This window comes from Yersinia canariae (genome assembly GCF_009831415.1).
Taxonomy (GTDB): domain Bacteria; phylum Pseudomonadota; class Gammaproteobacteria; order Enterobacterales; family Enterobacteriaceae; genus Yersinia; species Yersinia canariae.
In genome coordinates this window covers 1,438,048-1,899,420 of record NZ_CP043727.1, presented here as the reverse complement: position 1 = coordinate 1,899,420, position 461,373 = coordinate 1,438,048, and the positions used below count along the sequence as shown (strand labels likewise).

Sequence of the window (461,373 nt, the reverse complement as noted above, 5' to 3'; positions counted from 1 at the left end):
TATTTCGCGGCGGGGAATGCCTTCATATTATGCGCCAATTGGCGATAATACCCATTCCAAATTTGGTACTGTTCCGGCTGTTGCCAAACTTGCTGATGCAAACGCGACATCATGACCGGATCACTGAGCAGTTCCAAACGCCGCAATTTGGCCAATTTTTCTGGTCCGGCTTCCAGAGCATCTTTAACTCGCTCGCGACGATACTCATCAATAATTGCGCGAGTATGATACCGGGCCGTAGCCATGGCGCTCACTAACGCGTTATATGATGGGTTCATTACCGCATGGAAGAAACCATCACTTAATGCCCGCTGATGATTAAGTTTCAGATATTCTTCCGTCGCGACCAATTCCCGTGGTGGATTATATTCCTCAGGGATCAGGAATAATTTAGCCCGTTTACTGGCCAGACCCAAGGTACGGCGGCTGGAGAGAACAGAGACGACCGGAGACAGGATAAGCGAGAAGACGATGGGTGATAACCACCATAAGAAACGCAGATCCAGCCAAGCGACGCCTCCGGCCCAAACCACACCGAGCAACAGTTGTGGCCCGTGACGCACCATAGCTTCACTCCACGGCGTAGCATCATCATCGCGCTGTGGGGAGTTCCATTGCACTGACCAGCCGAGGAAAGCACTCACCACGAACACGGTGTGGAATAGCATCCGAACTGGGGCCAGTAACACTGAGAACAGCATTTCCGACAACATCGACAGCAACAGTCGAATTGCCCCACCGTACTCTTTCGCGCCTTTAGCCCAAATCAAAATGATACTGAGTAACTTGGGTAAGAACAGCAATACCAAGGTGGTGGAGAACAGGCCAATCGCCAATTCCGGCCGCCATTGAGGCCATACCGGGAACAGTTGGCGCGGTTGCAGGAAGTACTGCGGTTCCATCAAGGTATGCACGGCTTGTAGCGCAGTACACAACACCAAGAACATAAACCACAACGGCGCAGACAAATAAGACATAACACCGGTGAGGAACACTGCCCGGTGAACCGGATGCATCCCTTTGACCAAGAACAACCTAAAATTCATCAAGTTACCATGACACCAGCGGCGGTCGCGTTTTAACTCATCAAGTAAGTTAGGCGGCAACTCTTCATAACTGCCCGGTAAATCATACGCAATCCACACCCCCCATCCGGCCCGACGCATTAATGCGGCTTCCACAAAGTCATGGGAGAGAATCGCGCCCGCGAATGAGCCTTCGCCCGGCAATGGTGCCAAAGCGCAATGCTCAATAAAGGGTTTTACCCTGATGATGGCGTTATGGCCCCAATAATGGGATTCGCCCAGTTGCCAATAATGCAAACCGGCAGTGAACAATGGGCCATAAACACGGGTGGCAAATTGCTGAATTCGGGCATACAGCGTGTCCATACCGGATGCTTTCGGCGCAGACTGAATGATACCGGCATTCGGATTGGCTTCCATTAGCCGCACTAAGCCGGTCAAACACCCGCCGCTCATCACGCTATCGGCGTCCAAAATAACCATGTAGCTGTATTGGCTGCCCCAACGGCGGCAGAAATCATCAATATTGCCACTTTTACGTTTCACCCGACGGCGACGGCGGCGATAGAAAATTCGACCGTGCCCGTCAACATCACGACACAATTCCAGCCAGGCTTTTTGCTCTGCCACACAGATATCGGGGTCGTAACTGTCACTTAAGACATAAATATCAAAGTGTTCCAGTTGCCCCGTGGCGGCCACTGACTCATAAGTGGCCCGCAAGCCCGCAAATACCCGCTCCACGTCCTCATTACAAATAGGCATAATCAGCGCTGTCCGGTGTGCTGGATTTAACGCCTCATCCCCTTTGATTGTGGAGGAAATGCTGTATTTGTCCTTACCAATCAGTAATTGCAAGAACCCCATCAGCGCCGTCCAGAAACCGGCGGAGACCCAGCAGAACAAAATAGCGAACAGAATAAGAATGCCGGTTTGCAGTAAATAAGGAAGCAACTGCATTACCGAGACCTGCCAGTTCTGCTGCCAGATTTGAAACGGATCGATTAATGCCCAGCCCTGATAAGGCAAAATGGTCTTCATATAGCTGGTCGCGATGGTGGTTTGCAGCACAATCAGTATCAGCAAAATATAGCGGCGCAGAGAACCTACGCTACGCCATTTTTTCTCAGCGGCAGCTTCTTCATGTGTTTGAGCACGCGAAACAGGGCTGCGGCCCAGTAATGAATCCCAAAAACGCCCAACTGGATTGGTGCGCCAGGCCTGCGGCGCCATGCTGGTGCGTTTGATGGGCGGCATCGCGTGAATAACTGTACGCCCCTCATCATCTTGCGTCAGCAGTTTGCCATCATCCAATGCATCGGGCCATGCTGCTTGCAAACGGGCATTGACCGAAGCCAATGCACTGTCTTGCTCGCTAAAAACGCCATGTCCTGAGGTGCTGGCAGCTAACAACTGATGCACACGAGGAATGGTATCAGGCGAGCTGGTCAGCAGCACATCCTCAGGTAATGCATCATGCAATGCCCCTTGCTGCTGCGCAGTCAGGGGCAAGTCTGAAATATAATCCTGTGCAGGAGATTGATTTGACTTATTCATCGGCAGGTAGCTGATAGCTCCAAGTTTCAGTCAGGGTTTTATCACCATTAACCAGCGCCGCGCGCATTTCTATCGGTTTCTTGGCGTCCTTAACTTTCAGCCGCAGTGTCAAACGCCACCCCTTAGTCACAGGGTTGTAACGGACACTGTTTTCAATTAACTCACCATTGCCATCAACACTGACCTGCGGGGCCACGGGCGCATTTTCATCCAGTGATTTCAGCACCGGGCCAACAAAATCAACAAGGAAGGCGACACTGCCATCCGGCTCACGGATCAGATTTGACTGTTTCACATCACCGGTTGAGCGCAGAGTTTGTTTCACATAGGCCACATCAGGTGAATGTAATTTCTCTTCATCACGAGTGAAATGCACGCGGTAATTCAGATCGAGTGAATTCTTGGCGTCCGGTAATACATCCGGAGTCCAGAAAGCCACGATGTTATCATTGGTTTCATCTGCTGTTGGAATTTCGACCAACTCCACTTTCCCTTTGCCCCAATCGCCACGAGGTTCAACCCAAGCACTCGGACGCAAGTCATAGCGGTCATCTAAATCCTCATATTGCGAGAATTCACGGCCACGTTGCAGCAAACCGAACCCTTTCGGATTTTCAACCGTATATGTGCTGACCGACAAGTGTTTTGGATTATTCAGCGGCCGCCAAATCCACTCACCATTGCCCGCATGAATAGAAAGGCCATTAGAATCATGCAAAGCTGGGCGATAGTTCAACACCGCAGAGGGCTGACTTGGGCCAAACAAGAACATACTGGTTAATGGCGCAATCCCAAGTTTCTCAACTTTATCGCGCAGGAAAACTTTAGCCTGCACATCAATCGTGGTATCGCGGCCCGGATAGATAACAAACTTATAAGCACCGGTTGCACGCGGAGAATCCAGCAATGCATAGATAACTAAATGTTTATCATTAGGTTTTGGTCGCTCAATCCAGAACTCACGAAAACGTGGGAATTCTTCACCGGAGGCCAATGCTGTATCAATTGCCAAGCCGCGAGCAGAAAGACCATAAACCTGGCCTTTGCCAATCACCCGGAAATAACTGGCACCCAGCATGCTGATTATTTCATCTTTTTTATCCGCTTTGTTAATTGGATAAAGGACCTTAAAGCCGGCAAAACCTAAGTTTTTCACTGACTCAGGGTCATGCTTGACTGAGCCGAAGTTAAAATAATCCGGGCTATAATTGATAGGTTTCACACTGGTCGCGGTCACTTCATTAATTTGCACCGGCGTGTCGAAGTACATACCTTGATGATAAAACTCTAACTTAAAGGGCGTATCCAGTTTGTTCCAATACGATTTGTCATGGTTAAACTGAATTTGCTGGTAATCGGCAAATTTCATTTCACGAAATTGCGATGGCAGATTACTTTTCGGCGCTTCGAAACTTTTACCCGCCAGAGTCTGTGCCTGTTTAGCCACATCATCTAACGAGAAAGCCATTGCCTGAGAAGTGAATAATGACAGCAAGAGAGTCACCCCTAGCCATCTGACGCTATTCGCGCGTGACCTTTTTGACATTCTATTTACGTTCGACAAAATATTAACTCCCACATCTCCCTCCTAAATCACAACAGCCAAATTATTGACGGTTTATCCAGCAGGTCAAGCAGATAACTCCCGGCTATTGTTATGCCCGGAGTGACACTGCTTGCTCATTGTTTAAACCAGTGGCTAAGCCACAAGCCTAGCAAGCCAGGCTAAAACACGCTATGGAAAATTATTAACCCTTATAGTAGTGTTTCTTGTCGTACTGATCCATTGATAACGTATATAGTTACCAATGAATAAATAACATAAATAAATACTCTGGCCAAAATCGGATACCTTATTCTAATTCCGATAACAAACTGCGAATAAGTATGAAAAAAAACACTAACCAACGGGAGTACTTTTTAGACGCCATTCGCGCCTATTTGATGTTACTCGGCATTCCTTTTCATCTTTCTCTTATATACTCCAGCAATCATTGGGCGGTGAATAGCGGCCATCCTTCATTAGGATTGACGTTATTGAATGATTTTATCCATGCTTTCCGCATGCAGGTATTTTTTGTTATTTCCGGCTATTTTTCGTTCATGTTATATCAACGTTATGAGCGCCGGCGCTGGCTTCAGGTTCGTCTGGAGCGGGTGGTTATCCCATTAATTACTGCTATCCCACTCATTACACTGCCACAGTTTTTCTTACTTAAGTATTACACCAACAAATTACAAGATTGGAATTCATTTACAATTTATCAAAAAATAAATATTGCTATTTGGGAAGTTGTTTCGCACTTATGGTTTTTGTTAACACTCACATTACTGACGGGTCTCTGTTTTTACCTGTTTCAGAAAATGAAGAATAAACAGCACTCAATTCCTGCCTTGATAAAGGGAATGAATAACATAGGAAAAGTCTCACTATTATTGTTTCTATTTGTGTTCATTTATTCAGTAATACGGAGAATAATATTTCTTCTTAACCCAGAAATACTCTTTAACAGTGTCTTTAATTTCTTTGTTATGGAAACCGTGTTTTATCTGCCATTCTTTCTTTTGGGTGCTTATAGCTTTATCTACCCGCCACTCAAACAGGTTTTTCTGACATTTTCGCCCGGCGCATTGCTCGCTTCAATTTTGTTATTTGGTGCTTATTATCTAAACCAACATATTAATACTGCTGATTTTTTCTCCTTTGAACTGGACCTTATCATCAAAGCATTAATGGGCGTAACCATGACCAATGTGGTCTATTCTCTTGGGCATAGATTACTGAACTACCCTTCCGCTCGCATCACTTACTTAGTGAATGCCTCTCTTTTCATCTATCTGGTCCATCACCCATTGACCTTGATTTATGGCGCGTTCGTGACCCCTCAGATTGACAACAATGCCCTGGGTTTTATCTTCGGAATGGTCTTTGTTTGCCTAATTTCGTTTATATTGTATGAGGTTCATCGCCGTATTCCTTTGCTGAAATTCTTGTTTTCTGGCAAGCCGCAGCAGCAAACGGCGTGATCAAAGTATTAACCAATGGAATAATGTTATTGCTAAGCGTTCTACTTATCCGCATACCGTTCTGGTCATAAAACCGCTACACTGTTAGGCCATCATGTGGATGCGGGATGGCAAATGCCCCACTGTGCGCTCTGCTTTCAGAGCAACTATCCTGTTGATTCCTTATCAGGATTTGTTTCACTTGCAGTGACAACAAAAAGAGGAATTGTGATGAGTAAGCAAGAAAATTTCGAGAAAAATCCCACATCTGATACTACGTCAGCCACCGAGTTCAGCACCTTGCTCGCCTTGGTCAGCCGCCTTAGCGGCGCGCTTGATAGCGCGATAACCGGTAAAGATCGCAGTGTATTAGTCAGTGAACTTTCACAACTTTCTGTCGATAACCTTCCTGAGCAGGAAGAATTAGTGACCACTGAAGCACTGAGAAGAGCTTTAGCGACACTAAAACGCGACTAAATTCATTATCCAACGCTCACCTTTGATTCCACACTGGGCGATTAAAGGTGAGCGAACTGATATCCCGCCCCTCTTCTGCCGCTTGCTGGACGCAACAACACTTATTCGGGGAAATAGCCGTTAAATATCCTTATTTAACGCATTGAATTGGGTCATATCTTCCCATCGAATCCTATAAATCTGTGTATAATAATTCTTCTCACCCCCTCATTTATTTATGATTTATATCAGGAGACCTCCCACATTGGACGCCATCACTATTAACAGCCTTTTTTTAATTGGCGCAGTGCTGGTAGGAGCCAGTATTTTACTGAGTTCATTCTCTTCCCGATTGGGCATCCCCATTTTGGTTATCTTTTTGGCCATCGGGATGTTAGCGGGCACCGACGGTATCGGTGGGATTGCTTTCGATAATTATCCGGTCGCGTATCTGGTCAGTAACCTGGCATTAGCCGTCATTCTATTAGACGGCGGAATGCGCACCCGAGCCTCCTCTTTCCGCGTCGCATTGTGGCCAGCCCTCTCGCTAGCAACTGTCGGGGTGTTGATTACGGCGGGCCTGACAGGAATGGCCGCGGCTTGGTTATTTGATTTAGATATCATTCAAGGCTTATTAATTGGCGCGATTATAGGTTCGACAGATGCGGCGGCGGTCTTCTCACTGCTTGGCGGGAAAGGCCTCAACGAACGTGTCAGCGCCACTTTGGAGATAGAATCGGGCAGTAACGACCCCATGGCCGTATTCTTGACCATTACCCTTATATCCATGATTTCAGCAGGTGAAACCAGCCTAAGCTGGATGTTTTTGGTACATCTAATTCAACAATTTGGTTTGGGTATCTTCATCGGGCTGGGCGGCGGCGGGTTATTACTGTTGCTTATCAATCGGATAGAGTTACCCAGCGGTTTATACCCATTATTGGCGGTCAGCGGTGGGATTTTAGTGTTCTCACTCACTACCGCAATGAATGGTAGCGGAATTTTGGCGGTCTATCTCTGTGGCCTGCTACTGGGCAACCGCCCCATTCGCAACCGCTCTGGGATTTTGCAGACTTTCGATGGGCTGGCGTGGCTTAGCCAGATAGGGATGTTCCTGGTCTTGGGGCTGTTGCTTAACCCAAGTCAGCTGCTGCCAATTGCGGTTCCGGCACTCATTCTCTCATTGTGGATGATTTTGTTCGCCCGCCCTCTGTCGGTATTTATCGGTTTGCTGCCATTCCCCAGTTTTAATTTGCGCGAGCGCATCTTTATTTCCTGGGTAGGTTTACGCGGTGCTGTCCCAGTCATTCTGGCCGTATTCCCTATGATGGCGGGCATACCCAACGCGAATTTGTTCTTCAATGTGGCCTTTTTTGTCGTCTTAGTTTCGCTGCTGCTACAAGGCACCAGTTTGTCATTTGCCGCGCGCAAAACAAAACTGGTGGTTCCTCCAGCGCTGGCACCGGTCGCCCGTATTGGTTTAGACATTGATAAGAATAATCAGTGGGAGCAATTTATTTACCAGCTCAGCTCCGATAAATGGTGTATCGGCGCGGCGTTACGTGATTTGAAAATGCCCAAGGAAACCCGTATTGCGGCCCTATTCCGTGGCAAAGACTTGCTGCACCCCAACGGCAATACCCGCCTGAAAGAAGGCGATATTTTGTGTGTTATTGGTCAAGAGCATGACTTACCCGCACTCGGGAAACTGTTTAGTCAGTCCCCCAGCATCCAGTTGGATGAACGTTTCTTTGGTGACTTTATTCTTGATGCCGATGCAAGACTTCACGATATTTCTCAGATTTATGGTCTCAATCTGGAGCCGGGTGTTGATAAACAACAAACACTGGGCCAATTCGTGCTCTATCTCTTTGGTGGTGAACCGGTTATTGGTGACCAGATTGAGTGGGATGGTCTGACGTGGACAATTGCTGAAATGGAATCTGACCGTGTGAGTCGGGTCGGGGTCAAAATAGTGTCTGATAAAGCCTGAGTATGAGGATAATTAACGGGCCAGACAGTCCCGTTAATTAGTTGGTTTGGTAGACAATTTAAAGTGGGTAGCGGAGTATGCCGCGAAGAAAGTTCTATTTAAGATGTTCTGCCCTGTTTAATTCGATTAACAAGTACAATCCCTACACAGACCAACATTAACGCAACCGCATTTTTCCATTCCAAGATACTTTCATTCAGGAAAATAGCTGACAAAACGGCACCTGATACTGGGATGAGGAAATTGAATGGGGCCACCATGCCAACTCGATTATATTTAAGTAATAAACTCCATAATGCAAAAGCCGCTGATGACAACAGCACCAGATAGGCCAATAGCAATAAAGCTCGCCAGCCAAAATCACTCAAATGGCCGCCGAAGAAATAGCCGCCAAGAGTTAAAACTAAGCCGCCGATAGCTAACTGGTAGCCGGTCATGACAGTCGTATCCATGGTTTGCGAAATACGTTTACCATAAATACTGGCAGCAGACAGAATAAAAGCCGCCAACACAACGCAGCCTTCCCCCATCAGTGAGAAATTAAAGTCCATCAAGTCGGAGCCAAAATTCACGACCATGACACCAGCAAAACCCAAGGCGCATCCAATGATTTTATTAAATGTCAGGCGATCATTTTTATAAATATAATGCGCTAACAGCACACTGAAAAACGTGCCAGTGGCATTCATGATGGAACCTTTAACACCTGTTGTGTACGCCAGTCCAATATAGAAAAAAACGTACTGTAAGGTGGTCTGTGTTAGCCCTAAAATAGCAATCTGCTTATACTGGCTTCTCTTAAGGCGGCCAATAGCCTTGCCGCTAGCTACCGCAAAAAGCAGCAATACAATCCCAGCCAATAAAAAACGATAGCCGGCAAACACCATCTTGCTCGGAATGTCATCGGGGGCAATATGAAACAGCGCATAGCCATTTTTTATGGCCGGATAGGCACTGCCCCATAAAAGGCAACAAAAGGTCGCGACGAGGAAAACAAATTTTTTATTAGTAAAAAGCGGAGGACTCCGGTCCACATCAACATCCTTTTCGACAAAGAAATGAAACATTGTTTCGTTATAACCATTTATTGTATAAAAATCCTGACTAATGTCACTTTTCTCTTAAAAAGATTCAGACAATCCTATTGTCCCGCACCTATAGCTCATTTTGAATCAAATCCGTCACGCAGTGGCATATCTGGCTGCATAATAAATGTACAATGACAAAACTCTTTATTTGCTATTTGCGTCCACGTTTAGTCTCGTTCAATGTTTGCACTAACAGATAGAGATCGTGTACGATGTTGTTTTAATTAAATAACTTTGGTTTTTATTATGTTAAAACTCTTTAACGTAAATTTTAATAATATGCCTGAAAGGAAGTTGGACGAGATCTTCTCACTTAGAAAAATAACGTTTAAAGATCGACTAGATTGGAAAGTCACCTGTATTGATGGCAAGGAAAGCGACCAATATGATGATGAAAATACTAATTATATATTGGGAACAATAGACGACACTATTGTTTGCAGTGTTCGTTTTATTGATATGAAATATCCAACCATGATTACAGGGCCATTTGCCCCTTATTTCTCTGATGTAGATTTACCTATTGACGGTTTTATCGAGTCCAGCCGTTTTTTTGTTGAAAAAGCATTAGCAAGAGATATGGTAGGTAATAATAGTTCCCTTAGTACGATACTGTTTTTGGCAATGGTGAATTACGCCCGACACCGTGGACATAAAGGAATTCTGACCGTCGTAAGTAGAGGAATGTTTACACTACTGAAGCGTTCAGGATGGAATATTACAGTACTGAACCAAGGTGAATCAGAGAAAAATGAAGTTATTTATCTTTTGCATCTGGGCATCGATATAGATAGCCAAAAACAACTCATAAATAAAATACTGAGAATACATCAGGTTGAGCCAGGCACTCTCGAAACGTGGCCAATGATCGTGCCAGGCATTATTAAATAGGTTTGATTAACTTCAATTCGATGCCAAGCCTTATTGCGTGCTTGGCATTTAAAACACCTAACTTTCTCACAACATTACCAATATGGAATTTAACTGTGCTTCTTTTTATCCCCAGTATAATAGAAATTTCAGCATAAGTTTTACCAACACTGGCCCAGTACAAAATCTCATTTTCCCGTGGAGAGAATCTCTCTCTGTCTATTTTAGGGCTACGCTGTTCATTTTTATCGCCATTACTCTGGTAGAGACCTAACATCTTCTCGTGTGTGAGGATAAGTAGCATTTGAATTTTTTCTTTGTTGATTTCAATGCTTTCATCAAAAGAGATACTGTCATCACTTCCATTGGAAATATTTAGCGTTGCCATATTATAGCTATTATCATGAAGGACAAAAGTGTAGCCATTAATAATATTGTATTCTCGTGCTAACTTAAACACGGCTGAATCTGTTGATTTCTTATTAATAACGGAATTGTCATCCCATGCAAAGGGGGCGACTTTATCTTTTGCCGTCAGAATGACTGGATCAATAAGATGATAACTGTTCTTTTTATATTTTTTCACCCAATCCTGAGGATAGTTAGAAATAATAGCAGGATGCAAGGGTGTTCTTTTATTCATTACTAAATAAGAATAACGAAGATCGCCATAGGATTTTATTCTACGTTGAATATAATTCTTTATATCTTCATTAATACTTTCATTATCAAAATAATCAATTATCATAATAGACCAATTTCACACTATGTATAATGTAACAATACAATTTTATCACATTGTTTTCAATAAGAAATACGGTATAAAGTACCCCTACAGATACTCATAACATGGAATTAACTTATCTTGTGAGAACAAACCTAGACTAAAGTATAGTTTTAAAAACTGTACCTAAGGCTAGCTATTATTATACGCCTATGTTAATTAAAATGTTTTTGCTTCGCAGGATTAGTTTTCCATATAATAGAATAAGTATCTTAGCGCACTGACGCTAAGAAAGTTAGCCTGAAAAGAATATATTTTCGCCTACACCAGGGCATTATTATCCCCAAGAACGTGTTTTACCCTGCCATCTGGGTGCTTTTACATTCAGATGGCCATCAAATCCGACGTTATCGACCCCCATCCAATTGATACTCTCGCCGCATGACCTTGTTGGGTTCTCTTATCAGTCATAAGCAGTTCACTGAGCGACCCGCCTACTCTGATGATTTTATCCGCACATCACTCTGTTTTGTTGTTATCTGTAATGCAATAAGGTTATAACCGCGCTTGCCTGAGCACTAATCGTGCTAAAAGCAGAAAAATATTCTTCAAAGACATATAAACATTAAACATATTAATGTAATTTTGATAAACTTGACTTAAGTCATGTCAGTAACCTAAATTAATCGTATGATAAATAAACGGTTATAATGTTTCCCTGGTGTTGGCCAAATTGGCATCCCTTACCAAATGAGATTGGTAAGGGTTTTTTTTGCCTGTTATTTGGACCACTCGCCCCTTTTCTAAGGCGACTGTTGCATTATTCGCGCAAAGGCAATGGCACGGATAATCACCGCGCGATCCACGTCAGGATTATTGCTCTCAAGTAATTGTTGCCAGATAGTAATGGCCTGCGTGTAGCGAGCATGTGTAAAGTTATCATTGGCTTGCAGCATCAGTGCAGTGTATTGCATCGGGTCTTTTGTCAAAGCTTGCTGTAACCAATAGCTCACTTCATCGGTCATTTTTTGCCCTGCCTGATAATAAAACAGTGTCGCGCGGGCGGCGTCTAGCGGCGCACTGGCCCCCTGCAAATGTTCTGCTTGCTTCAATGCCAATAGCGCGTCGTCAAACTCATTACGATACAAATAATGTTGCGCCAAACTAAACCACAGTTGGCCATTATCCGGAGCTTGCCGGATACGCTGCTGTAACAGGAATAATGTCGGGTCATCACTCTGTTTCTCCACCATCGTGTTCAAGCGCGCCGCTTCTTGCTGACGTAAAACCTCTTTTTGTACTGAGGTATATTGGCCCAATTGCTGATATCCCAATAGGATTAGCGTCGGGATCAACACACTAAACCCCGCGGGCCAGCGCCAACTTAGGCGGCCATATTGCGTCAGCCAAGGCCACCATATTCCGATAAGGATCATCAGTAATAATAGCGCCACCCCAACAGCCAAAACCATCAGCGCCCTCCTCTCGAACCTGAAGCTGCCCGGTTACGAATTCGGAGCACTAATCCACCTAACACGCAGGCCAACAGCACTCCTGGCCCAAACCAAAGCACCAGTGTTGCGCCGCGTAATGGTGGCCGATAAAGCACAAAATCCCCATAGCGCTGCGTCATCAGAGTTATAATTTCCTGAGAACTGTGCCCGGCTTCAACCAAGCGGTAGACCTCTAAGCGCAAATCTTGCGCGATGGGTGATGTTGACTCCAATAAGTTCTGATTCTGACATTGTGGGCAGCGCAACTCTTTTGCCAATTCCAGCGCTTGTTGTTGATTTTCTTGAGAACTAAAATGATAGGTATCCACCAGGGAGGCTAACGCCCACGGTGAAAATAGCAGGGATAACATCAGTAATACGGCTTTCATGGTGTCTGCGCCTTAGCCCATTGCGCCAATAATGGTGCGAACTGTTGTTGCCATATCTCCAGTGTCATTTCACCTGCATAGCGCTGGCGAATAATTCCTTCGGCATCGATTAGCCAGGTTTCTGGTGTGCCATACACCCCCATCGCGAGAGCTAAAACTCCTTGTGGATCATAGAGATTCCGCTGATAAGGATTGCTGTAACGGTGAAGTGTATTCAACGCCGCCTGGCGATCATCACGATAATTCAAGCCGTAGAATTGCACTTCATTTAAGCTATCGGCGATTTGGCCCAATAGCGCCAGCTCTTGTTTACAACTGGCACACCAACTGGCCCACACATTAATTACCGTCACCTTACCCAGCAACTGGCTTCGTGTTATTTGCTGTTCTGGCAGTTGTAAGTCAGTGAGTGAAAACTCGGGGAAAGGCAAGTTTTTCTCTGCTAATTCAATATGATGTGGGTTACGATTAAGACCGCTATAAAGTATTATCCCTAAGCTAAAAGCCAGCACAGGCACCAGCAACCAAGGCCACCGTTGTTTCATTTGCCCTCCGCGATATCTCTGGTGGGCCGGGTTCTGCGCCACAGTGCCAGCCCTCCGCCGAACACCATTATCAGTGCGCCGCCCCAAATCCAGCTGACCATCGGTTTATGATACACCCGCACGCTATATTCCCCCGCGCCCAAGTTATCCCCTAGTACCGCATAAAAATCGGCTAAAGGGCCGCTGGCGATAGCGGGCTCAATCATCAACATTTCACGGGCTGTATAATGCCGCCGCTCAGGTCGCAGTGTGGTGATGGATTGCCCATCCAGACTCACCGCAATATGCGCCCGCTCGCTGGTGTAATTTGGCCCGACCAATAACTCAGTTTGCCGATAAATCAATTGGTAACCCGCTAGTGTGACTTGTTTACCGGGGAACATCCGGCTGCCCTGCTCCTGTGAGTGATATGAAGCAAACAGCATGCCCAGTAAGCTGATGGCAACGCCACCATGAATCAGCCATGACTGCCAACGAATCTTCGGGGCAAACAAAGGTGCGCATAATGCCCAAAGGGCCAATGTGACGCCCGGCATCATGCCTGATTGCCATGATGGCTGTAGCCAACCAGCACCAAATAGCGCTCCACAGATGGCCAACAGCGCAGGGACGGCAAGACGCCAGCACTGGATTTTGGGGCTTTGTCGCCAATCAGCAAATGGTGCCCACCCCATCAGTAATAACAGTAACAATACAAAAGGTGTCAGTGTTTGGTTAAAATAAGGCGCGCCGACGGATAACGAACCCAAACCTAATGCGCTGAAAATCAAAGGATATAATGTACCAATCAGCACGGTGACAGCGGCGATGCTTAATAATATCAGTGCCGCCAGCAATAAAGTTTCCAGCGAAAAAAGATTGAAATCAGCCGCGCGCGTATTTCCCCTAACCCGCAGTGCAAACAGCATTAATGAAATCAATGTGACGATGCCAAACAGTGCCAGTAAGGCTTCGCCACGCGCGGTATCAACGGCAAAAGCATGGACCGAGGTCAACACCCCGGAACGGACAATAAAAGTGCCTAGCAAGCAAAGTTGAAACGTCACCAATGACAGTAAAATACCCCATTGCTGATACATACCGCGCCGTTCGCTGATAGCCAGAACATGCAATAATGCGGTGCCGGTAAGCCAAGGGAGTAAGGAAGCATTTTCTACTGGGTCCCAGAACCACCAGCCGCCCCAGCCTAATTCGCTATATGCCCACCACGCACCTAACAAAATGCCAATACTCAATAACCCCCAAGCAGCCAATGCCCAAGGACGGCTGTAGTGCGCCATATTTTGGCTACTTTTCCCTTCAAGTAATGTCGCGACGGCGAATGCAAAACTGATGGCAAAACCGCTATAGCCCAAATACAGTAGCGGAGGATGAAAAATCAGCGCAAGATCCTGCAACATGGGATTCAAATCACGCCCTTCAGCCAGAGTCGGGAATAATCGTTCAAAGGGGTTGGAGAAAAAGAGGATAAATAGACTAAAGATGAGCAGAAGCCAGCCCATCACCCCTTGCGAGCGGGCAAAAAAACGCAGTGGGAAATGGCGGCGAAATAGGGTCAGCGCTGAGCTCCACAGGCTAAGCGCAAACAATAGAAACAACATGGAACCCTCATGCCCTCCCCAGATTGCCGCTATTTTATAAAAAATTGGCAGTTGGCTGTTCCCGTGCTGGGCGACATACAATACAGAGAAATCATCAGTGGAAAAGCACCAGCCCAGAGTTAATATCGCCAAAGTAATCAATAAGGTCACGCCATAGCTAAGTGAAGGCAGCCAAACCAACAAAGGTATTCGCCGCCCATGCAAAGCCATAAAGGGCACACAACCGAGCAATAGCGCCAATGACGCCGCCGCCAGCAGTGAAAGCAGCCCCAGTTCACCTGTCATCGCATTTTATCCATTACACAATTTATCCATTACACAATTTTATCCATCACTCAGTCTTCGCCATCACACCACGGTCATCTGGCCGGCATAAAGAATGAAGAAACGTAATACGAATACGCCGAACAAACTTAGCCCCGAAACCATCAGCAGGAATGAAACTCGGTGGCGCACTTTATGGCTGCAATAACTGTTTAAAATCAATGGCAACACCATGCCACAGCCAATCACCCAGAACCAAAACATGATGGCCCAGAATCCGCCCCCCAAAGCGACTGACACCGCAACTTCTTTCTGACCGCCGCCGAACCATAGCCCGGTAAAAAAGGCCAATAGTAGAAATAGCTCCAGCCAGACCACTGGTTTTTCCAGTCGATGGACAAAAGCTAATGCCGGGCTATGGATAGGCTCTTTAAAAAAGCCCACAGAGCACAGCACCATGGCAGCAATACCGGAAGAGACACCCGAGAACAGGAATAACACCGGCAATACCGGGTTGTTGAGCAGCGGATAGCTTTTCAATGCAGATAACAAAAAGCCGGTATAAGCCCCTAAAGCAACCGCCAGAAACATCATCAGCGGCTCGAGTTTGCCCTCAATTGGGGCCAACTTATTCAGTAACACGCTTATCCAATTCAACTTAGGGTAAGGCTGTAATAATCCCGCCAGCCAATGACGGAATATCACTGCCAGCCATACCAATAACACCACCATATAGATTTGAAATAGCATGACGCCCAATGACATGACCGAACTGCTGCTGTAGAAAAACATCAGTTTCCAGAAAGTCCATGGCCGGGTAAGGTGCAGAATTAAGATAAACAAGCCCATGATTACGGCCAGTGGCGCAATAATCGCCGTGGACTTCAGTAACCCACTTTGCGCGGCATCACCCCCCAATATACGCCGTTTAACCAATAAGCTAACGACCACCATACCGGCCGAAACTCCTATTAGAAACAGATAGATAGCAATCGGCCAATCCCAGACTAATGACTCAAAATGAAACGGTGTATTCAGTTCAGGACTCATCCGGTTATCTCCCCATACTGGAAAGGAACACGGTAAAGCTTTGGTTGTGTTCCCAAATGTAACTTGGCGCGATACACAGTGCGCTGATGTAACAGCTTCACCAACTCACTGTTTGGGTTGTCCAAATTGCCAAAAGTCAGCGCTTTAGTGGGGCAAGATAAAACACAAGCCGGTTGTTTGCCCTGTTTGAGATTGGTTTTGCGGCAAAAATCGCATTTGTCAGCAGTCCTCGTCACCGGATGAATAAAACGAACCCGATATGGGCAAGCCGCAATACAGTACTGGCATCCGACACAAAGGTCAGGATTGACGTCCACAATCCCAGTTGCAGCATCACGATAAGATGCGCCGGTGGGGCAAACGTCGACACACGGCGCTTTATCACAATGCTGGCAAGAGTGACGATAAAATTGGTATTTCACTGCGGGGAACTCGCCAATGGGCTGGCTGCGGATAATGCTTAAGCGCGAAACACCCGCAGGGACGTGATTGACTTCACGGCAAGCATCCATACACGCAGTACAGCCAATACAGCGGGTTTCATCATGCAACATGCCATAACGTACACCATCAATAGTGCCGCTCAGCGCCAATGAACGCCCTGATGATCCGGTCAGGAAGATAAGCGCCCCCATACTGGCGATAAAGTGACGACGATTTGTATTCATGGCGCGTCCTTCGGTATCAGCTCCTGCTGGCGACGGTGACAATCCACACAGATTTTGACCCGTCCTTTGTCATCCAAGCCGTGCATTGGATCTGTTTTAGGGTGCAACTGATGACAACTGACACACGAAAGCTTCAACATATGCACATCATGTGGCCAGAATGCTTCGCGTAATTTTTCCGGCTGATGACAGCTCATACAGACACTGTTTTGCTGCGAAACACTGTACATCGCTTTATCAGCATTCAGCATATCACTGTTAAAACGCATCACATCTTTAACGCCATTTCGGTGCAGTACTGATGCTTTTCCATGACAATTAGTGCAAGTTACCGCCAATTGCGTATTGGGATTAATCGCCCCGGCATGTTTACCGTGTAACTCATCTTTTTGTTCTTTATGACATTGGACACAGGCCGCATCCGGGTTGCGCTGTGGCTCAACCACATGGCCCGAACGGGTTGTTTTCGGCGCATCTGCTGGTGTTGTGGCGAGTGTGGGCAGCGTGTACAGGGTCAGCACTGCCAGCAATACCGCTGAACAGAATGAACGTAAAACGCGCATAGTTATTCCACCTTTGCTATGGCCCAAGCTGGGGCCAGTTTGTCCCTGGAATAGTTCCGGCGGGTACTTTGCCCACCGGAACGCCGCTTACTGGCTCAATCGGCCCGCTTTTCTGGCTGTCGAATCCCAGGTCGGCACCACTTGTTGCAGAAACTCCTGCTTCTCACTGTTGAGCTTATCCATATCCATCCCCAATGCTTTTTGTGCATTGAGTTTGGTAGAGATATCCGGCAGTGGAATTTCGTGGCTAATTCCCTTGGTAGCAAGCAAGCGCGCCAGTTTAGTGCGCGCATCAGCGGCTTTATTCAATGCACCGCCGAGCACACGCAGACCCACATCTGGTGCATGCATATGAATACCGTGAGAGGCAATGGCGTAGTCCCAGCGCCACTGTGCATGGCGAATATCTTGCAAAATCGGCTTCATTTCTTGCTCAGTCGCCCCGGCATCCCAAGCAGCCTTCGCTTCGTAATGCGCATGAACCAACTGTTTCTCAACATTCAGTTTCAGCTCCTGAATGCTGGCTTTGCGTTCGGCGACAATATCCTGCAAGGTTTTTTTGTCTTGGGTGTGGCAGTTAACACAGGTGGTTTCAAAACTATCAAACGGATTGCGGATCTGGTGGTCGGTATACACTTTGCCCGCCGCATTTTGAATTTTCGGCATATGACAATCGATACAACTGACATTATTTTTACCGTGAATACCGGCACGCCAGGTTTCATACTCTGGGTGCTGAGCTTTCAGCATCGGGGTTTTCGACAATGGGTGGACCCAATCAGAGAAAGCAATTTCGTCGTAATATTTCTCCATTGACTCCACATCAGTCCCTTGATCCCAAGGAAGCTTCACGGCTTTATCTTTACCGGCGAAGTGATATTCAACATGACACTGGCTGCACACCATGGATTGTTGATCCAAGCGGCTGGCATGTTCGAAAGGTTTATTGATAGATTGCAACGCGCGCTCAGTATAAGGGCGTGATAACACCAAGGCCGGCTTGCCCGCCGCAAAATCGGCCGTGGCAGTATCATGGCAATCGGCGCATCCCAATTGATTGACAACTTCCGGGCCACCTCTGGCCCAAGTTCCTTTGAAATAGCCCTCTTCGCCCTGTTCATTGATCAACCGGGCAACATCCGGGCTTTTACAACTCCAGCACGCCATGGGGAGTGGCCCATCTTCGGCGGTTTTGGGAGCGGCTGTTCGTAATGTTTCCCGCACATCAGTGACCGCATAAGCATGCCCACGAGGTTTGTTATAATCTTTTGCAAATGGGTAGCCCGCCCACAGAATCACCAGATTCGGGTCTTCAGCCAATGCATCTTCTCGCGGCCCACTTTCCTTAGTTTTCAACCAGGAAGTGAACTGATCCACATGCTGTTCCGCGAACTTATCATTACGGGCCTCAATCGGTGGCGTCGGTGCTGCCGATAAAGAAAATACCCCCCCAATTGCCAAAAGAGCCAATATCCCTACTGACATTCGTCTTATAAATTTGCTCACAATAGTTACTCCAGTGTGCTTTTCCATACCGGACGCCGCCAGTGCTTGCACCGGACAGTCATTTTTTATTTTTAAACTCGCAATAGGATGAAAATATTCGCCCAGAGACAGCTATGACAGATTTCGCCCAATAGGAGTTATGGAGATAGTAAGGAGGATTTTCAGCAAATAATTTGTTGTAGTGAGAATGCTTGTTTTAGATCAAACAATTTTTGTGTGGGTATTTGTTTTTATGAACCAGCTCAAAAAAACTCAGCTCATCGATCAATTATTGCATAAAATCAAACATATACCTCTTTAGAGGTATGCGGCTAAAAGAAAGAAATAGGGATCTGGATAGATTGATAAATCAGTCAGTACAGCAAAAAACAGTGAAAAGAGGTGTAACGGCGTTCGGCGTTATTAAGTTTGCGAGATGTTTATTGGGGGAAAAATAACAAGAAGAAGTAACTAAGAGAAGATGGCGGAGGAGGAGAGATTCGAACTCTCGAACGGTTTCCCGTCGACGGTTTTCAAGACCGTTGCCTTCAGCCACTCGGCCACCCCTCCGCAACGAGCCGAACTATAAACAGAGCTCCGCCGCTTGTAAAGCTTGTTTGTGTTTAATCGCCCAAAAAGCCGCCATCTGATTATCAAATGATGAATTAATCGTCATGCTGATGCTTCACTGTACAACTGCCCCAGCGCGCTATTTCCCCCGGCTGCATGAGCAAACAAAAACACAGACTTCTTTGGGATATGGGGAAATATTTGTTAAATTAGCTGCCATTTGATTGATGGGATAACTGAGGTTGTATGTTGGAGTTTGAAGGTCGCACGATTGATACCGACGCACAGGGTTACCTGAAAAACAGCGCAGACTGGAGCGAAGCTCTGGCACCGACACTGGCTGAACAAGAAGGTATTACACTCACCGAACCCCATTGGGAAGTGGTGCGGTTTGTGCGCGCTTTTTATCTGGAATTCAATACATCACCTGCAATCCGGATGCTGGTAAAAGCCATGGCGCAGAAATATGGGGAAGAAAAAGGTAACAGCCGATATCTCTATCGCCTATTTCCTAAAGGGCCAGCAAAACAAGCAACAAAAATTGCCGGGCTGCCAAAACCGGTGAAATGTATTTAACAAATGACGCCATTCCGGCGCTTCCACTTCCTTGTTGATGGCCGCTAATAGCGGATTTTAAATGTCTCAAAGGGCGTGGTCGGATAAGGCTCTGTCAGCAGGCGGTCGACTCGCGCCCCCCGTGGCCCGCCCTGCTTAATCCACTCCAGCAGTTGTTCGACAGCGTGTTGCTCGCCATAAGCCACAACTTCTACACTGCCGTCATCACAATTTTTAGCATAGCCCGTCACCCCTAACGCCAGTGCCTGGCGCTGCGTATTATAGCGAAATCCCACTCCCTGGACGACGCCGTAAACATAAGCAGCAATACATACTTTTGCCATATTCCCCCCAGCTACATAATCATTAAATACTCATGACTTGTTAGCCCATGACTACAAATATAGCTATCCGTGCTCATTTACCAAATTGCTAAATGATACTTACCAAGCCGTATTCCTTTATTGATATTTTTACTTTTCCCCATGCTTTGCAGCGGAACGGCTTTTATTTGCGACGGAGAAATTACTCTCAGCAGAATCTAATTCTTTAGATAAGAAGTAATTAAGAAATGTTCGTATGACCGCAATGATGGCCAGTTTAATCAATTCTTCCATACTAGGGTTGATTGTCGTGGCCAAGATATCCGCTGCTAATTGAAACTCGAGTGCCAAGGCAAGCCAAGTACCAAAACGCGTTCTCATCAAGTGGAGAATAGACTGATTTTTGACGTTTGTTATTGCGGTAGGGAGTGACTTTACCAACCCGACAAACACACAAATAACGGACAAGAACTCTAAGAAAAGCTGCAATGACTGAGAGATATAGATGAGGATTTCTTTTATGCTTTCCAAGGGAATTAGCCACTTATATCAAATGTTTATTAGCACCTCATAACAGCGCCGTTCTTGGCCCTCAATGATATTATCCAAGGCCTTGAGCTAACAGAACGGGCGCCATGAGATGAAAGAGTATTTATTTGTCGCCGTTCTTTTGGCTCAAGTGGAAAGAGAAGCGCGATTGGAAATAAGCTTTAACGTGTTCTTCCATCGCGTGAATCTTTTGGTCAATACTATTACAAAGAAACTCATCACTGTTCATTGCCTCAACCCGCTGTTGCGCGATTAAGTCGATTTCTTCTTTTTGTTTTTCTGTGAGTTCTGAGTGAGTTGGCTTATTAGTCATGGTGCTATCCCTATCCTGAAGAAAGAAAGTAATTATAGCTCTATGAATATATTAGTGAAAAAAATTTTAATTTTTCTGTTCAATGCCAGGTGACGACTAATAAAATGCTGAAACGCCTAAATGACTGGCAAGTATCAAGACAGTCGCGGGTAGTGAGTGGGGTGATATTGCTATATGATTATGACCTTATTTTGATTGATAATGACTTATCAATTTTAACTATTTGATTTAAAAAGAATATTATAATGCGCCTATTTCTTGCTAAAGGACGTGAAAAATCCTTACTTCGTCGCCATCCATGGATTTTCTCTGGGGCAGTTCAACGCCTTGAAGGCAATGCACTTCCCGGTGAAACCATCGATATTCTTGATAGTCAGGGTAAATGGCTGGCCCGCGCCGCCTACTCTCCTGAATCACAAATTGTGGCGCGAGTCTGGACGTTCCAACAAGATGAAGTTATCGACAGTGAATTTTTTGTTCGCCGTCTACAACGGGCACAAACCTGGCGCGATTGGTTGGCACAGCGCGATGGCTTGAATGGCTACCGCCTGATTGCAGGTGAATCCGACGGCTTGCCGGGCATGACCATTGACCGTTTCCAAAATTTCCTGGTATTACAATTGCTGTCAGCCGGGGCTGAATATCAACGTGCTGCGCTGGTCAGTGCATTACAACAGTGCTACCCGGAATGCTCTATTTACGACCGCTCCGATGTCTCAGTGCGTAAAAAAGAAGGGTTACCGCTAACCCAAGGCACTGTTTGTGGTGAAATGCCCCCGGCGCTGCTCCCCATCACTGAGCATGGCATGCAACTGCTGGTAGATATTCAGCAGGGCCATAAAACCGGCTTTTATTTAGACCAGCGTGATAGCCGCCTGGCCGCCCGTCATTACGCCGATGGCCGCCGTGTGCTGAACTGCTTCTCTTATACCGGAGCCTTTGCCGTCGCTGCACTGATGGGGAATTGCCAGCAAGTTATCAGCGTTGATACTTCACAAGCAGTGCTGGATATTGCTAAACAAAATGTGGAGCTTAACCAGTTAGATCTGAGCAAAGCCGAGTTTATTCGTGATGATGTCTTCCAATTGCTGCGAAATTACCGCGCGCAAGGGGAAAAATTTGACATGATCATTATGGACCCACCGAAATTTGTGGAAAATAAAAGCCAACTGGCCAGTGCGTGTCGCGGTTATAAAGATATCAATATGTTAGCGATTCAGCTATTACGTCCTGGCGGTATCCTATTAAGCTTCTCATGCTCTGGCTTGATGCCAACAGATTTATTCCAGAAAATTTTAGCGGATGCTGCGTTAGATGCAGGTCATGATATACAATTTATAGAGCAGTTCCGTCAGGCAGCGGATCACCCCGTTATCGCGACATATCCCGAAGGTTTGTACCTGAAAGGATTTGCGTGCCGGATAATGTGACTTGAAATGCCCTGCGCTGCCCTCATATAGGAAGCAGCGTAATGTTTCTCAGGAGGTTATCATGATCGCCAGTAAATTCGGTATTGGGCAGCAGGTTCGCCACAGCCTACACGGCTACTTGGGTGTAGTGATTGATATCGATCCTGAATATTCTCTTGAGCCACCAGCACCTGATGAGGTTGCTAACAATGATACTTTGCGTTCATCACCTTGGTATCACGTGGTCATTGAGGATGATGAGGGGCAACCGATACACACTTATCTGGCCGAAGCACAGTTGACGTATGAAGATATGGATGCTCACCCGGAACAACCATCATTAGATGAATTGGCCGCGTCCATCCGTCATCAGCTACAAGCACCACGCCTGCGCAACTAAACGTTGAGTCCCATTGATAAAACCCGGCACTGATTGCCGGGTTTTTTATATGCGAAATTTAAGCTCATTCACGCAGAAAATATTACTTTTTTTCTAACCCTAATCGGGGAATTTCAATTTTAGGGCAGCGATCCATCACAACTTTTAACCCAGCATCTGCCGCCAAAGTTGCCGCTAACTCATTAATCACACCAATTTGCAGCCATAACACCTTAGCTCCGATAGCAATAGCATCCTGTGCCACGCCATAGGCGGCTTCAGCATTACGGAATACATCTACCATATCAATTGGATAAGGAATATCAGCTAATTCAGCATAAACCTGCTGACCCAGTAAGGTCTTTCCGGCAAGTTTAGGGCTGACCGGCGTCACCTCATACCCTTGCTGTAACAAGTAAGCCATAACGCCATAACTCGGCCGTCCGGGGTTATCACTGGCCCCCACTAATGCAATCGTCTTTACCTGCTGGAGAATGTCGACAATGTCTTTATCGTGCATTTTTCAGTTCCTCTGATGCGCTAAATGAATATTCAAATCCATTTGCTGGCGGATGGATTTACTCATACTAGACGACACCTAAGTGTATATCATGCGGAAAAATCATAATAAACGCAGCCTAATTGATTTGGTTTACTAGTTGTGGCCGGAATAACTGTTAGATTGATTCCTTTCTCTTTAGAATTCATTAAGATAATAGCGACATATTTATACTGAATGTTTCAAAAGGTAAATAAATATGGGCAACCGGAAAGACTTTGACACATAATCTAGCGTGTCTGACAATGTAAGTAGGTATTACCTTCAGGAGTAGCACATGAAATTTGGTCTGGTGGTCGCAGGGATTTTGGCCGTTTGCTGTAGTACTTCAGCTATAGCCACGACCTTAAAACTTGCGCCGGAAATTGACCTGTTGGTGGTCGATGGCAAAAATATGTCAGGTTCTTTACTCAAAGGGGCTGATAGCCTGGAGTTAAATAGCGGCCAGCATCAGATTTTGTTCAAAGTGGCAAAACCGCTACCTGCGGATCCAAAAGTATTGTATGCCTCTCCCCCTTTGGTGGTGGTATTTAACACCCGTAACATCAGTTCAGTGGCAATAAAATTACCCGCTATTGAGACAGAGCGGGATGGCAGCAAGTTCTCTAAAAACCCGACTTATCAGCTTATTGGTGATAACGGGCGGCCATTATCCGTACGCCACGATGTATTACATCAAGATAATCTCAATACTGCGGCCACTCTTGAGACGGCAATGGCTACCTATAACGTCGGGCAATTCAGTGCTTCAGTGCCCTCTTTTGCCACCATTCCCCCCTCACCGGTGAGTGCGGTTCCAGGAACGACAATTGCGGTGGCGGGCACGAATGCCGCACAGAAAAAAACCAATTTACAAGGCGAGAATGTGGCAGAGCAGATGCTGCAATATTGGTTCCTACAAGCAGATGCAGGAACTCAACAACGCTTTCTGTTATGGGCTAAAAAACAACCCGCACAGTAATGAACTTGAGTTCAGGCCGTTCTTAAACATCGGGTTATGCTTGTTTCCTCGCATTTTTTTGCGTTGCTACTATGCACAAAATCGCCATTTCAGTAATCTGTCTACAAACCGCAGGCACACAACCCTAAATAAGTCGAGTTGCAGGAAGGCGGCAAGTGAGAGAATCCCGAATGACTGACATAAATCAGTGAGTTGGGTGATTGAACCTAGCCAACACACATGCAGCTTGAAGTATAACGGCTACATTGAAGGAAAATTTGATGGAACTCACCACCCGCACTATCGCGGCACGCAAGCATATTGCGCTTGTTTCCCATGACCATTGCAAAAAATCACTGCTCGAATGGGTCATGGAAAACAGAGATCTTTTGTCACAGCATGAACTTTATGCAACAGGGACCACCGGGAACCTGGTACAGAAGGCAACAGGTATTGATGTCCGCTGTTTGCTTAGTGGCCCAATGGGGGGTGATCAGGAAGTGGGTGCGCTGATATCTGAGAAGAAAATTGATATTTTGATCTTCTTCTGGGATCCGCTCAATGCCGTCCCACATGACCCTGATGTCAAAGCTTTGCTCCGTTTGGCGACAGTGTGGAATATTCCCGTCGCGACAAACCGTTCTACCGCAGACTTCTTGATTGGTTCCACCTTATTTAGCAGTGAAGTCACCATCGCTATCCCGGATTATGATCGTTACTTGCAGCAGCGTCTGAAATAATCATTAAGCCCGGAGGAATAGCACCTCCGGGCTTAATTTTGAGAAAAAAACCCTTTGTTTTAATTAAGGTTTTCGCTGACTCGGAACGCCTAACTCGCTAAGTTGACTCACGAAAACAGACGGGTTAGCCGTGTCTTGCAGTAACCAGACTTGGTGTTTAGCCCGCGTCATTGCGACATACAGCAAGCGCCGCTCTTCTCCATCAGGGAAGTCTTCAGGTGCTGGCAGCAATACATCTTCCAGAATTGATTCTCGCGCCACAGCAGGAAAACCATCATTCCCTTCATGTAACCCGGCAATAATCACATAATCTGCCTGTTGACCTTTACTGGCATGAATCGTCATAAAATCAATGAGTAACCTTGGCCAGCGGGTGGCCGCTTTTTGCAAAATTTCTGGGCGTAAATGATGGTAACGGGCCAAAATAAGGATGCGCTCATCAGTCTTAACAAAACCACTTAACTTATCGAGCAGCGGTTCCAGTTGTTCATTTGGCAAAATAATGACTGACTTTTTGTTTCCTTTACTCAAGCTATTCAGTGGTTTTTTCAATTGGTATGGGTTCTGTTGAATAAACCGGTTTGCAACTTCACCAATCCTGTCATTAAAACGATAAGTGGTATCCAATGCGCATTCAGCGCCTTCACCAAAATTCTGGTTAAACGCAGTTGTGAGGGAAAGCTCAGCGCCACTGAAACGATAAATAGCCTGCCAGTCGTCCCCAACCGCAAACAGACAGGTTTGCTTATTTTGTTTACGCAGGGCCGTCAGCAACATAGCTCGCTGCGGTGAGATATCCTGAAACTCATCAACAAGAATATGCTTCCAGGGGCTGACAAACCGCCCTTTTTCCAGCAAGTTGACGGCCTGATGAATTAGCCCGGAGAAATCCACGGCCCCCTCTTCTTTCAGCGCCGTTTTCCATGCTTTCAATAAAGGAGTCATTAGCCGTATACGTTTTTGGAAAAGGTCGCGCACTTCGTCATCAGCCTGCTCAATCATTTCAGCCTGGCTACCGCCGTGCATACGCATCAACCCTAGCCAGCGCTCAAGCCGCCCAGCAAGGCGAGCCGCGAGGCGCTTATTCTGCCAAAACTCACCGTCCTCAACTTCCCATTCCAGCTCATCAGTTAACCATTCTCGCCACCCTTTGGCCTGTGCTTTTTTCTCACTGCACTGCTGTTGCCAATGCTTAATCAGCAGTGACCGCCTAGCCTGGCTGTCTGATTCGAGCTTACTGATCACGGGAGTTTTTCGGCTACCTTGCTGGATTATCTGCAATGCAAGCGCATGGAAAGTTTTGGCTTGAATATCATCGACACCGAGCCGTTGCTGGATGCGGCTATTCATTTCATCCGCGGCCTGCCGGCCAAAGGCGAGCAGTAATATTTGCTCTGGCAGTGCTTCATTACGGCGCAGTAGCCAGCCCGCACGAGCAACCAGTACAGAGGTTTTGCCACTGCCGGCACCGGCCAACACCAATACTGAATCTTCGCCATTAATGACTGCGCGACTTTGCGATTCATTGAGGGGAGAGGTTTCTACACTCTGGAAGAAATCTTGATACGCCTCCAGCATGCGGTTTGTCCATTGTTGATTACGATGGTCAACACTACGATTGCCATGCTGTAACCAGCGCAAACAAAGCTCATAATCTGCGCGGCAAGACTCAAATTCAGTTAACCGCTGAACTGGCATCGGCAGTGATGTGAAAGCCTCACGAATAGCGGCTTGCACCTGACTTAACTCACTGCGTTTAAACCATTTATCCTGTTGCTCAATTCTCTTAATTAATTCGACTTGTTTATGCAAGACCTCAACACAAACCAGGCTCATCTCTTCACTCCATTGTTGCCAGATGCCCAGTAAATGATGATAGAAACGCTGCGTTTCCTGCCATTCGGTGCCATGTAAACGCACAACTTGTTGATTTGGCAGTTCAAACTCCATCTCGCCCCAAACAATACCGCGTTTGCATTGGATGTTAACTAACTGATTAAAAGGAATCAGGTATTGATGTTTATCACCGCATACTTCGATGCCTGCATTCAGCAAGCGAACCCGGTTGTAAGGGTGCTGAGCCAAATGCTTGCCAAAAGATGTCGCTTTAAGTTCCATATTTGCGCACCATAACCCGTATTAAGTGAATTGAAATAACATAGGGAGTGTAAATAAAATAATTGAGTTTAAACAACAGGTATCCGATAGTTGATGAAGGAAACTAACCTGTGCTATCCGTATAGAATAGACAGCACCCGTTATCACTCATCCGCATTGCGGTTTTTTTATTCAGCTAGGCAGATTAATCACTATGCGTACTGTACTGAATATTCTTAATTTTGTTTTAGGTGGTTTTTTCACCACATTAGGCTGGCTATTGGCAACTGTGGTCAGCGTCATCCTCATTTTTACCTTACCATTAACCCGCTCTTGCTGGGAGATTACCAAGTTATCATTTCTCCCTTATGGCAATGAGGCGATCCATGTCAATGAATTATACCCAGAAAAAAGTAATCCTCTGCTCTCTGCTGGCGGATCTTTACTGAATATTGTTTGGTTTATTTTATTTGGTTGGTGGCTATGTTTATCCCATATTGCCACTGGCATTGTGCAATGTATCACCATAATTGGCATTCCAGTCGGGATCGCCAATTTTAAGATTGCTGCTATCGCTTTGTGGCCAGTGGGTCGCCGTGTCGTTTCTGTCGAAATGGCGCAGCAGGCAAGAATGGCTAATGCTCAACGCCAGTATCAGCAACGCTGAATTTTCAGTTTTTTAGAGGTTTTTTGTGCTCACTTACGTCACTGGTTTACGCCGTTATATCTACAATAGCAGCCTGCTTTATCATGTTCGTATATTTATTGCGTTGGTAGGTGTAACGGCAGTGCCATGGTGGATTGAACAGCCAAAACTGACAATCCCCTTAACACTGGGCGTCGTGGCTGCAGCACTCACTGATCTTGATGACCGCCTGGCTGGGCGGTTGCGTAACTTATTCATTACGCTGATTTGTTTCTTTATCGCATCAGCCTCTATTGAGCTGCTATTTCCTTATCCTTGGCTATTTGCCCTTGGCCTGACCTTTTCAACCTGCGGCTTTATTCTGCTGGGTGCTTTGGGCCAACGTTATGCCACCATCGCCTTTGGTGCATTACTAATTGCTATCTACACCATGTTAGGCACTTCGATGTACCATATTTGGTATCAGCAACCGCTGTTACTGATACTCGGTGCCGTTTGGTATAATATTTTGACTTTATGTGGGCACCTTATTTTCCCTGTTCGCCCCTTACAGGATAACCTGGCCCGCTGTTATCAACACCTGGCCCACTACTTAGAAGCAAAAGCCAATCTGTTTGATCCAGACATTGAATCTGATGTTAATCAACCTCTTATCGATGTCGCGATGGCGAATGGCACATTAGTCTCGACACTCAACCAAGCTAAAACCTCACTGGTGACACGGCTGAAGGGTGATCGCGGCCAGCGCGAAACAAGACGAACCCTCCATTATTATTTTGTCGCTCAAGATATTCACGAACGTGCCAGTTCATCACATGTTCAATATCAAGTACTGCGAGAAAAATTCCGCTACAGCGATGTATTGTTTCGTTTTCAGCGTTTATTGAGCATGCAAGCCAGAGCCTGCATACAACTTTCGCAATCTATTTTAATGAGACAGAAATACCAGCATGACCCGCGTTTTGAGCGCGCATTCACATTTTTGGATGCTGCACTAGCCCGGGAATTGGCGCAAAATGAGAATGTGTCGCAAGTTAAAGCACTTTCCCATTTACTCAAAAACTTGCGTGCTATTGATGCTCAATTGGCAGGGATTGAGTCAGAACAAGTCTTAGCTGAAGGCCCACAACCTGAAAGTCGCTTATCTGATGATCGCATCACGGGATGGAGCGATATTAAGTTACGCATCAGCCGCCATCTGACACCTCAATCCGCACTCTTCCGGCATGCTGTTCGCATGTCTGTTGTGCTCTGTGTCGGTTATGCATTTATTCAATTCACCGGCATGCGCCATGGTTATTGGATTTTGCTGACCAGCCTTTTTGTTTGCCAACCCAACTATAACGCGACAAGACGCCGCCTGGCACTACGCATCATTGGCACTTTGGCGGGTATCCTTATTGGGCTACCCATCCTTTATTTCGTGCCCTCCATTGAGGGGCAACTAATCCTGATTGTCATTACTGGCGTGCTATTTTTTGCTTTCCGTAATGTTCAGTATGCTCATGCAACAATGTTTATTACCTTGCTAGTTTTGTTATGTTTCAATTTACTTGGGGAAGGGTTTGAGGTTGCCGCACCGCGCGTATTTGACACATTGCTTGGCTGCGCAATTGCCTGGGTTGCGGTAAGTTTTATCTGGCCGGACTGGAAGTTCCGCCAACTTCCAGCAGTAGTTCGTAGAACACTTAATGCAAACTGCCGTTATCTCGATGCCATCTTAGTGCAATATTATCAAGGTAAAGATAATAGCCTGCCCTACCGCATAGCCCGCCGCGATGCTCATAATTGTGATGCCGAATTAGCGTCTGTCATTTCAAATATGTCGGCGGAGCCAAAAAATGATAAAGAAACTCAAGAAGCAGCATTTCGTTTACTCTGCCTGAATCACACCATGCTGAGTTATATCTCCGCTTTGGGGGCTCATCGTGAAAAACTGACCAATACCACCACGCTGAATTTACTGAATGATGCTATTTGTTATGTGGAAGGGACTCTTGAACAAGAACAACCCGACAATGCAAAAATGGCGCAAGTATTGGCGGGTTTATCAACCCGGCTACAGAGCTGTAATCCTGAGCCGGAGAGCAAAGATCAATTGGTTTTACAACAGATTGGCTTATTACTTGAATTATTACCTGAACTCAGTGAACTGAATAAACGTATTGGTCAGGCTGACTAATGGAACTCGGGCCAGTGTCTAAATAGCTTTTTTAAGCTGTTTCGTATTGTGCAATGCCGATATCGACCGCGCGAAAGTGCATTTCAAACCATTCCATAAGCTCACTGCGCATGACAAGGGGCAATACAGCATAGTGGTGACCACTGATGGCCCCTGCAAGGGCCAATAGGACATTGAGGCCAAGCGAACATCTCAAAGTCCGTAACTTCAGATAACAGCGCTTAGCCCCTTCAAGCCTCAATTCAGCCACACTCGTGATCCCGGCTTTCCATAATAAGCGCTCAAGGCTGGCACTGAGATTAGGTAAGTCTTTCAAACGAACTGGAGGGCAGTTTTTACTTAAAACCTCGGATTTAGCACCTTGATATGCCTGTTTTGCAAAGTGACGTAATACGAGGTCATCACCCCACAAAACCGAGTCGACACAGTAATATCGTAGTAATACCGGAAGCCCCCGTTTGGCATAAACAAGATTTGTCATCCCTCGAGCACGAAATAAATTTTCGACTAAATCGTTAGCGCGTAAATACACCTCCCCCTCCGAAACCACCGCAAACATAATGCCATTTGCTAACAGACCATAGCCGCCAAATTGTGAGCGAACTGTGATTTTGCCTAAAAAGTCAAAACGGCACTGTGCTTGTATTATCTTGTTCTCTGATGCATTTTTCATCACTACTCCTTTAGTAAAAATCCGAACCAACGTCCCTATTCAGTTGCAATAAGTGTAAGAGGAACAACTAATTAGAAAATACGCAATATGGATAACTGAGCCAAACATAAAATCGACTTTCACGTATTTACATCACAATAATGCGAAGCGTCTTGTAAAAATTTAGTTGATCTTCGAATAAATAGTAACTACTGTATATGCATACAGCACACTACAGGCGAGGTTCATAATGCGTACTCAATCACTAAAACCTTATAATGCTAATTATCATTCTCTTGTCACCCGTGATACACCGACAAGAGTTGATGCCCCTACAGATAGTGGCCTTATCAGTGAACTTGTGTACAGTGAAAACCAACCTGCGGTTGCCCAGTTATTGCTTCCTTTATTACAACAGCTTGCTAAACAATCCCGATGGCTGCTATGGCTAACAACAGAACAAAAATTAAGTCGTTTATGGCTACAGCAATCAGGTTTACCCATGACCAAAGTCGTTCAGGCGAGGCAGGTCAATCCATTATCAACTGTTGATGCAATGGAAAAAGCGTTATTGACGGGAAATTACAGTGTCGTTCTTGGTTGGCTACCGGAGTTATCGGAAAATGACCGTATCAGATTGCGTATGGCAGCACAGTTAGGAAATGCTTACGGGTTTGTTATGCGTCCTTTAGATGACACAAAACTCGACCAAGGACAGTGCGCAACGTTAAAAATTCATTCTTCTTTGTATCATTAAGTAAATTTAGGATTTATCCCATGAATTATTACAATATTTAGGGCTTACTCCTGCAAAAACGGCATAAAGCGAGTCAGAATGCGGCTTGCGGCCAAAAACAACGTCTAGGAAAAAGGCTTTTTTACGTCTAAATCGTTAAAGATTATGCACAATTTCGCTTTTTTTTCAGCCGGTTTATCACATCACACTTGTAACTTTCTCGCCACGTTGTAGACTTTACATCGCCAAGGTTGCTCTAAAACGCCAAATTATACTGGCAGCGTGATTAACGGGAGCGTTAAAACCTTGACGAAGAATTTTAACCAAGGGCTTAGCTTTTAAAGCTCATTGCCTATTTGGATGATAACGAGGCGTAAAATGAAAAAGACAGCTATCGCATTAGCAGTGGCACTGGCTGGTTTCGCTACAGTAGCGCAAGCCGCACCGAAAGATAATACCTGGTACACCGGTGGTAAACTGGGTTGGTCTCAGTATCAAGATACTGGCACTGGTGGCATCTATGGCAACCAAGGCAATGACGGTCCAACTCATAAAGACCAATTAGGTGCTGGTGCGTTCTTGGGTTACCAAGCAAACCAATACCTGGGCTTCGAACTGGGATACGACTGGCTTGGCCGTATGCCTTATAAAGGCGACGTTCGTAACGGCGACTTTAAAGCACAAGGCGTTCAGCTGGCTGCTAAACTGAGCTACCCAATTGCTCAGGACTTGGATCTGTACACCCGTCTGGGTGGTATGGTTTGGCGTGCAGACTCAAGCGCATTTGACGCAACTTCTGGCCAACGTTCCAACAACCATGACACCGGTGTTTCTCCATTGGTAGCTCTGGGTGCTGAATACGCATGGACCAAAAACTGGGCAACCCGTATGGAATACCAGTGGGTTAGCCAGATCGGTGATAAAGCTACCGTTGGTGCTCGTCCAGACAACGGCATGCTGAGCGTCGGTGTTTCTTACCGTTTCGGTCAAGATGATGCAGTAGCTCCAGTAGTTGCTCCAGCACCAGCTCCAGCTCCAGTTGTTGATACTAAGCGTTTCACGCTGAAATCTGACGTACTGTTTGCTTTCAACAAATCAACGCTGAAACCAGAAGGCCAGCAAGCTCTGGACCAACTGTATGCACAACTGAGCTCTATCGATCCTAAAGACGGTTCTGTAGTTGTTCTGGGCTTCGCTGACCGTATCGGTCAACCAGCTCCTAACTTAGCTCTGTCTCAGCGTCGTGCTGACAGCGTGCGTGATTACCTGGTTTCTAAAGGTATCCCTGCTGACAAAATCACCGCTCGCGGTGAAGGCCAAGCAAACCCAGTTACAGGCAACACCTGTGACAACGTGAAACCACGTGCTGCTCTGATTGAGTGCCTGGCACCAGATCGTCGCGTAGAGATCGAAGTTAAAGGCTACAAAGAAGTTGTAACTCAGCCACAGGCTTAAGTTTACTGCTTTAGTAAAAAACCCCGCATTGCGGGGTTTTTTTTTGTTATGCCATTAAGAAAACTCGAGTCATACTCTATTTTCTTAATAGCAATATTTCAGCAGCGTTAATATTGATTCATAACCACGCAGATCACATGTCCTTGCCAAGAATATCTTGCAAGTCCTGTTTCAAAGACGACATCTGGCTCTTATATTTCTCTTTACGTTCAGCATCTTCAATTAACTGAACAACTGTCTCTGACAGCGTATTGCCTCGACGCCGTGCAAGTGCAGCCAAACGTTGCCACACCAGAAACTCCAGATCGATTGATTTCTTGCGAGTATGCTGATGCTCTGCATTGAAATGTCGCTTACGCCTGGCACGGATAGTCTGCTTCATCCGGTTAGCCAGTTGCAGATTCATGTGTGCATCAATCCACTCCAACACCTTCACTGGTTCACTTTCCAGCTTCATCAGTTGCTCTACAGCATCCTGAGCCGCACTGTTTTCTATATGGCGGGTAATGGCTTCACCTTCGCGGTGCTTTTTAACCAAGTAGGCCCATTTCCAACCGCTTTCCAGATTTTCCAGTTGCTGATATTTCATCGTGAGCTCTGCAGTGACCGTGTAACTTAACTCAAGCATAACAGTTTTATGTAGAATTTCACCCTACTAAAAGCGCATGATCAGTTTGTTTTTTGTACGAAATACTACTGATATCTTACTCCTTGCCACCAACTGCTACTCTACGTATATGAAGTCTGCTTTATTCTTGTATAATCGCCCTTTCCCTTTTTGACGATTGCATCTATCACTTTGACCAATAACAGACTTGAATGGCAGTCACTGCTGCCGAACACAACGCCATATGATGCGTTATTTGCTACTGCCTCCCAGTTGGAGCCTGTTTCTTTCGCGGCGATTCAACCCCGGCTTGAAAATGGAATGACATTATTTTGTCATCCACAATCACACCCGCGTTTTATGTTGATCAAAGCACAAGAAAGTACTGAGTATCTGGCATTGATCGCTCAAGCTGTTAAAGAGCTGCAACCTGAGGCCTCTGCCCTGTTTGGCGGAGACTACCTCGTGCATGGTCACCAGGTAAGCTGGCAGCCAGCTCAACGCGGTGATGAGCCGTTTGCGGCGATTTCGCGCTGCCTTTATCAGGAATGGGTTGAACCAGAACAACTGTTTGGTTGTGTCAGATGGCATAAAGATCAAATAAGTCTGCAACCCGGCTTAGTTCATCAGGCGAATGGCGGTGTATTGATCTTATCGGTACGGACATTACAGGCTCAACCATTGATGTGGCTGCGCCTGAAGCAGATGATTGTTCAGCAGCGCTTTGACTGGCTGTCTCCTGATGAAACCCGCCCATTACCGGTGCATATCCCCTCAATGCCACTCGATCTGCGCTTGATTCTTGTCGGCGATCGCCTGGGTCTGGGTGATTTCCATGATATGGAACCTGAACTGGGCGAATTGGCTATTTACGGTGAGTTCGAAGTCGAACTACCGCTAGTCGATATCGATGGCATGACTTTATGGTGCGGTTATATCAATACGCTTTTGCAGCAGAAACAGTTGCCTTCCTTATCTGCTGATGCCTGGCCAGTGCTGTTCCGCCAAGCTGTGCGCCACAGTGGCGACCAAGGAAGTCTGCCATTATGCCCGCAATGGCTTACCCGCCAGTTGGCAGAAGCCGCTTTATATGCTGAAGAAGATACGATTACAGCCAATGCATTGGAAGTTGCGCTAAATGCTCGTGATTGGCGTAATAGTTACCTTGCCGAGCGGATGCAAGACGAAATCGAGCTCGGACAAATTCTGGTTGAAACCGAAGGCCAAGTGGTCGGCCAGATTAATGGTTTGTCAGTATTGGAATATCCTGGCCATCCTTACGCCTTTGGTGAACCGGCGCGTATCAGTTGTGTTGTCCACTTAGGTGATGGTGAATTTGTTGATGTGGAACGTAAAGCCGAATTAGGCGGTAATATTCATGCTAAAGGCATGATGATTATGCAGGCTTTTTTGATTTCAGAACTGGAACTCGATCAGCCGCTGCCTTTCTCCGCCTCCATTGTTTTTGAGCAATCTTATGGTGAGGTTGATGGTGATAGTGCATCGCTGGCAGAACTTTGCGCGCTGGTCAGTGCCCTGTCACAACAGCCCATCAATCAGCAAATTGCCGTGACAGGTTCTGTCGACCAATTTGGTAATGTGCAGCCTATTGGCGGTGTGAATGAAAAAATTGAAGGCTTCTTCGAAGCTTGTCAACGCCGCGGGCTAACAGGCAATCAGGGGGTTATTTTACCTACCACCAATGTTCGCCATTTATGCTTGAATCAAGCGGTGATTGATGCAGTACAGCAAGGACAGTTCCATTTGTGGGCTGTAGATACCGCCGCTGAAGCATTACCATTATTAACAGGTGTGGTTTATGCTGATGAGCAGCACCCCAGCTTGTTAGGTATAATTCAAGAACGCATCTCGCAAGTAAATCCGCATGACAGACACCGTTGGCCATGGCCATTACGCTGGTTGAACTGGTTTAACCACGGCTGATCGGACTTGCTCAGCGTACAGCTGTACGCTATTCTGCGGACTTCATTAAAATAAGGCTTACTGAGAACATGGTAGATAAACGCGAATCCTATACAAAAGAAGACCTTGAAGCATCAGGCCGTGGCGAACTGTTTGGCGCAGGTGGGCCACCATTGCCAGCAGGTAATATGTTAATGATGGACCGTGTCGTCAAAATGACCGAAGACGGCGGTACCTATGGCAAAGGTTATGTGGAAGCGGAACTGGATATCAATCCGGATCTATGGTTCTTCGGTTGCCACTTTATCGGTGATCCTGTCATGCCTGGCTGCCTGGGACTTGATGCCATGTGGCAACTGGTCGGCTTCTATCTTGGTTGGTTGGGTGGCGAAGGCAAAGGCCGCGCACTCGGTGTTGGTGAAGTGAAATTCACCGGCCAAGTACTGCCAGATGCCAAGAAAGTGACATACCGTATTAATTTCAAACGCATTATTATGCGTAAACTGATTATGGGTGTGGCTGATGGCGAAGTGTTAGTGGATGGCAAAGTAATTTATACCGCCACTGACTTGAAAGTCGGCCTGTTTAAAGACACCAACGCTTTCTAATATTTCGACCCGTTATCCCGGTACAGGGGCAGGTAACTCCCCTGTACTATTATTAAGATGCCAATGGCTTTTTTTTTATCACCAGTGGCTACAATAAATGTAGTCACTGGCTGATTTTCAGCTTTTGGTTATAGTTGCCATGCCCACACAACTGGCCGAGGAATGGTATGCAAAGAACGAGCTTTCAAGATATGCCCTGCCCGGTTGCTCGTTCTCTTGAACGGGTTGGAGAATGGTGGAGCATGCTAATCATCCGTGATGCCTTTCAGGGATTAACACGATTTGATGAATTTCAGCAAAGTTTGCAACTTTCACCGACTATCCTCACCCGCCGCCTCAAGTACTTGGTGGAAAACGGTATCTTGGAGAAACGGCTTTATCACTCTCGCCCGGCTCGTTATGAATACTTATTAACTGAACGTGGTAATGATTTTTTCCCAGTGATAGCCGCCTTGTTTCACTGGGGTAATCAACATTTTGCGCCCGACGGCCCCGCAGTGATACTGGCGGATCGCCGTACCGGTGCGCCTATCGAACCAATCCTGCTGAACAATGCCACTCAGCAACCTATCCGCGCAGAAGATGTTACCCTCGCGGCAGGTTCAGTCAGGAGCGATATAATTAATAAACGGTTGGCATTGATGCAGATGAAAGATTCAGCAAATGCTAGGTATTCCCCCCATTCAATTCAGTCTCCAAAGGAAAAATAATGAATAAGCGCCGTGTAGTAATTACAGGAATGGGTGTGGTTTCCCCATTAGGCTGTGGTATTGACGTCGTATGGCAACGCCTATTAGCAGGGCAATCGGGTATCCGTGTTTTGCCAGAGGAGATTGTCAGTGATTTATCGGCAAAGATTGGTGGACAAGTTCCAACTATTGCAGCAGATCCCGAGGGCGGTTTTGATCCCGATAAAGCTGTTGCGCCGAAAGATCAAAAGAAAATGGATCGTTTTATTGAATTTGCAATGGCCGCAGCAGATGAAGCCATTATCCATGCTAACTGGCAAGCTGATAATGCTGAGAAGCAAGAGCGCACTGCAACCATTATTGGCTCAGGTATTGGTGGTTTCCCGTCTATTGCAAATGCGGTGCGCACCACCGACAGTCGTGGCCCCAAACGCCTCTCACCTTTCACTGTGCCTTCATTTTTGGTGAATCTGGCCGCAGGCCATGTTTCTATCAAACATCATTTCAAAGGGCCGATTGGCGCGCCTGTTACCGCTTGCGCCGCGGGTGTTCAAGCCATAGGCGATGCGGTACGCCTCATCCGCAATGATGAAGCGGATATTGCACTTTGCGGCGGTGCCGAAGCTGCAATAGATAAAGTTAGCCTGGCGGGCTTTGCTGCGGCACGCGCATTATCAACCGGTTCTAATGATGCTCCAGAAAAAGCCTCTCGCCCATTCGACAGTGCCCGTGATGGTTTTGTCATGGGTGAAGGCGCTGGCTTATTGGTTATCGAGGAGTTAGAGCATGCTTTGGCGCGTGGAGCACAGCCATTAGCTGAGATTGTCGGCTACGGTACCAGCGCCGATGCCTACCATATGACTTCTGGTGCTGAAGACGGTGACGGCGCATATCGTGCAATGAAAATTGCGCTCCGTCAGGCTGGAATAACCCCCGCGCAGGTTCAGCATTTAAATGCTCATGCAACCTCAACTCCGGTGGGTGATTTGGGTGAAATCAATGCCATTAAGCATCTGTTTGGCGAGAGTGACAGGTTAGCGGTGACGTCAACTAAGTCAGCCACGGGTCACTTGCTGGGTGCCGCTGGCGGGTTAGAAACTATCTTTACCGTGCTGGCATTACGAGATCAAATCGTCCCTGCGACATTGAATCTGGATAATCTGGATCCCGCCGCCAAGGGGCTTAATGTCATTGCGGGTAAAGCACAACCTCACGAAATCACCTATGCGCTTTCGAATGGTTTTGGTTTTGGCGGTGTGAATGCAAGTATCTTGCTCAAGCGCTGGGCTGAATAATCCAATTCATAAATACTGCCAATAGCACTGTGGTATTAAGTGATGAAGAGTATTTTAATCAAAGTCAGCTGTGTAACAGCGCCATGAAAGATGTGTAGAAACAACAACCTCCGCGATATGCGCATAAAGCGGAGGTTATCCCTTAGTCTGACAGAGAGCCGCTTAAGCGGTCACAGCCCTGTCCTCCATGGCTTGTCGCCAACCTCCTAACCAATGCGATCTGGCGTCTAAAGCTTGATAGGGGCAAATTTCCCTTGAACGCCCTGAAATACCGGCCTGATACCCACGTGACAACGCTCTTTCCAAGCGATCTCTTTTCTGTCTCTTCATGCCTCGTTTCCCTCATCTTTCTGTCTGGTGGAAATAAAACAGTGACTACTTTATGTTCAGTCACAGTTAAGTGATAGACCTTAGGAAACAGAAAAGCAATGCGCAAAATTCACGCCAATGTCACATTTGTGAGCTATGCACGCTGAATTTGCTAAGTGATTGATTTGGGGTGGGAGACGTTAACTAATTGATATTTATTAATAATCCTCTTTCACGATAAGTTTTTTATTATCTATGAAAGAGGATTAGACTTATTTGGAACAAAATATGACTTAAAATCAGCGCAGTTGGGCTGCAATCGCCTTAGCTTCCTGCTGCCAGCCCTCGGCCAGAGAACGAATTAGCGTGTCATAGCCATCTTCGTTCTGTTTAAGTGCTAAATCAAACGGCTGTTTAATCAGTTGCCCCCGGTGTTTAAGTATCCAAACACCACTGATGATAGCTCTTCCGTCATAACGGCCGTGGAACCCGGTGACAGTCACATTAAGTACATCCTGATCGCTATCAAGTGGTTGTGAGGACACCAACCAACCCGGCAATGCATGACTCAGATTAGTCACCAAGGTCTGCTGCAACTGCTGATCCAACGGGCTGGCCCACAGGTTGTTGCTGGCAATCACATACTGTACGTCATTGGTTTGATACACCACGCCCGCAGCAGCCAAATAGTCAGCCACGCCAACATGCTCAACCCACAGTTGCCGTGACGCCACACTGCTGGTCGCCCCCACAGGCGCACTGAGTGCAGGTAACTGATAGTATGTTTTGCTGGGTGTACTGCTGCATGCGCTCAGTAACAGCGCTGCGATAACTGCCATCCATTTCATCATTTTTTGGCCTTCTTAGGCTGAGGATCCTGACTTCCTGCCGCTTCAAACACCAGCGCATTGCTCTTTTCATTCAGCGTTCGCAATACCGGTTGTAATTCACGCAAGACCTGATCTAAACGCTGCATATCACCCACCATTTTATTGTAGGCCGGTGAACCTGGCTGGAAACCTTTCATACTGCGATTCAGCTCATTCAACGTCTTTTGCAGATCTTTGGGCAGATCTTGCATTGCCGGGCTTGAAGTAATCGCGGTCAATGCTTCCAACGTCTTCTGAGTTTCGCGCATTGTTTTCTGACTTTCAGCCAATGTTTTGGTGACTTCAGTGACCATTGGGTTCAGCGGCAGGCTATTGATTTTATCTAGCGTCTGCATCACTTTCTGCTGAATTTGCGCCAAACCACCACTGACGGTTGGCAACAATGGATAACCCGCCACTTCCAGCGGCCCTTTCCAAGGTTTTGCATCTGGGTAGAAGTCCAAATCAATAAATAATGCACCGGTCAACAGGTTGCCTGATTTCAAGGAAGCACGCAGACCGCGTTCTTTGGCGGTTTTCAGTATTTGTTCAAAATTAGCATCCGGGCCTAAATCATTGCGAAAACGGCCAGGCTCGATACGGATGAGCACCGGAATACGGAAGTCATTGTCCACCCGCTGCCTCATACCTTCAGTGAAGAAAGGTACATCTCCCACGGTGCCGACACGGATACCCCGGAATTCAACCGGCGCACCAGCTTGCAAGCCGCGCACAGAATCAGAGAAGAACAGCAAGAAATCTTCATGTTCGGTATACAGCGAGTTTTGAATGCTACTGCGGTTATCAAACAGTTTGAATTCAGCTTTATCTTGGGTGATTGGTTTACCCAGCTCCTGACCATCCGGCACATCAAAGCTGACGCCGCCACTGAGCAAGGTCGCCAGTGATGCCATCTCAACGCGCATCCCCTGTGAGGAGAGGTCTATCGCCACGCCACTGTCTTTCCAGAATCTAACATTGGTGTTGACCAGACCGTCATAAGGCGCGCCAATGAATAACTGATAACGCATCAGGCGTGATTTAGCATCAAAGGTACTGGTTTCCACCGAGCCGACACGATAGCCACGAAACAACACCGGATCACCCGCGCTCAACTGCCCGGCTTGTTCACTATCGAGTGTAATGCGGATCCCTTTAGCATCTGGCGAAGCAAGAGGGGGAGAGTCCAACAATGTGAATTCATCCAATGCCTTACCTTTCCCGCCAGGTTGCAATTCGATATAGGCACCTGACAGCAGTGTTCCCAGCCCGGAAACCCCTTCACGGCCAATCTGCGGTTTGACTACCCAGAAAACCGTATCGCTGTGCAACAAGCTATTCATGCCGGAATTCAACCGCGCCTGCACGATAACATGGTTCAGATCTTGACTCAGGGTCACCTGTTCAACGATGCCAACATCCACGCTACGGCTCTTTATTTTTGTTTTACCGGCTTCAATACCTTCAGCATTCAAAGTGGTCATCACCACTTGTGGCCCCAGATGGCTAAAATGATAAAACAGTACCCATGCGCCAATCAGCGCAGTAACAATCGGGATGATCCACACTGGGGACCACCGCTTGATTTTTTCAATTTCTGCCACACCCTGGCTGGGATTATTGTCCGTCACCTTGCGGCTCCTTCTGAGTTGTTTCACTTATCCGATCCCAGGTTAAACGAGGATCGAAGGTTAATGCAGCAAACATGGTCAGGATAACCACCATCGCAAATAACAGCGCACCAATCGCCGGATAGATACTCATCAGTTGCCCGATACGCACTAATGACGACAACACCGCAATAACAAAGACATCAATCATTGACCAACGGCCAACAAATTCGACTATTTCATAAATAAAATGCATTCGTTCAGTGTCAGTATTACCTTTGCCTTTCGCATCCCAACATAACCAGCCGATCGCCAACATTTTTAATGACGGCACCATAATACTGGCAATAAAAATGACCAGCGCCACCGGATAAGAACCTTCACTCCACAGGAAAATCACCCCAGCCATAATGGTGGAGTTCATCTGGTTTCCTAAGCTTTCGGTTATCATGATTGGCATCAGATTCGCGGGAACATACAGCATCACGGACGTGACTAATAATGCCATTGTCCACTGTAAGCTATTACGCCGACGAATATAACCATGGGTATGGCAGCGTGGGCACTCCACCTGGGCCTGCGGTAAAATGGCCGTACAGCACGCGCAAGAGCGCAGGCCTTGGCGCAAACCTGTTTGGCCCGCAACAAGTGGCTGAGATAATGCCGGTGCGGGGGCAATATCTTGCCACATCCAATGGCGGTCAACACATTGGAAAGCGCGCACCTGCAACAAGCAAAATAAGCAATATGGGACAAAACTGCTGCCGATGCCAATTTCGCCATACGCCATCAGTTTGACAAAACTGACTAACACACCGGCGAGGAAAATCTCAACCATGCACCAGGTTTTAAATTGGAATAACGCCTTTGCTATGAGTGCTTTCCAGCGATGTGGCATTCGCACCCGCAGGCAAAGCAGAATAATAGCCACCATACAGAAAGCCGGTATCAACTGAACCAAAACCATAAATAACGTCGCCATGCTGGCATAGTTATCAGCCACCATCACTTTGGGTATTTGGATCAGGGTTATTTCGCTGGTGATCCCCGCCACACGCATATTGACGAAAGGAAACATATTAGCCAGCAATAGCATAAACAGCGCGCTGATCGCATAACCCACCGGGCGCTTGCGTGGTTCATCCCACCGCGCAGTCAGTGTAGTTTTACAGCGCGGACATACCGCTTTTGTGCCATAAGGCAAGGAGGGTAAGGCCACTGACATGTCACACTGCCGGCACAGGATAACGTTCCCTGACTGCCCAGAGTGTTCGCCGTGCTCAGACTGAATTACAGAACACAATATCGGATCCCTCACGGCTGATCTGTATATTCCCTTTATCTTTCTAAGTACAGGCGTGTTGCCAACCACCTTCCTGTACATTGAAATCTATTGGGTATAGTTAAATACCTATTGTTACGATACTAATATAACAATAGGCATACTATCGTATAGCACATCATTTAGTAGAACGGCGAAAACAGATGTTTAGCCGTTTTTCTGAGCTTCCAGCTCTTCCCAACGGCTAAATGCAACTTCCAAGGCCTGTTCGGCATCAGCCAATGCTTTCAAAACCTGTTGTGTCTCTTCATGTGGGCGGGAGAAGAAGTCTGCGTGGCCGACTTCTGCCTGTAACCCACTGATTTCTTTTTCCAAATTTTCTAACTGCTGTGGTAACTGATCCAGCTCGCGTTGCAAGTTATAGCTCAGTTTACCGGGGCGTTTTGCCGCTGATGCAGGACTTTTTGCGGGAGCAACAGCTTTGGTTTCTTCTACTTTTGGTGCTACCTGACGAATAGGTTTCGCCTCAGCGCGCTGCTGGTGAGCATCATAATACCCCCCCACGAAGCTGCTGATTTGGCCATTACCTTCAAAAATCCAGCACTCCGTCACCGAGTTATCAACGAATTGGCGGTCATGGCTGACCAACAGCACAGTGCCCTGATAGCTATCAACCATTTCCTCCAATAGCTCCAGTGTTTCCACATCCAGATCATTGGTCGGCTCATCGAGGATCAGCAAGTTGCTTGGTTTAAGGAATAATTTAGCCAATAACAGGCGGTTACGTTCGCCACCAGATAATGCTTTTACCGGCGTCATGGCGCGTTTAGGGTGGAACAAGAAGTCTTGCAGATAGCCCAGAACATGGCGTGAACGGCCATTGACCATGACTTCTTGCTTACCTTCAGCCAAGTTATCCATCACTGTGCGTTCTGGATCCAGCTCTGCGCGATGCTGGTCAAAATAGGCCACTTCCAGTTTGGTACCGCAATGTACTTTACCGCTGTCGGCTTTAAGCTGACCGAGCATCAGTTTCAGCAAGGTCGTTTTACCGCAGCCATTCGGCCCCACCAGCGCAATTTTATCGCCACGCTGCACTTGAGCCGTGAAATCTTTCACCAGCACTTTGCCGTCAACCTGATAATTAACATTTTCCAGATCAAAGACAATTTTGCCCGAACGCACTGTTTCTTCCACTTGCATCTTCGCCGTACCCATCACTTCACGGCGCTCTGAACGCTCCATCCGTAATGCTTTCAAGGCGCGAACACGGCCCTCATTACGGGTGCGTCGTGCTTTGATGCCCTGGCGAATCCAAACTTCTTCTTGTGCCAGTTTGCGGTCAAACTCAGCATTTTGCAGTTCTTCAACCCGCAGAGCTTCTTCTTTGCTGGCAAGATACAGTTCGTAATTACCTGGCCATGACACCAATTTACCGCGGTCGAGATCGACAATTCGCGTTGCCATCGCCCGGATAAAGGAGCGGTCATGGGAAATAAACACAATGCTGCCCTGGAATTCCTTCAGGAAACCTTCCAGCCAGTTAATCGTTTCGATATCCAAATGGTTGGTCGGCTCATCCAGCAAAAGCACTTTTGGCGAGCTTACCAACGCACGGCCTAATGCTGCTTTACGTAACCACCCACCTGACAGAGATGACAACTCAGCATCTGCTGATAAACCCAATTGAACCAACACCTCCTGAATACGGCTGTCTAGCTGCCATAACCCCTGATGGTCCAGAATTTCCTGCAATGCCGCCAGGCGATTAAGGTTCTTGTCGCTCGGATCCAGTTCAACCTGATGCAGCGTGGCATGATAAGCTTTCAGATGCTCGGCTTGTTCTTGAACACCTTCAGCAACAAAGTCAAATACGGTCCCGGCGACATTACGTGGCGGGTCTTGTTGCAGACGTGCAACAATCAAATCCTGCTCATAGATGAGGCGGCCATCATCCAAGGGAACTTCTTTGCTCAGAATTTTCAGCAAGGTGGATTTGCCCGCGCCATTGCGGCCCACCAGACAAACTCGCTCGTTCGCCTCAATATGCAATTCAGTATTATCTAATAAAGGCGCATCGCTGAACGACAGCCATGCACCGGACATGCTAATTAACGACATAGTTTTTACTTTTCCTCGCGGCTGTGGGTGACCAGCCAACAGTTGTGGATCTGACGATTACGGGCAAAGTCTTCAGATTGCGTTTGCGCTGTGATTTCTTTCGCTTCCAGCCCCAACGCTTCTATACCGGCCAAATCCATCTGGAAACCGCGCTTATTGTTCGAGAACATAATTGTCCCCTTACGGCGCAATAACCGTTTAAGTTCTTTCATCAGCACTAAATGATCGCGCTGAACATCAAAAGTGGTCTCCATTCGCTTGGAGTTAGAGAACGTCGGCGGATCAATAAAGATCACATCGAATTGCTCATCGGTGTTACTCAGCCAAGAGAGGCAATCCGCTTGAATTAGGCGATGTTGCTGACCGGTTAAACCATTGGCTCGCAGGTTTTTCTCAGCCCATTCCAAATACGTACGCGACATATCAACTGTCGTCGTGCTGCGCGCACCGCCCAGCCCCGCATGAACACTGGCAGTTCCGGTATAAGCAAACAAGTTAAGGAAATCTTTACCCTGACTCATTTTGCCCAGCATCTGACGAGCAATGCGGTGGTCGAGGAACAAACCAGTATCAAGGTAATCCGTTAGGTTAACCCATAGCTTGGCATTATATTCACTCACCAGCAGGAACTCGCCTTTCTGAGCTAATTTCTCGTATTGGCTTTTGCCTTTCTGGCGTTCACGTGTTTTCAACACCAACTGATTGGATGGCAAATTCAACACAGCCAAAGTGGCATTAATAACATCAAACAGGCGCTGACGTGCTTTTTGCGCATCAATCGTCTTAGGCGGCGCATACTCCTGCACGACCACCTTGCTACCATAACGATCGACTGCCACGTTGTAATCTGGCAAATCGGCGTCATACAAACGGTAACATTCAATGCCCTGCTGCTTAGCCCACTTATCCAGCTTTTTCACATTTTTACGCAGGCGATTGGCATAATCCTCTGCCACCTGAACACCTGCCGCACCTTGTGGATTAGCCGCTAATTGATAGTTTTTCTGCACGCAATCCAACGGGCCATTCTTGGCCTTGAATTCGCGATCTGCACGTAACTGTAAACAGCTCAGCAATTCTGGCGATGCGCTGAACAGTGACAAACGCCAGCCACCGAATGCCGTTTTCATGATGCGGCCAAGCATATTATGCAGCGCAATCAATGCAGGCTCACTGTCCAACCGCTCACCGTAAGGTGGGTTACTGATAACAGTCCCCACCGGGCCTTCTGGTAATGGATTAACCAGTTTACTGACATCATTAGCATTAAAGGTAATCAGTTCTGAGACACCAGCACGGCGCGCATTGGCTCGTGCCATCTCAATGACACGACGGTCAATATCTGATCCAAAGAAGCGGGAGGTTGTCTCTTGCAAACCACGGCGGGCGCGTACTTGCGCTTCGGTGGTCAATTCACGCCACAGCTCTTCGTTAAAAGCGCTCCAGGCTGTAAAACCCCAATGCGCTCGATGCAGACCCGGAGCCCGGTCAGAGGCCATCATCGCCGCTTCAATCAGCAATGTACCTGAGCCGCACATCGGATCGACCATCGGGGTACCCAACTGCCAACCGGAACGTTGGATAATCGCCGCCGCCAGATTTTCTTTCAGGGGCGCCTGCCCCGTCAGGTCACGATAGCCGCGCTGATGCAGCCCTTCACCACTAAGATCAAGTGCTACGCTGGCCATTTCCCGTTGCAGGAACACATTCACCCGGATATCCGGTTGCTGTTTAGCAACTGTTGGGCGCTGATCCAGCTTGCGAGTAAAGCTATCCACGATGGCATCTTTAACTTTTAATGCCCCGTACTGGCTGTTGCGGATTTCATCATTCACGCCGCTAAAATGTACGGCAAAAGTTTTATCTACACCAAAAATTGATGGCCAATCAATGGCCTGCACACCCAGGTATAAATCTAAGTCACTGTAAACTTTAAATTCGTTAAGCGGTAACAAAATGCGTGAGGCCAAGCGGCTCCACAGCAGGCTTTGGTACATGAGCCGATCGTCACCCTGAAAATGTACCCCCCCCTGTACTATTTTACAGTCGTGAGCGCCCAGCGCTTCGAGTTCGCTTTTTAACAGTTCTTCCAGTCCACGCGCCGTGCTGGCAAACAGAGAGTTCATATCGCACTATCACCAAAAAGAAAATTGTTGCGCATTATAGCTAATCCCAGCAGCTTGTCATAAAGTTGCTCCCTCTAATTTAATACTCGCACGGAGGCAATGGTGATTACCCTCTCCCGGCTCTATGTTCATCCGGTAAAATCCATGCGTGGCTTGCAGCTTTCTCATGCACAAGTCAGCAGCAGTGGATTGGCCTTTGACCGCGTATTTATGATTACCGAACCAGATGGCACTTTTATTACCGCACGCCAGTTTCCAAAGATGGTGATGTTTACGCCAGCTTTAATGTCTGACGGTTTATATCTCACAGCCCCCGATGGCGAGAGTGCCAGTATCCGCTTTAATGATTTTTTAGCCAATGCAGAACCGACTGAAGTTTGGGGAAATCATTTTACCGCGCTAATTGCCCCTGCTGATATCAATAACTGGCTGAGTGGCTATTTTCAGCGAGAAGTACAATTGCGTTGGCTCGGTGCAGAATTAACCCGGCGGGTAAAACCCATACCGGAAATTCCGCTGTCATTTGCGGATGGCTTCCCTTATCTATTGATTAATGAAGCTTCATTTAAAGAATTGCAGCAACGCTGTCCTGGCAGCATTAAGCTGGAACAATTCCGTCCTAATTTAGTCGTGACGGGTGCCAGTGCATTTGCAGAAGACTCTTGGCAGGTTATCCGAGTGGGCGATATTACCTTTGATTTGGTCAAACCATGCAGCCGCTGCGTATTAACTACGGTTAGTATTGAGCGCGGACGGAAGCATCCCACTGGCGAACCATTGCAAACACTGCAGACATTCCGAACCGCCGAGAATGGTGATATCGATTTTGGTCAGAATATGGTGGCCAGAAATAGCGGTATTATTCGGGTTGGAGATGAAGTAGAAATTCTGTCAACCAAACCACCACGCCCTTACGGGGCTGGAGCAGTAGTTGAAAGTCTTGCGGCCCCACAAGATCAGTCTAAATCTGTATCTATCGAATATAATGGCATTCGCTTTAGCGGTAATAATCAGCAGGTATTATTAGAGCAGTTAGAGCAACAAAATATCCGTATTCCTTACTCTTGTCGGGCGGGAATATGTGGTAGTTGCAGAATTGCCTTAATCGATGGCGACGTCGCACCGCTAAAACAAAGTGCAATAGGGAATGACGGGACTATCCTTTGTTGCAGTTGTATCCCCAAAGGGAACATTACTCTTAGCGGTAAATAAGGTAATCGTAATAGGCATCCGGCGGTAAATCATTCGAGTGACCAATCTGCCGGAAGCAGTTTTGCATGCTACTTGCAGTCGTCTCGAAGAAGCAAAGCCCAAGGATGGGCAGAATAATAAACACAGCTCACCTACGGCTTCAAATTACAAAAAAATATTACATCGCTCGGTCATAAGTTGTCGTGGTATAAACTTCTTGAATCACTAATGGCAATAGACGGTCATTCATTATCTTTATCGCGTCACCCAATACCAACTGACGCCCTGCTAATATCACTTGGGGCTGCGCTAATAAACACAAACTGGCAGAATCACCGGATTCAACAACTAACAAATTAATCTCTTCACCGCTATCCAATACTTTTACCGCAGCCAGTTCCGCATTCTGTGGCATCCATGCTTTAGCCTGTTGCGCAAAATACCAGCTTTTAGGCATTAATGGTTTTAGGAAACGAAACGCGACCAAAGCATTTAATATCAATTCCGAGCGCTGCTCATGCCCCATTTTAATTTGCCGGCACTGGTCTTCAAACTCAAAATAAAGTGCGGCATCGTCAACACAAAATGCACACTCATCAAATGCATCAGGAGTTAACATTTTAGACGGGAAACGTGAGCGAAATATCATACCATTGGCTAAATCCAACATTAGTCGATCGTGTTCGGTATCAAAATACCAACGCCATTTATCATCTGGTTTAATCCGCATATTTTACCCTTCCGCACCACTGACTAACATTATTGACTCAATAACTGAGTCTCGCCCACCCAATGGGACTAAATTTATATACTCGTCATTCTTCAAGTTACATGTACGTTGACGGCACTCAAATGATTTGCTGATGTCAGCTCATTTGGATTTATTCGTTTACCGCAACTCGAATTATTTAGAGCATAAGATTTTTGATGTATATTTAATCTATAGGGATAAAATATAGACGAGCTGGGGGAATAAATAAACCCCCAGACCAGTAAAGAAGATAAATAATTAGATATGAGTAACGATATTCTTAATCAAACGCGGCCCATGGAAGATAAATCCAGAATAAATTTGAATCAATGAAGCCCCCGCGGCCATTTTTTCTCGGGCAGCAGTGACAGAATCAATTCCACCAACACCGATAATAGGTAAGCGGCCTTGCAGTTCTTGCGATAAGCGGCGAATCACTTCAGTACTGCGTAATTGTAATGGGCGACCACTTAATCCACCGGCTTGTTCGCAATAATTTAATCCTTGAATAAGAGAACGGTCTAAAGTTGTATTCGTGGCGATGACACCATCTATATTATGACGAACCAAACTGTCTGCTATTTGGATCAATTCTTCTTCTGTAAGATCCGGCGCGATCTTTACTGCCACAGGAACATACTTATGATGCCGCTGATGTAATTCAGTTTGCTTATTTTTAATTGCTGCTAACAAATCATCCAGTGCTTCACCATACTGTAGAGATCTCAATCCTGGCGTATTTGGCGATGAAATATTAATTGCAATATATCCCGCATACGGATAAATTTTATCCATACAAATCAAGTAATCTTCTTTCCCTTGCTCTACCGGAGTATCTTTATTCTTGCCGATATTAATACCTAAAATACCGCCAAAATGTGATTTTTTGACATTCTCAATTAAGTTATCAACCCCATGATTATTAAATCCCATGCGATTGATCAAACCTTCGGCTTCGACGATCCTAAACAATCTTGGCTTGTCATTCCCTGATTGTGGCCGTGGTGTTACCGTGCCAACTTCAATAAACCCAAACCCCATAGCACCAAGAGCATCAATACACTCACCGTCTTTATCCAAACCAGCAGCCAAACCTAATGGGTTTTTAAATGACAAGCCCATACAACTCACTGGTTTAGTCGGGACTGATTGGCGAACCAAAAATTGAAGTGGTGTGCCAGTGACCCGTTTTAACTGACGAAAAGTGAATTCATGAGCACGTTCTGGATCAAGCTGAAATAGTGCTTTTTTGACAAGTGGGTAATACATATGATCTCCTGAGCGAGCGGTGACTAGCCGTTGATGCGGGAATGGTAAATTCATCTTTCAGGAAAGTAAACGTTTGCGAAGTAAAGCCATGCAAAGACCTTGCTTGCGAAAGTTATCGTTGTGTTAATAATTGTCATGACAAAAAAATAGAGGGCTATTATGCCCCCTACTTATTTAAACAATAACATCTACATATTATTTACTTTTGCAAACTGCCGGCTTATGCAGCTAATGCTTTGGTTATCTTCTCGTATAAATCACCAGATAAATTATCCAGTGTTTTCAATTGCTCCAGAGCCTGGCGCATTAATGCCTGACGCCCCGAGTCATATCTTTTCAAACGAATTAATGGTTCAATCAAACGAGCAGCAACCTGTGGGTTACGGGTATTCAAATCACTAAGTATTTCTACCAAGAATTGATAACCGCTGCCATCAGTAGCATGGAATGCTGCCGGATTACCGGAAACAAAACTGCCAATCAACGAACGGGTACGATTTGGATTACTCAAGCTAAATGCTGGGTGCTTCAGCAATGCGCGCACTTGTGCCAAAACGTCTACCGCCGGGCTGGTTGCTTGCAGAGCAAACCATTTATCCATCACCAAACCATCATGGTTCCAGCGCACATCAAAGGCTGCCAGTAATTCATCACGGCAAGGTAGCTGCGCAGCAACAGCGGCCGCCAATGCCGCCAGCGAGTCAGTCATATTATCGGCTTGATGGTATTGTGAGGAGACCAGCTTATTTGCAAACTCCGCATCACCAAACGCCAAATAACTCAGACAAGTATTACGTAATGCTCGCTTAGCGATATCACTGTGCTCAATACGATATTCTGGAGTTATATTAGCTACATAGACGGCCAATAATTCATCCGCTAATTCATTTGCCAGACAACGGGTAATCGCTTCATGTACTGCGCTGATCGCCTGCGGATCGATAGTCGTAAACAGCTCCGCAATCTCATTTTCTGACGGCAATGTCAGAATCTGTGCTGCCAGGGCAGGATCAAGATTTTCATCAAGCAATATTGCACGGAAAGCATCGGCCACATGATTAGGTAAAGTCAGGGGCTGTTTCTGTTGGTATTTAGCAACATTGAGTTTGATATATGTCGCCAGCAAGCTTTGTGCCGCATCCCAACGCGAGAATTCATTGCGGGCATGCTGCATCAAGAATGTGAGTTGCTGGTCACTGTAGGTGTAATCCAGTTTAACCGGCGCAGAGAATTCGCGCAGTAAAGACGGGATTGGCGTGTGTTCAACATTATCAAAGGTGAAAGTCTGCTCAGCCTCTGTCACATTCAGAACGTGGTGAACCGGTAATCCGTTTCTCTGCAATGCAATCACATTACCTTTGCTGTCATACAGCTCAATATCCAATGGGATATGTAATGGCAGCTTTTCCGGCTGATCCGCAGTTGGTAATGTTTTCTGGCTAACATGTAGATGATATTGCTGCTTTTCAGCATCATAATCGTCACGGACGGTCAGTATTGGCGTACCAGATTGGCTATACCAGCGGCGGAATAAAGACAAATCGACATTAGAAGCATCTTCCATTGCCTGCACGAAATCATCACAAGTGGCTGCACTGCCATCATGGCGTTCAAAATAGAGTTGCATGCCGGCCTGGAATTGCTGCTCTCCCAGTAAAGTATGCATCATCCGGATCACTTCTGAGCCTTTCTCGTATACGGTTAAGGTATAGAAGTTATTCATCTCAATGACTTTATCTGGACGAATGGCGTGAGCCATTGGGCTGGCATCTTCGGCAAACTGTGCCGCCCGCATTACCCGGACGTTTTCAATACGATTAACCGAACGCGAACCTAAATCAGAGCTGAACTCTTGATCACGAAATACCGTCAACCCTTCTTTCAGACTTAATTGGAACCAATCACGGCAAGTGACTCGGTTACCTGTCCAGTTATGGAAATATTCATGACCAATAACGGCTTCAATATTCAGATAATCTTTATCTGTCGCCGTTTCTGCTTTTGCCAGAACATATTTTGAGTTGAATACATTCAGCCCTTTATTTTCCATGGCACCCATATTGAAGAAATCAACCGCCACAATCATGTAAATGTCGAGGTCATATTCCAGGCCAAAACGGGTTTCATCCCATTTCATGGAATTCTTCAATGAGGTCATTGCCCAATCGGCGCGATCCAGATTACCGCGGTCAACAAAAAGCTCCAGCGCGACTTCACGGCCAGAGCGGGTAATGAATTTATCGCGTAAGACATCAAAATCACCCGCAACCAATGCAAATAGGTAACAAGGTTTCGGGAACGGGTCTTCCCATTTCACCCAATGACGTCCGTCATCCAAAATCCCCTGCCCCACACGGTTCCCGTTGGACAGTAAATAAGGATAAAGTGATTTATCGGCAACAATGCGGGTCGTAAAACGCGCCAATACATCAGGGCGGTCTAGATAATAAGTAATATGACGGAAACCTTCGGCTTCACATTGTGTACAGAGTGCATCACCGGAAAGATATAACCCCTCAAGAGCACTGTTAGTTGCAGGATGAATATCATTTACGATTGTCAGTGTAAAATGCGCGGGTAATTGCTCAATAACCAGTGAATTGCCCTGTAAATGGTAATGTGGCCACGCTTGCCCATCAACGCTGATACTGATAAGCGTTAAATCTTCACCATCCAAAACCAACGGCGTCACGTCTGCTGTCTGACGTTTTATCTTGCTAACCGCCGTTACCGTCGTTTTTTGCGCATCAAGGGCAAAGTCCAGATCGATATCGGTGATAGTGTAATCCGGCGATTTATAATCGTGACGGTATTTAGCTTGCGGCTGTTGTGTCATAGAAACCCTTTTGACGTCATCAGTGAATATGATTATCAAGTCTGTATTTATGGTCGTTTTGGCTCAAAACTTTGGTTTCAAAGCAAGGTTGCCCAGCGACTGCGTCTTAGACTCAGATAGTCTTTTCAATGTATCACAATTGTGAAAAAAACCCAGTTGGGAACCCATGCGGCTCAAGATAATAACCCTATATTTTTTAAGACAATATATTTCTTTGTATTCTCTAAATACCTAAAAAATTACCTTTTATTGCACTGCTCATTTAAGAAAAAAGCCACTTAGCCAATAATGGCACTTTTAATCCTAGACCTCTGATTAGCATTTATGGTGTGATGAGACTTCAATAACAGGATAATACCGGTATACTTCTGCGACTTTTAGATTATGCCGACTGTGGAAAGTGCCCCTACGAGGATGCTATATAGCGCCATGACCCAAGACGCCTCACCGATTTTGACTTCATTGCTTGATACGGATGCTTATAAGCTCCATATGCAACAAGCAGTGTTCCATCGTTATCGCCATATTATCGTTGCCGCTGAGTTCCGCTGCCGTGGTGATGAGCTGCTGGGCGAATATGCCGACGAAATCCGCCATCAGATAACGTTAATGAGCCAATTGGCACTAACCGATGATGAGTATAACTACCTCTCCGGCTTGCCCTTCTTTAAAAATGACTATTTAACTTGGTTACGGGCCTTTCGTTTTAACCCCGAGCAAGTCAGCGTATCTAATAATGGTGGTAAATTAGATATTCGGATTACCGGCTTATGGTGCGAAACAATCCTGTGGGAAGTGCCGCTGTTGGCGGTTATCAGTGAAATTATCCATCGCCGACGATCTGTACATGTCACTGCCGACCAAGCCATTGCACAGTTGCGCAGCAAACTTCAGCAATTTAAAGCGCTCAGTGCCGATATTGACATCTCTCACTTCAAGTTGATGGACTTTGGCACACGTCGTCGCTTTTCCCGTGAAATACAGCACGCCATTGTAAGTAACTTAAAAGACGAGTTTCCCTACCTTGTTGGCACCAGCAATTATGATTTAGCACGGAAATTGTCTTTAGCGCCCGTCGGGACTCAGGCTCATGAATGGTTCCAAGCTCACCAACAGATTAGTCCGGTTCTGGCCAACAGCCAACGAGTGGCATTACAAGTCTGGCTAGATGAGTATCCGAATCAATTGGGCGTAGCATTAACAGACTGTATAACTATGGATGCTTTCCTGCGCGATTTTGATGAAACATTCGCTAACCGCTATCAGGGATTACGCCACGACTCAGGTGAGCCGGTCGAATGGGGTGAAAAAGCCATCGCCCATTATGAAAAGCTGGGCATCGACCCAATGACGAAGACCTTGGTGTTCTCAGATAATTTAGATTTGGAAAAAGCAGTGTCGCTATACCGCCATTTCTACCAAAGGATTAAATTGGTATTTGGGATCGGCACGCGCTTAACCTGCGACATCCCTGGCGTCAGCCCGTTGAATATAGTGATTAAGTTGGTCGAGTGTAACGACAAACCCGTCGCTAAACTTTCCGATAGTCCGGGTAAAACTATTTGTCATGACCCCGCTTTTGTTGATGAATTACGTGAGGCATTTGCTCTGCCGTTGGTCAAGAAAGCCAGCTAATACAAAATTGCCGGGCGGCAAATGCTGGCTCGGCACCTTTTATATTTGCGTTTTTTCACCTGTTTTGCTCTTCCCTACTCCGCTATTCATCATTCCTCTATTTGTGTCGTATCCATATCCCAAATAATTCGAATTATACCAAGGCGGTAAGCAAGTAATAAATGGGTTATAAACCATTTTGAACAGCACCGGTGCTGACCCGCAGAAGGGCGATAAGCTTACTGTAATAAGTGATTCGGGTGACTGAACACAGCCAATACACAGGCAGTTTGAAGTATGACGGGTATATTTATAGAAATGTTGCACTGAACTGGTGATTTCTACTTGTGTCCTGCACCGCCGCAAGTAACATAGCAACATCCCCATTTTGTTGGGTTGTTAACTATTTATCAAAACTATTAAAGAGAGAAATTTATGAGCGTAGTGCCTGTAGTCGACGTACTGCAAGGCCGTGCCGCGGTTGGCAGTGAAGTCACCGTGCGCGGTTGGGTGCGTACCCGGAGAGATTCTAAAGCGGGTATCTCCTTCGTTGCCGTTTATGACGGTTCCTGCTTTGACCCGTTACAGGCCGTCGTAAATAATACTTTGCCTAATTATCAGGATGAAGTACTGCATTTAACTACCGGTTGCTCAGTAGAAGTCACTGGCACAGTGGTGGCATCACCAGGTGAAGGCCAGAGTTTTGAAATTCAGGCAACCGCTATCAAAGTGGTTGGTTGGGTTGATGACCCTGATACCTATCCAATGGCCGCAAAACGCCACAGCATAGAATACTTGCGTGAAGTGGCTCACTTGCGCCCACGGACCAACTTGATCGGCGCCGTCGCGCGAGTTCGTCATACTTTGGCACAAGCTATTCACCGTTTCTTCGACGAGAATGGGTACTTTTGGGTTTCAACACCACTTATCACTGCTTCTGATACTGAAGGCGCTGGTGAAATGTTCCGCGTATCAACGCTGGATCTGGAAAATCTGCCACGTACTGATACTGGTGCTGTCGATTTCAGCGAAGATTTCTTCGGTAAAGAAGCTTTCCTGACAGTATCCGGTCAGCTTAATGGTGAAACCTACGCCAGTGCATTATCCAAGGTTTACACTTTCGGCCCTACTTTCCGAGCTGAGAACTCCAACACCAGCCGTCATTTGGCCGAATTCTGGATGGTCGAGCCAGAAGTTGCTTTTGCTTCATTAGATGATGTCGCTGGTTTGGCAGAGAAAATGTTGAAATACGTTTTCCAAGCGGTATTGAACGAGCGTGCTGATGACATGAAGTTCTTTGCTGAGCGTGTAGATAAAGATGCCGTTGATCGTTTGCAGCGTTTTGTTACCTCAGACTTTGCTCAGGTTGACTACACCGACGCCATTGAGATCTTACTGGCATCCGGACAGAAATTTGAAAATGATGTCTCTTGGGGCATTGATTTATCTTCTGAGCATGAGCGTTATTTGGCTGAGAAACACTTTAAAGCGCCGGTTGTGGTTAAAAACTATCCAAAAGATATCAAAGCCTTCTATATGCGTATGAACGAAGATGGCAAAACCGTGGCAGCGATGGATATTCTCGCCCCGGGTATTGGCGAAATCATCGGTGGTTCACAGCGTGAAGAGCGTTTAGATGTTCTGGATGCGCGTCTGGCTGAAATGGGCCTCAATAAAGAAGATTATTGGTGGTATCGTGATCTTCGTCGCTATGGCACTGTGCCACATTCAGGTTTTGGCCTTGGATTTGAGCGTTTGATCTCCTACGTAACAGGGGTTCAAAACGTCCGGGACGTTATTCCATTCCCACGCACACCAAGAAATGCCAGTTTCTAAATTAGTCATTTAGAAAAAAATTGTATTTTTGTATAAATAAAAGCCAGCTCAGCTGGCTTTTGTCATTTTTTAAAGTTCGATCTGAGTCACAAAGTTCCCTGATATTTACATTTAGTAACACATAGTTTCCCAATGAAACATATTCAGGTAATTGGTAGCATTTTCGGTGTGGATTATAACCCTCGTGAATGGAACACTGCGTTCAGACACAGACGACACCAAACTCTCAACAATAGTTCCAAAAAAATTATTGGCGGCAGTGGCAGGTGTCCGAATAACACCAATGAGGGTAATAATAATGATGAAGCGCAATATTCTTGCAGTAGTAATCCCAGCACTGTTAGTAGCTGGCGCAGCTAATGCAGCAGAAATCTACAACAAAGACGGCAACAAACTTGACCTGTACGGTAAAGTTGACGCGCGTCACCAGTTCTCTGATAACGCTAAACAAGACGGCGACAAATCTTATGTTCGTTTTGGCTTCAAAGGCGAAACCCAAATTACTGACCAACTGACCGGTTACGGCCAGTGGGAATACAACATCCAAGCAAACAACACCGAAGGTGGTGATGCTCAAGATGGCAACGCAACACGTCTGGGCTTTGCTGGTCTGAAATTTGCTGAATTCGGTTCATTCGACTACGGCCGTAACTACGGCGTAATCTATGACGTCAACGCATGGACTGACATGCTGCCAGTGTTCGGTGGTGATTCAATCTCCAACTCTGACAACTTCATGACTGGCCGTTCTACTGGTCTGGCAACTTACCGTAACACTAACTTCTTCGGTCTGGTTGATGGCCTGAACTTTGCCCTGCAATACCAAGGCAAAAACGAACGTAATGGCGATGTTAAAGAATCAAATGGCGACGGCTTCGGCATGTCTTCCACTTATGATATCGGCTACGGCGTGAACTTCGGTGCTGGTTACTCTACTGCAAACCGTACTACTCTGCAGAAAGATGCTTCTACCGCTCCAGGCAACCAAGCTCAAGCATGGAACGTTGGTGCTAAATACGACGCAAACAACGTATACTTGGCTGTTATGTATGCTGAAACTCAGAACATGACTCCATACGGTACCGCAGCTAACACCATCGCGAACAAAACTCGTGACTTGGAAATTACTGCACAGTACCAATTCGACTTCGGTCTGCGTCCATCTTTAGGCTACGTTCAGTCTAAAGGCAAGGATCTGAATGACGCAACTGGCGACAACCATGACCTGTTGAAATATGTTTCTGTTGGTTCTTACTACTACTTCAACAAAAACATGTCTACCTATGTTGATTACAAAATCAACTTGCTGGATGAAGACACCTTCACTGTTAAAAACGGTCTGAACACTGACAACGTTGTTGGTGTTGGCTTGGTTTACCAGTTCTAAGTTAAACTTAATCAAGCAGTTTATCTGCTGACGTAAGTTAAAAAAAGACAGGGCTTCGGCTCTGTCTTTTTGTTTTTATCCTTGGCTGAAATAGGGATATTGCACTGCTGAACGTGTTATTTTGCCGATTTTTCACCCCGAAACTCCCCGCCTCACAACATTCATTTCTTTTTATCGCAAACGGTTGGCAAAGGCCGCAACTGGCGCTACCCTGATGGTTCTGTTTGCTTAACGCTAAGCCATGGAAGCCTCTGACATGTTTGAAAAAATCACTGCTGCACCTGCGGACCCCATTCTGGGCCTGACCGATATTTTCCGCGCGGATGACCGCCCTAATAAAATCAACCTGGGGATCGGTGTCTACAAAGACGAAACCGGGAAAACGCCAGTGCTGACCAGCGTAAAGAAAGCTGAGCAGTATTTGCTGGAAAATGAAGTCACCAAAAATTATTTGGGTATTGATGGCCTGCCGGTTTTCGCCAGCTGTACTCAGGAACTGCTGTTCGGGGCTGATAGCGCTATTATTGCTAATAAACGTGCTCGCACCGCTCAAACCCCTGGTGGTACTGGCGGATTACGTATCGCGGCCGATTTTATTGCCCATCAGACCAGCGCCAAACGTGTCTGGGTCAGTAATCCAAGCTGGCCAAATCATAAAAATATTTTCGCGGCTGCTGGTTTGGAAGTGGTTGAGTATGCTTATTATGACGCGGCAAATCATGCGCTGGACTTCGATGGGTTATTAAAGAGCCTGTCCGAAGCTCAAGCTGGCGACGTCGTGCTGTTCCATGGCTGCTGCCATAACCCGACGGGGATTGACCCAACAGAAGCTCAGTGGAGCCAATTAGCTGAACTGTCAGTGGCTAAGGGTTGGTTACCGCTGTTTGACTTCGCTTATCAAGGTTTTGCCAAAGGTTTGGAAGAAGATGCTCAAGGTTTGCGTATTTTCGCCGCCAAGCATCAAGAATTTATTGTTTGCAGTTCTTACTCCAAAAACTTCGGTCTTTATAATGAACGTGTTGGTGCTTGTACTGTGGTTGCCGCAAACAGTGAAGTAGCGGATATTACCTTTAGCCAAGTTAAAGCGGTCATTCGTGCTAACTATTCCAACCCGCCAGCTCATGGTGCTTCAGTGGTTGCGACCATACTAAGCAACCCTGCCCTGCGTGCTATTTGGGAACAAGAACTGACTGATATGCGCCAGCGTATTCACCGTATGCGCCAATTGTTTGTTAATACTTTGCAGGAAAAAGGCGCTAAGCTAGATTTCAGCTTTATCATCAACCAAAATGGTATGTTCTCGTTCAGTGGCCTGACCAAAGACCAAGTTCTGCGTTTACGCAATGAATTCGCGGTTTATGCAGTAAATTCTGGTCGTGTAAACGTTGCAGGTATGACACCGGACAACATGGCGCCATTGTGTGAAGCTATCGTTGCAGTGCTCTAATTAACTCACTGTGACAGGTTATAAAAAGGGTGCCTTAGGCGCCCTTTTATTTTATCCACCAGCCAATAATCTTAATGGAATAAATATTTAGCAAACTCGTTCATGGGCATAGGTCGCCCATACATATAGCCCTGTAGGTAATCCACATTATGGGCTTGTAAATAACGCATTTGAGTTTCGTTTTCGACTCCCTCGGCAATAGTTTGTAACCCTAGCCGAGTGGCGAGATCAATTACATTGCCCACAATGTGACTCGACAAAGCATCTGAACCAATCATTCCGACAAAGCTTTGGTCAATCTTGAGAAAATCAACTTTAAACTTTTGCAGGTAAGTCAGACTTGAATGCCCGGTACCAAAGTCATCGATAGCAATAAAGACGCCTAAAGCATGAAGTTCAGCAAATAATTTATCTGTGGTCGCATCTGCAACAATCAATTTTCGCTCAGTTAATTCCAACGTAATATTGATTTTATTACCGCCAAAAGCTTGAATAAACTTACGACAGTCGTCTACAAGACTAAGGTCACGGCAATGATTGGCACTGATATTAAAGCCGAAGTGGAAGCCTTCAGGTAATTGATTTACATAAGGCGCAAATTTTGCGCTGACTTGTTGCATAATAGAGCGAGTCATCGGCACGATAAGTTCACTGTCCTCCGCCATCGGAATGAAGTGATTCGGTTGAATTAAACCCTGCTCCGGGTGCCGCCAGCGCATTAAAACTTCACAGCCAATCCAGCATTGTTCCTTACCACTGACAATCGGTTGCAGGTAAGGAATAAATTCGTTATTTTCTAATGCCTGTTTTAATATCTGAGTAGGTGATGCTCCCCTTCCAGATAACCAGAAGACGAGTGCAGCTGACCCAAAACTTATTAATATAAAGAAAATTAAACTACCTTGAGCATATTGACGGGCATAATCTAAATAGTGTTGATTAGACAGTGTGGTACTTAGCGAGTAAGCATATTTATCTGAGGCCAGATATAACAGCTCCCCACTATTAGACGGTTTGCCAGAATGCACTGTCCCTGCCGCATCCATCCATTTATCGCCCACTCTCAGTTGCAACTCGATATCGCCGCTCAATAAGTTAAGAATACTGCGCAGATAATACCCATCAACCGCCACCAGAATGCTGTAATCACCTCGAACCAGCCGATAAACCATCAAAGCGCGATCCGGTGTCACATCATTACCTGACATTAACTCTAATTGCCCGTCAACAAATACATCTAAATCGAATGGTGTGGAAAGTGGACCATATATTGAGGAGCAATATATGGTTGCCCCTCTCGCTAAAGTGACAGAACGGACATCCGGTATCAAGACAACTTGATCACGTAAATTCTGTACAACTTGTAAGCACGGCTTTCCCAGCCCAGTTTCCACCTGAATAGCGGCATGCTGCAAGTTATTGAATATTTGGTCGACGCGCACCCTTCCCTGTAATAACTTAGCCTCGGCCCCTTGATGCACATTGGCCTTTGTTTGCCCATAAATTACGACTGCTCCCAACAATAGAAATAGCAATAACACCATAGAAGAAAAACCGAGCCGGGACAGGAACTTATTCAGTCTGAAACGACGAAATGGCATAGTGGATTCCATTGAAAGGCGCTCGTAATATTACGAACTCAAAAACGGCCATAAAAACTGCGCCGAGCCGGGTCAATATCAGGTATATCTTTCTGTCATGTTACGCCTTACGAATATCACTAAGGTAATGCTAATTGGAAGAACACTATCATTATGTTCTTAGTATCCATAAATAGCTGATTATTGGTTCACAAAATGCTTTAGCAACTTGTTAAATATAATATAAAAAGACGCCTTGCGGCGCCTTCCTTGTATTCAATCCTGGCATAACGCCAAGTGCATATAGCACCTATCACCAAACAGCAGGTTCTTCTCTTATAAACGGATTAGTTTGCCGCTCATGCCCTAGCGTAGACATTGGACCATGGCCTGGAATAAACGCCATATCGTCACCCAAAGGCAACAATTTGGTTCGAATAGAATTAATCAGTTGCTGATGGTCGCCACGCGGGAAATCACTGCGCCCGACACCACCATTAAAAATAACGTCGCCAACCAGCGCTAAACGATCTTTTTGATCAATAAAGACAATATGGCCGGGTGTATGTCCAGGGCAATGCAATACTGATAACTCTATAGCGCCGACAGTGATTTTATCACCTTCTTCCAGCCAACGAGTCGGAGTAAAAGCTTCACATTCACTCAACCCGAACATTCTGCTTTGTGCAGGTAGCCCCTCCAACCAAAATGCATCTTCTTTTTCTGGGCCATAAATCGGCACCTGAAAATGTGCGGATAGTTCTGCAGCAGCCCCCACATGGTCCAGATGACCATGTGTCAGTAAAATCTGACTGACCTTAACATCTTGGCGAGCCACTTCAGCAATGATCTTGGCGGCTTCACCACCGGGATCCACAAGAGCAGCCTGCCTTGTTTCTTCACACCAGATTAGTGTGCAATTTTGGCTAAAGGCCGTCACGGGAATAATTTGATATTTCATAAAGCTCCAACCCCAATGCAAACGTAATATACCTTTCATCTTTCAAATTTCAGGAATGTTGGCGGCGCTCATGGCCCGCCTTCCTGAATCGTGAAATCTATTGGGTGTAAATTCAAAGCATTGGAATAAAAATATGTATTACCAGGTTCGTGTTGGCCCAGTATCAATATGCACAAAATTACTGCGAGGATAATATCCTACACCACCTGCACGCATTTTTAATGCCGCTTTGCGGATATTACTCAATTGAATGCCTTCAATATGAAAATCCATCGCCCGCCCTTGTGTATGGAAGCTGTGCTTGGCCACACCGCGGCTGCGTTCGCGCAGTTCATTGTTCGTATCAAGTGAGCGATAACCTGAAATCAACTGTACCGGTTTAGTTGTACCCAAAAGGCCTTGGAGGCGGTATAGCTGGTCAAATAAACGAGGATCGATAGTTTTGACTTTATTGGCCCGATAATCGCGGAATAAATGATTTAAACGGGAAAGTTCATCTTTGTTATATTTTCTACCGTCAAAAAACTCCACTTTTATAGACTCACCTGTATTCAGGTTATTCAAGGTCAAGATGCGTGGACGAGGAGTAGAAAGGGTAGCAAATGCTTGCCCTGGAAGCAGCGACATACCTAGCGCTACCCCGCCTAACGCTAGCCATTTACGGCGATAATTATCAATTTTATCCATGATCTCTGTTAATACCCGGCAAGAATGTCAAAAGTAAGCACTATATAATGTGCCGTCCCGAACCATAACCGCCTACGGAAAACCAGTCAACCCGCATTCGGCACGCATTCACTGTGCGATGAGTCCAGGTTATAGTGCGCCCGCGAAGGAGCGCCCATAAGACAACCCGATATTGAGACCATTAGTTATTGAGTTTTACTGCATTTATTGCAGCAAAAGCTCGGCCTGATGGGAGATTTGTGAACCTGATCTCACCGTCATATCATAATTGTAAATATCTGTTCTAAACTGTGGTTTGCCGTCTTCTGCCACCCATGCCGTCAAATAATACAACTGCACTGGAATACGCTGGCGAATGTTGACATAAGTGGTGTCGCCTTGCTTCAGGGTCGAGGAAACGCGAGCATCATTCCAACCCGCATCTTGCAACAGCATATTAGCTAAATCAGAGGCTTTATTGACGCGAACACAGCCCGAGCTCAACGCGCGAATGTCTTTCTGGAACAAGCCATGGTTCGGTGTGTCATGCAAATAGATAGCATCAGAGCTTGGCATATTGAACTTGAACCGCCCCAATGAATTACTGGCACCAGGAGCCTGGCGTAGGCGATACGGGAAATTATTCGGCGAAATCATGCTCCAGTCGATCATCGATGGGTCGACGACTTCAGCATCATTGCTCCAGCCTGACAATACGGTATAGCCATGGCGCTGGAAATAACTGGCGTCATAACGCGCTTTCGGCACGATATCCTGGCGCACCAGAGAGGTCGGCACATTCCATGGCGGGTTAACAACCACATTATTCAGCGCGCTACTCATCAACGGTGTTTTGCGGCTTGGGCGGCCCACGATCACTCGCGACGAAAGCACTTCGGCACCATTCTTATAATAATTCAGTGAATAGTTTGGAATGTTAACCATGATGCCATTGTCTACTCGGCCCGGCAAAATGCGTAAGCGCTGAATGTTCAGTGCCAATAATGTAGCCCGCGTTTGCGGCGAAACATTCAGCCATTCACGAGTCCGCGCACCAATGACCCCATCATCACTCAGACCATGCCACTGCTGGAAACGTTTGACGGCTTCCATGAGTTCTGGCGTGTAGACATTATCCGTGACCGTAGCCGGCGCGCTCAGTGGTGCCGTTGATGGCGCAACAGCGCCTCCGGTAATCGGGGCATCTGCTACAGGTGCTGCTGATGGGCTTACGACCAGACTGTGCGCCTGAGCACGGCTTTTCTCCTCATCCACAGAGAGGTCATCATTAACAACTGCCACCGCAGGATTATCCACAGGAATGACTTCCGGGACTTGCGCTGGTGCCGATACCGCCGGATGCAACATCCCGGTTCTGTCGAGAATCTCCCGCAAAGCAGGAATATCATCACTCAATTGGCCGGGACGTAAACTTGGGCCATTAGCCATTTGTGGCCATGGACGCCGATCTGCCAGCATCTGTTTCAGCGCCTGATGCATTTTTTCGTATTGCGGATGCTGAGGCGCTAAGGATGCCAGATAAGGCGCTGTCGTCCCCTCATGCACGGCTTGCTGCCAACGATTTAAAATCGTGGCTGGCGGCGTAGCCATCTTGTAAGGCACATTGCTGTATAACCAGACACTGCCGTTCGCGCCAACGCCAGAGATAAAGTGCAAATACCCCAACATAGCATCAGACAAAATAATATCGCGGGCCATGCCCTTTATTTCAGGATCACTAAGCCATTTCACCCACTGCATAAATTGCGGTTGAATACCGGAGAGAGCAACTTCCGCCAATTGCTGCTGAAAATGCTGAACAGCCGTCCTATCCTGCCACATCGGCTGCATTTGATTAGCGGCATAAAGCAGTGCTAATTCCGAAGAATAGAGCGGAGTGACGTTTTTCGGTAACGTCGCCAATAATTGAGAACGGCTTTGTGCAACCGACATGTTTTGTGGCGATGATGTTAGCGCTGAAGATGAATCTACAGGCAAGACTGGCGCGGTGGCCGATGCTGTAAAGACCGGTATCAGGCTACACATTAAAGCGCAGTATAACGCGAATACGCGTTGCGGATTTTTTCTCTCTACCGACATTCTATGCCCCCGGTATGCTTGTCTGAATACGTCATAGTCTGTCGTTACCTTTCTTCCCTGAAGTCGCAGCATGCTAGCGGCCTTCTCACCCGAATGACTAACGGGAATCCGCTCAGTATTGTTCGTTGGTTGACTGCAATACCGCTATCTTTGGGTATTAACCTTATTATACAAACAGAAATCACTACTGAGCGGCCAATATTATAAATTTAGTCATTAACGTTACGCTAACAGATTTTCTCTGCTTATAAAATATAACCCTCAGATGCGGCAACAAATAAAAATGGCCGCTGAGCGGCCATTAAATAAAATTAATTATTATTCACGTTTTTACTGAGTGATAATTAACCGGGTTGCTGCTGTTCAATAGGCTTTGAGGGCAGTGTTGGGATTTCATTGGCAAAGCCGCGTAAGCCAACCACATGCACATGCTCATGATTTTGGAAGACTTTTCTCACCAACTTATAGGTTGTCCCTTTTTCTGGACTGATATTTTCTGGGGCAGCAATAATTAACTGCATTTCCAACCGCTCGCATAATTCAAATAATGTTGCGATAGATTTCGCATCCAGACGCGCAGCTTCATCGAGGAACAATAAGCGGCACGGCGAAATATCTTTGCCACGTAAACGGCGCGATTCCTCTTCCCAGCTCTGCACCACCATCACCAAAATAGACATACCGGTACCGATAGCCTCGCCGGTAGACAATGCGCCACTCTCTGCCCGCAACCAGCCATCTGCGCCGCGATTAACTTCGACTTCCAGCTCCAGATAGTTACGATAATCAAGTAACTCTTCACCAATAGTTTGCGGCAAACGCTGCCCCATATCCATTTGTGGGTTTAGGCGCTGATACAGTTTTGCCAGTGCTTCAGAGAAAGTCAGGCGATTACTGTTAAACAAGTCTTGATGCTGCTCCTGCTGTTCGGACAACACATCCAGCAAGGTCGCATGGGCTTCACGCACATTGACATTCAACCGCACACTTTTAACCTGCCCGAATGACACCGCTTGTAGCCCCTGATTCAGCATGCGAATACGATTTTGTTCGCGCTGAATGGTTTTGCGGATGATATTCGACACGCTTTTTGCGCTGATGGCCAATTTCTGCTCACGGGCCGTCAACTCTTCAGTCAGACGCCCGAGCTCAATCTCCATTTGTTCAATCGCTTCAACGGGATCATCTGTGCGGATAATATCCTGACGGATACGTTCGCGCAGGTGTTGATACACCGCGATATAGAATTGGATTTTGCGTTCAGGCCGTTTTGGATCTTCCGATAAGCGCAGCACATCACGCAGATGTTCATTATCTGCCACCGCCAGGCGCAATGCCCCCAGCGCCTTATCCGACATAGAACGCAGTTCGTCACCATCCATATAAGCCAGTTCACGGCGATGTAAACGGCGCTCAACACCATTATCTTTCACCATGCGCATCACCGCACACCAACCCGCTTTAGCATTAACTACCTGCTCACGAATTTGGTGATAATCCCGCTCCAGTTTGCGCAGTTTTTTCTGCAAACTGTCCATCTCGGCTTCACAGAAAGTCAGTTGTTTTTCCAACTGATTTCGTCGTGAACGGTTGGTGCTCAGTGCTGCATGCAATTCATCGCGGCGAGTACGCGCACGAGCTTCGGCATTGGCATCCGCCTGAACCCCAATATCCACCAGCTCCTGACTCAACTCTTTGAGCATGTCACGTTTGGCATCATAAGAACTTTTTAAAGACGCCAGCACTTGATTGTATTGAGTAAACTGGGCCTGATATTGACGTAACTGCTCACGAGCGCGGGTACGTTCTGCTTCAGCCTGCTCTAAGCGCTGGCGCAGTTTATCGTTCAGATCCGAGTTTTCAGTCAGCATGCCCGCGGAGTCGGTATAGCTAAAGTGCGCACGGCGCTGAACCACTTCAGTCAATGCAAAAGCTTGCTGTTTAGCCTGGCGCTGGCTGTTCTGCGCCTGCGCATAGTTTTCCTGCAACTGTTCGTGTTGCTGCGGGTCACTTTGCAACACCGCCAACAGCGGTTCAAGCTTGGTCAGAGAAGCGCCGTGTTTCTGGATATGGCGCGCCGCCTCTTGTGCCTCTGCCAGTTCTTCAGTAATTTCTTCGACACGGTCAGTCAAGGTATCGTCAAGCAACAATGATACTAACGGAATCAGTCGGTTAAGAGCTGAAATTCCCTCTTTAGCCTGTTCGAATTGCTGACGTTGTTGCTGATTTTTTTCTTCATGTGTATTGAGGGCGCGCTCAATTTCACCACGGCGAGTATTCAGCAGGCGAATCTCAGCTTCGGGATCAGAATCAAATGCCACCGCCAGATGAGAACCAATAAACCGGCTGAATGCCTGATGCGAACGCTGGGTTTTTTGCACATCAAATGACAGTGTCGCATAGCGCTCGGCCAAACTATCACGCTCTTGATACAGCGCTTCTAGTCGTTTTTCTCGGGCCGCCCGACCAAACAGCGGCACTTCCGGATAGCGGGAATAACGCCATTGACGATCGGCAATTTTCACCACCACCGCTTTCTCATGCTCTTCGACGGCAAAAACACTGTCATCAAATGACTGCGGATCCCCTTCGATAAGATACAAATCTTCCGGGCAATCTTCCAAACCGAGCAATTGGTCGCGAACCAATGATAAGTCTGGCACCACTATCCCGTGGCGGGACGGGCCATACAGTGCGGAGAAGTATGGCGCATCGTCAATGGTGACATCGTCATAAATTTCCGAGAGCAGCACACCGCCAAAACGCTCGGCCAGTGCAATCATCCGCGAGTCTTCAGCACCACTTGGCTGACTCAGACGCTCGATTTGAACATCAATAGCACGTTTTGTTGCCGCCACTTCGTCACGTTCGACAGTGGTTTCGCGCTCGCGCTCCAGCAACTGCTGCATAAACTCCGTCACTTGACGGCTGTCTTCCAGCGCTTCACCGCTTTGCTCACTAAGTTGGCTCAGAGTATCTTGTGCCGCCAGCCAAACCGGAGCTCGCGCCGTCAATTCCTGAATTTTGAGCTTAATTTGCTCAAGTTCCTGACGCATTTCCATGCGCCGTTCACCGGCATCACTGACACTGAGAGACAGCTCTTCAACCTGTGATTCCAGCTCACGTTGCAACTCTTCCAGCTCTTCTGGCTGATAGGCTTGCCCCTGCCGCTTACAGAATTCCTGCAATAAGCGCTCGGCATCTTGCTGGGCACGCAAACGCTGCTCCAGTTCAGAGAGCCGCATGCGCAGCGGCTGAACCCGTTCGGCCAAATGTTGCTGTGACGGCCAGTCGCGTAATAATTCGCGCGCGGTTTGCCAGGCCTCACTGCGGCTGACCTCACCGGCAATGGTCACAACCAGTTGATAAGCTTGCTCAAATTGGCTGTGTGCCGCATCAGCAACACTCAGTTTTTGCTCGAGTTGCAATAAAGATTCGGTCGCTTCTTGCTCTTTAGCTTGGAAAGTTTCCAGCCACTCTTCAGCATTTTCAGCTGTTAATTCAGGTAATTGGCACAGCGCACGGGCGCGCTCCAATGCCTGTAATGCTTGCTGATATTGAATGGCGCGGGTTTGCTGCACATCGAGCGCTTGCTGATAATCAGCCAACTGACTTTTCAGCTCATCCACTTCCAACTCGGCGGCTTCAGCGCGGGCTTCATTGCCCGCCTGTTGTTCGCTGGCCTCAGCAACAACCTCATTTTGTTCTTCCAGCCGGTATGTCAGCTCTTCCAAATCACCTTGGTAGCGCTCGATTTTTTCCTGCTGGCGCATCGCGGTTTGCACCAAACTGAGATGGTCACTGGCGGCTTGATAATCAGTTTCGAGATCAGACTCAGCAGCACTTTGCTCGGCCAATTCGCGGGACATTTCGACATGGCGATACTGCTCGGTCACCAGTTGTTTGCGGCTGGCCAGTAAGTCGCGGCGCAAAACCAAAGCGCCATCAAGATGAATGCGCCGCTCATTGGCATGGCGCATATAATCAGCGGCAACATAAGAAGTCGCCTCTGATATCAGGTGCTTAAACAGGTCGCGGTCAGACTGAGTGACGCGAATCGCCTCAAGGGTCATGCGGTTTTCACGCAACGCCGACTCCATGTCCTGGAAGGCTTTTCGTACGCCGCTGTTTTCTGGTAATAAATAGTCGCGCAGTGAACGGGTAATCGCGCTGGAAATACCACCGTACAATGACGCCTCAATCAAACGATAGAATTTACTGCGGTCCGCTGAGGAGCGTAAACGCTTCGGAATCACCCCCAAATCGAACATCAAGGCGTGGTAATCAGTAATGGAGTTAAATTGCTTAAATTGCACCCCTTCCATTGCTTCAACGCGCTCTTTCAGCTCTGGCAGTGACAACACGCGCGCCTGGCGCTCGCCCACCACTTCGGTAAGAATTTCGGTTGGCTGAATAGCTGTCGGCAGCCCTTGGATAGTGAAAGGCTTGATATCAACTTTACGGTCACGCCCAGCAACTTGTTGCAGACGTACCCCGACAACCACCCGTTGGTGGCGGGAGTTGACCACATCTAAGGTGGAGTAACACACGCCCGCGCGCAATTTACCGTGCAAACCTTTATCACGGGAACCACTGGTCGCCCCGGCTTCGGTCGTGTTACGAAAGTGCAGTAATGTCAGGTCGGGGATCAATGCTGTAACGAAAGCCGCCATGGTGGTGGATTTCCCCGAACCATTCCCACCGGATAAGGTGGTGACCAGCTCATCAAGATCGAATGTTCGGGCAAAAAAACCATTCCAGTTAACCAAGGTCAGTGAGCGAAATTTACCGCGTTCAATCATTCCTGTTCATCCTCTGCACTGTCCGTTGCATTGCCCATGGTGATATCGCTTTCGTCGCTTTCATCATGGAGTGACAGACTATTTTCGACCGCCATGGCTTCGCCATCGCGGATCATACGCAACTGAGCTTCGCGGGGATCATCACCGCTGCGCACATCGGCACCAAAGCGGAACACCGCCTCAGTGATACGAAACTTACTGCTGTCATTGCCCATAAAGTAGATCATGCCCAATCGACGCAGCCGGTTGAGTGACGTTCGTACTTTTTCCTGCAACTTCTGTTTATCCAAATCTGAACCGGTTGAGCGCTGGTTAACGAACTTCAGCAATTTGCTCTCATCGGCCAGGCTCAGCAACTCTTCGTATAACTCATGCTGGGCGAAAATACCTTCGTGAGCCAACCGCTCCGGGCTCAGATACAGATAACAAAGAATTTTCCCGACCATCATATCCAACTCGGATAACACCGAGCGCGGGATAAGGGTGGTCGACCGTGGGCGCAGATAGAAGAAACCTTCCGGTGCGCGAATTAACTCCACGTTATAGCGAGTATAAAATTCTTCCAGTTGCTCCTGAAAATCCATCAGGAAAGCATGATTTTCCAGCTCATCAATACCAATATGACGACCGGCGCGCAGCTGGCTATCGAGTGCGGGAAACAATGAGTTGGCCAATGCCTGAGCCAGTTTAACCGGCATTACTACTTCAATATTTGTTGATGACATGTGCCTGCACCTTGGCTCCGTAATCATTGATTGCCAGCCATTCAGCTGGTAACCCTGAGAAATCGGCTTCGGCCACACCAAGGCGAACTGCCTGGTCGACCAGGATACGAGCCACGTCGAAATGACGAGCACGCGGATATTGCACGAGGTAATCGCGCATGACTTCCCCCAGATTGAGTGGCATTTTTTGCTGTTGATACACCTGCAAGGCCTGCTCAATCATGGCGGCTAACTGCTCGCGGATCTCATTGAACTCTTCAAATTCCAGATCCGGTGGCAGCTCCCCGGTCACCTCTTCACTACGCAGCGCCAGCTCTTCATCGCGCATATCCAGCAAGCGATCAGCATTGGCGTAGGTCAGGGTCCAAGGGCTATCAAAGTAATTCTGGACTGACTGGCGCAACCGCTGGGCGAATACTCGGTTTTTATCCATATCAATCGCAGTACGAATAAACTTATGTACATGGCGGTCATAGCCAATCCACAGGTCAATGGCCTGCTGACCCCAACTGATAATGCGGTCAAGTTTGCTTTGCAGATCAAAGACCAGCTTATCGACCAAGTCCAAGCCCGCATTGCCGATAGTAGCTTCTTGAATACGTAACAAATTTGCCTGAAGCTTATCACCTGCCGCCTCCAGCGTGTCTTGTAACTCTCGCAGTGTACCGGAGGTTTCTGACAGCAACATTTCACAGCTGGCAATAGCGGCACGCCAGTCTTGATTCAACAACGCCGCAATATCTTCTTTGACGCTATGTTGCTGTTCATCCATCAAGCGCTGAGTCATATCAATACTGTCAAAGATTTCAGCGACTGAATATTTCAGCGGGGCAAATACATTGCGGTGCCAGTGAAACTCATCACCGCCCTCTTCTGCGGCTTCTGCTGCCCGTTGTAGCTCTTGTGCCACAATCGACAATTGCATCGACAAGCGCAGAGTGGAGAACTCGCGCTGGCGGATATAATAATCGGTAATACCAATGCCCAATGGAGTCAGACGGTAAATCGCATTGCCGTCGGCCATTTCACTGGTAAAACGGTTGAGTAAACGCTGACGCACCATATCATTGATGGCGTTATTGGCGCGTACTGCCACGGTTTCTGTGGTCTGCTCAAAACCTTTACTGACGTGACGAAATGCATCAACCAACTCGCCTTCGCTCATTTCGCCGTCCAGCCGCTCACCGTTTAAGGTCGCAATAGCCATAAGAAAAGCCAGACGCTCTGTTGGCAAAGTAATCGAAAAATCATTTTTTCGCGCCCAGGCGACCAGTTCGGGTACTGTCTGGGAAAATTCACTCATAATGGGTCCTTCAGATTCGGCTTAAACGCCATGACATGCACGTAGCGCCCCAAACTGATAAAGGGCTCCTGCCGGCAATAGCGCTGCTCCAACGCCAATAATTCAGCAAACTCATCGACTTGTTGCTGTTTATTTTTCATGTAATCGTGAAACACCCGTACTCCCGTCTTACCGCTAATGGATAAACCCATTTGCTCAAGCCAACCGTATACCGTCGGTGGATCTAAAGGATATTGCGGCGATAATGAGCGCTGACGACGCCTTTTTACCTCCGGTATCGCTAACTGAAAATTACCTAATACCGCATTGCGCATCACCAACCCATTGGCATTGAAGAACATCAATGACAGCGCGCCACCTGGGTTTAACGCATTAAAAAGGACCTGCAGAACGTGTTGTGGCTCTGCAATCCATTCTAAAACCGCATGGAACAATATCAGATCAACTGGCTGTTCTAAATGTTGGGTGATGTCCTGTACCGCACTTTGTACAAATTGCATGTTGTGGCTCACACCTTTTTCCTGCGCAGCCACTTTCGCACGTTGGATCATCTCAGCGGACAGGTCACATAATAGAACCTGGTGACCTAATGCCGCCAGTTGGCAAGCCATATGCCCTTCACCGCCACCGGCATCTAAAATCCGTAACGGGCGTTGCGGTAACTGTGCTAATAGCCCGGTGATATCTTGCCACACCACTGCCTGACGGATCATTCCCTTCGTTGTGCCGTAGATATTGCGCGAGAATTTCTCGGCGATATCATCGAAATTACGATCCTGCATGGACAATTGCTCCGCTATAACTATTGATTTACCGGCCTTGATAGAGACTCGCAAATCAATGGCTACAGCAAAAAGAATGACTCCCAACCTGCTATTTTGGCACAGCCTGACTTAGAATAAATCTTCTTGGCCCGTAATCATCACCAAATGCCGTTTTTTCAGCCAAAAGGTCCCTGTTTTTATGCTTTTTACCCTAAAAAAGTTTGTTGGCGGCTTATTAATGCCACTGCCCTTTCTGCTTATCGTAATGGGGCTGGCATTAATCTTATTGTGCTTTACCCGCTGGCAAAAAAGCGGCAAAACGCTTTTTGCATTAAGTTGGCTGGTATTATTGCTTGTTAGCCTGCAACCTGTCGCGGATCGCCTGCTATTGCCGTTGGAAAAACAGTACGCGACTTATCAGGGAAACGACCCGGTAGATTACATTGTTGTCCTTGGTGGCGGCTACACGTTTAATCCGAATTGGGCGCCAAGTGCCAATTTATTCTCAAATAGTTTGCCACGAGTAACAGAGGGGATCCGGCTGTATCACGCCCATCCTAATGCAAAAATGGTATTTACTGGCGGCGCTGGCCCCAACAGCCAAAGCAGTGCAAGAACAGCAGCGCAGGTCGCGGAAAGTTTAGGTGTCCCGGCGGCAGATGTTATTGCATTAGAGCAGCCCAAAGATACCGTGGAAGAAGCCTCCGCAGTGGCGGGCTTGGTCGGTGATAAGCCGTTTTTGTTGGTGACTTCCGCCAGCCATTTACCGCGAGCAATGAAATTCTTTACAGCTCAGGGTTTACATCCTATCCCGGCACCGGCCAATCAATTAGCCATTACCACCCCTTTGCATAGCTGGGAGCGCACTATTCCGGCGGCAACATATTTAGGTCATTCCGAGCGAGCCTGGTATGAAACATTGGGGCTAATATGGCAAAAATTAACTGAAAATAGCCCCCAGCAAATTGAAAGAGGTAACGGGGATATTTAATCTAACCAAGGTAAAAGTTGCCGGGCCGCGGTATCAAATAATGCGCGGTCTAAATTGCCGGTGTGGATAAAGCGAGAGACTAATTCCCAGAGGGTATAAAGCCATCGGCGAGCGACAAAAAATTCCGAAACCGGCGCTTTATTAAGATAACGATAGAATAGCTGGCTCGACATACCCTCCTCACTGAGGCGGAATAAATCATACTCACGCGGCGCCCATAACATTGGGCCAGGGTTGAGCATCGCCAGTAACTGATCACTGCGCGGATCTTTCAGCATACTACGCAAAGTCAAATTACCGTGAACCAGCACTGAACTGTCGTCAAAACCGGCGAAAAGTGCATGTAATGATGCCCGGGCACGATAAAGTACCGCTCGGTCCTCCAACGTCATTAGCGGAGAGTTCATATTGGACAGCGTGGCCCACAGCACTTCAACCCGCTGCTGATACCAACTGAACCAATCATTTTCCTGCGTACTGTCAACATTGCCGACGCAACCATGACTATCAATTCGATGCCAGGCTAATACGCCTTCAACTATTTGATCCATCAAAGCATTCCAGCGGTCCCCTGTCCGGGTCGGCGCTTCAACCGAAACGCCACGTAAACGCTCCATTAATAAAATTTCTTTATAGGGAGTTTGATGGGTCATGACTAAGCCATATACAGTTGGCAAGCGTATATCGCCTTCGCGCGACAACATGGACAGTTTATACGCCTCCTGCTGTGCAATCCCCTGACAAACATAACTTTTTGCCAACAATGGGATGGCCTGCCCCTGCTGATTATACATGGCATACAGATGGGCATACGGCTGCTCGCTGATGCGTTCAAGGCGGGTTATCGACTCCCCAAGCACGACACTTAACTCAGCTTTCAGCTGTTCCATAAGGCTTTGTCCCGTTATCTGACGAAATAGATTTATCATAATGGAATGGCAGGTTGGATATTTCCAGAATGCAGATCAAATAACAGCCACAATAAAAGTAAAATAGTTGAAAGACACAAGTATAAAAATAGCAACGCCAGACCCAATCGAGCCTGGCGTAATCAGCAGTTCAGTTGTTTATTTTATTACTGGCGCAGCATGATAGCCCGCACACGGTCTAAATCTTCTTGAGTATCAACCCCAACCGCCGGAACAGCCTTTGCCACAGCAACATGGATTTTTTCGCCGTACCACAACACGCGAAGTTGCTCTAATAGCTCTATTTGCTCAAGTTTGCTCGGTGTCCAATTAACATAGCGGCGAACAAACCCAGCGCGATAAGCATAGATGCCAATATGGCGTAAGAAACAATCACCAATGGTGTTTTTAGACTGAGCAAAACGTTCTCTTTCCCACGGAATTGCTGCGCGGGAGAAATACAACGCATACCCTTGAGCATCCATTACCACTTTAACAGCATTAGGATTAAAGGCTTCTTCACTACTTTCAATGGGTACGGCTAATGTCGCCATTCCTGCACTGGATGCAGCCAGATTATCAGCCACCTGACGGATAATCACCGGCGGTACCAGTGGCTCATCCCCTTGCACATTGACGATAATATCGTCATCAGCAAAACCATAGTGATCAATGACTTCCGCTAACCGCTCAGTGCCGGATTGATGATCTGCACGGGTTAAACACACTTCACCGCCCGCTGCTTCAACCGCTTTCACCACTTCTGGATGGTCTGTTGCCACAATCACCCGAGAAGCACCTGACGCCAGCGCTCGCTCCATCACATGCACCACCATAGGTTTGCCAGCAATATCAGCCAGTGGCTTACCAGGTAGACGGGTTGAAGCATAACGGGCGGGAATTATAGCAATGAAACTCATGCGTGCTTCTCATCAATTGACAGTGGGCGGGCTTCATTCTCTAACAATACCGGTATGCCATCACGCACGGGATAAGCTAGATTGTCAGCTTTGCATACCAACTCAAGATTTTCTTTATTGAAGTACAACTTACCGTTGCAGACGGGACAAGCAACAATTTCGAGTAAACGGTGGTCCATACATCCTCCAGAATGGAGTTTAGCCAGCAGGAAAGTGGTTGAGGATAGCATATCCGCCGATGCAGGTTAACTGTGCCGACGCCGTCATTCATATCCGTTATTGATAACAAGTAGTTATGTTAACCAGTCTCAATATAAGTAAGAATGCTGAGAATACGGAGTGATAAATGTTGGTTTTGTTATTGATATGTTGAATTCTGGGGAGTATTATTTTGTGACGAACATCACACAATTATGACTATCGAGTAAGAAATGAAAGTATTCCATAAAATTATTGCGCTGTTTGCTAACTTCAGCAACTAAGCAGCAAAATACAAATAGAAGCACCTGCGAAATAGAAACGGCTACCCAAGGGTAGCCGTTTGCTTAGAAAGCGATTACATCTGCTGCTGACGGCCCGTGAATACTACGATAAGTAGAGAATTCAACATCCTGCCCTTCACTCAGTGATTTGTTTTTGGTGTTGGCAATAGCAGTCTTGCTGACATACACATCCAAACTACCGTCGTGTGGTGAAATGAAACCGTAGCCTTCGGACTGGTTGAACCATTTCACGCGACCCATTTTTAACGTCATAATAAATTTCCTTTTACTGGGCATCCTAACAACTCATTTTTATTTATTGTTTAGATGCAGTTGCCCATCCTAAAGTTTTCTGATTAAACCTCTATGAGCTTGATTTTATGAAAAAAACCGCATAAGTGCGGGTTTTGGAATTTTGCTATCCGGATAGATGATTAACACATCAGCATCATCAATTTCCAAGATAATTCAAACAGTATATTGCTAAATTACAGAGCAACAACCTTGCAGCAGCCGGCCCGTGCGGCTGTCTTGGATGGTGTACTCAACGCTATTGGAATAGCGGGTCTGCAACACGAACATTACTTATGGGAGTTATTTATCGGAGATACTAGGAGGTTCGTCTTTGAAGCGGCATCAAAAGATAACGTTTTGGGAGGAACTGCTTTGCTTTACTCTCGTACACTCTTACACATAAATAGGTCTGTAATACAGGCCGGCGGCTATTTACTCATAAAACATATCGCCACGCAACTATTTTATCTGGGAATAGATAGTTAAGTGCAGCATCAATGAGATGCTGCGCATAAAAAACCAATATTATCCGCGAGATCCCCACAATTTACCGATATCAACCTAAAATAAAAACTGAGTATATACACCATTATTCGGCAATTTTGTGCCCTTCCAGGCCAAAAGGAGCAACCTGATTATGACCCACCAGCCATTTGTTCATCCTGATGAGATTCGCGCCAGATTCTCCAGAGCTATGTCGGATATGTATCAGGTCGAAGTCCCACTATATGGTGCTTTATTACAACTGGTTGCCGAAATCAATGGTAAAACTCTGGAGCAGTCACCAGAACTAACCCGACATTTGCATCAAACAGGGGAAATTGAACGATTAAGTATGGAGCGGCATGGTGCCATTCGTGTAGGAACTGCTGCCGAACTTGCTACTTTACGCCGCTTGTTTGCAATAATGGGCATGATTCCTGTTGGGTATTATGACCTGGCCCCAGCAGGGGTGCCTGTTCACTCGACTGCATTTCGCGCGGTACATGAGGCCTCACTGCAAGCCTGCCCATTTAGAATTTTTACATCCTTACTTCGTTTAGATTTGATTGAACAACCAGAACTGCGGCAACAAGCGGCTGATATTCTTGCCAAAAGGAACATTTTCACTCCGCGTCTTATCGAGTTAATTGTTCAGCATGAAACGGCCGGCGGGCTGACCCACCATGAAGCCGATGATTTCATTACTCAATCATTGGAAACATTTCGCTGGCATAACCAGGCGACCGTCAGTGCCGAGATTTATCAACAACTACATGATCAACATCGATTAATTGCTGATGTAGTTGCTTTTAAGGGGCCACATATTAACCACTTAACCCCACGGACACTAAATATCGATGCAGTACAAGCTGCAATGCCAAAGTACAACATAACCCCCAAAGCCGTTATCGAAGGGCCACCGCCACGTCATTGCCCAATACTGCTGCGACAAACCAGTTTCAAAGCACTGGAAGAGAAAGTCGCTTTTGTATCCTCAGGTGGGCATATTGTTCAAGGGAACCACACCGCCCGTTTTGGCGAAATAGAACAACGCGGCGCAGCATTGACGGCCAAAGGTCGCCATCTTTATGACCGTTTGTTACAAGCAGCTCAAGATCAATTACGCGTTCCAGCGAATGAACAGAATGCAGAGCAATATATGGCGATTCTGCACGAACAATTTAGCCAGTTTCCAGATGACTACCCGATAATGCGGGCAGAAAGACTTGCCTATTTCCGCTATTTTCCGACTGAAAAGAGCCTTAAAGAACCGGCGATATCAGTGCAAAATTTAACATTAGACCAGCTAATTGAGGCCGGATTCATCCAATTTGAACCTTTGGTCTATGAAGATTTCCTGCCGGTCAGCGCTGCAGGTATTTTCCAGTCAAATTTAGGTGATAAAGGGCAAAGCCATTTTGCAGGCCACTCTAGTAAACAGGATTTCCAGCGGGACTTGGGGAGTGATGTTATTGATGAACTGCAACTGTACGAAGAAACTCAGCAACGCTCGCTCACTGCATGCGCAGCGGCCCTGAAGCGCGCATCCCTGAGTCTCTAACTGAGATTATGCAGGGCGGTGGGGTAATGCCTGAATCTTAAGCAGCAATTGTTCAGCCTGATCGGAAGGCAACTGCGCATCTACCGGCAAATACCACCAATTGGGCTGGGCAAAAACCCGGCACTTAACAGCATCTTTTTCAGTCATCAGCAAAATTTCTGGCCCTGAAATCAGTGGGCTAAGTTGAGACAATGAATAGTCCTGATGGTCTGCAAAGGCATATTCTTTTTTAGGTTCAATACCAAGGAGATTCAGTGTGGCAAAAAAACGCGGCGGATGGCCGATGCCAGCCATGGCAACAACATGTTGTAGTTGTTGTGCGGGATAACGTTCGCCAGTCACTAAATTAATTGCGTCACATGCCACCAATTGCATCGGTATTTCACCAGCAGCAGCAATGCCACCATTAGTTATCACTGCATCAACTGAGCGCAGCCGCCCTGCCCGCTCGCGCATCGGCCCTGCGGGTAACCACCAGCCATTGCCAAAGCGGCGCACACCATCAATCACGACCAGTTCAAAATCTCGCTGTAGTGCGTAATGCTGTAATCCATCATCAGTGATAATGAAATCCAAATCATTAGATTTCAGTAATGCTTTGACAGCCTCTGAACGCTTTGGTGAAACCGCGACCGGAGCACCTGTTCGTTGATAAATCAAAACCGGCTCATCGCCAGCCTGAGCCGTGGTAGTCTCACTGGAGAGCAATAACGGATACACATCTGACTTACCACCGTAACCACGGGACACAACACCAACGCGGTAGCCCCGTAGTTTCAGTTGTTCCACTAACCAAATAACAACGGGTGTTTTACCATTCCCGCCCGCAGTCAAGTTGCCCACGATGATAACAGGCACTGGGGAGCGCCATGTCGAACGCAGCCCCAGAGTGTAACTGATACGGATAAGCCCAGTAATCGCCCCATATAACCAAGATAACGGCAGCAGGAGCAAATACAACCAAGACTTCCCAGACCAAATGCGCTCAATCATTGGCCAAACTGCATACGGTTAAGCTGAGCATAAGCACCTTTTTTCGCCAAAAGCTCTGCATGCATACCGCGCTCCACGATACGTCCATCTTCAATAACCAGAATCTCATCTGCTTTTTCAATGGTAGACAATCGATGGGCAATGACCAGTGAAGTCCGGTTTTTCTGCAATTCGTCCAAGGCGGATTGAATGGCTCGCTCAGATTCAGTATCCAGTGCAGAAGTAGCTTCATCCAGAATCAATATTGGGCAATCCCGTAGGAGTGCGCGCGCAATGGCAATACGCTGACGCTGACCACCGGAGAGCATGATGCCGTTTTCACCAATAACCGTGTCGAGGCCATTTTCCATTTTATTGATAAAGTCCATGGCATAGGCCATGCGGGCAGCTTCTTCAATTTCAGCACGGCTATATTGCTCATCACGGGCATAAGCAATGTTATTAGCAACTGTGTCATTGAATAAATGAACATTTTGCGATACCAATGCCACCTGATTGCGCAATGCTCCCAGCCGGTACTCCCGCAAATCATGACCATCCAGCAGAATACTGCCTTCACTGACATCATAAAAACGAGTCAATAAATTAGCGATAGTTGATTTACCAGAACCAGAACGCCCCACCAATGCGACAGTTTTACCTGCTTCGATATGCATGTTGATGTCATTCAGCGCCGGAGTATCTTTGCCAGGATAGTAGAACGTCACATGACGAAATTCTATCTCACCTTTAGCACGTTCAACTTCTCGTTTGCCTTCATCCTTTTCCTGCTCCATATCCAGAATGGTGAATAAAGTTTGGCAAGCAGCCATACCGCGCTGGAACTGGGCATTCACATTGGTAAGTGACTTCAACGGACGCATCAGAGCAATCATGGCCGAGAACACTACCGTAATGGTACCGGCCGTGAGAGTTTCCATCACACTGGGGAAACTGGCCGCATACAGTACAAATGCTAAAGCAAAAGAGGCAATTAACTGAATAATAGGGTCTGAAATGGAAGAGGCAGAAACCAGTTTCATCCCTTGCTGGCGCATGCGATTGCTGACAGCCTCAAAGCGCTCGGTTTCTACTTTTTGTCCACCGAAGATCAAGACTTCTTTATGCCCTTTCAGCATTTGCTCTGCACTCGTGGTCACTTCCCCCATGGTGCTTTGCATGTTTTTACTGATATTACGAAAACGCTTAGATACCAAGCGAATAGAAACTGAAACAATCGGCGCGATGACAATTAAAATCAGCGACAATTGCCAGCTGTAATAAAACATCATGATAAATAGGCCGATAATAGAGGCCCCTTCGCGCACGACTGTGACCAATGCACCAGAAGATGAAGCCGCTACCTGCTCGGAATCATAAGTGATGCGTGACAACAGAGTACCGGTTGATTGCTGGTCAAAAAATGAAACCGGCATCCCCATCATATGGCTGAATAAGCGGCGACGGATGTGCATCACCACTTTGCCTGAAACCCATGAGATGCAATAGCTAGAAACAAAACCAGTTATGCCACGAACCACCATCAAACCAATAACGGCCAGAGGCATCCATTTTAAAATTGAGCTGTTAGCTTTACCAAAACCATCGTCTAGCAAGGGTTTCAGCAACGACAACATAAAGGTGTCACTGGCGGCATTAAGGATTAATGCTATCGCCGCAACCACCAGACCGGTCTTATAAGGAGAGATCAATGGCCAGAGGCGACGGAACGTCTGCCAAGTGGATAGATCTTTATCATTAATCATGCAAATACCAGCACCAGAAGAAATAGCGGCCCATTCTACTCATTATGGCCTCCAACGCCAAATTGCTGGTGATACCAGCGAGGCATTAATTGTTCCCTATAACCATTAATTTGCCAACCATCGCTGTGAAAATAAACAATTAGTTGCCCAGACACCGAAGTATCACGCCAGATAATGTTATTTTTTTGATAGCGCTGAGTCACTTTTCTAGCCGGGAGACGCCATTGGTTATAGCGTGCAACAGAAGCAAAAGCTAACTCCGGCTTTACGGCGCGCAGAAACGGCGGGATTGAAGATGTATTACTCCCATGATGTGGCACCTGTAATACAGTTGAGGTTAATTTAGATCGATATTCTTTAATTAACTCTCTTTCACTTCGCATTTCGAGGTCACCTGTCAGTAATAAGCTGTGTTTTCCATCATCAACACGGATAACACACGAATCATCATTCTGCGCATTCACAGTTTGCTTTCTAGGCCATAACACATTGAAATTTAAGCCTTGCCACTGCCATGATAACCCTTGTTTACAAGGTAAAGTATTTGCAACGTTTTTTAAGGGAAAAGGGGCACGGACCGTTGCCATGGGAAAAGCGGCCTGAATATCAGATAATCCCCCAGTATGATCCTGGTGGTCATGGCTGAGAATAATTTGTTCAACAGTGATACCCCGCCAGCGCAAATAAGGCAGAATCACCGTCGATGCTATGCTGCCCGTCTCCCAGCGATTACCTGTATCAAAGATAATGGCTTTCCCCTTTCGTTCAATGACTACCGCAAGGCCATGCCCAATATCCAACATATCAACACGCCATTGGTATTCATCACGACGCTGAGTCAACAAAACCAAATTCACACAAAGCACCATGACGCCGATGGAATAATTGCGCCACCATTCAAAACGCCAGATAAGCATTGCCAGCCAACCACCGAACGCGATAGAAACTGATGCCACGCCAGTATGAAGCCACCCCAAACTCATCAGACTTAGAGGTAACATAACTGCCGCCAGCGACAGATCAGCTATAGACCAGAACAGACCTGAGATGGCCGGAAATAATGCAAAGGCCAGAGCTAGCAATACGCAGGGAACAGTTATCAGAGAAACAAGGGGCACAGCCCAGAGGTTTGCTGGTATCGAAAATAAACTGATGCCATGGAACATGCCTATTTGCAGCGGCATTAACAGTAACATCATACCTAATTGTAAATGGAGCCCACGAATAGCACTCCCCTGCCAGCCCGTTTTAAAACGCGGCGGAAGTGGAACCCAATAAAACCAGCATATTAGGCTGAATACCGCCAGACACGAGAGCCAAAAACTGTCTGAAAGTATCGCAAGAGGATCACTCAGTAAAATTAGCGCCAATGCCCATAGCCACACTTGCCATGCGTTACACGAAACACTAAAAATCCGAATCAATAGCCACAAGGTTAATGCTATAGCAGCCCTCAGTGCTGGTGGATTCGCGCCAGCTAGCCAAACATAAGTCACCGCCACAAGCCAACCGGTTAACAGCGGAAACAGTGGTCCCAGCCTATTAACAGGCAGTAAAAGCTGCACCATTCGTGCGAGCACCCCACCAAATAATGCTGCCATGGCAATGTGTAAGCCTGAAATTGCCATTAAGTGAGCTGTACCAGTATCACGCAACAATGCCCAATACTGGGGATTCAGTTGGCTCCTTTCACCAAAAGCCAATGCCAGCAGGATCTGCCGCTGTTTATAGGGTTCAAGTTGTTGTTCAATAACACGAATAACTTGCTGCCGAGCATTACAGCGTGCGTCCAGTAATTCCGCCCTAATAACCCGCCCTTGCAAGGGACGCCTATTTGCTATAGCCCAACGTTGGCTGTCAAAACCACCTTCATTGAGTAAGCTATGTACACCCCGCATGCGTAGCCAAAGCTTCCATTGCTGCCCGGAACAGTAACCAAGCCCCTCCTGCCACTTCACAGCGACGTTAATAGCGGGAAACACCCTCTTCCCATTGACCTGCTGAATTTGTAATAGAACTTTATTACCTTCAACCCATGCCAGATGTGTGGTGCTTATTGTGGCAACAACTTGTTGTTCTCTCTTAGTCAGTTGCTCAATCTGCATCAGTATCTTATCCCCGTGCCAACAGCCCCATGCAAAGCTCATCAAAACCAATGTAAGACACTGACAATAGGTATTACCGCTAACCCATAGTATTCCCCCGAATACCAGCAGCACGCCAATGAGCTCAACACCAGGTAGCTGAGGTAGCCAAATTAGGGGTAAAAGGCCGGCAATGATGGCAAAAGCAACATGATCAATCGATAAAGTGATAAGCAACCGTCCATTTTATAAATCTCAGATAGCCTCATTGCCATCCGCTCACCTCATGGTAAGAAACTGATTTTCTATGGAGATGTGCTATGGAGCCAGTATCAATGGCAGGAGTTCAGAGTTGGCTCGCTAACAGTTTTATCTTGTTGCAGAGTCAGCAGAAGAAATGCGGGATGCATCTTAAATAAGCGGGGGAAGTACAGGGAAGGTATTTTGCTACCAATAGGTTGCCAAGTTATAGAGGCATAAATAAAAACGGTGCCATTAAAGGCACCGTTTCGTATCAGCTTTACATAATAACGCGATTAGTTGTAGACAACTTAACCGTAGATATTAGCGCGATCACGCAATTCTTTACCCGGCTTAAAGTGTGGAACGTACTTACCTTCCAACTCAACTTTGGCACCAGTCTTTGGATTACGACCAACACGCGGAGCACGGTAGTGAAGAGAAAAACTGCCAAATCCGCGGATCTCAATGCGCTCACCTTCAGCTAGTGTTCCAGCCATATGTTCAAGCATTTCTTTCACTGCATCCTCAACGACCTTAGCCGGTACATGAGATTGCTGGCCAGCAAGTCTTTCAATAAGTTCAGACTTGGTCATATTACCTCCAAGCTTTGCAGCTAAACTACCGTATAGGGGCGGACAAAACCGCCCCCGTTATTATTACTCGCCTTTTGCAGCTTTGAACGCTTCTGCCATTGCGCTAGAGAAGTTGCCTTCTTCCGGCTTGTTGTTCACTGTAGCAATAGCATCTTTCTCATCAGCTTCGTCTTTCGCACGAACAGACAGGCTGATTACGCGGTTTTTGCGGTCAACGCCAGTATATTTGGCTTCAACTTCATCACCGACGTTCAGAACCAGCGTCGCATCTTCAACGCGGTCGCGAGTTGCTTCGGAAGCACGCAGATAACCTTCTACGCCGCCTGCCAATTCAACTGTAGCACCTTTAGCGTCAACTGCAGTTACTTTACCAGTAACAATAGCACCTTTCTTGTTAACAGACAGGTAGTTATTGAACGGGTCTTCCGCCAGTTGTTTTACGCCCAAGGAGATACGCTCACGTTCTGCGTCAACTTGCAGAACCACAGCTGCGATTTCGTCGCCTTTCTTGTATTCACGAACTGCTTCTTCGCCTGCAACGTTCCAGGAGATGTCAGACAGGTGAACCAGGCCGTCGATGCCGCCGTCCAGGCCGATGAAGATACCAAAGTCAGTGATAGACTTGATTTTACCTTCAACGCGGTCGTTTTTGTTGTGGGTTTCTGCAAACAGCTGCCATGGGTTAGATTTGCACTGTTTCAGGCCCAGAGAAATACGACGACGTTCTTCATCGATGTCCAGAACCATAACTTCCACTACGTCGCCAACGTTAACAACTTTAGACGGGTGAATGTTTTTGTTGGTCCAATCCATTTCTGAAACGTGTACTAAACCTTCAACGCCTTCTTCGATTTCTACGAAGCAGCCGTAATCAGTCAGGTTAGTTACACGGCCAGTCAGCCTGGTGCTTTCTGGGTAACGTTTAGCGATAGCAACCCATGGATCTTCGCCCAGCTGTTTCAAGCCAAGGGATACACGAGTACGTTCGCGGTCGAATTTCAGAACTTTAACAGTGATTTCGTCGCCCACATTGACGATTTCGCTTGGGTGTTTAACACGTTTCCAAGCCATGTCAGTAATGTGCAGCAAGCCATCAACGCCGCCCAGATCAACGAATGCACCGTAGTCAGTCAGGTTCTTAACGATACCCTTAACTTCCATGCCTTCTTGCAGGTTTTCCAGCAATTGATCACGCTCAGCACTGTTCTCAGATTCGATAACTGCACGACGAGAAACAACGACGTTATTGCGTTTCTGATCCAGCTTGATGACTTTGAACTCAAGCTCTTTGCCTTCCAGATGCAGAGTATCGCGAACTGGACGCACATCAACCAGTGAACCAGGTAAGAACGCACGGATGCCGTTCAGTTCGACTGTAAAGCCGCCCTTCACTTTGCCGTTGATCACACCAGTAACGGTTGCAGCTTCTTCGTAAGCTTTTTCCAGCATCAGCCATGCTTCATGACGCTTAGCTTTCTCGCGGGACAGCAGAGTTTCACCGAAGCCATCTTCAACAGCGTCCAGTGCAACATCAACTTCGTCGCCGACTTGAATTTCCAGTTCGCCTTGCGCGTTCTTGAACTGTTCTGCTGGAATTGCTGACTCAGATTTCAGACCGGCGTCAACCAGTACGATATCTTTATCGATAGAAACAACAACACCACGGACGATAGAGCCCGGACGTGTTTCAATTGTTTTCAGGGATTCTTCAAAGAGTTGAGCAAAAGATTCTGTCATGTTTATAATCTTCAGGATTCTTAAGTTTAACGTCCATCTAGCATCCCGCCGGATGGGGTTGTTTCACATGCCTCGCCACACATCCTTGCAGCAAGGTTAAAGTGCTCATCAAAAATAATTTTATTTAAAAAATAAATCGTTGAGAGCTCAGAACTGACCGCGTTGTCGTTATTTTTTTAACGGCAACGCTAGAATTCGTTGGGCATAAGCCAGCGCCTGTTCGATCACCTGCTCGATTGACATACTGGTTGAATCCAGTACCAACGCATCTGCAGCAGGGACTAAAGGTGCAATAGCCCGATTACGATCGCGATCATCTCGCTCCTGTATCTCGGACAAAAGACGTTCAAAGTTAACATTAAACCCCTTTTCCTGCAACTGTAGCATACGTCGGTGTGCGCGTTCTTGCGAACTTGCATCAAGAAATATTTTTACCGGCGCATCGGGAAAGACCACCGTTCCCATATCGCGACCATCAGCAATCAGGCCTGGAGGCTCACGGAAAGCCCGCTGACGACGTAATAAAGCTTCACGCACTCGCGGAAAAGCCGCCGCCTGAGATGCCGTGTTCCCCACAGTTTCAGTGCGGATCTCATTACTGACGTCCTCACCTTCTAAAATGACTTTCAACTGCCCATTTTGTGAGACAAAACGAACATCGAGATGTGCGGCAAGTGGAACTAATGCCTCTTCGGTGCTGATATCGACCTGATGATGCAACGCCGCCAAAGCTAAAACACGGTAAATCGCACCGGAATCCAGCAAACGCCAGTCCAACGATTCAGCCAATGCTTTGCAAAGCGTACCTTTACCTGCACCACTTGGTCCATCAACGGTTATCACCGGGGCTGACGCCGTCATTTATCTCTCCTTTCGGTAGGCAAAACCTCTTGTCTACCCAGTAGGGCAAACACAGGAGCCGTATTATACGCTGCATCGGAGTGAACTGTTACCCTGCGGTGGTTTAGTTGCTGAAAATAAAACCATAGGCGGTAGCAGAAGTGTAGAAGAGATGGGAAAGATAGATAGGTAAATATTTATTTTCTGGTAACCATAATTCATCAAGATGGGTGCCGGGCGACACCCATCTTAAGCGGATGATTATGCTATCTGACTCAAACGGGCCAGTTGTTCGAAATAATCAGGGAACGTCTTTGCCGTGCATTTAGGGTCAAGAATAGTCACCGGCGTATCCGATAAAGCCACCAGCGAGAAGCACATCGCCATGCGGTGATCATTATAAGTGCCTATTTCTGCAGCAATTAACTTAGCAGGAGGTACCACGCGGATGTAATCTCGCCCCTCTTCCACTTCAGCACCTACTTTTCTCAGTTCTGTCGCCATCGCGGATAAACGGTCGGTTTCTTTCACACGCCAGTTATAGATATTACGGATAACCGTCGGGCCATCGGCAAATAATGCGGTGGTGGCAATCGTCATCGCAGCATCTGGAATATGGTTCATGTCCATATCGATACCGTGTAATTCCCCCCGGCTGCACTCGATATAATCATCACCCCAACTGACTTTTGCGCCCATTTTTTCCAGCACATCAGCAAACTTGGTATCGCCCTGTACACTTTTTTTACCAATGCCGGTCACGCGCACTGTTCCGCCTTTAATAGCAGCGGCGGCGAGAAAATAAGATGCCGATGATGCATCGCCCTCAACCAGATATGTGCCGGGTGAGTGGTAGGTCTGCCCGCCTTTAATGTGGAAAACCTGATAGTTTTCATGCTCAACATCCACACCAAAAGTTTTCATTAGATGCAGAGTAATGTCGATATAAGGTTTGGACACCAACTCCCCTTGAATCTGAATATCAGTATCTTGCTCAGCTAAGGGCGCGGTCATCAATAGTGCCGTCAGGAATTGGCTGGAAACACTGCCGTCCACCGTCAATTTGCCTCCGCGCAAACCACCACGCAAGCGCAATGGTGGGTAGTTTTCTTGCTCCAGATAATCAATCTGAGCTCCCCCTTGACGTAATGCATCAACCAAATGACCAATTGGGCGCTCTTTCATACGCGGTTCACCGGTTAATACGATGTCATTGTTGCCCAGACACAATGCCGCCGCCAATGGGCGCATCGCGGTTCCGGCATTTCCTAAGAACAGTTCTAAGGGGTGCTCTGCGACCAGTTTTCCACCCACACCATCAACTTCACAGCGGGTACGGTCAGCAGAAAGACGAAATTTCACTCCCAATGCCTGTAGTGCATTGAGCATATGGCGGATGTCATCACTGTCTAACAAGTTATTCAGCTGGGTCGTCCCCTCGGCCAGCGCTGCCAGAAGAAGTGCACGGTTAGAAACACTTTTAGAGCCGGGTAAATTAACGGTGCCATTAATCAGGGCAATGGGATGTAAAGTCAGGGATTCCAGCATGGGAAAAGCACTCTCCAGTCTTTTATGAGCAACAGCCCCGCACAGGACGGGGCTATTGTTATTACTAAATAAATATGACTCAAATCATGGTGATAAATAAATCAGAGCCGGGTGATATCTGCTCAGGGCCATTAGCCATGGCGGCGTTCAAAGTCAGCCATAAAATCGGTTAATGCTTTAACACCTTCAATTGGCATAGCATTATAGATAGAAGCGCGCATCCCGCCGGCAACACGATGACCTTTTAGGGCTTGTAGCCCCTGGGCTTCTGCTTCGCTCAAGAACAGCTTGTCCAGCGAAGGATCTATCATTTGGAATGGCACATTCATCCAAGAGCGGTTGGCAGCCGCGACCTGATTGCGATAGAAGTCAGTATGGTCAATCGCGCCATACAGCAACTCAGCTTTCGCCTGATTACGTTTTTCCATTTCGCCCAGACCGCCCTGTTCTTTCAGCCATTTAAATACCAGGCCGGACAGATACCAGGCGAAAGTCGGCGGCGTGTTGAACATCGAGTCGTTTTCTGCCAGAACCTTATAATCAAGGATGGAGGGCAGCTCAGTGCGCGCTTTACCAAGCAAATCTTCGCGCACGATAACCACGGTCAGACCAGCCGGGCCGATATTTTTCTGCGCACCGGCATAAATGACACCATAACGGCTGACATCAATCGGGCGGGAAAGAATCGATGAGGAGTAATCGGCAACCACAATTTTGCTACCAAAATCAGGTTCTTCATTGATAGCAAGGCCGTCAATGGTTTCATTCGGGCAATAGTGCACATAAGCGGCATTATCACTTAGCTTCCATTGCTTCATCGGCGTGATACCTGTTACGCCGTTATCGTGTGTCGTCACATCAATCACATTCGGCGTGCAATACTTCTGGGCTTCTTTGACCGCGCTGTGCGCCCAATAGCCACCATCAATGTAATCAGCACTGCGACTATCGCCGAGCAAGTTCAGTGGTACTGCCGCAAACTGGGCTCGCGCACCACCATGGCAAAATAACACTTTATAATTGGCTGGGATCTGCATCAGGTCGCGCAGATCTTTTTCTGCCTCTTCAGCGACCTGCATAAATTCTTTACTGCGGTGGCTGATTTCCATGACCGACGTTCCCAGACCATGCCAGTTACGTAATTCCTGTTCCGCACGACGTAAAACTTCAACCGGTAGCATTGCTGGACCAGCGCTAAAATTATAAACCTGTGTCATTTCCCCTCACCACACTCTACTGAGATTGCCATCGAGATAACCCATCACTCGGTTTTATCATCCGAGTCCGCCTGCTGCAACGGTTATTCGCTAGCAAGAGAGAAACTCTCAACCTCTTTCACCGCAGGCTGTCCGTTATCTTGTCATTAATTTGAAATTATTCACCAAAAGCAGCTCAAATAGGGCTTTGTTGCATGATAAATAACTCATTTTGTCCGTTGATGATACAAAGCTGCCACCCAGTGGTGATGACCACAACGTTGGCAAGTGGCACGGGAGTCATCGGAAAAAGTCATAATCAAACTGCATTGGCTACAGGCATATTCGCCTGCTTTTTCTATGTCAATTAATGGTTTAATACAGCATTTGGGGAGCACCGGCAGCCCTGGTTTCACCTTTTCTTCGCTGAAGAAAAAGACACTGATAGCACCATTAACCTCTAAAATAGCCAGTCGCACTTGACCAAGATGCTCCACACCTTGTTGGCGCAGCTCCATAAAAAACTCGTCGTGGGTAATGTTTTCCTTCTGCATGGTTTCCCAAACGAATATCCCATCACTAATAATGATGAGTGGTTCCCCTTCCATCCATTGCTGGATTTTTTCACTGCGGGACATTAGGAAAGTGGATAGGCGATACAAGAGCATAATGCTGATGAATACCATTACCACGGGCAGAATCGGCACATCTTCATAAAAAGTGACATCACCGGCGGCTGAACCGAGAGTCAGAATGATAACGACTTCAAATAGCGACATTTGCCGCACACCTCGGCGTGCCACTCAGTTTCAGAAATAAAAAGACCAATACAAAGGTGAAAAAACACCGGATACCCACCTCTGCTAAAAATTCGATAGGAAACTTATCAAGTGTCATCCGATTGAAATCAAAAGCTTTCATTTATTGTTATCCTGCTGTCTAAAAAGGTAGAAAACCATCACCGCACTGCCATTAAAGGTAGCGGGTTGAAGGGATTAGCGTTTTTATTTCAGATTGCAGGTAATAAATAGATACGGAGGCCGAAGCCTCCGTCAAAGATTGGCTATATCAATACTGATGGAATAATTTTTGAATTTCTTGTGGTTTTTGTGTTTGGGTTAATGCTAATTGCAGCAATACCCGTGCTTTTTGTGGATTGAGTGAGCCAGAAGCAACAAACCCATATTTGGTATCATCAACTTCAGCATCTTCGGTGGTAGAGCCGGTGGGTACGCGGGATGACCGCACCACGGCCACGCCATTATGTGCCGCCGTTGCCAATGTATCGAACACCGAATGATAAAGGTTACCATTGCCCACACCGGCGCTGACAATCCCTTTATAGCCGTCAGTAATCAATGCTTTAGCCGGTAGGTCAGAGGCATTCGCATAGTTATAAATAATGCCGACTTTCGGTAACTCATTCAGTTTACTGATATCAAACGCGGGCTGCCGTGGCGCGGGCTGGTGCAGATAATTCACTTTGCCATCATAGATATAGCCTAGTGGGCCGGTATTGGGTGACTGGAAAGTTTGCACCGAGGTGGTGTTGGTTTTCATCACATCACGCCCGGTTAACACCGTGTCATTCATTGCTACCAGCACGCCGCGTTTAGCGGAGTTAGGGTCACTGGCGACCACCACGGCGTTGTAGAGATTCAGCGGGCCGTCAGCGCCCAGCGCTGTAGCCGGGCGCATTGCCCCCACCATCACCACGGGTTTATCACAATTGACGGTTAAGTCGAGAAAATAGGCAGTTTCCTCCAATGTGTCAGTCCCATGGGTAATGACGAATCCATCAGTTTTGGCACAATCAGCATTAATTTTTTTGGCCAACTTCAGCCAGACCTCGTCATTCATATCCTGAGAACCAATATTCACAACTTGCTCACCTTGAATATTGGCGAGTTTTTTCATTTCCGGCACGGCGTTGACCAGAGCATCAACCCCCAGTTTGCCCGCAGTATAGTTAGATTTAGTGGCTGAATCGCCGCCACCGGCGATAGTTCCCCCGGTTGCCAATAGGGTAATATTAGGCAGAGCAAAGGCCGAACCGCTGATCCCTGCTAAGATTCCGGCTAAGACAGTTAGCTTTATAGATTTCATATTATGACTCCATTATTTATAAGCTAGTGAATTATCCGGAATATCCACATCAAAACTGTGACATTTGCTGTGCTTTAGGAATACATGGAGCTATTAACTAAAACCCCGTATGATTGCGCGTTTTTAGTACCGCCAAAAAGTGAAGACAATGACCCAAACCTTTATTCCCGGCAAAGACGCCGCGCTGGAAGACTCCATCTCCCGCTTTCAGCAAAAACTGAGTGACCTCGGTTTTAATATTGAAGAAGCCTCCTGGCTGAACCCAGTTCCTCACGTTTGGTCGGTACATATCCGCGACCGCGATTGCCCGCTGTGCTTTACCAATGGCAAAGGTGCCAGCAAAAAAGCAGCACTGGCATCGGCCTTGGGTGAATACTTCGAGCGCTTATCCACTAACTATTTCTTCGCCGATTTCTACTTGGGCAAAGCCATTACTGAAGGTGATTTCGTTCACTACCCGAATGAGAAATGGTTCCCAATTCCAGAAGATGATTTGTTGCCGGAAGGTATTTTGGATGAGCGCCTGCTGGCGTTTTACGATCCGGAAAATGAACTGGTCGCCAGTGATCTGGTGGATTTGCAGTCAGGGAATGCTGCGCGCGGCATTTGCTCTCTGCCATTCACCCGCCAATCAGATTTAGAAACCGTCTATATTCCAATGAATATTATCGGCAATCTGTATGTTTCTAATGGCATGTCTGCGGGGAATACGGCTAATGAAGCCCGCGTGCAGGCATTGTCCGAAGTGTTTGAACGCTCAGTGAAAAACCGCATTATCGCCGAATCTATTAGCTTGCCGGAAATCCCAGCCGAGGTGTTAAATCGCTATCCGGGTGTGGTGGAGGCGATTGCCAAACTGGAAGAGGAAGGTTTCCCAATCCTCTCTTACGATGCCTCTTTGGGTGGCAAATATCCGGTCATTTGTGTGGTGCTGTTTAACCCATCAAATGGGACTTGTTTTGCTTCATTTGGCGCACACCCAGACTTCGGTGTTGCCCTTGAGCGTACCGTAACTGAGCTGCTGCAAGGCCGCAGCCTCAAAGACTTGGATGTATTCACCGCACCAACCTTTGATGATGAAGAAGTCGCTGAGCATACCAATCTGGAAACACACTTTATTGATTCAAGCGGCTTAATCAGCTGGGATATGTTTAAAGAAGACGCCGACTATCCATTCGTAGATTGGAGCTTTAAAGGCACCACAGAAGAAGAGTTCGCCACGTTAATGGCCATCTTCAAGCAGGAAGACGCCGAAGTGTACATTGCCGATTATGAGCATCTGGATGTTTATGCTTGCCGAATTTTGGTGCCGGGGATGTCTGATATCTACCCTGCCGAAGATCTGCTGATGGCAAACAACACTATGGGCGTACACCTGCGTGATACCTTGCTGGCTCTGCCAGACAGTGATTGGCAGCCAGAACAGTATCTGGAACTCATTCAGGCCTTGGATGATGAAGGGTTGGATGATTTTGCCCGCGTCCGTGAGCTACTGGGCATTGCCTCCGGTAAAGATAATGGCTGGTACACACTGCGGGTTGGCGAGTTGAAATCCATGCTGGCCTTAGCGGGCGGCGATTTGGAACAAGCACTGATTTGGGTGGAATGGACGCAAGACTTCAACTCTTCAGTCTTCAGCGCAAAACAGGCTAATTATTACCGTTGCCTGCAAACACTGCTGTTGCTGACCCAAGAGCCAGACCGCGATGCAGCCCAGTATTATGGTGCTTTTGTGAAAATGTATGGTCAGGAAGCGCTAGAGGCTGCATCTGCGGCCATTGCTGGTGAGGAGCGCTTTAACAGCTTATTCAGTGTTGATGAAGATCTCAAAGCCCTCCCGGCACATCAGGCTCTGCTGGGTGCTTATGCTAAATTGCAGGCGGCGAAACGCCGTTATTGGGATAAAAAGTAAGTAATCACATTGCCCGACAGATCTCCGCTATTTGTTTGTCGGGCAGTCATCAAGCAAGAAAAGCGGCAAATGCCGCTTTTTTTATCTCAAGATTTCTCGCCTATTAATTTCTGCATTTATTCTGACGAATAAAAATACAAATAGCTCAAGCTAGCAATTGTTTTTGTCATAAAAAAACGTTATTTTCTGACGCCGCTTAGGGTAAAAAACAGCACCTTTAAACAAACATTATTTGCCAATCAGATAAAACAAACATAAAGGTGAATAAATAGTTAATTTTTAATGACGAAGAATAATAAAAATAGCTACAAACACTGTTTTTAATTAACGTTCTCAACGGCTTTAAAACAACGCAATCAAAATTATTTGTAAATATTAAAATATTTTTTCACTTTAATAATCAATGAATTAACCTCATTAAGCACACATTTTGTAGTGTTTTAGCGCCAACTAAACTCGCGCAATATGATCCATATCAATTTTCACGCTATACTGCTTTGCTAGTATCTCGTTGTGCTTTATTAACCCTTAAGAGAGAGTTAGTGTGAAAGCTGACAACCCCTTCGATGCATTATTACCTGCGGCAATGGCTAAAGTAGCCGAAGATGCCGGTGTCTATAAAGCCACCAAGCATCCGCTAAAAACTTTTTATTTAGCGATTACTGCCGGTGTGTTTATTTCAATTGCGTTTGTTTTTTATATTACAGCGACTACCGGAACCGCAGGCGTGCCTTTCGGTTTTGCCAAGTTGGTGGGTGGTATTTGTTTCTCCCTGGGGCTAATGTTAGTGGTGGTATGTGGTGGTGATCTTTTCACTTCTACCGTACTAACAACTGTCGCCAAAGCCAGTGGCCGTATTACCTGGCGCCAACTGGGATGCAACTGGGTTAATGTCTATATTGGGAATCTGTTCGGTGCGCTATTTTTCGTGTGCCTTATTTGGTTCGCTGGCCAACATACTGTTGCAAATGGTCAATGGGGTTTGAATGTTTTACAAACTGCCGATCACAAATTGCACCATACTTTTGTAGAAGCAGTATGTTTGGGTATTTTGGCTAACTTAATGGTTTGCCTGGCGGTTTGGATGAGTTACTCCGGCCGTACCATAATGGACAAGATGTTTGCGATGATTTTACCGGTGGGAATGTTTGTTGCCAGCGGTTTTGAGCATAGCATCGCGAATATGTTTATGATTCCTATGGGTATTGTGATTAAAAACTTCGCGTCGCCTGAGTTTTGGCAATCCATAGGAGCAGCACCAGAGCAATTTGCTAACTTAACCGTAAGTAACTTTATTATTGATAACCTGATCCCAGTCACTATCGGCAACATCATTGGTGGCGGATTATTGGTAGGTTTGACTTACTGGGTAATTTATCTGCGCGGTGACCAGCAACACTAAGTGTGGCCGCTCACGGTTTTCGAAGAAATTCACATTAAAAGGTAGATGCATTATGACCGAACTTAATGAAAAATTGGCCAAAGCATGGCAAGGTTTTACCCAAGGTGATTGGCAGAACGAAGTCAACGTTCGTGACTTCATCCAGAAAAACTACACTCCTTATGAAGGCGATGAGTCCTTCCTTGCCGGCCCTACCGAAGCGACCGACAAGCTGTGGGCGCAAGTTATGGAAGGTATCAAACTGGAAAACCGCACCCATGCGCCAGTTGATTTCGATACCGACGTAGCAGCGACCATCACCTCTCATGATGCTGGCTATATCAACAAAGATCTGGAAACCATCGTTGGTTTGCAGACTGAAAAACCATTGAAACGTGCCCTGATTCCATTCGGCGGCATCAAAATGGTTGAAGGCTCTTGCAAAGTTTACGGTCGCGAACTTGACCCACAACTGAAAAAAGTCTTCACCGATTACCGCAAAACGCACAACCAAGGTGTATTTGACGTTTATACCAAAGACATCCTGAACTGCCGTAAATCTGGTGTACTGACTGGTTTGCCAGATGCGTATGGCCGTGGCCGTATCATCGGTGACTATCGTCGTGTAGCCGTTTACGGTATCGACTTCCTGATGAAAGACAAACTGGCTCAGTTCAACTCTTTACAAGATGACCTGGAAAACGGTAAAGACCTGGAAATGACTATCCAGTTGCGCGAAGAAATTGCTGAACAGCATCGTGCTCTGGGTCAAATCAAAGAAATGGCAGCCAAATATGGTTGTGATATCTCTGGTCCAGCGACTAACGCTAAAGAAGCAGTACAGTGGACTTACTTCGGCTATTTGGCTGCGGTTAAATCTCAGAACGGCGCTGCAATGTCCTTCGGTCGTGTTTCTACTTTCCTTGACGTTTACATCGAACGTGACATGAAAGAAGGCAAACTGACTGAAATCGAAGCGCAGGAACTGATTGACCATTTGGTGATGAAACTGCGTATGGTTCGCTTCTTGCGTACCCCTGAGTATGATGAGCTGTTCTCTGGTGACCCAATCTGGGCAACTGAGTCTCTGGCAGGTATGGGCGTTGATGGCCGTACTCTGGTGACCAAAACCAGCTTCCGCTTCTTGAACACCCTGTACACCATGGGGCCGTCTCCAGAGCCGAACATGACCATTCTGTGGTCTGAAAAACTGCCACTGAACTTCAAAAAATATGCAGCTAAAGTGTCTATCGATACTTCATCTGTACAGTATGAAAACGATGACCTGATGCGTCCTGACTTCAACAACGATGACTATGCCATCGCATGTTGTGTTAGCCCGATGATTGTCGGTAAACAAATGCAGTTCTTCGGCGCGCGTGCCAACCTGGCGAAAACCATGTTGTATGCAATTAACGGCGGCGTTGATGAAAAAATGAAGATCCAGGTTGGCCCGAAAGAAGCGCCAATGATGGATGAAGTGCTGGACTATGACAAAGTCATGAACCGCATGGATCACTTTATGGATTGGCTGGCTAAACAATACGTTACCTCGCTGAACATCATTCACTACATGCATGACAAGTACAGCTATGAAGCTGCGCTGATGGCACTGCATGACCGTGATGTTTACCGTACTATGGCGTGTGGTATCGCAGGTCTGTCTGTTGCTGCTGACTCCCTGTCTGCTATCAAATATGCCAAAGTAAGCACCATTCGTGATGCTGATGGCCTGGCTATCGACTTCAATATCGAAGGCGAATATCCACAGTTTGGTAACAACGACTCACGCGTTGATGACATCGCTTGTGACCTGGTTGAGCGCTTCATGAAGAAAATTCAGAAGCTGCGTACTTACCGTGGTGCAGTGGCAACTCAGTCTGTGCTGACCATTACCTCTAACGTGGTTTATGGTAAGAAAACGGGTAACACTCCAGATGGCCGCCGCGCTGGTGCTCCATTCGGTCCAGGTGCTAACCCAATGCACGGCCGTGACCAGAAAGGTGCTGTTGCCTCTCTGACTTCTGTTGCTAAACTGCCGTTTGCATACGCGAAAGATGGTATTTCTTACACCTTCTCTATCGTGCCAAACGCACTGGGTAAAGACGACGAAGTTCGTAAAGCTAACTTGGCAGGTCTGATGGATGGTTACTTCCATCACGAGGCGTCCATTGAAGGTGGTCAACACCTGAACGTGAACGTAATGAACCGCGAAATGCTGTTAGATGCGATGGAAAATCCGGAAAAATATCCGCAATTGACTATTCGTGTATCAGGCTACGCCGTTCGTTTCAACTCGCTGACCAAAGAACAGCAGCAGGATGTCATTACACGTACATTCACTCAGTCAATATAAGTTCTATACCTTACAGGTATAACTAAAATAGATTAGACTAAAAGGCTCCACCTTAGTGGGGCCTTTATTTATCCAGTATTGGAGTAACCTGCAATGTCCGTACTTGGCCGCATTCACTCATTCGAATCCTGTGGCACCGTTGACGGCCCAGGGATTAGATTTATTGTATTCTTTCAAGGTTGCTTAATGCGCTGCCTGTATTGCCATAACCGTGATACTTGGGACACGCACGGCGGCAAAGAAGTTACCGTTGAAGAATTAGTTAAAGAAGCCGTTACCTATCGCCACTTTATGAATGCTTCTGGTGGTGGTGTCACTGCCTCCGGTGGCGAAGCCATCTTACAGGCTGAGTTTGTCCGTGATTGGTTCCGCGCCTGTCACGAAGAAGGTATTCACACTTGTCTGGATACCAACGGTTTTGTGCGCCGTTATGATCCCGTCATTGATGAATTACTGGATGCCACAGATTTAGTGATGCTGGATTTAAAGCAGATGGATGACAGCGTGCATCAGAATCTGGTCGGCGTATCCAATCACCGAACACTGGAATTTGCTCGCTATCTGGCAAAACGCAATCAAAAAACCTGGATTCGTTATGTGGTCGTGCCGGGCTGGTCAGATGATGATAAATCAGCCCATATGCTGGGTGAGTTTACCCAGAACATGACCAATATCGAGAAAATCGAATTGCTGCCTTACCATGAACTTGGTAAGCACAAATGGATTGCCATGGGTGAAGAATACAAACTGGATGGGGTCAAGCCCCCTACCGCGGAGATTATGGACCGCGTGAAAGGTATTCTGGAAAGCTATGGTCACAAAGTGATCTACTGATAGCCGTCAATTGACACACTGATGTTTAATCATGCCGCCATGCAAAGTAACCCGCTGGCGGCATTTTTTTGGCAATTATATCGCCGCGTAAGGCGTTTTTTGCTGATCGGGTTTGCGGAGCAACATCATTAAATACACTAAAGCCACCCCCGCAATCATGATGAACAATAGATTGTCTGAATAACGCTGCATCAGCAATGAAGTCATGGTCGGGCCGGTCAGGCTACCAATGGTATAACTCATTAATAATGCCTGATTCATTGCGACCAATTCATCGGCACTGGCCTTTTCACATGCCCATGCCATGGCGACAGGATAAAGCGTAAAACCGGCACATCCCAAAATGAATAATGCGGGGGCCAGCGCATAATTTCCCAGAATAGCGACACTGCCGAGGATCACGACAAATACTTGAATGCGCAGCACCAGTAGACGGCCGTAGCGGTCGGCCATTTTGCCTATCGGCCACTGCCCGATAATCCCAGAACTGACCAATAATGCCATCCACCATCCGACACTCGCATCACTCATTCCTTGATGAGATAAATACAACGGCAGCAGACCATAGAGCGAACCTAATAACACCCCGGAGATAATGCAGCCATTAATCCCCAAGCGCGCACTACGTCGCTTCAACATCGGCCAAACGGCAATATGTGGTACGTCACTGCCCCCTTCATGGGAAAAGTGAGCAAATAACAGCGGCAGCATCGCCGTAATGACCAGCGCGCTGACCCACGGAATAACACTGAGTAATTGGGTTGAGACCACACCCAAGAGCAATTGCCCGGTAACAGTTCCCAGATAATAAACCATCATATAGGCCGCCAGCAGTTGGCCTCGATTGGTTACCGTACCACTGCGCAATAGTGCGCTTTCGACAATAACCCATATTAATGCGCAAGCCACACCAGCAAAAAAGCGCCATCCCAGCCAGCTCCAAAAATCAACCGACAGCATTAACCCGCACGTCGCCAGCGCGAATAAAATACAGGAATAATGGTAGCTACGATTAAAACCAAGTTGTTGGATAAACCGCCCAGCAATCAACGTCCCGACCAGATTCCCGCTAAAGTATGATGAGCTAACCATCCCTACTTGCCAGGTCGGCAATTGTTGATGAGATAACCATAAGGGAACCAAAGTATTTAAAACTGCGATAGAAATCGTAAATAGCAAAAGCCCACAGAGCAAAAGCAGCACCGGGCGAGAATATGCGGACATAATAAGACTGAAGCCGTCGGGACAAGGAGGAAAGTGAGCGCATCATGCCACTGGTGATAAAAAAGTCAATTGCCTCGCGTGGGGCAATAGCACGATATGTTGCTAAATGAGTATTTTGTTCTATTTGCCAACACTTAAAAACAAAAAAGCGCCCGCAGGCGCTTTTTGATTATTGATGCTCGGCTATCGATTTTATTAACCAATAAATTCCAAACCACCCATATAAGGGCGTAAGACTTCTGGCACCTGAATACGGCCATCAGCCTGCTGATAATTTTCCAGCACCGCAACTAAAGTACGGCCAACTGCCAGGCCAGAGCCATTCAGGGTATGAACCAAACGAGTCTTTCTGTCAGTTTTATTGCGGCAGCGCGCTTGCATACGACGCGCTTGGAAATCCCACATGTTCGAACATGAAGAGATTTCACGGTAAGTATTCTGCGCAGGCAACCACACTTCCAGGTCATAGGTCTTGCTGGAGCCAAAGCCCATATCGCCGGTACACAACAGTACCTTACGGTATGGTAACTCCAGTAATTGCAGCACTTTCTCTGCGTGACCCGTTAGCTCTTCCAGTGCCGCCATAGAATCTTCCGGGCGGGTTATCTGCACCATCTCAACTTTGTCGAACTGATGCATACGGATCAAGCCACGGGTATCACGACCATAAGAACCCGCTTCAGAACGGAAGCAAGGGGTATGTGCCGTCATTTTCAATGGCAGGGAATCTTCTTCAAGAATCTCATCACGCACCAGATTGGTCACAGGCACTTCTGCCGTTGGAATCAATGCATAGTTGCTGCTGTCAGATTCTTCTTCTAGCGGTTTGGTATGGAAAAGATCACCACCAAATTTAGGCAACTGACCGGTGCCGTAAAGAGTCGCATGGTTGACCAGATAAGGAACGTAAGTCTCCAGATAGCCATGTTTTTCAGTGTGCAGATCCAACATGAACTGTGCTAATGCGCGGTGCATGCGAGCGATTTGCCCTTTCATCACCACAAAACGCGCGCCAGTCAGTTTCACTGCTGCAGCAAAATCAAGCCCACCGGCCATCTCGCCCAATGAAACATGATCTCTTACCTCAAAGTCATACTTGCGAGGTTCACCCCAACGGCTGACTTCAAGATTATCATTTTCATCTTTACCCACTGGAACAGAATCATCAGGCAGGTTAGGAATAGATAATGCCAGATCACGGATTTCGTTTTGCAACTTGTCCAGCTCGGCCTTAGCTGCATCCAGCTTTTCACCTAGTACATTCACTTCCAGACGTAATGGTTCGATATCTTCGCCACGCGCCTTGGCCGCACCAATCAATTTCGATCGGGAGTTACGTTCTGCCTGCAGACTTTCTGTTTCAACCTGTAAAACTTTGCGGCGCTCTTCTTGTTGGCGCAACATCTCAACATCAAGTTTAAAACCTCTGCGAGCCAGTTTTTCGGCGACTGCGTCTAGCTCATTGCGCAGCATATTGGGATCGAGCATGCTAGTCCTGTGCTTGTAGTTATGGATGCCCTTCATCCTTGAAATTTCAGTGGCGTTAGCGGCGCTCTTTCACTCCGATGACTTACCAGACTATGTTCATCGGAACTTGCTCACTGACTGCCTACTTACAACTCCAACTATCTTGGGCATAAAATGGTTATTAAGGGAAAATTTAACGCTGTAAGCGGTGTAAACAGCCACTTACCAAGTGGTTATAGCGCTAACCTTACCGCAACAGCAAGGCTAGCGGTAGCGTTTTATCGGGCTATTTTGATCCTGCTCAGCCAGCCATGCCAGCTTTTCACCAATTTTCCCTTCCAGACCTCGGGATGACGGTAAATAGTAGCGGGTAGAGGCCATTTCTGGTGGGAAATAATTTTCGCCAGCGGCATAAGCATGTTGTTCATCATGGGCATAACGGTATTCAGCCCCCAGCCCCATTTCTTTCATGAGTTTGGTCGGCGCGTTGCGCAGATGTTCCGGTACATCAAAATCTGGCTTATCACGTGCATCTTGCATTGCGGCTTTAAACGCCGAGTAAACAGCATTACTTTTCGGCGCACAGGCCAGATAAACAATTGCCTGAGCAATCGCGCGCTCACCTTCTGCCGGGCCAACACGAGTAAAACAGTCCCACGCAGATATAGCCACTTGCATCGCGCGAGGATCAGCATTACCGACGTCTTCCGACGCAATGGCTAATAAACGTCGGGCAACATAAAGCGGATCACCGCCCGCCGTGATAATTCGTGCATACCAATACAACGCTGCATCAGGTGCAGATCCACGAATAGACTTATGGACTGCTGAAATCAAATCGTAGTAACGATCGCCTTTGTTATCAAAGCGCGCACTGCGCTCGCCCGACACTTCTTTCAACAAATCAGGCGTCAATACCCGGGTTCCATTGGCATCTATTTCTGCCATATCGGCCATCATTTCAAGGCTATTCAACGCCCGACGCGCATCGCCACCCACCAATTCAGACATCATTCGGCGGGTTTCATCTGGCAGTTTTATATTCTGCCCACCATAACCTCGGCTGCTGTCTGACATCGCCTGGTCAATAACTTTTTCGATATCTGCGGCGGTGAGAGCTTTCAGCAAATAGACCCTGGCTCTGGAGAGCAATGCCGAATTTAGTTCAAATGAAGGGTTTTCTGTCGTGGCCCCAATAAAAGTGATAGTGCCATCTTCAATATGAGGCAAAAAAGCATCTTGCTGACTTTTATTAAAACGATGGACTTCATCGACGAATAAAATTGTCCTGCGCCCCGCATCACGATTCTGCCGTGCGCGCTCAATCGCCTCACGAATTTCTTTAATACCAGAGGTTACCGCAGAAATACGCTCAACATCCGCCTGACCATAGCGACCAATAATTTCGGCCAAGGTAGTTTTACCGGTTCCCGGTGGTCCCCAAAGAATCATTGAGTGTAATTGCCCAGCAACGATTGCCCGTGGTAACGGTTTACCCGGAGCCAGCAAATGCGGCTGGCCAATATACTGTTCCAACGTCAAAGGCCGCATCCGCGCGGCCAGTGGTTGAAACTCATTTTGGGAAAAATCGAGGGACATATTACTCACACTGACCTCACTGCCGCTGGTCGTCCAGCGTTACGCCCTTTGGTAGGGTAAACTTGAATTTACTCGCATCCGCTGAACTATTTTGCTGGCCTTTCAGTATATAAGCGCTGCGCTGCCCGTCTTGCTCAACCGCAGTAAAGCTTTTGATTGTACCCGTTGGCGTCACGGTAATAGCAAATTGCTTCAAATTGCCGCTTGCGCTTTTAGGTGTCAGCTCAAAATCGTCACCTTTCTGCTTCACATTATATTGTTTCCAATCATCTGGATTATTGCGGGTGATAAGCATAAATGGCGTATTGCCCGTAGCATTTTTCAGCCAGGTCGCCGTGGCTTGCTCCACAAACGGGTTATAGAACCACAGTGTTTCACCATCAGAAATCAGGACGCTTTCATCGGGGGAAGTCATATGCCAGTTAAAAAGATTAGGCCGTTTCACCCACAATTCACCCTCACCCTCTTGTACTGCTGCGCCATCTGAGCTGGTCACTTTCTGCGAAAAATTAGCATGGAAACTGTTCACTTTGCTCAGGCGACCTTGCAAATCGGAACTGGCATCTGCCAGCGCTGAAGCCGAAATTAAACCCGATAACAGACAACAAGCAACAAGCAGTTTTTTCATTATTCTACATACCTTATAAAATTCATTGCGCCCTAATGGGCTGCCACAAAGGCGGATTCAGTGAGCGAGTATATTGTCACTCTATGTGCCGTTTAAGTCTATGACCGGCAAGCTGAATGCATACCATAAACTTATGCACTTTAGCTGAAGCATTTCCCTCGCGTTAGCATATTAATCTGATAAATGCGGAGTTTGCGCTTCTTTGCATAAGGGCCGCAAAGCGGCCCTCTCTATGTTAACTGTTTCGATAAAAGGTATTACTCATGTGGCGGCGGCGCTAAAACTTCACGATTACCGTTATGTCCCGGGGTACTGACAATCTGCTGAGCTTCCATCTGCTCAATGATACGTGCCGCACGGTTATAACCAATACGGAATTGGCGCTGCACCCCGGAGATAGACGCACGGCGTTTCTCCAGAACAAAACTCACCGCCTGATCAAACAGCGGATCCAATTCCTCGTCACTATCCAGACCAAGACTGCCACCTTCACCTTCGTCACTACCACTAAGAATACTCTCAATGTATTGAGGGCGACCTCGAGCTTTCCAATCATTAACAACAGCATGTACTTCCTGATCACGAACAAAAGCGCCGTGAACGCGCACTGGAATTGAGGAGTTAGGCGCCATATACAGCATATCCCCCATACCCAATAGCGATTCTGCACCGGCTTGGTCAAGGATTGTACGTGAGTCAATCTTGCTGGAGACCGTAAATGCGATACGGGTTGGGATGTTAGCTTTAATCAAACCAGTAATGACATCTACTGACGGGCGCTGAGTAGCCAGAACCAAATGAATACCGGCAGCACGGGCTTTCTGTGCTAAACGGGCTATCAGTTCCTCGACCTTCTTGCCCACCGTCATCATCAGATCAGCAAACTCATCCACCATGACGACGATATAAGGTAATTTCACCAACATTGGCGGTGAGATATCCATACTATCGGAGGGTTTCCAGAATGGGTCTGGAATTGGCCGCCCCATAGCTTCAGCTTGGGCAACTCGCTCGTTGTATCCCGCGAGGTTACGCACACCCAATGCGGACATCAGCTTATAGCGCCGCTCCATTTCACCAACACACCAACGCAATGCATTCGCCGCATCCTTCATATCAGTAACCACTTCGGTTAACAGATGAGGAATACCCTCATACACTGACAACTCCAGCATTTTCGGGTCAATCATGATAAAGCGCACATCATCTGGGGTCGCTTTATACAAAATGCTGAGAATCATTGCGTTAACACCAACCGACTTACCAGAACCGGTCGTACCCGCCACCAGCAAGTGTGGCATTTTGGCTAAATCAGCGACGACGGGTTGCCCAGCAATGTCTTTACCCAACACGATAGCTAAAGGAGATGGGTTATCACGGAATTTGGCGCAATCCAGAACTTCACGTAAATAAACGGTCTGACGATGTTTGTTGGGTAGCTCAAGCCCGACATAAGGTTTGCCAGGAATGACTTCAACCACACGCACAGCAATGGCAGATAGTGAACGTGCCAAATCACGAGAAAGATTAGAAATACGTGAAGCTTTAACGCCTGGCGCTAAATCTAACTCAAAGCGAGTAATCACTGGCCCAGGAGATATACCGACAACTTCTGCTTTCACCCGATAATCACCTAAGCGCGCTTCAACCAGGCGAGCAGTTTGCTCCAAAGCAAACATATCAACGGGCTCTTCTTCCGCTGGCGGAGAAGAAAGTAAATCCAGCGTAGGTAATGGTGTTGTCGGTTTGATCAACGGCTGGTCATTACGCATTAGGAATGGGTGAATCAAACTGTCCATCGCCGGGGTTGGCTGCACAGGTGAAGTGGGTTGCGCAGAGGTCATTGGCTGTACGGGTGTTGATTGACCTGAATATCCTTGTTGAGATTGATGCGCACCCGATGACTGATAGGCCGCTACCTGCTCAGGTTGCGCAGGTGCCGAGGTGGCTTGCGCGGTTGCTGACTGTACGGTTTCATCAACATACGGAGAAAGCGTGAACAAAGGCTCACGCGGGCTTTCATCAATCAGATCGGCAACAGGCGAGAATGTAAAGGCACTGCGAGTGTCTACAGGCTGCATCTCTTCAACAGCAGCGGGTTCGTACTCGCGATTTTCACCATGATCTGCACCATAACGATGTTGTTGCTGCGCGGCAAAAGCTTGTCGCAAGGCTGCCTCTTGCAAGGCTTGTTCATCTTCCGGCTCTACCGCTGAGAAAGTATTCACTCCCGCAGTCGCTGATTGCCCATAACGCTCGGATTGCTGATCAGCAAAGGCTTTACGCAAGATTGCCTGTTCTAATGCATCATCATCTTCAGATGTAACACTTGCGGTGAACGGCGTCTCAGGCGCTTGTGGAGTTTGCACTTCTTGCTCACGTTGCTCCTGCTCCGCCATACGTTGAGACGGGAGCTTGATACCATAGGATGCCAGCTCACGCCGTGTCGGGATACGGACAGGATTGGGTCTTGGTAACTCCGGCCCTATACCTTGTTTAACCTGCGAACTGCTATCACTGATAGCAGTAAATGCTGGCATAAACGTAGCGGCGGCTGCACTTGCCGCCACAATACCCGCAGCAGACTCAGGGCGACTGGCTGACCCCAGAGCGGCCAGACTATCAGTATCTGCGCCTAATCCCGGATTCATATAAGAGGTATTTTCCACCTGATCGCTATGGCGCTGTGCCGCAGAAAAATCAAAAGGTGAATGGCTCGCCGGTGTTACTGGTTTATCCCATGAACCCAGCTGAGGCTCAGGTCGTTCAATCGGTAGAGCAATACGAGTCGGCGCTGGCGAGGTCGCTTCTTGTGGAATTTCAAACGAATAGAGCGGCGGTGTCTCTGTCTTAGTATCAACCATTGGTGCTGTACTGTGACTGATAGTCGGTTCTGAAAAGCTCTCTGTTTGAGATAATACAGACTGATCACCATCATCTGTCGCACGTAATGTGCTCAATAATGGGTCATAGTTATCTTTGGTTTCAGCCGCGCTTTCACCGCTCGGAGCCAGTATTGCCGCATCGGATAGAGGACTGACAGGTGTATCGGTTACTGATGGTGCAGAGAACAAAACATCGTCGTCATCTGCATGGGCTGAATTTGCCGCCAGCGCGGTAGCCGCGGCTACACCCGCGACAACTTTATTGGCTACTGCACTTTTATCTTGCTCAACAGAATTGGCATCATCAAGCGGATAATCATCATCTTCATCGTCATAACGTTCTTCACGACGTGAGCGATTAGTCATAAATGTCAACGAACCTAAGACGACCCCACCAATCTTTTCAGCAATGACCAACCATGACCAACCTGTAAAGAGCGTCAGGCCAACGGCCCAAATACAGAGCAACGTCAAGGTCGCACCAACACCATTGAACCACGGCAACATAGCATTACTGAATAAACTACCAATCACACCACCGGAGGCAAAATAGTAGAGATCGTCAATATTTAATGCTGCCAATCCACATGACGTTAAAATCAGCGCTAATGTGCCAATCAGGCGCAGCGAGAGTGCGAAGTAATCAATATGTTCACTGGTATCACGCTGACGGAATGCCGCCCAGCACAACATCACCATAATGGCGGGAATGGCATAAGCCAGGACGCCAAATGTAAAGAACAGCGTGTCGGCCATCCAGGCACCAACACTGCCGCCAAGATTATGGATAGGCTCGTGCCATGAGGTTTGCGACCAACTCGGGTCTGAAGGATTGAAACTGAGCAGCGCGGCCATTAGGAAGGCTGCCAAAATCGTTACTACAATCAAAACAGCCTCAAGCAAACGACGCCCACTGCTGAGTTTTTTCAAAGTAACTTCTTTATCTTCTGTATATTCCTGGCTCAAGAAAGGCTCTCCAGGTTCCTGTTAACTGGTATGAGTAACAACGCCGAGAACCCTCCCGGCGTTGAAACTGTATGAATAAACAGGAGTGTAACCAAATTACTCAGGTTTTGCACCTGCCTGTTTACCGCGTTTTAATCACAAGGCGGTTACTCTGCTTCACTTCTTCCATGACCACATAGGTACGGGTGTCGTTAACGCCCGGCAGGCGAAGCAAGGTCTCACCGAGTAAAGTACGGTAAGCGGACATATCCGGTACGCGGGTTTTCAACAAATAGTCGAAATCGCCGGAAACCAGGTGACACTCTTGAATTTCCTCAAGATTTTTTACAGCGGCATTAAATTGCTCAAATACATCCGGAGCGCCACGATTCAGAGTAATCTCAACGATAACCAGCAGTGATGCATCCAAATACTGTGGATTAAGCAGTGCGGTGTAGCCATGAATGAAGCCCTGACGCTCTAAGCGGCGAACCCGTTCCAGACATGGTGTTGGTGACAACCCTACTCGTTTTGAAAGCTCAACGTTAGAGATGCGCCCATCCTTTTGTAATTCATTGAGGATGTTACGATCTATACGATCAAGCTCTTTCCCCGGGCGTTTTTTATTATCTATCATCTTATAGTCTCTCTTAATTTCCTTGAGTCTGCGACATGCCTTAATCAGCAATAGATTTTCAGCTTGTTGCAAACCACGACCCGCAGCCTGTTTTATGCAAATATATCAACACGTTGTTATCTCACACCCTGTCTGTCAACTGTATGCGAGGTACTCGATGATTATTAGCGTTGAGGAAGAGATAGCGCATCACGAACACCTGTAGAAACTTCCCCCCTACAGTTGTTCGAGAACATACTCCACATGCCATCCAGTATTAATCGAAAACATTCCAGGGTTTTCGCTTGGTATCACTGATACCAAATCTGAAATTATGGCGCGCAGATAATTTCTTCTTCCTATGATGTTTTCGCAAATGCACAGCCGATTGTCAAAGTAAAAGAAGTTAAATCAGTAGAACGTGCCAGAATTAAAATCCCAGCCCCCTTCTCTTACCTATTTTTTCACCATTTATTTGCTAGAAAATGGTGCAAAAGAGCATGAGTAAGTTGTCAGCTTTTTTTGAATAATCGGCTTGCAAGCCACATTCTTTATAGGGTCAAAGGTTTTTAAGACTATTTAGCCCATAACGTAGAAATCAATTTTGGTCTAATTTATGCCCAGCTTGATTTTATTTACTGGCTAACTGTCGATTCTTAATACATTTAGTTCATTAAATAGGTATGACCTATCAAAAAAATCGCTAACAACATTTTTGCCTGCTTTTTTTAATGCACGAATTTCCCTACAATCGCTAACATTGTCCGCCATTGTGGGAAAGAGGTATTCATGAGCACGGCTAAACATAGCAAATTGATTATTTTAGGGTCTGGCCCTGCAGGTTATACCGCGGCAGTTTATGCGGCGCGCGCCAACCTGAAACCTGTATTGATTACCGGAATGGAAAAAGGCGGTCAATTGACCACCACCACTGAGGTCGAAAACTGGCCCGGTGACCCGGAAGGTCTGACCGGCCCGGCGTTAATGGAACGGATGCATGCACATGCAGAAAAATTCCAGACCGAAATTCTGTTTGACCACATCAACAAAGTCGACTTACAAAACCGCCCATTCCGCCTATTTGGTGATGGTGCTGAATACACCTGTGATGCATTAATTATTGCGACAGGCGCATCCGCACGCTATCTCGGGATGGAATCGGAAGAAGCATTCAAAGGCAAAGGGGTTTCAGCCTGCGCTACCTGCGATGGTTTTTTCTATCGTAATCAGAAAGTTGCCGTGGTCGGCGGCGGCAATACGGCCGTTGAAGAAGCGTTGTATCTGGCAAATATCGCCGCTGAAGTTCATCTAATTCACCGTCGTGATAGCTTCCGTTCAGAAAAAATCCTTATCGACCGCCTGATGGAGAAAGTGAAAAACGGCAATATTGTGCTGCACACTGACCGAACATTGGATGAAGTGCTGGGGGACAATATGGGTGTAACAGGTGTGCGTCTGAAGTCCACCAAAAGTAATGAAACCGAAGAACTCGCCGTCGCGGGTGTATTCATTGCTATTGGTCATAGCCCTAACACCGCTATTTTTGCCGGCCAGTTGGCATTAGAAAATGGTTACATCAAAGTGCAATCAGGCCTTCAGGGTAATGCTACGCAAACCTCAATTCCGGGAGTTTTCGCGGCAGGCGATGTTATGGATCATATTTATCGCCAAGCTATCACCTCGGCGGGTACCGGGTGTATGGCCGCACTGGATGCCGAACGCTATCTGGATGGATTAGCTAACGATAAATAATCCCTATTGATCTTGGCATCTGATATCACAGTTTCATCTAATACAGACGGGCAGCTGACACACACGTGAGCCGCCCGTTTTTGGTTTCTGTTGTTCCTTAATTTTTTATATCTACATGTCAATGAAAAACAGCAAATTATAGATATCGACTAATGCGGCGACTATCACAAGCATTATGGTTTCACCTCATAGCATGACGAGGTAATATTGGCCCTCACCAGTTTGCCATCTTTAGAGATGACAAACATTTTTTGAAGTTTCCCCGTACTCAGTGCAGATAAATTGCCCGATGAATAAAACAAGACAGTATGAGTTGATTCGTTGGCTGAAAAAACAAAGCGCCCCCGCGCAACGTTGGCTCCGCCTGTCCATGTTACTTGGCCTCCTCAGTGGGTTATTGATTATCGCTCAAGCTTGGCTGTTGGCTACCTTGCTGCAATCTTTGATTATTGACAAAGTCCCCCGCACAGCACTGGTCACTGATTTTGGATTACTGGCGGGGACCTTCGCCGTCCGGGCTGTGATCAGTTGGTTACGTGAACGCGTGGGATTTATTTGCGGCATGAAGGTGCGCCAGCAGATCCGCAAAATGGTGTTAGACCGGTTAGAGCAACTTGGGCCTGCCTGGGTAAAAGGCAAACCTGCGGGAAGTTGGGCGACAATTATTCTGGAACAAATTGAAGATATGCAGGATTACTATTCTCGCTATCTGCCACAAATGTATTTAGCTGTCTTTATTCCAGTGCTGATTCTAATTGCTGTTTTCCCTATAAACTGGGCAGCAGGCTTAATTTTATTTGTTACCGCGCCACTAATTCCCTTGTTTATGGCGCTGGTGGGAATGGGCGCAGCCGATGCTAACCGGCGAAATTTTGTAGCATTAGCTCGTCTAAGTGGTAACTTCCTTGACCGCCTGCGTGGTTTGGATACTTTGCGACTATTTAACCGCGCCAAAGCAGAAACGGATCAAATTCGCGAATCCTCGGAGGATTTCCGCCGGCGCACCATGGAAGTGCTGCGAATGGCTTTCCTCTCCTCTGCGGTGTTGGAGTTCTTCGCCGCCATATCCATCGCTGTTGTTGCTGTCTACTTTGGTTTTTCCTATTTGGGAGAATTAAACTTTGGTAGTTATGGCCTTGGTGTATCACTGTTTGCTGGTTTTCTGGTTTTGATTCTGGCACCCGAATTCTTCCAACCACTGCGAGATTTGGGGACGTTTTACCACGCCAAAGCACAAGCTGTTGGCGCTGCTGAGTCCCTGGTGACATTTTTAAGCAGTGAAAGCGAGGTTATTGGTCAAGGCAATAAAATACTGGATGGCACAGATGCCATCAGACTGGAAGCGAATGAACTGGAAGTTTTGTCCCCTACAGGTATTCGTTTAGCAGGGCCGCTGACGTTCTCCCTAACGGCGGGCAAAAGAGTGGCTATTGTCGGTCTAAGTGGTGCGGGAAAAAGCTCATTACTTAACTTGCTACTGGGTTTTTTACCCTACCGTGGCTCATTAAAAGTCAACGATATTGAATTGCGTGAACTGGATCCTAAAACCTGGCGTGAGCAGTTAAGTTGGGTCGGGCAAAATCCGACTTTACCGGAGCAAACACTGGTAGCCAATATAGTGTTGGGCCAACCCGATGCTGATAATAATCAGCTACAGCTGGCGATTAAGCGCGCCTACATTGATGAATTCCTAAATGACTTGCCGCAAGGGCTGGGTACTGAAATCGGTGACCATTCAGCACGCCTTTCTGTTGGCCAAGCCCAGCGAATTGCTGTTGCCAGAGCTTTGCTAAACCCGTGCCGGCTCTTGTTGCTAGACGAGCCAACTGCCAGTTTGGATGCCCATAGCGAACAGTTGGTAATGAAAGCGCTAGAAGAAGCCTCCCGTAAGCAGACCACATTACTGGTTACTCACCAGTTAGAAGATACTCTGGGGTATGATCAAATCTGGGTAATGGATAAAGGCCTTTTAATTCAACAAGGTGATTACTCCAGTTTAAGTCAGTCTGCAGGTTCATTTGCCAATCTGCTGTCCCACCGCAATGAGGAGCTTTAATCATGCGAGTACTTCTCCCCTTTCTGGCGTTGTATCGCCGTCATTGGTTCCTAATTTGCCTGGGTATTTTGCTAGCAATCGTCACATTACTCGCCAGCATCGGACTACTCACTTTATCGGGTTGGTTCCTTGCGGGTACCGCCATTGCTGGTCCAGCAGGATTATATACCTTTAACTATCTGCTGCCTGCGGCGGGTGTTCGGGGCGCTGCGATTACCCGAACAGCAGGACGCTACGCCGAGCGAGTCGTCAGTCATGACGCGACATTCCGAGTGTTGGCACATCTGCGAGTTTTTGCATTCCAGAAAATATTGCCACTTTCCCCTGCGGGTATTGCTCGCTTTCGCCAAAGCGAGTTGCTGAACCGCCTCGTTGCCGATGTCGATACACTCGACCATCTCTATCTGCGAGTAATATCACCGTTGGTTGCTGCCATTGTCATCATTGCAGCCGTCACATTTGGTCTGAGTTATATCGATGCCAGTTTAGCCCTGACACTCGGTGCCATCCTGCTAGGGTTGTTATTGCTAGTGCCACTTATCTTCTATCGTGCAGGAAAACCTATTGGCCGTGATTTAACGGAGTTACGCGCGCTTTATCGCTCACAATTAACCTCATGGCTACAGGGTCAAGCAGAACTGTTGGTTTTCGGTGCATTACACCGTTTTCGAACTTCATTGGAAGAGATTGAACAATGCTGGATGGTTCGCCAAAAACAACAGGCATCCTTGGCTGGTCTGGCACAAGCTTTAATGATTCTCGCTTCAGGTCTGACGGTAACATTAATTTTATGGCTGGCCGCTGCCGGAATAGGTGGTGACAGCCAGCCCGGTGCATTACTGGCTTTGTTTGTTTTCACATCGCTAGCAGCATTTGAAGCGCTGCTACCGGTTGCGGGCGCCTTCCAACACTTAGGGCAGGTTATTGCGTCCGCGACCCGCGTTGGGCAATTGATGGAACAAAAACCCGAAGTGACATTCCCAGTGGCCGGGCCGGCAGCAATCTCACAAGCAGCGCTAGAAGTGACAGGGCTGAGTTTTACTTACCCACAGCAGCCATTACCTGTTTTGCAGGATATATCGCTGTCACTGGCCGCAGGGGAGCATATTGCGCTATTAGGCCGTACCGGCTGTGGTAAATCCACACTATTACAATTATTAACGCGAGCATGGGATCCAAATAAAGGCATTATCACGCTGAATGGGAAACATTTAGCTAGCTATGATGAAACCGCGCTACGCCAAATGATGACAGTAGTCAGCCAACGGGTGCACATTTTTAGCAGTACATTACGAGAAAACCTGTTACTGGCCTGCCCTACTGCATCAGATGTACAGCTAAAATCTGTTTTGGAACAAGTCGGTTTGGCCAATTTATTGGATAACAGCGAAGGACTGAATGCCTGGATGGGGGACGGTGGTCGTCCATTATCTGGTGGTGAACAACGCCGTTTAGGAATTGCTCGCGCATTACTACACCCAGCACCACTGCTACTTCTAGATGAGCCGACAGAAGGGTTAGATGCAGAAACTGAACAACAGATTCTGACGTTGCTACGCCAACATTGTCAGCATAAAAGCCTGATTATTGTCACTCACCGCTTGTATGGACTGGAATATATGGATCGGATCTGCGTAATGGATGGCGGAAAAATAGTTGAGCAAGGCAATCACCAAGGCTTGTTACACAACAAGGGGCGCTACTACCAATTCCATCAACGGCATTAATGCAAAGAGCTGGCGTGAATCAAGGGACTAAGCACAAACAGATAATCAGCAAATTTACAGCTAATATTAAGTAAAGCTACTGAAAGCAAAGCAGTATTATTTGTTATTGATGATTACATCCAATGCTATTGGAATTGCAGTCAGGTAATACAGGCACCTAATCGGACGGACCTTGAACGGTATGCACGTAAACTCATAGAGCTAAGCTTCAGAATTGGTCTGTTAATCTCTATGTGCTTACGCCGTTAAAAGGCTCGTCCGAATAAACATCACTAATAATTCTGAGCCTTCAAATACGGCAAGGATGCCCAAATGGGCCTGTAAGTGTCACCAAGGGGATTTATGCGCATCACACAGCTCTCATCTCAATCATTTGCGTTCCCCTCGCCTGAGCTGGCTCTGCGCGAACCAAATGGGTTACTGGCACTGGGTGGGGACTTATCACCACCGCGTTTGCTGGCCGCTTATGAGCGAGGAATTTTTCCTTGGTTCAGCCCAGGGGAGATGATTTTATGGTGGTCACCTGACCCCAGAGCCGTCTTGTATCCAGAAGATTTACATATCAGCCGGAGCATGAAGCGTTTTTTGCGCCGCTGCCCTTATAAATTTACTCTCAACCATGCTTTTGAAGATGTTGTCCGTGCCTGTGCCTTGCTGCGTGATGAGGGAACTTGGATTGGCGATGATGTTCAGCAGGCTTATTGCCAGTTACATACACTGGGTCATGCCCATTCTGTAGAGGTTTGGTTGGAAAATGAGCTGATTGGTGGTTTGTATGGTATCTCAGTAGGTTCACTCTTTTGTGGTGAATCTATGTTTAGCCGGGCGGATAATGCCTCAAAAAGCGCTTTAATGGTTTTTTGTCATCATTTTACCCATCATGGTGGAGAACTGATTGACTGTCAGGTCCTCAACGCTCACACTGCGTCGCTGGGTGCGCTTGAGATCCCACGAAACTTTTTTTTGCAGCAGTTGAGTCAACTCCAGTTTAGTCCACTACCGGCTGAATGCTGGTTACCGCAATCGTTGAATTTTTCATTCGCGATGCAGTAAAGCTCAACCGCTGAAAAGAACCCCACATTAGGCTTTATCCCCTCTTACCGGCAGACTAATTTTGCTGAAATGGTGCGATGACCGCCAACACTTCTTTACATAATGTGGGTTTTTCGGCATTATCTTGCCGGTTAAAAACTAAGGTAGTTACACCTAGAGGATTCGATGGCCAAAGAAGACAATATTGAAATGCAGGGCACCGTTCTTGATACGCTGCCGAACACCATGTTCCGCGTTGAATTGGAAAACGGGCACGTGGTAACCGCTCATATCTCCGGTAAAATGCGTAAAAACTATATCCGCATCCTGACGGGTGACAAAGTCACTGTAGAGCTGACCCCGTACGACCTGAGCAAAGGCCGCATTGTCTTCCGTAGCCGTTAATCGGCTAATCTGTCGCCAGTTTAAGACTGGCGAGCTCTGAGGATGTAGTCCCCCCTCCGGCGCCCTTCCTAATTTATGGCAAGGGCGTTTTGCGTTTTCTTTTATTTGTCGATTTAGTGCAATTATTCACCACACAAATAAAAGTAAAATGTGCAAAGAAATAAAAAGGGCGATAGCTAAATTAGCTTATCGCCCTTTATTTTATTTCTAATATGACGCTACAACATAAATATCAGCTCGCAGACTTAGTGAACTGCACCTTCAGTTTTGCGTTTTTGAGCGCTCTGAAACTCATAAGCCAACTGCTGTTTCTCTTTATCCAGCCCAACAGTAACTGAGCCACCATCAACCAGAGAACCGAACAACAACTCGTTTGCCAGTGGTTTCTTCAGGTTTTCCTGAATCACTCGTGCCATTGGTCGCGCGCCCATCGCCTTGTCGTAGCCTTTATCAGATAACCAATCACGTGCTTCCTCACTGACTTCCAGTGACACGCCTTTGGCATCTAATTGCGCCTGCAACTCAACGATAAATTTATCAACCACTTGCTGGATAACCGCCGGTGACAAGTGATTGAACCAAATGATGTTATCTAACCGGTTACGGAATTCCGGAGTAAACACCTTTTTGATCTCTTCCAGCGCGTCAGTGCTGTTGTCCTGCTGTTTAAAGCCAATGGAAGTACGTTGTGTTTCACGAACGCCAGCATTGGTGGTCATCACCAGAATGACGTTACGGAAATCAGCTTTACGGCCATTGTTATCTGTCAGCGTCCCATTATCCATCACCTGCAATAACAGGTTAAACACATCTGGATGCGCTTTCTCAATTTCATCCAGCAGCAAAACGGCGTGAGGATGTTTGATAACCGCATCAGTCAACAAACCACCTTGATCGTAACCAACATAGCCCGGAGGTGCCCCGATCAAGCGGCTAACCGTGTGGCGCTCCATATACTCCGACATATCAAAACGCAGCAGTTCGATATCCAGCGCTTTAGCCAATTGTACTGTCACTTCTGTCTTACCGACTCCAGTAGGGCCAGCAAACAGGAATGACCCGACAGGTTTGTGCTCATGACCCAAGCCCGCACGGCTCATTTTAATCGCCTCGGACAATGCCTCAATGGCCTTATCCTGACCAAATACCAGCATATTCAGGCGGTCACTCAGGTTTTTCAACACATCTCGGTCACTGGCAGACACCGTTTTCTCCGGGATACGGGCGATACGGGCAACCACTGATTCGATATCCGATACATTGACAGTTTTCTTACGTTTGCTCACTGGCATCAAACGACTACGAGCACCAGCTTCATCAATCACATCAATGGCTTTATCTGGTAGATGACGGTCATTAATGTATTTAACAGATAACTCTACCGCTGCGCGTATCGCTTTCGCGGTATAACGCACATCATGATGCGCTTCATATTTCGGTTTCAGACCGTTGATAATCTGAACAGTTTCTTCCGGCGTTGGCTCAGTAATATCAATTTTCTGGAAGCGCCGTGCCAATGCGCGGTCTTTTTCAAAGATATTGCTGAATTCCTGATAAGTCGTTGAGCCAATGACCCGAATTTTGCCACTGGAAAGCAGTGGTTTAATCAGGTTCGCAGCATCCACTTGCCCGCCAGAGGCGGCTCCAGCGCCGATAATAGTATGAATTTCATCGATAAACAGGATGCTGTCTTTATCGTTTTCCAACTGTTTCAGTAGCGCCTTGAAGCGCTTTTCAAAATCGCCGCGGTATTTGGTGCCCGCCAGAAGTGACCCGATATCCAATGAATATAAGGTGCATTCTGACATAACCTCAGGAACATCGCCCTGCACGATACGCCAGGCTAAACCCTCGGCAATAGCGGTTTTACCGACGCCAGATTCGCCCACCAGCAGTGGGTTATTTTTACGCCGACGGCACAATACCTGAATGGTACGCTCCAACTCTTTATCGCGGCCAATAAGTGGGTCAATGCCGCCAACGCGGGCCAGTTGATTCAGATTGGTGGTGAAGTTCTCCATACGGTCTTCCCCTCCTGCCTGTTCTTCATTCACCGGATTTTCTGCATTCGGTGCCTGACCCGGTTCGTCCTTACGGGCGCCGTGGGAAATAAAGTTCACTACATCCAGACGGCTGACATCATGCTTACGCAGAAGATAGGCCGCCTGGGATTCTTGTTCGCTGAAGATGGCGACCAACACGTTGGCACCAGAAACTTCATTGCGCCCTGATGATTGCACGTGGAAAACTGCACGTTGTAACACGCGTTGGAAACTGAGCGTCGGCTGGGTGTCGCGCTCTTCTTCACTGACGGGTAAGGTTGGTGTGGTTTGTTCGATAAACGCTTCCAGCTCCTGGCGTAAGGCCACCAGATCAACCGTACACGCTTCCAGCGCTTCCCGCGCGGCTGGATTGCTCAGCAATGCCAGCAACAGGTGCTCCACGGTCATAAACTCATGTCTGTGCTCACGCGCTCTGGCGAAAGCCATGTTGAGACTGAGTTCAAGTTCTTGATTGAGCATAGGCACCTCCCAATAATTGCCTTAATCAGGCTTTTTCCAGCGTACAAAGCAATGGATGCTCGTTCTCCCTGGCGTATTGATTTACATGTGCGACTTTTGTCTCTGCCACTTCGGCAGTAAAAACACCGCAAATCGCCTTTCCTTGATAATGCACATTGAGCATCAGTTGTGTTGCACGTTCAATATCATAAGAAAAGAACTTTTGCAGAACGTCAATCACAAATTCCATCGGTGTGTAATCGTCGTTGTTAAGTATAACTTTATACATCGACGGCGGTTTGAGCGCCTCGATTTGTTTATCTTTGACTAAATGTTCAAAATTCAGCCAGTCGTTGTTCTTACCCATTGCCTGCCCATCGTTTCACTGAACCACACAGGAGCAATACTTCACTCCGGTTATAAGACCATTTCATGCAGATATCTATTATTATTTTAACATCACTTATGCCATAACGCCGCCAGAGAAAAAAGCCGCTGTATTTACCTTAAGAACGGTTAAATTGTATCCAAATAAATACAATAGCGTTAGCTACATCAAACTTTGAAGAACTGCCCCGCTCTGACAAAAGCTGGCCCCTTGACGTTAAGGCCATTTCCACTAGAGTGTATTTTCGTGAGCTGTTGGAGTTTTAACCAATTTGCGCTCACTTTAACCAGTAATTACCTCATCTCGAACTAGAATAGCCTTGCGAGGAACGTAGAAGTATGGAGACGGGTACTGTTAAATGGTTCAACAATGCCAAAGGTTTTGGCTTCATTTGCCCTGAGGGCGGCGGCGAAGATATATTCGCTCACTATTCAACTATCCAGATGGATGGCTACCGAACGTTAAAAGCGGGTCAAATGGTTAACTTTGATGTCCATCTGGGCCCCAAAGGGAACCATGCCAGCCTGATTGTTCCACTCGCATTAGATGTGGTACTGCAAGACACCATACCTCAGGAACTCGCTGCATTGGCCTAGCAGCACGCACTTATCTGCCGAGATTTCTCGGGCATACCATCACCTAAACACTCTGGTGCCAAAGGTATTTCCACGGCGATTTGTTGCAGTGCAACATCAATTGCGATTCAAAATGCCAGCCAATCAATAATGACTGGCATTTTTATTTCTCGAACATCTATTATGCGGTCAGCGCCGCTGGGGTCAACCTTCAATATTTGTTAGCGACTTATTCACGGGCCAACGCATCTATAGGATTTAGCCGTGCCGCACTGCGAGCTGGCAGATAGCCGAATACCACTCCTATCACAGTTGAACACAAAAACGCGCTGAACAATGCCACTGGCGGGAAAGCAATTTGCCAGTTAGGTAAAAACATTTCGACTATCAAACCAATGGCAAAAGATAGCGAGATACCGAGTGCCCCACCCACCAGACATACCAAAATAGCTTCGATTAAAAATTGCTGCATAACATCACTCGAACGCGCGCCCACCGCCATGCGAATACCTATCTCGCGGGTACGTTCTGTGACCGAAACCAACATAATATTCATCACACCGATACCACCGACCACCAACGAAATAACCGCCACCAGAGTGAGGAACAACTGCATCGTACGAGTGGTTTTCTCTGCAGTTTGCAGCAAACTGTCCATGTTATAGGTGAAGATGTCTTTCTTGCCATGGCGCATGGTCAGCAACCTGACTAACTGTTGCTCAGCTTCTTTGCTGCTATAGCCCTCTTTAATCCGGATAGTTATCGAATCAAAGTAAGAACGCCCCATCAAGCGGCTTGCCATGGTGCTATAAGGCACCCACACCCGTAGCGCTTTACTGCTGCCAAACATAGATTGCTTTTCTTCCACCACACCCACGACTGTCGCCGGCATATTGCCAATCAATATGACTTGCCCCACAACATCTTTGATATGAGGAAATAGGCGGCGCTGCGTATTGAGGTCGATAACAACCACTTGTGATTGGCGTTCGACTTGCTCACTGGTGATAGCAGTGCCCTGTTCAAGCTTCATGCCATACACGCGGAAATACTGTTCGCTAACACCCGAAACACTGGCGGCCACATCAATATTGCCATATCGCAACCGCATACTGCCGGCGATAGTGGGAGAAACCGCACTCACGTAAGACTGTGCTTTAAGGGCCGCCATATCGTCATACACCAATGCTTGCCGGGTACTGGGGTCATCATCACCAAAATCTTTACCGGGGTAGACATCAATCGTGTTAGTCCCAATAGCCCGAATATCCGCCAACACCAGCTGTTTAGCCGCGTCCCCAACTACTAATATAGAGACAACCGAGGCAATACCAATAATGATGCCCAGCATAGTCAGTGCGGTGCGCATTTTATTGGCCGACATTGCGCGCCAGGCCATCAACAACGCCTCACGAAAACGCCCGGCTAATTGTTGCCACGAAGGGGCTGGCGGTGTCAGGCTAATCGCTTCAGAAGTGGCGATATTTTGGCCTAATTTCGAACCAGAGTCGGCCATAATACGGCCATCTTTGATTTCAATAATTCGCTCAGCCTGAGCTGCAACAGTTGGGTCATGGGTAACAATAATGACTGTGTGCCCCTGCTGCTGGAGCTGCTTCAGAATGGCCATCACTTCAACGCTGGAATGGCTATCCAACGCGCCAGTAGGTTCGTCAGCCAGAATGACCTGCCCGCCATTCATCAAAGCACGGGCAATACTGACACGCTGTTGTTGACCGCCGGATAGCTGGTTGGGTTGATAGCTGACTCGCTCCCCCAGCCCCAATCGAGTCAACAGCATATTCGCTCGTTCGCGGCGCTCATTCTTACCCAAACCAGCATAAACGGCTGGAACTTCAACATTATGGGCCGCACTCAAATGAGGTAACAGGTGATAGCGCTGGAAAATAAACCCGAAATGCTCTCGGCGCAATGCGGCCAGTGCATCATTATCTAGCGCGGCGACATCTTGACCCGCGACACGATAGACACCCGCGCTCGGCTTATCCAAACAGCCGAGGATATTCATCAATGTTGATTTCCCCGACCCCGAGGCACCAATAATCGCCACCAGTTCGCCAGCATTAATGGTGAGTGAGACATCCTGCAAAACATCAACAGTTTCTTCGCCGGACTGATAGCTACGACGGATGCCTTTTAATTCAAGCAATGCCGTCATTATGCTTCCTCCGTGCCACCGCGGCTAACGATGACTTCCTCGCCCACATTCAAACCAGAAATAACCTGTGCGTCGACGTTATTACGGATACCAATTGTGACTTCGCGTTTTTCTTCTTTGCCATCTTTCAGCACCGCAACTTGATAGCGGTTAGTTCCCAACTCATCACCTAATGCCGATAATGGGATAACCATCGCCTGAGGAACATTAGCCAACTGAATAGATACTTGCGCGGTCATTTGCAGGCGCAATAATCGGTCTGGATTCGGGACTTCAAAACGCGCCGCATAGAAAATCGCGTCATTGACTTTTTCCGGTGTCGGCTGAATATCTTTTAATACGCCATCAAAGTGTTTCCCCGGGTCACCCAATACAGTGAACGAGGCTTTCATACCCGGTTTTAGGTGAATAACATCGGCTTCGGAAACCTGTGCATTCACCAGCATGGTGCTCATATCAGCCAGAGTCAAAATGTTAGGTGCTTGCTGCGCGGCAATCACGGTCTGCCCTTGTAAGGTCGTGATTTGCACGACATCTCCGCCCATCGGGGCCGAAATTTTGGTGTAATCCAAATTAATGTTAGCGGTATCCAAACTGGCTTTGGCTTTATTTATTTGTGCGTTAATCGTTTCAACTTGCGCTTTTTTCACAGCCAATGTCGTGCTCGCCTGATCCAAGTCTTGGCGGGACACGGCTTGTAATTTCGCCAGGTCTTGCTGACGACGCAAGGTGACCGCAGCCAATTGCAGCTCAGCTTTCGCCTGCCCCAACTGCGCATTCAAATCCTGTAGTGTCGCTTCCACTTCTTTAATTTGGTTCTGCGCCTGTTGTGGATCGATCATTGCCAGCAATTGCCCTTGTTTAACCTGATCGCCAATTTCCACATACAGTTTCTCCAACTGCCCACTGACCTGAGCACCCACATCAACTTTGCGTACCGCATCGAGTTTACCGGTTGCCAATACGTTCTGTTGCAGGTCATGGTTGGCAACTTTTACCGTCTGGAATTGAACCGGTGTTGGCGTCATGAGGTGCTTTACCATGAAAAAACCGCCGATAATCAAGGCGGCAATTGTGATAAGCCATCGGCGCTGACTTCTACTGAACTGCATCAAATCAATTACCTTCCTTAAATTGTAAATTTATCAACCCGCTGAAAATAGCATCGGCAATGCGCATTTAACTAAACGACATATAAACGCCAACCAAATCACAGGCGAAATCTAAGATGCATTAAGAGTCTGTTTAGTTCCCATTTGTTTCAATAGCGCTGGAAATACATTGATATAACGGACTTAATCATGCACAACACTAACAACCCCGTATTAATCCCTAACAATATTAACCGTTTGGGGTTAATTGCATTGCTGTTCAAAGGTCATCAAGCGCTGGGCGGCTCATGGCAAGAATCCCAATTTCGGCTTAAATTCCTCGCCCGCTCCTTAATTAGCCCAAAACTAACCTTTAACTTGCTGGGTGTATTGGTGAAGCAACCGTTTCTCAATAGCATACTTCGCGCGCAACCGGATTTACCCTGTAAATTACACCGGCCTTATTTAGCGAACACTCTCAATAATCGGCAAAAACTGGCAGTGCTACGGGATCATTTCCAGTTGGAAAACCAATGTATGCCAGAGTCATTACGCCGCAATTATTTGCACCATTCTCCTTATAAACTCACTGAGTTAACCGGTAAGAATGAGGAAAAGTATTCTCTTAATTTGGGCGTTATTCCAAAACTCAATAAAGAGGGTGAAATTACGCTGATGCTTGCCAATGAGCAACAAGATACCTTGGCATTACTCACATTCAGTCTGACTTACTATCAAAAACAAAAAACATTGTTTATTGGTGGGTTGCAGGGCGCAGATAATGACACCCCACACAGTGAAATTCAGACCTGCACTAAAGCTTGCCATGGATTATTCCCGAAACGATTAGTTTTGGAAGCGACCTGTTATCTGGCAGAGCTGATGGGAATCGAACGCATTATTGCCGTAGGCAATTCCACACATATTTATCAAAACTGGCGTTATCGGGCAAAAAAGAAAGATAAACTACACGCAGATTACGACTCTTTCTGGCTGTCACTGGGTGGGGAACAATGTGCAGAAGGCCATTTCAACTTGCCCGCCAGAATTGCACGCAAGCCCATTGAAGATATTGCGAGTAAAAAACGCGCAGAATACCGCCGGCGCTACCAGTTGCTTGAGCAACTTGAAAATGGTTTAGCCGCGCATTTCATTGACGACTAAACATCTTCACGCTGAATATTTCCTCCCGCTAGTCCGCCCGGCCTCGCGCCAACCAGACTACGCGGGAAAACATTTTTTTCAATAATGAAGGGACTAATTCAACGCCCCTTTCTCTAGCATAGCTAGTTATTTCAATGGCTAAATCTGGCTTAGAAGTACGATGAATAGCTTTTTCAATAACTCTGCGCGGCTGCATTTTGGCATTTGCTGGGATCCCAGATATCCGATGGTATACCTCATCAAAACCTGAACGATATAAAAAATGTTCCATATCTGGAGCGGGTAAAATGGTCAAACGATCCCGCTCGTGAGAGCGCCCATCCTCCGCCATATTGCGTACAGTCGCGGCATACTTCTTACCCGCATCATCACCATCAGTCAAAACATGCCACTGTATCCCCATTCTGTTAGCAAATTTCAGTAACGGGCGCAGGCCACTTTGAGCAAACTCAATCACTTTTACGCCTTCCGCTTCAAAGTGATAGCCACACTGGCGGGCAAGTTCATTCAGCAACCAAATTTCAGTTTCCCCCTCAACCAGCAGCCAACAGCGGGCAAACAAAGCAGAAGGCCGATTGAAACGAATATGAAAAGCGATACGGCGGCTATCTTCGGAACTCATGCCACGAGGGCCAATGCGGTATGTAGCGACCCTCGACGATTCGCGCACCAATCGACAAATGCTCTCTACCGGCACTAAAGAAATTAATTCGCCGGAATTGGTTGTAGTGATGCGTTGAAGGGGCAGTTGGCTGAGCAAGCCCCAAGCGACGGACAACATAATCGGGTGCAAACGGGTTTCTGGGTCTTCCACTAGCAGCAATGGGCGGGCATGAGGATCAAGGCTCAAAGGCCCTTTTGCTTGCAGCAATGTTGAAAACATTCCCAGAAGTATCAATCGCATACTGCGGCTATTGGGTTCAGCCACCATACGGTTGATGCTATCAAGGGCTAGCCAGGCCTCTCGTTCGGGTTGTGGGCGATAACGGTGATTACGCAAATTCGCTGACTGCGAACCCTGCTCGGCAAAATAATGTTCTAATAATTGTCGCATCGCCTCCAAACCCTGACGCAGTTCGGAATTAGTCAGTTTCTGTGGATTTCGCACCAGCTCCCGGCTGAGTTGGTCCAATTGCTGATTCAAGGCCGTTTTATCCGGCTGGTTGCTGCCCTCAGCAGTGGTGCTACGCAGCCGGCGTATGAAACGCGCATCTCGCAGACGCAATACTGGATGAATTCGAATCACCCCACGCGCCAGCTTTTCAATATCGTGCAGTTCCAGTGGGCAGCCTTCCAAATCGAGGAAAGTACGCCAGGTACAAACAGTCCCATCACCCGCTAACTCACCCTCAACGCGATAATAAATACGATGCAAACCGTCGTCATTTTTTATCCATAGGGGCGCTAATTGGCGATAGCGAGGTGCGCGCCAATGACCAATATCTTTCTCACAAAATGTAAATATTATTTGTAAATGGCGCTCTTTAGCACTCTCATCCCCAGCCGGATAATAAAAATCCTGCGAGGTAAAATGATAAAGTTGAGGTTCGGGGGACAAAAGTAGCGTGAGGGCATCTAATAAACTGGATTTCCCCCAAGCGTTCTCACCGATCAGCACTGTATTATCGTCAAGGTTCAATGAAATACGATTAATACCGCGAAATCCGACTATATCTACGCGTTCAAGATACATCTACGCCTCCGGTGCGAATTTATTCATACTGATACTATCAGATTACAAAGTTAACCCATTACCTCAGGTAAAAAAACCTTATAGGTCAAGTACCACGGTTGCCGGTGTTACTTTACTCTTTCCCTGATTTTAGATAGTTTATTGCGCCACAGCCCATTATTCATCTGCTAATAATACCCAAAGTCATTGGCGTTACAGCAAGGCAGCAAACAAATGACAAATTGGTTTTAAACCTTTTTGCCCAGTGTTTGCGCCAGCCCGCAGGATAAACCTCTCATGAGGTTCATTATCTCGATGAACTTACGTAAGTAAATCATTCGGATGAGTGAGTCCCGCTAGCGCCGCAGTAACATCAATGAAGAAGGGGACAGGACGGTATAACTCGTGTATTCAGGATTGCTGATCATTCTTTTGCCGTTAATTATTGGTTATCTGATCCCACTTAGCCGCAAAGCATTAATTCAATTGATCAACCGCTTATTAAGCTGGATGGTCTACGTTATTTTATTCTTTATGGGCATCAGTCTGGCCTTTCTGGAAAACCTCAGCGCTAACCTGCTGCTTATTTTCCAATACACTGGGGTCTTTTTCCTGTGTATTTTCTGTGCCAACTTACTGGCGTTATTTTTGCTGGAGCGTAAAACCCCGTGGAAAAATACGCATCGCCAAGAGGCTTTGCCCTCACGTTTGCATATGGCATTGGAATCGTTAAAGTTATGCGGCGTAGTTATCGTGGGTTTCTTACTGGGATTGAGCCAATGGGAATGGCTGCAATTTGCGGCTAAAGGCAGTGAACTGGCGCTTATTTTCCTGCTCTTTTTAGTCGGAGTTCAACTGCGAAACAGCGGCATGACACTGCGCCAGATTGTATTGAACCGCCGTGGCACGATTGTGGCTTTTGTCGTGGCGATAAGTGCATTGGCGGGCGGTATGCTCGCCGCAATACTCATGGGCTTGCCGATTAAGACCGGCTTAGCAATGGCTTCTGGTTTTGGTTGGTATTCATTATCAGGCATTTTACTGACGGACTCATTCGGCCCAGTAATTGGGAGTGCCGCTTTCTTCAATGATTTAGCGCGTGAATTAGTGGCCATCATGCTGATCCCGACCCTGGTGCGCAGCAGTCGCTCCACTGCGTTGGGGTTGTGCGGTGCAACTTCAATGGACTTCACTTTGCCCGTATTGCAGCGCAGCGGCGGGTTGGAAATGGTGCCAGCGGCTATCGTGCACGGCTTTTTACTCAGCTTGCTCGCGCCAATCTTGATTGCTTTCTTTTCCTCATAATGTTTCATCCGCGCAGTGAGTCACTCAGTTCACTGCGCACTCCTCTGCCCGATTGTGAATAAATTCTCATTCGCAGCAAAAGTTGCGCCAAATCAAAACAAGTTAAAGTTACATTAGAAAAGCCTTTTTAAACCCCTTGCGCACCTCTATGCTTTTAAACACGCATTACAAATGCAACTTTAAAAGGAAAAATAATTATGTTCTGTGTGCAATGTGAACAAACCATCCGAACACCTGTTGGTAACGGCTGCTCCTATGCCCAAGGGATGTGCGGGAAGACCGCTGAAACATCTGATTTACAAGACTTATTAGTAGCCGTATTACAAGGGCTTTCAGCATGGGCATTAACTGCTCGTGAGCTGGGCATTGTTGACCATCAGATTGACAGCTTTGCACCCAGAGCTTTTTTCTCGACTCTGACCAATGTGAACTTTGACTCGGACCGCATCGTCGGTTACGCCAAAGAAGCCATTTTATTGCGCCAATCATTGGCTATTCGTTGCCGTTTGATTGACAGCACGATTACCGTCGATCACCCACTGGCCGAGCTACAACTGCTGTCTGACGACATCCCCGCCCTGCAACAACAAGCCCAGCAATTCGCACTTAATAATGACAAAGCTGAGGTCGGTGATGATATTCACGGTCTGCGAATGTTGTGTTTATATGGCCTGAAAGGGGCTGCGGCTTACATGGAACATGCCTATGTCCTGGGCCAGTTTGATGAACAAATTTATGCGCAATATCATGCCTATATGGCGTGGTTGGGCACACAACCCCGTGATGTCGACACCTTACTGAATAACGCCATGGGCATTGGCAAAATGAACTTCAATGTCATGGCGATTTTGGATTGCGGCGAAACTCAAGCTTATGGCGACCCGCAACCAACATCAGTCAATGTGCGCCCAGTGGCCGGTAAAGCTATTTTGATTTCTGGTCATGATCTCAAAGACTTGCAAATGCTGCTAGAGCAGACTGAGGGCACTGGGGTCAATATTTATACTCATGGTGAAATGCTACCCGCGCACGGCTACCCAGAATTAAAACGCTATCCACATCTGGTCGGCAACTACGGCAGTGGTTGGCAGAATCAACAGACAGAATTTGCCAAATTCCCCGGCCCTATTTTGATGACATCCAACTGTATCATTGACCCGAACGTGGGCAATTACGGTGACCGCATTTGGACTCGCAGTATTGTTGGCTGGCCGGGTGTAAATCATCTCGAAGGTGAGGATTTCGCACAAGTTATTGAACAGGCGCTTGGCATGGCAGGGTTCCCATACAATGAGCTGGAACACCTGATTACTGTCGGTTTTGGCCGCCAAACCTTACTCAATGCCGCCGATACAGTGATTGACTTAGTCGCCACTAAAAAACTGCGTCATGTCTTTTTGGTCGGCGGATGTGATGGTAGCCGCACAGAACGCAGCTATTTCACCGATTTTGCCCGCAGTGTTCCGCAAGATTGCATCATCATGACCTTAGCTTGCGGTAAATACCGCTTCAATAAGCTGGACTTCGGCACTCTGGAAGGGCTACCCCGCCTACTGGATGTCGGACAATGTAATGATGCTTATTCCGCGATTATGCTGGCCGTTAAGTTATCAGAAAAGTTGGGCTGCACTGTCAACGACCTTCCACTGAGCTTGGTGCTGTCATGGTTTGAACAAAAAGCCATTGTTATTCTCCTGACACTGCTGTCATTGGGAGTGAAAAATATTTATACCGGCCCAACGGCACCGGGGTTCCTGACCGACAACCTGATGGCCATTCTGTATGAGAAGTTTGGTATGCAGCCAATCACGACCGTAGAACAAGATATGAATGCAATTTTAGGTCATTAAATCAATGCATTATGCCCGACCAATGCGCTTTGTCGCCGCTGGTTGGGCATAATTCCGCTTTTTGCCAAAAAATGACCTGATCTGTAGTGAGGTTTTAATGACTGATTTTATCCCAACTGATTGCCCAACTTCTCTCGCGCCTAACCGCATGCAAGTCCACTCCATCGTGCAAGAAACACCGGATGTCTGGAGCCTGCGGCTAATCAATCATGACTTTTACCCTTATCTGCCAGGGCAATATGCGTTGGTAAGCATCCGTAACAGTGATGAAACCCTGCGCGCTTATACACTTTCCTCTACCCCCGGCATCAGCCCCTTTATCCAACTCACCGTGCGCTGCTTAGCCGCTGGCGAAGGCTCACAATGGCTGACTCAGCACGTCAAAGTGGGGGATTATCTGTGGCTATCAGATGCTCAGGGCGAATTTACCTGCGCCCATTTTGATGATGACCACTACCTGATGTTAGCGGCGGGTTGCGGTGTCACTCCGGTGATGTCGATGTGCCGTTATTTGCTGGCGCAGCGCCCAAAAGCAGATATCCGGGTTATTTTTAATGTCCGCTCGCCTGCGGATGTTATTTTTGCCCATGAGTGGCAAATGCTGTTACAGCGCTATCCGCAGCAATTACAACTGACATTAATGGCGGAATCCGGGGCGACGGAGGGGTTTATTGCCGGGCGACTCAATACTCACGTCATGCAGCAAACCGCTCCAGATATTACTCACCGCCGGGTGATGACTTGCGGACCAGCACCTTATATGGATTGGGCTGAGCAATATTGCCGCGAACATGCCGTGCCGGCAGACCATTTCCAGAAAGAACAATTTCGCACCGCAGCCGATGCTATTGATACGGGCAATGAGCTGACGATGACCATCAGCCATCCGCTACGCAGTGTGAAAGTTCCCGTTGGAACTTCATTGCTATTCGCACTGGAACAACACCAGGTGCCGGTCATGGCCGCTTGCCGTGCGGGGGTTTGTGGTTCTTGTAAAACTCGCATTCTGCACGGTGAATACACCACAACCAGCACCATGACACTGACGCCCGAAGAGATTGCCCAAGGTTATGTTCTGGCTTGCAGTTGCCAACTCCAAGGTGATGTCCAACTGGCCTAAGGCCTTTCGCCCCATACTTTCCCCCTGCCCCCTAAATGTATATTGCCAGCATTTAGGGGGCAATTATTGTCAAACGCGCCATACTTTGACCTCATAGAATAATGACTCGCCATTAATCCTTGAAGGAACAACTATGAAGCAAACCGTGGCAACATTGGTCGCAAAAACGTTGGAACAAGCAGGTGTTAAGCGAATTTGGGGGGTAACTGGGGATTCACTCAATGGTCTGAGTGATAGCCTGCACCGCATGGGCACTATCGAGTGGCTAGGAACTCGCCATGAAGAAGTCGCGGCTTTCGCCGCCGGAGCGGAGGCGCAACTTACCGGGCAACTCGCGGTCTGCGCGGGGTCATGCGGGCCGGGTAACCTACATCTGATTAATGGTTTGTTTGATTGCCATCGCAACCACGTCCCGGTGCTGGCAATCGCCGCTCATATTCCCTCCAGTGAGATTGGCAGCGGTTATTTTCAAGAAACCCATCCGCAAGAACTGTTTCGTGAATGCAGTCACTACTGTGAATTGGTTTCGAATCCAGAACAATTACCTCGCGTGCTCGAAATTGCCATGCGCAAAGCCATTCTTAACCGTGGTGTTTCCGTCATTGTGTTACCGGGTGATATCGCGTTACAACCCGCCCCCGAAGATGCCGCCGTGGTGTGGCAAACACCTAAACTGCCACTGGTTCAGCCGCCAATGAGTGAACTGAATATATTGGCCGAGATATTGAACAAGGCCAAAAATATCACATTAATGTGCGGCAGTGGCTGCGCGGATGCTCATGATGAAGTGGTAAAACTGGCTGAAATGCTGCAAGCCCCGGTGGTGCACGCGCTGCGGGGTAAAGAACATATTGAATGGGACAACCCATACAGTGTGGGAATGACCGGGCTGATTGGGTTCGCCTCGGGCTATCATGCCATGATCAATGCCGATACTCTGGTATTACTGGGGACTCAATTCCCTTACCGCGCATTTTATCCAACCCATGCAAATATCATCCAGATTGATATCAACCCCGGAAGCATTGGCGCTCACTGCCCAGTCAATATGGCGCTGGTCGGTGATATCAAAACCACGCTGAGTGCGCTATTACCGCAGTTAGAAGCCAAAAATGACAATACGTTTTTGAACAAGGCGCTCGAGCACTATCGCACCACTCGCAAAGACCTCGACGGCCTGGCCACCGCCAATGACAACCAGCCTATTCACCCACAATATCTGGCGCAACAAATCAGCCGCCATGCCACGGATGATGCTATTTTCACTTGCGATGTCGGCACCCCAACCGTCTGGGCCGCGCGCTATCTGGAAATGAACGGCAAACGGCGTTTGCTCGGCTCGTTTAACCATGGGTCGATGGCCAACGCCATGCCACAAGCTATCGGCGCGCAAGCAACTGACCCGAACCGGCAAGTCGTGGCGTTATGCGGCGATGGCGGCTTCACGATGCTAATGGGGGATTTTCTCACCCTAGCGCAACTAAAATTGCCAGTGAAAATTGTGGTGTTTAATAACAGTGTGCTGGGCTTTGTTGCAATGGAAATGAAAGCCGGTGGCTATTTGACTGACGGAACTGACTTACATAACCCGGACTTTGCCGCGATTGCAAATGCCGCTGGCATCAAAGGCATTCGGGTAGAAAAAGCCTCCGAGTTGGATGCCGCGCTGGAAAGTGCTTTTGCTCATCCGGGGCCGGTGTTGGTGGATGTTGTCACCGCCAAACAAGAGCTGTCGATGCCACCACAAATCAAGTTTGAGCAAGCCAAAGGATTCAGCTTGTATATGCTTAGGGCTATCATTAATGGCCGGGGTGATGAAGTCGTCGAACTGGCGAAAACCAACTGGTTGCGCTGATAAAAAACGATTGAATCTACACTGAATATTCTCATGTCACTCGCCACAGATGCCGGTTTTATATCGGCTTCTGTGGCAGATAATTATTACTTTTCCCCATCCAGTTAACAGTTTTCCAATCATATACAGATAAAAATTAAGCCGGTGCATGGGGCTGTTTTATTTAAATCCTCATCCATAATGGACGCCGTAAACCACAGCAAAATCTAATCAGTGTTGGAGATAAATAAAATGGCAAAAAGCACCATGTCAGATTTCTCGCCCTCCGCTGAGTTAATCTGCATACTCAGAGCAAAGTCTTACCGTGAGAAAAGAGAAAACTACAAAACAGATGATTATATCTCATCGTTAATTTCACACTCTTTGACGTCCTTTTTTTCAATGACACAAAAATCATTTTTGATGCCAGGCAATATTCTCTCGCCACAAATCCCCGCGGGCAGTTATGAATTTTTAATTAGCCGGATAAAATATATTGATGAATTCTTTCAGTCACGAGCCAGTGAATTCTCCAACATTTTCATTCTTGGCGCGGGCTTTGATTCCAGAGCTATTAGATTTCAAAATCAACTATTACAAAGCTGTGTTTATGAACTCGACCATCCTATATCGCAAAAAAATAAAATATTAAAATTGCAGGAACTGAGCATTCCCAGCCCCCCTAATTTGCGCTACATCCCCATTGATTTTAATCAGCAAAATTTGTCCAGCGTCTTACCTGAACTTTCAACAGAAAAAGAAGGGAAAAGCCTATTTATCCTTGAGGGGCTGATTATGTATCTCCCGCCCGGCACCGTGGACAGTATTTTTTCAGCCATCGATATTTGCGCCCCCGCGGGCAGTGAAATCATTTTTGACTATGTCTATTCCGACGTCCTTGCCGGAAAAAACACCTCATATGGTTCAGCAGAAGTTTTAGAAGGAATAAAAAGTATTGGCGAACACTGGATTTTTGGTATTGAAAAAGGGCAGTTACAGACATTTCTCAATAAGCACCATATAAAGTTGTATGACGAGTTGGACGCCAACATTCTGGAAAAACGTTTTTTCACTAATAAACGCGAAGAAACACTCGGGAAAGTGAATAAAGCGCTAGTCATTGCTCACGGAATTAAATAAAAATCAGAATAAAATCAGCAAATAAAGCTTTGTGGCGAGATTAATCCGCTCTTTAAAATAAATAATCTTTTATCGGGCTTTTTTGTTTCAATATTCTCGCTATGATGAAGTCACTCTTTTCCAGCCGTGAGAAAATTATGCTGATCGATTTACGCAGTGACACAGTCACCCAACCTGATGCCGCCATGCGCAATGCCATGGCCAATGCCGAAGTCGGTGATGATGTGTATGGTGACGACCCAACGGTGAATGCTTTAGAGGCCCAAGCCGCCCTGTTATCAGGCAAAGAAGCGGCATTATTCTTGCCCACAGGCACACAAGCGAATCTGGTGGCACTGCTAACTCACTGTCAGCGCGGTGAAGAGTATATCGTCGGCCAAAAAGCCCATAACTATCTATATGAAGCCGGCGGTGCCGCAGTTCTTGGCAGTATTCAACCTCAACCTATTGATGCGAATGATGACGGAACCTTGCCACTGGATAAAATATTAGCCGCGATCAAGCCCGATGATATCCATTTTGCTCAAACCCGGCTGCTCAGTCTGGAAAATACCCACAGTGGCAAAGTATTGCCATTGCATTATTTGCAACAGGCATGGGCATTAACCCGTGAGAAAAAACTGGCGTTACACATTGATGGCGCTCGTATTTTTAATGCAGCGGTGGCGCTTAATGTCCCCCTGAGTGACATCAGCCAATATTGCGATACCCTGACAATTTGCCTCTCGAAAGGGCTGGGAACACCCGTTGGCTCCTTATTATGTGGCAGCGATGAATACATTAAACGCGCACGTCGGTGGCGCAAAATGACCGGCGGCGGCATGCGTCAGGCGGGGATTCTCGCGGCTGCCGGGTTGTATGCATTGGAACACAATGTCGCCCGATTGAAAGATGATCATGACAATGCCATCTGGCTTGAACAGCAATTACGCGCGCTGGATGTGGAGATAGTGGCACCGGGCGCTCAAACTAACGTGTTGTATATTAAGCAATCTGCCGAAGCCGCCGCCCAACTTGGCCCTTGGATGCGCGAACGCGGAGTATTAATCAGCGCAGGCCCAATCACCCGAATGATTACTCACATCAATATCAGCCGCACAGATCTGGAAAAAGTCGTGGCGTTGTGGCGTGAGTTTTTGACAGAGCACCGCTCATGACACCGCAACGGATATTAGTGCTGGGGGCCAGCGGCTATATTGGTCAACATCTGGTGCCAAGACTCAGCCAGCAAGGGCATGCCGTCACTGCGGCAGCCCGGCGTATCGAGTGGCTAAAAGAGCAACCCTGGCCGGAAGTTGAATGCCGTTTTGTCGACCTTTACCAACCCGCAACCCTGATTGCCGCTTTGCAAGATATTGATATTGTTTATTATCTGGTACATGGCATGGGCGACGGGCAGGATTTGATTGAACAGGAACGCCTCGCCGCCAGCAATATGAAAGCCGCGCTCCAACAGAGCCCGTCCGTAAAACAGATCATTTATCTGAGTGCATTACAGCCGAATGATAACAGTTCCCCTCATCTGATTGCCCGTAAACTGACCGGAGAACTCCTGCGCCAAAGTGGCATTCCGGTGACTGAACTGCGTGCCAGTATCATTGTCGGCCCAGGTTCGGCTGCTTTTGAAGTGATGCGCGACATGGTTTATAACCTGCCAATTCTGACCCCGCCGCGCTGGGTGCGCTCAAAGTCATCCCCTGTGGCACTGGAAAACTTGCTGGTTTACCTGATGGAATTGCTCAATCATCCCGCAGCAGAAAGCCGCATTTTTGATGTCGCCGGGCCTGAATATATTAGCTATCAAACAATGTTCGAGCGATTTATTGCTATCAGCGGCAAACGGCGCTGGCTTGTCCCTATTCCACTCCCTACCCGCTTTATCTCGGTTTATTTCATCAATATGGTCACCTCGGTGCCAACGCCCATTGCCAGCGCATTAATTGAAGGGCTGAATCACGATTTACCGGCTGATGGTCAAGCTTTACAAGCACTTATCCCTCAACAGCTGACAAGTTTTGATGACGCTGTAAAAGAGACATTGCGCCGCGAAGATGAAGTGGTGGATTCGCCGGACTGGGGTTATGACCCCGAAGCGCGCGCCCGTTGGCGGCCAGGTTACGGTTTTTACCCTAAACAGGCCGGTTGCCAACTTTATACCTCCGCGTCCAGCGAAGCGCTGTGGCATGTGGTTCAGCAAATTGGCGGCAAAGAAGGTTATTTCTATGGCAATCCGTTATGGAAAATCCGCGCCTGGATGGATGATATTGCCGGTGGCAGAGTCGTTTATGGTCGCCCCGACCGGGAAACACTGGAATTGGGTGACTTGGTTGATGGCTGGAAAGTTATTACCCTCAAACCATTACGTCAGTTGGCCATGATGTTCGGCATGAAAGCGCCGGGCCTTGGGCGACTAACCTTTACTATCAAAGAGTTGGGCGGGCGGCGTAGCTTTGATGTTCGCGCATGGTGGCATCCGGCGGGCTTTAACGGATTACTGTATTGGTTTGTGATGATGCCCGCACACCTGTTTATTTTCCGGGGAATGGCAAAACGCATCGCCACTTTGGCAGTACAATATGACAGCGAGCAGCAATTGATGCAGGGAAAGAAACTGTCATCCGGCACGGATGACGCCAAGTCAGAGACGCAATTGCAGCAGTGAGATAAACCAACAGGCCGATAAATAACGGTTATTTGTCGGCCAACTGCGACGTTTGTGATATTTAGTCAGCCCTTTCTGATTGCATAGCGCGGCATTTCACGGAAGAATGGCATCTTATTTGCTGGGCGAATGATTCACAGCTCTAGCATTCTGATTTTTGGTGGGAACCGAATTCGCTATGAAGGTATTGGTCACCGGTGCAACCTGCGGGTTAGGCCGAAATGCCGTTGAATATCTCCGTCGTCAGGGCATCAAAGTCATCGCCACCGGCAATAATCCGGCGATGGGCGCATTATTGACAAAAATAGGCGCTGAATTTATTCATGCGGACCTGACGAATCTGGTTTCCTCACAGGCAAAAGCCATGCTGGCCGATGTTGATACTCTGTGGCATTGCTCCAGTTTTACCTCGCCATGGGGCACCGAGCAAGCTTTTGAGCAGGCAAACGTCCGGGCTACGCGGCGCTTGGGGGAATGGGCCGCCGCTTATGGCGTGGAGAACTTCATTCATATTTCCTCCCCTGCCATCTATTTTGATTATCACCACCACCGTAATATTCAGGAAGACTTCCGCCCGGCACGTTTTGCCAATGAGTTCGCCCGCAGTAAAGCCGCGGGAGAAGAGGTTATTCAGCAATTAGCGCTATCCAATCCCCAGACTCATTTTACTATTTTGCGCCCACAAAGCCTGTTCGGCCCTCATGACACCGTGATGCTGCCGCGCCTGCTACAAATGATTAAATATTATGGCACCCTGCTACTGCCCCGCGGCGGTAATGCACTGGTGGATATGACTTATTTGGAGAATGCGGTACACGCAATGTGGCTGGCGACTCAAAGCCAAAACACCCAATCTGGCCGGGCTTATAATATTACCAACCAACAACCCCGCCCGCTGCGCACTATCGTGCAACACCTACTTGAAGAGCTGGGTATGACATGCCGTATTCGCTCAGTACCTTACCCGATGATGGATATCATGGCCCGAACCATGGAGAAACTGAGTAATAAAGCCGAAAAAGAACCCATATTGACACATTATGGTGTCGCCAAACTCAATTTTGACCTGACACTGGATACCCACCGCGCGGAATTAGAATTAGGTTACCGCCCGCAGGTGTCATTGGATGAAGGTATTATCCGTACTGCCCGCTGGTTGAAAGAGCATGGTAAATTGCGTGGCTGATAACCGGATTTAGCCAGTCGGGTGTTTTATCCACCCGACATTATTACTGTTAGCCTTTATGCCCCCATGATTATCATCAGTGGGCCAACACTTATTCATCACAGGTTTTTCTCTGAAAGGATAAGTGATCAAATCAATAATTAAATTCTGGGCGTCCAACCATGTCTTTTATTGTCAATAACTTAATACTTATTATTCTTTATTTTGTCCCTTTTATTATTGCGAAAAAACGCAAACATAATAGCTCAGGTTCTATTTTTTTAGTTAACCTACTGTTTGGATGGACATTAATCGGCTGGGCGATTGCTTTAGTTTGGTCAATGTCAGCAAATGTCGCGCCATTAGGTGTGATAGTTAAAAAAGATCTTAAGCAGCATTTACCTGAAATAAAATGCCCATTTTGTGGTTCCATGAATGTTGCCAATACTACTATTTGCCATGCATGCGGGAAAGATCAGGCAATAATGGCGGGTAGTGCGCGGCTCAATTCAGCCACTAAAATTGTCAGCTATGCCAGAAAAGATTCATCCGCAGGGATTAGCGATTTACAAGGCAAGCCCAGCAAAAAATATAAATCTCAGATTAATATTAATAACAACTAGCTGTTTAACATATTAATCGTGGCCTAAGACAGGGGGGAAAATAGGTTTATACTAATATAACGTCAATATCCACAATCACTTTCATAACAGATTCTTTCACTTAAGGTCATCATATGAAAAAGAAAAATATTGCCCTGATCCTTCCTCTCGCTATTCTACTTAGCGCCTGTACCAACAACGTTAGCCCGGCATTTAAGGATATCAGCAGCCGGACTGCGCCTTGTGTTGACGGCGGGCCGGATACTGTCGCGCAAAAATTCTATGACCTGCGGGTGCAGCAAATCGGCAATAAAAGTGGCTTGCCCGATGACAATTTGTCTGCGCAATTTCGCCCTTATCTGAGCCAGGCACTTTATGAAAAAATTCAAACGGCCAGAAAACAAGCGGGTAATCGCACATCTTCAGCAGTGAATACAACACAAAACATTAACGGTGATATTTTCACCAGCCTGCGTGAAGGCAGCACCAGCGCCGAGGTTGCCAGTGCTTCAACCATTCCGAATACTGATGCCCGGAATATTCCATTGCGTGTCAATTTGACACACCAATCAGCCGGTGGGCAGTCCGTCATGTGGCAAGACGAAGTATTGATGATCCGCGAAGGGACGTGCTGGGTTGTTGATGATATCCGCTTTATGGGGGTTTCTGCCCCAGCCAGCAGCCTACGCCAACTGCTGGGTGATCACTAACGACGACGTGAAAAGTAACAGCCGCGATATCCTATAAGTTTCAAAATAACTGTACCGGTTTTCTTCCAGTGAGACCGGTACACTTTGATTTGCAAACACATTCATGTTTTGGTTATTTTTTAACCCACACTGCGGTTACTCTGTCAGATTTATTCATCGCATGACAAATTCCCTCGGATAGCATTCAAATCCAGATGTTATGCTGTTTATTGCTCTCGAGTCTGGTTATTAATAAATTTTAACGCACAAAGATTGCATAAGTATGCCGTGGAAGTTACCATTCACCGCATCATTGGCTATTCAGATTTGGCGCATGAGTATTCAACTTAACGGAATTAACTGTTACTACGGCGTACATCAGGCGCTGTTCGACATTACATTAAACTGCCCTGCGGGCGAAACCTTGGTGCTATTGGGGCCAAGTGGTGCGGGTAAAAGCTCATTACTGCGCGTACTTAACCTGCTGGAAATGCCGCGGTCAGGAACATTGCAGATTGCAGGCAATCACTTTGATTTTTCCCAGGCTCCGGGCGCGAAAGCTATTCGCGAATTACGCCAGAATGTGGGGATGGTCTTCCAACAATATAATCTATGGCCGCACCTCACGGTGGTACAGAATCTGATTGAAGCTCCTTGCCGCGTGCTGGGTCTGTCAAAAGATGAAGCCATGGCTCGCGCACAAAAATTACTGACACGTCTGCGTTTGACCGATTTTGCCGATCGCTTTCCGCTGCACCTTTCCGGTGGTCAGCAACAGCGAGTGGCAATTGCACGCGCGTTGATGATGGAACCACAGGTTTTGCTGTTTGACGAACCTACCGCGGCGCTTGACCCAGAAATTACCGCGCAGATCGTCAGCATCATCCGTGAATTGGCAGGCACCGGCATCACTCAGGTGATTGTAACCCATGAGGTTGAAGTCGCCCGTAAAACGGCCAGCCGTGTGGTTTACATGGAAAACGGCCACGTAGTTGAACAAGGCGATGCCAGCCACTTTACACAACCAACAACCGAAGCTTTTGCCAGCTATCTGTCACATTGATATCTATTTGGGAATTTGCGATGAAAAAATTAATAATTGCTGCAGTCCTCGCCAGTATCAGTTTGTCTGCCTCTGCCGCTGAAACTATCCGTTTCGCTGCTGAAGCAACTTACCCACCATTCGAATTTATTGATGCCAATAATAAGATGCAGGGCTTTGATATCGATCTGGCTAATGCGCTGTGTAAAGAGATGCAAGCAGAGTGTACCTTTACTAATCAGGCCTTTGACAGTTTGATCCCAAGCTTGAAATTTAAGCGTTTCGACGCGGTCATCTCTGGGATGGACATCACCCCTGAGCGCCAAAAACAAGTAGCTTTCAGCCAGCCTTACTATGAAAACTCAGCGCTGTTTATTGCTGAAAAAGGTAAAGTGGCGGATTTAGCGGCTCTGAAAGGCAAACGCGTTGGGATGCAAAACGGTTCTACCCATCAAAAATATCTGATGGATAAACATCCTGAAATTACTGCCGTGCCTTATGACAGCTATCAGAATGCGATTCTTGACCTGAAAAATGGCCGTTTGGATGCAGTATTCGGTGATACTGCGGTGGTCAATGAGTGGCTCAAGCAGAACAACCAACTGGCTCCAGTGGGTGATAAAGTGACTGACACTGACTATTTCGGTACTGGTTTAGGTATTGCCGTTCGTCAGAACAACACTGAATTACAGGGTAAGTTAGATGCTGCACTGGCGAAAGTTAAAGCAGATGGCACCTATCAGACAATTTACAAAAAATGGTTCCAGCAGTAATTTAAGCCCCCATGAATGAATTTCAACCTTTAGCAAGCGCCGCCGGCATGACCGTCGGCCTTGCCGTTTGTGCACTGGCCCTCGGCCTGGTTCTGGCGATGTTGTTTGCCGTCTGTGAATCATCGCGCTGGAAGGTTGTCAGTTACCTGACAACTGGCTGGGTCACCATTTTACGCGGACTACCGGAGATTCTGGTGGTTCTGTTTATCTATTTTGGCTCCTCTCAGCTACTAATGATGCTGTCAGACGGTTTTACCTTAAATCTTTATCTATTTGAGTTACCGATTAAGCTCAATATTGATGATTTTGAGGTCAGCCCGTTCCTGTGTGGGGTTATCGCCCTCGCCCTGCTCTATTCCGCTTATGCATCGCAAACGCTGCGCGGCGCACTGAAAGCTGTGCCTATCGGGCAGTGGGAATCAGGTCAGGCACTGGGTTTGAGTCCGGCGGCTATTTTCTTCCGTTTGATTATGCCGCAAATGTGGCGTCATGCTTTACCCGGCTTGGGCAACCAATGGCTGGTGTTATTAAAAGACACCGCATTAGTGTCGCTGATTAGTGTCAATGACTTGATGCTGCAAACGAAAAGCATTGCCACCCGCACTCAGGAACCTTTCACCTGGTACATGATTGCTGCGGTAATTTATCTGGTCGTGACCCTGCTGAGCCAATACGTCCTCAAATGGATCGAACTCCGTACCACCCGTTTTGAACGGAGCCCATCCTGATGCTGGAATATTTACCCGAGATATTAAAAGGGCTGCACACCAGCCTGACATTGACCATTGCGTCTTTACTGGTTGCTTTGGTGCTGTCTTTACTGTTTACCATTGTGTTGACGCTAAAGACCCCCATCATCACACCGCTGGTCAAAATCTACATCACGCTGTTCACCGGCACGCCGTTGTTGGTGCAGATCTTTTTGATCTACTACGGCCCAGGGCAGTTCCCGGCGATTCGTGAGTACCCGTGGTTATGGAACCTGCTGTCGCAACCATGGCTGTGCGCAATGATTGCCCTAGCATTGAACAGTGCGGCCTATACTACTCAGTTGTTTTATGGTGCAGTCCGAGCCATTCCTGCGGGTCAATGGCAATCTTGTGAAGCGCTGGGGATGTCTAAAGCCCAGTCGCTACGCATCTTGCTGCCATTCGCCTTTAAACGCGCGCTTTCCTCCTATTCCAACGAAGTGGTTTTGGTGTTCAAAAGTACCTCACTGGCTTACACCATTACATTGATGGAAGTAATGGGTTACAGCCAACTGATGTACGGCCGAACTTATGACGTGATGGTCTTTGGTGCAGCAGGCCTTGTTTATCTGGTTGTGAATGGGTTGCTGACCCTGATGATGCGCTTGGTAGAGCGCAGAGCACTGGCGTTTGAGCGGCGCAATTAAGCATAGTTTTACCACTTGGTGATTATGTTCGATTCTATTCAATTGACAGGATACAACGCTCAGTTCGGTTGTTAGGGCTGAGCGAGTTGCTTTTCTGTCTGCCATCATCTTAGCTCCACAGTCTCAACCGAGCAGCAGGGAATGGGGTTACGCGCTTGTAACCCCTTAGCGCTTGAGGTGACGAAGATAAGATAGCGGTGAAACTCTATCAACCCGAAACTTGCTCCAGTCTGATGTCAACCAAACCTGTGAACCCAGCCCTGCCCCGCCCTATTCTATTCTTTCCTGTAATAAAATCTTTCCTGCAATAAAAATAAAAAACTAAATTTTTAATCACATTACTTGCATATAAATTCATATGATGGCAATGTAATCCACATCATTCATCCGAATTAATCGCGATGAAAAATCATTAGTGATAATAAAATCAATAAGTAATAACTTATTCTATTGAAAGAATTCAAACAGGAGTTTAAGCATGAAAAAGTTACTATTGGCGACCGTTTTAAGTGGTATGGTTTTCAGTGCTACCGCGGCGGAAACCATCCGTTTTGCCGCCTCAGCAACCTACCCGCCGTTTGAATCCATCGGGGCCAATAACGAAATTGTTGGTTTTGATATGGATTTGGCAAAAGCATTATGTAAACAGATGGAAGCCAACTGTACTTTCACCAATCAGGCCTTTGATAGCTTGATTCCGGCGCTTAAATTCAAACGTTATGATGCGGTCATTTCCGGTATGGACATCACGCCAGAACGTAGCAAGCAAGTGGCATTTACCCAGCCTTACTATGCTAACTCCGCCATTGTTATTGCCCCGAAAGGAAAATTCAGTTCTTTTGCTGACCTGAAAGGCAAGAAGATCGGAATGGAAAACGGCACCACACACCAGAAATATTTGCAGGATAAGCACCCTGAAATCCAAACTGTGGCTTATGACAGTTATCAAAACGCCATTATCGACTTGAAAAATGGCCGTATTGATGGCGTGTTTGGCGATACCGCTGTAGTGAATGAGTGGCTGAAAACCAATCCGAATCTGGCATCAGTTGGTGAACATGTAACAGACCCACAATACTTCGGTACTGGGCTGGGTATTGCTGTACGCCCCGATAACACCGCGTTGCTGGAGAAATTGAATAAAGCTATTGAAGCGGTGAAAGCTGACGGGACATATAAAGCCATCAATGATAAGTGGTTCCCGCAGTAATACCCCCCTTTGTACTTGACGTTGCAGGGGTGTTCGCTGCACTCACGAACCCGAATCACTTACCTGTGTAAGTTCATCGGGATTCGTTTGTTGGCTGCCTACCTGCAACGCCAATTACTTTGGGTTTAGCGCTTAATAAGTAAGGATAAAACTTCATAGTGAGCTGTATGCGGGAACATATCAAACAACTGCACGCGCTCAATGTGATAATCCGCTAAAAGATTGATATCTTTCGCCATTGTTTCGGCATTACAACTTGAATAGAGAATGAATTCAGGTGCCATCTGGCTGAGATATTCACACAACTCGGCACCGATTCCGCGTCGTGGCGGGTTAACCAAGACCAATTGCGGCACTTGTGTTTCTGCGGTGGCAAAATGTGTTGAATCCAACGCGGCAAAATTGACCTTTCTTAACCCTAATTGATCCGCGGACTGGCGGGCGCAGGCAATGGCTTCGGCACTGATTTCAATGCCGGTAAGCTCAGTGTCAGCATCGGCACAATGCAAACCAAAGCCCCCCACCCCACAGAATAAATCCCACATACTGTTAATATCCCGCTCGCGCACCCATTGGCGCGCCGTGGCGTACAGTGCTGCTGCAACTTGCGGATTAGTCTGGAAAAAACTTTGCGGGCGAATAAACAACGGCACCTGATTAAATATTTCGGGCAGTGCCTGCTGCTCAGTCAACGCAACCTCCTGCTCCCCTTCCAAAATCGCCATATGCACTGGCTGAATATTGGCAGAGATAACCGCCAGTTGCGGTAATTGTTGCTGTAACCAGGGTAGAGCTGCGCGTAACTGCGCCAGTTTGGTTGGTGAACGCAGCACAAAGCGCAGCATTAACTCGCCACGATAAGTGCTTTCCGTCAACAACAGAAATTTCAGTTCACCGCGCTTGCGTGCCACGTTATAAGGTGTCAGGCCCGCGCGCGCAATAAAGATTTTCAGCACCGCGAAAACCGGAGCAAAGCTGGCGGGATAAAGAGGGCATTCACATAAATCGACCGGAGTCCCATCACGGTGCAACATCCCCAATAATGGGCGCTCAACACTGCCACTGACCACCATTTTGGCTTTATTACGGAAAGCATTTTCCCGCCCGAAAACCGGCTCAAGCCACTGAGTGACTGTGTGCCCGGATAACAGACCTTTCAAATGATGTTGTTTGTCAGCCAGTTGCTGTGGATAGGGTTTATCCAGCCACTGGCAGGAACGGCAGGTGCCCGCCGTATACTGTGCGCAATGCATTAATAATTAACCGTTATAATCTGAGACATTAAATAATGTACAGCCGAGGCTGTTGATGGGGGCGAATTGTAGCACTGTGTCACGTTAAACACTCATTTTGACGAGCGGAAATAACGGTGCCAGGGGAAAAATAACAAACCAAGAATAACCACATCGGGGATCTTTTGTAGCAGCAAACTGTGCAGGATTTCAGCACCGGTATCACCCTCGATACGGAAAACATCGACATCCAGCTCCAGCCAATCCAGTGATGCCATCAGCAAATAAGCAATGACCAACAATTGGCATACCAGATAACCCCATCGCGCCCAGTTTTGCCGCAAACATACCGCCACACCACAAACCAGTTCTAGCAACAGGATGAAAATACTGGCAATAAAAATCAAGCCCGAATCCCAGCTTTGCAGGCTTTCATAGATAAAACTGCCCGTGCCTTCCCAACCCAACGTCGCCACCAACAATATGACACCGAGGAAACGGGTAGCAATAATGGCCGTTCCGGCAATTAAAACCGGGACGGGGGTGGTGGTGGCTGATGAAAATGCCTCGGATGAAAATAACAGTCTCATATTGCCCAGTCGGCTCCCTGTTCGGGTTTTGCAACCTGATGTTATCCCTGACAATAACGCCGCTTGGAAGCGGCGTCAGAAGATGATGAAAGACTAACAGTTTTAAGGGTAATCAGCTACGGGCAGCTTTGCGTAATTCGCGCAACCGCTGTTTTTCCGAACGAGACATAAACCACCATGCAATTAAGCCGATAATTCCGACCACCAGCAAAATAAGTGTCGCCAGCGCGTTTATCTCCGGGTTCACGCCCATGCGGACACTGGAAAAAACCAGCATTGGTAATGTCGTTGCCCCCGGCCCGGCGACAAAGCTGGCAATAACCAAATCATCCAGTGATAAGGTAAAGGCCAGTAGCCAGCCAGAGATGAGCGCGGGAGCTATCATCGGAACCGTAATCACAAAGAAGACTTTTAATGGTGTCGCCCCCAAATCCATGGCGGCCTCTTCGATTGACCGGTCCAACTCGCGCAAACGGGAGCTGATAACAACGGTCACATAGGCGGTACAAAACGTCACATGTGCCAACCAAATGGTGAACATACCGCGCTCGGCTGGCCAGCCAATAGCATGCCCCATAGCAACAAACAGCAGCAGTAATGACAAGCCGGTAATGACATCGGGCATCACCAACGGGGCTGTCAGCATAAAAGCAAAACCTGTCGAACCGCGAAAGCGACCAAAACGCACCATAACCACTGCCGCTATCGTCCCCAATACCACCGCCATGGTGGCAGAAGCGGTGGCGATAGTGAGGCTCAATCCTACGGCTGATATCATCGCCGAATCATTGAAAAGCTCTATATACCAGCGGATAGACCATCCTGCCCACACGGTCACCAGTTTTGAACTGTTAAATGAGTAGATAACCAACATCAACATCGGCGCATACAAGAAGGTATAACCGACAATTAAGATAACCCGACGCCAGACCGAGCGCACCTCCGGTAGGTTATTCATACCGAGCCTCCCCCCGCTTTGTTCTGGTGCTTATGGAACCAGATAATCGGCACTATCAGCAGCACTAACATAACCGTCGCAACTGCTGAGGCCACTGGCCAGTCACGGTTATTGAAGAATTCCTGCCATAAAATGCGGCCAATCATGATGCTGTCCGGCCCGCCGAGCAGTTCAGGGATAACAAACTCACCCACCGCCGGAATAAATACCAACATGGAACCCGCCACAATCCCTCCTTTGGTCAATGGCACAATCACACTGACAAAGGTTTTAAACGGTTTAGCCCCCAAATCCGATGCCGCCTCGACCAACGAATAGTCCAGTCGGGTCAGTGCGGTATAGATAGGCAACACCATAAAAGGCAGATAGGAATAGACCACGCCAATATAAACCGCCAAGTTGGTGTGCAAAATAATCAGCGGCTGGTCAATAATTCCAGTCCATATCAGGAAGTTATTCAGAATGCCGTTATTCTTCAGAATCCCCATCCAGGCATAGACTCGAATTAGAAATGATGTCCATGACGGCAGGATCACCAGCAGCAATAAGATATTTCGCGTGGATGACTTGCTATGGGCAATAGCCCAAGCCAATGGATAACCGATAATCAAGCAACATAATGTTGAGACCGCCGCCACTTGCAATGATTGCAGGTAAGCATCGATATACAGCGGATCATCAAGCAATAACAGATAGTTACCAAGATTGAGCGAGATATCCAGCTTGCCGTCCAGCCAAGTCATCAGGTCGGTATAAGGTGGAACTGCGCGCGCCATCTCTGCCAGACTGATTTTGAACACAATCAGGAACGGCAACATAAACAGCAGGAATAGCCATAAATAGGGTATGCCGATGACCAACTTATGGCCATGCGACATTTGGAGGCGTTGAATCAGCGCCTTAACCGGCCCTATAGCTCGGGTCGGTGGCTCTGCGGCTCCACGGGTGGATTCTGGTATCACAATATTGAGCTCCCCTAACGATCAGCTTCCTAAACTATCAGCGTCCTAAATTATCAGCTTCCCAGCACAACACAGCTGTCAGCATCCCAACACAGTTGCACCTCATCACCCCAGGTGGGCATCCCTTTACGGTAGCGATGGCCATTTTGTAGTTGTGCGCTGAGCATTTGCCCGCTGTGCAGTTTCACGTGATAAATGGACAAGTCTCCCAGATAGGCAATATGCACGACTTCACCGACGGCAAAATTGCACCCATCTTCAGGTACTTGTTCACATAACATCACTTTTTCTGGCCGCAGGGCGACAAAGACAGGAACACCGTCAACAACGGAAGCATCTGAATCCACATGTAATGGGTGGCGTAGGCCGGGGCTTTCGATGACAAGCGCATCATCTAAGCGCTCCTTTAGTACCCCTTCAAACACATTCACCGAGCCGATAAATTCCGCGCTAAATCTGCTATTCGGGTGCTCGTAAATCTCTTCTGGTTCGCCAATTTGCACAAATTTGCCGCGGTTCATAATGGCAATGCGCCCGGCCATCGTCATGGCCTCTTCCTGGTCATGCGTCACCATCACACAGGTAGCGCCCACGCGCTCCAGAATATCCACCACTTCGAGTTGCATGCGGTCGCGCAATTTTTTATCCAACGCCCCCATCGGCTCATCCAGCAGCAGCAGTTTTGGCCGTTTCGCCAGACTCCGCGCCAATGCCACCCGCTGGCGCTGGCCACCGGATAACTGATGCGGTTTGCGCTTGGCAAACTCTTGCATGTGTACCAATGTCAGCATTTCAGCGACCCGGCTTTTGATTTCATTAGCAGGCAATTTGTCTTGCTTCAATCCAAATGCAATATTTTGCTCAACCGTCATGTGCGGGAAAAGTGCATATGACTGAAACATCATGTTGATGGGGCGCTGATAAGGCGGAACATGTGACAAATCCTGCCCATCAAGGACAATTTGCCCCTGCGTCGGCTGTTCAAAACCGGCCAACATACGCAGCAGGGTGGATTTCCCACAACCTGAAGCCCCCAACAGCGCAAAAATCTCACCTTTGTAGATGGTCAAATTGACATCATCGACAGCAGCTTGACCATCAAATGATTTAGTTAAATTGCGAATCTCCAACAAGGGAGTAAACACCTTCTGGGATTTTGGCTGCGGGCGGGGAATGACATCATTCACTCAGCGTGCTCTCCGTAAAAGCAGAACAGGCCGCATTTAAGGTGCGGCGCAATAAAAAACAGGAACAGGAAGATAGCTCCCTGTTCCCACCATGATTTTTCACTTAGCCATCAATACGTTATCAGTCATCAGCTCAACGCCTGTGACTGATTTTCGCCAATGGTTTATTTACCACTTTTCGCTTTGGTCCACGCTTTGGTTATCACGCGATCAATTTTCGGGTCTTGTACTTTCAGCGTAAACATTTTGGCCCGCACATCCGCTGGCGGATAAATACCGGGATTATCACGGACTTCCGCGTTCACCAGCGGTGTCGCCGCTTTATTGGCATTCGCATAGAACACGTGGTTACTGATATTGGCAATCACATCAGGGCGCATCAAATAATTCAGGAACTGATAGGCTTCATCCTGATTTTTCGCATCAGCTGGCATAGCAAACACGTCAAAGAAGGCTAATGCCCCCTCTTTCGGAATACTGTAGGCCACATTCACACCATTTTTAGCTTCTTTGGCGCGGTTAGAAGCCTGCATGATATCGCCAGCCCACCCGACAGCCACACAGATGTCCCCGTTTGCCAGGTCATTGATGTATTGTGATGAGTGGAAATAGCGGATATTTGGCCGTAATTTCAATAACAACTCGGTTGCAGGGCCAGTGTAATCTGTTGCCTGGATACTGTTTGGATCTTTACCCAAGTAATTGAGTACAGTAGCAAAAATCTCGCTTGGCGCATCCAGGAAAGAAACACCACAACTTTTCAGTTTCTCAAGATTCTCAGGTTTCAGTACCAGATCCCAACTGTCTACCGGTGCATCCTTCCCCAGCGCAGCTTTGACTTTCTCGACGTTATAGCCAATGCCGGTGGTTGCCCACAGATACGGAATAGCATATTTATTATCCGGATCATGCTTGCCGACTAACGCCAACAATTCTGGATCAAGGTTTTTGTAATTCGGTAATTTACTCTTATCTAGCGGTTTAAATACTCCCGCAGACAATTGGCGCTCAAGGAAACTGGCTGACGGCACGACCAAGTCAAACCCAGTGCTCCCCGCCATCAATTTACCTTCCAACACCTCGTTGGAGTCAAACACATCATAGACAACTTTAATGCCGGTTTCTTTCTGGAAATTAGCCAGCGTATCTGGCGCGATATAATCAGACCAGTTGTAAATATGCAGTGTTTTTTCTTCAGCAGATGCTGAGACGGACGCAGCCATTAATAGGCCAGCAGCAACACCCGATAACCACTTTTTACGTTGGGTGAACATCCGTTAACTCCTCCAGAATAGGGGGTAAATTCGTGCGATAAATTTGCATCCGATGGGACACAACACCGTTGTCCTGCCGAGCGCTATTTCCACAAAACCCGGATGCATGACTATGCACGGCGAGTGATTATTAACCTAACAAGGATAATCACTGATTTGCGGAGAAATATTATGCCCATTGCAGAAACAGCAGCATAACCGCAGTTCGCAATCCACACCAGACTCTAGGGTAAAAAACGCCTTTTATCGATTTTTTATGCACATTCTATCTATGTAATGCGTCACTAATGGCATAAACGGCGACAAATATCTGGCAAAGTAGGGTAAAAAGCAGAATATCTTATGGTTTACGGAGGGAATAACAGTGTGCCACTGGTTATCAGCGGCACCCAGATTATAGAGGCGAGGCGGAGTCTTTAATGAATAACGGGATAAGCCGTGGCTGTTTGCGGCAATTCATCGTCATCGCTGTTGCCGATAAACAATAAATCATTGGCGCGAGCTTCCAGAATAATCATTGAAATCTGCTCTTCGCATTGCTGCATAAAATAGCCAAACTGGGCGAATGCCACCCCGACTTCAACAACCAGTGACTGGCAGACTATCAGTTTTGGTAGATTATCATCCTGAATATCAATAAAAGCTTTCACTGTCAGCGAGCTGGCATTGATTTGGCTGAGATCCGCAACAAGCGGGATCAGGGCGGTCGGCCGCACTTCGGCCAGTGCCGAAAACAAGATAATGTTATCAACCAAATCGATTTTGGCATCAAACACACCCTCAAAATTTTGCATATGTGGCAAATGCAGCGCCTGGCAGGAATCGCATTCAAAAAATGAGATACCGAGTTGATCCAGCCAACGCCGTAATAAGGCTAAATCCGGGACGATGAGTGAATCCATAACTACCTACCTCACGATTCTCAAAATACGAAAAGTGGCATAGCTTACGGAATATTGGCCGACAGCGCCACTTCAATCCCGACTAATTTAATGCCCTCAGAAAGACTCAGGAGTGACCTTAGTCAGATTTATTCTCCTTTTTGGCTCGCGCTTCATCTAACTCTCTCTTAGATTGGGGTTTGGATATTCTGTCAGCACTGCCTAATAGTGGACCAAAACCCTTGGCTACGCGCCAAACAATGCAAGCTGCCGCCGGGATCATCAGGCCAATCCCAACAAAAATCATAATCACCGCCACTGTCTGTGTGCCCATTGACCCCGGTAATGACAAATAGTCATTGATACTAAGATAGGCCACAACCAGTAATATCATCCCCAATGCTTCCAGAATAATCACAATTCGGGGCATATCTCCTAACGAGCGCATCTTTACCTCCGACAGGCTCTGTCCTTCCATACTTGAAGCTGCAGTGTGTGAACGCTACCTATCTGCAACTCCACGTTCTTCGGGAATATATAAGCTTTTGCTTAGTGTATTGAATCCCCACTATTTGTAACAGTAACGATATGCAAATAGGTAAGATTAATCAGATTAACAGGCAAATCCTGCTTTTTTTTCACTGCGTCAAAGGGCATAGTAGACCCAAGTGAGAGTGAGTAATGCGCTAAACGTTATTTAACAGTTGAATATATCAGTAACTGTTGGCGAAGTGATTATCTCAAATTAATCAAGGAGTTTTACATGTTTGCTGTGATTTTCGGGCGTCCTGGATGTCCTTACTGTGTTCGTGCCAAAGAACTGGCGGAAAAACTGGAAACTGAACGCGATGATTTTAAATTCCGCTACATTGATATTCACGCGGAAGGGATAACCAAAGCTGATTTGGAAAAAACCGTCGGCAAACCAGTCGAAACTGTGCCACAAATCTTTATCGATGAGAAACACATCGGTGGCTGCACAGATTTCGAAGCCTACGCAAAAGAAAATCTGAGTCTGTTCCAGTAATCGGCTGACAAACTGTTCTGTTGGTGGATAACCGGCAACAGTTGTGCCAATCACGATTAACTTGATGCGAAAAGGGTGTTAATCACCCTTTTTTCGTGCCCCAACATGAAGCGTACGCCAGTAAAACCCTACCCCAAAGCGGCATTTCGCGGCTTATTTCCAGCATATAAACCTGCATTCATCTAACCCTAAAGCATATACCTCTAGCTATACCAAACTTCCTGCTTACTACTGGCTGTCTCGCAACAGACAGATTAGAATAACCCACACTATTGCCTACATTTATATCCTGTCTGGCGATAAATTTTTTTGAATTTAAATATATGTGTCGCTCTGGCTTTACATTAGGGTGTATGCATCGTGGATCATCCGAGCTAAATAGAAAGTCATTCTGGTGAATATAAACGTCGCAAATTTGTTAAACGGCAACTACATCTTGCTGTTATTCGTGGTTTTAGCACTGGGATTATGCCTGGGCAAACTGCGACTCGGGCCTATTCAATTAGGTAACGCTATTGGTGTGTTAGTGGTATCACTGATACTTGGGCAACAGCACTTTACCATTAATACTGAAGCTTTGAATTTGGGCTTTATGCTCTTTATTTTTTGTGTCGGCGTTGAAGCTGGCCCAAACTTTTTCTCTATTTTCTTCCGTGATGGCAAAAACTACCTGATGCTGGCTTTGGTCATGGTGGGCAGCGCAATGATTCTGGCGCTGGGGCTCGGTAAATTGTTTGGCTGGGACATCGGCCTGACCGCCGGGATGCTAGCCGGCTCGATGACATCCACACCTGTTTTAGTGGGCGCTGGCGATACACTGCGCCATACCATCGCGAATAATCCGGCACTGCAACATGCTCAGGATAACCTCAGCCTGGGTTATGCCCTGACCTATCTTATTGGCTTGGTTAGCCTGATTTTAGGTGCGCGATATTTACCTAAACTTCAACATCAAGACTTACCAACCAGTGCTCAGCAAATAGCCCGTGAACGCGGCCTTGACACTGACAGTCAGCGTAAAGTCTACCTGCCGGTTATCCGCGCCTATCGTGTTGGCCCGGAATTGGTGGCATGGGCTGATGGTAAAAACCTAAGAGAATTAGGTATTTATCGCCAAACCGGCTGTTACATCGAGCGCATTCGCCGGAATGGTATCTTAGCAAACCCGGATGGCGATGCTGTGCTGCAAGTCGGTGATGAAATTTCACTGGTCGGCTATCCAGATGCGCATTCCCGCCTTGACCCCAGCTTTCGTAACGGTAAAGAAGTGTTTGACCGTGACTTACTGGACATGCGCATTGTTACTGAAGAAATTGTGGTCAAAAACAGCAATGCCGTCGGTAAACGCCTCAGCCATTTAAAATTAACCGACCACGGCTGTTTCCTTAACCGCGTGATCCGCAGCCAGATAGAAATGCCGATTGATGACAATGTGGTGCTGAATAAAGGCGATGTCTTGCAAGTCAGCGGGGATGCACGGCGAGTCAAAAGTGTGGCGGAGAAGATTGGCTTTATCTCCATTCACAGTCAGGTCACCGACCTGCTGGCTTTCTGCGCTTTCTTTATTTTGGGCTTAATGATTGGCCTGATTACCTTCCAATTCAGTAATTTCAGCTTTGGTATTGGCAATGCCGCTGGCCTACTGATGGCGGGCATCATGCTTGGCTTTTTGCGGGCCAACCACCCGACTTTCGGCTATATCCCGCAAGGGGCACTCAATATGGTGAAAGAGTTCGGATTGATGGTCTTTATGGCCGGAGTCGGGCTGAGCGCGGGTGGCGGTATTAACAGCAATTTGGGTGCCGTGGGCGGCCAAATGCTGATTTCCGGCTTGATAGTCAGTTTAGTGCCAGTCGTTATCTGCTTTATCTTTGGCGCTTATGTATTACGCATGAACCGCGCCCTGCTTTTCGGCGCGATTATGGGGGCCCGCACCTGCGCACCGGCGATGGATATCATCAGCGACACGGCTCGCAGTAACATCCCAGCGCTTGGATATGCAGGGACTTATGCCATTGCAAACGTATTACTGACATTGGCGGGCTCACTCATCGTCATTGTCTGGCCGGGAATATTAGGCTAGTACGCCAAAAGAGGCATTTAAGATAAAGCTAAACATTATTTTATACTTTTTTTATTTCCCCAGAACTTTCTTACCGGGATGGGGTCTGATTTAATGCCACTGCTTTTCTTTGATGTCCCCATATTGAGGAGCCCGATAGTCCCGCCTTGTTAGGTTCAAGACTAATCGGGTTTTTTCTTGCCTGAAATTTGAGTTTTCTCCCGTTCCTCATGATTTATCACGACTTGTTGGCGTTGCAGATACCCCCCCATTAACGTCAAGTACGAAGGGAATGCCCTTAAGGCTTTCTTAAGGCAGAATTATTACAGTACAAATATTACAACTTCTGCTCCAGGTTATTGCGTGAAGATCAACAAACCCGTCACTCCATCTGATGTCACCACCTCAACATTAAATAATACCTCAACGGCATTGATAATTAGGACAAACTCCCTTTACTCGCTGCCGTTATCCTTTTATTTTTGGCAGGTTTTTGCGCTGGTGATCAGTGGATTGCTGTTTCTCTGGTTATCCCGCGATGAGCAGCTGGATTGGCTTATCAGTAATAATTGGTTTGATCCGGTCTCACAACATTTTCCATGGGAAAATAATGTCTGGCTGGATTTACTTAATCACCGGTTATTGAAAATAACCATTATTAGCGCTGCCACCATCGCGTTGTTGTGGGGCATTTATCACCGTAATACGCGCTTAGTGACCACCATGTTGTTGTTTGGTATCGGCCCATTGGTGATAGGTATTTTAAAAGCCACCAGCGCGCACTCCTGCCCTTGGGACTTAGTGGAGTATGGCGGCAAATCCCTCAGCTATGTGTTGATGGGGACAGTCCCCGCCGGCGCGGGTCCAGGCCACTGTTTCCCTGGCGGTCATGCATCCAGTGGTTTTGCAGTGATGGCATTGTTTTTCTTGTTTTACCCCGAGCGGCCACAGTGGGCTTTGCTGTGTTGGTTCGCCGGTGTCAGTCTTGGCATGTTGATGGGTTTTGGACAAATCATGCGTGGGGCACATTTTCTTACTCACAACCTGTGGGCGGGTTGGTGGGTATGGCTCAGTCAGTTGGCTGCGTATTGGATGATAAGCGGTTATTACCACCGTGATAAGGGTACAAAATGATAGAACAAATAAATTACTTTTTCTTTTCCATGATAAATGCCACCCCAGCATCACAGCCATGGATGATTTCTTTTGCGACTTTCATCGCACGCGATTTGATTATGATTATCCCCGTATTATTGGTGGGGTTATGGTTGTGGGGGCCAGAAAACGCCATGGATTCACAGCGCGCCTTAGTCACCAAAGCCGCCATCGCTCTGGCTTTTTCTATGCTTTCAGCCTCTTGTATCGGGATGCTTATCCCGCATGACAGGCCTTTTGTCATCGGTTTTGGTTATAACTTTATGAACCACGCACCTGACAGCTCTTTCCCAAGCGACCACGGCACTGCTATTTTCACTTTCGCTCTCGCTTTTGTTTTCTGGCACAAACTGTGGTCAGCAATCAGCATGATGATCGTGGCCGTCGCGATTGCATGGTCACGTATCTATCTGGGAGTACATTGGCCGTTAGATATGGCGGGTGCCTTTTTGCTCGGTATTGTCGGCTGCTTGTTTGCACAGTTAGTGTGGAATTTATTCGGCTATGCTATCTCACATGGTATGAAGCGCCTTTATCACCTCGGTTTTGCCTTGCCTATCAGCCGGGGATGGGTCAGAAGCTAGCCCTCTCACGTTATTAATTTTACATTGTCGGCAAACTAAAATGCCGACAATGCTCATCTAAAAATCTCTCCTTCATTTAAAAACACATAAAAATCATATGATTGCATTGGTAGTCATGCTATTTGATGGCTATTTAACAACCATTAATGTAATTAAAATAACAAAATAAAATCTAAAACAGCTAAATATGTGAGGATTATCTTTGTTTTTTCCATTAAATGTTATTATTATAACAACATAGCTAACTTACAGATGAACAAAAGGATAATAATCATGACGATCAATTACGCTAATTATATCGACCATACCCTACTGGCAATGGATGCTACCGAAGATCAAATTATTAAGCTGTGTGAAGAAGCTAAGCAGCATCATTTCTATGCAGTATGTGTTAACTCCGGGTATGTACCCGTTGCTGCACAACAGTTAGCAGGAACATCAGTTAAAGTGTGCTCAGTTATTGGTTTTCCACTGGGTGCCGGTCTGACTGAAGCAAAAGCTTTTGAGGCCCAGGCCGCTATCAAAGCTGGCGCACAAGAGATTGATATGGTTATTAATGTTGGCTGGCTAAAAAGTGGTAAAATCGCGGAGGTTAAAGCTGATATTAAGGCCGTGCGCGATAATTGCGCCTCCACACCGTTGAAGGTAATATTAGAAACTTGCCTGCTCAGTGACGCGCAAATTGTACAAGTTTGTGAAATGTGTCGTGAACTTGACGTAGCTTTTGTTAAAACCTCAACCGGTTTTAGCACTGGCGGTGCTAAAGAAGAACATGTCAAATTGATGCGCGCCACAGTAGGTCCAGAGATGGGAGTTAAAGCTTCCGGTGCGGTTCGCGACCGGGCTACAGCAGAAACGATGATTAAGGCTGGGGCAACACGCATTGGCACCAGTTCTGGCGTTGCTATCGTTTCAGGTCAGCAAACATCTGCATCAAGCTACTAACTTAGTCTGTATCCAATATATTTCAATAGGTTGAAATGCGGGTTACCAGCGCGTCAGCACTTGAAAGATGATGGGTATAAAGCCCGGCCAAGGTCGGGCTTACTTATTGCCATGTACTGTTTTGTACACTTTTTTGCGTTGCATGGTCTTGAAAACAACTCGTCAGGGATAGCTTATGGAAACTCGCCGTGCAGAACGAATCAATAAACTTACTCAGGCCCTTAAGCGTTCCGACAAAATCCATTTAAAAGACGCGGCTAATCTATTGCGTGTTTCTGAAATGACGATTCGGCGAGATCTTAGTGCTGAACCCACATCCGTTATTTTGCTCGGCGGTTATGTGGTGATGGACCCTAAAAGCAACAGCGCCAATAACTATTTTGTTTCTGACCAACAAGCTAAACAGGTGGAAGAAAAGCGCCGAATCGGCCAGTTAGCGGCACGTCTTATCGCGGAAAATGACACCGTTTTCTTTGATTGCGGCACGACAATTCCGTCGATAATCGACGAAATTGATGAAGAACTGTCTTTTACCGCGATTTGCTATTCCCTCAACACCTTCCTGTCTTTACAAGATAAACCCAATTGCAAAGTTGTCTTGTGTGGGGGGGAATTCAAACCTAATAACTACATTTTTACGCCGATAAGCCAACATAATGAGCTGGATAATGCTTGTCCAAACAAAGCTTTTATCTCTGCGGCAGGCGTTTCTATTGAGTACGGCGCAACTTGTTTCAATTTCGACGAGATCCTATTAAAGCACCGTGCAATTGCCAAATCCCAGCATAAAATTCTGGTAGCCGACCACAGTAAGTTTGGCAAAATAAAACCCGCCAGTATCGGCGCGTTGACACTATTTGATGCTGTCGTGACCAACCGTGAGCCTGATATCGAATTCAGTGAGTTCTTTTTACAGCACGATATTAAAACCTACTGTTAGGCCCTCTTTCTTTCGCACATACCGATAGCGAACAGGATGCGTGCAAATGCATCCTGCACTGAGAACGCCCTCTTATGACATCCAGTCTGGCGGCCTCCTCCTTGATTACATAGCAAAAATCTTAAATTGCCAAATACTGAGTAGATAATATCGGCTGCATATTGCCAGGCACTAATGGGCTATATTTAAGCAAAATAATCCGACAACAAATAACCATACTTTATTTGTGGCTAAATGGCGTTTTACTCATAAAAATTTTGAAACGCAATTCCATTGATTAATTAATATCCGTTGATATTTTTGTTTAAGGTAAATTAATTTAACATTTGATGTTCTTTTAATGCATTTACGTAAAAGAATAGCGTTAGTTTATTGTCAGACAAATTATCAACCGCATATGTTCATATGACAAATAAACCATAGAATACTAATAATCACTCCCTGACTTATTCTGAAAGACAATCTGAATTATTGCTATTTTCTTATTTCACTGCTTATAACACTATAAAAATCACCCGCTCTTACTTATTCTCTATAAAATATAATTATCTTCATATATCAACAAGTTGTGTTAATTTTAATATTTTAAATTAATGATATTCATCAAGGAATTAGTGGAAAAATTGATTTTTGCTAGATTCACAAGCGCGGTTAAAATATATTGCCCATCAAGAAAGGGGGAGCAAAAAAGAATTGTTTGTTTATTGGTCAATTATAGAAAAGATGTTTTTATTTTTCTTATCGATGAATTACAAACATTCACATAACAATCAGTTGTAAATCCGCAACAATTCATTGGGGTCGAGTTTATTGAGCATTTGCGAGCATGATCACGGTAGTTTTCACTACAAATCGCTATCTTGCCGCCAGCAAAAACTACTGTTCTCCTCAGAACAACAAAAATATCCGATAAAGCGAATTCATCCGCTTAAAATCGGTTAAATTTTGCACTTTAACGTTTAGGTATAAATCACAACCACGACACCAAGCTAATAACCAGGGCACCAATTTTAAACAAATCGTTTCGACTGAATTTTTCACCTGATAATGTCGCTAAATAAGGCACTACAGGTCTCTAACTTTCGGCTCTTAATTTTAAATTAACGTGTTCACATTGGAGATTTTTCATGGACACTACTCAAACGGGCACTATTGCCTCCACGGGAAAAACTTCATCAAGCACATGGCGTAAAAGTGACACCATGTGGATGTTGGGTCTGTACGGCACAGCCATCGGCGCGGGCGTATTATTCCTGCCAATCAATGCTGGTATCGGCGGCCTTCTGCCTCTTATCGTTATGGCCATTATTGCTTTCCCGATGACCTTCTATGCACACCGCGGCCTGTGCCGTTTTGTGCTGTCAGGTAAAAATCCGGGAGAAGATATCACTGAAGTGGTTGAAGAACATTTTGGTAAAGGTGCGGGTAAACTGATTACTCTGCTTTACTTCTTCGCTATCTACCCAATTTTGTTGGTCTACAGTGTTGCGATTACCAACACCGTTGATAGCTTTATTACTCACCAGATGCATCTACCATCACCACCACGTGCCATTTTGTCGCTGATCCTTATCATCGGCCTGATGACTATCGTGCGTTTTGGTGAACATGCCATTGTGAAAGCAATGAGTATCTTGGTGTTCCCGTTTGTTGCGGCATTGATGATGCTGGCTGTTTACCTGATTCCTAACTGGTCAAGCGCGATATTTGAGAATGTCTCAATGGATGGCAACGGCACGGGTAGCGGCCTGTGGATGACGCTGTGGCTGGTTATCCCGGTGATGGTGTTCTCATTCAACCACTCCCCAATTATCTCTGCTTTTGCAGTAGCAAAACGCGAAGAGTATGGTGTTGATGCTGAGAAAAAATGCTCCCGCATTTTAGCTTTTGCTCACATCATGATGGTTGTGACAGTGATGTTCTTCGTATTTAGTTGCGTACTGAGCTTGTCGCCAGCCGACCTGGCAGAAGCGAAGAGCCAAAATATTTCTATTCTGTCTTACCTGGCTAACCACTTTAATACCCCAATGATTGCCTATATGGCGCCAGTCATTGCCTTTATCGCTATCACCAAATCTTTCCTGGGCCACTACTTAGGCGCTCGTGAAGGCTTTAACGGCATGATGATCAAATCTCTGCGTAGCAAAGGCAAAGAAATCAATCATGACAAACTGAACCGCATTACTGCGCTGTTCATGCTGGTGACCACTTGGATTGTCGCAACCATGAACCCAAGCATTTTGGGCATGATTGAAACCCTGGGCGGCCCAATCATCGCGATGCTGTTATTCCTGATGCCAATGTATGCCATCCATAAAGTGCCAGCGATGCGCAAATACAGCGGTCACATCAGTAACATCTTCGTGGTTATCATGGGTCTTATTGCTATCTCTGCAATCTTGTTCAGCCTGTTCGGTAAGTGATTTTGAAGCTGGCCAACCTCCACGGCCAGCTCATTATCATCCGCTGATAATCGATTCAAAAGCCGGTGCGTCCGCACCGGTTCTTTTCCACGGCAATGTATGCATTTTAATAATATTACCTAAGTGATGGGTGTTACAGCTAACACGTAACAACACCAGACACGAAAGGTATAACGCCTTTAACATGAAGGAGGCGAATAATATGGTCAGCGTTTTTGACATTTTCAAGATTGGTATTGGTCCTTCCAGCTCTCACACCGTCGGCCCGATGAAGGCTGGCAAGCTGTTTACCGATGATTTAATCACTCTGGGACACCTTTCAGCCGTCACCCGAATCACCGTTGATGTTTATGGCTCTTTGTCTCTTACAGGTAAAGGCCACCATACCGATATTGCCATCATTATGGGTCTGGCGGGAAACATGCCGGATACAGTTGATATTGATGCCATCCCTGGTTTTATCCGTGATGTAGAGTCGCGGGAGCGTTTGCTGCTGGCCAATGGCAGTCACGAAGTTGATTTCCCGGCACGTGGCGGGATGAACTTCCATGAAACCAATTTGCCTTTGCATGAGAATGGCATGACCATCAGCGCACATGCAGGTGATGAATGTCTGTTCAGCAAAACATATTACTCCATTGGCGGCGGGTTCATTGTCGATGAAGCTCATTTTAGTCAGCAAGACAGCAATACTGTTTCTGTCCCCTACCCGTTCAATTCTGCGCGTGATTTGCAAAAACACTGTAAAGATACCGGCTTATCTTTATCCGGTTTAGTGATGCAAAATGAGTTGGCTTTGCACAGTAAAGCCGAGATAAGTGCGCACTTTGCGGCTATTTGGGATGTCATGCGTGCCGGTATTGAGCGCGGTATTAATACTGAAGGCCTCTTACCTGGCCCCATGAAAGTTCCGCGCCGCGCCGCTGCATTGCGCCGTATGCTGGTCACCACAGATAAACATAATGCCGATCCGATGATGGTTGTCGATTGGATCAATATGTATGCCTTAGCGGTCAATGAAGAAAATGCGGCAGGGGGGCGAGTTGTCACTGCGCCGACTAACGGGGCTTGCGGTATCATCCCTGCGGTTTTGGCTTACTACGACAAATTCATTCGCCCTGTGAATGAGAACTCATACAGCCGCTATTTCCTTGTTTCAGGTGTTATTGGTGCGCTGTATAAAATGAACGCATCCATTTCTGGCGCTGAAGTCGGTTGTCAGGGGGAAGTCGGTGTTGCCTGTTCAATGGCCGCTGCCGGTCTGGCTGAATTGATGGGCGGAAGCCCAGCTCAGGTCTGCATTGCGGCTGAAATTGCCATGGAGCATAACTTGGGGCTGACGTGTGACCCGGTTGCAGGGCAAGTTCAGGTGCCATGTATCGAGCGTAACGCAATTTCCGCCGTGCAAGCCGTTAACTCAGCCCGTATGGCATTGCGCCGCACCAGCGAACCCAGCGTCTGTCTGGATAAAGTCATCGAAACGATGTACGAAACAGGCAAAGATATGAACTCAAAATACCGCGAAACATCTCGTGGCGGCCTGGCCATCAAGGTTGTAGCTTGTAACTGATTTCTCTGAATAAATCATAAAAAGGGCGGCTTAATAGTCGCCCTTTTGCTTAAAGTTAGCTAAATAACTGGCTAATTTTCATCATCACGAAATCCCAGATGCGGCTGAAGAATCCGCCCTCTTTCACTTCGTTTAAGACGACTAACGGCCGCTGATCAATAGTTTGACCATTCAGTTGAAAATCGATAGTTCCGACCACTTGATGCTTCGCCAGCGGAGCGCGCAATTCCGTCTCATTGAGCTTATAACTGGCTTTCAAGTTCTTCATCTGCCCTTTCGGGATGGTAATAGCGGCATCCTCAGCCACGCCAAGTTCAGCTTGCCCGGTATCACCAAACCAGACTTTCTGCGTCACAAAAGGTTTCGTGGCCTTAATCGGCACCACGGTTTCATAGAAGCGGAATCCCCAAGTCAGCAATTTCTCACTTTCACTGAAACGGACTCTGTCACTGGGAGCACCCAGTACAACGGAGATCAAACGCATCGGCCCATCAGTCGCCGAGGCCACCAGATTATGCCCGGCACCGGAGGTAAAGCCGGTTTTCATGCCATCGACATTGAGACTCGTGCTCCATAACAGCCGGTTGCGGTTAATCTGACGAATTTTATTAAAGGTAAATTCTTTCTCTTTATGCAGCGCATATTCATCAGGAACATCACGGATAAGCGCTTGCCCTAAAACCGCCATATCACGCGCGGTGCTGTACTGCCCGGGAGCATCAAGGCCATGCACCGTCATGAAGTGGGTATTGTTGAGGCCAAGCGCTTTGGCGTAATTATTCATCAAACCAACAAAGCTGTCCTGACTGCCGGCAATAAAATCAGCTAGCGCAATACTGGCATCATTACCGGACTGAATCACAATACCTTTGTTCAAATCGGACAATTTGACTTGATCACCCGGTTTCAAAAACATCACCGAGGAGCCGCGCAATGCCGGGTTACCGGTGGCCCAGGCATCTTTACCGACGGTCACTAAATCATCCGGATGCACTTTGCCGGCTTTAATGGCCTGTCCAATCACATAGCTGGACATAATTTTTGTCAGACTAGCAGGGTCAAGACGCTGGTCACTGTTACCCTCAGCCAGCACTTTTCCACTGTTGTAATCCATTAATACGTAGGCTTTGGCGTCTATCGCAGGAGGTGGTGTGTCAGCAGCATTGGCATGAGGCAGTGCCAAGAGCAACAAACCAGCACTGAAAGTCAGCTTTTTTAGCTTGAACGGGAAAATAAATTTCATCATGAGGTCGCCAGAGTATCCTTGCAAATAATTGGAAATAAGTGGTATTTCCAAAATAACCACAGTCCAATTAGCGAAAAAATCACGTTTTTTCACTGAAACTGAAATATTAGCTTAGTCATATTTCAATACCTTTTCTAAATTTATCCCATTGCCGCGCCAAATGGGCATTGTTTTACGTTTTGTTTTGTAAAGACGCTGTTTTCACCGAGTATTGATGGCTATACGGCTAACCATCTTCCTATCTAAACACCCTTACATCTAAGCACCTAAACGTCTAAAAAACCATAAGTATATTACCAAAAGGAATATGAACGGGTTATTTGTTCTTTTTAGTGCCTAAGCCGCTAGCGCTATTATCCAGCCATAGGTTGTTAACCGAACTCATTCTGTTAACTCAATGTTTACTGGAGTCAATGATGGCTATCCCGCGCTCGGTGCTTGATCTTATCGGCCACACCCCACTTTTGGAACTGACCCGCTTTGATACCGGGCCGTGCCAGTTATTTGTGAAGTTGGAAAACCAAAATCCCGGCGGCTCAATTAAAGACCGGGTCGCACTCTCAATGATTGAACAGGCGGAAAAAGAGGGCTTACTGCAACCCGGCGGCACCATTATTGAGGCCACCGCCGGGAATACTGGCCTTGGGCTGGCGCTGGTCGCCGCACTTAAAGGCTACAAGTTGATATTGGTCGTGCCGGATAAAATGAGCCAAGAGAAGATTTTCCATCTGCGCGCATTGGGCGCACAAGTGCTGCTCACCCGCTCTGATGTGGGAAAAGGCCATCCGGCCTATTATCAGGACTATGCTCTGCGGCTGGCGCAGGAGACTCCGGGTTCTTTTTATATTGACCAGTTCAATAACCCAGCCAATCCCGCAGCTCACCGCACCTCAACTGGCCCTGAACTATGGCAGCAGATGGGCGAAAAAATTGATGCTATCGTGGTGGGCGTGGGCTCCAGCGGCACACTCAGTGGGCTAAGCCAATATTTCACAGAGGTTTCGCCCGCAACAGAATTTGTGCTGGCCGACCCTGCTGGTTCCATTTTGGCGGATTTCGTCGACAACGACCACATTGGTGATGCCGGTAGCTGGCTCGTCGAAGGGATTGGCGAAGACTTTATCCCGCCGTTGAGTAACTTCTCTCAAGTAAAAAAATCCTACAGTATTGATGATGCTGAAGCTTTCAGTACCGCCCGCATCCTGCTGCGTGAAGAGGGTGTGCTGGCAGGTTCTTCTACCGGAACCTTATTGGCAGCGGCATTACGCTATTGCCGCGAACAAACTACGCCAAAACGGGTGGTGACTTTCGTGTGTGACAGCGGCAATAAATACCTGTCCAAAATGTTCAATGATTACTGGTTACTGGAACAGGGATTGCTGAGCAAACCTCAGCGGGGTGATTTGCGTGATTACATCACTTATAGCCATGAGGACGGCGCAACCATTTCTGTCTCACCACAAGATACCTTAGCCGTCGCTCACGCCCGGATGCGCCTGTATGACATCTCCCAATTGCCGGTATTAGACGGCGAAAAAGTCGTTGGCCTCATCGACGAATGGGATCTTCTGAACGCAGTGCAAGCTGATGCTTCCCATTTCAAACACCCGGTCAGTAGCGCGATGACCCGTCAGGTCAATACGTTACAAAAAGAAGCCGATTACCGGTCTCTGCTGGCAACCTTTAATGATGGCCATGTCGCAGTGGTACTCGATGGTGAGCGCTTCCTCGGGTTGATTACCCGCACCGATGTTTTGAATACCTGGCGTCAAAAGCTGGCTTAATCTTCTCTTATTAAGGATTTTTATCATGGCAAAGTTCGATACCCTAACCGTCCATGCCGGTTATACCCCAGACAGCACGGGTGCAGTGATGCCCGCAATTTACGCGACGTCCACCTTTGCACAACCCGCTCCTGGCGAACACACCGGGTATGAGTATTCCCGCAGTGGTAACCCCACTCGCACTGCATTGGAAAAAGCAATTGCAGAGTTGGAAGGTGGCATCCGTGGTTATGCTTTTGCCTCGGGTTTGGCCGCCTGCTCAACAGTTCTGGAATTGCTGGATCAAGGCAGCCATATCATTGCCGTGGATGATTTATATGGCGGAACCTACCGCCTGCTGGAGAAAGTACGCAGTCGCACCGCCGGTTTGCGGGTAACTTATGTTTCTCCCGCAGATACCGCCGCACTGGAACAAGCCATTTTACCTGAGACCAAAATGATCTGGGTGGAGACGCCAACTAACCCATTGCTAAAATTGGCGGATCTGGCCGCGATTGCTGCTATTGCCAAAAAACATCAGTTGATTAGTGTGGCAGACAATACCTTTGCCTCACCTTATATTCAGCGCCCGCTGGAGTTAGGTTTTGATATTGTGGTGCATTCAGCCACTAAATATCTTAATGGTCATTCTGATGTTGTCGCCGGTGTCGCCGCCGTGGGGAACCATCCTGAACTGGCAGAACAATTGGGCTTTTTGCACAATGCTGTCGGCGGGATTTTAGACCCCTTCAGCAGTTTCCTGACATTACGCGGTTTGCGCACTTTGGCGTTGCGTATGGCGCGCCATAATCACAGCGCACAGCGTATCGCCGAGTGGCTTGAACAACAGCCGCAAGTAGAAAATGTGTATTATCCTGGGCTGAAAAGCCATCCACAGCACGCGTTGGCTGCCAAACAGATGGCCGGTTTTGGTGGCATGATTTCGGTGAGATTGAAAGGAGATGATGAGTTCGCTCGTGCTGTCATCAAGCGCTCACATTTATTTACTTTGGCCGAAAGTCTCGGCGGTGTCGAAAGCTTAATCAGCCAACCCTACAGCATGACCCATGCATCAATCCCATTGGAAACCCGCTTAAAACACGGGATTACCCCGCAACTTTTGCGTTTATCCGTCGGGATTGAGGATACCGAAGATTTGATTGCTGACTTGGCGCAAGCATTAAACGGCTAATTATCCTGTTTTTGAGTCTTGTTCTTTGCGAAATAAAGCTACAGGAGTGAATATAACGCCTGTAGCTTCAATTCTAAATCGGCATGATAGAGTCACAAACTTTAGCGCCGATGCGCCAGCGACCTGACCCACTTATCACCCAGACTTTGTGCGCCCTGTACCAGAATCACCAGAATCACTAAGGTTGCCACCATCACTTCATTATTAAACCGCTGATAACCATAGCGAATCGCCAAATCGCCCAAACCACCGCCGCCAATAACACCGGCCATGGATGAGAACCCCACCAGCATCACCACAGTTAAAGTCACTCCTGCTAATAAAGCCGGTAGCGCTTCCGGCAGTAACACTTTTTGAATCACATGCCGTGCAGACCCGCCCATAGATAAAATGGCCTCAATCCGCCCTTTATCCACTTCATCCAACGCGGCCTCAACAACCCGGGCAAAAAATGGAATGGCACCTAACGTAATGGGCACGATAGCGGCAGTGCTCCCCAATGTAGTGCCGATAATCCATCGGGTGATGGGAATCAGCGCGATAAGCAATACCACAAATGGCATTGAGCGCCCCAGATTCACAATAGCACCTATCAATATATTCACCCGAGGGGCCGGTAGCACACCATTAGGGCGTGAAACAAATAATAAGATCCCCAGCGGCAGGCCAATTAATAGAGTGAAAAAGGTCGCTACAACAACCATATAAAGGGTTTCACCGGTCGCATTGACCACCAGCTCCAACAGATCCTGCCAACTCATCCCGCTGCTCATATCAGTTCGGCCCTCACACCACGCTCATTCAGAAATTGTAAAACTTCCGCTAAATTCAGCCCGCCGTCTGGGTGGCTGAAATCAACTTGCAAGCGCCCAACTCGTTGACCGCCAATAGATTCGACCCCGCCCCCCAGTAGGGTGACTCCTACCGCATGCCGCTGCGCTAATTCACTCAGCACCGGCGAGGCCGATACCGTATCAAAGAAAGTCAACTCCGCTACTGGTGTGCCAGATAATGATACCGGGCCACGCGCGGGCAACAGCGAGCGCCCCAGCCGAGAGTGAGGCGAAGAGAGTAAATCGGCTATCGCGCCGGTTTCCACCACCCGCCCATTTTCAAGTAAGGCGGCGGTATCGCAGATGGACTTCACAACATCTAACTCATGGGTAATCAACACGATAGTTAGCCCCAGTTGGCGATTAATATTGCTGAGCAGCGCCAGTATCGAGGCCGTGGTTTCTGGATCCAGCGCACTGGTGGCTTCATCAGATAACAAATAAGATGGCTTAGCCGCCAGCGCCCTGGCGATGCCGACCCGCTGTTTTTGTCCACCCGATAATTGCGAGGGAAAAGCATGGGCTTTATCATTCAACCCGACTAAATCCAATAACTCCGCCACACGCTTTTGCCGCTGTGGTTTCGGCATACCAATAATTTCCAGCCCAACAGCAATGTTGTCCCATACGTTACGTGAATGAAGTAAGTGGAAATTCTGGAAAATCATGCCGATATTCTGTCTTTGCAGACGTAATTGGCGATCTGAAAGTGTGGTTAACTCGCGGCCATCTACTTGAATACGGCCCGAAGTGGGCCGTTCCAGTAAATTCAGGCAGCGGATTAAGGTACTTTTCCCCGCCCCGCTGCGGCCGATAATACCGAACACCGAGCCCGTCGGGATCTCCAGTGAGACCTCCGCCAGGGCCACCATCGGCAGCCCTCCCTGTGGATAGGTTTTACTCAGGCGTTCGATGCTAATCATGATTTAATGCCTGCCACTGGAATAACAGAACCGGCATATTTTTCAGTGATAAACTTCGCCACTTCTGGTGACTGCAAATCTTTCGCCAACTGTTTGATTCGTGGATCATTTTCCAGCGCCGGCGTGGTCACCAAAATATTGGCGTACGGGTTACCCGCGGCTTTCTCCAGCCCTAAAGCATCTTTGGCCGGATTCAAACCCGCTTCTAATGCATAGTTTCCATTAATGACTGCTAAATCAACATCATCCAGTGAACGCGGGATCTGCGGTGATTCAATCTCCAGGATTTTCAGGTGTTTAGGGTTGTTCGCAATATCCTTGGGTGTGGCCTGATTTTTCGCCGGGTCAGTAAAGCCCGGTTTTAACGTAATAAGCCCTTGATCTTGCAATAAATAGAGCGCACGGCTGAGGTTAGTGACGTTATTGGGTACCGCGACAGTGCCCTTGTCCGGCACTTCAGCAAAGGTTTTATGTTTATGGGAATAAACGCCCAGTGGCTCAATATGCACCGTGGCAGCAACCGCAAACTTCTGCCCCAATGCTTGCTCTTGAGAGTGCAAATAAGGAACATGCTGGAAATAGTTAGCATCCACATCACCATGCGCTAACAACTCATTCGAGTTAACACCATTAGTGATTTCAATGACTTTGAGATTCAGCGACGGATCCAGTTTTTGGATAAATTGCAGAATTTCCGCATGCGGAATGGGGTCTGCTGCGACCCGCAGGGCCTCGGCTGCTTGTGCCGATAAAGTAAAAGTCGACGCCAGTGCCGTCAGTAATGCCGCACGAACCAAGCCAGAAATACGGGTTTTAGTCATCATTGTCTTTGTCATCATTATCATCCCCAAAATAAGTTTTTATAATTTAATATCAATAAGTTGTACTGACGGCAGCCGTTGCAGCCGACGGCGAAACCACGTCTGGATAATAGCGCTCGGCAACATCCGGATGAGAACGCAAACGTCCTTTGAGATAATTAAGCCCAACATCACGGAATAGGGGATTATGCGGATCACTGGCCGGCCCACGAGCTTCCGCAGCCAGAGAGGCGGGCAGTTGATACAATGGCACGACGGCATCCAAGCGCGCGCCGAGGAAAAAGGCGATTGATAAACGGTCTGCCCCCGCAGGTGGGGTTTCTACCCGATGCACTGTGACGCGCAAATAGCCATTACTGGCCAGTTCCAGCAGTTCACCAATATTGACCACAAAAGTGTCTGGCCGCGGCACCGCATCAATCCAGCGCCCCTCTTCTACCTCAACTTGTAAACCACGTTGCTGGTCTTGCAACAAGAAACTGAGGAAACCGGAATCTTTATGCGCGCCCACTCCCTGCCCGCTTTGGGTGGTTTCGCGCCCTGGATAACGAATCAGTTTGATATGTTCATTGGGTTTATCGCCATACAACTCATCAAATGCGTTTTCATCTAAATTTAGTGCCAAAGCAAAGGCGCGCAGTAAGCGCAGCGCCATACCGGTCATTTCGCGCTGCCATTGCAATAAAGTTGGTTTTAATTCGGGCAGCGCTTCTGGCCACTGGTTTGGGCCTTGCAGCCGAGCCCAACTTGGTGTGCCGGAGGTTTGAGGTAATGGCGTGCGCTCAGCGCCGATATCGAACTGTTCACGCCAATCTGGCTGGCCGCGCGTGAGTTCCGAAGCCGCGCGGTTGTAACCACGAAAATGCGGAGAGCGCACCATGGCAACAGCCAGTTTCTCTTCATCAGGTAGAGCAAAGAATTCACGTGATAAGGTCTGGATTTGTTGTAATAACGCGGAGTCAATACCATGTCCGGTCAGGTAAAAAAATCCAATATCTCGGGCGGAATGACGTAAAGCGACGAGAAATGCCTGACGTTCCTCTTCATTGCCATTCAGCAATGAAAGATCTAATAAAGGTAATATATCCGCATTAACCGGTGATTGACTGCTTAGGTTTTGGTGACTCATTTTTCACTCCAGAAGATTCAGTTGGTTGCTTTTTTTGCTCAGAACCAATGAAAACTGGACAACCATACAAACGAATAATTAGCATATTCAGCTCCTGAGCTGTGGGGGTGAAAGCAGGCAGTCGACAACACTCTTTCCTTGGCCCAGGGCGGTTGGTCACAAACTGCGCGGTCAGACAAAGCGCAGTTTTAAGAGCGTTCTCGACTAAATGCTTAACAATCTATATCCAAACGATATAAATAATTAACACCGAAACTCGCTAACTCACCAATATCAATCCGTTCTATGTTATTTCTTTCATTACTTTGTCTTAATTGCCCCCTATTCTGATTTACTTTCATGTTTGGGTAGAAAGTATTAGGTTAACTATTGATACCTGTTATTCCGGTGGGAAATTGCCAATGTTCAGCACATACCCTGTTAAGTTTCACTTCGCCCGCGTTATCTACTTGGAGGTGGCTTAATGGATTTGGCCCTGTTTGATCTTGATGAAACGCTGATAAGCGATGACAGTTCTGGCCTATGGATGCGCTGGCTGGTTGATGAAGGAATTGCTTCTCACGAACTGGCAGAACAAGAACAGTATTTAATGAAACAGTACTATCAGGGAAACCTGTCGATGTCCTGTTATATGGAATCAACTTTGTCACCTTTGGTAGGAAAGCACACGGCTGAAGTGGCCGGCTGGGTCGAGCGTTTTATCGAGCGCGACATTTTGCCCCGCGTCTATCCGCAGGCCAGAAAACTTCTGAACTGGCACCGTAATCGTGGTGATTACATCGTGATTATTTCAGCCACTGGCGAGCATTTGGTCACCCCCATTGCGCAGTGTTTCTCTGCCAATACAGCATTGTCTATTGGCGTGGAAGTGGAGAATAGCCGCTATACCGGCAAGACTTACGGTACCCTGACTTATCGTGAGGGCAAAGTTGAGCGGCTGAAACAGTGGTTGAAGGAATCGCCCCAATTAGACTTCCAGCGGACCTATGGTTACAGTGATTCAATCAATGACAAACCGTTATTGGAATATGTTGATCGCGCCGCAGTGATCAATCCGGGTACTGAATTGGTGGACCTGGCAATTTTGCATGATTGGGATATCCATCATTGGCAACGGCGTTAACTCAAAATAATTTGAGTTGCAAGAAAGTAGCGCGTGAATGAAAGCCGCTGCACACATGCAGCTTGACGAATGGCGGGTATTAAAGAGGGTTTGATATGCTCACAGTCTGGGGTCGAAATAATTCGACTAATGTCAAAAAAGTGCTTTGGTGTCTGGAAGAGTTGGGAATTGACTATAAGCGAATAGATGTCGGGGGCCAATATGGCAAGTTGAATGACCCGCTCTACCGCTCACTGAACCCCAATGGCCTGATCCCTTGCCTGCAAGATGACGATTTTATCCTGTGGGAGTCCAATACCATTGTCCGTTATTTAGCCGCGCAATATGGCGAAAATACGCTTTATCTGCCAGATGCAAAGCAGCGGGCGGCGGCCGAAAAATGGATGGATTGGGCGACATCAAGTGTCGTGGAGCCGTTTAAAGCCGTTTTTATCGGGCTGGTACGCACCGCTCCGGAATTACAGGATAAAGCCAAAATTGCTCACGGTATTGAGCAATTGAATACATTAATGGCGATTGCAGATGAAGCCCTGAGCAAACAGCGCTATCTTTCGGGCGATAAATTTGGTGTCGGTGATATTCCATTAGGCTGTCTGGCTTATGCCTGGTTCAATCTGCCGATTGAGCGCGCGCCATTGCCGCACTTACAACATTGGTATCAAAACCTGACCGAAAGATCGGCATTTCAGAAAGTCATTGATATTGGTCTGAGCTAATTAAATAGGGGTGAGCAACGTAAACCCACCCCTGCGACTTCAAGGCAAAATCTATCCCCAAAGTCATTGAAATCGCAGGTAGGCGGCCAGCAAACGTATCCCGATGAGCTTACTCAAGTCAGTGATTCGGGTTCGTGAGCGCAGCCAACGCCCCTGCGGCTTCAAGGACGAAGGGGATTAGAAATCGTAGCTGGCACCAATCATATAACGGCGACCATCCAGAACTTTATCATTCACTTCGATATCTACTCGTTTATCCAGCATGTTATAAACCCCGCCCATCAGTCGGAAGTCTTTTGTTAGCTGATAGTTAGCGCCTAAATCAACAAAAGTATAAGACGGAGTTTGGGTGCTCATACTGGTACGGTTTAGATATTCCGAGGTTTTACCGCGATAGTTAGCGCGAATCCAGGTCGCCAACTCTTCACTGGCTTGCCAGTTCAAGGTGCCATTTAGCATGTGTTTTGGCATCTGATTCAATGGCTGGCCGGAGAACTGCCCACTCTTTTGCTCTGATTGAGTAAAAGTATAGTTAGAGGTCAGTGACCAGTCTTCATTGATATCCCAACCAAAAGTCGCTTCCACACCGCGTGTCATGGCTTTATCCACGTTGGTTCGGTCACTAATAAACTTATAGCTGTTGCCATTAATCATGCACTGACCGGACGCATTACCTGTGGTGTCAGTGCAGCGGCGGACTTCAGTAATTTTATCTTTAAAATCAGTATTAAACAGTGTCACACCGGCATTCATACCGTCCTGATCGTCCCAGAGAATACCGATTTCCTGACTGATACTTCTTTCTGGTTTCAGGTTGGCATTACCGACAATAATAGCCGGGTCACCTTTACCACCGGTGATTTGCCCCCAGTTATCGGTCGCCTGGCGCAAATCAGGCGAACGATAGCCGCCAGATACCCCGCCTTTTAATGTCCATTGCTCTGCCAAATGCCAAACACCGTATAAACGCGGTGTCCAGTGAGTACCATAGTTTTCGTCCTGATCCATACGGATACCGCCGGTCAGCGCGAAATCATTCGTCATTTGCCATTCATCTTCAGCAAACAGAGCCCAACTCCAGCGGGTCAATTTAGTCAGGTCACTGGCTGAAGCTAACTGATTGCCCTCATCATATAATTCTTCATAGCGATATTGGCCGCCAAGAATTAACGTGTGGCTATCAAACAGGAAGGAGGTTTGGCTATTAAAGACATTATCGACACTTTTCATTTCACGTGATGGATTGCGGGTTTCATCACGTTGAACATAACTGGTTGAATTACCAAAATCATAATAGCCGTGGTGAGTAATCGCATAATTATTACGATCATATTGTACATCACTGCTTTTACCGTTTAATGCCACTGAACGCCCAGCAGTTGAATTTCTATCTTGCACATAATGGCCAATATCAAAATCAAATTCGTTTTTATCATCGGGTGTGAGTGTGAATGTCGCTGCACCATTTCTTAGGCGCTGCTCATTATAGCCATCGACAATTTTATCTTCGCTACGATGAGAAAGCAGGCCGCTGACTTTTAATCCCAATAAGCCGTCAATTAATGGGCCAGAGGCGTAGGCGTTAGTTTGATAAATATCACCGGACTTGGAATCTTCCTGCAATGTAGCATCCGCACGTACAGTGCCGTGCCACTCTTTGCCCACTTTACGGGTAATAACGTTAATAACCCCACCCATGGCGTCCGAACCATATAAAGAAGACATCGGGCCACGGACAACTTCAATGCGTTCGATGGCCGCCAGCGGTGGTAACCAGCCCTGCTCAATCCCCGAGCCGTCGCTATTTGGCCGCGTACCACGGGTATCAACCCGCTTTCCATCCACCAGAATCAAGGTGTATTTCGCCGACATGCCGCGAATGCTGATATCACTGTGACTCCCGCCACCGGTGACAACCACCCCCGGCACATCTTTGAGTGCATCGGTAATATCACGATAAGCTTTATTTTCGATTTGCTCGCGGGTCACAACGGAAATAGACGCCGCCGAATCTTGAATACGTTGTTGGAAGCCTGTTGCCGTTACCACCATAGTATCTGTCGTGGTGGTTTTGGTTTCAGCGGCATATACCTGAGATGAGATAATTGTCGCTATTACTAATGCCGCAACATTAGATTTCCTAAAACTCTTATTGGCCTTCGCCATTATACGTTCTCCATGAGATATAAATTTACTCAGAGCCTTTCCATCAGGTTCTTTTTGCCTGCAGCGATGTCGCCTGACGGGCAGGTGATAAATATTATTTTTATAAAAATTGGCAATAGCTCACCAAAGCAGGAATTGCGCTTCCAACGATTCCTACTTAATACATAATTATTATTTTATGAATAACAGTACTTCTCATATAGATGCCTTACTTAACCTATGGAAAACATTACCCATAATAAGAATAAGGCATCAAAATATTGGCTAAATAGTTGGCTCCGTCACCAGGCCGTCAATTAACACCTGCGGAGTGCCTTGTGAACAGCGCTCAATCCGCCCTTTCACTCCATAAACCTTGGCCAGACTTTGCGGCGTAATCACCTCTTGCGGTAAACCATCAGCAATCAGCGTGCCGTTTTGTAACATCAGCACATGGTCACCATGACGTAAGGCAATATTGATGTCATGCACCACCACCACGGTAATAATATTGCGTTTCTGGGTTTCCTTACGTACCAAATCCATCACATGAAATTGATAATTAAGGTCCAGCGCGCTCAGCGGTTCATCCAGTAATAACAAGGATGGCTGGCGAATAAGTGACTGTGCTAACCCCACTAACTGCTTCTGGCCGCCAGAGAGCTGGTCCAGATAACTGAGTGCCAAATGGGCAATGCCCAGTTGTTCCAGCAAGGTTATCACTTCCACTTCACTGCTCGCGTTGCTGCGCCCGCCAGAAGCCCGCTGGGCAACAATAATTGATTCCAAAACATGGAGATGCACACCGGCGGGCAATGATTGTGGCAAATACACCACTTTCTCTGCTCGCTGCGCAAACGGCATCTGCATCAGGTCATTATTATCCAGCCACAACTGCCCTTGAGCACGGTTTAAACCGGCCATGGAACGTAATAGTGTCGACTTTCCACTACCATTTGGCCCAAGCAACACCGTGATTTTGCCGCGCGGCAGTAATGGCACGGTCAAATTCTGAATCACCGGGCGCTTCGGATAACCCGCATTGAAATGTTCAATACGTAAGCCGGAAGTCATACATTCCCCCTATGGCGCAAAATAATACTGAGGAAGAATGGAACCCCCACCAGCGAGGTGACAATCCCGACGGGAATAATGACGCCCGGAATCAGGTTTTTCGAGGCAATCGACGCCATGGATAACACCAGCGCACCAATCAGGGCGCTGGCTGGCAGATAAAAACGGTGGTCTTCACCAAAAGTCATACGCGCGATATGAGGAGCCACTAACCCGATAAATCCTATAGGGCCAACAAAAGCCACCGCCAGTGCCGATAACATACTGATACGTAACAATGTTCCCAGCCGCAAACGGCGCACATCAATACCAAAACTTATCGCTCGGTCTTCCCCTAAGCGCAGTGCCGTGAGTTTCCACGAACTCATCATCGACAACGGCAGCATCAGGGCAAACACCGCCAGCATGATGCCCAGTTTACTCCACGAAGCGCGTGCCAAACTGCCCATGGTCCAGAACACCAGACCTTGCAGCGTATCTTCGCTGGCGATGAATTGCATCATTGAGACCAGCGCATTGAAGGTAAAGACCAGCGCGATACCAAACAGCACGACACCCGATGTTGCAACCCGCGTCCAGCGCGTGATCCCGTCAAGCATCAGTGCGGCAAATAGAGCAAAAATAAAAGCATTAACTGAAATAAACCACTGTTCGGGCACGCCCGGAATACCAATTCCTGAGACAATCGCCAGTGCTGCCCCGAATGCCGCAGCAGAAGACACGCCCAGGGTAAAAGGGCTAGCCAGCGGGTTATTCAGGATGGTTTGCATCTCCGCGCCCGCAAGCCCGAGTGACAAACCAATAACCACCGCCATCAAGGCGTAGGGTAAGCGGATATCCCACACGATAACCCGAGTCCCCGTCTCTGCACTGGCCGGGTCAAGTAGCGTCTGCCACAGAGACGACAGTGTCAGACCTGATGGCCCCAAGGTGAAATCCAGTAACAAACACCCCAAAATGGCCAATATCAACACGCCCATGATAAGCAGACGGTGGCGCACAATATTCTTATACCGCCCCATCACACTGGCATCAGCCTGGCTCGGTGTTTTTGTCATGGGTTCAGTGGATACACTCATTTATTTCGGCTACCGAGTATCAATATGGCGCTAACAATAAAACAAACGATAATACTTATCAATAAGATTGCTATAACTGATTTGATATCATTTTCTGTAAATGCTTATTTTATAATATTATTTAATCAGTATGGTTAATCTAACCCATGATATTTGGAGGGAGATGAAGCGAAGTTAGCGAAATTATTTGCTCAATATTGTTCGAAAAGTCATCAGCTCGCCACAATAAAAAAGGGCGATATGATTATCGCCCTTTCATCACTGCATCATCACGGTGTCAGTCAGAAATCAGTACCGTTTTTTTAGGTTCCTGATCATCATGGCTGTCATCACGCCATTTCGGGAATTCCATATCTTTGTATTTGATAACCTTAGTGCCACGGCTCAACTTATAGCCAAACCAAATAATCAGAAACAATGGAATACCGATATAAGTCGCGGTCACACCATACCAATCAATACGGTCTTGCAGGAATGCCTGATAGTTTTGCCCCAAAGTAATGATTAAACACAATACAAAGGCAAAAATAGGCCCCAGAGGGAAGAAACCCGACTGATATGGTAAGTCGTTCAAATCGCGGCCTTGCATCATATAGCCACGGCGGAAACGGTAGTGACTGATAGCAATCCCCAACCAGGCGATAAAGCCCGTCATACCGGAGGTATTGAGCAACCACAGGTAGACAGTTTGGTTACCAAACATGGAGCTTAAGAAGCACAAGCCCGCGACAACAGTCGTGGCATACAGCGCATTACGCGGCACACCGCCCTGAGAGAGTTTGGCAAAAATGCGCGGAGCCTTGCCTTCTGATGCCAGAGTAAACAGCATGCGAGTTGAGGCATACATCCCTGAGTTACCGGCTGACAATACCGCCGTCAGAATAACTGCATTCATCACCGCTGCCGCAGACAACAGACCGGCATTCTGGAACACCAAGGTGAATGGGCTGACACTGATATCTTTCACATCATTACGTAACAGACTTGGGTCGGTATACGGAATAATCAGGCTAATAATAAGGATGGCGAAGATATAGAACAGCAGAATACGCCAGAACACCTTGCGCACTGCGCGCGGAATATTTTTGCCCGGATCCTTTGATTCGCCAGCCGCAATACCAATGAGCTCAGTCCCCTGGAAAGAGAACCCAACTATCATCGCCACCCCAATCATCGCCGAGAAACCACCGGCAAAAGGTGCATCGCCGACTGTCCAGTTGTGCCAGCCCGCACTCTCGCCGCCTTTCATGATGCCGCTAATCATCATCACACCAATAATGATGAAGATAACAACCGTGGTGACTTTAATCAGAGAGAACCAATACTCCGCCTCACCAAAGCCTTTGACTGATATGTAATTGAGTAAAAACATCAGGGCGAGGAACAGAGCACTCCAGATCCAGCCGGGGGCGTCGGGGAACCAGTAATTCATGACCAGTTGCGCGGCAACCAAGTCCACGGCGATAGTCACCGCCCAGTTGTACCAGTAGTTCCAGCCCAATGCGAAGCCGAAACCTTCCTCCACATATTTTGAGCCGTAAGTCGAAAATGAACCGGACACCGGCATAAATGCCGCCAATTCACCCAAGCTGGTCATCAAGAAATAAACCATCAGGCCAATCAATGCATAGGAGAGCAATGCGCCACCCGGGCCGGCCTGGGATATCGTCGCCCCTGAGGCCACAAATAAACCGGTACCAATAGAGCCACCGATAGCAATCATGGCTAAATGTCGTGATTTAAGCTCTCTGCGTAAGCGCTGCGCACCCTGTTGCACGGGGATTTTAGTATTTTGCTGAGTCATTCTTACCCTAATTCACCCTTAAAAAATAAGGCGGGATTGTAACAAATCCCACAGTCTCGGATAGTAACAATGCGCTGATATAAGATACCTTCATGATCCCAGCCCAATTATTAGCAAAAGCTCAATTATCAGAAAAAACGGACATCTGCGGGCTATTTTTACCGCCATAGCCCTTTTCTGTGGTGGAAAAAACTTAAAATCCTCTGCCGCATACCGCTAATTCGCTTTAACGAAAACCGCCAATTCACGGCTCTTCCTGACAATAGCTGAGAAAGCGTTGCAACGCATTTGAGATGTGTTTTTGCCGATGATGAATTAGATATAACGTCCTGATTAGAGGGGGCAAAGGAATATTAAGCTCGATCAGTTCACCGCTGGCAAGTTGGTCGGCAATCACCCGGCGCGACAAACAACTAATGCCCATGCCATAGCGCACCGCCCGCTTAATAGCTTCAGAATTCCCCAGTTCCATGACCAATTTAAAATGCGGCAATTTTGCCAACAATAAGTGGTCGAGCACCTCACGAGTGCCAGAACCTCGCTCACGTAAAATCCACGCGGCCTCGGCCAGCTCATCTAACGTCAGCATTTTATGACACAGTGGGTTATCAGGAGCGGCAAACACCACCAACTCATCACGCAGCCAAGCTTGGGTCATCAACTCTGGCATGTGGCACGGCCCTTCAATCAAGCCAAGGTCGCCGCGAAAATCAGCCACGGCTTCAATCACATCCTGACTGTTACCAATATTCAGTTCCAATGGCGTGCCAGGGAAATCGCGCCGGTATTTGGCAATCATGCCCGGCAACATATAATTGCCGATAGTGCTACTGGCAGCGATGCGCAATGCGCCTAAGTCTTGTAAGAAAAGTTGTTCAATTTCAATTGCCTGGTCAAGCAGCGCGAGTGCTTTGGGATAAAGCAACCGCCCATGTTCATTGGTGACTAAACGCTTACCGACCCTATCAAAAAGTTGCACCCCTAATTGCCCTTCCAAATCCGCCAATGCTGCGCTGACTGCCGATTGTGAAAGCGCGAGCACAACCGATGCTTGGGTCGTAGAGCCGCTTTTTAGCACCTCAGTAAAGACTTCAAGTTGACGTAAGGTTATGTGCATAACGGTCTCTGTAGTAAAAAATGGAGGACGCTATCATCACTCTGTTCGTCAGTTGCTGGATGAGAAGAGCTAACGTTTACCCAAAGTAATTGGAGTTGCGACCTGCAAGCCCGGCGCGCCGACACGGGTCAGACTCCCCCGGATGAACCGCCGCGGTTAACCGCGCTGCAACTTCAAGTAAGAAGGGTATATTAGTCACTAACGCAATTGCTGACGAAAGGATTATATAGCCTCAATTACCGTATAAGACTAACACCTTTGAGCAAAATCTGGAGGTTATCAGGAATGAATTTAAACAGTAAGAATGCTATTCATTATCATCTGATCGAGGGGTAAGACGGTAAATAATGGCGACGACCACAGCGACAACCACATTGAAAATCAGCCAGATAACCAGTAGGTAACTGAATGTTTGGAATAATGGAATGCCGCGTTCACTGTTAAACGGGTTAAAATGCGGCAGAGGAGCAATATGGAAAGGATTCAAGTTATATAGTTTAAAAAAGTAACCCAGCAAATAAGGAGGAATAATCAAATAAATCATTGCGGCCATTATCAGAATCAACCATAGTGACTTTTCAGCTTTGACCTTTTTCATTTTAATATTTCACACCACGGCCATGATTGATAAGGACGTTATAGTTTATCTCTGGAAAACATCAATAAGGAATATCATTCTCCAATCAACTTAAAAGGATTTTTTATGATAAAAAAGACTATTGGATACAATATACTTTTTCTGCTAACCGGATTTATATCTTTTTTCGTATATTCAAGCGCATTATATTCACAGCAACCATTAATTCAAACAGATATCGTTAGAATAGATAAAACAAAAACTATTTTTCCTATACAAGATTATCCCCAAGATACAGATAGATGGATACCTGAAAACAATCACTATCACACTCCTTTTATGAACTCAGAGCAACAGAGTTCAGCTTTTAAGGCTTTGCTGAATCATTACTTTGGGCAAAACAGCGGGGATTTATCACCTTGGAACAAAAACTATATCAGTACCGCGCTGGGCAGTGCGGGAGTCGCAACCAAAAAACTGTCTAAATATATTGCTCAGTTTACCCGCTCAGATTCGCGTCACTACGGCGAAAATTTCCTTCTGCTTGATTCTGGATGGAAAAAGCAGATACAACATCTCGCTTCCATCGCCATAACCGAAGAATATCACCGAACTTCGCGCGGTATCGTGTTAAAAGAAACGGCCGTCAGACTCCTGCCAACAACCTACCCCGCATTTGGTAATCCCAGTCAGGCAGGCCAAGGATTTCCATTTGATATGTTACAGGAATCGGCACTTCATCCCGGCGAACCCATCTATATTGCAGGTATTACTCAGGATAAATCATGGAGTTTTGTTATTTCGCCCTCAGTAATAGGCTGGGTTGAAAGCTCAGATATTGCCAATGTTGATGATGTTTTTATCCAACGCTGGATTTCAATGGCAAGAGCAAGTCTTGGTGCTGTGATAAATGATAATGCCAGCTTGGTAGATAGTGAAGGCATCTTCAGGTTTACTGCGCGAACCGGAACACTTCTGCCACTGAAAACAGTCAACGGTAAGAAAATTGTGGCAATTCCGGTAAAAAATAAACAGGGTAAGGCCGATATCTATTACGCTCCTTTATCTGAAAATGCCATCCATCAAATTCCTATGATACCAACCCCCGAAACTCTCTCACTTTTGATAAAAGGCATGCAGGGAAAAAGCTATGGCTGGGGGAATATCTATGGTCATAATGACTGCTCCGCCGAGATAAGAAATTTGCTACTGCCTTTGGGTATTTATCTTCCCAGAAATGCTCATGAACAATCTTTGAGCGCAAGAAACGTCGATTTGAGCCATTATTCTACTGCTGAACGAATAGACTACCTTATGAAGCATGGCAAACCATTTACTACACTGATTTATATTGGCGGACATGTAATGCTCTATATTGGCAATATTGACTGGAAAGGCCAAACAGTGCCGGCAACCTATCAAAATTTATGGGGTTTAGAACCCGCCGATGCTTCAAGCCGCAGTATCATTGGGAAATCGGTTTTCTTTCCCCTACTATCGCGTTACCCGCAAGATCCGAAACTGGATTCACTGGCTGGCAAATCAATATTCATTATGACTTGGCTTAACTAATATAAAATATCCATCATAGTTAATATGATTACATCTCTGTAGTTCAATAGAAAATCAATACTACGTGAACAATTAATATTCTCTGCGGGTATACCGAGGCCTCCATCAAAAGCATAGGAATTAATTAACTGTGTCATTGATTTTATCGACTTGTAATTTATGGGATGAGGCAAAACATCATATTTTTTGATATGAAAACAGGTATTGAATAACTTAGTGGTGCATTTCTTCTTGATAACTCTCTTTTCAGATATACCCATTTTGCGTATGTCTGCATCGCCGATAACTAATGCGCCACTTTTCTGACCATCAACTACCCTCTCATTGCACTTACCACTTATACAGATTAATTATAAAGATATAATGAATTTATCTATTATACCCAAAAATTGTAAACTGTGCGCAATCGTTACAAGACACAGGACATAAACATGGCGACTTCTCATATTAAAGAACTCTCCCAACCACAGCTACCGACTCTGTTCCGCTATATTCCGGGCTTGGTATTGACTGGTGTGATAACTGGGTTAGCGCTCAAAGTGGGTGATATGCCGTGGTTTATCAACATGGGGCTGGGGGCGCTGACTCTGGCGATTCTATTCGGTATCGTGGTGGGCAACACTTTGTACCCTTGGGTGCAACCGGTTTGCGCTGACGGGGTAGTGCTCGCCAAACAGCACTTGCTGCGGCTGGGGATCATTTTGTACGGCTTCCGGCTCACCTTCCAGCAAGTGGCTGACGTGGGGGCTACCGGGATGATTATTGACCTGTTAACCCTCAGCTCAACCTTTATCTTGGCCTGCTGGCTGGGGAAACGCGTGTTTGGTCTGGACCAGCAAACCGTGATGTTAATTGGTGCCGGTAGCAGTATTTGTGGGGCCGCGGCCATCATGGCGACCGAGCCGGTGCTGAAAGCCGATGCCAGCAAAGTGGCGGTGTCTGTTGCAACAGTGGTGATTTTCGGGACATTGGCGATTTTTGTTTACCCTTGGTTATATCAATTAAATCTGCATTATCAATGGCTGCCGTTTAATCAGGAAACTTTTGGTATCTTTGCCGGTTCAACCATTCATGAAGTGGCGCAGGTAGTCGCGGCTGGGCATGCAATTGGCCCTGATGCCGAAAATGCGGCCGTCATTACCAAAATGATTCGGGTCATGATGCTGGCACCATTCTTACTGTTGCTGTCCGCATATCTGGGCCGCAGCAGTCTGAAAACTCGTGGCGAAAAACGTGAAAAAAGTGCCATTACCATCCCATGGTTTGCGGTGATATTTATCCTGATGGCTGGTTTTAACTCACTGAATTTACTGCCAGCAGCATGGGTTAGCCAACTGATTACATTGGACACCATTTTGCTGGCCATGGCGATGGCAGCGCTGGGCTTAACTACCCATGTGGGTTCCATCCGCCAGGCGGGTGTCAAACCCCTGTTACTGGCTTTGATACTGTTTGTCTGGTTGCTGGTCGGCGGGACAGGTATCAACTTACTGGTGCAGCATATTGCCGCGTAAATCCGCTATCCAAGCTCGCTAATTATTGTTTAAGGGCTGCATCGGCAGCCCTTTTCCTTTCTCGCAGTTTATCCCATTCAATCATGTCGCCATCAATGCCATAATGGCTGGGTAATCAAAGGAGAATGGAATGAAATTTGTCGGTGCACATGTCAGCGCAGCAGGTGGTGTAGACCAGGCTGTGATTCGGGCGCACGAACTTGAGGCCACTGCCTTTGCCCTGTTTACCAAGAATCAACGCCAATGGCGCGCCGCCCCGTTAGCGGAAGATGTTATTGAAAAATTTAAGCAAGCATGTGAGCAATACGGTTATACCTCAGCACAAATTCTGCCTCATGACAGTTATCTGATTAACCTCGGCCATCCGGTTACCGAGGCGCTGGAGAAATCCCGCGAAGCCTTTATCGATGAGATGGGGCGTTGTCAGCAACTGGGGCTGTCATTACTGAACTTCCATCCCGGCAGCCATTTACTGCAAATTGATGAAGATAAGTGTCTGGCTCGCATTGCAGAATCCATCAATATCGCGCTGGACGCCACTGAGGGTGTGACTGCCGTGATTGAAAATACCGCCGGTCAGGGCAGCAATCTTGGTTTCAAGTTTGAACATCTGGCCGCCATCATTGATGGGGTGGATGATAAAAGCCGCGTGGGGGTTTGTATTGATACTTGCCATGCTTTCGCTGCCGGTTATGATTTACGTACAGAAGATGATTGTAAACATACCTTCCATCAGCTTGGTGAAATCGTCGGCTTTCAGTATTTGCGCGGCATGCACCTTAATGATGCCAAAAGTGAATTTAACAGCCGTGTCGACCGCCACCACAGCCTGGGTGAAGGGAATATCGGCAAAACCGTATTCAGCTACATTATGCGCGACCCGCGCTTCAATAATATTCCGCTCATTCTGGAGACAGTGAATCCAGATATCTGGGCCGAAGAGATAGCCTGGCTGAAGTCACAAGCCGCATAGACATAAAAAAACCGGCACTTGGAGGCCGGTTTTTCTTATTCACTGCGTTATCTGATTAACTGTAACTCGTTGACTTATTAAGCCACTTTAGCCACGGCTGCATCAGGGCGTTTCAGCATCGCGTACAGGCCACCGGCCAAGACGGTACCGGCAATAATCGCCACCAGATACAACAGCACTGGATGAATAGCCCCTGGGATCAGCAACACAAACAGGCCGCCGTGTGGTGCCATCAGCTGCGCGCCAAAGGCCATAGACAGAGCACCGGTCAATGCGCCCCCCGCGATACAGCAAGGTAGCACACGCATTGGGTCACGAGCCGCAAATGGAATCGCCCCTTCAGAGATAAAGCACAGGCCCAGAACCAGCGCCGCTTTGCCCCCTTCCTGCTCGCCTTTGTCAAACTTATGACGCGCCAACAGTGTTGCCAGGCCCATCGCCAACGGTGGAACCATCCCCGCCGCCATGATGGCCGCCATCGGGGCATAAACTGACGAACTCAGCAGCGCCACACCAAAGGCATAAGCCGCTTTGTTCACCGGCCCGCCCATATCGGTACACATCATCGCACCGAGGATAGCCCCCAACAGCACCGCATTGGCGGTACCCATGGATTGCAGCCAGTTAGTCAGGCCAGTCATGATTTTAGCCACCGGCGTACCGACCACATAAATCATCACCAAACCGACAATCAAGCTCGCCACCAGCGGGATAATCAATATCGGCTTAAGCGCTTCCATACTTTGCGGTAAATGCAGTTTGGTGCTGATAGCTTTGGCCACATAACCGGCCAGGAAACCGGCAATAATACCGCCGAGGAAGCCCGCCCCCGTGCTCACCGCTAACATGCCGCCAATCAAACCCGGTGTCAGACCCGGACGGTCAGCAATGGAGAAGGCGATAAAACCGGCCAACACTGGCACCATCAGGGCAAATGCTGAACCGCCACCAATTTGCATCAAGGCCGCGGCCAATGTGCCTTTGACTTCAAATGCTTTGATACCGAACACGAAGGAGAGCGCGATACACAAGCCGCCAGCGACCACCATTGGCAACATGTAAGACACACCGGTCAGCAGATGGCGATATGGCCCGCCAGTTTCTACTTTTTTACTGCCCGCGCTGCCGGTTTTTGGCTGATAAACGTCTGCTTCCACCAGCGCTTTGTCCAGTTCCTGCGCGGTTTTCTTCAACGCCAAGCCGGTCGTGGTACGGTACATCGGTTTGCCTGCAAACTTATCCAAGTCCACTTCAATGTCAGCTGCCACAATCACTAAATCTGCTGCGGCCACTTCTTCTGGCGTGATGGTATTACCCGCGCCAACAGAACCGCGCGTTTCAACCTTTACCCACCAACCGCGTTTTTTGGCTTCACTTTCAATAGCTTCCGCGGCCATAAAGGTGTGAGCCACACCCGTTGGGCAGGCGGTAATCGCCACAATGCGTTTTGGGCCAGTTGCTGAAGTTACTGCTGGCATTGCGGTGGCCGCAGCCTGATAAGGTTTAGCCTGCGCAATCGCCTGAGCCAGGAAGCCCTCAGGGTCACGCACTGCTTTTTCCACATCACCGACATAGACTTTTTTACCATTCAGCTCACTGTCAGTGGGCGCTGATTGCCCGGCCACAATCACCAGTTCCGCATCAGCGGCTTTCTCAACCCAGCTCAGTCCTGCTTTTGCCGCCGCAGCACCCAGCATCAGTGACGCAAGGTGGCCTCTGGCCTGCCCGAGCGAACTGTCTATTATTAGTAGCGTTTTCATTTCGCCTCCGGAGATCAATTAAAGGGTTTCAGGTCAACTTTCGCCATCATGGCTGCCAACTGTGGGCGATCCGTAATACCCACATTGCTCTGACTGACGGCCAAAGCGGCGACTGCGGTTGCCAGGCGCAGGGTATGCTCACTGGATTCGCGCATTAATAATCCATAAATCAGGCCACCGACCATGGAGTCGCCGGCACCTACGGTGCTGACCACGTCACAAGCCGGAGGTTTTGCCAACCAAGCACCAGAGGCATTGACCCACAGCGCACCTTCGGCCCCGAGTGAAATCACCACGTGGGCAATGCCCTGGTCACGTAGCGCGTGCGCGGCTTCGACCACATCACCCAACTCAGGTAATGGGCGACCAGCCCAGATTTCCAGTTCGCGGCGATTAGGTTTCACTAACCATGGCGAAGCTTTCAGACCGGCAACCAAGGCTTCGCGGCTGCTGTCGAAAATAATGCACGGGCACTGGGAGCGCAGACGTTTCATCCAGTCGGTAAAATCATCAGGATTAACCCCCGCAGGCAGGCTACCGCTGACCGCCACCATGTCGAACTGCCCTAACCAGCTCAATGAGTCGTTCACAAAACGATCCCAATCCGGTTTAGTGACTTCAAAACCGGAGAAGTTAAAATCGGTTACTTCGCCATCTTTTTCGGTCAGTTTGACATTAATGCGGGTACGCCCCGGCACCACTTGAAAACGGTTGGCGATACCCAGTTCGCTAAATAACAGTTGGAAGCCATCTTGGTTATCTTTACCGAGGAAGCCACCGACCGTGACATCAATACCTAAATCTTTCAGCACTTTAGCGACGTTAATGCCTTTACCCGCAGCATGCAGACCGGCGGTTTTTACCAGGTTAACTTCGCCGCGTTCAATCTCAGGGCAAAAGCCCACCAGATCATAAGCCGGGTTTAGTGTGATGGTTGCGACTCTTCTGCTCATGCTGCCCCCTCGCCCAAACCGGCGGAGATAGCTTCACCAATCGCATCCAGTGCGGCCTGTGCATCTTCACCGCTGGCGGTAAAGCGTAGGCGATTCCCTTTTTTAACCCCTAAAGCCACAACTTTCATCAGACTACGTCCATTAGCGGGTTTACCGGTGCCGTCCAGATTGGTTACGGTGATTTCACTGGTAAACTGTTTGATTGTATTGACTAAAATCGTCCCTGGGCGCGCATGTAACCCGTGTTCATTGCGGATAACAAACTCAGCGCTTAATACTTCGTTTTGCTCGATATATTCACTGGTCAGCAAGGCCAACAGCGCGGCGGCATCAGCGTTCAGCAACACGTCAGCTTTTTTGGCGAGCAGCAAATCACTAAGATAATTCAGCACAGAGAGCGGCTGTTCATCAGCCACTGACAGTGTCAGCAATAGGGCAACTTTCTCCCCATGATGTTCAAAGGCCGTCGCCGGGCGGCTTACCGTGGCAGCACTGACCAAATTGCCTTCGGTACTGTCACTTAACCAGATCCCCTGCCCCAGATTCAGCGGCTCACGGGTAATCACATCACTGACAAAACGAGCATCAACAGCGCCGATTTGCTGTAAACGGCCCGCATTGAGTGCTTGCAGTGTGATCAGGTTGTCGGCCGCAACATCAAGGGCAATAAGTGAAGTGTCGAAATGGAATTCAGCGGTTTTTTTCTCGCCCATCAGCAAATTGCGTAACTCTTCAGCTGAAGTGGTTTTTGCCAATTGCGCGGCGACCGCATCGTCACTTAGCACGTGCGTCAGTTGGCGCAGTAATGCCAGATGCTCATCAGAGCGGGCGGCGATGCCGATAACAATATAGGCGGTTTGATCATCACCCCAGGCAATACCCTGCGGGAATTGGAAAACCTGAACCCCAGTGTTCAGCACCAAGTCGCGGGTATCAGTGGTACCATGGGGGATGGCGATGCCATTACCCAAATACGTCGAGGTCTGCTGCTCTCGGGCTAACATCCCATCAAGATAGCCGGCAGCAACATTGCCAGCTTGAGTCAGAGCCGCGGCCACCTGGGTGATAGCCTCGTTTTTGCTGTCTGCTTGTGCAGCCAGATGGATATCTTGCGTCGATAACTGGAACATTATGTCTCCTCTCTTGCTGAAATTGAATCGTTTCAGCTTTAGTGAGAAAAAGGAGCGTTACCCTTTATCATCTGGTGACGAGATAACGCTGAAACGTTTCAAGGAGTGTGTTTCCGACTTAGAATATATGCAAGTTTTCTGCTTTTATTCTTGATGAATTTATGACACTCCGCACATTTCTGTCTTGAACAGGTTTCTGTCAATCACAAAATAGTCCAATTTGCTGACAGTTGCTGATACCCATATCAAAGGAGCTGAAATAATGTCTGTCGTCGTCGGTGTTGGCGTCATTATCGTCAATGAGCATGGTGAAATACTGTTGGGGAAACGTAGCAGTCAGCATGCCCCTTACTGGTCAATTCCTGGCGGTCATATGGAGGCCGGAGAGTCTTTTGAACAAGCCGCGCGGCGGGAAATATTAGAGGAAACTGGTTTAAATATCAGTGAGATAAAAGTTATTGGGTTGTGCAATAATCTGGCGACCTGGCGAGAGGAAGGCAAACATACGGTTTCGGTTTGTCTGTTAACACAACATCCCGGTGGGCAACCTGAGCTGAAAGAGCCGGATAAATGTCAGCAATGGCTGTGGTGTAACCCGCGTGAATTGCCCGAGCCACATTTTGAAGCCAGCCGCCATGCTATCGACTTATGGTTGACACAGCAGTTTTATTCCCTTTCTCACTAAAATATACCCCTTCCCACTAAAAAATAGCGCTATGTAAATCATTATATAGCCAGCAATTTCAGCGGGTTATTTCCTTTCATCATAAAAATTTCGCCATTTCTGGCAGTTATATTCAACAAGTTTGAACTAATATTGCTAAATACCTCTATTGGGTTAGTCATCGATAGAAAACCGCCCTACAATAGACCCACTTATTTTAAGGGAAAGGCTTATGCCAGTCGATGAGCCTGTGTTGGCAGATTATCTGGCTTTTATTCAGCCACGTATTTGATCCGTCCGTTTTACTAATAATTATTATATATATTAAGTGGGTGCAATTATGAGCAATAAACAAGCTGGCTTCGGGAAGCGACGCCGGTGGGGGTGGTTATGGGTTCTGCTGATCGGCATTATTATTGGTGCCGCCCTCCTCGCAGGAACCGCCACTGTCTTCCATAAAACCAGTGATACCGCGTTCTGCGTTTCCTGCCATACCATGCAACAGCCACTGGCTGAATATCAAGGTAGCGTCCACTTCCAAAATACCAAAGGAATCCGTGCTGAATGTGCTGACTGCCATGTGCCTCACGAGCCGCTGGACTATCTGTGGACTAAAATCCGGGCCGTCAAAGATATCTACGGTGAAATGGTTGGCACAATCAATACACCGGAGAAATATGAAGCGCATAAGCTCGCCATGGCCCAATCGGTATGGAAAACACTAAAAGAGAATGATTCGGCCACCTGCCGTTCGTGTCACAGTTTTGATGCCATGGATATCACCGGGCAAAGTGCTGAAGCACGTATTCAGCACCCGGCGGCCATCAAGCAAGGCGAAACCTGCATTGATTGCCATAAAGGCGTTGCCCATATCCTACCGGACATGAGTGAAGTGACTCAGGCCGGTGCCGCCGAACTGGCTACCGCCGCAGCACAAACACCCGCGACCGCGACCACACTTTATACCATCGCCACTGAGCCGTTCTTTATGAACGCCGGTGACAGCCATAACGCGGGTAACTTGATGCCATCGACTGAAGTTGAGGTCGTGAAACAGCAAGGTGACCAAGTGCTGGTTGATGTTAAAGGCTGGCAGCAAGATGGGGTGGCAGAGGTGTTCTACGCTGCGCAAGGGAAACGCATTCTGAGTGTGTTACTGGGCGAAGACGCGCAAAAAGCACTGAAAACATTGAATACCCAAACTGACCCGGAAACCAATTTAGTCTGGCATCAGGTTGCTCTTCAGGTGTGGTTACCGAAGAAACAACTGGTTGATGATCAACAGAAAATCTGGCGCTATGCCGCTGATATGATGTCGGCTAACTGCACCGGTTGCCACGGTTTAACCGCGCTCGACCGCTTTAATGCAAACCAATGGATTGGGGTAATCAAAGGCATGGCACCACGCACGTCCCTGACTCAGGAACAGTTGCGCGTGATGACTCAGTATGTACAAAAGCATGCCAGTGATATGCCGGCCAAGCTGTAAATAAGAGGCGAAAATGACTAAATACGAACAACAACCCTTACAAATGAGCCGCCGTCGCTTCTTACTGGGAACCGGCGCACTGGCCACATTGCCTTTGGTCGGCGGTCTATGGCCAAAATCAGCATTGGCCCAAGCTATTAGCCAGGCACTGCCTCAGTTCCTGGCACTGCGTCAGGCGCAAAAAGGCATTTTGACCGGCGCCCATTGGGGAGCCTTTGAAGCTATCGTCGAGAATGGGCGCATGGTGGGCGTTCAGCCAGTCAAAGATGACCCATGGCCGAATGACCTTATCACCATGGCTCCGTATCAGGTCCATGCCGAAAACCGCATTAAATATCCGATGGTGCGCAAAAGTTGGCTGGAAGGTGGCCCGGGCAGCCATACCGAGTTACGTGGTCGTGATGAATGGGTGCGAGTCAGCTGGGATAAAGCCACTGAACTGGTCTGTAACGAAATCGTGCGTGTGCAGAAAGACCACGGCCCGCAAGCACTGTATGCCGGTTCTTATGGTTGGAAAAGTGTCGGAATGTTGCATAACAGCCGCACACTGTTGCAGCGCTTAATGAATCTGAATGGCGGTTTCCTCGGGTATGCGGGTGACTATTCTACAGGTGCCGCGCAGGTAATAATGACCCACGTCATGGGTTCAATGGAGGTTTATGAGCAACAAACCGCTTGGCCTAATGTTATCGAAAACAGCGAACTGGTGATATTGTGGGGCTGTAACCCTATGATCACGTTGAAAAATAGCTGGAATGTTCCAGATCACGTCGGCCAAACTGGCTTTGAAGCACTGAAGAAAAAGGGCACTAAAGTCATTAGTATTGACCCAGTTCATAATGACAGCGCCAAGTTCACTAATGCTCAATGGATTGCCCCGCGCCCTTATACCGATAGCGCGATGCTCATTGGGATTGCTCATACATTGCTGACGGAAAAGCTGCACAATCCGGACTTTATCAAAACCTATACTATTGGGTTCGATAAATTCCAGGCTTATCTGTTAGGGGAAACCGACGGTCAGCCGAAGACGGCGGAATGGGCGGCGGATATCAGTGGTGTTGATGCTGATGTATTACGCCAGCTCGCACGCGATATGGCGAAACAGCGCACCATGATAATGGGCGGCTGGGGAATTCAGCGCCAACACCATGGTGAGCAACAACATTGGCTGCTGGTCACCGTTGCTGCAATGCTCGGCCAAATTGGTCTGCCGGGTGGCGGTTTTGGCTTCAGCTACCACTACTCTTCCGGCGGCAGCCCAACGGCCAAAGGCGGTATTTTACCGGGGATCTCTGCTGGGAATGCGCCGAAGAACTCCCCATCACCGATTCCGGTGGCGCGGATTGCCGAATGTCTGGCAAATCCAGGGAAAACCATTGATTTCAATGGCACCAAAGTGACCTATCCGGATGTCAAAATGGTTTATGTTGCCGGCGGGAACACTTTCCACCAACATCAGGATACCAATAATCTGGTGAAAGCTTGGCAACATCCAGAGACTATCGTGGTGAATGAACCTTACTGGACTGCCACCGCCAAACATGCCGATATCGTGTTACCGGCAACCACCAGCTATGAACGCAATGATCTGGAAATGGGCGGCGACTATTCACAGCTTTATGTTTTCCCAATGCATCAGTGCGTTCCGCCGCAACACGAATCCCGTAGCGATTTCGATATTTTTGCCGCAATGGCCACTCGGTTGGGTGTCATTGATGCCTTTACTGAGGGCAAAGATGAAACACAGTGGCTGAAATCAATGTATGACGATATGAAATCGCAGGCCCGAACTGCACGCGTTGCCCTGCCGCCGTTCGATATGTTCTGGGAGTCGAACAACTATATTCGTTTTCCTATTCCAGAGGCGAACAAGCAGTGGGTTCGTTTTGCTGATTACCGCGAAAACCCGTTACTCAACCCGCTCGGAACACCATCGGGCAAGATTGAAATCTACTCCGATACTATCGCCAAAATGGGGTACGCCGATTGTCAGGGGATCCCGACCTGGATGCCACCTCATGAATGGTATCGCGGAGTTGAAGCGAAGAAATATCCACTGTCATTGAACACAGCCCACCCGATAAATCGCCTGCATTCACAATTGGATAATACGCCGCTCCGTGAAAAATATGCAGTTGCTGATCGCGAAGCGATACTGATAAGCCCACAAGATGCCAAGGTTCGTCAGATTGCGAACGGTGATTTAGTGCGGGCGTTTAACGATCGCGGGCAGATTTTGGTCGGTGCAGTGGTAACGGAAGATGTGCGGCCAGGCGTGGTGCGGGTAAGCGAAGGGGCATGGTTTGATCCCGCCGAGCCGTCTGTACCGGGTTCAATTTGTAAGAACGGTAATATTAATTGCCTGACTTTCGATATCGGCTCATCCAGTTTGGCGCAGGGTAACTGCGGCCAGATGGCACAGCTTGAGATTGAGAAGTACACCGGGCCGGTGCTGAAAAACACTGCTCACGCAGTTCCGGCTGGGGCTTAGTCTTTAGGTTGAATAACTGAGGGCAATATTATTATTGCCCTTTTCGCCCTCTAAGGCGCAGTATCCGCTTCCAGTTTAATCAAATACACCAGTGCGTCCTCACGCGTGTTATGACACATTTCCCGCAATGCTTGCAGGCTGGCGCAGACCGCCGGACGAGACGGGGAATGGAAAATACCGCAGCGCATATCGTCAGCTAAATGCAGACAACGGGTATTGGCGGGCTTGCCCAATGGCATGCCGGGGATCGGGCTGGAAATCGAAGGAGCAATACAGCAGGCACCGCAATCTGAGCGACAGTCCATCAGCAGGCTCCTGTAGGCTGGTGGAATAAGAGCGGACAATAGCAACCGCCCCCATTAACTACCAGCACTATCCTTATTCAACAGCTCAATAGCAGATCCAGTACACAGCTTCAGCGTTTTAACGCATTATTTTTAGTGTGTTTTTTAACCTAAAAAATGCTTTTTAGGGCGATATTTAATCAAAACCTCAAGCCAACCCCATACTAATCACTGACCAAATCATCCACATAAGCATATTCATCTGTTTACAGTCTCATTGCCACCATGTACCATTAGGCTAGTACAAAAGAACTATTAACATATAATTTATATCCAAAATCATTGGCGTTACAGCAAGTGGCAAACGAACAAATCCCGATGAACTTACACAAGTAAGTGATTCGGTGAGTAAGTGCGGCTAATGCGGCTGTAGTGTCAAGGATGAAGGATATTTGGAGCTATAAATGTCGATGGATGTATCCCAACCACTATCACGACCTTCCGTCCTCGGTGGCGCAATGATAGTCGCCGGTACCGCGGTGGGCGCGGGGATGTTCTCAATTCCGATCGTGACGGCGGGGGTATGGTTTAGCGGCTCAGTCATGCTGCTGATTTATACGTGGGCGTGCATGCTGATTTCCGGCTTGATGATTCTGGAAGCCAATCTGAACTATCCGAGCGGGGCCAGTTTCCACACGATGGTGCAAGACCTGCTGGGCAAAGTGTGGAGCTCCATTAATGGCGTCTCTATCACTTTTGTTCTCTATATTCTGACCTACGCCTATATCTCTGCCGGTGGCTCCATCATTACTCATACGCTGCAAAATACTGTCGGCCTTGGTCAAACCGGCGCGGGCTTTATCTTTGCTGTTTTAGTGGCATTTGTTGTCTGGTTGTCCACCCGCGCCGTCGACCGTTTAAGTACCATATTGATCGGCGGAATGGTCATCACATTTGTCATGTCTGTCGGTGATATGTTTAGCCATGTAGAAAGTGCGGTTCTATTCAATCAGGCCGACAGCAATGCCAGCTATTTACCATATGCATTGGCGGCCCTGCCCTATTTACTGACCTCCTTTGGCTACCACGGCAATGTGCCGGGCCTGGTGAAGTATTACCATAAAGATGGCAAAGCGGTAGTGCGCAGCTTGCTGTATGGCACATTGATAGCATTGGTCATTTATATCCTGTGGCAGTATGCCATTCAGGGCAATATTGCTCGGGATGCATTCAAGCAGGTTATTGCTGATGGCGGCAATATTGGTAGCTTGCTAAAACAGATGGATACCGTTTCTGCCAGTCAGGCCACCAGCCAACTACTCAATGCCTTCTCTTATATGGCATTGGCCAGCTCATTCCTCGGCGTGTCTCTTGGGCTGTTCGATTTTATTGCCGATTTCTTTAAATTCACCGATGACCACGGCGGGCGCACCAAATCAGCACTCATCACTTTTGTCCCGCCGACTATCGGGGCGCTGTTGTTCCCAAATGGCTTTATCTATGCCATTGGTTTTGCGGGTTTGGCGGCCACTATTTGGGCCGTTATTGTCCCTGCATTGATGGCGCGCGCGAGTCGTAAACGCTTCCCACAAGCAAGTTACCGCGCACCGGGCGGGCGTTTTATGATTGGCTTTATTATCCTGTTTGGTCTGATTAATGCAGTGGCGCATATTGCAGCATTATTTGGCCTGTTACCGGTGTATGCATAAGGCCGATTTTGTCGCGAAAATCTTACTCTTTTTTGCGCTATCTCCTTGCCTGAATCACGCGGCGCGAGTAACTTGTCGCAACTTATCTTCAATCCTGATTGGCGGTTAATAAATGGCAAGAGCTAACGAAATAAAACGCGGTATGGCGGTCAACCTCAACGGCAAATTACTGCTAGTGAAAGATATCGACGTGCAAAGTCCAAGTGCCCGTGGTGCCAGCACTTTGTATAAAATGCGTTTTTCTGATGTGCGTACTGGGTTAAAAGTTGAAGAGCGTTTTAAAGGCGATGAGATCCTCGACACCATCACTTTGACGCGCCGCACTGTGAATTTCTCTTACATCGATGGCGACGAATACGTCTTTATGGATGATGAAGATTTCACCCCATACAACTTCAAAAAAGAGCAGATTGAAGAAGAACTGTTATTTATTCCTGAAGGTGGGATGCCGGGGATGCAAGTTCTGACAATGGACGGTCAATTGCTGGCCTTGGAATTGCCGCAAACTGTTGATATGGAAATTGTTGAGACCGCACCAAGCATCAAAGGCGCATCGGCCAGTGCTCGTAACAAACCGGCAGTAATGAGTACCGGCTTATCAATTCAGGTGCCGGAATATATCAGCCCTGGCGAGAAAATCCGTATTCATATTGCAGAACGCCGCTATATGGGCCGTGCAGACTAATACCCGTCAACTTTCGCGTTGCAGGAGTGTTGGTTGCTCTTACTCACCCGAATCACTGACTAATAAGGGCCGATTTCCGGCCCTTAACATATTAAAATATAACGTATTACTTCAATTCTGGGAAGAATGTGCGCTTTAGCGCCAACTCAACGCCGCGAACTTCAGCCAACCCTTTCAGGCGACCAATAGCGGAATATCCCGGATTGGTTTTCTTATGCAAATCATCCAGCATCTGGTGACCATGATCAGGACGCATTGGAATTGGACGCATATCACCAGCAGCCTGACGACGTTGTTCCTCAGTTAAAATTGCTTTAACAACCGAGTACATGTCGACATCACCCTGCAAGTGCCCACCTTCATGGAAGGTTTTTGGGTTCCCTTCACGGCAAGTAGAACGCAAATGGGTAAAGTGAATTCGATCACCAAAGGTTTCGATCATCTTCACCAAGTCATTATCCGCTCGTACGCCATAAGAACCGGTACACATGGTAAAGCCGTTATAAATGCTATCAACAGTCTCTTTCAGCCACTGCATATCTTCAATCGTGGATACGATACGCGGCAGGCCAAGAATTGGACGCGGTGGATCATCAGGATGTACCGCCATTCGCAGGCCAACCTGTTCAGCAACAGGGATGATAGCGCGCAGGAAATACGCCATATTTTCACGTAGTTGCGCTTTATCTATACCATCATACTCAGCTAAACGTGCGCGGAATTGATCCAGCGTATAACCCTCTTCTGCCCCCGGCAGACCAGCAATAATATTACCGGTCAGCTTGGCGATATCCGCCTCAGACATTGCATCGAAATAGTCCGCCGCTTGCGCCAACTCTTCAGTCGTATAATCCTTCTCAGCACCAGGGCGTTTGAGAATATGCAACTCAAAAGCAGCAAAAGCTATTTGGTCAAAACGCAGTGCTTTGGAACCATCTGGCAATTGATATTCCAGGTCCGTACGTGTCCAGTCCAGTATCGGCATGAAGTTATAACACACGGTATCAATGCCACACTCGGCGATGTTACGCAGTGTTTTGTTATAATTTTCAATATGTTGCTGATAGTTACCGCTGTGAGTTTTGATTTCTTCATGAATCGGTACGCTTTCCACTACCGACCACACCAAATCTTTTGCCGCCAATTCAGCCTGGCGCTGTTTGATTTCACTCACCGGCCAGACTTGACCATTTGGAATATGATGCAATGCAGTCACTACCCCAGTTGCACCAGCCTGACGGATATCATCTAGCGACACCGGATCATTTGGGCCATACCAACGCCATGTTTGTTCCATTTATTTTTACCTTCTACGTAAACTGTTCAGGTGCATACAATTTTGCTATACCGGCCAATGCCGCTATCTCACTAATGTTTTTATACCAATAATGTTGTTATACCGATTTCCAAGAGGTATCACTCAGCTTTATCCTTACTCTTTAAGCGCTGCGTGTCAAAAAGCAAAACCTCATTGGTTGATCCACTTCACGAATATAATCAATATTGGACTTACCAATTTTATTTTCTGTCATATGGCTTTACACTGCAAGCCGATATTGCATAGCAACGAACAAAAGAAAGGGGTCAGTATGGTGTGGCTTTTTTCCTACAGAAGCCAAACGAAACTGGTCTAACAACTTTTTATCTACCACCTTTTATCACTATCCCCTTTGTGACACCCATGGGGTGAATGATTCTGGAGCTACGTATGAACACTATTGCCAACAGCCGCCTTCCCGACACCGTACAGCAGCCTACTTATGATAGAACTGCACTGAAAAGCCGCATTGTTCACATCGGTTTTGGTGCATTTCACCGGGCGCATCAAGCTCTACTCACTGATCGGGTGTTAAATAAACAAGGGGGAGACTGGGGTATCTGCGAAGTCAGCTTGTTTGGTGCTGATGTCTTAATCCAAAACCTACGCCAACAAGACCACCTTTTCTCTGTGTTGGAAAAAGGCGCGCAAAGTAATCAAGCCATTGTGGTTGGGTCGGTCTGCGAGTCTGTCCATGCCCGTTTAGATGGCGTTATGCAAGTATTGGAGAAATTGGCCGAACCACAAGTGGCGATCGTGTCGCTGACTATTACTGAGAAAGGTTATTGCATCGAACCGGGTACTGGGCAACTGGATCTGCAAAATGAGTTTGTACGCGCTGACTTGGCTATCCCCGATGCCCCAACATCGGCTCCCGGTGTTCTGGTTGAAGCCCTGCGCTTGCGCCGTCTGCGCGGGCTGCCTCCGTTTACTGTCCTTTCATGCGATAACATTCCAGAAAATGGCCATGTGGTAAAAAATGCCGTCCTCGGCTTAGCAACAGCTCGCGACCCAGAGTTGGCCAGTTGGATAGAACAAAATGTCACTTTCCCTAATACTATGGTCGACCGCATCGTGCCCGCTGCGACACCAGAAACATTGCAAGAAATCACCGACACATTGGGTGTTGCCGATCCTTGCGGTATCGCCTGTGAGCCGTTCATTCAATGGGTTGTCGAAGATAAATTTGTGGCTGGCCGCCCTGACTGGCAAGTCGCTGGAGTACAGTTAGTCGATGATGTATTGCCGTTTGAAGAGATGAAGTTGCGCATGTTAAATGGCAGCCATTCCTATCTCTCTTACTTAGGTTATCTGGCGGGTTATCAGCATATTAATGACTGTATGGCGGACAACAATTATCGTGTGACCGCTCGTCGTTTGATGATGGATGAACAAGCCCCAACACTGCGCGTCACCGGCATTGACCTGAATGCTTATGCTGACCAGTTGATTGAACGTTACAGCAATCCATCATTAAAACATCGCACCTGGCAAATCGCTATGGACGGCAGCCAAAAGTTACCACAGCGAATGCTGGATTCAGTGCGTTGGCATCTACACAATGGTGGGCCATATCGTTGCCTGGCATTAGGTATCGCCGGCTGGATGCGTTATGTCAGTGGTGTGGATGATAACGGCCAACCAATTGATATCCGTGACCCAATGGTGGATAGCTTTAAAAAATGTGTTGAAAATAGCGAAGACGGCATTGCCAGAGTTCAGAGTTTACTGTCGCTGAAATCACTGTTTGGTGAATCCTTGCCGCAGCAACCGGTATTTGTTCAGGCCGTGACAGAAGCTTATCTCAGCCTGCAGCAGTTTGGCGCGAAAGAAAGTGTAAAACGTCTGGCACAGCAAGATTAATTTAGCCAGCTTATCGAATGAGCCTCAAGAATGAGGCTCATTAATTCCAATCAGGTTCTCCCTTACGGCGGTAAGGAAAAAGGGGAAATTATTCTTCGAGTTGATATGGCGCAGACTCAAATAAATAACCATCAAAATCAGGATGGTCAGCATCAGAAATCTCAAGCAATTTTATTTTTACATTTTCTAAATGCTGCCACATAGCTTGCTTCGCGGCCTTACTATCTCTACGCAACACCGCCTGCAGGATTTTTTGATGATCTTCCATCCATTGCCAACGGTAACTAAAATCAAGGGTATGACTATGCGCCCCTTGCCACATGGCGCTGGTTTTTCTTGCCTGCCATGCCTCCGCCACCATATTCGCCAGCACACTGTTTTGTGTCGACTGAGCCAGTAAACAGTGAAACAGCTCATCCGCACTTTCATCCACCGCCCCAGCATCTAATGCTGTTTTTTCCTGCTCGATGGCCTGGCGCATTTTGATGATGTCAGCCTTAGTGGCTTGCATCGCAGCAAAAGCAGCGACTTCGCTTTCCAGTAATTGGCGGGCTTGCAGCAGTTCAAATGGGCCATAGCCGCTGTCCGCTGACACAACCGACTCCCCATTTTCTGGCCTGTCGGGGACATTAACCACATAGACGCCAGAACCTTTACGCACTTCCACTAATTTTTCCAACTCCAGCATGATCAGTGCTTCACGTACCACACTGCGGCTGACGCTGAAATTTTCGGCAATATCACGTTCGGGCGGTAAACGGTCACCCAAATTATATTGCCCACTGACAATGGCCTCGCGCAGTTGACTGCCGACTTCCTGATATAACCGCATAACCTTATTTCCTGCATCAGGTATTGGCATTGAAAATGCCAAATTGGCCTGACCAAAGGGTGTCTGAATAATATTCAGTATATCATGTGGTCAAACAATTTCATTGAGGTCAAACAATTTCATTGCAGCATAAAACATCAGAAGAACTAACACGGCTTATCAATGTGATAAGCCGTATTTATAGAAAATCATTAATTTGAGGTATTAGAGGTAAGTGACGGTCAAAATGCCCAAACTACGTTGCGGATTCAGCCATTCAAGACGTGAAGACGCTAAATTACTGGGTAACCGAGAGGTCAGGGGCATATTACGTGAGAGGGTTTGTCGTTGAGTGAGTGTTTCACCATTGCGATAACAGCGTGTGGTAATTGTTTGGTCCGCAAATGAGGTATCACATGGGCTGTCTACAATAGCACCAGAAAATGTAATTGTTCCGGTTACAGACAGGGCAGATTGCGCACTACTTGCAGCAAAAGATATTGTCCATGAAAACATTATTGCTAAGACAACCAGTACCCGATAATTGCTCATAATCACCTCGACTCTCATATCTGTCATTTTAAATGATAGAGGATTCCAGCCAGAGCGATGGGAATGACAGAGCATTTTTTATGACTCTACTCTGCCTATGACTCACTAAGATTCCTCGTAGATGTGAATTATATTGCTTATCTTTGCAATGCAATTAGGCGAGGTTCCTAATACACCTAGGAAATAGTCTGCCTTTTAACCTTTTTCGTTTAATAATAAGCTTGGCTGGTGTTATATCCTCTTCTGATAACATCGACACGGTTGAGCCTTTTCTTTAGAGGTTATTGAAAATAAATTTATGGTCGGAGAGCTCTGATGACAAAAACGAACTTAATTACTGGTTTTTTAGGGTGTGGCAAGACCACCACTATTCGTCATTTACTGTCACAAAAGCCTGAAAATGAAAAATGGGCAGTTCTGGTCAATGAATTCGGTGAGATAGGTATTGATGGTGCGCTATTAGCTGACAGTGGTGCGGTATTAAAAGAAATACCCGGTGGATGCATGTGTTGTGTTAATGGACTTCCCATGCAAGTCGGCTTGAATATGTTGCTACAACAAGCAAAACCAGATCGGTTGTTGATTGAACCAACAGGATTAGGCCATCCCAAACAGATTCTCTCCTTATTAACTTCAGATATTTACCAACCATGGATCTCTCTGCATGCCACCCTTAGCCTGCTAGATGCCCGCCAGTTGAGTGAGCCACGCTATACAGGAAATGAAAACTTCCGTGACCAGTTGGCCGCAGCCGATATTATTGTGGCGAATAAACAAGATACCTATAGCACAACAGATTACGCAGTATTACAGCAATGGCATGAGCAACAAACCGTATCACGCCCACTCTATTATGCAGAGCAAGGGAAGATTGATATTGCCCTGTTAGATATGCCACACAGTAATAATGATGAATTACCCGATGGCGCACATCATCACGGCTCAACACGACAAAAAGGCCTGGCGGCATTAAGTTTGAAAGGTGCAGAACCTTGGCGTCGCGCCCTTAATCAAGGTCAAGGTTATCTGAGCTGTGGTTGGGTATTTAATGCTGACACTGTATTTGATACGGTGCCACTACTGGAATGGGTACGATTAAATCCAGTAGAAAGAATAAAAGGGGTTATGCGTATTGCTGAAGGAACCTTGGTAATTAACCGACAAGGGAATGATTTGAAAATTGAAACTCGGCAAACTCCCCCGCTGGATAGCCGAATTGAGCTTATTAGCACAATTGACTATGACTGGAATGCGCTACAGCATGAATTACTCAGGATTCGACTTCATAAAGGAGTATAGTGCACCCAAATTTATTGCCACCCATGAATACACTAGCAATTTGTAGAATATAGGCTCTCGTATGACCCGTCGTAATTTACTGACAATATTACTGCTTAATTTACTTGGAATCGCCTTGTTCTTCTCCTTGTATATCCCGGCGGACCACGGTTTTTGGTTTAAAATAGATTCAGCAATATTCTTCTATTTTAATCAACACCTGCTGTCCAGCCCTTCATTTCTGCATTTAGTGGCCATCACCAATAACCGGATCTTTGATGTTATTTCCCTGATTTACATGGGGCTGCTTTATTTATATTTCTATATGAAGGAAACCACAGCAGGTCGCCGCCGCTTGGTTGTCACGGGGTTTGTCATGCTATTAAGCGCAGTCATCCTCAACCAATTAGGCCATTTGATACCAGTTTCGCATCCCAGCCCGACACTGGTTTTTGAAAATATTAATCGCGTCAGTGAATTAACCGGAATTCCAACTAAAGATGCGTCCAGCGATAGTTTTCCCGGCGACCATGGCATGATGCTGATCATTTTTGCTTGCTTTATGCTGCGCTATTTTTCTCGCGGTGCTTTTACCATCGCCCTACTGATCGTGGTTGTCTTCTCAATGCCGCGAATAATGATTGGCGCTCATTGGTTTACTGATATTGCGGTCGGCTCGCTGTCAGTCGTTTTGGTGGGGATAAGCTGGATATTGCTGACACCACTGAGTGATAAAATCATTGATGTCATCAACCGAAATCTACCAGGCTCAACAAAACATTAACTCACTGCTGATTTATGCTGGAGCTAAAAAGGTCTATTTTTTTGCTCCAGCCACCATTTATGCTTTCACTCATTTATTATCACTAAACGGCTACAAATTCAGCTATCTGCTTTTAATGTATAATATTACATTATGTTACATTAATATTTTGTAAAATTATGGTAATAAAAGCTCTCGCCTTTTATTAATCATTACGGTAATCTCAAAAACGTTTGTGCTCGGATATCAGCATTTCACCGCTATCCTGATTAATATTGTGCGTTCCTGCACATTTATTTGGTTAAGTGATTGTCTCATCAGACCACAATCAATAATCTCGATTCGTTTGGCATTTTTGGTAGCGACATCCGTCGTAAGGACAGCAAGGGAAAACAACAACAATGGTCAAGTCTCAACCTATTATGAGATATATTCTGCGGGTCATTCCTGCAGTTGCAGCAGCGGTAATGTTATCCGCGTGTAGTTCACCACAGACTTCGAACTTACATAATTCGCAAACTGAGATGCGTGCAGTTAATGACAAAGATGGGCTTTTACTGCAAGCCTCTCAGGATGAATTCGAAGCGATGGTGCGCAACGTTGACGTCAAGTCGAAAATTTTAGAACAGTATGCAGGGTGGAAAGGGGTTCGTTATCGTCTAGGCGGTAGCAGCAAACGTGGTATTGATTGCTCTGCGTTTGTACAAACGACTTTCCGTGAACAATTTGGTATGGATTTGCCACGCTCAACGTCTGAGCAGCAGGATCTTGGCAAGAAAATCCAGCGTACTAAGTTGCGCCCCGGTGATTTGGTGCTGTTCCGAGCAGGATCGACAGGCCGCCATGTTGGTATCTACTTAGGTAACGATAAATTTGTACATGCATCGACCAGTGTCGGTGTGACAATATCGAGCCTAAATGAAGATTATTGGAATAAGCGTTATCGTGATGGGCGACGAGTACTGAGTAGTGGTTCGCGCAGCTAGCTGATTTTATTCCTGTTGTCCGAGATACCAAACGAAACTATGAAACGTTGCCATTGGCAGCGTTTTTTATTGCTGAAATATACCCTCCCGTCATCCATTTCCGCCATTTTGTAGGAAATGTCTTTTTTTACCGAAAATAGCGAAACTCAAGAATTTTCTGTGTAATATTCGCTCCGCTAAACCAAGAGTTTTCTGACACCAAGGCATATCAATCAACGATTATCCTTTCAGGTATTAAGTAGATTGTGTTACTAAGCTGAAAATTTGTTTTATGGATATGTATTTCTAAAATACACCAATACAAATGAGATTCACTGGCACCACATATTTGATGCAAAAATATGGCATCTTTGCTTTATATTGGATGGAAATTCAAATCGATAAGCTTATTAATGCCAATAATGCTCCCTAGCAAATCGGTAGCGCTGTGCTGCTAACTTACTTATACTCATAACACTTTATCGATCATGCTGAGGAGCGGCGTAACATGAGTTCAAACAGTGCGTTCTCCAGCAATATTTTATCCAGACGCCATCTTGTTAAAAAAAGTGTCATCCTCGCACTCTGTTTCTTTATTTGTTTTGTTGTTATTACCTTGTCATTACTTTATCGCAGCAGTGAACGTAAATTAACAACACAAAGTGATCATATTATTTCCTATTCATCCCACTTTCTTAGTGAGCTAACCACGACTATGTCTCAGCTTATCCCGCTGAGTGCAAAAAGTTGTGAGCAGGCTAGCCCTGCTCTGCACTATCGGGCGGCATTTACCAATGGTGTTCGGGCTTTCTTATTAGTGCGGGATGATATGACTTATTGTTCTTCAGCAACGGGTGAAATGGATACGCCTGTCAGCGCGTTATATCCCAAAATTAATGTATCCCAGCCTTTAGATTTTAAAATTCAACAAGGTACGCCAATGATGCCAAGCAAACCCGCAATTGGCGTTTGGCTACGCGAAGCTGGTCGCGGTAATACTGGTGTATTAGCAACACTGGAATTCAACTTACAACCCTATTTATTGCTGAATTACTCAAGCAATCAAGTCAACGGTTTAGCCATCATTATTGATGAGCTGGCAATCACCACCTTTGACTCTAAAGTCACGCCAATCAGCCAGTTACCTACACATGACTCCCGTGAGGTCCAATTACCCGGTTATCCTATTAAAATATTGATTTATCATACCAGCCTGACAGCGGATGATATTCGTATAACCTTATTAGGAGGATTGTTACTTGCGGGCTTGGTTGGCATTTTGGCTTATTATATTTTGATTGCCAGCCAAAGTGCGGAAGCAGAAATTTTACGCGGTATCCGCCGTGGTGAGTTCTTTGTTGAATACCAACCAGCATTCACTTCAGGTGACCGAAAAATATCGGGGCTGGAAGCACTTATCCGCTGGCAACACCCTATTGAGGGGCGAATTTCTCCAGATCTTTTCATTCCTTATGCGGAAGCTCAACATCTGATCCAACCATTGACCAGGCATTTATTTGAATTAATCATTAGGGATAGTGAATTAATAGCTGACCATGTTCCGGCAGGAATCAAATTGGCCATTAATATCTCTCCTGTCCATCTCACTGATGATAATTTCCGTAAAGATGTCACGCAGATGTTGCAGAAATTAAATACCGATGTGTTCTCTCCGGTATTCGAGATTACTGAGCGGGGCATGGTTGAAGAAGAATTGGCTATAAAGCAATTTGCCTGGCTACGCTCTCAAGGAATACAAATCGCTGTTGATGATTTCGGCACCGGGCATAGCGCGCTAATCTATTTAGAACGATTTACTTTAGATTATATTAAAATTGATCGTGCCTTTATCAGCACCATTGGTATTAATACTGTTACAGCACCGGTATTAGATGCGGTATTAATGTTGGCGAGAAAACTCAATATTAAAACCGTCGCTGAAGGCGTAGAAACTGAACAGCAACTCCAATATTTAGCACAACACGGGGTTAACTTCCTACAAGGTTACCTACTCAGCAAGCCGCTGTCGGTCGAGGATTTGGTCAAGTTTTGTAATGAAAAAACTTCGTAACAAAAACTAATTGGCTTAATGTTTGCTTTACCCCTGCAAACTGGTAATTTCATTTAAGATTATTACTATACAACAAATAATTCGAGTTGTAGGAAGGCGGCAGTTGAGTGAACAAATGGGTTGTAAACCATTTGGATCGCACCTGTGCTGGCCCGCCGCATGAGCTTCTGATGAGTCTCATACTCCGCCAAAAACTGGTATAAGTCAGTGATTGGGATGACAAATCTGCTGAGGTAGATTTGAATGCAGCTTGAAGTATGACGGGTATATTCAAATAACAGCAGGAGATCACCACTAATATGTTGTTACGCCTACTTGCTGCCTTTGCGCTTTCAGTCCTGAGTTTTGGCTTACAGGCCGAAACTATTAAAGAAGGCAGCTCTTTTGCCATACTGGGCGAACCTAAGTACTCATCAGATTTTAGCCATTTTGATTATGTTAACCCGGCGGCTCCTAAAGGCAGGGATATCACGCTCTCTGCCATTGGTACATTTGATAATTTCAATCGCTATGCGTTGCGTGGCAACCCGGCTATACGCACTGAAAGGCTGTATGACTCATTGTTTGGGACATCAGACGACGAGATTGGCAGTTATTATCCGTTGATTGCCGAATCAGCACGTTTTGCTCCCGACTTTCACTGGATTGAAGTCGATATCAATCCTCGCGCTCGTTTTCATGATGGCAAACCTATTACCGCTCAAGATGTCGCATTCACTTTCAATAAATTCATGACCGAAGGTGTGCCACAATTCCGCATTGTTTATAAAGGGGTGCAGGTAAAAGCAATTTCTCGCCTAACAGTGCGTTTTGAATTCCCAGAACCCAATAAAGATAAAATGCTGGGTCTATTTGGTTTACCCGTCATGCCAGAGCATTTCTGGAAAGATCATAAACTCAGTGACCCGTTGAGTAAGCCGCCCGTCAGCAGCGGCCCCTATCGTATTGGGAAATATAAAATGGGGCAGTTTATAACTTATGAGCGGGTTAAAGACTATTGGGCAGCGAACTTGCCAGTCAATCGCGGGCAATATAATTTTGACACCATCCGTTATGATTATTATTTAGACGACAAAGTCGCACTGGAGGCGTTTAAAGCCGGGGCATTTGATTTCCGCGAAGAAACCTCACCAAAAAGTTGGGCGACACAATATGTAGGGGGCAATTTTGCAAAGGATTATATCGTCAAGCAGGATATCGTCGATAATTCAGCCCAAAATACTCGCTGGTTGGCCTTTAATGTCCAACGCCCTATTTTTAGCGACAGGCGAGTCCGCGAAGCACTGACTTTGGCGTTTGATTTTGACTGGATGAATAAAGCGTTTTATTTCAACAGTTACCAACGCACTAATAGTTTCTTTCAGAATACCGAATATGCCGCTAAAGGTTATCCGGACAGTGCCGAACTGGCATGGCTGGCCCCTCTAAAGGGCAAAATCCCCCCTGAAGTATTCACGCAAATTTATCAACCGCCACAAACCGATGGCAGCGGCAATGCACGAGATAATCTATTAAAAGCGCGTGAATTGCTGAGTGAAGCGGGTTGGGAAGTGAAAAATCAGCAATTGTTCAACCGTAAAACCGGCAAACCTTTTGTCTTTGAATTACTGTTACTTAGCGGCAGTAATTTCCAATATGTTCAGCCGTTTAAGCATAATTTACAGCGCCTGGGCATTACTATGAATATCCGCGAAGTGGATAGTTCTCAGTTTGTTAACCGCCTGCGCAGCCGGGATTACGATATGATCCCTACCGTTTACACGGCTTTCCCCTACCCTAGCCCGAATCTGCAAATCTTGTGGAGCTCGGCATATATTGATTCCAGTTATAATGCTTCGGGGATTAAAGACCCGGCTATCGACCATTTGATTGAACAAATAATTAAACATCAGGAACAGCCTGAAGCACTGCGCTCCTTGGGCCGAGCGCTCGACCGCGTGTTAACCTGGAACTACTTGATGATCCCGATGTGGTATTCCAACCATGCCCGCTTTGCTTATTGGGATAAGTTCTCAATGCCGGCGGACAGGCCCACTTATTCGCTCGGGTTTGATAGTTGGTGGTTTGATGTCAACAAGGCAGCTCGCCTGCCAACAGAACGTCATTAGGGGGCGGTTGTGGGCGCATATCTGTTACGGCGGCTGTTGTTGGTCATTCCCACATTGTGGGCGATTATCACTATTAACTTTTTCATTGTACAAATTGCCCCCGGCGGCCCGGTTGACCAGGCAATAGCCAATATTGAGCTGGGCCATTCCAGCGGATATACCGCCGGTGCTGGCGATGCAGCATTAGGGGGGGCCAAAGTCGGCCTCAATGCCGCGCAAATCGGGGACAGTAACTATCGCGGCTCACGGGGATTGGACCCGGAAGTCATCGCTGAAATTAAACAACGTTTTGGTTTTGACAAGCCACTGCATCAGCGCTATTTCGATATGCTTTGGAGCTATGTGCGCTTTGATTTTGGTGACAGCCTGTTTCGTGGCGAGTCCGTCATGTCATTGATTAAACATAGTTTGCCGGTTTCTATCTCGCTGGGGTTATGGAGCACACTGATTATATATCTGGTTTCCATTCCTTTGGGCATTAAAAAGGCGGTGCGTAATGGCTCGGCTTTTGATACCTGGAGCAGCACCTTAATTATTATTGGCTATGCCATCCCCTCGTTTTTATTCGCAATTTTACTGGTCGTGCTGTTTTCCGGCGGCAGCTATTTTGACTTATTCCCGCTGCGCGGATTAGTTTCCAGCAACTGGGATACCCTGCCGTGGTACGGCAAAATAACCGATTATTTATGGCACATCACATTGCCGGTATTGGCTACCGTGATTGGCGGTTTTGCCACCCTGACCATGCTGACTAAAAACTCGTTTCTTGACGAAATCCGCAAACAATATGTGGTCACAGCCCGTGCCAAGGGGCTGCCAGAAGAGAAAATCCTGTATCGCCATGTGTTCCGCAATGCCATGTTACTTGTGATTGCTGGCTTCCCCGCCACCTTTATCAGCATGTTTTTCACTGGGTCATTGTTAATAGAAGTCATGTTTTCACTGAATGGTTTAGGGCTACTGGGCTATGACGCCACCTTGCAGCGAGATTATCCGGTGATGTTTGGCACGCTTTATATTTTCACTCTGATTGGTTTACTGCTGAATATTCTCAGCGATATCACCTATACCTTGGTTGACCCACGGATCGATTTTGAGGGCCGCCAATGATGAAACGACTGAGCGCAATTAATCAGGCCCGCTGGGCGCGTTTTCGCCAAAACCGTCGCGGTTATTGGTCCCTGTGGATTTTTCTGACTTTGTTTATTATCAGTTTGTTTGCTGAACTGATAGCCAACGACAAACCCCTATTGGTCAGCTATAAGGGCAAGATATTCATGCCCTTTATGACCAATTACCCCGAATCAACCTTTGGGGGCATTTTAACCACCGCAGCCGATTACCAAGACCCTTATGTGCTTGATAGAATTAAAGATAATGGTTGGGCAATCTGGGCTCCTATCCGCTTTAGTAATAACACCATCAATTTCGCAACGGATGTGCCTTTCCCATCGCCCCCCAGTCGCACCAATTGGCTCGGCACCGACAGCACTGGCGGTGATGTATTAGCTAAAGTCATTTATGGCTTCCGAATCTCACTGTTATTCGGCCTGACATTGACGCTATTCTCGAGTGTCATTGGTATTTGTGCCGGGGCAGTTCAGGGGTATTACGGTGGCAGAGTTGACTTGTGGGGCCAGCGATTTATTGAAGTCTGGTCAGGTATGCCAACACTGTTCTTAGTTATCTTACTGTCCAGCATTGTGCAGCCAAATTTCTGGTGGTTATTAGCTATCACCGTGATATTTGGCTGGATGGGATTGGTCGGTGTGGTTCGGGCTGAGTTTCTGCGCACCCGAAATTATGATTATATTCGTGCGGCGCGGGCCATGGGTGTTCGTGACCGAGTGATTATGTCACGACATATGCTGCCCAATGCCATGGTGGCCACGCTGACCTTTTTACCCTTTATTTTGTGCGGTTCTATCACCACCCTAACCTCACTGGACTTCCTTGGTTTTGGTTTGCCAATGGGGTCGCCATCACTAGGCGGGCTGTTATTGGAGGGCAAAAATAACCTTCAGGCCCCCTGGCTGGGAATAACAGCATTCCTGGTATTGGCCGTGCTTTTGTCTCTGTTGATTTTTATCGGCGAAGCGGTGCGTGACGCCTTTGACCCAAGTAAGGTGTACTGATATGGCGACTTCCCCACTTCTGGACATTCAAAACCTCAGTATTGCGTTTCGTCAGGCGGGCGTTGACCGCCAGGTCGTGAGTTCCCTTTCGTTACAAGTAGAGAGCGGTGAAACGCTAGCGTTGGTTGGAGAATCTGGCTCCGGCAAGAGTGTTACGGCGTTGTCAATATTACGTCTGCTGCCCTCGCCGCCAGTGGTTTACCCCAGCGGTGATATTCTGTTTGCCGGTCAATCACTGTTACACGCCGATGAACCGACCTTGCGCGGTATTCGCGGCGATAAAATTTCCATGATTTTCCAAGAACCAATGGTGTCATTAAACCCCTTGCACACCATTGAGAAACAACTCACTGAAGTGCTGTCACTGCATCGCGGCATGCGCCGGGAAGCGGCTCGGGCTGAAATTATTCAATGCCTTGACCGGGTTGGTATTCGCAATGCCAAAGGCCGTCTGGCTGATTTCCCACATCAGTTATCTGGAGGGGAGCGCCAACGCGTCATGATTGCTATGGCCGTGCTGACCAAGCCCAAATTACTGATAGCTGATGAACCCACCACCGCGCTGGATGTTTCGGTGCAAGCCCAGATCTTAAGTTTGCTGAAAGAGTTAAAGCAAGAGATGGGCATGAGCTTACTGTTTATCACGCATAACCTGAATATCGTGCGCCGATTAGCAGATAACGTGGCCGTGATGCGCGAAGGCCGTGTGGTTGAGCACAATACCCGCCAGGCACTGTTTAGCGCGCCGCAGCATGCTTATACTCGCCAGTTATTGGATGCCGAGCCACAAGGCCTGCCATTGCCCCTCACTATGGGCTTGCAACCGTTGCTCGAAGTCAAAGGGCTACAAGTGGCTTTTCCCATTAAACGGGGCCTGCTGCGCCGAACCGTCGCGCACCACTATGCTCTGAAGGATCTCAGTTTTGACTTAAAACCCGGTGAGAGCCTGGGTTTGGTGGGTGAGTCCGGTTCAGGAAAAAGCACGACCGGGCTGGCACTGCTGCGCCTGTTGCCCTCTAAGGGCGAGATTTGGTTTAATGGCCAACCGCTGCACAATTTCTCAGCCAAACAAATGTTGCCTTATCGCAGCCGAATACAAGTGGTGTTTCAGGACCCTTATTCTGCGTTAAACCCGCGTTTGAATATTCAGCAGATTATTGCTGAAGGGTTGGAAGTGCATCAGAAACTCAGTGCGACACACCGCGAGCAGCGCGTCATTAAGGCGATGGAAGATGTTGGGTTGGATCCCGTGAGTCGCTATCGATATCCGACTGAATTCTCCGGCGGGCAGCGGCAGCGCATTGCTATCGCACGCGCATTAATCCTGCAACCACAATTACTTATCCTTGATGAGCCGACGTCGTCACTGGATAAATCGGTACAGGCGCAAATTCTCGCCTTACTGAAGTCCCTCCAGCAGCGCTACCAACTCAGTTACCTATTTATCAGCCATGACTTACAAGTCGTGCGGTCACTCTGCCATCAAGTGATTGTGTTAAAGCAGGGAGAAGTGGTGGAACAAGGTGACTGTCAGGCCATCTTTGCCGCGCCAAAACAGCTATATACCCAGCAATTATTGCAATTTGCTGACTAGTTTGGGCGCACATCAGGAATCAGAGCATACGAAAACGTCAGCATAAACAACTGACGCACGCGTAATCGCGTATTAGAAGGGATAAAGTGCTGTCATGGTCTCGGCAATCGCCACACCGACATCTTTCAGCCGGCACATGGTGGCACTTTCATCCTGACGGTGAACAAACAGGCAAGGCTCACCGTCACATTCCACAATCGCGGAGTCCACCTGAATCTCTTGTAACGAGAGATGGAGTCGCTGCATGATAATCTGCGCATGTGCACCATCATGGCTTAATAATTTCAGTCCCATGAGGTCATTATTGCTATCGTCTATCGTCGCCAGTGGGATCGGCTCAACTTTGACGCCGATAAACCCAGATAACCAACGGTAACTTTGCGGCAGACGATGTACTACCGAAAGTTGGATATTATTCACGTATTTTTCCTAGTCAAAATAAAAATTCAAAAATCACAAATGCACCACAATGACTCACACTCACTAAAGTTATAGCCGCTAAGTTGGCATTGCGCTTGATTCAAACCTCATCAAAACACAACATTGATAACAATTTATAAACTTAAAATCTACAATGCCATTTTTTGTGCTGTTTTTAACCCTGACTCAGCCCCTGATACCAAGACCGAGACTACAGGTTTGGGATTTAGATCCCATTTTTCGTTATATTTATACCTTTATGGCGGTTATCTCAACCATTTTTCTTGCAAGCCTATTACCTAATACTAGTCAATATTTTACATTTAAAGAACAATTCGATACTGAGCAAGCCCAATAAAACTCATTTAATTAATTGATAAATATATAATTTAATCAATATTCCGCACCCTGTTACGAGCAAGAATAACAGGTAAAAATAACGCCATGGCAATTTTGTCTTTTTTATATCATCGCTCAAAAAGTTAACAATATGGTGTCAAACCAAACTATGCAATGAATAATGATACGCATGCTTATTATGTTGATTGAACGCAAGAATTTTGTTCTTTTTAGAGACAATTATGTTGATATTGATGTTATGGAAGGCAAATTAACGGCAGGAATAAATCAGGTGGGAATTGACAAACTGGCTACAAATAATAAACGTGAAGGGAACCGCTGGCAGCATTTCCCCTTCACATTTTACGCGTTAAGGTTATTTCACTGCATTTTTCTGCGGACGGCTGGCATAAAGATACAATAGCATGGCGACAATAATACAAAACGCCATTGAGCTGACCATCGGCCAGGCGCTACGCGAGGGGGCCATTGACAACAGTGTTCCCACTATCGCGCCAATACCAAACCGTAAGGTGCCAGCCAAAGAAGAGGCGGTCCCCGCCATGTGCGGAAAATCATCCAAAATGACGGCCATAGCATTAGAAGTAATGATTGCGATACAGCCGACATAAGCCGCGACGCCCAACACCAGTGCCCAGAAACCCAATCCGGTAGCACAGACCACCAGCAGCCAAATCCCCATGACAAATTGGACTATCATCCCAAAACGGAACATTTTCAGAGCCCCGAAACGGCGAACATTGCGGCTGTTAATCAAGGTCATCAAGAACAAAAAGACAATGTTCAGTGCAAAGTAATAGCCAAAATTCTGCGGAGAAACTCCATTTAAATCAATATAAACAAACGGCCCGGCGCTCAGGAAAGAGAACATACCGGCAAAGGAGAAACCGCTGGCCAGCATATAGCTGAGTACCCGCTTATGGCGAAATAACGTCGCAAAATTGCCAATAGTGGTGCGCAAGTGGAATCGTTGCCGCTTCTCTCGCGGCAAGGTTTCTTTGATAAACAGTGCCACCAATACAGCCCCTATCAATGCAGCTCCCGCCATCGTCCAGAAAATGGCATGCCAGCTAAACCACACCAACAACGCGCCGCCGATAATCGGTGCTAGCAATGGTGCGATAGTCATCACCAAGACCACAAAAGACATCATGCGCGAGAAATCATCTTTGGTGAACATGTCCCGCATCAATGCATTTATCACCACACTGGCAGCAGCGGCGGACAAACCATGCAAGAAACGCAGGTTAATCAGTTGCTCAATAGACTGCGCCATCGCGCAGGCCATACCCGCAAGCGCGAAGATGAGCGTCCCCCAGAAGATGACGGGTTTGCGCCCGAGGCTATCTGCCATTGGCCCATAGAACATTTGCCCGATAGCAAACCCCAGCACATACGCACTTAGCGTCATCTGTACCGCGCCACTTTCTACGCCAAATTCCTGCGCAATGATGGGCATACTGGGCAGATACATATCAATGGCCAGAGGCATCAGCATTGATAGCAAGCCCAGGATAAAGATCAAGCCAAAGTGGGAAGTCCGGCTATTTGCGTCATTTGGATTACTGGCAGGCACGTTCAACAACTCCTTCAATAACCTACTGCGGGTTATATCAACGGCAAAGTAACGTGGAGACAACCGCCCACGCTGTAATAGAAATCAACTACAGATGAGGAGCGCCGACACTCGCAATTTCTTCAGTTGTCAGTGGGCGATACTCACCAGGCGCTAAATCATCATCAAGTTTGATGTCGCCAATTCGCTCACGATGCAGTTCCAATACACGATTGCCAACCGCCGCGAACATCCGTTTTACCTGATGATAGCGACCTTCACTGATGGTCAAGCGCACCAATTGCGGCTCGATAACCTCAAGCTGAGCAGGTTTAGTCAGCGACTTTTCGTTATGCAACTGTACGCCATCAGTAAATTGCTGCGCCGTATCATCAGCAAGCGGGTGTTCCAGCGTCACCAAATAGGTTTTTTCACAATGATGGCGTGGAGAGGTAATGCGGTGTGACCATTGACCGTCGTCGGTCATCAGAACCAACCCGGTGGTGTCAATATCCAACCGCCCGGCCGCATGAAGCTTGTATGCTACAGGTTCATCAAGGAAATACAGCACGGTTGGATGATCAGGGTCTTCTGTTGAACACACGTAACCCTGCGGTTTGTTCAGCATAAAGTAACGCGGGCCAACCATTTGTTGTAATGGATTGCCATCAAATCTCACGTCTTGTTCTGGTGTCAGCTTAATGGCACCACTTTTGACCACTTCACCATCAATGGTTACTCGTTTCGCCCGTAGCTCACGCGCCACTAACGCCCGGCTGACTCCTAATTGCTGAGATAAAAACTTGTCCAATCGCATTGAATCTACTTTGCCTGTTATAGAGTCGTACCACTGAGGGGCACGATACCCGCACTCACACCTGCCAACGATGACAGTATGCTAATAATACGGTGTGAAATTAATGAAACAGTATAGCGGTGGTTGCCCTATCATCCTAGGAACAGTTACGCAAAAGCCGTTATTGAGAAACGACTTACCCGCGCGACACCGCCCCTCGCGCAGGCGGCAACACACAGGCATAATAATAGAAAGTCTTGGAGATAAATGGCATTTATACGTTGCAGGAAAGTGTTGCAAATGGTGAATGAGTTAAACAAATTGAAAATAATGATAAATATCACCGGGCAGGCACATTAATGGCCTTTACGTTACGTCCTTACCAACAAGAAGCGGTGGATGCGACCCTCGCTCATTTTCGCCGCCATGCTGAGCCAGCGCTGATTGTTTTACCCACCGGGGCCGGCAAAAGTCTGGTTATTGCTGAATTAGCAAAGCTGGCTCGTGGACGCGTTTTGGTATTGGCACATGTCAAAGAACTGGTGGCACAGAACCATGCCAAATATTGTGCCTACGGCTTAGAGGCCGATATTTTCGCTGCGGGCCTGCAACAGCGCCAAAGCGAAGGGAAAGTGGTGTTTGGCAGTGTGCAATCCGTGGCACGCAACCTATCACTGTTTGATAGCGCTTTTTCGTTGCTGATTATTGATGAATGTCATCGAATCAGTGACGAGGATGACAGTCAATATCAGCAAATCATTCAGCACTTACGTAACACCAACCCGCGTTTGCGCTTGCTAGGGCTGACGGCGACCCCTTACCGCCTGGGAAAAGGCTGGATTTATCAATTCCACTATCATGGCATCACCCGTGGCGATGGAAAATCCCTGTTCCGAGATTGTATTTATGAATTACCCCTGCGCTATATGATTAAGCACGGATTTTTGGTGCCGCCCGAGCGATTAGATATGCCGGTGGTACAATACGATTTCAGCCGGCTGACCAGCAACAGCGACGGCATGTTCCGTGAGGCAGATTTAGACCGCGAGCTTAAGCAACAGCAAAGAATTACCCCGCATATCGTGAGTCAGATAATTGAATATGCCGTCCATCGGCGGGGTGTGATGATATTTGCCGCCACAGTCGAACATGCCAAAGAAGTCTATGGGCTCCTGCCCCAAGGCGAAGCCGCGCTAGTGAGTGCTGGCACACCACCAGCCGAACGAGATGCTTTAATTGCCGCCTTTAAGCAGCAAAAATTACATTACTTAGTCAATGTGGCGGTATTGACTACCGGCTTTGATGCTCCACACGTTGACCTGATTGCCATCCTTCGCCCAACAGAGTCGGTCAGCTTGTATCAGCAAATTGTCGGGCGAGGCCTACGGCTTTCTCCGGGCAAAGAAGATTGTCTGATTCTTGATTATGCCGGGAACCCCCACGATCTCTTCACACCGGAAGTGGGTACTAGCAAACCCCACAGCGATAGCCAGCCAGTACAGGTCTTTTGTCCGGACTGCGGTTTTGCCAATATCTTCTGGGGAAAATGTACCGAGTCAGGCGAAATTATCGAGCACTATGGGCGTCGCTGTCAGGGCTGGTTTGAGGATGAGCAAGGCGCACGCGCACAATGTGATTATCGTTTCCGCTTTAAATCCTGCCCACATTGTGGCGCAGAAAATGACATTGCAGCGCGCCGCTGTCATCAATGTCAGGAAGTGTTAGTCGACCCGGATGATATACTGAAAGCGGCCCTGAAATTAAAAGATGCGCTGGTATTGCGTTGTGGCGGAATGAGTTTGGAGAGTGGCCAGGATGTGAAGGGCGAATGGCTAAAAATCACTTATTATGATGAAGATGGCACCAATACCAGCGAACGCTTTCGCTTGACGACCCCCGCCCAACGGATGGCATTTGAGCAAATCTTCCTGCGCCCTCACCAGCGGGCGCCCGGTATTGTACTGAAATGGCAAACCGCAGCTGATATCATTGCCCAACAAGCGCTATTGCGTTACCCCGATTTTGTCGTCGCGCGACGCCGGGGGCAGTGGTGGCAAATCAGAGAAAAGGTTTTCGATTATCAGGGGCGCTTTAGACGGGCCGACTCCCTTGCCTGAGGCCGCATTTAGCCTGATAAATTCGCAGTTTTATTTGCTGTCTGGCCGATATTTCGCTAGAATGTCGCCCGCTTTGCTCTGGGTTTACCCAATCAAAGCCGAGTATCGAACCTGTTGCTGGGTCGCCTGTAGCAGGGTAAATTTTCTTTAAGAGAAAACCAAATGACCACTATCAATGTAGAAGTACGTAACGACCAGGGTAAGGGTGCGAGCCGCCGCCTGCGTGCAGCAAATAAATTTCCGGCAATCATTTACGGTGGTTCAGAAGCAGCAATTTCTATTGCTCTTGACCATGACACCACTAAAAACCTTGAATTGAAACCGGGCTTTTATGATTCCGTACTGACTCTGGTTGTAGACGGTAAAGAAACCAAAGTTAAAGTACAGGCTGTTCAGCGTCACGCTTTCAAGCCAAAACTGACTCATATCGACTTCGTTCGCGTTTAATCGCGTCGTTTTCGATATTCGGGACGCCGAAATAAAAAACGCCGCTTATGCGGCGTTTTTTATTGGCGATTCAAACACAACTGAATTGTCTGAAATTATTTGCCTGAATTGCGCTGAAGCTGGTCGCGCAGATTCGGTGGTGTGCCTTTAATGGTCAACGTATCCGTCGCAGCATCCCAAAAAATACGCTCCCCCAGTAGCAGCGCATCAAAATTGATACTCAGCCCACCGCCACTGCCGGCAAACTTGGTCAACTGACGCAAAGTGCCGCGATCCGCCGGGAAGCTCTCTTCCAATGCATAGCCCTGCTCAGCAGAGAATTGCTGAAAATCTTTTTCACCCAACTTCGGCAACTCTTGTGACAGTTCCTGCAATGCGATTTCCTCGCCCGCCTGCAACTGCTCATTACAATAGCTATAAACCTGCTGGCGATATGCCTGGCGCTCATTTTTACCGAGTTCAGCATCAGCACAATAATCATCAACCGCCTGTAATAAGCCGCGGTTTTGTGCTTTGGTATCCAGGCCTTCTGCTGCGGACAGGAAATCCATAAAGAAATCAGATACCTTACGCCCTACTCTCCCTTTCAGGAAAGTCAGGTAACGGGTTGATTCTGGGTTATTTTCCCATTCGGTTAAATCAATTCGGGCCACAATATCAGCACGATTGATATCAAGATAATGGGTGGTGCTCAGGTCAAGTTGCTCATTCACCCGCATGCTATTACAGCTGCTCAACACCGAAATCAGCAAATACTCCACCGCCAGATAGCGATATTGGCAAAACAGCACCACCCCACCTTCAGCAAAGGGGTATTTGGCTAATTCATCGCGTAAACGCCCGGTAGCCGCACGGCTAAAGCTGAGGAAGTCTTCATCACCCTTACGGCTTCGTTTCAGTGCATCAGCCAGCTCACTTTGCTCATTAAACAGCCCATAAGCTTTGCTTTTAGCACTGTAAACCCGATGCAGCTCGGCCATCATTTCTTCAACTACAGCATTGGCAGGTAACAGCGAATCGCGCAACATCACATCAAGCGTTTGTTCATCACGTTTGATAAGCTGATGTAAGGCTATCTGGTCAATATCCAGACTCATGATAAATACTCCTTTTGGCTAGGGGCGTATTCAATCACTGATGCCTGAGAGCTGCAACCCAAAAGCTATCTCGGCCCCCAATTAATGGCTAATGATTCTTAATGCTATAAAATAGCGGAAAAGCGCGTCTCTATACGGTAAGATATGGGACTTTGTCAGGTGTTGAGCACAATTTTTATGCCACAATCATCCCGTTATAGCGACGAACACGTTGAAAAATTGCTGTCAGAATTAGTCAGCGTACTGGAAAAACACCGTACCCCAACCGATCTTTCTTTGATGGTTTTGGGAAATATGGTAACAAATCTGATCAATACCAGCATTGCCCCTGCGCAACGCAAAGTATTGGCTCGTTCTTTCGCTGAAGCCCTTCAAGCCTCAGTACGTGAAGATAAAGCTCATTAATTTATCGGCCAAGACTGCAATCTCAATATGGTGACAAATCGTCAGCGCTATCGTGAAAAAGTCTCCCAGATGATCAGCTGGGGGCACTGGTTCGCCTTGTTTAATATCCTGTTCAGCCTGGTGCTGGGTAGCCGCTATTTGTTTGTCTCCGATTGGCCCTCATCGCTAATTGGCCGTGTCTATGCCCTTGTCAGTTGGCTTGGGCACTTTAGTTTTATCGTTTTTGCCGCCTACCTGCTGGTGATATTCCCACTCACCTTTGTGGTGATGTCACAACGATTACTCCGTTTCCTTTCCGCAGCCTTTGCCACTGCGGGCTTAACCCTATTATTAGTGGATACCGAGGTCTTCACCCGCTTCCACTTGCATCTTAACCCCGTTGTGTGGGAGTTAGTGGTTAACCCGGATCAAACTGAGCTGGCGCGGGATTGGCAATTGATGTTTATTGCCGTACCTGTCATTTTTCTTGTCGAGATGCTTTTCGGCACTTGGGCATGGCAAAAACTGCGCAGCCTCAACCGGCAGCGGTTTGTTAAGCCGCTAGTGGCGGTATTTATTTCTGCTTTCTTTGCCTCACATCTGATTTATATCTGGGCAGATGCTAATTTCTATCGCCCAATCAGTATGCAGCGCGCTAATTTACCGCTCTCATATCCGATGACCGCGCGAAAATTTCTTGAAAAACACGGTCTACTTGACCAAGAGGAATACCAGCGACGCTTGGTAGAACAAGGCAACCCAGATGCACTGACCGTTGAATACCCGCTCAGCCAAATTACCTTTAGCGACAAAGGCAGTGATTATAATCTGCTATTAATTGTGGTTGATGGTATCCGTGCCAATAGTCTGCAAAAAGATATGCCAGCCTTAACCGAATTTGGCCATGCAAACATTCAGTTTGACCGGCATTACAGCTCGGGTAATCGTCAGGATACGGGGCTGTTTGGCCTGTTTTATGGTATTTCGCCGACCTACTTAGACGGCATTCTTTCTGCACGCAAACCCTCAGCATTCATCACGTCATTGAGTGCGCAAGGTTATCAGTTTGGGTTGTTCTCATCCGATGGATTTGCCTCGCCGCTCTACCGCCAGGCATTGTTATCTGATTTCACCTTACCTGCTCCGGCAGAACAGACGGATAGCGAAACAACAGCACAGTGGCAGCAATGGCTGTCAACGCTGAATAATGATGCGCCGTGGTTCTCATACATTAACCTCAATGGCGCAGTGGAAGCACAAGACCCTGTTATTGGTCATAAAGTTGCCGCACCAACTGATTTTATCCGCCACTACAAGGCAGGTGCCAAAGATGTGGATCAGCAGATAGCTACCATCTTGGATACACTGAAACAACGTGGATTACTCGATAAAACAGTGGTGGTGGTTACAGCGGCCCATGGCGTTGAATTTAATGACAACGGCAATGACAACTGGGGTGCGGGCAGCAGCTTTAATCGGCAGCAACTACAGGTGCCGCTCATTGTCCATTGGCCGGGAACCCCCGCGCAAAAAGTGAATAAATTGACTAACCACGAAGATATCATGACGACACTGATGCAGCGGTTATTACACGTTAAAACTGCATCAGAAGATTATTCGCAAGGGGAAGATTTATTCGCAGCACAACGGAACAACAACTGGGTGGCAACGGGCGATAATGGCATGTTGGTCATCACCACACCCACACAAACAATTGTGTTAGATAATAATGGTGGATATCGCACCTATGATGAGCAAGGCAATGAAATTGAAGATGAAAAGCCCCAACTCCCGTTGTTATTGCAAGTGCTAACCGATATAAAACGTTTTATTGCGAACTAGCTCTAAAAACCGAACTTGGTGCGGTCAAAAAACAAGCAAACGTTTTTACATGGCCTTGCATTAGTCACTGTAAAATGTAGTATAAATGCCACAGTATCGGCATGTAGCGCAGCTTGGTAGCGCACCGTCATGGGGTGTCGGGGGTCGAAGGTTCAAATCCTTTCATGCCGACCAAATATCCCAAAGAAAACCAATCCATTAGGGTTGGTTTTTTTATGTCTTAAATTTATGACTGGGAAATTTAGGGGAAAGCGAAGGGAAAAACCCCGTCATTTTTTTGGCATAATCGCGTATCCATTAAAGGACTATAATTACCCCACATCTTACTTCCGAGGTTGTGCCATATACGGTCGTTTCACTCAAATCAAAAACCGTTCCGCTTTGCCCCAATTACCTTACCCATCAATGAGTGAAATCATCAACTCTAATTATTTGCAACAAGCCACTAAATCAGCAAATTTCGCGTCATTACCGAGGCACTTATACTATGCTGAAAGATAGTCGAAAGTAAAAATGTCGTGGTGCGGCTGACACTCTGGTGGCCAACGGTTATATTCATACTAAAAGTGAAAATTGCTATCCAATAATTGAGAGGATGTGAAATGAAGTTTAATAAAATATTGAATTGTATGTTATCAGCATTATTAGTAACCTCATTATCCAGTGCTGCATGTTCTAGTTTAGCGATTACAGATAAGCAGAATAATATATACCATGGTAGAACACTGGAGCTTGCCGCAGATCTCCCTTCCTGGATAACCTATTATCCTAAGAATACCCATTTTCAAAAGAAAGCCCCAGACGGAAAGAATGGTATTAATTATGATGCAAAATATGAGATTCTAGCTATCAGCACAGAAATATATTTTGACGGTGATGACCATAATATTTTCCAGGGGCTGAATAGCGGTGGATTATCATTTAGCGCTAATATGGTGCAGGAGGCAAACTTAAATACTCCAGATAAAAAATATTACGATAAAGCCATTCCGGTTACAGCCATAGGTGAATGGGCATTAGCCAGCTTCTCCACGGTTGAAGAAGTTAAGAAAGCGGTAGAAAGTGGTTATTTTTGGTCACCTGTGTTGAAAAACTTTGGCGATTTAAAATCGCCACTCCACTACGCTTTCTATGATAAAAAAGGCGGTAGCATCGTTGTTGAAGTACTAGATGGAAAACTTCATGTGTATGATAACCCAACCCGCGCGATGACTAATGGGCCTGACTTCCCATGGCATCTGAAAAACCTGAATAACTATAGCCAGCTGACCAATGTGGATAGGTCATCCGCTAAACTTGGAAATATCCAGGTAACGCAACCCGATAGCGGTATCGCAAGCTCTGATCTACCTTCTTCTGATACCTCCGTTGGTCGTTTTGTTCGGGCAGTATACTACTCATCTTATGCCCCTAAGGGCGACTCTCCAGCCGAGGCAATGAATACCTTAGCGCATGTGATGAATCGCTTTGATCGGACTAAAAATATTACCGTCGATGTGATGGGTGAGAGTCAATCGACCAATACAAAACCTGAATCCGAATATACCGTCTGGACCAGTATGTCTGACCTGAGTAACGGAGTGATGTTAGTCCGAGGCTATAATGACATTAATTATTCTAAATACTCATTGGCACAGTTTAAAGATGCCAACAAACCAGTATTTGAACCAATAAATACCATCAAAAAATAAATTTATAGAGTCAGTGAAAGAGGCAGACATATTACTGCCTCTTCCTTCGTGAATCGCTCCATAACTGCCGATCCAATCACTTGCGCTAAATGCGGCGCGCCCGTTCGAAGAACTCACTCTCATGTCGCGACTGCCCCAGCTTATCCGCGTCCAGCCATTACTGGCATCTTCCGGTTTGTGCTTATCACAGTAGTCCGTTTCATCAATAGTTAGTGCTGTTCAGCCGTTGTGCCTGCAGGGCTTCTTTATTCTCGGGGACATAGTAACCTCTGGTGTTGGCCCGTTCTCTCACGGTGTCACGCTGCTTCTTCCACCTCGGCTAACCTAGGTATCGTATCCAAATATCAGCTCAAGTGGCATCGACTCGGCAACAATCGGTAACTTGAACATTAATAGAGTTTGATGGTCTTATTTTAGGGTTTATTCCAAAGAGAAAAGCCTCGAATTTGAACCATGCCGAAACTCTGAAATAGCAACTAAGATGTCTAGGTGAAGTAGTATTTCTTTTAACGAGATTTTTTCATGCGCATTGACACGATGCCTCGACTATTTCTGCCCATCTATTTAGCTGCAACGTATGCTGTTGTTGTCCCTGTAATCTACATCATACAAGACATGATTATTGGTGGTGCTCTGGTCGACATATTGAACGGTCACTCCTCATTTATTGAGTTGCTTGTATACCGAGAAACGACTTTTTTCAATCTTTCGGCTGTCGGTGGTTTGGTGGGACTGGTTTGCGGGTTAGCTTTCAACAGAAAGAACAAAAACTTCGGCTCCTCGACTAAATACTTCAAATGAAAAATCACCGGCTTATTAAGCTAGTGGCTTAGGTTATGCATTACAGATAGCACTCATAGAGCCAGCCTGGTATATCAGCTTTATAGTCCCCCATCTGGTTGGACCATTATTAATTCTCTTCATTAAAGTTAATTTTGAACTATCCGATACTATTGATTCAGATAGCAATTAGGCAGTTGTCATATCGATGATGTATCATCCTAATCCTCTGCTAATTTTGGCTAACAAGCTAAATAGCCTTTTAGACTATCACTGGCAAATAGGAAGCGATAAAAGTGAATAAAATAGTTTTTATATTTTTGACTATTAGCATGATGCTTTTACAAGGATGTTCAACTTCTCCGAAACATAAGGGGGTCAACTGGGGAGATGGAGATTGCCCTGCTCTTACGCCGGATCAACTTAGTAAAGGTTTTCTTATCTTGCAGGACGGAAAGACGCTCAAGTGCCAAATAAGACCCTATGTAAGTAACATGGCCTGTCAGGGCATTACCGACGATACAAATGCTGATGCCGTTTTGTGCCAAAATGCGAATGGTTCACAAGGATTGTTCTTATTTGACAATAAAGGTGTACTAATAAAACACTAATAATAGGTTTACCCTGTAGGTAGTCCTTTAGTATCTGCGTTCGCGCCTGCTGTTCTTTTATCTGAGCAGCCACTCATGCGGAGTAATGTGTGTGGAGTTGATTGGGTTACTGGTGAGCTAAAACAGAAAAGGCCCACCAGAGTGAGCCTAAAACTTGATTACAGAATTACTTAGCGAATTTTTCAGCTTCTTCGCGAGTCACGATAAAACTTTCACCAAGGCCAACCGCAATCAGTATTCCTACGATATAACCTGCTAGCTTACTGTTTAAAATTTTCTTGAGCATAAAACCTCCAATTCAGAGGAATAATCATTCTATGCCCTTTTCATCACGAGTAATAGATTATTAGCTTGCCACATTCACCTGAGCACTGTTTCACAACGATTGGATTAACCAACCCAGACCCATGCGAATGTAGAAAAGCAAAAAGACCCAGTAATTAACTGAATCATACAATACTGCGTACCCAAAACTATTTATATTCCAAAAGCAAAATTCATAGTCATAGAACCATCAATTTCAGTATCTTCCGTTATTGGGCCGTTCATCAGAGAAACTGAACTCAGGAGTGCATTAACAGCCATATCAGCGGTAAATACTTTTCCAGTCATTTGCACATTATTAGCAGACGCCCAGCCATGCACACTGTTATTATTAAATAACATTGACTCATTGACTGCCGTAAAAGTATTTGTCGTAGTATTAAACACTTTAGCTGATACACCATCGACCGTGGCATTCTGCATAGTCACAGAAAAAGAACCTATTTTTCCTGTGCCATTCACCCCGCCTAAACCATAGGTACTAGTACTTGCAGGGAAAACAGACGCAAAACGGTTATCTACCGTTTTAACGGTCAAATAGGTTGTGGCATCGCATGCTACTGCCCATGTTTTCGTCATTGAACCAAGTGAATTTATGCTAGTACTTGATATTTTGATTGAACTGACTTTACCAAAATCATAAACCCCGCCGTCTGGCGAATTGACTATACACGTTGGTACAGACAGCTTACCGATAACTTTTAATTCAGTAGTCGGCGTCTCAGCAACTGCAATAGTTGAGCTAAAGAGAACAGAAAAAAACATTACTACTTTAATTAATTGATTATTCATTTCAATATCCGAATATTGCTCAATGATGTTGAGTCAAAACGAGCTAATTTTGCAAGTCACATAATAATTTATTGATACTCATTCAATTGCTTTGAATTGAGCATTATAAAGTTTGTTCAAAATTTAAAAATAAGATTCAAGGTCAGAATGTGTAGGAATTTTCTTAGGGGAATTAAGTAATGATTTAAAGCTAGAAAAAACAAACCTCACCGAACCGAAGCGGGGTTTATTTGACTGGATAAGCGCTACTGCACAACCAACTCTTATCACAATAGTGCGTAAAATTCGTAACGAATAGCTTTTTATGATTTTTGGTATTAGTTCATACTTACACTGATACCTGTTGAACTCTGCGCTCCATCAGATCTGAAAACCAGCGTAGTGCCAGGAACTGGCATTATGAATTGACCTCGCCCCTGCGGCTAGCGATAGCGAGGCCAAGCGCTATTTTTGCAATGATGATATTTACTCACTAAGGAAAAAACATGTTTATCCCAGTCTATCTGTTATGGATTTTTGGCATCGTTGCCGCCTTCGCGGTTTATATGACGTACATGAACGCTGTTTTTGCAAAAGCTAAGGCGTCGGGCGATGTTCGACGTGCAACTGAGCCGCTAATGATCGAAAATCATCGCTTGCGCATCTTGTTGGGTCTTCAAAACAACCGCGCCCGCCATCTGGCCCGCCAGTATCAGAATGGCGATGACCTGAGTCTGGTAATCGAACTGCTAAACTCTGAGACTGAGCCGTTTTATCAAAGCTGGGAGATTGACGCTAACGTCCGAGCTGCAAACAATCCCTTTGTGAAGGGAATATGAAAATGAGCCGCGAATTTAATTATTTGCGTCATGCCATCCGCACGACTGCAGATTGAACTCAATAACAGTCAGCTATTTGAGTCGTTTAGTCCGCATCTCGCTCATTGCTCCCCGATATTTTGTGGGAGTTTAGTGCCAGAGGCGGTCATAACTAGTATTCCGGGGAGTTAAAAAATTGGGGACCAGGTCAGGTTGGAGCCATAGCTGAGCGGATTTTACTTTAGAATACAAAAATATCGACTAGGCAATATGAGGTTTTCATGATCGTAGCCACTACACCGCGACTTATTATTCGCGCATTCAACGATAAAGACGCATCTGCGCTTTTCGACTACCTGTCTTCGCCCCGCACACCCTGTTTTCAGGATGAGAAACTTAGTTCATTCGCAGAGGCAAAAGAAGAGGTTAACAAACGAGCTCTAGATATCAGTCAGTTCGCAGTCTGTATTAAAGAAAATGACGGGCTTATTGGCCATCTTTTTGCTGATAACAGTGAAGAACCAGACCGGAATACTTGGAGTGTGGGCTGGCACTTTAACCAGCGTTATGAAGGCCAGGGTTTTGCTACAGAATCTGTCGCCGCACTGTTTGATTATTTGTTTACTGAAAAAGAAGCCAGACGCCTATATGCCTATGTTGAAGACTACAACTTGGCGTCGCAGAAACTTTGTGCCCGTCTTCATATGCGTCAGGAAGGCTGCTTCATGGAATTTGTCTCGTTTGCAATGGAAGATGGCGAGGAAAAATATGACAATACTTTCGTCTACGCCCTGCTTAAAAAAGAGTGGCGGGCTATGACATAGCAGAGCGTGTATGTCCATTCCTCGCACAAAGCTGGCCGATGCTATTTCGCAACTGGCGGCTTTGTGTTGCCAACTCAAATAGTCATCGCACCGGATACATTCCAACAAACTGACACAGCCATAAATCGAGAATGACAAAAGTCGCGATTCAACCCAAAAGTCAGAATCATTATTTTTAATTACAAATATTTTCATGAAACATAAATATAATTAATCATTAAAGCCTAGTATTTTCATTGTATTGCCATCACTTCCTTACTCCACCCCCATAATTAACGCCGTACGCCATTTGCAATAATTCAATTACGTGAACTACATTTCTATGGATATATTCATCATGCTGATGAATGTAGTTGCACTTGCATTCATTACAATTATATATAATCACATCAATTATCAGAGGGCGTTATTATCATGGGCAATAATAATCAACTTAAGAATGAAAATGAAACTGCGGCATTATATTTATTGGAGCAGGCGATGGGCTTTACTTTTCAAGCCTCATTGCGGGCTGCAGCAATTTTAGGGGTCGCGGACCATCTGACAACAGGTGCGAAAACAGCAGAGGAACTTGGGAAGGCGGTGGGAGCTGATTGGCGTCTGTTAAATCGAGTATTGCGCATGCTGGCGTCTCGAAATATATTTGAAGAGTCGGAAGATGGCCGATTTTCCCTTAACCCGGCAGCACAATTCCTTCGCTCAGATATTCATAATTCACTTCGCCCGGCAGTATTGATGTTAACCGATAAAACATTCTGGCTTCCGTTAGGCAATCTTGTCGAAAATCTACGGGGCGAATCAGCTTTTAAACAGGCATTCGGAATGTCTTTTTATGAGTACTGGTCGCAAGAGAATATTCCCAAGTCAGAAAGTGATTTCCATACTGGCATGTCGTCCATGTCTTCGGTGGAAAATGACTTTTTGGTGCGCAGTTATGATTTCCCTGAACATGCCACAGTGGTTGATATTGCGGGGGGATTCGGTGGATTGCTACTGAAAGTTTTACAACATAATCCAACACTGCATGGTATTTTGTTCGACCGCCCCGCCGTTTTGGCAAATAACCGTCTTGGTGAGTTGGGGGATGATTCTCGCTGGGAAACCCAGACGGGTAATTTCTTTGAAAGCTGCCCAGCAGCTGATTTTTATTTATTAAAATACATCACGATGGATTGGCCGGAAGAACAAGCAAGTCAGATACTGCGCAGTTGCCGTAATGCAATGCGGCCAAATGCAAAAATACTTATCTTAGAACCGGTGATATCCAGAGAAGATACCTGGCAGGGAGGAAAGGAGCTAGACCTTCTCTTGCTCGGAAGTTTTGACGGAGGGCAAGCACGGACAAAGGATGAGCTAAAAACACTGTTGGCTAGTGCAGATTTAAAACTTAATCGTATTATTGATACTGGAAGCTACGTATCAATAATTGAAGCTATTCCAGCCTGAATATAAGTGTCCGAGTTAGAAAGCTGTCTAACTGACATATTAAATATTCATTCAGATAACTACTGGCCATTAAATAATAATGGTACCATGGACAATGTTATGAAGTATTGCGGTATAACATTGTCTTTTTATTGATACACGAATGTTAATAATTTTCAAGATCAGGAATTTATCAAAATAGAACCGGGAAAAAGTATTTTCCAAAGTGGAATATTATAGTTACAGGCCTTTTCGCCATTCCCTCAGTTATAAACATATTTGATAATGTGACTCACCGCCCTCAATAAACAGAGTGGTGAGAATTATGCAAAATATTAATCAACGATAACGCGGCCATTAAGCGGCTGTATTGGTCGATTATTATTGTGATGAATAACAGAATGGAATTGATTGATTTGCTCGGCGGAAGCACTGACTGGCTGATCAAGTACCAACCAGGTTACCCCTTCAGAGCAAGGTGGCGTGGTAAGTGAACCACTAAAACGGTAGAAGTTAAACTGCTTTGGTAGCAACGCGTTGATGTCCAAAGGGCGACTTAGTATTGCCATCTGATCAATCGCCGTTGGCATTTGCTGCCATGCCAATGCCAGTTGTGTATTAGTTTTCCCCTGCTGGAACATCAGTGCCAATACTACCAGTTCACCCTCTTTATCTTTATAAACAAAGTGGGCTTCCAAGGGGAACTGTTTACCATCAATCTCATTTTCACTGGGGGAGTGAAAGTGGAACTGTTGCAATATAAATGTATCGCCATCCAGCTTTAACGTATTACCCGCGCTAGCATTAATCTGAATCGTATGACCATTATTGACGATTTGTTGCTTACCTTGCTGGAAATTTAATGCCAATTGACCATGATGGGTTTTCAATGCGCTATGAATATTGACCGGTGACTGATTTTTACCCGTTTCACAAAGTGAGAAATCCGGGGAGAGTTTTCCCCAATGTGCTGGGTCTTCCTGCCCCTCATATCCCCAGTGAGCATGTTCTGCTGCACTAGCTGAAAAACTCGCTGCCAACATTGCAGCTAACAATAACTTTCCTTTCATTTCTTATCCCTATTAAGCAAAAAACCAAATTATCCCTGACGAATAGCCATATAAAATATGCTATTGCTACCAGAGCAAAATAATAACTCAGCTTTTTTTAAGGATATGTCAGTCACTTCCTACAGGATGAGAGAATTATTGTAACAGGTTAAATTCAAAGTATTTTTTCATTAATGAAAAATGTAACTAACTGCGTTAGGGGGATATAAAGGAATCAGTGATAGGAAAAGCCGGTATTAAACGGCCTTTCCAAGTTAGCAGGTTTATCAAGGAATTAGAGCACTTCACCATTGCTGCTGATCACGTTCTTATACCAGTCAAAACTTAATTTACGCGAACGCGCCATGGTGCCGGTGCCGTCATCGTTTTTATCTACGTAAATAAAGCCATAACGTTTGCTGTATTCACCGGTTGTGAATGATACACAATCGATACAGCCCCATGGGGTGTATCCCATCAGGTCAACACCATCTTCAAACACTGCTTTTTTCATCTGCTCAATGTGGGCTTTGAGATATGCAATGCGGTAATCATCATGAACCATGCCATCATCAGCCACTTTATCGATAGCACCAAAACCATTTTCAACGATAAATAGCGGCTTCTGGTAGCGCTCGTATAATACGCTCAGTGAATAACGCAAGCCGACGGGGTCAATCTGCCATCCCCAATCAGAAGCTTTAACATGTGGATTTGGTACACTGCCCTCAAAACCGGAAAGTGAATTACCACTCCCTGGATTAATCGCAGAAACCGCGTTACTCATGTAATAGCTTAAGCCCATGTAATCGGCGCAACCCTCTCGCAGAATATCAAGATCACCCTCTTCCATATTGATGGTGAAGCCACGGCGCTCCCATTCATTCAGAATATATGAAGGATAGTAACCACGCATGTGAACGTCACCGAATAGATAGCGCTCACGCATAGCCTCCACCGAATACATCATGTCATCAGGATGGCAAGAGAATGGGTACAGTGGCACCATCGCGACCATGCAGCCAATTTTGAACTCTGGATTAATAGCATGGCCCAATTTAACTACTTTAGCGCTGGCCACAAACTGGTGATGCAGAACCTGATACATTGTTTCTTCAGGATTTTCTTGCTCAGTGAAGACAACACCAGAACAGCAATATCCAAATAGTGGATATTTCCAGTTACGCTGGTTATTGATCTCGTTGAATGTCATCCAATATTTGACTTTGCTTTTGTAGCGCTCCATGACCACTTCACTGAATCTCACGAAGAAGTCGACCACTTTCCGATTTTTCCAGCCGCCATATTCTTTAACTAAATGCCACGGCATTTCGAAATGAGATAGCGTAATGACCGGCTCGATACCGTATTTCAGCAACTCATCAAACATGTCATCGTAAAATTGCAGACCCGCTTCATTCGGTTGCTGTTCATCACCCTTCGGGAAAATACGTGTCCAGGCAATAGAAGTACGGAAGCATTTGAAGCCCATCTCAGCAAACAGCGCGATGTCTTCTTTATAATGGCTATAAAAATCAACCGCTTCATGGTTTGGATAGCGATAACCCTCTTGTACGCCATCAGTCATGACTCGGTCAACACCGTGAGCGCCGCCAGACAAAACATCGGCAATACTTACGCCTTTGCCACCTTTATCCCAGCCGCCTTCAACCTGATGTGCGGCAACAGCACCGCCCCATAAAAAATCTTTCGGTAATTGTTTGTGGCTCATCATTCTCTCCCTCAATACTTTGGGCAATTGTTCGCCCTGAAAAATAAAAATTAATGGCGAGTGATTAGCCCGCCCGAACATTCAATATTTTAGCCTTGATTCATTTGCGCCTGAGCAATTGGTGCTTCTGATGCTTTCGCACGACTGACTTGATCAGCATTCTCTGGCTCATCAGTAAACCCAACTAACCAAGTGAAAACCGCCCCCAAAACGAAAGCGACAGTAATTGACAGTAGGAATCCCAAGAACTGTGCCATATGGCCTTCTTTGAAAAAGACCGGTAATACTGCAATTCCAGGTAAGCAATAACTCCAAGACACAGCATTAAAAGTTCCGGCGATAGCTCCGCCAATCCCGCCAGCAGCACAACTGCACAAGAACGGTTTTTTCAATCGTAACGCCACACCGTAAATAGCCGGTTCGGTAATACCGAATAAAGCGGTAATGCCTGCTGATAAGGAAATTCCTTTCATTTCACGATTGCGTGTTTTTAAATAAACGCCAAACATAGTTCCGGCCATGGCAAAAACTGCGGAAGCTTGCAAACCCGTAAAGGTGTCATAACCCAGTGTGGCATAGTTGCCAACAGTGACCGGAGTGATACCCCAATGGACACCCAATGTGACCAATGGCTGCCAAAATGCTCCCACCATAAACCCTGCTATTGCTGGGCTGAGGTTATAAAGCGTGTTGTAAACACCCCCAATGGCGCCTCCTATCAAATTACCCACAGGGCCAAATACCAGCAGAGTTAATGGCACCATAATGGCAATACAGAACATCGGGGTAAATAAATTACGCACCACCATTGGCAACACTTTTTCACAAAAGCGCTGCACGTAAGACATCGCCCAGACCATTAAAATGATCGGAATAACCGAGGCGGTGTAGCTCAGGTATTGCACGGGAATACCGAAGAAATCCAAGGTGGGCGATGACAAAGGAATGCCAGCAATGGTATTCAAAATATGGGTAACTTGTGGGTTATCCAGGGCTTCACGCATCAATTGCTGAACGGCAGGATCTGCTGAGTTAACAGTGACGATTTTGTTAGCTGTCAGCATGTTCATATAATCAGGACTAATTAGTGCGCAGGCAGTAATAACAGCGCTGAAAGGGTTAACATTGAATTTCTTGGCGGCGGTAAAAGCTACCATCACTGGCAAGAAGGTAAACCCCGTCCAAGAGACAAAGTTTAGAATTCGATAAGTGCCACTGGCGGCATCCATCCAACCAATTGCGGCGAGGAAAGAAATAATCCCCTGTAAAATACCGCATGCAGCCAGTGGATAAAGAAAAGGAGCAAAAATACTGGAGATAATATCCATCAAACGGCTAACAATACCGACTTTCGGTGCTGCAACCTGCGTATTTTCATCGATATTAATCAGGTTCGTGACATGCATATAGGCATCACCGACGTGGTTGCCGATAACCACTTGCATTTGCCCACCCGCTTCAATAACGGTAATAACGCCTTTAACACGGTTTAATTTTTCTTTATCGACAGCTTTATTATCTTTCAATATAAAACGTAAACGCGTCGCACAATGTGTGACGGTAATCACATTATTATCGCCACCAATATACTTAATAATTTCTTGGGCGGTCAATGCGTAATCAATTGCCATTATTAGTCTCCTGTCACGAACGCTGAGTATAAGATAAACAGAGTGTTATCGGCTTATTATTAATATTTTGGTCGATTGAGACTAAAGTTTAACAAAAAGAAATATGAAGTCACGATATAACAAAAACCGTGACTTGGTATATGTAACATGCAAAAAACACCCTGTTTTATTGGGTGTTTTTATTAATTAATCGTGGGAGTTTTTTACCGATAGTTTCAATAATATATAGCACTGGGATCTGGGTAGTAATATTATATTGGCCTTCCAATACAATAGGCGGCATATGGTAGGATATATTCAAGTCAGCCATCTTGGCCAGAGTTGAATTGTCACTATTGGTGATGCTAATGATTTTACAGTTTTGTATGCTGAACTGGTTAGCAATACGGATAATCTCTTCGGTTTCACCCGACACTGAAAAGATAATTGCGATAGCATCTTGATACATATCACTATTGATAGGGTAATAAGGGTCATCAATATATGTACTGTATTTCCCTATGTTAGAAAAGAAACGCGCACTGTATTTCCCTAATGCGCCAGAGGTTCCTATTCCGACAAAAATAATTCTACGCGTATCTGCTATTTGCGTCGCAACATTATCCAGTAACTCATCAAACTCGCTATTATTAATACTTTTAAAATAGTTAATTATTTCACTAATTCCAAAACTGACCAGCGGCTTTTCGTCATGTTCTAAATAGAGTTTAAAACGAACCCGGAATTCAGAATAGCCATCACAATTCATTTTCTTGCAGAAACGTAAAACCGTGGTGGTAGAAACGCCTGCAGCATCCGCCAGTTCCCTGATGGTCATGTACGTCACTTTGTCCGTGTTTTTTATGATGTAGTTATAGACGATCAATTCCAATTCGTTCAGTGAGGATATTTCTTGATATGTAAACATACTGGTACCTGAAACGATGCTATGGCTTGAGATAGGTAAATTTAGCATGAAATGAGAGGACTAACGAGGGGTTGGGGAAAGGCGTGTTCTTTCTTCTGTTTGGCGCTGTGACGATAACTATTTTCCGCCCCCCAGAAGCAATAGCATCAGCAATACCATAATGATGGCTTGTCGATTCATTGGCCCTCCGTGGTTTTCATCAGCGGCGGCACTTGCACAGCACTGTCTACCCATTTTTTGACTGGCTGTAAATCACGTTGCGCAATGCGTCATTACATATCGCAATAGCAGCTGGAGTATTTTCAGCTGTTTTATTCCGCAAGAAATCTCGTAATATTTCGGTTCTACGTTTCTCTTCTTTAATTATTGCGTCTTTTTCTCGTAAATTGACATAATAGGTTTTGACAGTGAAAATCACGCTAATCACAGTACCGAGAATAAAGATATAATCCTGTAAACTCAGAGCTGAGAATAATGCCAGTGACCCAGCCCACCAATATGGAAGCTGACTTTGTTCATTCATTTATGACCTCCCTCTCCGATTCACTGACGTGTATGACCCATAGAAACAGGAAAGCCCCGACAATGCGGGGCTTTCCTGTTATTCAATCAGTTTCTTACTAACCAATGATGTCAGACTAATACACTTTTTGCGGACCGCGTTAATGTTTTTTCATAAATATGTAAATGTTCTATAAGTGGATCCATTTCTAATTTTACATTCAACATTGCCAGGCAACCGTCAATAAAACCTTCAGCCATTTGAATACGAATCCTGACCAACCTTTCATCTCTTTTTTGCTGACGCGCAATGGCGCGCTTTGATTGATTCAGCACATAATGACGAATAATTAATTCATACTCATCAGGCCGATACTGTTTTAATCGCGCCACACACCCATCCACCACTAAACCATCATCGTCACAGCAGGACGCCTTACTTTTAGAGGTATCTGGCAAGAGTCCTTTGAACCCCGCGGCAATTGATGAATAATCCAGCCCCGAACTGCATCTCGCCCATACGCCCCAGCGCGCTAAGACTAATTGAATGTCTCTCATGCTTTGGTTCTTCTGGCTGTGGTTGCCGCCGTCAGTGCTGTGTATTGAACTCATATATGACTACTCCACAAAAGGCGGGGGTCATCTGATGACACCTCAGCCTATCGATTGCTCAACAACGGAAACCGCAGAAAAGTCTGGCCGCCGTCTTCTTGTGATAACCAGAGCAACTCATGCCGCGTGTGCCTCTGACACTGCTGACAGGGCGTATTGCAGGTGCGAACCCATGCGTTTCTCTTATATATTTTGATTGATTATTACCGCAAGTGATTTTATAGTCAATACCGCAGGTGATTGGATATTATTGCTAACGGTAATAAAATTGATTCATGAAAAAGAAGCCATTGACGCCAGAACAGTTAGACGACGCTAAGCGGCTGAAAGAGCTGTTTAATGCCAAGAAAAAAGCACTGGGTATATCCCAGGAGTCTGTTGCGCATGAATTGGGGGTCGGCCAAAGTGCGGTTAACCAATTCCTAAATGGTATAAACCCGCTCAATGTGACCAATGCTGCGGCTTTTGCTAAAGTGCTAAATGAACCCATCAGCAGCTTTAGCCCCTCTTTGGCAAAAGAATTGGCCAAAATGGCCGAAAGTTTGTCTATCTCAACCACGACCAGATTCAATGATAAACCGGTGGGATCTGTCGCCAATAGTTACCCACTAATCAGTTGGATAAGTGCGGGTAATTGGTATGAAGCCATAGAGCCTTACACTCTGCGTGATATTGAAATTTGGCCGGAGTCGACCAAAAATGCGCATGACAATGCATTTTGGTTGAGTGTCAAAGGCGATTCCATGACTTCCCCCTCAGGGATCAGTTTTCCAGAAGGCATGATTATTCTGGTCGATCCGGAAAAAGAACCGATGCCGGGCAATTTTGTTGTCGCCAAATTGACGGATGATAACGAAGCAACTTTTAAAAAACTGATTGTCGATGCCGGCGTTAAGTATTTGAAACCATTGAACCCAGCCTATCGTTTAATTGAGCTAAATGGGAACTGCAAAATACTGGGAGTCGTGGTAGATGCGCGTTGGTTAGAGATTGATTAGCCACGTACATGTATTCTTAAGGTTGTACCACAGCGATACAAAATATAAATCACGTGTATAAACAAGCAGATAAAATTTCATATAAAAATAACCGCCAGTGATTATCAATTAAATCACTGGCGGTTATTTTTTGTATCATTACAACAATAAAAAAGCCGTATTTCGCGGTTAAATGGCCAAAATCGGGTTGTTTTATGCTAAACATGACTGTATATTAATACAGTACTTTTTACTTAGGAAAGAAGCCATGCGAGTTGAATTAATTTATGACAAACGGAATGTCGCCGGCCTGACGAATGCTAATGAAATGATTAAAGCAGAATTGACTAAACGCGTACATCAGGTGTTTCCAGATGCCGAAGTTAAGGTCAAACCGATGCAAGCGAATGGCATTAATACCGATGCAACTAAACAAGAGAAATCTGTGCTCAATCGTTTGGTGGAAGAGATGTTTGATGAAGCCGACCAATGGTTGGTGAGTGGGTTTTAACTGGGTATTTGGGAACATTGACCTGAGTTTTATTATTTCTCATGTGACTGACGCAATAATAAGAAATCAAAGCTTCGATGTTCCTTTTATCTTTTTTGATATAAATTTTACACTTTAAATATCACTATTTTTTTCAACTTTAGTTTCATATTGGGCATTACACTTTGTCATGATGAAATAAACAACTATCTGTTTTTATTGAACATGACCACATCAAACATCCCCTGACCACCTCACCATCACATAAAAAAGAATTAACATTGGTGCATAAATCACACTTTGTTACTGTGATTCAGCTCAAGTTTCCCTATGCCAAGCCGTTACTTAAATCATGCCCCCCTTCCATTTAGGACGCTCTATGCTTGACTCCATTCGTTCACGTATCTTGGCTGCCTGTATCATCATCGTGGCGGGTTCCCTTGCCATTAATACTTACTTTAATTATTCCGTTGCCAACAAATACAACAGTAGTGCTATCGATAACACCTTGAAAGCGGTCACCGCCAGCCATGGGGTTGGAATTGCAGACTGGGTGGCAATGAAAACACAAATGATCGTGTCGCTGAAAGAAAGCGCACTCACAGCAGATCCTATTGCCGCCTTACGGCAAGTGGCTGCTGCCGGTAACTTCATTAATGTTTATATCGGTTACGCGAATAAGACGGCCACCTTTTCTAATCCGGAGGGTATTCCTGCCGGTTATGATCCCACAGGACGCCCGTGGTATTTGCAAGCAGTGAAAGCGGGTAGCCCTGTCGTGACTCCCCCTTATATTGATGCTGGCACTAATCAATTAGTTGTGACCTTTGCATTGCCTATCATTCAGGATGGCAGTGTGAAAGGGGTATTAGCAGCCGATGTCACCATGGACAGCGTGATTGCAAACGTGAAATCCATTCACCCAACGGATGATAGTTTCGGCATGTTGATTGATACTGATGGCACAATTATTGCGCATCCCGATGCCCAGCTAACCCTAAAACCATTGAGTGAGATTGCCCCAACGCTAGATCTTAAAGCGCTGTTAACCGCAACCTCCCCTACCACCGCTGAGATTGGGGGTAGCAATAAGCTATTATTTGCACAAGCAGTACCCGGCACTCAGTGGTTTACCGTTGTTGCACTCGATAAAGCCCATGCCACTGCGGGTATGCGGTCATTGCTCACCACATCTCTGGTCACTCTAATCGTCATTATTTTAATTGCAGTTGTGATTATTAGCCTTATTACCAAACGTGCTTTGACCCCGCTGACCCATGTACACAAAGCCATGGATGCCATCAGTTCGGGCACTGAAGATTTAACCCAGCGCTTGCCGGTCGAGGGGCGTGATGAAGTGGCTAAAATAGCCCTTTCATTCAATAATTTTGCCGACAAACTCAGTGGCGTCATGGCGCAGATCCGCAATACCAGTGAATCTGTCAGCATTGCCGCTAATGAAATTGCAGCAGGTAATCAGGATTTGTCTGGCAGAACAGAGTCAGCCGCCGCCAGTTTGCAACAAACCTCTGCGGCATTAGAGCAAATCTCAGCAACCGTGGCGCAATCTGCCAGTGCCGCCAGACAAGCTAATATTGCAGTGTTATCAGCGGCTAATGATGCTTCCCGTGGTGGCGAGGTTATCGCCAAAGTTATCACGACCATGGAATCCATTGAGGCGGCCTCGGGCAAAATCGGTGATATCACCAGTGTTATTGATGGCATTGCTTTCCAGACCAATATTCTGGCACTGAACGCGGCAGTAGAAGCGGCGCGTGCCGGTGAACAAGGCCGGGGCTTTGCGGTAGTCGCGGGGGAAGTTCGTACATTGGCGCAACGCAGCGCACAAGCAGCAAAAGAGATTAAAACACTGATTGACTCGACCGTCAGCAGTGTCGCATCGGGTTCCGGCCAAGTGCGACAAGCCAGTAATACCATGACCGAGATTGTGGGCAGCGTGTCTGATGTCACGACAATTATGTCTGAAATCACTAACGCCGCAGATGAACAAATGCGTGGTATCCATGAGATCAATAGCGCAGTAACGCAATTGGACACCATGGTGCAGCAAAATGCCGCGCTGGTTCAGGAATCAACCGCAGCCTCAGCAGCATTACAAGCCCAAGCAGCTGATTTGACCAGTGCTGTGAACCAATTCAGAATTTAGCTCAATACTTCAATACTATCCTTGCGTTTCAGCGGGTTAGCTTCAACCCGCTGAAACGCACTACCCAAGCAATATCCTGGCACCAATTTTAAGCGGTGCAAAATTGTCCTGTGCTAACCCAGCCTCCATTAAGGCCAGCTTCAGTTGTTGCGGCGGCTCATCCAATGACTCATCGGCCAATTCAAACACCCCCCAGTGAATAGGCACCGTCACAGGTTGCTGTAATTGTTGAAATAACTGTACCGATTGCTGGGGGTCCATATGCTGCGCATTCATAAACCACCGAGGGGCATAAGCACCAATCGGCAAGGCCGCATAGTTAAATGGCCCCAATCTTTCACCAATGGTCAACAATTGCGGGCAATACCCCGTGTCACCTGTAAAGTAAAAATTAATTGCATCGCGCTTAACCACCCAGCCTGACCACAAACTTTGGTTGCGATCCCAAGGTGTGCGCATGCTCCAATGACGTGCGGGCACACAATGAAACTCAAATTCCGCAGCAAGATGTTTATCCCACCAATCCAATTCGTGAACATGGCGAGCACCATGATGCAAAAACCAACTTTTCAGCCCCAAAGGAGCCAAAAAGATCACTTCGGGGAAACGGCGTAATAACTGAGTGACCGTCGTGACATCCAAATGGTCATAATGATTATGAGAAATCACAACAACATCAATATGCGGCAATTCATTTACTTTGGCGGGTACTGGTGTTCTGCGAGCTGGCCCGTAAAAGTTGAGAGGCGAAGCACGGCTGGACAACACGGGATCAAACAGAACGGTTTTGCCACTAACTCGCAATAATAATGAGGCGTGACCTAACCACCACAATGCATCTTGCTGACCACTAAAATCTGCTGATTGCCACCAGTCAGTGACAAACTGGGCATACCCCTGCTGCGGAGGTTTGGGCAATGACAGGCGCTTTCGCTCTTCACGCCAGCGTTTTAAGTCCTGAGGATGGTGAACAACAGGCTCCAGATTCTGGAATCCAAACTCTGTATGGTGTGGCTTACTGGCATCATAATAAGGGTTTTTCTTCGCCATTTTACATCCTTCACAGCCAGCCACTCTTGCAGCCAGAATACATTCATGGGCTATGCCCGTAACAGTCCACACTTGCCTAATATGAATACTTTCACCCTGTGAACAAGCTATGCGAACAATAAAACTGCATGTTGATGATGAATTTCAGGTGACTGATTAAAATCTTGCCACACTTATCACGGTCATTATTGCCATAAACAGGCATTATCACTCATTCACATTCTTATGGATATTTTGTTTTTTAGCCTAAATCACCACCCAACACTATTTTGATTTATATCAATTTTTACTGTAATACGCGCCTTTTTCGGTCGCAAAACCCTTTTTCGTGATCAAACGCTCATTTTTAAGAGCGCCGCACCTTTATAAGTAAAACGATTATCCATTATTAATGAAACATTGTTTTAATTTGAGGTGGCGGTAAAAATGAGTAAAGTTATAACAACACGACATACGTTGGCGTATGGGAGCGCCAATTTACTCGGGAGCGGAGCGCTGGCTATCAGCGGCGCCTGGCTGATGTATTTCTACACCACCTTTTGCGGACTGTCTGTCGTCGAAGCGGCCACTATCTTTTCAATCGCCAGTATTCTTGATGCCATCAGTAACCCGGTAATGGGTTATATCACTGATAACTTTTACAATACTCGACTTGGCCGCATCTTTGGTCGCCGTCGCTTCTTTATCTTGCTGGGTATTCCACTGGTATTGGTCTATCCAATGCTATGGATGAGCGGGTTTGGTTTTTGGTACTACTTGCTGACCTACGCACTGTTTGAATTGATTTACACCTCCATCATGGTGCCATATGAAACACTGGCGACCGAGATGACCACGGATTTTGCCAAACGCTCGAAATTGACCGGTTCTAAAGCTATTTTCGGCAAAGTGGCTAACTTCCTGGCCGCCTTTATTCCCGGCCAGTTCATTGCTATTTATGGTAAAGATTCCGCGACCCCATTCCTCTATACCGGTATCGCCTACGGTTTAATTATGTGCTGCGCCATGATCTGGCTTTACAGCTCATCCTGGGAGCGCCCAGCCAGCGAAGTGGTCAGGGAAACCACCAGCAGCTTAGGCCAAGCCCTAAAAAAACTGTATGTGGATATGGTGTCCACTTTCCATCTACGTATTTTCCGCAAACATCTGGGTATGTACCTGTTTGGGTTTGGTGCTGAATGGCTGTTCGCATCTGCATTCACATATTTTATTATCTTTGGACTGGGCCAAGATGCTGCACTGGTTTCTCAGCTCAATAGTTTCAGTTCAATCATGCAGTTGATTTCTACGGCTATCTTTATCGGTATTTGCGTCAAAATGGGCTTTGCTCGCCCATTCCGTATTGCCCTGCAAGTGGTCATTGTCAGTGTGATTGCCTATGCCGCGCTTTACTTTACTGGCTGGTCTCAAACCACGACAGTAATTGTGTTGTTCTGCATCACCGCTGTTTTTGGTTTAAGCACTGGCGGCATCTACTACATTCCCTGGACGGTCTATACCTTCCTGGCAGATGTGGACGAAGTATTGACGGGTCGTCGTCGCGAAGGGATCTATGCCGGCGCCATGACTTTTGCCGGTAAAATGGTGCGTTCGATTATTGTTTTCGCCATGGGCTGGACACTAAGCCGCTTTGGCTTTGTTTCCGGGCAGTCCAGCCAGCCTGAAGTCGCGGTGCAAGCCATTGTCGGCGTATTTGCAATCGGGGTTATCTCACTGGCGCTGGTGGCGATTTACTACACCACACAAATGAAACTGGATCGTAAAAATCACAAAATTCTGCTAGAAGAAATTGATCGGATAAAAAATGGCGGGGCTATGGCAGATATCCCAGCCCATGCCCGAGTAGTAGCAGAAGAACTCACGGGCTGGAAGTATGAGCAGTGCTGGGGTAATAACCCGCTTGGCATGAAGGAATCATCGAATGTGATTCCTAAGCCGGTCACTGAAAGCTAATTAATCCCGACTGTCGCCCCAAACCGCATCGGCCCTGAGCTGCTGCGGTTTTTTTATTTCTCTGAATATCTTTAAGATTCTACTGTTCCCCCCTCTCCTTTCAGTCATGTTATGGCGCTAAACTCATCCGCGACAGGATATTGGCTATGTTCGCGAGAATCCCTGTGCATCTTGGCGACAACTCTCTCGCACCATGCAGTTAAGTGAATTATTGCGGTGATACTGAGTGATTTGGCCAATAAGTAGAGAATGAAGCCAATGTAAATTATTTGTCAGCCTGAAAATTTCAGCATGTTTTATACAAATATCCGATTACTATAAATCCACGACCACTAATTTTGCTTTTTGAATATGGACAAAAGATTGTTGAAACATTTTCCCGCCCCGCTGCTGGCCGCTGCTCTCTTCGCTCTTCCCTTGCACAGCCATGCCAACACCGAGCTTTTGACATCACAAGTTGTTGATCAATATGCTGAACATATCTTCTATAACAGCGGTGCCATGGGGATGGCGCTGGTGGTTATTGATAACAATCAAGTGGTCAACCGCAGTTTTGGGGAAACCAAACCCGGTAACAATCTGCGCCCACGGCCAGACTCATTGATCCGCATTGCCTCGATTACCAAGCTCATGACCAGCGAAATGATGGTGAAACTGGCCGAGGACGGCACGGTAAAATTAACCGATCCCTTGCAAAAATGGGCCCCAAAAGGGGCCAAAGTCCCGGCATATAATACGAAACAGCCGATTACTCTGCTGAATCTGGCCAGCCACACCAGTGGTCTGCCCCGCGAACAGCCCGGAGGCCCAGAAAAGAGACCGGTGTTTACCTGGCCGACAAAAGATAACCGCTGGCAATGGCTCAAACTGGCCAAGGTGACCGTTCCACCCGGGGTAAAAGCGGCTTATTCCAATTTTGCTTACGATTTGCTGGCGGACGCGCTATCCCGCGCCTCTGGTAAACCTTATACCAGCTTACTGCGCGATAAAATTACGGCCCCCTTGGGAATGCGAAACACCACCCTCACCCCCACGGCAGAGCAATGTAGCCGTCTGATGATAGGTGTTGGCAGTAGCCGCTGTGAAAACACTATTGCTGCGGCTGGCAGCGGTGGGGTGTATTCAACACCGGAAGATATGCAGCGTTGGATGCAGCAATTCTTAGCCTCAAATAGCAATGCACGTAAAAGCACGGCCAAACGCGAACAAGCGCTGTATTTCCAACGTCGTGACCTGGTGTCCTTAAAAGGGATGGATGTTGCCGGCAAGGCCGATGCGCTGGGGCTAGGTTGGGTCTATATGGCGCCCAATGCTGAGTTACCTGGCATCATGCAAAAAACCGGTGGCGGTGGCGGGTTTATTACTTATATGGCGATGATCCCCGAGAAGAATATTGGGGTTTTCGTCGTCGTCACCCGCACGCAACTGACAAAATTCACGAATATGAGTGATGGTGTGAATCAGTTGGTCGCTCAGTTGGCGAACAATAGCTGACTCAATCGGCGGCAGTGGTAAAAACTGCCGCCGATTCAGATTTGTCGACAAGCAAAAAGCCCGTTATCTTATTCAGATAACGGGCTTTTAATTGGTGCCGGCACCAAGAGTCGAACTCGGGACCTACTGATTACAAGTCAGTTGCTCTACCAACTGAGCTATGCCGGCGTAATTTGGCGGAAGGATAGAGATTCGAACTCTAGGACCTGTTACAGTCGACGGTTTTCAAGACCGTTGCCTTAAACCACTCGGCCATCCTTCCAATGAGCGGGATTATCATCTATAGCGTGATGATATGTCTAGTGTTTCATTCAAAAAAAATCAGAATCTAGTTCGTTTGGTTAAACTTCATGCCGAAATTGGTCAAAAAAAAGCAATGTGGTTAAAAATACGCCCATGATTTAATGGCAATATCAGAAACCAAAATCACTCAGCGCAGTGATAGTCATCAGTTCTGCTCCCCTGCGGTCAATGAAATTTTCTGGCGAATCATCATCAGCAATAGCGGGCACAAAAAAACGCGGCCAAATGACCGCGTTTTATCAGAACCTATCCTGTTATTAGGATTAGAACTGGTAAACCAAACCAACTGCTACGATATCATCAGTGTTGATACCGGCATTTTTGGTGAAGGTGGTTTCATCCAACAAGTTGATTTTGTAATCAACATAGGTGGACATGTTTTTGTTGAAGTAGTAAGTCGCGCCGACATCAACATATTTCACCAGATCCTGGTCACCATAGCCGTTGCCAAGGTCTTTACCTTTAGATTGCAGGTAAGCCACGGATGGACGCAGACCGAAATCGAACTGATACTGAGCGACTAACTCGATGTTTTGTGCTTTGTTAGCAAAACCTGAGTCGGTGTCATTATTGAAGTTACCGAAACGAGTCAAGTTGTAAGTCTGGGCATAAGTTGCGGCCAGATAAACATTGTTCGCATCATATTTCAAACCACCGCTGTATGCATCCGCACGGTCACCATGGCCAAATGCCAGTTTATTCTGGTCATCAGTACGTTTAGAACTGGCCATTGCCGCAGATGCGCTCACGCCCCAGCCCAAGTCATAAGATACTGACATCCCGTAACCGTCGCCATTCTGACCTTGTACATCACGGCCATTGTTGCTTTCAGTACCGCTGCCATTTTTGCCTTGGTATTGCAGAGCAAAGTTCAGGCCATCCACCAGACCAAAGAAGTTGGTGTTACGGTAAGTCGCCATGCCGTTACCGCGTTGTGACAAGAAGTTGTCAGCACCGTAAGTATCGCCACCGAACTCTGGCAGTACGTCAGTCCATGAGGTTACGTCGTACAGCACACCGTAGTTACGGCCGTAATCGAAAGAACCGAAATCAGCAAATTTCAAACCAGCAAAGCCAATACGGGTAAAGTTACCTTGGTCTTGATCTTCTGCTTTATTTAAATTTGCCTGATATTCCCACTGGCCGTAACCGGTCAGTTGATCACTAATTTGTGTTTCGCCTTTCAGGCCAAAACGCATGTAAGATTGGTCGCCATCTTTGCTTTTGTCGTCAGAAAAATAATGCAGACCATCGATTTTGCCATACAAGTCCAGTTTGTTGCCGTCTTTGTTGTAAATTTCAGCCGCGCCTGCGCTACCGGCAACTAATAAAGCTGGAACAAGCAGGGAAAGAACTCGAAGTTTCATCGTTATTATCCTCTAATTATTAGATCTAACTATGCCACTGCTCTTACGAGCATATAATCCCAATAGGGTTATTCTATTGTCGTAATAAGATTAAGATTAATCTATACAGAAAATGCTACGAAGTCTCGGATAATGTTTCATTCAACAAAAAAGCATTGCAAAATGTTAATATCAGCGAACTTTAACAGAATTTGAAAACATGCCAAAATATAGCACTCATAATCAAGAATGAATTTTTATCTATATAAATCAATATGATGAAATAAAATATTCATAGCACAAATTGACAAGGAATATCTGACAAGCAGGGACTATAATAAATCCGCTATCATCATTATTTTATTATTTCCTTCATTGTGGCTCTTCGCGGCCAGATAATTCGTTAGTGTTACGGCCGGTCTTTGACCGGCTTTTTTATTGTCTGCTGAATATATTGTAATGTATATTTATCATTACCGGTATATTTGCAAAATGAAATGATAGACAAACGATATAGTTTCACATTTATATTTAAGCACGAATAGCTTAAATATTGGAGGGTAATAATTAGCCTGATCGATTAACTATCACCCGGCTATTTATTGATTTCTCTTCATTTTCGGCGGCAGATAAAACCACGATGCGCCTACAATGCGGCAAAAATAAAGGTGAAAAATACGAGCGTAATATTAGCGTTCCCGCGATGACTCCTTCACTTTATTCAGCGGTTCAATGAGATAATTCAAAACCGCCATCACGTTGAGGAAATGGTCCCATGGAACGTCGGATCACCCATCAACACCACTTGTGGATTACGCAAAATCATCCGGCCGAGCAATGCGCTAACTCCCCCTCCTCGGGCAATCCTGGTTTTTTTGAAATGGTTTAGATTTATTGGGTTGTTATCATAAATTTCATTTTGATGAATATTTAACCAGTACAGCACCAAAACAGATAAATCCAGATATAAAGTCACCAAGTATTATGCTAATCCAGATAAATCCCTTCGACCCGCATTTCTCTTTGTGATAGAAACGTCTGTCTATATCTATTATTCATATCAATCGCAGATCCTATACCTCATGACCACCAAAACACTCCAATCCACATTGCAGCCGGGTGTTGCACAACAAGTCTCGACTCGGCTCGCGTTTTTTATTGCCGGATTAGGGATGGCCGCCTGGGCTCCGTTGGTCCCCTTTGCCAAGGAACGTATTGGTCTCAATGATGCATCGCTGGGCTTATTATTATTGTGCATTGGTGTGGGCTCGATGCTCGCAATGCCCTTAACCGGGGTGCTCACCGCGAAATGGGGATGCCGCGCGGTGATTTTATTGGCGGGTGCCGTGCTGTGCCTTGACCTTCCTTTATTAGTATTGATGAATACCCCCATCACCATGGCGCTCGCGCTATTAGTTTTCGGTGCCGCGATGGGCATAATAGATGTCGCGATGAATATTCAGGCGGTGATTGTCGAAAAGGCCAGTGGCCGGGCGATGATGTCTGGTTTTCACGGGTTATTCAGTGTCGGCGGGATTGCTGGCGCGGGCGGTGTGAGCGCATTATTGTGGCTCGGCTTGAGCCCACTGACAGCCATTATTGCGACTGTCGCGTTAATGATTATCCTATTACTGACGGCCAATAAAAATCTCTTACGCGGCAGCGGAGCACCTCATGATGGCCCACTCTTTGTGTTGCCCCGTGGGTGGGTAATGTTCATCGGCTTTTTATGCTTTGTGATGTTCCTGGCTGAAGGCTCAATGCTTGACTGGAGTGCTGTCTTCCTGACCACACTGCGCGGTATGGAACCATCACAAGCGGGTATGGGTTATGCCGTATTTGCTATTGCTATGACTTTGGGCCGTTTAAATGGTGATCGGATTGTCAATGGATTGGGTCGATACAAGGTATTATTAGTGGGGAGTTTATGTGCTGCGGTGGGAATTATTATCGCGATAAGCATTGCTAACTCAATGGCCGCCATCATTGGCTTTATGCTCGTGGGCTTGGGTGCATCGAATGTGGTGCCCATTTTGTTCACTGCTGCGGGTAACCAAACCGTGATGCCCGCGAATTTAGCCGTCGCATCTATTACGACTATCGGTTACGCCGGTATTCTGGCAGGCCCTGCGGCAATTGGCTTTGTCGCCCAGCTCAGCAATTTATCCGTCGCTTTTGGCTGCGTGGCAGTGTTGTTACTGACCGTCACTGCCAGCGCCAGGGCCGTCACGCGCTAACCAAGGAATACGCATTACTTTTATGCAAAATAACTCGTTATCTACCAGTTCAGTTAACATTGCGCGCTGCTTCTGGCTGTTTATCGTATTACAGCTCATCACCATTGGGCTGTATGGCTACAACTATACCAATGCTTACCTGACAGAAAAAAAATACGCATTGACCTATATTGCCACCGGTTTGCAGCAGCGCATTGATGATTATCGTTACCATACCTACCAGATATACGACTTTGCCAACAATCCGAATATCTCGGACAAAAACATTCTCACCGCGCAAGAAGTGCGTCTGCGCCCTGATATTTACTATATTGAAAAACCACGCAGAAAAACTGACTCCGTCATTTTTGGTAATCACGAGCCATCAACACTCGCCATGACTTTGCAGTTGTCGGACTATCTTGACAGCCATTGGGGGGCGCAGAATGACACCTATTCGATGTATTACCTTAACGGCCAGGACAATAGTTTAGCGCTCATCACCACTCAGCCCTTAAAAGAAGTCACGTCGCGCTTTAAAGAGAGTTACTTGACCGCTGCCGCAGAATCTCGGCGAGCAGAAATGCTCCAACAGGCCAATACCTTGGATGAGCGCGAGAGCTTCTCGCCATTGCGAAAATTACGTTTCCAAAACGCCTATTATTTCACGATCCGGACTACTTTTAACCACCCCGGTCATTTGGCGACAGTGATTGCCTTTGACCTGCCGATTAATGACCTCATCCCGCTAAACATGGCGCGCTCGAACTTCCTTTTGCAGTCTGATAAAACGCCGATTAATGAAGGCATGGCACCTGAAGATACTGCCACTGCCAGTGTGGCGCTAAATGGCTATTGGGTTGAAATCTCAGCCCCACTGGCCAACGCCTCACTGAAGATTGTTTATCGTGTTCCGGTTACCGTGCTGGCCATTGATTTACTGAGAAATAACTTCTGGCTCATCCTGACCAATATATTGCTGTTGTCTCTGGCTATTATAGGTATCTACTTTATTCGCCGGCAGTTCGTTCGCCCAAGTGCAGATATAGTGGACCAATTAGAGGTTCAGAAATCACTGAGTCAGGAAATCATTACCAACTTGCCGCAAGGGCTATTGGTTTATAATTTCAACAACAATGCCGTTGTCGCCAGTAATCAGATAGCCGATAACTTGATGCCCCACCTTAACTTGCAAAAAATTGCCCACATGGCGGAGCAGCACCATGGGGTGATTCAGGGCACCGTGAATAATGAGGTTTACGAAATCCGCATGTTCCGCAGCAAGATATCGCCTGAAACCTATCTTTTCCTGCTTCATGATCAGGATAAAGAAGTCTTGGTAAATAAGCGGCTGCAACAGGCAAGACGTGAATACGACAAAAGCCTACAAGCGCGTAAACTGATGTTGCACAATCTGGGAATAGAACTTAATCAACCGATAAATAGCCTCAATCAGACGGCCAAGAAATTGCAAAACACTGCCGATGCTGCAATACAACATGAATTGGCAGCTAAATTGGTAGAACAATCTGAAAGTATCATTGAACTGATTGATAATATTACCCTGCTTACACGGCTGGAAACCCAAGATTGGCAACCTGAGCAGCATAATTTCTCTTTGTCGGCATTAATTGACGAACTTCTATTGGAAGTTCTCCCGGCGATTAATCAGAAAGGCCTAACCCTATTTAATCACTACCTTGTTGATCTCGAACAAAATTATATTGGCGATGAGAAGGTATTGCGGAAAATACTGTCGTTACTACTGCATTATTCTGTTATTACGACAGCCTACGGTAAAATCACCCTTAATGTTGGCCATGAGCCGGGGCACCCAGAACAACTAGTTATTCAAATAACTGATACTGGTGCGGGTATTACTGATGAAGAGATTAGTAATCTTAATTATCCTTTCCTCAGCCAAACATTGGCCGACAGGTACAATCACAGTTCCGGGTTAACGTTCTTTTTATGTAACCAATTATGTAAAAAATTAAACGGCCAATTAGAGATTCGCAGCAAAGTTGATATAGGTACGCGTTATACAATCCGAGTTTCGATTGCTATCCAAAATGAGCAAGAGCAGGAACAAGAGAAATTATTGGATGGTGTCACGGTATTATTAGATATAACGTCGGAAGAAGTGCGTTCTATCATCACAGCATTATTGAATTCATTTGGTGCTAACTGCATTATTGTTGATGATCGTTTACCGGGACGAGACTATGATGTAACGGTAACCGATAACCCGCAACACTATGATAAATTTACCTTATTACTAGCATCTGACGAAGTAGGAATGCAGAAGTTGCAGGATAATTATATTCGGGTAAATTATAATTTAGGAAGTGTGGTCATTGATGCAATATTATTATTAATCGAACAGCAGATCCTATCAGATGAGTCTATCGAAAAGTCTGAATCCATTGCTGCTGATGATATAAGTGCATACGAGCAACAACTAAAATCCAGTGACTATTATTCCTTATTTGTTGAGACAGTACCGGTAGATCTGAAGAAACTGTATACTGAACTTCAGCAACGTGATTTCATATCGCTTTCGCAGACCGCACATCGATTGAAAGGCGTATTTGCTATGTTGAATTTGCATGTCGGCAAACAGCTATGTGAAACATTAGAACAGCATATCGCAGATGGCGATCGGTTGAAGATCGAAAATAGCATCAGTCAAATTGATTCTTTCGTCACCAGACTGTTGCAGCAAGGTAACCCATAACCATGAACAACCTTAATGTAATTATTGCTGATGACCATCCAATTGTGTTGTTTGGCATCCGAAAGTCACTTGAGCAAATTGAATGGGTAAACGTTGTCGGAGAGTTTGAAGACTCCACAGCGCTTATTAACAATTTGTCTAAACTCGATGCCAACGTGCTAATTACTGATCTCTCCATGCCTGGAGATAAGTACGGTGATGGCATCACATTGATAAAATATATAAAACGGCATTACCCAGACTTAGCCATAATTGTACTAACGATGAATAATAATCCGGCTATTCTCAGTTCAGTTTTGGACTTGGATATTGACGGGATTGTGTTAAAACAAGGTGCGCCCGCGGATTTACCTAAGGCTTTGGCAGCATTACAGAAAGGGAAAAAATTCACCCCTGAAAGTGTGGCTAAACTGCTGGAGAAAATCAGCGCAAATGGCTACGGTGATAAACGATTATCACCGAAAGAAAGTGAAGTTTTACGGTTATTTGCTGAAGGTTTCCTGGTCACTGAGATCGCCAGAAAGCTTAATCGCAGCATTAAAACTATTAGTAGCCAGAAGAAATCTGCAATGATGAAACTGGGCGTTGATAATGATATTGCCCTGCTAAATTACCTTTCATCTGTCACTATTGGACAAGATAAAGAATAACAGTTGCCACCAACCCGGTATTGTACAGCAGTACCGGGTTTATTCATTTCTATAAGTCCATTAGCTATCGTGATAATTCCCTGTAGCGCCAAGAACGAAACTTTAGCGTGTTTTTCGCACCTTATCGCCGTAATAACGCAGCATCTGGCGCAAGGTATCTAATGTTACCGGTTTAGACAAACAGTTATCCATGCCAGCTTCAATACAGCGTTGCTTGCCTTCTGCCAATGCATTAGCGGTGACACCAATCACCGGGAAGTGATGATTCAATTGCCGCAGGCGCTGTGTCAGACGATAACCATCCATATTCGGCATATTCACGTCAGTCAGTACAATATCGACATTATTAGCACTCAACACCTCCAGCGCATCTAATCCATCATTCGCCGTAATAACCTGATAACCTAACGTTGTAAGCTGATCAGCCAACAACCGCCGATTGATGGGATGGTCATCCACCACCAGAATTTGCAGGTCCGCATTATCATCCTGATTGGCCTTTGGCGCTGATAACGCGAGTGGTGTGTCCTCAACCACTTGCTGCTCCAGCAATATGCGGTCCAATAATGGGATAATTTCCAGCAGTGTAGAGGTGCTTAACAACCAATAACCTGGCCGAGTCTCTTGTGGTAAACCAATATGTTCAATAGATAACTGAATCCATGTTGATAATGGCGCACTGACTTGCGGTAAATAATCACAGATAAGCACTTGATCCTGCAATGTTTGCTCATTGCTATAACGTTGGATTGTCGCGCCGAAATGACTTAACAGTTCGAGTAAATAATTCTCCAAATGGGCATTGCGGATATCCAGCCACAAGGTTTTCCCTTGCCAACGGTCGCTCTCCGGCAAAACTGCATTTGGGGCATCACATGGCTCTTGTTTCAAATACATAGGAATACGGATAGCAAAAATACTGCCCATTCCCAGTTCGGACACGACCTCAACATCGCCATCCATCAAGTTGACCAATTTCTCACAAATTGCCAACCCTAAGCCGGTTCCCTGGAAATGACGCTGCACTCCACTTCCCACCTGGAAGAAGGGATCAAATAGCTGATTTATTTCGCGAGAATTAATGCCGACACCAGTATCTCGCACGCGGAACTCCAGATAATAGCCGCGTACTCTGACCTGCAAAATAATACAGCCGGTATCGGTAAATTTAATGGCGTTGTTTAGCAAGTTAGAAATAACTTGTTGCAGGCGAACGGCATCCCCCAGCATTAACCGTGGAACATCCGGTTCAATAAAGCAGTACAGACCTAAGCGCTTTTTCACAACCAGCGGCAAGTAGTTCGCCGTGATATGTGTTATTACTTCAACAGTAGAAAACTCACTTGGCTCAATTTTCAGTTGCTCAGATTCTATTTTAGAGAAATCGAGAATATCACTGATAATTTTGAGTAATAGCCCAGACGAGTTATTCATCGCGGTAACCAGACGGTCAACCCCGTGCGGCAATTCTTTGGTTTGCAATAAATCCAAGTTACCGATAATACCATACAGAGGTGTTCGTAATTCGTGACTGACCGTAGCCAAAAACATGGATTTCGATTGGCTGGCCTGCTCTGCTGCGGCTGCCATTTCCTGTAATGACTCTTCCATTTTTACGCGGGAACTAACATCCACCAGCACACAAATAGCCACATCTTCATTACGGTAACGAGAATGAACAAAGCTGATTTGCAGATTGTTATTATTACTGGTCATCACATCAACAAAGTTCGCCTGCTGCTCACAAATAATGCGCGTAATTCGTTCGCGATCCTCATTTGTCAGTAAATTAATATAGTTATGCGCTAACTCGTTGCTGAGGATATTGGTGCCATCGCTGATACGTAGAATAGAAATCCCCACGGGTGCAGAGGCAACAATTTTACGGTTAAATTGCTCATGTTCTTCTAACCGCAGTGCATTATCTTCAGCCGGATGGAACATTTTTCGTTCAAACAACCAGGCGAGAGTAAATATCACTACAGCAGACAAAGCATTCAGCAATAATGCATTAAAAATTAATAGTTTGAATATCTCTATTATGGTTCTGACCGGCAAGGAATAGGCAATACTGAGCGGGGACGGCAGTAAATTCTTTGTCAGGATAAGATAATTATAATCGTCCACATAACCAAAATAAGATGGAGAATCTGGGTAATCGTCCAGCATTGAGGCATAACGCTCCCCCGTCGCCAAACGCAATACCGGTTCATTATTTTGATTCAGTAATGTCACACCAACAGGCAGTGGCCCGGAAGAAATGAAATCTTCTAGACGAATAGTCTGTTCCGTACCCACAAATGCTTCCAACCTAGTGCCGACATAAAGCGGGCTGAGCACATATAAAGTACCAATTTCAGGGCGCACGCCGGGGACTACCCAATACAGCGGGCTGTCTTTATCCTGATTATTTGCTTCACGATATTTTGCAATATGTTCATTCAACGACTTAAACAGGTTTTCTTGCTCCATCGGCACATTTCGAATATCGAAATCCACCATACACATGGTGTCACTGCCTATAAAAAATATCCGGTTAAGATCATAGGCAGCAGCAAAGTTCTCTTTCCAATACAAGATAAGGTTGCTGAGAGAATCTAATGACGAGTGACGCGATGAGCTCAATGCGGTGCAATCGGCTGACGAGTTGAGCGGATAATATTTGGGCGAAGTTTTATTTTTAATAAATGCCCCAGCCGCGATATTACTGCTCGCCGTATCGTGATTTAACCTGTTTTCCGCCATATATTTGATATCACGGATAATGTCGGAAGAATGCCTGATGTAGTTCTGCGCCTGCTCGAAGTTAGTATTGTATTCCTGACGAATATCAGATTTTTTCTCATTAAGGATATTCAGGATATAAAAAGTGGTCAGCAGTGCGCCAAGTGACCATAACATAACGGCCAATACCCGAAATAGGTAACGGGAGATTTTCAGTGTCGTGCGAAATGAAGAAAGATATTTCAATCTGATACCATGGTGAAAACATCGCCGGACAGGTTACGTGAATAACAAACACACCCGCCATACTTAAAAATTGCACGTGAGTTAGCGGCCTTTAGTCATCCCATTCACTGATTTATATAAGTTTTTGGGAATTAATGAGCCTCTATGGGGCGCATCCTCGATGGGCTAGCATAAATGCTGTCCAAACCGGTCTTCGGCCAATTTGCCACTCCGTTGCCACCTTTCTGCAACTGGAATTATTAAGGTATACATTACCAATAACCCATAAAAAAGCCAGCTCGTAAGCTGGCTCTTATTTTCAACAACGCATTATACGTTGTCATCCTCGTCTTCAACATCACCGTCTTCTGCTTCGTCATCTTCCGGCGTGTTCAGCGCAGCATTTTCTTCACTGCCCTCTTCACCTTCTAATGATTCACCATCAAGGATGTCATCATCCTCTTCTGGTTCAGCTACCCGTTGCAGACCGACGACATGTTCGTCTTCAGCTGTGCGGATAAGTGTCACACCCTGGGTATTACGGCCCACAATGCTTACTTCTGAGACACGAGTACGTACCAATGTGCCCGCATCAGTGATCATCATGATCTGGTCAGTTGGCGCGACTTGTACCGCCCCAACAACTTTACCATTACGCTCACTGACTTTAATGGAGATAACCCCCTGAGTCGCACGGGACTTAGTTGGATACTCTTCCACGGCAGTACGTTTACCATAACCGTTTTCAGTCACCGTCAGGATTTCGCCATCACCGCGTGGGATGATAAGAGAAATAACCCGATCATCGCCATTGAGGTTGATACCACGAACCCCGGTCGCAGTACGGCCCATCGAACGGACCTGCGATTCAGAGAAGCGGACCACTTTACCCAATGCGGAGAACAGCATCACTTCATTGCTGCCATCCGTCAGATCAACACCAATCAGCTCATCACCCTCATTCAGATTGACGGCAATAATACCGGCACTGCGTGGGCGGCTGAACTCGGTCAATGCAGTTTTCTTCACAGTACCGCTCGCGGTAGCCATAAAGATGTGACGGCCTTCTTCATATTCCCGCACCGGTAGAATGGCGGTAATACGCTCATTTGGCTCAAGCGGCAACAAGTTGACGATCGGACGACCACGTGCGCCACGACTGGCTTCCGGCAACTGATAGACCTTCATCCAATAGAGACGGCCACGGCTGGAGAAGCACAAAATAGTATCGTGGGTATTGGCGACCAACAGACGATCAATGAAGTCTTCTTCTTTAATACGTGCGGCTGACTTACCTTTACCACCGCGACGCTGAGCTTCGTAATCAGTCAGCGGTTGATATTTGACATAACCCTGATGGGACAATGTCACAACCACATCTTCCTGATTAATCAAATCTTCAATATTAATGTCAGAGGTATTCGCCGTGATTTCAGTCCGACGCGCATCGTTATATTGATCTTTAATCGCCACTAACTCTTCGCGAATAACTTCCATCAAGCGCTCTGGATTTTCCAGAATAAAGATAAGCTCGCCAATTAAGGTCAGCAGCTCTTTATACTCATCCAGCAGTTTTTCATGTTCCAGGCCAGTCAGTTTCTGCAAACGCAGATCCAAGATTGCCTGAGCTTGCTGCTCGGTGAGGTAATATTTGCCGTCACGGATGCCGAACTCAGCTTCCAGCCATTCAGGGCGGGCAGCATCATCACCGGCACGTTCCAACATAGACGCGACGTTACCTAATTCCCATGGGTTGGCAATCAGGCCAGCTTTCGCTTCCGCAGGAGTGGCAGCACGGCGAATCAATTCGATAATCGGATCGATGTTAGCCAGTGCAATGGCCAGCGCTTCAAGTATATGCGCGCGGTCACGAGCTTTACGCAGTTCAAAAATGGTACGGCGGGTCACCACTTCACGGCGGTGGCGCACGAAAGCAACCAAAATGTCTTTCAGGTTAAGCAATTTAGGCTGCCCTTGAGACAGAGCCACCATATTGATACCGAAAGTCACCTGAAGTTGCGTCAGTGAATAGAGGTTATTTAGAACCACTTCCCCGACGGCATCACGTTTAATCTCAATCACGATACGCATGCCGTCTTTATCAGACTCATCACGTAACGCGCTGATGCCTTCTACGCGTTTCTCTTTGACCAGCTCAGCAATTTTTTCAATCAACCGCGCTTTGTTCACCTGATACGGGATCTCGTGAACAATAATGGTTTCACGGCCGGTTTTCGCGTCAGCTTCGACTTCAGCACGGGCACGGATATACACCTTGCCACGGCCAGTACGATAAGCCTCTTCAATACCACGGCGGCCATTGATAATGGCGGCTGTTGGGAAGTCTGGGCCAGGAATGAACTCCATCAACCCTTCAATGGTGATGTTTTCATCTTCGATCAGGGCCAGACAGCCATCAATAACCTCAGACAGGTTATGTGGCGGAATATTGGTTGCCATCCCGACGGCAATACCTGACGAACCATTAACCAACAGGTTAGGGATTCGGGTTGGCATAACTGCGGGGATTTGTTCCGTACCATCATAGTTAGGCACGAAGTCAACGGTATCTTTTTCTAAATCCGCTAACAATTCGTGAGCAATTTTAGACATACGGATTTCGGTATAACGCATCGCTGCAGCGGAGTCGCCATCAACGGAACCGAAGTTGCCCTGCCCATCCACCAGCATATAGCGCAGTGAGAACGGCTGAGCCATACGCACGATTGTGTCGTAGACTGCGCTGTCACCATGCGGGTGATATTTACCGATAACGTCCCCGACTACACGGGCCGATTTTTTATATGGTTTATTCCAGTCATTACCCAGTACATTCATCGCATACAGTACGCGACGGTGCACCGGTTTCAGTCCATCCCGGACATCTGGTAAAGCACGTCCGACAATAACGGACATCGCATAATCCAGATAGGAGCTTTTCAGCTCTTCCTCGATGTTGACCGGTGTTATTTCTCTGGCAAGGTCGCTCATTGAGCCGCTATCCCTCTACTAATTACCGGATTTAAAGGTACGAAACTATATCACAAAACCCCGATTTTGGCGAAACTGCATGATGATTGTCGAAACGAATTATGTATAAGCCCTAAATAGTTCACGTTGCGGGAAGGCGGCAAGCGAATGGGCTCTGATGAACGGACTCAAGCCCGTGATTCACCTCACTGTATGTGGCCCGCGCATATGCAGCTTGAAGGATGACGGGTATAATGCGCGCAAAGAAATACAACAGTGAGAACTCATCATGCATGTAGATACCACAGACCCTCATCGCAATGTTGCTGAAAAAATAAACGTCGATGAGCAAGAAATCGCCAAGTTTGAGGCGGTTGCCTCCCGCTGGTGGGATTTAGAGGGCGAATTTAAGCCCCTTCATCGCATTAATCCCCTGCGTCTTGATTACATTTTGCAGCGCGCTGGCGGTATTTTCGGTAAGAAAGTGCTGGATGTCGGGTGCGGTGGTGGCATTCTGGCTGAAAGCATGGCGCGTGAAGGCGCTCAAGTCACTGGGTTGGATATGGGCTATGAACCGCTGCAAGTGGCCCGCTTACATGCCCTGGAAACGGGCACCCCGCTTGATTATGTTCAGGAAACGGTTGAAAGCCACGCGCAAAATCACCCACAACATTACGATGTCGTGACCTGCATGGAGATGCTCGAGCACGTCCCTGACCCAGCCTCTGTCATTCGCGCCTGCGCGCAATTGGTCAAACCCGGCGGACATGTTTTCTTTTCGACCATTAACCGCAACACCAAATCCTGGCTAATGGCGGTGGTAGGCGCTGAATACGTATTGAAAATGGTACCCAAAGGCACCCATGACTCGAAGAAATTTATCCGCCCATCAGAGCTCATTGGTTGGGTTGACCAAACTCCATTACGCGAGCGCCATATTATCGGGCTACATTACAACCCGATAACTGACCATTTCAAATTGGGCCGCAATGTTGATGTGAATTATATGGTTCATACTCAGAAAGCAGACGACAGCACCGCGGTGTGACGTATAAAAACCAAACAATGTCCGATAGATTTCGCGTTGTGGCTAACATCACTGCGACGCGAAAGATAAAGGGTATTTCCAGCGTTTAATAAATCAGCAAACGGTCAAAATTTTAGGATTTTCAGCAGAATCTTATCCCCCAGATTGGCAACCGAAGATCGCCAGTGCTGACGCTGGTTGTGAGGGTTTCGTAACAATTCACCCCCAAGTTATCCACACAATTTAGCGATCTTGTTCACTTGCCAAAAGTCTCAATACTCACTATCTTGTTATCTATCTACTACCCACCCCCTATATATTGTGTTTACATACTGAACAATACACTACGGCCTCAATGATTACTTCAATCATGGAGAGCGTAATTTTGTGCTGTGAGTACACGGAGTAAGGGGGCACAAAGGTCACGAACACATGAACCAAAGCCTACTTGTTACTAAACGCGATGGCAGCAAAGAACGCATCAATCTGGATAAAATCCACCGGGTCATCGACTGGGCCGCGGAAGGTTTACATAACGTCTCAGTATCTCAAGTAGAATTGCGTTCACACATTCAGTTTTATGATGGTATTAAAACCGCCGATATCCATGAAACCATCATTAAAGCTGCCGCTGATTTGATTTCGCGCGATGCCCCAGATTACCAGTACCTGGCAGCACGTCTGGCTATCTTCCACCTGCGCAAAAAAGCTTACGGTCAGTTTGAACCACCAAAATTATTCGCCCACGTGACGAAAATGGTGGAGATGGGCAAATATGACAAACATCTGCTGGAAGACTACACCGCAGAAGAATTTGAACAGATGGACACTTTCATCGACCATTGGCGCGATATGAACTTCTCCTATGCTGCGGTTAAGCAGTTGGAAGGCAAATATCTAGTGCAAAACCGCGTCAGCGGTGAGATCTATGAAAGTGCCCAATTCCTGTACATTCTGGTTTCGGCTTGCCTGTTCTCTAATTATCCGCGCGAAACACGTCTGGATTACATCAAGCGTTTCTATGATGCAATTTCTACTTTTAAAATTTCGCTGCCGACCCCCATTATGTCCGGCGTGCGCACCCCAACCCGCCAGTTCAGTTCTTGCGTATTGATTGAGTGCGGTGACAGCCTGGATTCCATCAATGCCACCTCCAGCGCCATTGTGAAATATGTGTCACAACGCGCCGGTATCGGCATCAATGCGGGCCGCATCCGTGCATTGGGTAGCCCAATTCGCGGCGGTGAAGCTTTCCACACCGGTTGCATTCCGTTCTACAAACACTTCCAGACCGCAGTAAAATCCTGCTCACAGGGCGGTGTCCGTGGCGGTGCTGCCACGTTGTTCTACCCAATGTGGCATTTGGAAGTTGAAAGTTTGCTGGTGCTGAAAAACAATCGTGGGGTTGAAGGTAACCGCGTGCGTCATATGGATTACGGCGTACAAATCAACAAACTGATGTATCAGCGTTTGCTGAAAGGCGAAGAGATTACTCTGTTCAGCCCATCCGACGTTCCGGGCTTGTATGACGCGTTCTTCGCTGATCAAGACGAGTTTGAGCGCCTTTATGTCAAGTATGAGAAAGATGACAGCATCCGCAAACAGCGTGTGAAAGCCATTGAGTTATTCTCCTTGATGATGCAAGAGCGTGCCTCCACTGGCCGTATCTATATTCAGAACGTGGATCATTGCAATACCCACAGCCCGTTTGACCCGAAAATTGCTCCTGTACGCCAGTCAAACCTGTGTCTGGAAATTGCCTTGCCGACCAAACCGTTGAATGATATCAACGACGAAAATGGTGAGATCGCGCTCTGCACATTGTCAGCATTCAACTTGGGTGCCATTGACAGCCTGGATGATTTAGAAGACTTGGCGGTACTGGCTGTACGCGCCCTGGATGCTTTGCTCGATTATCAGGATTACCCAATTGCCGCAGCAAAACGTGGCGCAATGGGCCGCCGTACTCTGGGTATTGGTGTCATTAACTTTGCATATTATCTGGCGAAGAATGGTGTTCGTTATTCCGATGGCAGTGCCAACAACCTGACGCACCGCACCTTTGAAGCTATTCAGTACTATTTATTGAAAGCTTCTAACACGCTGGCACGGGAACAGGGTGCTTGCCAGTGGTTCAATGAAACCACCTATTCACAGGGTATTTTGCCGATCGATACCTATAAGAAAGATTTGGATACCATCAGTGACGAACCTCTGCATTACGATTGGGAAACACTGCGTAAGGACATCCAGACCCACGGCCTGCGTAACTCCACACTGTCAGCACTGATGCCGTCCGAGACATCTTCGCAGATCTCCAATGCCACCAATGGTATTGAACCACCGCGGGGTTATGTCAGTATTAAAGCCTCGAAAGACGGTATTCTGCGCCAGGTTGTTCCTGAATATGAGCGTTTGAAAGATGCTTATGAACTGCTGTGGGATATGCCAAATAATGATGGTTATCTGCAATTGGTCGGTTTGATGCAGAAATTCGTCGATCAGGCGATTTCAGCCAACACCAATTATGATCCAACCCGCTTCCCATCGGGCAAAGTGCCGATGAAGCAGTTGCTGAAAGATTTGCTCACCACCTATAAATTTGGCGTAAAAACCCTTTACTATCAAAACACCCGCGATGGTGCTGATGATGTGCAGGAAGATATCCAAAGTCAACCGGGTGATGACGACTGTGAAGGCGGTGCATGTAAGATCTGACTTTGAGTTCAGGCCCACCCGATGATCGTCTATGCGGTCATCGCGGGCCGTTCTTCATTTGCCCTTTGCTGTCCCTGAGGAAATCATGGCCTATACCACTTTTTCGCAAAATAAAAACAACCAGTTACTCGAACCGATGTTCTTTGGTCAATCCGTCAATGTGGCGCGTTTCGACCAACAAAAGCATGCTATTTTCGAAAAACTGATTGAGAAACAACTCTCGTTTTTCTGGCGTCCGGAAGAGATTGACGTCTCCCGCGATCGCATCGATTACAACGCCCTGCCAGATCACGAAAAACATATTTTTATCAGCAACCTGAAATACCAAACATTGCTGGATTCTATTCAGGGACGTAGCCCTAATGTGGCCCTATTGCCGCTGGTTTCCATTCCTGAGCTGGAAACCTGGATAGAAACCTGGTCGTTTTCTGAAACTATTCATTCGCGCTCTTACACTCATATCATTCGCAATATCGTTAACGATCCTTCGATTGTTTTCGATGATATCGTGACCAATGAAGAGATCCTCAAACGCGCAAAAGATATCTCAGGGTATTACGACGATTTGATTGAGATGACCAGTTACTACCATCTGCTGGGGGAAGGCACCCATCAGGTTAATGGTAAAACTGTGGTGGTTAATCTGCGCGAGCTGAAAAAACAACTTTATTTGTGTTTGATGAGTGTCAATGCGCTGGAGGCCATCCGGTTTTATGTCAGTTTCGCCTGCTCCTTTGCCTTTGCCGAGCGCGAATTGATGGAAGGCAATGCTAAAATCATCAAAATGATTGCTCGTGATGAAGCTCTGCACCTGACCGGTACACAGCATATTCTGAATCTAATGCGCTCGGGTGAAGATGATCCGGAAATGGCTGAAATTGCTGAAGAATGTCAGCAGCAATGCTATGACCTGTTTGTCCTTGCCGCGCAACAAGAGAAAGAGTGGGCAGAATATCTGTTCCGTGACGGCTCAATGATTGGTTTGAACAAAGAAATCCTGTGCCAATATGTGGAATATATTACTAATATCCGCATGCAAGCCGTGGGTTTAGGTGTGCCATTTAATACCCGCACCAACCCAATTCCATGGATCAACTCCTGGTTAGTGTCTGATAACGTGCAAGTTGCGCCACAGGAAGTTGAAGTCAGCTCTTATCTGGTCGGTCAGATTGATTCAGAAGTCAGTGCTGATGACCTGAGTGATTTCGAGCTGTAATCGATGAAGCTTATACCCAATAGATTTCGAGTTACAGCCAAGTGGCAACTGAATGCATCCAAGGAGTTGAGATAACTCAATGACTTGGGTAAGTGATGGCAGCCAACACCGCTGCAACTTGAAAGATGACGGGAATATTGTGACGTTGAGCACCACTGGTGCTCAACTTAACCGCCCCGCGAATAGCCGCAATTTATTAGAAACACTCGAATATCATCAGGTACAAATCGAATATCAATGCCGCTCCGGTTATTGCGGGTCTTGCCGACTGCGGTTGTTAAAAGGCGAGGTTTGCTATCAGCAGCAACCCTTAGCATTTATCCAAGCTGGCGAGATTCTGCCCTGTTGCTGTCAGCCAAAGGGCGATATTGAAATTGAACTTTAATAAAGAGATAAATCAGCCAATCAGATTTTGCCTATAATCAGTCTGCTGAATAGATGATATTTTGCATCCGGAATTAAAATCATAGGGACAAAAGATGAAAAGACTGTCAATCGCAATAACCAGCCTGTTAATGGCAGCCTCTGCCAGCACTGTTGCTGCTACAGAGCCGCCGCTTAATCAACAACAGCCGTTAGAGAAGATTGCGCCTTATCCGCAAGCTGAAAAAGGCATGAGCCGTCAGGTCATTTTCCTCGAACCACAAGAAGATGAAAATCGCTTCAAAGTTGAATTGCTGATCGGTAAAACCATTGAAGTTGACTGCAACCGCCATATGATCAGTGGCAATCTCGAAACCAGAACCTTGTCTGGCTGGGGATTTGACTATCTGGTAATGGATAAAATCTCCGAACCCGCCTCTACCATGATGGCTTGCCCGGACAACACCCGCCGCCCGCAATTTATCGCCGCCAATCTGGGTGATGCCGCCATGCAGCGCTACAACAGCCGCTTGCCGATTGTGGTGTATGTGCCGCAAGGTGTTGATGTTAAATACCGGATTTGGGAAGCAGGGAAAGACGTTAGAAATGCGCAGGTGAAATAAGCCCTGCCGTATCCGCGCAAATACCCATTCATCTGAGTGGGTATCTAAATTCTATGGTCAATCGCGAGTATATCTCTAATAACTGCTGGCAATCAGAGTATGAGAAAGGAACTGGGGCTGTTTAGGTTGCAGATAGATGCTTTCAGCTTCACGGCCAGAACTCTCTAATAAACTATTCCATAAAGAGATTTAAGTCATTTTAATATAATGAACTAAAATGGCTCGCGTGCAATTAAGAAGATAAAGTAGCGAAATAATAAAAATTGCACCGCAAACTAATAAACAGCATAAGTTTAATAAGAAAGGCGCATATTTAAAATTGCGCCTTTATATCATAATCAGAAATTTTTGATTAACTACAAAATCTCAACCACTTCCAGCCAACCGTGCTGACCACAAATCGGGCTACCTTTCATCCAACGACGCAGCATATCCAATGCCAGCATGGCACTGCTTTCCTGACGGATGCGCAAACCATGTCGGCTCGCCTGATAACGCACCGTCTGGGCAAAAGTTCCATCAGGAGAATGCAGCGCTACACTTAGGCAATCATTTTGCATTGCACTCACCGCCAATACCACCTGAGCACCACACAGCATTGATAATGACTGGGCGCGGCCCGCGACTTCAGCTAATGACTCCTGACAATGAGCCGGCAGTAGCTCGCCTCCCGCCAACGGTGCTGCGGTACTTTGTAATTGCCAGTGCAGCAACCCACCGGTAAATTGTTCGCTGACGGCCAATAGCAGCCCGCGCTGTGTCAATTGTTCACTCAGCAATGCCGGTAAGCCCCGCGTGCCTTCGAATATCGTACTCTCTCTAGCAACCGCCCTAACTTGCTGCCAAACTTCCTCCATCGCCGATTGCTGTGAAGCTGGCCCAGTGAGTTTCAACTCAATAATAGGTGCCGATGAGCGATAGCCCAGCACCGCGCCGTCCGGGAGAGTTAGTGAGTCTAATTCGAGTGCCAAATCACTTTCTGAGCGCCCAAAGGTGGTCATGCGCAAGCATAATGGCGGCTCTGCCACATCAAAGTGCTGGCGTAAGCGCGGCATAATCTGCTGTTCAACCATCACTTTAAATTCTGATGGAACGCCGGGAGTGAAAAACATCAAACACTTATTGAGCCGTAAAGCGAAGCCGCAGGCGGTTCCGACCGGGTTATCCAGCATTTCCGCATTCGCCGGAATATGGGCTTGTTTACGGTTTGTCGACGACATCGCCCTGCCACGCTCTTTAAAGAAAGCCTCCATCCGCGCAATCCATTCCGGATGCTCGATAAGCTCCGTCCCGGCAGCACGCGCCGCGGCCAAAGCACTCAAGTCGTCACTGGTCGGCCCAAGACCGCCATTAACAATCAACACATCCGCAACGTGGCTCCGTTCTGTCAACACATCAATGAGAGCGGAAAGTGAATCACCAACGGTTTCTCGACTGCTGATTGGCAAACCCTGATTAAATAAATAATCTGCCAGCCATGCAGCATTGGTATCAATAATTTGCCCATGCAGCACTTCATCCCCGGTACTCAACATCTCAACTCTGATCATTTTCTTCTCCGTTGGCGTTTATACCCAAAATAATTCGCGTTGCAGGAAGGTGGCAACGGAGAAAATCTCCAGGAACTTACACCAGTAAGTAATTAAGTGACAAATCTGCCGGGAGCAAATTTGAACGCAACTTGAAGTATGAGGGGTATATGTATCCACTTTAAGAAGCCAGTCGTATAAACACAATCGTTATCCACTATAGAATGAATACAATAGTAAAAGTCTATATTTCAGCGCCTTGAAAACCGTAATGATAAGTTTACATCGCCCGTAACGCCGATTTGACACAAATAGGGCAATCCTTTACTCTGCTGCACTTTATCATGCTAACAAATTGTCATGTAGTAGAGGAAAGCGTGAAGAATCGCACTCTGGGCAGTATATTTATCGTTGCTGGCACCACTATCGGTGCTGGTATGTTGGCAATGCCACTGGCAGCGGCGGGAGTGGGCTTCGGCGTCACCCTCGCATTACTCGTTTTTCTTTGGGTATTAATGTGTTACACCGCACTACTCTTGGTGGAAGTCTACCAACACGAAGCGGCAAATACCGGGCTGGGCACCTTGGCCAAACGCTACCTCGGCCATCGGGGGCAATGGCTCACCGGTTTTAGCATGATGTTTTTGATGTACGCGCTGACTGCCGCTTATATCAGCGGTGCGGGCGAATTGCTGGCGACCAGCATCAGCCAGTGGACTCAACAATCGTTTCCAACTTACCTTGGCGTATTATTGTTTACCCTCGTGGCCGGCGGTGTGGTCTGTATTGGCACCCATTCTGTTGATTTATTTAACCGTGTTTTATTCAGCGCCAAAATTATTTTCCTGATAGTTATGCTGTCACTGATGATGCCGCATATCGAAAAAACCAACTTATTAACGCTGCCGTTAGAGCAAGGGTTAGCGCTTTCCGCTATTCCGGTTATTTTCACTTCATTTGGTTTCCATGGTAGCGTGCCAAGTATTGTCAATTATATGGGTGGCAATATTCGCAAACTGCGCTGGGTGTTTATTATCGGCAGTGCGATCCCATTAATTGCTTATATTTTTTGGCAGTTAGCGACATTAGGGGCTATTTCCTCCCATACCTTTGTCGGAATATTGGCGCAGCAAGCCGGTTTGAATGGTCTATTGCAAGCCGTACGCGATGTCGTGGCCTCTCCCCATGTTGAGTTAGCCGTTCACCTGTTTGCCGACCTGGCACTGGCAACCTCATTCCTGGGTGTCGCCTTGGGCTTGTTTGATTATCTGGCCGATTTATTTAAACGCCGTAATTCAGTGCGTGGCCGCCTGCAAACTGGTGCGATTACCTTTGTGCCGCCACTATTGTTTGCGCTGTTTTACCCACGCGGCTTTATTATGGCGCTGGGCTTTGCAGCAGTCGCATTATCCGTTTTGGCATTAATCCTACCCGCAATGCTGGCGTGGAAAGCGCGTAAAATCCATCAGGGAAATTATCGTGTCTGGGGCGGGAAACCAGCGTTAGCTGCAGTATTTGCTTGTGGCGTGCTGGTGATTGGCATTCAGGTGGGAATAGTGACCGGCGCATTACCGGCGGTTGGATAATTCAGTCCATAAAGACTAAAAGGCGCATATCCAGTCAGGAATGCGCCTTTTAAAAACAGCGCCGAATCAGAATGCTAAGCCAGCACCAATATACACGCCATCGGCTACGCGGTTATCGCGATGCCCTTCTTTACCTTCCATATTGATATAGCGATAGCCGACATCAACAGTTAATGGGCGGAATACATTCCAGCGCAGGCCACCGTTGGCTTCACTGTATGATTTCATCCCACTGGTCAGTTCTTCAGGGGCGAAATAACCTTCACCATACAAAGTGAATGATTTGTTGATTGGGTAGGTTAACCCGCCACCAATCGCTACCGCACCACCACTGCTGCCGTCTTCTGGTGACATATAAATGCCTTTCCCGCCGACAGTTGCCATCATTGGGCCAATGGGCAGATTGAAGCCCAAGCCCATGCCGTAGATATCACCGTCATGGTCACTGCGCGCCCAGTTGCCGCTGATAGCCAACCCGCCAGTATTTGTGCCAAGACCAAAGCCTAAATTGGTGTAATGACGCCCAGTTTCGGCGTTGAAACTCACTGCACTGGCTGAACCGGCCACAAACAGCAGGCTAGCTGCGCACGCGATTAAATGCTTATTCATATTGTTCTCTCGTTATTCGTGATGTCACCCGTGAGCAAATTCTGGCCGACGGGCTTCCCCGCATCGAGTTTAACTGAAAAAAACAGCATGAACACACGAAAAAACCGATTAAATACCACAGTATTTCAAATGATTGTAAAAACCATGTGATTGACATGCCTTATGCTAACAATGATAACGATAAGGCGTGCCTATTTGCTGAATGGCGCTAATAAAGCTACAACTAGTGTGGAGATCAAGGAATAACTTGCTGATGTTGTTTAAGTTATTATTTTGCCAATCAGACTTTTGGCGAAATGTCATGCTTTAAAACACCCGAAACGCAATCAATTCAACAGCCATACTGGAGAAAATGATGAGCAAAAAGAAAGGATTAACAACCGCGGCGGGCGCTCCCGTCGTTGATAATAATAATGTTGTCACAGCTGGCCGACGTGGCCCCATGTTGCTGCAAGATGTCTGGTTCCTGGAAAAACTGGCCCATTTTGATCGTGAAGTTATCCCTGAACGCCGCATGCATGCTAAAGGCTCTGGTGCTTACGGCACGTTCACCGTCACCCACGATATCACCCGATACACTCGCGCAAAAATTTTCGCAGAGATTGGCAAACAAACTGAAATGTTTGTGCGTTTCTCAACAGTCGCTGGCGAACGGGGTGCGGCCGATGCCGAACGTGATATTCGTGGTTTTGCCATGAAATATTACACGGAGGAAGGTAATTGGGATTTGGTCGGTAATGATACTCCGGTATTCTATTTACGTGATCCACTGAAATTCCCGGATCTGAACCACGTTGTTAAACGCGACCCCCGCACCAACCTGCGTAACCCAACTTATAAATGGGATTTCTTCTCCCAGCTTCCTGAATCTCTACACCAGCTCACTATCGATTTTAGTGACCGTGGCCTGCCAAAATCGTATCGCCATATGCACGGATTCGGCAGCCATACCTTCAGTTTTATCAATGCCAACAATGAGCGATTTTGGGTTAAATTCCATTTTCGCTGCCAGCAAGGCATTGAAAACCTTATGGATGATGAGGCTGAAAAACTGGTTGGTCAGGATCGTGAGAGTTCCCAGCGTGATCTGTTTGAAGCCATTGAACACGGCGACTTCCCACGCTGGAATTTACAAATTCAGGTGATGCCAGAGCATGAAGCATCACAAACCCCATATAACCCATTCGACCTAACCAAGGTTTGGCCACACGGCGATTATCCGCTGATTGATGTGGGTTTCTTCGAACTGAACCGCAATCCAGAAAACTACTTTGCTGAAGTGGAACAAGTGGCATTCAACCCAGCCAACGTCGTGCCAGGGGTGAGTTTCTCTCCTGACCGTATGCTGCAAGGCCGCCTCTTCTCTTATGGTGACGCCGCTCGTTATCGTTTAGGGGTAAATCATCATCAGATCCCAGTGAACAGTGCTAAATGCCCATTCCATAATTATCATCGCGATGGCGCAATGCGGGTTGACGGTAACAGTGGTAATGGCGCAACTTACGAGCCAAATAGTTTTGGTTTGTTCCAGGAACAACCTGATTTCAGCGAGCCGCCATTAACACTCGAAGGCGCTGCTGATCACTGGAATCACCGCGAAGATAGCGACTATTTCTCACAACCTCGGGCATTATTCAACTTACTCAGTGCAGAAGAGCATCAGCGGATGTTTGCCCGCATTGCCGGTGAGTTGTCACAAATTCCAGAAGAGATTCAGCGCCGCCAGATAGCATTGTTTACACAAGTTCACCCCGATTATGGTGACGGAGTGAAGAAGGCTTTGGGATTAAATTAACGTTTTTTGTTTATCACTGTAAGTGATTGGGTTTGGTGATCGGGTTCAGTTGATATGAACTCGATCATTAAATCTGCTTAGCCACAAAATCAAAAACACTCCGCCGCGACACCTTAATTCCGCCATTTTTAAGCTCCGCCGGTAAGCGGTAAAAGGCCACAGGGCGCTGGAATACAGCCAATTGCGGTGCTAACCAACTTGCTAAAACGGCGTCATCCACGGCTTCGTCTGCATCAATCACGGCGACAGGGCGATGACCGAATTCAGTATCAGCGGCAGGAATAACAAAAGCCTGCTGCACCCCTGGATACTGTAATAAAACACGCTCAATATCCTCCGGCTGAATACCTTCGCCACCGCTAAAAAATAAATTATCCAACCGCCCAAGGATACGCAGTTCACCTTGCTGCCATTCGCCGCGATCACGCGTATGGAACCAACCTTCACTGTCAGTCAGCGGTTGCAACTGCCCCTGTCGCCAATAACCGGTCGCCAGACAAGCAGCTTTTACCCAGACTTCACTCTCAACCAGCTTCACCTGCCGCCCCTGTAGCGCAATACCAACCCCCGGCAAGCCGTCAGCACGTTTGGCGCACACCGTCGAAGCGGATTCCGTCAGACCATAGCCACACCAGCAACGAATTCCCCGAGCTTCGGCTTGCTCGGTTAGCGTAGTCGGGATAGCGGCCCCCCCCAATAACACGTCTTTCAAGGTGAGTGTTTGCTCTGAATTCTCCAACAAACGCCAAAGTTGGGTTGGCACCAGTGAAGCATGGCTGCACCCCATCAGCGCATCAGATAACGGCATGCCCGCTTGCACCACTAAGCCCGCTCCGGCACTTAACCAGCGCCAAACAATGCCCTGCCCCGAGACATGAAACAGCGGTAATGACAGCAACCAACTGTCATTAGCCGTAAAATTCATCAACCGCAAGACACCGTCGGCGCTGACCAGATGGGCCGCCAGAGTGTGTACTGCCGCTTTGGGTAAACCTGAAGATCCGGAGGTCAATGTCATGGTTGCCAGCCGTTGGCTATCCCATTCCACTGCTTTTAATGCGCAATTTTTGAGGGTAAAATCCAGCGGAATAAAACTGAGCTGCGCGGGCAGCGGATCAGCCAGATTCAGCATAAAATCAATATCTAGCTGCGGCAGGAGTTGTGCTAACAAAGCTTCTGGCAATTGCGGGTTGAGCGGTAAAACGCGCGCGGCGCACTGCAATGCCGCCAAATACGCCAATAACAATGAATAACTGTTTTTACCGCGCAGCACAATGCCACAATCAGGTATCACACCTTGCTGTTGAAAACTGGCGGCAAGACTATCAATATCAGTGGCTAATTGTTGCCAACTGATCTGTTGCTCCCCCGAGCGAATAGCAGTCGCCCGAGGTTGCAGATTGGCCCAGTGCTTCCATGGAAATAAATGTTTCCAAGGCCAATCATTTAGCTGTGCCATAGCACATCCAGTTGGTCGGCTGTCACCACGGGCAGAGTGCTCTCCGGCCACTCACGAACCAATTGCGCCTGCATCAGGCTCAATGTATCCAAGCCCGGTACGGTGGCGGGAGTTAGCCAATCCGCTAATCGTGCCAGTTGAGTCAAGCCCAAGCTCGATTCGATACTGGAACTGATAACGGCCACCAGCCCCGCTTGATGCGCTTGCTGCACTAATTGTTGGCAACGCGCGATACTGCCCACCAGTGTCGGTTTGATAACAATGGCGGCCACTCCCGGTTCTGCTTCAACCTGAAAATCTGCCTCGCGCACACTTTCATCCCACGCAATAGCAATGCCAGTGTCACGGGTAAACTCACGGGATTCAGCGCGGGTTTTACAGGGCTCTTCCAGAAATGCAATGCGTGAGCGCAATTCAGGATTAACATACTTGGCAAAACCGTCTGCTTTGGCCCGCGTCCAGCTGCGATTAGCATCCAGCCGCAAGGTCAAATCCGGCAAGGCTTCCAGCAGCACATTCACAATCATGCCATCGCGCACCGCTTCATACAGCCCAACTTTCACCTTGGCCACTTTCTCGCCCGGCAGCGCTTGTAACACGGCGAATAACTCGTCAGGATCACCCGTACACAGCGGAGCTTTGCGGTAATTCGCCGCCAGCGGCAATGAATTATCCAGCTCCGCCAAGGCGCAACTCAAGCCAAAAGCGACAGAAGGCAAAGCATCAAGTTCAGGTTCCGCCCCGCCCGCCCAATTTTGCAACCAGTTTTGTGCGACAACCTGTGCTTGTGCCAGCGTTTCATGACTGAACTCCGGCAAGGGCGCAATTTCCCCCCAGCCGGTCTGCCCGTCTTGCTGCAACTTCACTAATAATCCATCGCGACTTTTCAGCCGCTGATGCCGCAATATCACCCCCGCTTCCATCGGGAGGCTATAGCGGTAAAGTGTGGCCGCGCGCATTACGGATTACGCTTGAATTTGCTGAAGTCTGGCTGGCGTTTCTCATTGAATGCATTACGCCCTTCCTGACCTTCATCTGTCATATAGAACAACATGGTGGCGTTACCGGCTAGCTCTTGCAGACCCGCCTGGCCATCACAGTCGGCGTTCAATGCCGCTTTCAGGCAGCGCAATGCCATTGGGCTGTTTTGCAACATTTCACGACACCAGCGCACGGTCTCTTTTTCCAGATCAGCGATAGGCACCACAGTATTCACCAGCCCCATATCCAATGCTTGTTTAGCATCATACTGACGGCATAAGAACCAGATTTCTCGCGCTTTTTTCTGGCCGACAATGCGCGCCATATATGCCGCACCCCAGCCGCCGTCGAATGAGCCCACTTTTGGCCCGGTTTGGCCGAAGATGGCGTTATCAGCGGCGACAGTGAGGTCACACATCATATGTAATACATGCCCACCACCAATAGAATAGCCGGCAACCATTGCTACAATAGGTTTCGGACAGGTACGGATCTGGCGCTGGAAATCCAACACATTCAGATGATGGGTACCACTAGCATCCTGATAGCCGCCGTAGTCGCCACGAACTTTCTGATCACCACCGGAACAGAAGGCTTTTTCGCCCTCGCCCGTCAAAATGATTACGCCGATATTGTCATCGTAGCGGGCATCAGCCAGCGCCTGAATCATCTCTTTCACGGTTAACGGGCGGAATGCGTTACGTACATGAGGACGGTTGATGGTTATCTTGGCGATCCCATCACTGGATTTGTGATAGCGAATATCTTCAAACCCGGCGGAGCAATCTTGCCATTCGATGGCGGCGTACAGTTGTTCTTCGCTCGGATAAAGCATAATAAGCATTCCTTTAACGGGGGAGTGATAAAAATGAAGACTGTGATAAGAATGACAGTACCTGCGCGGCAAAAGCCCCGGGGTTCGCCCGATGAGCATTGTGCCCCGCGCGGGCCAGTGTGCGTAATGGCAACTTATATTGATGAGCCAATTGCTGGAATTTATGGTCGCGCTCGCCACACAAATACGTGTACGGAACACTAAGCCGTTGCAGAGCCGGCAATAACCAAGGCTGATGTCCAAGTGAGGTCGCTTCCAACATTTCAGCGACCGCTGGGCCATGATTATTGGCGCGCAATGACACCAATTGCTCACGCTGTTGCGGATCTAAATCGGCAAACACCTCCTGCTGATACCAGTCTGCCAATACTTGTGGCAAAGGCTCATCGCGAAAGCGTTGCGCCCATTGGCTATCATGGCGAAACCGCGTTTCTCGCAGCTCATCACTTTCCAGCCCGAGGTTCCCTCCTTCAACCAGCAGCCCCTGCAAACCAACAGAGTTACCATAGCAAGCATGATACATCGCAATTCTGCCGCCTAAAGAATAGCCTGCCAACCAATATTCGCGAATTCCATTAGCGTGCAATGTTTGTGTGAGTTGGTGGCTGATATCGTCGAAACCACGGGTAGTCAGTGAGACAGACTCACCGTGCCCCGGCAAGTCAATAAGCAGTGAGGAATAATCGCCGCATAATTGTGCCACTGGCAGCCAATCCTGGCCGCTCCCCAATAAACCATGCAACCAGACTAACCATGGCCCGGAATGTTGCTGCGCGGAGGATTGGGGATGAGAATCAAGTTTACGGCAAGCCAGCGTCATAATTGGGCCACCTGCTGCACCAGTTGTTGCAGTGTTTCAGCCCCCTGACTCGGCGGCACTTGTATTTCAATCAGTGTGACACCGCCATGGAGCCAGCATTGCTCTACCTGCTGCTTGAGCATTAACCAGCTTTCTGGCCGGGCATAACCTAAACCAAACATCGCGGCAGCATGTTCAAAACTCACATTCTGCGGCATACAATAAAAACGTTGGCGATCGGCTTCTGGAGTGGGCAGCAGAGAGAAAATCTGCCCGCCGTTATTATTGACCACCAACAGCACCAGCGGAGCCGAGCTTTGGCGCAATAAAGCCAAAGCATTAAGGTCATAAAGCGCCGATAAATCCCCGACAATCGCCAGTGTCGGTTTGGCAGTGGCTCGCTGGACGCCAGCGGCGGTCGATAGCAAGCCGTCTATCCCGCTCGCGCCACGGTTGCTGTAAACCGGGTAGCCGGCAGGTAATTGACCTAATGCATCAATCAACCGCACAATCAAACTGTTACCGACAAAAAGCTGGCCGTTTTCGGGTAATAACTCATTAAGCAGATGCGCAACCGCCGCCTCACTGAATTGTTCATTCAGCGCTTCGGCAACATAAGCATGCGCATTTTCCGACCATAAAATGAGTTCAGTGGCCCAAGGAGTGCGGCGCTGCGCCGGATGCTGTTCCAACCATTCATTCACCGGAGAAATGATCCTGCGCCCACGGTGATTAGCCGGATCAAGACGGCCAGGTAATGTATCTATCAGCCAATATTCCTGCGGCTGGCATTGTTCTTGCCATTGCAGCAGGCGCTTGCCCGTCAGACTACTGCCAAACTGCAAGACAATCTGGGCCTGTGCCAACACGCGCTGTGCGCCCGGATGTTCGAGCCACAGATCAGCACAAGGAAGCGGTTGGCCGGTCTGTGAAAGCACATCACCAATCAGTGGCCAACCGAGTAATTCAGCCCATTTTACCAGCTGTTCGCCCTCTTCAGCGGTCATCCGCCCGGCAATGATGACACCGCGCTTTTGACGCCAGATAAACCAGTCGGATTGCTGTATTTGCGGCAAATGGCGCGATTGGCGCAGCCAGGGATGACAATCTTGCCACCAGCCACCCAAGGTGGCAGACCACTGCGCATAGAGTTGCTCATCACCGCCATAGAGCGGTTCGGCAAACGGGCAGTTAATATGTAGGCCACCATGCTGTAATTGCGCCATCGCGCTGTCTATCGTAGACACCAGCCAAGAGGCAGAAATATCTGGCGTTGGCCGTGGCAAATTAAGGCTAACCGTCGGATGGCTGGCAAATAATCCCTGCTGGCGAATAGCCTGGTTCGCCCCGCAATCGATCAATTCCGGCGGGCGATCGGCGGTCAATAAGATCAAGCGCTCACCGGTCAAACCCGCTTCAATTAAAGCCGGATAAAGGTTGGCCGCCGCCGTACCTGAAGTGACAATCACGGCCACCGGTTCAGTTGAGGCTTTCGCCAATCCTAGAGCCAGATGCCCTAAACCGCGCTCATCAAAATGGGTATGACAAACCAGTGATGGGTTCGCCGCAGCCGCTAGCGTTAGCGGTGTCGAACGGGAACCCGGCGCAATACAAATATGACGCACACCGTGGCGACTCAACGCCTCCAGTAGTAATGCCGCCCAACGACGGTTAAAAACGCTTGTCGACATGGTTCGCCCAAAAAGTCAGTTAACAGACACTGCGATCCCGATAATCAGCGTGAGGAAAAGTTATCCTCTGAAAAAGCCCGGAGTGACTGATTAATGGTTAATTTTTTACCGTCTATATCACAAAGCCGGTTTGTATTGGCCCTGTTTGACAGTTTACACCCGCGACATAAGAGCCACAATCCGCCCATATAATGAGTGCGGTTAATTACTCAATTTTATGATTATTATCTTGATTAATATTAGTCAGCAAAGTACGTAAGCCCGCTGATTTATTGTTAATTTCCTGCCATTCCTGCTCAGCATCAGATCCCGCGACAATACCGGCACCGGCATACAAGTGAATCTGTTTATCTGCCACCCAGGCCGACCGCAGTGTCACACTGAATTCAGCTTGCTTGAGAGAAAGGTAACCTGCGGAACCGGCGTACCAGCCTCGAGAAAAAGGTTCGTTTTCAGCAATAAACTGCCGGGCAACATTACGCGGCAACCCGGCTACTGCGGCTGTTGGCTGCAATCGTTGCAAACAGTCGGCGTCATTAGCGCGATTAAGTTGCGCATGAATACGGCGGCGTAAATGCTGAACTTTGCGTAAACGAATAACCTCCGGCGGCATGACATCCACGGCCTCTACCCCACCTTGTAAGCGCTGGCAAATATCATCGACCACCAGCAAATTCTCACGTTGATTTTTTTCATCATGCATCAGCCAGTTAGCTAGCGCAGTGGCTTGGGCTGTATCATCATCATTAGATGCAGTTCCTGCTAAAGCTTCCGTTTCCAGCTTTTGCTGTTGGCGCAAATACAAGCGCTCGGGGCTGGATCCCAAAAATGCCTGTACAGCATCAAAGCGCAGCATAAAGTGGAAACAGTGATGATTTACCTGACGGCTGGCGGCCATAAAAGCCCCACAGGATAGCGGTTTATCCAGCATCAAGCGGGTAGCTCGCGCCAAAACAACCTTTTCCATTTTTTGCTGTTTAATGTCGCCCAATGCTTGCTCGATAAGACGGCTCCACTGTGGGTATTCCGGCATATGATTGGCATTTTCAACCACCGCATCCAATGCTGGCAGGGGTTTGGCGATAACCAGTTGGTCAATAAAGGCGATGGCGAGCAAGGCGTCTTGTGCCAGGGAATAGTCACTGACCAGATTAAGGGCCAAATGTGTATTATTGCCCCGCCGCAAAATTTCAATGCGCGGTAAAAACAGGAAACTGGCCTGAGCTTGCTGGAGAGAGTCTGCGCGGGGTTCGACAACAGGAACGGGTTCAAAAGCATTCAGCCCCCAAATACGCAATCCCGCCACCGCGCTGTGCTGTTGAATAAATTGATCTGCCGATTGGACATCATTAAATTGCCGCGTTTGACCACAAACTGCCGCCTCTTCATGGCCTTCACGATGATGCCAATAGAATTGAGGGAAATGACATTGCGCGGCAAGCCACTCAAGCAATTGACTTCCCACCTGTCCCGGCGCGGGCAAGATAATTTGCCGAATACCGGCCTGATCAGGGAAACCGGCACGTAATTTTTGCCGTAATTCGCCCAACAAACCAGAAAGTTGCTTCACGACCACCTCGGCAAATCAACAGAAAGAGTGGGATTATACGGGGCATGAATAATAATAAAAGTCTGATTGAAAAGTTATTGTTAGTTATCACACTAATATTTGATATTGATGTTTTTATATACTCAACAAGGGGTATCTGGCGGTGTCATCAAAATTGGGCGTATTCAGCGGCACGGAAAATAGCCAACTTAGCCACTTGCCCGCGCCCAACAACTGACTGAATGCCGGCGTGTTATTTTCAGTATCCCATATCACCTGATTTTTGCTTCCGCGCTCTGCGTTTAAAACAGCGCCAGCATTAACTGCATCGGGTATCCAATTCGACAAGAGAGTTAATCGCCAATAGATATTGGTGCGTCATTGGAGGCCATATTGGTCATGTTTATTGCATTATTTTATATTTGTTATTCATTTAATAAATTACATTATTAAACTATTGTTAACTTTCATTCTGTTTAAATATAAAAATGGCCCATTTAAGGGCCGACGATAATGATTAAAAGCATTTTAATAAAAATGAAGATAATCATCATTTTTCACTAAAATATTTTAGCGGCGCGCTAGCAATAGCCCCACAACCAATCCGACAGTTGCGCCAATCCCTACACTGCACCAGGGTTTTTCGCGCACATAATCATCAGTACAACACGCGAGCGCTTTCGCCCGTTTGATATAGCATTCACTGCGGCCACTCAAACGGTTCTGAACCTCCTTTAATGCTTTCTCCGCCCGGGCTTTGATTTCCTGATAACTTTCATCAGCAGCATCACCAGAAGCTCGCAATACCTCTTCCAGAGTGTCGGTTAGCATTGTCAGATCGTCATCCAGCGAGGTTTGCTGTTCTTTATCTCGGTTCATGTGGTTTCTCCATGAGTGAAAAAAGTGCATTTTTCAAGCTTAGTCGAAAATCATCAGCACAGTATTGATTCCGTGCCCCTGTGGGGATTTTCAGGATTAATCTGCAAGACGGTTTTGACTCCACGATGACACTCTCACACAACTCATGTATGAGTGAGTCTCAATATCCTAGCCCATTTTGCGCAATCGCCCGAGGGACGGCCGCCAGACATACTGCGGCAACCCGCTGATATCAGGCTAGAAACGGATACAGCAAGCTCCTTGCTCCGCGCCGCTCAATTGTTCGCGTAACGCACCAAACAACTCACGGCCACACCCCACATGGAAAGCGGAGATATCCGGTAATGCAGGGTGGCGAGCCGCCAGCTCTGCTTCATCCACCAGCAGTGAAAGTTCCCCGGTGATGCCATTAACCCGCACCCTGTCACCAGGACGAATTTTTGCCAATAAACCACCACAATAAGCTTCTGGGGTGACATGAATGGCCGAGGGCACTTTGCCGGAGGCTCCGGACAAACGGCCATCGGTGACTAACGCGACCTTAAACCCACGATCCAGTAATACCCCCAGCGGCGGCATCAACTTATGCAATTCCGGCATACCAATAGCCCGTGGCCCCTGATAACGCACCACCACCACGCAATCGCGGTCCAGCGCACCGGATTCAAAAGCTGGCCCGACATCATGCTGGCTTTCAAATATCACCGCAGGCCCTTCAATAATCTGATGATCATGAGGAACTGCCGAGGTTTTCATCACTGCGCGCCCCAGATTGCCACTCAATACTTTAGTACCGCCATGGGGCGAGAAAGGGTTGGTAAGACTGGCAATGACGGAGTCGTCCAGTGAGTGATCCGGCCCACTGCGCCACTGTAACTGACCGGCGTCCAGACAGGGTTCTTGCGTGTAGCGTTGCAAACCAAATCCCGCAACGGTATGCACATCTTCGTGTAGCAAACCACCTTGCAGTAACTCTTTTACCAGCAATGCTACCCCGCCGGCGGCCTGGAAATAGTTAATATCCGCCGGGCCATTAGGGTAAATGCGGCATAGCAACGGAACCACTTCTGACAGTTCGGAAAAATCGTCCCAATCAATGATAATGCCCGCCGAGCGCGCCATCGCGACCAAGTGCATGGTGTGATTCGTGGAGCCACCGGTGGCCAACAGTGCCACAATGCCATTCACCACCACTTTTTCATCTACCAATTGGCCGACGGGCAGGTAATTACCACTGGTTTGAGTCAAACGCGTGACCTGACGAGCCGCTGCTGCTGTCAATGCATCCCGCAGTGGCGTATTGGGCTGAATAAAAGAAGAGCCGGGCAAATGCAGCCCCATGACTTCCATTACCATCTGATTCGAGTTGGCTGTGCCGTAAAATGTGCAAGTGCCAGCACTGTGATAAGAGGCCGACTCCGCCTCCAGCAGCGCTTGCCGGTCGACCTTGCCCTCGGCATACAGTTGGCGCACGCGCACTTTTTCTTTATTGGGCAAGCCGCTGGCCATTGGCCCCGCCGGAACAAAAACCGCCGGTAAATGACCAAATGACAAAGCGGCCATCAGCAACCCCGGCACAATTTTGTCACACACCCCAAGATACAAAGCGCCATCAAACATATTGTGTGATAAGCCGATAGCCGCAGACATAGCAATAACATCGCGGCTCATCAGCGACAGCTCCATCCCATCTTGCCCCTGAGTCACGCCGTCGCACATGGCAGGAACACCTCCCGCCACTTGACCAACTGCGCCCACGTCATGCAGCGCATCTTTCAATTGCTGGGGATAATGCTCATAAGGTTGATGGGCTGACAGCATGTCGTTATAGGAGGTAATGATGGCAATATCACTGCGCACCATATTCTTCAGTGCGGCTTTATCCTCGGGTTGGCAAGCCGCAAAACCATGGGCCAGATTGCCGCAAGCCAGTTGTGAACGGTGAACCGTATTTTCTTTTGCCGCACTGATTCGTTGCAGATAAGTCGTACGGGTCGCGGCAGATCGCGCCATAATGCGCTGCGTCACGCGGGTGAGGGTCGGGTTCATCGCCATTCCTTATTCGCTCAGTGGAGCCAAAAGCTCAATACTGCCCGCAGGCAGGCCGATAAAGTCTGCCAGCACCTGCAACAGTAAATTGTGATCATCCAGATGTGGCGCGCCAGAAACATTCACGCTGCCAATAATTCCCGCCTGTTTGACTTGCAACGGGAAGCCGCCCCCCAGCGCAGCATAGTCCCTTAAGCTGACACCATAGCGCGCTTCAAGAGAGGTCTGGCGCTGTTGCAACATCAGCCCTGCGGCATAAGAACTGGTGCCGAGTAATTCCACAACATTGCGCTTGCGCCGCAGCCAATCAAGGTTTTCTGCACTGGTGCCGGACATGGCATAGCTGAATAATGTTTGCCCATTTACCGTGATATTGATAGCCAGCGCCACGCCTTGTAATTCGGCTTGCCGCTTTATTTTCTCACCCAACTGCCAGGCAGTTTCATGATTGAAATGCATCAATTGCAACAGTTGTTGATGCTGTTGGCAGTGGGTAAGTTGCTGTTGTAAATTCATGAGATTCTCCGGTGATATCCCCAAAGTTATTGGCGTTTCTGGTAGGCGGCAATGCTGTTTCCAGCTAATACCGCCTATCAGTTTAAGCGCGTTTGGCTTTAGCTAAGCCTTTGTCAGCAATACCTTTTCCTTTTGCAGTGATTTCAACATCACACTCTTTTGGCAAGGTTAAGGTAATCAGCCCGGCAATAATTAATGAGCCAGCTAACATGCACACCGCCGCACTTTGGCCATAGAAGAAAATCATAACGCCGACCAAATACGGGCCACAGAACCCGCCTAAATTACCCAATCCATTAATCACACCACGTGCGCCACCGGCAACTTCAGGCACCGCAATGCGACCTGGAATTGACCAGAATGGGCTGGTCGCGGCTTTGAGGAAGAATCCGCAAACCACCAAGGCCATATAAGAGATCAACACGTTGTGACGGAAAATAACCGAGGTCACCAGACCGGCGGCAAAACAGAACAAGGAAATCATAATCAGCAAGCGGCGCTTGCCGGTTTTATCCGATAACGTGGAAATAACATAGATACCGGCGGTGGTGGCAATAAAGGGTAGAATTGCCAGTATCCCGACAGAGGCCATATTGCCACCGGTCAGATTTTTCAAAATAGTCGGCAACCACAAGGTGTAACCATAATCCCCGGTTTGATAAAAGAAGTTCAGGGCAACTAATTTCATTAGGCCTTTATTCAAGAAAACGGCTTTTAGCGGCGCATTGGTTACTGGCGCATCCTGCATCCGCTCTGCCCGTTCACGCGCAAGCTCTGTCACCAGATAATCGCGTTCTTTTGCTGATAACCATTTGGCTTCTTCTGGTCTGTCACTGATAACAAACCACCACATTATCAACACCACTGCTGACAGCGAACCTTCGAGGAAGAACAGCCAGCGCCAGTCTAACGCATTGATAATAAAGCCCGATAAAGGTGCTGTGAACATGCCACCGATAGGGGCGAACATCATCACGAATGCATTGGCGCGGCCAATCTCACGTTCCGGGAACCAGTTGCTCACCATGGTCAAGACCACCGGTAACATGCCGCCCTCAGAGACCCCTAGCACAAAGCGCAGGAATAATAATTGATAATGGTTAGTAACAAAGCCGGTCAGAATGGAAACAATGGCCCAAACCGCAAGGGAATAAGCAATGAATTTTCTGCCGCTGCCATGAACAGCAATACGGCCACCGGGTACTTGTAAAAATAAATAACCAATAAAGAAAATACCGCCCGCTAAACCAGCCATTTGACTGGTAATAGCCAGATCACTCTCCATGCCACCCGGTAGTGCAAAACTAATATTAACCCGGTCCATAAAAGAAATAATACAAGCAATCATTATTGGCACAATAACGCGAAACCAACGGGCATTAGGGATCTTACTGTCCATATAAACACGCCTCATGATAATAGCAAAGTATTACCCTGCACCAGGAATAATGATGCAGAGTATGGCGAAAGCAAATAAGGGATATTTGCTGTTATTAATTAAATATCACTGATGTATTTTTATTATCGCTAATAATCAATTTATTAATAAAATGCTGTTAATAAGCAATGGCAGTGGGTGCTTTTTCACCTGAAAAATGGGCATGAATATTTGAGAATACGATATCGCTCATTTGAATTCGGGTTTCTATGGTGGCACTGGCGATATGTGGCAATAATACAACATTGTCCATTTCAATTAATGCCTGTGGCACATTAGGCTCATCTGCAAATACATCCAAACCTGCCCCACCGATTTCTTTTTGTTGCAATGCACGGATTAAATCATCTTGATTGACCATACTGCCACGAGCAATATTGATCAGAAGTGCATGATTGGGCATGGCGGAAAAAATAGCTTTATCAATCAAACCAATACTGTCTTTTCCTCCTGAAATAGCCACAACCAGAATATCGCTTTGCTTGGCAAGGCTGATTAAATCTGGAACATATTGATATGGCAGGCTTTGGATGTGCGCGGTGTCAGTATAGGCAATTTGCATATCAAAACCGGCGGCGCGGCGAGCAATAGCTTGACCAATACGGCCCATACCAAATACACCCAGACGTTTGCCAGTCACTTTCGATGATAATGGTAAATTGCTGTGCGGCCATTGCCCGGCACGCAAGAATTTATCAGCCTGACAGAGGCGGCGTGAGGTCGCAATAATAAGCCCCAGAGCAGTATCAGCCACATCATCAGTCAATACGCCGGGGGTTGTGGTCACGATGATATTGCGCTCGCGGGTGGTGTCCAGGTCCACAGCATCCGTGCCAACACCGAAGATTGAGATAATCTGCACTTCTGGTAATAACGCCAGCACTTCGTTGGTCACACCAATATCACCACGGGTCACAATACCTTTAATATTCTTGCCCTGTTCTGCAAAAAACTCAGCAGTATCCGTAACCTGAAAAAGTTTGTGGACAGTGAAATTTTGTTCCAACTTCTCCGTCAAATAATCCATTACTGGGGCAATAATCAATACAGCCTGTTTGAAAGAAGATGGTTTGCTGTTTTTCATAACGAGTACCTGATTAGGTCAATAAATCAAAAACCAGAATGGCGACGGATAATCATCGGATGACAGAGCCATTCAGCGAATGTCGTTATGAGACCTGTTTTCAATGTTTTATTTTGTGATGCAGGTCACTGTAAATCATGTTAAGAAAACATGTTACCGGTAACGTGATCGACCTATCATTGATCTAGCTGAATTGTTTCAGCTCATCAAGTCAGGGTTAATGATTGATATAACGCCTTAATCAAAATGTTATGAATTGGCGTTATTTGTTATCCCCAGGGATATTATTATGGCGGGTCATCAGGAAGGAACATTCACGGCTACTGAACAGAACAATGGCCGTGATGAATGATTAGCATACCTCTCAGCCACTGAGGAAATATTAGATAGTCCCGCCGAGTGAAATGCGATAATGCAAGTCAACCTGTTCAATTGTCGGGATTTTTTTTATTTTCTTGATCAAGATTTCAGCAGCTACTTTGCCCATTTCAAAACGCGGGGTGGTGACACTGGCCAGCACGGGTGTGGTTGCCTGGCCGATATCCAGCCCATGAAAACCGGAAATGGCCATTTCCGCTGGCACCGAAATGCCTAATTTCAAGCATTCTTGTAACACCCCCACCGCCATGTCGTCATTGGTACAGAAAATAGCATCAACTTGGGGATACATTTGTCGTGCCAATGCCAACATCCCGGCACCAATAGAGACTGATGAGACTTTGTTGGGAGTAATATGCAGTGGCGCAAAACCTGCATCACTCATTGCTTGGCTATATCCTTGATAACGTTTGCGATCCCGGACATCAGACATGGAACCAAAATAGACAACATTTTGTTTTCCACTCGCCAGTAATGTCGCCGTCATGTCGTAGGCGGCCTGATAATTATTAAAACCTACTGTAATGCGGTTGAATTGTGGTTCCAGATCCATCACTTGCGCTACTGGTAGCTCTGAAGCATTCAGATACTTATCCGCACGTAAAGTATGCTCAGAATCGGTGAGTATCAATCCGGAAATTTGACAGGAAAGCAGGTTAACTATCTGTTCTTCTTCACGTTCTTTATTGTAGTTATAGTTAACCACCAGAGTCTGGTAGCCACTGCTGGCCGTGACTGACTCAATACCCGCCAGCAAGTCGGAGAAAATCTGGTTATTAAAGGAAGGCACTAAGATACCAATTCTCGGGCTTTTTTGGTTGAGGCCAGTTTCCCCGTCTGAATCAGCACTGTAATTGACCTCAGCCATGACTTGGGCAATGCGTTCGCCGGTTTCGGGAGCCACTTTTTCCGGCGTGCGCAGGTAGCGGCTGACGGTCATTTTGGTCACGCCGGCTAGTAACGCGATATCCTGTAACGTAACACGCTGGTTTTTCATGGCATATACCTGAAACAAGAGTGCGAAATGAATAAAGTGATTATGCACTGTTAGCGGCGGTAATGAAAAGTATGTTACAAGTTTAAAATGCAATAACAATCATGCTTTCTATTATTTAGTTATATTATTATCAATAAGTTAACCAGATTCACCATCCATAAATGGGCAAAGACCCCACAAATAGTCGTATTTTCCTGTCCTCAAGGCGATATCGCTCACGTAAGCGGTAACAGCTTGCCGTAACATGATTTAAAGTGATCTCCATCACAGTTTAGTAAGGCGGAAAACGGTTTGATAAGCACATGTTTTCAAGCAGTCATATTTATTGGAAGTTTAGATTTTATCACTGCTGTTGTTATTAAATTAATCAGCCATCAATTATATTTATTTTATATGTCGCTTCATTAGCGCCATCAGGAATTCACTATGAAGAATTTATTTTCGTTAGAAAACCGCAAAGTATTAATTACTGGGTCCGCTCAAGGTATTGGATTTCTATTAGCGAAAGGCCTTGCTGAATTTGGTGCAGAAATAATAATTAATGATATTACGGCAGAGCGAGCAGAAAAAGCAGTCGCCGAATTACGTGCCAGCGGTTTTATTGCTCATGCAGCCGCATTTAATGTGACTGACCATGATGCTGTTAATGATGCTATTGCGCAAATAGAAAGTAGCATTGGTGCTATTGATATTTTAATTAACAATGCCGGTATTCAGCGCCGCCATGCTTTTACCGAATTCCCAGAAAAAGATTGGGACGATGTGATCGCGGTAAATCAGAAATCAGTATTCTTGGTTTCACAAGCGGTCTCCCGCTATATGGTTAAACGCCAACGCGGTAAAATTATTAATATTTGCTCAATGCAAAGTGAATTAGGCCGCGACACTATCACGCCATATGCCGCATCTAAAGGGGCGGTGAAGATGTTGACCCGCGGAATGTGTGTTGAGCTGGCCCGATACAATATTCAGGTCAATGGTATCGCACCGGGTTATTTCAAAACGGATATGACAAAAGCGCTGGTGGATGATAAAGCCTTCACCGATTGGTTGTGCAAACGGACACCTGCTGCTCGTTGGGGTGACCCGGAAGAGTTAATTGGCGCGGCGGTATATCTGTCTTCCAAAGCATCTGACTTTGTTAATGGTCACCTGTTGTTTGTCGACGGTGGGATGTTAGTGGCGGTTTGATCTTGGTACTGAATCTGCGGGGGGTATTAGCTACGTTCTCTTGCCCAAATCCCTTACCACCTACCCGTAACCCATTACTTTGGTTAGATAACTCGTCAGGTACAGAGGAACATTATGTCAGGTAAATGCATTATTGTTATGGGCGTATCCGGTACAGGAAAATCCTGTGTTGGACAGGCGCTGGCACAGGCACTTTACGCCAAATTTATTGATGGCGATGACCTGCATCCTCGCGCCAATATCCAAAAGATGGCATCAGGCCAGCCGTTGAATGATCAAGATCGCGCTCCCTGGCTTGAGCGGTTAAGTGATGTGGCGTACAGCCTGCAACAAAAAAACGAAGTGGGTTTTTTAGTGTGCTCAGCACTGAAAAAGCAGTATCGCGACCGTCTGCGTGAAGGTAATCAAGGGATTCGCTTTCTGTGGCTGACGGGTGACTACGATTTGGTATTGCACAGAATGCAGCAGCGGGCTGGGCATTTTATGCCGGAGAGCCTGTTAAAGAGCCAGTTCGCGACACTAGAAGCACCTGATGCCCGTGAGCCGGACATCATTCCAATCGATATCTCGCCTGACATTGCCGGTGTTGTTGAGCACTGCATTGCCGCACTGGCACAAGAAAATAACGTCAGTCACTGTGCTTAAGCACCCGGCATGATGTATACGCAGAAATATAGGAATAGTTATGATACTTGATGAATTGAAAAGCGCGGTGAATAACCCACTTTATCCGGATGCTATCCGCCGTACACTGGCCGCTATCAGTAAGATGGATTTAGCCAATCTGCCCGCAGGTGAGCAAGACATTGAAGGCCGTGAAATTTACCTGAACCACATTATTGCCGCGACCAAACCCTTGTATGAGCAAGCCCCTGAATTGCATCGTTATTACATTGATATTCATATTTTGTTGGAAGGCAGTGAGGTCATTGGCGCGTCACCATCGACTCAGGGCCAGCGCCCGACCATGAATTTTGATACCGAGCGGGATTACGGCTTGTTTGAGGGGATTAGTACCGAAACGTTGTTAACACTGGCTCCGGGTGATATCGCACTGCTGTTCCCCGGCGAGTTACATCGGCCAATGGGGACTCTGGGGGATATTGCGCCGCTGCGCAAAATTGTGGTGAAGGTAGCAGCGCATCTTATTTGATCGAATAACTCTTTCGGTCGTTAGCGTTTCACCGTTCACCTTGCGCAAGTGAGGTGAACACTAAGCGGTGATTAACCACAGTTAGACGCGTTCTTACGGCAGACGAATTCATTAATACAGCGATCGAATAGTATCAAACTTAGCTTTAGTTCCTCTAAAGTTCCTCTGACCAAAAATCACAACCCACTGTTTTTTTTTCATAAATAATATTTTACCTAAGACACACAAGTTTTGTAACAATCAACAAGTTATGATCTTTTATGAGGTCAAACAGTCAGATGAACCTTTTTTTGATAGTATCTGCCCTAATGTACCCAAAGATGCCATATCGTGTGTCTACCGTGGTAAACGCTAATATATAAAATTAACCTCTGAGCTTTATCGATGCCTCAATCACTTTGTTATAGGCGTTATCAATTGCATTTTTGCTCAATTCGCAAGAGTTTCTTAGAGTATTAAATGACAATGGCTCAAAATTACCGCTACTCGTATATCCAAAAACTGAATATGCTTCATTGAAAGAATGTCCGCCGCTATAGCTGAGCCATGATGCTGTAGCGAGTTTCGCATCATCCATAGGAAAGTCTACGTTTTGTGATTGTAGTTTTCTAAAAAGAAAATGCAGGATGTTAGAAGACCCAGACATACCTATCCCAATGGTTCTTTCGCTGATTAGCGCCTTAGCATCGTACTCAGTCAAATCGTCGCCAGCGGTAGGGCGTAGGTACTTATCTATAGGGCGGATCCCATGACCAATTATTGGCTCATTGATTGAAGAAATATTTTTTTGATGTGGAAGGAGTAATCCGTATGCCTCGGTCCTTAAATTTTCTTTCGAAGCAAAAGACTCAAACAGTTTTCTTTGTGATTTTATTTTATCCACGTAATGCTTAGATGCTGAATTTTTAATTTCTAACATTCCATTCGCTTTCACAATATATTTAACAGCTATAGATAGAACTAAAGGAACCGAATATTTACCTGAAAACCTCATCATCTCAATAAAATCATCTGGTTCTTCATTCTTCATGAACTTATTTGAAGATAGTAAATTATATCGCCACAATGGGGGATCTTTACGCATTAGGTCTGCAATATCTTTACATAAGGATTTCTGTTCAAGTCTTGGCATATTTGAAAAATCGTCAATAATTAATGAGGAAATTAACTGCCTGACTTTAACCATGTTATCATTCGGATTATCAACAATACATTTAGAAATCTCCGTTTCAAAAAGTCGGCCATAATAATTGTCATTTCTTTTGGTGATATAGGTGTATTTCTCTATAGTATCTATTACATTGTCAATTTCTTGAATAAGTTTAGGATTAGCGCCAACTTTAATTCGTATCAATTCAATTGTATTATATGATGATTGTCGGGAAATTGTCCCATCCATCCATGTGGACGCAATTAAATTTTCCAATCCCTCTTTATTTGATAGGAACTCACTGGAGGTTCTTATTAAACCAGCAATGGTAATCAATGCCTCCCCAGGAGTCCTTAACTTATTGTCCGCTATCTGTGGTGTTTCACTTAATGGTTTAATTCTATTATTTATAATAATATTATAATTTTTTTCTGTTATATTTTCTTGTTTAAAATACTTTATCTTGCCCGTACCATCAAATTCTATTTTACTTTTTAATTTGATAGCTGCTTTAGGGTTAATAGTTATGCCAATTAGATCACAGGATTGACCGACATTTAAAGTATTAGTATTTGCCACTTTCGATAATACATTTCTTAAAAATGAGGTCACTCTCATTTTAATTGATCTTGCTTTTTTCATGGAGGATATTGTATTTTTTAGTTCTTTTATTTCATATGTGACTTTATCTCCTGACAAAATAGAATCGGGATTCTTAGGTAGTACAGAAGATACAATATTTGGTATTCTTCCTTGTGAATTTATAACTGACATTAATTAATTCCAATATGTACGGGTTAATAGTAATTTTAATTTTTTACCACTCACATTTTTTTGTCTATCATAAATCGCACATTTAGTTTAGCCCTAGCTCCCCATGCCGCCAACCACAAGCCACTATTCTTCATCGCATAACCAAACACCACGCCAACCAACAGTGAAACAATCACCAGCTTCCAATCACCATTGCCAGCAAAAGTTGCGCAAGCGCCGATAAAAGTGCCGGGAACAAATGATAGCCACTGCTGACAGGCTTGGATACACATCAAAAAAGCCACAATCCCCGTCAGAACATAGCCAAGGATGGTCCATTCAGGCTGCAAAGCACTTCCCTGAATAATCATCATCGCCCAGAATACCCCACTCACACAGGTTAGCAGCGTGATAAGCAGCCCCTTCAAACCACCCTGTGGGCAGGCAAAGTATGCGGTACACCCCAAGAACCCCGCCCAACTGATAAGCCCCAGGCTGACCGCAACCCAACCCCAGATACCTGAGAGAATGCCGGTGGTAATGGCAATCATCAGAATAATGTTCATCAGTATTTACCTGCGCAAAAAACGTTAAGAGAAATGTGTGCTGAGTGAAAGTTGCGCAGTTTACCCGAATTCTGGGGGTAATTTGTCGATTTAAATCACAATAATAGTGAAATAATTAATTTTGTTTCATGAAATTAGTGATATTAATCACAAATAATCCCGCGTATTTTTCTTTTAAATCTTCTTAATTCCGTGGGAAATCTGCTCTGGCGACCAGAACGGCTAACAGTAAACACACCGGGGCGGCGACAATAAATAACGTGTTTGCCGCAGTGAGCAAGCTGCTGCGGTCAATAATCACCCCCAGCAGCACCGGCACCCAATTAGCGGTATAGGCAATGACATAGAACAGCGACAGCAAACGCGCATGACTGGCTTTCGGTGAAATCAGGTTCACCAGTGCGGCGCTACCGACAAAAATAGTGCCAAATGCATACCCCGTCATCACCATACCCATCCCCGCCAAAAGCAATGAATGGAAGTGAACTGCCGCCGCGAAAGCTATAACAGCAAACCCTTGCGCTAAGCAACCGGAGTAAAGTGAGAAGCGGCTGTCCAGGTTGCGGCTGACCAATTGGCAGATACCGGCAATCACCAGATATAGCGCGATAACATAGCCAAACAGCCCTTTGCTTTGGACAGATAACAGCTGTGTGGCAATGGCCGGCCCAATCGCCAAAATACTGGCGGCAACAGCCCAAGAGACGAACAGTGCCGTCGCGCAAAGAAAAAACTTACTGCCGGTTAGCTGCAAACCGGAAAGCAGTGTGCTGTCTGGCGAGCGCGGCACACTTGCCGAGTGAGTGACTGCCGCCGTCATCTGTTTTGGCCAAAAAAATGCCACTCCCAATGCAGCGGCCGTAGCCATCATAATAATTAAAACAAACGGCACTACCGTTGGATGAAAATCGGCCTGTAATGACAAACTACTAAATACCGGCCCTAAAGCCAGGCCCGCTGTAAAGGATAATGTCGCAATCAATGCCGCGCGCTTACCGCCATCAGGTGGGCAAAAGCGAATTAGCGCCAGATTTGATGCTCCCGTCAGAGCCCCGGTGCCAATACCCGCCAATAACCGCGCCATAAACATCAGATTGAAAGAATCGGCAACAGCAAATAACAAAGCACCGGTAAGCACAGCGCCCAACGCGGGCAACATCATCAACCGCAGGTCAGCCACCCTCCCGGCCAAATTCCCCACGGCAAACAGGGAAATCAATACTCCCGCAGCATAAGCGCCGTAAACTAGGGTCAGGCTGACTGAAGTTAGGGCCAGATGTTGTTGATATAGTGGATAAAGTGGCGTTGGCGCACTGCTGTTAAGTAACGCCGCCGTTAATGCGAGCGCAATGAAAAACAGCACCGAAAAATAGGATACTGCCGAGTGGCTAACGGGTGCCGTGCGGGTTAAACCCTCGCTCATGATTGACTCCTGAAACTGCGCGATAACATCACGGATATCATGCGTTCGCTGGTAAGTACGATAAGTTGGAAACAGCGCATTATACGGGTGACATCGGCAGACCCGCATTTACAAAAATGCATCAGGGTGATGCATTTTTTTCTCAGTCTGATGACTGTTAGCTATAATCTCCGGCTATCCCACTTAACAACCTAGAGATGCTATCAATGAATTGGGATGATGCCAGATTCTTCCTTGCCGTCGTGCGCAAAGGCAGCTTACGCCAGGCCGCCCATGAGCTGCGGGTGGATCAAGCCACCGTTGGCCGCCGAATCACAACATTGGAAGCGGTTTTGGGTGCAAAGCTTTTTATCCGCACACCAAAAGCGTTTACCCTCAGCCCGCTGGGAGAGCGGATGTTGGCCGATGTTATTACTATGGAAAACGCCGCTCAGAGCATTGGTCGAAAAGCCGCCAATAGTGATAGCCAGTTGCAAGGAGTGGTGAGCATCGCCACCACTGACACTCTGGCCGAGGCCTTTGTGCTACCTGCCCTCAAGCAGTTGCGCCAGCAATATCCTGAAATTACACTACGAGTGCTGACCGGCATTGATATCTCTGATATTGCTTATCACAGTGTTGATCTGGCGATTCGTGGTCTGCGCCCAAATGATAATGAATTGGTTATCAAGCGGTTAACAACTATTGAGATGGGGCTGTATGCCACCCATGATTATTTAGCCCGGCACGGCATGCCGCGCAGTGGTGAGTTTTTTTGTGGTCACCAACTGCTGTTATTCCCGCAGCAATCCGTGCCGCGCCACTGGCAAGCGCTATGTGGCGAGCCGTTGGAAAATCCCAATGTGGTGCTGGAAAGTAATTCCCAACAATTGCTGCGTTCTGCCGCACGCAAGGGGGCGGGAATCGGATTGCTGTCATCTTTTCTGGCAGATAATGACGCTGAACTGGTGCGCATCTGGCCTGATAAATGCGATTGGGTGGATATCTGGCTGGTGGTTCACCCTGATGTACAGCGGGCGGCCAGAGTACGTGCGGTGATAAATGCACTTGAGATAAGCTTTAGCGGTGCCAATCCGCCGCAATAGCCCATAAAAACAAAACCCCCGGTGAGCCAAAGCTCACAAGGGGTTGGAATCACTGACTTAACAATGAATTACATCAGTGGTTGAGCAAACTGCACCAGCGAAATCAACGGCTGCGGGTAGACACCCAGGAACAACACCAAAATCGCGGAAATCAGCACCACCACACCACCGGCAGTCAATGCCCAGTTGCTTGGTGTATCACGGACTAATGTCTCCGGCGCGCTGAGGTACAGGCTGACAGTGACGCGCAGGTAGTAATACAGGCCGATAGCACTGCCTAAAACCACTGCACCGGTCAGCCACCACAGGTTCGCGCTCACACCCATTGCCACAACAAAGAACTTACCGATAAAGCCCAGTGTCATTGGAATACCCGCCAGTGACAACATCATCACTGTCATCACCGCAGACAGAATTGGCTTATGCCAGAACAACCCGCGGTAGGAGAACAGGGATTCCGCATCCGGGCCTTTGTACGGGCTGGACATCAGACTGACAACCCCGAAAGCCCCCAAGCTGCTGAACAGGTAACCGGCCAGATAGACGCCGACGGTTTCCAGTGCCAACTGATGGGTTTGTACCGCCACCAACGCAATCAGCAAGTAGCCAAGGTGCGCAATAGAGGAATAGCCCAGCAGGCGCTTGATGTTGGTCTGGCTGATAGCCATCAGGTTACCAAACAGAATCGATGCCACAGCAATCAAGGAGAGCACTAAACGCACCGCTTCACTGTCGGCGGCTGGCGCATACAGGAACAAGCGCATCACCACCGCAAAGATGGCAATCTTACTGGCCGTCGCCAGGAAAGTAGATACCGGGGCAGGTGCGCCCTGATACACATCCGGCGTCCACAGTTGGAACGGCACCAATGACAATTTAAAGCCAAGCCCCACGATCATCATGCCCAGACCGGCTAGAATCAGCGGCTGGTGGATGGTGGAATCACTCAGGCTTTTGCCGAGGCTGGCAAAAGACAAACTACCGGACTCTGCATACAACAGCGCCATACCAAATAGCAGGAATGACGATGCCGCCGCAGACAGCAGCATGTATTTGATACTGGCTTCCAGTGAGCGCTTCTGGCGATAGGCATAACCAATCAAGCCAAACAACGGCAAGGAAATCAGTTCGATACCCAAGAACAGTGAGGCCAGATGATTGGCACTGGCTAGCAGAATACCGCCCATTGTCGCAATCAGCACCAGCAAGTAGAACTCTTCACGGTTATCCGGATAGCCATTGAGCCATGGATAAGCAAAGGTGCTGGTCGCCAGACTGGCAACAATCACCAGCCCGGTATAGAACATCGCGTAGCCGTCAACCCGCATCAGCGGCGTGACATCCATCGGCCCGACCTGGCCGACAAAGTAAAGTGACAGCAGTGCCAGGTTAAGCCCGATAACCGTCAGAGTGGCGTTGATAAAGTGATCGCGTCGCCACGCAATGGACAGCATCACAACCACCACCGTCAATCCGACGATCAACAGCGGTAGCATTGCGATCAGTTGTTGAGGAGTTATTGTCATGGCGAATTACGGCCTTGTAGTTGTAATAGATGGTACTGGAATAGATGAAGCTGAGAACCATTGCTGTACATTACTCATCGCAGCATGGGAGGTGTCGAGAATTGGCTGCGGGTAAACCCCCAGCAACACTAACAGCACCACTAACAGCAGGATGATGGACAGTTCCCTTGCACTCATGCCCGGCAAAGCCTCTTCTGACTTTGGTGCGCCGTAATAAGCACGTTGCATCATAATCAAAGAGTAAACCGAAGCAAAAACCAGCCCGAAAGTAGAAATCACGGTAATGACCGGCACCACCTGGAAGCTGCCGAACAGGATCATGAATTCGCCGACGAAGTTACCGGTACCCGGCATCCCCAATGTTGCCACCGCGAAGAACAGCGACAGCGCAGGCAAATACTTGATTCGACCCCACAGGCCGCCCATCTGGCGCATATCACGCGTATGCAAACGCTCGTATAACTGACCGCAGATGATGAACATCCCGGCGGCAGACAAGCCGTGAGCAATCATTTGGATGACCGCACCCTGGTAAGCCAGTTGGCTGCCGGTATAGATGGCAATCAACACAAAGCCCATGTGCGATACGCTGGTATAAGCAATCAGGCGTTTGATATCGGTCTGGCAGAACGCCATCCACGCACCGTAGAAGATGCCGACAACACCTAACCACATGGCGATTGGCGCAAACTCAGCGGATGCATTCGGGAACAGCGGCAAGCTGAAACGCAGCAAACCATAAGCCGCGGTTTTCAGCAAAATCCCCGCCAAGTCGACAGAACCCGCCGTTGGCGCCTGACTGTGTGCATCTGGCAACCAACCGTGCAATGGCACCACCGGCATTTTTACCGCAAACGCGATAAAGAAGCCCAGCATTAGCAGATATTCAACATTGTGCGACATCGGGGTGTTCAGCAACTCTTCGTAGTTGAACGTCCAGATACCAGTGGCGTTGTAGTGCACAAACACCAGCCCCAAAATGGCAATCAGCATGATAAGGCCGCTGGCCTGGGTATAGATGAAGAATTTGGTGGCCGCCGCGATTCGGGTTTTACCGTCGGATGCTTTATGACCCCACAAGGCAATCAGGAAGTACATCGGCACCAACATCATTTCCCAGAAGAAGAAGAACAGGAACATGTCGATGGCGAGGAACACGCCGATTACCCCACCCAGAATCCACAACAGATTCAGGTAGAAGAAGCCCTGATTGCGCTGAATTTCACGCCACGAACAGAGAATAGCCAGCACACCCAGTAGGCCCGTCAGCACCACCATCAGCAGAGACAAACCATCTAAAGCCAGATGGAATGAGATGCCGAACCGTGGGATCCACGGCAAGGTGAATTCTGACTGCCACTGCGGAATACCCGCCGGGTTCATCAGTGAATAGTTGCCCTGCACCCATAACTGCAAGGAGAGCACCAATGTCAGCCCCATCGCGAGTAGCGCTATCCAGCGCGGTACTCTGGTACCGAAGCGCTCACACTGCCAAGACAGTAAGCCGCCGATAAAGGGGATAAGAATTAGCCAAGGTAATAGCATGGCGTTTTGTGTCCCTAATTAAACGAAAAGCAACAGAGCCAGTACAACGACTGCACCCAAACCCATAGACGCGACATACCAACGCACCTGTCCATTTTCACTAACGGTCAGACCACGATTACTCCAGCGAGAAAGCACCGCTGGGGTATTCATCAGTGAGTTCAGCGGATCACGCTGTATCAATTTTGCAATCCACAGATATGGACGGACAAACACGTTATGGTACAGCCAGTCGAAGCCCCACGCGTGGAACCACCAGACCGTAAAGAAGCGGCCCGGCGCACTTTGCGCAATGCTGTTGACCAGTTGACGTTTGCCCAAATACAGGAACGCGGCCAATGCTATGCCAATCACCACCAGCACGCCGGAGAAAATTTCCAGCGGCATTTTGCCCTCTTCACCGAAGTGAAGCTCTGGCAATACACCAGCCAGCGGTGGCGTTATCAGCGCGCCAACAAAGGTCGACAGCACCAGCAACACAATCAGCGGCAGGTTATGAGTGATCCCTTTGACTGGATGCGCTTTAGTTTTTGGCTCGCCATGGAACACAATGAAGATCATCCGGAAGGTATACAGCGCGGTGAGGAATGCCCCAACCAGCCCCGCAACCATCAGGTTGATATGGCCACTGGCCAATGCGCCCCACAGAATTTCGTCTTTACTGTAGAAGCCCGCGGTGACGACTGGCAATGCAGCCAGCGCCGCGCCACCCACAAGGAAGCAGATATACACCAATGGAATAGTCTTACGCAGACCGCCCATTTTGAAGATGTTTTGCTCGTGGTGACAGGCCAGAATCACGGAACCCGAGGAGAGGAACAGTAATGCTTTAAAGAATGCATGGGTCATCAGGTGGAAAATAGCGGCATCCCACGCCTGAACGCCGAGCGCCAGGAACATGTAGCCAATCTGGCTCATGGTGGAATAGGCCAAGACCCGCTTGATGTCGGTTTGTACCAGTGCGGCAAAACCGGCCAACACCAAGGTAACCGCCCCGATAATCCCCACCAGATGTAGAACTTCTGGCGCCATCAGGAACAGGCCATGGGTACGGGCAATCAAGTACACACCCGCAGTGACCATGGTGGCCGCATGGATAAGTGCAGAAACCGGCGTCGGGCCAGCCATCGCATCAGCAAGCCAAGTTTGTAATGGCAACTGCGCCGACTTACCGACCGCACCACCCAACAGCATTAGCGTCGCCCAAGTAATGGCGGTTGAGCCCATTTCCAGTTTCTGCGGTGCTAACACCATTAACTCGCGAATATTTAGCGTGCCCAGCTCTTGGTAAAGAATGAACAGCCCGATGGCCAGGAACACGTCACCCACGCGGGTCACGATAAAGGCCTTCATGGCCGCCGCACCATTAGCCGGATTGGTGTAGTAGAAGCCGATCAGCAGGTAGCTGCACAGACCCACACCTTCCCAACCCAGATACATCAGCATCAGGTTATCCGCCAGCACCAAAACCACCATACTGGCGATAAACAAGTTGGTGTAGGCGAAGAAACGGGAGTAGCCCTCTTCCCCACGCATATACCAAGAGGCATACATGTGGATAAGGAAGCCCACGCCAGTGACCACAGACAGCATGGTCAGCGACAGGCCGTCGAGTGTCAGTGTCAGCGGAATGTTGAAAGTACCGACCGACATCCAGTTCCACAGGTGCTGATTGAAGACCTGAACCCCGGTTGCCTTTTGGCTGAGGAAGTCCACTGCTACATACAGTGTCACCAACGCAGTCAGGCCAATCGACCCGACCCCGACCGTGGCGGCGGTATTTTCAGACCAACGCCCACGGGAAAATGCCAACAGCAAGAAGCCCAGCAGTGGCAGCAGAATTGTTAAATATAATAGGTTCATCCGCGCATCTCACTGACTGTGTCGATATTCAGAGTATGACGGCGACGATACAGCTGTAACAGCAATGCCAGGCCAATACTGGCCTCCGCTGCCGCCAGCGTGATCGCCAGGATATACATCACCTGACCGTCAGCCTGACCCCAATAACTGCCCGCCACCACAAAGGCGAGCGCCGCTGCGTTGATCATCACTTCAAGGCTTATCAGCATAAACAGCAGGTTGCGACGAATTATCAACCCCGTCAGCCCTAGCACAAACAGAATGGCCGCTAAAATCAGGCCATGTTGTAGAGGGATCATGCTTGTTCCTCCGTTTTTCTTTTCGCGCTTTCGCTTGCGCCCAGCACTTCACCCGGCTTGTGTTCGCGCCCGATATGGAAGGCAACGACCAGACCGGCCAGCAACAGCATTGAAGCCAGTTCCACCGCCAGTACATAAGGGCCAAACAGGCTAATACCGACCGCTTTGGCATCGACCATTTCGCCGCTAATACCGGTGTCTGTGACTGAGCTAATGGCATAGATCAGGACTGACAACAACACCAGCGCCAGTAAACCTGGGCCAATCCACAGAGTGGGCTTCAGCCAATCGCGCTCTTGTTGCTCGACATTGCCCAAGTTCAGCATCATCACCACAAACACGAACAGCACCATAATGGCACCGGCGTAAACAATGATTTCTAGCGCACCGGCAAAGTAAGCCCCCAGCGAGAAGAACACCGCCGAGATAGCCAGCAAAGAGATAATCAGGTACAGCAGCGCATGTACCGGGTTGGTGTGAGTGATAACGCGAATAGTCGCCACCACTGCCACCAATGCTGCAATATAAAATGCAAATTCCATGGATGCTGGCTCCTAAGGCATCAGACTTTTAACGTCGACAGGTTTGGCTTCATTTTCGGCTTCGCCTTTCTGCTTGCCGTCAATCGCCATACCGGACATCCGGTAGAAGTTATATTCCGGATATTTACCCGGCCCCGAGATCAACAAGTCTTCTTTCTCATACACCAAGTCCTGGCGTTTGAATTCACCCATTTCGAAATCCGGCGTCAGCTGGATAGCGGTTGTCGGGCAAGCTTCTTCACACAGACCACAAAAAATGCAGCGGGAGAAGTTGATACGGAAGAACTCCGGATACCAGCGGCCATCTTTGTGTTCAGCTTTCTGTAATGAAATACAGCCAACCGGACAGGCAACCGCGCACAGGTTACAAGCAACACAGCGCTCTTCACCGTCAGGGTCGCGCGTCAGCACGATGCGGCCACGGTAGCGCGGCGGCAGGTAAACCGGCTCTTCCGGATACATTTGGGTTTCGCGCTTGTGGAAGGCATGGAGGCCAATCATCCACAGGCTGCGCACTTGGGTGCCGAAACCAACCACTAACTCTTTCAACGTCATGGTTCATTCACCCCTTATTGAGCGTTGTACAAAATGACCGCGGCAGTCGCCAGCAGATTCAGCAGGGTCAACGGCAGGCAAACTTTCCAGCCGAATGACATCACTTGGTCATAACGTGGGCGCGGCAAGGATGCACGGATCAGAATGAACATCACCATGAAGAAAGCCGTTTTCAGCGCAAACCAGATAAATGGCGGCAAGAACGGGCCTTGCCAACCACCGAAGAACAAGGTGACTATCAGTGCGGAAACAGTCACGATACCGATGTATTCACCGACGAAAAACAAACCGAATTTCATACCGGAATATTCAATGTGGTAACCATCGGCCAGTTCTTGTTCAGCTTCTGGCTGGTCAAAGGGATGACGGTGACAAACCGCAACACCCGCAATAGCAAAGGTCACAAAACCAAAGAATTGCGGGATAACATTCCAGACGTGCTCTTGAGAGTTAACAATATCCTGCATGTTAAATGAGCCAGCTTGCGCGACCACGCCCATCAAAGATAAGCCGAGGAACACTTCGTAGCTCAGGGTTTGCGCTGAAGCACGCATCGCCCCTAACAGAGAATATTTGTTATTACTGGACCAACCGGCGAACAGCACGGCGTAAACCGCCAGCCCCGCCATCATCAGGAAGAACAAAATACCAATATTGAGATCCGCAACCGCCCAGGTCGGGCTGACCGGGACGATAGCGAAAGACAGCAGCAGCGAGGTAAAAGCAATCACCGGTGCTAAGGTAAAAATAGCCTTGTCGGAGAACTTCGGTACCCAGTCTTCTTTGAAGAACATTTTGATCATGTCAGCAACCAGCTGCAATGACCCGCCCCAGCCCACACGGTTTGGCCCGTAACGGTTCTGGAACAAGCCCAGCAAGCGGCGCTCACCGAAGCTCATAAATGCACCGCAAGTCACCACGACCAGCAGAATCACCACCGCTTTCAGGACAGAGATTAAAATCTCAATCAATTCAGGGGTAAACCAGCTCATAGCACTGCCTCCCGCAGATTCTCAACGCGCGCACCCACCATAATCGGCGGAATACCCGGTAAGCCAAGCGGCAAGCCGACCTGACCCTGAGCCAAGGTTTCACTCAAACGCACTGGCAGACACAGAGTCTGACCGGCACAGTTGAACTCCACCAGCGTACCGAGGTTAACCCCGAGACGGGCTGCATCCGCAGGATTGACCATCACATAAGGTGCTGGCATGCGCTGCTGGATGACATCTGAACGCTGAGACATCTCTTCACTACCAAACAGGTGGTAGTAAGGTGCAATCTGCCAGTTTTCGCTATTGGCGGTAAAGGCAGCCGGCACTGAATCAAAGTAGCCGAGTGTTCCCTCCCCTGCTTCAATCAGACGAATACCCGGGTCACCAAAGCGCAGCTTGCCGCCCACTTCTGCCTGGAATTTGTTCCATGCTTGCGGTGAGTTCCAGCCCGGAGCCCAGGCAAATGGGATCTGCTGACGGTCAGCTAATGGGCTGTTGTTCCCTTCCATCGAGAAGGCAAACGGCGTGTCGATATCCTGCGGCTGACGCGGTTCGTGCACACTGATATCCGCGCGCATGGCAGTACGGCCACTGTAACGAATCGGCGAACGCGCCAGTTTTTGACCACGGATACGGAATGTTGCATCCGGCGCGGCTTCAACAATCCCTTCCAACTGCGGCAATGCAGCCACACAAGCTTGAATCACATGGTCAAGCTGGGTCCAGTCTACGTGGCGGCTGGTATAAGTTGAGTGCAGCGAATGCAGCCAACGCCAGCTTTCCAGCATAATGCTGTTGTTTTCCGGTTTTTTCGGATCGTCATAATAGGTTGGATCATAAACTTGGAAGAAGCGCTGAGCGCGGCCTTCCTGATTGACCAGCGTGCCGTCGCTTTCAGCAAAGCTAGCAGCAGACAGAATCAAGCTGGCTTTATCCATAATCTCGGTGCGTTGATGATCAACTACAATCAGATTCGCTGTTTTCTCCAATGCGGCATCGACTTTGTCTTTTGCTGCATGGCGATACAGGTCGTTTTCCATCACGATAACGCTGTCCGCATCACCTTGGGTCAACAACTCTAATGCTTGATCCAGTGAACCACCGCCAATCATGGAGAGACCGATACTGTTGGCGGCGCTGGCAACAAAGGTGATACCAACGTCAGAGCCACGACCTTTCAGGGCTTTCGCCACGTTGGCTGCCGCTTCAATGATGGCATCGCTACCTGCACTGCTACCGGTAATAATCAGTGGTTTCTTCGCACCGGCCAGCGCCTGTACGATAATATCCACTTTGCCTTTCAGCTCTTTCGCCAAATCATCAACCACCGGCGCAGACTCATCTAACGCGTGGGCGATAGCGAAACCTAAACGGGCTTGATCATCAACAGGCGCGCGATAGTTCCAAGCGGCGATATCATCCATGCGGGTGTTATCCACATTGGTGATAAACAGCGGATGCTTGGCATGCTGACCAATGTTCATAATGGCGGCAATCTGCCAATCCGCCACTTTCTGTGCGGCGGCCATTTCACGGGCTTTGCCTTTCACTGCCTGACGAACTGACAATGCGATACGTGCGCCGGTCTGAGTCAAATCTTCACCCAGAATCAGCACCGCATCGTAGCTTTCAATTTCTCGTAATGCTGGCGTGTAGATACCGCCTTCGCGCAGTACTTTCAGCATCAGTTGCAGCCGTTGTTGCTCGCTTGCGGCGATACCAGTATAGAAGTTTTCAGCACCCACCAATTCACGCAACGCAAAGTTGCTCTCCAAACTGGCGCGTGGTGAACCGATACCGATGGTTTTCTTCGCCTGACGCAAAATATCTGCCGCACCTTGCATCGCCTGTTCGGCGTTCAGGTGGATCCAGTCATTGCCACGCAATTGCTGCGGCTGACGTGGGCGATCTTTGCGGTTGACGTAACCATAACCAAAACGACCACGGTCACACATGAAGTAGTGGTTCACGCTGCCGTTATAGCGGTTTTCAATCCGGCGCAATTCACCATAACGTTCGCCTGGGCTGGTGTTACAACCCACGCTGCACTGCTGGCAGATACTTGGCGCGAACTGCATATCCCATTTACGGTTATAACGCTCGGAATGGGTTTTATCGGTGAATACACCGGTCGGGCACACTTCTACCAGGTTACCGGAGAACTCGCTTTCCAGCGTGCCGCTCTCGGTGCGACCAAAATAGACGTTATCGTGCGCGCCGTAGACACCAAAGTCAGTGCCATCAGCATAATCTTTGTAGTAACGCACACAGCGATAGCAGGCGATACAGCGGTTCATTTCATGAGAGATGAACGGGCCGAGATCCTGATTTTGGTGAGTCCGTTTGCTAAAGCGATAGCGGCGGAAACTGTGGCCGGTCATCACTGTCATATCTTGCAGATGACAGTTACCCCCTTCTTCACAGACCGGGCAATCGTGCGGGTGGTTAGTCATCAACCATTCAACCACACTCTCACGGAACGCTTTGGCTTCACCGTCATCAATGGAAATAAAAGTTCCATCGGTGGCTGGCGTCATACAGGACATCACCAAACGCCCACGAGTGTCGTCCGCGTTTTGGTATTGCTTTACCGCACATTGGCGGCAAGCGCCGACGCTTCCCAGCGCCGGATGCCAGCAAAAGTAAGGAATATCGAGTCCCAGGGAGAGACAAGCTTGTAACAGGTTATCGGCCCCGTTTACGTCGTATTCTTTGCCGTCTACATGAATCGTAGCCATATCAGCATGCTTCCAAGTGGCCTGTGCGTGAACACGTTTAATGTCTGTTGCGCTCGGTGATACTTCGTCAAAAATCAGCCCGAAATGCTCATTTACCAGAGTAAACTCCGCTTTCTTTCTGATTTTTTCCTCGTCTGACCGTCGCTCACGACGACTTTAACCGGTTCGTTTACAAGCGTTAATCAAAAATTCTGGCCCCTGCTGAAAGCAGCAAGGGCGTCAATGCTGCTACCAGCGCGCTTTTAAGAGGTTTGGTTGAATACCGGCTATGGCTCGGGTGTTGCCATAGTCTTTAGCGGCGATCCCGGCTTCGAATTCTTCCCGGAAATATTTAATCGCACTCTGTAGTGGTTCAACCGCGCCCGGCGCGTGAGCACAGAAGGTTTTGCCCGGCCCTAAGAAGCGGCACAGCTGTTCCAGCGTCTCAATGTCACCCGGCTGACCTTCGCCGCGCTCCAATGCTCGCAGGATCTTCACACTCCATGGCAAACCATCGCGGCAAGGCGTACACCAGCCGCAGGATTCACGAGCAAAAAACTCTTCCAGATTGCGCACTAGTGGAACCATACCGATTTCGTGGTCTACCGCCATTGCCAATGCAGTCCCTAAGCGGCTGCCTGCTTTAGCGATATTCTCAAAGTCCATCGGCAGATCCAGATGGTCAGCGGTCAGGAAGTCAGTACCCGCCCCGCCCGGCTGCCAAGCTTTGAATTTCAGGCCATCGCGCATACCGCCGGCGTAATCTTCCAGAATTTCACGCGCGCTGATACCAAACGGCAATTCCCACAGACCTGGATTTTTCACCCGGCCAGAGAAGCCCATCAATTTGGTACCGGCATCGTTACTCTTACCGGCAGTAATCCCCTGATACCACTCCACACCATGCTCAAGAATGGCCGGAACGTTGCAGAGAGTCTCAACGTTATTGACGCAAGTCGGTTTACCCCACACACCGGAGGAGGCAGGGAAAGGCGGTTTTGAGCGCGGATTGGCGCGGCGACCTTCCAGTGAGTTAATCAGCGCAGTTTCTTCACCGCAGATATAACGACCAGCACCGGTATGTACAATCAGCTCAAAATCAAAGCCGCTGCCCATGATATTTTTGCCCAGCAAGCCAGCTTCTGTGGCCTCAGCAATAGCACGGCGTAAGTTCACAGCAGCTTCGATATATTCGCCACGCAAGAAGATGTAGCCACGATAGGCTTTTAGCGCAAACGCGCTGATCAGCATCCCTTCCACCAGCAAATGAGGCAATTGCTCCATCAGCAAGCGGTCTTTATAGGTGCCCGGCTCCATCTCATCGGCGTTACACAGCAAATACCGAATGTTCATGCTTTCGTCTTTTGGCATCAGACTCCACTTCAAACCAGTGGAGAAGCCAGCACCGCCACGACCTTTCAGACCGGCGTCTTTGACCAAGTTAACAACATCAGGTGGCGCCATGCCTTTTAAGGCTTTTTCAGCACCGGCATAGCCAGTTTTGCTGCGATATTCATCCAGCCATACTGGCTGTTTGTCATCACGTAAACGCCAGGTCAGCGGGTGCATCTCTGGTGTGCGAACAATTTCTTTGGTGAAACCTGAGTTAGTTGTCATGGATATTGCTCCAGTAACTTCTCAATATCTTCAGGTTTCAGGTAGCTGTGGGTATCGTCATCGATCATCATGGTCGGGCCGCGATCGCAGTTACCTAAGCAGCAGGTTGGCAGCAGTGTGAAGCGGCCATCAAAGGTCGTCTGACCCGGCTGAATACTGAGTTTTTTCGAAATCGCGGCTTGAATCCCCTGATAACCGGTGATGTGGCACACCACACTGTCACAGTAACGGATAACATGACGCCCAACAGGTTGGCGGAAGATCTGGCTGTAGAATGTGGCAACCCCTTCAACATCACTGGCCGGGATACCCAGCACTTCAGCAATGGCATGAATCGCCCCATCCGGCACCCAACCGCGTTGTTTTTGCACAATTTTCAGTGCTTCGATTGAGGCAGCGCGAGCATCTTCATAATGGTGCTTTTCATGCTCGATAGCATCACGTTCTTCAGCGCTCAACTCGAAAACGTCAGTCGTGGTCACCGGTTCAGCCGCATTGACTGCCAGATTCGCCACATTTTGGCTTTCGTTATGATCCTGAGTCTCTTTTTGGTTGCTCATAATTAGCGGTCCACATCAGACATTACAAAATCGATACTGCCCAGATAGACAATCAGGTCAGATACCAGGCTGCCACGGATAACCGATGGGATCTGCTGCAAATGGGCATAGCTTGGAGTACGTATCCGGGTGCGATAGCTCATGGTGCTGGCATCACTGGTCAGATAGTAGCTGTTGATCCCTTTGGTCGCTTCAACCATTTGGAATGATTCGTTAGCTGGCATCACTGGGCCCCATGAAACTTGCAGGAAGTGAGTGATTAGCGTTTCGATATGTTGAAGCGTGCGTTCTTTCGGCGGCGGAGTCGTCAGTGGGTGATCGGCCTTGAACGGGCCTTCTGGCATGTTTTTATAACATTGCTCCAGAATGCGCAGACTTTGGCGCAACTCTTCCACTTTCAGCATCACGCGGTCATAACAGTCACCGTTGTTACCGACGGGCACTTCGAAATCGAAGTTCTCATAACCGGAGTAAGGACGCCATTTACGCACGTCAAACTCAACGCCAGTAGCGCGTAAGCCCGCCCCCGTCACACCCCATTCCAGCGCTTCTTTGGAATTATAGGCAGCAACACCGATAGAACGCCCTTTCAGAATGCTGTTCTCTAAAGCTGCTTTGACGTAGGAATCAAGACGTTTTGGCATCCAGTCAAGGAAGTCACGCAGCAGACGTTCCCAACCACGTGGCAGGTCGTGTGCAACACCACCAATACGGAACCAAGCCGGGTGCATACGGAAACCGGTGATAGCTTCAACTAAATCGTACACTTTCTGACGATCGGTAAAAGCAAAGAACACCGGCGTCATTGCGCCGACGTCTTGGATAAAGGTACTGATGTACAGTAAGTGGCTGTTGATGCGGAACAACTCAGACAGCATGACGCGAATGGTTTTAACGCGATCCGGCACTTCGATACCGGCCAGTTTTTCAACTGCCAGCACATAAGGCATTTCGTTAACGCAGCCGCCAAGATATTCAATACGGTCGGTATATGGAATGTAGCTGTGCCAGGACTGGCGCTCGCCCATCTTCTCCGCGCCACGGTGGTGGTAACCCACATCTGGCACGCAGTCGACAATCTCTTCACCATCCAACTGCAACACAATGCGGAACGCACCATGTGAGGAGGGGTGGTTCGGGCCGAGGTTAAGGAACATAAAGTCCTCATTTTCGGTCCCGCGCTTCATGCCCCAATCTTCAGGTTTGAAAGTCAGTGATTCCATTTCCAGATCTTCTTTCTGCTTTGTCAGCACAAAGGGATCGAACTCAGTGGCACGGGCTGGGTAATCTTTACGCAGCGGGTGACCTTCCCAAGTCTGCGGCATCATGATGCGCGTCAGATGTGGGTGACCATCAAAGGTAATACCGAACATTTCCCAAGTTTCGCGCTCATACCAGTTGGCATTAGGGAAAATCTTGGTCGCTGTGGACACGTGTAAGTCTTTTTCAGACAGTGCCACTTTCAGCATGATGTCGCGGTTGCGTTCGATGGAAAGCAGATGATAGAAAACAGAAAAATCCGCATCAGGGAGGCCCTGGCGGTGGGTACGAAGGCGTTCATCTACACCATGCAGGTCAAACAGCATGACATACGGCTTCGGTTGTTTTCTCAGAAACGACATTACTTCCAGTAATTGCTCACGCTTCACCCATACCACGGGCATGCCGGTACGAGTCGCTTGAACAACAAAGGCCTCTGGCCCAAAACGGTTCGACAGCTCACCAATTACCGGATCATCAAGATGATCTCGGGTTTGCCATGCTGGCTGAGTGCTGTCGGACGTCGTTAAATCGGTCATTATTTATTCACCACACTGTTTTTTCACCACACTGAATGTGTCATTTTGTGGTCATTTGCCGCACACATGTTCTGGAAGAAAAACGGTTCTCTCCAAAAACAAATCACTTACGTACCAAAACCTTACACTTAAGCAGTGTTAGATTTCGTCAGGTGTACGCAGGTTAGTTACTGCAATTCGTTCAGCATGCTTACGTTCTCTTTCCGGCTGCATATTGGCGCGATAAACACCTTGATCACCCACAACCCAAGAGAGAGGACGGCGCTCTTTACCGATAGATTCCTGTAGCAGCAACAAAGCTTGCATGTAGGCTTCCGGGCGCGGTGGGCAGCCTGGAATATACACGTCTACCGGTATGAATTTATCCACGCCTTGTACTACGGAATAGATGTCGTACATGCCGCCAGAGTTAGCACAGGCGCCCATGGAAATAACCCATTTTGGTTCCAACATTTGTTCATACAAACGCTGAATAACTGGAGCCATTTTGGTAAAGCAGGTACCGGCCACCACCATAAAATCGGCCTGACGTGGGGAGGCACGCAATACTTCTGCACCGAAACGTGCTACGTCATGTACGGCGGTGAACGAGGTCACCATCTCCACATAACAGCAGGAAAGACCGAAGTTATACGGCCAAAGAGAGTTTTTACGCCCCCAATTCACCATGTCATGCATGGCGTTCTCAAGTTTACCCATGTAAACACTACGGTGGACATGTTGCTCGAGAGGATCGCCGCTGACGGTTTCCTGAGTTTGCAGGGGGTAACGGTCATTCTCACCGTTAGGGTCTATGCGGGTGAGCGTATAGTCCATGTTAATGCCTCGCTGTATTTATTGACCACTATACCTTTTGTACTTGGAGTCGCAGGGTTGTTAGCTGTGCGTCCTAATCCGAATCACTTATCTGTAGTCAATCTTACTTATCGATAAGTTTATCGGAATTCATCCGCTTGCCGCCTGGCAACACCTAGTTCTTGGGTATATCTGGATGACTGCTGGCGTATTTGACTATGCTCGGTTTGCTCACACGACGATTAGAACGCGTAGGAGTCCAATCCAGAGCGCCGATACGCACCAGATAAACCAAACCAGCCAAGAGCACCAAAATGAAAATGGTTGCTTCGATAAAGCCTACCCAGCCGCTCTCACGAATAGAGATTGACCACGCATACAGGTACAGGGCTTCAACATCGAAAATCACGAAGAACATGGCGACCAGATAAAACTTAGCAGACAGGCGCATACGCGCGGAGCCTACTGAATCAATACCTGACTCATAAGGGACGTTTTTGGCACGGGCCCGAGCTCTCCCACCCAGGAAGAACGCACCTAGCAGCATCAAACCGCACAGCCCGATTGCGCCGATCAGGAATACAGCGAACGCCCAATGATGAGCGATAACTTCAGTGGTTGTTGACATACTCATTGCTTACTCATCAAAAGTGGCGTCGGACATCCTGCTCTTGTGTTGGCAGTTAGTGCACCACATCGATTCAAAGGGAAGGATAAAAACCACACAAAACACACTGTTTTAATAACTGTTTAGCCAGTGTTTTACTGTGGGCTTTTTACTCCTTTCAGTAACCTTTTGTCAACTTTGACAAAAGTAACTACAGATTAATTTACAAACGCACGATCTTACTTAACATTTGGTGCGAAGCTGTAAGCTAAATCGAGTCAGTAATTTGTTAAGTGAGAACATACACATATAAACCAACATGGATAGTTCTTACTAACTATACCATTGTCTCAGGAATAACCGGTTCTTCCACTCACTAGCTAGGGGTATTTTTTTGATCCAGAACACGTTTTGAGTGTTATTTCGTAAATATTCGACACGAAAAGTTGTAATTTATTATTTATAAATAATGAAATGGTGTTTTAATAAAATATAAGTGGCGAATAATGAATCATCTTATTAACCACAATATTAATCAGGCTTATTGTCTACTATCTACTCGCGATAAGCACCTATAAATAAAATAAAACGGCGTTTGGCCCATTAAATTAAACTGAACAAGGTAAAACAGGCTTTTCACAAAAAATAGAAATAAAAAAGCCCCTATAATTAGGGGCTTATCATGATTTTGGTGAATAAATGTTTAACTTTGATCGTCTATCAAATAATCAGAATCTAGCATTAAATCCGCACCGGGTTGCAAACCATGTTGATGGCCTGTCTGCATAGCATCAAAAATAGCCAAGGCCAACTCATTGCTACACTGACTGTCTTTGCATAATGAATAATGAGTTTCAGGTAGGCGAGGTAGGCCTTCTGTTTCACCCAATACGCGCAAATCAGGACTCATCATCTCTATGGGTCTGGCAGTGATCCCCAGCCCTGCTCTAACTGCCGCTCGAATGGCAGAAAGCGAAGAGGCTACATAGGCGATACGCCATGCTATCCCGGCTCTGGTCAGATGCTCAATGGCCATATCTCGGAATGGGCTTGGCTCATCCATAACAACTAAAGGTACTGATTCGCCGGGCTGAAACTGATAATCAGCGGAACAATACCAAAGTGTCGGCGATGTTCTTAAAATCACATGAGGATGAGTGTCGACCTTGGCTGTTGTAATAGCCAGATCCACTTCGCCATGACTCAGCATGTCAGCGATGAGTGGGCTACGTTTCACCCGCACATCAATTGCCAGCCGAGGATATAGCGTAGCCACTCGGTTTAATAAGAAAGGCAGCAGCGTATCGGCAGTATCATCAGATGCGCCAATAATAAGTGCCCCTTCTACATTGCTATACATAAGTGACGTACAAGCTTCATCATTGAAACGCAAGATTTTTCTGGCATAGCCAAGTAACTGGAGACCATGTTCAGTCAATAATTTGTTACGCCCGTGACGGGCAAATAACTCCTTACCAACTAACTGTTCTAACCGTTGCATTTGTTGGCTAACTGCTGACTGTGTTCGACAAACCGCCGCCGCAGCAGAGGCGAAAGTATTCAAGTCAGCAACAGCTACAAAGGTTCTAAGCAGATCGAGGTCGAGATTAATTATCGGACGATTTGCATTTGTCATAGTGTATTCTTCACTTTTTTGAATTCTAATTACAAACTACCCTGGTGTTTATGTATTAGCGCCATCAATAAGGGACAACGCTAAGTATGACAGTACCCCACTCATTCGAGTAGGGCAAAAAATTTACTTATATTTCGTTACCGCTATCTCTTTTTAAAAAAAACTATTGGCTGAATTCTGTATTTGTTTGTGAGTGAGGTCATAGAAAAGAGCTAAATCTTCGATAAATGAAGATTTTTTCCTTTAGAAGCGCTGATTTATCGAGGCTTTTATAAAATTTATGCCTCTATTTTAATTAACTCATCAAAACTCATCTTTAGAAAAATATTAAAAAATATCAATGTATCTCTCTCTGCACTTTCTATTTAATTCAGCAATTTCAACTATTAACATTTTATGCTCGATAAGAATTTACAAGATTAAGATTAGATTTCCTTAATAGTTTTCCTATTTACAAATCTGCCTATTTTTGTCCCTCTCTATATGTATGATGATATAAACTGTTGAATTCAGATCTATGTCATTAAAACACGCAACATTGGGTGACAGAACACTCTCTTTTGTTCTGTCATTACACAACAGAAAACAGGTCTCAATTTTTCTCAAAAACTCTTTTTGTTGTTGTGCACAACTGGCCAAATCTGCCAGAAGAAAGCTTCAGACAAACTCATCAATCAAACATCACCGGGTGGATTTGAGGGCAAAAACACCGTCAATATCACCTGCACTTTTCGCTCAGTAGTTATTTGCACTAAATCAATAGTCATTTGCACTAAATCAGTAGTCATTTGCACTAAAGATGTGCATAGAACTTCAAAAATCAACAGCGTCGGAGTACATTGGATACCTTGCAGTGTTCCACGCTGAGGACACGCTTTTACCAGCAAAAGGCTCAATTTTTTATGTCCCCCATTGAGAAATCCAGCAAACTGGACAACGTTTGTTATGACATTCGTGGCCCAGTGCTAAAAGAAGCTAAGCGTCTTGAAGAAGAAGGTAACAAGGTTCTGAAACTGAATATTGGCAACCCTGCCCCATTTGGTTTCGATGCACCGGATGAAATTCTGGTGGATGTGATCCGTAATTTGCCGACTGCCCAGGGCTATTGCGACTCCAAAGGCCTATTTTCGGCGCGCAAAGCCATTATGCAGCACTATCAGGCCCGCGATATACGCGACCTGACTGTCGAGGATATCTACATTGGGAACGGTGTTTCTGAGCTGATCGTACAGTCCATGCAAGCATTGCTAAACCTTGGCGATGAAATGCTGGTACCGGCCCCCGACTATCCGTTATGGACAGCGGCAGTATCACTTTCAAGTGGTAAAGCCGTGCATTATATGTGTGATGAAGAGTCAGGCTGGTTCCCCGACTTAGATGATATTCGCAGTAAAATCACCCCTCGCACCCGCGGAATAGTGATTATCAACCCCAACAACCCAACGGGTGCCGTCTACAGCAAAGAACTGTTGCTAGAGATTGTCGAAATCGCCCGCCAGAATGACCTGATTATTTTCGCCGATGAGATCTACGATAAGATTTTATATGACGAAGCCCAGCATCATTCTATTGCTGCTCTGGCGCCTGATTTGCTGACGGTGACATTCAATGGCCTGTCCAAGACCTACCGCGTTGCCGGTTTCCGTCAGGGCTGGATGGTGTTGAATGGGCCGAAAAAGCACGCCAAAGGATACATTGAAGGTTTGGAAATGCTGGCATCAATGCGCTTGTGCGCTAACGTGCCAATGCAGCATGCTATCCAAACGGCACTGGGTGGCTATCAGAGTATTAGCGAATTTATCCAACCGGGTGGCCGTTTATATGAACAACGTGATCGCGCCTGGGAATTAATCAATCAGATTCCAGGTGTTTCCTGTGTGAAACCTCAAGGCGCGTTATACATGTTCCCGCGTATTGATCAGAAACGTTTTAACCTGCATGACGACCAGAAATTGGTATTGGATCTGTTGTTACAGGAAAAAGTCTTGCTAGTACAAGGCAGTGCCTTTAACTGGCCATATCCGGATCATGTGCGCATCGTGACATTACCGCGCGTAGATGAGTTGGAAATGGCAGTGGGTAAGTTAGGGCGATTCCTCGAGACATATCACCAGTAGGTTTGGCTTTCATTTGTTTAGTGGTTTGGTGATCGATTCGGTTGGCATGAGATCGGTGATCACCTTATCTCTGATGCCTCAACCGCCAAGTGGGCCATGCGCGTGGCCCCTTTGGAATCCAGCGCTTCGCACGTATCAAGAGAGAAAACTATGAGTCACTTCTTCGCCCACCTATCCCGCCTGAAACTCATCAACCGCTGGCCGCTGATGCGCAATGTCCGCACTGAGAATGTTTCTGAGCACAGTTTGCAGGTGGCATTTGTCGCTCATGCATTGGCTATCATCAAAAACCGGAAATTTAATGGCAATCTTAATGCCGACCGCATCGCGCTGTTGGCGATGTATCACGATGCCAGTGAGGTCATAACCGGTGACCTGCCCACTCCTATCAAATATTACAATCCGCAAATTGCTCATGAATACAAAAAGATAGAAAAAGTCGCGCAGCAGAAGCTGATTGAAATGCTGCCAGTTGAGTTACAACATGATTTTCGTTGTCTGTTGGATGAGCATTATTACAGCGAAGAGGAAAAAGCGCTGGTTAAACAAGCAGATGCCTTGTGTGCTTATCTAAAATGTTTGGAAGAATTATCCGCAGGTAATAATGAATTTATCCAAGCCAAAGCGCGGCTGGAGAAAACTCTCGCCATGCGCCAAAGCCCGGAAATGGATTACTTTATGGAAGTCTTCGTCCCCAGTTTTAGCCTGTCTCTGGACGAAATCAGCCTTGACTCGCTGGATTGACCAGCATAAAAAACGCCGTAAAACCAGGCAATTATCCAGAGTCAGGGGCTAAGGATAATCAGAATGGAAATAACACGGGCACCACCATCACACTCACAATCATCACTAATACAGTAAACGGCACCCCTATTCGGATAAAATCGCCGAATTTATAACCGCCGGGGCCTAATACTAATGTATTCACCGGGGATGAAACCGGTGTCATAAAGGCCGCTGATGCTGCAATACCAATAATCATCGCAAAGGGATACGGGGAGACCGACATCTCGCGAGCGGCAGCAATCGCAATCGGTGCCATCAACACCGCGGTCGCCGTATTAGAGATAAACAGCCCAATGGTGGCGCACAGCACAAATAAGCACAACAACATCACCCTTGGCCCCATTCCTCCCGCGACATCCATCAGCCCGCGAACAATCAGATCAACCCCGCCCGTTTTTTGCAATGCTTGTGCAAAAGGCATCATCCCGATAATCAAAATCAAGCTCGGCCAATGAATTGAGCGATAAGCACTTTCCATATCAATACATCGGAACTGCCCCATCAACAAACAGGCCACCAGCGCCGCAATCACATTCGGCACTTCGTCGGTTAGCATCATCGCCACCATCAGCGCCAGACAGAACAAAGCATGAGGAGCTTGTGAGATAGCCGGTGCCACTTCATCCACTTCAGCAGGTAGGTTCAACACGATGAAATCACGCGTTTTTTGCTGTAATTGGCGGATCAATTTCCAGTCACCAATCACCAGTAAAATATCGCCAAACTGCAATTTGTCATCGACCAGTTTGCCTTCCAATGTCTTACCATTGCGGCGGATACCCACGACATTCAACCCATAACGGGTGCGGAAGGTCACTTCACGCAAACTTTTACCTAGCAGGGAGGAATCCGGAATAAGAGAAACTTCAGCCATCCCGACGTTACGCGCTTGTTCCGAGAAATACTCACCGCGCAGCACCATCGGCTCTAGCATTTGCTCGGTGCAAAACTCGCGCAAATCCATGTCGCAATCAGACATATCAATCAGCAAAACATCATTTTCGCGCAGTTCAGACGACCCTGTCGCACTGACCATCACTCGCCGAAAACGTTTCCAGCGCTCAATCCCGACCACATTGGCACCATAGCGGGCGCGCAGGTGTAACTCATCGAGAGAGCGGCCAATTAAAGGAGAATCGTGGCGAATAGCCAAACGGCGGGCGCGGCCCGTGAGTTTATAATCACGGATAAGATCTCGGAAGGTACGGCGCTTCCATTGTTGCTCTTTTTCTGAACTTTCCGGTTTTCCCCCTAGCCAGTGGCGCGCCACTAGCATGTAGCCGACCCCCATCAGCAAAATGATAAGGCCAATCGGTGTGACACCAAAGAAACCGAAACCTTTAATACCCTCACGCAACAACTCACTGTTAACAACCATGTTTGGCGGAGTCGCGACCAATGTCATCATGCCACTGATAAGCCCGGCAAAGCTCAGCGGCATCATTAATCGCCCCGGTGAAATCTTCATCCGGCTGGCGACACTTAATACCACTGGGATAAAAATCGCCACCACGCCGGTCGAGCTCATAAAAGCCCCCAATCCCGCCACAGTCACCATCAATAGCGCCAGCATTTTGGTTTCACTGTGGCCGGCAACTTTCACCAACCAATCCCCGACCTGATAAGCAACACCGGTTCTGACTAACCCTTCACCAATCACAAACAATGCCGCGATCAATATCACGTTGGGGTCACTGAAGCCGCTGGTCGCCTCGCCTAATGACAAAGTGCCACTCATCACAAAGGCAATAATCACCAATAATGCCACGACATCCATTCGCAGTTTATTGGTGGTAAACAGCACAATAGCTATCAGAAGTAGCGTCAACACCCACAATAGTTCGCTGTTCAAAATGGCCTCGTTGGCAAAAAGTGAAAGGGAATATCCGGCTCTGGTAGTAAATCATTAAATTAGCGCGATACCGCTGTTTGAGATCAATAATGACTGTAAATTTATGCGCTTACCATCCCACAACGGCATTAATTGTGTTTTTTTCCTGAAAAATAATTAACCAATTGGTGATGTCGCATTCGCCATCTAAAAAAATCCACATGAAGCATTCCGATATTCAATAGGATTTAACCGCCTGACTATACTGATAATACTGAATCGTAGGCCGTCGTTGGTATTATCTGGCTGGAGCACTGAATGAGCAATATTACGGATTATCCGATTATACTTTTTCTGTTGTCATGCGCTCTGCTGTATGGAGCCGCTTACGTCGGTCAGGCTTTTTTCCGGCGCGGGCGGGATCTGGATGACAATATCCGTGAGAATTTTACTGTTATCCAGGGGGCAACACTCACCTTACTCGGCCTGATTATCGGTTTCAGTTTTTCGATGGCCATCAGCCGCTATGATTTGCGTAAAAACTATGAAGAAGCAGAGGCCAATGCCATTGGAACGGAATATCTGCGTGTCGATTACTTACCAGCCGCGTCCAGTGTCACCACCAAGGCATTGTTAATACACTATCTTGACCAACGGATACTTTTTTATACCACGCGCAATGAAGCCCATTTGGAGCAGATTAATAATAAAACCAATCAATTGGAAAATGCGCTGTGGGGCGAATTGCTAGGGCCGGTGAATCAGCGCCCAGATCCTGTTATGGCATTAGTGGTGTCGGGGATGAATGATGTTTTGAATTCAGCAGGTTACACCCAGGCAGCATGGTGGAACCGGATCCCGCATGCTGCCTGGCTACTGATGCTGATTATCGCGGTTTGCAGTTGTACCTTAGTGGGATATGGCTCCAAGCAGGGCAAAAAGGGCAAGATTATGACATTAATTTTGCCGTTAGTGATTTCATTCTCTTTTATGCTCATCGCCGATATTGATAGCCCGCGCGGCGGAATTATTCGGGTAAAACCACAAAACCTTCACAGCCTGGAAGACAGTTTGCCCCTCCCCACACAATCACTGCCCCAATCGCGCTAAAAAAAAGAGCGCCATCAGGCGCTCTCGATAACACACTCAACCAAGCGGATTAGCCGATAAAGCGAACCCGCGCACCTGTCTGCGTCTTTTCGACATCAATGTGCTCAAGTGAACTGAGGGCCAAATCGACTTGATCCAGCTTTGGTGTGTCAGCTGGCGCATTGACAGCTATCACTTGGCAACCCGCCGCCAGCCCTGACAAAATACCCGCAGGGGCGTCTTCTACCACGATGCAATCTGCCGGTGCCAGTCCCAAACGTTCAGCACCTAACAGGTAAGCATCCGGCATAGGTTTACCATGTTTCACCTGCTCAGCAGTCACGAACACTTTAGGTTCGGGTAAATGGCCTGCCGCACGGCGCGCAGAAGCAACTGGTACGGAGCCGGAAGTCACAATAGCCCACGGAATAGACAGGTTATTAAGCCGCTCCAGCAGTGACACAGCTCCCGGCAGCGCTGTCACGCCATCCGTGTCATTGGCTTCAATGCGCTCTAAAGCCAAAAATTCTGCTTGAAGTTCTGCATCACTCGCACCCGGCATAAAATGACGAAGAGAGGTAATTGCTTGTTTGCCATGGATAAATTCTAGCACTTCGGATGGATCAATACCGCGACCCTGCGCCCAACCAATCCAGGCGCGCTCCACAGCAGGTAATGAATCAACCAGAGTCCCATCCAAATCAAAAAGAAAACCTTTACACTCCACAAGCACATCCTCGTTAGTCAATCTAGGTCTTGATCATTACGCGCTATCAGTCATTAATAATTTCAGGCATTAATAATTTGCGAGATCTCAACAGCACTCAAATGATATTGGCGCGGGCATGATTGCCAGATAGCCAACATCCGTTGGTATTTATCCCACATTGGGGTTTGGGAATTGAAACCGTGAGTTCCTGAGTCAAAATGGGTATAGCGGCCTTCAGTATTAACCATAAAACGCACATAACTCAGGTAACGCGATTCGGTGGCCGCATCAAAGCCGAGGAACGCAATACGGCGTTCATCCAGATCTTGTTGGTCTTTCAGGTTACCCCAAGAGACTTGCAGCGCGTGATGCATCTCCATGATATTAATGATAGTACGGCAAGTATCTTCGCTCATTTCACCAAAATCACGGTCCAGTTCACGCATCTGCAAACCAAAGCCGCGTTCGACAATAGTTTGCTGGCGACGATAACGCTCAGCATTTTCTGGGTCCAGCATGGTCATCATTTTGTACTGATTCGACAGAATCAGCCGTTGGGCGTTTGTCATATCCATCACTAAACTCCTAAGACATAAATAATGAGGAAATCATCGCACACAGAGTTGGGCCATACTTTGATTTGACAGGGGATTTTGCGCTGCTGTGTCTCAGATGCATAAAAAGCCCCGGCTGCCAATAAAGCCCCGGTATGTATTGCCCGACAATGCCATACTATCTGTCATACATACAGACGATACCCCGTCATGGGGACTACAAATCATCAAGAAACGTTTTATCCAACTGCTTGAAGGCACGTTTCAGCACATCTGCCAGAGATTGGTAAGTCGGCGTTTGTTCAATCGGGGCAACAGCTTGCCCGGCTTCAGCCAGTTTGTTTCGCACCTCATGGAACCACTGTAATAAGGTAGGCGGTAACGGCGTGATAGCACGTTTACCTAACCACCATAACCCTTGCAAGGGCAAGCCGCAGGCGAACAAAGCAGTGGCTATGGCTGGCCCTAACTGCCCGCCCAGTGCTATCTGCCAGGTCAGCGTAAAGATGGCCAGCGGCGGCATAAAGCGAATACCAAAACGGGTCGCTGTCGCCACGCGATTCTCCGGGAACACCGGTGCCAGGCGTTTGTCAGCAGGCCAGGTCTTCATATAATGCTGACCACGCTGGAGTACCTGAAACCAACTTACGGTATCAGAGGGTTTTGTTGTCATGGCTCACCTCAACTTCACAAGCAAAGATTAAAATTTTTTTTGCGTTTCACAAACTAAAAATTAGTCTGTTAAATATATTTTGTTTTTAGGCGGCGCTATCGGTATCCTAGCCCGGCCTTTTGCCGCTAGAAGATGACGCTAAATGTGTCAACTTTTTGCAGCATTTAAATCAATTTTGTTAAATCGCACAGGCTTTTACCACCAGGTATTAACGTTTTATCAGCGATTTTTTCATCATCATGCCTTTTTCGCTATCGCATGATGTTAATCATTAATGTCGACGCCAATATGCGCTACGCTTTTGGACAGATTGACGTTTTATTAACCACGTGTTTTTCGCTGTTTTTGTCCCCTCGATGCATTAATAGCATCGGTTACATCAAAAACAAACATCAGACACGACTATAAATAGGTACTTCCATGTCGAGTAAGCTAGTACTGGTTCTTAACTGCGGTAGCTCTTCCCTAAAATTTGCTATCATCGACGCGACCAATGGTGAAGAACACCTCTCTGGTTTAGCCGAATGTTTCCATCTGCCGGAAGCCCGCATCAAATGGAAAATTGAAGGCGGCAAACAGGAAGCAGCATTGGGTGCTGGTGCAGCACACAGCGAAGCACTGAATTTCATTGTTAATACTATTCTGGCACAAAAACCAGAGCTTTCTGCTCAACTGACAGCAATCGGTCACCGTATTGTTCACGGTGGCGAGAAATTCACTGCATCAGCTATCGTTACCGAAGAAGTTATTCAGGGTATCAAAGATTCCATCCCGTTTGCACCACTACATAACCCAGCACACCTGATCGGTATCGCTGAAGCATTGAAATCCTTCCCGAATCTGGCTGATAAAAATGTTGCCGTTTTTGATACTGCCTTCCACCAGACTATGCCGGAAGAGTCTTATCTCTATGCCCTGCCGTACAGCTTATACAAAGAAAACGGTATCCGTCGCTATGGCGCACACGGCACCAGCCACTTCTATGTAAGTCAGGAAGCAGCAAAAACGCTGAACAAACCGCTGGAAGAACTGAACGTTATTACTTGCCATTTGGGCAACGGCGGCTCAGTGACTGCTGTTCGTAACGGTAAATGTGTTGATACTTCTATGGGCCTGACGCCACTGGAAGGTCTGGTTATGGGCACCCGTAGTGGTGACATCGACCCGGCAATCATTTTCCATCTGTATGATGCTATGGGCATGAGCATGGAACAGATCAGCAAACTGTTGACCAAAGAATCTGGCCTGCTGGGCCTGACTGAAGTCACCAGTGATTGCCGTTATGTTGAGGACAATTACGAAACCAAAGCAGATGCTCGCCGCGCTATGGATGTGTTCTGCCACCGCCTGGCGAAATACATCGGTGCTTATACTGCATTGATGGATGGTCGTCTGGATGCAGTTGTATTCACCGGCGGTATCGGTGAAAACGCGGCAATGGTGCGCGAACTGACTTTGAACAAACTGGGCCTGTTGGGCTTTGAAATTGACCATGAACGCAACCTGGCAGCACGCTTTGGTAAGTCTGGCACCATCACCAAAGATGGCAGCCGCTTGGCTCTGGTTATCCCGACCAACGAAGAGCTGGTCATCGCGCAAGACGCCTCTCGTCTGACCGCGTAAATATCCTTAACACCGTCAGCCAAGGCTGGCGGTGTTGCTTTTGACTAACGAGCAACCGTAAAGAGGTTTAGCCGTGTCCCGTACAATAATGTTGATTCCTACCGGCACCAGCGTTGGTTTAACTAGCGTCAGCTTGGGTGTCATCCGTTCCATGGAACAAAAAGGTGTACGCCTGAGCGTATTCAAGCCAATCGCACAGCCTCGCGCTGGTAACGATGCACCTGACCAAACCACCACTATCATCCGCGCGAACTCCAGCATCACTGCTGCTGAGCCGCTGAATATGAATCATGTGGAAACCTTGCTGAGCTCTAACCAGCAAGACGTGTTAATGGAAGAGATAGTTGCCCGTTACCACGAAAACACCAAAGACGCCGAAGTAGTTCTGGTTGAAGGTTTAGTCCCAACGCGCAAACATCAGTTTGCCAATGCGCTGAACTACGAAATCGCCAAAACACTGAACGCAGAAATCGTGTTTGTTATTGCGCTGGGTAATGATTCACCAGACCAATTGAAAGAGCGTATCGAACTGGCTCGTTCCAGCTTCGGTGGCAGCAAAAACAAAAACATCACCGGCGTTATCATTAACAAACTGAATGCGCCAGTGGATGAACAAGGCCGTACCCGCCCTGACCTGTCTGAAATCTTTGATGATTCCACCAAGGCCAGTGTCGCGAGCATCGATCCAAAACAGCTGTTTGCCAACAGCCCACTGCCTGTTCTGGGTTGCGTGCCATGGAGCTTCGAGCTGATTGCGACCCGTGCGATTGATATGTGTAAGCACCTGAATGCGCGCATTATTAACGAAGGCGATATCAGAACCCGCCGCGTTAAATCTGTGACATTCTGCGCGCGCAGTATCCCTCACATGTTGGAGCACTTCCGCCCAGGTTCTCTGCTAGTGACCTCAGCAGACCGCCCAGACGTGTTGGTTTCTGCTTGTTTGGCAGCCATGAATGGCGTTGAAATCGGTGCCATTTTGCTGACCGGCGGTTATGCGATTGATGAGCCAATCAAAAAACTGTGTGATCGCGCCTTCCAAACAGGCCTGCCAGTCTTTATGGTTGATACCAACACTTGGCAGACTTCCCTGAGCCTGCAAAGCTTCAATCTGGAAGTACCGGCAGATGACCATGAGCGTGTTGAGAAACTGCAAAACTACGTTGCCAGCCATATCAGCAGTGAATGGATTGATTCTCTGAGTGCCACATCTGAACGTTCACGTCGCCTGTCTCCTCCAGCATTCCGTTATGAGCTGACCGAGTTGGCACGTAAAGCCGGCAAACGTATCGTGCTGCCAGAAGGCGATGAGCCACGTACAGTTAAAGCTGCGGCTATCTGTGCTGAACGCGGTATCGCGACTTGTGTGCTGTTGGGTAATCCAGAAGAGATCCAACGTGTTGCTGCGGCCCAAGGTATTGAACTGGGTAAAGGCGTTGAAATCATCGATCCGGTTGCTGTGCGTGAGCAGTATGTTCCGCGTCTGGTGGAACTGCGCAAGAGCAAGGGCATGACCGAAGTGGTTGCTCGTGAGCAACTGGAAGATAACGTGGTTCTCGGCACTCTGATGCTGGAGAAAGGCGAAGTTGATGGTTTGGTGTCGGGTGCTGTTCATACTACCGCGAACACTATCCGCCCACCGTTGCAGCTAATCAAAACCGCACCGGGCAGCTCACTGGTGTCTTCTGTGTTCTTCATGCTGCTGCCTGACCAGGTTCTGGTTTATGGTGACTGCGCGATTAACCCAGATCCAACTGCTGAGCAACTGTCAGAAATTGCTATTCAATCGGCTGATTCTGCGGCGGCATTCGGTATCGAACCGCGTGTGGCGATGATCTCTTACTCCACCGGTAATTCTGGTGCAGGTAGCGATGTAGAAAAAGTTCGTGAAGCAACCCGTCTGGCACAGGAAAAACGCCCAGATCTTATCATCGATGGTCCGTTGCAGTATGACGCGGCAATCATGGCTGATGTGGCTAAATCCAAAGCGCCAAATTCCCCGGTTGCAGGTAAAGCGACAGTGTTCATCTTCCCTGACTTGAACACCGGTAACACCACCTATAAAGCGGTACAACGTTCTGCCGACCTGATCTCTATCGGGCCGATGCTGCAAGGCATGCGCAAGCCAGTCAACGACTTGTCCCGTGGCGCTTTGGTAGACGATATCGTCTACACCGTAGCGCTGACTGCTATTCAATCAGCTCAGGCTGACGCGTCTTAATTCCACAATTAAGATGTATATAACAAACGCCAGCTTCGTGCTGGCGTTTTTATTTTCAGCTAAAAATAGTGAGTTGGGGTTAGCTATCAAGTACTTTGTCGAAGTTCAAATTTATAGCTAAAACTCTGGCTAACTGGCTCTTGCACCTCGCCATGTTCATCATTATCCAGCATATTAATCAACAGTTTACCGGCTTCTTTCCCCATTTTTTTGTAATCAATGCGCATTGAGGTCAATGTCGGATGAGTTTGATCACAGCTGTCAGAGCCGTCTAAACATGCCACTGCTATGCCGCTAGGAATTTTCAAAAGCCGCCGTTGGCATTCAAATAATACGCCGAGCGCAATATCTTCATGACTGCATATCACCGCATCCAATTCCGGCTGACGCTGGAGTATTTCGGTCAGAGCATAACGGCCAAACTGTAAACTGGCCGTTTCGGGCGTGGTGACCGTCTGGTCCGCATTTTTGTAATGCTCTAACATCGCCTTATGCCAACCATTCAGTTGCTGGCGTTGCAGGCGGTTATCCATATGAGCGCCGATAAAGCCAATCTGGTGATAACCCCGTTCCAATAAATGGCGGCTAAGTTCATAGGCCGACTCAAAAAAAGCCGCCTCAAGCGTAATTTTGGCCCCTTTGAAATAGGAACCGACCACGTTGACCGTGGGGATATTCGCCCGTTCAAGCAATTGATAGGTTTTATCTGCCAACTGTGAACCAAATATCACCACTGCAGCCGGGTTGCTTTGCAGCAAGGTCATCAATATTTCTGCTTCTTTGCGTTGGTTATATTCATGGCAACCCAGTAATAACTGGAACTCATTTTTATTCAGAATCTGTTGCAGCGACTGCATAAACCGTGAACTGGCTTTGTCTGTTAATGACGGTATTAAAACGGCAATAGTATCACTGTGACCGGAAGCCAATGCTCCGGCGGTACGGTTAGGAATATAGCCCAGAGTTTCAACCGCTTGTTCTATCTTCTCACGTAATTTATCTGAAACCTGCTCCGGCGTTCGCAGCGCTCTGGAAACAGTCATCGCCCCTACCCCGGCGTAATTCGCCACATCCGATAGAGTGACCCGCCCGGTATTACGGCGCTTGCGCGTTTTTTCCATGCTGATTCCTGCCTGATTAAAATTTCTTGTCTGGCCAAACCATTCCCGTACTGGCCCTCGACAATACATTGCATTGTATATGGCTTATTTGGAGATAGCCAAAGTCCATGGTGTGACAAATGATAGCGCTATCACAAATTTTGATAGCGCTATCAGGTAGCGCTATCAATTGAGATATTCATCACATTAATGACAGTGATAACTATCTACTCTCACGTTAACAGTCATCGGGAGTCATCAATATCATGTTAAAAACACTGTTAACGCCAGACGTCATTCAGGTGGTCAAGCACGCAAAAGATTGGCGTGACGCCATCGCGATTTCATGCCAGCCACTTATTGATAATGGCGCCATTGAAGCCCGTTATGTCGAGGCAATTTATCGCTCCCATGAAGCTATCGGCCCGTATTACGTGGTCGGGCCGGGGATTGCTATGCCACATGCCCGTCCAGAAGAAGGGGCGAATAAACTCTCTCTGGCCTTAACCGTCATCACTGAGGGCGTCACTTTCAATGCCGAAGGTAACGACCCAGTAAAACTGCTCATAGTATTAGCGGCGACAGACAGCACTAGCCACATCGAGGCTATTTCTCAACTCGCACAGTTGTTCGATAACGATAATGATGTACAAGCCTTACTTAATGCCAAAACGCAGCAGGATATTTTATCCGTTATTGCACGTTATTAATTTCAACATTGAGTTCGGATAATTATTTCAAGGGGAAAGAAAATGAAAATTACAGTGGTTTGCGGTAACGGTTTAGGCACCAGCCTGATGATGGAAATCAGCATCAAAAGTATTCTTAAAGAATTGGCCGTCAGTGCTGAAGTGGATCATGTTGATCTTGGCTCCGCAAAAGGGATGCCAAGTGACATTTTCATCGGCACTAAAGATATTGCCGAGCAGTTAATTGCTCAAGCTGTTGGCGGCAAAATTGTTGCGCTGGACAACATGATCGACAAGAAAGCCATGAAAGAGCGTTTGTCTGTGGCATTAACCGAATTAGGCGCTTTGTAACTGGAGGCTGGCATGGATTTCTTTCGCTTTTTAATGAGTGATGTTCTTTCCGAACCGGCAGTGCTGGTCGGATTGATTGCTTTAATCGGCTTGATTGCACAGAAAAAACCGGTAACGGAGTGCATTAAAGGCACCGTAAAAACCATTATGGGTTTTGTAATTTTAGGTGCTGGTGCCGGTTTGGTGGTTTCATCTCTGGGTGATTTCGCCAATATCTTCCAACACGCATTCGGTATTCAGGGCGTCGTGCCGAATAACGAAGCTATTGTGTCTGTCGCGCAGAAAAGTTTCGGTAAAGAAATGGCGATGATTATGTTCTTCGCTATGGTTATCAATATTCTGATTGCCCGCTTTACGCCGTGGAAATTTATCTTCCTGACTGGGCACCACACATTGTTTATGTCGATGATGGTGGCGGTAATTCTGGCTACTGCCGGGATTAGCGGTGTGACTCTGATTGTGATTGGTTCCCTGGTTGTGGGGGTTGCGATGGTATTCTTCCCGGCCATTGCCCACCCTTACATGAAGAAAGTCACCGGTTCAGATGATGTTGCAATCGGCCACTTCTCCACCCTGTCTTATGTATTAGCAGGTTTTATCGGCAGTAAGTTTGGTAATAAAGAACATTCGACTGAAGACATGAATGTGCCGAAAAGTCTGTTGTTCTTGCGTGATACGCCAGTCGCCATCTCCTTTACCATGTGTATCATTTTCATCGTAACCTGCCTGTTTGCGGGACCGGAAGTGGTGAAAAGCCTCAGTGGTGGTAAAAACTGGTTCATGTTCTCATTGATGCAATCCATTACTTTCGCCGCTGGTGTGTACATCATCTTGCAAGGTGTGCGTATGGTTATTGCCGAGATTGTTCCCGCGTTTAAAGGGATTTCCGACAAGTTAGTGCCGAATGCTAAACCGGCACTGGATTGCCCGGTTGTATTCCCTTACGCCCCCAATGCGGTATTGGTTGGCTTCCTGAGCAGCTTCGCCGCAGGCCTTATCGGTATGTTTGCATTGTATTTGATGGACATGACGGTAATTATCCCAGGTGTTGTACCTCACTTCTTCGTCGGTGCTGCCGCAGGGGTGTTTGGTAATGCCACCGGTGGACGCCGTGGTGCGATTCTCGGTGCATTCGCTCAAGGCTTGCTGATTACCTTCTTGCCAGTATTCTTGCTGCCAGTATTGGGTGATATTGGGTTCGCCAATACCACCTTCAGTGACGCTGACTTTGGTGCGCTGGGTATTTTACTGGGTATTATCGTTCGCTAATAGTTGTTCGATAATCAGTGAGATAAACGCCAAAAGCCCCTGAAAAGGGGCTTTTTTATAGCAAGTTGGAATCAATCTTCCCGTGGTGTAATTTTACCGTAATCCTGCTCATTATTGCGGGTTAACCACAGTGACAAAGCTTTCAGGGAATCCGGCGTGAACTCGTCGCAGCGCGCGGTAATTTCTTCTGGCAGCATCCAGCGAACTTCGTCTATTTCTTCTGCCTGCAATGCAAATGGGCCATGAGAGACACAGCTGAACAAAGCACCCCACACGCGGCAGCACTCTTCTTCAAAGTAGAATTGACCATGTTCAGCAAAAGGCACCCCCGCAATCCCTAACTCTTCTTCCGCCTCTCGTCGGGCAGACTCAAGGTAGTTTTCACCACTTTGCACCACTCCACCGGCTGTTGCGTCCAGTTTTCCGGGATAGAAATCTTTGCTCTCAGTACGGCGTTGTACCAGTATTTTGCCCATTCCATCGTGCACCACAATATAGGTAGCACGGTGGCGCAGTCGTTGAGCTCTCATTTGTTGACGACTGGATTGAGCAATCACTTCATTTTGCTCATCAACAATATCAACCCACTCGATGACTGCTGCTGGATTTTGCTCCACCATCCTCTGAAACCTTCTATCTGGGCGCGGTTAGTTACGCGCAATTGTTAATCAAGAGTTTTCAACTCGTTGTATTATTTAATTTTTTAATGCCAACTGGGTAACAGGCTCATCATTTTGTAGGGTCAGAACCTGTAAAACGCCCCCATCCAGCATGCCATAACTCGCTGGATATCCTCCTTTGGGGATGCTGACGGAGCCAGGATTAAAGCATATAACATCATCTTTCCACTCTGCCTGAGGGAGATGAGTATGACCATAGACTAAGACATCCCCCTTACGCAACGGAGGAAGCGCCCCCGGATGATAAAGGTGACCATGCGTCAAAAATAAACGTGTTTCTGGCATAATAATCTGTTGCCAGCCGGCCATAATAGGAAACTGTAATAACATCTGATCGACTTCGCTGTCGCAATTACCGCGTACAGCAATAATCTTGTTTTTATAGGGATTAAGACACTCTGCAACAACCGCGGGTTGATAACCTGCCGGTAACGCATTACGTGGCCCATGGTTGAGCAAATCCTCCAATAACACCAGCCATTGCGCTCCACTGCGGTCAAAGATATCCAAAACTTTTTCGGTGGCCGGTAGCGACCCATGCAGATCAGAAGCAAACATTAACTTCATGGTATCGTCTTCTCTTAGGTCTAATCTCAGTAAATCTGGCGACACCTGCCGCCTTAGTAAATAGTGAGAACTAAATGTGGCTTCATTCTATCATCCAATCCGTCGGATTAATCCGAGAAAAGCCACTATCTACCATAAGAAAATTTTATCGTAAAAAACAATGCTGACATGACAAAGTAATGCCAGCTGATGCAAAATAGAATGGAAGAAGAGTCGTTATAACGAAGGTTGCGATACCAATTCGTCCAGCGACAATTGATCAAATAGATATCCCTGCATTGCATCAATATTACTGCCTTTGAGTTGTTCAAACTCATCCTGATTTTCTACACCAACCACAATCACCCCGAGACAATATTTCTTAATATTATTTATCAAAATCGGGAAAGTATGTTTATTGTGTTGCCAGAAGAAATGCTTATCAATCTTCACATATTCGAAAATATTAGCCGTGACCGCATTTAAAGTAGAGCCACCACTGCCCAAGTCATCCAACCAAAGTGGATACCGTTCAGCAAGATCGCGTAACAAAGGGTTATTCATTCCATCAGATAAATTGGAGAATGTCTCCATGATTTCCAGCCGCAGGAAAGGTAACTCATCAAGCATCTGGCGGGTTAACTCATCAGTCACAATCACACTCGCCAAGTCGAAATCAATATTAATTGAAAGCAGAACATGGTGAGCGATAAACCAATCGCGATAAACCTTCACAGCACGTAATTGGTCCTGGAATAAATCAGTCTTTCCATCGACATCTAATGTATTAATAAAATTTTCAACATCGATGGGTAAATCTACCGATTTAGCTGAGAATCGGCTTAATAGTTCTACTGCTAATAAGCTACCGTCTTGCTTATGTATAGGCTCACATACATAAGAACAATTAACTTCGATGTTTAGCTTCATGCGCACCTGAAAAGTGTATGGGCAAGAATGAGATCGCAATCCGACCTCAGTCGGGGGCTTTATAAGCCACCGTGAGTTTTTATGAAATACTCAACTTTTTTATAAAAACATCCAACATGACAACGTGAAAGAGGCTATCAATGGCCACCTCTTTTCCATCCCGATGAGTATATGACTCTAGCAGAAAATCGCGAATTCAGCTTTATAGTCACCGGTATAACTTATAGCCATTGCGGGTGTTCAAAACAATAAAGTACGTAGACACGATAGCTCTACAACAAAATAGGTAATAGTCGAGCATTCAATACTGTATTAATCGGATAGATCGGGGAATTTATTTAGTTATTATTTTTTATTTCGTTAAAAATTTCACTCAGGATGTGCTCAGTGTCGTGGGAGAAGAGCGCAAGTTAGCCTATGCTGAAAAAGAAACTAGGCTACCGCTATCCCCAAGAACTTGGAGTTGCAGGTAAGCATCAAGTAAAAAGGGTATAAACGGAGATTGGCTATGCGTATTTTAATCACTGGAGCTACAGGGCTCATCGGGCGCAGTCTGACCGCATTCCTTTTGTCGCAAGCCCATCAAATAACAGTTTTAACTCGGGACCCGCAAAGAGCGAGTGATATCCTCGGCCCACACGTCACCTGTTGGTCAACGTTGGATGATAAACATGACCTTAATAGTTTCGATGCTGTTATCAATCTGGCGGGTGAGCCTATTGCCGAAAAACGCTGGACCCCACAACAGAAAGAGATTTTATGTCAAAGTCGCTGGCAGATAACCGAAAAACTGACGACATTAATAAGGGCCAGTAGCCAGCCACCAGCCGTATTTATTTCAGGATCCGCAGTCGGATTTTATGGTGATCAGGGGCAAGCCGTGGTCACCGAAGATGAAGCACCACATGATGAGTTCACTCATCAGTTGTGTGAACGTTGGGAAAACCTGGCTCGCGCCGCTGAAAGTCCTCATACCCGAGTTTGCCTGTTACGTACCGGCATTGTATTAGCTCCCCACGGTGGTGCGTTAGCCAAAATGGTGCCACTACTGCGCCTTGGATTAGGCGGCCCGATCGGTGATGGTCGTCAATACCTGCCCTGGATTCATATTGATGACATGGTTCATGGTATTCATTATTTACTGACGACCGATGGACTTAATGGCCCATTCAATATGGTTTCCCCTTATCCGGTACATAATGAACAATTTATTGCCACGCTGGCTGACGTGTTAGACCGCCCGGCAGTCATCCGTACCCCTGCTGCGGCAATTCGTTTGTTACTAGGAGAATCTGCAGCATTGGTATTAGGTGGACAACGTGCAATACCAAAACGCTTAGAGGAAGCGGGCTTTGCTTTCCGCTATTTTGAACTGGAAGAAGCCCTGCGCAATGTTCTAAAAAAACCAATACCATAAAATATCTGTGTTTCGAGTGTGTGCATACTGCATTAAATGATATTGATTAATTGGATATTCACCGCAAGGGGATATCCAATTAATTATGCTATTAACCGGTAGTGATCATCGCCTAGGATTAATATGACGATGAGATGAGCAATCTACTCATCTCATCGGAATAGGTTACTTCAGTGCACCAGAAAGGAACTGCTGTAGACGGAGACTCTTAGGGTTACCAAAAAGCTCTGCTGGCGGGCCCTCTTCTTCAATAACACCTTTGTGTAGGAAGATAACATGGCTGGAAACATGACGAGCAAACTCCATTTCGTGAGTCACCACGACCATGGTTTTCCCCTCTTCTGCCAGCTTCTGCATAATTCGCAAAACCTCACCCACTAATTCAGGGTCCAGCGCAGAAGTGGGTTCATCAAATAATAATACATCCGGCTCCATCGCCAATGCCCGCGCAATAGAAACACGCTGCTGCTGACCACCGGAAAGATGTACCGGATATTTGGCGCGAGCACGTTCATCAATACCGACTTTATCCAAATAGCGAATTGCCCGCTCTTTAGCGACTGATTTACTTAATCCCAAGACTTGGACGGGCGCTTCCATGACATTTTCCAGCACCGTCATATGGCTCCATAAATTGAAATGCTGGAATACCATCGTTAACCGTGTACGCAATAATTGCAGTTCTTTTTTATCGAAGACTTTTAGTTGCCCATCTTTATCGCGAACCAGCCTAATATCTTGATTATTGACGCTAATAGATCCTTCACTGGGTTTTTCTAAAAAATTGATACAACGTAAAAAAGTGCTTTTTCCCGATCCAGAGGAGCCAATAATGGAAATAACATCCCCGGCTTTGGCTGAAAGTGAAACTCCTTTTAAAACCTCATGTTCACCATAGTGCTTATGTAATTCCGTCACAGATAGTTTGGTTTCAGCTATTTTAGGTTCTAACGTGTCAGTCATAGCTCTTGATGTATCAGTTATAGTTCTTGATGTATCAGTCATAATTTCTCCGTACTTAATGCGATGCCTGAGGTTTTATATGTGCCAGCCAACGTTTCTCTGCCTGGCGGAACAGGCTAATTAGCGTGAAGGAGATAATCAGATAAAGTACGGCAGCAATACCAAAAGCATAAAACGGCTGATAAGTCGCGGCGTTAATATCACGCGCTATTTTCAGTATATCTGGCACCGTGGCTGTAAAAGCTAATGCGGTGGAATGCAGCATTAAAATAACTTCATTACTGTAGGCCGGTAAAGCAATACGCAGTGCGGAAGGCAAAATAATACAGCGATACATTTTAAAGCGCGAGAAACCATAGGCTCTGGCTGCTTCTATTTCACCATGGGGTACCGAACGAATAGCACCAGCGAATATTTCAGTGGTGTAAGCACAGGTATTCAGCGTCAAGGCCAAAATAGTACAATTCAATCCACTGCGGAAGAATGCATTAAGTAGATCGTTACCTCGGACTATCTCCAAGCTGTACATGCCGGAATAGAATATCAGTAATTGTACATATAGCGGCGTGCCGCGGAAGATATAGGTAAAGATCCAGACCGGTAAGCGAATCCAGCGCCGCTCGGCTACTCGTGCCACGGCTAATGGAATTGCCATTAACCCACCCATCACGACGGAACTAATTAATAGCCACAGGGTAACGGCCATGCCGGTAAATCGGTAGCCATCACTCCAAAGCAGGGCTTGCCAATATTGATGTAGGATTTCAATCATAGTTCGGCCCTCTTCACTCCATGGGAATAGCGCCGTTCCAACCACAGCAAAACACCATTGGATATGGTGGTAAAAATCAGATAAACCACACCAGCCACCAAGGCGAAGAAGAAGGGTTGATAAGTTCCCTTTCCAGCCAATTGCGTTGCTTTAACTACGTCATTCAATCCTAGAATAGAGACTAATGCTGTCGCTTTGAGAATCACTTGCCAGTTATTACCAATGCCCGGCAGTGCATAGCGCATCATGGCCGGAAACATTATTCTGCGAAAAATCTGACTGGAAGAAAAACCAAATGCCCTGGCTGCTTCAATCTGGCCCGTCGGAACTGCCATATAAGCACCACGGAAAGTTTCTGTGAAATAAGCACCATAGATAAAACCGAGGGTGATAATCCCCGCAGAAAGAGGGTCAATATTAATTTGTGCAAAACCAAGGGATTCGGTAATGCTATTTAGGGTTATCTGCAAACCGTAGAAGATAAGTAACATCAAAACTAAATCAGGTACACCGCGGATAAGCGTGGTGTAGCACTCAAATAAACCGGATAAAAGCCGATTTGATGATAATTTCCCACCGGCACCAATTAAGCCGATAATCACTGATAGCAGCACTGAGCACAGTGCCAGCTCCAGTGTCACCAGCGCACCTTCAAATATCAGTTTGGAATATCCATCCAGCATCTGGGTTATCCTATTTTACTGAGTCAGGAGTCTGGTTAATTACTTTGGGTTAATAGCCATAACGGCCCCTGCTATTGAGGCAGAGGCCGTTACAACGAGCGGAATTAACCGCCGTAAACGTCAAAGTCGAAATATTTTTTCGCAAGTTTGTCGTAAGTGCCATCTTTGCGCATTTCTGCAAAGGCTTTATCCAGCGCCGCTTTCAATTCCGCATCATCTTTACGCAAGCCCATACCGGTACCTACGCCGAAGAATTGATCATTTTTAACAGATGGGCCAGCGAAAGCATAACCCTTACCTGCTTCTTGTTTCAGGAAACCTTCGCTACCCGCGACTTCATCCTGGAAAGCAGCATCAATACGCCCAGAACTCAAATCGGAGTAAATCAAATCCTGATTCTGATAGGCAACAACATCAATACCTTTTGGCTGCCACTCAGCATTGGCGAATGCTTCCTGAGTAGAACCTTGTAATACCCCAACACGTTTGCCTTTCAAAGCCACCAATGTTGGCTCAATTTTGCTGTCTTTCGGCGCGATTAAACGAGCATTAGCCGCATAAAGCTTGTCAGTGAAAGCAATTTCTTTTTGGCGTTTCTCGGTAATAGAAAGTGAAGAGATAATGGCATCAATCTTTTTAGCTTTCAGCGACGGAATAAGTGCATCGAAATCACTTTCAACAAAAGTACATTTAGTATCAATACGATTACATAACTCTTTTGCTATATCGATATCAAAACCTACCAACTCACCACTGGCATTTTTAGATTCGAAAGGAGCATAAGTTGGATCTGTACCAATTTTGATATCTTTAGGAATGGCGGCAAAAGCACTGCTGGCGGCAGCCAATGCTAATACTAAAGGCAGAACCAAAATCTTCTTATTCATACATAACCCTCAAATTGATTTTCGATGCCATAAAGCGCGTTAGTTTTCTGTACAACCCCTAGCGTCCATAAATCAATTTGCAGTAATCGTGCCAGTAATCACCAAGAATGAAAGCAAATTTCATGTTCACTTTATTGGCACAACTGCCACTAAAAGTGGGCATAGGGTCGTAGGCAGAAACTGAATACGAAATCTATACAACAGTATACGTCCCAGAACAGCATCATTGTGGTGCATAATGCGCCCTATTTCAGTGCGATGTTGCACAAATGTATTAATTGAGGGAAAAATGTTAACTTCCGCCTTGCCAGCGAATAAACAGATCTTCGGGTAGTTCGATATCGAGTTGATCAATAATTCGATTAACCGTCTGATCAACAAGGTCTTGGATAGTCTGTGGGCGATGATAAAACGCAGGCATAGGTGGCATGATGACCGCGCCCAATTCGGCAGCTTGTACCATCAGGCGCAAATGGCCTAAATGCAATGGAGTTTCGCGCACACACAATATCAGGGGGCGGCGTTCTTTCAATATGACATCAGCCGCGCGAGTCAATAAGCCATCAGTATAGCTATGAACAATGCCAGATAACGTTTTGATTGAACAAGGTAAAATGACCATTCCACTGGTCTTGAATGATCCAGAAGAAACACAAGCTGCGATATCACGAGAATCATGCACCACATCCGCCAGCGCCTGTACCTCCTTAACACTGAACTCGGTTTCAAGCGCTAACGTCTGGCGCGCCGCATTACTGAGAATCAAGTGGGTTTCTACCCCCTCGACCTGTTGCAGCACCTGTAACAGGCGAATACCATAAATGGCACCGCTGGCACCACTGATACCGATAATAAGTCGTTTCATGGGATAGTCCCTCAACTGGCTTTATGCCTTATAAATTAAGCATAACATAAAGAAATATGGCGAGACTTTGCCGTATCAGAAGTCAATTAGCAAATTATCGCCCGCCAATTGAGCCATAACATCCAGAGTTTTATTAACAACAAAAAAGGCGCACCGCGCTTGCACGCTGGTTGCACCTTTTTGATTCACTTTATCTTTACCGCGATTTAAACCCAAAAGATTTCAAGATGCAGGGTATTAGCCCTCGTTATGCATCTCAAGGTTCTCAGCTTCGTTATGATTACGTAATGCTTGCGCATCATCGTTACGTAACGATTCCAGATATTCCAGATAGCTTTGATCCACATCTTTAGTGACGTAAACGCCGTTAAAGACTGAACACTCAAACTGAGTGATATCCGGGTTATCTTCGCGTACAGCTTCGATAAGGTCAGTTAGATCCTGGAAAATCAGCGCATCTGCACCAATCAACTGACGAATCTCATCCACTTCACGACCATGCGCAATTAACTCATTGGCACTTGGCATATCGATGCCATACACATTCGGGAAACGGATTTCAGGAGCGGCGGACGCGAAGTACACTTTCTTCGCACCAGCTTCACGTGCCATTTCAACAATCTGTTCCGACGTAGTGCCGCGCACAATGGAATCATCCACTAATAACACATTCTTATCGCGGAATTCTGCACGATTGGCATTCAGTTTACGACGTACCGATTTACGGCGCTCCTGCTGGCCCGGCATGATAAAAGTACGGCCGACATAGCGGTTTTTCACAAACCCCTGGCGGTACGGTTTATCCAGAATGCGGGCGATTTCCAATGCAATATCGCAGGAAGTTTCTGGGATTGGGATGACCACATCGATATCCAGGTCTTCCCACTGTTTGGCAATTTTTGCGCCTAATTTCTGGCCCATGCGCACACGCGCACTGTAAACAGAAATTTTATCCATAAAGGAGTCTGGACGGGCAAAATAAACATACTCAAACAAGCACGGATTGAATTTCGGATTTTCAGCACATTGGCGAGTAAACAGCTGGCCTTTTTCGGTGATATACACCGCTTCGCCCGGCGCGACATCCCGCAAGAATTCGAAACCAAGGGTATCCAAAGCCACACTTTCAGAGGCGACCATGTATTCATTACGGCCATCAGCAATAGTGCGTTTGCCAATAACCAGCGGACGAATACCGTTCGGGTCACGGAAAGCAACCATACCGTGACCAATAATCATCGCGACGCAAGCATATGCACCGCGAATCAATTGATGTGTGGCAGCCACTGCGGCAAAAATGTTGTCAGATTCCAACGGATAGTGTTGGAAACGGTCTAATTCGCTGGCAAAAATATTCAGCAGAATTTCTGAGTCAGAAGTGGTATTCACATGACGGCGAGAAACTTCGAATAATTTCTTTCTCAGCTGGTGAGCATTAGTCAGATTACCGTTATGAGCCAGAGTGATGCCAAACGGTGAGTTAACGTAGAAAGGTTGAGCCTCGGAAGCACTGGAGCTGCCTGCTGTTGGGTAACGAACATGGCCAATCCCCATATTCCCCTGTAAGCGCAGCATATGCCGGGTTTCAAATACATCCTTCACCAAGCCGTTTGCTTTACGCAGCCGGAACCCATTATGGGCATCAATGGTAACGATGCCTGCAGCATCCTGGCCTCGGTGCTGAAGCACCGTCAACGCATCATAAATCGACTGGTTTACCGGTGCAAAACCGGCGATACCGACAATACCGCACATGTTGTCTTTTCCTCATAAGCCGCTCCGAATCGGTAGTTGATTCGGTAAGAAACTCGACGTGCTCTGCAGGTAGTCAAAGAACCACCTGATGATATAACTGAACTGCGGGATTAATTGCGACTGTTTCCAGTCAACACTTTGCGAGAAGCCGGTAAACGTGTCCAGAAAGAACAACATGGCGGAGACAATTAGAACACCTCGCAGTGCGCCAAAGCAGATCCCAAGTACCCTGTCAGTTCCCGATAATCCAGTACGCTCAACCAACGAACCAATCACATAGTTAACAATAGCCCCGACGATCAATGTCGCGATGAACAAAATGCCGATAGCAATTCCGTTACGGACCACTTCATCCTCAAAACGAGTGAAGTAGACAGCAAGGTAACTGTAAAAATGGCTGGCAACGAAAAACGCACATCCCCATGTTACAAGTGACAATGCTTCACGGACAAAACCACGGATTAAGCTGACTAAAGCAGAAAATCCGATAATCCCTATAATGACGTAATCAATCCAGACCATGACTATTCCAATGACGAAATCGCCGCTGCATCCTGTTCGCGGCGAATTCTAACAGAAAAAGAAAACGTTTGCGTAGAGGAATTATTGCCGGCGACAAATTAAAGTGCGGCGATTTTAAAAACAACAATCGCCGCACAAACTTAGCGTTAAAACCCCGTAAACTCTGATGTCTTAACCCTTATTCAAACTTTAGCGCCCCGTGCCATAGGGCTTAACCTGGCCATTCAGACCACTTAATGAATTAAGTTCTGACAAGGCCGATTGCAATTTTTGTTTTGACGCATCCGGCCCGACATACACACGCGTTATTTGGCCCTGAACGGGGGTTGCAGGCACAGTAAACGCCCGATGGCCTGACAGGCGTAGCGTCGCGACAATTTCATTCACTTTGGCGGCATTTTTCAGCGCCCCAAGTTGGACGACATAGGCCTGCCCCACGGGGGCTTTTTCTTCTGTGACCGGTTTGCTTTCTGGCTGAACTTCCGGTTTAACCTCCGGTTTTGGCTTAACTTCTGGCGATTTTTTTTCAACCGGAATTGGCTTCGGTTCGACAGGCTTAGTCTCAACCGGTTTCTTCTCGACAGGTTTCACCTCAACCGGCTTACTTTGCACCGGCGGCGGTACCACGAGAGTAGGTTCAGACGGCAGATTACCGGCATCATTAGCGGCCTGAGAGGCGGAATCATCTTTGGGGACTTCCACGGCTTGCGCTGCACCTTCCGGCGGCGCAATAGGCAGGGGCTGACTGACCGGTGGAACCGCATCAATCTCCTGACTATCACCGGGTTTGGGCACTAACGGGATGGCAGCAAACTCATCCTCATAATGCTTCTTTTTACCATCCAGTAGCCCCGGCAATACAATCACGCCCAATGCCACCAAAATTATGGTCCCGACTAAACGGTTCTGGAACTTACTTGCCACTCGCACTCCCCGCGTTTTACCTTTTGTCTCTGAAGCTACAGGGGCATTGACTTACTGCCAACCGGCAACTCCAACCACTTTGGGTATAGATTCAAGTTGTTATAAACTCGATACTGTCACAAACCCGATGCTTCCATCACATGTGCGACAGTATGGAAAGAGCCACAGACAATAACCACATCCTGTGGTTCTGCATCTTGCATAGCCTGACGCCAGGCGGTTTCGACATCACTAAATTGGCGTGATTGCGCTAAATGCTCGGCTAATTGCTCCGCACTGGCCCCACGCGGCCCTTCCAGCGGCGCACAGTACCATTCATCAACTTGCTCAGATAAACACGCCAGCGTACCGCCAATATCTTTATCTGATAGCATCCCCACCACCGCCCGAACTTTACCCTGCTTCGGCAATTGCGCGAGTTTGTCCGTCAAATAACGCGCGGCATGAGGGTTATGAGCAACATCCAAAATCAGCAAAGGTTCTTCGCTAACTATCTGAAAACGCCCGGGTAAACTGGCAGCTTGTAACCCCTGACGAATGATATCTTCGCTCAATGGCAATCCGGAATAATGCAATACAGCCAGCGCAGTTGCGGCATTAGCCAGCGGTACATTCGGCAGCGGCAAATTACACCATTGTCGGTCAGCGCATTGCCAGCTCCAGCAGCTTTTTTGTTGATCAACAAGTTCTTGCTGGCTGAATTGCCAGGCGCTATCTCGTTGATACAATTGAGCGCCGAGTTTTGTAGCAACCTCTGCAATAGACTGAGGCATATCGGGTTCGCCCACAACAGCGGGTTTACTGCCACGGAATACACCGGCTTTTTCCCGGCCAATGCTTTCTCTGTCGAATCCCAGCCAGTCTGTGTGGTCTATCGCAATACTGGTGATGGCAGCAACATCTGAGTCAACAATATTAGTCGCATCCAAACGTCCTCCGAGGCCAACTTCTAAAATCACCACATCAAGCTTAGCCTGCTTAAAGAGTTGCAGTGCCGATAAAGTGCCAAATTCGAAGTAAGTCAGTGAGATACCTTCGCGCCCAGCTTCAATTTTGGCAAAAGAATGGCTATGTTCAGCTTCAGGCAGTTCTTGCCCCTGAATACGAACGCGCTCGGTGTAACGCAAGAGATGAGGTGAGCTGTAAACCCCGACACGCAGACCGGCTGCAAGTAAAATTGATTCCAGGGTACAACAAGTGGTGCCTTTGCCATTCGTGCCGGCAATGGTAAATACTTTCGGGGCAGGCTGAAGCAAATCCAAACGCTCAGCAACCTGTTTTACCCGTTCCAGCCCCAGCTCGATTGGCTGAGAATGTAAATGCTCGAGATAGTAAAGCCACGCGGCCAAAGGCGACGTGGCTTGGGGAATTTGATGGTTGTTCATAAGTCCCGTCACTGGCCTTTATATCCTTCGTACTCGAAACCGCAGGGTTGTTAGCTGTGGCTCCAATTACTTTTGGGATATCTTTTCTTATTGAAAGCAGCAAAGCTCAAGCTACGACAATGCACAATAACCGGGCACCACCTTATCAGGGAGGTGCCCGTGCGGTTCATCAGGCATCAGCCTGATTATCAGTCACAGCAGCATCAGCCTTGACCTCAACCACGCTTGGCTGCGGTTGATGAGTCAGTTTCGACAAGATACTGGCCAGCGTCTGGCGCATAACCGGGCGGCGAATTATCATGTCGATAGCGCCTTTTTCAATCAAGAATTCACTGCGCTGGAAACCCGGCGGCAGCTTTTCACGAACGGTTTGCTCAATAACGCGAGGGCCAGCAAAGCCAATCAATGCTTTTGGCTCAGCAATATTGATATCGCCCAACATCGCCAGACTGGCGGAAACACCGCCCATGGTCGGGTCAGTCAACACTGAGATATAAGGCAAGCCGCGCTCTTGCATTTTAGCTAAAGCAGCACTGGTTTTTGCCATCTGCATCAAGGACATCAATGCTTCCTGCATACGAGCACCGCCACTAGAAGAGAAGCACACCAGTGGGCAATTATCTTCCAGTGCCTGTTCTACCGCGCGAACAAAGCGAGCCCCCACAACTGATGCCATTGACCCACCCATAAAGGCGAATTCAAATGAAACAGCCACAATAGGCATACCCTGCAAGGTTCCTTTCATGGCAACCAAAGCATCTTTTTCGCCCGTCTCTTTTTGCGCAGCTGAGAGGCGGTCTTTATACTTTTTGGAATCCTTGAATTTCAGGATGTCCTTCGGCTCCAGTTCGCTACCCAATTCAACTTCACTGCCTGCATCCAACAGCATATGTAACCGTGCTCGGGCTGACATACGCATGTGGTGATCACACTTAGGACACACTTCCAGATTACGTTCTAATTCAGCACGATAAAGTACCTGACCGCAACTGTCGCATTTTGTCCACACCCCTTCAGGAATACTCGCTTTACGGGTTTGTGTGATATTGCTTTTGTTAAGAATTCGTTCAATCCAGCTCATCGATGACCTTTCTGTTTGAACCTGGCTGTTGCCAGTCCGCTGTTCATGCTTTAACCATCTCCCTGAAAACGCCCCAATAAAAAATGCCTAAGACATACGCCAGTACAGCGTCACTAAGGCACTAAACTCGGATTGTCCGCAGGAACAGACCATAAATGTTACTCATTAAACCATATTGGCTCGACAGTGTAGATAAAAAACTGGTCGAACCCGCGGCTTAGGTAACGTTTTTACTGATTTTTCTGACGCGCGGCCGCACGCCGATGCCGCCAAACCTCGAATACACCCGGCAAAATTGACACCACAATAATGACGACAATCAGCAATTTCAGATTGTTCTGCACGATAGGCACATTACCAAACAGGTAACCAGCATAAGTGAATAACAGCACCCATACTAACGCCCCAATCACGTTATAAGCGGCAAAGTGACGATAGGACATTTTACCCATACCGGCGACAAAGGGCGCAAAAGTACGAATGATCGGTACAAATCGCGCCAAGATAATCGCTTTACCACCATGCTTTTCGTAAAACTGATGGGTTTTATCCAGATAACTGCGACGGAAAATCTTGGAATCTGGATTACTGAATAACTTTTCACCAAACACTCGGCCAATGGTGTAGTTAATTGCATCCCCCAGAATGGCGGCGGTTACCATCAAGGCCACCATAATGTGAACATTGATATCATTAGAAGGCAATGAGGCCAATGCGCCGGCCACAAATAACAAAGAATCTCCCGGCAAGAATGGCGTTACCACCAGACCCGTTTCACAGAATAAAATCAGGAATAAAATGCCGTAAACCCAGACCCCATACTGCGCCACCAACTCCGCTAAATGAACATCAATATGTAAAATAAAATCAATAACGAAACGTATAAATTCCATAAATACTCTCGAGTGGTAAACGAGCTTAATCTTTGATTGAGCGAGCGAGTTTAGCTGAACTTCCTTAGGTATTCCTTAGCCTCAGGTAAGCAGCCAGTCAAACTCGCATTATGGCCTAAAAACAAGATGATAAAATCAGTCATCAGCTAAAAAAAGCGGCCCCATCGGCGCTTTCGGTAAAGCAAAGTTATCGGGATAGTCGACCGAAACTAAATATAACCCTTCCGCTTTTGCCGTCGCCGCGGCACGCGTTCTGTCTTTCAGCGCCAATAACTCCGCCATCCAGTTGACACTCTGATGACCACAACCAATCTCTATCAGACTGCCGACAATGTTACGCACCATATGATGCACGAACGCGTTGGCCTTGATATCTACCACGATATACGCGCCATGTCGGGTAACTTTGACATGTTTTACATTTCGCCATGGTGTACGAGACTGGCACTGTACCGCACGGAACGAGGTAAAATCATTCTCACCGAGCAAACATTGCGCGGCTTGTTCCATTTTTTCGGCATCCAGCGGCATATAACAATGGGTTACCCCTTGCGCCAAGACCGCCGGGCGATAGCGATGATTAAAAATGATATAACGATAACGGCGAGCAGTTGCACTGAAGCGGGCATGGAAATCATCATCAACCGTTTTTATCCAGCGAACCGCAATATCTGGCGGTAAATGGCTGTTGACCCCCATTGTCCAGGCGGCATCTTTGCGTTCTGCGGTGGTCAAAAAATGGACCACCTGCCCGGTCGCATGCACTCCGGCATCTGTCCGCCCGGCACAAAATACGCCAATAGGTTCATTGGCAACTTTTGAGAGTGCTGCTTCCAGGCAGCCCTGCACACTGGCAACCTCTTGCTGGCGTTGCCAACCAAAATAGCGACTGCCGTTATATTCAATGCCCAGCGCAATTTTAATACCCGCAGCTTCAGCCACGGTATTTTCTGGCTGAGCCGACTCAAGTTCGGACATCAGTATAGTTGCTCCTGCAACAGGCGCTCCGCCGTTTCAATTGCCATTAATGCGCCACCAAAACGAATATTGTCGGCTACCGACCAGAACTGCAATACCTCGGGAATACCATAGTCATTGCGGACACAACCGATACTTAAAACATCACTGCCGGAAGCATCACTGACTTGAGTTGGGTAATCATCTTCTTCAGATAACTGGATATCTTCACAATTTTCCAGTTCGCTGCGAGCTTCATCCGAGGAGATCGGGCGTAAAGCTTCCAGATGAACCACCTGCGCCTGGCCATAAAATACCGGCGACTGAATACAGCTCACGGAGATTGGTAACCCTTCGTCTTGTAAGACTTTACGCACCTGATCCACCAAACGGCGCTCTTCGCGCACACTGCCCTCTTCGTCAGCCAGCAGTGGCAAAACGTTAAATGCTAATTGTTTGGCGAAAAAACCTTGCTCAGCGGGAATGCCATTGAGCAGTTTGGCACTTTGCCCCGCGAGGTCATCCACTGCAACTTTGCCATGGGCGGAAGCAGAAATCAGTGCGGTGACATGCAGACGGGACAAACCGGCCTGTTCAGTCAATGGTTTAATCGCGGTTAACAACTGGCTGGTTAGGCTGTCAGCAACTGCCACAATATTGCGATTGCGATAATCCGCCAATACTTGTGGGTTCACACTGGGGACCACTAATGGCACATCCGGCTCCATCGCGAACAAGCCGCTGCTGTCAATGACCAGACAACCTGCATTACCCGCTTCTTCCGCATATTGCTGCGAAGCTTCCTGACCCGCAACAAAGAAGGCCAGTTGCGCCTGCGACCAGTCAAATTCTGCGGCATTTTCAACTAATATGCTTTTGCCGTTGAAGCGCACGGTAGCACCCGCACTGCGCTCGCTGGCCAGAGGATACAATTCACCAACCGGGAACTGGCGCTCATTTAACAGCTCCAGCAAAGCTTCACCTACTGCGCCCGTTGCTCCTAACAGAGCAATATTCCAGCCGTCAGACATGTTGGTTTTCTCCACTAACGTTCATTAAATTACAAGGATTGATACAAGGACAAAGGCGGTAAAATACCGCCTGATATTCCATCATAATTATGCTACAGAGCGGCTTAGCGTAATTGAGTACTAAACCCTAATTTCTGTAACAACTCAGCACTGGCGGCATCGTCGCACTGCACACAGAGTGACGACCATTCACGCCGTTCTTGATAGTGCTTGCGCAGGCGGTCAAATTCACCCGGTTGGCCCGCAACACGGCGCAGCGGCGCATCATCGCGGCGCACATCATACACCAAGTGCATCAATCGTTTTAATGTGCCTTCGTCCAACTCACCATTTAACTGTAATTGGCTGAATTCTGGCGCTGGCAATAAGGAAGCAAGCTCGACAGATTGTGGTTGACCCAAATACTGGCTGAATGCCTCAAACACTTGAGTGGTGCCGCGAGCTTTGCCTTCTAATGTGTATCCAGCGATATGGGGGGTTCCGATATCAACACGGGCCAGCAGCGGCAAAGATAACTCTGGCTCTGGCTCCCACACATCCAATACCACACTGAGTTTTTTGCCTTTCTCCAGCGCGCGGAGCAATGCAGCATTATCGACAACCGCACCGCGACAAGCATTAATCAGAATGCGGCCATCCGGCAGCGCAGCCAGTAATTCATCATCTGCCATGTGCAAACTTTGATAAGCACCAGTTTTATTAAGCGGCGTATGGAAGGTGAGAACATCAGCCTCGCGCACCAGTTTTTCCAGTGGCCAAAACGTCTCTTTATCGCCCCGATCCGCACGCGGAGGATCACACAGAAGTGTGCGAACGCCCAGAGCTTGTAGGCGAGCATTCAGCCGTGAGCCCACATTGCCGACACCAATGATACCGACAGTTTTATCACGCAACTGGAAACCATCACGTTCGGCCATCATCATCAGCGCGGAGAAAACATATTCAACCACAGCAATAGCATTGCACCCAGGCGCAGCAGAAAAGCCAATACCCTGTTGCTGTAGCCAGTTATCATCGACATGGTCAGTGCCAGCAGTCGCCGTGCCCACAAAACGAATTGAAGTGCCTTGCAACAGCGCTTCATTCACTTTGGTGACCGAGCGCACCATCAGCGCGTCGGCACCAGCCAGTGCATCAAGGGGGATTGGTCGCCCCGGCACCGCCTGAACATCACCTAACCGCTGGAATAGCGCATCGGCGTACGGCATATTCTCATCAACCAGAATTTTCACTTTGCTCTCCGACAGCTTGCTGCCCTACAGATGAAAAACAGGGGGGTCAGTATATACCCAAAGTTATTGAAGTTGCAGCCAACACCCTGCGGCCTCAAGTATGAAGGGGATTACTCCGACGAAAACGCTCTGGCGTCGTCCCGGAAACTTGCTGAAACATCGCAATAAATGCGGACGCTGAGCTATACCCCACATCAAGGGCGACATTTTGCACCGTTAGCCCTTGTTCCAGCAAAGAAATTGCATGTAAAAAACGCAATCGTTGCCGCCATTCACTAAACGCCATCCCCAACTCTTGCTGGCAACGGCGCGATAATGTTCGCTCCGTCGTATAGACCCGCTTCGCCCAGAGTGCCAACGACGTATTGTCTGATGGGCAGCGCTCCAGCGCCGTTAGAATGGGCGACAACAACTTATCTTGTGAGGTAGGCAAATAAGTACATTGCACTGGTGAAATTCTGAGCTGGTCAATTAACACGCGCCCCAAACGTATATCTTGCTCACTTTCTGGCATAAATAAGCCACGAGAGAAACAATCCTCCACGATGGCGTTAAAAATCGGGCTGACATTGATAAGGCAAGCTGACGTGGGGAGCTCATCACAGAATTCCTGTGCAATATCAATGGCGCGAAAATGCATCGGCTTGCGATTATAGCTGGAATGCTCGACACCAGCGGGAACCCAAACACTGAATTCAGGGGGTGCCAGAAAGCGCTGGCCGCCAATATTCATTGCTAACACGCCCGATTTAACACAGATCAATTGCCCATAGGCATGGGTATGAGGCAGGAATTCAGTATTGGCATTGTATATCTCACAGCGGAAAGACAAGTTCTGCGGCGCGCTGGCAGCAACCACCGGAAAATTAGGTTTTGTCATCGTCATTTATCTCTTGTGGTTCCGCGCCTGTCGGCTGAAATTGTCCTAATCACAGCAACCATTGTCTGATTATCAGTATATAGAATAAATCAGACAGATGTAGACTAGCCTTCTTCTTTATTGATGTTGCAGCGATATTAGCGGCTCTCACTACTCGGCCCCCTCTGAGTCTTGCTTCTACAAGGCCGCTGCAACGCCAATGACTTTGGGTATATATACCTTGCTGTTTAGATGAGAATGATGAGTATGAATGTGTTATTTCCCTTATTCGCGGTGATTATCTGGTCAATCAATGCTGTTGTCAGCAAAGTATCCGCCACCGCCATCGATCCGGCGGCAATCTCTTTCTATCGCTGGGTACTGGCATTACTGACTCTAACGCCATTTTTACTGCTGGGCGTTATCCGCAACTGGCAAGCCATCCGTGTTTATTGGTGGAAACTGATGATTCTGGGGCTGTTAGGTATGGTGCTGTATCAAAGCCTAGCTTATTACGCCGCCCACAGTGTCAGTGCCCTGTTTATGGGAATACTCAGCTCATTGATTCCATTACTTACTGTGCTTATTAGTATTGTGGTGTTACGTGTTGCGCCTACTGTCGGGATTGCATTGGGGAGTGTGCTGTCATTAGGCGGGTTAGTGTGGTTGGTCAGCGCGGGTAATCCGGTACAATTGCTACAGCACGGCATTGGCAAAGGCGAACTGATGATGTTCGGCGCATCAGCATCCTATGCACTCTATGGGGTATTGACCAAGCGCTGGGCGATTCAGTTACCTAACTGGCAATCCCTGTATATGCAAATTGCCTTTGGTGTGGTGCTGTTATTACCAAACTTCCTGCTGGCACCAGATGTGCAATTAACCGCGCAGAATATCCCACTGGTATTATTTGCCGGCATCCCTGCTTCTATTATTGCGCCTTATTTATGGATTCATGGCGTAATGCGACTGGGGGCAAACACCGCGTCAATATTTATGAACCTAACACCGGTATTTACAGCCATTATCGCCGTCACTTTCCTGCATGAGCAATTGCACAATTATCATCTAATTGGTGGTGGTATTACCCTGGCAGGGGTGATCTTAGCTCAACGCCTGCGCACACCATTACGCCGAAGAATAGCGCAATAAATTATTAAGGTGAGATAGCGCCACGGCTATCCGTTGTGGCTATCTCACCCACTGTATTATCTTTTCTGTGCAGCATTAATACGCCTAATAAGACCAATGCGCTGCCAAGTAATTGCGAAGCCGATAAGGTTTCGTCTAACAGAAAATATGCAATTACAGCAGTAAACACCAATTCCAAAGTTAATATCAAACTGGCCACGGCCAACGGGAGAGTTTTCAAACTCAGATTAAATAAACCAAAGCCCAGTAATGTCGGCCCTGCTGCCAAAATCAGCAATAATCCCCAGCCAGACCATTGAATACCTTGCGCCCCTGCAGACAAGAAAAATACATCTCCCACCATCTGCTGCAACCCGGGCACCGGGAACCACATCAGAAACTGATTAAATATCCATTGATAGACGGCAGAGAAACCAAATACATACAAAATGGTATTCCACACTGGATAACGGCGGTCAGTGGCAATTCGTCCAGCCAGAGTATAAAAGCTGTAACCAATTCCCGACGCTAGCCCAATAAATAAACCGATAAAATTAAAATCTGTCGCCGTGATATTCACGCCATCACTGACCAAAAAACAACCCGCCAGACTGATTACAATAACGAATAGCTCGCGCCAGCCCATATATTCGTTATAAAAAATCCAGCCCAGAAAAACAGTAAAACCTACCGAGCAATAAACCAAGATAGTGGATATCGACGCCCCGTTTAACGCGACGGATTCTGTCCATAATCCATTAAATACCGCCAACAGTAGGCCATAAGACAAATAGAATTTCACTTGGTCGCGGCGTAATTTGGCCCACTCGGGCCTGATGACTAATAAAATGGGCAACAGGACGGCTGCAACCAACCCCGCGCGCCAAAAAGCTAAGACAGATGTGGGCAAATGATAATGTACAGTGAGGATGCGGATAATAATCCCGGTAAAACCTAATAACATGGCACTGATAATGGCCAGTGCGTACCCTTGCCGTTTGCCGGTAAAAAAGCCGCTGCCCATCAGCGGAGTGCGGATAAATGATGGGGGTAATCCCGCCGGTACTGCCATAACAGCCTCATTAGATTCACAGCATTAATTAGTTTGATACGATTTTACTCCGGCGTTTTCTCACCACCAGTGCCACTTCCCTACTGATTAATACAGGCCACTTTTTCTTTCTTGAAGCCCTGCTGGCATTGGGTATAGTGAATGCATCATTTTATATATGAGCCACTTTCGGCGTTATGACATGCATATTCCTTTAGATCGCCAACAAGATATTCCGCTGTATCTGCAAATTGAAGAAGCACTGCGCCGAGCTATCCTCAGTGGTGTGTTCGCTGACGGGGATAAATTGCCATCAACTCGCACTCTGGCTACCGAATTATCCGTTAGCCGTCTCACCGTGGATAACGCCTATGCCGAGTTAGCAGCAAAAGGTTTTTTACAGCAACGGCGTGGGAGCGGGGCCTATGTCCGCTACCTGCCGCCACCGCCAAGTCAGCCACAACCGCTGTTGCAAGGTGAGTTTCCACTCGATCGTTTTACCACCGTGACCTCGCGCCTTGACGGTTATGCTGACATTCCCCTGCCCCCGGACACCATCAATTTTGCCGCAGGGATTGGCAACCCGAAGGTTTTTCCGCTGGATGAATTTCGCCAGACGCTACAATCGATACTGCGGCGTCATGCTGAAGAAGCATTCAGTTACGGCGACTACTGCGGCTATTACCCCTTGCGCGATACTCTCAGCCGTATTCTTTCTGCACAGGGTATCCCGACGCGCCCCGAGCAATTGCTGATAACCAATGGTTCGCAACACGCCATTAGCTTGGTGAGCCAATCACTATTAGCGCCGGGTGATACGGTGTTGGTGGAAGAGCCCACTTATGCCGAAGCACTTGCCCTGTTTCGCCTGCATAAGGTGAATGTTGTTGCACTGCCCAGTGATCAACAGGGCATGCAACTCGAAACCCTGCCCGCGCTGTTAGCTGAACATCAACCTAAACTGATCTATTGCATTCCCAACTTCAATAACCCCACGGGTCGCTGTATGAGTGAGGGCCGTCGCCATCAGCTACTGCACATAGCTCGACGCGCGGGAGTCGTCATCCTTGAGGATGACTATGTGGGTGACTTGCGTTATAGCGGCAAGAAGTTGCCTTCACTGCGCTCACTGGCGGCCCCGAGCGAAGTTATTTATGTCAGTACTTTTTCCAAAATGTTGCTGCCCAGCATGCGCATTGGCTATCTGGTCGCCGACCAACCGCACTACACACAACTGGCGCGCTTAAAACATGTTGATAGTTTTACCAGTTCGAATTTGATCCAGCGGGCGTTGGATGCCTTTGTTACCATTGGGCGTTACGACAAACAATTGCGCCGGGCTTGCCGTTTATATCGCCAACACCGCGATGCTATGGCCGAGGCACTGACACAAACATTGCCGTTGGGTTGCCAGTTTGAAATACCTGATGGCGGGTTATTTATCTGGCTGCAACTGCCTGAAAACGTGTCAGTTTCGCAATTAATGCCACTGGCATGGCAAGCTGGCGTGACCTTCGCGCGAGGTGGCGGATTTTATACCCAAGAATCATCCGGCGAATTTACCCTGCGTTTAAATTTTGCCGCCAACTCCCCGGAACGGATAGCCCAAGGAATTACCCGGCTAAGTGCAGCAATCGGGCAATGTCAGGCAAAAAAAAGCCCGGCATAGTGGCCCGGGCTTTAAATGAAAAAATATTAAATTAGAAAGATGCCAGCCATAAGCGCAGTTTCATCCCCCAGTAGCTGGTCCAGCCGCTGGTGTGCTGTACCATCTTACCTTGATAGAGGATGACCACCGTCGGTGTGACATTAATTTGCCACTGAGCTGATAACTGGCCTTGCGGGTCATTAATCACTGGCAATTGATAGCCTTTTTTGCGCAGCCAAGTTTCAACTTGCGCGGGATCACCAGAACGTAGCGCCACAGTCAGAACATTTTCGCCCTCTTGCACTAACTGATTGACGCTGGGCGTGGTGAATTTACACACTCCGCACCATGTCGCCCAGAAATAGATAAGCAGAGGTTTTTCCTGACTCATTTCCTGTAAGGAAACGGTATTTCCTGCCAGTGTTTGTAAGGCCGAATCCTGCCAATCCGCTGGGGTTTGCGGGCTACGCAGCCAATCCATTGCGAACGAAACCACCGCCACCAGCAGCAACAAAACCACCAGCTCTTTCCCCCAGCGTTTTAAGCGATTCATTTACCCGCCTGCGCCAGTTGCTGTTTCACTATCGTCTCCAGTTGTTCGTAAGAAATAGCGCCCGGCACCATTTGGTCGCCAATCAAGGTGGCAGGTGTGCCCTGAATACCTAACTGATCAGCGAGTTTCAGATTAGAGCGCAGCACATTCAGACTTTGTTCACTCGGTTCCACAGCAGTCACTCCGGTTTTTTTCTGTGCGGCAGCAATACTGCTGGCATCGTGGAAGCCCTTTTTCGCCATCAAACGCTGATGAAAAGCCATCCATTGATCAGGATGCTGTTGCCATAAGGTCAACGCCAGCCGCGCACTGGTCACTGAGCTTTCCCCTTTAAATGGCAACGGTTTTATCACTACCGCCACCTGTGGATATTCTTTGACCAGTTTTTCCAGCAATGGATCAAACGTTTTGCAGAAGGGGCAATTGTAGTCGGTGAACGAAACCAAAGTCAGTTGCGGGGTTGTCGCGCCAAAGCGAGGGCTACCGGGGTCTTGATACAGGGCTTGCTTGTTGGCCGCAATAAATTGACTCAGTTGTTGCCCCTGCGCATCATTGGCTTGCTGCTGCCAGGCATTGACCGATTGTTCCAAAATATCCGGATTCGCTATCAGCGTTTCACGAATCAGTTCTTTTATCCGCACCTCTTGTTCCGGGGTAAAAGGGGCTGCGGCCCATGATGGCGCTGAAAGTAAGGCAATCAACAACACAGTTAGAATTCTCATTTTTCATTTCCTTTAGCATCGGCCAACACTTTTAATAAAACATCACGGTCCAGCAGTGGAGAAAGTACGACGCCCTGCGGTTGCTGTGGCCCATAAATTTGATTGAACGGGATAGCAACACTGCCACGCTCGCGTAAAAATGCCGTGATATCAGCAGAAGGACGTGTCCAATCCCCGCGTAATGCCACCACATCGGGCGCTTGCAGGGCCTGTTGCACATCATCGCGCATCAGCACATGTATCTTGTTGACTTTGCAGGTCACACACCAATCTGCGGTAACATCAACAAAGACTCTTTTGTGCTCCGTCAGTGCTTTTTTAATGGCTGACTCCGTTAATGGTTGCCACGGGATATTGTCACGCAACGGCTTGCGCCATAAATCGGCGGTTAGCGATCCTGCCAGTAGCAATCCTCCGACAATCAGCACGGCGATTAGACTGACAATGGCGGCAATGCGAGCACCATAACGCCAGCCGATAGCCAGTAGCAGCGCCAGCAATAATATTCCGGCCGTGACCATGACAGTTTGCAAACCAACATGGCTGGTCATCAAGCTCAGTAACCACAAGCTGGACGCCAGCATCAGCACGCCCATCGCGATCCGCAGATGATTCATCCAGCGGCCAGGGCGCGGTAAACACAATGCCAATTTGGGCCACGCCGCCACCGCCAGCCACGGTAAACTCATCCCAACACCGAGCGCGGTAAAGATTCCCCACAGCGCTGGCAAAGGGGCCGCTAGCGCAAAAGCCACGGCAGTGCCAAGGAAAGGCGCAGAGCACGGCGTTGCTAACAAGGTCGCCAAAGCGCCTTGCCCAAAATGACCCGCCATACCATGCGCGCCCGGTTTCTCAACTCGGGGAGCGGCGATGCGGGTATTTAGCGATGAAGAGAGCTGAATCTCGAACAGACCAAACAGGTTGGCGGTAAAGAGCGCAGTGACCAAGACCATAAAACCGATAAACCACGGGTTTTGGAATTGAATGCCCCAACCAAGAGCATGGTTACCCAAACGCAAAGCGGTCATCAGCAGGGCCAATAACCAAAATGAGGTGATTATCCCGGCAGATGAGGCCAGAAACTGCCAACGCACCTGACGACGAGTTTGATGCTCAGTTTGCAGAATTGAGCTAAGCTTCATCGCCAATACCGGCAGCACACATGGCATCAGGTTAAGAATCAACCCACCCGCCAACGCCATGAGAACCCAAGACCAAAACGTGCTCGTGGATTGCGGCAAAGTCAGTGCTTGCCCGATAGTCACCGTGGCTTCTTGCGCCAGCCCCGCGTCGGTCATCACCAGAGTCAGTTGCTTGCCACGCAGGTCTCCCGTCCCCTCTCCCCAGCCGTCAGTAGCGGACACCCGTACCGACAATTGGTTGCCCTGCACCGTGACGATAGGCTTGCCAAGATCGACATCTTCCAAAGTATCGAAAAACAATTCAGGTTGCTGCCAACCTTCATCACGCTGAGCAAGTATTTGCACTTCTCCCTGACTAAAACCGGCCTGAATATGCTGAGTCAGCGCATTAGCAATCGGCACCTGCCCCATTGCTTGGGCAAAATCATGTTCGAATTGCTGCTGACTTTCAGCACTGACGGCTGAGGTCACATCAAGACTAAACGGATAGTCCGTCAAAATGCAGACATTACTGCACGTCGACAAGGTCAATATTCCACTAAGCGTATTGGGAACCTTGCCGGAAATCACAATGGGCAGAACGGCCTGCTCATGATACCCCTGAGTAGAAATCCCAGATACATCAAAACGTTGCGGCACAGGCCAATACCATTTAACCGCGTCGAGAGGCGTTGACCAGGTAATGGTGGGGGCAATACCCCCTTCCCCTGGCGAGCGCCAATAGGTTTTCCAACCTTTTTCCAACTGAATGTTAAGTAGCATGCGGGTTTCACTGCCAGCAGAAGGTTCGGTACGGATCCGAACCTTGGCATGGTCATTTTGTCCACTGACCAGCCAGCCGCTATCTGCCGCCCAAAGAGCTGGCATCCATAGCAGCAACAGACAGAACAAGGCTGTCTTGCTTAAATTGAGCATTATTTTTCTCCAGAAATAGATTAATTACAGCAACATAGGGAGTTGCTGTGTTATTCCCGAAAAATGCATAATCGCAGATGCACCCTCAAACCGCTGGGTGATATGACTCTGGGCGGAGGGAACCGCATACTGGTTGGAATGATGGGCACCAACAACAGCAACAGCAGGCCGAGAGAGAAAATAGCTAATTCGAACAAAACCGGTGGTGATGCTAACAGGGACTTGGCGCTGAGCTCACAAGGTGTTGGGGCGTCATTGCCATCAGCAACAACCTGTGACGACGATGTCAAAAGGAGGTTTTTTTCTAACGCGTGCAAGCTGGCAATGCGTTGTGTCATACAAACCAGTATGACCAGGCAAGCCAGACAGAGAAACCACTTTGCGGCGCGTTGTCGTTTAAACATACTGGTGACTTAATCATCCCTATCAATCTGCCGCTGTCTTAATGCGGCGCATTTTATACCCTAACGGATTCGAGTTACAGTAAAGCGGTAAGCAAGGACATCTTATTCAAACCACATAATACATTGATTTAAATATAAAAATCTCAGTGTAAAATTTAAACATAACTTGCAGCGGCCTCGCCATCGACAGGGCAAATAACGAATAGCGCCAACAAACATGCAGCACGAAGTATGACGGGTATAATTATCATTATCAATGTCTGGTTCTTAAACGGTTTGTTAATAGAATGATATTTAGCTTGGGTATTTTGCCGCTACCCCAGTACCAAACCGCAATAGAAGCCAAATTTAAGAAGAATATATTGGTTACTCACATTTACAGGTATCATACTTGCAACCTGCGCCTATATCCGGGTTACAGATACATTTTCCACACTGTCACCCCCACTGCGAAGGACGGGTTATATGCAACCTTTGAACGGCCCAGGTGTTCCCATTGCCAGTGATCGCAATGTCGCCGCCGCAAAAATACCCTCTCCGGGCCAAGTGGAAGAGAAGGCATTAACGCCTGCCCAGCGCACCACGCTAGAAAAGCTGATTGTGCGGATCATGGCGCTAAGTCCGATAAAATCTGCCGAAATTTGGGCTGGTTTGCGCCACGATTTATCCCTTAGCAGCACCAGTGATTTACTCGCACGCCACTTCCAACCGGCGGAGCAATTGCTGCAAACTCGCTTGTCACAGGCTCAAGAAAATCACGCCAATCACCAATTGCGCCAACAGCTCACCGAGTTACTGCCGCAAGGCAATAACCGCCAGGCGGTCAGTGACTTTATCCGCCAGCAATTTGGCCACACGGTGTTGAGCCAGTTAAGCCATTCTGAATTACAACAGGTGCTGGTGTTACTGCAATCCGGCACACTGAATATTCCACAACCTCAGTTAACAACAATAACTGACAGGCCATTGTTACCTGCGGAGCATCAGCATATTCAGTCGCTGGTGGCGAAACTCAGTGCAGCAACGGGCGAGCAACCCGCCAAAATCTGGCAAGCGCTCTTTGATATGGTGGGAGTGAAAAGTAATGACCCACTGCCCGCGCGCCATTTTCAGATACTCAGCCAATTTTTACAGGCCAAAGTGGCTCTCAGCCAGCAAACTGCACCAACATTGGTTAATCTGCAAACCGCGCTAAAGCAGCCCGCGGATGCGCAGGAACAGCAGTTATTGATTGATTACAGCCAGAATCGTTTTCAAGCCAGCCCAACTACGCCGCTGACTCAAGCGCAGTTAAACGACATTATCAATATTCTGTTTACCGCCAGATTAGACCGGGCGAATGCCGCTCAGCGTTTGGCTGAAGAGCAAAAAACTCCACAGCCACTGATCAACCCGCTGATTGCCGCACTACCACAATCATTGCAACCTTTGTTGCAAAAACCGTCGCTGGCTTTTGTCGCGCTGATTATTGTCATGGCTTTTTTACTGGCTATTTTTCTTTAATTGGCAGCAGATTACAGACTGCTGGTTCAGCGAATGACTACTGAGCCAACGGTCTGACGGCAATCACCTCAAAATACCAATAACAGCCAGCCGACTAATGCGCTCCAAAATAAGAATGGCAACGAATAAGCATGGAATTTTAACCAGATGGCCGGTTCGCCCGCCATTCTAAGTGCAATTAAATTTGCCATAGAACCCAATGCAAAACCAAAACCGCCAATATTAACCGCGTAGGCCACCAGCGCGCTGGAGGGCTGATAATTAAGCAATAAAATGGTCGCCGGAACATTACTGATGACTTGGGATAAACCGATGCCCAGCATATAAGCGGCCCCCGCCGACAAAGTTTTAATTTCGCCGAAAAGTGACTGCAAGCCAGGTAATTCAGTCAATAAGCGTACGTCGATAAACATCGCCATAAAGACCACTATCAAACTCCAGTCTATCGCCAGTAAAACCCTTCTTGCCAGTAATAATAAACCAGCAAAAACAATCAATAACCCGTAGCTTGCCCAGCCTAAATCTACGCAAATAATAAAAATCACATATAACGCCAAACAACTCAATAATAGGCGAGATTGGTAAGGATAAATGGGGCTGGAGGCCTGTTTATTGATAATCCGTGCTGGGAAACGCCACCAAGTCACTACCAGTAACGTCAGCAGGATCATGCCCGCCAACGGGGCCATTTGGAGAGTAAAGCCAATAAACGACAGCTCGGAGCGGCTCCATAATAGAATATTTTGAGGGTTGCCGATCGGCGTTAATAGCGAGCCTGCATTCACTGCCAGTGCAGAGAAAATAATCAGCCGGGAAACAGGCAAAGCCGATATTTTCTTCAGCGTTAAAATCAGTGGAACAATAATAAACAGTGCCACATCATTTGTCAGAAAAGACGACAACACTGCGGCTGACATGACTAAAAACAGTGCCAAATGCCGCTCTGTGCGTAATGTATTAATGATCTTTCGGCCAATAAAGTCGAAGTAACCACTGACTTCGACCCCTTTAGTCAGTAACATTAATCCCAATAAAGTGACAATAGTTGTCCAGTCAATAAACTGTGGGAAAGCCGAAATTTTTGTTGGCATCCACGCCGTCAGGCCAATACCTAGAATCAATAAAATATGCAGCAGACGGTCTTTCAAAAAAGGTCTGAAAACAGTTTTTACTGCGCGATGAGTAGTAGCGATTGGTGTCATCAGGAAATCTACAAATAACAGAGGCTGACAAAGAAGGCCACGTTAGCGCAGCCTATCATTTTATGCCAGCCCCTATTTTCTACTTCTGACCAAACTTATCAGCAGTGGTTTCAAACTAGATTTGGGTATTTTGTTTTATTGCTTTTCTAAAATCATCCATTGAACAGAATCCTTTAGCATCCACTGGGCAGCCTTCGATTTCTAATGTGACTCTTTTTGGTGGTTTTTGAAGTGACAGTGGTGTTTTATTCCGGATTTGTTCAGTCGACAGATAGATATATTCAACCTTCATTAACTCTTTGTTTTGTTTTATATCTTTCCAACGCTCAAATACCACTTTGCCGCTGATAGGCGTTTTCTCATACTGATCGGGTAATTGATATTCTTTTGTTTTCAGCGCAGCTAACAAAGACGCAATATTGGAGTCATGACCGACCAAAACGGCCAACTTAGCTTTTTGTGCCGCTGATTCATTTGGCGTTTTCTCACCTATGGGGTCAAGAGCTGAACTGATAAAACCGACCAACTTCTCGGCCGCATTATCCGCAATTGCCGGAGAACCAAATAAGGTTTCATGATAAAGGTTTTTAATATCGATGAGTTTGCGCCACTCTTGTGAAGACTGAATTCGTCCCCAAGCGACATCTTTTTCCGGGAACCCCTCATAATATTGCAACATGAAAGCATCCGATGCACCGGTGCCCAATCTCAGTGGGCCGGTAATGCCCGGTTCTTTATTTTGCACTAATACAATATCTGTCGGCTGCGTACTCCAATCACATTTCTTATCTATCAAGCAGGCTGGTGAATTTTTATAATCTAAAACTCTGGACAGCAAATCATAGTTAGGTTGCAAACGCTTATTTAAACCCGCGACTCCACCCGGCCCTGCATGTTGGTTAATAGACGCCAACGCTTTCTCTTTAAACTCCGGAGTAATATCCAACGTAATGATCGGGTTAAATACCGGATCCATCTTGCCGATTTCTTTTTGGTGGGCCACAGGGACATTACAGCCGGGGAAAGCACCAAATAAGAAATGCTGAGCAGTATCAATTGTTCTTGGCAAGCTGTTGGCGTAGGTAAATACCGTCGTGGGTGCCGGACATCCTGTTGATTTTAATAATTTAGTATCTGCTAACCACTCGCGGAAATACCCACCCATCATCGCCTCAAGTTCTGCGCCTTTTGGCGTCAGATAACCCCCAGGGGTGGTCCATTGCGGCCATTTATCCGGTGTTGCACTGGAAAGCATATCGCCATAATTCACCAGCGGTGCACGGATACCGTGACGGCTCATCACCAAAACCTGTTCAAGCTTATAATTATCGCTTTTATCTTGAGCCATAACATGGGTTGAAGCAGGTAGGAGTATTGCCAATAAGGTCAGGGTATACGCCGTCTTTACTTTTATCATCTCAAGCTCCGTCATCCAGTTGGTGGTATATACCCTTCTCATTCGATGTTACGGAAATAACCGTAACACTCATTATGATGGATATAAGAATCGGTAGACTTTCAATTGCTACAGATTTGTGACAACAGATATGATAGACACAGATGAGGGGTAAAAGCGGAGTCTTATCACAGTTCCGCTAATTGTTTTTATATCGAGTAATCTGAATGTTAGTGCTGGCTTGCTTTTTTAGCTCTGCTTAGCGCTGAGATTGACACAGCGCTATTTTAATCAGAAATCATTTCCTACCGGGCATATCCGGAATAATTAAATCCCCACGTAACGCATATGATCCCAGCACACTTTTGGTTTTCTCATTAAGCCATGTCACTATTTTCGCCGCCATCGCATCCATCGAATATTCAATCGCAGGAATTGTCGGAACGCCCGGATAATGTAACGACCCGGCTAGGCTAAATACCATAATGTCATCAGGAACGGATTTATTAAATGCCTGGAGCTGTGGAATAACACTTTGTGCTTCCCGCTCATCAGCGACCAGTAAGGCATTAAAATTGAGTGTCGCACTGCTATTAAGCAGCACTTGCAACGCAACCGATGAAGAGGTGGAATCCATAAAAATCAGGTCACGATTGAAAGGTAAAAAGTTATTTTCCAGTGCTCGCTTATAGCCTAAGAGCACTTCGTCCACATACCCGCTGGTATCCGGATTTATTAAGGCAATTTTTCTTCTGCCCTGTTTTATTAAATAATTACAGGCGGTTTCGGCGGCAAAAGCATGATCGAAATGGATACTGTTGGTAGCATCAACATCCATACAATCAACCAGAATAATACTGTCGTCCGCGAGATTGAGCGGAAAACGAGCACCAATGATCAGCACGTCATCACACAAACCGCAGGTCAACTCATCCAGAGCCTGCATAACTTCAGCTTTGTTATTGGCAAAACGCAACAACAGATGCTTTTGATGCTGACTCAGATGTTTTTCAAGTGCGTACAGATAACCGGTTGTTTGGTTTATATTTTCCTGCGCACAGATAACGCCAATACAGCCGGTTGACTGACTTAATAATGATTGCGCGATAACATTTGGTCGATAATTGAGTTCATCGACCGCTTTTAACACGGCCAGGCGGCTAGCTTCCTTAACGCCACGTGAACCACTCAACACCCGTGATACTGTGGCTTTAGAAACCCCAGCTAAACGTGATACATCGTTGATTGTAGACATGATTCTCTCCTCGGCAGGCTTTAGTCCTTGCCTGTCATTCCTAAATACAGCTCTGGCCCCACTATTGCAGCTTCCTGAGTATAATCGTTTCCATTTGTCATGGAAACCGAATTTCCATCACTATCCAAAATAGTTATCCAAACTCCAAAGCTGTGATGTTCATCAAATAAATAATCCCTTTATATACTGGACTTTGATGGCTATCACAGTTCCATTCTCTTTGGATGGAAAACGGTTTCCGTATGATATCCAATCATTGCCGAAACAACCGCATTACCTAATTGGAAAACGGTTTCCATAGAGTGTCAAAACTGTTTTTCACACTGATTTTTATATTTTGAGGATGGTTGTCGATGTTCAAGATTATGTTGTGTTGTTCCGCCGGTATGTCCACCAGCATGCTGGTGAGGAAGATGCGGACAGTTGCCGAGGAAAGAGGAATACCTGTCGAGATTGATGCTTTTGGCGTATCTGAATTTGATACTCAGTTTCCACGCTATCAGGTAGTTCTGCTCGGGCCGCAAGTGAAATACATGTTAGGTATGCTCTCAGAAAAGGCCGCTGCTCACGGTATTCCCGTTCAGTCCATAGATATGATGGATTACGGAATGCAGCGCGGCGATAAAGTCCTGGACTATGCACTGTCGCTCATTAACGCGACCCACTAAGAAGGTGTTCAAATGAGTTCTCTCTATCAATCGATGGTTGCTGTTATTGAACAATCTATTACTCCGTTAGCCGGACGTCTCGGGCAGCAAAAATATGTTATTGCTATTCGTGATGGCTTTACCGCAGCACTGCCTTTCATGATCATCGGCTCATTTATGCTGGTGTTTATTTTCCCTCCATTCTCGGCTGATACCACGATGGGATTCGCCCGGTCATGGCTGGACTTCTCTCAGACCTATCGTGCTCAACTCATGCTGCCATTCAATCTGAGCATGGGGGTCATGACATTTTTCATTTCAGTCGGGGTAGGTGCCAGTCTGGGCCGACAGTTTAATCTCGATCCGGTAATGACTGGCTTACTGGCATTTATGGCCTTCTTACTCGTTGCTGCCCCCTTTGCCGACGGCAAAATCTCGACTCAGTATCTTTCTGGTCAAGGGATCTTCACTGCGCTGATTACCGCTATTTATTCCACCCGCGTTTATGCCGCATTGAAGCAACACAATATTACTATTCGCTTGCCGAAAGAGGTGCCAACCGGTGTTGCGCGCTCTTTTGAAATCCTGATCCCCGTACTGGTCATTATTGCCACACTGCATCCTCTCAATTTATTCATTGAATCGCAGACCGGCATGATCATTCCAGAAGCTATCATGCATTTACTGGCTCCATTAGTTTCTGCATCAGACTCTTTGCCAGCAATGTTACTGTCAGTATTGCTGTGCCAAATTTTTTGGTTCTCTGGTATTCACGGTTCACTGATTGTTACGGGCATCATGAGCCCTTTCTGGATGACCAATCTGGCTGCAAACCAGGCCGCACTAGCTGTCGGCGCAACATTACCGCATATCTATCTGCAAGGTTTTTGGGATCACTACTTACTGATTGGCGGCGTAGGTTCCACATTACCACTGGCATTCCTGTTGTTGCGGAGCAAAGTCACTCATTTACGCACCATTGGTAAATTAGGTGTAGTACCAAGCTTCTTCAATATTAATGAACCTATCTTGTTTGGTGCTCCAATCATTATGAACCCAATAATGTTCATACCTTTTATCTGCGTACCGATGATCAATGCCATTCTGGCTTATAGCGCAACTAAATTGGGATGGTTGGCTCAAGTGGTTTCCCTGACTCCGTGGACAACACCGGCTCCGATTGGTGCATCTTGGGCGGCAAACTGGGCCTTTAGCCCTGTAGTTATGTGCTTGATATGTATGATGGTTTCAGCCGTGATATATCTGCCATTCCTGCGTGCTTATGAACGTTCGTTGTTAAAAACCCAAGTGGAAAAAGCCCAGGACACCGCCCCATCACTGTCAGATACCGTCCGTAGCAATTGATACCGACTAATTAATAAAGAGACCAGATTAATGAAATATCTATTTCCAGATAACTTCTGGTGGGGCAGTGCCAGCTCTGCACTGCAAACTGAGGGGGAAAGCCTGCACGGTGGCAAAAGCCCTACGACTTGGGATGCCTGGTACGCCAGTCAACCGTCGCGCTTTCATCAGCAGATTGGCCCGAATGAAACATCAACATTCTATCGCCACTGGCAGCAGGATATTGCGCTACTCAAGCAACTGAATCACAACAGTTTTCGTACATCACTGAGTTGGTCGCGCTTGATTCCAAATGGTGTTGGTGCAGTTAATCCTGAAGCTGTCACCTTCTATAACAATGTGATAGACGAACTGTTGGCCCAAGGTATTACGCCCTTTATTACCCTGTTCCACTTTGACATGCCGATGGCGATGCAAGAGATAGGCGGCTGGGAAAACCGTGAAGTGATTGAGGCCTGGAAGCACTATGCGCAAGTGTGCTTTGAACTGTTCGGTGACCGGGTTAAGCATTGGTTTACCTTTAATGAGCCAATCGTTCCGGTGGAAGGCGGCTATCTGTATGACTTCCACTATCCCAATGTGGTGGATTTTAGGCGAGCCGCCACAGTGGCATACCACACAGTGCTAGCGCATGCGACGGCAGTTAAAGCTTATCGCGCCGGTCAGTATGAGGGGGAAATTGGGATTGTGCTGAACCTAACACCTTCATACCCACGTTCGCAGAATCCTGCGGATCTGAAAGCGGCCGAGTATGCAGATCTATTGTTTAACCGCAGTTTCCTTGACCCGGCATTACGTGGTGAATATCCGCAGGAACTGATTGATTTATTGTGTGATTACGACCAAATGCCGGTACGACTGCAAGGGGATAAAGCCCTCATTGCTGAGGGAAAAATCGATCTGCTGGGTATCAATTACTATCAGCCACGGCGGGTAAAATGCCGTGACAGCGCGGTAAATCCACAGGCCCCTTTTATGCCGGAATGGCTGTTTGACGCCTACGAAATGCCTGGCCGTAAAATGAATCCTTACCGTGGCTGGGAAATTTATGAAGCCGGAATTTACGATATCTTGACTAATTTACGGCTTAATTACGGTAATCCGCGCTGCTTTATTTCCGAAAATGGTATGGGCGTAGAAAATGAAGAGCGTTTTTTACAAGACGGAAAAATTAACGACCAATATCGAATAGATTTTGTTTCTGATCATTTGAAATGGCTACATAAAGGAATAAGTGAAGGCTGTCATTGTCTCGGCTACCACATGTGGACATTTATTGATAATTGGTCTTGGTGTAATGGATATAAGAATCGTTATGGCTTTGTTCAATTAGATTTATCGAGCCAGAAACGCACAGTTAAAAAAAGCGGAGAATGGTTTGCCACTACCGCTGCTAATAATGGTTTTGATTAAGGTAGGAATAAATAATGGTCGAGTTAGAAGAAGCGGTAATGGAAATTATTGTTAATGCCGGTCAATCACGTAGTCTGTGTTTTGAAGCATTACAGGCCGCGCGAAAAGGCGACATTGATAAAGCTAAAAGTTTGTTGCAAGAAGCTGACGGTTTTGCCCGCCAAGCGCACCATATGCAAACCAAGCTGATTGAACAGGATGCAGGGGAAGCCAGGCAGCCAATGACGCTAATTATGGTTCACGCGCAGGATCATTTAATGACCTCCTTGCTGGCCCGTGAATTATCGGAAGAAATTATTCATCTTTATCAGCGTTAATTTTTAAAAATAAACAATATTATATTATCCATCTTAAACGGAGAGATCATTACACCTAAAATTTAAATAAACTTATTCTAATGACATTATAAAAACAACCTTACTTTGGTGATGGCACTATTATCCTGTCAAATTCGGGCGGGATAATATCGTCTAATATAATAAATTATTAAATGAGATAGCGATGAAAATATATAAACAACTTCCTTTAGCAATGGCGGTTATCGCCGCGCTTTGCCCTATTTCTGTACTAGCACAACAAACCGTTACCACGATTACCACTGAACAACTTAATAAAATAGTGGCCGACGCGGTAGAAAAAGCGCTGGCTGAACGTAAAGAAAAAATAGAAGCCGCAACTATTCAAAAACCCAGTGTTGATGTGGTTGAGAAAGCTTCAATCCCGCCAACCCCGGATATGGCCATTCCTTACGGCCTGAAATTCAACGCCTATGCGCGTTATGGCGCACACTTCCAGGCGGGTGACCAAAAATACGTGGGTGTTGATGGCTCCTATAATGGCTCTTCAGCTATTGGCCGTTTGGGCAATGAGGGCAACGGCGGGGAGTTCCAACTATCTAAAGCATTTAAAGGCGATAATGGCGCTATATGGGATGTGGTGGTCATGCTTGACCACTGGGGTGACGAAGTTAACCTGAAAAAAGCTTATGCCGGGGTGACTAACTTATTTGAATCTCAACCAAATGCATATTTATGGGCCGGTCGTGATTTCCATCAGCGCCCACAACAAGGGATTAACGACTACTTCTGGATGACCCATGATGGGCAAGGCGCCGGGATAAAAAACCTCGATCTCGGTGGTGTTCAACTTGATGCCGCCGCCGTCGCCGCGGTGCAATCATGTAGCCCGGAAGTTATCGCTAACCAATCAAATCCGTCACGTATTACCTGTACCGGTGGTTCAGGAACCGGTGATAACGGCCATTATGCTCTGACCTCCAAAATACATGGCGTGAAGTTGGGGCCGATCGATTTTGAGCTGTTTACCAACTATGGTTTTGACTCTAAAGCGATTGAAAGCCAAGAAAAATTGAAAGCCTGGCAGACAGCCGTCGTACTTAGCCATACCGGTGAAAACATCGAGAACAAATGGGTAACTCGTTATTCTGACAACTCAGATAACAGTGTTTATAACAAAACCAACGACCTTCGCACTGTTTATACCAGCCTTGAGGGCACCTATAAGTTCACACAGCAAACCTCTGTGACTTACCTCGCGGCATTCCATGATTACGACAGAAGTCACCATAATGAGGACAATCGCCGCAACTATGGTGTCATTATTCGCCCGATGCATTTCTGGAATGATATCCATTCGACCTGGCTTGAAGCGGGTTATCAGCGCGTAGATTATGACACTGGTGGCGATAACAAAGGCTGGAAGCTGACTCTTTCGCAAAACGTTTCTATCGCAATGGGTGCCGACTTCAGGCCAATGCTGCGCTTCTACGTCACCGGCGGCGAAGTCGATAATAAACACACAGCCAACACCACCGGCACCGAAGATACCCGTCTAGACTCCTTCAACATTGGAGCAATGTGGGAAGCTTGGTTCTAGAACATATCAGGATAGCCGCTTCAGCGGTTATCCTGACATTATCGTGTATTGATAAAAATCCTATCCGGCTGTTATTTCCCCATGTTGTCTTACCGTATATCTGCCTGTTATCTTGGTAATAACAGACATCAGGCTTTCGCCTGCCACGGCAAAGGATAGGAATAATAATGAAAGTTTTGGGCCTTATTGGCGGTATGAGTTGGGAATCGACCATCCCCTATTACCGTATAATCAACCAACAAGTAAAAGAGCAATTAGGCGGATTACACAGCGCCAAAATTATTCTCTACAGTGTCGACTTTCATGAAATTGAGCAGCTTCAAGCCAAAGGTGATTGGCAAACTGCGGGTCAATTGCTGTCTGATGCTGCTATTTCATTAAAACGTGCTGGGGCGGATGTTATTGTGGTGTGTACCAATACCATGCACAAAGTGGCTGATGATATTGAGGCCGCCAGTGGGTTACCTTTATTACACATTGCCGACGCCACTGCTGCACAAATCAAGCATCAAGGGATTGGTAAAATCGGTTTACTCGGCACCCGTTATACTATGGAGCAAGATTTCTATCGCGGCCGCTTAACTCAAAAGCATAATATTGAAGTTGTTACTCCCGATAGCGCAGACCGCAAAATTATTAACCGCATTATTTATGAAGAACTTTGCTTAGGGATTATCAGTGAAAAGTCCCGTCAGGAATATCGCCGAATCATGAAACAATTAGAGGCGCTCGGTGCTCAAGGGATTATCTTTGGTTGCACTGAAATTACACTATTGGTGAATGCACAAGATGCCACAGTGCCTGTTTTTGATACGACAGTAATACATGCCGCAGCGGCAGCGCAATATGCACTTCAGCCATAGCGATACCTGAAGCTGTTGACGTCACGGGGCAGGAATATCAACCACTAATAATATTCTTGCCCGCAGCTTTTGAGCTATAGAGCATTTTATCAGCACGAATTAATAACTGTTCCTGTGATTCTTTTTGTTCTAACTCAACCACACCCAAACTCATTGTTACATTAATATTGCCATCGACTGGCATTATCTCAATCAGATGCCTGATTTTCTCCGCGATGTTTTTAGCCTCATTTAATTGCGTATTAGGTAAGACAATCATAAATTCATCGCCTCCCCAACGGCCTAAAACATCAACTTCTCTAATATTATTACGGATAACATCAACAATATGTGTCAGAGTCAAATCCCCGACCGAATGACCATATTTGTCATTAATCGATTTAAAATTATCTAAATCCAGAGAAAGTAATGATAGTGGCTGGCAAAAACGCTTAGCACGATTATATTCATGCTTCAGTACTTTTTCTAATAAATAGCGATTTGCAACAGAAGTTAATAAATCCGTTTCCGAAAGGATTTTTTTGATATCTAATTGCTGTTGAAGCTGAAAATTACTTTCACGCAGTTCGGCCGTTCGTTCTTCAACTAATGCCTCTAAGGACTTATTCTTTAATTCTAATTTTTCGAGACGATTTTTTCTGTCATGAATATTCCTGTGAGCACCTATCATCCTTGATACTGTACCGTCACTGTTACGTTCAATCACCTTGCCCCGATCTTCAATCCAGATATAGTCACCATCATGGGTCCGGCAACGATATTCTATCTGGTATCTTTCGGCCTGCTGATTAATATAAGCATCAAATTGAAACATCACCCTTTCAAAATCATCCGGATGGATAATTTTCTCCCAAGTATGGACTGTATTTTCAAAAGCATGGGCCGGGTATCCCAGCATGTCATACCAGCCCGTATTGCGGTAAACAAATCCATTGTTTGCGTTCCAATCCCAGATGCCATCACTTATAACTTCAAGAATTTCATGAACGACGCGCTCGTTTAAATCGGCAATCTTAAGTTTCTGATCACTTTGATTATGGCTCATTAAACTACCCTGCTGTGTTAGTAAATTAGAAGGTATAAATAAATTTGTTTAGTTATTGTTCTAATATTGTGAATTAACGTTTTTGAGCAGGCAAGGACTTTTTAACTCTAAATTTGACTTTAAAGGAATATAAATACATTAAAAAAGGATAAGTTTTATCTTAATACTTTATGATTCAATCACCTACTTTTTGTAGTGTTATCAATATAAGATATTTATTATAAGATATTTTTATGAATAACATGTGATCAACCAGCCTTCTTTTATACAAAAAGACAAAATCACCCAAAAACCTACTTATCCGGTATTAAGAGCTATTTTTAGAAGCAAAATTTATTTTATAGCGAATAAAAAAGCCTGCGATAGAGCGCAGGCTTAATTATTAAGAATAAACCAGCAGAAATATCTGCTCTATATCTTATTTCTGAAATTTACGCATTACCAATGTGGCGTTAGTGCCACCGAAACCGAAGCTGTTAGACATAACAGTGGTCAGTTCACGTTTGGTTGGCTCAGTGATGATATTCATCCCCTCGGCCTGCTCATCCAGCTTTTCAATATTGATGCTTGGCGCGATAAAACCGTGCTCAACCATCAGCAAACTAAAGATAGCTTCATGCACACCTGCGGCACCTAAAGAGTGACCGGTCATGGCTTTGGTTGAAGAGATAGCTGGTGTGTTATTACCAAACACTTCACGGATTGCACCCAGTTCTTTCACATCACCCACAGGAGTAGAAGTACCGTGCACGTTCATGTAGTCAATTGGTGTATCAACACCTTCCATTGCCATCTTCATGCAACGCACCGCGCCTTCGCCTGATGGTGCGACCATATCAGCACCATCTGAAGTTGCGCCATAGCCAACAATCTCAGCATAAATATGTGCGCCACGAGCCAGAGCATGCTCCAACTCTTCCACGACAACCATACCGCCGCCGCCTGCAATAACAAAACCATCACGGTCTTGATCATAGGTACGAGAAGCTTTAGCCGGAGTTTCATTGTATTTAGTCGACAATGCGCCCATGGCGTCAAACTCGCAGGACATTTCCCAGCACAGCTCTTCACCGCCACCCGCAAACACCACATCCTGTTTGCCCAGTTGGATCAATTCCAACGCATGGCCAATACAGTGTGCTGAAGTCGCACAAGCGGAACTGATAGAATAGTTTACGCCTTTGATTTTAAATGGTGTTGCCAGACATGCGGAGACACCGGATGCCATTGCTTTAGTCACCATATAAGGGCCGACGCCACGCAAACCTTTCGCGCGCATACCATCAGAACCAGCAACCTGGTTACGAGGTGAACCGCCACCTGAGCCAACAACCAGCCCACTGCGGAAATTAGACACCTGTTCGTCCGTCAGACCAGAGTCTTCAATGGCCTGTTTCATTGAAAGATAAGCATAAACAGAGGCGTCGCTCATAAAGCGCAGCACTTTACGGTCGATATTTTCTGTAATGGTCTCAGATGCAAGCTTTACATCGCCCCATACATGGCTGCGCATACCTGCGTCTTTAAATTCCTGAGAGAAAGTAATGCCAGAGCGGCCTTCCTGTAAAGATGCCAGAACTTCCTGCTGGTTATTACCAATGCTGGATACAATACCCAAGCCAGTAATGACTGCACGCTTCATTCAATACCTCTTCCACTTATTTTACATTCGGGATTTTGCAACGCACTTTAGCGTACAGTTGTACGCCGAACAAGTCCGATCAGCGTAATATACTCATATAATTTTACGATTTGCACGCGGCGGGTCACATAGTTAGAATCGCCCCACCCCTTGAGATACGAGTCTTTAAACGTGAGCCAAGCCCCCATCCAAACTGCAACATTGAGCTGGAATGAACAGGGTACACCTGTATCGGAACAGTTTGGTGATATCTATTTTTCCAATGAAGATGGACTGGAAGAAACTCACTATGTTTTTCTTAAGGGAAATGGCTTTCCAGAACGCTTTGCCCAACACCCGCGTGATAACTGCATTTTTGCCGAAACGGGCTTTGGCACCGGGTTGAATTTCCTGACTTTATGGCGGGATTTCGCCCACTTTCGCCAACAACACCCCACAGCCAAACTCCAGCGTCTGCATTATATTAGTGTCGAAAAATACCCGCTTCAGGTCGCCGATTTAGCCGCGGCCCATGACCGCTGGCCGGAGCTGGCCTCTTTTGCCGAACAACTGCGCGCCCAGTGGCCATTGCCCCTTGCAGGCTGCCACCGAATTTTACTGGCTGACGGGGCTATCACGCTGGATTTATGGTTTGGTGATGTGAATACCCTACTACCGCAGTTAGACTCCAGCTTGATGAATCAGGTAGATGCCTGGTTTCTTGATGGTTTCGCTCCCGCTAAAAACCCTGATATGTGGAATGAGGCCCTGTTTAATGCCATGGCGCGCATGGCCAGATCGGGAGGCACATTTGCCACTTTCACGGCCGCTGGATTCGTTCGCCGGGGTTTGCAACAAGCAGGATTTGACGTAGCTAAAGTAAAGGGTTTTGGGCAGAAACGCGAAATGTTGACCGGCACTTTGCGGCAAAACCTCAACACCCAATCCGCACCTTGGTATCACCGGCCATCCGCTGCTCATTGTGATGATATCGCGATTATCGGTGGCGGGATTGTCAGCACATTAACCGCATTAGCTTTGCTGCGCCGTGGTGCTAAAGTCACACTTTATTGTGCCGACGCGCAACCGGCCCAAGGCGCATCAGGCAATCGCCAAGGCGCGCTCTATCCGTTACTTAACGGTAAAAATGATGCACTCGAAGTGTTTTTCACCAGTGCATTTACCTATGCCCGACGTCAATACTCTCAATTGCTTGAGCAAGGTATTCACTTTGATCATCAGTGGTGTGGTGTCAGCCAACTGGCCTTTGATGAAAAAAGCCGTGGCAAAATTGATAAAATACTGCAAACAAATTGGCCAACACAGCTTGCCGAAGCGATGAGCCGTGAACAACTGAGCGCGCTGGCAGGGTTGGATTGCGCCCATGATGGTATCCATTACCCCGCCGGCGGCTGGCTTTGCCCATCAGACCTCACCACAGCGCTCATGGCGTTGGCACAACAAAATGGTATGACTTGCCATTACCAGCATGAATTAAGCCAGCTCGAGCATGTTGATGGGCTATGGCAACTGGTATTCCAATCTCCGTTGATAAACAAGCAACATGCCACCGTGGTACTTGCCGCCGGTCACCGCTTACCTGAGTGGGAACAAACTCAGCATCTGCCGCTGTCAGCTGTACGTGGGCAAGTTTCGCACATCCCGACCACACCAGTGCTCAGCCAGTTGCGGCAAGTGCTGTGTTATGACGGCTACCTGACGCCAGTAAACCCGGCTAATCAGCATCACTGCATCGGTGCCAGTTACCAACGCGGCGATGTGGCTACCGATTTTCGTGCCAGCGAACAACAAGAGAATCGGGATCGGTTGATACGTTGCTTACCTAATGTTAGTTGGCCGCAGCAGGTTGATATCAGTGATAATCAGGCTCGCTGCGGTGTGCGCTGCGCCATTCGCGATCATTTGCCCATGGTCGGTGCCGTGCCAGATTACAATGCCACACTCGCGCAATATCAGGATTTGCCACGTAAAATCCAAGATGGGGAAGAGATAGCGCTCGCGCCAGTATGGCCGGAGTTATTTATGGTGGGAGCATTGGGATCGCGCGGTTTGTGCAGTGCGCCATTGGTGGCTGAAATTTTGGCCGCGCAAATGTTTGGTGAGCCACAGCCATTAGATGCCAACACACTGGCAGCGCTTAATCCTAACCGGTTTTGGATTCGAAAATTGCTGAAAGGCAGGCCGGTGCAACCGCGTGTTCCGGCCTCCTCTGTGGCGACAAACCCACAAGATATTTAGTGCGGTAACTGCGCGTTTTCCAACAAACGGTCCCATAATCCCAAGACTAAAACCTGATCCGGTGGGGAAAGCTCACCGGCTTTGATGGCTTTATTCAGACTGGTCTGCACTCGTGCATGTAACTGGTCGGCGGTGTGCTCCCCAAATTCTTCAGATTCAGCAACTGCCAGTGTGAGATGACCGCGCAGGTAGCCACCAGCAAATAAATCATCATCACTGGCGTGCTCTACCATGTCATCAATCTGCGCCAAGATGCGCGTTTCGAACTCTGCGATCATCAATATTCCTTAATATATTCATTTCCCACCCCAAATAGTCGGAGTTGCGGGGTGTTTTTAAACCAGATCTTCCGGGTAAGGGAAAAGTTCGGCTGCCAGCGGCGGCGTATTGTAAAACGATTGTAGCGCCTGAATAAAGCCCGCAGGTCGTGGGGATATTCCATTTTCCAGATGCCACAGCACCTGTTCGCGCACTTTACGTTGGAATGTGACTCGGTCTGGCTCACAATCCCCTTCCAGGTTGTCACAACTGACATTGAAGGGGAAACCCGCCGCGACACAAAACATCCACTCCAGCGCCTGAGGTTTAATCTCGACGACTTCAAACTGGCTCTGAGTTAAGGCATCGCGCCCATCGGGGCAGTACCAATAGCCAAAATCGACTAATTTGCGGCGCTCTTCCCCGGCAATACACCAATGAGAAATTTCATGCATCCCGCTGGCGTAATATCCATGGGCAAAAATCACCCGATGATAAGAAAACTGTTCATCCGCAGGTAAATAGATTGGTTCATCATCACCTTTCACCAACTGCGTATTAAATTTATCGCTGAAACAGGCATTAAAAATATCGATTAATTGTTGATAATCATGCGTCATGCTTAGGTCCGTAAGAGGGGTATCCGCAGCGGCATTCAAGCTCACTGTTATATTTGATACCTTAAGTTATGCGAAAACATGTAATCCCAGCCAAGAAGAGATCTCAGTACCGTGGCTGTCGTACAGCAGTTTGCAGCTCATTACGAATGACACCACGACAATCATAGGACGAATCAATTTCTGCCCTTTGGTCAATACCATATGGGCTCCCAGCCGTGCGCCCAAGACCTGCCCTACCAGCATGACCAATCCGATACTCCACACGACTTTGCCGCCGACAATAAAGAAAATCAGGCTGCCGAGATTAGAGGTAAAATTGAGGACTTTGGCATGAGCGGTGGATTTTGCCAGATTAAAGCCGCACAAAGTCACAAAGGCCAGCGCATAGAAAGAGCCGGCACCGGGGCCAAAGAAACCATCATAAAAACCCACACCGCCACCGGCGATCAAGGCAAATGGCAGCGCAGACAAACGGCGCTGTTGGTCAACTTCACCAAGCTTGGGGGTCACCAGAAAATAGACACCAATGCCAATCACCAGCAACGGCAGAATTTGGCGCAAAATATCTGCCCGCATATGCTGGACCAAGATAGCGCCTAACATCGACCCCACCACAGTTAAAGCAATGGTGAGCCTTTGCTCCTTCAGATTAACCGCCCCACGGCGAATAAAATAAAGGCTGGCGGAGAATGATCCGCCGACCGATTGCAGTTTATTGGTCGCCAAGACCTGCGCCGGAGGTAACCCCACCGCCAGCAGTGCCGGGACAGTCAATAGGCCGCCGCCACCCGCAATGGAATCAATGAAACCGGCCAATAACGCGACTAAAAACAATATCCCTAAAACCGCAGGACCCAAGGTAAACCAATCCATGATTTATTCCGCAGCGAAATGGTTGTCCAGCAAAGCCTGACAAGAAGGTGGCAATGGTGGTGGTAAAGTTTTACCCGGTTTAGCACTTGGTTGATGAGGCTGGAACCAGCTTTCTAATTCCGCTCCACACCCATCACCCGGCGGGGGGGTATCTTGATCCAGACATTCCAGACTATCTGCCGGGCAACGTAAACGCACATGCATATGGGCGCGATGACCAAACCACGGCCGCACCTTATGCAACCAAGTACGATCCGCGCCAGCATCCAGACAAAGCTGCTTTTTAATCGCCGGATTGACGAAAATGCGCGTCACTTCGTTATCATTAGCCGCCAGTTTAATCAGGCTTTCAACTTGCGGTTGCCATAATGCTGGCACCACTCGCTTGCCGTCTACTGCTACTAAATCAATAGGTTGCGGTTTTAGCAGTTGCTGCTGGCTCCAGCGCTGTTTTGGCAGTTGTAGCCAAATATCCACATCCAAACCAGACTGATGGCTGGCATGACCGCTGCTAAAACGCCCACCGGCTGGCATTGCCATATCACCAATTAATACTGTACCCAACTGATTTTTATTTGTTTTATCACTCAGGCGGTGGATAAAGTTGAGCAAATCAGGATGCCCAAAGTAACGGCGCTGATCCGGGCGCATCACCTGATAATCTGCCGACTCAAGTGGCAAAGGCATCGCCCCAATAACGCAGCCATTGGCAAAACCTCCAATTGACTGCGGAGCCCCTGCCACCGGGTGTGTAATTTGTTGCCACGGCGTCGCTGCCATTGCCGGGCTGACGGCGACCAACGCCAATAAGCCCGCTATCCATTTTTTCATTGTGCCTACCAGCGCGGAACGTCTGAAACCACATCACCGCACTGTGCTCGCTGGCGCAGCAGGTGATCCATTAACACAATAGCCATCATCGCTTCAGCAATAGGGACTGCGCGGATGCCAACGCAAGGATCATGGCGGCCCTTGGTAATCATCTCAACCGCCTCACCCTGCCGGTTAATCGTGTGCCCCGGAACCGTGATACTGGAGGTCGGCTTCAACGCGATGTGTGCCACCACCGGCTGCCCACTACTTATCCCACCTAAAATGCCGCCAGCATGGTTGCTTTGAAAACCTTGTGGCGTAATCTCATCGCGGTTTTCGCTACCGCGCTTGGTCACTACCGCAAAACCATCGCCAATTTCCACCCCTTTCACCGCATTGATACTCATCAGCGCATGGGCCAAATCAGCATCTAAACGGTCAAATACCGGTTCGCCCAAACCAACGGGCACATGTTCAGCCACGACTGTAATTTTGGCACCAATAGAATCACCGGCTTTTTTCAGCTCGCGCATCAGGGCATCCAGTGACTCTAATTTACTGATATCTGGACAGAAGAAAGGGTTTTGCTCAACTTGATCCCAATCAACCACGTCACAGCTAATATCACCAATTTGTGCTAGATAACCCCGCACCTGCACACCAAACTTCTGCGCCAGATATTTTTTGGCAATAGCTCCGGCGGCAACGCGCATCGCCGTTTCGCGGGCAGAAGAGCGGCCACCGCCGCGATAATCGCGCACACCGTATTTCTGCTCGTAGGTGTAATCGGCATGGCCTGGGCGAAACACATCTTTAATTTCGCTGTAATCTTGTGAGCGCTGGTCAGTATTTTCAATCATCAACCCGATGCTGGTACCGGTAGTGACCCCTTCAAATACGCCAGATAAAATGCGAACCTGATCCGGCTCACGGCGTTGAGTGGTATAGCGCGAGGTGCCGGGGCGACGTCGGTCAAGATCCAACTGAATATCTGCCTCAGTGATAGGAATACCCGGTGGAACACCGTCGATAATACATCCCAAAGCGATGCCGTGAGATTCACCAAAAGTGGTGACGCGGAAAAACTGCCCAATACTGTTCCCAGCCATCACGGCTCCTTGAATTCTCTAATAAGCACTTTGTCAGGCTGATTTTTATCACCCTGACAGATTTAAAAGTGAATGATTAATCGCGATACATACTGAAATGAGCTGCACAATCAATCAATTGCTGTTTGGTCAGCATAAAGACGCCATCACCGCCATTGTCAAACTCCAGCCAAGTGAACGGCACATCTGGATATTGGTCCATCAAGTGCACCATGCTGTTACCCACTTCGCAAATCAGCACACCATCATCTTGCAAAAAATCTGGCGCACAGGCCAGAATGCGGCGGGCCAGTTTCAGACCATCGCTGCCCGCAGCCAGACCAAGCTCAGGTTCAAAATGGAACTCTTGCGGTAAATCGGCCATGTCTTCGGCATCGACATATGGCGGGTTAGTGACAATCAAATCATATTTGATTGGCGGTAGATCACGGAACAAATCAGAGCGAATCGGTGTAACTTGATGCTCCATGCCGTGCTGCTGAATATTGTGTTCCGTGACTGCCAACACATCATTGGAGATATCGACCGCATCCACTTCCGCTTGCGGGAAAGCATATGCACAGGCGATAGCAATACAGCCGCTGCCGGTACACATATCCAAAATATGCTTGGGTTGATGGCGAATCAGCCCATCAAAGTTATTATTTATCAGCTCACCGATAGGCGAGCGCGGCACTAACACGCGCTCATCGACATAGTATTCCATACCACAGAACCAGGCTTTATTAGTCAAGTAAGCAACTGGAATTCGCTCATTGACCCGGCGAATAACTCGCTCAACAATACGATGGCGCTCACTGGATGTTAGGCGCGCATTGCGCATATCTTCTGGAATATCTATGGGTAAAAAGAGGCTTGGAAAAACCAATTGCACCGCTTCGTCCCACGGATTATCAGTACCGTGACCATAAAAAATATTGGCCGCATTAAAACGGCTAACTGCCCAACGCAACATATCCTGAATGGTGTGCAGCTCATTTACGGCTTCGTCGACGAAAATCTTGTCCAAGGTATTCTCCAGCTAGGGCATAAAATCATTATCTATCCTCCTAGTTTGCCATGAAGCCCGCCACAAATCAGCAGCAATACATCAGTTGAATGATATCCAAATAATGAAATACATATTAAAGCAATCAATCCTCTACCCTCCAATAATTCAAGCAGCACGAAGGAGGCCAGTGGTAACACCCCAGTAAGCTGACATAAGTCAGTGATTCGGGTGATAAATTGCCGGGCGCTGATGTGAGCACTGATGGCAGCGACCTCGCGTGAAGAATGACGCGCATATATCCACATTTATTTAGACAGATGCATCTCAACAGGTAAACTGGGGGAATTGCATAAGTACGATGAACAGATAATGAAAAATAAATATCACCTGACAACAGATGAGTTACAGCTATTTAAAGAGTCGATAGCCGGGGCGAAGAAACTGAAACAAGACACAATTGTCCACCGTGCACCGCCCAAACTCGGCAAAAAAATTGCGCCAGAACGATTGCTGCAAGAACAGGTTGATGCCAGTTATTATTTTTCTGATGAATTCCAACCGCAGTTGGATACCGAGGGCCCAACACGCTATGTGCGGCCGGGTGTTGACCATTTTGAAGTTAAAAAACTGCGGCGTGGTGATTATTCACCCGACATGTTTTTAGATTTACACGGGTTAACCCAGAAGCAAGCCAAGCAAGAGTTGGGGGCATTAATTGCAGCCTGCAAGCGCGAACATGTGCATTGTGCCTGTGTTATGCATGGGCATGGTAAACATGTTTTGAAACAGCAAACGCCGCTGTGGCTAGCGCAACATCCAGATGTACTGGCGTTCCATCAAGCCCCGAAAGAATGGGGCGGGACGGCGGCATTATTGGTATTAATCGAGTTAGAACAGTAGCGGGATAGATCTCGCTGCCTTGCAAAAGCGCGGCGGTCGATGGGCCAAATCGCGAGTGCCGCCAACACACATGCAATTTGCAGTCGGCGGGGAGTCTAAATGACAAAGGCGCGACAGTGATGCCGCGCCCATTGATCATTGGCTCATGTAATTCTTAGCCGTGACACGCTTTTGCTAAAAGCTGTGTCGGGCTGACCTGCCAATCAAAAGTCCCCTTGCCGGTCTCGCCATCCAAATCAACACAAGCGATTGCAGAAGTCGCAAACATCGGCGGGCATTGCCCCGGACAAAGTTCAGCCACTAAATATCCGACCAGCGGTAAGTGCGAAATAACCAACACCGCAGCACAATCTTCTTTTGCTAATGCTTGTAAATAACAGCAAACAAAAGCGGCATCCCCACCTGGCGTTAATTCTGGCATCACTTCCTGCTCTGCCGGAAGCGTCATCACCTCGCGCACCACTTCCAATGTCTGCCCTGCGCGTAAGTACGGGCTAACTAAAATCTGATCGATATCGACGGACTGGTCGTTTAGCCAGCTCGCTATCTGACGTGATTCATCCTGACCACACAGAGTAAGAGGCCGTTGTGCATCACTTGCTGCATCAAGGGCCGCGTCACCGTGACGCATAATGAAAACTTGCATATTGCACCGTTTTTGTTAACAAAATAACGCTATACAGAAACGCTTTGCGTGCTGTACCGCCGAAACCTTTGCTGAAGAGCAAAGAAACTTCATAACGATAACGCGCCGTCTCTCTATGGCGGCCGGGCATTTTGCCTGAAACTTAGGGTAAAGAAAATGGCTGTTTTTTACACCGCTGACACCGACAGCCAACCTTGATTGGTTACGGAGTAACCATATCAACAGCTTAATCCAAATTCTATCACCTGCGCAATAAGTGGCTATTCATTCATTTTGGCACGAATAGTCACTTCGCGTGATTCTGATTTAAGGTAGCGCGGGTTGTCCCCGATGTATAGCCAACTTATCTCTAAGAATTGCAGGTGGTGATCTTGTTCACACTCTTAATTTTAGGCGTTGACAGCTCTCTCATTGGTGCTGTTTTCCGATGGATAAAATGTTTGTTGTTGCTCAGCCATCCTCACCAATAATGAGCAAGGTTCAAAACGCTCACCATACTGCTGCGCAAGTAAATTAAGCGTTTTCACCACTTTTTCTGCGCCCAGGCTGTCCATATAGCGGAAAGGCCCGCCTAAGAATGGCGGGAAACCAATCCCAAACACCGCGCCAATATCCCCATCACGCGGGTTACGAATAATAGTTTCATCCAGGCAGCGCACCGCTTCATTCAGCATCATCATGATACAACGCTGGGCTATCACGGCTGATTCAATATGGGCTTTCGGTGTGACACCAAGCAAGGTATAAACACTGGCGTCAACTTGTTTACCCGGGTTTCTTTTCCACGTAAATCCGGTGCTTTTAGTTGGGTAAAGATAGAAACCACGGCCATTTTTACGCCCTTTCCGTCCATCCTTCAAGATCACGTCAAATGAGGGCGGCGCGGCAAAACGTGGGCCCAGTTTTTCAACCAGAATGGGCATTATTTTGGTGCCCACATCAATCCCAACCTCATCTAGCAAGGTTATCGGGCCAACTGGGAAACCAAAATCGACCAGCGCCTTATCAACTGAATCGATGGGTTCCCCATCCAAGATACAGCGAGCGGCTTCATTGATATAGGGGGCCAAAATACGATTTACATAGAACCCTGCCCGATCCGCCACCACAATGGCCGTTTTCCCTTGTTTTCGCGCTAAAGCAACAGTAGTTGCAATGGTTTCTTCACTGGTTTTTGCATGCGGAATAACTTCTACCAGCGGCATTTTATCAACCGGACTAAAGTAATGCAGGCCGATAACCTGCTCTGGCCGCTGAGCTTGCGCGGCGATTTCGCTGATTGGCAGTGACGATGTATTAGAGGCGAAAATGGTGTGGGGTGCGCCGAAATGCTCAATATCTGCAACCATCTGTTGCTTCAACGATAAATCTTCAAATACCGCCTCAACAACAATATCGACATTGCCAAAACCACAATAATCGGTGCTGCCGGAAATCAACATCATCTGCCGTTGCCGCTCAGCCGGGCGCATCCGCTTGCTGCGAACCCGTTTGCCTAAAGCATCCCAAGTATATTTCAGCGCCAGATTAATCCCCATAGGGTTAATATCTTTAATTCGTACCGGTAAACCCGCTCGCGTTGCGGTTACATTGGCAATACCGCCCCCCATCAAACCACCGCCTAGCACCCCAACACGATGAATGGCGCGCGGCTGTGCTTGACCACCGGTTTCTTTTTTAAGCGAGGTGGTCGCAAAAAACAAACTGCGTAATGCGGCTGACTCAGGGGACATTGCCAGCTCACCAAAAGCTTTCGCTTCGGCTTCATAACCGGCTGGCCCACCGTGATCCAGCCCTTTACGCACAACCTCAATAATACGTTCGGCCGCTGGATAATGCCCTTTTGTCTTCGCCAGCGTTTTCTTACGCACAATGTTAAATAATAATGCTTTACCTAGGGGGCCACTAAGCAACCGCTGCTGCCATGGCAATACTGGTTTATCAAGCCAACCCGCTTTTGCCCGCTCGATAGCTACATCAAGCAAAATATCCTGCGCAACGACGTCATCCACCAGCCCCATTTTAAGTGCCTGACGCGCACGGACTTGCCTGCCCGTCAATATCATGTCCAGCGCCTTGCTGACCCCCACCAGACGCGGCAAGCGCTGGGTGCCACCAGACCCCGGCAGCAGCCCAAGCTGTACTTCCGGCAAACCGAGCACGGTTTTATCATCTTGTGAGCAAATACGGCTATGACATGCCAGCGCCAGCTCCAGGCCGCCGCCGAGGCAAGCCCCGTGAATAGCCGCGACGACAGGGATGTGGAATGCGGCGATTTGGGCCAGAATGGATTGCCCTTTCTGAGCCAGCACGCGAGCGTCTTGCGCAGTGCGGCAAGCGGCAATCATGGTGATATCAGCACCAGCAATAAAGGAGTCCGGTTTACCCGAAATAATCACTAAGCCCTGCAATTGGCTCAAAGTCTGTGCTTGTTGCAATATTTCATAAATTTGTTCTGCAAATTCAGCTTTTAAGGTATTCACTTTGTCACCGACAACATCAATGGTGATAACACCGATATTATCGGGCCGGATGTTGAGAGTGAATACTGAATGGGCCGGAGGCGCGGCCTCCACCATGGCAGTGTTTTCGCCGCTATTAAGGCTATCTTGCTGGCTCATTATTCCACCTCCAAAATCATCGCCGCACCCAAACCACCCGCAGCACATGCGGTCGTTAATCCTAATCCCCCGCCACGGCGACGTAATTCATGTAATGTTTGAGTAATCATACGTGCGCCGGTTGCAGCAAAGGGGTGACCGTAAGCAATAGAACCGCCTAACACGTTGAATTTACTCATATCAACTTCACCGATAGCCTGACTGCGCCCTAGTTTCTCGCGCGCGAAGCTGTCACTGGCAAACATTTTCAGGTTAGCCAGTGTTTGCGCGGCAAAAGCTTCATGCATATCGATAAGCGTTAAATCTGCCAAGGTAATTCCGGCGCGATCCAGTGCGAGGGGAGTGGCGTAGGATGGGCCTAAAAGCATGTCTTGCCAGACATCAATAGCCGAAAAAGCAAAACTACGTAGGTAACCTAATGGCTGCAAACCCAGCGCTTTTGCCTTTGATTCACTCATCATCATGACCGCCGCCGCACCATCTGTCAGTGGCGTACTGTTCGCTGCCGTGACAGTCCCGTGTTTGCGGTCAAATGCTGGTCGCAATTTGGCATATTGCGCCATGGTGGAATCTTTACGAATATTATTATCTTCAGTGATAGCATCACGATAAGGTGGGATATAGGCAGTCATCACTTCATCTTGCAATAACCCCTGTTGCCAAGCCTGTGCCGCCATTTGATGGGATCGCAGGGCTAAAGCATCCTGATCTTCACGACTGATACCATAGGTTTTAGCCATCTGCTCAGCGGTATCGCCCATACGCAAACCGGTCGAGTATTCAGCGACGGCGGGGGCAACCGGGAGCAAATCGCGCAATTTTAGTCTGCTGAACAATTTCAAGCGCTGGGATAAGGTTCGTGCTTTATTAACATCAACCAAGGTTCGCGCCAGTGCTTTACTGACCCCAATGGGCAAAACGGAAGAAGAATCCGCGCCCCCCGCAATCGCCACTGTGACGGAGCCTGCAATGATGCTTTCCGCTACATTAGCCACCGCCTGAAAGCTAGTCGCGCAGGCACGAGAAACACTATAAGCATCAGTATGCACACTCATGCCAGTGCCCAGAATGATTTCTCGCGCGATATTGGGTGCTTCGGGCATTTGTACTACTTGGCCAAACACCAGTTGATCAATTAATTCAGGAGCAACACCACTTCTGGCTAATAATTCACTGACCACAATTTTGCCTAAATCTACAGCTGGCACGCCATGATAAGCAGTTGCCTGCTTGGCAAAAGGGGTTCGCAGGCCGCTGACTATTGCAATGCGATCGCCCTGGCGCGTCACTAGCGGTAATGGCTTACTCATAAATGCTCCCGATAAGTCTAAGTGGCTTTTATTAAAGCATAACAAATAACAGGTCTGACCTGATCCAATTATTGTTAACCAAACATTTACATTTGGTAAACCTATAGAATAGGAAAGTGGGAGCAGGAGCAACTTTTCACAATAAAAATGAGGAGAAATAAGAACAGGCGGGTATTCACAGCGGAAATAGGACAAAAACAAACGCGAAGTAAAAACTCCGCGTTTTAAGGTTATTCAACTTATCTGATTCGTCTCACAGTCAGGTGCTTATTAACGCAAGCCCAACTGGAAAATCATGGTTTCTGCTTGACAGGCAAAGGTGAAATCAACGGTTAAACGCACGCCACCTTCAGTTTCTTCCAGCTTATGTTCAATCAGGCAAGGCTCAGACTCAACAGCACGCGCTTTTTCAGTTAGCGTTTTCAGCATCGCTTCAGCTTCTGCACGGTTATCGAATACACAGCTATAGGACGCGGTGCAATCAGTATTGTCCATGATAGTACCCACATCTATACAGCAGCAGGCTGCGGTTTCTTCCGCGCTACAGCGATTAATTGCATCTGACATCTTCAATTCTCCTCAACGGACATTTCAAAATAGGTGCAAATTGCCTATCAGGCAGCGCAAATGACAATTAGCGCAAACAAATAAGACAGGGTGCAAAAAATATTTTCTCTATTTGCTATTTTACTACCGTCAGTCATTGGGTACTAGGACTTACTGTTTATAGGCCTATTAAGTGACGGAAATCACGGTAAAATTGTTTGTTCACTCATCAATAATGTATTAATTGCTGCTAAATTGTGAGTTTTTTGTTAACTACGTCTATTTTTTGCAATCAAAACCGCCCAAATACTAAAACATACTTGCAACACTCGCACAGGTCGGACCTATACTTCAGCCACTGGTCTGCTTTGTCTGACCGATAACGGACCCTACAATCCCGCATTCTCTTGTTACGGTATGTAACATAGTTTAAATAAAACAATGAGGTTTTGGTCATGAACCAGAAAAACCTGTTTACCCGATCAGCTCTGGCAGCTGCAGTAGCACTGGTTTCTTCGAACGTTTCTGCGGCTGGCTTTCAGCTAAATGAATATTCAGCAGCTGCATTGGGCCGCTCTTTCTCTGGTGAAGGCGCTGTTGCTGACAATGCTTCCGTGGGTAGCCGCAACCCCGCCGCAATGACTTTATTCGACCGCCCTTCTTTCTCAGGCGGTGTGGTGTATGTCGATCCGAACGTTGATATCAGCGGCACATCTCCCCTGTCGGGCAGAAGTACCAATGCCAAAAACATCGCGCCATCAGAGTGGATCCCGAATATCCACTTCGTTATGCCACTGAATGAGCAATGGGCAATTGGGGCTTCCGGCACTTCAAACTACGGTTTGGCGACTGAATTTAATGATGATTATATTGCCGGTTCTTTGGGGGGCCAGACTGACCTGAAAACTGCGAACCTCAATCTGAGCGGTGCTTATCGCCTGAATGAAAACTTCAGTTTCGGCCTGGGCTTCAATGCGGTTTATGCTGATGCCAAGATTGTGCGCCATATTGGTGAAGCAGGCCGTGGGGTTATCCCAGCCAGCACTGAAGTCACCCGTATGGAAGGGACAAAATGGGGCTATGGCTGGAATGCGGGCGTTCTGTATGAAGTTGATAAAGAAAACCGTTACAGCCTCACCTATCGTTCTAAAGTAAAAATCGATTTTGATGGCGATTTCAGCAGCCAATTACCACCACCAAGTGGCACAGGCGGCCGAGTTGTTCCCGGCGCATTAACCCTGAACCTGCCGGAAGTGTGGGAAGTGTCTGGTTATAATAAAGTGGCACCACAGTGGGCTATTCACTATAGCCTGGCCTACACCAGTTGGAGTCAGTTCAAAGAGCTGAAAGCAACCGGGACCAACGGCCAGACGCTGTTTGAGAAGCAAGAAGGCTTCCACGATGCTTACCGTATCGCGCTGGGTACCACCTATTATTACGATGATAACTGGACCTTCCGTTCCGGTATTGCCTTTGATGATAGCCCAGTGCCCGCTGATAACCGCACTATCTCGATTCCAGACCAAGACCGTTTCTGGATAAGTGCCGGTACCACCTACGCTTTCAACAAAGATGCATCAGTTGACGTCGGAGTTTCCTATATGCACGGCCAGAACGTGCATATCTCGGAAAAAACGCCTGCCGCATTGGGCGGGACAACCTATCAGTTTGACTCTAAAGGTAGCGCACTGCTGTACGGTGTGAACTTCAACTACGCCTTCTGATAGCCCTCATTAACAGCATTATTTATGCTGCTGACAAAAAAAGCGCCTTTAGGCGCTTTTTTATTTGTCTGAACCACAACATCTATCAGTTGGGTGAATCGATACTTTCTAAGTCACCCTGAATAGCCTGAGCATTAGAATTAACTTCCGGTTTCAATTGCCCGCCATTCGCCAGGAAATCATTACGCTGGAAGTATGCTTCGCGCACCATCAGATACGGATCGGATGAGTTACGTAGCAAGCCATCTGAATCTAATAGCTGCGCACGGGTTTCGACCCCCTCCAGCGCCCATTTCCCTGCTGACATCCAGAAAGTCAGATAACTGAGCACCGGATAGACGAAATCCGCCGCATCGCCGCCATCCTCACGAAGAGTGAAGCTGCCATAGGCCGGTAATACGACATAAGGGCCATAGCCGACATTATAATGCCCCAGCGTGCTACCAAAGCGGTTCGGAACTTTTTTGGCCAGTTTTGGATTGGCCATACCAGCCACATCAATCAAGCCGCCCATCCCCAAAATAGTATTCAGGAAGAAGCGGTTAAAGTGCTTCATCGCATTGTACGGGTCTCCCACCAGGAAACTGTTGACCATGCTGGCGGGCTCTTCAAGGTTACCCAGGAAGTTACTCATCCCATTACGCGCAGGTTGTGGCACGTAATCACGCCAAACAACCGCCACCGGGCGCACAATATAGGGGTCAAGAACCTCATAGTTAAAATTGAACATTGCCCGGTTAAAACCTTCCAGTGGATCAGAGCGACCCTGCTCCATGTGATCCGGCGAGCTACTGGCACACCCGACTAACAGTACGGTTGCAAAAGCCAGCCCAATCAGGCGGTAGTTCATATCTTTCTCCATGAAATTCTTCCAGCCCCTTATATTTAAGGGATCTGTTTGTTTATCTGAACATTAATTGTCTGGGGCTGCCCTTTCGTACCGAAATCCTGCACACCACTTTCACCAAACCAGTCATCTGACTGCGAATTAGCTGTGCCGTCTAATGAAATTCGGGCACGCACATTCACCTGCTGCAAAGAGGAGAGCAAACGCTCCTGCATCATTGCATTACTATCATCCAGAGTGACTGATAACGGGAATCGGCTCAAAGGCAGCTGTTTTACCGCGACCGGGATTGGGGTTTTTCCGTCCGTTACCGAAATAATCAGCGCCCCCTGTTGGGGTAGTTTCTGGGCGGCCTCAGGTGATAATGAGACCTCTATTTCCAGTGTAGCTGTTTCCTGCCCAGCCTGCGATTTCGCTTGTGCAATACTGCGTTTTATCACTTCTATTCGAGAATCACCAGCAGGCAGCAATTTTAGCATAACTTCCCACGCGCCAATGGCTTGTTTAAAATCGCCCTGCTCAAAAGCATTAAAAGCTAATAAACTCATGGCACGCAAGTTGGTGTGATCCTGCCCAACCATGGTGCGTAACATCGTGGTTGCTAATTGATTATCCTGCGGATCATTGGATCGAGTCAGCACTTCGGCATAACCGAACCTAACATCATCATTATCGGGCGCAAGCTGGTAAGCTTTAGCAAAAGCCTGTGTTGCAGTGGTAGCATTGTTCAGTGCCATCCCTACTCTGCCCAGCATCATCCAATCATTGATGTTACCGGTATCTTGCTGCAATGAAGTGCGTAACCCCAGCCCCAAACGCGCGACTTCCTCCATTGTCAGAGGTTCCGCCCGTTCATTGGCCACTCTGGCCCGCAACTCGGGCATCTGCGCCTCAACTTGATGCCACGCCTGCACTTGTGACAAACCTCCGGTTTTCAGATATAGCCCGACTGACACCACGACCAAAATCACCACACCCGGTAATAAAACCCAGCGGTTAATGGGGCTTGTGTCCACAATAGATTCCTGTGGGATATCTGTCAGCAGGTTTTGTTGCAATTCCTGAATTAATTCAGGCCGCTGCTCCACCACACCTTGGGCTTCGTCTTCGGCCAATTCAGACAATCGGTCTTGATAAATCGCCTTATTCAGCTCATCTCGGGTGGTAGCCGGTGAATTCGTCTCTTGTCGCATCGCCGGAATGACCAACAAAGCCCCCGCGACCGCCAGCAAAATAATTACTATCAGCCAAAAAGCCATTATGGTTGTTTCCTGTTCATCTTCTCATGTTGAGCCGAGATCTGTTTTTTGACAGTAGCATCTTGTTCAGCCAGTAGAGTCTGTAGCCGTTGCTGCTCCTGCGGCGAAAGTGCCGCATTTTTCTCTACCCGCCGCCGGGCACGTAGCACAACAATGACCGCCCCAATCAGGACAAACAATGCCGGCCCCACCCACAGAATCAAAGTTGCGACAGTGACAGGTGGCTCATATGTCACGAAATTGCCGTATCGGGCTACCATGTAATCAATGATTTGCTGTTTGGAATCGCCCTGCTGTTGCAGCTCATACACCTTGCCACGCATATCAGCGGCAATGGTGGCGTTGGAATCAGCAATGCTGTTGTTCTGACATTTAGGGCAGCGCAGTTGCTCGGTTAACTCACGATACTGCTGTTCCTGCTCCACCGAGCTAAAGGTGTAGGTATCGATAGCCGCAAAAACATTGGTCGCCAAAATACCCCAGCTTAATATCAGGCCGAGTACCAGACTGAATAATCTCATGCGCCCCCCTGATACTTTTTATACAGTGGCAAAATTTCCTGCTGCCAAACACGGTCATTGAGATCACCGGCATGGCGATAACGAATAATGCCCTGGCCATCTATCAAGAAAGTTTCCGGCGCGCCATAAACGCCCAGATCCAACCCCAGCATGCCATCACCATCATACAAACTCAGAGCATAAGGATTTCCCAGCGAATTGAGCCACTGTACCGCTTTGGTGCGGTCGTCTTTATAGTTCAACCCCACGACCCGGATGCCCTGCGCCGCCAATTTATTCAGATATTCATGTTCGGCACGGCACGTCGGACACCAGGTTGCCCAAACATTGAGCAACATTGGCTTCCCATCATGCAAAACCGCTTGATCAAAGGTTTTTCCCGGCTGTTCAAGGGATTCTAATTTAAAGGCCGGTACCGGTTTGCCAATCAGCGCCGACTCCAGCATCGTGGGGTCATCGCCATTCGCATTTCGGGTCAATTGCACAAGAAAAGCGACGACCAGCAGCAAAAACAGCACTAACGGAATGAACATCAGCTTATTGAGTTTCATTATTCAGCCTCCGTTGCAGCGCCGCGTTTTAACTTTTTACTCATCCGATAACGGGGATCGAACATACAGAAGATGCCGCCGATGGCCATGAACACCCCGCCATACCAAATCCAGCGAACAAATGGCTTATAATACAAGCGCACCGCCCATGAGCCGTCATCCAGTTCTTCACCTAATGCGGCATAAAGGTCTCGAGTCAGGCCGCCATCAATAGCCGCTTCCGTCATCATCGAACGCGACACACTGTAATAGCGTTTTTCTGCATGTAAGGTGGCTTCAGGTTTACCGTTTCGAGTGACATCAATAATACCGACACCGCCGGTATAATTTGGCCCTTTAATATCGTGAACATCGCGGAATACGAAGTGATAATCGTGGATATCAATGCTATCACCGGCTTTCATGCGCACATCGCGCTCGACACTGTAATTCTGACTAAATGCAATGCCAATCACGGTCACAGCCACCCCAAGGTGACCTAACACCATGCCCCAATGACTGCGGGAAAGCAGCCTCAGTCCGCGCCAGAAGCTGTGGCGATGAGTCGCGCGCTCGTGCAACTCCATCACGGTAAGGATAATCACCCAGATGGCCATCATCAGCCCGACCACGGTCATGCCGGCGATAGTATCTTGCAGCAACCACGGCACCAATATCGACATCAATAAGGTGACCACCAGCGCCACACCCAAGCGTCTGTATAATTTACTCGGTTGATCACGCCGCCAGCGAACTAACGGCCCAATCCCCATTAACAGGGCCATCGGTGCCATCAGCCAGGTAAACATAGTATTAAAGAAAGGTTCGCCGATGGAGATACTGCCCAATCCCAGCTGTTTGTGTACCAGTGGCAGTAATGTGCCCAGCAATACCACCAACATGGCCGCAATCAACAACACGTTATTACCGAGCAAGAATGTCTCGCGCGAGAACACTTCATGCTGAGTCCGGCTGCGCACCTGCGCACCTTTAACGGCATACAGCAGTAAGGAACCGCCGATGACAATCACCAGATAGGCCAGAATAAACATGCCGCGCGCCGGGTCAGAGGCGAAAGAATGCACCGAAACCAACACACCGGAGCGCACCAGGAATGTCCCCATCAGACACAAAGAAAACGCGGTAATGGCCAGTAATACCGTCCATGCTTTGAATGTCCCGCGTTTTTCGGTGACAGCCAACGAATGAATCAGTGCGGTGCCCGCCAACCAAGGCATAAACGAAGCATTCTCTACCGGATCCCAGAACCACCAGCCGCCCCAGCCAAGCTCATAATAAGCCCAGGCCGAACCGAGCACGATCCCCATGGTCAGGAACACCCACGCCGCCTGAGTCCACGGGCGTGACCAACGAGCCCAAGCACTGTCAAGCCGCCCTGCCATTAAAGAGGCGATGGCAAACGCAAATGCTACCGAGAAACCGACATAACCCATATAGAGCAAAGGCGGGTGGAAAATCAGCCCGACATCCTGCAACAACGGGTTCAAATCGTTACCATCAATGGGGAAGTCCGGCAAGGTGCGGTTGAACGGATTCGAGGTCAGAATAATAAACAGCAGGAACCCCCCCGTTATCATTCCCAACACTGACAGCACCCGGGCGACGGCATCATCCGGCATTGAGCGGCTAAACAGCGCCACCGCCAGTGACCAACAACTGAGCAGCAAAACCCACAACAGTAAAGACCCTTCGTGCGCGCCCCAAGTGGCAGCAATCCGGTAATACACTGGCAGATGTGAATTCGAGTTTGCCGCCACATAAGAGACGGTGAAATCATTCACCACAAACGCATATGTGAGGCATATAAATGAAAGTGCAATGGTGGCAAACAAACCGTAGGTCAATGGCCGGCCGGTGGCCATCATACGCGCATCCTGCCGCGCAGCTCCCCACTGCGGATATAGACTCAGCAATAGTGAGATAGCCAACGCCAAACATAACAAGAAACTGCCAATTTCAGGCATCATGAGGCATTACCCTCGCTGTTGGCGCTGCTGTAGGCCTCCGCTGGGCGGGTATGATTCTCTTTCATCGCCTCTTTCACTTCCGGTGGGGTATATTTTTCATCGTGTTTTGCCAAGACTTCTTTGGCATTGATGGTATTACCTTCAGCAAAGACCCCTTGCGCCACCACGCCCTGCCCCTCGCGGAACAAGTCCGGCAGAATGCCGGTGTAAGTCACGGTAACCACACCACGTGCATCGTAAACCTTGAAACTCATTTCCAACGTTTTATCGTCACGTTTCACCGACCCCGGCATCACCATGCCGCCAATGCGCAAGCGCTGACCGATTTCGGGCTTCTCATGGCGCTCACCTTTGCCCTGCAAAATTTCACCGGGGGTATAAAACAAATCAATATTAGAACGCAGCGCATACAGCACCAGAGTGGTGGTCAAGCCGAGACCAATTAGAACCACAATCGCTAAATAGAGCCGACTTTTTCTACGTGGGTTCACTGTTGTTTCTCCTGCGAACGGGGGGCAATTTTGACTTGCTCACCTTGGGTCTGATTTGCCTGGCGAATACGTTGCTCTCTCGCTTCACGGCGCTGAATATCCGCTAATAGTTGTTTATGTTGCCAGAGGGTATGTACCCAGAGGCCCAACAAGGATAATAGGGATGCAGCCACCGCCAGCCAGATATAAAAGCCATAGCCACCCATGGCAAAAAATGCCGCCCAAGAGTTAAAGGCCGGATTCATACACGAGGCTCCTTACGTAATAAAGCGGCAACCCAAGGGCGATGGCGCTCTTGCTGTAAAATCAAATTACGCAGGCGCATTAATGTCAGGGTGATAAAGAAAAATAGATAGCCAAAAATAGCCCAGCGCAGAGGGGAGCGCATACTCGGATCAATGCTTTGCTGCATGTTGGTCGAACCTTGATGCAAGGTATTCCACCACACAACAGAGAAATGAATGATGGGGATATTGACCACGCCGACCAGCACCAGAATACCGGCAGCTCGCCCCGCCAGTTTGCGGTCTTCAAACGCGTTGTACAGGGCTATCACGCCCAGATACAGGAACAACAGCACCAGCTCGGAGGTCAGCCGCGCATCCCAGATCCACCAAGTTCCCCACATGGGCTTACCCCAAGCTGAACCGGTCACCAAGGCAATAAAGGTAAACACCGCGCCCACAGGGGCCATGGCCGCCACGACGTTATCGGACATTTTCATTTGCCAGACCAAACCGACAAACGCCGCGATAGCCATCGACATATAAATTCCCATCGACCAAATCGCCGCAGGAACATGTAAATACATGATACGGAAGCTATTACCTTGCTGGTAATCCGATGGGGCGAAACCGAAACCCCACACCCAGCCCACAATCAAGCAGATAACTGCGGCTATGCTCAGCCATGGAATAAACCGGCCACACAGTTGATAAAGCCGTTCGGGTTTAGCGAATTGATGAAACCATTTCCACATTTTTCATTGCTCACGTTAAAATTGGACGGGCATCGCCACATTGGCAATACCGGTGCAGGGTACGGCGCACAATCTGCTCTGACTGGCGTTGGCTACCGCGTTTAAGCTTCTGAAAATCGGTACTCTTTTCTTTTTATAAATTGTTTCTTACTCATAATCAGCTTGCCACCAACCCTAAATAGCTAGTGCACGCTCACTCTCAATGCAGCAGCGGTAGCAAAAGGGGTCAGTGTCGCGCTTCCCGCTAACATCGCGCCCAAAATAGCCAAATAACCATCAATGGGCAGGGCCATTGAAGCTGCATCAATGGCCGCAGTAGCAAATATCAATACCGGGATATACAGCGGTAACACCAATAAACTCAGCAAAACCCCACCTTTGCGCAACCCAACCGTCAGCGCCACACCAATTGCCCCGATAAAACTTAAGGTTGGCGTCCCCAATAGCAGTGTCAGCGCCATGGCAATGGCAGTGTTACTGTCAAGGGAAAGCAATAAAGCCACCAATGGCGATAAAATCAGTAAAGGCAGCCCGGTAACCACCCAGTGAGCACACACTTTGCCTAACACCGTGAGTGCCAGCGGGCTGGGCAACAACAGCAACTGCTCAAGAGAGCCATCGTGGAAATCATCACGAAATAATCGCTCCAATGATAATAACGACGCCAGTAATGCTGCGACCCAAATTATACCCGGCGCAATTCGCGCCAATAGCTGTGGTTCAGGGCCAATACCCAATGGAAACAAGGTGATGACAATCAGAAAAAACCAGAGCGGATTCACGATTTCTGCGCCTTTTCTGAAGGCAATTTTCAATTCACGGCGCAACACGCTAATAAACATTAATTCTCCTGCGTGTTGGTTAAACGGATTTTACGCACATGCTGCCCCACACCATCCAAATCCTGATGGGTGGTGAGCAGCACCATGCCACCTTTGGCGGCATGGTCCACAAATAGAGCCAACAAGGTACTAACGCCCTGTTTATCAATTGCCGTTAGAGGTTCATCCAAAATCCATAGCGGAGCCGGGCTTAACCACAAACGGGCCAAAGCCACCCGTCGTTGTTGGCCTGCGGATAACTGTGACACGGGCAAATCTTCATATCCCACCAACCCCACCTGAGCTAATGCCTGCCAGATCGTGGCGCTATCAACCTGCTGAAAAACAGACTGATAAAACGCTAAATTTTCAAAAGGGGTCAGTACAGACTTGATTCCCGGCTGATGGCCTAAAAAGAGTAAATCCTGATGATAACGGGCGCGATCGCGGCGAATATTCTCTCCCTGCCAATTCACCTGCCCTTCATCAGCATCGGCAAGCCCCGCTAAAATACGCAATAGGCTGGTTTTACCTGCCCCATTTTGCCCCTCGACTTGCACAATCTCCCCCGCAGCCACACAGAAACTGAGCTGTTGAAATAAGCTTCTTTCATCTCGGATGCAGGTCAGATTTTTAGCTTCCAGCATGAGGGATTGTCTTCCACCGTAGGATTGTCAGTTCAGGAAAACCGAATGATAACATAAAGGCTTAATCCTTACGTAGTATGGGTCTAACGCTATCCCTACCCTTATAGAGGTAATATTCGGGTTAAGATCAATATTCTGTAGAAAAAACCAACAACATCGAAACTCATTGGCTTTTTACTTGCGATTCATCGCCCCAAAATTCGCGAACAATCATTTGCAACTATGCTTATTACTTGGCTATTACCTTATTTCCCCGACTAACCAGGAATCCCCAATGAGTAATAAAAAACAGCCTCAAGATAAGGGCGATTTAAAAGTGGAAAGTGATAAGCGGCATGAAGGAAATGAAATTGAAGTGAATGCAAGAAAACTGCCCTCCAAGGCCGCGGCTATTCATGAAATTATCCGCGTCGATGGTGAAAAAGAGTTAGAGCGCGACAGTTTTGCACTCTTATGGTCAGCGATTGCCGCAGGGCTTTCTATGGGCGCATCACTGATTGCCAAGGGTATTTTTCACGCAAAACTACCCGATACAGCGGCCAGTTTTTTGCTGGAAAATATCGGTTATACCTTTGGTTTTATTATTGTCATTATGGCCCGCCAGCAGCTGTTTACCGAAAATACCGTCACACCCGTGCTGCCGATAATGCAAAAACCTAGCCGCCAAAATTTCATCCTGCTATTTCGTCTCTGGGGGCTAGTGCTATTGGGTAATTTGATCGGCACAGGGGTAGCAGCTTATTCCTTTATTCATATGCCAATATTTGACGAAGCCACACGCGCCGCGTTTGTCAGCATTGCTCAAGGCGTAATGAAGAGTTCTGCGAGTGAGATGTTTGCTAAGGGTATATTTTCAGGCTGGATCATTGCCACCTTGGTATGGATGATGCCCTCGGCTGGCGGTGCCAAGATTTGGGTGATTTTCCTGATGACCTATTTAGTGGCTTTATGTGACCTGACCCATATTGTGGTTGGCTCAGTGGAGATTTTCTACTTGGTATTTAACGGCTCAATACCCTGGCAGCAATTTGTTTACCCCTTCGCCTTACCGACACTTGCAGGCAACATTATCGGCGGCACCTTTATTTTTGCCCTGATAAGTCACGCGCAAATCCGCAGTGATATGACACATCAACCTAAAAAAGGTGACAAAGTGGATAAAGATTCATCGTCCCAACAAGAATAACTGTCCGAGTTTGGCGGTTATGCACAGATGTTTTTTGCTTACTGACACCCATTATTCACCATGAGTTGGTGACAGAGTAACCAAACAGGCAGCTAACTGCTTATTATCTCGGTCAAAATGCGTATAATGCCCCGGCAGCCTACTTCATCGGTCGTAAAACCTGCCGATAAACGGGTCCCCGTAGTTAAACGGATATAACAAGCCCCTCCTAAGGGCTAGTTACTGGTTCGATTCCAGTCGGGGACACCACAACCGCTTCTCATAGTGTCTCATTCAGATTCAAATCACTTAAAAATCAAATAAAAACAAAGACTATTTAGCTATCCGTCGTCTCACTACATCTCAACCGGGTTCTCCAGAGCTCATTTTGATGATGGTATTTATGATGGTATTATTGGTTTGGTATTGAGATACCATCAAACAAGAGGCTAAACCTATGTGTCTTACTGTCCCTACTTACTGTTCATTAGCCATATGTCAAGATCAGGCACCGCTATCCGATAAATTTTTTCCTCTTATTCATCATTCGGTTACCAATCATCTTCATAATAAAACTCACCTTCAACTTAGCATCTGGAGCAATCAATAATGGCTAAGGCCCCACTAACTGATTTGAAAGTACGTTCGTCTACCGCTCAAGATAAAGCATACAAACTCACTGACGGTGCGGGTTTATATCTACTTGTCCAGCCCAACGGTGCCAGATACTGGCGGATGAATTATCGGTTTGGTGGTCGTCAGGGAACTTTAGCTTTTGGCGTCTATCCCGATGTTTCACTCAGTGAAGCGAGAAAAAGACGTGATGCAGCTAAGACACTTATTGTGGCAGGTGTTGATCCCAAAGAACAAAAAAAAGCAGATAAGCAAGTTGCCCAGCCAGGAGATACATTTGAAACAGTAGCGCGTAGATGGCATACCGGAACACTGGGACATGCCGAATGGAAACCCATCACCGCAACAAAAATACTGAGCGCGATGGAGAATCATTTATTCCCCCTAATTGGCTCCCACGGTATCGCAAAGTTACAGACTCGCGATTTAATTGCACCATTACGCACCGTTGCTGAGAAAGGAAATGCAGTTACCGCTGCACGTTTAGGACCAACATTAGTTGCCATATTCCGCTATGCCGTACAGGAGGGTTTGATTAGTTATAACCCCGCGCATGACTTAAAAGGTGCGGTTCAACCAAGAAAAACACAACACCGCCCAGCGTTACCATTCAACCGGCTGACTGAGCTATTACAGCGTATAGAAAACTATACCAAAGGTCGTGAATTAACTCGTTTGGCAGTGATGCTGACATTGACGGTATTTGTCCGCTCCAGTGAATTACGTTTTGCCCGTTGGTGTGAAATTGATTTTGATAAAGCGCTGTGGATTATTCCTGGAAACAGGGAAGAGCTGCCTGAAGTTCGTTATTCTGGCCGAGGAGCAAAAATGGGCTTACCTCATTTAGTACCGTTATCAAAACAGGCATTAGCCTTATTTCGCCAGCTATATGAGATATCAAAAGACTACGAATTAGTTTTCCCCGGTGATTACAATCCCTATAAGCCGATGAGTGAAAATACTATAAATAAAGCATTAAGAACTATCGGCTATGACACCAAAACTGAAGTATGTGGACATGGTTTCCGAGCAATGGCATGCAGTGCATTAACTGAGTCACGACTGTGGTCAAAAGATGCCGTCGAGCGGCAGATGAGCCATATGGAGCGCAATGAAGTTCGGGGAGCCTACACTCATTTGGCCGTTCATATGGAAGAGCGATTACTCATGATGCAATGGTGGGCTGATTATTTGGATGCAAACAGAGAGCAAATAATCACGCCTTATGAGTTTGCGGGTGCAGATAGATAATATTCGCTCAACTAATTTGTATATTGTGAGCCTGTACAAAATTGCTATTAGCTCACAAAATAAATATTACGCCGTCTGATTTAAAACCCAACATCAGATTCATTATTATTTTAACCATGCAATTTATCTCGATGAACAGAAAGTGATGATGTAGGAATGGGCGGATAAGCTTGATGGATGGGTAAGAAGCACTGACAGCAGTGCTGATGTTTCGTAAAAGATGATGAATTTGTGTGTTTACACTGATAAATAACGGTTATTTATATAAAATTAATAAAACCTACGCTTTAACCTACACTTACATAACCATTTGATTTATCTACTGTTACTACCCTACTGCACTTTGGCTGATTAGCACGTGGAGTTTACAAAACACCGTACAGTGACACCAAAATTGAATCTATATATAAAATTCTAAACTACCTTATTGCAGACGTTATCGATTATATTGACAGTTTTTATAATCTGAAACGGCGGCATTACCGGCTGGGAAATATATAGCCGAATGCACATGAACGTCGGCTACAAGAATGAGCCTAAATCCGTGTCCGATTTTAGTTGACCGTTACACTCCGAGCTGAAGTCATCTCAGGAATCTTTTTATAATAGCGAAGAGTGGCGTCTTGGCCCCCGGCAGGCCATTATAGATAGAACAGCGTCAGCGTTAAATCAGTGTTCACACTCAGCAACAGTGCAATTGAGAATTTATGTTCCAGCTGATTGTACAGTTATGGATAATACATACACGCAAGCTGACTGCCCATCACAGCGAAATCTTTAAGTAGAGCTGTTAATGCATGCCTCTCACGCAGAGTTTCGGGTGAACTGCTCATGCAAAACCGACAATGCAAAGTATCTGACTGGCTACTCTGAGCTGTGAGTTCTATCAATCTAGCTACTTAATAGCTGTGATATATGATCAAATTTGCGGAGATTGTTCTTGGTGATTATCGCCTTTCACAGATTTAGAATTCAGTTGTTATCACTCCTGCATCTTAACGACCACTTTTCCTTTCGCGTGCCCCTGTGCAAGGTAGGCAAGAGCCTCCTTAGCCTCTGCAAAGGGGAACACCTTGTCGATCACAGGTTTGATATGTTCAGCTTCTATTAATTTGCCGATTTGGATGAGTTGAGTACCATCAGGACGGACAAAGAGAAACGAATAAGTCAGGCCTCGTTTTTTCGTAAGACACATAATCTTGCGGATCATCAGGTCGATAAGCATATTGTTGATGGCAGTTATCACGGCGTGGGTGATCGAGTCAGCCTCCGAAGGGGCATTATCTGTCAGCGCCAGCCATGATGTAGCTACATTATGGCTGACAATCCTCAGCTAGTGTTGCTCTATCAGCCCGACCAGCAAAATATCATTGCGGTGACTGCCCATCAGTAAGCGTCCCTGTTCCGGACGGTCAAGTTTCGTACCGCTGATATTTTCCCGGTAGTAGCTGGCTATTTTATGTCCCCGACCATCATGTGACGTTACCCACACATATTATGGACGGCTAACGATGCGGTTGATCAGTTCCAGATTGCCTAGCCAATAGAGGGTAAAAGCATAGTTTGGTGTTCCTGTTAGTGGGTGGGCTTCAATAAGGTATTGTTGCCGGGAAATAAGATTTTAAGATCAACCGCTTCGGCCATCGCACGGTTACCTTCATCGCCAGGATGGAGCCGGTCACCAGAGTCAAAACGCGACAGCAGGCGGGTAGGATGCTCAGGATCACGTAACACATTATCAAAATCAATAACGGCATCAAAGGTGCCACTCTGGCGTATCCAAGTATTCACCTGTTGGCGTAAGGCTTCTTTCTCTGGTTGGTAATAATTGTCCATCGGTGTACCAGGCAATGCCCCTTCGAATGGCGTCAGTGTTGCACCGATAACACGGAGACCACGAGCATGAACCTGCTCAGCCAGTTGGCGATAGCCGGCTGTTAACGCCTCGAGTGTGGGTCTTGGGCTCTGTGGAGCGAAAATGGTACCCGGCCAGGCAATGTCGTTAATCCCTATCATGACAATAACGCTTTGCACTCCTGGTTGAGCCAACACGTCACGGTCCAACCGTGCCAATGCATTGACACCCATGCCGTCAGACAGAAGCCGGGCACCGGAGATGCCAGAGTTGATAACACTGATACCATGCGAGGCAAGGCGAGTAGCCAGGAAATCTGGCCAGCGGCTATTCTTGTCCAGACTTGCAGCGTTACCATCAGTAATGGAATCTCCGAGAACCACAACTGTCTGCGCCGCCTGTTCAGTTTCAACCTGAACCCCTGCCAGCAGCGGACGTGCCGTCGTGCTCTGAGTGGAAGCATCTGTCACCTTAAGTTCCAGGGCTGAGGTCTGATCTCCTGGAACAATCCAGCTAGTCTGACGTCCATCCCAGTGGAAGGTGCTCATAGTGGTAGCCTTCGGTAGATAGAAACTCACGGCAACCTCAGTCAATGCAGGTATGTGTGATGCTACAGGATCGCTGACCAACAAAGCACCAGGAAGGATCGTCGCTGCTTCTTGGCCACCAAATGTCACAGTGCGTAAGCTATCAGCCGCAATGCTGTGGTTGTTCTGTGTCTGTGCAAAGGTTACTTTGCCCACGGTGAGTGGCTGACTGCCATGGGTATTGGATAGCACGATACGAAAACGCTCTCCACCCAGGCTGATACGCGCCACTTGGCGAACTGTTTGATCATGCAGTTCGGTTGGTATATTGGTGGGAAGCGGAAAACTCGAACCCCATACAGGCTGTGGGCTGGCCCCCCAGGTTGCTACCCAAGACGGCGTGGCAGCTACCGCAGTGGTGGTTACCATGGCAGTACCCACTACAAGGCCCCAAGTTAGAACTATGCTCGATGAAGTCGTTAAAAATGATTTGAAATGCATTTTCATATTAGTGAACTCAAAAATAAATTGTGTATTAATTATGAATTCAAAGACACAATCACGATAGACTGTTCAGCGGAATAGCATTTGTGAATTAAACTCATCAAGGAGGCAGATATGGCCCGCCAGGAAGTCAACCGTTCCGGCGAATTAGAAGTGTTCGTGCGTGTGATTGAGCTAGGCGGCTTTTCTGCAGCCGCCCGCGTATGTGGTATAACTCCCTCAGCTGTCAGCAAGCTGGTCGCACGATTAGAGCAACGGCTGGGTACACGGTTAGTGAATCGTTCCACACGACAACTGCAACTGACACCAGAAGGCTGTGCCTACTACGAGCGCGTAGTGCGTATCCTTGCCGATTTGGACGAGGCAGATCGCTGTGCCAGTGAAAACGCCGCGCCACGTGGTCGGTTAAGGGTCAATGCCAATGTGCCCTTTGGGCATCACTTCCTGCTACCGCTGATACCTGAATTTTTGGAGCGTTATCCTGAGGTCATGCTGGATATTATGCTGACCGATGAGGTCATCGATCTTCTGGAAGAACGTACCGATGTGGCCGTGCGAGCGGGGCCGCTCAAAAGCTCTAACCTGATGGCGCGTAAATTGGGTCAGACATGCAAAATAATTGTTGGGTCGCCTGATTATCTGGCTCGCCATGGTACCCCAGTGACGCCAGAGGATTTATACCAGCACAATCGTCTGGGAACGAATTACGTACGCGTCCAACCTGGCTGGTTATTGCGTCAGGGTGACAAGAATATCGTGATACCCATTAGTGGCAACGCTCAAGTCAGTGATGGCGAGGCGTTGCATCGTCTCGCCTTGGCTGGGCTAGGGTTGGCGCGTCTTGCTGCCTTTCAGGTACGTGAGGATATCGGTGCGGGCCGACTGATACCAGTACTTGAGGATTGCAATCCTGGCTATATAGAGGAAATCCATGCCGTGTATGTCGGGCAGGGTGGTCATCTGCCGTTGCGTGTGCGGGCTTTTCTGGATTTTCTGGCTGAACGAGTCGATATCAGTACCCGATCAATAAATTCAAAACCGCCTTGAACAATAGCCCGCCTGCGGCGGGAGCTAAGACTCTGTTAGAAAGTGACTTTTTTCAGCCATCGTCGCTTGCTATACTGCCGTGTATGCACATACCTCGACCAGCAAAACTCCTCTTCCAGATTGATGATGGCTGGGGCCAGTTACTCACTAAACACGGCAACCTCGTCCCCGAATGGACCAAACTGGTCGTCGAGCGGATGCTCGCCTGCGGAACCGGCGGCATGGGCGTTCGCCGCTATTGTTGCGCTTCTGCCCACTGTTCTCACACCAAATACTTCTGCCAAAGTTGTAAAAGCAAAGGCTGCAACGCCTGTGGCATGAAAGCCACCGAGCAATGGATTGCTGAGCAACAGCACATCCTACCCGACTGCGAATGGCAGCACATCACCTTCACCATGCCCGATAAACTCTGGCCCGCCTTTGCAAACAACTAGCCCCAGCTCAATCAGCATCCGCACATTCATCTGTCCGTCATTCGCGGAGGGTTGTGCCTCAAACACGGCGTCTGGCGGCCGGTTTACTTCAAAAATAAAATCGTTGAGCGCTATTGGCGTCAGGCCGTCATCACCCTGTTGCGAGAAAGCTATGCCTCGCTCAAAGCTGTCTGTCGATCTCTGATGTACAGTCACAGCGTGACAGGCAGCTTCGTGCCATGAGCGGACGTTGTTCTTATCGGACGGTCCCACAGTTTTATATTCCTCTTAGCCAGCGACACCGAATGATTCATTACTCGCGGAATTTCGGCGCAAAATGTTACCAGGCACAATGATGGTACAACAGTGTACCGGCCTACCATGAGGCAGGACTGGCGGATGGGGATTAATTCGGGGGGGGATTCCGCACTTGCTCCCCATATCAAAAGCAGTACGTTGGTAGAAGTTCTGCCCGGCTTGCATCCCGATCCACTAAATGCATCTTTCGTCGTCGTGCATCCGCGCAATCTGTCACAACGAGTATGGGCTTTTATGAACTGGGCTGAAGAAGTATTGAAACCTTATTTTGACTAATGTCTGAATAGGTTTAATACACATCGCGCGCTATTAAGCCACCAGCTGGTATAATCAGCATTGATTAATTGACAGGGGTTATCAATGCGCAGAAAGAATATTAACGATTACCAAGCTTTTATCGCTGTCGCACGCGAACAAAGCTTCACCAAAGCAGCAGCGCAATTAGGTATCTCACAATCTGCATTAAGTTACACAGTCAGAACACTGGAGGCGCATCTGGGGATACGCCTCCTGATGCGTACAACCCGCAGCGTCTCGGTGACCGAAGCTGGCGAACGTCTCCTCAATAGTATCGGTCCGCATTTCGATCACATTGAGGATGAAATCGCAGCGCTCAGTGGTATGCGTGAAAAGCCGGCTGGTACGGTGCGCATCACCTCGGTTGAGCATGCAGCTGAAACCCTTCTCTGGCCTAAACTCGCGCCCATGCTCCTAGAATATCCTGATATTAATATTGAGATCATTAGCGAGTATGGGCTTAAGGATATCGTTGCAGAACGTTATGACGCAGGAGTTAGGCTCGGAGAGCAGGTTGATAAGGACATGATCTCCCTGCCGCTTGCGGAAAACTTTAGTTTTGCCGTGGTAGGTTCACCCTCTTACTTTGAAGGGAAGGCGCTTCCTCTAACCCCCAGTGATCTTAGCCGCCATAGATGCATTAAGTTACGGCTGCCAACGCTGGGAAGCGTTTATACATGGGAGTTTTACAAAGAGGGGAATGAGATTAAAGTTCGCGTTGATGGCCAGGGGACATTTGCCACAATAAGTATGATGCGTCAGGCGGCTCTTGATAGCCTAGGTCTCGCATACCTGCCAAAAGACACGGTGGATGCCGAGATAAAAAATGGCACGCTGGTTCAGGTTCTTGCTGACTGGTGCCCTCCACGGCCTGCTTATCATCTTTACTATCCCAGCCGGAAGCAGCATTCCCGTGCCTTCATGCTGGTACTTGATGCTCTTAGATACCACAGTGTGTAACTTCCCGCATGCATGACCCGACTACATGAATCTCGCCGATTCGAGATTATTAAGAAAATACCCTTCTAAGCCTATGCATGATTAAGCATCTAATCTCTGAATATCATTCAAAGTATGATGACTTCTGAAATGAATAATGACCTGTTCACCACTGTCATCAAATGAATGAAGGAGTCTTGCTATGAGCAATAAAACAGGTGGACTCAGCCGCCGAAATTTCATCCTGAGAAGCTCAGTTGCTTCAGTTGGTTTTTTGATGGCAGCTAAGGGGACAGCAGCGCTTGCCCCGACGCCACGTGCTTCCGGAACGACAACCCATATTGATGGTGTAACCGTACAGAGTGTCATGTTCAGAAATCACGAGATTATGATGTCGGGTAACGTTTATTTTCCCAAAGATTTCCGTGAAGACCGAAAATATGCCGCTATCGTTGTCGTCCACCCTGGCGGGGGCGTAAAAGAGCAGACTGCAGGACTGTATGCGCTCAAGCTGGCGGGAGAAGGGTTTGTTACGCTTGCCTTTGATGCGTCACATCAGGGAGCCAGCGGTGGTTTACCTCGTTTTCTTGATGACCCTATGAAACGTGTCGGTGATTTTTACAGTGCTGTCGATTATCTGACTACGCTGCCTTATGTTGATACCGCCCGCATCGGTGCACTGGGCGTTTGTGCCGGTAGTGGTATTACTGTGAAAGCTGCCATGACCGAGCGCCGTATTAAAGTGCTGGCAACAGTCAGTGCGGTCGATGTGGGTGCTGCAACCCGCAAGGGCTGGGAAGGCAATACAAATGAGTCTGAGCTTATTCCAACTCTGGATGCAGTCGCTAAGCAGCGCTCGGAAGAAGTCGCAGGAGGGGCCCCCGTATATGTCAACTATGTACCTAAACTTGGGGACACTAGAGCACCATATGACCTTCAGGAAGCCGCTGATTACTATTTAACAGCTCGCGGGAGTTACCCGACATCAACCAATCAGATGTTAATGACTAGTATCAGCACGCTGGCGTCCTTTACTGGATTTGAAGGGGCGGATGTTTACATCACACAACCACTTCTGATTATAGCCGGTAGCAAAGCAGGATCACTCTGGCATAGCCAGCAACTGCATTCCAGTGCAGCCTCTGAGCAAAAAGAATTCTATATCATCCCGGGTGCGACGCACATGGACCTCTACGATGGTGAAGGGGCAACTACTGCGGCTAAAAAGCTAGCTCCATTCTTTAAGAAAAATTTAGCGTAAGGAAAGTCATCAATGAAACACACTGCACTTTTTGAAAAATTCTTACTTGGCCAAGGTATTACTTTACGTAACCGTATTGTGATGGCACCGATGACGACCTGGTCTGGTAACGTCGACGGCACGGTATCTGAAGATGAAGAGGCTTATTACCGTTTACGTGTGAAGGATATTGGGCTGGTCATTACCGGTTGCACGCATGTACAGGAAAATGGTATTGGATTTACCGATGAGTTTGCTGCTTATGATGACAAATTTATTCCCAGCCTGAAGCGACTTGCAGCAGCAGCAAAAAGCGGGGGTGCTCCGGCGATCCTGCAAATTTTCCACGCGGGCGTCAAAACAAGTCCGGACCTCGTTTCAGACATTGTTGCCGCAAGTGCCGTTCCCGGAGATGCCGGTCCATCGGCGCCCTCAGTTATGCCCCGTGGACTTCAACATGAGGAAGTTATCACGATCGTTAAGGCGTTTGGTGAAGCAACACGACGTGCTATTGAAGCTGGTTTCGATGGTGTTGAGCTGCATGGCGCACATGGCTTTTTACTGCAGAATTTCTTCTCGCCGCATTTTAATCAGCGCACCGATTGCTGGGGTGGCTCTTTAGATAACCGTATGCGTTTTCCTCTCGCTGTTGCCAGTGAAGTGCGTAAAACTATTACCGAACATGCCACTGGTCCTTTTGTGCTTGGTTATCGGATCACTGTTGACGAATCACATGAAGATGGCTTGCGCATAAAAGACTCTCTCCAGCTCATTGATAACTTGATAGGCGTTGGTATCAACTACCTTCATGTCTCACTGGGTGATGCACTGGAAGCCAGACCAGTCGATGAGCCAAAAGGTCCTAAAATCATTGAAATCGTTCGAGACCATCTCAGCGGGCGTATCCCTTTCCTTGCCGCAGGGCAAATAAGAACTCCAGAGCAGGCTGAGCAAGCTATCGCATCGGGGGTTTCTCTTGTCGCAGTTGGTCAGGGATTAGTCATGAATCCTGACTGGGTCAAAATTGCGAAAGGAGAATATTCACACCCAGTCGCACTCGACGTGGGCGTTGACGACGTGGAGCCACTCGCTATTCCTCAAAAGCTCTGGAACGTTATTGAAGACTCTGCAGGTTGGTTTAATGTCCGATAAGCTCAGGCTTACAGGAAGAAACATAAGCTGCCCCTAAAACTGTCCAGCCACTTTCTACAAAAAAGAAAGTCTTTTACCTGAGCGACATAATCTGAGTAAGCTTTCGATTAGTTCATGCGCGAAATTTTTATGTCCGCTCTTCGCTCATAGCAGCCCATTGAAATCCCTTTTGGGGCTGCTTCGTGCCAGGAGCGGACATTAAAACATCACAGTGTGGTATCGAATGAAAGGGGCAAATGTATACATGTAAGCCCCCCTGCATTTTTAGGATAATAAAGAATTCTATTTATGCACACTCCACTTTTCAGCGGCACGAACTAGTCCACAGCTTGTTCTTCACTACCGTATTGAGTGGCAGGAATAGGGTTAACTGAGTTCCACCATGTATTGCATGTTATTTTTAAAGCTAACCACCATGCATAAATAGCGAAGGGGGAATTGCATCCATCCTCATCTAGCAGCCCATGAGCCAATTCGTTCCGCAAATTTGGACCAAAGGCGTTACAGAACAACGATTCGAATTCAAAGACGAAATCTTTGCCAAATACTTGCATGGCCTCTGGCAATCCCATCAACGTGCTCATACCATTTTCGTTCTCAATACCATCCTTGTCGAGATTAGTGGTCTTGGCTCCTGCTTGTTTAAGATGCATTCGCACCAAGTGTTCTATCTGAGGGATCAGTAAATGAAGCGCGGTAACAAAATCACGTTCGTAACCTGCAAAGAGTGCCTTTCCAAAAAGGCCAACTCGGTCTTTAGGCACAATGGGAGAAGAGCGAGCTAACTCGATAAAATCACTTTCGCGCAACCGATGCTCAAGCAAAAGTATTTCAAGAGCAGGCCAGATGTCGGCTTGAACGACAATATTAACTAAGATTCCATAATCACGAATCATCTCAGCTCGAATAGCAATTTCATCGTCCTCTGACAATTCCTTACCGAGCCCCATAGCTGGACGTTTAGCAATGACTCTACCATCACCACTCATCACTGTTGCCGCAAACAATGATTGTAAGGGATGTTGACGCATTCTTTCCAATGCACTTTTGCGCATTTTATCTGCATTTACGCCACGATATATGTTCGCAAATGCGAGCAACGCATTTTCTGCAGATTTCCCTGTGACAGATTCCCTCGCGTTTTCGATGAGCTGAGTAAGATCTACTCCACGAGTTTGAAATACTCCCATCTCTCCTAGAGCTCTCTCTCCAGAATAATTTAGGTGGGTTCGCAACTCGGCAATTCGCTCATCGACCTGATAAACCGAGCGTACGGCCCGAGGAACTGTTCTGTATATCTGAATGGCATTTTCATAAAAGCTCGCCGCCACCATGTGGCTAGGGCTTTCAGATGCGGTTCGCTCAACGGCTTCTTTTACCCATCCTTCAGCGAGTAATACTGTCATTTCTGCAGCTTTTGCCTCGTCAGGAATCAACTTATACCAACTGGCAGCAGCAGAAAAATACTCCCTCGACTTATGCAAATCCCCCTCATCATCAAACTCGCGAGCCAGTATTTCTAGCTTCGTAGAGATATCCGTCAGATTTGACAACCCTAAACGGTTCGATTTTAGAAGGTCAGCCAACCACAATCCAAGAAAACCGTCGGCTCGGATAGACGCATTAAACGCAGCAACAATTGCCGTCTCTATTTGCTGGAGTCTATCACCAGCACCGTCTCTAAGCATTCGGGCCAAGACTATGGCGCGAGGCCAACAGTCTCGTCCTCCATGTAGCCATGTTTCAGTGTCTAGAGGAAGACTGCGGTAAGCATCGATAGCCTTCAGGGCGAATCGGATATTACGTGGTTTGCTCTTCAACCAAACTAAATCACTGAGTCGTGCTTTCAGCCAATCATTGTCTACCTCATCAATGATATCAGCGAAGAATTGAATATCTGAATTAGAAAGATCATCAGGAATAACTGACCTGCGGTCATGGTAGACAGCATAAGGCTTGAAGGGTTCATTAGGACTTGATAGCGAAAGCATCATCGAACAGGCATCTGCAAGCAACCATAATACCTTTCCATTTTCAATTCTCCCCTGATCAATAGCCTCACGCGCAGCACTCGACAGTGCTTGCCACATAGCTGGATAACCCTCACGGGTAGCTTGCGCAATTGAATCCTTCCAGTTTGAAGCATTGAAGTCCTGAAGCGAAATAACTAAGTCCACTGGGTAGCGTTCGTTCATCATCAGTAATCTCCTTTGACCGATGCAACATTCATTCGTAGTACACCAAAAATTTGTTATGAATTTCAGATAATCATCTTGCCACTTCAGAGTCATTTGCTCCAAGAAAATGTCCGCTCCTCGCTCAGAGCGGACCTTCGCTTCAAATGCTGGTCCGCTTAGTGCTGTGAGTTCAACGGGTCGGTGCAACGCTATCCTTGATCAAGGGGGACGTTGCCATGAAACGAAGAACTCGCATTTACTACACGCCAGAACAAAAGGCGATTATCTGGGACAGATACAAGCAAGGTGATTCTCTGCATGATATCGCCAGAATGTTCGACAGATACCATTCTTCTATTATGCCCACTATCCATCAGACAGGTGGCTACCGTCCTCCCGTGCGAAAGCGGCATCGATTAGCGCTTACGCTTGATGAAAGAGAGGAGATATCCAGAGGACTGGTAGCAAAACTCAGTATCAGGGACATCGCTGCCAAATTATCAAGAGCACCCTCAACAATTAGCCGCGAGGTCAGGAGGCATGGAGGTGCCAGGCAATACCGTGCAGCAAAAGCCGATACTGCTGCGTGGGAAAATGCTCTGAGACCAAAACCTTGCAAGCTAATTGAAAGCCCCACATTGTGTAAAATCATTGCAGAGAAGATGCATCAGGACTGGTCGCCGGAACAGATCGCCGGTTGGCTGAAACGCTGTTATCCGGATAATCAGGAAATGCATGTGTCACACGAAACGATTTATAAAACGCTTTTTATACAAACCCGGGGGGCATTAAAAAAAGAGCTGCAGCAATGCCTCAGAAGCGGAAGAGCGGTTCGTAGATCCCGAACGTCATCACTTAAAGGGAAAGGATTAGGGAAAATCCCGAATGCGATACCTATCAGCGAAAGGCCACCGGAAGCCGCAGACAGAGCCATACCTGGTCACTGGGAAGGTGATCTGATCCAGGGCTCGAAAAACTCCTATATCGTCACCCTTGTAGAACGCCATTCCCGCTTTGTTATGTTGACCAAAATCAGGGACAACAAGACCATAACGGTTATATCTGCACTCATCAGACAAGCCCGGGAATTGCCTGTTGAGCTTTATAAAACATTAACCTGGGATCGGGGAGCTGAAATGACCAGCCACACCCGGTTTACTGTAGCAACAGACATCCAGATTTACTTCTGTGATCCTCAATCTCCCTGGCAACGTGGCTCAAATGAAAATACGAACAGGTTGCTCAGACAATATTTTCCAAAGGGAACTGACTTATCGGTTCACAGTCAGCAGAGACTGAACAGCGTTGCCAGACAGCTCAACGAAAGACCGAGAAAAACGCTAGACTATGAATCACCCGCAGAACGGTTCAATAAGTGTGTTGCGTCCATCAGTTGAACTCACAGCCAAAAGCGGACATATTGTTTAATTAATATTCAGCATGTTTTAAATTATGTCACACGCAAAATGATAAATTAATATATTTAGAAGGTTTTTTAACTCAAAAATGGCGTTGTAACTCAATGAACTATGCCTATAATCTAACATAAAAAATCATATATAATTGAAAGGATAGGGCTTTGAATATTTACATTGATGAGTCGGTACACGAGGAGTTTGGGTTTATGATCTTGGCTTATGTAGTTTGTAATCAAGATCCTCAGTCTGATATATACAAAATTCTTTCAGAGCATTCAGTTGATGAACATCACTCATGTGCAAGAATGGATAAATCTGAATCCTTAAGAAATTTGAGGAGTAATCTTATTTCCTACTTGAACTCAAATTGTCGATGGGGAGCATTTATTATGCCAAGTGAGTATCGCCATCGTTCTTATGCGGATGTGTCTTTTTTATTAAGCTTATTGATTAAGAACTTTCCAGATGGGAAAGGGAATATTTTTTTCGATGAAGGTATCATTAACTCTACAGAAGCTGTCAGTCTATGTTCTGATGAAGTAAAAGTTATAACATGCTCATCTCATGAAGTTTGTGGGATACAACTTGCTGATTTAGTAGCATCTTTTAGTGGTATTAGGTTTAGAGAAATAATTACTGGAAAAGCAAAAATCTTAACTTACGGTTACGACTGCGGCTATGAGCCCCCAATAGAAGCCCCTCTTGGATTTGAACTTTTTGCTACGCTTCGACAGTCTATGCTCAGGGAAAATGAACCTCTTGGGGATGAGATGCCTGAATTTGTCACATTTAAAACTATTAACAAAGGGTTGATTTTGTCGAAAAACTTAACAACTGAATTTAGTCAGTTGGCATTAAAAACCTTTGGGGAAGTGTACTTAGGTTGCATCCATTAAATGTAATATCACTATTTATCAATTACTAGAAAAATTAAGCGAGGTGTTCCTAAGAATATAGGAGACGATGATACAACTGACTTCCGCTCTTCGTTCATAACAGTACAAATGCGTTATCGCTGGCAGCGTTGTGCCAACGATGCCCAAATAGCAGTACGGAATAGTAGATCACTTTAAGGGAATTCAGCCAGAATTGTGCAATCTGCGTTATCGCCAAATTAAAAAAATACTAACCAGACTGAACCATACTGATTGGAGTACCTATTGTATAAAGATTTTCACATTTAAAAGGGGCCTCCCTGACTACTAAAGCCACTATTAAAATCAACACAACTTTTCGATGAACTAAGACTTAGTTAAAAATCCATCACCATACACAGTCATCGCTAGCGCATATTGAGGGCTGTTTCCCAAATTACGAGCTATATCATCATTCGCGGCTTTTGTTGCCTCAAACAACGATGCACCAGCATCCCACTTGGTTAAGAATGGTTGAAGCCAACGATAGGTCACCTTCACATCCAGCGGCCATGGCGATGCGATAACTGCTCTGGCACCTTTATTCAGCAGTAATTTGGGTAATCCCACAGTTGTATTACTCCATGGATTTTTGTCAATTCGCCCACCGCTGCAGACAAAAAGAATAACTACGTCAGAGTCTCTCACGGAATTTGCCAACGCTTCAGGCGTCTCCACCAATGTCTCCTCATCGCTGATACGATGAATATAGCGACCCGACTTCGTCAATCCACCGTGAGCAACGATCACCGAAATTGCTGCACTGCTCAGGTCAGGTAATCGTTGCTCTGTATCCAGAGAAAAACCAAACTCATCAAACGTTCCTTCTAATCTTTGCAAGGCAACGCCTAGAGTTCCGCCGCCATCTGGGCCTTCTTGATGGGAGATCCAAGCTTTTCGTGCATGATTACTGCTGTGCTGGCTCTGGCGGATCATGGAGAGCCAAGTTAGGGATGGCACTATACCAATTGCAGTGCGATAACCAATAAAGTCTGCCATGTCGTCATTGAGCGTCTTTATTAGTGCAAGGTTGAGTGTTAGTTGTTGCAATTCAGGCTCAGCAATAACCAGCAAGTTAGTAGCCAGTGGTAGCTGAATATCAAGTAATTCCATGGTGGCAAAGAACTCATTGTTGCCGTTGGCTGCATCAATCAATCCATATTGGTAAGGATAGGCTTCCAGCCATGTCAGCATACGGCTTTTAAAACTGCTGGTGTATATAGGTTGTTCAATACGTAAAATACTCTGCTGTGAAACATGCACGACAACCAATTCACCAGCTGTATCTAGCCCCATAAATGCCACTTCAGCATCCTGAGCATTCAGCGTTCGGGCATATTCTACTGGCCAATCGATCTCGAGTGGGCCTGGCTTAGACGCAGTTGAGACCGCATGATCCGCAAGAATCTCAATAGCCAGTGCATTTTCAGAGGCTGGACGTGGAGCATCAGGCTGCGCATTTAGTAACCGGCGCGCAGCCACCGTAATCATGCTGTAATCTCTCACAACATCTGAAGCGTAAGATGCTCTTTCTATAAGATTGAATTGTTTGATTATCGCCGCTGCAGTCGGTGCAGTCTCTGCTACTGTTAAGACAAATTCAGCTGCCTGTTCACCTAAAAATTCAAAGCCCCGCTCCAATGCACATCGTGTATTGTCTTCTACCTCGACATCGAAATTGATTGCTTGCTGAACAACTTGGCTTAACAACACAATCAATGGCATTAACGTGCTTCTATCATTGCCGGCTTTATCACACCCTTCGGTTAAACGTGCCATCATTTTGGCAAGCGTTATAGGGTTACGGCTTACAGAGGCACTGAGATTAATGCTCTCTTCTATTGAAAGCATTCTGAGATCGCAGTCAGGGTTCGCGCCTAAATTTGTCAGTAAGATACGCAATGAAGGAAGTAAATCACGTGCCTGATCAATTAAACCTAGATCGCGAAGAATACGGGTGGCAGCAAAGACCTCTTGCCACATATCTGCTGATGTTGTTTCTCCGTTGGTGGCAAAAGCACATGCAAGGCCATACAAGGCTTGAAGAGGATCCTTGCAGCGCTGATAAATATCTGCGTAAGCTAGCCATGCTAAGCGCTTACGCTCAGTATTCGCTAGACCCAGCAGCAAGGCTTGTTCGGCAATATTTCTGGCGTGTTGGAACTGAGACTTAGCTGCATACTGTCCACCTAGCAAGCGAAGTACTTTTAAATCCGTATTTACTTCATATTCTGCATGCGGGGTTAGTGCACAAACGACAGACACCATGCTTTCCATGAATTTTAAGTCAACATCTTCTCTTTCTGGTGCACTGTAATTAATCAATCGGCCTATAAGGCGAATTAAATTATCTGGGTGATCAATCATTCCTCTTGGCAAGACAGTAACGCCAAATTCCACTACCCGCTGCTCGTCCAACCACGACAACGCACGCTCAAGATTTTTCTTTAGTTCCTCATCAACTGGCACTTCTATCTCTTTATTTTCGCCAGCTTTGTCTGATATGTCATTCTGTGATGACGCGATACCTTCAATTTGTTCTTTGGCAATATCCAGCATAGTGAGTGTGATTGCAGGGATTCCTATATCGCCGCAGGACTCCACTGATAGCAATTCGGTGATACGCACCCGCGTATCATTATCATTAGGAAAATGAGCGAGATAATGAATTACGGCCTGGATCGGTATGCGATAGTAATCGTAATCCTCTGGAAGAATATCTTCAGTAAGCATCATTTTGCGCAATGACGCTAAGACTATCTGTGTGGCTTGACGGCCATAAAGCGCTGAGGTAGTAATTAAACTTGCAACATCGGCAGCATCTCTTGGTTTTTCAACCGAGTTAGCATGAGTGCAACAACAAATTGCGGCTAATTCAGCCCAATCCTTACCCCAATTACTTGCTGCTTTGACAATCGAGACATATATAGGAAGGTCAGAAAAAATCTCACTTTGTAACGTGAGATGGTGCTGTGATAACCCCACTGTAGTAAAAAGCTGTTCTCTAGACTTGCAGGTTAATTGACAGTTCATTAGTAAACGACGGTCACGATTCTCCCTGAGTGATTCAGAGTGAGTAAATAGTGCCTCCATGGCTTGATCATAAAGTTCAATTAACGCGTTGTTATGAAGATCTGTTGCAATGTCTAACGCTTTTTCCAACCAATGATGTGAAGCAAGTCCATTGATATCTTTTGGCAAGAAAGCCTCTGTTAACGGTTTACTGCCTGCTTTAAAGGCTATCGAGGCGAGTTGAACTAGATTTTCTTTACTCAATGAGGCGTCGTGTTCAACACAAAGTGTCAAAATATTAATAGTTTCAGTATGTTTTCCCGCCCGTGAATAGAGTTGGGCGAGCAAATGTAACCGATTTATTTCAGGTAAGTTTAAGGCTTCAATCTCAGATACAACCTCTTCAGTAAGTCCGCCCATGATTTGCGTGACCCACCGCTGGGCATGCTGATCAACTAGCTCTTTTTTATCATTTTCGAATGACACGCACACCACATAGCAATCATCAATGCTAGTGAGCATTTCAGTGCTTTTATCGGTCAAAATACAACAATCATCTACATGCACAACCGCATAGGCATCATGGTTTTTTAATTCCGTCATAATCTGTCGGCAAATAGATACGACGTGCTGTATCCAGACCTCTTGTGAGGTGAGCACGGCAGAGAGACCAATTATCGGCTGTGGTGGAAGAGTATTATCCCGGTAATTCTGGATTTCTGGAATCGCGATAAGTTGCTTACTACCTTGTGCTGCAATCAGGCTAACCAGATCCGCTGCATCCAAAGAAGGACAAGCAACTATATTGACGATCCTTTCCAGAAAAGCGATTTCTTTCTCTGTTGGTTTAGCGTTGTTCAGCATTTCTATGCCATACCGTAGAGCGCCCATAACTGATTCATTCGTCAGTACAGTTGCAGGTGGCGGTGGTAAAATGACCAAAATGCCATCAAGAACTCTTTGTTGTAAGCCACCCCAGAGGGCAACTGGTGTTCTCCCGATCACATCGTCAAAATATCCACCTTGGATAATATCCATGCTGCCGAGATTAAATCCATGTGAAAATAAAGAACGAGGGTCAAACTCTGTCAACGTATCTTCCAAATCCTTATTAATCTCTACCATAGAACCCAACTTTAAATGTCGATTATTGATTGAAAAAGCTTCAAAGTGACAACTTATAAGGCACCATTCAATTGATGTAATGGTAGGTCAGTACTCATACAGAAAATTGACCAGTTTCCCCGTTAATTAACATACTGCGATTTGATTAATAGCGCGATCAGTTATGAGAGCAACTGCAACTTCCGCTCCTCGCTCATAGCGGACCAATACTCTGCACGGTAAAACTCATAACTTTATCTAATGTTTTTCCTCAATCAAAAGGTATGGATGGGACCAGTCAGTTACCTCTTCATATGTAACAAACCCATCGTGCTCCAGTGCGCAAACACCTTTATGGCTGGTAACATAATCGTAAACAGCCCGGCTTTCCAGCCCCTGTAACATGTGCGACAGCAGCTTCCGGCGCATCACATCTGACTTCCTGCGTTTACGCGCTGCCACATCTTTATAGGTGATATTGAATGGTTGCCCTACCGCGTTGGTAACGCATTTACCGTAACGATTGGTCAATGCTGTGCCTTCGTAGTGATCCAGCAGTAAAGCCAGATCTCGCCGTAAAGGTTTCAGAAGGCGTTTCCATCGTTTCAGTACCCGCTCTGCCTCCGCCGAACCTAACTCACGGTTCAACAAGCGCCGGGTACTGGATTTAAATGATAATGAGACGAATCCTGCACTGAATACACTGGAAAACCTGAATTGCTTCACCAGTTCTTCAGCAACACGCAATATCCGGCAGATATAGCCCGTTTCCAGCCTTTCCAATGACTTGGCCGAAATGCCAATATTCAACAGCTCATGTCGTAGTATCTCAAGCTGGCATCCCTTGATATCAAGGTTATGGCCACGTGCCAGACACGCCCACTTCATGTCAGACGGCAGACTTTGAAAGCCTGTGCCAACCTCAAAGGATCTCCCACCAATCCAGGCGGTTTTATAAGATTGCGTGTAAGAAACCGTTAACGGTGACTCTTTCACCAGATCCACACCTGTTTCAGCCAGTCGCGACAGGAAGTTGAAAATGAATATTTTATTCTTCTTAGTGGAATTCTCGTTATAGTAATCCAGCAGTGCATCCAGATTGATTTCAATCGGCTCAAGATTATTCCACACCCCCACAACCAGCTCCCTGAAGGCAGGGTTTGGGATATCGCGCTTAGACTGCTTATGTTTAGCATGCTGCCCACGGTCGATCGCAACTCCGATCAGATCATCAAATGAGTAGCTTTTACGTTTGGTGAAAATGTCCGTCAGATAATGGTAGCGATCCTTACGGCTAAGGTATGCCTCTCTGTCGGTGCCAAACAACTTACGCAGAAAACGTTGAGAAACAGCATATTCCCGGCATGAACTTTGAGTATTGGAATACCCGGTTAGTTTGATAATTCCCGCGTTTGCGAGAGCCTCCATTGCACGCTCACAGTTCGGCCCACTTTTCTTAAATACACCGGGAAGTTTATCCCTGCCCAGCTCAAATGGTACTGGCACAGAATAAGACCATTTCTTATCTGCCTGAATCTTTGCTTTTTTCCTGTTCTTACGACTACAAGTTGAGACACAAATAACATGCTGAAGAAATACGGCTATATTACGATAAAAAGGACGCCGTAAACTTGGCACACCATTATAAGGAATACTGAAAATAATCTTTTTGAAATAATCCAGTGTTGAATCTGTCACAAGGATATTGTTATACGTAATGTATGGTTTCATAATTCACCTGTATATTGAGATCAAAGCACCATGCCCTGACCCCATTTATTTACAACTGAATTACGCAAATCTTGTGTGAACCCAACAAGGTTCAGATGGTTATTAGATGATCATAATATTGGAGGCTGTAGCCTCATGATAGCTGATGCTGGATAATGGCTATAGTATGTAATGACATATATACAATAATATAGAGATAGAGTGTATACAGAGCATAATAGATACAGCTATATACCTTGTAGACGCAAATAGAGAGTTAATATCAGCTCAGCCAGAATGGGATTAGTGGATAGACAAAACGTTACTGGCTATTAAGCGGTGTAATGATGGTCAGGGGCTAATAGATTGCGGTGGTAGACGCACGTTATTTCCTAGATTTCACTCTTTTGAAACCTAGATCTTGCTCAAAACCGCGGATCCTTGCAACCTTCAGAATCAGGGAAAACCATCGCCGGTTTCCCCTACCATTGTACGAGGTGCAGATCTTAGGCTAAACCGTACCGGTAGTTAGCCGGTCTACCACGCCAAAACTCAGCAACAATGGGCGGTCTAAAGCGGTATTTTTTTCAGATCACGCACTTCTGTTCTGTCAGTTACCGACCCATCGAGAAAGTATTCAGCTTATAAATCTGCCGAACTATCCGATGTGCAGCGGGCTGAAGATGTAACCTCCAAAAGCAGGAATCAATGCGTGGACTTACGGCCGCATTGTTGATGAAGAACGACAGCCAAACTCTGCTGTTTACAGCAGAATTGAAATGCCACAAACCTAGCGCGAACCATCGACCCACAATCACTAAATCACTCAATCACTTTTTTCATAGCGCTAAATGTTTTCGTAATAGTTAACCTGTCAGTGCTGAGTAGTGTTGATCACCCATTATCAGCAACTAGGCGAGTTAAAGCATCTACATACCCTCCCGATACTCTCTTTGAACGATTTCAGCGAAAAGCTCATCAACAAACCTTGTTGCGATCATGGGTATTCAGCGCCAGAATGGTCATCACAATCGATCCGCATTTCAACAGATTGCGATCACTAACAACGTAAGGTTAAGAGGCTTATGAATACTAAATTGATGCCCAATTTCTGGAAGCTGTCACATGGCTGGAAGGAATTCTCATTCCTGGATATGGTCGAATGTATTGATGAAAAGCTCGTCTACATTCATCGCACAACAGCGAGTCAAGGACAGTCAATTGTCAGTCAGGCAGAGGAGTTTGCCAATGCTCCGATTGGTGATTATTTCTATCTGACTCATGGTAACCAGGGGGTATACCTACTTGGTCAATTCACTGGCCCAGTTAACTATTTCACAAAACACAGTGATGGCTGGATGGACAGACCATTTCGGCTGATCCACAAAGCCAATGCCAGAGAGGCGTATCATGGTATTGAAAAATGGTGGACACCTAATCACAATTCAACGTTTGTTAAGGTACCACATCATGAATATGATTTATTTGAAGAGCTGATTTTGACTCCCTATTTCAGTATAGACCTTAACGATTTTTAGATAAATCTCAAGGATGATTCTCCAAGGAGAAAATCATTAAGCTATCACTGTAAAATAATAAGGGATAATGATGATTTATCAATGCTACTCTTGTTCTAAAACAACCTTCGAAACAAACTGTCCGTGGTGCTCTCCAGATGTATCTGGAACATTTCGGCAAATGACGCCATTAGATCCATCCTATTACCCTGATTTCCAATACCAGTCTAAAGGCATCATAAAGGATTTATTTGGTAAGAAGAAAGAGCAGTCTCAACTCAACCAGTTACTTGAAAACGTCCTTGTGAAATATGCCACTCTGAAAGATCCTTATTTTACCAATTTCATCCATACATCACGATTTTCATATGACCACCAAACTAGCAGTAGTAATACAAACAGTGAAAACAATAGTGATTATTCAGAGAATATATTATTTCAAGAGGTGTTGATTAGAAAGGGTTTTAATGAGTTGGAGCAGTTACCATCATTATTAGATAAGCTATTGCTAACAACTTCTTTCAACTCTATTTATTCGGGGTTTGCAAGGGAAGTCAAGCGTCATATCAAACCAACACTTACCGAAACATTAAAATCATGGATAGAAGAAGCTGGCACAACCTATCGTGCAGATCTTTCTTTATTCCTGTATTACCTGTGGAGTAATGAAATCCATTATCCTGCTATAACCTATAACGAACAAGCAGAAACAACACCAGGTACACCTTTATTATCATTTGATACTGTCGATAAGTTTTTGTCCATCTGCGAGAATATCTATTTTGATATTTTGGTCGACAGGCTTGCCACCCGCCTTGAACATTTCAACCCAAACAAATTTGTCACAATGTATCTTGTCGATGCAATGGATGGCTTCCAGTTTGAGGCCTTTTTAGTTGAAATATTCCAGACTATAGGATACGACGTTAAAGAAACAAAGAAAACTCAGGATCAGGGTGCTGATTTATTCGTTACCCGGTTCGGAAAGAATATGGTAATACAAGCAAAGAATTATTCCGGCTCGGTAGGTAATTCAGCAGTACAGCAGGCAATTTCAGCAAAAACATTCTATGGATGCGATGAAGCAATGGTTGTGACAAATTCTTATTTCACCCGTTCCGCTAAGGAATTAGCAGATTCTGCGATGGTCCGTTTAATTGACCGAAAAGAACTTCAAAACTATTTGGATGATTATAACCAGAAAATAATTGAAGACTTTCAATCAGAATCCTGAGATAACAATGGAGTGGTTATAAGCCACTCCATTCAAACTCTACCAGACTATAAAACTACTCTTTCATAAGCTTATCGAATTTGTTGCAGATAAAACAATAGCGACGACCAACCGGATGACGCTTGTAAACAATTTGGATGGTACTGTACTCCTTTTGAACATCAGATAGTAATACACCTTGTTTTGTCAGTGAAGTTAATACCCCTTTGCGTTGGTTTTTTGGCAAATAATTGTGGACCAGATCTTTATCAACCGCATAGACTGCACGCCCTTTAACTTTATGGATAATAACCAGTGCCTTTTTAATCGCCTTTTGAGTTACACGTTTATTCCCAATCAGATTTAAAACTCCGTCGCTTTTGCAAAGATTAATGATTGCATCAAGCGAGCTATCCAGTGGCGAATACGTTACTTCAGGTTCCGTTAAAACTTCCTTAAGAGAGTCCAAATAGCATGCCGAGACCCCCTTCATGATGTCCTGCTTTTTGAACGGCAAAACACCATATTTAGAAGCCATGCAACCTGCAACATAGACGATGGCAAAACGTTTGGCGATACGAACCTGAATACCGGAGTTACGATCTACCTTGTGCTTATCCAGAAAGAACTCAATCCCTTTTTCAAGCTTCCGTTTCACACTTTCGCTGTCATCCTGAATATCAGCCACCAAGCGCTTCAAAAAAGCAGGTTTGGCACTGCCATAATAGCGGTGAGTTGCCTCTTTGATAGCATGTACCAGTTCGTTGCTGGAGTTAACATCTTCAGGCAGTGATTCGAAGATCCCCATCCCGTAACCAGCATCGGCATGAATGTCGATGACACGCACATTTTCGCCTTCAAGACGCTCCATTTTCCCCGAAACAGCCAGTTGCTGGAGACTGCTCTCACCCGTACTGAAAATACTTACTTGCCATTCAGCAACTTTATTGTCGAACATAGCCGAACGCGTTTTCCCTTTCCCACCCGATAGCGTATACACACGGTTCTGCATAATTTTAGCGGCTGCCAGTACGTCTTTATCTAACAGCTTCGACTCATCAAGAACCAGATAACTGTCGTTATGGGCAACGGCAATCTCCTCAAGCCCTTTATCCGTATTGTTCCAGAGGATGATAACTTCTTTAGGCGATCCTGCTAATGAAGCTAGCATGTACGCACTGGAAGTTTTCCCGATGCTGCTCATTCCCCATAAATGGAACCCGCCCCCTTCCATACCTGAAAGCTTAAGAATAAAACCAGAGAAACCGCAGCACAGAGCCAACATAATGCGCGAGCTGTATAGCGCATATGGAGCGACATTCATTTTCCATAACTTTAATGTTTCCCATTTTTCCTCTACAGGTAAATGATTTTTTGCGCTGGGATGCAGTATTGGCTTATCTCCTTTAACTTTACCAATGGTCGTATTATTAGCACGCAAATAAACATCATCATAGAAACCAGGTTTATAACGCAATGTGATTGCATTATCTGTTTCCTTAATAATTTCTTGATGCGCACGAGCCCAATATTCTTTACTGACATTTGGGTTATGACCGAATTTTAATAAGTTCTTTTTTAATTCTAATACAGTCACAAGCGCCACAGCAGGTAAAAGCACGCAGCTCGACTCATCTCCTTCAGAATCTGTGATTTTAATGAGCCGGTATGCAACCGGACATGATTCGGAAATTTTAGTACGTGCTAACAATGTAACAAGTAACTTTTCTTCATTGTCACTTGGTTTTTCTTTATATTCTTTCATTTGTAGTTCCTCATCGTATTTAAAGACCCCATCACAGTTACTGTGATTAACGTCATGATTTAGGCGTGAGGGATCCCCTGCATGATTTCTCATACGGTATTATTATTTGGTTAAAAATCGCAGAAGCAGTTTTTAATAGGTGCGTTAAATAATAGATCATGAAACTATTTTATTATTAAATGGTCACCATACTTCCTTACCTTATACATAAAGGTTAATCCTACTATTCCAATAGAATCTAACATAACCAGAGAATCAGCATGTTGCTTACTCAGCAGACGATACTTTTTAGTCCAGCGCTTCCTTTTTCTTTCCTTGTTCCCCTTTATATAATAATCATCATACTGGATTGATTCGACTCGCCACCAGATGGCTTTAAACCGATAACTTACTTGTCGCATTGGGGCTTTTAACTTGCTCACTAGCATAGGGCGATTTATTACATTTTTTCGCGTATTCATGTTCCTCTTGTTCTTCATCCTGACACGTAGACTTTTAATAGCCTGTTTGTCATTTGGAATGATGAGATGAAAATGTGGTACCCACTTATTAGCATCAATATGAAAATCCATTTCGAACCCACCAATCACCATTCCATCGAAGCCGCATGCTTTTAACCAGCGCCGAAGTCGTGCTATTAATGTATCGGGCCGCCATTGTAGTAGTTGACTGTCACTAAATGCATCCTGATAGAATATCAAGGTTAAACTTCGCCATCTCTTCCGTTTCTTACATAAACGAAGTACCTCTCCAATCATTTCCAGCCTGTGTTTCCTGAAGCATTCAGGGCATGCAGCACTTCCACAGGGATAGCTCGGATGGCAATACTTAAGTCTCTTAAAGAGATCCCTGTAAACTTTTCCCTGGTATTTCTGCAATGATTTTTCCCTGAAGCACTTTTCCGCTCGGGCCTTCTCCACTGTTTCAAATTTCGGTAATGCTTCGGCTAACGCTTCATGTTTATCACTCAACTTTGCTAATGGTATTTTGGGATTGACGTTCATAACTCTCCTTATTGACCCATGGTTGGACGTTCCTCAATCCAACGCTGAATATCCTCATCTCGCCAAGCAACGGAACGATTTCCAGTTACAGAAACTTGGTTTGGAAATTTTTTATTGGCAATCAGACGATATATCGTTGAACGACTAATGGCACAACGCCTTAATACTTCCTGAATCTTAATTAACTTGCTCTCTTTCATGTTTGCCTCCCCGTTAGCTGATGGAGCCATTCTAGCAAACTCGGAATAGCTGACTTACAGGAGAAGCGGCTCTCATAAATGAACAAACTTTTGGATTTTTCGGTCTAAAACAACGATAGTGAAAATTGGAGAGCCGCTTCTCATCGTTGAGGAAGCCATAGCTCTGAAATGTTCAATTAATAATCTAATTTTTGTAAAAAAGTCATGCACAGGGAGGCCACTGATGGCAAATAACAATGAAAAAATCGATTTTAAAGTAGATGACACGGTTCATATTGATATTAGCGATATTAAACGCCAAAGGGATGCCGCCAATAAGGCTCGGAAAGAGAAAAAGTACGTTGATTCAGGTTTTTCAAGAACAAAGATATACTTAGGTAAAGACACATATGAAAAACTTGCTGCGATATTCGAAGATCAGCGAGGAAGTGTTCTCAACATTGAAGGGCGTAAAGACATTGATTCACTTAGCAGAGTTATTAGCTACTGCATCAATAAAGTTTATAAAGAAATTCATATCAAAAAGAAAGGCGGTCAGTTAGCTGATGTTACCCCCGCTTTTAAAGCTAAGAGTCAGGAGTTATATGATCTCTACCAAGCTGCCAGCTTCATGCAAAGTAAAGGGCTTAGCATTGGGAAAATCATGAGGAAAATGAATGCTGATGGATATCCTGCGCCAAATACACTCACACTGAATGGTTCACGAAATCGTCTATCGGCATGGACGGAGCAGCAAGTAAGAGATTTATTGGATTTAGATATCCTCAATAAAGACCTTAATGACCTCCATTAGCACCCAGCTTCGACTCTCACAAGTTACCAACACTTCAACCGCTGAGCCGCCATGACTTTCGCCTCATCGTCACGATGGTCGTAACGAGCAGTCGTTGATATGTCGCTATGACCCGCTAACTGGCGCACAGTGTTAATGTCGGCCCCCTGCTCTAGCAATTGAGTAATGAACGTCCTGCGCAGGTCGTGGGGCGTGAACTCAGCTACGCTGGCGGTGATACGCAATTGCTCAAGGATTGCCGTCACCCCAGCGGTTGTCAGTGCTGTAGATGCTGGTAAACCGGAACGATAGATCTTCGTAAATAACGCATCCCCTTCCCCTCTCATTACCAACCACGCGGTCAAAGCTTTATCTACAGCCGGTGCCACGTGAATTTCGCGATACTTACGCCCTTTTCCCTGCCTGACTACTAAAACACCGTCTACATAATCATCCTGTTGGAGTTTGACCTGCTCCCCGACTCGGAGGCCAGCCCCACACAAGGTAAGCAATATGGCTGCATCCCTGCATCGACGAGCTGGCTCGTGATGGCTTTTGGCGGCTTTCAGCAACTGGCGGATTTCCTGCCGACTGAGTGCCCTTCCTTTACGAGTTGTGTCGCCTTTCACACGCACGACAGCGTTGATGCGTAAAAGCACGTCCACATTCATCTGGTCAAAATTAAAAGCGGTTTTGGCAATCGCCCGTAGCGCGGACAGCGCCATATTCACGGTAGAAACGGCATATCCTTCATCCAGCATGGTCATGCGTATTTTTGCCACTTTCCCAAAGTCCAAGAGCTCCCAGGGGTAGGTCTGCGCAGTAGAACGCTTGTTGAGTATGCGGGCGGAGTGATTCAGCAAGCTGGTGATACCGCCACGCCCCGACACGGCAAGACTATTGATATAGGCGTCAAACACCGTGGTTGTTTGTGATGATACCGCCAGCTTAAGCTTCGACATTGTTCAACCCGCTTTAATGCACATTAAACCAAGTAACCTGAGCGTCAAACCAACCCAAGCTCAGCCAGAGATACCACCTTAGTACCGGCAACAATGAGGTGGTCGAGAACCTGCACATCAACCAACGCCAGCGCCGATTTCAGCTTGCGGGTGATCTCTCTGTCCGCCCCGCTGGGTTCAGGTTCGCCGCTGGGATGGTTGTGGACCAGAATTAATGCTCCGGCGTTGTATCGCAGGCTGAGTTTGACGATCTCGCGGGGGTAAACGTTGACCGAGTTAAGCGTTCCCCGGAACAACTCCTGATAGGCTAATACCCGATGTTGGGTATCCAGCAGCAGGATGGCAAACACTTCATGCTCGAGTGGTGCCAGCTTAAACTTCAGATACTCACGCACCGCATGGGGTGAAAGTAACTGCTCTCCCCGGAGGTAGCGGTTTTCGATGATGGATTGCGCCTGTTGCAGTATCAGGTCTTCGTTGCAGGCCAGCATAGCGTTAGCCATATCAAAACTCCCTTTCGACAAAGTAAATGGCACCGGGATAAAGTTGGTAACGACTGGCGTCCGCACGTAAAGAATACGAGGTTCTGTGCGATCTTTTTCGGCCGTTGCTGTCGAAGAAGTGGAGGTACTGGCTGTCAATGCGGGTGACCACCGACCAGTGATATTGGTCGCTAATCAGGATAATGCGGGAGAAATCGGAGGGGGCCAGGTAGTCGGCCATGTCGTTGAGGACGTGCTTTGTGGTCAGGCGTCGGGCTTCTTTGAAAGGTTGGCTAACCTGTATGGGGAAATGCTTATGGTAGTAGCCCCGCCGCAATATTGTCTCTATCAGGCAATCCATGCGGTCCTCATCAATACCGTGGGTCAACCACTCATCCAGCATCCACTGATACCCGTACTCCTTCAACAATGCACGCATCAACGGTCTTCGTTTTACCCTGCCGTCATAAAGATAACTCATCATATTGACCAAGCTGTAAGCCCCACAAAGACAATCCAGTTCGCCCTGTTGAGACGCACTGATCCCTCTACCCTTAGTCACAATAGATTTCTCCTGCATGCATTTAATTTAATTGACTGGCTGATTGATGGCTGACTGGATTAACTTAGCTTTCCCACAATATCTGAGGGGTATAAACGCCCATCTGCCAGTAGTTGATAAAGTTGGATTGCCACAACTCGAATAACTCGCAGCCGTCTCGATGGGTTAAATCACCAACGCCTGCATAGAAGGCGTAACGTTGTGACCAACTGAAATCTATTTCCTTTTCCAGCTCAGGGTACACATGTCCCATATAAGCGAGATCGGTGATGTAATCAAAATAGAACTGGTCATTATCACGAGTAAGTCTGATTTCAACCGGATGATAGCCACCATTTTCTGGGCTGTAGTGAATATCCCGAAAGATAAATGATACTGCCAGTAATTTTGATTTCATTGGTGGCGGCGTACCCATTTCTTTAAATAATAAATCAATCAACTTTTGTCTAACCGGAAGGGAATATCCTTCCTGATGTATTTCATTCATTTTAACCTCATGACTATTATTGAATAGAAGACTCATCGCTTTCATTTAAAGGACGTTCAATTGAATCAAGCCTGCGCAGATCATATTTATAAGTCCATTCATTCACTGCCTGATAAGGGAGAACACAGTCACTCCAGTAACGTCTTGCATAATTAATGTCACAGAATGCCGTGTCGTTGAGGTCTATTCCATAATACTTCATGAACAATTTATTCACGACCCTTTGCCATTGTAATAATGAGCACATAATCGCTCCCTATTTAAATATTCATCATGGCGATTTTTAAAAGCAGCTAACCCTCCAACGAAGGATTAATAATATGGGCGCGCAAGAAAATGGATATTAAAAACTGGCAGCTAATTGACACTTTCCAGTCATGACATTATATCAAAATGACACGTGGCGAGCAAATAATTTCACTAGGTAACTATTATTAATTGAATTAAAAAAAGAGGAGCAAACTGAGGAGGAAATACTATTTCTTGGAGACAGTCTCCAGCAATTCTTGGCGCTGCTCTTCTGAAAACGCCAATAACTGGCGAGCTAACGCAACCACGTCTGAAGGTAACGTGGGCTGAGACAAAGCAATATCTTCAGCCACTTGTTCAAGTGCCTGCTTTAACAGTCGGTCACGGGAATGGGGTTTCATCGTTTTGAACAGTTGCACCCAGAGGTTGAGTTGCTCATCGCTACCATAGGGTGAAACCGTTGGCTGGACGGCCCGCTCACTTTTCAGCGACATGCCCGCCGCACGGATATGGTACTCAAAGCCCTTATGCCCTGTTCTCTTTCTTCTGATTTCCGGGTGCATAGCTGCCAGCTTTTCTAGACGCAGGCGGCAACCTTTTGCCGTACCCGGCATCCCCGGCTTTCCCACGAATGCCTGTGCCGATAGCCACGCCTCACCGTCATGAACGCTATCACTTTGATTCTCAGCAGCAGACGAGACATCCAAAATATTTTTCATAAACTTAGTCCAGAATATCAATACGTTAAAAAGAAACACCCAAAAAGACCACAAAGAGAACTTGATAAGTTCCTTTTATTCGCATTTAATATCCCTGTACTGATACAGAGGAGCTAACACTGTGAATAACCACGTAGCATCGCAAAAAAAGCGAACGAAAGGAAGGGCTAAAGACTGGCACAGGGCCGACATTGTGGCTGCATTGCACAAGCGTGGATTAAGTCTGGCCCAACTATCTCGCGATCAGGGATTAGGCTCCCGCACATTGAATAATGCCTTTAGCCAGCACTACCCGAAGGCAGAACGCCTGATAGCGGCGGCGCTGGGTATGATGCCCGAACAGATATGGCCCAGCCGTTATTTCAATAAGATGCCGTCCATCCACACAGGCAAGGAATAGCCATGGCAACCACCATCACCTCGGTAACGGAAAGTTTTGAATACTTCTTTCATTCCCTGTACCGCACTGAGTTTGTCAAAACATTGCGCTTAAATGAGTGTAGTGAAAGGGAACTCCTCCCGCTGGTACGTTGCTACCTTTTAGGGTGTTTCTCCGATGATGTTTCACCGGAAGTGAAAGGGAAGCTCCCGGGCACAATAACTGGCAATGGCTACATTGATTTTGTGATTGATGATGTGGCGGTGGAATTCGCCGTCCGTAAGCCCACCGCAACCAAATCAACGGTATCAGCCACGGTCAATAGCACGGAAATGAAGAAGTTAATGAAGTTCGACGGCAAAGCATTGCTGGTGTTATTCGACTTCTCTACCACACCCTATTCAGAAGCCCAAATAGAGGCTTTCCGCGACTGGCCTTCGCTCGGGAAAGGGAATCATAAAAAGTCTGCCTTCAACGTCGCCTATTTCTATGTTGAAAAACGCAGGCCGCTAACATTCGGGAAAATCACTAAAAACATTCGTATCAACTGACAAGGAATAAACAATGAAAAGAGTCATTTTAGCCACTCTAGTATTGAGCACATCAGCACTAGTAACAGCAGCAGAATACGTCAAACCAAACGGATCACTATCATTGGCAGCAGGCGGCAATGGTGTTGAATTCAGTATTAACGCAGCGAGTAAAGATGCTTCCGGCATCTGCAATATGGACGGCTCAGCGCAATCTATTGGTGCCGGTGAAAATCAGAAGCATCGCTGGGTTTATAATGATACGTCAAGCCAGTGTGTGGCGGTAATCAGCGAACAGAACAACGGTAAGGTGACGGTAGTGACCAAGGGGTGTGAAGGTTATTGTGGCATGACAGCCGTTGGAGCAATGGATGGGATTTACCGGAAGAAATAGCGAGGAAATGCAGGGAAAAGGACAGTGAGTGAACAAGAGCAGGATGATCTTAGCCATAAAATGGACGCAGAACTTTACGATAAAACACTTCGACTGATTATTCAGGAAGGGCTAATCGAAATTAAGGTTAAAACTGTACAACTTCATTTTCGCGTGGGCTATAACCGCGCAGCTCGGATAGTAGAACGTCTACGTCTGGAAAACAAAATATTAAATAATGAAATTAACAAGGATTGACCAAATGACATCAAAATTGGCTTTATTATTCATCTTCGCAAGCCTGCTAGTTGGTTGCGGAGATAGCACACCAAAATGTAATAGTAGTGATGCTAAAAACCTTGTGGTTGATATTTCACAAAAGCAAATTAAGAAACAATTTGACCAACTCCGAAATTCACAATTGTCAGAAATGGTGCCTAAGGATGCAGATAACATTCAATTATCTGTTATTAACGTCAGGACTGTAAAGCATGACTCCTCACTGGATACCTATACATGCTCTGCTGACTTGAAAATGATTTTGCCTGAAAAAACCACTGACCTCCCGATAACATATAACATCCAGAGAACGGATGATAATAACGGGCAGTTTTACATTAACGTATTTGGCTTGTAAGACGCTTAGGCAACATCAGGGATCCTTTGGGTTAAAGTAATTGACATTTTAACCCAAAAGGAAAACTCATGAAAAAGATCTTCATATTTACTATTATCACTATGACCTTAATTTGTTGGTTCATGGTATATAAGGCATCTGAACTAGAAAAAAACATCCCTATTAATACTCCCCTTATCATTAAATCTAACTTGCCAGGAAAATGCAGGGCCACAGTTTTTGAAACTGCTGGCGATACTAAACGAAATGTTTCTGTCGTCGCGTGCAGGGTACAGCTTTATACACATTACTAATTTCACTGCATTCCCTCGCAGCCCACAGGTAAAGCATACGCGGCTGCCGAGCTTTCGGGTACGCTTACGATACTTCAGATAAAACCAGCAAGTCTGCTTATTTGTGGATTGTAATGGTTAAGAGTCATTTGCTCAGGGGTGAGCAAATGGCCAGGTGAACGCTGAGTAAAAAATTGACAACTTTTGATGAAATGAGACTGATCGCAATACCCTCCATCCAGCAAAGTGTCGAGTAATGGGGTTCCCGTTAGCAATTTACGCAATGTTCTCTGAAAGCGAGCCGTACGCTGGAAATAACGAGCATCCACACCAATATAGCTACGGAATTGTCTCTGAAGTGTGCGGGGGCTGATACCTGATAGTTGTAGAAATTCAGAATACGAAAGACCATGATAGAGTTTTTCTATTGGCCGCAAGAGATCGAGTTCCCGTCGAGGTCGTCGGGCGAGTTGTTGTCGCATCCATTGGCCCAAAGCACCAGCGCCCTGCTCGTACACAAGTTCGATGGCCGGTAGGGATATCCCTAACTCATCTAGCTGTAATACCTGATCGCTGATATGTTCCAGCGGTATGCCAAATAATTCAAAGCAGGATGCAGAGCGCAGCCGTAGACTCAATATATGAATACAGCCACTGGCGGAAAAACTCAGATGGGCATGGCGTGGACAAAGTAGCACCGCAGCTCCAGAGTTAACTGAAAAGCTCTCGGAAAAGCCCAGCCGAGAGACACTCGTTATAGATATATTATCTCCCAGATTGAAAAGTATCTCTGCTCCCGTTCCAGGAAAAATCTCTGGTATTACGTGGCTTTTATTAAAGCGCCACTCCCAGCAGTGAGCCAGCCAGGGCTCCAAATCAGGTGAAGGATGATATCTGCGGCATTGCATGTGAAGTGTTCTTTTTTCACAGGTACAGTTAAGAATGCAATGGGGAGAGGGTATCACCACTGACGTTACCAAGACAAGGATGCTGATCGAAGCGTACGACGCCGATAAGCATACGCCCTGCGGCGGCCTTCACCATGCTGGCAACTCCCAGATGACCAAAGCCTGCACACAACTCTACAGCCTGGATACCCTCCTGATGTAATTCATCAAGTATCTCGCATCCTCGTTGATAATCGGGCACAGCTATCATTTTCACATGAACATTCTCTGTCTTTACCCATGAGACATGCTTTGCAGAATCTGCGGCTGGTGCAACAAAAATAAAAGCAGCTTTAAAAATATCGGACATAAATGAATTTCCTGGATGAGTGAATTTTCACTCTACACTGGGACACTGAAATAAAATTGTACCGCAGCGACACAGAGAGCGATGTAGCCCCCTGAAACACCGGACAGTAGCTGTCAATACGGCGCTCACTTGACGCTTACAAAACAAACAACTCATGCTATCTTTATCATTCTCCAGTTTCATGTCTAATTTGTACTAAATAGCACCAGAAAAATAATTTGATGGTATCTATGATGGTATAAAAATGAGAAATACTTTAATTTACTTTAAATACAAAAGATTAAATTCAAGGTCGATTCCAGTCGGGACACCATTACAGCATTACCTCGCAACACCACGACACACCACGACACACCAAAAACCCTTTGACCGCAAAGCCTCCAGACAATCAACACTCGGCGGCCGAAAGTGTGCGGATTGCCTGAGACAATGGCGGCCAGGGGGCTTTTATCTATAACCGATTGATTCAACAAAGCCGATTAAGGGCATTGCCCATAAGTCAGTTAATGACTAAATAGCTAATGCTTGTTTCAATGCGGGTAAAGTATAGCGGACACAATATGGCGCAGTACCGCGTTCGAATAACCGGCCCTGAGCTAACGGCCCGGCATCTAAAGTATCGAAACCGAATTGGTCTAGCAGATGACTAACCTGTTGTTTAGCCTCGGCATCATCCCCTGCAATGGGGAGAGCGCGTCTATTTGGTGTCCCTGCTAGTTGACCATCCACTTCTAGCTCCTTTACGCGTATCGAATTGAAAGCTTTAACAATTTTCGATGTAGGCAAATGTTGTGCTAATAACTCACTGGTTGTGGTCTGGTGAGTATCCAGTTCGACAATCTGCCCATCCCGTTCAGGATAGTAATTATTCGCATCGAGCACGACTTTACCCGCCAAAGCTGCCACGGGCACAGAACGGTAATTTTTCAGTGGAATCGCAATTAAGACAATCTCACCAAATTCAGCCGACTCCTCAGCGGTGCCAATCTCACATCCAACGGCACTCGCAAGACTGTGTAACGTTTCCGGGCCTCGCGAATTACTGATCATCACGTGATGGCCGTGACGCACAGCCAATTCTGCAACAGCACGCCCAATAAATCCTGCGCCAATAATTCCAATTTTCATGTCAATACTCTCTTGTTGTCGGTAGCAAATTGAACTTACTCACTATAATTACCAATCAAAAGATGATAAATACTCATTCAATTGCGAATTTAGAAACCATAGGTTGCGAATAATGGATCGACTACATAGCATGGCGGTATTTATCAAAGTGGTTGACTGTGGATCACTCGCCACTGCGAGTGAACAGCTCAATATGTCGTCGCAAATGGCAGGAAAGCATGTCGCCTTCCTGGAAAATCGCTTGGGCACACGCCTCCTCAACCGTACAACGCGTAAGCAAAGTCTGACGGAAATCGGCACATTGTTTTATGAGCGATGCAAAATTGTGTTAGCTGAGGCCGAAGCTGCGGAATCTATTGCTTATGAACTGAGTGCCACGCCCCGTGGCCGCCTGCGCATCAACGCCCCCGTGACCTTTGGTGCTTATAGCCTGGCACCGCTGATTACCCGTTATCTACGCGAGTATCCGCAAGTCCATGTTGATTTAACTCTCAATGATAGGTTTGTTGACCTCATTGATGAGGGTTATGAAGCTGTCATTCGTCTTGGTGCCCTCAAAGACTCGTCACTCATCGCGCGTTCGCTGGCACCTTATCGCCTGATAGCTTGCGCATCACCTCAGTATTTGTCCGCCCGCGGGTTACCATTAGTTCCCGAAGACCTTACAACGCATGAATGCCTCGGTTTTACCTACTGGTCCAATCCTCCCGAACGCGGCTGGCATTTTACTAAAGATGGGCAGCTCCATGCTGTTCAGGTTAATGGGCGTTTGCAGGTAAATGATGCAACGGCGCTACTCTCAGCAGCATTGAATGACGGGGGGATTATTCTCGGTGCAGAGGTTGTCTTGAAAAACTATCTGGCGTCCGGGCAACTGGTGCAAGTGCTGGCCGGCTATGAGGCACCTTCCCGCCAGATGCATATTCTATTTGCCGCACATCGGCGACCAACACCTAAATTGCGCAGCTTTATTGACTTTGTAGTAGCTGAATTTGGCCACCAAAATTGACACCATTATCTTATTATTAAGACCTAATCAGAAAATAAAGGCGCTGGTCGAATCTACAGATTAATATCTCTTCTTCTCATAAAATCGCTTTAATCGAACCAATCATCTCTACATGCGCAAAACTATAAAAACCCATAATATACAGCACGATAGGAATATAATGTCGTGGTAATACAAAATGCCCTTTGCTGACTTCAATCACAGTCTGACTATCCTTTAATGTGATAAAAAGTGTAAAATAGGTGAACATCAATACAGTAGTCTGTTATTTATCACTTTTTTATATTTATTAATTTTAATTTCAAGAGGTTAGCGTGATGGGTTTACCAAACTGTCCAAAATGCAATTCTGAATATACATGGCAGGAAGAAGAAAAACTGAATTGCCCAGAATGTGGTCATGAGTGGTCGGCAAATAGTGATGCCGCAGCAACTGAAGAAGGCCTGGTGGTACGTGATGCCAATGGCAATTTATTGGCTGACGGTGACGCGGTAACTGTTGTTAAGGATCTGAAAGTCAAAGGTAGCTCTTCAACTCTGAAAATCGGCACCAAAGTGAAGAGCATCCGCCTGGTTGAAGGTGACCACAATATCGATTGTAAAATTGATGGGTTTGGCCCAATGAAGCTGAAATCTGAGTTTGTGAAAAAAAGCTAATAGCTTAAACAGCGACTTTTCCCCTTGCCGGTGCCGTTTGCAGAGCAAGGGGCTATTTGCAGTGACACCTATCATACCGCCCCATTTCGTCTCCCTGTGCAAAAATTCTCTCCCTATCAATTTAAAGAACAGTACATTTAGATATATCTTTTTTTGCATCCGCCCTTGCTAATTTCGATATATCTAAAGGAGATTTACTATGTTTGGTTTTTCAAAACGGGGTCATCGTTGTGGTGAAGGTCACCATGAAGGGGAACGCCGCTGTGGCGAAAGAATGCATCGCGGTGGCCGCCACCATATGGCAGGTGAAGCTGTTGAAGCCGCAAGAGGCGGCAGGCGCGGGCGTGGTGAAAAAATGCATCGCCTGTTTGAACATGGTGATTTGCGCGTTGTGCTGTTGGCGCTGCTTGATAAAAAGCCCAGCCATGGCTACGAGCTGATTAAAGCTATCGAAGAGGCGTCTTCAGGTTTATATGTGCCAAGTCCAGGTGTTATCTACCCAACATTAACCTTATTAGAAGAGCAGGATTTTGTTACCCCAGTAGCGACAGGTAATGGCCGTAAAAGTTACCAAATTACAGATGCTGGTAAAGCCGAATTACAGCAAAACCAACAAATGGTTGATGTTATTTTTTCGCGTCTGGCCCAGGTAAACCGCCGCCCTGAAGGCAATATGGCTGAAGGTATTTCCGATGTAATGCACCGTTTACGTCATATTCTACGCAGCAGTATGATGCGCTCGGATGTGACACCAGAGCAGGTTGAGAACATTAATGCAGCCCTACTGACGGCCGTCGAGGCTATTGAAAAAGAGTTAGCGCCCAAAACGGCTGAAACTCATGAACCGGAGAAAAAATAATGCCTGGTTACCGTTATCGAATCACTATCGAGCCGCTGACCGACCGCAAAGGTGAACCCATTAATAAGGCACCGGTAACATTCGAAGTCGAGAATCACGATGAGATCCTCGGCATCATCGAGCGGCTACAGGCGCGTGAAGATCTGGGCTTCGGTAATGAGAAAACAGCTGCATTTGCATTAGGTCTGAAACTGTTTTCAGAAACAATGATGGAAAATCGCAAACACCCGATATTTGCCCCATTGCGGACGGCATTTATGGATTTTATGCTCAACTTGAAGAAAGGCTCGACACGCGATCGTGCCGAGTGATACACCATAAATATAAGATAAAACTACAGCAAGACGCGAATAATATGACTCGCCGGGAATATAAGCCCTACACGCCATTCCCGGCGAATTATTTAACTCAAATCAGCGCCATTACTGGCAATGACTTTTTTATACCAATAGAAAGATTTCTTTTTCTTGCGAGCTAAGGAGCCATTGCCAAGATCATCGCGGTCAACATATACAAACCCGTAGCGCTTACTCATTTCCCCAGTAGAAGCGGAAACTAAATCAATGCATCCCCATGAGGTATATCCAATAACCGGAATACCATCATCGATAGCATCTGCCATTGCTTTAATATGTTCGCGTAAATAGCTAATGCGGTAATCGTCGTCAATTTCACCCTGAGAGTTAATTTCATCCTTGGCCCCCAGCCCATTTTCAACTAAGAAAAGTGGTTTCTGATAGCGGTCATACATCATATTCATGGTGATGCGCAGACCCAGAGGGTCAATGCCCCACCCCCACTCACTGGCCTGAATATGCGGATTTTTCAAGGATTTTACGATATTCGCCGCACTGCTGTTATGTTCATTCATATCCGCCGAAGCACAGCGTGAAGCGTAATAACTAAAGGAGACAAAATCGACGGTATGTTTGAGAATATCGTTGTCTTCCTCGTGCGTGGTAATTGAAATACCTTTCTCTCTGAAAAGGCGTTTTGTATAAGCGGGGTAAGCCCCACGGGCCTGTACATCAATGAAAAATAGATTTTCGCGGTCTTTTTCCAGCGCCGCCCAGACATCCTCAGGTTTGCAGGTGCGCGGGTAAAAACTCCCTCCCGCCAGCATGCAACCGACCTGGTTCTCAGGATTGATCTCATGTGCAATTTTCGTTGCTAATGCACTGGCGAGCAGTTCGTGGTGAGCCGCTTGATATTTTACCTGTTCCTGATTTTCATCCGCTTCAAACGCTAAACCCGCCCCAGAGAATGGGCTATGCAGCAAGATATTAATCTCATTAAATGTCAGCCAATACTTCACCAAACCATCAAAAGCTTCAAAACATGTTCGGGCATAACGCGTGAAAAACTCAACCATTTTTCGGCTACGCCACGAGCCATACTCCGTCACCAGATGCATAGGAACATCAAAGTGGCATAAGGTTACCAACGGCTCAATATTGTACTTTTTGCACTCATTAAAAAGGTCGCGATAAAAAGCAATACCCTCCGCGTTAGGGGTCATTTCATCGCCATTAGGGTAAATACGGCTCCATGCTATTGATGTGCGAAATACGGTAAACCCCATTTCAGCCATTAATGCAATATCGTCTTTATAATGATGATAAAAATCAATCGCTTGATGGCTAGGGTAAAACTCGTTTTCTCTTAAAGTAAAACGCTTTTCTTGCCCTAACTTCACGGCTAAACGGTGTGGCCCATGAGGGATCATATCCACCGTTGTCAGCCCTTTTCCACCTTCAAAGCAAGCGCCTTCGGCCTGGTTTGCGGCTAATGCGCCGCCCCATAAGAAACCGTCAGGAAATGTTGATGCTGGCATTTAATACCTCTTTATTTAGTTAATTTTTACTGCACTGTGCGAAACATTTGAGTCGGCGCTATCACCGACACTGTCTTCAACAGGAATATCTTCAAATCCCAATAAGAGTGTCGTCACAAAAGAAATGACTATCGCCAAAACCATGACGCCAAACACCCAAACAATACTCATTGGATTTGCCGGGTCGAAGAACTGGACACTGGTAAACAACCCCGGAGACGCCATTGAATGGCTGGCTAATCCACCGATTCCCGCCACCGCGCCACAAATAAACCCACTGATAAGGCTGGCGATCAGTGGGCGTTTGAGCCGCAATGCAACACCATAAAGTGCCGGTTCAGAGATACCGGCCACAATCGCGGAAGCCGCTGCTGCCAAGGCCGTTTGGCGTAATTCTGGGTTTTTGGTGCGCCAGGCGACCGCCAAAGATGAGCCACCCAGTGATAGATTCGCTCCAATTTCTGACGGCATAACCATGCCCTCTTTCCCAGTTTCGGCAATAGTTTGAATAATCGTGGGGGTAAAAACACGGTGCATGCCGGTCATAACTAATAATGGCCAAAGTGCGCCCATAATCGCCACAGAAAGCCAGCCCAGATAATCATGCACGGTGTACACCAAAGCAGAGATACCACTACCAATCCAGACGCCCAATGGCCCAATAAACATAATGGCAATAGGCGCGGAAATCAGCACAATCAGCATAGGTTTCAGGAAGTTTTTAGTCACCGCTGGTGTAATGCGATCAACCCACCGCTCAATATAGGATAGCAGCCAGGTCATACACAGTGCGGGGATTACGGTATAGGTGTATTTCACCGCAGTGACAGTTACACCCATAAATTCAACATGTTGGCCTTGCGCAGCTTTTGCCATCAAATCAATAAAGGCTGGGTGAACCAATACCCCGGCAATGGCAATCGCGAGTGACATATTGGTTTTGAATTTTATCGCCGCAGAAGCCGCCACCATGACTGGCAGGAAGAAGAAAGCCCCGTCACCAATCACATTTAGAATAATGAGAGTCGATGAGCCTTTGCCGAAAATACCGGTCATATCCAGTATCATCGCCAACAATTTCACCATGGAGCCGCCAATGATGGCGGGGATCAAAGGTGACATGGTGCCAATTAATGCATCCAGTATCCCTGCCCCAATCCGTTTTAAAGTGATTTTATTTTTCTGGGGCAGTGCGTTGGTCGGTAATACGCCTTCAGGCAGCAGTTTGATCACTTCAGCATAGGCATAACCCACATTATTGCCAATAATCACCTGACACTGGTTTTCACTATGTACCACCCCCAACACACCTTTAGTCGCCTTTAATTGGGCTAAATTAACCGCATTTTCGTCATTGAGTACAAAACGTAAACGCGTCATGCAGTGGGTTATAGCTCCGATATTATTGGCACCACCAATAGCATCGACGATCTGTTGTGATAGTGCCGCATAATTTTTAGACATGAGTAACAATTCCCCATAATGGCGCACGTCGAGCTAAGTGGACTCTTGTATTGAGTGAAGGAAAAACAACTTCGCCTGCAAAAGTGTGCAATTAGCTATCATATTCATATAGTTATAAATGAGTTACTGACTGGAAATGTATTGTCTTTGGTCGTTTCCAGATAAATAGGTAACCGGTTCCACATGAGAGTCTTAAAATATGAGGTAGAATTCAAGATATGAATTTATTTTATTTCCATTCCGTGATGGTGATCGACATCCAAATTGCGGCAAACTGATGCACTCGACAAATAGGCCGAATCACGAATGCAACCAACACCCCTGCAATTTCAGGGCCGAGAGTATAGAATGACAGTAATTTCAACGTGTCAGGAAGGGCCTATGTCTACAATGCAAGAAGTGGCAAAGAAAGCCGGTGTTTCAAAAGCCACTGTTTCGCGTGTTTTGTCGGGCAAAGGCTATGTCAGTGATGCGACTAAGGAGCAGGTCTTTAAAGCAATTGAAGAGACTGGGTATCGGCCAAATTTGCTGGCGAGAAATCTGGCAACAAATAAATCTGAATGCATTGGCTTGGTAGTGACCAATACTCTGTATAACGGCAGTTATTTCAATGAAATACTGTCTCAAGCCGCACAGAAATTAGAGAATAATGGCCGTCAGTTAGTGCTGGTTGACGGGAAACACAGTGCTAAAGAGGAACAAGAAGCTATTCAGTTTCTGCTCGATTTACGCTGTGATGCAATAATAATTTATCCCCGCTTTTTAACGGTTGATGCCATGGATCTTATTATTGATAAATATAAACAGCCGATTATGGTGGTTAACAGAAAGCTGCGAAAAAATCATAGCCACTGTATTTTCTGTGACCATAAAGGCTCCAGTTATAATGCGACTAAATACCTTATTGAGCGAGGTCATCGGGATATCGCTTTTATTACCGGTTCGCTTGACTCCCCGACCGCGATTGAGCGCCTCTCCGGGTATAAAGCAGCATTGGCCGCATTTTCTCTACCTGCTCAAGATAATCTTATTGTGCAAGGAAAATGGACAGCGGCAAGTGGGGCAACTGCGGTAGAATCATTATTAACCAACCCATCCTCCTTCAGCGCAATTATCGCCAGTAATGATGATATGGCCATTGGTGCAATGAAAAGACTAAATGAAGTCGGATTAAAAGTTCCTGGCGATATTTCTATTATTGGGTTTGATAATATCCCTATTGCGCCTTTCCTATTGCCTCCATTATCCAGTATCAAAGATCCCGTCAGTGGTATGATAAATGAAGTCATTAATCGGTTAGTTTCAATGCTGGATGGCGGATATTTATCAAATGAAAATATATTCCAATCTGATCTGATCATCAGAGACTCGGTCAGTAATGGGCCTTTTTTTAGCTCATTCAATGCTTAATAACGATTATTGAATATAAGTGTTCAAAAAGGAGCCAAAGGCTCCTTTAAATAAAATACAGATATTATTTAGCCTGAACACCTTCGACTGACAGAATCAGCTCGACTTCCTGTGATGCAGGGCCTAAGTCAGTGGTGATATTAAAGTCTTTCAGCTTAATATTACCATTAGCTTCAAAACCGGCGCGATAGCCACCCCATGGATCATTACCCTGGCCGGTTAGTTTACTTTCTAACGTCACGGGCTTGGTTACGCCATTTAATGTTAAATTACCCACGACTGTATAACCTTCAGCATTTTTCTTCACCTCAGTCGACTCAAACGTCGCCTGTGGGAATTTACTGACGTTCAAGAATTCTTTACTGCGCAGGTGTTTATCACGCTCAGCATGATTGGTATCTACACTATTTGTATTGATAACCACTTTCACTTTATCTGCGGCGGGATCTTTCTCATCAAAAGTGAAAGAGCCATCAAAGTCGTTAAAACTGCCATATAACCAGCTATAGCCTAAGTGTTTAATCCGGAATTCGATAAAGGCATGTTGACCTTCTTTATCAATTTTATATTCGGCGGCTACGGCACTACCTGCGGTAAACATCAGTGCGCCTACAGTCAGGCCCAACAGGGTCTTATTAAACATGCTTAATTCTCCATAATACAGTTGGTTAGTCGGTGCTACGTCCCAGCATCCGTTTAAGGGTAATATCACCATCAATAAAATGGTGCTTAATCGCGGCCAGCCCATGTAATAGTGAAAGCACTACGACAGCCCAAGCCAGATAAAGATGCACTGTCCCGGCAGTATCTGCCTGGTCCGGTAAGTTTGTTAATGTTGCCGGAACACTAAACAAGCCAAATACATTGATAGGTTGCCCATCAGCTGTTGAGATCAAATAACCGCTGAACATAATCAAAAATAAAACGATATATAAAATCAGATGCGCCAATAGCGCACTAACTCGTGTAAAACGACTATAATTTGATAATGGCTTTGGCGGCGGCGAAATAAAGCGCCAAACCACCCGAAATAACATCACAGCGAAAAGTATACAGCCGATACTTTTATGTATTTCAGGGGCTTGATGATACCAGCCATCATAATAGCCTAAAGTCACCATCCATAATCCTAGAGCAAACAGCGCATATACAGTTAATGCGACCAGCCAGTGGATACTTATAGTGATGCGCCCAAACTGCTCCTTGGTATTTTTCCAAAGCATAATGATTCCCTTTTGCTCAATTCATAGAACAATAGTCGAACATTATGAAACATAAAATCAACTCTTATTTGATATAAGATATATTTCCGCAACACCCGTCAGTTAATTTGCAAAAGTTTATAATTACTCAGTCAATATAACTGTCGAACTTTACTTAACCTGACATTTGATCAATATCAGGACTGTTATTGATCAATACCGTTTAGTCAAATAAGGCGAGATGAACAGACAATCTCGCCTCAAATAAAATAGATTATTTAAATAACCTACGCAGATTATGCCGCTCACAACGTAAATATTGTGGCGCAACTTTAACGGTGGTATCTAATTTAACCGCCGCATGTCATGGCCGTCTTGGGTCATGCATTTCACCGTTAGATGAACAACAGCCCCTCACTGAGGAGACTGTTGCAGTGTCCAGTTCAGTACCTGTGAGGCCAACTGATTGTTTGCTAAGCCAAAAGCCTCAACCACTTCACTCATCTCCGCCCCCTTAATGGGTTGCCGAACTTCAAAGTGGCGGGTAGCGATAATTCTACGATCTGAAATCCTTACCAGACGGGCATCGAAACGAATCAACACCTCGCTGCTCCCTGCTTGATATACCCCCTGAAATGCCGATAAGTCACCACTCAACTCAACATCAGCTTGAAGGCTGTCATCATCACTGCTAACCGCAGGAATGCGGCCATCAGTGCGGAACTCCTGAATCAGGCGATTACGCAGCAAAATAGGGGCAGGGTCTGTCCAGCGCGAATTTTTATAGACCGCAATTTCCTGCCCTTCGGGCTGAACAGCAATACGAGAGCTATTGATAAACTGATTGGTTGCCGGTTGCGAAACCCGCAGTGACCAATTGACGGTCTGTGTGCGCGGGGCATTTGCCGCTGGGGGCACGGGCAGCAAATAAACCTGTGATAGCGGCGCACTGGGTAAAATAGTGCAAGCTGACAACAACATAGCCAGCGCGGATAACATCAACAGCCCGACACGACGGCGGGCACAGTGCATTAACTTCAGAGATATCATCGAGGCGTAAACTCCTGTGTTCTTTCACGGCCCCGCAGCAGCGCCGCAGGATTTTCTTCCAAACGGGAAACAGCGGCACGCAATGTCGCTAATGTTCTACGCAACTCATCAACGGCTGGCCCCAACTCATTCATTCCTTGCATACCATTATTGAGTGAAGTCTGATTTTCACTCACCAATTTATTGAGGATAATGCTGGTATTTTGCAACGATGCCATAGTCTTGGCGGCATCATTAACCAGTTGTTTACCCTGCCCGTCCATCAATCCATTGGCATTGCGCAGCAAGCGATTCGTTTGTGTCAGTGTCTCATTGGCTTGTTTACTGGCCTGCGCCAACTGCTGCAACATGGTACGAATATCTTGGCGTTGGTCGGCAACGGTTTGGCTGACAAGCGCAATATTATCCAATGTTGTGATAAGCCGCTGCTGATTATCTGGTGCCAGCAATTGATTCAAACGCATCAGCACATCATTAGCATTGCTCATGAAATTCTCACCATTTGCCAGTAATTGGCTCATAGGTGACGGAGTGGCAATAATAATCGGGATCTCGCCATCTTTGCCCTCTAATAACGGGCTTGACGGGGTGCTGCTGCTAAATTGAATATTCGAGGTGCCGGTGATGCCCGCTACCGTCAGCCGGGCCTGCGTATCCTCGCGAATTGGCGTGGATGCTGACACGCGGATACGCGCCCAAACCTTATTGGGGTCTTCGCTGTCCAAACGCAGTTGAGTCACCTCGCCGACCCGAATGCCACTGTACTGCACGATACTCCCCTGAGACAGGCCACTCACCGGTTCATTAAAAACAATATCATATAGCTTGAACTGGCGGTTAGAACCCGCATTTGTCAGCCATAAGCAGAATAACAGTGCGGCACTGACCACAATGAGAGTGAACAAACCAATGACGACATGGTGAGCACGGGTTTCCATTTACAACCTCTCTTCAGTATTAATCGCCGCCACAGCCTGATAAGCAGCCCGGCCACGCGGACCATGAAAATACGCTTGAATCCAGTCATCATCGGTTGCAGCCACATTATCCAATGTGTCCACCACCAGCACTTTCTTTTGTGAAAGCACCGCCACACGGTCACAAAGGGTATAGAGCGTATCCAAATCGTGTGTGACCAAAAATACCGTCAGATTTAGCGCATCACGCAAAGTGCGGATCAAACTGTCAAACGCCGCCGCGCCAATAGGGTCAAGGCCCGCCGTCGGCTCATCAAGAAACAGAATATCAGGGTCTAATGCCAGTGCTCGGGCTAAAGCAACACGTTTAACCATCCCACCGGACAGTGATGCCGGATATTTACTGCCCGCCCCCGGCGGTAGCCCCGCCAGTGCAAGTTTCACCTGCGCCAAGCGCTCAGCCTCGCCGCGCGGCAGCCCCGCATTTTCAATTAATGGCAAAGCCACGTTTTCTGTCACAGTCAGAGAGCTGAATAATGCACCCCGCTGAAACAATACACCAAATCGGCGTTCAACCTGGGAACGAGCTTGACCCGACAATGTCATTAAATCCTGGCCAAACACATGAATCTGCCCCGCAGTTGGACGGCGAAGCCCCACAATGCTGCGTAACAACACCGACTTACCCGTGCCCGAACCGCCCACGACCCCAAGAATTTCGCCGCGCTGTACATCGAGATTGAGATCCTCATGCACGCACTGTTTACCAAAGCAGTTAACCAGATTACGGATTTGAATAATTGGCTCTTGCGTCATGTGGCTCACCATCCCATCTCCATGAAAAACAGCGCCGCGACGGCATCAAGCAGAATCACCACAAAGATTGAATGCACCACACTGGTGGTGGTATGCACCCCGACAGACTCTGCACTGCCGGTGACTTTGAACCCCTCCAAACAGCCAATAATGGCAATCAGGAAGGCGAAAATGGGCGCTTTGCTTATCCCCACCAGAAAATGCTGCAATCCGTTGCTGTTTTGCGTAATCGACAAGAACATGGTGGGAGAAATATTGAGTGTCAGAGCGCAGACCACCATCCCGCCGAAAATACCGCAAACCATGCCAATAAAGGTCAACATAGGTAATGAAATCAACAGCGCCAAGACCCGTGGCAATACTAATAATTCAACCGGATTTAGCCCCAAGGTTTGAATGGCGTCAATTTCCTCATTGGCTTTCATCAGACCGATTTCAGCAGTAAAGGCACTGGCGGTGCGCCCCGCCATCAAAATGGCAGTGAGCAGTACAGCAAATTCGCGCAGAAATGAAAACACCACTAAATCGACGGTAAAAATACCCGCCCCGAAAGTGGTTAATACTGTGGCGCCGAGGAAAGCAATAACAGCCCCAACCAGAAAGGTCAGCAGCATAATGATGGGAACAGCATTCAGGCCTATTTGCTGAATGTTGGCAATCAATGAAGTCATTCGCCAGCGTGATGGGCGGAAAACCGTGCTGAATAAAGCTTCAAGTGTCAGGCCGACAAACCCCAGTAACGACTTGATATCTTGCCATAAATTATCTACTGAGCGGCCAGTATTTGCCAATAATTCAAGCCAAAATGACGGTGGTTTTTCTGATGATTCTGATGCTAAATCAGGTAAAACATGGCTGACAGTTTGCAGTAGGGTGCGGCGCTCTTCTGGCAGTTGAGGGGCCAGTTCGCGCAGGTTACTGATGCGCTCCTCGCCGAGCAACAGCGCTAATAAAGTTGCGCCGGCGGTATCCAAAGCGCCCAATTGGTTGAGATCAAAAGCCACCGTCTGGGGCTGATTCGCGCGAAATTGCGCCACCGCCGGTTCCAAAACGCTGTAATGCGCCAGCACCCAATCTCCTTTGATAGAGACCCGGACGGGTTGAGCTGAATTGTCAATATCGAGTTGTGCTGTGAACGGCCGCGCGGTCATAGAGAAAGCCTTACTCTTGATTGGAATACGGTTTTGACGTCATCCACCTATCAAAACTCAAATCGCTACCTTAAATAGGTATATCACACACTTTACTAAGAGTAATGACTGCTGACTGATTTAAAGCTTAATCTCTAACTATTAATACGTGACCTTGTCGCGGCGGCCTTTTTCCCACTGCGGCACATTCTTTCCCGGCATGGCAAACCAAACCACCGCGGCAAGCAGAATCAACAGGCCGCTGGCGGTGCCTAACACCAAACTGTGCGAAGCAGAGAAAGCAAGTTTAGCACTATTGAGCAGGGCATCATTCCCACCAAGGCTATTCACCACCTGAATGGTTTCGCTGATAGAAGCACTGGCCTGCTTCACAAAACTAGCAGGTAAATCTGCTGGCAACACAATAGAGGCGGTATAAGCCCGTGAAAGCATCAAACCGAAAATTGCCACCCCGAGTCCGGCTCCCAGTTCATAGGCCATGCCCTCAACCGCGCCTGCGGCACCGGCCTTTTCAGGAGGAGCTGCGCTCATAATTGCCGCCGTGGAAGCAAGCAGTGAAGCCTCAATACTGAAACCGAGCAATATCATCCAGCCCCACGCCAAATAAGTCTGAGTGGCAAAATCAGTCCAGGCCAGACCCAAAAAACTCAATGAACTGAAAGCGATACCGGCGCTGGCGACAGTGCGCAATCCCAGTTTGGCCACTAACCAACCGGATATCGGCCCGCTCACCCCACTGGCTATCATCAACGGGAGCAAAAATATCCCTGCTTCCAGAGGAGTTTTACCTAACACAAACTGCAATTCTTGCGTCAGAAGTAATTCAAACCCCACCAGCGTTATCATCGCCGTCATCGCCATGACCATACCGACGGCAATAACTCGCTGGCTTATCAGACGAAAATCAATCATTGGGGCTGAAGTCAATAATTGGTGGCGCACGAAGGCAAACAACATCACACCGCCAAACAGTGCGGACAGGGATGTCATTAATGGGTCTCCCCCGCCCCGCAGCCCGGTTTTAGCTGCATAGACCAGCATGAGGATCGCGGTGATCAATACCAACGCAGGGGCTAATTTCCATGTTTGTTCCGTTCGCATCGGCTGATGAGGAATAACCACCAGCGTGGCAATAACCACGGCAATAATAATGGGGATATTGATTAAGAATACGGCTCCCCAATAAAAGTATTCCATTAAGAGCCCGCCGACCAACGGCCCCATTGCCGCGCCCATGGTGCCAATCGCCACCCAAATTCCTAATGCCAATGCTCTCTCGCGCTCATCAGTGAAAATATGACGCACCGCAGACAAAGTGGCAGGTAGGATCATGGCCGCACCAATCGCCAAAAAGGCACGCGCGGCAATCAGTGCCGCCACTGAGGGAGCCAATGCAGCCGCCAAAGAGGCCAACCCGAACAGCACCGACCCCAATAGGGCCAGACGTTTAAAGCCGATGCGATCCCCCAGCGCCCCCATCGGGAGTAATAAACACGCCATAACCAGTGAGTAAATATCAATGATCCACAGCAATTCACTGCCGGTGGCAGACAAGGCGATCCCCAGCCGTGGTGCAGCCACATGAAGTACAGTTGCATCAATAGAAACAGGGAGATACATCAGAATAATAACGTAGAAAATCATCCACTTTTTAGACATACAAAACGCTCAAATAAGGTATATACCCTAAATAATTCGAGTTTCAGGAAGGCGGCCAGCACACCTGTAACTTGAAATATGACGGGTAAAAGTTAAAGTTGAACACTCGTTCAATATTGCAATAATAGCGGAAAGTTGAACTAGCGTCCAATTCATCTCATAATGATCAAAATACTCATGAGCCAGATAAAGGAGCCTCTTTGGCCTATTTGAATCGCGAAGAGCGCCATAACACCATTTTGCAAGCGGCGATGCGTGTCGCTCTCAGCGAAGGCATGAACGCGACCACTGTGCGCCGTGTCGCCAGTGAAGCGGGTGTGGCTGTTGGTCAAGTGCATCATCACTTTGCGTCGGTTTCACAACTGCGCGCTGATGCTTTTCTATTGTTAGTGAAACAATCTTTGGCCGCTTTTACGATAAACAGCCAAAACTTACCGGCCCATGAGCGGGTGCTTCAAGTGCTGGGTTATCCGCAAGATGAGGTGGGCCAGCGAGAAACCCGGTTATGGAATGAAATTTCCATACTGGCCGAACGCGATGAGCTAATTAAAGAGGCCTGTGCAGCCTCAATGTCCGATTGGCATCAGGCCACGGTAGACGTGATTAACTCAGGGATAGAAACTAATGAATTTCGCGCTGATATCAATGCCAGTGATATCGCATGGCGTTTGATTGGGTTGACCTGTGGTCTGGATGGGTTGACGCAATTAACTGAATTGGGCTTTTCGGAAGCCGAAATATTGCGCCATCTGGCGGCCATGATAAAGACTGAGTTACTTAAAACCCCTTAACTTAACACCAGCCTTAGCGGGTATCTCACCTCGGGTTTTGCCGGAGATACAGGCTATAATGGCTATTTGAGCCACCCATTCCCAATGTCATTGACGTTGCGGCAAGATGACTAAGACTGCTGCGACATCAAGGAAGAAAGGGATTTTTGAGAGCCCATTATGACTCAACAATCTACTGTAGCCGATGTTATCTATTACAACGGCACGATTTACACGGCAGATGCCAATAACCGGGTTTGCAGTGCAATCGCACTAGGCCAGGGCTATATTCTGGCCACTGGTGGCGATGAGCTTATCCACCAGTTTTCCGCCCCGAAAACTCAACTTATTGATCTGGCAGGTAAGTTTATGATGCCCGGTCTTATCGATAGCCATATGCACCCGTTTTGGGGTGGGAAACAGCTAATCGGTTGTAATCTTAATTATGCCGCACTGAGTGTTGAGCAGACTTTGGAGATTATCCAGCAGCATCTCGATAATGACCCCTTTAAGGGCGAAAATGACTGGCTGACCGTGCGTGCGTGGCAGCGCCAAGCCATGACACCGGTTGGTGCCGACATGAGCCGAGCCGCACTGGATTCACTCGATACCTGTCGCCCGGTCGCGTTGTTCTCCAATGACTGCCATACGCTGGCGGCCAATAGCCGCGCGCTCGAGCTATTGGGTATTGATGAAAATACCCCCGTCCCACGAGATGGCAAAATTGCCCGTGATGCACGCGGAAAACTCACCGGTATTTTGGAAGATGCGCCAGCCATGCGGGCTTTTGACAGCATCCCTTCCGCCACGCCAGAAAAGAATGTGCAGATTGCCGCCCATGTGCAGCGAGTTCTGAATGCGCAGGGTGTCACGACAGTGATGGATACCCGAGTATTTACCGAACAATTGGTGGCTTTCCGTCAATTATATGAACGCAATGAACTGACTCTACGGGTGCTGGGCGCAAAAGAAGTGACGCCAGATAGCCTGCAAGGGGTGGAAGATGCTGCTCGCGTGGTACAGGAAGTCGTGGAGTTTGGTCGCCTGTGGGGAAGTGAAGAATGGACCCCGGCACCAGGTTTTGCTGTCGATCACTTAAAACTGTTTATCGACGGCGTACTACAGCCCCCCACCATGACCGCGGCACTGCTGGAACCTTATCGCGCCAACCACGGCACGGCAGAGAATCCAGACTGGCAACCCACTGATCATTATGGCGATCTCTATTTTACTGCGCCAGTGGTCAATGCTGTCATTTTGGAATGTGCTCGTGCGGGCCTGCACCCGCACACTCACACGGTGGGTGATGGCGCAATCGAGATGGTATTGGATGCCGTGGAGCAAATGCGCGCCGCCTTGCCGGGCAAAGATATTCGACCGGGATTAGCCCACAATGAACTGGTTGCGGCCCATCAATATGACCGTTTTGCCAAACTAGGGGCCACCGCGGTGCTGTCTTTCCAATGGGGCGGCTTGCCAGGGGTGCTAATTGATGAAGAGCGCGAAATGCTGGGCGAAACCCGTTTCCAGCATATGGAGCCGGCGGCCCGTTTCCTCGAAGCAGGGGCGCGAATTTCTTATGGTAGTGACTGGCCGATTGATCGCTTGGATGAATGGTACAACCTGCAAGTGGGAATGACCCGCCGTGCCTGGCATCTTGACGGCAGCCCCGCAGGCCCTCGGCTGGATAATGACCGGGATTTGACTCTGATTGAAACCTTGCGCTCTGCCACCATTGATGCGGCTTATATGATTGCCAAAGAGCAGTATATTGGTTCACTGGAAGCAGGCAAATTCGCTGATATTATTATCCTGAAAAATAATCTGTTTGAGCAATCGCCGGAGACGATTTATCAAACTCAGGTGGAATCCACTTTAATCGGCGGTAAAGTGGTTTATCAGGGCTGATACACGTATGTGACCCTGATCCCGAGTCACTGGGGTAACTCAATGATTCGGGTGGTAAATATCTAAAAATTAGACATAAGACCCATGGATGGGACGAATCATAATCATGGTAAATAACGGGGCAATATCAAGAGGAAAAGGTATTGGCTTTCAAACCGCTCCCCCTTGTGTCAGAATCCGCTCCTTTGTGTTTTACATCTGCATAAAAATGCAGCTTAGCGGTGCTTGTGTACACCAGGAGATGATACGGTAATGCCACAAAACATTCAGTTGCGCAGAGTGCTTAAAACCCCCGCGCTGGTCGCTTTCGGGCTCGCCTATATGGTGCCTTTAGGCGTATTTACTACCTACGGACAGGTGACCGTATTAAGTCAGGGGCACTTACCCGTTGCCTATCTGGTGACTGTTATCACCATTTTGTTTACCGCCCTCAGTTATTGCCGGATGACTAACGCCATGCCGTTATCAGGTTCTGCCTATTCTTACGTTCAGCGTAGTTTTGGTGGAAAAACTGGTTTTCTGGTGGGTTGGGCGCAAATTTTGGATTATCTGTTCCTGCCCATCCTGAATTATTTAGTTTTAGGCATTTTCTTGCACGAGGCATTTCCGGCTATTCCCGCGCCGGTATTTATTATTGCGTCGATTGTCAGTGTCAGCCTGTTAAATATTCTAGGGGTCCGCTTGCTCACCTCGGTGAATTTCTCGCTGATTGCAGCACAGATGATTTTTATCGTACTTTTTATTGCTCTTTCTTTCAGTCAGGCGGATTTAAGCCCGGCGGCGCTAATGAAACCGCTGCTGGTCAACGCCGGTGATATGTCCGGCTTATTATCCGGTGCCGCCGTACTTTGCCTGGCATTCCTCGGGTTTGATGCCATCGCCACCATGGCAGAAGAAGCGCATGATGCCAAACACACCCTGCCACGCGCGATTTTGTTTACCGTGATAAGCGCCGGGGCCATCTTTATTGCTGTGTCTTATGCCGCCCATTTGGCTTATCCAGACTGGAAATCATTAATTCCTTATCAGGATACTGCTAGCCTGATTATCTCCGAACATGTCGGCGGTAAGTGGATGTATAACTTCTTTATGGCCACTTATCTAACCGGGGTCTATGCCTCGGCGATGACTGCACAGACCAGTGTGTCACGCATTTTCTATGCTATGGGCCGCGAAGGTGTATTACCGCGCAAAATTTTCTTCCATTTGCATCGCAAGTTCCATACACCCTGGCGGGCCATATTATTTGTGGCAACAATCTCACTACTGGCGCTGTTCCTTGACCTGAACTTAGTGGTGTCGATGATAAGTTTCGGGGCGCTCGGCGCGTTCACTTTTGTGAATTTAAGTGTCATAAAGCACTTTATTTTCAATGAGAAACGTCGCGGCGCTTCAGCCATGTTCAAGTACGGGCTGTTACCGATGATGGGGTTTGTGATGTCAGTATGGCTGTGGGTTCACCTTGAACAGCGTGCGCTGGAGGTGGGTTTGCTGTGGTTACTGGCAGGTTTTATCTATCTGCTTTGGCTGACTCGCGGTTGGCGTCAGTCTCCGCCATCAGTTCATCCGGATGATATTTCCCATCTGATAGATTAGTGAAAAGGGCCACTTAATGTGGCCCTAGTTTGAGATAAATGACAAAACAATTGATAGCTCAGTGAGTGAATGGTTTACCGCACCTAGGGGCACTCCGGCGGCCTAAGCCGCTACGACCCCAACGGCACGATTCCCCTTCATTTGACGTTGTTCGCCCGCTCAGTTCAGATTAACCTTTCCGCGCCCGGCTCACCGCTTCACCTAACTGCCACACGGCCATCGCATAATGAGTGCTGTGGTTGTAGCGGGTAATGGTGTAGAAGTTGGGCAAACCATACCAATATTGATAACCGGTGCCGACATCAAGGCGCAGCAAGCTGGCTTCCTGATAATCGCCCAAAGAACTGGTCGGATTTAGCCCTGCGGCGGATAAAGTCGAGAGTGGGTATTTGGTCTTAAAACCATTATCGAGATGCGGCGCTTGCCCATTTGCAGGTATCGCGACCACCGCCCCTTTAGTCCAGCCATGTGCTTTGAAGTAATTCGCCACACTGCCGATAGCATCCACGGGATCCCACAAATTGATATGACCATTACCATTAAAATCAACCGCATAATCTTTGAACGAAGACGGCATAAATTGGCCATAACCCATCGCGCCGGCATAGGAGCCACGTAAACTGAGCGGATCATTACCCTCAGCTCGCGCCATCAGCAGAAAAGTTTCCAACTCGCCAGAAAAGTATTCAGCGCGGCGAGGATAGGCAAAGGAGAGTGTTGCCAGCGCATCAATGATACGAGTTTTACCCATCACCCTGCCCCAGCGAGTTTCAACGCCAATGATACCCACGATAATTTCTGGTGGAACGCCGTAAACCTCATAGGCACGTTGCAAGGCATCTTCGTATTGATTCCAGAAATTCACGCCATTTTGCACATTACCCGGGGTAATGAATTGGTTGCGATAACGATTCCAAGCACCATTTGGCCCCGATGGTCGGCCAGAAGTCGGCGCTTGTTTATCCATCAAGCGAATAACAAAATCCAGCTTTTTAGTTTGCGCCAATACATCATGCAATTGCTGACGTTCAAAACCATGCTCACGCACCATTTTATCAACGAAACGGGCAGTATCCGCATTGTAGGCAAAGTCACCGTCTGGCACGTGGCCCACATGTTGCGGCTCAAGTAAAAAACCGCTTTGTGTCAGGCTATCTGATGGGGTCGCCGCGACGGGAGGCGTCGGTTTGCTGCTACAGGCGGAAAGCAATATGAGTAAAGGAAGAATGGCAGTCAAGTGACGCATCGTATATCCATAAACCATGCCAAAAAGTAATCACTATGTTAAGTCATTGTCTGTTAAGTACAAACAGGAAAATGCAGGATTACCATGGGTTATTGATAAAGAAGTCGCATACAAAATAAACCTGTAGGCCAGCAAAAATTACACTAAACCCCTTTAACAATAAGGGTTTATGAGGATATCAAGGAAATATTTAGTAGCAAATAATACGAATGATTTTCACTATTATTACTCATTTCTTTCTATACAATTGAGCTGTTTTGCCGTGGCATGATCCTCTCGTTTTCTTCTTTGACCTGCTAAAGGATGTTTTTATGAAGTTACGTTTATCCTCTTTCGGCCCTATTGCTCTATTGGCTTCCTCAATGATGCTGGCGTTTTCTGCCCATGCAGCATCCAATGACGATGGTATTGTGGTGTATAACGCCCAACACGAAAATCTGGTGAAATCTTGGGTTGAGGGCTTTACCAAAGATACTGGCATAAAAGTGACCTTGCGCAATGGTGGAGACAGCGAGTTAGGTAATCAGTTGGTTCAGGAGGGCAGTGCGTCCCCTGCAGACATTTTTCTGACTGAGAACTCCCCTGCAATGGTGCTGGTCGATAATGCGAAATTGTTCGCACCATTAGACGCGGCAACACAGGCTCAGGTGGCGAAAGAATATCGCCCTGAACATGGTCGCTGGACCGGTATCGCCGCCCGCAGCACTGTTTTTGTCTATAATCCGGAAAAAATCAGTGAAGCAGAATTACCTAAATCTATCATGGATTTAGCAAAACCTGAGTGGAAAGGCCGTTGGGCTGCATCGCCATCAGGGGCTGATTTCCAAGCCATTGTGAGTGCCATGCTGGAGCTCAAGGGCGAAAAAGCCACATTAGAGTGGTTAAAAGCCATGAAAGCTAACTTTACCGCCTATAAAGGCAATAGCACGGTGATGAAAGCGGTGAATGCTGGCCAGATTGATGGCGGGGTTATTTATCATTATTATCGCTTTGTTGATCAAGCCAAAACAGGTGAGAACAGCGGCAAGACTCAGCTACATTACTTCAAACATCAAGATCCCGGTGCCTTTGTGAGTATCTCTGGCGGCGGTGTATTGGCCTCAAGTAAGCATCCGAAAGAAGCTCAGGAATTCATGAAATGGATAACAGGAAAATCCGGTCAGGAAATCTTGCGCACCAATAATGCATTTGAATATGCCGTCGGTGTTGATGCCGCCTCTAACCCTAAATTAGTGCCGCTCAAAGATCTGCAAGCCCCCAAAGTTGAGCCGTCTAAACTGAATAGCAAGAAAGTGGTTGAATTGATGACAGAAGCTGGGTTGCTGTAATAATACCATCAACCGGTTAATAACCTGTATTTTGGCCCGTCGAGTTTCTGACCCGATGGGCATTTAACACGCCGAGTGCCTTAACGATTATGGCCAATATAAATTCCGATGCTATTCCTCTGCCACGAAGTCAGGCAGTTCAACGGCAATATAACCGCCGCCCCGGCTTTGGGATTGTGGCTATTGCCGTGACGCTTTCATTGATATCCTTGCTGCCGTTAGGGTTTGTTATTGGCATTGCTATTGATACCGGTTGGGCAACGGTCAAAACTCTCGTTTTTCGCCCTCGAGTGGGCGAGTTATTACTCAACACCGCGTTATTAGTGGCGTTCACCTTACCGCTATGCGCCATTATTGGTGTCACATTGGCGTGGCTCACCGAACGTACAAACCTACCGGGTAGGCGGGTTTGGTCATTACTCGCTATCGCCCCACTGGCAGTGCCCGCTTTTGTGCAAAGCTATGCATGGATTAGTCTGGTGCCCTCAATGCACGGGCTTGGCGCGGGCGTATTTATCTCTGTTATTGCTTATTTTCCTTTTATTTATCTGCCCGCCTGCGCAGTATTACGTCGTTTGGATCCCGGGCTTGAAGATGCTGCAGCCTCATTAGGTAGCCCCCCCACGGCGGTATTTTTCCGGGTTGTCTTGCCACAATTAAAATTAGCCGTTTGGGGCGGTTCGATACTAATTGCACTGCATTTATTAGCAGAATATGGGCTGTATGCCATGATCCGCTTCGATACCTTTACCACCGCTATTTTTGACCAGTTTCAATCTACATTTAATGGCCCAGCGGCCAATATGTTAGCAGGTGTTCTGGCGCTATGTTGTCTGGGATTATTGTTAATAGAAGCCACCAGCCGGGGCTACAACCGCTATGCTCGGGTCGGTTCGGGTAGTGCGAGAAGCCAGACGGCTTATTCAATGGGAACCGCCCTCACCTTGCTGTGTCTGCTGTTACCACTGGCACTGACGGCCCTCTCGCTCGGAGTGCCCTTTATCACACTGACTCGTTGGCTTTACATCGGCGGCATTGATGTTTGGCTGAATGCTGAATTGTTGCCCGCCTTGAAACAAACGCTGGCATTGGCATTAAGCGGCGCGGTGATTATCACCTTATGCGCCATACCCATGGCATGGCTATCTGTGCGCTATCCGGGCCGTTTACACCGTGTTATGGAAGGCTGTAATTATGTCACTAGTTCGTTGCCCGGTATTGTGGTTGCTCTCGCGCTGGTGACCATCACCATTCGTATTGCCCGGCCATTGTATCAAACCGAATTTACCCTTTTACTGGCCTATTTATTGATGTTTACGCCACGTGCCTTAATCAGCTTACGAGCCGGTATTGCGCAAGCACCGGTCGAGTTGGAAAACGTGGCGCGCAGTTTGGGCAAAACGCCTACGCTAGCTATCTGGAGCACCACGATGCGATTGGCAGCGCCTGGTGCTGCTGCGGGAGCGGCCTTAGTGTTTCTGGCGATATCCAATGAGCTGACCGCAACCTTGTTATTGGCCCCCAATGGCACCCGAACACTGGCAACCGGATTCTGGGCATTGACCAGTGAAATAGATTATGTTGCCGCATCACCCTACGCTCTGCTCATGGTGATACTTTCCCTGCCGCTAACCTGGCTTCTTTATTCTCAATCTCAACGTACGGCAGGATTATGAGCACGCTTGAACTTCAACAAATTGGTAAATCTTACCAATCGGTCACGGTCTTAGACGGGATTGATTTGCAGATTAAAGCTGGCAGCCGAACGGCAATTGTGGGGCCATCCGGTTCAGGTAAAACAACTTTACTGCGCATTATTGCCGGTTTCGAAACACCGGATAGCGGCACGGTGATATTGCAGGGGAATCCCGTATTTGATAGCGCAACTCACGTGCCAGCCCATAAAAGAGGGGTTGGTTTCGTCCCGCAAGATGGCGCGCTGTTCCCACATTTTACTGTGGCGGGCAATATTGCTTATGGTTTAAAAGGCAACAAACAGGATAAAACTCGGCGGGTTGATGAATTAATGGAAATGGTGGCATTGGACAGGCGCTTAGCTCAACTTTGGCCACATGAAATATCTGGCGGCCAACAGCAGCGGGTGGCGCTCGCCAGAGCACTGGCACAACGCCCGGTGCTGATGTTATTAGATGAACCATTTTCAGCACTGGATACGGCCTTGCGCGCCTCAACCCGCAAAGCGGTAGCGGAGCTGTTGGCGCAAGCGAATATTGCCTCCATTTTAGTCACCCATGACCAAAGCGAAGCACTGTCGTTTGCCGACCAAGTCGCAGTTATGCGCGCAGGCAAACTGGCCCATGTCGGCCCACCGCAAGAACTTTATTTGAGGCCAGTTGATGAGCCGACCGCCACGTTTTTGGGTGAAACGCTAATTCTTTCGGCCCATATTGATGCCGGATGGGCCGATTGCGCATTAGGTCGGGTCAGGGTTGACGATGCAAAACGCCGTGGACAAGCACGTATTATGCTGCGCCCCGAGCAGGTCAGCATTACCCCTCTGCCCGCAGACCACCATTATCCAGCTCACTGCTTGGCTAAGGTTATTGATATTGATTTTGCTGGTTTTATTTCGACGCTCACTCTATCTATTATTGAGCACGACGAAATCGTAGAAATCAAAACTATCAGTCGGGAAGGTATCCATGTTGGCCTGCAAGTTGATTTAACGATAGTGGGTCAAGCTCATATTTTTGCTGACTAAGAAAATTGCGATACATTTATTACAAACGAATACCAACTAAAATATTGCTATAAGCACGACTTCTACTCTGTTCGCTTGCGTAAATTGCATTATGCTACTGAAATCGCATATATCGGAGTCGTACAAAATGGATGAAATTCACGTCATCATATTAACCGTCGGGCTATTTGTACTCACGTTTATCAATCCCGGCGCTAATTTGCTTGTTGTGGTACAAACCAGCCTCAGCTCGGGTAAAAATGCCGGTTTACTGACTGGGTTAGGTGTGGCTTTGGGCGATGCGTTATACTCTGGGTTGGGGCTATTTGGTATGGCCGCATTGATTGCTGAAGGAGGAGCACTGTTCTCAGCAATTAAAATCGGTGGCGGTTTGTATCTAATTTGGTATGCCTACAATATGGTGCGCCATCGTCAGGAACTGCACATGGGGGTCTGCAATATCGCCACTTTGTCAGCCACTCCTTGGTATGTTTACTTCCGTCGTGGCCTGCTGACTGATTTATCAAACCCGCAAACCGTGCTGTTTTTTATTAGTATTTTCTCGGTAACCCTAACGCCGACAACACCAACCTGGGCCAAATTGGTCGCCTGGCTCGGCATTGTATTCGCCTCAGTCCTCTGGCGGTCACTACTTAGTATGGCCTTCTCTCGCCCTGCGGTCCGTCGCGCTTATGGTAAAATTCAGCACCTATTAAGTGGCATTATCGGAGTCGCTGTAGGGGCTTTTGGCTTGCGTCTCATTTATGAGGGAATCACTCGTCGCTAATAGCCAAATATTTATTTAATGAGTATTACAAAGGTCTTATTTGTTTTTTTTTTTGCTCCAGGCGTAACTGTCGATATTCCAATACAGTCAGTACGATGACCACCACATCCAACACCGTTATCAGAATCAAAAGCACTGAGTGGGTAAAGGTATAACGATAGAGTTGATAGACAATAAATAAACTAAAAATCACTATCGCCACTGGATAATAACCCAGTTTTTTGCGCCACAATCCAATAATGACCCATAGCTTAACAATCCCATGAATTAATAAATAAAATGCAGCAAAATGCAGACTGCTAATGGAAAGACTTTGCGCCGCATGCAACAAATAATTGGCAACTACATCGCCCCGATCTTCGATAAATTCAACTTGAGTGACACGATGCAGTAAATTAAGTAACAACTGGGGAGTAACAAAAAAGGTTAAAATGCCCGCCATAATCTCCATGATAGCCAATATAGCTTTCAGCAGCAGACTGACTTCAAACACAGCATGGATATTTTTTTCCCCGAAGAGATTATTACGCTCAAATCGGTTTTTCATATTCAACATTGCGCTGATTCCCTGCGTGGTAATACTGTCAAGAGTATTGTTAATAATAGCAGCTTACGCGGTGCCAGTTAAAGCACCACGTCATTGACATATTACCCGCAAGGTTTCGCTCACTTAGAAGGTAATGACCGTTTTTAAGCCGGTGACCCAGGCATCCTGAGTCTGGCTTACCCCAGCCGGAGAGTGCCAATATTGTAAATCTGGCTGTAATTCTAACCAAGACGTCACTCGGAAACGGTAATAAAGCTCCGCAGTAATAGAATGCCCCGGCACTGGGGAATAACGAGGGTTGGCATAATCAGAAACATTATTAATTTGATTCTGATAGCGCTGATTATCCCGATAATAATCACTCAGTTTAACCATTGAGACCCCGAGCCCCAGCCAATCCTGTGGTCGGCTATCAAATAAACCACGATATCGAATACCTGTAGAAGCGGCATAGTGCATATAATTCGTCCGTTGGTCTGCCAGTGACATACTGTAAAACACACTTAAGCCACGGTTCGCATCGTCTTGATGTTTTGTGACTTGCTGATTAAAACCGCCGTAAAAGAACCAGGTATTATTGTGATAGCGATAGCCATCGGGATCAGTGGCACCGGGTGCTCCAGACACTCCATTATAAAGATCTCGTTGCTCAGCATTGGTATACAAAAGCCCCAGATTATAAATACCGGGCAAATCCTGAAATGTATTAGTTTTTAATTCCAGTTCCAGTGGCAATAATATGCCTTTACTGCCCTTTGTTGACCAACTCCATGCCCTACCACGGCTTGGTGCATCAGGGTTCTGCTCCAAAATCCCGGTTTTTAAGGTTAAACCATCAGTCAGTTTATATTGCAGCGTAGTCCCCCAATAATGGACATTCCAGTTAAACCAAGTCAGTGAATTTGCAGATTTACCACCACATAATCCTAGCGTCTGAAAATCGCAGGGAATAACTTGATCAAAATCCTGCACTTTATTCATTAAACCAATGCGCCAATGTAGCTTTTGCTCGGCAAAACTGCGGGCAAAAGTTAACCAACCCAGGCGAGTGATAGATTGGCCGCCAAAACTTTCTTGTGACAGGTCAGTTATATTGACCCGAGGATCTTGTAGTCTGTCGCGTGTCAGGTTGTTATCGTGATTACGATTAACAATATTTCCTTCAATGACAGCATCAGGAATACTAGTATATAACTCGAGATCTTGTTGAAAGGTTAATGAAAACTGGTCGATATAAGAAGCTTGTTTATTATGATTATAACCACCACCGGCGTTATATGATAATTGGCTTAAATAACCGAGTGAGTAATTAAAGCCATGCTCGGATAGAATAGGCCGAATACCCAACATATCTCCCAGCAATCCTTCTTGCTGTGGTTCAAATCCTAATGCTATTCCCTGCCACTGTGGTGTTGACTGTTCAATATACTCACCGCTGCCCGTTAAACCTTCGCTAAATGCTGGCGAGGAGAGTAAAATTGTCGAGGTCAGTAAATAAAATGCAGCAGAATTCATCTGACGAGTCAGATATAAAATTGGTTTCATTATTTTCCCTTTTTAGAATAATTAGCGCACCCTATATAAAATGAGTGCGCTATACCTCAGAGGATTAGCGTTTTAGTGTCTCGCCATGACTCTGAATAACATCACGATACCAATAAAAGCTCTTCTTGCGGCGACGTTCCAATGTGCCATGGCCACTATCATCACGATCCACATAAATAAAACCGTAGCGTTTGGATAATTCAGCTTTTGAAGCGCTCACCAGGTCAATCGGCCCCCAACTAGTATATCCCATGACCTCAACACCATCTTCAATAGCTTCAGCAACCTGAACTAAATGGTCATTGAGATATTCAATGCGATAGTCATCTTCAATATTACCATTGGTATCCGGGCTGTCTTTTGCTCCCAGCCCATTCTCAACAATAAATAGCGGCTTTTGATAACGATCCCATAATTCATTTAGTAGAATACGCAAGCCATCGGGGTCTATTTGCCATCCCCATTCAGAACTGGCAAGATGCGGGTTTTGAACCATGCTAAGAATATTACCTCTGGCCTTACGATTTAACTCTTCATCAGCGGTCACACAACCACTCATGTAATAACTGAAGGAAATAAAATCGACTGTTTCTTTTAAGGCCACTTTATCTTCAGCCGTAATTTCAATACTAATATTATGTTGTTTAAAATAACGCGCCATATAAGAAGGATAATAACCACGCACCTGTACATCGCCAAAAAATAGCCATTCGCGATTCTGCTGTAATGTTTCCAATACATCGGCAGGTTTGCAGGTTAATGGATACATCAACCCTCCCAATAACATATTACCAATGCGGCCATCAGGAATAATTTGGTGTAATGCTGCAACTGCTTTGGCACTGGCAACTAGCTGGTGATGAATCGCCTGATAGACTTCACTTTTAGCACTTTCCTGCTCTAACCCAACACCAGTAAAGGGCGCATGGAGTGACATATTTATCTCATTAAATGTCAGCCACAATTTGACTTTATGCTGATAACGTTGAAATACCGTGCGAGCATAATGTTCAAAGAAACCAATTGTTTTACGATTCCCCCAGCCACCATAATTCTTCACTAACCCATAAGGCATTTCATAATGAGATAAAGTCACCAATGGCGTAATATTGTATTTCGCCATTTCATCAAACAACCGGTCGTAAAATGCCAGGCCGGCTTCATTCGGTTGCGATTCATCGCCTTGCGGAAAAATACGAGTCCAGGCAATAGAAATTCGTAAACATTTAAATCCCATCTCGGCGAACAGTGCGATATCTTGCGGATAACGGTGATAAAAATCGATAGCTACATCTTTGATATAACTGTCGCCACTGACACGAGGAATAATGCCACCGAAAATACCGTATGGTTGTAAATCAGAGGTGGATAGTCCTTTTCCATCAGTGAGGTAAGCCCCTTCTACCTGATTTGCAGCAATAGCGCCACCCCACAGGAAGTTGTCTGGAAATGCATGTTTCATTAGTTTTCTCCTGAATCAGTATTAACGAATCACGGTCAATAACGGTGCTTGCTCTGTAATAGATGCCCCTTTAGCAGGTAAAACATCCTGATAATCTTCACTATTACTAATAATCACAGGGGTCGTCAGGTCATAACCTGCAGCAGTAATATCCGCACAATCAAACTCCAGTAGTAAATCACCGATATTCACTCGGTCACCCACATTGACATGAGCAGTAAAATATTGACCTTCGAGTTTGACGGTATCGATACCGACATGAATAAGAATTTCAGTACCGGAATCGGACTCAATACCTATTGCATGATGGGTTTTAAATAAGGATGCCACGACACCATTAACGGGTGAAACAACCCGTCCGGATTGCGGAATAATGGCAATTCCGGCCCCTAATAAACCGCTGGCAAACGTAGTGTCGTTGACATTGGTTAATGCCAGTAATTGGCCACTGATAGGGCTGAATATGACTTCACCCCCCCCCTGATGATTCTCTGTTATAGATGAAGGCTGAGATAAACGTTCAATTTCTGGTACAGCAAGAGGGGCTGGCAGACCAAAAAAGAACGTGCTAATCGCGGCAAAAATTAATGCCGTCAGGGTGCCAATAATCGCGCCCCATACACTCGCATCAATACCGGTTGTGGGAATTATCTGGGCGAAAGAAAATATGCTGGCCAGACCAAATGAATAAACATGAGTCTGGCTATAACCGACGATAACACCCCCGATTGCCCCACCAACGCAGCCAAATACAAAAGGTTTTTTCGACGGTAATGTCACGCCATAAACAGCAGGTTCAGTGATACCAAATATGCCAGCGGTAAATGCCGAACCAGCCAACACCTTCATTTTTGCATCTCGAGTACGTAAGAAAACGCCAAGCGTGGCCCCCACCTGGCCCATGACTGCCGGTAATAGCAGCGGTAACATAGCGTCATAACCCAATACACTCATGTTATTAATCATTAATGGAACCAGCCCCCAATGCAGACCAAAAATAACGCAAATCTGCCATATTCCCGCCAATACTCCACCAGCAATAGGCGGTGCTGCAGAATAAATAAGCTGAAAGCCTGTGGCTAATAAATGACTAAGCCAGATTGCCAGCGGGCCAATCAATAAAAAGGTTGCCGGGACAGTTATCGCCAGACACAGCAATGGGGTGAAAAAGTTTTTAATACTACTGTGTAAAACTCGGTTGAATCCTTTTTCTAATCGACAACTGACCCAAGCTGCTAATATGACAGGGATCACTGATGAGGTGTAATTGATAAAAGTGACTGGAATACCGAGAAAATAAACCTCCGCCGCGTTCGGTTGCCCTGTTGCATTAAATGCGGCCAGCATCAGGGGATGTACTAAAGCACCACCAATTGCCATGGTAATAAAGGGATTTCCGCCAAATTTCTTACCGGCGGTATAGCCTAATACCAATGGAAAGAAATAGAATAGTGAGTCACTGGCCGCAAATAAAATCATATAACTGCCGCTGGTAGGCTGTAACCAACCGCAAACAACACTCAGTGCTAAAAAACCTTTAAGAATACCCGATGCAGCTAATATTCCGAGTAACGGAGTAAAAATGCCCGAGATAATATCGATACAATGGCTGAGTAAATTCTCTTTCTGAGTTCCTGGCTGATGTTCATTTTCATCACCATCGGATAAACCGGCTTGTTGCAATAATGCTTGATAAACCTCACTGACATGATTCCCTATAACAACCTGGAACTGCCCACCACTCTCCACCACCATAATAACGCCCGGATTTTTTTTAAGCGCTTGTGCATCTGCCCGTGAACTGTCCTTAAGTTTGAAGCGCAAACGAGTAGCACAGTGGACAACACTGTTAATATTGCTCTTGCCTCCTACTCCGGCGAGGATCTCGCTGGCAACTGTCGTGTATTGCATAATGTTTTCCTTCGATGGAGCAATTATTTATTCGGTTAAACACCTATTCGGGTAATTAAGTCCGGGCAAAAAAAAAACCTGAATGCGCTCTACATCGCAATTAAGCGATACAAACACATTCAGGTTTTGCCTGCCGTCGGCAGTAACAATCCTATATTTTAGTTAAATCTCTCTTGCTGACAATTTAATCTGGCAAGCTAAAACATTCCCGACGTACCCGCTCAATGTGAATAGTCAAAAACATTAATTCCTCTTTGCTCAAGTCCTGCCGATACTGCAATTTAATATGCTGTTGAATTTTACCGGCGCAGCGATAAGCCTCGGCATAATTATCTTTTATTGCGTCGTGTAAAGAATCATCGTCACTGGTAACACCATTGCGTTCTAACATTCGCTGCGAAAAAAATTTCAGGTGTGTTACAAAGCGATGATAACTCAGCCCATTCTCGTCATATTCTAATTTAAACTGATACTTTACGATGTGCAGAATCTCCTGCATCACCTTCGTGACGCGCATCACTTCGGGCATTTCGCCGTTGAGTTGCGCATTGACCAAATGTAACGCAATAAATCCGGCCTCATCTTCGCGCAATGGCACCCCGAGCCGCTGTTCAATAATTTGCAAAGCTTCACAGCCCAACGCAAACTCTTTTGGATACAGCCGGCGAATTTCCCACAGCAATCCATTCGAGATATCCAAACCTTGCTTATGGCGCTCAATAGCATAAAAACAGTGGTCAGTGAGCGAAATATAGAGGTTATCTTGTAGCTTACCCAACTTAGACGTCGCCAGGGTAATAATACAATCACATGTAATCACCACTTCTAATGGAATACAGCTCAGTAACTCACTCAATCGCGAGACTAATTCATTATCTTTCAGTGCAAACACTTTTTCTATCAATGTGTTATCCAACAGCTCGCCGGGGTGTTTTTGAAAGCCAAGACCTCGGCCCATAATCACCTGTTCCTGACCATGCTGATCAAGAATAATAACCACATTATTATTAAGAACTTTAGCGATTTGCATGTGTTAACCCTGAAAACAAAAAAACCCGACTCAGTAGCATTTATCAAGCTACTCAATCAGGTTTTGCCCGCCATTGACGGTAACAATCCAACTACAGCTAAAATAACATGTTAATACCTTACCGCAAGCGGGCAGAGATAAAAATCGTGATACAGATCTCCTCTTGTGGCAGAAAACAAATCAACATACTATTTTAGCGATTATTATTTGTTGTCTACCCCCCCCCATAATTCACTTTATACTGCTAAAGATAGAGGCTAATGATCGACAGTTATTTATTAAGACTTTTCTCAAAAATATTAAGATAAATTAAATTAAACCTATAAATAAACATTAAGAGAATAATATATCTTTCCATTTGAGATTGATTCTTTATCACAGATTACTGGCAAGTTTAAATATTAAATTTATGTATAGAAAATAGTTAATACATCGCAGAAAATCATTAATAATCTTCGGCACGCTCACATAAATCATGCCTATATTTTCAATATTTCTCCTTAATTGATTTACATCATATAAAAGTAACAAATTATTTCCTAATGTGAGGTATTACAGTTTCATTCTATTTTTTATTTTCATCAGGATAATGTTTTCCGCAAAGGTAATGTCGATGAATAACTATAAAAGACCTATCGCCGGCTCACTGAGCCGCCGCGAATTTATTCAAACATCTGCCGCAGTGACAGGGGCTGCGGCAATTGCCGGTTCAATCACTCTCCCTTTCTCCGTACAAGCTGCGCCAGAACAGACGGCGTCAACAAACAAAGAAACTATTAAATACAGTGCTTGTCTGGTCAACTGTGGGAGCCGCTGCCCGCTAAAAGTACATGTCAAAAATGGTGAAATTATTAAAATTGCTAATGAGGCAATTTATGATGATTCCACATTTGGCGAGCACCAAATTCGACCATGCTTACGTGGCCGTTCGGTAAGGTGGAAAACATATAATCCTGACCGGGTAAAATATCCCCTGTTACGAGTGGGTAAACGCGGTGAAGGTAAATTCAAACGAATCAGTTGGGATGAGGCCACGACTATTGTCGCTGACAATCTCAAAAAAACCATTGAGAAATATGGCAACGAAGCTATTTATTATCAATACGGATCAGGTTCTACCGGTGCCAATTTACAAGGCCGTAATGCCTGTAAAAGAATGCTAAGTTTACTCGGTGGTTTTTTGGACCAACACGGCACTTACTCCACAGCGCAAATTAATACCGTAATGCCTTATATTTATGGCAATGCCGATGAAACACTACTGGATGAAATTAAAAACTCAGATTTAGTGGTTATGTTCGGCCATAATTTGGCGGAAACACGCATGTCAGGTGGCGGGCAGTATATAGAAGCTGTTCATGCACTGAGTAAGAGTAAAGCTAAAGTTATTATTATCGATCCACGGATGACCGACAGTGTTACCACCCTCAATGCCGAATGGATCCCTATATACCCGGGTACCGATGCTGCACTGGTCGCTGCATTGGGCTATGTATTAATTAAAGAAAACATGGCGGATGAGAATTTCCTGAAGGAATATTGTGTAGGTTGGGATGCCGGCACATTACCTGTTTCGGCCCCGGCAAATAGCTCATATAAAGATTATATTTTAGGGCATGGTATCGATGGCGTAGAGAAAACGCCGGAATGGGCCAGCGAAATAACCGGTATTGCGCCAACCCGAATTATCCAACTCGCCCGCGAGTTAGGTAATGCCCGTGCAGCCTGGATTTCCCAAGGTTGGGGTATTCAACGCAGTGCCAATGGTGAACAATCTGCCCGCGCTATTATGATGTTACCGTTAATGACTGGAAATATCGGACGAGCAGGAACTAATACCGGCGCATGGGGCGGGAATGTCAAATATCCTGTTCCGGGATTCAGTATTCCCAATCCAGTCAAAACCGCCATTCCCTGTTTTATGTGGACTGATGCTATTTTCCGTGGCACTGAGATGACGGCTAAAAATGCCCATGTTAAGAATAAAGATAAACTTGATACCAATATTAAGTTTATGTGGAATTACGCCAGTAATGTGATAGGAAATCAGCATTCTGATCTGAATAAAACTCATCGTATTTTGCAAGATGAATCAATGTGTGAGTTTATTTTAGTGTGGGAAAACCACATGACCAGTTCTGCTAAGTATGCGGATTTATTATTACCGGATGTCACTTCCGTTGAATCAAATGATTTGATTGATAACTCTTATGCCAGTGGGGCCTACCACTACGTAACACGACTGCAAAACGCCATTGAACCGATGTGGGAATGTCGCCCGTCTTATGATGTTCTGGCCGAAATTGCCACCAAATGCGGTATTGGTGAAGCTTTTACCGAAGGCCATTCCCAGCAAGAATGGATTGAAATCAGTTATAACAAAATGCGTGAGAAAAACCCGGCATTACCCCCTTTTGAGCAAACCAACGACAAAGGTATTATTGACCGCATCTATGCTGACAGCAGCCAATATATCGCGTTGAAAGACTTTCGTGATGACCCACAGAATCACCCGTTAAAAACACCCTCGGGCAAAATCGAAATCTACTCTGAAGCCCTTGCCACGCTGGGAAAAGAGTGGCAATTGACACCCGGTGACCGCATCACCGCCGTCGCCGAATATTGCCCGACTTTTGAAGGTGTTAGTGATGTCGAAACCCTGAGAACTTACCCGCTACAAATGACGGGTTTCCATGTCAAAGGCCATTGCCACTCCTCTTATTACAACGTGGCAATGTTGCGCGAAGCTGTACCACACCAATTCTGGATGAACCCGATTGATGCCAACGCCCGCGGGCTTCAGCAAGACGAAATGGTTGAAATTTTCAACGATCGGGGCCGGATCCGTATGGCCGTCAAAATTACCGAGCGGGTATTACCCGGCGTTATCACTGTACCGCAAGGCGCATGGCGCAACCTCAATAAGGAGGGCATTGATATCGGCGGATGTATCAATACCTTAACAACATTGCGCCCTTCACCATTAGCGAAAGGTAACCCGCAACACACCAACCTCGTTGAAGTTAAACGCGCATAAGGAGTTGAAAAATGAAGCAATATGGTTTTTTTGTCGACTCCACCAAATGCACTGGGTGTAAGACCTGTCAGATAAGCTGCAAGGATGAGAAGAACTTGGATCTCGGGCCGAAACTGCGCCGGGTATACGAGTATGGCGGTGGTAATTGGACGCAACAGGGCAATGTGTGGGTACAAAATGTTTTTAATTATTATCTGTCCATCGCCTGCAATCACTGCTCATCGCCCACTTGTGTTACCGGCTGCCCAACTGGCGCGATGCACAAAAGGGAAGAAGATGGTTTGGTGGTCGTAAACCAGGACTTATGTGTAGGTTGTCGTTATTGTGAGATGCGCTGCCCATATGGTGCGCCGCAATTTGATGCCAAGAAGAAATTGATGACCAAGTGTGATGGTTGCTATCAACGTGTTGCCGAAGGGCACAAGCCAGTCTGTGTCGAATCTTGCCCACAACGTGCATTAGATTTCGATGAAATCACGGTATTACGGGATAAATACGGTGAAGAAAATGCTATTGCCCCCTTGCCGCATGCTCATCTCACGCACCCGAATCTGGTTATCAGAGGCCATCGTGATGCCAGACCATCCGGTGACACATCAGGCCGCATCCAAAATCCGGCGGAGGTCTAAAATGCACGAATTACCCTTAGTCTTTTTCACCGTACTGGGGCAAACCTCCGTCGGGTTGTTTGCTTTGGTGTTGTTAAGTCATAAACTCGGAATGACTAGCGCCCAACAACTCAAGCAGGCCAATATTGTCGGCCTGATTCTGATGTTAGTCGGCTTAACCATTGGTGCCCTGCATGTTGGGCAACCGCTGCGCGCAATGAATATGTTACTCGGCGTCGGCCGCTCCCCCATGAGCAATGAAATATTGCTCAGCAGTCTGTTTGTGGCGATGGTGTGTGGCACTGTCTTTTTCTCCACTATTGTGAAAAACACGGTGCTGGCAACATTGTGCAATATGGCAACGGTCATTTTCGGATTAGCCTTTGCCTGGTCAATAACTCAAGTTTATCAACTCACTACAGTACCTCACTGGGATACATCGTACACCTCATTACAACTGTGGATGACCGTCTTGGTTGGCGGCGGGGCTTTTGCCATCCTAACTGGCGCGCGTCAGCTTGGGGCTATAGCCTTATTAGTCGGCGCTATCGTGACGTTGGTGAACAAACCGGGCTACTTAAGTTTCCTTGGGCAAAGCTCTATGGAGCTCAGTAGCCAACAGACCGTGTTTTGGGGAGTGCAAATTCTGCTGCTGACTTTGGGTATTTTCGTCGCCGCAGCCGCATTGTTAAAAGATAGGATTCCCCGGGCCACACTGGCAGTCAGCGCATCAGCGCTGGTTATAGGTGAATTGGCCGGGCGCATTGCTTTCTATAACCTCTGGCAAGTCCCGATGTGATTTAACTCATTGATAATTAAAATAATGAATTAGCCGTCTTCATCGCGGCTAATCAAGATTAAAATTACCGGGCCAGAAGAGAAAATATGTTGACGCGATTAGACACTACCTTGCCACGCATTCTCGGCGCGTGTTTTTACTATCCACCGCAGTCCGATACAGTACAGCGCCTCTGGCCATTACTGCCACAAATGACAGAGTTTTTCCCGTGGCCCAATCCGACAAAAATTGCCCATTATTGCCAACAGATGCCCAATATCCTTCCAGAACAATTGGAATATGACTTCTCCGTGCTGTTTGAGGGGCAAGGTGAAATGCCCGCACCGCCCTGGGGCTCGGTTTATCTGGATAGAGAAAACATCTTGATGGGGAAGAGCACGCTGAAATATCGTGAATTTCTCCTCACATTAGGGTTGGCGAGCCAGAGTGCCATTCATGAGCCGGAGGACCAGTTCGGTTTAATGCTTTTGGCTTGGGTTCATTTAATTGAGCGCCCACATTTATCCCAACAACAGTTATCCCAACGACTTATATCTCAACAAGCTATATCTCAGCAACACCCCAACGACGCGGCAATAACACTGCTCACCGAGCACTTACTGCCGTGGGCCTACCGCTATCTTGAGCAGGTCAAAAATGCACAGCTTGAGTATCCGATTTATCCACTACTGGCCGGGATTGCCGAGTGTTACCTGAAAACGCTGCAAACAGAATTGGGTTTATTCCCGCGACCCTATGAGCTGTATCGGTAATAAAGAAAAATCGATGAACAGAGACGAACGCTACTACAAAGCCTATATGGAGAGCCGGGTTATCAGCCGCCGAGGGATATTTCGTGGCTTATTAAAAGGTGCAACTGGCGACGCCCCCTCGACATTACCCGCCACTGGCCCTCACCCGGTGATAAAACACCCCTGCCAAAACACCTATATTTATTGTGATAGCTGTGCCGATTACTGTGAAAAGCAAGCACTGCTCTGGCAACCCGGCCAGCCACCCACATTAATTAATGAACAGTGTAATGGTTGCGGTGAATGTGTGTTGAGATGCCCAGCAATGGCCTTGGAGATGTGCGAATAAGCAGGAGTATTGGCGATTCAATCAGGGTCTGTTGGTGAAATCAACCCATACCCTCTGTCATTCCAGAGGGTATGCGCACTCAAAAAAACTTAGTGACCATCTTTACCATATTGCGGGGAACGCGGGCCGTACAAAATGCCGTTTGGTGTCCCAGCAGAGAGCATTCTGGTGCTGGTAATGCCCGCTATATCATGACTTTTATCCATCATGGTATTGGCAATCTGGGAGACTGCCGCCTGAACCAGAATACCAATGATGCTGCCGGAGGAGTTATCGCCCTCATTACTGGATGCCGTCGCGCTACCACTCCAGAGCAATTTACCGGTTTTTAAATCAACCAGTTTTGCATTCGCAGTGACACGGGTATCGCTGCTCACTATCTGATATGAGGTACCATATTGGACAACGGTGATATACAGCGCAGCATCAGCACCAAAGATTTTGTGAAGTTTAGCTGGGCTGACAGCACTGATATCAGCGGCATTGGTCATGCCATTTTGTTTAAAAGTCTCTTCAACAACGGCCACGGGTAACACGTAGTAGCCCGCTTCAGCCAAAGGATAAGTGACCTGAGATAACATGCCATGACTGGCTTCAACTTCAGGTGACTGGTTTTGTGGTAACAGCACCAAAATACTTTTTGGTTTGCTTTGTTTAAACGCAGAATAATCCTGGCTGACGGGCTTGGCGCAACCCGTTAATAACAGCGCTATCACGACAGCGCACATTGCAAAAATAGGTTTCATTTAAATGCCCCTTTGTCCTTGCTCATCAAGAAATCCATAAACGGAGCAGACTCAGGGAATGCCGATTTCTCCGTATTAAATTCAGTCATTGCTAAATCTGTATGCCCGGTATTGCCATACAACATACCCAGATGGGCATGTAGGCCCGGAGGCACGGGTAAACCTTTAGCACGAGACTTTTCAATACTCTCTTTTAAGTCTGTAATTTGCTGTTCAGGGCTGGCATCAGATTTATAATATTCATAAACCGTAGATTGGTAATTATCCCAGTGGTAAATCGGTTTCGGTGCCGTGGCACAACCAGCTAATACAGCTGAGGCCAATAGCAGAGACATCTTGTGTGTCAATTTCATATTACTGTATCCATACTTGTTATTAAGATTTATTTCGCAGGTTGCCATGCACCTGATTCAATACCAGTAACTAAATTATTAACCGCTTCACGGATAGCTAAATCCAAGACCTTACCGTTCAAGGTTGAGTCGTAACTTGCTGTTCCGCCAAAACCAATGACTTCGCGGTTAGACAATTCATATTCGCCAGCGCCCTGTGAAGAAAACACCACTTCGGAGGTATTCACATTGACGATATTCAGATTAACTTTGGCATAAGCAACCTGAGATTTACCCCGGCCTAAAATGCCAAATAGCTGGCGGTCACCCGTTTCTTTGCGGCCAAACTCAGTCACATCGCCAGTGACAACATAAGTTGCCCCTTTCAACTGCTGGCTTTTCCCAGAAATAGCAGCTTCATTCTTCAACTCTTCCATGTTGGTGCGCTCTAATACATTAAAGCGGCCAGTTTGTTGTAAGTGAGTCACCAGAATGGTTTTTGACTGATTCCCTAAACGATCCACGCCATCAGAGAAGATTCCGCTCATATAGCTTGAGCGATTATCAAACTTACCGACAGAAATAGGGCTGCGGGGGCCATTATATTGTGTTCCATAAGAGGCAACCTTAGCCACTTCTAACGAACGTGAGGACTCGGTTGCACAACCACTTAATAAAGTCATGGTTATTAAGGTCGTGGCCAAAACTATTTTCTTCATCATAAATTCTATATTCTCAATAAAAGATCAAACGCCATAATTGGAAGAGATAAATAGTGTAAATTTAACTTAAGTTAATATTATAACTATTTGAAAAACAATAAAATAATAACCAATAGTGACTATTGATGGATATAGGTATAATTATTATTGATTTAACCATTTTTGCGGAGGAATTGTATCAGAAACGAAATATTTTTAAAAATATTTAAATAAACAAAAACTAGAAAATTTACTTTAATACCTAAAAACAAACTTTATTTAAGACGTGTTTATTTTATTGCTCGCCGCTCCCATTTTACCGTTCTTATATGTGTATAAATCGTTATAGATATTGTTATATATTCGTTGCAACAGCAGCCAGGGTGAAATAATGGCTTTAGACTCGATAATGACACTCTGCCCATAGTGCAAAATATTCCTGATATGAGTGAATGCACTAAATAGGTAACCTCAGCTTGCTGATGCCAGTACAATGCTCCTATCTTGAGTACCTTGTTTCCCACAGGAGTCACACCGTGCACCATTACCCAGCCAGCTATACCTATGATGAAACCAGCGGCGAATACCATATCCATTATCGCGACTTCCCGGAATCAGGTTCAGTGACTTACTCTGTCAACGACGTAGAGTTAGAAGCGCAAGATGGCATTAAGAATGGCATCGCTGCCCAGATGGAAGAGCAGCTTCCTGTCCCTGCCCCGTCAGCATTGCAAGCGGGTGATATTGCTATTCACGTCCCAATTCTGGTGCGCCTGAAAGCAGAGTTACACAATGCCATGCTGACAACCAAAACACGCAAAGCTGATATGGCGCGCAAGCTAGGTCTGAATGCAGCGCAGATGGATCGTCTGCTCGATGTGTATTACGCGTCCAAGGTTGAAGCTCTAGAACAAGCCCTTTATTTACTGGGCTTTGAGGCCGATGTGGCGGTAAGAAAAATCGGAGAATAGCGCTAGCACAACCGTTATCGCCTAAATTTAAGTCAAGAGAGTAACAAATTGTTATTAGGCGATAATTTAAAAAAACGTTAATAACTTCACACTTCAATACATTGACTAGCATTTGGTAGTGTTTCTGTACGAAACTGTGATCTAATGCATAAAATTACAGTATTGAAAACCGCTCACTATTGGGATTACATTAGCGCCATCAACTCGCAGACAGTGGCTGAGTGACTCAGGCTGGCGAGGTAACTCCAAGGGGGAGTTGTTCAATGAAATATTTCTTTATGGGTATCTCAATTATGTTGGTGGTTTGGGTTGGCACCTTCATGATGATGGTCGAATAACATTCGGCCGGCCCTCCACTACCTGACATTGTATAAAGGGCCGCATTGCGCCCTTTATCATTTCTAGTCGCGATATCATTTACCCGGCATCATTCTGCGCAGAGTATCATCACGGCGAATATAGTGATGGTAAAGTGCGGCCAATGCATGTGCCCCAATCACGAAATACCCTAAATTAGCAATTAATTCATGCGTTTGTTTTAGATAAACCCGCGCATCATCATTGGGTGTCACCCACTGAGGAACTTGCCAACCCAGGAAAAACCAGGTTTTTCCACCATAGGCTTGTGCCAAAACGCCCAATATCGGCAATGATAAAAACATCAGATATAGACACCCATGTACGATATTTGCGCCTAATAGCTGCCAGTCAGGGAGTTTTGGTGTGATTGCCGGTGTCACATTTTTGTGGCGCAACCAGAGCCGCACTAACATGAGCAGCCAGACGGAAATACCAAAATTGAAATGCAGATTTTTCATCAATGTTCGATCTTCATCCGGCACCGAGTCACTGAGTAGCATTGCCGCATAGGTCAAAATAATCATTAGCAACGTAAGCCAATGCAAGGTGATTTGAGATAATGAATAGCGATTTCTCATAGCGGCACACTCCACTGAAATAACGTAATGAGTCATGAGTATGGTGTAAAACAGATGAAGAAAACATTAAGGACACGTTGATAACATATTGAAGAGTGACTTTTTATTCTGGCCGAAGCCCTAAGTTTCCGGCCAGAATAAGTTTGCGTAACATTAAAAATTGCTAACGGATTAAACCGTTTCTCCTGAGGTAGATTTGCCCGGTTTCAGCAAACCATCAGCCCGGAACATACTTTTGATTCCACGCACAGCCTGGCGAATCCTATCCTGATTCTCAATCAGAGCGAAACGAACATGGGTATCACCATAATCTCCGAATCCTATCCCCGGCGAGACACAAACTTTTGCATCAGATAACAAGCGCTTGGCAAACTCTAATGACCCTAAATGGGCGTAAGGTTCCGGAATTTTAGCCCAAACATACATGGAGGCTTTCGGATTTTCGACCATCCAGCCTGCCTCATGTAGCCCGCGAACCAAGGCGTTACGACGCTGGCGGTATTGTTCAGCAATATCACGGACACACTGCTGATCCCCCTCCAGCGCAGCAATGGCTGCGACCTGCAATGGCGTAAAAGTCCCGTAGTCGTGGTAGCTCTTAATCCGCGCCAATGCATTAACCAACTCGGGGTTACCCACCATAAAACCAATACGCCAGCCCGCCATATTGTAACTTTTAGATAAGGTAAAGAATTCGACCGCGATATCTTTCGCCCCTGGCACCTGCATGATTGAGGGGGCTTTCCAGCCATCATAAACAATATCGGCATAGGCCAAATCATGCACCACCAGCACGTCATATTGCTTCGCCAGCGCCACTACGCGTTCAAAAAAGTCCAGCTCTACACATTGCGCCGTTGGATTAGACGGGAAACCAAGAATCATCATTTTTGGTTTAGGGATGGTCTCACGAATAGCGCGTTCCAGTTCACCAAAGAAATCAATACCTTCGGTCAATGGCACAGAACGAACTTGCGCGCCGGCAATCACCGCACCATAAATATGAATGGGATAACTGGGATTGGGCACCAGCACGGTATCACCGTGATCTAATGTTGCCAGCATCAAATGCGCCAGCCCCTCTTTCGAGCCAATGGTCACAATTGCTTCACTTTCAGGGTCAATATCGACCTGATAGCGATCGGCATACCAGCGAGAAATAGCCCTACGCAGGCGCGGAATTCCTCGGGAAGTAGAATAGCCGTGAGTGTCTTCACGTTGTGCGACACTGCACATTTTCTCAACAATATGCGGTGGCGTCGGGCCATCCGGATTCCCCATGCTGAAATCAATAATGTCCTCACCACGGCGGCGAGCGGCCATTTTTAGCTCAGCAGTAATATTGAAGACATAAGGGGGAAGACGATCAATTCGTGTAAAACGGCGTTTGGATGGAGATTCAGCCATAAATTCCTCGAGGATACGTTAGCGCCCGGACCGTCCGAGCGACGCTGACCATCAAATGGTCTAACATGGAACATATCCTAGCGCTTCATAGCTGTCGATAGGCTGATAACAAATTTCTAACTCATCGGAGTTCAATGCGATGACTCAAATTCAGCGGCCAACAGCCCCAATACCCAGTCATCACACCACTGCCCATCAAGCTGAAAATTATCGCGCAACGTGCCTTCCAACTGAAAACCGCAGCGCTCCAGAACTTGCCGTGAAGCATGGTTTCCCACAGTGACGGTGGCTTTCATTTTATGAAATTGGCATTGCTGGAAACCAAATGCTAAAACCGCCATCAGCGATTCTTTAGCAAAACCTTTACCATGATAAGACGGCAACATGACATAGCCCACTTCAGCTTGCTGTAGCGGCAACCACTCGGCCAGAAAACCGGTGATCCCCATGGCCAGCCCGCTTTCTTTTTCGCGAACCACCAAGCATAGCCAGTGGTTGGCGGTCTTCTCCCACGGCATTAAACGCGATTCAAAACGCGCACTAATTTCAGCCATTTCCATCGGATCTGCAATATAGCGCTGAACCCCAGGGTCTTGATGTAGCTGTAAAAATAGCGGCCAATCCTGTTCATTAAGGCTATCTAACATCAGCCGTGGTGTTCTCAATGAAATTGACGGGCGGCCAAAAATGGGGATCACAGGCACTATTTTTCCTTTAATTTTAATAGGTTGAGAATTTAAAAATGAAAGAAAATTAAAGAGGAAATTTAACCAAAACCTCATCCCTTTATTCTTCTCCATTTTACTTAAATAATGTTTACTTCAAGATAACAAAAAACAAACAAATGGTCAGCAAAGTGCAAACCATTACAGCGACTTCGTAGAGGCGAGGCCCAAAGACAGGCCGAGTAGCAAGCTCAACCAACACACATGCCGCTTGAAATATGACGGATATATTGGAGAATCAATATTATGGCTTCCTTACAAATAGACGATATTCCCGCAGCAATCAAAACGGTGAAGCAACAATTACGTCAAGCACTGCCTCATTATCAGCAGGTCTTCCAAGCCGTGGAAGAGAATATCCGCCAGCAAGTCACCGAAATCCGCCGTAGCCTGGCTCAAGGCGAAAATCCGGTTCCTCGTATTTATGCTGATGATATTATCAATGGGAAAGTGACTGAAGAACAAAAAGCGCAAATAAAACAACGAGGTTGCTGTGCAATCTTGGGGGTGTTCCCGACGGAGAAAGCCGCAGCATGGAATCGTGACATCGGCGATTATCTGGCGCGAAATAATTTTGTCGAACGTCTGAAGAATGCCGCCGAAGACAACTATTTCGGTGCTCTGGCAGCCAGCAAACCTCAAATTTACGGCATTTACTGGTCCACACCCCAGGTTGAAGCTCGTCAAGACGCGCGCATGAATGCGGTACAGATATTCTTAAATAATCTGTGGCAAACTGAGAGTAATGGCAAGCAACATTTTGATGCTAATCGGGTAGTAACCTATGCCGACCGCACACGGCGTCGCCCGCCGAAATCCTCATCTTTAGGTTTGTCACCACACGTGGATGGTGGCTCCATTGAGCGCTGGTTGGATGAGAATTTCCGCCATGTTTATCGCCATGTATTCTCCGGTGAATGGCAGCAATATGACCCCTTCGCGGCGGAAGGTCGCCCGCAAGTGCGAGAGTTCCCGTCACCTGCCGTGTGCTCAATGTTCCGAACTTTCCAAGGGTGGACAGCGCTGACCCCACAACGCACCCATGCCGGGACGTTGAATGTGATCCCGATTGCCAATGCTATGGCCTACATTCTGCTGCGCGCTTTGCAAGACGATGTTGCTGATGATGACTTGTGCGGTGCCGCACCGGGCCGCGCATTATCCGCCAGCGAACAGTGGCATCCTCTTTTAATGGAAGCTATTTCCCCAATTCCGGATTTGGAAGCTGGCGACACCGTATTCTGGCACTGTGATGTAATTCATTCAGTGGAAAATGAGCATAATGGCGAGTTTGACAGCAATGTTATGTATATTGCCGCCGCCCCATGGTGTGAAAAGAATGCCGCTTACTTGCCGCGTCAATTAGCCAGTTTTATTGATGGCCGCTCGCCACCAGACTTTGCTGCTGATGATTTCGAAGTTGATTTCACGGGGAGAGCCACAGCCGATAATTTGACAACCATCGGCAAGTTGCAATTGGGAATGACCGAATAGCCTTATTCAATCTGACAGCCTGCTGAGGAATATCTCCTCGGCAGGATCTGACTTGTTTAGCTCAACAGCACGGATAAAGTAGCAGTCACTCCCCGTTTTCCTTATAGTTAGCCGCTTATTCGCCTCATGATCTGATAGATTCGGACTGACGATCCCAGGTTGTTGCCAAGAGAAAATAGCGTGCACCAGATATTTGAAATGCTACTGGCGGTGTTTGATCGTGCCGCACTGATGTTAATTTGCTTGTTCTTCCTGACCCGCACCCATCTATTTCGCCAGTTACTGCAAAAAGAAAAACACACGCCGCTAGAATTAGCCGCCGTTACCGCAATCTTCTCATTGTTTGCTATTTTCGGTACTTATTCCGGTATCAATGTCGAAGGTTCGCTGGTTAATGTGCGCGTCATTGCCGTCATGTCTGGTGGCATTCTATTTGGCCCATGGGTTGGGATTATTACCGGGCTTATCGCGGGTTCTCATCGCTACTTAATTGATATTGATGGCATTACCTCAGTCCCCTGCTTAATTACCAGCATTATCGCTGGTTTGATGTCGGGCTATATCAACCTGCAAGTCAAAAAAGAGCGGCAATGGAGTGTCGGCATTCTGGCCGGTATGATTTGCGAATCTCTGACTATGCTTTTGGTGGTTATTTGGGCCAAACCGACCGCACTAGGTATCGATATTGTATCTAAAATCGCGATCCCGATGATTTTAGGGGCTGTGTGTATCGGGTTGATCGTGCTGCTGGTGCAGAGTGTTGAGGATGAAAAAGAGGTTATTGCCGCCCGACAAGCAAAACTGGCGCTGGATATCGCCAATAAAACCTTACCTTATTTTCGTCATATTAACGGCGAATCATTACGCAGCGTATGCGAAATTATTCGCCATGATATCAAGGCTGATGCTGTCGCCATCACCGATACACAACATATTTTGGCTTATGTCGGTGTCGGCGTGGAAACCTATAATATTGGTCATGAGATAATCAGTGATATCACCAAAGAAAGTATTCAACGCGGTAAAATTACTATCCGTAATAATGATGAAGTTCACCGTACCCCGCAGATTCATTCCCTTATCATTATCCCCTTATGGGAAAAAGGTGAAGTCACTGGTTCGCTTAAAATCTATTATTGCCACGCGCATAAAATCACATATTCACTCAAAGTGATGGCGGTGGGTTTATCGCAAATTATTTCGACCCAAATTGAGGTTTCCCGTATTGAACAACTGCGTGAGATGGCCAATAAAGCGGAAATGCGCGCACTACAAAGTAAAATTAACCCACACTTCTTATTTAATGCGTTAAATGCAATTTCCTCATCAATTCGCATTAATCCAGATACTGCGCGGCAATTAATCATCAACTTATCTCGCTATCTGCGCTATAACCTTGAACTGAATGATGAGCAAATTGATATTCGCAAAGAACTGCATCAGATTCAGGATTATATTGCCATTGAGCAGGCGCGGTTCGGCAGCAAGTTAACCGTCATTTATGATATTGATGATGATATTGCACTAAAAATCCCCAGTCTGCTGATTCAGCCACTGGTGGAGAATGCCATCGTGCATGGTATTCAGCCCTGTCGAGGGAAAGGTGTGGTGGTGATTGCCGTTAAAGACTGCGGCAGTCAGATAAAAATTTCGGTGAAAGACACCGGTAATGGAATTAACCAGGAAACTATTGAGCGCGTGGCTAATAACGAAATGCCGGGTAACAAAATAGGTTTACTGAATGTCCATCATCGGGTGAAATTACTCTATGGGGAAGGTTTACAGATACGTCGTATGGAACCGGGCACCGAGATTTCTTTTTATATCAGTAAAAATGGCAGCAAGATCCATGTGGAACCCAGTATTACAGCCGGAGCTTAACCTGTGAAAGCAATTATTGTCGAAGATGAGTTTCTGGCTCAGGAAGAATTAAGCTACCTAATCCGCCAGCACAGTAATATAACTATCGAAGCAACCTTTGAAGATGGGCTGGATGTGCTTAAATATCTGCAAAACCATCAAGTTGATGCCATTTTCCTCGATATTAATATTCCGTCATTAGATGGCGTTTTACTGGCACAAAATATCAGCAAATTTGCTCATAAACCTTACATTATCTTTATTACTGCTTATAAAGAGCATGCGGTAGAGGCCTTTGAAATTGAAGCTTTTGACTATATTTTAAAGCCTTACCACGAATCACGTATTGTCACCATGTTGCAAAAGCTGGAAGCCCTGCATAAACGTAATCGCCAAAATAAAGAACAAACTAACAGCCCCAGCCATCGATCTGCGGCTCATACCATCAATCTGATGAAAGATGAGCGCATCATCGTCACAGATATCAATGATATTTATTATGCTGCGGCGCAGGAAAAGGTCACGCTGGTTTACACGCGACGTGAAGAGTTCATCATGCCGATGAATATCACTGAGTTTTGTAGTCGCCTGCCTGAAGAGTACTTTTTCCGCTGCCACCGCTCTTATTGTGTGAATTTAGCCAAAATCCGTGAAATCGTGCCCTGGTTTAACAACACTTATATCCTGCGACTCAGTGATTTGGACTTTGAAGTCCCTGTGAGCCGCAGCAAGATAAAAGAATTTAGGCAACTGATGCGCCTTTAAATGCATTTCATTCCTGCCCAAGTGCAACTCATTCCTCTTTCGATCTATAGCGATTAGCCCGCCCGTATACTGGTTTCATTCGGCGGGCTGATAACACCTCTATACAAGATTTTCGGTGCTCCATCAGCGCGTAATTTTTAGGCTCCGACGTTATTGCTCGGTCAGCAATAGCCACATTCGGGCCATATGCATTGCTGTTTAAGGAGTCCGGCATGAGCAGTAAACCGGTAAATCGTTGGCTAATTGTTGTTGGTACCATCATTGTCCAGATGGGTTTAGGCACTATCTATACATGGAGCTTATTTAATCAGCCGCTAGGAGAAAAATTCAGTTGGTCACTGGGGGCTGTTGCCACCACTTTCTCTATCACTAGTTTTTCTCTGGCTATCGCCACTTTGTTTGCTGGCCGTCTGCAAGAGCGCATTGGTATCCGTAAACTGACGCTGATTTCCGGTATTATTCTCGGCTTGGGCTTAATAGCCAGCTCCTTTGCCACCTCACTCGGGATGATTTATCTGCTAGCGGGTATTGTGGTGGGTTTTGCCGATGGCACCGCTTACATCACTACTTTGTCGAATCTGATTAAATGGTTTCCAGAGCGCAAAGGATTGATTTCTGGGGTTTCTGTCGGAGCATTTGGCACCGGTAGCCTGTTGTTCAAATACGTGAATGCCAGTTTGATTGCTAACCAAGGCGTCTCGCTGGCTTTCTTCTATTGGGGCATTATCGTGATGGTATTAGTCGGGGCCGGATCTTTCCTGTTGCGGGAGAAAATTGTCGCACCGCAAGCCGCCACCAACCTGCAATCTCCACCTGCGAATCGTGATTTCAGTGTCAAAGAGATGCTGGCGGTCAAAGAGTCTTACTTCCTGTTTATTATCTTCTTCACCGCCTGTATGAGTGGCTTATATCTGATTGGTATTGTGAAAGATTTGGGGGTGCAACTGGCGGGGATGGATTTAGCTACCGCAGCTAATACCGTGT

390 protein-coding genes, 5 tRNA genes and 4 pseudogenes (2 of these 399 cut by a window edge) are annotated in these 461,373 nt (G+C 47.0%); 171 read left to right on the top strand and 228 right to left on the bottom strand.

Features of this window, described 5'->3' with window-relative positions; genetic code table 11:
• Both mdoH and F0T03_RS08755 read right to left on the bottom strand, forming a co-directional pair.
• Nucleotides 1–2,582: the 5' portion of a glucans biosynthesis glucosyltransferase MdoH gene (mdoH, locus tag F0T03_RS08760; protein WP_159677880.1), read on the bottom strand. 1 nt of this gene lie to the left of the window's left edge; 2,582 of the gene's 2,583 nt are visible here — the first part of the coding sequence; it begins with the start codon at nucleotides 2,580–2,582; the stop codon is cut by the window's left edge — 2 of its three bases fall inside, at nucleotides 1–2.
• The gene (locus F0T03_RS08755; RefSeq protein ID WP_145554604.1) at nucleotides 2,575–4,128 is read right to left on the bottom strand and encodes a glucan biosynthesis protein G; all 1,554 of its coding nucleotides are present in this window, start codon (nucleotides 4,126–4,128) and stop codon (nucleotides 2,575–2,577) included. Before F0T03_RS08755 ends, mdoH begins: the two co-directional genes overlap by 8 nt.
• Nucleotides 4,129–4,469: 341 nt before the next feature.
• On the opposite strand from F0T03_RS08755, the gene mdoC reads away from it, so the two are divergent.
• The 3 genes from mdoC to F0T03_RS08740 all read left to right on the top strand — a co-directional run bounded on the left by mdoC (nucleotide 4,470) and on the right by F0T03_RS08740 (nucleotide 8,037).
• Nucleotides 4,470–5,609 (top strand): glucans biosynthesis protein MdoC, encoded by a 1,140-nt coding sequence (gene mdoC / locus F0T03_RS08750; RefSeq protein ID WP_159677878.1) that lies wholly within the window; start codon nucleotides 4,470–4,472, stop codon nucleotides 5,607–5,609.
• A 210-nt stretch (nucleotides 5,610–5,819) separates the two neighbouring features.
• Nucleotides 5,820–6,065, top strand: a complete 246-nt coding sequence (locus F0T03_RS08745; RefSeq protein WP_162526921.1) for a hypothetical protein — start codon at nucleotides 5,820–5,822, stop codon at nucleotides 6,063–6,065.
• A gap of 244 nt (nucleotides 6,066–6,309) precedes the next feature.
• Entirely contained in the window at nucleotides 6,310–8,037 is a 1,728-nt protein-coding gene (locus F0T03_RS08740; RefSeq protein WP_145554601.1) for a potassium/proton antiporter, read from the top strand.
• 98 nt (nucleotides 8,038–8,135) lie between these two features.
• Here the strand turns inward: F0T03_RS08740 and F0T03_RS08735 are convergent, their stop codons facing one another.
• Nucleotides 8,136–9,071 (bottom strand): DMT family transporter, encoded by a 936-nt coding sequence (locus F0T03_RS08735; protein ID WP_145554600.1) that lies wholly within the window; start codon nucleotides 9,069–9,071, stop codon nucleotides 8,136–8,138.
• A 300-nt stretch (nucleotides 9,072–9,371) separates the two neighbouring features.
• Here F0T03_RS08735 and F0T03_RS08730 point away from each other — a divergent pair, with 300 nt between their 5' ends.
• Nucleotides 9,372–10,016, top strand: a complete 645-nt coding sequence (locus F0T03_RS08730) for an acyl-homoserine-lactone synthase (RefSeq protein WP_162526920.1) — start codon at nucleotides 9,372–9,374, stop codon at nucleotides 10,014–10,016.
• Here F0T03_RS08730 and yenR read toward each other — a convergent pair.
• The 10 genes from yenR to F0T03_RS08680 form a co-directional block, all read right to left on the bottom strand.
• Entirely contained in the window at nucleotides 10,009–10,743 is a 735-nt protein-coding gene (gene yenR, locus F0T03_RS08725; protein ID WP_145563126.1) for a LuxR family transcriptional regulator YenR, read from the bottom strand. The two genes, F0T03_RS08730 and yenR, sit on opposite strands and share 8 nt — an antisense overlap.
• 779 nt (nucleotides 10,744–11,522) lie before the next feature.
• Nucleotides 11,523–12,191, bottom strand: coding sequence for a TPR domain-containing protein (locus F0T03_RS08720; RefSeq protein ID WP_145557532.1), 669 nt, complete (start codon nucleotides 12,189–12,191; stop codon nucleotides 11,523–11,525).
• Nucleotides 12,191–12,601 (bottom strand): heme lyase NrfEFG subunit NrfF, encoded by a 411-nt coding sequence (gene nrfF, locus F0T03_RS08715; protein WP_159677874.1) that lies wholly within the window; start codon nucleotides 12,599–12,601, stop codon nucleotides 12,191–12,193. The genes F0T03_RS08720 and nrfF overlap by 1 nt, the downstream gene beginning before the upstream one ends.
• The gene (locus F0T03_RS08710; protein ID WP_159677872.1) at nucleotides 12,598–13,146 is read right to left on the bottom strand and encodes a DsbE family thiol:disulfide interchange protein; all 549 of its coding nucleotides are present in this window, start codon (nucleotides 13,144–13,146) and stop codon (nucleotides 12,598–12,600) included. The genes nrfF and F0T03_RS08710 overlap by 4 nt, the downstream gene beginning before the upstream one ends.
• Nucleotides 13,143–15,032 carry a heme lyase CcmF/NrfE family subunit gene (locus F0T03_RS08705; RefSeq protein WP_159677870.1) on the bottom strand — a complete coding sequence of 630 codons (1,890 nt, stop codon included), beginning with the start codon at nucleotides 15,030–15,032 and terminating at the stop codon, nucleotides 13,143–13,145. The genes F0T03_RS08710 and F0T03_RS08705 overlap by 4 nt, the downstream gene beginning before the upstream one ends.
• 63 nt (nucleotides 15,033–15,095) lie before the next feature.
• Entirely contained in the window at nucleotides 15,096–16,061 is a 966-nt protein-coding gene (gene nrfD / locus F0T03_RS08700) for a cytochrome c nitrite reductase subunit NrfD (RefSeq protein ID WP_159677868.1), read from the bottom strand.
• Nucleotides 16,058–16,729, bottom strand: a complete 672-nt coding sequence (gene nrfC, locus F0T03_RS08695) for a cytochrome c nitrite reductase Fe-S protein (RefSeq protein ID WP_159677865.1) — start codon at nucleotides 16,727–16,729, stop codon at nucleotides 16,058–16,060. Before nrfC ends, nrfD begins: the two co-directional genes overlap by 4 nt.
• Nucleotides 16,726–17,292 (bottom strand): cytochrome c nitrite reductase pentaheme subunit, encoded by a 567-nt coding sequence (nrfB, locus tag F0T03_RS08690; protein ID WP_159677863.1) that lies wholly within the window; start codon nucleotides 17,290–17,292, stop codon nucleotides 16,726–16,728. The genes nrfC and nrfB overlap by 4 nt, the downstream gene beginning before the upstream one ends.
• A gap of 87 nt (nucleotides 17,293–17,379) precedes the next feature.
• On the bottom strand, nucleotides 17,380–18,777 hold the full coding sequence (gene nrfA / locus F0T03_RS08685; protein ID WP_145557545.1) for an ammonia-forming nitrite reductase cytochrome c552 subunit: 1,398 nt from the start codon (nucleotides 18,775–18,777) through the stop codon (nucleotides 17,380–17,382).
• Between the two features lie 482 nt (nucleotides 18,778–19,259).
• Nucleotides 19,260–19,347 (bottom strand) — tRNA-Ser (locus tag F0T03_RS08680).
• 246 nt (nucleotides 19,348–19,593) lie between these two features.
• On the opposite strand from F0T03_RS08680, the gene tusE reads away from it, so the two are divergent.
• Nucleotides 19,594–19,923: a sulfurtransferase TusE gene (gene tusE, locus F0T03_RS08675; RefSeq protein ID WP_162526919.1), complete on the top strand. Its 330-nt coding sequence runs from the start codon at nucleotides 19,594–19,596 to the stop codon at nucleotides 19,921–19,923.
• Nucleotides 19,924–19,967: 44 nt separating this feature from the next.
• Here tusE and yccX read toward each other — a convergent pair whose 3' ends face one another.
• From yccX to F0T03_RS08660, 3 genes are all read right to left on the bottom strand, one after another.
• Nucleotides 19,968–20,246 carry an acylphosphatase gene (gene yccX, locus F0T03_RS08670; RefSeq protein ID WP_145557549.1) on the bottom strand — a complete coding sequence of 93 codons (279 nt, stop codon included), beginning with the start codon at nucleotides 20,244–20,246 and terminating at the stop codon, nucleotides 19,968–19,970.
• Between the two features lie 129 nt (nucleotides 20,247–20,375).
• Complete coding sequence (locus F0T03_RS08665) at nucleotides 20,376–20,756, bottom strand: DUF1622 domain-containing protein (protein WP_145557551.1); 381 nt, start codon at nucleotides 20,754–20,756, stop codon at nucleotides 20,376–20,378.
• Nucleotides 20,757–20,877: 121 nt separating this feature from the next.
• Nucleotides 20,878–21,087: a hypothetical protein gene (locus F0T03_RS08660; RefSeq protein WP_159677860.1), complete on the bottom strand. Its 210-nt coding sequence runs from the start codon at nucleotides 21,085–21,087 to the stop codon at nucleotides 20,878–20,880.
• Nucleotides 21,088–21,326: 239 nt separating this feature from the next.
• Between F0T03_RS08660 and rlmI the strand changes: the two genes are divergently transcribed.
• Both rlmI and hspQ read left to right on the top strand, forming a co-directional pair.
• The gene (gene rlmI, locus F0T03_RS08655) at nucleotides 21,327–22,517 is read left to right on the top strand and encodes a 23S rRNA (cytosine(1962)-C(5))-methyltransferase RlmI (RefSeq protein WP_181952400.1); all 1,191 of its coding nucleotides are present in this window, start codon (nucleotides 21,327–21,329) and stop codon (nucleotides 22,515–22,517) included.
• 61 nt (nucleotides 22,518–22,578) lie between these two features.
• A complete protein-coding gene (gene hspQ, locus F0T03_RS08650) occupies nucleotides 22,579–22,896 on the top strand; it encodes a heat shock protein HspQ (protein WP_050115704.1) in 318 nt (105 codons plus the stop codon).
• An 82-nt stretch (nucleotides 22,897–22,978) separates the two neighbouring features.
• Here hspQ and F0T03_RS08645 read toward each other — a convergent pair whose 3' ends face one another.
• Nucleotides 22,979–23,395: a CoA-binding protein gene (locus F0T03_RS08645; protein ID WP_145555118.1), complete on the bottom strand. Its 417-nt coding sequence runs from the start codon at nucleotides 23,393–23,395 to the stop codon at nucleotides 22,979–22,981.
• A gap of 316 nt (nucleotides 23,396–23,711) precedes the next feature.
• Between F0T03_RS08645 and F0T03_RS08640 the strand changes: the two genes are divergently transcribed.
• Together F0T03_RS08640 and F0T03_RS08635 are read left to right on the top strand one after the other, a co-directional pair.
• On the top strand, nucleotides 23,712–24,395 hold the full coding sequence (locus F0T03_RS08640) for a DUF2057 family protein (RefSeq protein ID WP_162526918.1): 684 nt from the start codon (nucleotides 23,712–23,714) through the stop codon (nucleotides 24,393–24,395).
• 260 nt (nucleotides 24,396–24,655) lie between these two features.
• Nucleotides 24,656–25,114 (top strand): methylglyoxal synthase, encoded by a 459-nt coding sequence (locus F0T03_RS08635; RefSeq protein WP_145555117.1) that lies wholly within the window; start codon nucleotides 24,656–24,658, stop codon nucleotides 25,112–25,114.
• Nucleotides 25,115–25,177: 63 nt separating this feature from the next.
• On the opposite strand, the gene helD is transcribed toward F0T03_RS08635, so the two are convergent.
• The gene (gene helD / locus F0T03_RS08630; RefSeq protein ID WP_159677858.1) at nucleotides 25,178–27,232 is read right to left on the bottom strand and encodes a DNA helicase IV; all 2,055 of its coding nucleotides are present in this window, start codon (nucleotides 27,230–27,232) and stop codon (nucleotides 25,178–25,180) included.
• Nucleotides 27,233–27,425: 193 nt separating this feature from the next.
• On the opposite strand from helD, the gene F0T03_RS08625 reads away from it, so the two are divergent.
• The gene (locus F0T03_RS08625; RefSeq protein WP_129195906.1) at nucleotides 27,426–27,878 is read left to right on the top strand and encodes a YccF domain-containing protein; all 453 of its coding nucleotides are present in this window, start codon (nucleotides 27,426–27,428) and stop codon (nucleotides 27,876–27,878) included.
• Nucleotides 27,879–27,903: 25 nt separating this feature from the next.
• Nucleotides 27,904–30,039, top strand: a complete 2,136-nt coding sequence (gene yccS, locus F0T03_RS08620) for a YccS family putative transporter (protein WP_145555115.1) — start codon at nucleotides 27,904–27,906, stop codon at nucleotides 30,037–30,039.
• 31 nt (nucleotides 30,040–30,070) lie between these two features.
• Here the strand turns inward: yccS and F0T03_RS08615 are convergent, their stop codons facing one another.
• Nucleotides 30,071–30,712: a TfoX/Sxy family DNA transformation protein gene (locus tag F0T03_RS08615; RefSeq protein WP_145555114.1), complete on the bottom strand. Its 642-nt coding sequence runs from the start codon at nucleotides 30,710–30,712 to the stop codon at nucleotides 30,071–30,073.
• Between the two features lie 229 nt (nucleotides 30,713–30,941).
• On the opposite strand from F0T03_RS08615, the gene sulA reads away from it, so the two are divergent.
• The gene (gene sulA, locus F0T03_RS08610; protein ID WP_145555113.1) at nucleotides 30,942–31,448 is read left to right on the top strand and encodes an SOS-induced cell division inhibitor SulA; all 507 of its coding nucleotides are present in this window, start codon (nucleotides 30,942–30,944) and stop codon (nucleotides 31,446–31,448) included.
• A gap of 357 nt (nucleotides 31,449–31,805) precedes the next feature.
• Nucleotides 31,806–32,882: a porin OmpA gene (gene ompA, locus F0T03_RS08605; RefSeq protein WP_145555112.1), complete on the top strand. Its 1,077-nt coding sequence runs from the start codon at nucleotides 31,806–31,808 to the stop codon at nucleotides 32,880–32,882.
• Nucleotides 32,883–33,015: 133 nt separating this feature from the next.
• Here the strand turns inward: ompA and matP are convergent, their stop codons facing one another.
• The gene (gene matP / locus F0T03_RS08600; RefSeq protein ID WP_145555111.1) at nucleotides 33,016–33,471 is read right to left on the bottom strand and encodes a macrodomain Ter protein MatP; all 456 of its coding nucleotides are present in this window, start codon (nucleotides 33,469–33,471) and stop codon (nucleotides 33,016–33,018) included.
• 210 nt (nucleotides 33,472–33,681) lie between these two features.
• On the opposite strand from matP, the gene F0T03_RS08595 reads away from it, so the two are divergent.
• The 4 genes from F0T03_RS08595 to fabF all read left to right on the top strand — a co-directional run bounded on the left by F0T03_RS08595 (nucleotide 33,682) and on the right by fabF (nucleotide 38,004).
• The gene (locus F0T03_RS08595; protein ID WP_162526917.1) at nucleotides 33,682–35,433 is read left to right on the top strand and encodes an AAA family ATPase; all 1,752 of its coding nucleotides are present in this window, start codon (nucleotides 33,682–33,684) and stop codon (nucleotides 35,431–35,433) included.
• 68 nt (nucleotides 35,434–35,501) lie between these two features.
• Nucleotides 35,502–36,020 (top strand): bifunctional 3-hydroxydecanoyl-ACP dehydratase/trans-2-decenoyl-ACP isomerase, encoded by a 519-nt coding sequence (fabA, locus tag F0T03_RS08590; RefSeq protein ID WP_005160035.1) that lies wholly within the window; start codon nucleotides 35,502–35,504, stop codon nucleotides 36,018–36,020.
• A gap of 167 nt (nucleotides 36,021–36,187) precedes the next feature.
• Nucleotides 36,188–36,730, top strand: coding sequence for a winged helix-turn-helix transcriptional regulator (locus tag F0T03_RS08585; protein WP_145555109.1), 543 nt, complete (start codon nucleotides 36,188–36,190; stop codon nucleotides 36,728–36,730).
• A complete protein-coding gene (gene fabF, locus F0T03_RS08580; protein WP_145555108.1) occupies nucleotides 36,730–38,004 on the top strand; it encodes a beta-ketoacyl-ACP synthase II in 1,275 nt (424 codons plus the stop codon). The genes F0T03_RS08585 and fabF overlap by 1 nt, the downstream gene beginning before the upstream one ends.
• 162 nt (nucleotides 38,005–38,166) lie before the next feature.
• On the opposite strand, the gene rmf is transcribed toward fabF, so the two are convergent.
• From rmf to rlmKL, 6 genes are all read right to left on the bottom strand, one after another.
• The gene (rmf, locus tag F0T03_RS08575) at nucleotides 38,167–38,334 is read right to left on the bottom strand and encodes a ribosome modulation factor (RefSeq protein ID WP_005170911.1); all 168 of its coding nucleotides are present in this window, start codon (nucleotides 38,332–38,334) and stop codon (nucleotides 38,167–38,169) included.
• A 278-nt stretch (nucleotides 38,335–38,612) separates the two neighbouring features.
• Nucleotides 38,613–39,164, bottom strand: coding sequence for a membrane integrity-associated transporter subunit PqiC (gene pqiC / locus F0T03_RS08570; protein WP_159677852.1), 552 nt, complete (start codon nucleotides 39,162–39,164; stop codon nucleotides 38,613–38,615).
• Nucleotides 39,161–40,813 (bottom strand): intermembrane transport protein PqiB, encoded by a 1,653-nt coding sequence (pqiB, locus tag F0T03_RS08565; protein WP_162526916.1) that lies wholly within the window; start codon nucleotides 40,811–40,813, stop codon nucleotides 39,161–39,163. The genes pqiC and pqiB overlap by 4 nt, the downstream gene beginning before the upstream one ends.
• A complete protein-coding gene (gene pqiA / locus F0T03_RS08560; protein WP_374757572.1) occupies nucleotides 40,800–42,083 on the bottom strand; it encodes a membrane integrity-associated transporter subunit PqiA in 1,284 nt (427 codons plus the stop codon). The genes pqiB and pqiA overlap by 14 nt, the downstream gene beginning before the upstream one ends.
• 198 nt (nucleotides 42,084–42,281) lie before the next feature.
• Nucleotides 42,282–44,195, bottom strand: a complete 1,914-nt coding sequence (locus F0T03_RS08555) for an ABC transporter ATP-binding protein (protein WP_159677849.1) — start codon at nucleotides 44,193–44,195, stop codon at nucleotides 42,282–42,284.
• Between the two features lie 5 nt (nucleotides 44,196–44,200).
• Nucleotides 44,201–46,321 carry a bifunctional 23S rRNA (guanine(2069)-N(7))-methyltransferase RlmK/23S rRNA (guanine(2445)-N(2))-methyltransferase RlmL gene (rlmKL, locus tag F0T03_RS08550; protein WP_159677846.1) on the bottom strand — a complete coding sequence of 707 codons (2,121 nt, stop codon included), beginning with the start codon at nucleotides 46,319–46,321 and terminating at the stop codon, nucleotides 44,201–44,203.
• A gap of 99 nt (nucleotides 46,322–46,420) precedes the next feature.
• Between rlmKL and F0T03_RS08545 the strand changes: the two genes are divergently transcribed.
• Entirely contained in the window at nucleotides 46,421–47,533 is a 1,113-nt protein-coding gene (locus tag F0T03_RS08545) for a YcbX family protein (RefSeq protein WP_159677843.1), read from the top strand.
• 157 nt (nucleotides 47,534–47,690) lie between these two features.
• Here F0T03_RS08545 and F0T03_RS08540 read toward each other — a convergent pair whose 3' ends face one another.
• The 3 genes from F0T03_RS08540 to pepN all read right to left on the bottom strand — a co-directional run bounded on the left by F0T03_RS08540 (nucleotide 47,691) and on the right by pepN (nucleotide 52,368).
• Complete coding sequence (locus tag F0T03_RS08540) at nucleotides 47,691–48,242, bottom strand: cell division protein ZapC (RefSeq protein WP_145555102.1); 552 nt, start codon at nucleotides 48,240–48,242, stop codon at nucleotides 47,691–47,693.
• A 279-nt stretch (nucleotides 48,243–48,521) separates the two neighbouring features.
• Entirely contained in the window at nucleotides 48,522–49,532 is a 1,011-nt protein-coding gene (gene pyrD / locus F0T03_RS08535) for a quinone-dependent dihydroorotate dehydrogenase (protein ID WP_145555101.1), read from the bottom strand.
• A gap of 220 nt (nucleotides 49,533–49,752) precedes the next feature.
• Nucleotides 49,753–52,368, bottom strand: a complete 2,616-nt coding sequence (gene pepN, locus F0T03_RS08530; RefSeq protein ID WP_145555100.1) for an aminopeptidase N — start codon at nucleotides 52,366–52,368, stop codon at nucleotides 49,753–49,755.
• A gap of 429 nt (nucleotides 52,369–52,797) precedes the next feature.
• Between pepN and pncB the strand changes: the two genes are divergently transcribed.
• The 4 genes from pncB (at nucleotide 52,798) to F0T03_RS08510 (ending at nucleotide 58,652) form a co-directional block, all read left to right on the top strand.
• Nucleotides 52,798–54,003 carry a nicotinate phosphoribosyltransferase gene (pncB, locus tag F0T03_RS08525; protein ID WP_145555099.1) on the top strand — a complete coding sequence of 402 codons (1,206 nt, stop codon included), beginning with the start codon at nucleotides 52,798–52,800 and terminating at the stop codon, nucleotides 54,001–54,003.
• A 414-nt stretch (nucleotides 54,004–54,417) separates the two neighbouring features.
• Nucleotides 54,418–55,818, top strand: coding sequence for an asparagine--tRNA ligase (gene asnS, locus F0T03_RS08520; protein WP_145555098.1), 1,401 nt, complete (start codon nucleotides 54,418–54,420; stop codon nucleotides 55,816–55,818).
• Nucleotides 55,819–56,119: 301 nt separating this feature from the next.
• Nucleotides 56,120–57,205 carry a porin OmpF gene (gene ompF, locus F0T03_RS08515; protein ID WP_162527023.1) on the top strand — a complete coding sequence of 362 codons (1,086 nt, stop codon included), beginning with the start codon at nucleotides 56,120–56,122 and terminating at the stop codon, nucleotides 57,203–57,205.
• A 256-nt stretch (nucleotides 57,206–57,461) separates the two neighbouring features.
• Complete coding sequence (locus tag F0T03_RS08510; protein ID WP_159677837.1) at nucleotides 57,462–58,652, top strand: amino acid aminotransferase; 1,191 nt, start codon at nucleotides 57,462–57,464, stop codon at nucleotides 58,650–58,652.
• Nucleotides 58,653–58,723: 71 nt separating this feature from the next.
• Here F0T03_RS08510 and F0T03_RS08505 read toward each other — a convergent pair whose 3' ends face one another.
• The 8 genes from F0T03_RS08505 to cmoM form a co-directional block, all read right to left on the bottom strand.
• The gene (locus tag F0T03_RS08505; RefSeq protein WP_159677834.1) at nucleotides 58,724–60,253 is read right to left on the bottom strand and encodes an EAL domain-containing protein; all 1,530 of its coding nucleotides are present in this window, start codon (nucleotides 60,251–60,253) and stop codon (nucleotides 58,724–58,726) included.
• A gap of 292 nt (nucleotides 60,254–60,545) precedes the next feature.
• On the bottom strand, nucleotides 60,546–61,193 hold the full coding sequence (locus tag F0T03_RS08500; protein WP_159677831.1) for an MBL fold metallo-hydrolase: 648 nt from the start codon (nucleotides 61,191–61,193) through the stop codon (nucleotides 60,546–60,548).
• Between the two features lie 138 nt (nucleotides 61,194–61,331).
• Complete coding sequence (mepK, locus tag F0T03_RS08495) at nucleotides 61,332–61,880, bottom strand: peptidoglycan L,D-endopeptidase MepK (protein WP_145555093.1); 549 nt, start codon at nucleotides 61,878–61,880, stop codon at nucleotides 61,332–61,334.
• 204 nt (nucleotides 61,881–62,084) lie between these two features.
• Complete coding sequence (gene ldtD / locus F0T03_RS08490) at nucleotides 62,085–63,959, bottom strand: L,D-transpeptidase (protein WP_159677829.1); 1,875 nt, start codon at nucleotides 63,957–63,959, stop codon at nucleotides 62,085–62,087.
• 344 nt (nucleotides 63,960–64,303) lie between these two features.
• A complete protein-coding gene (mukB, locus tag F0T03_RS08485; protein WP_159677827.1) occupies nucleotides 64,304–68,761 on the bottom strand; it encodes a chromosome partition protein MukB in 4,458 nt (1,485 codons plus the stop codon).
• Nucleotides 68,758–69,486, bottom strand: coding sequence for a chromosome partition protein MukE (gene mukE / locus F0T03_RS08480; protein ID WP_145555090.1), 729 nt, complete (start codon nucleotides 69,484–69,486; stop codon nucleotides 68,758–68,760). Before mukE ends, mukB begins: the two co-directional genes overlap by 4 nt.
• Entirely contained in the window at nucleotides 69,467–70,789 is a 1,323-nt protein-coding gene (gene mukF / locus F0T03_RS08475; RefSeq protein ID WP_159677825.1) for a chromosome partition protein MukF, read from the bottom strand. The genes mukE and mukF overlap by 20 nt, the downstream gene beginning before the upstream one ends.
• Nucleotides 70,786–71,571 carry a tRNA uridine 5-oxyacetic acid(34) methyltransferase CmoM gene (gene cmoM / locus F0T03_RS08470; RefSeq protein WP_145555088.1) on the bottom strand — a complete coding sequence of 262 codons (786 nt, stop codon included), beginning with the start codon at nucleotides 71,569–71,571 and terminating at the stop codon, nucleotides 70,786–70,788. The genes mukF and cmoM overlap by 4 nt, the downstream gene beginning before the upstream one ends.
• A gap of 181 nt (nucleotides 71,572–71,752) precedes the next feature.
• Between cmoM and elyC the strand changes: the two genes are divergently transcribed.
• Entirely contained in the window at nucleotides 71,753–72,544 is a 792-nt protein-coding gene (gene elyC / locus F0T03_RS08465) for an envelope biogenesis factor ElyC (protein WP_159677823.1), read from the top strand.
• On the opposite strand, the gene F0T03_RS08460 is transcribed toward elyC, so the two are convergent.
• The 4 genes from F0T03_RS08460 to F0T03_RS08445 all read right to left on the bottom strand — a co-directional run bounded on the left by F0T03_RS08460 (nucleotide 72,541) and on the right by F0T03_RS08445 (nucleotide 75,127).
• The gene (locus F0T03_RS08460) at nucleotides 72,541–73,434 is read right to left on the bottom strand and encodes a YcbJ family phosphotransferase (protein ID WP_145555086.1); all 894 of its coding nucleotides are present in this window, start codon (nucleotides 73,432–73,434) and stop codon (nucleotides 72,541–72,543) included. The two genes, elyC and F0T03_RS08460, sit on opposite strands and share 4 nt — an antisense overlap.
• A gap of 185 nt (nucleotides 73,435–73,619) precedes the next feature.
• Nucleotides 73,620–74,372 (bottom strand): 3-deoxy-manno-octulosonate cytidylyltransferase, encoded by a 753-nt coding sequence (gene kdsB / locus F0T03_RS08455; protein ID WP_159677821.1) that lies wholly within the window; start codon nucleotides 74,370–74,372, stop codon nucleotides 73,620–73,622.
• Complete coding sequence (locus tag F0T03_RS08450; RefSeq protein WP_004700032.1) at nucleotides 74,369–74,551, bottom strand: Trm112 family protein; 183 nt, start codon at nucleotides 74,549–74,551, stop codon at nucleotides 74,369–74,371. Before F0T03_RS08450 ends, kdsB begins: the two co-directional genes overlap by 4 nt.
• A 366-nt stretch (nucleotides 74,552–74,917) precedes the next feature.
• Nucleotides 74,918–75,127 (bottom strand): cold-shock protein, encoded by a 210-nt coding sequence (locus F0T03_RS08445; RefSeq protein ID WP_005159937.1) that lies wholly within the window; start codon nucleotides 75,125–75,127, stop codon nucleotides 74,918–74,920.
• Nucleotides 75,128–75,785: 658 nt separating this feature from the next.
• On the opposite strand from F0T03_RS08445, the gene hglS reads away from it, so the two are divergent.
• Nucleotides 75,786–77,192: a 2-oxoadipate dioxygenase/decarboxylase HglS gene (hglS, locus tag F0T03_RS08440; protein WP_159677819.1), complete on the top strand. Its 1,407-nt coding sequence runs from the start codon at nucleotides 75,786–75,788 to the stop codon at nucleotides 77,190–77,192.
• Between the two features lie 6 nt (nucleotides 77,193–77,198).
• On the opposite strand, the gene lpxK is transcribed toward hglS, so the two are convergent.
• From lpxK to ansB, 10 genes and pseudogenes are all read right to left on the bottom strand, one after another.
• Nucleotides 77,199–78,185, bottom strand: coding sequence for a tetraacyldisaccharide 4'-kinase (gene lpxK, locus F0T03_RS08435; RefSeq protein WP_145555082.1), 987 nt, complete (start codon nucleotides 78,183–78,185; stop codon nucleotides 77,199–77,201).
• Nucleotides 78,182–79,930 (bottom strand): lipid A ABC transporter ATP-binding protein/permease MsbA, encoded by a 1,749-nt coding sequence (msbA, locus tag F0T03_RS08430; RefSeq protein ID WP_159677817.1) that lies wholly within the window; start codon nucleotides 79,928–79,930, stop codon nucleotides 78,182–78,184. Before msbA ends, lpxK begins: the two co-directional genes overlap by 4 nt.
• 35 nt (nucleotides 79,931–79,965) lie before the next feature.
• Nucleotides 79,966–82,251 carry a ComEC family protein gene (locus tag F0T03_RS08425; protein WP_159677815.1) on the bottom strand — a complete coding sequence of 762 codons (2,286 nt, stop codon included), beginning with the start codon at nucleotides 82,249–82,251 and terminating at the stop codon, nucleotides 79,966–79,968.
• A gap of 314 nt (nucleotides 82,252–82,565) precedes the next feature.
• Nucleotides 82,566–82,850: an integration host factor subunit beta gene (ihfB, locus tag F0T03_RS08420; RefSeq protein ID WP_025378785.1), complete on the bottom strand. Its 285-nt coding sequence runs from the start codon at nucleotides 82,848–82,850 to the stop codon at nucleotides 82,566–82,568.
• A gap of 63 nt (nucleotides 82,851–82,913) precedes the next feature.
• Nucleotides 82,914–84,587: a 30S ribosomal protein S1 gene (gene rpsA / locus F0T03_RS08415; RefSeq protein ID WP_145555079.1), complete on the bottom strand. Its 1,674-nt coding sequence runs from the start codon at nucleotides 84,585–84,587 to the stop codon at nucleotides 82,914–82,916.
• Nucleotides 84,588–84,755: 168 nt separating this feature from the next.
• The gene (gene cmk, locus F0T03_RS08410; RefSeq protein WP_129195885.1) at nucleotides 84,756–85,448 is read right to left on the bottom strand and encodes a (d)CMP kinase; all 693 of its coding nucleotides are present in this window, start codon (nucleotides 85,446–85,448) and stop codon (nucleotides 84,756–84,758) included.
• Nucleotides 85,449–85,688: 240 nt separating this feature from the next.
• Complete coding sequence (gene aroA / locus F0T03_RS08405) at nucleotides 85,689–86,975, bottom strand: 3-phosphoshikimate 1-carboxyvinyltransferase (RefSeq protein WP_159677813.1); 1,287 nt, start codon at nucleotides 86,973–86,975, stop codon at nucleotides 85,689–85,691.
• 131 nt (nucleotides 86,976–87,106) lie between these two features.
• The gene (gene serC / locus F0T03_RS08400) at nucleotides 87,107–88,192 is read right to left on the bottom strand and encodes a 3-phosphoserine/phosphohydroxythreonine transaminase (RefSeq protein ID WP_159677811.1); all 1,086 of its coding nucleotides are present in this window, start codon (nucleotides 88,190–88,192) and stop codon (nucleotides 87,107–87,109) included.
• Between the two features lie 206 nt (nucleotides 88,193–88,398).
• Nucleotides 88,399–89,092, bottom strand: a pseudogene (locus F0T03_RS08395) (YetF domain-containing protein).
• A 147-nt stretch (nucleotides 89,093–89,239) separates the two neighbouring features.
• Nucleotides 89,240–90,277 (bottom strand): L-asparaginase 2, encoded by a 1,038-nt coding sequence (gene ansB / locus F0T03_RS08390; protein WP_145555075.1) that lies wholly within the window; start codon nucleotides 90,275–90,277, stop codon nucleotides 89,240–89,242.
• A gap of 148 nt (nucleotides 90,278–90,425) precedes the next feature.
• On the opposite strand from ansB, the gene ycaO reads away from it, so the two are divergent.
• The 4 genes from ycaO (at nucleotide 90,426) to pflA (ending at nucleotide 96,760) form a co-directional block, all read left to right on the top strand.
• Nucleotides 90,426–92,189: a 30S ribosomal protein S12 methylthiotransferase accessory factor YcaO gene (ycaO, locus tag F0T03_RS08385; protein ID WP_159677809.1), complete on the top strand. Its 1,764-nt coding sequence runs from the start codon at nucleotides 90,426–90,428 to the stop codon at nucleotides 92,187–92,189.
• Nucleotides 92,190–92,733: 544 nt separating this feature from the next.
• Nucleotides 92,734–93,591, top strand: coding sequence for a formate transporter FocA (focA, locus tag F0T03_RS08380; protein WP_145553588.1), 858 nt, complete (start codon nucleotides 92,734–92,736; stop codon nucleotides 93,589–93,591).
• A gap of 52 nt (nucleotides 93,592–93,643) precedes the next feature.
• Entirely contained in the window at nucleotides 93,644–95,926 is a 2,283-nt protein-coding gene (gene pflB, locus F0T03_RS08375) for a formate C-acetyltransferase (protein ID WP_159677807.1), read from the top strand.
• Between the two features lie 93 nt (nucleotides 95,927–96,019).
• Nucleotides 96,020–96,760 carry a pyruvate formate lyase 1-activating protein gene (pflA, locus tag F0T03_RS08370; protein WP_005171041.1) on the top strand — a complete coding sequence of 247 codons (741 nt, stop codon included), beginning with the start codon at nucleotides 96,020–96,022 and terminating at the stop codon, nucleotides 96,758–96,760.
• Nucleotides 96,761–96,835: 75 nt separating this feature from the next.
• Here the strand turns inward: pflA and F0T03_RS08365 are convergent, their stop codons facing one another.
• The 6 genes from F0T03_RS08365 to lrp form a co-directional block, all read right to left on the bottom strand.
• Nucleotides 96,836–97,984 carry an MFS transporter gene (locus F0T03_RS08365; RefSeq protein ID WP_145553592.1) on the bottom strand — a complete coding sequence of 383 codons (1,149 nt, stop codon included), beginning with the start codon at nucleotides 97,982–97,984 and terminating at the stop codon, nucleotides 96,836–96,838.
• A 195-nt stretch (nucleotides 97,985–98,179) separates the two neighbouring features.
• A complete protein-coding gene (gene serS / locus F0T03_RS08360; RefSeq protein ID WP_145553594.1) occupies nucleotides 98,180–99,472 on the bottom strand; it encodes a serine--tRNA ligase in 1,293 nt (430 codons plus the stop codon).
• A gap of 243 nt (nucleotides 99,473–99,715) precedes the next feature.
• Nucleotides 99,716–101,059: a replication-associated recombination protein A gene (locus tag F0T03_RS08355; protein ID WP_159677805.1), complete on the bottom strand. Its 1,344-nt coding sequence runs from the start codon at nucleotides 101,057–101,059 to the stop codon at nucleotides 99,716–99,718.
• 7 nt (nucleotides 101,060–101,066) lie between these two features.
• Complete coding sequence (lolA, locus tag F0T03_RS08350) at nucleotides 101,067–101,678, bottom strand: outer membrane lipoprotein periplasmic chaperone LolA (RefSeq protein WP_145553598.1); 612 nt, start codon at nucleotides 101,676–101,678, stop codon at nucleotides 101,067–101,069.
• A 257-nt stretch (nucleotides 101,679–101,935) separates the two neighbouring features.
• Complete coding sequence (locus F0T03_RS08345; RefSeq protein ID WP_159677803.1) at nucleotides 101,936–105,529, bottom strand: DNA translocase FtsK 4TM domain-containing protein; 3,594 nt, start codon at nucleotides 105,527–105,529, stop codon at nucleotides 101,936–101,938.
• A 121-nt stretch (nucleotides 105,530–105,650) separates the two neighbouring features.
• On the bottom strand, nucleotides 105,651–106,145 hold the full coding sequence (gene lrp, locus F0T03_RS08340; RefSeq protein WP_002211340.1) for a leucine-responsive transcriptional regulator Lrp: 495 nt from the start codon (nucleotides 106,143–106,145) through the stop codon (nucleotides 105,651–105,653).
• Between the two features lie 768 nt (nucleotides 106,146–106,913).
• Between lrp and trxB the strand changes: the two genes are divergently transcribed.
• The 5 genes from trxB to infA all read left to right on the top strand — a co-directional run bounded on the left by trxB (nucleotide 106,914) and on the right by infA (nucleotide 113,096).
• Nucleotides 106,914–107,876 carry a thioredoxin-disulfide reductase gene (gene trxB / locus F0T03_RS08335; RefSeq protein WP_145553602.1) on the top strand — a complete coding sequence of 321 codons (963 nt, stop codon included), beginning with the start codon at nucleotides 106,914–106,916 and terminating at the stop codon, nucleotides 107,874–107,876.
• 289 nt (nucleotides 107,877–108,165) lie between these two features.
• Complete coding sequence (gene cydD / locus F0T03_RS08330) at nucleotides 108,166–109,932, top strand: heme ABC transporter permease/ATP-binding protein CydD (protein WP_159677801.1); 1,767 nt, start codon at nucleotides 108,166–108,168, stop codon at nucleotides 109,930–109,932.
• A gap of 2 nt (nucleotides 109,933–109,934) precedes the next feature.
• Nucleotides 109,935–111,659, top strand: coding sequence for a heme ABC transporter ATP-binding protein/permease CydC (gene cydC, locus F0T03_RS08325; protein ID WP_145553606.1), 1,725 nt, complete (start codon nucleotides 109,935–109,937; stop codon nucleotides 111,657–111,659).
• 342 nt (nucleotides 111,660–112,001) lie between these two features.
• Complete coding sequence (gene aat, locus F0T03_RS08320) at nucleotides 112,002–112,712, top strand: leucyl/phenylalanyl-tRNA--protein transferase (protein WP_159677799.1); 711 nt, start codon at nucleotides 112,002–112,004, stop codon at nucleotides 112,710–112,712.
• Nucleotides 112,713–112,877: 165 nt separating this feature from the next.
• Nucleotides 112,878–113,096 (top strand): translation initiation factor IF-1, encoded by a 219-nt coding sequence (gene infA / locus F0T03_RS08315; protein WP_002211347.1) that lies wholly within the window; start codon nucleotides 112,878–112,880, stop codon nucleotides 113,094–113,096.
• 245 nt (nucleotides 113,097–113,341) lie between these two features.
• Here the strand turns inward: infA and clpA are convergent, their stop codons facing one another.
• A complete protein-coding gene (gene clpA, locus F0T03_RS08310; RefSeq protein WP_145553610.1) occupies nucleotides 113,342–115,618 on the bottom strand; it encodes an ATP-dependent Clp protease ATP-binding subunit ClpA in 2,277 nt (758 codons plus the stop codon).
• Between the two features lie 25 nt (nucleotides 115,619–115,643).
• Nucleotides 115,644–115,964 (bottom strand): ATP-dependent Clp protease adapter ClpS, encoded by a 321-nt coding sequence (gene clpS / locus F0T03_RS08305; RefSeq protein WP_004389612.1) that lies wholly within the window; start codon nucleotides 115,962–115,964, stop codon nucleotides 115,644–115,646.
• A gap of 359 nt (nucleotides 115,965–116,323) precedes the next feature.
• Here clpS and cspD point away from each other — a divergent pair, with 359 nt between their 5' ends.
• Nucleotides 116,324–116,581 (top strand): cold shock-like protein CspD, encoded by a 258-nt coding sequence (cspD, locus tag F0T03_RS08300; RefSeq protein WP_159677797.1) that lies wholly within the window; start codon nucleotides 116,324–116,326, stop codon nucleotides 116,579–116,581.
• A 208-nt stretch (nucleotides 116,582–116,789) separates the two neighbouring features.
• On the opposite strand, the gene macB is transcribed toward cspD, so the two are convergent.
• The gene (gene macB / locus F0T03_RS08295) at nucleotides 116,790–118,739 is read right to left on the bottom strand and encodes a macrolide ABC transporter ATP-binding protein/permease MacB (RefSeq protein ID WP_159677795.1); all 1,950 of its coding nucleotides are present in this window, start codon (nucleotides 118,737–118,739) and stop codon (nucleotides 116,790–116,792) included.
• On the bottom strand, nucleotides 118,739–119,851 hold the full coding sequence (gene macA / locus F0T03_RS08290; protein WP_162526915.1) for a macrolide transporter subunit MacA: 1,113 nt from the start codon (nucleotides 119,849–119,851) through the stop codon (nucleotides 118,739–118,741). The genes macB and macA overlap by 1 nt, the downstream gene beginning before the upstream one ends.
• 189 nt (nucleotides 119,852–120,040) lie before the next feature.
• On the opposite strand from macA, the gene F0T03_RS08285 reads away from it, so the two are divergent.
• Nucleotides 120,041–120,994 (top strand): VirK/YbjX family protein, encoded by a 954-nt coding sequence (locus tag F0T03_RS08285; protein WP_159677791.1) that lies wholly within the window; start codon nucleotides 120,041–120,043, stop codon nucleotides 120,992–120,994.
• Between the two features lie 28 nt (nucleotides 120,995–121,022).
• Here the strand turns inward: F0T03_RS08285 and F0T03_RS08280 are convergent, their stop codons facing one another.
• Nucleotides 121,023–122,687: an ATP-dependent endonuclease gene (locus F0T03_RS08280; RefSeq protein WP_145553622.1), complete on the bottom strand. Its 1,665-nt coding sequence runs from the start codon at nucleotides 122,685–122,687 to the stop codon at nucleotides 121,023–121,025.
• Between the two features lie 384 nt (nucleotides 122,688–123,071).
• On the opposite strand from F0T03_RS08280, the gene F0T03_RS08275 reads away from it, so the two are divergent.
• From F0T03_RS08275 to F0T03_RS08205, 15 genes are all read left to right on the top strand, one after another.
• A complete protein-coding gene (locus F0T03_RS08275; RefSeq protein ID WP_145553624.1) occupies nucleotides 123,072–123,971 on the top strand; it encodes a LysO family transporter in 900 nt (299 codons plus the stop codon).
• 197 nt (nucleotides 123,972–124,168) lie between these two features.
• The gene (hcp, locus tag F0T03_RS08270) at nucleotides 124,169–125,821 is read left to right on the top strand and encodes a hydroxylamine reductase (protein ID WP_159677788.1); all 1,653 of its coding nucleotides are present in this window, start codon (nucleotides 124,169–124,171) and stop codon (nucleotides 125,819–125,821) included.
• A 97-nt stretch (nucleotides 125,822–125,918) separates the two neighbouring features.
• Nucleotides 125,919–126,941, top strand: coding sequence for an NADH oxidoreductase (hcr, locus tag F0T03_RS08265; protein WP_159677786.1), 1,023 nt, complete (start codon nucleotides 125,919–125,921; stop codon nucleotides 126,939–126,941).
• 133 nt (nucleotides 126,942–127,074) lie between these two features.
• The gene (poxB, locus tag F0T03_RS08260; RefSeq protein WP_159677784.1) at nucleotides 127,075–128,796 is read left to right on the top strand and encodes a ubiquinone-dependent pyruvate dehydrogenase; all 1,722 of its coding nucleotides are present in this window, start codon (nucleotides 127,075–127,077) and stop codon (nucleotides 128,794–128,796) included.
• 231 nt (nucleotides 128,797–129,027) lie between these two features.
• Nucleotides 129,028–129,915: a class I SAM-dependent methyltransferase gene (locus F0T03_RS08255; protein ID WP_159677782.1), complete on the top strand. Its 888-nt coding sequence runs from the start codon at nucleotides 129,028–129,030 to the stop codon at nucleotides 129,913–129,915.
• Nucleotides 129,916–130,052: 137 nt separating this feature from the next.
• On the top strand, nucleotides 130,053–131,072 hold the full coding sequence (ltaE, locus tag F0T03_RS08250; RefSeq protein ID WP_159680782.1) for a low-specificity L-threonine aldolase: 1,020 nt from the start codon (nucleotides 130,053–130,055) through the stop codon (nucleotides 131,070–131,072).
• The gene (locus tag F0T03_RS08245) at nucleotides 131,069–132,577 is read left to right on the top strand and encodes a DUF2867 domain-containing protein (RefSeq protein ID WP_159677780.1); all 1,509 of its coding nucleotides are present in this window, start codon (nucleotides 131,069–131,071) and stop codon (nucleotides 132,575–132,577) included. The genes ltaE and F0T03_RS08245 overlap by 4 nt, the downstream gene beginning before the upstream one ends.
• Nucleotides 132,578–132,755: 178 nt before the next feature.
• A complete protein-coding gene (locus F0T03_RS08240; protein ID WP_159677778.1) occupies nucleotides 132,756–133,763 on the top strand; it encodes an NAD-dependent epimerase/dehydratase family protein in 1,008 nt (335 codons plus the stop codon).
• 161 nt (nucleotides 133,764–133,924) lie between these two features.
• Complete coding sequence (locus F0T03_RS08235) at nucleotides 133,925–134,365, top strand: superinfection immunity protein (RefSeq protein WP_159677776.1); 441 nt, start codon at nucleotides 133,925–133,927, stop codon at nucleotides 134,363–134,365.
• 113 nt (nucleotides 134,366–134,478) lie between these two features.
• A complete protein-coding gene (locus F0T03_RS08230) occupies nucleotides 134,479–135,054 on the top strand; it encodes a lipoprotein (RefSeq protein WP_159677774.1) in 576 nt (191 codons plus the stop codon).
• Between the two features lie 313 nt (nucleotides 135,055–135,367).
• Nucleotides 135,368–136,096: an arginine ABC transporter ATP-binding protein ArtP gene (gene artP, locus F0T03_RS08225; protein WP_145553651.1), complete on the top strand. Its 729-nt coding sequence runs from the start codon at nucleotides 135,368–135,370 to the stop codon at nucleotides 136,094–136,096.
• A gap of 20 nt (nucleotides 136,097–136,116) precedes the next feature.
• A complete protein-coding gene (gene artJ / locus F0T03_RS08220) occupies nucleotides 136,117–136,848 on the top strand; it encodes an arginine ABC transporter substrate-binding protein (RefSeq protein ID WP_145553643.1) in 732 nt (243 codons plus the stop codon).
• 11 nt (nucleotides 136,849–136,859) lie between these two features.
• Nucleotides 136,860–137,576, top strand: a complete 717-nt coding sequence (artQ, locus tag F0T03_RS08215) for an arginine ABC transporter permease ArtQ (RefSeq protein WP_145553645.1) — start codon at nucleotides 136,860–136,862, stop codon at nucleotides 137,574–137,576.
• A complete protein-coding gene (gene artM, locus F0T03_RS08210) occupies nucleotides 137,576–138,244 on the top strand; it encodes an arginine ABC transporter permease ArtM (RefSeq protein ID WP_145553647.1) in 669 nt (222 codons plus the stop codon). The genes artQ and artM overlap by 1 nt, the downstream gene beginning before the upstream one ends.
• Nucleotides 138,245–138,722: 478 nt before the next feature.
• Nucleotides 138,723–139,454 (top strand): arginine ABC transporter substrate-binding protein, encoded by a 732-nt coding sequence (locus F0T03_RS08205; protein ID WP_159677772.1) that lies wholly within the window; start codon nucleotides 138,723–138,725, stop codon nucleotides 139,452–139,454.
• Nucleotides 139,455–139,579: 125 nt separating this feature from the next.
• Here F0T03_RS08205 and rlmC read toward each other — a convergent pair whose 3' ends face one another.
• From rlmC to F0T03_RS08165, 8 genes are all read right to left on the bottom strand, one after another.
• Nucleotides 139,580–140,707, bottom strand: coding sequence for a 23S rRNA (uracil(747)-C(5))-methyltransferase RlmC (gene rlmC / locus F0T03_RS08200; RefSeq protein WP_145552933.1), 1,128 nt, complete (start codon nucleotides 140,705–140,707; stop codon nucleotides 139,580–139,582).
• Between the two features lie 92 nt (nucleotides 140,708–140,799).
• Complete coding sequence (locus tag F0T03_RS08195) at nucleotides 140,800–141,276, bottom strand: YbjO family protein (protein WP_145552935.1); 477 nt, start codon at nucleotides 141,274–141,276, stop codon at nucleotides 140,800–140,802.
• Between the two features lie 112 nt (nucleotides 141,277–141,388).
• Nucleotides 141,389–142,234: a putrescine ABC transporter permease PotI gene (gene potI / locus F0T03_RS08190; RefSeq protein WP_159677769.1), complete on the bottom strand. Its 846-nt coding sequence runs from the start codon at nucleotides 142,232–142,234 to the stop codon at nucleotides 141,389–141,391.
• Nucleotides 142,231–143,196 (bottom strand): putrescine ABC transporter permease PotH, encoded by a 966-nt coding sequence (gene potH / locus F0T03_RS08185; protein WP_145552937.1) that lies wholly within the window; start codon nucleotides 143,194–143,196, stop codon nucleotides 142,231–142,233. The genes potI and potH overlap by 4 nt, the downstream gene beginning before the upstream one ends.
• Nucleotides 143,197–143,249: 53 nt before the next feature.
• On the bottom strand, nucleotides 143,250–144,383 hold the full coding sequence (potG, locus tag F0T03_RS08180) for a putrescine ABC transporter ATP-binding subunit PotG (protein ID WP_145552939.1): 1,134 nt from the start codon (nucleotides 144,381–144,383) through the stop codon (nucleotides 143,250–143,252).
• Nucleotides 144,384–144,547: 164 nt separating this feature from the next.
• A complete protein-coding gene (gene potF, locus F0T03_RS08175; protein WP_145552941.1) occupies nucleotides 144,548–145,657 on the bottom strand; it encodes a spermidine/putrescine ABC transporter substrate-binding protein PotF in 1,110 nt (369 codons plus the stop codon).
• Nucleotides 145,658–146,073: 416 nt separating this feature from the next.
• Entirely contained in the window at nucleotides 146,074–146,559 is a 486-nt protein-coding gene (locus F0T03_RS08170; RefSeq protein ID WP_145552943.1) for a type III secretion system chaperone family protein, read from the bottom strand.
• Nucleotides 146,560–146,677: 118 nt separating this feature from the next.
• Nucleotides 146,678–146,986: a YbjC family protein gene (locus tag F0T03_RS08165; RefSeq protein WP_145552946.1), complete on the bottom strand. Its 309-nt coding sequence runs from the start codon at nucleotides 146,984–146,986 to the stop codon at nucleotides 146,678–146,680.
• Nucleotides 146,987–147,301: 315 nt separating this feature from the next.
• Between F0T03_RS08165 and F0T03_RS08160 the strand changes: the two genes are divergently transcribed.
• The 8 genes from F0T03_RS08160 to F0T03_RS08125 all read left to right on the top strand — a co-directional run bounded on the left by F0T03_RS08160 (nucleotide 147,302) and on the right by F0T03_RS08125 (nucleotide 157,244).
• Nucleotides 147,302–147,565, top strand: coding sequence for a GrxA family glutaredoxin (locus F0T03_RS08160; RefSeq protein ID WP_004873700.1), 264 nt, complete (start codon nucleotides 147,302–147,304; stop codon nucleotides 147,563–147,565).
• A 394-nt stretch (nucleotides 147,566–147,959) separates the two neighbouring features.
• A complete protein-coding gene (locus F0T03_RS08155) occupies nucleotides 147,960–149,648 on the top strand; it encodes an aspartate:alanine antiporter (protein WP_145552948.1) in 1,689 nt (562 codons plus the stop codon).
• 441 nt (nucleotides 149,649–150,089) lie between these two features.
• Nucleotides 150,090–150,761: a phosphatase PAP2 family protein gene (locus F0T03_RS08150; RefSeq protein ID WP_162527021.1), complete on the top strand. Its 672-nt coding sequence runs from the start codon at nucleotides 150,090–150,092 to the stop codon at nucleotides 150,759–150,761.
• A complete protein-coding gene (gene ybjG, locus F0T03_RS08145; RefSeq protein WP_208787117.1) occupies nucleotides 150,761–151,366 on the top strand; it encodes an undecaprenyl-diphosphate phosphatase in 606 nt (201 codons plus the stop codon). Before F0T03_RS08150 ends, ybjG begins: the two co-directional genes overlap by 1 nt.
• Before the next feature lie 273 nt (nucleotides 151,367–151,639).
• Nucleotides 151,640–152,311, top strand: coding sequence for a deoxyribose-phosphate aldolase (deoC, locus tag F0T03_RS08140; RefSeq protein ID WP_159677764.1), 672 nt, complete (start codon nucleotides 151,640–151,642; stop codon nucleotides 152,309–152,311).
• 175 nt (nucleotides 152,312–152,486) lie between these two features.
• Nucleotides 152,487–153,251, top strand: a complete 765-nt coding sequence (deoR, locus tag F0T03_RS08135; protein WP_145552954.1) for a DNA-binding transcriptional repressor DeoR — start codon at nucleotides 152,487–152,489, stop codon at nucleotides 153,249–153,251.
• Between the two features lie 1,127 nt (nucleotides 153,252–154,378).
• Nucleotides 154,379–155,674 (top strand): HAAAP family serine/threonine permease, encoded by a 1,296-nt coding sequence (locus F0T03_RS08130; RefSeq protein WP_145552956.1) that lies wholly within the window; start codon nucleotides 154,379–154,381, stop codon nucleotides 155,672–155,674.
• A gap of 202 nt (nucleotides 155,675–155,876) precedes the next feature.
• Nucleotides 155,877–157,244: an L-serine ammonia-lyase gene (locus F0T03_RS08125; RefSeq protein ID WP_145552958.1), complete on the top strand. Its 1,368-nt coding sequence runs from the start codon at nucleotides 155,877–155,879 to the stop codon at nucleotides 157,242–157,244.
• Between the two features lie 55 nt (nucleotides 157,245–157,299).
• Here F0T03_RS08125 and F0T03_RS08120 read toward each other — a convergent pair whose 3' ends face one another.
• A complete protein-coding gene (locus tag F0T03_RS08120) occupies nucleotides 157,300–158,490 on the bottom strand; it encodes a serine hydrolase (protein ID WP_162526913.1) in 1,191 nt (396 codons plus the stop codon).
• A 416-nt stretch (nucleotides 158,491–158,906) separates the two neighbouring features.
• Here F0T03_RS08120 and F0T03_RS08115 point away from each other — a divergent pair, with 416 nt between their 5' ends.
• Entirely contained in the window at nucleotides 158,907–160,274 is a 1,368-nt protein-coding gene (locus F0T03_RS08115; protein WP_159680776.1) for a pyridoxal-phosphate dependent enzyme, read from the top strand.
• A gap of 25 nt (nucleotides 160,275–160,299) precedes the next feature.
• A complete protein-coding gene (locus F0T03_RS08110; RefSeq protein WP_159677761.1) occupies nucleotides 160,300–161,445 on the top strand; it encodes a trans-sulfuration enzyme family protein in 1,146 nt (381 codons plus the stop codon).
• 101 nt (nucleotides 161,446–161,546) lie between these two features.
• On the opposite strand, the gene F0T03_RS08105 is transcribed toward F0T03_RS08110, so the two are convergent.
• Genes F0T03_RS08105 through F0T03_RS08090 form a run of 4 tightly spaced genes read right to left on the bottom strand, consistent with a single transcriptional unit; the run spans nucleotide 161,547 to nucleotide 165,151 of the window.
• On the bottom strand, nucleotides 161,547–162,218 hold the full coding sequence (locus F0T03_RS08105; RefSeq protein ID WP_145552962.1) for a methionine ABC transporter permease: 672 nt from the start codon (nucleotides 162,216–162,218) through the stop codon (nucleotides 161,547–161,549).
• The gene (locus tag F0T03_RS08100; protein WP_145552964.1) at nucleotides 162,215–163,201 is read right to left on the bottom strand and encodes a methionine ABC transporter ATP-binding protein; all 987 of its coding nucleotides are present in this window, start codon (nucleotides 163,199–163,201) and stop codon (nucleotides 162,215–162,217) included. Before F0T03_RS08100 ends, F0T03_RS08105 begins: the two co-directional genes overlap by 4 nt.
• Nucleotides 163,198–164,022, bottom strand: a complete 825-nt coding sequence (locus F0T03_RS08095) for a MetQ/NlpA family ABC transporter substrate-binding protein (protein ID WP_159680774.1) — start codon at nucleotides 164,020–164,022, stop codon at nucleotides 163,198–163,200. Before F0T03_RS08095 ends, F0T03_RS08100 begins: the two co-directional genes overlap by 4 nt.
• 52 nt (nucleotides 164,023–164,074) lie before the next feature.
• Nucleotides 164,075–165,151: an isopenicillin N synthase family dioxygenase gene (locus F0T03_RS08090; protein WP_159677758.1), complete on the bottom strand. Its 1,077-nt coding sequence runs from the start codon at nucleotides 165,149–165,151 to the stop codon at nucleotides 164,075–164,077.
• A 463-nt stretch (nucleotides 165,152–165,614) separates the two neighbouring features.
• Here F0T03_RS08090 and F0T03_RS08085 point away from each other — a divergent pair, with 463 nt between their 5' ends.
• Both F0T03_RS08085 and F0T03_RS08080 read left to right on the top strand, forming a co-directional pair.
• The gene (locus F0T03_RS08085; protein WP_159677756.1) at nucleotides 165,615–166,274 is read left to right on the top strand and encodes an HAD family hydrolase; all 660 of its coding nucleotides are present in this window, start codon (nucleotides 165,615–165,617) and stop codon (nucleotides 166,272–166,274) included.
• A gap of 95 nt (nucleotides 166,275–166,369) precedes the next feature.
• Nucleotides 166,370–166,990: a glutathione S-transferase family protein gene (locus F0T03_RS08080; RefSeq protein WP_159677753.1), complete on the top strand. Its 621-nt coding sequence runs from the start codon at nucleotides 166,370–166,372 to the stop codon at nucleotides 166,988–166,990.
• A 177-nt stretch (nucleotides 166,991–167,167) separates the two neighbouring features.
• Here F0T03_RS08080 and yuiR read toward each other — a convergent pair whose 3' ends face one another.
• From yuiR to F0T03_RS08050, 6 genes are all read right to left on the bottom strand, one after another.
• A complete protein-coding gene (yuiR, locus tag F0T03_RS08075) occupies nucleotides 167,168–169,156 on the bottom strand; it encodes a colicin FY TonB-dependent receptor YuiR (protein WP_159677750.1) in 1,989 nt (662 codons plus the stop codon).
• Nucleotides 169,157–169,420: 264 nt separating this feature from the next.
• Nucleotides 169,421–170,209: an ABC transporter ATP-binding protein gene (locus F0T03_RS08070; protein WP_159677747.1), complete on the bottom strand. Its 789-nt coding sequence runs from the start codon at nucleotides 170,207–170,209 to the stop codon at nucleotides 169,421–169,423.
• Nucleotides 170,206–171,288, bottom strand: a complete 1,083-nt coding sequence (locus F0T03_RS08065; protein ID WP_159677744.1) for a FecCD family ABC transporter permease — start codon at nucleotides 171,286–171,288, stop codon at nucleotides 170,206–170,208. Before F0T03_RS08065 ends, F0T03_RS08070 begins: the two co-directional genes overlap by 4 nt.
• A 277-nt stretch (nucleotides 171,289–171,565) precedes the next feature.
• On the bottom strand, nucleotides 171,566–173,092 hold the full coding sequence (locus F0T03_RS08060; RefSeq protein ID WP_145552979.1) for an amino acid permease: 1,527 nt from the start codon (nucleotides 173,090–173,092) through the stop codon (nucleotides 171,566–171,568).
• A 244-nt stretch (nucleotides 173,093–173,336) separates the two neighbouring features.
• On the bottom strand, nucleotides 173,337–174,209 hold the full coding sequence (yieE, locus tag F0T03_RS08055) for a DNA-binding transcriptional regulator YeiE (protein ID WP_145552981.1): 873 nt from the start codon (nucleotides 174,207–174,209) through the stop codon (nucleotides 173,337–173,339).
• A 307-nt stretch (nucleotides 174,210–174,516) separates the two neighbouring features.
• A complete protein-coding gene (locus F0T03_RS08050; protein WP_208787101.1) occupies nucleotides 174,517–174,807 on the bottom strand; it encodes a hypothetical protein in 291 nt (96 codons plus the stop codon).
• Nucleotides 174,808–174,912: 105 nt separating this feature from the next.
• On the opposite strand from F0T03_RS08050, the gene F0T03_RS08045 reads away from it, so the two are divergent.
• From F0T03_RS08045 to nfo, 3 genes are all read left to right on the top strand, one after another.
• The gene (locus F0T03_RS08045) at nucleotides 174,913–176,358 is read left to right on the top strand and encodes an SH3 domain-containing protein (protein WP_246169943.1); all 1,446 of its coding nucleotides are present in this window, start codon (nucleotides 174,913–174,915) and stop codon (nucleotides 176,356–176,358) included.
• 431 nt (nucleotides 176,359–176,789) lie between these two features.
• Entirely contained in the window at nucleotides 176,790–177,872 is a 1,083-nt protein-coding gene (locus F0T03_RS08040; protein ID WP_159677740.1) for a YeiH family protein, read from the top strand.
• 130 nt (nucleotides 177,873–178,002) lie between these two features.
• A complete protein-coding gene (gene nfo / locus F0T03_RS08035; RefSeq protein WP_159677737.1) occupies nucleotides 178,003–178,845 on the top strand; it encodes a deoxyribonuclease IV in 843 nt (280 codons plus the stop codon).
• 77 nt (nucleotides 178,846–178,922) lie between these two features.
• On the opposite strand, the gene fruA is transcribed toward nfo, so the two are convergent.
• From fruA to fruB, 3 genes are read right to left on the bottom strand one after another with little or no spacing between them, the layout of a single operon-like run.
• Entirely contained in the window at nucleotides 178,923–180,605 is a 1,683-nt protein-coding gene (gene fruA / locus F0T03_RS08030) for a PTS fructose transporter subunit IIBC (protein ID WP_159677735.1), read from the bottom strand.
• A 14-nt stretch (nucleotides 180,606–180,619) separates the two neighbouring features.
• Nucleotides 180,620–181,558 (bottom strand): 1-phosphofructokinase, encoded by a 939-nt coding sequence (fruK, locus tag F0T03_RS08025; protein WP_013650126.1) that lies wholly within the window; start codon nucleotides 181,556–181,558, stop codon nucleotides 180,620–180,622.
• Nucleotides 181,555–182,688, bottom strand: coding sequence for a fused PTS fructose transporter subunit IIA/HPr protein (fruB, locus tag F0T03_RS08020; RefSeq protein WP_159677733.1), 1,134 nt, complete (start codon nucleotides 182,686–182,688; stop codon nucleotides 181,555–181,557). Before fruB ends, fruK begins: the two co-directional genes overlap by 4 nt.
• Nucleotides 182,689–182,950: 262 nt before the next feature.
• Between fruB and F0T03_RS08015 the strand changes: the two genes are divergently transcribed.
• The 3 genes from F0T03_RS08015 to torA all read left to right on the top strand — a co-directional run bounded on the left by F0T03_RS08015 (nucleotide 182,951) and on the right by torA (nucleotide 187,335).
• A complete protein-coding gene (locus F0T03_RS08015; protein WP_159677731.1) occupies nucleotides 182,951–183,373 on the top strand; it encodes a nucleotide triphosphate diphosphatase NUDT15 in 423 nt (140 codons plus the stop codon).
• A gap of 319 nt (nucleotides 183,374–183,692) precedes the next feature.
• The gene (locus F0T03_RS08010; protein ID WP_159677729.1) at nucleotides 183,693–184,841 is read left to right on the top strand and encodes a NapC/NirT family cytochrome c; all 1,149 of its coding nucleotides are present in this window, start codon (nucleotides 183,693–183,695) and stop codon (nucleotides 184,839–184,841) included.
• A 13-nt stretch (nucleotides 184,842–184,854) separates the two neighbouring features.
• Nucleotides 184,855–187,335 (top strand): trimethylamine-N-oxide reductase TorA, encoded by a 2,481-nt coding sequence (gene torA, locus F0T03_RS08005; protein ID WP_145552997.1) that lies wholly within the window; start codon nucleotides 184,855–184,857, stop codon nucleotides 187,333–187,335.
• Nucleotides 187,336–187,385: 50 nt separating this feature from the next.
• On the opposite strand, the gene F0T03_RS08000 is transcribed toward torA, so the two are convergent.
• Nucleotides 187,386–187,640 carry a YkgJ family cysteine cluster protein gene (locus tag F0T03_RS08000; protein ID WP_145552999.1) on the bottom strand — a complete coding sequence of 85 codons (255 nt, stop codon included), beginning with the start codon at nucleotides 187,638–187,640 and terminating at the stop codon, nucleotides 187,386–187,388.
• Between the two features lie 443 nt (nucleotides 187,641–188,083).
• Here F0T03_RS08000 and mtr point away from each other — a divergent pair, with 443 nt between their 5' ends.
• A complete protein-coding gene (gene mtr, locus F0T03_RS07995; RefSeq protein WP_159677727.1) occupies nucleotides 188,084–189,328 on the top strand; it encodes a tryptophan permease in 1,245 nt (414 codons plus the stop codon).
• A 112-nt stretch (nucleotides 189,329–189,440) separates the two neighbouring features.
• Entirely contained in the window at nucleotides 189,441–190,013 is a 573-nt protein-coding gene (gene yeiP / locus F0T03_RS07990; protein ID WP_145553003.1) for an elongation factor P-like protein YeiP, read from the top strand.
• Between the two features lie 106 nt (nucleotides 190,014–190,119).
• On the opposite strand, the gene uxuA is transcribed toward yeiP, so the two are convergent.
• Nucleotides 190,120–191,310 carry a mannonate dehydratase gene (gene uxuA, locus F0T03_RS07985; protein WP_159677725.1) on the bottom strand — a complete coding sequence of 397 codons (1,191 nt, stop codon included), beginning with the start codon at nucleotides 191,308–191,310 and terminating at the stop codon, nucleotides 190,120–190,122.
• Between the two features lie 411 nt (nucleotides 191,311–191,721).
• Between uxuA and F0T03_RS07980 the strand changes: the two genes are divergently transcribed.
• Nucleotides 191,722–193,194 carry a mannitol dehydrogenase family protein gene (locus F0T03_RS07980; protein WP_159677723.1) on the top strand — a complete coding sequence of 491 codons (1,473 nt, stop codon included), beginning with the start codon at nucleotides 191,722–191,724 and terminating at the stop codon, nucleotides 193,192–193,194.
• Between the two features lie 88 nt (nucleotides 193,195–193,282).
• Here the strand turns inward: F0T03_RS07980 and F0T03_RS07975 are convergent, their stop codons facing one another.
• Together F0T03_RS07975 and F0T03_RS07970 are read right to left on the bottom strand one after the other, a co-directional pair.
• Complete coding sequence (locus F0T03_RS07975) at nucleotides 193,283–194,026, bottom strand: GntR family transcriptional regulator (protein ID WP_159677721.1); 744 nt, start codon at nucleotides 194,024–194,026, stop codon at nucleotides 193,283–193,285.
• Nucleotides 194,027–194,230: 204 nt separating this feature from the next.
• Nucleotides 194,231–194,557 (bottom strand): type 1 fimbrial protein, encoded by a 327-nt coding sequence (locus F0T03_RS07970; RefSeq protein WP_159677719.1) that lies wholly within the window; start codon nucleotides 194,555–194,557, stop codon nucleotides 194,231–194,233.
• Between the two features lie 315 nt (nucleotides 194,558–194,872).
• Here F0T03_RS07970 and F0T03_RS07965 point away from each other — a divergent pair, with 315 nt between their 5' ends.
• From F0T03_RS07965 to yejF, 8 genes are all read left to right on the top strand, one after another.
• A complete protein-coding gene (locus tag F0T03_RS07965) occupies nucleotides 194,873–195,856 on the top strand; it encodes a CobW family GTP-binding protein (protein ID WP_159677717.1) in 984 nt (327 codons plus the stop codon).
• A 61-nt stretch (nucleotides 195,857–195,917) separates the two neighbouring features.
• A complete protein-coding gene (locus F0T03_RS07960) occupies nucleotides 195,918–196,619 on the top strand; it encodes a phosphatase PAP2 family protein (RefSeq protein WP_159677715.1) in 702 nt (233 codons plus the stop codon).
• Between the two features lie 380 nt (nucleotides 196,620–196,999).
• Entirely contained in the window at nucleotides 197,000–197,584 is a 585-nt protein-coding gene (mepS, locus tag F0T03_RS07955; protein WP_025378861.1) for a bifunctional murein DD-endopeptidase/murein LD-carboxypeptidase, read from the top strand.
• A gap of 487 nt (nucleotides 197,585–198,071) precedes the next feature.
• Nucleotides 198,072–199,634, top strand: coding sequence for a cyclic di-GMP phosphodiesterase (locus tag F0T03_RS07950; RefSeq protein ID WP_159677713.1), 1,563 nt, complete (start codon nucleotides 198,072–198,074; stop codon nucleotides 199,632–199,634).
• Between the two features lie 299 nt (nucleotides 199,635–199,933).
• Nucleotides 199,934–201,742, top strand: a complete 1,809-nt coding sequence (locus F0T03_RS07945) for an extracellular solute-binding protein (RefSeq protein WP_159677711.1) — start codon at nucleotides 199,934–199,936, stop codon at nucleotides 201,740–201,742.
• A gap of 9 nt (nucleotides 201,743–201,751) precedes the next feature.
• A complete protein-coding gene (locus tag F0T03_RS07940) occupies nucleotides 201,752–202,852 on the top strand; it encodes a microcin C ABC transporter permease YejB (protein ID WP_159677709.1) in 1,101 nt (366 codons plus the stop codon).
• Complete coding sequence (locus F0T03_RS07935) at nucleotides 202,852–203,877, top strand: ABC transporter permease (RefSeq protein WP_167515585.1); 1,026 nt, start codon at nucleotides 202,852–202,854, stop codon at nucleotides 203,875–203,877. Before F0T03_RS07940 ends, F0T03_RS07935 begins: the two co-directional genes overlap by 1 nt.
• A gap of 1 nt (nucleotide 203,878) precedes the next feature.
• The gene (yejF, locus tag F0T03_RS07930; protein ID WP_145553024.1) at nucleotides 203,879–205,471 is read left to right on the top strand and encodes a microcin C ABC transporter ATP-binding protein YejF; all 1,593 of its coding nucleotides are present in this window, start codon (nucleotides 203,879–203,881) and stop codon (nucleotides 205,469–205,471) included.
• Nucleotides 205,472–205,543: 72 nt separating this feature from the next.
• Here the strand turns inward: yejF and F0T03_RS07925 are convergent, their stop codons facing one another.
• The 3 genes from F0T03_RS07925 to rsuA all read right to left on the bottom strand — a co-directional run bounded on the left by F0T03_RS07925 (nucleotide 205,544) and on the right by rsuA (nucleotide 208,623).
• Nucleotides 205,544–205,891, bottom strand: coding sequence for a YejG family protein (locus F0T03_RS07925; RefSeq protein ID WP_145553026.1), 348 nt, complete (start codon nucleotides 205,889–205,891; stop codon nucleotides 205,544–205,546).
• 715 nt (nucleotides 205,892–206,606) lie between these two features.
• The gene (locus F0T03_RS07920) at nucleotides 206,607–207,827 is read right to left on the bottom strand and encodes a Bcr/CflA family multidrug efflux MFS transporter (protein WP_159677707.1); all 1,221 of its coding nucleotides are present in this window, start codon (nucleotides 207,825–207,827) and stop codon (nucleotides 206,607–206,609) included.
• Between the two features lie 88 nt (nucleotides 207,828–207,915).
• A complete protein-coding gene (rsuA, locus tag F0T03_RS07915; protein WP_145553041.1) occupies nucleotides 207,916–208,623 on the bottom strand; it encodes a 16S rRNA pseudouridine(516) synthase RsuA in 708 nt (235 codons plus the stop codon).
• Nucleotides 208,624–208,961: 338 nt separating this feature from the next.
• Here rsuA and radD point away from each other — a divergent pair, with 338 nt between their 5' ends.
• Both radD and rplY read left to right on the top strand, forming a co-directional pair.
• Complete coding sequence (gene radD / locus F0T03_RS07910; protein WP_159677705.1) at nucleotides 208,962–210,719, top strand: DNA repair helicase RadD; 1,758 nt, start codon at nucleotides 208,962–208,964, stop codon at nucleotides 210,717–210,719.
• Nucleotides 210,720–210,881: 162 nt separating this feature from the next.
• Nucleotides 210,882–211,166 carry a 50S ribosomal protein L25 gene (gene rplY / locus F0T03_RS07905; RefSeq protein ID WP_004700538.1) on the top strand — a complete coding sequence of 95 codons (285 nt, stop codon included), beginning with the start codon at nucleotides 210,882–210,884 and terminating at the stop codon, nucleotides 211,164–211,166.
• Between the two features lie 95 nt (nucleotides 211,167–211,261).
• Here rplY and yejK read toward each other — a convergent pair whose 3' ends face one another.
• Nucleotides 211,262–212,263 carry a nucleoid-associated protein YejK gene (gene yejK, locus F0T03_RS07900; protein ID WP_145553045.1) on the bottom strand — a complete coding sequence of 334 codons (1,002 nt, stop codon included), beginning with the start codon at nucleotides 212,261–212,263 and terminating at the stop codon, nucleotides 211,262–211,264.
• Between the two features lie 177 nt (nucleotides 212,264–212,440).
• Between yejK and F0T03_RS07895 the strand changes: the two genes are divergently transcribed.
• The 5 genes from F0T03_RS07895 to F0T03_RS07875 all read left to right on the top strand — a co-directional run bounded on the left by F0T03_RS07895 (nucleotide 212,441) and on the right by F0T03_RS07875 (nucleotide 217,571).
• On the top strand, nucleotides 212,441–212,668 hold the full coding sequence (locus tag F0T03_RS07895; RefSeq protein WP_004389481.1) for a YejL family protein: 228 nt from the start codon (nucleotides 212,441–212,443) through the stop codon (nucleotides 212,666–212,668).
• A 27-nt stretch (nucleotides 212,669–212,695) separates the two neighbouring features.
• A complete protein-coding gene (gene yejM / locus F0T03_RS07890; RefSeq protein WP_159677703.1) occupies nucleotides 212,696–214,489 on the top strand; it encodes an LPS biosynthesis-modulating metalloenzyme YejM in 1,794 nt (597 codons plus the stop codon).
• Between the two features lie 97 nt (nucleotides 214,490–214,586).
• A tRNA-Pro gene (locus F0T03_RS07885) sits at nucleotides 214,587–214,663 on the top strand.
• Between the two features lie 428 nt (nucleotides 214,664–215,091).
• Nucleotides 215,092–216,180: a linear amide C-N hydrolase gene (locus F0T03_RS07880; protein WP_159677701.1), complete on the top strand. Its 1,089-nt coding sequence runs from the start codon at nucleotides 215,092–215,094 to the stop codon at nucleotides 216,178–216,180.
• Nucleotides 216,181–217,256: 1,076 nt separating this feature from the next.
• Entirely contained in the window at nucleotides 217,257–217,571 is a 315-nt protein-coding gene (locus F0T03_RS07875; protein ID WP_159677699.1) for a hypothetical protein, read from the top strand.
• Nucleotides 217,572–218,048: 477 nt separating this feature from the next.
• Here the strand turns inward: F0T03_RS07875 and F0T03_RS07870 are convergent, their stop codons facing one another.
• Nucleotides 218,049–218,687, bottom strand: a complete 639-nt coding sequence (locus tag F0T03_RS07870) for a DUF1120 domain-containing protein (RefSeq protein ID WP_159677697.1) — start codon at nucleotides 218,685–218,687, stop codon at nucleotides 218,049–218,051.
• Between the two features lie 485 nt (nucleotides 218,688–219,172).
• Here F0T03_RS07870 and F0T03_RS07865 point away from each other — a divergent pair, with 485 nt between their 5' ends.
• The 3 genes from F0T03_RS07865 to F0T03_RS07855 all read left to right on the top strand — a co-directional run bounded on the left by F0T03_RS07865 (nucleotide 219,173) and on the right by F0T03_RS07855 (nucleotide 221,754).
• Nucleotides 219,173–219,505 (top strand): hypothetical protein, encoded by a 333-nt coding sequence (locus F0T03_RS07865; protein WP_145555652.1) that lies wholly within the window; start codon nucleotides 219,173–219,175, stop codon nucleotides 219,503–219,505.
• Between the two features lie 260 nt (nucleotides 219,506–219,765).
• Nucleotides 219,766–220,308 (top strand): GNAT family N-acetyltransferase, encoded by a 543-nt coding sequence (locus F0T03_RS07860; protein ID WP_159677695.1) that lies wholly within the window; start codon nucleotides 219,766–219,768, stop codon nucleotides 220,306–220,308.
• 414 nt (nucleotides 220,309–220,722) lie between these two features.
• The gene (locus tag F0T03_RS07855) at nucleotides 220,723–221,754 is read left to right on the top strand and encodes a methyltransferase (RefSeq protein ID WP_159677693.1); all 1,032 of its coding nucleotides are present in this window, start codon (nucleotides 220,723–220,725) and stop codon (nucleotides 221,752–221,754) included.
• 314 nt (nucleotides 221,755–222,068) lie between these two features.
• On the opposite strand, the gene F0T03_RS07850 is transcribed toward F0T03_RS07855, so the two are convergent.
• The 6 genes from F0T03_RS07850 to F0T03_RS07825 all read right to left on the bottom strand — a co-directional run bounded on the left by F0T03_RS07850 (nucleotide 222,069) and on the right by F0T03_RS07825 (nucleotide 228,111).
• The gene (locus F0T03_RS07850) at nucleotides 222,069–222,803 is read right to left on the bottom strand and encodes a carbonic anhydrase (protein ID WP_159677691.1); all 735 of its coding nucleotides are present in this window, start codon (nucleotides 222,801–222,803) and stop codon (nucleotides 222,069–222,071) included.
• A gap of 274 nt (nucleotides 222,804–223,077) precedes the next feature.
• Complete coding sequence (locus tag F0T03_RS07845; protein WP_159680768.1) at nucleotides 223,078–224,514, bottom strand: 6-phospho-beta-glucosidase; 1,437 nt, start codon at nucleotides 224,512–224,514, stop codon at nucleotides 223,078–223,080.
• 89 nt (nucleotides 224,515–224,603) lie between these two features.
• Nucleotides 224,604–226,145, bottom strand: coding sequence for a PTS transporter subunit EIIC (locus F0T03_RS07840; protein ID WP_159677689.1), 1,542 nt, complete (start codon nucleotides 226,143–226,145; stop codon nucleotides 224,604–224,606).
• A 166-nt stretch (nucleotides 226,146–226,311) separates the two neighbouring features.
• Entirely contained in the window at nucleotides 226,312–227,052 is a 741-nt protein-coding gene (locus F0T03_RS07835) for a MurR/RpiR family transcriptional regulator (protein WP_159677687.1), read from the bottom strand.
• A 226-nt stretch (nucleotides 227,053–227,278) separates the two neighbouring features.
• Nucleotides 227,279–227,575 carry a hypothetical protein gene (locus tag F0T03_RS07830; RefSeq protein WP_159677685.1) on the bottom strand — a complete coding sequence of 99 codons (297 nt, stop codon included), beginning with the start codon at nucleotides 227,573–227,575 and terminating at the stop codon, nucleotides 227,279–227,281.
• Nucleotides 227,576–227,685: 110 nt separating this feature from the next.
• Entirely contained in the window at nucleotides 227,686–228,111 is a 426-nt protein-coding gene (locus tag F0T03_RS07825; RefSeq protein WP_259275221.1) for an antiterminator Q family protein, read from the bottom strand.
• A gap of 329 nt (nucleotides 228,112–228,440) precedes the next feature.
• Here F0T03_RS07825 and F0T03_RS07820 point away from each other — a divergent pair, with 329 nt between their 5' ends.
• The 3 genes from F0T03_RS07820 (at nucleotide 228,441) to F0T03_RS07810 (ending at nucleotide 231,799) form a co-directional block, all read left to right on the top strand.
• On the top strand, nucleotides 228,441–229,163 hold the full coding sequence (locus F0T03_RS07820; RefSeq protein WP_145562435.1) for a LexA family protein: 723 nt from the start codon (nucleotides 228,441–228,443) through the stop codon (nucleotides 229,161–229,163).
• Nucleotides 229,164–229,410: 247 nt separating this feature from the next.
• Nucleotides 229,411–229,653, top strand: coding sequence for a DinI family protein (locus F0T03_RS07815; RefSeq protein WP_145555663.1), 243 nt, complete (start codon nucleotides 229,411–229,413; stop codon nucleotides 229,651–229,653).
• Nucleotides 229,654–230,011: 358 nt separating this feature from the next.
• Nucleotides 230,012–231,799: a methyl-accepting chemotaxis protein gene (locus F0T03_RS07810; protein WP_159677681.1), complete on the top strand. Its 1,788-nt coding sequence runs from the start codon at nucleotides 230,012–230,014 to the stop codon at nucleotides 231,797–231,799.
• 60 nt (nucleotides 231,800–231,859) lie between these two features.
• Here the strand turns inward: F0T03_RS07810 and F0T03_RS07805 are convergent, their stop codons facing one another.
• Complete coding sequence (locus F0T03_RS07805; protein ID WP_162526912.1) at nucleotides 231,860–232,849, bottom strand: MBL fold metallo-hydrolase; 990 nt, start codon at nucleotides 232,847–232,849, stop codon at nucleotides 231,860–231,862.
• A gap of 426 nt (nucleotides 232,850–233,275) precedes the next feature.
• Here F0T03_RS07805 and F0T03_RS07800 point away from each other — a divergent pair, with 426 nt between their 5' ends.
• Together F0T03_RS07800 and ampH are read left to right on the top strand one after the other, a co-directional pair.
• The gene (locus tag F0T03_RS07800) at nucleotides 233,276–234,802 is read left to right on the top strand and encodes an MFS transporter (RefSeq protein WP_159677676.1); all 1,527 of its coding nucleotides are present in this window, start codon (nucleotides 233,276–233,278) and stop codon (nucleotides 234,800–234,802) included.
• Nucleotides 234,803–235,153: 351 nt separating this feature from the next.
• Complete coding sequence (gene ampH / locus F0T03_RS07795; RefSeq protein WP_159677674.1) at nucleotides 235,154–236,296, top strand: D-alanyl-D-alanine-carboxypeptidase/endopeptidase AmpH; 1,143 nt, start codon at nucleotides 235,154–235,156, stop codon at nucleotides 236,294–236,296.
• 92 nt (nucleotides 236,297–236,388) lie between these two features.
• Here ampH and F0T03_RS07790 read toward each other — a convergent pair.
• The 3 genes from F0T03_RS07790 to F0T03_RS07780 form a co-directional block, all read right to left on the bottom strand.
• Nucleotides 236,389–236,464 (bottom strand) — tRNA-Thr (locus F0T03_RS07790).
• Between the two features lie 6 nt (nucleotides 236,465–236,470).
• Nucleotides 236,471–236,558 (bottom strand) — tRNA-Ser (locus F0T03_RS07785).
• Nucleotides 236,559–236,862: 304 nt separating this feature from the next.
• Nucleotides 236,863–237,966 (bottom strand): porin OmpC, encoded by a 1,104-nt coding sequence (locus F0T03_RS07780; protein WP_159677671.1) that lies wholly within the window; start codon nucleotides 237,964–237,966, stop codon nucleotides 236,863–236,865.
• 1,061 nt (nucleotides 237,967–239,027) lie between these two features.
• Here F0T03_RS07780 and F0T03_RS07775 point away from each other — a divergent pair.
• The 3 genes from F0T03_RS07775 to rcsB are packed head-to-tail and all read left to right on the top strand — an operon-like array spanning nucleotide 239,028 to nucleotide 243,548.
• Nucleotides 239,028–240,182 (top strand): MFS transporter, encoded by a 1,155-nt coding sequence (locus tag F0T03_RS07775; protein ID WP_145555669.1) that lies wholly within the window; start codon nucleotides 239,028–239,030, stop codon nucleotides 240,180–240,182.
• A gap of 22 nt (nucleotides 240,183–240,204) precedes the next feature.
• Complete coding sequence (gene rcsD, locus F0T03_RS07770) at nucleotides 240,205–242,898, top strand: phosphotransferase RcsD (RefSeq protein WP_159677668.1); 2,694 nt, start codon at nucleotides 240,205–240,207, stop codon at nucleotides 242,896–242,898.
• A 2-nt stretch (nucleotides 242,899–242,900) separates the two neighbouring features.
• A complete protein-coding gene (rcsB, locus tag F0T03_RS07765; protein WP_145555671.1) occupies nucleotides 242,901–243,548 on the top strand; it encodes a response regulator transcription factor RcsB in 648 nt (215 codons plus the stop codon).
• 102 nt (nucleotides 243,549–243,650) lie between these two features.
• On the opposite strand, the gene rcsC is transcribed toward rcsB, so the two are convergent.
• Nucleotides 243,651–246,518: a two-component system sensor histidine kinase RcsC gene (gene rcsC / locus F0T03_RS07760; RefSeq protein ID WP_159677665.1), complete on the bottom strand. Its 2,868-nt coding sequence runs from the start codon at nucleotides 246,516–246,518 to the stop codon at nucleotides 243,651–243,653.
• 309 nt (nucleotides 246,519–246,827) lie between these two features.
• Nucleotides 246,828–249,488 (bottom strand): DNA topoisomerase (ATP-hydrolyzing) subunit A, encoded by a 2,661-nt coding sequence (gyrA, locus tag F0T03_RS07755; protein ID WP_159677663.1) that lies wholly within the window; start codon nucleotides 249,486–249,488, stop codon nucleotides 246,828–246,830.
• 268 nt (nucleotides 249,489–249,756) lie between these two features.
• Here gyrA and ubiG point away from each other — a divergent pair, with 268 nt between their 5' ends.
• The 5 genes from ubiG (at nucleotide 249,757) to eco (ending at nucleotide 255,414) form a co-directional block, all read left to right on the top strand.
• Nucleotides 249,757–250,515 (top strand): bifunctional 2-polyprenyl-6-hydroxyphenol methylase/3-demethylubiquinol 3-O-methyltransferase UbiG, encoded by a 759-nt coding sequence (gene ubiG, locus F0T03_RS07750; protein ID WP_159677660.1) that lies wholly within the window; start codon nucleotides 249,757–249,759, stop codon nucleotides 250,513–250,515.
• Nucleotides 250,516–250,926: 411 nt separating this feature from the next.
• A complete protein-coding gene (nrdA, locus tag F0T03_RS07745) occupies nucleotides 250,927–253,212 on the top strand; it encodes a class 1a ribonucleoside-diphosphate reductase subunit alpha (protein WP_145555675.1) in 2,286 nt (761 codons plus the stop codon).
• Between the two features lie 85 nt (nucleotides 253,213–253,297).
• The gene (gene nrdB, locus F0T03_RS07740) at nucleotides 253,298–254,428 is read left to right on the top strand and encodes a class Ia ribonucleoside-diphosphate reductase subunit beta (protein WP_159677657.1); all 1,131 of its coding nucleotides are present in this window, start codon (nucleotides 253,298–253,300) and stop codon (nucleotides 254,426–254,428) included.
• A 79-nt stretch (nucleotides 254,429–254,507) separates the two neighbouring features.
• Nucleotides 254,508–254,813, top strand: coding sequence for a class I ribonucleotide reductase maintenance protein YfaE (yfaE, locus tag F0T03_RS07735; RefSeq protein ID WP_145555677.1), 306 nt, complete (start codon nucleotides 254,508–254,510; stop codon nucleotides 254,811–254,813).
• Nucleotides 254,814–254,907: 94 nt separating this feature from the next.
• The gene (gene eco, locus F0T03_RS07730) at nucleotides 254,908–255,414 is read left to right on the top strand and encodes a serine protease inhibitor ecotin (protein ID WP_159677654.1); all 507 of its coding nucleotides are present in this window, start codon (nucleotides 254,908–254,910) and stop codon (nucleotides 255,412–255,414) included.
• Nucleotides 255,415–255,770: 356 nt separating this feature from the next.
• On the opposite strand, the gene F0T03_RS07725 is transcribed toward eco, so the two are convergent.
• Entirely contained in the window at nucleotides 255,771–256,964 is a 1,194-nt protein-coding gene (locus F0T03_RS07725; RefSeq protein WP_159677652.1) for a nicotinamide mononucleotide deamidase-related protein YfaY, read from the bottom strand.
• A gap of 356 nt (nucleotides 256,965–257,320) precedes the next feature.
• Here F0T03_RS07725 and tyrP point away from each other — a divergent pair, with 356 nt between their 5' ends.
• Entirely contained in the window at nucleotides 257,321–258,529 is a 1,209-nt protein-coding gene (gene tyrP, locus F0T03_RS07720; protein ID WP_159677649.1) for a tyrosine transporter TyrP, read from the top strand.
• Nucleotides 258,530–258,595: 66 nt separating this feature from the next.
• On the opposite strand, the gene F0T03_RS07715 is transcribed toward tyrP, so the two are convergent.
• Nucleotides 258,596–259,138 (bottom strand): YfaZ family protein, encoded by a 543-nt coding sequence (locus F0T03_RS07715; RefSeq protein ID WP_145555681.1) that lies wholly within the window; start codon nucleotides 259,136–259,138, stop codon nucleotides 258,596–258,598.
• A 355-nt stretch (nucleotides 259,139–259,493) separates the two neighbouring features.
• On the opposite strand from F0T03_RS07715, the gene F0T03_RS07710 reads away from it, so the two are divergent.
• Entirely contained in the window at nucleotides 259,494–260,933 is a 1,440-nt protein-coding gene (locus tag F0T03_RS07710) for a catalase (protein ID WP_208787114.1), read from the top strand.
• 67 nt (nucleotides 260,934–261,000) lie between these two features.
• Here the strand turns inward: F0T03_RS07710 and menE are convergent, their stop codons facing one another.
• From menE to F0T03_RS07650, 12 genes are all read right to left on the bottom strand, one after another.
• A complete protein-coding gene (gene menE / locus F0T03_RS07705; protein ID WP_159677643.1) occupies nucleotides 261,001–262,392 on the bottom strand; it encodes an o-succinylbenzoate--CoA ligase in 1,392 nt (463 codons plus the stop codon).
• Nucleotides 262,380–263,351, bottom strand: a complete 972-nt coding sequence (menC, locus tag F0T03_RS07700) for an o-succinylbenzoate synthase (RefSeq protein ID WP_159677641.1) — start codon at nucleotides 263,349–263,351, stop codon at nucleotides 262,380–262,382. Before menC ends, menE begins: the two co-directional genes overlap by 13 nt.
• Nucleotides 263,351–264,208, bottom strand: coding sequence for a 1,4-dihydroxy-2-naphthoyl-CoA synthase (gene menB, locus F0T03_RS07695; RefSeq protein WP_145555685.1), 858 nt, complete (start codon nucleotides 264,206–264,208; stop codon nucleotides 263,351–263,353). The genes menC and menB overlap by 1 nt, the downstream gene beginning before the upstream one ends.
• A gap of 13 nt (nucleotides 264,209–264,221) precedes the next feature.
• Nucleotides 264,222–265,031 carry a 2-succinyl-6-hydroxy-2,4-cyclohexadiene-1-carboxylate synthase gene (menH, locus tag F0T03_RS07690; RefSeq protein WP_159680766.1) on the bottom strand — a complete coding sequence of 270 codons (810 nt, stop codon included), beginning with the start codon at nucleotides 265,029–265,031 and terminating at the stop codon, nucleotides 264,222–264,224.
• Nucleotides 265,025–266,698, bottom strand: coding sequence for a 2-succinyl-5-enolpyruvyl-6-hydroxy-3-cyclohexene-1-carboxylic-acid synthase (gene menD / locus F0T03_RS07685; RefSeq protein WP_159677639.1), 1,674 nt, complete (start codon nucleotides 266,696–266,698; stop codon nucleotides 265,025–265,027). The genes menH and menD overlap by 7 nt, the downstream gene beginning before the upstream one ends.
• Before the next feature lie 205 nt (nucleotides 266,699–266,903).
• Nucleotides 266,904–268,268, bottom strand: coding sequence for an isochorismate synthase MenF (gene menF / locus F0T03_RS07680; RefSeq protein ID WP_159677637.1), 1,365 nt, complete (start codon nucleotides 268,266–268,268; stop codon nucleotides 266,904–266,906).
• 549 nt (nucleotides 268,269–268,817) lie between these two features.
• Entirely contained in the window at nucleotides 268,818–269,126 is a 309-nt protein-coding gene (locus F0T03_RS07675; protein ID WP_145555690.1) for an ElaB/YgaM/YqjD family protein, read from the bottom strand.
• A gap of 237 nt (nucleotides 269,127–269,363) precedes the next feature.
• Entirely contained in the window at nucleotides 269,364–271,175 is a 1,812-nt protein-coding gene (gene edd / locus F0T03_RS07670; RefSeq protein WP_162526910.1) for a phosphogluconate dehydratase, read from the bottom strand.
• A gap of 9 nt (nucleotides 271,176–271,184) precedes the next feature.
• Entirely contained in the window at nucleotides 271,185–271,691 is a 507-nt protein-coding gene (locus F0T03_RS07665; protein ID WP_159677633.1) for a heme-degrading domain-containing protein, read from the bottom strand.
• 82 nt (nucleotides 271,692–271,773) lie between these two features.
• Nucleotides 271,774–273,090 (bottom strand): MFS transporter, encoded by a 1,317-nt coding sequence (locus F0T03_RS07660; protein ID WP_145555693.1) that lies wholly within the window; start codon nucleotides 273,088–273,090, stop codon nucleotides 271,774–271,776.
• A 157-nt stretch (nucleotides 273,091–273,247) separates the two neighbouring features.
• A complete protein-coding gene (locus tag F0T03_RS07655) occupies nucleotides 273,248–274,213 on the bottom strand; it encodes a 2-hydroxyacid dehydrogenase (protein WP_159677631.1) in 966 nt (321 codons plus the stop codon).
• Between the two features lie 382 nt (nucleotides 274,214–274,595).
• Nucleotides 274,596–275,588, bottom strand: coding sequence for a substrate-binding domain-containing protein (locus tag F0T03_RS07650; RefSeq protein WP_159677629.1), 993 nt, complete (start codon nucleotides 275,586–275,588; stop codon nucleotides 274,596–274,598).
• A gap of 426 nt (nucleotides 275,589–276,014) precedes the next feature.
• Between F0T03_RS07650 and idnO the strand changes: the two genes are divergently transcribed.
• The 3 genes from idnO to F0T03_RS07635 all read left to right on the top strand — a co-directional run bounded on the left by idnO (nucleotide 276,015) and on the right by F0T03_RS07635 (nucleotide 277,932).
• Nucleotides 276,015–276,779, top strand: a complete 765-nt coding sequence (idnO, locus tag F0T03_RS07645) for a gluconate 5-dehydrogenase (RefSeq protein ID WP_145555696.1) — start codon at nucleotides 276,015–276,017, stop codon at nucleotides 276,777–276,779.
• Between the two features lie 114 nt (nucleotides 276,780–276,893).
• Complete coding sequence (locus F0T03_RS07640; protein ID WP_145555697.1) at nucleotides 276,894–277,424, top strand: gluconokinase; 531 nt, start codon at nucleotides 276,894–276,896, stop codon at nucleotides 277,422–277,424.
• Nucleotides 277,425–277,464: 40 nt separating this feature from the next.
• Entirely contained in the window at nucleotides 277,465–277,932 is a 468-nt protein-coding gene (locus tag F0T03_RS07635; RefSeq protein ID WP_159677627.1) for a NanQ anomerase/TabA/YiaL family protein, read from the top strand.
• Nucleotides 277,933–278,296: 364 nt separating this feature from the next.
• On the opposite strand, the gene F0T03_RS07630 is transcribed toward F0T03_RS07635, so the two are convergent.
• The 3 genes from F0T03_RS07630 to F0T03_RS07620 all read right to left on the bottom strand — a co-directional run bounded on the left by F0T03_RS07630 (nucleotide 278,297) and on the right by F0T03_RS07620 (nucleotide 281,824).
• Nucleotides 278,297–279,856, bottom strand: a complete 1,560-nt coding sequence (locus F0T03_RS07630) for a hypothetical protein (protein WP_159677625.1) — start codon at nucleotides 279,854–279,856, stop codon at nucleotides 278,297–278,299.
• Between the two features lie 50 nt (nucleotides 279,857–279,906).
• Entirely contained in the window at nucleotides 279,907–280,401 is a 495-nt protein-coding gene (locus F0T03_RS07625; RefSeq protein WP_159677623.1) for a DUF1097 domain-containing protein, read from the bottom strand.
• Between the two features lie 184 nt (nucleotides 280,402–280,585).
• On the bottom strand, nucleotides 280,586–281,824 hold the full coding sequence (locus tag F0T03_RS07620) for an MFS transporter (protein WP_159677621.1): 1,239 nt from the start codon (nucleotides 281,822–281,824) through the stop codon (nucleotides 280,586–280,588).
• 206 nt (nucleotides 281,825–282,030) lie between these two features.
• On the opposite strand from F0T03_RS07620, the gene F0T03_RS07615 reads away from it, so the two are divergent.
• Nucleotides 282,031–282,909: a LysR family transcriptional regulator gene (locus F0T03_RS07615; protein ID WP_159677619.1), complete on the top strand. Its 879-nt coding sequence runs from the start codon at nucleotides 282,031–282,033 to the stop codon at nucleotides 282,907–282,909.
• Between the two features lie 68 nt (nucleotides 282,910–282,977).
• On the opposite strand, the gene nuoN is transcribed toward F0T03_RS07615, so the two are convergent.
• The 14 genes from nuoN to rovM all read right to left on the bottom strand — a co-directional run bounded on the left by nuoN (nucleotide 282,978) and on the right by rovM (nucleotide 299,965).
• Complete coding sequence (nuoN, locus tag F0T03_RS07610) at nucleotides 282,978–284,435, bottom strand: NADH-quinone oxidoreductase subunit NuoN (RefSeq protein ID WP_145554998.1); 1,458 nt, start codon at nucleotides 284,433–284,435, stop codon at nucleotides 282,978–282,980.
• Between the two features lie 6 nt (nucleotides 284,436–284,441).
• The gene (gene nuoM / locus F0T03_RS07605; protein ID WP_145554997.1) at nucleotides 284,442–285,980 is read right to left on the bottom strand and encodes an NADH-quinone oxidoreductase subunit M; all 1,539 of its coding nucleotides are present in this window, start codon (nucleotides 285,978–285,980) and stop codon (nucleotides 284,442–284,444) included.
• 18 nt (nucleotides 285,981–285,998) lie between these two features.
• On the bottom strand, nucleotides 285,999–287,843 hold the full coding sequence (gene nuoL / locus F0T03_RS07600; protein ID WP_159677617.1) for an NADH-quinone oxidoreductase subunit L: 1,845 nt from the start codon (nucleotides 287,841–287,843) through the stop codon (nucleotides 285,999–286,001).
• Nucleotides 287,840–288,142: an NADH-quinone oxidoreductase subunit NuoK gene (gene nuoK, locus F0T03_RS07595; RefSeq protein WP_005159229.1), complete on the bottom strand. Its 303-nt coding sequence runs from the start codon at nucleotides 288,140–288,142 to the stop codon at nucleotides 287,840–287,842. Before nuoK ends, nuoL begins: the two co-directional genes overlap by 4 nt.
• Nucleotides 288,139–288,684 (bottom strand): NADH-quinone oxidoreductase subunit J, encoded by a 546-nt coding sequence (nuoJ, locus tag F0T03_RS07590; RefSeq protein WP_145554995.1) that lies wholly within the window; start codon nucleotides 288,682–288,684, stop codon nucleotides 288,139–288,141. The genes nuoK and nuoJ overlap by 4 nt, the downstream gene beginning before the upstream one ends.
• A 12-nt stretch (nucleotides 288,685–288,696) precedes the next feature.
• Entirely contained in the window at nucleotides 288,697–289,239 is a 543-nt protein-coding gene (gene nuoI, locus F0T03_RS07585; protein ID WP_159677615.1) for an NADH-quinone oxidoreductase subunit NuoI, read from the bottom strand.
• A gap of 14 nt (nucleotides 289,240–289,253) precedes the next feature.
• Nucleotides 289,254–290,231 (bottom strand): NADH-quinone oxidoreductase subunit NuoH, encoded by a 978-nt coding sequence (gene nuoH, locus F0T03_RS07580; protein WP_145554993.1) that lies wholly within the window; start codon nucleotides 290,229–290,231, stop codon nucleotides 289,254–289,256.
• Nucleotides 290,228–292,972, bottom strand: coding sequence for an NADH-quinone oxidoreductase subunit NuoG (nuoG, locus tag F0T03_RS07575; RefSeq protein ID WP_159677613.1), 2,745 nt, complete (start codon nucleotides 292,970–292,972; stop codon nucleotides 290,228–290,230). Before nuoG ends, nuoH begins: the two co-directional genes overlap by 4 nt.
• Nucleotides 292,973–293,200: 228 nt before the next feature.
• The gene (gene nuoF / locus F0T03_RS07570; RefSeq protein ID WP_159677611.1) at nucleotides 293,201–294,568 is read right to left on the bottom strand and encodes an NADH-quinone oxidoreductase subunit NuoF; all 1,368 of its coding nucleotides are present in this window, start codon (nucleotides 294,566–294,568) and stop codon (nucleotides 293,201–293,203) included.
• The gene (gene nuoE, locus F0T03_RS07565) at nucleotides 294,565–295,128 is read right to left on the bottom strand and encodes an NADH-quinone oxidoreductase subunit NuoE (protein WP_162526909.1); all 564 of its coding nucleotides are present in this window, start codon (nucleotides 295,126–295,128) and stop codon (nucleotides 294,565–294,567) included. Before nuoE ends, nuoF begins: the two co-directional genes overlap by 4 nt.
• Nucleotides 295,129–295,130: 2 nt before the next feature.
• The gene (gene nuoC / locus F0T03_RS07560; protein WP_145554990.1) at nucleotides 295,131–296,927 is read right to left on the bottom strand and encodes an NADH-quinone oxidoreductase subunit C/D; all 1,797 of its coding nucleotides are present in this window, start codon (nucleotides 296,925–296,927) and stop codon (nucleotides 295,131–295,133) included.
• A gap of 138 nt (nucleotides 296,928–297,065) precedes the next feature.
• On the bottom strand, nucleotides 297,066–297,743 hold the full coding sequence (locus F0T03_RS07555) for a NuoB/complex I 20 kDa subunit family protein (protein WP_145554989.1): 678 nt from the start codon (nucleotides 297,741–297,743) through the stop codon (nucleotides 297,066–297,068).
• 154 nt (nucleotides 297,744–297,897) lie between these two features.
• Nucleotides 297,898–298,356 (bottom strand): NADH-quinone oxidoreductase subunit NuoA, encoded by a 459-nt coding sequence (nuoA, locus tag F0T03_RS07550; RefSeq protein ID WP_162526908.1) that lies wholly within the window; start codon nucleotides 298,354–298,356, stop codon nucleotides 297,898–297,900.
• A 676-nt stretch (nucleotides 298,357–299,032) separates the two neighbouring features.
• The gene (gene rovM, locus F0T03_RS07545) at nucleotides 299,033–299,965 is read right to left on the bottom strand and encodes a virulence transcriptional regulator RovM (RefSeq protein WP_159677609.1); all 933 of its coding nucleotides are present in this window, start codon (nucleotides 299,963–299,965) and stop codon (nucleotides 299,033–299,035) included.
• A 902-nt stretch (nucleotides 299,966–300,867) separates the two neighbouring features.
• Between rovM and F0T03_RS07540 the strand changes: the two genes are divergently transcribed.
• Together F0T03_RS07540 and yfbR are read left to right on the top strand one after the other, a co-directional pair.
• Nucleotides 300,868–302,082: a pyridoxal phosphate-dependent aminotransferase gene (locus tag F0T03_RS07540; RefSeq protein WP_145556332.1), complete on the top strand. Its 1,215-nt coding sequence runs from the start codon at nucleotides 300,868–300,870 to the stop codon at nucleotides 302,080–302,082.
• 150 nt (nucleotides 302,083–302,232) lie between these two features.
• Entirely contained in the window at nucleotides 302,233–302,826 is a 594-nt protein-coding gene (yfbR, locus tag F0T03_RS07535; protein WP_004391643.1) for a 5'-deoxynucleotidase, read from the top strand.
• Nucleotides 302,827–302,884: 58 nt separating this feature from the next.
• Here the strand turns inward: yfbR and F0T03_RS07530 are convergent, their stop codons facing one another.
• The gene (locus F0T03_RS07530) at nucleotides 302,885–304,720 is read right to left on the bottom strand and encodes an SLC13 family permease (RefSeq protein WP_145556331.1); all 1,836 of its coding nucleotides are present in this window, start codon (nucleotides 304,718–304,720) and stop codon (nucleotides 302,885–302,887) included.
• 297 nt (nucleotides 304,721–305,017) lie between these two features.
• On the opposite strand from F0T03_RS07530, the gene F0T03_RS07525 reads away from it, so the two are divergent.
• Complete coding sequence (locus F0T03_RS07525; protein WP_145556330.1) at nucleotides 305,018–305,809, top strand: bestrophin-like domain; 792 nt, start codon at nucleotides 305,018–305,020, stop codon at nucleotides 305,807–305,809.
• A gap of 49 nt (nucleotides 305,810–305,858) precedes the next feature.
• Here the strand turns inward: F0T03_RS07525 and F0T03_RS07520 are convergent, their stop codons facing one another.
• The 3 genes from F0T03_RS07520 to yfbV all read right to left on the bottom strand — a co-directional run bounded on the left by F0T03_RS07520 (nucleotide 305,859) and on the right by yfbV (nucleotide 307,724).
• A complete protein-coding gene (locus tag F0T03_RS07520) occupies nucleotides 305,859–306,515 on the bottom strand; it encodes a sugar phosphatase (RefSeq protein ID WP_162526907.1) in 657 nt (218 codons plus the stop codon).
• 62 nt (nucleotides 306,516–306,577) lie between these two features.
• Nucleotides 306,578–307,072, bottom strand: a complete 495-nt coding sequence (locus F0T03_RS07515) for a YfbU family protein (RefSeq protein WP_004391637.1) — start codon at nucleotides 307,070–307,072, stop codon at nucleotides 306,578–306,580.
• A 196-nt stretch (nucleotides 307,073–307,268) separates the two neighbouring features.
• Nucleotides 307,269–307,724, bottom strand: coding sequence for a terminus macrodomain insulation protein YfbV (gene yfbV, locus F0T03_RS07510; RefSeq protein ID WP_145556329.1), 456 nt, complete (start codon nucleotides 307,722–307,724; stop codon nucleotides 307,269–307,271).
• A gap of 420 nt (nucleotides 307,725–308,144) precedes the next feature.
• On the opposite strand from yfbV, the gene ackA reads away from it, so the two are divergent.
• Together ackA and pta are read left to right on the top strand one after the other, a co-directional pair.
• The gene (ackA, locus tag F0T03_RS07505) at nucleotides 308,145–309,347 is read left to right on the top strand and encodes an acetate kinase (RefSeq protein WP_145556328.1); all 1,203 of its coding nucleotides are present in this window, start codon (nucleotides 308,145–308,147) and stop codon (nucleotides 309,345–309,347) included.
• An 88-nt stretch (nucleotides 309,348–309,435) separates the two neighbouring features.
• Nucleotides 309,436–311,568: a phosphate acetyltransferase gene (pta, locus tag F0T03_RS07500; RefSeq protein WP_162527020.1), complete on the top strand. Its 2,133-nt coding sequence runs from the start codon at nucleotides 309,436–309,438 to the stop codon at nucleotides 311,566–311,568.
• Nucleotides 311,569–311,654: 86 nt separating this feature from the next.
• Here pta and F0T03_RS07495 read toward each other — a convergent pair whose 3' ends face one another.
• On the bottom strand, nucleotides 311,655–312,689 hold the full coding sequence (locus F0T03_RS07495; RefSeq protein WP_145556326.1) for a LacI family DNA-binding transcriptional regulator: 1,035 nt from the start codon (nucleotides 312,687–312,689) through the stop codon (nucleotides 311,655–311,657).
• A gap of 245 nt (nucleotides 312,690–312,934) precedes the next feature.
• Between F0T03_RS07495 and F0T03_RS07490 the strand changes: the two genes are divergently transcribed.
• Genes F0T03_RS07490 through ulaA form a run of 3 tightly spaced genes read left to right on the top strand, consistent with a single transcriptional unit; the run spans nucleotide 312,935 to nucleotide 314,977 of the window.
• Complete coding sequence (locus tag F0T03_RS07490) at nucleotides 312,935–313,378, top strand: PTS sugar transporter subunit IIA (RefSeq protein WP_145556325.1); 444 nt, start codon at nucleotides 312,935–312,937, stop codon at nucleotides 313,376–313,378.
• Nucleotides 313,379–313,420: 42 nt separating this feature from the next.
• Nucleotides 313,421–313,708, top strand: a complete 288-nt coding sequence (locus F0T03_RS07485) for a PTS sugar transporter subunit IIB (protein WP_145556324.1) — start codon at nucleotides 313,421–313,423, stop codon at nucleotides 313,706–313,708.
• Between the two features lie 12 nt (nucleotides 313,709–313,720).
• Entirely contained in the window at nucleotides 313,721–314,977 is a 1,257-nt protein-coding gene (gene ulaA, locus F0T03_RS07480) for a PTS ascorbate transporter subunit IIC (RefSeq protein ID WP_005192644.1), read from the top strand.
• A gap of 71 nt (nucleotides 314,978–315,048) precedes the next feature.
• Here the strand turns inward: ulaA and yfcD are convergent, their stop codons facing one another.
• The 3 genes from yfcD to F0T03_RS07465 all read right to left on the bottom strand — a co-directional run bounded on the left by yfcD (nucleotide 315,049) and on the right by F0T03_RS07465 (nucleotide 317,133).
• Nucleotides 315,049–315,597, bottom strand: coding sequence for an NUDIX hydrolase YfcD (gene yfcD, locus F0T03_RS07475; protein ID WP_011815932.1), 549 nt, complete (start codon nucleotides 315,595–315,597; stop codon nucleotides 315,049–315,051).
• Nucleotides 315,598–315,672: 75 nt separating this feature from the next.
• The gene (gene yfcE, locus F0T03_RS07470; protein WP_159677608.1) at nucleotides 315,673–316,224 is read right to left on the bottom strand and encodes a phosphodiesterase; all 552 of its coding nucleotides are present in this window, start codon (nucleotides 316,222–316,224) and stop codon (nucleotides 315,673–315,675) included.
• A gap of 216 nt (nucleotides 316,225–316,440) precedes the next feature.
• A complete protein-coding gene (locus tag F0T03_RS07465; protein ID WP_162526906.1) occupies nucleotides 316,441–317,133 on the bottom strand; it encodes an EAL domain-containing protein in 693 nt (230 codons plus the stop codon).
• 508 nt (nucleotides 317,134–317,641) lie between these two features.
• Between F0T03_RS07465 and F0T03_RS07460 the strand changes: the two genes are divergently transcribed.
• Nucleotides 317,642–318,550, top strand: a complete 909-nt coding sequence (locus tag F0T03_RS07460) for a TIGR01777 family oxidoreductase (RefSeq protein ID WP_159677607.1) — start codon at nucleotides 317,642–317,644, stop codon at nucleotides 318,548–318,550.
• A gap of 165 nt (nucleotides 318,551–318,715) precedes the next feature.
• On the opposite strand, the gene hisP is transcribed toward F0T03_RS07460, so the two are convergent.
• From hisP to F0T03_RS07385, 15 genes are all read right to left on the bottom strand, one after another.
• On the bottom strand, nucleotides 318,716–319,513 hold the full coding sequence (gene hisP, locus F0T03_RS07455; RefSeq protein ID WP_145556321.1) for a histidine ABC transporter ATP-binding protein HisP: 798 nt from the start codon (nucleotides 319,511–319,513) through the stop codon (nucleotides 318,716–318,718).
• A 55-nt stretch (nucleotides 319,514–319,568) separates the two neighbouring features.
• Nucleotides 319,569–320,285: an ABC transporter permease gene (locus F0T03_RS07450; protein ID WP_145556320.1), complete on the bottom strand. Its 717-nt coding sequence runs from the start codon at nucleotides 320,283–320,285 to the stop codon at nucleotides 319,569–319,571.
• A complete protein-coding gene (locus F0T03_RS07445) occupies nucleotides 320,282–320,968 on the bottom strand; it encodes a histidine ABC transporter permease HisQ (protein ID WP_145556319.1) in 687 nt (228 codons plus the stop codon). Before F0T03_RS07445 ends, F0T03_RS07450 begins: the two co-directional genes overlap by 4 nt.
• Before the next feature lie 104 nt (nucleotides 320,969–321,072).
• Nucleotides 321,073–321,855 carry a histidine ABC transporter substrate-binding protein HisJ gene (gene hisJ, locus F0T03_RS07440; protein WP_145556318.1) on the bottom strand — a complete coding sequence of 261 codons (783 nt, stop codon included), beginning with the start codon at nucleotides 321,853–321,855 and terminating at the stop codon, nucleotides 321,073–321,075.
• Between the two features lie 292 nt (nucleotides 321,856–322,147).
• Nucleotides 322,148–322,720, bottom strand: coding sequence for a UbiX family flavin prenyltransferase (locus F0T03_RS07435; RefSeq protein WP_145556317.1), 573 nt, complete (start codon nucleotides 322,718–322,720; stop codon nucleotides 322,148–322,150).
• Nucleotides 322,721–322,957: 237 nt separating this feature from the next.
• A complete protein-coding gene (gene purF / locus F0T03_RS07430) occupies nucleotides 322,958–324,475 on the bottom strand; it encodes an amidophosphoribosyltransferase (protein WP_145556316.1) in 1,518 nt (505 codons plus the stop codon).
• 12 nt (nucleotides 324,476–324,487) lie between these two features.
• Nucleotides 324,488–324,997, bottom strand: a complete 510-nt coding sequence (cvpA, locus tag F0T03_RS07425) for a colicin V production protein (RefSeq protein WP_145556315.1) — start codon at nucleotides 324,995–324,997, stop codon at nucleotides 324,488–324,490.
• 189 nt (nucleotides 324,998–325,186) lie between these two features.
• Nucleotides 325,187–325,921 (bottom strand): cell division protein DedD, encoded by a 735-nt coding sequence (gene dedD / locus F0T03_RS07420; RefSeq protein ID WP_159677606.1) that lies wholly within the window; start codon nucleotides 325,919–325,921, stop codon nucleotides 325,187–325,189.
• 116 nt (nucleotides 325,922–326,037) lie between these two features.
• Nucleotides 326,038–327,306, bottom strand: coding sequence for a bifunctional tetrahydrofolate synthase/dihydrofolate synthase (gene folC / locus F0T03_RS07415; RefSeq protein WP_159677605.1), 1,269 nt, complete (start codon nucleotides 327,304–327,306; stop codon nucleotides 326,038–326,040).
• A gap of 169 nt (nucleotides 327,307–327,475) precedes the next feature.
• Entirely contained in the window at nucleotides 327,476–328,387 is a 912-nt protein-coding gene (gene accD, locus F0T03_RS07410) for an acetyl-CoA carboxylase, carboxyltransferase subunit beta (RefSeq protein WP_145556312.1), read from the bottom strand.
• A 230-nt stretch (nucleotides 328,388–328,617) separates the two neighbouring features.
• Nucleotides 328,618–329,280: a DedA family protein gene (locus tag F0T03_RS07405; protein WP_025378957.1), complete on the bottom strand. Its 663-nt coding sequence runs from the start codon at nucleotides 329,278–329,280 to the stop codon at nucleotides 328,618–328,620.
• 135 nt (nucleotides 329,281–329,415) lie between these two features.
• Nucleotides 329,416–330,258, bottom strand: coding sequence for a tRNA pseudouridine(38-40) synthase TruA (truA, locus tag F0T03_RS07400; RefSeq protein ID WP_145556311.1), 843 nt, complete (start codon nucleotides 330,256–330,258; stop codon nucleotides 329,416–329,418).
• Nucleotides 330,258–331,268 (bottom strand): aspartate-semialdehyde dehydrogenase, encoded by a 1,011-nt coding sequence (locus tag F0T03_RS07395; protein WP_145556310.1) that lies wholly within the window; start codon nucleotides 331,266–331,268, stop codon nucleotides 330,258–330,260. The genes truA and F0T03_RS07395 overlap by 1 nt, the downstream gene beginning before the upstream one ends.
• 104 nt (nucleotides 331,269–331,372) lie before the next feature.
• Nucleotides 331,373–332,500 (bottom strand): 4-phosphoerythronate dehydrogenase PdxB, encoded by a 1,128-nt coding sequence (gene pdxB / locus F0T03_RS07390; protein WP_159677604.1) that lies wholly within the window; start codon nucleotides 332,498–332,500, stop codon nucleotides 331,373–331,375.
• 94 nt (nucleotides 332,501–332,594) lie between these two features.
• Nucleotides 332,595–333,380 (bottom strand): AraC family transcriptional regulator, encoded by a 786-nt coding sequence (locus F0T03_RS07385; RefSeq protein WP_159680762.1) that lies wholly within the window; start codon nucleotides 333,378–333,380, stop codon nucleotides 332,595–332,597.
• A 246-nt stretch (nucleotides 333,381–333,626) separates the two neighbouring features.
• On the opposite strand from F0T03_RS07385, the gene F0T03_RS07380 reads away from it, so the two are divergent.
• Nucleotides 333,627–334,511: a DMT family transporter gene (locus tag F0T03_RS07380; protein WP_159677603.1), complete on the top strand. Its 885-nt coding sequence runs from the start codon at nucleotides 333,627–333,629 to the stop codon at nucleotides 334,509–334,511.
• A gap of 4 nt (nucleotides 334,512–334,515) precedes the next feature.
• Here F0T03_RS07380 and F0T03_RS07375 read toward each other — a convergent pair whose 3' ends face one another.
• Entirely contained in the window at nucleotides 334,516–335,562 is a 1,047-nt protein-coding gene (locus F0T03_RS07375) for a DMT family transporter (RefSeq protein WP_159677602.1), read from the bottom strand.
• 181 nt (nucleotides 335,563–335,743) lie between these two features.
• Between F0T03_RS07375 and pdxR the strand changes: the two genes are divergently transcribed.
• Complete coding sequence (pdxR, locus tag F0T03_RS07370; RefSeq protein ID WP_162526905.1) at nucleotides 335,744–337,210, top strand: MocR-like pyridoxine biosynthesis transcription factor PdxR; 1,467 nt, start codon at nucleotides 335,744–335,746, stop codon at nucleotides 337,208–337,210.
• A 31-nt stretch (nucleotides 337,211–337,241) separates the two neighbouring features.
• Here the strand turns inward: pdxR and F0T03_RS07365 are convergent, their stop codons facing one another.
• Genes F0T03_RS07365 through F0T03_RS07350 form a run of 4 tightly spaced genes read right to left on the bottom strand, consistent with a single transcriptional unit; the run spans nucleotide 337,242 to nucleotide 340,925 of the window.
• A complete protein-coding gene (locus F0T03_RS07365) occupies nucleotides 337,242–337,742 on the bottom strand; it encodes a protein disulfide oxidoreductase (protein WP_159677601.1) in 501 nt (166 codons plus the stop codon).
• Nucleotides 337,739–338,464, bottom strand: coding sequence for a DsbA family protein (locus F0T03_RS07360; RefSeq protein WP_145556304.1), 726 nt, complete (start codon nucleotides 338,462–338,464; stop codon nucleotides 337,739–337,741). The genes F0T03_RS07365 and F0T03_RS07360 overlap by 4 nt, the downstream gene beginning before the upstream one ends.
• Complete coding sequence (locus F0T03_RS07355) at nucleotides 338,461–340,521, bottom strand: protein-disulfide reductase DsbD family protein (protein ID WP_159677600.1); 2,061 nt, start codon at nucleotides 340,519–340,521, stop codon at nucleotides 338,461–338,463. Before F0T03_RS07355 ends, F0T03_RS07360 begins: the two co-directional genes overlap by 4 nt.
• A 50-nt stretch (nucleotides 340,522–340,571) precedes the next feature.
• The gene (locus tag F0T03_RS07350) at nucleotides 340,572–340,925 is read right to left on the bottom strand and encodes a copper resistance protein (protein ID WP_145556302.1); all 354 of its coding nucleotides are present in this window, start codon (nucleotides 340,923–340,925) and stop codon (nucleotides 340,572–340,574) included.
• Between the two features lie 465 nt (nucleotides 340,926–341,390).
• Here F0T03_RS07350 and flk point away from each other — a divergent pair, with 465 nt between their 5' ends.
• Nucleotides 341,391–342,428, top strand: coding sequence for a flagella biosynthesis regulator Flk (gene flk / locus F0T03_RS07345; protein ID WP_145556301.1), 1,038 nt, complete (start codon nucleotides 341,391–341,393; stop codon nucleotides 342,426–342,428).
• 68 nt (nucleotides 342,429–342,496) lie between these two features.
• Here the strand turns inward: flk and F0T03_RS07340 are convergent, their stop codons facing one another.
• From F0T03_RS07340 to F0T03_RS07330, 3 genes are all read right to left on the bottom strand, one after another.
• Nucleotides 342,497–343,630: an SLC13 family permease gene (locus tag F0T03_RS07340; protein WP_159677599.1), complete on the bottom strand. Its 1,134-nt coding sequence runs from the start codon at nucleotides 343,628–343,630 to the stop codon at nucleotides 342,497–342,499.
• Nucleotides 343,631–343,745: 115 nt separating this feature from the next.
• A complete protein-coding gene (agp, locus tag F0T03_RS07335; RefSeq protein WP_159677598.1) occupies nucleotides 343,746–345,047 on the bottom strand; it encodes a bifunctional glucose-1-phosphatase/inositol phosphatase in 1,302 nt (433 codons plus the stop codon).
• 277 nt (nucleotides 345,048–345,324) lie between these two features.
• Nucleotides 345,325–346,281, bottom strand: coding sequence for a LacI family DNA-binding transcriptional regulator (locus F0T03_RS07330; protein ID WP_145556298.1), 957 nt, complete (start codon nucleotides 346,279–346,281; stop codon nucleotides 345,325–345,327).
• A 353-nt stretch (nucleotides 346,282–346,634) separates the two neighbouring features.
• Between F0T03_RS07330 and F0T03_RS07325 the strand changes: the two genes are divergently transcribed.
• From F0T03_RS07325 to F0T03_RS07300, 6 genes are all read left to right on the top strand, one after another.
• Nucleotides 346,635–346,949, top strand: coding sequence for a PTS sugar transporter subunit IIB (locus F0T03_RS07325; RefSeq protein ID WP_145556297.1), 315 nt, complete (start codon nucleotides 346,635–346,637; stop codon nucleotides 346,947–346,949).
• Nucleotides 346,950–346,961: 12 nt separating this feature from the next.
• The gene (locus F0T03_RS07320; protein ID WP_145556296.1) at nucleotides 346,962–348,293 is read left to right on the top strand and encodes a PTS sugar transporter subunit IIC; all 1,332 of its coding nucleotides are present in this window, start codon (nucleotides 346,962–346,964) and stop codon (nucleotides 348,291–348,293) included.
• Nucleotides 348,294–348,323: 30 nt separating this feature from the next.
• Entirely contained in the window at nucleotides 348,324–349,706 is a 1,383-nt protein-coding gene (locus F0T03_RS07315) for a glycoside hydrolase family 1 protein (RefSeq protein ID WP_159677597.1), read from the top strand.
• A gap of 14 nt (nucleotides 349,707–349,720) precedes the next feature.
• A complete protein-coding gene (locus tag F0T03_RS07310; RefSeq protein WP_004391580.1) occupies nucleotides 349,721–350,023 on the top strand; it encodes a PTS lactose/cellobiose transporter subunit IIA in 303 nt (100 codons plus the stop codon).
• A 184-nt stretch (nucleotides 350,024–350,207) separates the two neighbouring features.
• Nucleotides 350,208–351,602, top strand: coding sequence for a carbohydrate porin (locus tag F0T03_RS07305; protein WP_159677596.1), 1,395 nt, complete (start codon nucleotides 350,208–350,210; stop codon nucleotides 351,600–351,602).
• Nucleotides 351,603–351,769: 167 nt separating this feature from the next.
• Nucleotides 351,770–352,465, top strand: coding sequence for an aspartate/glutamate racemase family protein (locus F0T03_RS07300; RefSeq protein ID WP_162526904.1), 696 nt, complete (start codon nucleotides 351,770–351,772; stop codon nucleotides 352,463–352,465).
• Nucleotides 352,466–352,502: 37 nt separating this feature from the next.
• Here F0T03_RS07300 and F0T03_RS07295 read toward each other — a convergent pair whose 3' ends face one another.
• On the bottom strand, nucleotides 352,503–353,510 hold the full coding sequence (locus F0T03_RS07295) for a sensor domain-containing diguanylate cyclase (RefSeq protein WP_159677595.1): 1,008 nt from the start codon (nucleotides 353,508–353,510) through the stop codon (nucleotides 352,503–352,505).
• Between the two features lie 418 nt (nucleotides 353,511–353,928).
• Nucleotides 353,929–355,152, bottom strand: coding sequence for a beta-ketoacyl-ACP synthase I (gene fabB, locus F0T03_RS07290; RefSeq protein ID WP_145554575.1), 1,224 nt, complete (start codon nucleotides 355,150–355,152; stop codon nucleotides 353,929–353,931).
• 171 nt (nucleotides 355,153–355,323) lie between these two features.
• Between fabB and mnmC the strand changes: the two genes are divergently transcribed.
• A complete protein-coding gene (mnmC, locus tag F0T03_RS07285; protein ID WP_159677594.1) occupies nucleotides 355,324–357,390 on the top strand; it encodes a bifunctional tRNA (5-methylaminomethyl-2-thiouridine)(34)-methyltransferase MnmC2/FAD-dependent 5-carboxymethylaminomethyl-2-thiouridine(34) oxidoreductase MnmC1 in 2,067 nt (688 codons plus the stop codon).
• Here mnmC and F0T03_RS07280 read toward each other — a convergent pair.
• The 6 genes from F0T03_RS07280 to prmB all read right to left on the bottom strand — a co-directional run bounded on the left by F0T03_RS07280 (nucleotide 357,387) and on the right by prmB (nucleotide 362,072).
• A complete protein-coding gene (locus tag F0T03_RS07280) occupies nucleotides 357,387–357,668 on the bottom strand; it encodes a YfcL family protein (protein ID WP_159677593.1) in 282 nt (93 codons plus the stop codon). The two genes, mnmC and F0T03_RS07280, sit on opposite strands and share 4 nt — an antisense overlap.
• Before the next feature lie 57 nt (nucleotides 357,669–357,725).
• The gene (locus tag F0T03_RS07275; RefSeq protein ID WP_159677592.1) at nucleotides 357,726–358,268 is read right to left on the bottom strand and encodes an elongation factor P hydroxylase; all 543 of its coding nucleotides are present in this window, start codon (nucleotides 358,266–358,268) and stop codon (nucleotides 357,726–357,728) included.
• A gap of 66 nt (nucleotides 358,269–358,334) precedes the next feature.
• Nucleotides 358,335–359,141: a sulfite exporter TauE/SafE family protein gene (locus F0T03_RS07270; protein WP_145554578.1), complete on the bottom strand. Its 807-nt coding sequence runs from the start codon at nucleotides 359,139–359,141 to the stop codon at nucleotides 358,335–358,337.
• A 3-nt stretch (nucleotides 359,142–359,144) separates the two neighbouring features.
• The gene (mepA, locus tag F0T03_RS07265; protein WP_145554579.1) at nucleotides 359,145–359,972 is read right to left on the bottom strand and encodes a penicillin-insensitive murein endopeptidase; all 828 of its coding nucleotides are present in this window, start codon (nucleotides 359,970–359,972) and stop codon (nucleotides 359,145–359,147) included.
• 5 nt (nucleotides 359,973–359,977) lie between these two features.
• Entirely contained in the window at nucleotides 359,978–361,063 is a 1,086-nt protein-coding gene (gene aroC / locus F0T03_RS07260; RefSeq protein ID WP_145554580.1) for a chorismate synthase, read from the bottom strand.
• Between the two features lie 76 nt (nucleotides 361,064–361,139).
• Nucleotides 361,140–362,072 carry a 50S ribosomal protein L3 N(5)-glutamine methyltransferase gene (gene prmB / locus F0T03_RS07255; protein ID WP_145554581.1) on the bottom strand — a complete coding sequence of 311 codons (933 nt, stop codon included), beginning with the start codon at nucleotides 362,070–362,072 and terminating at the stop codon, nucleotides 361,140–361,142.
• A gap of 351 nt (nucleotides 362,073–362,423) precedes the next feature.
• Between prmB and smrB the strand changes: the two genes are divergently transcribed.
• The gene (gene smrB / locus F0T03_RS07250; RefSeq protein ID WP_145554582.1) at nucleotides 362,424–362,954 is read left to right on the top strand and encodes an endonuclease SmrB; all 531 of its coding nucleotides are present in this window, start codon (nucleotides 362,424–362,426) and stop codon (nucleotides 362,952–362,954) included.
• Between the two features lie 154 nt (nucleotides 362,955–363,108).
• On the opposite strand, the gene sixA is transcribed toward smrB, so the two are convergent.
• From sixA to F0T03_RS07230, 4 genes are all read right to left on the bottom strand, one after another.
• Entirely contained in the window at nucleotides 363,109–363,600 is a 492-nt protein-coding gene (sixA, locus tag F0T03_RS07245; protein WP_145554583.1) for a phosphohistidine phosphatase SixA, read from the bottom strand.
• A 389-nt stretch (nucleotides 363,601–363,989) separates the two neighbouring features.
• On the bottom strand, nucleotides 363,990–366,221 hold the full coding sequence (gene fadJ, locus F0T03_RS07240; RefSeq protein ID WP_162526903.1) for a fatty acid oxidation complex subunit alpha FadJ: 2,232 nt from the start codon (nucleotides 366,219–366,221) through the stop codon (nucleotides 363,990–363,992).
• Nucleotides 366,221–367,531 carry an acetyl-CoA C-acyltransferase FadI gene (fadI, locus tag F0T03_RS07235; protein ID WP_145554584.1) on the bottom strand — a complete coding sequence of 437 codons (1,311 nt, stop codon included), beginning with the start codon at nucleotides 367,529–367,531 and terminating at the stop codon, nucleotides 366,221–366,223. Before fadI ends, fadJ begins: the two co-directional genes overlap by 1 nt.
• 270 nt (nucleotides 367,532–367,801) lie before the next feature.
• Nucleotides 367,802–368,098 carry a YfcZ/YiiS family protein gene (locus F0T03_RS07230; protein WP_072081930.1) on the bottom strand — a complete coding sequence of 99 codons (297 nt, stop codon included), beginning with the start codon at nucleotides 368,096–368,098 and terminating at the stop codon, nucleotides 367,802–367,804.
• 434 nt (nucleotides 368,099–368,532) lie between these two features.
• On the opposite strand from F0T03_RS07230, the gene fadL reads away from it, so the two are divergent.
• On the top strand, nucleotides 368,533–369,801 hold the full coding sequence (fadL, locus tag F0T03_RS07225; protein WP_162526902.1) for a long-chain fatty acid transporter FadL: 1,269 nt from the start codon (nucleotides 368,533–368,535) through the stop codon (nucleotides 369,799–369,801).
• An 85-nt stretch (nucleotides 369,802–369,886) separates the two neighbouring features.
• Here fadL and mlaA read toward each other — a convergent pair whose 3' ends face one another.
• The 10 genes from mlaA to ccmA form a co-directional block, all read right to left on the bottom strand.
• The gene (gene mlaA, locus F0T03_RS07220) at nucleotides 369,887–370,651 is read right to left on the bottom strand and encodes a phospholipid-binding lipoprotein MlaA (protein ID WP_145554598.1); all 765 of its coding nucleotides are present in this window, start codon (nucleotides 370,649–370,651) and stop codon (nucleotides 369,887–369,889) included.
• A gap of 35 nt (nucleotides 370,652–370,686) precedes the next feature.
• Nucleotides 370,687–371,907, bottom strand: a complete 1,221-nt coding sequence (ccmI, locus tag F0T03_RS07215) for a c-type cytochrome biogenesis protein CcmI (protein WP_159677591.1) — start codon at nucleotides 371,905–371,907, stop codon at nucleotides 370,687–370,689.
• Nucleotides 371,907–372,428 carry a cytochrome c-type biogenesis protein gene (locus tag F0T03_RS07210; RefSeq protein ID WP_159677590.1) on the bottom strand — a complete coding sequence of 174 codons (522 nt, stop codon included), beginning with the start codon at nucleotides 372,426–372,428 and terminating at the stop codon, nucleotides 371,907–371,909. The genes ccmI and F0T03_RS07210 overlap by 1 nt, the downstream gene beginning before the upstream one ends.
• The gene (locus F0T03_RS07205; RefSeq protein WP_145554588.1) at nucleotides 372,425–372,979 is read right to left on the bottom strand and encodes a DsbE family thiol:disulfide interchange protein; all 555 of its coding nucleotides are present in this window, start codon (nucleotides 372,977–372,979) and stop codon (nucleotides 372,425–372,427) included. Before F0T03_RS07205 ends, F0T03_RS07210 begins: the two co-directional genes overlap by 4 nt.
• The gene (locus tag F0T03_RS07200; protein WP_145554589.1) at nucleotides 372,979–374,946 is read right to left on the bottom strand and encodes a heme lyase CcmF/NrfE family subunit; all 1,968 of its coding nucleotides are present in this window, start codon (nucleotides 374,944–374,946) and stop codon (nucleotides 372,979–372,981) included. Before F0T03_RS07200 ends, F0T03_RS07205 begins: the two co-directional genes overlap by 1 nt.
• Nucleotides 374,943–375,437, bottom strand: coding sequence for a cytochrome c maturation protein CcmE (gene ccmE, locus F0T03_RS07195; protein WP_159677589.1), 495 nt, complete (start codon nucleotides 375,435–375,437; stop codon nucleotides 374,943–374,945). The genes F0T03_RS07200 and ccmE overlap by 4 nt, the downstream gene beginning before the upstream one ends.
• On the bottom strand, nucleotides 375,434–375,682 hold the full coding sequence (ccmD, locus tag F0T03_RS07190; protein ID WP_145554591.1) for a heme exporter protein CcmD: 249 nt from the start codon (nucleotides 375,680–375,682) through the stop codon (nucleotides 375,434–375,436). Before ccmD ends, ccmE begins: the two co-directional genes overlap by 4 nt.
• Complete coding sequence (locus tag F0T03_RS07185; RefSeq protein WP_145554592.1) at nucleotides 375,679–376,416, bottom strand: heme ABC transporter permease; 738 nt, start codon at nucleotides 376,414–376,416, stop codon at nucleotides 375,679–375,681. The genes ccmD and F0T03_RS07185 overlap by 4 nt, the downstream gene beginning before the upstream one ends.
• A gap of 182 nt (nucleotides 376,417–376,598) precedes the next feature.
• Nucleotides 376,599–377,258 carry a heme exporter protein CcmB gene (gene ccmB / locus F0T03_RS07180; protein ID WP_159677588.1) on the bottom strand — a complete coding sequence of 220 codons (660 nt, stop codon included), beginning with the start codon at nucleotides 377,256–377,258 and terminating at the stop codon, nucleotides 376,599–376,601.
• Nucleotides 377,258–377,884: a cytochrome c biogenesis heme-transporting ATPase CcmA gene (gene ccmA, locus F0T03_RS07175; RefSeq protein WP_159677587.1), complete on the bottom strand. Its 627-nt coding sequence runs from the start codon at nucleotides 377,882–377,884 to the stop codon at nucleotides 377,258–377,260. Before ccmA ends, ccmB begins: the two co-directional genes overlap by 1 nt.
• Nucleotides 377,885–378,158: 274 nt before the next feature.
• Between ccmA and F0T03_RS07170 the strand changes: the two genes are divergently transcribed.
• The 3 genes from F0T03_RS07170 (at nucleotide 378,159) to F0T03_RS07160 (ending at nucleotide 380,933) form a co-directional block, all read left to right on the top strand.
• Nucleotides 378,159–379,070 carry a formate/nitrite transporter family protein gene (locus F0T03_RS07170; RefSeq protein WP_159677586.1) on the top strand — a complete coding sequence of 304 codons (912 nt, stop codon included), beginning with the start codon at nucleotides 378,159–378,161 and terminating at the stop codon, nucleotides 379,068–379,070.
• 174 nt (nucleotides 379,071–379,244) lie between these two features.
• Nucleotides 379,245–379,319 (top strand) — tRNA-Arg (locus tag F0T03_RS07165).
• 339 nt (nucleotides 379,320–379,658) lie between these two features.
• Nucleotides 379,659–380,933 (top strand): tyrosine-type recombinase/integrase, encoded by a 1,275-nt coding sequence (locus tag F0T03_RS07160; protein ID WP_159677585.1) that lies wholly within the window; start codon nucleotides 379,659–379,661, stop codon nucleotides 380,931–380,933.
• 982 nt (nucleotides 380,934–381,915) lie between these two features.
• Here F0T03_RS07160 and F0T03_RS21590 read toward each other — a convergent pair.
• From F0T03_RS21590 to F0T03_RS07150, 3 genes and pseudogenes are all read right to left on the bottom strand, one after another.
• A pseudogene (locus F0T03_RS21590) lies at nucleotides 381,916–382,146 on the bottom strand (zinc-binding dehydrogenase); the annotation flags it as partial.
• Nucleotides 382,141–382,401: pseudogene (locus F0T03_RS07155) on the bottom strand (recombinase family protein); the annotation flags it as partial. The pseudogenes F0T03_RS21590 and F0T03_RS07155, both read right to left, overlap by 6 nt.
• A 107-nt stretch (nucleotides 382,402–382,508) precedes the next feature.
• Nucleotides 382,509–383,744, bottom strand: coding sequence for an SGNH/GDSL hydrolase family protein (locus F0T03_RS07150; RefSeq protein WP_208787100.1), 1,236 nt, complete (start codon nucleotides 383,742–383,744; stop codon nucleotides 382,509–382,511).
• 189 nt (nucleotides 383,745–383,933) lie between these two features.
• Between F0T03_RS07150 and F0T03_RS07145 the strand changes: the two genes are divergently transcribed.
• From F0T03_RS07145 to F0T03_RS07120, 6 genes and pseudogenes are all read left to right on the top strand, one after another.
• Nucleotides 383,934–384,866 carry a LysR family transcriptional regulator gene (locus F0T03_RS07145; RefSeq protein ID WP_159677583.1) on the top strand — a complete coding sequence of 311 codons (933 nt, stop codon included), beginning with the start codon at nucleotides 383,934–383,936 and terminating at the stop codon, nucleotides 384,864–384,866.
• An 83-nt stretch (nucleotides 384,867–384,949) separates the two neighbouring features.
• Nucleotides 384,950–385,462: pseudogene (locus F0T03_RS07140) on the top strand (transposase zinc-binding domain-containing protein); the annotation flags it as partial.
• Between the two features lie 216 nt (nucleotides 385,463–385,678).
• The gene (locus tag F0T03_RS21835) at nucleotides 385,679–385,873 is read left to right on the top strand and encodes a type 2 periplasmic-binding domain-containing protein (RefSeq protein WP_208787099.1); all 195 of its coding nucleotides are present in this window, start codon (nucleotides 385,679–385,681) and stop codon (nucleotides 385,871–385,873) included.
• 84 nt (nucleotides 385,874–385,957) lie between these two features.
• On the top strand, nucleotides 385,958–386,854 hold the full coding sequence (locus F0T03_RS07130; RefSeq protein ID WP_159677582.1) for a LysR family transcriptional regulator: 897 nt from the start codon (nucleotides 385,958–385,960) through the stop codon (nucleotides 386,852–386,854).
• Nucleotides 386,855–387,035: 181 nt separating this feature from the next.
• Nucleotides 387,036–388,094: an alpha/beta hydrolase gene (locus tag F0T03_RS07125; RefSeq protein WP_246169940.1), complete on the top strand. Its 1,059-nt coding sequence runs from the start codon at nucleotides 387,036–387,038 to the stop codon at nucleotides 388,092–388,094.
• 12 nt (nucleotides 388,095–388,106) lie between these two features.
• Nucleotides 388,107–389,225 carry an NADH-dependent flavin oxidoreductase gene (locus F0T03_RS07120; protein ID WP_159677581.1) on the top strand — a complete coding sequence of 373 codons (1,119 nt, stop codon included), beginning with the start codon at nucleotides 388,107–388,109 and terminating at the stop codon, nucleotides 389,223–389,225.
• 317 nt (nucleotides 389,226–389,542) lie between these two features.
• On the opposite strand, the gene F0T03_RS07115 is transcribed toward F0T03_RS07120, so the two are convergent.
• Nucleotides 389,543–391,423 carry a DUF4209 domain-containing protein gene (locus F0T03_RS07115; RefSeq protein ID WP_159677580.1) on the bottom strand — a complete coding sequence of 627 codons (1,881 nt, stop codon included), beginning with the start codon at nucleotides 391,421–391,423 and terminating at the stop codon, nucleotides 389,543–389,545.
• A 215-nt stretch (nucleotides 391,424–391,638) separates the two neighbouring features.
• Here F0T03_RS07115 and F0T03_RS07110 point away from each other — a divergent pair, with 215 nt between their 5' ends.
• Nucleotides 391,639–392,799, top strand: coding sequence for an IS30 family transposase (locus F0T03_RS07110; RefSeq protein WP_159677579.1), 1,161 nt, complete (start codon nucleotides 391,639–391,641; stop codon nucleotides 392,797–392,799).
• A gap of 182 nt (nucleotides 392,800–392,981) precedes the next feature.
• Nucleotides 392,982–393,716 (top strand): DUF3800 domain-containing protein, encoded by a 735-nt coding sequence (locus F0T03_RS07105; RefSeq protein ID WP_159677578.1) that lies wholly within the window; start codon nucleotides 392,982–392,984, stop codon nucleotides 393,714–393,716.
• 345 nt (nucleotides 393,717–394,061) lie between these two features.
• On the opposite strand, the gene F0T03_RS07100 is transcribed toward F0T03_RS07105, so the two are convergent.
• Together F0T03_RS07100 and F0T03_RS07095 are read right to left on the bottom strand one after the other, a co-directional pair.
• Nucleotides 394,062–397,871 carry a CHAT domain-containing protein gene (locus tag F0T03_RS07100; protein ID WP_159677577.1) on the bottom strand — a complete coding sequence of 1,270 codons (3,810 nt, stop codon included), beginning with the start codon at nucleotides 397,869–397,871 and terminating at the stop codon, nucleotides 394,062–394,064.
• A gap of 237 nt (nucleotides 397,872–398,108) precedes the next feature.
• A complete protein-coding gene (locus tag F0T03_RS07095; protein WP_159677576.1) occupies nucleotides 398,109–399,581 on the bottom strand; it encodes a hypothetical protein in 1,473 nt (490 codons plus the stop codon).
• A gap of 1,064 nt (nucleotides 399,582–400,645) precedes the next feature.
• On the opposite strand from F0T03_RS07095, the gene F0T03_RS07090 reads away from it, so the two are divergent.
• Both F0T03_RS07090 and F0T03_RS07085 read left to right on the top strand, forming a co-directional pair.
• On the top strand, nucleotides 400,646–401,098 hold the full coding sequence (locus F0T03_RS07090; protein WP_159677575.1) for a hypothetical protein: 453 nt from the start codon (nucleotides 400,646–400,648) through the stop codon (nucleotides 401,096–401,098).
• A gap of 70 nt (nucleotides 401,099–401,168) precedes the next feature.
• Nucleotides 401,169–402,311, top strand: coding sequence for a restriction endonuclease (locus F0T03_RS07085; protein WP_159680754.1), 1,143 nt, complete (start codon nucleotides 401,169–401,171; stop codon nucleotides 402,309–402,311).
• A gap of 55 nt (nucleotides 402,312–402,366) precedes the next feature.
• On the opposite strand, the gene F0T03_RS07080 is transcribed toward F0T03_RS07085, so the two are convergent.
• The 3 genes from F0T03_RS07080 to F0T03_RS07070 form a co-directional block, all read right to left on the bottom strand.
• On the bottom strand, nucleotides 402,367–404,055 hold the full coding sequence (locus F0T03_RS07080) for a DUF927 domain-containing protein (RefSeq protein ID WP_159677574.1): 1,689 nt from the start codon (nucleotides 404,053–404,055) through the stop codon (nucleotides 402,367–402,369).
• Between the two features lie 164 nt (nucleotides 404,056–404,219).
• Nucleotides 404,220–405,059, bottom strand: a complete 840-nt coding sequence (locus F0T03_RS07075; protein WP_159677573.1) for a hypothetical protein — start codon at nucleotides 405,057–405,059, stop codon at nucleotides 404,220–404,222.
• Between the two features lie 8 nt (nucleotides 405,060–405,067).
• Complete coding sequence (locus F0T03_RS07070; protein ID WP_159677572.1) at nucleotides 405,068–405,259, bottom strand: helix-turn-helix transcriptional regulator; 192 nt, start codon at nucleotides 405,257–405,259, stop codon at nucleotides 405,068–405,070.
• A 223-nt stretch (nucleotides 405,260–405,482) separates the two neighbouring features.
• Between F0T03_RS07070 and F0T03_RS07065 the strand changes: the two genes are divergently transcribed.
• On the top strand, nucleotides 405,483–406,052 hold the full coding sequence (locus F0T03_RS07065) for a hypothetical protein (RefSeq protein ID WP_246169939.1): 570 nt from the start codon (nucleotides 405,483–405,485) through the stop codon (nucleotides 406,050–406,052).
• Between the two features lie 23 nt (nucleotides 406,053–406,075).
• On the opposite strand, the gene F0T03_RS07060 is transcribed toward F0T03_RS07065, so the two are convergent.
• From F0T03_RS07060 to F0T03_RS07035, 6 genes are all read right to left on the bottom strand, one after another.
• Nucleotides 406,076–406,993, bottom strand: coding sequence for a tyrosine-type recombinase/integrase (locus tag F0T03_RS07060; RefSeq protein WP_159677571.1), 918 nt, complete (start codon nucleotides 406,991–406,993; stop codon nucleotides 406,076–406,078).
• Between the two features lie 44 nt (nucleotides 406,994–407,037).
• Nucleotides 407,038–407,496 carry a RadC family protein gene (radC, locus tag F0T03_RS07055; RefSeq protein WP_159680750.1) on the bottom strand — a complete coding sequence of 153 codons (459 nt, stop codon included), beginning with the start codon at nucleotides 407,494–407,496 and terminating at the stop codon, nucleotides 407,038–407,040.
• A 1-nt stretch (nucleotide 407,497) separates the two neighbouring features.
• Nucleotides 407,498–408,037 (bottom strand): hypothetical protein, encoded by a 540-nt coding sequence (locus tag F0T03_RS07050; protein WP_246169937.1) that lies wholly within the window; start codon nucleotides 408,035–408,037, stop codon nucleotides 407,498–407,500.
• A gap of 64 nt (nucleotides 408,038–408,101) precedes the next feature.
• A complete protein-coding gene (locus F0T03_RS07045; RefSeq protein ID WP_159677570.1) occupies nucleotides 408,102–408,524 on the bottom strand; it encodes a DUF2787 family protein in 423 nt (140 codons plus the stop codon).
• A 16-nt stretch (nucleotides 408,525–408,540) separates the two neighbouring features.
• Nucleotides 408,541–408,771: a TA system toxin CbtA family protein gene (locus F0T03_RS07040; protein ID WP_159677569.1), complete on the bottom strand. Its 231-nt coding sequence runs from the start codon at nucleotides 408,769–408,771 to the stop codon at nucleotides 408,541–408,543.
• 229 nt (nucleotides 408,772–409,000) lie between these two features.
• Complete coding sequence (locus tag F0T03_RS07035; RefSeq protein ID WP_246169936.1) at nucleotides 409,001–409,492, bottom strand: hypothetical protein; 492 nt, start codon at nucleotides 409,490–409,492, stop codon at nucleotides 409,001–409,003.
• 121 nt (nucleotides 409,493–409,613) lie between these two features.
• On the opposite strand from F0T03_RS07035, the gene F0T03_RS07030 reads away from it, so the two are divergent.
• The 5 genes from F0T03_RS07030 to F0T03_RS07010 are packed head-to-tail and all read left to right on the top strand — an operon-like array spanning nucleotide 409,614 to nucleotide 411,411.
• The gene (locus F0T03_RS07030) at nucleotides 409,614–409,892 is read left to right on the top strand and encodes a helix-turn-helix domain-containing protein (protein WP_159677568.1); all 279 of its coding nucleotides are present in this window, start codon (nucleotides 409,614–409,616) and stop codon (nucleotides 409,890–409,892) included.
• A gap of 2 nt (nucleotides 409,893–409,894) precedes the next feature.
• Nucleotides 409,895–410,422, top strand: coding sequence for a hypothetical protein (locus F0T03_RS07025; protein ID WP_159677567.1), 528 nt, complete (start codon nucleotides 409,895–409,897; stop codon nucleotides 410,420–410,422).
• A 13-nt stretch (nucleotides 410,423–410,435) separates the two neighbouring features.
• Complete coding sequence (locus F0T03_RS07020) at nucleotides 410,436–410,795, top strand: acyl-CoA dehydrogenase (RefSeq protein WP_159677566.1); 360 nt, start codon at nucleotides 410,436–410,438, stop codon at nucleotides 410,793–410,795.
• 24 nt (nucleotides 410,796–410,819) lie between these two features.
• Nucleotides 410,820–411,032 carry a DNA translocase FtsK gene (locus tag F0T03_RS07015; protein ID WP_159677565.1) on the top strand — a complete coding sequence of 71 codons (213 nt, stop codon included), beginning with the start codon at nucleotides 410,820–410,822 and terminating at the stop codon, nucleotides 411,030–411,032.
• Nucleotides 411,033–411,036: 4 nt separating this feature from the next.
• Nucleotides 411,037–411,411 carry a hypothetical protein gene (locus tag F0T03_RS07010; RefSeq protein WP_159677564.1) on the top strand — a complete coding sequence of 125 codons (375 nt, stop codon included), beginning with the start codon at nucleotides 411,037–411,039 and terminating at the stop codon, nucleotides 411,409–411,411.
• 367 nt (nucleotides 411,412–411,778) lie between these two features.
• Here F0T03_RS07010 and F0T03_RS07005 read toward each other — a convergent pair whose 3' ends face one another.
• The 3 genes from F0T03_RS07005 to F0T03_RS06995 all read right to left on the bottom strand — a co-directional run bounded on the left by F0T03_RS07005 (nucleotide 411,779) and on the right by F0T03_RS06995 (nucleotide 414,098).
• Nucleotides 411,779–412,591: a helix-turn-helix domain-containing protein gene (locus F0T03_RS07005; RefSeq protein ID WP_159677563.1), complete on the bottom strand. Its 813-nt coding sequence runs from the start codon at nucleotides 412,589–412,591 to the stop codon at nucleotides 411,779–411,781.
• 28 nt (nucleotides 412,592–412,619) lie between these two features.
• Complete coding sequence (locus tag F0T03_RS07000) at nucleotides 412,620–412,940, bottom strand: DUF6506 family protein (RefSeq protein ID WP_159677562.1); 321 nt, start codon at nucleotides 412,938–412,940, stop codon at nucleotides 412,620–412,622.
• Nucleotides 412,941–413,450: 510 nt separating this feature from the next.
• Nucleotides 413,451–414,098 (bottom strand): NADPH-dependent F420 reductase, encoded by a 648-nt coding sequence (locus tag F0T03_RS06995; RefSeq protein ID WP_281347279.1) that lies wholly within the window; start codon nucleotides 414,096–414,098, stop codon nucleotides 413,451–413,453.
• 82 nt (nucleotides 414,099–414,180) lie between these two features.
• Here F0T03_RS06995 and F0T03_RS06990 point away from each other — a divergent pair, with 82 nt between their 5' ends.
• The 4 genes from F0T03_RS06990 to F0T03_RS06975 all read left to right on the top strand — a co-directional run bounded on the left by F0T03_RS06990 (nucleotide 414,181) and on the right by F0T03_RS06975 (nucleotide 416,903).
• A complete protein-coding gene (locus tag F0T03_RS06990) occupies nucleotides 414,181–415,077 on the top strand; it encodes a LysR family transcriptional regulator (protein WP_159677560.1) in 897 nt (298 codons plus the stop codon).
• Nucleotides 415,078–415,391: 314 nt separating this feature from the next.
• On the top strand, nucleotides 415,392–415,733 hold the full coding sequence (locus tag F0T03_RS06985) for a zinc ribbon domain-containing protein YjdM (RefSeq protein ID WP_162526901.1): 342 nt from the start codon (nucleotides 415,392–415,394) through the stop codon (nucleotides 415,731–415,733).
• 199 nt (nucleotides 415,734–415,932) lie between these two features.
• Complete coding sequence (locus tag F0T03_RS06980; RefSeq protein WP_145554731.1) at nucleotides 415,933–416,592, top strand: PadR family transcriptional regulator; 660 nt, start codon at nucleotides 415,933–415,935, stop codon at nucleotides 416,590–416,592.
• Nucleotides 416,592–416,903 (top strand): DUF3861 domain-containing protein, encoded by a 312-nt coding sequence (locus F0T03_RS06975; protein ID WP_159677559.1) that lies wholly within the window; start codon nucleotides 416,592–416,594, stop codon nucleotides 416,901–416,903. Before F0T03_RS06980 ends, F0T03_RS06975 begins: the two co-directional genes overlap by 1 nt.
• 92 nt (nucleotides 416,904–416,995) lie before the next feature.
• Here the strand turns inward: F0T03_RS06975 and F0T03_RS06970 are convergent, their stop codons facing one another.
• Both F0T03_RS06970 and ascF read right to left on the bottom strand, forming a co-directional pair.
• Nucleotides 416,996–418,426 carry a 6-phospho-beta-glucosidase gene (locus F0T03_RS06970; RefSeq protein WP_159677558.1) on the bottom strand — a complete coding sequence of 477 codons (1,431 nt, stop codon included), beginning with the start codon at nucleotides 418,424–418,426 and terminating at the stop codon, nucleotides 416,996–416,998.
• Nucleotides 418,427–418,441: 15 nt separating this feature from the next.
• Nucleotides 418,442–419,890, bottom strand: coding sequence for a PTS cellobiose/arbutin/salicin transporter subunit IIBC (gene ascF / locus F0T03_RS06965; RefSeq protein ID WP_162526900.1), 1,449 nt, complete (start codon nucleotides 419,888–419,890; stop codon nucleotides 418,442–418,444).
• Between the two features lie 381 nt (nucleotides 419,891–420,271).
• Between ascF and F0T03_RS06960 the strand changes: the two genes are divergently transcribed.
• Nucleotides 420,272–421,300 (top strand): LacI family DNA-binding transcriptional regulator, encoded by a 1,029-nt coding sequence (locus F0T03_RS06960; RefSeq protein ID WP_159677556.1) that lies wholly within the window; start codon nucleotides 420,272–420,274, stop codon nucleotides 421,298–421,300.
• A gap of 64 nt (nucleotides 421,301–421,364) precedes the next feature.
• Here F0T03_RS06960 and F0T03_RS06955 read toward each other — a convergent pair whose 3' ends face one another.
• From F0T03_RS06955 to F0T03_RS06925, 7 genes are all read right to left on the bottom strand, one after another.
• Complete coding sequence (locus tag F0T03_RS06955; RefSeq protein ID WP_145562449.1) at nucleotides 421,365–421,943, bottom strand: YceI family protein; 579 nt, start codon at nucleotides 421,941–421,943, stop codon at nucleotides 421,365–421,367.
• Nucleotides 421,944–421,968: 25 nt separating this feature from the next.
• Nucleotides 421,969–422,523, bottom strand: coding sequence for a cytochrome b (locus F0T03_RS06950; protein WP_159677555.1), 555 nt, complete (start codon nucleotides 422,521–422,523; stop codon nucleotides 421,969–421,971).
• Between the two features lie 393 nt (nucleotides 422,524–422,916).
• Nucleotides 422,917–423,552 (bottom strand): ABC-type transport auxiliary lipoprotein family protein, encoded by a 636-nt coding sequence (locus F0T03_RS06945; RefSeq protein WP_159677554.1) that lies wholly within the window; start codon nucleotides 423,550–423,552, stop codon nucleotides 422,917–422,919.
• The gene (locus F0T03_RS06940; RefSeq protein ID WP_145554723.1) at nucleotides 423,549–424,490 is read right to left on the bottom strand and encodes an MlaD family protein; all 942 of its coding nucleotides are present in this window, start codon (nucleotides 424,488–424,490) and stop codon (nucleotides 423,549–423,551) included. The genes F0T03_RS06945 and F0T03_RS06940 overlap by 4 nt, the downstream gene beginning before the upstream one ends.
• Nucleotides 424,491–425,297: an ABC transporter ATP-binding protein gene (locus tag F0T03_RS06935; RefSeq protein WP_162526899.1), complete on the bottom strand. Its 807-nt coding sequence runs from the start codon at nucleotides 425,295–425,297 to the stop codon at nucleotides 424,491–424,493.
• On the bottom strand, nucleotides 425,291–426,436 hold the full coding sequence (locus tag F0T03_RS06930) for an MlaE family ABC transporter permease (RefSeq protein WP_159677553.1): 1,146 nt from the start codon (nucleotides 426,434–426,436) through the stop codon (nucleotides 425,291–425,293). The genes F0T03_RS06935 and F0T03_RS06930 overlap by 7 nt, the downstream gene beginning before the upstream one ends.
• A 141-nt stretch (nucleotides 426,437–426,577) precedes the next feature.
• On the bottom strand, nucleotides 426,578–428,095 hold the full coding sequence (locus F0T03_RS06925) for an MFS transporter (RefSeq protein ID WP_159677552.1): 1,518 nt from the start codon (nucleotides 428,093–428,095) through the stop codon (nucleotides 426,578–426,580).
• 200 nt (nucleotides 428,096–428,295) lie between these two features.
• Between F0T03_RS06925 and F0T03_RS06920 the strand changes: the two genes are divergently transcribed.
• The 3 genes from F0T03_RS06920 (at nucleotide 428,296) to F0T03_RS06910 (ending at nucleotide 432,369) form a co-directional block, all read left to right on the top strand.
• The gene (locus tag F0T03_RS06920; RefSeq protein ID WP_145554720.1) at nucleotides 428,296–428,886 is read left to right on the top strand and encodes a TetR family transcriptional regulator; all 591 of its coding nucleotides are present in this window, start codon (nucleotides 428,296–428,298) and stop codon (nucleotides 428,884–428,886) included.
• A 159-nt stretch (nucleotides 428,887–429,045) separates the two neighbouring features.
• Entirely contained in the window at nucleotides 429,046–430,773 is a 1,728-nt protein-coding gene (locus F0T03_RS06915) for an amidohydrolase (RefSeq protein ID WP_159677551.1), read from the top strand.
• Between the two features lie 252 nt (nucleotides 430,774–431,025).
• Nucleotides 431,026–432,369, top strand: a complete 1,344-nt coding sequence (locus tag F0T03_RS06910; RefSeq protein WP_145554718.1) for an APC family permease — start codon at nucleotides 431,026–431,028, stop codon at nucleotides 432,367–432,369.
• Nucleotides 432,370–432,538: 169 nt separating this feature from the next.
• Here the strand turns inward: F0T03_RS06910 and mltB are convergent, their stop codons facing one another.
• On the bottom strand, nucleotides 432,539–433,615 hold the full coding sequence (gene mltB, locus F0T03_RS06905; protein WP_162526898.1) for a lytic murein transglycosylase B: 1,077 nt from the start codon (nucleotides 433,613–433,615) through the stop codon (nucleotides 432,539–432,541).
• Between the two features lie 311 nt (nucleotides 433,616–433,926).
• Here mltB and F0T03_RS06900 point away from each other — a divergent pair, with 311 nt between their 5' ends.
• The 4 genes from F0T03_RS06900 to F0T03_RS06885 all read left to right on the top strand — a co-directional run bounded on the left by F0T03_RS06900 (nucleotide 433,927) and on the right by F0T03_RS06885 (nucleotide 438,431).
• Entirely contained in the window at nucleotides 433,927–434,943 is a 1,017-nt protein-coding gene (locus F0T03_RS06900; protein WP_159677549.1) for an iron ABC transporter substrate-binding protein, read from the top strand.
• 89 nt (nucleotides 434,944–435,032) lie between these two features.
• Nucleotides 435,033–436,619: an ABC transporter permease gene (locus F0T03_RS06895; protein ID WP_159677548.1), complete on the top strand. Its 1,587-nt coding sequence runs from the start codon at nucleotides 435,033–435,035 to the stop codon at nucleotides 436,617–436,619.
• Entirely contained in the window at nucleotides 436,616–437,665 is a 1,050-nt protein-coding gene (locus F0T03_RS06890) for an ABC transporter ATP-binding protein (protein WP_159677547.1), read from the top strand. Before F0T03_RS06895 ends, F0T03_RS06890 begins: the two co-directional genes overlap by 4 nt.
• 127 nt (nucleotides 437,666–437,792) lie before the next feature.
• Nucleotides 437,793–438,431: a LysE family transporter gene (locus F0T03_RS06885; protein ID WP_159677546.1), complete on the top strand. Its 639-nt coding sequence runs from the start codon at nucleotides 437,793–437,795 to the stop codon at nucleotides 438,429–438,431.
• A 25-nt stretch (nucleotides 438,432–438,456) separates the two neighbouring features.
• Here F0T03_RS06885 and F0T03_RS06880 read toward each other — a convergent pair whose 3' ends face one another.
• From F0T03_RS06880 to licT, 5 genes are all read right to left on the bottom strand, one after another.
• Nucleotides 438,457–438,987 (bottom strand): DUF2127 domain-containing protein, encoded by a 531-nt coding sequence (locus F0T03_RS06880; RefSeq protein ID WP_159677545.1) that lies wholly within the window; start codon nucleotides 438,985–438,987, stop codon nucleotides 438,457–438,459.
• Between the two features lie 114 nt (nucleotides 438,988–439,101).
• On the bottom strand, nucleotides 439,102–440,523 hold the full coding sequence (locus tag F0T03_RS06875) for a carbohydrate porin (protein ID WP_159677544.1): 1,422 nt from the start codon (nucleotides 440,521–440,523) through the stop codon (nucleotides 439,102–439,104).
• Between the two features lie 64 nt (nucleotides 440,524–440,587).
• Nucleotides 440,588–441,985 (bottom strand): glycoside hydrolase family 1 protein, encoded by a 1,398-nt coding sequence (locus tag F0T03_RS06870; protein ID WP_159677543.1) that lies wholly within the window; start codon nucleotides 441,983–441,985, stop codon nucleotides 440,588–440,590.
• 21 nt (nucleotides 441,986–442,006) lie between these two features.
• Nucleotides 442,007–443,896, bottom strand: a complete 1,890-nt coding sequence (gene bglF, locus F0T03_RS06865) for a PTS beta-glucoside transporter subunit IIABC (RefSeq protein ID WP_159677542.1) — start codon at nucleotides 443,894–443,896, stop codon at nucleotides 442,007–442,009.
• Nucleotides 443,897–444,080: 184 nt separating this feature from the next.
• Nucleotides 444,081–444,926, bottom strand: a complete 846-nt coding sequence (gene licT / locus F0T03_RS06860; RefSeq protein ID WP_159677541.1) for a BglG family transcription antiterminator LicT — start codon at nucleotides 444,924–444,926, stop codon at nucleotides 444,081–444,083.
• A 613-nt stretch (nucleotides 444,927–445,539) separates the two neighbouring features.
• Between licT and F0T03_RS06855 the strand changes: the two genes are divergently transcribed.
• The 5 genes from F0T03_RS06855 to F0T03_RS06835 all read left to right on the top strand — a co-directional run bounded on the left by F0T03_RS06855 (nucleotide 445,540) and on the right by F0T03_RS06835 (nucleotide 450,450).
• Nucleotides 445,540–447,963: a DmsA/YnfE/YnfF family dimethyl sulfoxide reductase gene (locus F0T03_RS06855; protein WP_159677540.1), complete on the top strand. Its 2,424-nt coding sequence runs from the start codon at nucleotides 445,540–445,542 to the stop codon at nucleotides 447,961–447,963.
• Nucleotides 447,964–447,974: 11 nt separating this feature from the next.
• Nucleotides 447,975–448,592, top strand: coding sequence for a DMSO/selenate family reductase complex B subunit (locus tag F0T03_RS06850; protein WP_145556565.1), 618 nt, complete (start codon nucleotides 447,975–447,977; stop codon nucleotides 448,590–448,592).
• 1 nt (nucleotide 448,593) lies between these two features.
• Entirely contained in the window at nucleotides 448,594–449,370 is a 777-nt protein-coding gene (locus F0T03_RS06845; protein ID WP_159677539.1) for a dimethyl sulfoxide reductase anchor subunit family protein, read from the top strand.
• A gap of 86 nt (nucleotides 449,371–449,456) precedes the next feature.
• Nucleotides 449,457–450,122, top strand: a complete 666-nt coding sequence (locus F0T03_RS06840; RefSeq protein WP_159677538.1) for a TorD/DmsD family molecular chaperone — start codon at nucleotides 449,457–449,459, stop codon at nucleotides 450,120–450,122.
• Between the two features lie 13 nt (nucleotides 450,123–450,135).
• On the top strand, nucleotides 450,136–450,450 hold the full coding sequence (locus F0T03_RS06835) for a 4Fe-4S binding protein (protein ID WP_159677537.1): 315 nt from the start codon (nucleotides 450,136–450,138) through the stop codon (nucleotides 450,448–450,450).
• Nucleotides 450,451–450,539: 89 nt separating this feature from the next.
• Here the strand turns inward: F0T03_RS06835 and F0T03_RS06830 are convergent, their stop codons facing one another.
• Genes F0T03_RS06830 through F0T03_RS06820 form a run of 3 tightly spaced genes read right to left on the bottom strand, consistent with a single transcriptional unit; the run spans nucleotide 450,540 to nucleotide 452,250 of the window.
• Entirely contained in the window at nucleotides 450,540–451,196 is a 657-nt protein-coding gene (locus F0T03_RS06830; protein WP_145556561.1) for a DUF799 domain-containing protein, read from the bottom strand.
• Nucleotides 451,193–451,549 (bottom strand): DUF4810 domain-containing protein, encoded by a 357-nt coding sequence (locus tag F0T03_RS06825; protein WP_145556560.1) that lies wholly within the window; start codon nucleotides 451,547–451,549, stop codon nucleotides 451,193–451,195. The genes F0T03_RS06830 and F0T03_RS06825 overlap by 4 nt, the downstream gene beginning before the upstream one ends.
• 29 nt (nucleotides 451,550–451,578) lie before the next feature.
• Nucleotides 451,579–452,250 (bottom strand): CsgG/HfaB family protein, encoded by a 672-nt coding sequence (locus tag F0T03_RS06820; protein WP_145556559.1) that lies wholly within the window; start codon nucleotides 452,248–452,250, stop codon nucleotides 451,579–451,581.
• A 515-nt stretch (nucleotides 452,251–452,765) separates the two neighbouring features.
• On the opposite strand from F0T03_RS06820, the gene F0T03_RS06815 reads away from it, so the two are divergent.
• Together F0T03_RS06815 and ypdK are read left to right on the top strand one after the other, a co-directional pair.
• Nucleotides 452,766–453,200 (top strand): type II toxin-antitoxin system HicB family antitoxin, encoded by a 435-nt coding sequence (locus F0T03_RS06815; protein WP_145554930.1) that lies wholly within the window; start codon nucleotides 452,766–452,768, stop codon nucleotides 453,198–453,200.
• A gap of 263 nt (nucleotides 453,201–453,463) precedes the next feature.
• Nucleotides 453,464–453,538 carry a membrane protein YpdK gene (gene ypdK / locus F0T03_RS06810; protein WP_098057507.1) on the top strand — a complete coding sequence of 25 codons (75 nt, stop codon included), beginning with the start codon at nucleotides 453,464–453,466 and terminating at the stop codon, nucleotides 453,536–453,538.
• Nucleotides 453,539–453,613: 75 nt separating this feature from the next.
• Here the strand turns inward: ypdK and F0T03_RS06805 are convergent, their stop codons facing one another.
• From F0T03_RS06805 to F0T03_RS06795, 3 genes are all read right to left on the bottom strand, one after another.
• Entirely contained in the window at nucleotides 453,614–454,138 is a 525-nt protein-coding gene (locus F0T03_RS06805; protein WP_159677536.1) for a cytochrome b, read from the bottom strand.
• 171 nt (nucleotides 454,139–454,309) lie between these two features.
• Entirely contained in the window at nucleotides 454,310–455,545 is a 1,236-nt protein-coding gene (alaC, locus tag F0T03_RS06800) for an alanine transaminase (RefSeq protein ID WP_145554932.1), read from the bottom strand.
• A gap of 131 nt (nucleotides 455,546–455,676) precedes the next feature.
• Nucleotides 455,677–456,192, bottom strand: a complete 516-nt coding sequence (locus tag F0T03_RS06795; RefSeq protein ID WP_162527019.1) for a GNAT family N-acetyltransferase — start codon at nucleotides 456,190–456,192, stop codon at nucleotides 455,677–455,679.
• A gap of 324 nt (nucleotides 456,193–456,516) precedes the next feature.
• Between F0T03_RS06795 and F0T03_RS06790 the strand changes: the two genes are divergently transcribed.
• The 4 genes from F0T03_RS06790 to F0T03_RS06775 all read left to right on the top strand — a co-directional run.
• The gene (locus F0T03_RS06790; RefSeq protein WP_159677534.1) at nucleotides 456,517–457,764 is read left to right on the top strand and encodes a DUF1479 domain-containing protein; all 1,248 of its coding nucleotides are present in this window, start codon (nucleotides 456,517–456,519) and stop codon (nucleotides 457,762–457,764) included.
• Between the two features lie 180 nt (nucleotides 457,765–457,944).
• The gene (locus F0T03_RS06785; RefSeq protein WP_145554935.1) at nucleotides 457,945–459,645 is read left to right on the top strand and encodes a sensor histidine kinase; all 1,701 of its coding nucleotides are present in this window, start codon (nucleotides 457,945–457,947) and stop codon (nucleotides 459,643–459,645) included.
• A 3-nt stretch (nucleotides 459,646–459,648) separates the two neighbouring features.
• The gene (locus F0T03_RS06780) at nucleotides 459,649–460,389 is read left to right on the top strand and encodes a LytR/AlgR family response regulator transcription factor (RefSeq protein ID WP_145554936.1); all 741 of its coding nucleotides are present in this window, start codon (nucleotides 459,649–459,651) and stop codon (nucleotides 460,387–460,389) included.
• Between the two features lie 212 nt (nucleotides 460,390–460,601).
• Nucleotides 460,602–461,373: the 5' portion of an L-lactate MFS transporter gene (locus F0T03_RS06775; protein ID WP_159677533.1), read on the top strand. 473 nt of this gene lie beyond the right edge of the window; only the first 772 of its 1,245 coding nucleotides appear in the window; the start codon lies at nucleotides 460,602–460,604; its stop codon lies off the right edge, out of view.

Bases quoted from the DNA above. Each gene is read 5' to 3' on its own strand.
- F0T03_RS08045 (WP_246169943.1), top strand. From the start codon at position 174,913: ATGATAAAAAAGACTATTGGATACAATATACTTTTTCTGCTAACCGGA.
- F0T03_RS07495 (WP_145556326.1), bottom strand. From the start codon at position 312,689: ATGGAAAAAACGCGCAAGCGCCGTAATACCGGGCGGGTCACTCTATCG.
- fruB (WP_159677733.1), bottom strand. From the start codon at position 182,688: ATGTTCCAGTTATCGACGCAAGATATCCATCTGGCTGCACAAGCAGAC.
- F0T03_RS07375 (WP_159677602.1), bottom strand. From the start codon at position 335,562: ATGGCAGTACCGGCGGGATTACCCCCATCATTTATCCGCACTCCGCTG.
- F0T03_RS08245 (WP_159677780.1), top strand. From the start codon at position 131,069: ATGACACCGCAACGGATATTAGTGCTGGGGGCCAGCGGCTATATTGGT.
- nuoK (WP_005159229.1), bottom strand. From the start codon at position 288,142: ATGATCCCTCTACAACATGGCCTGATTTTAGCGGCCATTCTGTTTGTG.
- nuoM (WP_145554997.1), bottom strand. From the start codon at position 285,980: ATGCTATTACCTTGGCTAATTCTTATCCCCTTTATCGGCGGCTTACTG.
- cydC (WP_145553606.1), top strand. From the start codon at position 109,935: ATGCGAGTACTTCTCCCCTTTCTGGCGTTGTATCGCCGTCATTGGTTC.
- accD (WP_145556312.1), bottom strand. From the start codon at position 328,387: ATGAGCTGGATTGAACGAATTCTTAACAAAAGCAATATCACACAAACC.
- F0T03_RS07820 (WP_145562435.1), top strand. From the start codon at position 228,441: ATGAAAAAGAAGCCATTGACGCCAGAACAGTTAGACGACGCTAAGCGG.
- F0T03_RS07275 (WP_159677592.1), bottom strand. From the start codon at position 358,268: ATGACGCATGATTATCAACAATTAATCGATATTTTTAATGCCTGTTTC.
- F0T03_RS07805 (WP_162526912.1), bottom strand. From the start codon at position 232,849: ATGGCGAAGAAAAACCCTTATTATGATGCCAGTAAGCCACACCATACA.
- F0T03_RS08280 (WP_145553622.1), bottom strand. From the start codon at position 122,687: ATGTATCTTGAACGCGTAGATATAGTCGGATTTCGCGGTATTAATCGT.
- rcsB (WP_145555671.1), top strand. From the start codon at position 242,901: ATGAACAACCTTAATGTAATTATTGCTGATGACCATCCAATTGTGTTG.
- F0T03_RS07340 (WP_159677599.1), bottom strand. From the start codon at position 343,630: ATGACACCAATCGCTACTACTCATCGCGCAGTAAAAACTGTTTTCAGA.
- F0T03_RS21835 (WP_208787099.1), top strand. From the start codon at position 385,679: ATGGGGATTAATTCGGGGGGGGATTCCGCACTTGCTCCCCATATCAAA.
- mukF (WP_159677825.1), bottom strand. From the start codon at position 70,789: ATGAGTGAATTTTCCCAGACAGTACCCGAACTGGTCGCCTGGGCGCGA.
- F0T03_RS07715 (WP_145555681.1), bottom strand. From the start codon at position 259,138: ATGAATAAGCATTTAATCGCGTGCGCAGCTAGCCTGCTGTTTGTGGCC.
- fabB (WP_145554575.1), bottom strand. From the start codon at position 355,152: ATGAAGCGTGCAGTCATTACTGGCTTGGGTATTGTATCCAGCATTGGT.
- alaC (WP_145554932.1), bottom strand. From the start codon at position 455,545: ATGGCTGAATCTCCATCCAAACGCCGTTTTACACGAATTGATCGTCTT.
- nuoH (WP_145554993.1), bottom strand. From the start codon at position 290,231: ATGAGCTGGTTTACCCCTGAATTGATTGAGATTTTAATCTCTGTCCTG.
- uxuA (WP_159677725.1), bottom strand. From the start codon at position 191,310: ATGGAACAAACATGGCGTTGGTATGGCCCAAATGATCCGGTGTCGCTA.
- F0T03_RS08130 (WP_145552956.1), top strand. From the start codon at position 154,379: ATGGACACTACTCAAACGGGCACTATTGCCTCCACGGGAAAAACTTCA.
- yfaE (WP_145555677.1), top strand. From the start codon at position 254,508: ATGACTTGGGTAAGTGATGGCAGCCAACACCGCTGCAACTTGAAAGAT.
- F0T03_RS08745 (WP_162526921.1), top strand. From the start codon at position 5,820: ATGAGTAAGCAAGAAAATTTCGAGAAAAATCCCACATCTGATACTACG.
- torA (WP_145552997.1), top strand. From the start codon at position 184,855: ATGACTAAATACGAACAACAACCCTTACAAATGAGCCGCCGTCGCTTC.
- F0T03_RS07185 (WP_145554592.1), bottom strand. From the start codon at position 376,416: ATGTGGAAATGGTTTCATCAATTCGCTAAACCCGAACGGCTTTATCAA.
- yejF (WP_145553024.1), top strand. From the start codon at position 203,879: ATGGCGACTTCCCCACTTCTGGACATTCAAAACCTCAGTATTGCGTTT.
- F0T03_RS07005 (WP_159677563.1), bottom strand. From the start codon at position 412,591: ATGCAATGCCGCAGATATCATCCTTCACCTGATTTGGAGCCCTGGCTG.
- F0T03_RS06805 (WP_159677536.1), bottom strand. From the start codon at position 454,138: ATGAGAAATCGCTATTCATTATCTCAAATCACCTTGCATTGGCTTACG.
- F0T03_RS08460 (WP_145555086.1), bottom strand. From the start codon at position 73,434: ATGGAACAGCTGAAAGCTGAGTTAAGTGTCGTGCTTGGGGAGTCGATA.
- F0T03_RS07450 (WP_145556320.1), bottom strand. From the start codon at position 320,285: ATGATTGAAATCCTACATCAATATTGGCAAGCCCTGCTTTGGAGTGAT.
- F0T03_RS06890 (WP_159677547.1), top strand. From the start codon at position 436,616: ATGAGCACGCTTGAACTTCAACAAATTGGTAAATCTTACCAATCGGTC.
- F0T03_RS08235 (WP_159677776.1), top strand. From the start codon at position 133,925: ATGTCTTTTATTGTCAATAACTTAATACTTATTATTCTTTATTTTGTC.
- F0T03_RS07515 (WP_004391637.1), bottom strand. From the start codon at position 307,072: ATGGATATGACAAACGCCCAACGGCTGATTCTGTCGAATCAGTACAAA.
- F0T03_RS07850 (WP_159677691.1), bottom strand. From the start codon at position 222,803: ATGAAAGGAAAGTTATTGTTAGCTGCAATGTTGGCAGCGAGTTTTTCA.
- F0T03_RS08015 (WP_159677731.1), top strand. From the start codon at position 182,951: ATGTCTGTCGTCGTCGGTGTTGGCGTCATTATCGTCAATGAGCATGGT.
- nrfC (WP_159677865.1), bottom strand. From the start codon at position 16,729: ATGAATACAAATCGTCGTCACTTTATCGCCAGTATGGGGGCGCTTATC.
- trxB (WP_145553602.1), top strand. From the start codon at position 106,914: ATGAGCACGGCTAAACATAGCAAATTGATTATTTTAGGGTCTGGCCCT.
- F0T03_RS08445 (WP_005159937.1), bottom strand. From the start codon at position 75,127: ATGACGTTAAAAATGGGTCGCGTGAAATGGTTCAACCAGTCCGAAGGC.
- cvpA (WP_145556315.1), bottom strand. From the start codon at position 324,997: ATGGTCTGGATTGATTACGTCATTATAGGGATTATCGGATTTTCTGCT.
- F0T03_RS07270 (WP_145554578.1), bottom strand. From the start codon at position 359,141: ATGGATTGGTTTACCTTGGGTCCTGCGGTTTTAGGGATATTGTTTTTA.
- nrfD (WP_159677868.1), bottom strand. From the start codon at position 16,061: ATGAGTCCTGAACTGAATACACCGTTTCATTTTGAGTCATTAGTCTGG.
- F0T03_RS07490 (WP_145556325.1), top strand. From the start codon at position 312,935: ATGTTAAAAACACTGTTAACGCCAGACGTCATTCAGGTGGTCAAGCAC.
- F0T03_RS08705 (WP_159677870.1), bottom strand. From the start codon at position 15,032: ATGACAGGTGAACTGGGGCTGCTTTCACTGCTGGCGGCGGCGTCATTG.
- F0T03_RS06825 (WP_145556560.1), bottom strand. From the start codon at position 451,549: ATGAAATTGACACACAAGATGTCTCTGCTATTGGCCTCAGCTGTATTA.
- F0T03_RS07945 (WP_159677711.1), top strand. From the start codon at position 199,934: ATGTTGTTACGCCTACTTGCTGCCTTTGCGCTTTCAGTCCTGAGTTTT.
- F0T03_RS07965 (WP_159677717.1), top strand. From the start codon at position 194,873: ATGACAAAAACGAACTTAATTACTGGTTTTTTAGGGTGTGGCAAGACC.
- gyrA (WP_159677663.1), bottom strand. From the start codon at position 249,488: ATGAGCGACCTTGCCAGAGAAATAACACCGGTCAACATCGAGGAAGAG.
- F0T03_RS06935 (WP_162526899.1), bottom strand. From the start codon at position 425,297: ATGGTGAGCCACATGACGCAAGAGCCAATTATTCAAATCCGTAATCTG.
- F0T03_RS06855 (WP_159677540.1), top strand. From the start codon at position 445,540: ATGAATAACTATAAAAGACCTATCGCCGGCTCACTGAGCCGCCGCGAA.
- lrp (WP_002211340.1), bottom strand. From the start codon at position 106,145: ATGATAGATAATAAAAAACGCCCGGGGAAAGAGCTTGATCGTATAGAT.
- F0T03_RS07970 (WP_159677719.1), bottom strand. From the start codon at position 194,557: ATGAGCAATTATCGGGTACTGGTTGTCTTAGCAATAATGTTTTCATGG.
- F0T03_RS08660 (WP_159677860.1), bottom strand. From the start codon at position 21,087: ATGACTAATAAGCCAACTCACTCAGAACTCACAGAAAAACAAAAAGAA.
- ltaE (WP_159680782.1), top strand. From the start codon at position 130,053: ATGCTGATCGATTTACGCAGTGACACAGTCACCCAACCTGATGCCGCC.
- nuoI (WP_159677615.1), bottom strand. From the start codon at position 289,239: ATGACGTTGAAAGAGTTAGTGGTTGGTTTCGGCACCCAAGTGCGCAGC.
- hisP (WP_145556321.1), bottom strand. From the start codon at position 319,513: ATGACTGACACGTTAGAACCTAAAATAGCTGAAACCAAACTATCTGTG.
- nuoE (WP_162526909.1), bottom strand. From the start codon at position 295,128: ATGAGCAACCAAAAAGAGACTCAGGATCATAACGAAAGCCAAAATGTG.
- nuoN (WP_145554998.1), bottom strand. From the start codon at position 284,435: ATGACAATAACTCCTCAACAACTGATCGCAATGCTACCGCTGTTGATC.
- F0T03_RS08635 (WP_145555117.1), top strand. From the start codon at position 24,656: ATGGAACTCACCACCCGCACTATCGCGGCACGCAAGCATATTGCGCTT.
- F0T03_RS07830 (WP_159677685.1), bottom strand. From the start codon at position 227,575: ATGAATGAACAAAGTCAGCTTCCATATTGGTGGGCTGGGTCACTGGCA.
- F0T03_RS07825 (WP_259275221.1), bottom strand. From the start codon at position 228,111: ATGAGAGACATTCAATTAGTCTTAGCGCGCTGGGGCGTATGGGCGAGA.
- fadJ (WP_162526903.1), bottom strand. From the start codon at position 366,221: ATGAGCCAGCAAGATAGCCTTAATAGCGGCGAAAACACTGCCATGGTG.
- hglS (WP_159677819.1), top strand. From the start codon at position 75,786: ATGACCCACCAGCCATTTGTTCATCCTGATGAGATTCGCGCCAGATTC.
- F0T03_RS08625 (WP_129195906.1), top strand. From the start codon at position 27,426: ATGCGTACTGTACTGAATATTCTTAATTTTGTTTTAGGTGGTTTTTTC.
- F0T03_RS07035 (WP_246169936.1), bottom strand. From the start codon at position 409,492: ATGAAAAATATTTTGGATGTCTCGTCTGCTGCTGAGAATCAAAGTGAT.
- F0T03_RS07855 (WP_159677693.1), top strand. From the start codon at position 220,723: ATGGGCAATAATAATCAACTTAAGAATGAAAATGAAACTGCGGCATTA.
- F0T03_RS08720 (WP_145557532.1), bottom strand. From the start codon at position 12,191: ATGGTTTTGGCTGTTGGGGTGGCGCTATTATTACTGATGATCCTTATC.
- F0T03_RS07200 (WP_145554589.1), bottom strand. From the start codon at position 374,946: ATGATGCCTGAAATTGGCAGTTTCTTGTTATGTTTGGCGTTGGCTATC.
- F0T03_RS08090 (WP_159677758.1), bottom strand. From the start codon at position 165,151: ATGAGTCACCAAAACCTAAGCAGTCAATCACCGGTTAATGCGGATATA.
- F0T03_RS07655 (WP_159677631.1), bottom strand. From the start codon at position 274,213: ATGAAAAACAGCAAACCATCTTCTTTCAAACAGGCTGTATTGATTATT.
- sixA (WP_145554583.1), bottom strand. From the start codon at position 363,600: ATGCAAGTTTTCATTATGCGTCACGGTGACGCGGCCCTTGATGCAGCA.
- F0T03_RS08755 (WP_145554604.1), bottom strand. From the start codon at position 4,128: ATGTCAAAAAGGTCACGCGCGAATAGCGTCAGATGGCTAGGGGTGACT.
- F0T03_RS07960 (WP_159677715.1), top strand. From the start codon at position 195,918: ATGACCCGTCGTAATTTACTGACAATATTACTGCTTAATTTACTTGGA.
- F0T03_RS07460 (WP_159677607.1), top strand. From the start codon at position 317,642: ATGCGTATTTTAATCACTGGAGCTACAGGGCTCATCGGGCGCAGTCTG.
- F0T03_RS06940 (WP_145554723.1), bottom strand. From the start codon at position 424,490: ATGGAAACCCGTGCTCACCATGTCGTCATTGGTTTGTTCACTCTCATT.
- F0T03_RS08160 (WP_004873700.1), top strand. From the start codon at position 147,302: ATGTTTGCTGTGATTTTCGGGCGTCCTGGATGTCCTTACTGTGTTCGT.
- serC (WP_159677811.1), bottom strand. From the start codon at position 88,192: ATGACACAGGTTTATAATTTTAGCGCTGGTCCAGCAATGCTACCGGTT.
- ccmB (WP_159677588.1), bottom strand. From the start codon at position 377,258: ATGTTTATTAGCGTGTTGCGCCGTGAATTGAAAATTGCCTTCAGAAAA.
- ubiG (WP_159677660.1), top strand. From the start codon at position 249,757: ATGCATGTAGATACCACAGACCCTCATCGCAATGTTGCTGAAAAAATA.
- potI (WP_159677769.1), bottom strand. From the start codon at position 142,234: ATGAATAACCTACCGGAGGTGCGCTCGGTCTGGCGTCGGGTTATCTTA.
- ompA (WP_145555112.1), top strand. From the start codon at position 31,806: ATGAAAAAGACAGCTATCGCATTAGCAGTGGCACTGGCTGGTTTCGCT.
- F0T03_RS07040 (WP_159677569.1), bottom strand. From the start codon at position 408,771: ATGTGCTCATTATTACAATGGCAAAGGGTCGTGAATAAATTGTTCATG.
- nuoJ (WP_145554995.1), bottom strand. From the start codon at position 288,684: ATGGAATTTGCATTTTATATTGCAGCATTGGTGGCAGTGGTGGCGACT.
- F0T03_RS07630 (WP_159677625.1), bottom strand. From the start codon at position 279,856: ATGTCAGTTATAAATTCACAAGGAAGAATACCAAATATTGTATCTTCT.
- F0T03_RS07115 (WP_159677580.1), bottom strand. From the start codon at position 391,423: ATGATGAACGAACGCTACCCAGTGGACTTAGTTATTTCGCTTCAGGAC.
- F0T03_RS08640 (WP_162526918.1), top strand. From the start codon at position 23,712: ATGAAATTTGGTCTGGTGGTCGCAGGGATTTTGGCCGTTTGCTGTAGT.
- yenR (WP_145563126.1), bottom strand. From the start codon at position 10,743: ATGATAATTGATTATTTTGATAATGAAAGTATTAATGAAGATATAAAG.
- sulA (WP_145555113.1), top strand. From the start codon at position 30,942: ATGCGTACTCAATCACTAAAACCTTATAATGCTAATTATCATTCTCTT.
- poxB (WP_159677784.1), top strand. From the start codon at position 127,075: ATGAAGCAAACCGTGGCAACATTGGTCGCAAAAACGTTGGAACAAGCA.
- F0T03_RS08120 (WP_162526913.1), bottom strand. From the start codon at position 158,490: ATGATGAAATTTATTTTCCCGTTCAAGCTAAAAAAGCTGACTTTCAGT.
- F0T03_RS08125 (WP_145552958.1), top strand. From the start codon at position 155,877: ATGGTCAGCGTTTTTGACATTTTCAAGATTGGTATTGGTCCTTCCAGC.
- edd (WP_162526910.1), bottom strand. From the start codon at position 271,175: ATGAACCCGACCCTCACCCGCGTGACGCAGCGCATTATGGCGCGATCT.
- F0T03_RS06885 (WP_159677546.1), top strand. From the start codon at position 437,793: ATGGATGAAATTCACGTCATCATATTAACCGTCGGGCTATTTGTACTC.
- F0T03_RS07160 (WP_159677585.1), top strand. From the start codon at position 379,659: ATGGCTAAGGCCCCACTAACTGATTTGAAAGTACGTTCGTCTACCGCT.
- F0T03_RS06980 (WP_145554731.1), top strand. From the start codon at position 415,933: ATGTTTGGTTTTTCAAAACGGGGTCATCGTTGTGGTGAAGGTCACCAT.
- ampH (WP_159677674.1), top strand. From the start codon at position 235,154: ATGGACAAAAGATTGTTGAAACATTTTCCCGCCCCGCTGCTGGCCGCT.
- nrfA (WP_145557545.1), bottom strand. From the start codon at position 18,777: ATGTCAGTAGGGATATTGGCTCTTTTGGCAATTGGGGGGGTATTTTCT.
- ackA (WP_145556328.1), top strand. From the start codon at position 308,145: ATGTCGAGTAAGCTAGTACTGGTTCTTAACTGCGGTAGCTCTTCCCTA.
- F0T03_RS07085 (WP_159680754.1), top strand. From the start codon at position 401,169: ATGATTTATCAATGCTACTCTTGTTCTAAAACAACCTTCGAAACAAAC.
- asnS (WP_145555098.1), top strand. From the start codon at position 54,418: ATGAGCGTAGTGCCTGTAGTCGACGTACTGCAAGGCCGTGCCGCGGTT.
- rlmC (WP_145552933.1), bottom strand. From the start codon at position 140,707: ATGCATTGCGCACAGTATACGGCGGGCACCTGCCGTTCCTGCCAGTGG.
- nuoG (WP_159677613.1), bottom strand. From the start codon at position 292,972: ATGGCTACGATTCATGTAGACGGCAAAGAATACGACGTAAACGGGGCC.
- mdoC (WP_159677878.1), top strand. From the start codon at position 4,470: ATGAAAAAAAACACTAACCAACGGGAGTACTTTTTAGACGCCATTCGC.
- cydD (WP_159677801.1), top strand. From the start codon at position 108,166: ATGAATAAAACAAGACAGTATGAGTTGATTCGTTGGCTGAAAAAACAA.
- F0T03_RS07525 (WP_145556330.1), top strand. From the start codon at position 305,018: ATGAGCAATATTACGGATTATCCGATTATACTTTTTCTGTTGTCATGC.
- F0T03_RS07320 (WP_145556296.1), top strand. From the start codon at position 346,962: ATGAGTTCTCTCTATCAATCGATGGTTGCTGTTATTGAACAATCTATT.
- ldtD (WP_159677829.1), bottom strand. From the start codon at position 63,959: ATGTCGGTAGAGAGAAAAAATCCGCAACGCGTATTCGCGTTATACTGC.
- yieE (WP_145552981.1), bottom strand. From the start codon at position 174,209: ATGCACATAACCTTACGTCAACTTGAAGTCTTTACTGAGGTGCTAAAA.
- F0T03_RS07710 (WP_208787114.1), top strand. From the start codon at position 259,494: ATGAGCAAAAAGAAAGGATTAACAACCGCGGCGGGCGCTCCCGTCGTT.
- F0T03_RS07300 (WP_162526904.1), top strand. From the start codon at position 351,770: ATGAAAGTTTTGGGCCTTATTGGCGGTATGAGTTGGGAATCGACCATC.
- F0T03_RS08170 (WP_145552943.1), bottom strand. From the start codon at position 146,559: ATGGATTCACTCATCGTCCCGGATTTAGCCTTATTACGGCGTTGGCTG.
- F0T03_RS06845 (WP_159677539.1), top strand. From the start codon at position 448,594: ATGCACGAATTACCCTTAGTCTTTTTCACCGTACTGGGGCAAACCTCC.
- F0T03_RS08195 (WP_145552935.1), bottom strand. From the start codon at position 141,276: ATGAGACTGTTATTTTCATCCGAGGCATTTTCATCAGCCACCACCACC.
- mlaA (WP_145554598.1), bottom strand. From the start codon at position 370,651: ATGAACTACCGCCTGATTGGGCTGGCTTTTGCAACCGTACTGTTAGTC.
- menC (WP_159677641.1), bottom strand. From the start codon at position 263,351: ATGCGCGCGGCCACACTTTACCGCTATAGCCTCCCGATGGAAGCGGGG.
- tusE (WP_162526919.1), top strand. From the start codon at position 19,594: ATGTTGGAGTTTGAAGGTCGCACGATTGATACCGACGCACAGGGTTAC.
- F0T03_RS08105 (WP_145552962.1), bottom strand. From the start codon at position 162,218: ATGAGCAGCGGGATGAGTTGGCAGGATCTGTTGGAGCTGGTGGTCAAT.
- cmk (WP_129195885.1), bottom strand. From the start codon at position 85,448: ATGACGGCGTCAGCCCCGGTGATAACCGTTGATGGACCAAGTGGTGCA.
- F0T03_RS08095 (WP_159680774.1), bottom strand. From the start codon at position 164,022: ATGACTAAAACCCGTATTTCTGGCTTGGTTCGTGCGGCATTACTGACG.
- F0T03_RS06910 (WP_145554718.1), top strand. From the start codon at position 431,026: ATGCCACAAAACATTCAGTTGCGCAGAGTGCTTAAAACCCCCGCGCTG.
- F0T03_RS07305 (WP_159677596.1), top strand. From the start codon at position 350,208: ATGAAAATATATAAACAACTTCCTTTAGCAATGGCGGTTATCGCCGCG.
- purF (WP_145556316.1), bottom strand. From the start codon at position 324,475: ATGTGCGGTATTGTCGGTATCGCCGGTTTTGCACCGGTAAACCAGTCG.
- clpA (WP_145553610.1), bottom strand. From the start codon at position 115,618: ATGCTCAATCAAGAACTTGAACTCAGTCTCAACATGGCTTTCGCCAGA.
- macB (WP_159677795.1), bottom strand. From the start codon at position 118,739: ATGACGGCATTGCTTGAATTAAAAGGCATCCGTCGTAGCTATCAGTCC.
- ccmD (WP_145554591.1), bottom strand. From the start codon at position 375,682: ATGAATCCGGCCTTTAACTCTTGGGCGGCATTTTTTGCCATGGGTGGC.
- F0T03_RS07780 (WP_159677671.1), bottom strand. From the start codon at position 237,966: ATGAAACTTCGAGTTCTTTCCCTGCTTGTTCCAGCTTTATTAGTTGCC.
- F0T03_RS07485 (WP_145556324.1), top strand. From the start codon at position 313,421: ATGAAAATTACAGTGGTTTGCGGTAACGGTTTAGGCACCAGCCTGATG.
- aroA (WP_159677813.1), bottom strand. From the start codon at position 86,975: ATGCTGGAATCCCTGACTTTACATCCCATTGCCCTGATTAATGGCACC.
- rovM (WP_159677609.1), bottom strand. From the start codon at position 299,965: ATGACAAATGCAAATCGTCCGATAATTAATCTCGACCTCGATCTGCTT.
- F0T03_RS08285 (WP_159677791.1), top strand. From the start codon at position 120,041: ATGCACAACACTAACAACCCCGTATTAATCCCTAACAATATTAACCGT.
- F0T03_RS07310 (WP_004391580.1), top strand. From the start codon at position 349,721: ATGGTCGAGTTAGAAGAAGCGGTAATGGAAATTATTGTTAATGCCGGT.
- F0T03_RS07950 (WP_159677713.1), top strand. From the start codon at position 198,072: ATGAGTTCAAACAGTGCGTTCTCCAGCAATATTTTATCCAGACGCCAT.
- helD (WP_159677858.1), bottom strand. From the start codon at position 27,232: ATGGAACTTAAAGCGACATCTTTTGGCAAGCATTTGGCTCAGCACCCT.
- mltB (WP_162526898.1), bottom strand. From the start codon at position 433,615: ATGCGTCACTTGACTGCCATTCTTCCTTTACTCATATTGCTTTCCGCC.
- F0T03_RS08165 (WP_145552946.1), bottom strand. From the start codon at position 146,986: ATGCGCTCGTTAGGAGATATGCCCCGAATTGTGATTATTCTGGAAGCA.
- F0T03_RS07935 (WP_167515585.1), top strand. From the start codon at position 202,852: ATGAAACGACTGAGCGCAATTAATCAGGCCCGCTGGGCGCGTTTTCGC.
- bglF (WP_159677542.1), bottom strand. From the start codon at position 443,896: ATGCAATACACGACAGTTGCCAGCGAGATCCTCGCCGGAGTAGGAGGC.
- F0T03_RS08500 (WP_159677831.1), bottom strand. From the start codon at position 61,193: ATGAAATATCAAATTATTCCCGTGACGGCCTTTAGCCAAAATTGCACA.
- F0T03_RS07000 (WP_159677562.1), bottom strand. From the start codon at position 412,940: ATGTCCGATATTTTTAAAGCTGCTTTTATTTTTGTTGCACCAGCCGCA.
- pqiC (WP_159677852.1), bottom strand. From the start codon at position 39,164: ATGATGAAATGGATGGCAGTTATCGCAGCGCTGTTACTGAGCGCATGC.
- F0T03_RS06970 (WP_159677558.1), bottom strand. From the start codon at position 418,426: ATGCCAGCATCAACATTTCCTGACGGTTTCTTATGGGGCGGCGCATTA.
- F0T03_RS08085 (WP_159677756.1), top strand. From the start codon at position 165,615: ATGGATTTGGCCCTGTTTGATCTTGATGAAACGCTGATAAGCGATGAC.
- F0T03_RS07880 (WP_159677701.1), top strand. From the start codon at position 215,092: ATGAAGTTTAATAAAATATTGAATTGTATGTTATCAGCATTATTAGTA.
- F0T03_RS07065 (WP_246169939.1), top strand. From the start codon at position 405,483: ATGGCAAATAACAATGAAAAAATCGATTTTAAAGTAGATGACACGGTT.
- F0T03_RS07095 (WP_159677576.1), bottom strand. From the start codon at position 399,581: ATGAAACCATACATTACGTATAACAATATCCTTGTGACAGATTCAACA.
- F0T03_RS07650 (WP_159677629.1), bottom strand. From the start codon at position 275,588: ATGAAAAACCAGCGTGTTACGTTACAGGATATCGCGTTACTAGCCGGC.
- yfcD (WP_011815932.1), bottom strand. From the start codon at position 315,597: ATGGTGGAGCAAAATCCAGCAGCAGTCATCGAGTGGGTTGATATTGTT.
- nuoL (WP_159677617.1), bottom strand. From the start codon at position 287,843: ATGAACCTATTATATTTAACAATTCTGCTGCCACTGCTGGGCTTCTTG.
- F0T03_RS07145 (WP_159677583.1), top strand. From the start codon at position 383,934: ATGGCCCGCCAGGAAGTCAACCGTTCCGGCGAATTAGAAGTGTTCGTG.
- F0T03_RS06915 (WP_159677551.1), top strand. From the start codon at position 429,046: ATGACTCAACAATCTACTGTAGCCGATGTTATCTATTACAACGGCACG.
- menD (WP_159677639.1), bottom strand. From the start codon at position 266,698: ATGTCGACAAGCGTTTTTAACCGTCGTTGGGCGGCATTACTACTGGAG.
- F0T03_RS07120 (WP_159677581.1), top strand. From the start codon at position 388,107: ATGAAACACACTGCACTTTTTGAAAAATTCTTACTTGGCCAAGGTATT.
- F0T03_RS08040 (WP_159677740.1), top strand. From the start codon at position 176,790: ATGGCGACTTCTCATATTAAAGAACTCTCCCAACCACAGCTACCGACT.
- F0T03_RS08555 (WP_159677849.1), bottom strand. From the start codon at position 44,195: ATGTCGTTAATTAGCATGTCCGGTGCATGGCTGTCGTTCAGCGATGCG.
- F0T03_RS08000 (WP_145552999.1), bottom strand. From the start codon at position 187,640: ATGGACTGTCGCTCAGATTGCGGTGCCTGCTGTATTGCTCCTTCGATT.
- F0T03_RS08080 (WP_159677753.1), top strand. From the start codon at position 166,370: ATGCTCACAGTCTGGGGTCGAAATAATTCGACTAATGTCAAAAAAGTG.
- rplY (WP_004700538.1), top strand. From the start codon at position 210,882: ATGACCACTATCAATGTAGAAGTACGTAACGACCAGGGTAAGGGTGCG.
- smrB (WP_145554582.1), top strand. From the start codon at position 362,424: ATGAAAAATAAATATCACCTGACAACAGATGAGTTACAGCTATTTAAA.
- F0T03_RS07615 (WP_159677619.1), top strand. From the start codon at position 282,031: ATGAATTGGGATGATGCCAGATTCTTCCTTGCCGTCGTGCGCAAAGGC.
- potF (WP_145552941.1), bottom strand. From the start codon at position 145,657: ATGTTCACCCAACGTAAAAAGTGGTTATCGGGTGTTGCTGCTGGCCTA.
- nrfF (WP_159677874.1), bottom strand. From the start codon at position 12,601: ATGAAAGCCGTATTACTGATGTTATCCCTGCTATTTTCACCGTGGGCG.
- F0T03_RS07380 (WP_159677603.1), top strand. From the start codon at position 333,627: ATGAATGTGTTATTTCCCTTATTCGCGGTGATTATCTGGTCAATCAAT.
- rlmKL (WP_159677846.1), bottom strand. From the start codon at position 46,321: ATGAACTCTCTGTTTGCCAGCACGGCGCGTGGACTGGAAGAACTGTTA.
- rsuA (WP_145553041.1), bottom strand. From the start codon at position 208,623: ATGCGATTGGACAAGTTTTTATCTCAGCAATTAGGAGTCAGCCGGGCG.
- F0T03_RS08615 (WP_145555114.1), bottom strand. From the start codon at position 30,712: ATGAAAAATGCATCAGAGAACAAGATAATACAAGCACAGTGCCGTTTT.
- hcp (WP_159677788.1), top strand. From the start codon at position 124,169: ATGTTCTGTGTGCAATGTGAACAAACCATCCGAACACCTGTTGGTAAC.
- F0T03_RS06990 (WP_159677560.1), top strand. From the start codon at position 414,181: ATGGATCGACTACATAGCATGGCGGTATTTATCAAAGTGGTTGACTGT.
- artM (WP_145553647.1), top strand. From the start codon at position 137,576: ATGCTGGAATATTTACCCGAGATATTAAAAGGGCTGCACACCAGCCTG.
- F0T03_RS07295 (WP_159677595.1), bottom strand. From the start codon at position 353,510: ATGAGCCATAATCAAAGTGATCAGAAACTTAAGATTGCCGATTTAAAC.
- F0T03_RS07625 (WP_159677623.1), bottom strand. From the start codon at position 280,401: ATGAACATTATTCTGATGATTGCCATTACCACCGGCATTCTCTCAGGT.
- yccX (WP_145557549.1), bottom strand. From the start codon at position 20,246: ATGGCAAAAGTATGTATTGCTGCTTATGTTTACGGCGTCGTCCAGGGA.
- nrdB (WP_159677657.1), top strand. From the start codon at position 253,298: ATGGCCTATACCACTTTTTCGCAAAATAAAAACAACCAGTTACTCGAA.
- F0T03_RS08050 (WP_208787101.1), bottom strand. From the start codon at position 174,807: ATGAAAAAGGTCAAAGCTGAAAAGTCACTATGGTTGATTCTGATAATG.
- hisJ (WP_145556318.1), bottom strand. From the start codon at position 321,855: ATGAATAAGAAGATTTTGGTTCTGCCTTTAGTATTAGCATTGGCTGCC.
- F0T03_RS07170 (WP_159677586.1), top strand. From the start codon at position 378,159: ATGAGTAATAAAAAACAGCCTCAAGATAAGGGCGATTTAAAAGTGGAA.
- deoR (WP_145552954.1), top strand. From the start codon at position 152,487: ATGGAAACTCGCCGTGCAGAACGAATCAATAAACTTACTCAGGCCCTT.
- radD (WP_159677705.1), top strand. From the start codon at position 208,962: ATGGCCTTTACGTTACGTCCTTACCAACAAGAAGCGGTGGATGCGACC.
- F0T03_RS06820 (WP_145556559.1), bottom strand. From the start codon at position 452,250: ATGATGAAGAAAATAGTTTTGGCCACGACCTTAATAACCATGACTTTA.
- ccmI (WP_159677591.1), bottom strand. From the start codon at position 371,907: ATGGCTTTTTGGCTGATAGTAATTATTTTGCTGGCGGTCGCGGGGGCT.
- rcsD (WP_159677668.1), top strand. From the start codon at position 240,205: ATGCAAAATAACTCGTTATCTACCAGTTCAGTTAACATTGCGCGCTGC.
- F0T03_RS08115 (WP_159680776.1), top strand. From the start codon at position 158,907: ATGGCTATCCCGCGCTCGGTGCTTGATCTTATCGGCCACACCCCACTT.
- pncB (WP_145555099.1), top strand. From the start codon at position 52,798: ATGACCCAAGACGCCTCACCGATTTTGACTTCATTGCTTGATACGGAT.
- F0T03_RS06895 (WP_159677548.1), top strand. From the start codon at position 435,033: ATGGCCAATATAAATTCCGATGCTATTCCTCTGCCACGAAGTCAGGCA.
- pflB (WP_159677807.1), top strand. From the start codon at position 93,644: ATGACCGAACTTAATGAAAAATTGGCCAAAGCATGGCAAGGTTTTACC.
- ansB (WP_145555075.1), bottom strand. From the start codon at position 90,277: ATGAAATCTATAAAGCTAACTGTCTTAGCCGGAATCTTAGCAGGGATC.
- nuoA (WP_162526908.1), bottom strand. From the start codon at position 298,356: ATGAGTATGTCAACAACCACTGAAGTTATCGCTCATCATTGGGCGTTC.
- mepK (WP_145555093.1), bottom strand. From the start codon at position 61,880: ATGGATAAAATTGATAATTATCGCCGTAAATGGCTAGCGTTAGGCGGG.
- F0T03_RS08230 (WP_159677774.1), top strand. From the start codon at position 134,479: ATGAAAAAGAAAAATATTGCCCTGATCCTTCCTCTCGCTATTCTACTT.
- F0T03_RS08060 (WP_145552979.1), bottom strand. From the start codon at position 173,092: ATGACTCAGCAAAATACTAAAATCCCCGTGCAACAGGGTGCGCAGCGC.
- ycaO (WP_159677809.1), top strand. From the start codon at position 90,426: ATGACCCAAACCTTTATTCCCGGCAAAGACGCCGCGCTGGAAGACTCC.
- yejM (WP_159677703.1), top strand. From the start codon at position 212,696: ATGGTGACAAATCGTCAGCGCTATCGTGAAAAAGTCTCCCAGATGATC.
- nrdA (WP_145555675.1), top strand. From the start codon at position 250,927: ATGAACCAAAGCCTACTTGTTACTAAACGCGATGGCAGCAAAGAACGC.
- F0T03_RS07800 (WP_159677676.1), top strand. From the start codon at position 233,276: ATGAGTAAAGTTATAACAACACGACATACGTTGGCGTATGGGAGCGCC.
- ccmA (WP_159677587.1), bottom strand. From the start codon at position 377,884: ATGCTGGAAGCTAAAAATCTGACCTGCATCCGAGATGAAAGAAGCTTA.
- F0T03_RS07045 (WP_159677570.1), bottom strand. From the start codon at position 408,524: ATGAATGAAATACATCAGGAAGGATATTCCCTTCCGGTTAGACAAAAG.
- F0T03_RS07355 (WP_159677600.1), bottom strand. From the start codon at position 340,521: ATGCTCAATTTAAGCAAGACAGCCTTGTTCTGTCTGTTGCTGCTATGG.
- licT (WP_159677541.1), bottom strand. From the start codon at position 444,926: ATGCAAATCGCTAAAGTTCTTAATAATAATGTGGTTATTATTCTTGAT.
- fabF (WP_145555108.1), top strand. From the start codon at position 36,730: ATGAATAAGCGCCGTGTAGTAATTACAGGAATGGGTGTGGTTTCCCCA.
- F0T03_RS07090 (WP_159677575.1), top strand. From the start codon at position 400,646: ATGAATACTAAATTGATGCCCAATTTCTGGAAGCTGTCACATGGCTGG.
- F0T03_RS07205 (WP_145554588.1), bottom strand. From the start codon at position 372,979: ATGAAACTCAATAAGCTGATGTTCATTCCGTTAGTGCTGTTTTTGCTG.
- F0T03_RS06795 (WP_162527019.1), bottom strand. From the start codon at position 456,192: ATGTTAGATAGCCTTAATGAACAGGATTGGCCGCTATTTTTACAGCTA.
- F0T03_RS08065 (WP_159677744.1), bottom strand. From the start codon at position 171,288: ATGAGTGTATCCACTGAACCCATGACAAAAACACCGAGCCAGGCTGAT.
- lolA (WP_145553598.1), bottom strand. From the start codon at position 101,678: ATGAAAAAACTGCTTGTTGCTTGTTGTCTGTTATCGGGTTTAATTTCG.
- F0T03_RS06850 (WP_145556565.1), top strand. From the start codon at position 447,975: ATGAAGCAATATGGTTTTTTTGTCGACTCCACCAAATGCACTGGGTGT.
- F0T03_RS07660 (WP_145555693.1), bottom strand. From the start codon at position 273,090: ATGGACAGTAAGATCCCTAATGCCCGTTGGTTTCGCGTTATTGTGCCA.
- F0T03_RS06945 (WP_159677554.1), bottom strand. From the start codon at position 423,552: ATGATATCTCTGAAGTTAATGCACTGTGCCCGCCGTCGTGTCGGGCTG.
- F0T03_RS08070 (WP_159677747.1), bottom strand. From the start codon at position 170,209: ATGACTTCCGGCTTACGTATTGAACATTTCAATGCGGGTTATCCGAAG.
- F0T03_RS07445 (WP_145556319.1), bottom strand. From the start codon at position 320,968: ATGCTGGATGGATATTCCAAACTGATATTTGAAGGTGCGCTGGTGACA.
- radC (WP_159680750.1), bottom strand. From the start codon at position 407,496: ATGGCTAACGCTATGCTGGCCTGCAACGAAGACCTGATACTGCAACAG.
- mukB (WP_159677827.1), bottom strand. From the start codon at position 68,761: ATGATTGAACGCGGTAAATTTCGCTCACTGACCTTGGTTAACTGGAAT.
- F0T03_RS07010 (WP_159677564.1), top strand. From the start codon at position 411,037: ATGACATCAAAATTGGCTTTATTATTCATCTTCGCAAGCCTGCTAGTT.
- F0T03_RS06955 (WP_145562449.1), bottom strand. From the start codon at position 421,943: ATGTTTAATAAGACCCTGTTGGGCCTGACTGTAGGCGCACTGATGTTT.
- F0T03_RS07365 (WP_159677601.1), bottom strand. From the start codon at position 337,742: ATGAATCGCTTAAAACGCTGGGGGAAAGAGCTGGTGGTTTTGTTGCTG.
- F0T03_RS07100 (WP_159677577.1), bottom strand. From the start codon at position 397,871: ATGGTAGAGATTAATAAGGATTTGGAAGATACGTTGACAGAGTTTGAC.
- pflA (WP_005171041.1), top strand. From the start codon at position 96,020: ATGTCCGTACTTGGCCGCATTCACTCATTCGAATCCTGTGGCACCGTT.
- F0T03_RS07025 (WP_159677567.1), top strand. From the start codon at position 409,895: ATGGCAACCACCATCACCTCGGTAACGGAAAGTTTTGAATACTTCTTT.
- lpxK (WP_145555082.1), bottom strand. From the start codon at position 78,185: ATGATTGAGCGCATTTGGTCTGGGAAGTCTTGGTTGTATTTGCTCCTG.
- nrfB (WP_159677863.1), bottom strand. From the start codon at position 17,292: ATGCGCGTTTTACGTTCATTCTGTTCAGCGGTATTGCTGGCAGTGCTG.
- F0T03_RS07125 (WP_246169940.1), top strand. From the start codon at position 387,036: ATGAGCAATAAAACAGGTGGACTCAGCCGCCGAAATTTCATCCTGAGA.
- serS (WP_145553594.1), bottom strand. From the start codon at position 99,472: ATGCTCGATCCCAATATGCTGCGCAATGAGCTAGACGCAGTCGCCGAA.
- yfbV (WP_145556329.1), bottom strand. From the start codon at position 307,724: ATGACAACAAAACCCTCTGATACCGTAAGTTGGTTTCAGGTACTCCAG.
- artJ (WP_145553643.1), top strand. From the start codon at position 136,117: ATGAAAAAATTAATAATTGCTGCAGTCCTCGCCAGTATCAGTTTGTCT.
- F0T03_RS08545 (WP_159677843.1), top strand. From the start codon at position 46,421: ATGGTGATTACCCTCTCCCGGCTCTATGTTCATCCGGTAAAATCCATG.
- F0T03_RS08240 (WP_159677778.1), top strand. From the start codon at position 132,756: ATGAAGGTATTGGTCACCGGTGCAACCTGCGGGTTAGGCCGAAATGCC.
- elyC (WP_159677823.1), top strand. From the start codon at position 71,753: ATGCTTTTTACCCTAAAAAAGTTTGTTGGCGGCTTATTAATGCCACTG.
- F0T03_RS07725 (WP_159677652.1), bottom strand. From the start codon at position 256,964: ATGATCAGAGTTGAGATGTTGAGTACCGGGGATGAAGTGCTGCATGGG.
- F0T03_RS08365 (WP_145553592.1), bottom strand. From the start codon at position 97,984: ATGTCCGCATATTCTCGCCCGGTGCTGCTTTTGCTCTGTGGGCTTTTG.
- F0T03_RS07385 (WP_159680762.1), bottom strand. From the start codon at position 333,380: ATGACAAAACCTAATTTTCCGGTGGTTGCTGCCAGCGCGCCGCAGAAC.
- F0T03_RS07465 (WP_162526906.1), bottom strand. From the start codon at position 317,133: ATGAAGCTAAACATCGAAGTTAATTGTTCTTATGTATGTGAGCCTATA.
- fruK (WP_013650126.1), bottom strand. From the start codon at position 181,558: ATGAGCAGAAGAGTCGCAACCATCACACTAAACCCGGCTTATGATCTG.
- F0T03_RS06840 (WP_159677538.1), top strand. From the start codon at position 449,457: ATGTTGACGCGATTAGACACTACCTTGCCACGCATTCTCGGCGCGTGT.
- mepA (WP_145554579.1), bottom strand. From the start codon at position 359,972: ATGAAAAAATGGATAGCGGGCTTATTGGCGTTGGTCGCCGTCAGCCCG.
- F0T03_RS07325 (WP_145556297.1), top strand. From the start codon at position 346,635: ATGTTCAAGATTATGTTGTGTTGTTCCGCCGGTATGTCCACCAGCATG.
- pdxR (WP_162526905.1), top strand. From the start codon at position 335,744: ATGCATATTCCTTTAGATCGCCAACAAGATATTCCGCTGTATCTGCAA.
- ascF (WP_162526900.1), bottom strand. From the start codon at position 419,890: ATGTCTAAAAATTATGCGGCACTATCACAACAGATCGTCGATGCTATT.
- cmoM (WP_145555088.1), bottom strand. From the start codon at position 71,571: ATGCAGGATCGTAATTTCGATGATATCGCCGAGAAATTCTCGCGCAAT.
- F0T03_RS07815 (WP_145555663.1), top strand. From the start codon at position 229,411: ATGCGAGTTGAATTAATTTATGACAAACGGAATGTCGCCGGCCTGACG.
- F0T03_RS07405 (WP_025378957.1), bottom strand. From the start codon at position 329,280: ATGGAATTTATACGTTTCGTTATTGATTTTATTTTACATATTGATGTT.
- F0T03_RS07150 (WP_208787100.1), bottom strand. From the start codon at position 383,744: ATGGTAACCACCACTGCGGTAGCTGCCACGCCGTCTTGGGTAGCAACC.
- F0T03_RS07280 (WP_159677593.1), bottom strand. From the start codon at position 357,668: ATGATCGCAGAGTTCGAAACGCGCATCTTGGCGCAGATTGATGACATG.
- folC (WP_159677605.1), bottom strand. From the start codon at position 327,306: ATGAACAACCATCAAATTCCCCAAGCCACGTCGCCTTTGGCCGCGTGG.
- ulaA (WP_005192644.1), top strand. From the start codon at position 313,721: ATGGATTTCTTTCGCTTTTTAATGAGTGATGTTCTTTCCGAACCGGCA.
- F0T03_RS07775 (WP_145555669.1), top strand. From the start codon at position 239,028: ATGACCACCAAAACACTCCAATCCACATTGCAGCCGGGTGTTGCACAA.
- deoC (WP_159677764.1), top strand. From the start codon at position 151,640: ATGACGATCAATTACGCTAATTATATCGACCATACCCTACTGGCAATG.
- F0T03_RS08255 (WP_159677782.1), top strand. From the start codon at position 129,028: ATGGCAAAAAGCACCATGTCAGATTTCTCGCCCTCCGCTGAGTTAATC.
- F0T03_RS08510 (WP_159677837.1), top strand. From the start codon at position 57,462: ATGTTTGAAAAAATCACTGCTGCACCTGCGGACCCCATTCTGGGCCTG.
- yuiR (WP_159677750.1), bottom strand. From the start codon at position 169,156: ATGGCGAAGGCCAATAAGAGTTTTAGGAAATCTAATGTTGCGGCATTA.
- truA (WP_145556311.1), bottom strand. From the start codon at position 330,258: ATGTCCGAACTTGAGTCGGCTCAGCCAGAAAATACCGTGGCTGAAGCT.
- ihfB (WP_025378785.1), bottom strand. From the start codon at position 82,850: ATGACCAAGTCTGAACTTATTGAAAGACTTGCTGGCCAGCAATCTCAT.
- pta (WP_162527020.1), top strand. From the start codon at position 309,436: ATGTTGATTCCTACCGGCACCAGCGTTGGTTTAACTAGCGTCAGCTTG.
- F0T03_RS07080 (WP_159677574.1), bottom strand. From the start codon at position 404,055: ATGAAAGAATATAAAGAAAAACCAAGTGACAATGAAGAAAAGTTACTT.
- flk (WP_145556301.1), top strand. From the start codon at position 341,391: ATGCAACCTTTGAACGGCCCAGGTGTTCCCATTGCCAGTGATCGCAAT.
- cspD (WP_159677797.1), top strand. From the start codon at position 116,324: ATGGAGACGGGTACTGTTAAATGGTTCAACAATGCCAAAGGTTTTGGC.
- F0T03_RS08540 (WP_145555102.1), bottom strand. From the start codon at position 48,242: ATGCGGATTAAACCAGATGATAAATGGCGTTGGTATTTTGATACCGAA.
- F0T03_RS07110 (WP_159677579.1), top strand. From the start codon at position 391,639: ATGAAACGAAGAACTCGCATTTACTACACGCCAGAACAAAAGGCGATT.
- F0T03_RS07635 (WP_159677627.1), top strand. From the start codon at position 277,465: ATGATACTTGATGAATTGAAAAGCGCGGTGAATAACCCACTTTATCCG.
- F0T03_RS06950 (WP_159677555.1), bottom strand. From the start codon at position 422,523: ATGCTTTGGAAAAATACCAAGGAGCAGTTTGGGCGCATCACTATAAGT.
- F0T03_RS07070 (WP_159677572.1), bottom strand. From the start codon at position 405,259: ATGAAAGAGAGCAAGTTAATTAAGATTCAGGAAGTATTAAGGCGTTGT.
- nuoF (WP_159677611.1), bottom strand. From the start codon at position 294,568: ATGACAACTAACTCAGGTTTCACCAAAGAAATTGTTCGCACACCAGAG.
- yeiP (WP_145553003.1), top strand. From the start codon at position 189,441: ATGGCAAGAGCTAACGAAATAAAACGCGGTATGGCGGTCAACCTCAAC.
- pepN (WP_145555100.1), bottom strand. From the start codon at position 52,368: ATGACACAACAGCCGCAAGCTAAATACCGTCACGATTATAAATCGCCG.
- matP (WP_145555111.1), bottom strand. From the start codon at position 33,471: ATGAAATATCAGCAACTGGAAAATCTGGAAAGCGGTTGGAAATGGGCC.
- yejK (WP_145553045.1), bottom strand. From the start codon at position 212,263: ATGAGTCTGGATATTGACCAGATAGCCTTACATCAGCTTATCAAACGT.
- rpsA (WP_145555079.1), bottom strand. From the start codon at position 84,587: ATGACAGAATCTTTTGCTCAACTCTTTGAAGAATCCCTGAAAACAATT.
- F0T03_RS07840 (WP_159677689.1), bottom strand. From the start codon at position 226,145: ATGGCAATTGATTACGCATTGACCGCCCAAGAAATTATTAAGTATATT.
- F0T03_RS08585 (WP_145555109.1), top strand. From the start codon at position 36,188: ATGCAAAGAACGAGCTTTCAAGATATGCCCTGCCCGGTTGCTCGTTCT.
- F0T03_RS07665 (WP_159677633.1), bottom strand. From the start codon at position 271,691: ATGAATTTACAACAGCAACTTACCCACTGCCAACAGCATCAACAACTG.
- F0T03_RS07350 (WP_145556302.1), bottom strand. From the start codon at position 340,925: ATGTTTAAACGACAACGCGCCGCAAAGTGGTTTCTCTGTCTGGCTTGC.
- pyrD (WP_145555101.1), bottom strand. From the start codon at position 49,532: ATGTATTACCCACTTGTCAAAAAAGCACTATTTCAGCTTGATCCAGAA.
- F0T03_RS07315 (WP_159677597.1), top strand. From the start codon at position 348,324: ATGAAATATCTATTTCCAGATAACTTCTGGTGGGGCAGTGCCAGCTCT.
- F0T03_RS07810 (WP_159677681.1), top strand. From the start codon at position 230,012: ATGCTTGACTCCATTCGTTCACGTATCTTGGCTGCCTGTATCATCATC.
- F0T03_RS08730 (WP_162526920.1), top strand. From the start codon at position 9,372: ATGTTAAAACTCTTTAACGTAAATTTTAATAATATGCCTGAAAGGAAG.
- fruA (WP_159677735.1), bottom strand. From the start codon at position 180,605: ATGAAAACGCTACTAATAATAGACAGTTCGCTCGGGCAGGCCAGAGGC.
- mepS (WP_025378861.1), top strand. From the start codon at position 197,000: ATGGTCAAGTCTCAACCTATTATGAGATATATTCTGCGGGTCATTCCT.
- nuoC (WP_145554990.1), bottom strand. From the start codon at position 296,927: ATGACCGATTTAACGACGTCCGACAGCACTCAGCCAGCATGGCAAACC.
- agp (WP_159677598.1), bottom strand. From the start codon at position 345,047: ATGATAAAAGTAAAGACGGCGTATACCCTGACCTTATTGGCAATACTC.
- F0T03_RS08205 (WP_159677772.1), top strand. From the start codon at position 138,723: ATGAAAAAGTTACTATTGGCGACCGTTTTAAGTGGTATGGTTTTCAGT.
- F0T03_RS07435 (WP_145556317.1), bottom strand. From the start codon at position 322,720: ATGAAACGACTTATTATCGGTATCAGTGGTGCCAGCGGTGCCATTTAT.
- F0T03_RS06925 (WP_159677552.1), bottom strand. From the start codon at position 428,095: ATGTCTAAAAAGTGGATGATTTTCTACGTTATTATTCTGATGTATCTC.
- F0T03_RS07865 (WP_145555652.1), top strand. From the start codon at position 219,173: ATGTTTATCCCAGTCTATCTGTTATGGATTTTTGGCATCGTTGCCGCC.
- rmf (WP_005170911.1), bottom strand. From the start codon at position 38,334: ATGAAGAGACAGAAAAGAGATCGCTTGGAAAGAGCGTTGTCACGTGGG.
- yfbR (WP_004391643.1), top strand. From the start codon at position 302,233: ATGAGTCACTTCTTCGCCCACCTATCCCGCCTGAAACTCATCAACCGC.
- infA (WP_002211347.1), top strand. From the start codon at position 112,878: ATGGCCAAAGAAGACAATATTGAAATGCAGGGCACCGTTCTTGATACG.
- F0T03_RS07675 (WP_145555690.1), bottom strand. From the start codon at position 269,126: ATGAACCGAGATAAAGAACAGCAAACCTCGCTGGATGACGATCTGACA.
- F0T03_RS06790 (WP_159677534.1), top strand. From the start codon at position 456,517: ATGGCTTCCTTACAAATAGACGATATTCCCGCAGCAATCAAAACGGTG.
- menB (WP_145555685.1), bottom strand. From the start codon at position 264,208: ATGCTTTATCCGAGCGAAGAACAACTGTACGCCGCCATCGAATGGCAA.
- F0T03_RS07555 (WP_145554989.1), bottom strand. From the start codon at position 297,743: ATGGACTATACGCTCACCCGCATAGACCCTAACGGTGAGAATGACCGT.
- F0T03_RS06930 (WP_159677553.1), bottom strand. From the start codon at position 426,436: ATGACCGCGCGGCCGTTCACAGCACAACTCGATATTGACAATTCAGCT.
- F0T03_RS07395 (WP_145556310.1), bottom strand. From the start codon at position 331,268: ATGTCTGACGGCTGGAATATTGCTCTGTTAGGAGCAACGGGCGCAGTA.
- F0T03_RS08110 (WP_159677761.1), top strand. From the start codon at position 160,300: ATGGCAAAGTTCGATACCCTAACCGTCCATGCCGGTTATACCCCAGAC.
- hcr (WP_159677786.1), top strand. From the start codon at position 125,919: ATGACTGATTTTATCCCAACTGATTGCCCAACTTCTCTCGCGCCTAAC.
- artP (WP_145553651.1), top strand. From the start codon at position 135,368: ATGAGTATTCAACTTAACGGAATTAACTGTTACTACGGCGTACATCAG.
- F0T03_RS07895 (WP_004389481.1), top strand. From the start codon at position 212,441: ATGCCACAATCATCCCGTTATAGCGACGAACACGTTGAAAAATTGCTG.
- F0T03_RS06960 (WP_159677556.1), top strand. From the start codon at position 420,272: ATGTCTACAATGCAAGAAGTGGCAAAGAAAGCCGGTGTTTCAAAAGCC.
- artQ (WP_145553645.1), top strand. From the start codon at position 136,860: ATGAATGAATTTCAACCTTTAGCAAGCGCCGCCGGCATGACCGTCGGC.
- ompF (WP_162527023.1), top strand. From the start codon at position 56,120: ATGAAGCGCAATATTCTTGCAGTAGTAATCCCAGCACTGTTAGTAGCT.
- F0T03_RS07640 (WP_145555697.1), top strand. From the start codon at position 276,894: ATGTCAGGTAAATGCATTATTGTTATGGGCGTATCCGGTACAGGAAAA.
- F0T03_RS07845 (WP_159680768.1), bottom strand. From the start codon at position 224,514: ATGAGCCACAAACAATTACCGAAAGATTTTTTATGGGGCGGTGCTGTT.
- F0T03_RS06900 (WP_159677549.1), top strand. From the start codon at position 433,927: ATGAAGTTACGTTTATCCTCTTTCGGCCCTATTGCTCTATTGGCTTCC.
- F0T03_RS08100 (WP_145552964.1), bottom strand. From the start codon at position 163,201: ATGATTAGCATCGAACGCCTGAGTAAAACCTATCCACAGGGAGGGCTG.
- F0T03_RS06830 (WP_145556561.1), bottom strand. From the start codon at position 451,196: ATGAAACCTATTTTTGCAATGTGCGCTGTCGTGATAGCGCTGTTATTA.
- aat (WP_159677799.1), top strand. From the start codon at position 112,002: ATGCGCATCACACAGCTCTCATCTCAATCATTTGCGTTCCCCTCGCCT.
- F0T03_RS07980 (WP_159677723.1), top strand. From the start codon at position 191,722: ATGAACACTATTGCCAACAGCCGCCTTCCCGACACCGTACAGCAGCCT.
- F0T03_RS07210 (WP_159677590.1), bottom strand. From the start codon at position 372,428: ATGAGATTATTCAGTCTGGTACTCGGCCTGATATTAAGCTGGGGTATT.
- fadI (WP_145554584.1), bottom strand. From the start codon at position 367,531: ATGAGTAAGCCATTACCGCTAGTGACGCGCCAGGGCGATCGCATTGCA.
- mtr (WP_159677727.1), top strand. From the start codon at position 188,084: ATGTCGATGGATGTATCCCAACCACTATCACGACCTTCCGTCCTCGGT.
- idnO (WP_145555696.1), top strand. From the start codon at position 276,015: ATGAAGAATTTATTTTCGTTAGAAAACCGCAAAGTATTAATTACTGGG.
- F0T03_RS08505 (WP_159677834.1), bottom strand. From the start codon at position 60,253: ATGCCATTTCGTCGTTTCAGACTGAATAAGTTCCTGTCCCGGCTCGGT.
- F0T03_RS08450 (WP_004700032.1), bottom strand. From the start codon at position 74,551: ATGGACCACCGTTTACTCGAAATTGTTGCTTGTCCCGTCTGCAACGGT.
- mukE (WP_145555090.1), bottom strand. From the start codon at position 69,486: ATGTCATCAACAAATATTGAAGTAGTAATGCCGGTTAAACTGGCTCAG.
- F0T03_RS07020 (WP_159677566.1), top strand. From the start codon at position 410,436: ATGAAAAGAGTCATTTTAGCCACTCTAGTATTGAGCACATCAGCACTA.
- F0T03_RS06975 (WP_159677559.1), top strand. From the start codon at position 416,592: ATGCCTGGTTACCGTTATCGAATCACTATCGAGCCGCTGACCGACCGC.
- F0T03_RS07975 (WP_159677721.1), bottom strand. From the start codon at position 194,026: ATGCGGTTATATCAGGAAGTCGGCAGTCAACTGCGCGAGGCCATTGTC.
- F0T03_RS07060 (WP_159677571.1), bottom strand. From the start codon at position 406,993: ATGTCGAAGCTTAAGCTGGCGGTATCATCACAAACAACCACGGTGTTT.
- F0T03_RS07075 (WP_159677573.1), bottom strand. From the start codon at position 405,059: ATGAACGTCAATCCCAAAATACCATTAGCAAAGTTGAGTGATAAACAT.
- F0T03_RS07330 (WP_145556298.1), bottom strand. From the start codon at position 346,281: ATGTCTACAATCAACGATGTATCACGTTTAGCTGGGGTTTCTAAAGCC.
- F0T03_RS08710 (WP_159677872.1), bottom strand. From the start codon at position 13,146: ATGAAACAACGGTGGCCTTGGTTGCTGGTGCCTGTGCTGGCTTTTAGC.
- F0T03_RS06875 (WP_159677544.1), bottom strand. From the start codon at position 440,523: ATGAAACCAATTTTATATCTGACTCGTCAGATGAATTCTGCTGCATTT.
- menE (WP_159677643.1), bottom strand. From the start codon at position 262,392: ATGGCACAGCTAAATGATTGGCCTTGGAAACATTTATTTCCATGGAAG.
- fabA (WP_005160035.1), top strand. From the start codon at position 35,502: ATGGTAGATAAACGCGAATCCTATACAAAAGAAGACCTTGAAGCATCA.
- hspQ (WP_050115704.1), top strand. From the start codon at position 22,579: ATGATCGCCAGTAAATTCGGTATTGGGCAGCAGGTTCGCCACAGCCTA.
- aroC (WP_145554580.1), bottom strand. From the start codon at position 361,063: ATGGCTGGGAACAGTATTGGGCAGTTTTTCCGCGTCACCACTTTTGGT.
- F0T03_RS07620 (WP_159677621.1), bottom strand. From the start codon at position 281,824: ATGAGCGAGGGTTTAACCCGCACGGCACCCGTTAGCCACTCGGCAGTA.
- clpS (WP_004389612.1), bottom strand. From the start codon at position 115,964: ATGGGTAAGAACAACGACTGGCTGAATTTTGAACATTTAGTCAAAGAT.
- F0T03_RS08010 (WP_159677729.1), top strand. From the start codon at position 183,693: ATGAGCAATAAACAAGCTGGCTTCGGGAAGCGACGCCGGTGGGGGTGG.
- F0T03_RS08645 (WP_145555118.1), bottom strand. From the start codon at position 23,395: ATGCACGATAAAGACATTGTCGACATTCTCCAGCAGGTAAAGACGATT.
- F0T03_RS07870 (WP_159677697.1), bottom strand. From the start codon at position 218,687: ATGAATAATCAATTAATTAAAGTAGTAATGTTTTTTTCTGTTCTCTTT.
- nfo (WP_159677737.1), top strand. From the start codon at position 178,003: ATGAAATTTGTCGGTGCACATGTCAGCGCAGCAGGTGGTGTAGACCAG.
- fadL (WP_162526902.1), top strand. From the start codon at position 368,533: ATGAACCAGAAAAACCTGTTTACCCGATCAGCTCTGGCAGCTGCAGTA.
- kdsB (WP_159677821.1), bottom strand. From the start codon at position 74,372: ATGAGTTTCATTGCTATAATTCCCGCCCGTTATGCTTCAACCCGTCTA.
- F0T03_RS07360 (WP_145556304.1), bottom strand. From the start codon at position 338,464: ATGAGAATTCTAACTGTGTTGTTGATTGCCTTACTTTCAGCGCCATCA.
- F0T03_RS06880 (WP_159677545.1), bottom strand. From the start codon at position 438,987: ATGTTGAATATGAAAAACCGATTTGAGCGTAATAATCTCTTCGGGGAA.
- F0T03_RS07835 (WP_159677687.1), bottom strand. From the start codon at position 227,052: ATGTTTACATATCAAGAAATATCCTCACTGAACGAATTGGAATTGATC.
- F0T03_RS06835 (WP_159677537.1), top strand. From the start codon at position 450,136: ATGAACAGAGACGAACGCTACTACAAAGCCTATATGGAGAGCCGGGTT.
- yfcE (WP_159677608.1), bottom strand. From the start codon at position 316,224: ATGAAGTTAATGTTTGCTTCTGATCTGCATGGGTCGCTACCGGCCACC.
- F0T03_RS07540 (WP_145556332.1), top strand. From the start codon at position 300,868: ATGTCCCCCATTGAGAAATCCAGCAAACTGGACAACGTTTGTTATGAC.
- macA (WP_162526915.1), bottom strand. From the start codon at position 119,851: ATGCAGTTCAGTAGAAGTCAGCGCCGATGGCTTATCACAATTGCCGCC.
- msbA (WP_159677817.1), bottom strand. From the start codon at position 79,930: ATGATTAATGATAAAGATCTATCCACTTGGCAGACGTTCCGTCGCCTC.
- F0T03_RS07860 (WP_159677695.1), top strand. From the start codon at position 219,766: ATGATCGTAGCCACTACACCGCGACTTATTATTCGCGCATTCAACGAT.
- eco (WP_159677654.1), top strand. From the start codon at position 254,908: ATGAAAAGACTGTCAATCGCAATAACCAGCCTGTTAATGGCAGCCTCT.
- F0T03_RS07130 (WP_159677582.1), top strand. From the start codon at position 385,958: ATGCGCAGAAAGAATATTAACGATTACCAAGCTTTTATCGCTGTCGCA.
- F0T03_RS07230 (WP_072081930.1), bottom strand. From the start codon at position 368,098: ATGTCAGATGCAATTAATCGCTGTAGCGCGGAAGAAACCGCAGCCTGC.
- F0T03_RS06870 (WP_159677543.1), bottom strand. From the start codon at position 441,985: ATGAAACATGCATTTCCAGACAACTTCCTGTGGGGTGGCGCTATTGCT.